This window comes from Membranihabitans marinus (assembly GCF_019802045.1).
In the GTDB taxonomy this organism is placed as follows: Bacteria; Bacteroidota; Bacteroidia; order Chitinophagales; family Saprospiraceae; genus Membranihabitans; species Membranihabitans marinus_A.
On the sequence record NZ_JAHVHU010000004.1, the window covers coordinates 57,672 to 393,632 of the forward strand.

253 protein-coding genes, 3 tRNA genes and 1 pseudogene (1 of these 257 cut by a window edge) are annotated in these 335,961 nt (G+C 42.5%); 106 read left to right on the top strand and 151 right to left on the bottom strand.

Annotation, left to right across the window (positions count from 1 at the left end):
• Positions 1-774: the 5' portion of a class II fructose-bisphosphate aldolase gene (fbaA, locus tag KUV50_RS03210; protein ID WP_222578652.1), read on the bottom strand. 306 nt of this gene lie to the left of the window's left edge; the window shows 774 of its 1,080 coding nt (coding positions 1-774); its start codon is at positions 772-774; its stop codon lies off the left edge, out of view.
• 25 nt (positions 775-799) lie between these two features.
• On the bottom strand, positions 800-1,732 hold the full coding sequence (trxB, locus tag KUV50_RS03215) for a thioredoxin-disulfide reductase (RefSeq protein ID WP_222578653.1): 933 nt from the start codon (positions 1,730-1,732) through the stop codon (positions 800-802).
• Between the two features lie 135 nt (positions 1,733-1,867).
• On the opposite strand from trxB, the gene KUV50_RS03220 reads away from it, so the two are divergent.
• Positions 1,868-3,388 (top strand): S8 family peptidase, encoded by a 1,521-nt coding sequence (locus KUV50_RS03220; protein WP_222578654.1) that lies wholly within the window; start codon positions 1,868-1,870, stop codon positions 3,386-3,388.
• A gap of 211 nt (positions 3,389-3,599) precedes the next feature.
• On the opposite strand, the gene KUV50_RS03225 is transcribed toward KUV50_RS03220, so the two are convergent.
• Positions 3,600-4,193 carry a shikimate kinase gene (locus tag KUV50_RS03225; RefSeq protein WP_222578655.1) on the bottom strand — a complete coding sequence of 198 codons (594 nt, stop codon included), beginning with the start codon at positions 4,191-4,193 and terminating at the stop codon, positions 3,600-3,602.
• Positions 4,194-4,284: 91 nt separating this feature from the next.
• On the opposite strand from KUV50_RS03225, the gene KUV50_RS03230 reads away from it, so the two are divergent.
• Positions 4,285-4,740, top strand: coding sequence for a DUF1573 domain-containing protein (locus KUV50_RS03230; RefSeq protein WP_222578656.1), 456 nt, complete (start codon positions 4,285-4,287; stop codon positions 4,738-4,740).
• 16 nt (positions 4,741-4,756) lie between these two features.
• Entirely contained in the window at positions 4,757-5,071 is a 315-nt protein-coding gene (yajC, locus tag KUV50_RS03235) for a preprotein translocase subunit YajC (RefSeq protein WP_222578657.1), read from the top strand.
• A gap of 646 nt (positions 5,072-5,717) precedes the next feature.
• Here the strand turns inward: yajC and KUV50_RS03240 are convergent.
• The 3 genes from KUV50_RS03240 to dnaK all read right to left on the bottom strand — a co-directional run bounded on the left by KUV50_RS03240 (position 5,718) and on the right by dnaK (position 10,086).
• Positions 5,718-6,245: a TrmH family RNA methyltransferase gene (locus tag KUV50_RS03240; RefSeq protein ID WP_222578658.1), complete on the bottom strand. Its 528-nt coding sequence runs from the start codon at positions 6,243-6,245 to the stop codon at positions 5,718-5,720.
• Positions 6,223-7,887 carry a CTP synthase gene (locus KUV50_RS03245; RefSeq protein WP_222578659.1) on the bottom strand — a complete coding sequence of 555 codons (1,665 nt, stop codon included), beginning with the start codon at positions 7,885-7,887 and terminating at the stop codon, positions 6,223-6,225. Before KUV50_RS03245 ends, KUV50_RS03240 begins: the two co-directional genes overlap by 23 nt.
• Before the next feature lie 276 nt (positions 7,888-8,163).
• Positions 8,164-10,086 carry a molecular chaperone DnaK gene (gene dnaK, locus KUV50_RS03250; protein WP_222578660.1) on the bottom strand — a complete coding sequence of 641 codons (1,923 nt, stop codon included), beginning with the start codon at positions 10,084-10,086 and terminating at the stop codon, positions 8,164-8,166.
• 384 nt (positions 10,087-10,470) lie between these two features.
• On the opposite strand from dnaK, the gene KUV50_RS03255 reads away from it, so the two are divergent.
• Together KUV50_RS03255 and KUV50_RS03260 are read left to right on the top strand one after the other, a co-directional pair.
• On the top strand, positions 10,471-11,025 hold the full coding sequence (locus KUV50_RS03255) for a hypothetical protein (RefSeq protein ID WP_222578661.1): 555 nt from the start codon (positions 10,471-10,473) through the stop codon (positions 11,023-11,025).
• A gap of 60 nt (positions 11,026-11,085) precedes the next feature.
• Positions 11,086-12,123: a PspA/IM30 family protein gene (locus tag KUV50_RS03260; RefSeq protein WP_222578662.1), complete on the top strand. Its 1,038-nt coding sequence runs from the start codon at positions 11,086-11,088 to the stop codon at positions 12,121-12,123.
• 326 nt (positions 12,124-12,449) lie between these two features.
• On the opposite strand, the gene trmD is transcribed toward KUV50_RS03260, so the two are convergent.
• Both trmD and KUV50_RS03270 read right to left on the bottom strand, forming a co-directional pair.
• Complete coding sequence (gene trmD / locus KUV50_RS03265) at positions 12,450-13,121, bottom strand: tRNA (guanosine(37)-N1)-methyltransferase TrmD (protein WP_222578663.1); 672 nt, start codon at positions 13,119-13,121, stop codon at positions 12,450-12,452.
• Positions 13,118-14,509 carry a dipeptidase gene (locus KUV50_RS03270; RefSeq protein WP_222578664.1) on the bottom strand — a complete coding sequence of 464 codons (1,392 nt, stop codon included), beginning with the start codon at positions 14,507-14,509 and terminating at the stop codon, positions 13,118-13,120. The genes trmD and KUV50_RS03270 overlap by 4 nt, the downstream gene beginning before the upstream one ends.
• A gap of 92 nt (positions 14,510-14,601) precedes the next feature.
• Here KUV50_RS03270 and KUV50_RS03275 point away from each other — a divergent pair, with 92 nt between their 5' ends.
• Entirely contained in the window at positions 14,602-15,387 is a 786-nt protein-coding gene (locus KUV50_RS03275; RefSeq protein ID WP_222578665.1) for a hypothetical protein, read from the top strand.
• 120 nt (positions 15,388-15,507) lie between these two features.
• Here the strand turns inward: KUV50_RS03275 and KUV50_RS03280 are convergent, their stop codons facing one another.
• The gene (locus KUV50_RS03280; protein WP_222578666.1) at positions 15,508-16,182 is read right to left on the bottom strand and encodes a cell division ATP-binding protein FtsE; all 675 of its coding nucleotides are present in this window, start codon (positions 16,180-16,182) and stop codon (positions 15,508-15,510) included.
• Between the two features lie 527 nt (positions 16,183-16,709).
• Between KUV50_RS03280 and KUV50_RS03285 the strand changes: the two genes are divergently transcribed.
• The 4 genes from KUV50_RS03285 to KUV50_RS03300 all read left to right on the top strand — a co-directional run bounded on the left by KUV50_RS03285 (position 16,710) and on the right by KUV50_RS03300 (position 20,329).
• A complete protein-coding gene (locus KUV50_RS03285) occupies positions 16,710-17,399 on the top strand; it encodes an orotidine 5'-phosphate decarboxylase / HUMPS family protein (RefSeq protein ID WP_222578667.1) in 690 nt (229 codons plus the stop codon).
• Positions 17,400-17,485: 86 nt separating this feature from the next.
• Positions 17,486-18,508 (top strand): zinc-binding dehydrogenase, encoded by a 1,023-nt coding sequence (locus KUV50_RS03290; protein WP_222578668.1) that lies wholly within the window; start codon positions 17,486-17,488, stop codon positions 18,506-18,508.
• Between the two features lie 87 nt (positions 18,509-18,595).
• A complete protein-coding gene (locus tag KUV50_RS03295; protein ID WP_222578669.1) occupies positions 18,596-19,378 on the top strand; it encodes an SDR family NAD(P)-dependent oxidoreductase in 783 nt (260 codons plus the stop codon).
• Between the two features lie 63 nt (positions 19,379-19,441).
• Complete coding sequence (locus tag KUV50_RS03300; RefSeq protein ID WP_222578670.1) at positions 19,442-20,329, top strand: sugar phosphate isomerase/epimerase family protein; 888 nt, start codon at positions 19,442-19,444, stop codon at positions 20,327-20,329.
• A gap of 184 nt (positions 20,330-20,513) precedes the next feature.
• On the opposite strand, the gene KUV50_RS03305 is transcribed toward KUV50_RS03300, so the two are convergent.
• A complete protein-coding gene (locus KUV50_RS03305; RefSeq protein ID WP_222578671.1) occupies positions 20,514-21,563 on the bottom strand; it encodes a rhodanese-related sulfurtransferase in 1,050 nt (349 codons plus the stop codon).
• Positions 21,564-21,752: 189 nt separating this feature from the next.
• Here KUV50_RS03305 and KUV50_RS03310 point away from each other — a divergent pair, with 189 nt between their 5' ends.
• Entirely contained in the window at positions 21,753-22,274 is a 522-nt protein-coding gene (locus KUV50_RS03310) for a DinB family protein (protein WP_222578672.1), read from the top strand.
• Positions 22,275-22,463: 189 nt separating this feature from the next.
• Here KUV50_RS03310 and KUV50_RS03315 read toward each other — a convergent pair whose 3' ends face one another.
• Positions 22,464-23,129, bottom strand: coding sequence for an HAD family hydrolase (locus KUV50_RS03315; RefSeq protein ID WP_222578673.1), 666 nt, complete (start codon positions 23,127-23,129; stop codon positions 22,464-22,466).
• A 242-nt stretch (positions 23,130-23,371) separates the two neighbouring features.
• Between KUV50_RS03315 and KUV50_RS03320 the strand changes: the two genes are divergently transcribed.
• From KUV50_RS03320 to KUV50_RS03330, 3 genes are all read left to right on the top strand, one after another.
• Positions 23,372-24,334, top strand: a complete 963-nt coding sequence (locus tag KUV50_RS03320; protein ID WP_222578674.1) for an ArgK/MeaB family GTPase — start codon at positions 23,372-23,374, stop codon at positions 24,332-24,334.
• Positions 24,335-24,336: 2 nt separating this feature from the next.
• Positions 24,337-26,034: a M23 family metallopeptidase gene (locus KUV50_RS03325; protein WP_222578675.1), complete on the top strand. Its 1,698-nt coding sequence runs from the start codon at positions 24,337-24,339 to the stop codon at positions 26,032-26,034.
• Between the two features lie 234 nt (positions 26,035-26,268).
• On the top strand, positions 26,269-27,552 hold the full coding sequence (locus tag KUV50_RS03330) for a DEAD/DEAH box helicase (RefSeq protein WP_222578676.1): 1,284 nt from the start codon (positions 26,269-26,271) through the stop codon (positions 27,550-27,552).
• 35 nt (positions 27,553-27,587) lie between these two features.
• Here KUV50_RS03330 and KUV50_RS03335 read toward each other — a convergent pair whose 3' ends face one another.
• Together KUV50_RS03335 and KUV50_RS03340 are read right to left on the bottom strand one after the other, a co-directional pair.
• Positions 27,588-28,151 (bottom strand): gluconate 2-dehydrogenase subunit 3 family protein, encoded by a 564-nt coding sequence (locus KUV50_RS03335; protein WP_222578677.1) that lies wholly within the window; start codon positions 28,149-28,151, stop codon positions 27,588-27,590.
• Between the two features lie 11 nt (positions 28,152-28,162).
• Entirely contained in the window at positions 28,163-29,872 is a 1,710-nt protein-coding gene (locus KUV50_RS03340; protein WP_222578678.1) for a GMC oxidoreductase, read from the bottom strand.
• Between the two features lie 226 nt (positions 29,873-30,098).
• Between KUV50_RS03340 and KUV50_RS03345 the strand changes: the two genes are divergently transcribed.
• Together KUV50_RS03345 and KUV50_RS03350 are read left to right on the top strand one after the other, a co-directional pair.
• On the top strand, positions 30,099-30,725 hold the full coding sequence (locus tag KUV50_RS03345; protein WP_222578679.1) for a deoxynucleoside kinase: 627 nt from the start codon (positions 30,099-30,101) through the stop codon (positions 30,723-30,725).
• 9 nt (positions 30,726-30,734) lie between these two features.
• Positions 30,735-31,394, top strand: a complete 660-nt coding sequence (locus KUV50_RS03350) for a YggS family pyridoxal phosphate-dependent enzyme (RefSeq protein ID WP_222578680.1) — start codon at positions 30,735-30,737, stop codon at positions 31,392-31,394.
• Here the strand turns inward: KUV50_RS03350 and KUV50_RS03355 are convergent.
• Positions 31,388-33,571 carry a T9SS type A sorting domain-containing protein gene (locus KUV50_RS03355; RefSeq protein WP_222578681.1) on the bottom strand — a complete coding sequence of 728 codons (2,184 nt, stop codon included), beginning with the start codon at positions 33,569-33,571 and terminating at the stop codon, positions 31,388-31,390. The two genes, KUV50_RS03350 and KUV50_RS03355, sit on opposite strands and share 7 nt — an antisense overlap.
• Positions 33,572-33,932: 361 nt before the next feature.
• On the opposite strand from KUV50_RS03355, the gene KUV50_RS03360 reads away from it, so the two are divergent.
• Positions 33,933-34,023 (top strand) — tRNA-Ser (locus KUV50_RS03360).
• 276 nt (positions 34,024-34,299) lie between these two features.
• Here the strand turns inward: KUV50_RS03360 and KUV50_RS03365 are convergent.
• The 3 genes from KUV50_RS03365 to KUV50_RS03375 form a co-directional block, all read right to left on the bottom strand.
• On the bottom strand, positions 34,300-35,001 hold the full coding sequence (locus tag KUV50_RS03365) for an SOS response-associated peptidase (RefSeq protein ID WP_222578682.1): 702 nt from the start codon (positions 34,999-35,001) through the stop codon (positions 34,300-34,302).
• 89 nt (positions 35,002-35,090) lie between these two features.
• Positions 35,091-36,179, bottom strand: coding sequence for a site-2 protease family protein (locus tag KUV50_RS03370; RefSeq protein ID WP_222578683.1), 1,089 nt, complete (start codon positions 36,177-36,179; stop codon positions 35,091-35,093).
• A gap of 20 nt (positions 36,180-36,199) precedes the next feature.
• Positions 36,200-38,092 carry an amidophosphoribosyltransferase gene (locus tag KUV50_RS03375; protein ID WP_222578684.1) on the bottom strand — a complete coding sequence of 631 codons (1,893 nt, stop codon included), beginning with the start codon at positions 38,090-38,092 and terminating at the stop codon, positions 36,200-36,202.
• A 97-nt stretch (positions 38,093-38,189) separates the two neighbouring features.
• Here KUV50_RS03375 and KUV50_RS03380 point away from each other — a divergent pair, with 97 nt between their 5' ends.
• From KUV50_RS03380 to KUV50_RS03415, 8 genes are all read left to right on the top strand, one after another.
• Positions 38,190-38,525 (top strand): hypothetical protein, encoded by a 336-nt coding sequence (locus KUV50_RS03380; RefSeq protein WP_222578685.1) that lies wholly within the window; start codon positions 38,190-38,192, stop codon positions 38,523-38,525.
• 8 nt (positions 38,526-38,533) lie between these two features.
• On the top strand, positions 38,534-40,348 hold the full coding sequence (gene mutL, locus KUV50_RS03385) for a DNA mismatch repair endonuclease MutL (RefSeq protein ID WP_222578686.1): 1,815 nt from the start codon (positions 38,534-38,536) through the stop codon (positions 40,346-40,348).
• Positions 40,345-41,001 (top strand): rhomboid family intramembrane serine protease, encoded by a 657-nt coding sequence (locus KUV50_RS03390; RefSeq protein WP_222578687.1) that lies wholly within the window; start codon positions 40,345-40,347, stop codon positions 40,999-41,001. Before mutL ends, KUV50_RS03390 begins: the two co-directional genes overlap by 4 nt.
• Before the next feature lie 4 nt (positions 41,002-41,005).
• Positions 41,006-41,869, top strand: coding sequence for a rhomboid family protein (locus KUV50_RS03395; RefSeq protein WP_222578688.1), 864 nt, complete (start codon positions 41,006-41,008; stop codon positions 41,867-41,869).
• A 3-nt stretch (positions 41,870-41,872) separates the two neighbouring features.
• Positions 41,873-42,916, top strand: coding sequence for an endonuclease/exonuclease/phosphatase family protein (locus tag KUV50_RS03400; RefSeq protein WP_222578689.1), 1,044 nt, complete (start codon positions 41,873-41,875; stop codon positions 42,914-42,916).
• Between the two features lie 9 nt (positions 42,917-42,925).
• Positions 42,926-43,924 carry a M28 family peptidase gene (locus KUV50_RS03405; RefSeq protein WP_222578690.1) on the top strand — a complete coding sequence of 333 codons (999 nt, stop codon included), beginning with the start codon at positions 42,926-42,928 and terminating at the stop codon, positions 43,922-43,924.
• A 77-nt stretch (positions 43,925-44,001) separates the two neighbouring features.
• Positions 44,002-44,076: transfer RNA gene (locus KUV50_RS03410), tRNA-Val, on the top strand.
• A gap of 225 nt (positions 44,077-44,301) precedes the next feature.
• Positions 44,302-45,132, top strand: coding sequence for an aldo/keto reductase (locus KUV50_RS03415; protein ID WP_222578691.1), 831 nt, complete (start codon positions 44,302-44,304; stop codon positions 45,130-45,132).
• A gap of 880 nt (positions 45,133-46,012) precedes the next feature.
• Here the strand turns inward: KUV50_RS03415 and KUV50_RS03420 are convergent.
• The 8 genes from KUV50_RS03420 to KUV50_RS03455 all read right to left on the bottom strand — a co-directional run bounded on the left by KUV50_RS03420 (position 46,013) and on the right by KUV50_RS03455 (position 60,913).
• Positions 46,013-48,694, bottom strand: a complete 2,682-nt coding sequence (locus KUV50_RS03420) for an MGH1-like glycoside hydrolase domain-containing protein (protein WP_222578692.1) — start codon at positions 48,692-48,694, stop codon at positions 46,013-46,015.
• 375 nt (positions 48,695-49,069) lie between these two features.
• On the bottom strand, positions 49,070-49,873 hold the full coding sequence (locus KUV50_RS03425; protein ID WP_222578693.1) for a tetratricopeptide repeat protein: 804 nt from the start codon (positions 49,871-49,873) through the stop codon (positions 49,070-49,072).
• 336 nt (positions 49,874-50,209) lie between these two features.
• Complete coding sequence (locus KUV50_RS03430; RefSeq protein ID WP_222578694.1) at positions 50,210-52,213, bottom strand: RagB/SusD family nutrient uptake outer membrane protein; 2,004 nt, start codon at positions 52,211-52,213, stop codon at positions 50,210-50,212.
• Positions 52,214-52,266: 53 nt separating this feature from the next.
• Positions 52,267-55,491 (bottom strand): SusC/RagA family TonB-linked outer membrane protein, encoded by a 3,225-nt coding sequence (locus KUV50_RS03435; RefSeq protein WP_222578695.1) that lies wholly within the window; start codon positions 55,489-55,491, stop codon positions 52,267-52,269.
• A gap of 533 nt (positions 55,492-56,024) precedes the next feature.
• A complete protein-coding gene (locus KUV50_RS03440) occupies positions 56,025-57,179 on the bottom strand; it encodes an RtcB family protein (protein ID WP_222578696.1) in 1,155 nt (384 codons plus the stop codon).
• 111 nt (positions 57,180-57,290) lie between these two features.
• Positions 57,291-59,321, bottom strand: a complete 2,031-nt coding sequence (locus tag KUV50_RS03445) for an alpha/beta hydrolase family protein (protein ID WP_222578697.1) — start codon at positions 59,319-59,321, stop codon at positions 57,291-57,293.
• Between the two features lie 236 nt (positions 59,322-59,557).
• On the bottom strand, positions 59,558-60,604 hold the full coding sequence (locus tag KUV50_RS03450) for a dihydrodipicolinate synthase family protein (RefSeq protein WP_222578698.1): 1,047 nt from the start codon (positions 60,602-60,604) through the stop codon (positions 59,558-59,560).
• Positions 60,605-60,739: 135 nt separating this feature from the next.
• Complete coding sequence (locus tag KUV50_RS03455) at positions 60,740-60,913, bottom strand: hypothetical protein (RefSeq protein ID WP_222578699.1); 174 nt, start codon at positions 60,911-60,913, stop codon at positions 60,740-60,742.
• A 724-nt stretch (positions 60,914-61,637) separates the two neighbouring features.
• Between KUV50_RS03455 and KUV50_RS03460 the strand changes: the two genes are divergently transcribed.
• From KUV50_RS03460 to KUV50_RS03490, 7 genes are read left to right on the top strand one after another with little or no spacing between them, the layout of a single operon-like run.
• Entirely contained in the window at positions 61,638-63,092 is a 1,455-nt protein-coding gene (locus KUV50_RS03460; protein ID WP_222578700.1) for a class I SAM-dependent methyltransferase, read from the top strand.
• On the top strand, positions 63,093-64,646 hold the full coding sequence (locus KUV50_RS19560; protein ID WP_222578701.1) for a PP2C family protein-serine/threonine phosphatase: 1,554 nt from the start codon (positions 63,093-63,095) through the stop codon (positions 64,644-64,646).
• Between the two features lie 53 nt (positions 64,647-64,699).
• Positions 64,700-65,251: a DUF6272 family protein gene (locus tag KUV50_RS03470; RefSeq protein ID WP_222578702.1), complete on the top strand. Its 552-nt coding sequence runs from the start codon at positions 64,700-64,702 to the stop codon at positions 65,249-65,251.
• A gap of 4 nt (positions 65,252-65,255) precedes the next feature.
• Positions 65,256-65,600 carry a slr1659 superfamily regulator gene (locus KUV50_RS03475; RefSeq protein WP_222578703.1) on the top strand — a complete coding sequence of 115 codons (345 nt, stop codon included), beginning with the start codon at positions 65,256-65,258 and terminating at the stop codon, positions 65,598-65,600.
• A gap of 9 nt (positions 65,601-65,609) precedes the next feature.
• Positions 65,610-66,599: an adenylate/guanylate cyclase domain-containing protein gene (locus KUV50_RS03480; RefSeq protein ID WP_222578704.1), complete on the top strand. Its 990-nt coding sequence runs from the start codon at positions 65,610-65,612 to the stop codon at positions 66,597-66,599.
• A gap of 37 nt (positions 66,600-66,636) precedes the next feature.
• Positions 66,637-68,502 (top strand): cyclic nucleotide-binding and patatin-like phospholipase domain-containing protein, encoded by a 1,866-nt coding sequence (locus KUV50_RS03485; RefSeq protein ID WP_222578705.1) that lies wholly within the window; start codon positions 66,637-66,639, stop codon positions 68,500-68,502.
• 25 nt (positions 68,503-68,527) lie between these two features.
• Positions 68,528-69,136, top strand: a complete 609-nt coding sequence (locus tag KUV50_RS03490; protein ID WP_222578706.1) for an HD domain-containing protein — start codon at positions 68,528-68,530, stop codon at positions 69,134-69,136.
• Between the two features lie 18 nt (positions 69,137-69,154).
• On the opposite strand, the gene KUV50_RS03495 is transcribed toward KUV50_RS03490, so the two are convergent.
• The 18 genes and pseudogenes from KUV50_RS03495 to KUV50_RS03580 form a co-directional block, all read right to left on the bottom strand.
• Positions 69,155-70,360 (bottom strand): class I SAM-dependent rRNA methyltransferase, encoded by a 1,206-nt coding sequence (locus KUV50_RS03495; protein ID WP_222578707.1) that lies wholly within the window; start codon positions 70,358-70,360, stop codon positions 69,155-69,157.
• Positions 70,361-70,429: 69 nt separating this feature from the next.
• Complete coding sequence (locus KUV50_RS03500) at positions 70,430-70,834, bottom strand: carboxymuconolactone decarboxylase family protein (protein WP_222578708.1); 405 nt, start codon at positions 70,832-70,834, stop codon at positions 70,430-70,432.
• A gap of 301 nt (positions 70,835-71,135) precedes the next feature.
• Positions 71,136-72,266 carry a zinc-dependent alcohol dehydrogenase family protein gene (locus KUV50_RS03505; RefSeq protein WP_222578709.1) on the bottom strand — a complete coding sequence of 377 codons (1,131 nt, stop codon included), beginning with the start codon at positions 72,264-72,266 and terminating at the stop codon, positions 71,136-71,138.
• 61 nt (positions 72,267-72,327) lie between these two features.
• Positions 72,328-72,519: pseudogene (locus KUV50_RS03510) on the bottom strand (hypothetical protein); the annotation flags it as partial.
• A 59-nt stretch (positions 72,520-72,578) separates the two neighbouring features.
• Positions 72,579-73,973, bottom strand: coding sequence for a GntP family permease (locus tag KUV50_RS03515; RefSeq protein ID WP_222578711.1), 1,395 nt, complete (start codon positions 73,971-73,973; stop codon positions 72,579-72,581).
• A 12-nt stretch (positions 73,974-73,985) separates the two neighbouring features.
• Entirely contained in the window at positions 73,986-75,977 is a 1,992-nt protein-coding gene (locus KUV50_RS03520) for a polysaccharide deacetylase family protein (protein WP_222578712.1), read from the bottom strand.
• 47 nt (positions 75,978-76,024) lie between these two features.
• Positions 76,025-77,332, bottom strand: coding sequence for a neutral/alkaline non-lysosomal ceramidase N-terminal domain-containing protein (locus KUV50_RS03525; RefSeq protein ID WP_222578713.1), 1,308 nt, complete (start codon positions 77,330-77,332; stop codon positions 76,025-76,027).
• Positions 77,333-77,469: 137 nt separating this feature from the next.
• A complete protein-coding gene (locus KUV50_RS03530; RefSeq protein WP_222578714.1) occupies positions 77,470-80,496 on the bottom strand; it encodes a PVC-type heme-binding CxxCH protein in 3,027 nt (1,008 codons plus the stop codon).
• A gap of 11 nt (positions 80,497-80,507) precedes the next feature.
• Positions 80,508-82,244: an amidohydrolase family protein gene (locus tag KUV50_RS19565; RefSeq protein ID WP_222578715.1), complete on the bottom strand. Its 1,737-nt coding sequence runs from the start codon at positions 82,242-82,244 to the stop codon at positions 80,508-80,510.
• 20 nt (positions 82,245-82,264) lie between these two features.
• Positions 82,265-83,827: a CehA/McbA family metallohydrolase gene (locus KUV50_RS03540; RefSeq protein WP_222578716.1), complete on the bottom strand. Its 1,563-nt coding sequence runs from the start codon at positions 83,825-83,827 to the stop codon at positions 82,265-82,267.
• 101 nt (positions 83,828-83,928) lie between these two features.
• Positions 83,929-84,444: a gluconate 2-dehydrogenase subunit 3 family protein gene (locus KUV50_RS03545; protein WP_222578717.1), complete on the bottom strand. Its 516-nt coding sequence runs from the start codon at positions 84,442-84,444 to the stop codon at positions 83,929-83,931.
• Positions 84,445-84,457: 13 nt separating this feature from the next.
• The gene (locus KUV50_RS03550) at positions 84,458-86,140 is read right to left on the bottom strand and encodes a GMC oxidoreductase (protein ID WP_222578718.1); all 1,683 of its coding nucleotides are present in this window, start codon (positions 86,138-86,140) and stop codon (positions 84,458-84,460) included.
• 383 nt (positions 86,141-86,523) lie between these two features.
• Positions 86,524-87,837: a neutral/alkaline non-lysosomal ceramidase N-terminal domain-containing protein gene (locus KUV50_RS03555; RefSeq protein WP_222578719.1), complete on the bottom strand. Its 1,314-nt coding sequence runs from the start codon at positions 87,835-87,837 to the stop codon at positions 86,524-86,526.
• A 35-nt stretch (positions 87,838-87,872) separates the two neighbouring features.
• Positions 87,873-89,510, bottom strand: coding sequence for a RagB/SusD family nutrient uptake outer membrane protein (locus KUV50_RS03560; RefSeq protein ID WP_222578720.1), 1,638 nt, complete (start codon positions 89,508-89,510; stop codon positions 87,873-87,875).
• Between the two features lie 19 nt (positions 89,511-89,529).
• Positions 89,530-93,063 (bottom strand): SusC/RagA family TonB-linked outer membrane protein, encoded by a 3,534-nt coding sequence (locus tag KUV50_RS03565; protein ID WP_222578721.1) that lies wholly within the window; start codon positions 93,061-93,063, stop codon positions 89,530-89,532.
• Positions 93,064-93,247: 184 nt separating this feature from the next.
• Complete coding sequence (locus tag KUV50_RS03570; protein WP_222578722.1) at positions 93,248-94,276, bottom strand: FecR family protein; 1,029 nt, start codon at positions 94,274-94,276, stop codon at positions 93,248-93,250.
• A gap of 773 nt (positions 94,277-95,049) precedes the next feature.
• Positions 95,050-95,760, bottom strand: coding sequence for a gluconate 2-dehydrogenase subunit 3 family protein (locus KUV50_RS03575; protein ID WP_222578723.1), 711 nt, complete (start codon positions 95,758-95,760; stop codon positions 95,050-95,052).
• Position 95,761: 1 nt separating this feature from the next.
• Entirely contained in the window at positions 95,762-97,504 is a 1,743-nt protein-coding gene (locus tag KUV50_RS03580; RefSeq protein ID WP_222578724.1) for a GMC family oxidoreductase, read from the bottom strand.
• 570 nt (positions 97,505-98,074) lie between these two features.
• Here KUV50_RS03580 and KUV50_RS03585 point away from each other — a divergent pair.
• Together KUV50_RS03585 and KUV50_RS03590 are read left to right on the top strand one after the other, a co-directional pair.
• The gene (locus tag KUV50_RS03585; RefSeq protein ID WP_222578725.1) at positions 98,075-98,443 is read left to right on the top strand and encodes an endonuclease domain-containing protein; all 369 of its coding nucleotides are present in this window, start codon (positions 98,075-98,077) and stop codon (positions 98,441-98,443) included.
• Positions 98,444-98,637: 194 nt separating this feature from the next.
• Positions 98,638-99,006, top strand: coding sequence for an endonuclease domain-containing protein (locus tag KUV50_RS03590; RefSeq protein WP_222578726.1), 369 nt, complete (start codon positions 98,638-98,640; stop codon positions 99,004-99,006).
• A 1,193-nt stretch (positions 99,007-100,199) separates the two neighbouring features.
• Here the strand turns inward: KUV50_RS03590 and KUV50_RS03595 are convergent.
• The gene (locus tag KUV50_RS03595) at positions 100,200-100,904 is read right to left on the bottom strand and encodes a gluconate 2-dehydrogenase subunit 3 family protein (protein ID WP_222578727.1); all 705 of its coding nucleotides are present in this window, start codon (positions 100,902-100,904) and stop codon (positions 100,200-100,202) included.
• A gap of 1 nt (position 100,905) precedes the next feature.
• Positions 100,906-102,648: a GMC oxidoreductase gene (locus KUV50_RS03600; RefSeq protein WP_222578728.1), complete on the bottom strand. Its 1,743-nt coding sequence runs from the start codon at positions 102,646-102,648 to the stop codon at positions 100,906-100,908.
• 895 nt (positions 102,649-103,543) lie between these two features.
• On the opposite strand from KUV50_RS03600, the gene KUV50_RS03605 reads away from it, so the two are divergent.
• From KUV50_RS03605 to KUV50_RS03625, 5 genes are all read left to right on the top strand, one after another.
• Positions 103,544-104,110, top strand: coding sequence for an RNA polymerase sigma factor (locus tag KUV50_RS03605; protein ID WP_222578729.1), 567 nt, complete (start codon positions 103,544-103,546; stop codon positions 104,108-104,110).
• 511 nt (positions 104,111-104,621) lie between these two features.
• A complete protein-coding gene (locus KUV50_RS03610) occupies positions 104,622-106,547 on the top strand; it encodes a ComEC/Rec2 family competence protein (RefSeq protein WP_222578730.1) in 1,926 nt (641 codons plus the stop codon).
• Between the two features lie 6 nt (positions 106,548-106,553).
• On the top strand, positions 106,554-107,252 hold the full coding sequence (locus KUV50_RS03615; protein WP_222578731.1) for a ComEA family DNA-binding protein: 699 nt from the start codon (positions 106,554-106,556) through the stop codon (positions 107,250-107,252).
• A gap of 32 nt (positions 107,253-107,284) precedes the next feature.
• Entirely contained in the window at positions 107,285-109,063 is a 1,779-nt protein-coding gene (locus KUV50_RS03620) for an ABC transporter ATP-binding protein (protein ID WP_222578732.1), read from the top strand.
• Positions 109,064-109,215: 152 nt separating this feature from the next.
• Entirely contained in the window at positions 109,216-109,605 is a 390-nt protein-coding gene (locus tag KUV50_RS03625; RefSeq protein WP_315899930.1) for a DUF3276 family protein, read from the top strand.
• Between the two features lie 106 nt (positions 109,606-109,711).
• Here the strand turns inward: KUV50_RS03625 and KUV50_RS03630 are convergent, their stop codons facing one another.
• On the bottom strand, positions 109,712-112,414 hold the full coding sequence (locus tag KUV50_RS03630; RefSeq protein ID WP_222578733.1) for a PD-(D/E)XK nuclease family protein: 2,703 nt from the start codon (positions 112,412-112,414) through the stop codon (positions 109,712-109,714).
• A gap of 25 nt (positions 112,415-112,439) precedes the next feature.
• A complete protein-coding gene (locus tag KUV50_RS03635; protein ID WP_222578734.1) occupies positions 112,440-115,670 on the bottom strand; it encodes a UvrD-helicase domain-containing protein in 3,231 nt (1,076 codons plus the stop codon).
• Between the two features lie 767 nt (positions 115,671-116,437).
• Here KUV50_RS03635 and KUV50_RS03640 point away from each other — a divergent pair.
• Positions 116,438-116,821, top strand: coding sequence for a hypothetical protein (locus KUV50_RS03640; RefSeq protein ID WP_222578735.1), 384 nt, complete (start codon positions 116,438-116,440; stop codon positions 116,819-116,821).
• A 101-nt stretch (positions 116,822-116,922) separates the two neighbouring features.
• On the opposite strand, the gene KUV50_RS03645 is transcribed toward KUV50_RS03640, so the two are convergent.
• From KUV50_RS03645 to KUV50_RS03655, 3 genes are all read right to left on the bottom strand, one after another.
• A complete protein-coding gene (locus tag KUV50_RS03645; RefSeq protein ID WP_222578736.1) occupies positions 116,923-118,116 on the bottom strand; it encodes an AGE family epimerase/isomerase in 1,194 nt (397 codons plus the stop codon).
• A 426-nt stretch (positions 118,117-118,542) separates the two neighbouring features.
• Positions 118,543-119,271 carry a bacillithiol biosynthesis deacetylase BshB1 gene (gene bshB1, locus KUV50_RS03650; RefSeq protein WP_222578737.1) on the bottom strand — a complete coding sequence of 243 codons (729 nt, stop codon included), beginning with the start codon at positions 119,269-119,271 and terminating at the stop codon, positions 118,543-118,545.
• Positions 119,272-119,335: 64 nt separating this feature from the next.
• A complete protein-coding gene (locus KUV50_RS03655; RefSeq protein WP_222578738.1) occupies positions 119,336-120,394 on the bottom strand; it encodes a 3-oxoacyl-ACP synthase III family protein in 1,059 nt (352 codons plus the stop codon).
• Positions 120,395-120,515: 121 nt separating this feature from the next.
• On the opposite strand from KUV50_RS03655, the gene KUV50_RS03660 reads away from it, so the two are divergent.
• The 7 genes from KUV50_RS03660 (at position 120,516) to KUV50_RS03690 (ending at position 128,546) form a co-directional block, all read left to right on the top strand.
• Positions 120,516-121,742 carry a cation:proton antiporter gene (locus KUV50_RS03660; protein ID WP_222578739.1) on the top strand — a complete coding sequence of 409 codons (1,227 nt, stop codon included), beginning with the start codon at positions 120,516-120,518 and terminating at the stop codon, positions 121,740-121,742.
• A gap of 174 nt (positions 121,743-121,916) precedes the next feature.
• On the top strand, positions 121,917-122,750 hold the full coding sequence (locus KUV50_RS03665) for an EboA domain-containing protein (RefSeq protein ID WP_222578740.1): 834 nt from the start codon (positions 121,917-121,919) through the stop codon (positions 122,748-122,750).
• 48 nt (positions 122,751-122,798) lie between these two features.
• On the top strand, positions 122,799-123,815 hold the full coding sequence (locus KUV50_RS03670) for a TatD family hydrolase (RefSeq protein WP_222578741.1): 1,017 nt from the start codon (positions 122,799-122,801) through the stop codon (positions 123,813-123,815).
• Between the two features lie 2 nt (positions 123,816-123,817).
• A complete protein-coding gene (gene eboC / locus KUV50_RS03675; protein WP_222578742.1) occupies positions 123,818-124,708 on the top strand; it encodes a UbiA-like protein EboC in 891 nt (296 codons plus the stop codon).
• Between the two features lie 86 nt (positions 124,709-124,794).
• Positions 124,795-125,991, top strand: a complete 1,197-nt coding sequence (locus KUV50_RS03680; RefSeq protein WP_222578743.1) for a 3-dehydroquinate synthase — start codon at positions 124,795-124,797, stop codon at positions 125,989-125,991.
• Positions 125,981-127,162, top strand: a complete 1,182-nt coding sequence (gene eboE / locus KUV50_RS03685) for a metabolite traffic protein EboE (RefSeq protein ID WP_222578744.1) — start codon at positions 125,981-125,983, stop codon at positions 127,160-127,162. The genes KUV50_RS03680 and eboE overlap by 11 nt, the downstream gene beginning before the upstream one ends.
• Before the next feature lie 13 nt (positions 127,163-127,175).
• On the top strand, positions 127,176-128,546 hold the full coding sequence (locus KUV50_RS03690; protein WP_222578745.1) for an alkaline phosphatase family protein: 1,371 nt from the start codon (positions 127,176-127,178) through the stop codon (positions 128,544-128,546).
• 700 nt (positions 128,547-129,246) lie between these two features.
• On the opposite strand, the gene KUV50_RS03695 is transcribed toward KUV50_RS03690, so the two are convergent.
• The 4 genes from KUV50_RS03695 to trkA all read right to left on the bottom strand — a co-directional run bounded on the left by KUV50_RS03695 (position 129,247) and on the right by trkA (position 133,338).
• Positions 129,247-129,780, bottom strand: coding sequence for a hypothetical protein (locus KUV50_RS03695; protein WP_222578746.1), 534 nt, complete (start codon positions 129,778-129,780; stop codon positions 129,247-129,249).
• A 335-nt stretch (positions 129,781-130,115) separates the two neighbouring features.
• A complete protein-coding gene (locus KUV50_RS03700) occupies positions 130,116-130,493 on the bottom strand; it encodes a DUF3127 domain-containing protein (protein ID WP_222578747.1) in 378 nt (125 codons plus the stop codon).
• A gap of 50 nt (positions 130,494-130,543) precedes the next feature.
• Positions 130,544-131,998 (bottom strand): TrkH family potassium uptake protein, encoded by a 1,455-nt coding sequence (locus KUV50_RS03705; RefSeq protein WP_261394975.1) that lies wholly within the window; start codon positions 131,996-131,998, stop codon positions 130,544-130,546.
• A complete protein-coding gene (gene trkA, locus KUV50_RS03710; RefSeq protein WP_222578748.1) occupies positions 131,998-133,338 on the bottom strand; it encodes a Trk system potassium transporter TrkA in 1,341 nt (446 codons plus the stop codon). Before trkA ends, KUV50_RS03705 begins: the two co-directional genes overlap by 1 nt.
• A 202-nt stretch (positions 133,339-133,540) precedes the next feature.
• Here trkA and KUV50_RS03715 point away from each other — a divergent pair, with 202 nt between their 5' ends.
• The 7 genes from KUV50_RS03715 (at position 133,541) to KUV50_RS03745 (ending at position 142,577) form a co-directional block, all read left to right on the top strand.
• Positions 133,541-134,002 carry a low molecular weight protein-tyrosine-phosphatase gene (locus KUV50_RS03715; RefSeq protein ID WP_222578749.1) on the top strand — a complete coding sequence of 154 codons (462 nt, stop codon included), beginning with the start codon at positions 133,541-133,543 and terminating at the stop codon, positions 134,000-134,002.
• Positions 134,003-134,051: 49 nt separating this feature from the next.
• A complete protein-coding gene (locus tag KUV50_RS03720; protein WP_222578750.1) occupies positions 134,052-134,561 on the top strand; it encodes a ferritin in 510 nt (169 codons plus the stop codon).
• A 48-nt stretch (positions 134,562-134,609) separates the two neighbouring features.
• Positions 134,610-136,394 (top strand): ABC transporter ATP-binding protein, encoded by a 1,785-nt coding sequence (locus KUV50_RS03725; protein WP_222578751.1) that lies wholly within the window; start codon positions 134,610-134,612, stop codon positions 136,392-136,394.
• 3 nt (positions 136,395-136,397) lie between these two features.
• Positions 136,398-137,405: a UDP-N-acetylmuramate dehydrogenase gene (gene murB, locus KUV50_RS03730; RefSeq protein WP_222578752.1), complete on the top strand. Its 1,008-nt coding sequence runs from the start codon at positions 136,398-136,400 to the stop codon at positions 137,403-137,405.
• A gap of 208 nt (positions 137,406-137,613) precedes the next feature.
• On the top strand, positions 137,614-138,816 hold the full coding sequence (locus tag KUV50_RS03735) for an NlpC/P60 family protein (protein ID WP_222578753.1): 1,203 nt from the start codon (positions 137,614-137,616) through the stop codon (positions 138,814-138,816).
• Positions 138,817-138,826: 10 nt separating this feature from the next.
• Positions 138,827-140,617 (top strand): serine hydrolase domain-containing protein, encoded by a 1,791-nt coding sequence (locus KUV50_RS03740; protein ID WP_222578754.1) that lies wholly within the window; start codon positions 138,827-138,829, stop codon positions 140,615-140,617.
• 187 nt (positions 140,618-140,804) lie between these two features.
• A complete protein-coding gene (locus KUV50_RS03745; RefSeq protein ID WP_222578755.1) occupies positions 140,805-142,577 on the top strand; it encodes an AMP-dependent synthetase/ligase in 1,773 nt (590 codons plus the stop codon).
• Between the two features lie 10 nt (positions 142,578-142,587).
• On the opposite strand, the gene KUV50_RS03750 is transcribed toward KUV50_RS03745, so the two are convergent.
• Positions 142,588-143,853 (bottom strand): alpha-hydroxy-acid oxidizing protein, encoded by a 1,266-nt coding sequence (locus KUV50_RS03750; protein WP_222578756.1) that lies wholly within the window; start codon positions 143,851-143,853, stop codon positions 142,588-142,590.
• A 328-nt stretch (positions 143,854-144,181) separates the two neighbouring features.
• Between KUV50_RS03750 and KUV50_RS03755 the strand changes: the two genes are divergently transcribed.
• Both KUV50_RS03755 and KUV50_RS03760 read left to right on the top strand, forming a co-directional pair.
• A complete protein-coding gene (locus tag KUV50_RS03755; protein ID WP_410000027.1) occupies positions 144,182-145,573 on the top strand; it encodes an MATE family efflux transporter in 1,392 nt (463 codons plus the stop codon).
• A gap of 61 nt (positions 145,574-145,634) precedes the next feature.
• The gene (locus KUV50_RS03760) at positions 145,635-145,985 is read left to right on the top strand and encodes an STAS/SEC14 domain-containing protein (RefSeq protein ID WP_222578758.1); all 351 of its coding nucleotides are present in this window, start codon (positions 145,635-145,637) and stop codon (positions 145,983-145,985) included.
• Between the two features lie 99 nt (positions 145,986-146,084).
• On the opposite strand, the gene KUV50_RS03765 is transcribed toward KUV50_RS03760, so the two are convergent.
• Positions 146,085-147,263 (bottom strand): trans-sulfuration enzyme family protein, encoded by a 1,179-nt coding sequence (locus KUV50_RS03765; RefSeq protein WP_222578759.1) that lies wholly within the window; start codon positions 147,261-147,263, stop codon positions 146,085-146,087.
• Positions 147,264-147,702: 439 nt separating this feature from the next.
• Positions 147,703-148,929, bottom strand: coding sequence for a DUF6807 family protein (locus KUV50_RS03770; protein ID WP_222578760.1), 1,227 nt, complete (start codon positions 148,927-148,929; stop codon positions 147,703-147,705).
• Between the two features lie 95 nt (positions 148,930-149,024).
• On the opposite strand from KUV50_RS03770, the gene KUV50_RS03775 reads away from it, so the two are divergent.
• Positions 149,025-149,417 carry an acyl-CoA thioesterase gene (locus tag KUV50_RS03775; protein WP_222578761.1) on the top strand — a complete coding sequence of 131 codons (393 nt, stop codon included), beginning with the start codon at positions 149,025-149,027 and terminating at the stop codon, positions 149,415-149,417.
• A 294-nt stretch (positions 149,418-149,711) separates the two neighbouring features.
• A complete protein-coding gene (locus KUV50_RS03780) occupies positions 149,712-152,258 on the top strand; it encodes a phosphocholine-specific phospholipase C (protein ID WP_222578762.1) in 2,547 nt (848 codons plus the stop codon).
• A 305-nt stretch (positions 152,259-152,563) separates the two neighbouring features.
• On the opposite strand, the gene KUV50_RS03785 is transcribed toward KUV50_RS03780, so the two are convergent.
• The gene (locus KUV50_RS03785; protein ID WP_222578763.1) at positions 152,564-153,235 is read right to left on the bottom strand and encodes an RNA polymerase sigma factor; all 672 of its coding nucleotides are present in this window, start codon (positions 153,233-153,235) and stop codon (positions 152,564-152,566) included.
• A gap of 120 nt (positions 153,236-153,355) precedes the next feature.
• Here KUV50_RS03785 and KUV50_RS03790 point away from each other — a divergent pair, with 120 nt between their 5' ends.
• Complete coding sequence (locus KUV50_RS03790) at positions 153,356-153,727, top strand: DoxX family membrane protein (protein WP_222578764.1); 372 nt, start codon at positions 153,356-153,358, stop codon at positions 153,725-153,727.
• Positions 153,728-154,831: 1,104 nt separating this feature from the next.
• Here the strand turns inward: KUV50_RS03790 and KUV50_RS03795 are convergent.
• Positions 154,832-155,338, bottom strand: coding sequence for a thioredoxin family protein (locus tag KUV50_RS03795; RefSeq protein ID WP_222578765.1), 507 nt, complete (start codon positions 155,336-155,338; stop codon positions 154,832-154,834).
• Between the two features lie 218 nt (positions 155,339-155,556).
• On the opposite strand from KUV50_RS03795, the gene purU reads away from it, so the two are divergent.
• Positions 155,557-156,381 (top strand): formyltetrahydrofolate deformylase, encoded by an 825-nt coding sequence (gene purU / locus KUV50_RS03800; protein WP_222578766.1) that lies wholly within the window; start codon positions 155,557-155,559, stop codon positions 156,379-156,381.
• A gap of 18 nt (positions 156,382-156,399) precedes the next feature.
• On the opposite strand, the gene KUV50_RS03805 is transcribed toward purU, so the two are convergent.
• The 10 genes from KUV50_RS03805 to KUV50_RS03850 form a co-directional block, all read right to left on the bottom strand.
• Positions 156,400-157,347, bottom strand: a complete 948-nt coding sequence (locus KUV50_RS03805) for a mechanosensitive ion channel family protein (protein WP_222578767.1) — start codon at positions 157,345-157,347, stop codon at positions 156,400-156,402.
• Between the two features lie 88 nt (positions 157,348-157,435).
• Positions 157,436-158,755 carry an NADH:ubiquinone reductase (Na(+)-transporting) subunit F gene (nqrF, locus tag KUV50_RS03810; protein WP_222578768.1) on the bottom strand — a complete coding sequence of 440 codons (1,320 nt, stop codon included), beginning with the start codon at positions 158,753-158,755 and terminating at the stop codon, positions 157,436-157,438.
• 27 nt (positions 158,756-158,782) lie between these two features.
• Positions 158,783-159,385: an NADH:ubiquinone reductase (Na(+)-transporting) subunit E gene (nqrE, locus tag KUV50_RS03815; protein WP_222578769.1), complete on the bottom strand. Its 603-nt coding sequence runs from the start codon at positions 159,383-159,385 to the stop codon at positions 158,783-158,785.
• Between the two features lie 27 nt (positions 159,386-159,412).
• Positions 159,413-160,156 (bottom strand): NADH:ubiquinone reductase (Na(+)-transporting) subunit D, encoded by a 744-nt coding sequence (locus tag KUV50_RS03820; protein ID WP_222578770.1) that lies wholly within the window; start codon positions 160,154-160,156, stop codon positions 159,413-159,415.
• Positions 160,157-160,174: 18 nt separating this feature from the next.
• Positions 160,175-160,891 carry an NADH:ubiquinone reductase (Na(+)-transporting) subunit C gene (gene nqrC, locus KUV50_RS03825; protein WP_222578771.1) on the bottom strand — a complete coding sequence of 239 codons (717 nt, stop codon included), beginning with the start codon at positions 160,889-160,891 and terminating at the stop codon, positions 160,175-160,177.
• On the bottom strand, positions 160,884-162,134 hold the full coding sequence (locus tag KUV50_RS03830) for an NADH:ubiquinone reductase (Na(+)-transporting) subunit B (protein ID WP_222578772.1): 1,251 nt from the start codon (positions 162,132-162,134) through the stop codon (positions 160,884-160,886). The genes nqrC and KUV50_RS03830 overlap by 8 nt, the downstream gene beginning before the upstream one ends.
• A gap of 82 nt (positions 162,135-162,216) precedes the next feature.
• Positions 162,217-163,830, bottom strand: a complete 1,614-nt coding sequence (locus KUV50_RS03835; protein ID WP_261394977.1) for a Na(+)-translocating NADH-quinone reductase subunit A — start codon at positions 163,828-163,830, stop codon at positions 162,217-162,219.
• Positions 163,831-164,104: 274 nt separating this feature from the next.
• On the bottom strand, positions 164,105-166,465 hold the full coding sequence (locus KUV50_RS03840) for a DUF1573 domain-containing protein (protein WP_222578773.1): 2,361 nt from the start codon (positions 166,463-166,465) through the stop codon (positions 164,105-164,107).
• Positions 166,466-166,476: 11 nt separating this feature from the next.
• Positions 166,477-167,463 carry a PorP/SprF family type IX secretion system membrane protein gene (locus KUV50_RS03845; protein ID WP_222578774.1) on the bottom strand — a complete coding sequence of 329 codons (987 nt, stop codon included), beginning with the start codon at positions 167,461-167,463 and terminating at the stop codon, positions 166,477-166,479.
• A 90-nt stretch (positions 167,464-167,553) separates the two neighbouring features.
• On the bottom strand, positions 167,554-168,378 hold the full coding sequence (locus KUV50_RS03850; protein ID WP_222578775.1) for an N-acetylmuramic acid 6-phosphate etherase: 825 nt from the start codon (positions 168,376-168,378) through the stop codon (positions 167,554-167,556).
• A gap of 376 nt (positions 168,379-168,754) precedes the next feature.
• Here KUV50_RS03850 and KUV50_RS03855 point away from each other — a divergent pair, with 376 nt between their 5' ends.
• Together KUV50_RS03855 and KUV50_RS03860 are read left to right on the top strand one after the other, a co-directional pair.
• The gene (locus KUV50_RS03855) at positions 168,755-169,675 is read left to right on the top strand and encodes a sterol desaturase family protein (protein ID WP_222578776.1); all 921 of its coding nucleotides are present in this window, start codon (positions 168,755-168,757) and stop codon (positions 169,673-169,675) included.
• A 29-nt stretch (positions 169,676-169,704) separates the two neighbouring features.
• On the top strand, positions 169,705-170,472 hold the full coding sequence (locus tag KUV50_RS03860; protein ID WP_222578777.1) for a type ISP restriction/modification enzyme: 768 nt from the start codon (positions 169,705-169,707) through the stop codon (positions 170,470-170,472).
• Positions 170,473-170,514: 42 nt separating this feature from the next.
• Here KUV50_RS03860 and KUV50_RS03865 read toward each other — a convergent pair whose 3' ends face one another.
• The 4 genes from KUV50_RS03865 to KUV50_RS03880 all read right to left on the bottom strand — a co-directional run bounded on the left by KUV50_RS03865 (position 170,515) and on the right by KUV50_RS03880 (position 173,631).
• A complete protein-coding gene (locus KUV50_RS03865) occupies positions 170,515-171,405 on the bottom strand; it encodes a hypothetical protein (protein ID WP_222578778.1) in 891 nt (296 codons plus the stop codon).
• Positions 171,406-171,682: 277 nt separating this feature from the next.
• Entirely contained in the window at positions 171,683-172,375 is a 693-nt protein-coding gene (locus KUV50_RS03870; protein WP_222578779.1) for a uracil-DNA glycosylase family protein, read from the bottom strand.
• Positions 172,372-172,737 (bottom strand): hypothetical protein, encoded by a 366-nt coding sequence (locus KUV50_RS03875; protein WP_222578780.1) that lies wholly within the window; start codon positions 172,735-172,737, stop codon positions 172,372-172,374. Before KUV50_RS03875 ends, KUV50_RS03870 begins: the two co-directional genes overlap by 4 nt.
• Before the next feature lie 315 nt (positions 172,738-173,052).
• Positions 173,053-173,631: a sugar O-acetyltransferase gene (locus KUV50_RS03880; protein ID WP_222578781.1), complete on the bottom strand. Its 579-nt coding sequence runs from the start codon at positions 173,629-173,631 to the stop codon at positions 173,053-173,055.
• Positions 173,632-173,817: 186 nt separating this feature from the next.
• Here KUV50_RS03880 and KUV50_RS03885 point away from each other — a divergent pair, with 186 nt between their 5' ends.
• A complete protein-coding gene (locus KUV50_RS03885) occupies positions 173,818-175,356 on the top strand; it encodes a SulP family inorganic anion transporter (protein ID WP_222578782.1) in 1,539 nt (512 codons plus the stop codon).
• Positions 175,357-175,525: 169 nt separating this feature from the next.
• Here KUV50_RS03885 and KUV50_RS03890 read toward each other — a convergent pair whose 3' ends face one another.
• Positions 175,526-176,194, bottom strand: a complete 669-nt coding sequence (locus KUV50_RS03890; protein WP_222578783.1) for a VOC family protein — start codon at positions 176,192-176,194, stop codon at positions 175,526-175,528.
• Positions 176,195-176,589: 395 nt separating this feature from the next.
• Between KUV50_RS03890 and KUV50_RS03895 the strand changes: the two genes are divergently transcribed.
• On the top strand, positions 176,590-177,804 hold the full coding sequence (locus KUV50_RS03895) for a 6-bladed beta-propeller (RefSeq protein WP_222578784.1): 1,215 nt from the start codon (positions 176,590-176,592) through the stop codon (positions 177,802-177,804).
• 18 nt (positions 177,805-177,822) lie between these two features.
• On the opposite strand, the gene KUV50_RS03900 is transcribed toward KUV50_RS03895, so the two are convergent.
• Both KUV50_RS03900 and KUV50_RS03905 read right to left on the bottom strand, forming a co-directional pair.
• Positions 177,823-179,367, bottom strand: a complete 1,545-nt coding sequence (locus tag KUV50_RS03900) for a helicase HerA-like domain-containing protein (RefSeq protein WP_222578785.1) — start codon at positions 179,365-179,367, stop codon at positions 177,823-177,825.
• Between the two features lie 205 nt (positions 179,368-179,572).
• Positions 179,573-180,460: a DNA/RNA non-specific endonuclease gene (locus tag KUV50_RS03905; protein ID WP_222578786.1), complete on the bottom strand. Its 888-nt coding sequence runs from the start codon at positions 180,458-180,460 to the stop codon at positions 179,573-179,575.
• Positions 180,461-180,516: 56 nt separating this feature from the next.
• Between KUV50_RS03905 and KUV50_RS03910 the strand changes: the two genes are divergently transcribed.
• Entirely contained in the window at positions 180,517-181,344 is an 828-nt protein-coding gene (locus tag KUV50_RS03910; protein ID WP_222578787.1) for a hypothetical protein, read from the top strand.
• A 130-nt stretch (positions 181,345-181,474) separates the two neighbouring features.
• Here KUV50_RS03910 and KUV50_RS03915 read toward each other — a convergent pair whose 3' ends face one another.
• Positions 181,475-183,436, bottom strand: coding sequence for an OmpA family protein (locus KUV50_RS03915; protein WP_222578788.1), 1,962 nt, complete (start codon positions 183,434-183,436; stop codon positions 181,475-181,477).
• 96 nt (positions 183,437-183,532) lie between these two features.
• On the bottom strand, positions 183,533-186,628 hold the full coding sequence (secDF, locus tag KUV50_RS03920) for a protein translocase subunit SecDF (RefSeq protein ID WP_222578789.1): 3,096 nt from the start codon (positions 186,626-186,628) through the stop codon (positions 183,533-183,535).
• A gap of 170 nt (positions 186,629-186,798) precedes the next feature.
• On the opposite strand from secDF, the gene lysM reads away from it, so the two are divergent.
• Positions 186,799-187,269 carry a peptidoglycan-binding protein LysM gene (lysM, locus tag KUV50_RS03925; RefSeq protein ID WP_222578790.1) on the top strand — a complete coding sequence of 157 codons (471 nt, stop codon included), beginning with the start codon at positions 186,799-186,801 and terminating at the stop codon, positions 187,267-187,269.
• Positions 187,270-187,350: 81 nt separating this feature from the next.
• Here lysM and KUV50_RS03930 read toward each other — a convergent pair whose 3' ends face one another.
• Positions 187,351-188,220, bottom strand: coding sequence for a hypothetical protein (locus KUV50_RS03930; RefSeq protein WP_222578791.1), 870 nt, complete (start codon positions 188,218-188,220; stop codon positions 187,351-187,353).
• An 88-nt stretch (positions 188,221-188,308) separates the two neighbouring features.
• On the opposite strand from KUV50_RS03930, the gene KUV50_RS03935 reads away from it, so the two are divergent.
• Positions 188,309-190,687, top strand: a complete 2,379-nt coding sequence (locus tag KUV50_RS03935) for a S8 family serine peptidase (RefSeq protein WP_222578792.1) — start codon at positions 188,309-188,311, stop codon at positions 190,685-190,687.
• Positions 190,688-191,348: 661 nt separating this feature from the next.
• On the opposite strand, the gene KUV50_RS03940 is transcribed toward KUV50_RS03935, so the two are convergent.
• The gene (locus KUV50_RS03940; protein ID WP_222578793.1) at positions 191,349-192,617 is read right to left on the bottom strand and encodes a DUF1080 domain-containing protein; all 1,269 of its coding nucleotides are present in this window, start codon (positions 192,615-192,617) and stop codon (positions 191,349-191,351) included.
• A 145-nt stretch (positions 192,618-192,762) separates the two neighbouring features.
• Between KUV50_RS03940 and KUV50_RS03945 the strand changes: the two genes are divergently transcribed.
• Positions 192,763-194,523: an arylsulfatase gene (locus KUV50_RS03945; RefSeq protein WP_222578794.1), complete on the top strand. Its 1,761-nt coding sequence runs from the start codon at positions 192,763-192,765 to the stop codon at positions 194,521-194,523.
• 412 nt (positions 194,524-194,935) lie between these two features.
• On the opposite strand, the gene KUV50_RS03950 is transcribed toward KUV50_RS03945, so the two are convergent.
• Positions 194,936-196,351, bottom strand: coding sequence for a vanadium-dependent haloperoxidase (locus KUV50_RS03950; protein ID WP_222578795.1), 1,416 nt, complete (start codon positions 196,349-196,351; stop codon positions 194,936-194,938).
• 768 nt (positions 196,352-197,119) lie between these two features.
• On the opposite strand from KUV50_RS03950, the gene KUV50_RS03955 reads away from it, so the two are divergent.
• A complete protein-coding gene (locus KUV50_RS03955; RefSeq protein WP_222578796.1) occupies positions 197,120-197,449 on the top strand; it encodes a phage holin family protein in 330 nt (109 codons plus the stop codon).
• Positions 197,450-197,563: 114 nt separating this feature from the next.
• A complete protein-coding gene (locus tag KUV50_RS03960; protein WP_222578797.1) occupies positions 197,564-198,532 on the top strand; it encodes a YihY/virulence factor BrkB family protein in 969 nt (322 codons plus the stop codon).
• A gap of 127 nt (positions 198,533-198,659) precedes the next feature.
• On the opposite strand, the gene KUV50_RS03965 is transcribed toward KUV50_RS03960, so the two are convergent.
• From KUV50_RS03965 to KUV50_RS03975, 3 genes are all read right to left on the bottom strand, one after another.
• Complete coding sequence (locus KUV50_RS03965; protein ID WP_222578798.1) at positions 198,660-198,998, bottom strand: DUF2853 family protein; 339 nt, start codon at positions 198,996-198,998, stop codon at positions 198,660-198,662.
• Positions 198,999-199,117: 119 nt separating this feature from the next.
• Positions 199,118-200,167, bottom strand: a complete 1,050-nt coding sequence (locus tag KUV50_RS03970) for a helix-turn-helix domain-containing protein (RefSeq protein ID WP_222578799.1) — start codon at positions 200,165-200,167, stop codon at positions 199,118-199,120.
• Positions 200,168-200,330: 163 nt separating this feature from the next.
• Positions 200,331-201,383: a restriction endonuclease gene (locus KUV50_RS03975; RefSeq protein WP_222578800.1), complete on the bottom strand. Its 1,053-nt coding sequence runs from the start codon at positions 201,381-201,383 to the stop codon at positions 200,331-200,333.
• 469 nt (positions 201,384-201,852) lie between these two features.
• On the opposite strand from KUV50_RS03975, the gene KUV50_RS03980 reads away from it, so the two are divergent.
• From KUV50_RS03980 to KUV50_RS03995, 4 genes are all read left to right on the top strand, one after another.
• Positions 201,853-202,182 carry a hypothetical protein gene (locus KUV50_RS03980; protein WP_222578801.1) on the top strand — a complete coding sequence of 110 codons (330 nt, stop codon included), beginning with the start codon at positions 201,853-201,855 and terminating at the stop codon, positions 202,180-202,182.
• Positions 202,182-202,676 (top strand): KdsC family phosphatase, encoded by a 495-nt coding sequence (locus KUV50_RS03985; protein ID WP_222578802.1) that lies wholly within the window; start codon positions 202,182-202,184, stop codon positions 202,674-202,676. Before KUV50_RS03980 ends, KUV50_RS03985 begins: the two co-directional genes overlap by 1 nt.
• Before the next feature lie 93 nt (positions 202,677-202,769).
• Positions 202,770-203,600: a UbiA family prenyltransferase gene (locus tag KUV50_RS03990; protein WP_261394992.1), complete on the top strand. Its 831-nt coding sequence runs from the start codon at positions 202,770-202,772 to the stop codon at positions 203,598-203,600.
• Positions 203,601-203,611: 11 nt separating this feature from the next.
• On the top strand, positions 203,612-204,187 hold the full coding sequence (locus tag KUV50_RS03995; protein ID WP_222578804.1) for a Maf family nucleotide pyrophosphatase: 576 nt from the start codon (positions 203,612-203,614) through the stop codon (positions 204,185-204,187).
• A 245-nt stretch (positions 204,188-204,432) separates the two neighbouring features.
• On the opposite strand, the gene lepA is transcribed toward KUV50_RS03995, so the two are convergent.
• The 6 genes from lepA to KUV50_RS04025 all read right to left on the bottom strand — a co-directional run bounded on the left by lepA (position 204,433) and on the right by KUV50_RS04025 (position 213,991).
• The gene (gene lepA, locus KUV50_RS04000) at positions 204,433-206,232 is read right to left on the bottom strand and encodes a translation elongation factor 4 (protein WP_222578805.1); all 1,800 of its coding nucleotides are present in this window, start codon (positions 206,230-206,232) and stop codon (positions 204,433-204,435) included.
• Between the two features lie 410 nt (positions 206,233-206,642).
• On the bottom strand, positions 206,643-208,151 hold the full coding sequence (locus KUV50_RS04005) for a T9SS type A sorting domain-containing protein (RefSeq protein ID WP_222578806.1): 1,509 nt from the start codon (positions 208,149-208,151) through the stop codon (positions 206,643-206,645).
• 11 nt (positions 208,152-208,162) lie between these two features.
• On the bottom strand, positions 208,163-210,979 hold the full coding sequence (locus tag KUV50_RS04010) for a TonB-dependent receptor (RefSeq protein ID WP_261394979.1): 2,817 nt from the start codon (positions 210,977-210,979) through the stop codon (positions 208,163-208,165).
• Between the two features lie 571 nt (positions 210,980-211,550).
• Positions 211,551-212,135, bottom strand: coding sequence for a bifunctional nuclease family protein (locus KUV50_RS04015; RefSeq protein ID WP_222578808.1), 585 nt, complete (start codon positions 212,133-212,135; stop codon positions 211,551-211,553).
• 137 nt (positions 212,136-212,272) lie between these two features.
• The gene (locus tag KUV50_RS04020) at positions 212,273-213,226 is read right to left on the bottom strand and encodes an electron transfer flavoprotein subunit alpha/FixB family protein (RefSeq protein WP_222578809.1); all 954 of its coding nucleotides are present in this window, start codon (positions 213,224-213,226) and stop codon (positions 212,273-212,275) included.
• A gap of 24 nt (positions 213,227-213,250) precedes the next feature.
• Positions 213,251-213,991 (bottom strand): electron transfer flavoprotein subunit beta/FixA family protein, encoded by a 741-nt coding sequence (locus KUV50_RS04025; protein ID WP_222578810.1) that lies wholly within the window; start codon positions 213,989-213,991, stop codon positions 213,251-213,253.
• A 122-nt stretch (positions 213,992-214,113) separates the two neighbouring features.
• Between KUV50_RS04025 and KUV50_RS04030 the strand changes: the two genes are divergently transcribed.
• A complete protein-coding gene (locus KUV50_RS04030; RefSeq protein ID WP_222578811.1) occupies positions 214,114-214,431 on the top strand; it encodes a hypothetical protein in 318 nt (105 codons plus the stop codon).
• 41 nt (positions 214,432-214,472) lie between these two features.
• On the opposite strand, the gene dapF is transcribed toward KUV50_RS04030, so the two are convergent.
• Together dapF and KUV50_RS04040 are read right to left on the bottom strand one after the other, a co-directional pair.
• On the bottom strand, positions 214,473-215,261 hold the full coding sequence (gene dapF / locus KUV50_RS04035; protein WP_222578812.1) for a diaminopimelate epimerase: 789 nt from the start codon (positions 215,259-215,261) through the stop codon (positions 214,473-214,475).
• Positions 215,261-215,437, bottom strand: coding sequence for a hypothetical protein (locus tag KUV50_RS04040; protein ID WP_222578813.1), 177 nt, complete (start codon positions 215,435-215,437; stop codon positions 215,261-215,263). The genes dapF and KUV50_RS04040 overlap by 1 nt, the downstream gene beginning before the upstream one ends.
• Before the next feature lie 203 nt (positions 215,438-215,640).
• Between KUV50_RS04040 and KUV50_RS04045 the strand changes: the two genes are divergently transcribed.
• Both KUV50_RS04045 and KUV50_RS04050 read left to right on the top strand, forming a co-directional pair.
• Positions 215,641-217,056: a trypsin-like peptidase domain-containing protein gene (locus KUV50_RS04045; protein ID WP_222578814.1), complete on the top strand. Its 1,416-nt coding sequence runs from the start codon at positions 215,641-215,643 to the stop codon at positions 217,054-217,056.
• 119 nt (positions 217,057-217,175) lie between these two features.
• Positions 217,176-218,423 carry a class I SAM-dependent RNA methyltransferase gene (locus KUV50_RS04050; protein WP_222578815.1) on the top strand — a complete coding sequence of 416 codons (1,248 nt, stop codon included), beginning with the start codon at positions 217,176-217,178 and terminating at the stop codon, positions 218,421-218,423.
• Positions 218,424-218,486: 63 nt separating this feature from the next.
• On the opposite strand, the gene KUV50_RS04055 is transcribed toward KUV50_RS04050, so the two are convergent.
• The gene (locus KUV50_RS04055; protein ID WP_222578816.1) at positions 218,487-219,107 is read right to left on the bottom strand and encodes a uridine kinase; all 621 of its coding nucleotides are present in this window, start codon (positions 219,105-219,107) and stop codon (positions 218,487-218,489) included.
• Positions 219,108-219,369: 262 nt separating this feature from the next.
• On the opposite strand from KUV50_RS04055, the gene KUV50_RS04060 reads away from it, so the two are divergent.
• Entirely contained in the window at positions 219,370-220,662 is a 1,293-nt protein-coding gene (locus KUV50_RS04060; RefSeq protein ID WP_222578817.1) for a NupC/NupG family nucleoside CNT transporter, read from the top strand.
• 443 nt (positions 220,663-221,105) lie between these two features.
• Here KUV50_RS04060 and KUV50_RS04065 read toward each other — a convergent pair whose 3' ends face one another.
• From KUV50_RS04065 to mnmA, 3 genes are all read right to left on the bottom strand, one after another.
• A complete protein-coding gene (locus tag KUV50_RS04065; protein WP_222578818.1) occupies positions 221,106-221,654 on the bottom strand; it encodes a ribosome maturation factor RimM in 549 nt (182 codons plus the stop codon).
• On the bottom strand, positions 221,647-222,474 hold the full coding sequence (locus KUV50_RS04070) for a hypothetical protein (RefSeq protein ID WP_222578819.1): 828 nt from the start codon (positions 222,472-222,474) through the stop codon (positions 221,647-221,649). The genes KUV50_RS04065 and KUV50_RS04070 overlap by 8 nt, the downstream gene beginning before the upstream one ends.
• Positions 222,475-222,733: 259 nt before the next feature.
• Positions 222,734-223,825, bottom strand: coding sequence for a tRNA 2-thiouridine(34) synthase MnmA (gene mnmA / locus KUV50_RS04075; RefSeq protein ID WP_222578820.1), 1,092 nt, complete (start codon positions 223,823-223,825; stop codon positions 222,734-222,736).
• 108 nt (positions 223,826-223,933) lie between these two features.
• Between mnmA and KUV50_RS04080 the strand changes: the two genes are divergently transcribed.
• On the top strand, positions 223,934-224,551 hold the full coding sequence (locus tag KUV50_RS04080) for an outer membrane beta-barrel protein (RefSeq protein ID WP_222578821.1): 618 nt from the start codon (positions 223,934-223,936) through the stop codon (positions 224,549-224,551).
• Here KUV50_RS04080 and KUV50_RS04085 read toward each other — a convergent pair.
• On the bottom strand, positions 224,521-225,084 hold the full coding sequence (locus KUV50_RS04085) for a phosphatase PAP2 family protein (RefSeq protein WP_222578822.1): 564 nt from the start codon (positions 225,082-225,084) through the stop codon (positions 224,521-224,523). The genes KUV50_RS04080 and KUV50_RS04085 overlap by 31 nt on opposite strands.
• A gap of 60 nt (positions 225,085-225,144) precedes the next feature.
• On the opposite strand from KUV50_RS04085, the gene glmM reads away from it, so the two are divergent.
• Positions 225,145-226,533, top strand: a complete 1,389-nt coding sequence (gene glmM / locus KUV50_RS04090) for a phosphoglucosamine mutase (protein ID WP_222578823.1) — start codon at positions 225,145-225,147, stop codon at positions 226,531-226,533.
• 10 nt (positions 226,534-226,543) lie between these two features.
• Complete coding sequence (locus KUV50_RS04095; RefSeq protein WP_222578824.1) at positions 226,544-227,680, top strand: cysteine desulfurase family protein; 1,137 nt, start codon at positions 226,544-226,546, stop codon at positions 227,678-227,680.
• Between the two features lie 388 nt (positions 227,681-228,068).
• Here KUV50_RS04095 and KUV50_RS04100 read toward each other — a convergent pair whose 3' ends face one another.
• Together KUV50_RS04100 and fabG are read right to left on the bottom strand one after the other, a co-directional pair.
• A complete protein-coding gene (locus KUV50_RS04100) occupies positions 228,069-229,316 on the bottom strand; it encodes a reprolysin-like metallopeptidase (protein ID WP_222578825.1) in 1,248 nt (415 codons plus the stop codon).
• A 132-nt stretch (positions 229,317-229,448) separates the two neighbouring features.
• Positions 229,449-230,189 carry a 3-oxoacyl-[acyl-carrier-protein] reductase gene (fabG, locus tag KUV50_RS04105; protein WP_222578826.1) on the bottom strand — a complete coding sequence of 247 codons (741 nt, stop codon included), beginning with the start codon at positions 230,187-230,189 and terminating at the stop codon, positions 229,449-229,451.
• Positions 230,190-230,404: 215 nt separating this feature from the next.
• On the opposite strand from fabG, the gene KUV50_RS04110 reads away from it, so the two are divergent.
• The gene (locus KUV50_RS04110; protein WP_222578827.1) at positions 230,405-230,698 is read left to right on the top strand and encodes a type B 50S ribosomal protein L31; all 294 of its coding nucleotides are present in this window, start codon (positions 230,405-230,407) and stop codon (positions 230,696-230,698) included.
• 421 nt (positions 230,699-231,119) lie between these two features.
• Here KUV50_RS04110 and KUV50_RS04115 read toward each other — a convergent pair whose 3' ends face one another.
• Positions 231,120-232,400 (bottom strand): asparagine synthetase B, encoded by a 1,281-nt coding sequence (locus KUV50_RS04115; RefSeq protein ID WP_222578828.1) that lies wholly within the window; start codon positions 232,398-232,400, stop codon positions 231,120-231,122.
• A 2-nt stretch (positions 232,401-232,402) separates the two neighbouring features.
• Positions 232,403-232,750 (bottom strand): hypothetical protein, encoded by a 348-nt coding sequence (locus KUV50_RS04120; RefSeq protein WP_222578829.1) that lies wholly within the window; start codon positions 232,748-232,750, stop codon positions 232,403-232,405.
• 132 nt (positions 232,751-232,882) lie between these two features.
• On the opposite strand from KUV50_RS04120, the gene KUV50_RS04125 reads away from it, so the two are divergent.
• The gene (locus KUV50_RS04125) at positions 232,883-234,982 is read left to right on the top strand and encodes a hypothetical protein (RefSeq protein ID WP_222578830.1); all 2,100 of its coding nucleotides are present in this window, start codon (positions 232,883-232,885) and stop codon (positions 234,980-234,982) included.
• Here KUV50_RS04125 and KUV50_RS04130 read toward each other — a convergent pair.
• Positions 234,979-235,806 (bottom strand): amidohydrolase family protein, encoded by an 828-nt coding sequence (locus tag KUV50_RS04130; RefSeq protein ID WP_222578831.1) that lies wholly within the window; start codon positions 235,804-235,806, stop codon positions 234,979-234,981. The genes KUV50_RS04125 and KUV50_RS04130 overlap by 4 nt on opposite strands.
• Before the next feature lie 72 nt (positions 235,807-235,878).
• A complete protein-coding gene (locus tag KUV50_RS04135; RefSeq protein WP_222578832.1) occupies positions 235,879-236,733 on the bottom strand; it encodes a DUF6438 domain-containing protein in 855 nt (284 codons plus the stop codon).
• 210 nt (positions 236,734-236,943) lie between these two features.
• Between KUV50_RS04135 and KUV50_RS04140 the strand changes: the two genes are divergently transcribed.
• The gene (locus KUV50_RS04140; protein ID WP_222578833.1) at positions 236,944-237,147 is read left to right on the top strand and encodes a hypothetical protein; all 204 of its coding nucleotides are present in this window, start codon (positions 236,944-236,946) and stop codon (positions 237,145-237,147) included.
• A gap of 34 nt (positions 237,148-237,181) precedes the next feature.
• Here the strand turns inward: KUV50_RS04140 and KUV50_RS04145 are convergent, their stop codons facing one another.
• Entirely contained in the window at positions 237,182-238,603 is a 1,422-nt protein-coding gene (locus KUV50_RS04145) for a hypothetical protein (RefSeq protein WP_222578834.1), read from the bottom strand.
• Positions 238,604-238,655: 52 nt separating this feature from the next.
• Between KUV50_RS04145 and ftcD the strand changes: the two genes are divergently transcribed.
• Genes ftcD through KUV50_RS04160 form a run of 3 tightly spaced genes read left to right on the top strand, consistent with a single transcriptional unit; the run spans position 238,656 to position 240,803 of the window.
• Entirely contained in the window at positions 238,656-239,657 is a 1,002-nt protein-coding gene (gene ftcD, locus KUV50_RS04150) for a glutamate formimidoyltransferase (RefSeq protein ID WP_222578835.1), read from the top strand.
• A complete protein-coding gene (mce, locus tag KUV50_RS04155) occupies positions 239,654-240,067 on the top strand; it encodes a methylmalonyl-CoA epimerase (protein ID WP_222578836.1) in 414 nt (137 codons plus the stop codon). The genes ftcD and mce overlap by 4 nt, the downstream gene beginning before the upstream one ends.
• Positions 240,051-240,803 carry a sulfite exporter TauE/SafE family protein gene (locus KUV50_RS04160; protein WP_222578837.1) on the top strand — a complete coding sequence of 251 codons (753 nt, stop codon included), beginning with the start codon at positions 240,051-240,053 and terminating at the stop codon, positions 240,801-240,803. The genes mce and KUV50_RS04160 overlap by 17 nt, the downstream gene beginning before the upstream one ends.
• A 118-nt stretch (positions 240,804-240,921) precedes the next feature.
• Here KUV50_RS04160 and prfA read toward each other — a convergent pair whose 3' ends face one another.
• The 7 genes from prfA to pnuC all read right to left on the bottom strand — a co-directional run bounded on the left by prfA (position 240,922) and on the right by pnuC (position 249,478).
• Positions 240,922-241,995 (bottom strand): peptide chain release factor 1, encoded by a 1,074-nt coding sequence (prfA, locus tag KUV50_RS04165; RefSeq protein WP_222578838.1) that lies wholly within the window; start codon positions 241,993-241,995, stop codon positions 240,922-240,924.
• On the bottom strand, positions 241,995-243,428 hold the full coding sequence (locus tag KUV50_RS04170) for an OmpA family protein (RefSeq protein ID WP_222578839.1): 1,434 nt from the start codon (positions 243,426-243,428) through the stop codon (positions 241,995-241,997). Before KUV50_RS04170 ends, prfA begins: the two co-directional genes overlap by 1 nt.
• A 522-nt stretch (positions 243,429-243,950) precedes the next feature.
• Positions 243,951-244,454, bottom strand: a complete 504-nt coding sequence (locus KUV50_RS04175; RefSeq protein ID WP_222578840.1) for an asparaginase domain-containing protein — start codon at positions 244,452-244,454, stop codon at positions 243,951-243,953.
• 220 nt (positions 244,455-244,674) lie between these two features.
• Positions 244,675-245,613 (bottom strand): alpha/beta hydrolase, encoded by a 939-nt coding sequence (locus KUV50_RS04180; RefSeq protein WP_222578841.1) that lies wholly within the window; start codon positions 245,611-245,613, stop codon positions 244,675-244,677.
• Positions 245,614-245,688: 75 nt separating this feature from the next.
• Positions 245,689-248,070 carry a TonB-dependent receptor gene (locus KUV50_RS04185; RefSeq protein WP_222578842.1) on the bottom strand — a complete coding sequence of 794 codons (2,382 nt, stop codon included), beginning with the start codon at positions 248,068-248,070 and terminating at the stop codon, positions 245,689-245,691.
• A 317-nt stretch (positions 248,071-248,387) separates the two neighbouring features.
• Positions 248,388-248,939 (bottom strand): AAA family ATPase, encoded by a 552-nt coding sequence (locus tag KUV50_RS04190; RefSeq protein ID WP_222578843.1) that lies wholly within the window; start codon positions 248,937-248,939, stop codon positions 248,388-248,390.
• Entirely contained in the window at positions 248,903-249,478 is a 576-nt protein-coding gene (gene pnuC / locus KUV50_RS04195; protein WP_222578844.1) for a nicotinamide riboside transporter PnuC, read from the bottom strand. The genes KUV50_RS04190 and pnuC overlap by 37 nt, the downstream gene beginning before the upstream one ends.
• 299 nt (positions 249,479-249,777) lie before the next feature.
• On the opposite strand from pnuC, the gene acnA reads away from it, so the two are divergent.
• Positions 249,778-252,504: an aconitate hydratase AcnA gene (gene acnA / locus KUV50_RS04200; RefSeq protein WP_222578845.1), complete on the top strand. Its 2,727-nt coding sequence runs from the start codon at positions 249,778-249,780 to the stop codon at positions 252,502-252,504.
• 175 nt (positions 252,505-252,679) lie between these two features.
• Here acnA and KUV50_RS04205 read toward each other — a convergent pair whose 3' ends face one another.
• The 3 genes from KUV50_RS04205 to KUV50_RS04215 all read right to left on the bottom strand — a co-directional run bounded on the left by KUV50_RS04205 (position 252,680) and on the right by KUV50_RS04215 (position 257,458).
• The gene (locus tag KUV50_RS04205; protein ID WP_222578846.1) at positions 252,680-253,972 is read right to left on the bottom strand and encodes a PQQ-dependent sugar dehydrogenase; all 1,293 of its coding nucleotides are present in this window, start codon (positions 253,970-253,972) and stop codon (positions 252,680-252,682) included.
• Between the two features lie 135 nt (positions 253,973-254,107).
• A complete protein-coding gene (locus tag KUV50_RS04210; RefSeq protein ID WP_222578847.1) occupies positions 254,108-254,719 on the bottom strand; it encodes a riboflavin synthase in 612 nt (203 codons plus the stop codon).
• Between the two features lie 42 nt (positions 254,720-254,761).
• On the bottom strand, positions 254,762-257,458 hold the full coding sequence (locus tag KUV50_RS04215) for a gliding motility-associated C-terminal domain-containing protein (protein WP_222578848.1): 2,697 nt from the start codon (positions 257,456-257,458) through the stop codon (positions 254,762-254,764).
• A 269-nt stretch (positions 257,459-257,727) separates the two neighbouring features.
• Between KUV50_RS04215 and nhaA the strand changes: the two genes are divergently transcribed.
• Positions 257,728-259,056 (top strand): Na+/H+ antiporter NhaA, encoded by a 1,329-nt coding sequence (nhaA, locus tag KUV50_RS04220; RefSeq protein ID WP_222578849.1) that lies wholly within the window; start codon positions 257,728-257,730, stop codon positions 259,054-259,056.
• 520 nt (positions 259,057-259,576) lie between these two features.
• Here the strand turns inward: nhaA and gap are convergent.
• Positions 259,577-260,572: a type I glyceraldehyde-3-phosphate dehydrogenase gene (gap, locus tag KUV50_RS04225; RefSeq protein ID WP_222578850.1), complete on the bottom strand. Its 996-nt coding sequence runs from the start codon at positions 260,570-260,572 to the stop codon at positions 259,577-259,579.
• Between the two features lie 246 nt (positions 260,573-260,818).
• Between gap and KUV50_RS04230 the strand changes: the two genes are divergently transcribed.
• From KUV50_RS04230 to KUV50_RS04240, 3 genes are all read left to right on the top strand, one after another.
• Positions 260,819-260,890, top strand: a tRNA-Glu gene (locus tag KUV50_RS04230).
• Between the two features lie 161 nt (positions 260,891-261,051).
• Complete coding sequence (locus KUV50_RS04235; protein WP_222578851.1) at positions 261,052-262,530, top strand: glycosyltransferase family 39 protein; 1,479 nt, start codon at positions 261,052-261,054, stop codon at positions 262,528-262,530.
• Positions 262,531-262,681: 151 nt separating this feature from the next.
• On the top strand, positions 262,682-262,891 hold the full coding sequence (locus tag KUV50_RS04240; RefSeq protein ID WP_222578852.1) for a dodecin family protein: 210 nt from the start codon (positions 262,682-262,684) through the stop codon (positions 262,889-262,891).
• A 98-nt stretch (positions 262,892-262,989) separates the two neighbouring features.
• Here the strand turns inward: KUV50_RS04240 and KUV50_RS04245 are convergent, their stop codons facing one another.
• The 3 genes from KUV50_RS04245 to guaB are packed head-to-tail and all read right to left on the bottom strand — an operon-like array spanning position 262,990 to position 266,384.
• A complete protein-coding gene (locus KUV50_RS04245) occupies positions 262,990-264,246 on the bottom strand; it encodes a DUF5103 domain-containing protein (RefSeq protein WP_222578853.1) in 1,257 nt (418 codons plus the stop codon).
• A 49-nt stretch (positions 264,247-264,295) separates the two neighbouring features.
• On the bottom strand, positions 264,296-264,946 hold the full coding sequence (locus tag KUV50_RS04250; RefSeq protein ID WP_410000028.1) for a DNA-3-methyladenine glycosylase: 651 nt from the start codon (positions 264,944-264,946) through the stop codon (positions 264,296-264,298).
• On the bottom strand, positions 264,903-266,384 hold the full coding sequence (guaB, locus tag KUV50_RS04255; RefSeq protein ID WP_222578854.1) for an IMP dehydrogenase: 1,482 nt from the start codon (positions 266,382-266,384) through the stop codon (positions 264,903-264,905). The genes KUV50_RS04250 and guaB overlap by 44 nt, the downstream gene beginning before the upstream one ends.
• 59 nt (positions 266,385-266,443) lie before the next feature.
• Here guaB and KUV50_RS04260 point away from each other — a divergent pair, with 59 nt between their 5' ends.
• The 5 genes from KUV50_RS04260 to KUV50_RS04280 all read left to right on the top strand — a co-directional run bounded on the left by KUV50_RS04260 (position 266,444) and on the right by KUV50_RS04280 (position 269,213).
• Positions 266,444-266,881, top strand: coding sequence for a nucleoside deaminase (locus KUV50_RS04260; RefSeq protein WP_222578855.1), 438 nt, complete (start codon positions 266,444-266,446; stop codon positions 266,879-266,881).
• Positions 266,882-266,954: 73 nt separating this feature from the next.
• Entirely contained in the window at positions 266,955-267,506 is a 552-nt protein-coding gene (locus KUV50_RS04265; protein ID WP_222578856.1) for a hypothetical protein, read from the top strand.
• A gap of 170 nt (positions 267,507-267,676) precedes the next feature.
• A complete protein-coding gene (locus tag KUV50_RS04270) occupies positions 267,677-268,021 on the top strand; it encodes a carboxymuconolactone decarboxylase family protein (protein WP_222578857.1) in 345 nt (114 codons plus the stop codon).
• Positions 268,021-268,482 (top strand): carboxymuconolactone decarboxylase family protein, encoded by a 462-nt coding sequence (locus tag KUV50_RS04275; protein WP_222578858.1) that lies wholly within the window; start codon positions 268,021-268,023, stop codon positions 268,480-268,482. The genes KUV50_RS04270 and KUV50_RS04275 overlap by 1 nt, the downstream gene beginning before the upstream one ends.
• A gap of 20 nt (positions 268,483-268,502) precedes the next feature.
• Complete coding sequence (locus tag KUV50_RS04280; RefSeq protein WP_222578859.1) at positions 268,503-269,213, top strand: SDR family oxidoreductase; 711 nt, start codon at positions 268,503-268,505, stop codon at positions 269,211-269,213.
• Positions 269,214-269,308: 95 nt separating this feature from the next.
• On the opposite strand, the gene KUV50_RS04285 is transcribed toward KUV50_RS04280, so the two are convergent.
• From KUV50_RS04285 to KUV50_RS04305, 5 genes are all read right to left on the bottom strand, one after another.
• The gene (locus tag KUV50_RS04285; protein ID WP_222578860.1) at positions 269,309-270,967 is read right to left on the bottom strand and encodes an FAD-dependent oxidoreductase; all 1,659 of its coding nucleotides are present in this window, start codon (positions 270,965-270,967) and stop codon (positions 269,309-269,311) included.
• A gap of 98 nt (positions 270,968-271,065) precedes the next feature.
• Positions 271,066-272,709, bottom strand: a complete 1,644-nt coding sequence (locus KUV50_RS04290) for an FAD-dependent oxidoreductase (protein ID WP_222578861.1) — start codon at positions 272,707-272,709, stop codon at positions 271,066-271,068.
• Between the two features lie 113 nt (positions 272,710-272,822).
• Positions 272,823-274,274 carry a RagB/SusD family nutrient uptake outer membrane protein gene (locus tag KUV50_RS04295; protein WP_222578862.1) on the bottom strand — a complete coding sequence of 484 codons (1,452 nt, stop codon included), beginning with the start codon at positions 274,272-274,274 and terminating at the stop codon, positions 272,823-272,825.
• An 18-nt stretch (positions 274,275-274,292) separates the two neighbouring features.
• Complete coding sequence (locus tag KUV50_RS04300; RefSeq protein ID WP_222578863.1) at positions 274,293-277,391, bottom strand: SusC/RagA family TonB-linked outer membrane protein; 3,099 nt, start codon at positions 277,389-277,391, stop codon at positions 274,293-274,295.
• Positions 277,392-277,760: 369 nt separating this feature from the next.
• Positions 277,761-279,041, bottom strand: coding sequence for an NAD(P)/FAD-dependent oxidoreductase (locus KUV50_RS04305; protein WP_222578864.1), 1,281 nt, complete (start codon positions 279,039-279,041; stop codon positions 277,761-277,763).
• Positions 279,042-280,303: 1,262 nt separating this feature from the next.
• Between KUV50_RS04305 and rapA the strand changes: the two genes are divergently transcribed.
• On the top strand, positions 280,304-283,138 hold the full coding sequence (gene rapA / locus KUV50_RS04310; RefSeq protein WP_222578865.1) for an RNA polymerase-associated protein RapA: 2,835 nt from the start codon (positions 280,304-280,306) through the stop codon (positions 283,136-283,138).
• 566 nt (positions 283,139-283,704) lie between these two features.
• On the opposite strand, the gene KUV50_RS19680 is transcribed toward rapA, so the two are convergent.
• Positions 283,705-283,794 (bottom strand): hypothetical protein, encoded by a 90-nt coding sequence (locus KUV50_RS19680; RefSeq protein WP_410000026.1) that lies wholly within the window; start codon positions 283,792-283,794, stop codon positions 283,705-283,707.
• A gap of 1,077 nt (positions 283,795-284,871) precedes the next feature.
• Between KUV50_RS19680 and KUV50_RS04315 the strand changes: the two genes are divergently transcribed.
• Together KUV50_RS04315 and KUV50_RS04320 are read left to right on the top strand one after the other, a co-directional pair.
• Entirely contained in the window at positions 284,872-285,666 is a 795-nt protein-coding gene (locus KUV50_RS04315; RefSeq protein WP_222578866.1) for an alpha/beta hydrolase, read from the top strand.
• Positions 285,667-285,771: 105 nt separating this feature from the next.
• Positions 285,772-286,272 carry a mechanosensitive ion channel domain-containing protein gene (locus KUV50_RS04320; RefSeq protein ID WP_222578867.1) on the top strand — a complete coding sequence of 167 codons (501 nt, stop codon included), beginning with the start codon at positions 285,772-285,774 and terminating at the stop codon, positions 286,270-286,272.
• A 116-nt stretch (positions 286,273-286,388) separates the two neighbouring features.
• On the opposite strand, the gene KUV50_RS04325 is transcribed toward KUV50_RS04320, so the two are convergent.
• From KUV50_RS04325 to KUV50_RS04365, 9 genes are all read right to left on the bottom strand, one after another.
• Positions 286,389-287,822: a sugar porter family MFS transporter gene (locus KUV50_RS04325; protein ID WP_222578868.1), complete on the bottom strand. Its 1,434-nt coding sequence runs from the start codon at positions 287,820-287,822 to the stop codon at positions 286,389-286,391.
• Between the two features lie 9 nt (positions 287,823-287,831).
• The gene (locus KUV50_RS04330) at positions 287,832-289,979 is read right to left on the bottom strand and encodes a hypothetical protein (RefSeq protein WP_222578869.1); all 2,148 of its coding nucleotides are present in this window, start codon (positions 289,977-289,979) and stop codon (positions 287,832-287,834) included.
• 107 nt (positions 289,980-290,086) lie between these two features.
• Positions 290,087-290,827, bottom strand: a complete 741-nt coding sequence (locus tag KUV50_RS04335; protein ID WP_222578870.1) for an SGNH/GDSL hydrolase family protein — start codon at positions 290,825-290,827, stop codon at positions 290,087-290,089.
• A 213-nt stretch (positions 290,828-291,040) separates the two neighbouring features.
• Positions 291,041-292,753: an FAD-dependent oxidoreductase gene (locus KUV50_RS04340; RefSeq protein WP_222578871.1), complete on the bottom strand. Its 1,713-nt coding sequence runs from the start codon at positions 292,751-292,753 to the stop codon at positions 291,041-291,043.
• Positions 292,750-293,994 (bottom strand): DUF4998 domain-containing protein, encoded by a 1,245-nt coding sequence (locus tag KUV50_RS04345; RefSeq protein WP_222578872.1) that lies wholly within the window; start codon positions 293,992-293,994, stop codon positions 292,750-292,752. Before KUV50_RS04345 ends, KUV50_RS04340 begins: the two co-directional genes overlap by 4 nt.
• A gap of 15 nt (positions 293,995-294,009) precedes the next feature.
• The gene (locus KUV50_RS04350; protein ID WP_222578873.1) at positions 294,010-295,245 is read right to left on the bottom strand and encodes a DUF5000 domain-containing lipoprotein; all 1,236 of its coding nucleotides are present in this window, start codon (positions 295,243-295,245) and stop codon (positions 294,010-294,012) included.
• Positions 295,246-295,267: 22 nt separating this feature from the next.
• Positions 295,268-297,187 carry a RagB/SusD family nutrient uptake outer membrane protein gene (locus KUV50_RS04355; RefSeq protein WP_222578874.1) on the bottom strand — a complete coding sequence of 640 codons (1,920 nt, stop codon included), beginning with the start codon at positions 297,185-297,187 and terminating at the stop codon, positions 295,268-295,270.
• A 94-nt stretch (positions 297,188-297,281) separates the two neighbouring features.
• Complete coding sequence (locus KUV50_RS04360; RefSeq protein WP_222578875.1) at positions 297,282-300,821, bottom strand: SusC/RagA family TonB-linked outer membrane protein; 3,540 nt, start codon at positions 300,819-300,821, stop codon at positions 297,282-297,284.
• Positions 300,822-300,870: 49 nt separating this feature from the next.
• Positions 300,871-301,962, bottom strand: coding sequence for a FecR family protein (locus KUV50_RS04365; protein WP_222578876.1), 1,092 nt, complete (start codon positions 301,960-301,962; stop codon positions 300,871-300,873).
• A 169-nt stretch (positions 301,963-302,131) separates the two neighbouring features.
• On the opposite strand from KUV50_RS04365, the gene KUV50_RS04370 reads away from it, so the two are divergent.
• Entirely contained in the window at positions 302,132-302,692 is a 561-nt protein-coding gene (locus tag KUV50_RS04370; protein WP_222578877.1) for an RNA polymerase sigma factor, read from the top strand.
• Positions 302,693-302,887: 195 nt separating this feature from the next.
• Here the strand turns inward: KUV50_RS04370 and KUV50_RS04375 are convergent, their stop codons facing one another.
• The 4 genes from KUV50_RS04375 to KUV50_RS04390 all read right to left on the bottom strand — a co-directional run bounded on the left by KUV50_RS04375 (position 302,888) and on the right by KUV50_RS04390 (position 306,715).
• Positions 302,888-303,061 (bottom strand): DUF5000 domain-containing lipoprotein, encoded by a 174-nt coding sequence (locus tag KUV50_RS04375; RefSeq protein ID WP_222578878.1) that lies wholly within the window; start codon positions 303,059-303,061, stop codon positions 302,888-302,890.
• Positions 303,045-303,338 carry a hypothetical protein gene (locus tag KUV50_RS04380; protein ID WP_222578879.1) on the bottom strand — a complete coding sequence of 98 codons (294 nt, stop codon included), beginning with the start codon at positions 303,336-303,338 and terminating at the stop codon, positions 303,045-303,047. Before KUV50_RS04380 ends, KUV50_RS04375 begins: the two co-directional genes overlap by 17 nt.
• 13 nt (positions 303,339-303,351) lie before the next feature.
• Positions 303,352-303,852 (bottom strand): hypothetical protein, encoded by a 501-nt coding sequence (locus KUV50_RS04385; RefSeq protein ID WP_222578880.1) that lies wholly within the window; start codon positions 303,850-303,852, stop codon positions 303,352-303,354.
• 97 nt (positions 303,853-303,949) lie between these two features.
• On the bottom strand, positions 303,950-306,715 hold the full coding sequence (locus tag KUV50_RS04390; RefSeq protein WP_222578881.1) for a hypothetical protein: 2,766 nt from the start codon (positions 306,713-306,715) through the stop codon (positions 303,950-303,952).
• 159 nt (positions 306,716-306,874) lie between these two features.
• Here KUV50_RS04390 and KUV50_RS04395 point away from each other — a divergent pair, with 159 nt between their 5' ends.
• The gene (locus KUV50_RS04395) at positions 306,875-307,591 is read left to right on the top strand and encodes an SDR family oxidoreductase (RefSeq protein WP_222578882.1); all 717 of its coding nucleotides are present in this window, start codon (positions 306,875-306,877) and stop codon (positions 307,589-307,591) included.
• 202 nt (positions 307,592-307,793) lie between these two features.
• Positions 307,794-308,624, top strand: a complete 831-nt coding sequence (locus KUV50_RS04400; RefSeq protein WP_222578883.1) for a sugar phosphate isomerase/epimerase family protein — start codon at positions 307,794-307,796, stop codon at positions 308,622-308,624.
• A 339-nt stretch (positions 308,625-308,963) separates the two neighbouring features.
• On the opposite strand, the gene KUV50_RS04405 is transcribed toward KUV50_RS04400, so the two are convergent.
• The 14 genes from KUV50_RS04405 to KUV50_RS04465 form a co-directional block, all read right to left on the bottom strand.
• On the bottom strand, positions 308,964-310,313 hold the full coding sequence (locus KUV50_RS04405) for a Gfo/Idh/MocA family protein (protein WP_222578884.1): 1,350 nt from the start codon (positions 310,311-310,313) through the stop codon (positions 308,964-308,966).
• Positions 310,314-310,738: 425 nt separating this feature from the next.
• A complete protein-coding gene (locus tag KUV50_RS04410; RefSeq protein ID WP_222578885.1) occupies positions 310,739-311,332 on the bottom strand; it encodes a CDP-alcohol phosphatidyltransferase family protein in 594 nt (197 codons plus the stop codon).
• A 50-nt stretch (positions 311,333-311,382) separates the two neighbouring features.
• The gene (locus KUV50_RS04415) at positions 311,383-312,486 is read right to left on the bottom strand and encodes an SDR family oxidoreductase (protein ID WP_222578886.1); all 1,104 of its coding nucleotides are present in this window, start codon (positions 312,484-312,486) and stop codon (positions 311,383-311,385) included.
• Between the two features lie 117 nt (positions 312,487-312,603).
• Entirely contained in the window at positions 312,604-313,278 is a 675-nt protein-coding gene (locus KUV50_RS04420; RefSeq protein WP_222578887.1) for a hypothetical protein, read from the bottom strand.
• Positions 313,279-313,289: 11 nt separating this feature from the next.
• Positions 313,290-314,060 carry a phosphatidate cytidylyltransferase gene (locus tag KUV50_RS04425; protein WP_222578888.1) on the bottom strand — a complete coding sequence of 257 codons (771 nt, stop codon included), beginning with the start codon at positions 314,058-314,060 and terminating at the stop codon, positions 313,290-313,292.
• Positions 314,060-314,857, bottom strand: a complete 798-nt coding sequence (locus KUV50_RS04430) for a sulfite exporter TauE/SafE family protein (RefSeq protein WP_222578889.1) — start codon at positions 314,855-314,857, stop codon at positions 314,060-314,062. Before KUV50_RS04430 ends, KUV50_RS04425 begins: the two co-directional genes overlap by 1 nt.
• 569 nt (positions 314,858-315,426) lie before the next feature.
• Entirely contained in the window at positions 315,427-317,346 is a 1,920-nt protein-coding gene (locus tag KUV50_RS04435) for a SusD/RagB family nutrient-binding outer membrane lipoprotein (RefSeq protein ID WP_222578890.1), read from the bottom strand.
• A 13-nt stretch (positions 317,347-317,359) separates the two neighbouring features.
• A complete protein-coding gene (locus KUV50_RS04440) occupies positions 317,360-320,515 on the bottom strand; it encodes a SusC/RagA family TonB-linked outer membrane protein (RefSeq protein ID WP_410000029.1) in 3,156 nt (1,051 codons plus the stop codon).
• A 180-nt stretch (positions 320,516-320,695) separates the two neighbouring features.
• Positions 320,696-321,889 (bottom strand): ROK family protein, encoded by a 1,194-nt coding sequence (locus tag KUV50_RS04445; protein WP_261394995.1) that lies wholly within the window; start codon positions 321,887-321,889, stop codon positions 320,696-320,698.
• A 363-nt stretch (positions 321,890-322,252) separates the two neighbouring features.
• Positions 322,253-324,106, bottom strand: a complete 1,854-nt coding sequence (locus KUV50_RS04450) for a SusD/RagB family nutrient-binding outer membrane lipoprotein (protein ID WP_222578893.1) — start codon at positions 324,104-324,106, stop codon at positions 322,253-322,255.
• A 38-nt stretch (positions 324,107-324,144) separates the two neighbouring features.
• On the bottom strand, positions 324,145-327,573 hold the full coding sequence (locus KUV50_RS04455) for a SusC/RagA family TonB-linked outer membrane protein (protein ID WP_222578894.1): 3,429 nt from the start codon (positions 327,571-327,573) through the stop codon (positions 324,145-324,147).
• A gap of 118 nt (positions 327,574-327,691) precedes the next feature.
• Positions 327,692-328,885, bottom strand: coding sequence for an ROK family protein (locus KUV50_RS04460; protein ID WP_222578895.1), 1,194 nt, complete (start codon positions 328,883-328,885; stop codon positions 327,692-327,694).
• A gap of 236 nt (positions 328,886-329,121) precedes the next feature.
• Positions 329,122-329,253 carry a hypothetical protein gene (locus KUV50_RS19355; protein ID WP_261394984.1) on the bottom strand — a complete coding sequence of 44 codons (132 nt, stop codon included), beginning with the start codon at positions 329,251-329,253 and terminating at the stop codon, positions 329,122-329,124.
• A 12-nt stretch (positions 329,254-329,265) separates the two neighbouring features.
• Positions 329,266-330,735 (bottom strand): sodium:solute symporter, encoded by a 1,470-nt coding sequence (locus KUV50_RS04465; RefSeq protein ID WP_222578896.1) that lies wholly within the window; start codon positions 330,733-330,735, stop codon positions 329,266-329,268.
• 156 nt (positions 330,736-330,891) lie between these two features.
• On the opposite strand from KUV50_RS04465, the gene betB reads away from it, so the two are divergent.
• The 3 genes from betB (at position 330,892) to KUV50_RS04480 (ending at position 335,698) form a co-directional block, all read left to right on the top strand.
• Positions 330,892-332,337 (top strand): betaine-aldehyde dehydrogenase, encoded by a 1,446-nt coding sequence (gene betB / locus KUV50_RS04470; protein WP_222578897.1) that lies wholly within the window; start codon positions 330,892-330,894, stop codon positions 332,335-332,337.
• 91 nt (positions 332,338-332,428) lie between these two features.
• Entirely contained in the window at positions 332,429-334,048 is a 1,620-nt protein-coding gene (betA, locus tag KUV50_RS04475; RefSeq protein WP_222578898.1) for a choline dehydrogenase, read from the top strand.
• A gap of 45 nt (positions 334,049-334,093) precedes the next feature.
• Positions 334,094-335,698, top strand: coding sequence for a sodium:solute symporter family protein (locus tag KUV50_RS04480; RefSeq protein ID WP_222578899.1), 1,605 nt, complete (start codon positions 334,094-334,096; stop codon positions 335,696-335,698).
• Positions 335,699-335,961: the final 263 nt, after the last annotated feature.

Sequence of the window (335,961 nt, forward strand, 5' to 3'; positions counted from 1 at the left end):
AATCGGTTGATCTTTGTCCAGATTAAATTTTTCCTTTACAAAATCCTGTGAGTTCTTCAGAATGATCGGTCGCAATTCCACATTGCCTGGCTTATATACGCCATGAACATTGCCAAAAGCAGCTGCTACGGTAAACCGTGGCGATACCTTCATGAGCTCTTCATAGGCGTAAGCGACTTCTTCGGGCTGCGTGTAAAGACGTGCACTGTCAATCTCCGTGTTGTCCACGCCATCCTCTTCGCCACCGGTGACACCCAGTTCGATCTCAATCGACATATCAATTTTATTCATTCGTTCAAAGTACGCCTTTGAAGTGCCGATATTTTCTTCCAGTTCTTCTTCGGACAGATCCAGCATATGCGAACTAAACAAAGGCTGTCCTTTCTCGGCATAGTACTTTTCTCCGATGTCGAGCAGGCCATCCACCCAGGGAAGTAAGTTCTTGGCACAATGATCCGTATGCAAGACCACGGGTACATCGTATTGTTTTGCAAGCAGGTGAACGTGTGTAGCTCCCGCCACGGCACCATAAATACTGGCTTTCTGTTGACTGTTGTCCAGCCCTTTACCAGCGTAGAAAGAAGCTCCACCGTTGGAAAGTTGAATAATAACGGGTGACTCCAGGTCACGGGCTGTTTCCATTACGGCATTGATCGAATTGGTCCCGATGACATTGACGGCAGGCAACGCATAATCATGCTTGCTGGCGTGGTTGTAAAGTTCTGTAAGTTCCGCTCCGTACAATACCCCTGACCTGAAATTTTTGTTTGACATATGTTAAGTTATAAATTAGGTGAATTTAAATGATTCCTTTTTCAACCAAATAAGCTTCGGCATCCAAAGCTGCCATGCATCCGGTGCCGGCGGCAGTTACCGCTTGCCGATACTTTCTGTCTTGTGCATCCCCGCTGGCGAATACGCCTGGTATATTCGTTTCTGTGGTTTTTCCTTTGGTTACAATATAACCGGTTTCATCCATGGTCAGAATATTGTGAAATATTTCTGTATTGGGTGAATGCCCGATGGCAACGAAAAATCCGGTGATGTCGAGGTCTGTAACCTCTTTGGTTTGATTATTCTGGACTCTGACGCCGGTCACCTCTCCATTTCCCAATATCTCCCTGGCTTCGGTGTTCCAGTGTATTTTTATGTTTTCCGTTCTCATCACCCGGTCCTGCATGATCTTGGAAGCACGCATTTCATCTCTACGGACCAATAAGTGAACTTCCGGCGAAAGTTTTGAGAGGTAGGTGGCTTCCTCCGCTGCGGTATCTCCACCACCGACCACGGCTACTTTTTGTCCTTTGAAAAAGAAACCGTCACACACTGCACATGCAGAAACCCCTTTGTTCATAAAAGCTTTCTCGGAAGGGAGTCCCAACCATTTGGCGCTGGCCCCGGTAGCTATTACGACGGTGTGCGCCTGAACCTTTTCGCCGTTGTCCAAGGTGAGCGTATGTACATCCTGGCTGAAGTCTACTTCAGTTACCACGTTGTAAAAAATTTTCGTCCCGAAGCGCTCTGCTTGCTTACGGAAATCTTCCATCATCACCGGACCTTGAACGCCGTCGGGATAGCCGGGGTAGTTCTCTACATCGGTAGTTATCATCAATTGTCCGCCCGGTTCTGAGCCTACGTACATCACAGGGTCAAGATTAGCTCGTGCTGCATAAATGGCAGCCGTATAACCAGCCGGCCCTGATCCTATTATGATACATTTCTGTATATCCATACTTTCAAAAAATTTAAGGTTGCAAAAATAAGATAAATCGGCAGAATATCAGAGTTCGTCGAATAATTCCAAAAATTCACACCAGAAATTGAATCTATTATTATATTCATTGTTGATCTCACAAAAACAGCATCAATGGAAGTACTCCATGAACTTAACGGTATAACATATATTCTCGCGGTTGGTTTTATGGGATTGTGGTTTTTATTTTCTTCCCGTCAAACCTGGAATGTTATTATGGGCGTGGGCTTTTTTATTTGTCTGTTCGCTAATTTTGCAATAACGATGGGGGCTTCGCTGGGACCGGTAAAGTACTTTGTCTTCTCCAAGAATCTTTTACTTATTGCCTTTTTCAGTTTCATTTTTCGATGGCTACGTAGCAATAAAATTGGATTAGTGCTTGCTATTGTTGCAAGTATAGCACTTAGTATGTTGTTGTTCAAAATGAAGATAGAAAACCGTGTGGTTCCCAGCAATCTACAGCATCCCATAGAACTTGGTGAATTGCTGATCAAAACTTCGCCTGACCATATTGATATGATCAGAGTAGAGCTAAGCGCCTATTCCGCACGGATCGAAAAAGCATTTTATCCGGAAATGGAAGGAACTGCACTTGATAAATTTTATGTTATCGATATACCTGATGATCAATCGGATAAAAAAAGAGAACTGCTGGCTGTCCTTCACCGTCATCAACTTATTACATACGGTGAATACAATGATGTAGTTCAGATTCAGCCCAGACCAGGTCTTGTGGTTGATGAAATTCCCACTTCGATTTTCGTGAATGATCCCTTGTCCTCCGGTCAGTGGGCCTTTGAAAAGTTGAATTTTAACCGCTGGTATAAACTATTGATGGATCATCGGGATCAAGTAAAACAAACGGTGCAAGTTGCTGTACTGGATACGGGAATCGACGGTTCTCATGAAGATTTAAACCGGATGGTTGACCCGGTCTATCAGGATATGAAAGACCCCGTGGGGCATGGAACCCATTGTGCGGGAATTATAGCGGCAGAAACCAATAACCAGAAAGGTATTTCTTCGATGGCTTTTTATAATGACATCATTCGGATTATGCCTGTGAAGGTCCTGAATCGGATGGGATTTGGCACCCAGGTACAGATTATTAGAGGCATGATCCGAGCCGTTGATCAAGGCGCCGGTGTGCTTTCGATGTCACTGGGCGGAATCAGTGATGAACCGAAGCAAAAAGCCTATCTGACCGCTGTTCAATACGCGAACGATCACAACGTCGTGGTAGTGACCAGTGCCGGAAACAGCAGTCGAAGTGCTCAGGATTTCTCTCCGGCTAACGTACCCGGGGTTATCTGTGTCACAGCATTGGATGATAAGAACCGGCTCGCTTATTTTTCAAATTACCTGGTGGATATAGAATGGGGCATTGCTGCACCCGGAGCTGATATACTCAGTACCTTTCCCGGCGATCAGTATAAGTCGATGTCGGGGACGTCCATGGCCGCCCCCTTCGTCAGCAGCGTAGTGGGCGTGATCAAGGCATTCGCTCCTGCTCTCACTTCCTCTGAAATTTATAAATTATTGCATGAGACCAGTCAGCCCACCTTGGACGTTGCTAAGTCAGGTGGACTGGTTCAACCTGCTGCGGCACTCAAGGCAGTATTGACATCATTTTAAAACTTACAAATCAATCCAGAAGACTTGGGTTACCATAGACTATAACGTATCCTGGTCTGGTAACAGGCACACTTGTTAAAGCGATGAAAATAACTGCATATTACGTTATTTAATACCACTCAAGTTTACGATTCTTTTTCCTGAACCCCAAATGTAAGGTAAATCAATTTCAGTATGCTTCTTTCAGATACACCTCTGGAAGAAGGAACCATTACTCTGAATTGTCTCGACTTTGATTTCTGATCCATTCCGATTCTATAATATCTTTCAGAAATTCTATATTATCTGCTTTATCGTCATAGATCATGTTGACTTGAATTATAGCTTTTGAATAAAATGGCAGCCGTTCCTTGAGTTTCTTCTCCACATAGGTTCGTATCTCATCAGCGGTCTTATCTTTGATAAGCGGGCGATCTTGCTTCTTTTGTTCCAACCGGGCACTCAGTCGCTTTGCTGAGGGATTAATAAAAATGGTGGTACCGGCCTGATTCATCACTTCCATATTGTCAAAGTGACAGGGGGCACCTCCTCCCGTACTAATCAACACCGGTTTTTCTGGAATCTGATATTGATCAATAATATCATGCAAGACTTGTCGCTCTATTGCCCGAAAGGCCTCCTCCCCTTTCCGGGTGAATATCTCATTAATTGACATACCGGCTGATTGCTCGATCAGGTCATCCATTTCTACGGTGATCACATCCATCCGTTCGCTTACTCCATGACTCAGCAGGCTTTTACCCGATCCCATAAAGCCGATGAGGAAGAATATATTTGAGGTTGAGGTTAAGGTTGAGGGGGGCATAATTCAGATAATGATTTTAATTTATTTGTCGACAGAAAATCTTTGCTAAACATACAAAATGTTAGGATATTTGCAAGCAAAATACACCACCATGCGGTTATTCATTTCATTACTTGTTATCTCATTGTTCCTGTTATCATGTAATGAGGACAATTCCTCCGAAAAAACGGATGATACAATCTCATCCATCGTGAACATACCCGTAGGCGCTGATCAAATCATTGACACTAGTGTGGCTGCGCGGTTAACCTTTGAAAACGCTTTGGTCGATTGGGATACGATACGCAGCGGCGAATCATTTACTCACGTATTTGAATATACCAATACAGGAAAACGCCCGGCCATTATCTCCGATGTGAAAACATCCTGCGGTTGTACCGCTCCGACCTATACCAAGGATCCCATACCTCCGGGTGGGAAAGGCCGCATCGAAGTGAGCTTCAACTCAAGCGGACGCCACGGGTACCAAAAAAAATCAATAAATGTGATCGGAAATACCTACCCTCCAAGAACCTTATTATATTTGCAGGGTTTTGTTAGTAACTAATTAAAAAACATACAATATGATCATTCTTCAAACTGATTCAAACCCGTTTATATCTATGCTCCCGCTACTGGGTATGGTCGTCGTATTTTACTTCTTATTCATGCGACCCCAACAAAAAAAGGCAAAGGCACAGCGGGAATTCAACACGAAGTTGGATAAGGGCAGTGTGGTTGTCACCGGTTCAGGTATTATTGGACGGATCAGTAAAATAGAAGATGAAGTCGTCACCCTTCAGCTCGCTGATAAAACCTTTATTAAAGTCCTTCGGAGCTCTGTTTCAAAAGAAATGACAGAAGTACTTGAAAAATCTGAGCACGGATTGAGTTTGTAATCAATAATTCTCCTTCGATGAAATAGTCGAATGGTGAAAGTCTAAAAACCAGCTTTTCCACCATCCGATCAGCGTGTCAAGTATACCAGTGTCTAAAGACGATACTGTAAATCGTGATGAAATAACCAAGTTTTCTCGTGCACCTAATCCGCATAAGTCACACGTCATCCAAAAGTGGGCCATGTAATAGGCCTAATTTTAGAAGTTAAGCAGTTGATTGTACTGGATATTATGCATCACAAACGAATGACCTGCACGACGAGATTATTAAGGGCTGACGCCCGATTGGGCTGGACAAAGGTTTCCCCGGGCTAATCACTTACTTGTTGGGGACGGAGCAAAACAATCTAACCAAGTACCCGGCGTGGTTCGCTCTGGTGCGCGGAATCATAAGTAATGTATGCTATGGAAGAGATTATTTTTTGACAGATCAAAGAAGCAAAACTGCGCATAGCCATAGCTACGTAAGGATTTTGATGATGAAGATATGTCAATAAAAGAAGCCTTCAATAGTGTATGGTATTTATGAGTTCGTGCACTAGTCATCTTAGATGATGGAAACATTGGAAGATTTTACAGATTCTTAGCAAAGTATTTTTAGAGCACAACTTCTGTTGAATTAAATTCATTCGGTCGCAGCTATCATCTATCGAATCAACGACCGGATGACTTCCCAGAGCACGATTCCGCCACATACAGATACATTGAGCGAATGCTTGGTACCAAACTGAGGTACTTCCCAGACTTCATCCAACAAAGGAAGGATTCCTTCCGTGAGCCCATTGACTTCATTTCCAAATACCAGGGCAATGGGGGTTTGGAGATGTGTTACTTGATGCAATAAGATGGATTGATCCGTCTGTTCGATACCAATGCAATAGCATCCTGCTTTTTTCAACTGATGAATAGAGTCATGAACATCCGGCGTATGCGTCCAATTCACTGTTTTGGTGGAACCGATGGCTGTCTTAAATATTTCTGCGTGAGGTGGCTTAGGTGTATATCCACAAAGATGGATGTGTTCCAAGGCAAACGCATCAGCTGTTCTAAAGAAACTGCCCACATTGACACCCGATCGGATATTGTCGAGAACAATATGGACCGGGTACTTTTCGAGCTCTTTAAATTCTTTTAGATTGAGTCGATTTAACTCATCCAGTTTTAGTTTTCGCATCTTTTACCGGGTTGGTTTGATCCTGTGACGATTGGCCGTTCCTATTCTTGTGCTTCAAGGCCGCCTGGATGAAAGAAGAAAATAAAGGATGGGGGTTTTCTACCCGACTCTTGAGTTCTGGATGAAATTGTACTCCGATAAACCAGGGGTGGTCTTCAAGCTCAAGAATTTCAATAAGATTACGTTCTTGGTTAATGCCCGAGGGAACAAATCCATTTTCCTGGAAGGCGTTTAAGTAGTCATTGTTAAATTCGAATCGATGGCGGTGCCGTTCATGAATAATGGTCTGATCATAAGCCTGATGGGCTTTGCTAGAGGATTCAAGATGACATTCCCAGGCGCCCAGTCGCATGGTGCCGCCCATATTCTCCACATCTACCTGATCGGGCATCAAATGAATGACGGGCGCTGTGGTATCTGAGTCAAACTCTTCAGAGTTGGCATTGGGTAACTGGAGTACATTGCGGGCAAATTCTATGGCTGCGCATTGCATTCCAAGACAAATGCCAAAGAAAGGTATTTTGTTTGTTCTGGCATATTGGATGGCATTTAATTTTCCTTCAACACCTCGCTTCCCAAATCCGGGGGCAACCAAAATTCCATCCAGGGATGCCAGGTGTTTTTCGAAATCTGGTTCTTCCAAATCTTCGGAATGTAAACTCACCACATTCACCAGGGTCTCATTTTCAGCACCAGCATGAACGAAAGATTCGTATATTGATTTATAAGCGTCCTGGAGTTCGATGTACTTTCCGATCAGGCCGATTCGAACTTCATGCAATGGATTTTTCAGTTTGCCTAAGAAATTCTTCCAGGCGACCAGGTTGGGCGCTGTGGAATCATCCAGCCCCAGTTTTTCCATAACTCTGTAATCCAGTTTTTCTTTGAGCATCATCAACGGTACATCATAAATCGTATTTGCATCGATCGATTCGATGACCGAATTTTTATTTACATTGCAGAATAATGCCAGTTTTTCCCGGATATCTTCGGACAACGTGTGTTCGGTCCGACAGACCAAAATATCAGGTTGGATACCGTATGTTAAAAGCTCTTTGACCGAATGTTGCGTGGGTTTGGTCTTAAGTTCACCTGCTGCACGCAGGTATGGGATTAGAGTCAGATGGATGACGATTCCATTTTTGGGGCCCAATTCGTTGCGCATTTGCCGGACTGCTTCGATGTAGGGCAGTGATTCAATGTCGCCGACGGTACCTCCAATTTCAGAAATGATTACATCATAATTATCTTCTTCAAAGCCCTTTACATACTGCTTGATTTCATCGGTGATGTGGGGTATAACCTGGACGGTCTTACCCAGGTAGGCTCCTGCCCGTTCTTTATTGATGACATTGGAATAAATCCGCCCTGTGGTGACATTGTTAGCTTGTGAAGTCGGTCTGTTCAGAAATCGTTCGTAGTGGCCCAAATCGAGGTCGGTCTCCGCGCCATCATCGGTTACATAACATTCCCCGTGTTCATAGGGATTGAGAGTGCCAGGGTCTACGTTGATGTATGGATCGAGTTTTTGAATGGTTACTCTGAAACCTCTTGCTTGAAGAAGCTTAGCCAGTGATGCCGAAATAATCCCTTTACCCAGAGAAGAAGTGACGCCACCCGTAACGAATATATACTTAATCATGGTCTCTCTAATTGATGGTTTCGTGATGTTGTTACGGGGTGCAAAGTTAACTAAATATAATATTCAGGTGTGGTTTTCAGAGAAGATATTTGTAGATAGCAGATCAATTTAGCGATTGATCTACATTAGAGAAACGTTGTACACTGTGGACCACCCGGCTGCATATATCGGATAGAGTACTTCTTGGGTTTTTCCAATGCATTATATTTTACACAAAAAAAGGTGTTAATCCGAATCGGATTAACACCTTTTGTAACTATAAAAATTTGACGAAGGTTATTTGTTTTCGTCCACTTCCTCGAACTCTACGTCCGTCACATCGTCTGCACCGGCATCTGAATCATCTTGACCAGCGCCACCGCCGGCAGCATCAGCTCCTGCACCTGCATCAGCACCGCCATTGGCCTGATAGATGTCCTGACTGGCTGCTGTCCAGGCTGCGGTCAGTTTTTGACTAACTGCATCTATTTTGTCCAGATCTTCTGCTTTGTGCGCTTCTTTGAGTTCTTCCAAAGAACTTTCGATCTCTGCTTTTTTATCCGCAGGAATTTTGTCGCCGTATTCACTCAATTGCTTTTCGGTACTAAAAATCGTCGCATCAGCTGCATTTAATTTGTCCACTTTCTCTTTCAGCTTCTGATCTTCTTCCGCATTCGCCTGAGCTTCCTGCTTCATGCGTTCGATTTCTTCTTCTGAAAGACCGGTAGAGGCTTCGATACGTATTTTTTGCTCTTTTCCAGTGCCTTTATCTTTTGCATGGACATTCAGTATACCGTTGGCATCCATATCAAAGGTCACTTCAATCTGAGGCGTTCCCCGTGGTGCTGGTGGTATTCCGTCCAGAATAAACCGACCTACAGTTCGGTTATCTTTGGCCATGGGTCGCTCACCCTGAAGAATATGGATTTCTACAGAGGGCTGATTATCTGCTGCTGTAGAATATGTTTTTGACTTTTTGGTGGGAATGGTCGAGTTGGCTTCGATAACTACATCGTATACGCCGCCCATCGTCTCGATTCCCATAGACAATGGAGTCACATCAAGAAGCAAAACATCCTGGACATCACCACTAAGCACTCCGCCCTGAATAGCAGCACCGATGGCCACCACCTCATCCGGGTTTACGCTTTTGTTCAGTTTTTGTCCGAAAAAGTCTTTCACAACTTCCTGAACTTTTGGAATTCGTGTTGAACCACCAACCAGGATAACTTCATCGATATCGTTCTTACTCATTCCGGCATCTTTCAATGCTTTCTCACAAGGTACGATCGTTCGTTGAATCAGATCATCCGCCAATTGTTCGAATTTGGCTCGTGTTATTTTTAATACCAGGTGTTTAGGAACACCGTCTTTGGCTGTGATGTATGGAAGATTGACTTCCGTTTCGGATGAAGAAGACAATTCGATTTTGGCTTTTTCGGCGGCATCTTTCAATCGTTGCAGCGCCATGGGATCTTTACGCAGATCCATGCCTTCCTGGTCCAGAAATTCTTCAGCCATGTGATTGATCAGCACACGATCAAAGTCATCACCACCCAACATGGTATCTCCATTGGTAGATTTTACTTCAAATACACCGTCCCCCAGCTCTAAAATGGAGATGTCAAAAGTACCTCCACCCAGGTCAAATACAGCAATCGTCTGATCCTTGTGACTCTTGTCCAATCCATAAGCTAAAGCTGCTGCGGTCGGTTCGTTGATAATCCGCTTGATCTCCAGACCTGCGATCTCCCCTGCTTCTTTGGTTGCTTGTCGTTGCGAATCGTTGAAATAAGCAGGAACGGTTACTACAGCTTCTGTAACATCCTGTCCCAAATATTCAGAAGCAACCTTCTTCATCTTTTGAAGGATCATTGCTGAAATTTCCTGCGGTGTAAAGTGCCGATCATCAATCTTGACACGCACTGTATCGTTGTCCCCTTTTACTACTTCATAGGACATTTTCTCAATTTCATCTAAGTGCGCCGAATGTCGTGCACCCATAAATCGTTTGATGGAATTAATGGTTTTGTGTGGATTCGTTATTGCCTGACGTTTGGCCGGATCACCTACTTTTCGCTCTCCGTTGTCCAGAAAAGCCACCACTGAGGGGGTTGTTCTTTTACCTTCGTCATTTGGAATAACCACCGGTTCATTACCTTCCATTACGGATACTACGGAGTTCGTGGTACCCAAATCTATTCCGATAATTTTTCCCATATCAAGTTAAATTTTAGTTTACATTTTACATTAGAAAATCAGTCTATACATTGCAAGTAAAATGCCATTACCCTGAATTCGTCCAATTTGGCATAATACGGGACGCAACATCTCTTTTACTGTCACCTTTTAGCCCAATACATGACAAAACGTCATTAGATTGGGGTCCAAGCGCACCAGGATCGACTGAAGGATTGCCGTGGACGTCAGGAATAGCAATTGTATTATTCCGATGTTTTTGGAGCATTTTAAGCGGATTCAGTATGCTGATTCATGGATTTCAGTACTACTCTCGACGATGAAATTTGCGATTTTATATAATAAAGTTATTCATTACTTTTACCAACCGATTTCAATCTTATCTTTGAAATAAATATATAAGGTATGAATATTAGCTTAAAGGAAATATTTGATGATGCGAATGAATTGGATAAAAAGTCGCTGGACTTCTTATTGAAGGCCATCGCTAAAAATAATCAAACCGGGTTTGACTACCTGGAATTCAAACAAGCGCTCATCCGACTAAATAAAATGGGTGTGGATGAGGATACCGCCATAAAAAGTGCTTTTGCCACAGCATCCACGGTGGGACTGACCAAAGAGAAGTTGCTTGAAAGTGCAGGGTATTATCTCAACATCCTCAAGGATGAATTCAAACAATTCAACACCGCCCTGGAAAAGCAAATGGAATCCAAAGTCCACTCTCGGGAAAAACAGAAATCGAGTTTGGAATCTAAAATTACAGCACTGGATAAAAAAATCAAAAACCTCACAGAAGAACGAAAAGATTTGGAATCCAAACTTAGCAGTATTGATCAGCAAGCCGATGTCGCCCGCAAAAAAATAAAGGAGACCAGTGATCGATTTGAAAAGACCCTAAAAGCCATTACGGTGCGGATAGAAGGAGATGTAGATCAATTCGATTCCGAGCTGCCTTAATTTTCATCGTTCTATTTTGTATATTCATTGTTCTAATCGCTAACGCTTAAAATAGCCCATATGTCAGATCTGCAATCTTTTAAAACTGCCAAACCCAAATCTTTTTGGAAAAAACCGGAAGGCATGACAGGAGCCCTGTTTCTCGGAGGAATTCTACTGGGGGGTGGCTATCTGATCGCTACCAACATGGCCGCCATCGTTGCATTGATGTCCAATGTTCTTTACCTTTCCTTGATTCTTATAGCACTTGCAGTGATCCTGTATATGGTGCTGGATCCCCGGATGCGCAACCTGGTCTGGTATATGTATAAGAGCGTCATGCGATGGGTGACCAGCCTGTTCGTACAGATTGATCCTATTGGTATCTTGAAAAGCTATGTTCAGGATCTGGAAGACAATCTAAAAAAACTCAGCAAACAAATCGGATCCTTGCGGGGGCAAATGCGACGTATGAAAACGCTGATGTCAGACAACGATAAGGAGATCGAAAACAGCATGTTGATGGCCAAGAAGGCCAGAGAGATGAACAACGAAAATCAAATGTTGCTTTCTTCCCGTAAAGCAGCCCGATTAAAAGAGAGTAATCAGAAGTACCACGCCCTCCACAAGAAAATGTCTGTACTTTATCGCGTGCTCTCCAAAATGTACAGCAATTCCGAAGTTCTGCTGGAAGACACCAAAGATCAGGTGAAGCTCAAAGAACAGGAACGAAAAGCAATTCGGACCAGTTACAGCGCCATGAAAAATGCGATGGATATTATCTCCGGTTCTGGAAGTAAGCGGGAGATGTTTGATGCAGCTCTTGAAAATATCGCCGATGATCTGGCGAACAAGGTCGGCGAGATGGAACACTTCATGGAAATGTCCTCATCGGTGATGGACAGTGTGGACCTTCAGAATGGGGTCTTTGAAGAACAAGGACTTAAGATGCTCGAAGAATGGGAGAAGAACAGCACGATTATGTTGCTCGGCGAGGGGACGCCGTCCATGGAAGAAGATTTCCTGGATCTGGATGACCGGCCAACTGATCCAATCCGGGTACAGCGAGGGAAAAAGTCGGAGGATGGAGAAGAATCATATGAGGGATTGTTTGAGTAGATAAAGATTCAACAGATTTCCTAGGCGAGGCGCGTGTTTTGCGCCGTCACCAACTGGTTTTTCTCACATTAACGCTACCCTGCCCAGCGTTCTCTGATCCCAGGACCATTCTGGTGTCAGACACTTGCCGTGCAGACCTTCGGGCTGGGATAGTGTCTGGCACCTTGTGTAATAAGAAGATTAACTAAATATCCCTTGTACCTTAGCCCGCAAAAGTCAAACGTTACCCAAAATTGGGCTATGTAAAATGCCCAATTTCGGGGTTTATACAATTGATACACTGCGTATTATGTGTTATAATAGATTGACGTGATGAATAAAGCGGGTTAGAGTAAGTCCGGCCGCTTTCTCCTGGTTATCTCCCAGGCTTTTTCTTCACGCCATTCCCGGATACGGGCATCGTGTCCAGAAAGGAGTACCTCGGGGACATGCATGCCGCGAAACTGAGCAGGCCGGGTATACACCGGAGGTGCCAGCAGGTTGTCCTGAAAAGAATCCTCCAGGGCACTGCATTCATCGTTTAATACGCCGGGTAATAGTCGGCCAATTGCATCCACTACCACGGCAGCAGCTAACTCTCCCCCACTCAATACATAATCTCCGATGGATATTTCCCGGGTAATGAGTTGGTCTCTGACCCGCTGATCCACCCCTTTATAATGGCCGCAGAGAATGATCAGGTTTTTCTGTAAAGAAAGTTGATTAGCAGTTTTTTGATCGAAAACAGTCCCATCAGGCGTCATATATATGACTTCGTCATAGGTGCGTTCCTTTTGTAATTCTTCGATACATTCAAATATGGGTTCCACCTTCATGACCATGCCAGCCCCGCCACCATACGGGTAATCATCAATCTGCCGGTAATTGCCGATGCCATATTTGCGGAGGTCATGCGTGTGGATCTCGAGCAGCCCTTTATCCTGCGCTCGCTTCATCATACTGTGATGTAGCGTGGAATCCAGCAGTTCCGGTACAGCAGCTATAATATCTATTCTCATGAACCTTGTTTGTCTTTACCGTATTGGATCAAAAATTCTGCAATGGTTTCGATCCCGGTGTAAAAATTGAACAAGCCAAAGTGCTCGTTCGGAGAATGAATCGCATCGGAATCCAGACCAAAACCCATCAAAATGGAATCCAACCCCAAAACCTCCTTGAACATGGCCACAATCGGAATACTGCCGCCGCCACGTAAAGGTATGGGCTCCTTACCGAAAGCTTTAGTCATCGCTTTACTGGCAGCGTGGTAGGCCACTGAATCAATGGGCGTTACCGCCGGCCGTCCCCCGTGGTGGGGGTTGACTTCCACCGTCACTGTATCCGGTGCTATGGACTTGAAATAGTCCACAAATAACTCGGTAATCTGATCGGGATCTTGGTTTGGAACCAGACGCATGGAGATCTTTGCCTGTGCTTCGGATGGTAAGACGGTTTTTGCGCCCTCACCGATGTATCCTCCCCATATTCCATTTACATCGAGCGTAGGACGTATGGAGGTTCGTTCCAGGGTGGTGTAACCTTCTTCACCCCATATTTCTTGGACACCAATGCCCTCTTTATATTTCTCAAGATCAAAAGGTGCTTTATTCATGGCTTCGCGTTCCTCGTTGGATACTACTTCGACATCATCGTAAAATCCAGGGATGGTTATTCGTCCTTGATCATCATGCATTTGAGCGATCATTTGAGCCAGAACATTGATGGGATTGGCTACCCCACCGCCATATACTCCACTGTGAAGATCTACTTTCGGTCCGGTTACTTTCACTTCAACATAGCTCAATCCCCGTAATCCTGTTGTGATCGTCGGGGTATCATTGGATAGGATGGCTGTGTCTGAGATCAGAATCACATCAGCGGTTAACAAATCTGTGTGTTCGATGCAAAATTTTTCCAGATTTTCGGATCCGACCTCTTCTTCTCCTTCATACAGGAATTTAAGATTGCAGTGTAACAAGTCGCTGTTTATCAATGCTTCAACTGCTTTTACCTGCATAAATAGTTGACCTTTGTCATCGCAGGCACCCCGTGCAAAAACAGCTCCGTCCGGATGTATGTCGGTCTTTTTGACGACGGGATTAAAAGGTTCTGTTTCCCACAGATCAAGCGGGTCAGGGGGTTGCACATCATAATGGCCATAAAACAATACGGTCGGGTATTCATCCCCCACGTGATATTCTCCATAGACGATGGGGTGTCCTGGGGTCTCATATATCTTTGTATCTACCTCCAATTCATTCAACCTCCCCGTCAACCACTCAGCAGCTCTGCGTACTTCTTTTTTATACTTTTGATCTGCTGAAACAGATGGTATTCTCAGAAATTCTTTGAGTTGATTAAGTGATTCAGACTTTTGATTTGCAAGAAATTCATGTAATGTTGCCATGGTATAATGTTTATCTTTAATTTTGAATTTATAAAGATACGTTGGATCAGAAGATCTTTCGCATCCGGCTAATGTAAGATTATTTGAATAATATGAAAAATATAAAGACTCCACTCTTCTGTAAGTCTCTGTTATTCCTCGCAGGGATGCTCTACTTTGGTACGACAGCGAAGGGGGTACCAATATTGTTGTCTGATCATGAACTGCCGTCCGGGGGTGTATTTTCCAATTTTGAATGTATAAACGATTCTGATGTTGGAATACTAGCGGGGAACGATACTTTTCCGCTGTTCGCTTTTTTTTCGAAAAATAAAAAAGCTGGAATCCAGCTGGAAGAACAAAATACCGACCTATTTCCGGACAGTAAACCGTACCTGACCGAATCGGATTGTCGGATTTTATTCGAGGGAATAGATCCGGGAACCGGAGAGCGGAAAAAAGAGCTGGAACCCCAATCTTTTATTGCGTATACAGCACCCAGTCTGAAACCTTACCTGCCTGGAAAGGATCTTCTGCAAGCCTCAGCTCAGTTTTTAAAATTTGGCGGTGGGTATATATATTTGGCTTTAAAATTTGAATGGCACGCGAAGAAGCCGATGGATGCTTTTGGTCGATTAAAGGCCCAGGGTGCTGTTCGATGCCATTTAACCAATGAAAAATCAGTGACGATTTACAACAGCAAAGAATCTACCTGGCAAAAATCGGGAGATTCAGAGTCGTTTGCTTTGCAAGCGTTGTTTTTACTTCATCCCAAACAAATAAAATTACTCAAAGAAAATCCTGTAATGGGGGTCACCGTTTATTGGGAAAGGGGGTATGAAGAATATCCTGTTTACCCGATCGCTTTGTTGATGAATCAGTTGAATTGTCTGGAATAGGCCGTCGTTGGAATACCTCAAGCCAGATCGCTCTGGCACTCTCCGTATCCTTTTGTTTAAAGTCAGCGGTCCACAACCGGTGGGCTCCGGTACTGCCATTAACAACACTCAATTACCAATTTACAATTCGACAATCTGACCTTTTTCACATTTTAATACGCGTGCATCATATTTCTTTTCAATGAGCGTGTAGTCGTGGGTGGCAAAAATAATAGAGGTATTGTGACTTTTTTGAAGATTGACGATTAATTGCAATATTTCCATCGAGGTATCCGGGTCCAGATTTCCGGTGGCTTCATCAGCAATGATGAGTTCCGGGCTATTGATGAGCGCTCGGGAGATGGCTAATCGCTGTTTTTCTCCGCCGGACAACTGATGTGGCATTTTGTGTGCCTGATATTTCATTCCAACTTCTTGCAGCGATTGGGCAATTTTTCGATCAATTTCATTCTTGTCTTTCCATCCGGTTGCTTTCAATACGAAAGCCAAATTGTCATAAACCGTCCGGTCATCCAGAAGCAAAAAATCCTGGAAGATCATTCCCAGCTTCCGACGCATAAATGGCAAATCTTTCCGTCGAATGGACTGAAGATCATAGCCGGCGACCTGGGCTTCTCCTTTTTGTAGCGGAAGTGCTCCGTAAATAGTTTTGAGTAAAGAAGATTTACCAGAACCGGTCTTTCCGATCAGAAATAAAAATTCTCCGGGATCAATCTGAAGATTTACCTTACTCAAGACCAAATAGTCTTTTTGGTAGATATCGGCATTCTTCATTTTGAGGGTGTAATGATCCATACGTGTTTTTTGGGCTTGCGTGTCTTCTTGTTTTTCCAAAACCTCCATAATAAAGTGACATGATTATATTATCAAAATTAATAATATTTAGTATAAATCCCGTATTTTTACATCAATTTTTAAAAAATAATCCGAAGTAGAGTGATTGAAAAATCGAGGGGGATCATCGACTTATCTACCAATTGCAGTGAGTGACTTTTCAGGTTTTGGGTTATGAAATGGCATCAACCCTCCCCTTTTTAATCTGTGGGTGGCAGGACATCAACGATTGGGACCATATAGCAAATGGGGATTATTTGGTGTGAAAGGAACCGTTTCCTCAATACCTATGCGGATCATGATTGTTGGCGCTATTTCATCGAATCTAATTATGGAATTCAAAACAACAAAATAATATTAACTATAGTCATAAAACCAATATTGATTGTGTCGCTAATCCTGCATATTTGTTCCGTGTTTGTAAATAAAACGGTGTTGCACACCGGTTAAAACACGGTTGTATTGTTTATAATCAAAAATCTATACTATTGAAACCCATTGTTCAAATTTCTCTCGACCTGACAAATATTGATGAAGCTCTGGAAACAGCCGCTATGGCCATGCGTGCCGGTGTTGATTGGCTGGAAGCCGGCACCCCATTGATTCTGGCAGAAGGTTTACACGGCGTACGCAAACTGCGGGAAGCATTCCCGGACACCCCGATTGTCGCAGATCTAAAAACCATGGACGGCGGCTACCTGGAGGCAGAAATGATGGCTAAAGCCGGAGCAACTCATGTCGTAGTCATGGCGCGTGCGCATGAAGAAACGATAAAATGTGTGGTTCAGGCTGGAAAAGACTTTGGGGCGGAGGTGATGGGAGATAATCTGGCGTGCCCCGATATGGTGGCTGGTGCACGAAGGCTGGAAGACCTGGGGTGTAGCTACGTAATTCATCACATCGGGTATGATGAACGCCGGGGAATCGCAGCCCAAGGACACCGGATGCCGAGCCCGCTGGATCAATTGCGTGAAGTCGTGGAAGCCGTATCTGTTCCCGTGCAGGCGGTCGGGGGATTGAGCCTGGAACAGGCTATACAATGTCCGGATTATGGAGCGCCTTTGGTTGTCCTGGGTGCGCCCTTGACCATTGACGCTGATGCTTTCAAGACAGCCGAAGGTGATCTGGAAGCCTCGTTGCGATTGATCTGTGAGAAAATTCACGGCAAAAATTCTTAATTATTGATTATTAATCAAAAATGGCTGCGAAGTAGTGAAATCTCCATGGCCTAACACCTGAACATTTTAAACTTCTAAAGAAAAATATGAATAGTATCGCTGTTGTAAATTATGCGCCTGAAAAAGGTTCTGTTGAATTGCGGGATATTCCGACCCCTGAGATTGGCTCGGAAGATGTGTTGCTGGAAATGGCCAATGTGGGGGTGTGCGGTAGTGACTTGCACCAGTGGACGGCCGATCACAGCTGGCCGGTGAACTACCCGGTGGTGCTGGGGCATGAATTTGGGGGACGCATTGTAGCTTTGGGTGACCGCGTGACCGGTTGGAAAGAAGGCGATCGTGTAGTGAGTGAAACGGCGGCAGTGATTGATCCCAATAATCCGATGTCGCGGCAGGGATTGTATAATCTGGATCCCACACGGAAAGGATTTGGTTACGGTGTGAATGGCGCGATGACAAAGTATGTTCGTGTGCCTGCCCGCTGTCTGCATTCGGTGCCTGATGCAGTACCTTTTGAGCATGCCTGTTTGACCGAACCGTGCTGTGTTGCATTCAATGCGGTGGTAGAAAATGCTTCCATTAAACCGGGGGACCGGGTATTGGTTATAGGACCGGGGACGATCGGAATATTGTGTGCTGCGATGGCAAAGTTATATGGTGGAGATGTAGCAATTGTGGGCTTGGAAGCCGATAGGTCCCGTCTAAAAGTAGCAGAAACGTACGGCGTCACTTCCATTGTGGGTGATGCTACGGACTGGGCTATGGAACGGGACGGACTGGGCGCGGATTGCATCATCGATGCGGCCGGGGTCAGTGCTACACTCAAAATGGCTTTGAACCTGGTACGTCCAGCCGGACATATTTCCAAAGTAGGCTGGGGAAAGGATCCTTTGCAATTTTCACTGGATCCATTGGTGCAAAAAAATGTCACCTTGCAGGGAAGTTTTAGTCACAATTGGCCGATCTGGGAACGGGTCATAGCACTTATGGAAAATGGGCAATTGGATGTCTCTCCCATCATCGGAGGCGTATGGGATCTTGAAAACTGGGAAGAAGCATTTAATAAAATGCATCATGGTGAAGTGGTGAAAAGTGTTCTCAAATCATAAGCTAATGGTTGAAAGTTCGAGGCTCGAAGTGAAAACGAGAATGCGTAGGGTGAAACGGATCAGTATAGAATAAATTTATAAAAGCATATGCGGTTACAAGATAAAGTTGTGTTAGTTACCGGGAGTACGACAGGTATAGGCAAAGCCATCGCCCGAAAATGTGTGGAAGAAGGTGCACGAGTCATCGTTCATGGTCGCGATAAGTCGTCCGGCGAAGACGTGGTGAAAGAACTGGGTGTGAATAAAACTTTGCTGGTTCTTGATGATCTGTCGGATGGAGCATCAGCACGACGAATTATTGATCAGTCAGTCAATCACTTTGGCAAACTGGACATCATTGTGAATAACGCCGCATTCGTAGCTTCATCTAACATTGATACCACGGATGCCTCTTTATTAAATGATGTTTTTAGTGTCAATACTTTCACTCCTTTTCTTCTGATCAAAGAGGCATTAGAGCAATTGTCTGAAAACCGCGGGGCTGTCTTGAATATCGGCTCCGTTAATGCCTGGGCTGGGGAACCTAACCTTCTGGCATACAGTATGTCCAAAGGGGCGATGATGACCATGACAAGAAACTTGGGAGACGCACTGTTCAGAGAACACGGTGTCCGGGTGAACCAGATCAATCCTGGCTGGATATTGACAGAAAAAGAAATTGAACGGAAAAGATCACATGGGATGTCGGATGACTGGTACAAAGAATTGCCTTCTATGTATGCACCTGCAGGACGGATTATATGGCCGGAAGAGATTGCTAACTCGGTAATCTACTGGATTTCTGATGAATGTGGACCGATTACGGGACAGGTTGTAGAACTGGAACAGTACCCCATGATTGGCCGGAATGCACCGAAGGATGATATTTAAAGTTTGAATTAAAAATAGTCAATTAGACTTCAATTACGGATAACAACCTAAAAAATAAAAATTGTGCCAAAATTAGCAGCCTTCCCTAAAGCGTATATGACCGCCCTTTGCAAAGATGGGTCGATGAAATTATCTGAATGGATCGAGCTGGCATCCACACTGGATATCGATGGATTGGAGTGGTACGCCGGATTCCTTGAAATGGAAGACCGTTCAAATTGGGCTGGATTTCGTCGACAAGTCGAAGATAAAGGTCTGGTCATACCCATGCTCTGTTGTTCACCAGATTTCACTCATCCGGAACGATCCTTTCGGGACAAAGAAATCGCCAAACAAAAATATTGGATTGAGATGACCGATGAGCTCGGAGGTGGATTTTGTCGGGTGTTGTCCGGTCAGCGGCGGCCCGAGTTATCGATCGAAGAAGGCATTTCTTTAGCGGCAGAGTGCATCGAGGAATGCCTTCCTTATGCAGCGGAACGAGGCATCACCCTGATCATTGAAAACCACTACAAGGACGATTTTTGGAAGTATCCGGAATTTGCACAAAAGATGGATGTATTTTGCGCACTGGTTGACCGGATAGATCATCCCAATTTTGGCGTGAATTATGACCCCAGTAATACTTACTTGGCCGGTGAAGATCCGATCGAACTCCTAAAGCGGGTTTCTGATCGCGTAGTCACCATGCATGCGAGTGACCGGTATCTTACATCAGGTACCATTGAGGATTTACGTAAAGAAGAAGGCGGCGCCGAAGGCTATGCCCGCAGACTAAGCCATGGTGAGATTGGTCAGGGGCTGAATGATTACGACGCGATATTTTCAGAGCTGAAAAGCAAAGGGTTTGACAGCTGGATCAGTATCGAAGATGGTGTAGATGGTTTTGATCAACTGGAACGGAGTGTCGCTTTTCTTCGTACGAAAATGACAGAATACTGGCCGGAATAATCCTTGAAATTGTTCAATTCATGCTGGCTAATAAAATCGTGTGGAGGACGACAGCATGTAAATTCTTACGCTCTGATGATCTTATTTTTTGAACGAGGATTGGTATTCAATAATCCGATTGTATAGATATCTCAACCAGGTCTTATACTTGTACGTGGACGCGCCTAAGGTTTGACATTAACGATTAACCATCAATTATAAGTGGCTCATCCTTTTTCAAAGCATCATAGCGTCCCTTTCCAAAAGCCGTCCCATTAAATTGAATTTTGTTCTTTAATTTATCTTTCTTCTCCTCGGGCAACGCCATATATTCCTGGCATTTGCGAGAACAACATTGTGCGTATTTTTGAGCGCATTCATCGCATTGGATAAACAGGATATGACAAGCGTCATTGGCACAGTTAATATGCGTGTCACATTTTTTCCCACATTGATGGCATTGTGCGATCACCTCGTTGGAAATCCGCTCACCCAATCGTTCATCGAAAACAAAATTTTTACCAATGAACTTATTTTCGAGGTTTTTTTCCTGACACTGCCGTGCATACTCTATGATTCCACCATCGACCATGTATACTTCTTCGAACCCGCGATGGAGGTAATACGCGCTGGCTTTTTCACATCGGATCCCTCCCGTACAGTACATTATAATGGGTTTTTCTTTTTCTTCCTTGAGCATTTCTTCGACGACTGGTAATGCGGTTCGAAAATTTTCAACGTCAGGCAAGAGTGCATTTTCAAAATGACCAACCTCCCACTCATAGTGATTCCGCATATCAACAAACCGAGCGTTTTCCTGATCAATTTTTGCATTGACTTCTTCCGCGGATAAATGCTTACCCCGACGCGTCACATCAAATGATTTATCATTCAATCCATCTGCCACAATTTTATCCCGGACTTTGATCTTCAGCATAAAAAATGATTTTCCATCATCATCCAAAGCTATATTGAGCCGCACACCTTCCAAAAAGGTGATTTCCTGACCCAGTTCTTTGCGAAACTGATCCCAGTTCTTTTGGGGTACGGAAATTTGTGCATTAATTCCTTCCACAGATACATAGACACGGCCCAGAATATCCAGGCTAGAAAAGTATTGGAATAAATGGTCTCTAAAAAGTGAGGGGTGACCGATGTGGTGGTATTTATAGAAGGACAACGTAATCCGGGGCTCTTTGGACCCTTCCATTTTTTGTTTTAATTCACTTCGGTTTATCCGGTTGTGTAAACTCATAGGATTCTGGTTTTGCATGATCGTTGGCAAGTTGCAGTCTTGCTGATATTCAACTCCAAATCACGATTACTAATAAGCGGCAAAAATAATAATTTTTAACTACATTTAGCAAGTCAATTATTTGTAGATATTATTCCAGTGCAAGGATAGAACACCGGATGAATCTCACCCATCTAAAATATAATAGATATGTTGCATCGTATGAAAGGACTCATAGTGGTCGTTTTACTGTTTACCTGCTCTGGATTGTATGGGCAATCCTACCTTGCTGAGATCAAAGAAAAATGGTCACACAGTGCGCAATACTTCCAGGATATCGCAGCATTGATGCCGGATTCCCTGTATGATTTTAAACCGACCCCTAAATCCATGACCTTTGGTGAACAGTTGGTTCATGCTGCACAAAATATGATTAACCTATCCCGAAATCAGCTCGCGTTTACTAACCAGGAAATCCCAGAAAAGCCTCTGGATCAGGCATCGCCTTCTGTGGTTCGCCATTTTCTGAAATCTGCCTTCGACTATGCCAGCCAAGCTATCGGCGAAGAAACGGAAGAAACGTTAAACAGGACAACCAAATTCTTTGCCGGACCCAAAACGCACCGGCAGATTATTAATCTTATGCATGATCACGCCACGCATCACCGGGGGCAATTGATCGTTTATTTGCGTTTGAATGCAATTGCCCCGCCAAAATATGTGGGGTGGTGATGTTATTGGTACTTCGAATTGAATTCAAATCACAATTGCGGCACGCAATCCAGATTTCACCTTGATTTTCTCCTCAAAAAGGCATGCAGTGTGGCAGGCATTACCACCGTTTGTCTCTTTAATTACTAACAGATCATTCCTTTAGGGGTGGTGCCCTATAAGATAGGAATGACCAAAACCGGGTTGATATTAAGTCGTCTCAAAGGCCTTCTGTAACCGGGGGATAAGTTCATCATAATGGCTAATTAATTCATCCGCGTGACTCTGATCTTGCTGCGAATATCCGGTTCCCCGATAGCCCACGCAATACATATTCGCTGCTTTGGCTGCAGCAATACCATTCGACGAATCTTCGATGACCAAGCAACGCTCAGGATTGACCTGAAGCAGTTCTGCTGTGTGTAGATAAATGTAAGGCTCTGGTTTGCTTTTCTCAACGGTTTGCCCCCCCACCCTGATTGCAAAGTATTTGTCCAAACCGGTTTCTTTCAGTAGTGCATCGATCACGATGCTGGAAGAAGAAGATGCCACGGCCAAGGGGATTTTGTGTTTTTTAATCCAATCAAGTACAGGGATAACTCCGTCAATGGGCTGCAAATCAACCTTGTTCGTGAAATAATCTAAAATCCGTTGATTATTGATGTCTAACAGTTCGTGGTGAGAACGATCGAGTTTATAGTGGTCTATGACTGCAGCCCAAAGCTCATCTGCTGCCATTCCAATGTAGGGTTCCCGTTCTTTTTCGGAAATCGTAATACCCAAATCCTGGAATATCCCGTGTTCTATTTCTTTGTGATGTTTTTCGGTATCCACCAGCACCCCGTCCATGTCAAAAATAATCGCTTCTTTTTTCAAATTTTCCTTTTTAGATTATAAAATAGCCTTCTCATGTGCTCCAGCTTCGATGTCCGTCGCAGGCATGAAACGATGCGGACGCCGATTCATGTAATATGAACCGACAATAGTTGTATCTCCATTGCCTTAATAATCATAGGTAACTCAAAAGCACCGGTAAAGTTTTGATTGTCACCAGGAAATTTAGCTTCAAAAGCTTCTTGAAATCATGATATATTATAAATAATAACCATATTTGTAGAATGGTTCACAGAGATGAAATAGAGGAATTGCGAAGCGGTCTGACGAAAGGGAATGTCAGAGCGCTATCCAGGGCAATTACTTTGGTGGAAAGTCAGCGGAAAGAAGATCAGGATGGTAAAGTCCAGTTATTGCGATCCATTCAAAATATGCGTGTACCTTCGGTGAAAATCGGGATTACAGGTAGTCCGGGTGTAGGAAAAAGTACATTCATCAATGCCTGCGTTTCCAGGTTGGGCGGCTCATCCCATCGCATTGCTGTATTGACTATTGATCCGTCGAGTAAAAAATCCGGAGGGAGCATTCTGGGCGATAAATTACGGATGACTGACCTGGTACACATGGAAGAGGTATATGTTCGTCCCAGTCCTTCAAAAGGCGTTCTGGGCGGAATCAACTTAACTACCTGGGAGACTATTCAACTGTGCGAAGCCGCAGGGTATGATTTTATATTTGTCGAGACTGTGGGCATTGGCCAGTCCGAATTGGAAGTAAAATACCTGGTCAATGAGGTATGGTACCTGACGATGGCCCGTTCCGGTGATGAAATACAGGGCATTAAACGAGGTATTCTCGAAGTAGTTGACCGCGTTATTGTCACCAAATCTGATATCGATCCCCACGGTTCCCGAAGGACCGCTGCTATGTTGCAACAAACGGTCCGATCGATTCATCCGGAGGACAACAAAGTTGAATTTTATGAAGTTTCAGCTCTCAACACGGAGTCTCTCAATTCTTTGATGTCAGACCTTCTGCAGACATCTGCGCAACCATTGTCTCAGAATCAGCAGCGTTTTTGGTTTGATCGAGCGTGGCAGGAAGCTTTTTTAACGTTTCTGGAATCAAACCCCGCGATGAAAGATATGTATCATAAAAAGATGCTTGAAGTAGAAAGTGGTCAGACCGACCATTGGTCAGCCATCGATTCATTGAAAACAGAGTTACAAAGAATATGGAGCAGGTAGATATGCGAAAGTTTAAAAAAAGACGTCTTTTGGGGGGGCTCAAAGTGTTTGTTTTTCTCCTCCTTTCGGTTTCGTTTTTCAGCCTTACAAGTAATGCGCAACCCATTCATTGGCAATCTCCTATTGAAGGTGAGGTGCTTCTTTCAGGCACTTTCGGTGAGTTACGTGGATCTCACTACCACGCGGGAACGGACATCAAGCCCAATCTTCCGGTACAGAATATCCTGGCCGTCGCCGATGGATTTGTGAAGGAAATCCTGGTCCGGGGCGGATCGTACGGCAATGCGCTTATTCTACAACACAAAGACGGGTATCAATCGCTGTATGGACATCTGGACCATTTTATTCCTGCGCTTGACTCCATAGTGCGTCGTGCCCAATATGATAGGCAAAACTTTTCAGTATCGATTGAATTAGACTCTACCGAGTTCCCGGTAACCCGGGGGACGGTCATTGGCGTTATGGGAAATACAGGCCATTCTTTCGGACGACATTTGCACTTTGAGGTGCGGCATCCATCGGGCACGATGTACAACCCCCTTCGATCTTTACCTGATGTCCGGGATGATACGCCGCCACAGTTTAGAAATCTTAAAATAAATTACCACGATGACCAAGGCCGGGAGTTCCGCGAAAAAACCATCGGGATTAGATCTTTGGGGGGCGGAAAATACACCGCAGGTGACCTGGTTCTCAACTCTTTTAAATACTCTTTGGCTGTGGATGTCGTGGATTTGCACCAGAAAACTTATAACCGGAATGGAGTATATAAATTGGAATTATACCGGGACAGTTCCTTGGTTTACCAGTCCGTTTTTGATTCTCTAAGCAGGGACGATCGAAAATACTATCCGGAGCACATTGATCACATCCGGTCTGCTGATTCCAAAGCCGTTTATCACATGCTTCGATTTACGAATAATGAAACATTATCTCAAATAGACGATAAAAATGCCGGACTGATACGGCCCTACCCTTTCCAGACTCAAAATTATATGGTGAAAGCAGCCGACTTCCAAGGCAATACATCCTCCCTGACCTTTTCGATCCGACGCGTAGAAAACCCATCCATTGATTATGCCGTGATGTACAATTACAAGATCGATGCGTCTGAATCAAGTCGGATAGATCTCGATCATTTTTCATTAATTATTCCATCGGGTACGTTTGTTCGGGACCAACGATTGTATATTTTCGAAGAAGAAGTGGTTCGTGACAACGATAAGAAACGAATGATTCATATGACAGAAAACCAGCTTCCGCTGTATGAACGTCCACTGCTATTATTGAAATCAAACCTACCTTTGGAGGACAAAAGCAAGTGGACTTTGGCGCAGTGCGATGGAGCCAATTTCCGGGCAGTAAAGACCATTCGGGAAAAAGATCATTTTGCAGCGCGAATTTCCAGAATGGGTGATTATTGTCTGGCGAAAGATACATTACCCCCTGAAGTGAAATTGATGCGACAGAACAATTCATTGTGGTATTTTACGGTGACGGACAATATGCATTCCTTTTCGGCACTGGATTATTCTGCCACGGTGGATGGCGAATGGACCTTGGTGGAAGCGGATGATAAAAACAACCGGCTTATTTTCCGGGAATTTGACAAGTATCGGAATGGTGACACGCACACTTTTGAATTGACGGTCCGGGATCCCTGTGGCAATGACACGACGATAACTTTGAACTTTAAATAACGCAAATCAGTGTAATAAATAAAATATATAAAGTACCTTTGCCGCAATAATTAATTTAATATTTGACACATCTTGCTGTATTTCAATTGCTTACATGTTTTAAAAGCATTGCCTTTTAATAAGTCAGAAAGCGTAACCTTTCATTCTTCAATTCGAATCCGTTAACACAACGAAGGACTTACAGGTTTCTGAAAACAGAAACGCATCCATACATCCAAGAAATAAACTCATTCAATGACTTTTACAGATCTTAATCTCAGTAAATCTATTCTTCAGGCACTTTCCGAAAAAGGCTATGAAGAACCAACTTCTATTCAGGAACAAGCTATTCCACATATACTCGATGACCGGGACATCCTCGGTTGTGCACAAACCGGTACGGGTAAGACAGCTGCTTTTTCATTGCCCATTATTCAGAAAGTGAACCGGTATAAAGAATTGCATAAGCATCACCACGGAATCCTATCATTGATTGTCAGTCCCACCAGGGAACTCGCATTGCAAATCGATGAGAGTATCCGCTCGTATAGTAAATACACGAATATAAAGCACACGGTTATTTTTGGGGGTGTTAATCAGAATCAACAAGTGAGAAAATTACAAAAAGGGATTGACATTCTGACCGCCACGCCCGGAAGGTTACTTGATTTAATACAACAAGGATTTGTTGATTTGAGCCAAGTGAAATTTTTTGTGTTGGACGAGGCCGATCGAATGCTCGACATGGGATTCATCCACGATATTCGTAAAATCATCGATTATTTACCCCGTAAAAGACAATCGCTGTTTTTCTCAGCTACGATCCCTGACAATATTATTACGTTGTCACAAAGTATTTTGACGAACCCGGTGAAGATCGAAGTTTCTCCCGAAACGACAACAGCGGATACCGTACAGCAATACATTTACTACACGAACAAGCAAACTAAAAACGATCTATTGCTTCATATTTTGGAGGATGATCAAAAAGATCAGGTGTTGCTCTTTTCTCGAACCAAACACGGGGCCAATCGAATAGCCCGGAATTTGTCAAAGAAAAAGATCCGGGCCGCTGCCATACACGGGGATCGATCGCAGAACCAGCGTCAGCAGGCGCTTAAAGATTTTAAGCAAGGTAAAGTGCGTGTGTTGGTTGCCACTGATATCGCTTCCAGGGGGATTGATATTGATAAATTGCGTTATGTGATTAATTATGATATACCCAACGAATCTGAAACCTATGTCCATCGGATTGGCCGATCAGGTCGTGCTGGTGAGGAAGGAATTGCGATTTCTATAAGTGAACCGGAAGAAAATGCTTTTGTTCGGGATATAGAGAAACTGATTCAACAAAAGATTGAAGTGGTGGACGAGAATCCATTTCCTCAGACCGAAAAACCAATGACTGCGGCAGAACGCAAAGAATGGAATAAAGAGAAAGCCCGTCGACGTCAAGCTTTTTTCGCAAACCGGAAAAAAGGAAAACAAAATGGATCGAAGAATGGCCAGTCCCGTCGAAAATCCAAGCACAAAAGATAAATTTCATCAATACTTGTACCCGAAAGGAATGAATCTTAGAGCGACCAGGCCTGATCCACGTCTTCTATGGGCAAATCACCAATATAGGTTCCGGGGACGGGATCATAGGCCAGGACTTCCTCACCAATGAATTCTGAAGTGAAGTAGCCGGAATAGGTTAATTCTTTCAATTGTAGGAAGAATGGCTGGTTTTCAGTCCCCGCTGACCTCGCTTTCTCGACGAGATGATCCATGATCTTATTTTGTTCTGCTGTAGAAAGCTCTGCATAGGGGGCACCAAAGAGATTGTGGGCTCTTTTGTTAACCTTCGTCAGGTCATTTTGAAACTGTTTTTGATCTTCCGCCTTCCAAAAATGACCGATTATATCATCAATATAGGCTGGCACACCAACTTCCGATGCGGCGGGAGTTTCTGTTTTTGGTAAGATCGTATCGACCAATGACTCGAGGGTTTGAGCTTCTTTACTGTTAAAAAAAGATGGTTCCCAACCGAGCTTTATTTCAGCTTTACAACCGGCCATTAAGCCGGCCATAGTGCCACCTGATAATGCTGTACCCAATAGTAGTGTGGTGTGTTTGATTGCTTTGCGACGGTCCATTCGACGAATTTTTAAAGATTTTGTCTGTTAAGTTCACTGATAGCATGATCGCAGGCGCGAGCAGTTAAAGCCATGTATGTGATGGATGGATTTTGACATCCTGCGGATGTCATGCATGCACCATCAGTTACAAATACATTGGGGACATCGTGAATTTGGTTCCATTTGTTCAGGATACTCGTTTTGGGATTACGCCCCATGCGTGCGGTACCCATTTCGTGGATGCCCTGCCCCGGATACGACATTTGGTCATTGAACTGGATGTTTTTGAGACCGGCATTTTCCAGCATTTCAGGAATTTGAATGCGCATGTCTTTCCGCATTTCAAGTTCATTTTCTTTCCATCCGGCATCAAATCGCAATAATGGTATTCCCCACTGATCCACAGCGTTGGGATCCTGATATACCCTGTTGTCCTCATAGGGCAGACATTCACCAAATGCGATCATACCGTATCGCCATGGTCCGCCTGGTTTGAACAAATCTTCTTTGCTCTTTTTCCCATAATTCAACTCAGCGATATTCTGTTTCCAGCCGGTTCCTCTTCCGCCCCCACCTTGCAATCCATATCCTCGGGTGAAGTTTTTCATACCTGATTCAGCATCAATATTTCTAAAACGAGGCATGTAGGTGCCACCAGGCCGCCGTCCCTTGTAATAATAATCTTCAAGACCGTCAACTTCTCCGGAACCGCTGATCAGAAAATGGTGATCCATCAGATATTTACCGAGGACTCCATTGGTATTGCCCATTCCTTCCGGAAAAGAGGTGGATGTGGAGTTCATCAGGATTTGCGTGCTGCCGAGCGTTGAGGCATTGACGAATATGATGCGTGCATTGAAAACCATTTCTTCTTTTGTTTCGGCATCTATAACCCGGACACCTGATGCTTTGCCGGTATTTGGATCATAGATCACAGAGTGAGCGATACTATGTGGCCGAATGGTAAGTTTGCCGGTGCGTTCAGCATCTGGGATCGTCGAGGACACAGAGCTAAAATAACCACCATACGGACATCCTCGTTTGCATCTATTCCTGTACTGGCAAGCTCCTCGGTCCTTCGGTTCGGAAAGGTTTGCTATTCGTGCATTGGTCACCATCCGGTCATCATATATCTGGTGTATCCGGTCGCGGAATTGTAATTCGGCCACGTTGAGGTCCATCGGTTTCAAAAATTCACCGTCCGGTAGATGATGCAATCCTTCCCTCCGACCGGAAATACCTACATAGGATTCTACATAATCATACCACGGCTTAATATCTTTGTAGCGAATGGGCCAGTCAATAGCAACTCCCTCTCTGATATTGGCTTCAAAATCGAGATCGCTCCAGCGATAACACTGCCGACCCCAGGTGATCGATCGTCCACCCACATGGTTTCCACGAATCCAATCAAATCGACGATCTTCCAGGTAGGGGTGTTCGGGATCCTTCACAAACCAATGCTTGGTTTCTTGACGGACATTGCCCGGGAAACGACTTTGTTTCGGATAATCTCTTTTAATTTCTTCCGGCGGTGTCTTCCCTCGGTGCTCCATGTCCCAGGGGTCCAGATTAGCTGTGGGATAATCGCCATGTCGTACCATGCGACCACGGTCCAATAGAAGCGTTTTTAGTCCATTTTGTGTCAATTCCTTTGCTGCCCAGCCACCGCTTATTCCAGAACCGATCACCACCGCATCGAACGTGTTGCTTTTGTTGTTTTGTGCAATATCAAACATTGGTATGGTTTTACAGATCTTCTAAAAGAACCTGTTTCTGTCAATCTAATTATAAATCTGCCAATATATTCAAATATTTCCTGATTTCGAACCTGAAGGTTGGCTCTAACATGGTATTTTAAAAATGATATAAAAATTGATATATCCATCCTGTGAAGTTTGACAATGGTAATTTTATCCTTACTTTGTCGACGAACAAACATTAAGCGGCCTGGTATAAAGGGATATGGATACAATCAAACACATCGCCATCGCTGGCAATATAGGTGCCGGTAAAACCACGTTAACGCACAGCTTATCCAAGTATTTCGGATGGGAAGCACACTATGAAAATACGGACACCAATCCGTACTTAAAAGACTTTTATGATGATATGAAGCGCTGGGCTTTTCATCTTCAGATCTACTTCCTTAACAACAGGTATGCTCAGATCCTGGAGATACAACAAGGAAATCAAACGGTGATTCAGGATCGGACCATTTATGAGGATGCATTTATTTTTGCGCCCAATCTCCATGAAATGGGATTGATGTCCTCGCGCGATTTTGACAATTATTTTCAGCTCTTCGAAACCATGAATTCTCAAATATCTCCCCCGGATTTGTTAATTTATGTTCGAGCAGGGATCCCTACACTGGTCTCGCACATACAGAACAGAGGCCGGGAGTATGAGGGTAACATGAGCCTGGAATATCTAAAAAAATTAAACAAACGGTACGAGGATTGGGTTAGCTCTTACAAAGAAGGACCATTTTTGATTATTAATTCGGATGAGCTTGATTTCAAAAATGATCCTTCTGATTTGGGACATGTGATTGACAAGGTAAGTAGTCAATTGCATGGCTTGTTTTAAAATTGCAATATGACGTTCGTAAAAATAAAAGAAGAAATTTCTGTGGCTGATGCTACGCTTGTAGCTGTTTCCAAAACACATCCTGTTCAAAAAATACAAACGGTCTATGACTTGGGTCACCGTGACTTCGGAGAAAATAAAGTCCAGGAATTGATGGAAAAGGTAGGCGATCTGCCCGATGATATCCGATGGCATATGATCGGTCATCTCCAGTCCAATAAGGTAAAATATCTGGCGCCTTTTGTTCATCTGATTCATAGTCTTGATCGATTGTCTTTGGCGAAGGAAATTAATAAAGAAGGAAGAAAGGCAGATCGGGTTATTTCTGTACTGCTTCAGATTAAGATTGCGAAAGAGGACACTAAGTTTGGACTGGACCCTGAATCGATCGAAGGTTTTATGGAAAAACTTAATAATCGGAAGTATGACTTTATAAAGATTTGCGGGGTCATGGGGATGGCGACATTTACGAATGACGAAGAACAGATCAGATCGGAGTTTTTAAAATTGGAAGATGTATTCCGTTTTGTGAAGGATAAGTATTTTCAGGATGATCCCGTTTTTAATATTAAGAGTTACGGGATGTCCGCAGATTACAAAATTGCACTGGACACAGGAAGTAACATGGTTCGGGTCGGAAGTCTGATCTTTGGTGACCGGAATTATTGAACAATTACTTTCCGAATTACTGATGAACGATCTTTTAGTATGATCCGCAAAAAATAAACCCCAGGCAGCCAATCGCGGGTTGAAAATTGATATTGATCAAGCGCGGTTATAGGTATGGATCGAAACAAGGTCCCACTGGGGTAAAACAGTTCGAAATGCGTGATCTGGGGCAAGCCCTCTACCTCGACTTGGATGTAATCTCCCCTTTGAACCGGATTTGGATACAGGTCTACGGAAAGCTCTGGATTATCTTTTGGATGCGTTGGAACCGAGGGCACCATTTTCTCAATAAGTCCACCCGAAATATTGCCCATAAGAAAATGAAAGTTCTTCTTTTGGTTTTGGTGGACGGTCATCCGGCCATTTCCACCTCCTTTATTCGGCCAACCTTCCGGCGTAATTTGATCAAATTTTGAATTGAAATCGTTTGAATTCACCCGATACGTAAAGATATTTCCACCGTGGGAACCAGAAACAAGAACAGTATCTGTCGCTCGAATGATAATTCTTGGTGCTGAGCGGCCAATGAGGTTGTTTTGATTTACAGTATGTATTTTTCCCAATTGTTTCACATTTGGAGCCGAATTAAGATCGGAATCGAATGCAGCATTTGTGTGCGTTCCGGTGTTCAAATACAACCCGATCGTACCGTTGTCCGTACCTGAAATAATGTCCAAATCACCATCGCCGTCAATATCAAAAAGCTCCGGTGTGGCTCCGGAAAGTAAACGCAAGCCCTGCCAGTTTTTTTTGATCTCACCCAGGATAAACTCGTGATTGTTCCCTGACTTATTTTCGATCAAATAACAGTCCCCATTGGACATACCGATCAAAATATCTGTGTCTCCGTCACCGTCTACATCGCCCGAGGTCAGATACGGTCTGAAACCTGATCTTAATGTCTCATCCAGATTTTTAAAATTAAGCGCTCGCAGTTGATATTCTCTTTCAGAACGCGCTTCAAAATAAGCTATTTTATTTAACGGGGGGTGACCACCACGGACTTCCTGATACCCAATGAGTAAATCTTTTACACCATCCCCATTAATATCAATAAACAACGGCGAGGTGTACTGCCCCAAATCGATGTACTGGTCGGTTAGCCATTGATTCGTTTGGAACAAGAAGGGTTGTTCTTTCCGACCAGTACCTGTATATAGCCATATGCCTTCATCGTCTGTCATAGGATATTCATTGACAGCAATGACAATGTCATCCAGCTCGTCCTGATTAATATCGAGTTTGAAAGCAGCCGGGAAATAATGCAAAATTGCCGGATCCTCTTCGTTGGGAAAAAAGGGTTCTACTTGCTTGATCACCGCTTGATCCCGGCTGCCTTTGTTGATCAAAATTTTTAAAGAATTGCTACCCACATCACCCAATATAAGGTCAGGAAGACTGTCGTGGTTAACATCGATCAGACAACTGGTTGAACCGGCGTGTCGAACAGAAAAAGGCGGCGGACATATTGGATGATTTTTAGAAATATTTAATTCATCGGAAAAAAGATTCTCTGCAAAATAACCCCAGCAATTGTGACGAAGAATATATTCGAAATCTTTTCCCGTCTTGTTTTTTTGATTTTCATAGTAATAGAGGTAACTTCCTGAAAGTTCAAAGGTGAGAATGTCCAGGTCCCCATCTCCATCTACATCCTCTATGACGGGTATGTCAGCCGCATTGTGATAAATATTCGTTTTGCTACCGGATTGGTGTTGAAACAAGAGCGAATCGTCGATAAAAGAAGAACCGGTCACTTTTTCAAATCGTAATTTATCCCCCTGCATTATTCCCTTATAGACTGCTATACCGTGGAGTCCCTGCGTGAAAATATCCGGAACTTGATCCTGGTTAAAATCCCGGATGAGCATCCAGGACTGGACATCTGGCCATTCGATGGAGGTGTCGGTGTGGAGAATGTAGGTGGAGGTACTACCTGCCCGTGACCAGACCTGGATGATGCCCGAATACCGATCAAACGTAATCAATTCCAGCTGGCCATCCTGAGTGAGATCGAACATGGAGAACTGTGGTGCAATGAACCCACCAGCCAGAGCAGACGGCCATATCCCTCCGTTCTTATTGTACCATGTGGTGGGTTTCTGCGCCAGGTGGTAGCCGGGGATCAACACCAGGAACACATGAATGAAATATTTCCAGATACAGTTTTTTTTCATAATTGTGGTTGCTATGAATCAGAGAACGATGATGACTTGATACTCGTATACTGTTCTCCTATCCTGTTTATCGGATGAAGCACAATCTCACCTCGGATATATGCAACCGATTTGTCATTACACTGTAAAATTACTTCGGTTCTCATAAAGTCAGAACAACAAGATAAACGAAATATTGAATCTTGTGGTTTGGAATTGCTAAGGTAGGTGCAAAAACCTTTAAATGAGCCGAATGATAAAATGTTATAAATTTTGGCCATACATTTTTGAATTTACAAAATAGATCATACCTTTGCATCTGCAAATTTGAGCTATCCGATATGGATCAACTGAGATCCTGGTTTCGGAAAGTGTATAAAATGGAGGAGTGGCAGAGCTGGTTTAATGCACCGGTCTTGAAAACCGACGTACCTTCACGGGTACCGGGGGTTCGAATCCCTCCTCCTCCGCCAGAAGCCCGATTGGATATAATTTCAATCGGGTTTTTTTTTAAAATTTAAATGAAGAGCCATTTGGACAAAATCGATTTTCGTGAAATTGAACCTCTGTCTTGAGAGTTTGCTTGAATTCCGATTTGGATTTGGTTTATGTTTTCAGTCGGGTATGAGGGTAAAGCTGAATGAAGCTGTGGTTGTTTTACATTTTCACAGACCTTTGTTTGGCAGTCGAGCTTGCTCAAATTTGATTTTTTGAGGTAGATAAAAGGAAATAGAGTCAGTAACCAACAGTCAGAAAAGTTCTCCCTGCTCTAGGTCCTCGACCTCTTCGATAATTTCCTTATGGTTGTTACGTACGTTATTGACTTGTTTGGATACTCTGTAGACATGCAATTCATCTGTACCAAATAGTGGGAGTTCTTCCAAAAAAACAGTTGGATCAATGGATTCCTCCAACCAGTCTCGTTCTATTTCCCGTGGAAGCAACACGGGCATCCGGTGATGTAGAAACATCATAGTCGGTGTAGAGGCTCGGGTCAACACGGTAAAACTGTGTACGGTCTCTCCCGTTTCGTCTTTCCAGGATTCCCACAATCCTGCGATGGAAAAAATAGCTTGCTGATTTGAGGTCACCCGGTATGGAATCTTTTCCTTTCCTTTTTTGATCCATTCATAATAACCATCAATGGGCCAAATACACCGGCGTTTTTGCAATGCCTGTCGAAAGGCTGGTTTTTCTGCTGCGGTTTCACTGCGGGCATTTATCATTTTGTAACCAATCTTTTCATCTTTTGCCCAAAACGGGATCAGTCCCCATCGATAGAGATTAATATGATCCGGGTCTGTATTCGTGATGACCGGAAGTTTTTGAGAAGGTGCCATGTTGTAATTTGGAATCGGATTGTATCTTTCCAGGTCTTCAGAATAAAAGCTGGCGTTGAACCGGGCTTCCAATTCTTTTTCTGTAACTGTGAGTGATGATCGGCCGCACATAGAAAGGGATTAGGAGTTAAGAATTAGGTACTTCGGACAGATAATGAATCATGTAGTAACCCATGCTGCGTCTCCATTACCAATGCCATTCAGGTTCTTAAAGTCAGGAAGTTCGCCAGATCTTGTCGACGGACCACACCCAATATTCGCCCATCTCTGGACACGGGAAGCATTTGAACGGACTTGTTATTGAACAGATAAAACAGATGTCGTACGGGAAGTTCCATGGTTACTGACTCAAATTCATTGCTCATGTACCGGTATACCGGCGTGAAAACATCGCCTTGTTCTTTGGCGTGAAAAACGTCCTCTTCCGGAATGACCCCTATGATATTGTTTTCATCATCTGCGATTAGTATCGCGTTTTCTTCAGAACCTTCCCACTGGTGAAAGATATCTTGCATCAGATCATTTTTACTAAAAACCATAAAGTTGTGGTTGAGCACGTCAGATACCTTTCCATGTCTGTAGCGTTCTTCCGCCGCAACCGTACGATATTCGGCGCGAGCTGCAAAATAGACGAATATTCCTATAAAAATCAGACCAAGGTGATTTTCATACAAACCAAAGATTAAAAAACCGACGGCCAGAATTCGGCCGATCCAACTTGCAATTTGCGTTCCTTTTTTCCGTCCTTTAAAAACGGAGATTAGGGCTCGAAGGATTCGTCCGCCGTCCATGGGGAAGGCCGGAATCAGATTGAACAGTACTAAAATTACGTTGAGATAGAGTAACAGAACGGGGAAATTACTGAAATACTCAAACACGATGGATTCCTCGCCGATCACCTCAAAACCGGTCCCGGAAAAATACAAATATCCACCGATCAGTAGCGCAATTCCTATATTGACAAGTGGACCAGCTATGGCCACAATCATTTCATGCCAAGGATTTTCAGGAAGCCGGTCCAGTCGTGCCAGCCCGCCGATGGGGGTTATCAGGATATCCTGAGTTCCGATCCCATATTTTCGAGCTGTGAGGGCGTGTCCAAATTCATGAAGCACGACGCAGGCAAAAATAAGTAAGGTGAAATAAAAAAAATTGATAATCGCAAAAGTGGACATGCCCAGTTGTTGGCCTGTATATACTACATAGAACAACAATAAGGCGAAACTCCAGTGTACCTTGACTGGTATTTTTAATAAAGTTCCTAAATATAAAGAACCACCTTTGAACATTTTTATACGTTTTCTAACTATTAATACGCCCGGGTCTGAACTTTGTTCATATAGTTAATAAATGATTTATTCACAACCTTATTCCCACCAGGGGTTGGATAGTTCCCACTGAAATACCAGTCCCCTTTGTTATCCGGGCAGGCCCGGTGCAAACTTTCAATGGTTTGGTAGATGATTTCTACTTCTGCCTCAGCGCCTTCCGGGGTGAGTATTTGGGCTATTTTTTGGGAAATTTCATCATAGGTAAATGGTTCGTACACTTCCTTGACATAATTAACGACCTCTTCTTTGGGCCGTCCTTCCTGTGCCAGACATTTCTCGTAAATATTCTCCAGATACCCTTCCATGTTTCGTTCCTCGATCAAGGATATGGCAGCTTGAAAAGCTACAAATTCGCCAAGATTGGACATGTCTATCCCATAGCAATCAGGAAAACGGATCTGAGGAGCAGATGAGACAAATACGATTTTCTTGGGATGCAGACGGTCTACCATTTTAATGATACTATCCCGGAGTGTGGTCCCTCTTACTATGCTGTCATCCACCAGAACCAGCGTATCGATGTGGTTTTTGACGATACCATAGGTGACATCATAAACATAAGATACCATGTTACCGCGATTTTCATTGTCGGTGATGAAGGTTCTCATTTTCGCGTCTTTCACGACAATTTTTTCGATTCGTGGTTTGATTCGCGCGATTTCTGTTAATTCTTTTTCACCCGCTTTATGTTCTAGATCAAGAGTACGCTGCATCCGGATCTTTTTGGTTTCTTCTTCGAGACCATCGATCAATCCTAAGAATGAAATTTCAGCCGTATTGGGCACAAAGGAAAAAACTGTATTCTCAAAATCATAATCGATACTTTCTAACACCGGCTCTACGAGTTCGGTGCCCAATTGTTTCCGTTCCAGATAAATATCGCGGTCCGTTCCTCTGGAAAAGTAAATTCGCTCGAAGCTACAGGATAGTTTCTTTCCAGGCTTGGTAAAAGGAACTTCCTCCATAACCCCATTTTTCTTTACGATTAATGTATGGCCGGGTTGCAGCTCCTGAATATACCGGAATCGTACATCAAAAGCGGTTTGTATCGCTGGTCTTTCGCTGGCAGCCACCACCACTTCGTCATCGTGGTAGTAATATGCAGGTCGGATACCATTTGGGTCGCGCATCATAAAAGCGTCTCCATGGCCAATAAATCCGCCAAGCACATAGCCACCGTCCCATTTTTTACTGGCTCTGCGCAGTAACCGCTGAAGATCCAAATGGTCGACAATTTTTTTTGTAATTTCTTCATTATCAAATCCATCGGGCTTGAACCAGGTAAAAAGACGCTGCACTTCATCATCGAGAAAGTGACCTATTTTTTCAAGAACTGTTACCGTATCAGATTTCTCCTTCGGGAATTGACCCAATTCGACAAGTTCCGTAAATAATTCGTCTACATTGGTCAAATTAAAATTCCCGGCGAGGACAAGATTGCGGGATATCCAGTTGTTTTGACGTAGAAACGGATGGCAGGTTTCTATGCCATAGGAGCCGTGCGTCCCATAGCGTAGATGTCCCATCAACAGTTCACCAGTATACGGTTTGTTTTCCTTCAACCATCCGGGTTCCCGTACGAGAGCAGGATCCAAATCAGTAAAGTGTCTGAAAACGTGTTGGAAAAGATCCGTAATGTAGTTTTTACTGTTCGTCCGATATCTGGATATATACCGTGTACCTGGTTCTGGGTCAAGCTTTATGGTAGCCAACCCTGCCCCATCCTGGCCCCTGTTCCGCATTTTCTGCAGGAGCAGTTGAAGTTTATTTAGGCCGTAAAGAGGATCACCATATTTTTCTTGATAGAAATCCAATGGCTTCAGCAGCCGGATCATGGCTATGCCACACTCGTGTTTGATTAATTCGCTCATGGATCAACTTATAACTAGACAAATTTACTCTATATTTCACACAATCAACAACGTTTTCTTATAATTGATTAAATTTGTACCAAGCAGAATAGTAAATATGGGTTTTTTCTCTTTCAATAAATTAGCTAGTCATCGGGTGTTTAACTATGTACCAAGGTACTATGACCCCGATAAAGAAAAACGAGATGCTATCGTGCGTCGCGCCAAGGTGGAGGCCGGACTAATACCGGAAGAAGACATGGATCAGGACGTCGAAAGTGCCAAACGAAGAATATCGAAAGCTTTTCATAGCCGGGGAATTTCAAACAACTATAAACGAACCAGTCATAAGAAATCCAATATCCGAATTGGTATCATTATTATAATCCTGGCCGGATTAGCCTACATTATCCTCAACTTTAATATAGATTTGCTGGTTGAGTTGTTTCAATAAGTCTGTTCATGAAGGGAAATATTAAAATGTTACCGGATGTGGTGGCGAATCAAATCGCCGCCGGTGAAGTGGTTGTGCGACCAGCCTCTGCAGTCAAGGAATTAATGGAAAACTCCATTGATGCCCTGGCCACCAAGATCGAGGTGATCATCCAGGATTCCGGAAAAACCAAGATTCAAGTGATTGATAACGGTTCAGGAATGAGTGAAATGGACGCACGCATGTGTCTTGAAAGACATGCGACTTCCAAAATCAGTACCAATGAAGATCTTCAGAAGTTATTTAGTCTGGGTTTTCGCGGGGAGGCATTGCCTTCTATCGCATCGGTCAGTCAGCTTGAACTCAAAACCAGGCAAGAAGGCGAAGAAATGGGGTTGCGATTGGAAGTTCACGGTTCTGAGGTGATCAAACAGGAGTATTGTCAAGCAGAAATAGGTACTTCCATTACGATTTCCAATTTGTTTTATAATACACCGGCTCGTCGAAAATTTCTAAAGTCAGATACGGTCGAGTTCAAACACATCCTCGATGTATTTCAGAATCTGGCATTAGCCTACCCGGATATACACCTGACCCTGTATCATAACGACCGACTGTATCATCAGCTTTACCCGGGAAATTTGAAACAGCGGATTGTGCAAATTTTTGGCAATCCATACGAACACCGGTTGATTCACGTCAAAGAGGATACGGATTATCTAAAAATAACCGGCTTCGTGGGAAAGCCCGAAAATGCCAAGAAATCCAGGGGGGAGCAGTATCTGTATATCAACAACAGGTACATCAAAAATTTCCGTTTGACTCTAGCCGTGTACCAGGCTTACGAGAAATTAATTGACGATAACAGTTACCCTTTTTTTTGTTTGTTTCTTCAGATGGATCCGGAGAAGATGGATGTAAATGTGCATCCTACCAAGCAAGAAATCAAACTTGAAGATGAAAACTTTGTGTTCAATATCATGCAATCTGCGGTTAAACATGCGCTGATGCAATACAGTGTGCCGACCATTGATTTTGACCAGGACCCTACTTTCATTCGACAACCAAAACCAGACTCCCTGACAGAAAGACCATCTGCTTCCAGTAGCTCTTCCGGTGGCTGGGATGCGGATGATTTGCGACCGCACAAAAAATGGACAACGGAATCCTGGGATGATTTTTATGACAATGTCAAGAAATCGGGGGAAGAACTGGAGAAGAAGGAACAATCCGAATTCGCACCGCCGATGAATTTTATCCATGGTCAGGCCGAGGATGTTTTTGTTCCCATCCAGATCAAAAACAGTTACATCATAAGTTCTATAAAATCTGGTATCGTGATTATTGATCAGAAGAATGCCCACCAGCGTATTCTTTATGAACGGTTTCTGGAACAAAATGAAAAACAAAACCTACATGGTCAATCAATACTATTCCCTGAAGTACTTCATCTGAGTCCATCGGAAGCTCTGGCGATGGAAAAAATCAGGCCAATTATTTCCGGATATGGTTTTGTGATCGAACCTTTTGGTAAGAATGCTTATGTTCTTCAGGCGATGCCGGATATCTTGCTGTTGGATACCCGGGAAAAACTAGGGATCATTCATCAGGTGTTGGATGAGTTTCAGGAGGAGCGTAAGCTGGGACCAACCCTGCATGAAACCATTGCTGCATTACTAGCAAAAAATATGAGCATAAAACGAAATAGAAAATTGTCGAGCGAAGAAATCAAGGAATTAGTCCACCAATTATTCGCCTGCAAAGAACCTTCTGTTAGTCCATCCGGCAAAAAATGTTTTGTTACCTTTAAATCTGAAGATTTAGAAAAATTGTTTACCCAATGATAAGAATAACCGATACGATCAAGCATTTGATTATTATCAATGTTTTGATTTTCGTGGCCTCAATGTATGTATTTCCTGGCCTACCTGAAAGCAATGCCATTTTTGCATTTTTGAAGGATTTTCAGGAAAATGGGGCATTGTATTATCCGGAATCCCGTTTCTTTCATTGGTATCAGTTGGTGACACATATGTTTTTACACGGGAGTCCCAGTCACCTGTTTTTCAATATGTTTGCACTCTATATGTTTGGCAGTGCACTGGAAGGACACTGGGGGCGTAACCGATTCTTGTTGTTTTACTTTTTTGCCGGTTTGGGTGGTGCTGTTTTCCAGATCATTAGCTGGAAGGTGGGCTTGATGGGGTTGTCTCCCATGGAGCAACAAATGTTTTTATCGACCCCCTTCCGGGTTATTGGGGCTTCCGGTGCCGTATTTGGTGTGTTGGCCGGCTTTGGAATGTTGTTCCCTAATGTGGAACTTTTGCTGTTGTTTCCGCCTATACCTATTAAGGCCAAATACTTTGTAATTATTTATGGTATGTTGGAGATTGTTCTGGGATTCGGAGGATTCCAGACGGGGGTAGCCCACCTGGCTCACGTTGGAGGTTTGGTCTTTGGTATATTATTGATATTGTATTGGAAGAAAAATCCGTGAATCCATGTTTGATTCTATAAAAAAAGATCTGGAACAGCAATTTCGTTATGGTGGTATGACCATACGGCTGGTGTTGATCAATCTGGGGGTTTTTGTAGGTATCATGATGATCCGGTTGATATTATTCATTGTGAATGGTGGTCAGGTCCCGGGATTTTTTCATACGTTGACCGATGGCTTATCAATCGCCAATAGTTGGAAATTAATATTGTTCAGGCCCTGGACCCTCGTTACACATATGTTTCTTCATTTATCCTTTTTCCATATTCTGATTAATATGCTTTATTTATATTGGTTTGGTTGGGTTTTGGAAAATCTGGTGGGCGAACGAAAAGTGTTGAATACCTATGTCCTCTCTGGGCTTTCGGGGGCTGTATTGTTTTTTATTTTTTCCGGCTTTTTGTATGAGGGAACAACCTATGCCCTGGGTGCTTCTGCTGCTGTGATGGGAATCGCTGTGGCCGCTGCAACCATGGCACCGGATCACGAATTTCATCTTTTGTTTATCGGGCGTGTCAAACTGAAATTCTTAGTGCTCGGGCTGGTATTGCTGGACTTTATAATGATACCGGCGATGAGCAATTCTGGAGGCCACATCGCTCATTTAGGCGGAGCTTTTATGGGGTTCTTCTACATTAGATTGTTGTATCAGGGGATTGACCTGGGCGATATCAACTTTAGACCCAGAATGAAACGGCCTAAGTTTGATGTGTATGTGAATAAGGAAAAGAAGAATAGTACAATGAATCGACGCCCGATGGATAAACAAGATCAGATAGATCGAATTCTGGAAAAAATTAAAATTTCTGGTTACGAAAACCTTACGCAGGAAGAAAAGGACTTTTTGTATGAAGCCAGTAAAAAATAGGTCGTGAATTTATTACGTAGAATCGTAATTGTGATCAACGGGGTGTTGATTGTGAGTTTGATTCTGGGGTATTTGAGACAATTTGTCCACCCCGGGCAAGCTTCCTTTCTCACGATATTTTCACTTTTATATCCCTATCTTGTTATCGCGCTCACCGTTACGCTGGCCGTACTTATCGTGTTGCGATCAAAATGGCTTTGGGCTACTTTATTGATACTTGTTCTGACTTCCGGAAATACGATCCGTCAAATTGGATTCCACTTTCAACCCGAACTTCCCGGCGATTCAGTGATTTATACCATCTCGACGCTTAATGTAAAGAACAACTTCTGGCATGAAAATCAAGATCAAAGCTCGAACTTTGTATTAAATTTTAGTGAAAAAGATCCTACCCTGCTCGTACTTCAGGAGATATCAGACGTACAGATTCGAAAGGTCGCTGAATTGTTGGATTATGCCCATGGTAGTCAAGATTATCCGCAGCTTAAGAACACCACTTTAGGAATTTTCAGTAAGCATCCGCTTACCAACCTCCAATCCATAGATAATTCAGAAGGCCGGACGATCGCAGTGTTTGCAGATATCCAACTGGCTCACCAAACCATTAGATTGTTCAACATCCACCTCCATACCAATGCGGTGACACTCCGTGCCGGTAAGTTTTCCCCCGAATCTTTTTCAAAGAAAGAAGGATTGCGTGCGTTTAATGATATGCTTCGGGCGTACAATGAAAATGCTTCCAAAAGATTAAATGAGTTGGGACGCATCCAAGAGTATGTCACAGGGTCTCCTTACCCGGTGATTATAGCCGGGGATGCCAATGATACCCCTTACTCTCCGATTTATAGAGCGTTAAAGGGGAATCTGCAGAATGGTTTTGAAAGAGGCGGATTTGGATTTGCGCAAACTTACAACGGATTGATTCTACCATTGAAAATTGATCATATCTTTATGGACAATTCATTTTTCATCTATCATACACTCATTGAAAAAATAGATTATTCTGATCATAATCCCATCACCACTTCGTTTTCATTTAAAAATTAAAATTTCACAATGCGAATATTCTTTTACGTTTTAATCATTTTGATTGGATTTGTGGCATGCAAGTCTGATTCCGGGTCATCGAAACAAGAATCAGATGTCGTTGAGAAAACTCCGCAAAAAGAATTAAAGGTTCCCCCTTTCAATGCCGATAGTGCCTATCAATATGTTCAAGATCAAGTGAGTTTCGGTTCCAGAGTACCCAATTCTGAAGCGCATGAAAAAGCTAAAGAATATTTGAAAAACCAATTAGAACGAATGACGGACCAAATAGTAGTCCAGGAATTCTCGGCAAGCCGCTATGATGGAGTGCGGATGAAAGGGTATAACATTATTGGTTCATTCAATCCTAAAGCAAAAAAACGATTGTTATTGCTTGCCCACTGGGATAGTCGATTCATGGCGGATTATGCGACCTCCGAAGAATTTAAAAGTGAACCGGTCACCGGTGCAGATGATGGGGGAAGCGGAGTGGGTGTATTGCTAGAGATAGCCCGACAGTTATCCCTGCAACCGGTGGATGTCGGGGTGGACATATTGTTGACTGATCTGGAGGATCAAGGCAAAAGCAATGATCCGGATGGTACGACCTGGGCTTTGGGTGCACAGCACTGGTCCAAAAACCCTCACGTGAAAAATTACCGGGCTGAGTATGGAATATTACTGGATATGGTGGGTGCGAAAGGCGCACAGTTCTTGAAAGAAGGAGTTTCACGATCCTATGCACCTCAATTTCTCAACTATGTATGGAATCTAGCCAACAGCATGGGATACGGGCATTTGTTCGTCAATAAAAATCTCAGGGGCGGAGTGGTTGATGATCACGTGTTCATCAATCAAAACATGGGAATACCGACGATTGATATCATCAATAAACCTTCAGACAACTCGTTTGGAGACCATTGGCATACGGAGAATGACAATATGGAAATCATTGACAAGAATGTGTTGCGGGGTGTCGGACAGGTGGTCACAGCTGTGGTTTACCGGTTCGATGCAAATTATCTGTAAAAATATTTCGCTTATTATTTGCAATTAAAAGATAAGGAACTATATTTGCCACCGCTTTGAGACATTCGAGGCATGCGGGGAGATTAGCTCAGTTGGTTCAGAGCACCTGCCTTACAAGCAGGGGGTCACTGGTTCGAGTCCAGTATCTCCCACAATAGAAAACACAATGGGTTATATCTGGATTCAGATGTAGCCCATTTTTTATTTGGTCATTCTAGACATTTCTGCATTCTGTTCCTTTTTAAAATACGGCCTTGAACTTTCCATAAGATTGTTTTATCATCATTTAGCCAGGACATTGTCAAATAATGAACTTGCTAATTCAGTTATGGATTTGTATTTTGTAGATTCTATGTACATTAAAGTCTATAAATTATATGAAAACGCTTCAACTCAACGATGGAAATACGATTCCAGCCCTTGGCTTCGGAACTTATAAAGCTAAAGAAAAAGAAGGCGTCGATGCTGTGGTACATGCCCTGGATACGGGGTACCGGTTGATCGACACCGCTGCGATATATGGAAATGAGGATGCTGTAGGCAAAGGTATCCGACAAAGTGGTGTAGCCCGGGAGGATCTTTTTGTGACCTCCAAAGTATGGCGCGGTGTATTGGGGTACGCATCGACCAAGCAGGCTTTAGACGATAGTCTGCGACGGTTGCAATTGGATTATCTCGATCTATATCTGATCCACTGGCCGGCCAATGCCCGCAATTTTGATGACTGGGCATCAGTAAATGCACAAACGTGGCGCGCATTGGAAGAATCCCAATCTGAAGGGAAGATAAGATCAATTGGAATCAGTAATTTTTGGATCGAGCATCTCGAACCCTTATTGGATTCTTGCGATGTAGTGCCTGCAGTCAATCAAATTGAGTTTCATCCTGGCTATTGGCAACCGGAAGTGTATGCGTACTGTAAAGAAAAAGATATTTTGGTCGAAGCCTGGGCACCCTTGGCCAAAGGTGAGGCACTTAATCATGAAACTATCCGTGCTTTGGCGGATAAATATGACAAAACCGAAGCTCAAATTTGTCTGCGATGGGCCATCGACCGCGGAACGGTGCCCATCCCCAAATCAACGACACCGGAACGTATTTCAGAAAACATGGATATATTTGATTTTGAGTTGACTAGTGAAGACATCCAAACCATTAACCAGATTCCCAAAATGGGGTTTAGTGGGGAGCTGCCCAACGAGTGGTAATGTGGTAGGGACCTATTTGTGGACTTGGATGGAAAGGAGTCCACGGACATATTTGGAATGACATACGTCGTAATACGAGAATTCCGGATTCTTTAGTTCGCTTTATTCACCACGTCAATCTATTATGATGCATAATATACAGGTCATCAATTGCTTAAATTCCAAAATTGGGCATATTACATAGCCCAATTCTGGCTGACCTTTGACTTTTGATTCATACATTATCCTCGGGACAGAGCCCTTCCACAGCCACGGCGGGGACAGGTCGGTTCACTCATCCAAGGTTCACCGAACCTTGTGCCCCGGCTAAGCTGCGGCTTCATTCGTTCATTTCCATCTAAGAAGGATTTACCATCTTTTGTCAGCGTTGCACTCCGACTATATTCAGTGATTCCTCGCTTCTGCACCTGTCTAACTGCCATTAAAACAATAATCAACGCCAGGTAGGTAAATCAAAAGCCATGAATTTTCGGGTCAGGCGTGGTACGGCAAGGAACAATACTATTTGTATTTGATAATGCCGTATAAGATTTTGTAAATATTCAAAGATTGTCGAGGAGAAAACGGAGGTATAGCTGGAGATACACCGAGTATTTTTGACGAAGAGCATCGGAGAATATATTGGAATTTAGGCGGTAATTATGAATTCAAATGGTATAAATCCTTTTGTTTTTCTTCGACCGCCCTAATAATATTACGCTCCTTCCTACACGTACTGAACTATAGCAGCCATGATGGCGGAAAGTTCATTCCACGTTCTGATGTACCCTACCCTCCCCCGACAAGTTTTACCCCGCTGCACCACAGTAACGGAGCTCATTACACGCCTCGCTATGATCTCTTTGAAGAAGTAATTATCAGGCGCCTCGTCCGGCCTGGATTAATTTTGGGCTTCCGAGGCCAGTATGTTTTCTACCCATTTTCGAGGTGGTGTATCGTCTCCGAACTGATCAATCAGCGCAGAAACCAAACCTGTCCATCCCGTCTGGTGTGATGCTCCGACACCGCGTCCATTTTCACCCTGAAAATATTCAAAAAACAAAATAAGATCTTTATTTTCAGGCTTTCTGTAAAATTCTTCATACCGGAGATTAACCGGTCGTTTGTTCCAGTCATCTTCTCTGAAAATACTAATAAGATTCCGGGCAATCCGTTGACTGATCACATTAAGAGATACTTGCATTCCTGGATTTTGAGGGTCTGCCACGGTTATGTTCTCCCCGTAGTGTTCGTGGTATTTTTGAAGCGTCTGAATAATCAGATAATTAATCGGGAACCAGATGGGGCCCCTCCAGTTTGAATTTCCTCCATAGATGTTTGAGGTGGACTCTCCGGGATCATAGGCAATACTGTAATCGATGCCATTGATATTCATATTAAACGGTACAGCGTGTACTTTGGACAAAGAACGAATCCCGTAATCACTAAAAAACTCTTCTGGATCAATCATAGATTGGACCAGGGTCCTCATACGTTCCTGAGGGATCAGGGTTAGAAACAGATCTTGGTTACGTTCATAAGTCTTGATAACTTCATATCTTTCATTGCGTCGTCTCTGTTTCACAAACTCTTCGATGCCTTTTCTTAAACCGGGTAATTTTTCAAGTTTTTCCGCTTCAATACGAAGCACCGCAAAAAGGGTGGTTAATCCCACAATGGATCGGATTTTGATGGGAATAAAACGGTCATCTTTGACCATGACATCGTAAAAGAAACCATCATCATCATGCCATATCCCAGCCCAATGTTCATCCATTCGGTTGAGGGCTTCTGCGATGTAAACGAAATGTTTAAAATACTTAATTGCCATATCTTCAAATGCATCATCCTCCACAGCTATTTCGATGGCCATTTCAAGCATGTTCAAAGCAAATAAAGCCATCCATGCTGTACTGTCAGCTTGCTTGAGGTAACCTCCGCCGACGATCTCCACGTTGCGGTCAAAAATCCCGATGTTATCCAGGCCCAAAAACCCACCTTCAAAAATATTGTTTTGGTTGCGATCCTTCCGATTCACCCACCAGGTAAAGTTTAGTGATAGTTTTGAAAAAATACGCTTTAAAAATTTTATGTCACCGCACCCGGTTTGTTGTCGATCCATCTTAAAAACTTCAAGCGCCGCCCACCCATGGACCGGTGGGTTCACATCTGTAAAATGCCATTCGTACGCCGGTATTTGTCCATTGGGGTGCATGTACCGCTCTTTTAGAAAAAGTAGAAGTTGTTCTTTGGCGAAACGTATATCCAACTTGGCCAGCGGGATGCAGTGAAAAGCAGAATCCCAGGCAGCGTACCAGGGATACTCCCATTTGTCGGGCATGGAATGAATGTCCTCATTGATCAATGATTTCCATTCTCTGTTGCGACCGTTTTTTCGGATGTGTGGTGGTGCTGGTCTTCCAGGATCTCCTTTTAGCCACCGGGCAATATTAAAATTATAGTACTGTTTGGTCCACAGCATTCCTGCCCAGGCTTGGCGTTGTATGTTTTGTAGTTCCGGAGACTGATTCTTATACAGTTTTTTGTAAAAATCATCCGCTTCACTTTTTCGTGTTTCAAAGATACGCTGGAATTTATCTCCAAGAGGTTGTGCCAACGCGCTGTCCGCAGATAATCTAAGGTGAATAACCCACTCGCCTCCTCCTTCGACTTCCTGATGGTACAAGGGCGAAAATTTACTTCCTTCCGAAAATTTATTTCCTTCTTGTCGCCACTTATCATGAAGAAGCAGGTCATGGAAACGGTCCTTGACTTTTGGACTGGCATTTTCACGACCAAACAATCGTTCGGCATTGTCCTCATTATCTGTAAAGAGATAAGCTTCGGGTTCATCAAAGTAGAGGGAATAATTTCCTGTTTCATTGTGGTATACAGCCACTTTGCCTGAATGGTCGTTTGATTTTCGGATGACATTGTCGCGGGACATCAAACCAAACGACCATAGATTTCGAAACCACAACGTGGGTAAAAGATACAGTTCATGACGGGACGAACTGCGATTTTTTACGGTGATCTTTATCCCAATATCTTCCTCATCCGCTTTGGCATATTCTATAAAAACATCGAAATAATCATCGTTTTCAAACCAATTCGTATCCAGAATCTCATACTCATATTCTTCTACGGTGCGCGCCCTGTTTTCTTCGATGAGTTCACCGTATGGGTAGGCCCGATGTCCGTATTTGTACAAGTATTTCATGTACGAATGGGATGGCGTATTGTCCAGGTAATAATATAATTCTTTCACATCTTCACCGTGATTCCCCTGTGGTCCGGTCAATCCGTACAACCTTTCTTTCAGTATCGGGTCGTTTCCATTCCACATGGCCACAGAGAAGCAGATCCGACATTTCTCATCGGAAATGCCTGCGATGCCATCTTCTCCCCATCGATAGACCCGGCTCCGGGCATGGTCATGAGGGAAGTAGTCCCAGGCACTGCCATCCGGACTGTAATCTTCTCGGACAGTACCCCATTGACGTTCACTAAGATACGGTCCCCACTTCAGCCAATTTTTCTTGCCGGTATAATGATTTTCTAATCGTTTCTTTTCAAACTCCATATTAACCTCTCGTTATCTATCCAGTAATGCTGGAATTTATGTGATGCAAATATCAGTAATTATGTACACAATGATTTCATAAAGTTTGTAATTCTAAGTCAATTATTTTCCCACGTGTTGCAAAGACATGTTTTCTCACCAATTCATTTTTAAACCATCGTCTATCGCTTTAAAAATGATAAGGATCTGTTTATAAATCATTTATTCATTGTAAATATCATTTATAAACACGTTCAAAAACCATACCTGATTGCTCTTTACCGAGACATACAAGCTTGACTTTTGTTCAAAAGAAACGGACTTATTGCATTAAAAAAGGCCTGAACCGATTAAGATCCAGGCCAAAACTTGCTTGAGATATTCTTTGATATGGTGTTAATTAGCCATTTGTTCGATTTTGTATTTGGCCATTTGACCATAAGTACCGGAAGGTACTTTTTTATAAGCGGCAACAGCGGCAGCGGCATTACCCATGGCCTCGTATATTTCGGCTTGCGCGAAGTAATTTCGACCTTCTTCACCACCTTCAGCCAATTCGATGGCTTTGTTTGCATGTTCTAAGGCTTCTTTCAACTTATTTTTTTTAGTCAATGCTCTTGCAATATAGAACTGGACATCGGCGGATTCTCCGTGTTCCAGATATGCATTACCCATCTCGATTGTTTTATCCCAATCATCACTGGTATAGGCTTTTGATACGAAAATGGTGGCTTTATTCATTAAATCGGTGGCTTTATCTTCTTTTTTAGATTTTTTGGCAGCCTGACTACCCATGATAAAAGCATTCATCGCAGCGGTATCATCACCTTTCGTATTCATGGCCATTGCTTTACCGCTGTAATTGCCGTAGAAATCCGGGTTCATTTCTATCCCCTTGTTGTATAATTCGATACTCTCGTCGATTTTGTCGGCTCTGCGCGCTTTTCTTCCGGCGTAGTAAGCCGCTATAGCACCATTTCTTTCAGCGAGTGATACAATCTTTTTATCTTCTTCCGGGTCGGCTTTTTCGAGCGCTTTCGTAAAAAGATCAAGGGCTTTATCGTATTCCTTCCCTTTCAGGGCAGCTACTCCATCATTGTACAGAGATGCCGGTGAAGCATCTTCCTGACTCCATACCGGTGCAGTGCATAACATCGTCGCCAATACGACCATAGACCATAGTTTAAATCCTAACTTCATTCTTAAATTATTTTGTTCAAAAATTTACATTCCAAAAAATGGCATTGCAATTAAAGATGAACGCCGGCTCTGCTAACAAGCCCCATTCTATTCACAATCCACTATAAAAAGGTTCTAAATGATGTAATTAATTTCATTTGAGCCCAAATTTAACAAAATATTTCATTCTACACAGTATTCTTACAAATTTGAGCTGTATTCTCAAGGTTGCTGTAGTTAGACCGCCGGTGTCAGCCATTATTTACCTATTTCTTAGTTCGAAACGGAGAAACACGGGCTGCAATGTTTTCCGTATGAATTGATCAAACGATCTTATTATTATCCTGCTCATATTTTTTATCGAGCACCAATAGCATCCATGGGATCAATATTGGGTACGCCCGGTGTCTGAACAACATGCACCAGCGGTTCTACATTTTTCTCTGAACCATCATACCCCGTGGTTTGATTCAATGTATTGCCTACATTTCCGATGAGATAAGGTTCGTATACCGGCCAGAAAATGTGCTTGGGGTCGATGGTATACTTCGTGGTAGGATAGGTATCCCAGGCCACTTCCTCTCTGAAAAAATTATTCCTTTCCATTTGACGATCGTAGTAAAAATTTTTGGCAGATAATGAAGTCTCCATATTATTCCCATCCCAGGAATAGGATTTTCCATTGTAACATTGTTTCCCGGTCTTGGCAAAAATAACAGACATCCGCACCATTTCATCATGGCGATACTCTTCGCCAAATAGTTCTCGACAACGTTCATCAAGTATAGTGCCTATTCCCTCAGTCTGCACATCCCCGGCTGTATACATTGTCATGGCATTAGCGCGTTGACGGATAATGTTGAGGTCGTCAGCAGCACCCTGGAAATTATCTTGCCAGAATCTTGCTTCCGCCCGAATCAGATATGCTTCTGCTTCCCGCATAATGTATATATCTCTTTTACCGCCATCCTGACGCTTCACTTGATCTTCCTGGTTTGCTGCATAAAATTTATACAAGGGATAGCCGTAAAAACACCGGATGGAATCTTCGCACAGCAACACCCCATCTTCATAGAGTCGTACTGGTTTGCCGTACCATTCTGTGCCTTTCAGATCCGGGTTGTCATAGATCAACATATCCATATCAAACCAATTTCCTTTTTTGTGTCTGTAGTCCTGTCGATCAATTACCCCGTCGTAATTCCATATTTCATACTGTGCATAATTTGTTGGTCGGCCAAAACCCTGACTTCGACCCCACTTATGCATTTGCTTGGATCTTTCATTCTGAGCGATATCCATACCTGTCACCGTGCCGGCTGGGGGTGCTTTCACGCCTTTATTGGTACTGACAAAGTTTGGCCCCCATGCGCGTATAGATGCAGATCTGCCCTGGCTGCCATCCAAAAACGGCTCATTAACGACGAGCCAGATACCCTCCGGATTACTGGTTTTTTGATTATTTTCATCCTGATGAAGCAGATTGATTGCATCAGCGGGTTGGTTGCAATCCAGACCATCCAGTTCTTCACCGGTGAATGGGTTGAGATTGTTTCCTACACGCACAAAATCTACATTTACATCGGCATCCGTAAATAATCGCGACTCCGGATCGTTGATGACTTCAGTCATCAGCTGTTCGGCATCAGCGAACCGCTCATTGAGCATATAGTATTTAGCTAGTAAAATTTTGACGGCATCTTTAGGCGCCTGTCCCTTAGGTAATTCACTTTTAGGCTTTACCCATTTGACGGCATATTCCAAATCAGCGATCATCTGATCCCATATGCCCTGCATGTGAAATACCTTGAAATCCTGCCGTGCTTCGGAAACGACATTCAAAGGAAAAGCGACATTACCATAATCCATGGTCAGTTGCATATAAAAGAATGCCCGGAGAAAATAAGCACTTCCCAATAAGTGGTTCCGCTCCTGGTTTTCTGTGCCACCTTCCCATTCGGGTACGTCAATATAATCAATGACGGTGTTGCAGCTTTTGATTTGTTTATAATTTTCTTCATAGAACGAACGGGTTCGTCCCGCATCATTGTCCCGGGAATTCTGGGGTGTAGCATACGTTCGTAAATCGACGAAAGCATCCGGTTTATCAGTGGCACTGACGACTGAGGCATCACTCATATTGTGATTGAATAATAATTCCTCATTATCGCCATTCCACTGGTTGAACACGCCTTTAAGCGCTGCATCTAATGCGGTTTGTAGACCAGCAGCATCAACAAATGTGTTTTCCGGACTTAAAGTGGAGAGCGGTTTCTGATCCAGGAATTCGTCTTTGCACGATAGGGTTAACGTCAGAACCAGTGCTGAAACAAAAAGTGATATTTTTTTATAATTTTTCATTATTCAGATATTTAGTATTATAGTCATGATTGAACAATACGGTGTTATGTTATTTACAATGAAGTATTTACGCTAAATGAAAATACTCTGGGCATTTCTCTGGTAGATTCAGGGTCACCCTCGATCCAGCTGGTCAGGATACCTGCATTTTCTACTGTAAAAGCTAATCGGACACTGCTCCCCAATTTCATATTGTTCAATAGATTAACCGGGACTTGATACCCAATGGAAATATTTTGAATCCGTAGATATGATTTAGACTGGAAATAGGTAGCGTTTCCAAGTCGGATCGAGTTAATCCGTGCTGCATTATCGATTTGATTATTGGGCGTCCAGTAAGGCAGATTGTACCAATTGTGGTTCTTAATATAGCTTTGGCTGTTGTTAAACGGCTCGCCCGTGCCTCCGTAATAGCCCATCTTTGCAAGAAGGATCACGCCCACATCGAACCCTTTAAACTGCAAACTGTTTGTTAACGTCAAGTACCACGGGTTTTTAGTCAGCCCCTGAAATACCTTATCCGCGGAATTAAGTACTCCGTCGTTGTTCTGATCAACCATTCTAAAATCTCCCGGGTACAATCCATATTGAGCGGCCTCAGATTCTTCGCCTAGTTTGTAGACCCCGTCCAGTTCATAATCCCAGATGACATCTTTGTTCTGACCGATAAACCAGCCATTGTCGATATCGTCCGGTTCTTCAAATACAGTATTGCCGTTCTCATCGGTGGTTTCAACTTTTTCTCCCGTCAAAGAGATGATTTTATTGTTGTTGTAGCTCATATTGAAGTTACTGCTCCAGACAAAACCTGGTTTTTCAATATTGATGGTATTGACTGAAAAATCGACGCCAATGTTTTTTAAACTGCCGACATTGGTGGTGATGCTTTCAAATCCGGTAACAATGGGAAGTTTTTTATCCAATAACATGTCTGTCGTGGTAGAACTATACACATCCACTGCACCGCGGATGCGTCCATCTACTAATCCATAGTCCAAACCAAAATTCAACGCCTTATTTTTCTCCCAAGCCAGATTGGGATTAGCTATGCGATTAATGTACAGATAGGGCGCCACAAAATAACCATTGTCAAAATTCAGGTATTTGTTGTCACTCAAGGTAGCAAAGGCTGCGTAGGAACCCAGACCACTACTGTTCCCATTTACACCCCAGCTGGCCCGTAGTTTCAAGAACGAGATCCATTCCGGTGCACCAGCCATAAATTCTTCACTGGATAAGGTCCAGGCTGCAGACAAGGATGGAAAGGTGGCGTATTTTTGCAAGGATCCAAATCGGGAATAACCATCTCTTCGCACGGATACGGATACATTGTATTTATTGTTGAAGCCATAGTTTACCCGACCCATTAAAGCGTTTCGGGTGATCACTTCATCAGCAATCGTTTCATCCGGATTGTCCAGAGATGGATTAACTCCTAATATCAAAGCCCGATAGCCTAGAGCTTCCGTTGGAGAGAACTGAGAAGCAGATGCGTAGGTTTCCCAAATTTGATTTTTTTCAGCATTTACTAACCCCGTAAAATCAAGGCGATGGTTTCCAAACTCTTTGTTCCAATTAAGAATATTATCGGACTGCCATTCAAAGGTTTTGTCGCCTTGTCGTCTGGCGTATCCGCCGTGTGACCAATTCGGATTCGCACTATCTTCGTAGTATAGCCGATCCCTGAAATCGATTCGGGTAGTCAGATTGGACGTTAATTTTATCCCAAAAGGTAAGGAGAGTTTTGCATACATGGTGGGAAATATTTTATAACGATCATATTTCCGCGTAAGAAAAGCAGCGTCTAAAAATGGATTTCCCCGGTTGGAACCCGCACCAGCGGTTTTTAAATATTCTCTGGGATAGCGATTGGGTAAATCGCCGATGGTGGGAATATTTTCATTGTAGACGATGTTTTTCCAGGGGGCATCATACGGAGAAGAAGTTCGATAGCCACCGTTGTCAATGGGTTCATTACCTTCGTCCTGATACGCAAAATTCGCATTTAGCCCGATATTTAGGAAATTGGTAGCACGTACATCCAGATTCAATCGCGAGGTCACCGTAGAAAAACTTTCCCCAACCTGGACCGATTCACTATTACCATAGCCCAAGGACCAATAATAGGAAATGTTGTCGTTTCGGCCAGAAACACTTAAATCATAATCTTGACGCAGACCGGTGTGAAACATAAAATCCTGCCAGTCAAATGACCGTCCTTTCAGATAATTTTCTTTTTCATTTTGTTCAAACCCAAATGCATCCAACCAGGCAGATGTGATCACTGTAGGGTCAGATTCGCCGGGAATTCCGTTGGCTTGCAACCATTCGTCTTGGTATTGTGGATCCAGTTTGTTGTAATCATCATATTTGGACCAGGGATCCTGTGATAAACTGTTGATGGACTCATTCATATCGGTCAGCCATGTCATCACTTCATCACCCGCCTTGAACGTTTGGATTCGTTTGGCTCCGGTCACAAAACCAAGTTTTGCACTGGCGTTGATGGTGGGTTTGGTCGTTGTCCCTTTTTTGGTGGTCACCATGATCACGCCATTGGAGGCTCTGGACCCATAGATGGAAGCAGCGCTGGCATCCTTCAGCACATCAATGCTTTCGATGTCCTGGACATTTATCTCCGCAATATCTCCATTGAAAATGACGCCATCCAGTACAATCAAGGGACGGTTCGCAGCGCGCTCTGTGCTACTGTTTGCTTTAATAGTATTATCGCCTCTGATTTCAAAATCCGGTGTGTTTTTCGCATTGGTACTGTACCCTACTTTCAATCCTGGAACGGACGAGCGGAGGAGTTCCTGCATGTTGGATGGTTGAAATTTCTCCAGTTCTTCTGCACGTACATTTACGATGGAACCGGTTAGATCTTTTTTGCGAGAAGTACCATAGCCGACCACCACGACTTCATCCAATAGCTGGGCATCAGCCAGAAGAGTAGCATCTACATTGGTCTTGCCATTGACAGGGATTTCTTGCGTTTGGTATCCGATGTATGAAAATACAAGTGTGGCATTTTCAGCTACATTTTCCAATGAATATTTACCATCAAAATCAGTGGCCGTTCCGTTGTTGGTGCCCTTGACCTGTACATTTACACTGATCAATGCTTCCCCATCTTTGTCCGAAACAATGCCCGATACCCTGTTTTGACTTATTGCGGAGGAAGCTATGCAAATGAGAAGTAGCACTAAAAGATGACTTTGGTGGATCATCGACCGGGTTTTACTGATGTTGGATGTGTGCGTCCAAGTTATTTTCATAATTAAAGATTTGATACTATTAAACGATTCAATTGTTAATAATAGCTAACTGTTCCGAAGTGAGATTTAAGGTTTTCTTTGAGGTTTTCCTATTAAATTGTCCTGCCGAATATAGGGATAGAATTTAAAAAAGCAAAAATATTAGTAAATAATCTTAAGGAAAATCTAAAACGTTTGTAAATTAGTGGATATGTAGCGAAAAAGTAGCTATCAGATAAATTAGTTAATCGTATTCTAAACAGCTGGTAGATACTACAATAGGTATGTAATCAAAATAATATTTGACAATGATTCCATCTCGTGAAAAAGGGACATCTGTGAAAGTGTTAACTATTTGGAAATAGTCGGACTGCCACGGCCTACAACTTCCAGTAGCTAATCTGCCCTGCATGGAAAGGAATAAGAAGTTCTGAATCTAAGGAAAGGAAATGGAATAGCATGCCACCCGGTTTGTAAACCATCATACGTGTATATATATGATGGTATGCTGCCTTACTATAGAGCGTTATTTACTACAAGTTGTGATCGCTGCATCAGCCCTTGACTACGGCCAAAGGTTTTAATTCGATCATGATTTCAACCAGGCTTTTTTGATTTTCCATGACCTCGTGTATATCTTTGTAGGATTCAGGTGCTTCGTCCAAATCATTTTTGTGTCGTACAGCGTGAAGAATCCCCTGGTTATCCAATTTTTTGGTAATCTTTTTTATATCCAATGTGCGCCGAGCTTTTGTACGGCTCATTTTTCGGCCGGCTCCGTGAGAGCACGATTCAAATGACATTGGATTTCCTTTGCCCATAACCAAAAATGACGATGTACCCTGTGTGCCGGGAATCATACCCATCTCCCCTGCTCTGGCCTGGGTAGCTCCTTTCCGGTGAATAATGACATTTTCGCCGAAATGTGATTCGTAACCTGCGAAGTTATGTGGTTTATTGATAAAGTTGGAAAATTCAACCTCTGGGTATACCAGCTCAAAAGCATTTCGAACGCGTTCCATCATCAGGGTTCTGTTTTGGAGTGCAAATTCGATGCAGTAATTCATTTCAGCTTTATAATTCGTGTATTCTGGTGTTCCTTTGGGAAAAAATGCTAAATCCTTGGGGACATCACTCGCCCACTTTTCATTCAGTTCGCGGGCTAATGTGTGATAATGATTTGCCACGGTGTACCCCAGGTTGCGGGAGCCCGAATGAATCATTATCCAAATAAAACCGTCGGAACCTTTCTGAATCTCAATAAAATGGTTGCCTCCGCCCAATGTGCCAATCTGGTATAGGGCGTTTTCGTATTCTTGGTTTACAATTGGCGTGTTTTCAGAAGTAGCCGGCATCCATTTTTCATCCTGTCTTTCTTTGTGGTGATTAAAGCCGACCGGAATGGTTCTTCGGATTTCAGCCATAATTTTTTTGAGTGATTCGGTGTTGACATCCTCCAGATTAGTACGAAGAGAACACATTCCACACCCGATATCCACACCAACCGCATTCGGAACAATGGCATCTTTAGTTGCTAGTACACCCCCTATAGGCATACCATACCCCTGATGGCTGTCGGGCATGATAGCGATGTGTCGAAAGGCAAAGGGTAGATTGGCAATATTTTTGGCTTGTTTCAGCGCTCCTTCTTCCAGGTCCTCCAACCATAGCTTTATCGGTAAACGTTCTGTTGTGATAACATTTTTCATATTTATTCCTCCTTTGTTCTTTATACTATACATCTAACGCCTGATGTCGAATAAAGATCAAATTCATTGAGTATTGTTTTATTCTAGAATTTAACTCATAAATATGTCGGGCTACCTTTCTATTTCCAGCGAACCTCCCGTTTCAAAGCCAGACCGGAAATATTCATATTCTTTAATCAATTCATTTGATTCAGCCATACCATATTTCTTTCCGGAAATGGTTCTTGGATTTCGTACCTGGACATTAGCACCGGTCATCGCTGCTGCCAAAAGTAAATCCCCCCACTTCAATATTCCCGGCACATGAATGGCCATGCTGTAATAATTCTCTGCAACGCCATCGTCAAAAAGATAGCTGATCGGTGCATCCTCCATGGTTATTTGGCCGACTTGGTCATCCAATGCCGCATAAAATAGTGTCGCCGGTCCCAGATCTTTGAATGCATGAATATCGATGCGGTTAGCATGGTGACTTTCTCTGAGCCATCGATACACCATCTCCATCTCTTGTACCCATCGTCCTTGCATGGTTTCCCCCAGCCAAATCAGTGATCTGGACAAGGTGTGAAAAGCCGGCAGAGAACTCCCATTTAATCGAGTCGCCACCTCGGAGCTGTTTTCACCAAGTCCCCAGAAATCAACCAGGACAATACCTTTTCCATCAGATTGATAGTCTTGCAGAACCTCCTCCGGTACCATCGCCTTTCCCTTATGGTGTGCAATAAGAACATACTCTCCAGGATTCCGCGATGATTTACGGATCAACACTGGAATCAGGTAGTCATCGGTCACTTCTAGCGCATACCGAGTCCAGCCCTTCTGTTCACCGTAGCTGTGGGATTTCCTCAATTTTACATTTTCAGGAATTTTCAACAACCGGGTCAGTTTTTCTTTTTCGTGCGAAATATTCATGGGGCCTTGGCCATGCTGACTGTCCTTGAGCTCACGACCAATAAGCGAACAATACTCCACCGTACTGGTGACCCTTGCAGATCGGTTCCCCCGGTCGAAAGTCATCAATTCTCCTGAAGTCAAAAGGGATATGTCTCTTTCCGACCGCGGCGCTCCATTGCCAATGTTCTTGAGGTGCTTATCCATCCACCCCACCAGGGTTTTCCGAGCCTCCGGATGATAGCCATGTGTCATATCAATAACCTGACTATCCAATTGACTTTTGGCCTGGTACAAATCAAATATAGCTTCAGCATGTCGAAAGCTTCTTTGCATTTCTGAAGGAATAAATGCTTTATTCTTTTCCTGACCTGCATTGACCAGTTTCAAAGCCCGAGGTGCAATCATTCCTAATACTTCAGATTCCTCAGTGAAGGTTAATCCGTCGATCAAGGTCTCACAGACGCAATTACTGGCCATGATATAGGATTGGAATGTGCCTACGCTGACTACAGGCATGGCTGCTTTGATCCGGTCATCCATGGCTGCCAGCCACATTGTCTGATTACCTCCTCCACTGGCTCCAGTAGCTCCTATGAGCTCTGAATCAACGAATGGGAGTGAGCTAAGAAGATCCACCCCTCTTCGATTGTCTGTAATCTGCATTCCCAGGAGACTTTCACCAATATTGAATAAGGATGCTCCCAGATGTGCCCCATGGTATTCAAAATCACCATGGGTAGTGGTTCGTTCCCCAGCTCCCCAGGGATCCATGTGTAAGGAGACATAGCCATGTTTTGCGAGCGCCTGTCCGATCGCCTGGTATACCTCATACAGACGACCGTTTCGAGAATGCCCCATCATCGTTATGACAGCCGGGAAGGGTCCATCACCTGCCGGGATATACAGGTTGGCCGTGGTGAACACGCCCGGACGGGTCTGAAAATATATGTTTTTCACCGTTACACCATCTGATTGATGTTGACCTGTTTCTTGATACTCAAGCGGTAAATCGGAATATTTTCGGGCACCTGTTTTCGACGTGATGAACGCTCTCAGTTCTGCTTTGCGTTCTTCCCATGCCTCCAGATTATGTGGCATCTGATGGGTCTTGTACGCCAAAGCTGCCCGATGATTTAATCCGGACTGAATGAGGTCGGGTTGCTGTTTAGAAAAGACGTTGGGAACTTGTGTTCCTGCAGGTGTAAAGTAAAGTACGAAGAAGAATAAAACAAGGTAAATAAGTTTCATAGCTGGTATTTGCGCGATAATTCCTGAAAAATAGTAAAATTATTCATTATGGAATGAAGGAAAACCCGTGTCAGATAATTCTTTGCTGGAGATCTGCGTTCGGATTCCGTCTCTGGAGCTGGTGATCTGCAAAAGCTTGAAATCAGTGGGAATGTCGTTGGATCCGGCCCTTGGGTGGCACCATTTAAAACCTGAATTGTATGCTGACTAGGCGTTGGCATCCAATGAAGTCTTAATCAGACATAGGTAGCTAGTGGGATCTTTAGTTCACTAGATAGATTTTGCAGATCTTCCCACAGCTGATCCAGTTTTTCTTTATCGGTAGAATTGAGTTCAGGTGTGTTTTTGCGTGTATTGATGGTCAGGTCAAGCCCACGTAAATTCATGAAATACTTGGCTGCCCGGGGGTATTTATTACCAATGACGCGATCATTGGCTAAAATAAACGCATTGGCTTTTTGCACCGACCTTAAGACTTTTCGTTTTCGTCCTTTCGCCCATAGATAGGAAAACAGCTCCGGATAAAAGTTACCTGCTATACATGATATACCTGCACCTCCATGTCGGATGGAGTCCAATACATCCGGTGAGTGCGCATTGTAAATGCCCAGAGCAGAATCACCGGCTTTTATAATTTTATTTTGGACGACCGCGGCTTCACATGAAGTGTCTTTAAAGTATAAAAAACGATCGGTACTTTGCAATGTACTCACCATGTCGGGGCTAATCAGCCGATGATAAGGTCCCGGACACTCATAGATCCCTAAAGCTATGTCAGCTGTCTGGTTTAGGATGTTTTCAAATGATTTCATTAAGTCAGCTTCGGATGCTGATTTTTTTACCATCATGGATGGGATCAAAACAACCGCTTCTACGCCGGTGTCTGCCACTTGTTTAATAAATTCTATATTACCGTTGTCCGTATCTGAAAATGTTCCGGTAGACACCACTGGAAGGGACGTATTCTCAACCACAAACCGGGTCAGATCAAGACGCTCCTGTGAACTAAGCTGATACATTTCACTGGAACCGCAGTTGGCAAACAATCCGGTAGAACCAGCATCTTCATACCAGGTTATTAATCGTTTTAACCCTGGATAGTCTATATCAAGTTTATTTGTATAAGGGGTCATCATCACCGGCCAGAACCCGCCGGGCAATTTTTTTTCTTTGCCGCTAATTTCTGGAAGTAGGTGCAGTCCGCCGGCCATTCCAATACTTCCAAATGAATACACCAGGCTTCTTTTGATAAATCCTCTTCTTCCTAATTCTGTTTTAATCATTTGTTGTGGTCTTTTAGTATCAACTTATGGCTTTATGAGCCGGATGTTAATTATCGTCAGTTGACGAATTATCTCATTACTCCATGGATGATTCGTCCTTCGAAAACGAATCGGCTCAGCATTCTATTTACCAGGTTAACGGCCTGGAATAGTCTCCTGGCTTCCAAATAGTAAATTAGAGGAAATTCTGTTTCTGACAAATAAACGTTTTCCGACTTTTTCAAACCCTACTTTTTCCAGTTTTTTGTTACCATCTATGGTTCCTCCAATTCCCTCGATGTTGGATTCTACAACATGGTGATAAATCATTTCGAAGTCCTATTTTATTTTTTCATCTCGGATAATGTCAGGAATATATGATTATACACGTATTGTAAATATAGATTAAAATTTTGTAAATAACCGGCTGAAATCTTGTGGAGAAATGAAAAATACAGGGTTAGAATATTTTGAGGTTTAAGACTTTTAATTGGATTATTGATATAACCTCCGGTGATTATAATCACAATCCTGTCACATTCAATCTTCTATATAAAATATATATAGGGTATATGTATGAAGGTATGCTGCATTACTTGTCTTTTTGCCAGGGCGCATGACCGGTTCGAAAACCTTATTTGATATTCATAAAAGATAATATCGTATTATATCTCGCTGTGGACTATATTTTTTGGAGGTTGAGTCTTCTTCTTAACATAGACTTTGCCTCCATATCCATGCCCAAAAATTAGAATAGATAAATATCCGGGTTTTAACCAGTAAAATTTGTGGTATGGAAATTGCCATTTTACACACCATTAAAAATATTGGAACCAACTGTTAAAACCCCGGATAAACAAAGATTTTTAAAGTTGGTCGTTAAATTATAAACTTATGTGGATATTCAAACAAAGAAATGTTATAAAACGAGATAAGGTTAGTTTTTGGAATCTGAAAGTTTGGGTTGATGCAAACCAGATAAAATTAAAATTTAGTAGTACAATCTTAAGATAATTTTTTATGTTTGACCATCGGTAAATATGTTCCCTTTAATATGCAGCAAAAAAAAGTAACTCCTTGGGTTTCAAAGCTTACTTTAAGTTGGTTAAATTTCGATACGTTCCAGAATGAGATTCGCAATCTCAGGAAGGCTGTTTTTGTTGAAGAACAGGGAATCGGAGAATTCATGATTGACTCGCCTGGTGATCCCACAGGTTTGCACCTGGGGCTTTTTGATGGTGATCTTCTGGTAGCGTGTGTGAGTATATATCCTTACGAAAACAACCATGAATTTATTCGATCGACGGTCCAATTGGATTTTAATCAGCCATATGGTTTGCAATTTTCCCGAAGAGTAGAACTGGCAGCATATCGTTCTAAGAAACTATCCTCACTGATGCTGGCTCATGGAATGCACAGTACCTGTGAATATTTCCAACCAGATTGTGTTTTTGCCACTTTGGTAGATCGACACAAAGTTCTTCGTAATTTTTATATTTCAACGTACAAATTCAATAGATGTCTGGAGTTTTCGAATGATGAAGGAGACGGTTTGCTTCTAGTGATGGACAGACAAAGTACGATCGATGAGGTGGCCGAACAGCTAAAGGCGGAAAGCGTCAATTTATCCGAACGACTGGATATTGAGTTACCTGATCTAAATAAACATATTTCACAACACAGTTCTCTTGAAAAATATTGGAGTATAAAAGGTGATCTGGTGAACAGGTATCTAAGTCCACTTTCTCTTCAGGATGAATTACCACGATTGTCTGCACAGGCCAGGATGCTTTTTAAATCCCAAAAAGAGATTTGGGATGCCTTACTTGCAGAGTACAACGATCATCAAACCATTCTGGATCTTGGGTGTGGCCCTGGAATTTATATGGCGCAGTTAAATAAACTAGATAAAATGAATGGGCGCCAATTAATGGGGATGGACATCAGTAATGAATTGATCACTTACGCCCGGTTTTCCCATTCAGACCTTGACTGGAAGATTGGCAGCGTATACAATACAAAGTTGGAATCAGACTCTGTAGATATTATTCATTGTAGCTTTCTTTTTATCCATTTGATTAATCCACTCTGGGCTTTACAAGAGATTTATAGAATATTGGCACCAGGCGGGTTGTTGTATATCTCAGATGTCAATGATAGTACCTTTAAGGGACCGAAGCAGATCCAAGATTTGATTGAATCTCATAGTGAGATATATGAAGGTAATCGGGAAGTCATGTCGAGCATCGAAGAATTGACGGACAAAGTAGGGCTAAAGCTTATCATGAATGACCGGTTGCTGGTCGATAATACGGGCACAGACCAAAGTGCCGAATTGGATGGCAGGCACTTCCGGTTGGGAAAATGGGCGATGTGGGCGATGTTTTCTTTTATGGGGCAACGAGAGGAAGTCCGGGAGCAATTTGAGCAAGCGGATGTTTATTATTTTGATTATGACTCCACTATTTCCATAGAAATACACACCAAAATCTTTAAAAAGGAACAGTAAGTGCAAAAAGAAGAACCCAAAATGGATGTATTGCAGGAAGCCAGTCGCATGCTTTCTGAACCAAGCCGAAATACAAAGCGAAAAATATTGACGGGCTTTAACTTTGTCTTTATTCTTGCTTTGTTATTGCATTTGGTCATCCAGTTGGTGGAATTTGGTAGCTTGCCGGATCCGGCGCGCGATCTTGTTTTATTTCCAATTATTATATTGATCAATTCGATATCCGCTATTTATAATGTTCCAATTTTGTTGGGGAGGCGAAAGTCTGTTCCATGGATGAATCGATTTTCTGCCTGGACTACGATTGGCATTTCCTTGTTGTTGGCGATCCTCATTGTTCACACGAATATCAATATTGCTACAAGTATTCTTATCGATTTCGGGTATTCAGTGATTATGATATTTATCGTAGGAACGGTGATTGGTCGCAAGGCAGCCATTGTATGGTTTGGTATAGCCACAGTAAGCCTGTTTGTTGCATATCAAAATGTGGGTGAAGATTTTGTCTATTATTTGATGACCAATGAAGAGGTCCAGGTATTTGAAGATTCTCTGGCAGCTGGCAATCAGGAAGCCATTGACCGGGTAGAAAAATTGAATGCACATAACCTCGCCCCCGTCCCGGTAAAACTTTTTGCAGCGATTTGGTTCATTTTTATGACCACACTTGTGCTTGCGGTTTATTTTGAGTCCAATATGATTTCTAAGGTTTTGGGTGCTATCCCGGCGGTAATACGAAGAATTTCGATAGCATCTGAAGAAAAGAACAAATTAGAGCACGAGAATATGAGGATGGGGATGGAGCTGGATGTGGCGCATCAAATTCAGAAAACTCTGTTACCCAAGCACGAAGAATGGGATGAGGTGAATTATCTGAACATTTCTGCGCGGATGGATCCGGCAAATGAAGTCGGTGGTGATTTTTATGAAGTTCTTCCTCAAGACGATCGTTCGGTCGTCGTGGCTATAGGAGACGTCACTGACCATGGTTTGCAATCAGGTCTGGTTATGCTGATGGTGCAAAGTACGATTCGTACGATTTTGGATAAAGATGGTGATCAAACCACGCTAATGAATGCGATGAATAGAATCAATACCATCATGTACAGAAATATTCGAAATCGGATGCATGATTACCGAAACCTGACCATGAGTCTGGCACACGTTACCAGGAATAGTGTCACGCTATGTGGTCAACATGAAAATCTTCTTCGCTACAATGCCCGCTCCGGATCAGTGGAAGTGATTCCAACCGATGACCTGGGAATTTACGTAGGATTGATCGAAGACATAAAACCACATGTTAGTGAACTGACGGTTGATTTTTTTGAAAACGATGTGTTGCTTTTTTACACCGACGGACTGACCGAATCTGAGAATCAAAGCGGTCAGTTTTTCGGAGAAGACCGTTTAATTCAATTACTCAAACGGCATTCCACGGAAGAAGCTAACGATATAGTTGAGATAATCTATGATGACGTTTATCAATTTATCGGAGACACACCAATACTGGATGATATTACCTTAATGATTATAAAAAATAAAAGCGTATGAAGCTCAAATATTCAAGCTCAAATTATTCTCTAATTTTTCTAAAACTGTAATATATGCTTGTTGACACGATTGGAGATTTTGATATAATACCAGATTCGATGCCAGCTGAGGGCGACGTGTCACTGACCGTTCGACCGATCGATCTGATTGCATATTGGAGGAGGTGTGGGATTATGGCGGATTTTGCAGCCGCTTTTTATGCGTGTGCACATGATCAACCCAATGTAGAAGAAAACACTATTTCAACTATATTTAATGAGTTAATCGAAAACGCCACCAAATATTCTGTGAAACGGAATGCCGAGGTGATGATACATATGATGTTATACGACACAGTATTGAAGATTGAGATAGTGAACCACACCCCTGAAGCACATTTTCATAAACTTAAAAAACACCTGACCAAGCTGACCAAATCAGCCGATCTTGATGAGTTGTATATCCGGACCATGGCGGAAAAGTCAGAAAATGCTACGGACTCTGGTATAGGCTTATTACTTTTGATCAAGGACTATAAGTTGAAAATTGGTGCACAATTTAAGAAGTGCGAACAAACTGGGGATTGCAAAGTGATTATACAAACCTATTACTACATTGAACAATAAAGATATGGATACTTTAAACGCAGGAGATGCAATAATAACTTATAATGAATCCGAATCCAAGATGGTATTCGAGGGTTCTATGCGATTAGCCAATATGAAAGAATATGACGTGGTGTCTTCGTTCTTAAGAAAATCTATTGATGACACAGACGATCCTGTTGTACTGGATCTGAGATTACTTCAATTTCTTAATAGTTCCGGAATAACCACTTTGAGTCTTTTTATATTGAGCTGTAAAAAAGCCGGAAAGCCTCAGATAAAAGTGTTGGGAAGTGAGTCTATATCGTGGCAACAAAAGTCAATTTCAAATTTTAAAAAACTTTGGAACGACGTAGAAATCGTCATATAAACCTGAACCGTGCTATCTAAGGATTCGCAAAATACTGATACTGAAAATGATACCACCTCCTGGGAAAGGGAAAGGAAAGGAATGGAGGAGGAAATTCATGATTTGAAAATTCTGTACGAAACGATTGCGGAACACAGCAGCGCGATAGAGAATGAACTTGATGATAAAAATAGAGAAGTTTCTGCCCTGATTCAACAGCTAAAAAAGTATCTTTCTCCACAACTGTATAAACTAATCGTGGGCAAACCCGGCAATATATCGCTGGACTACAGAAGAGAATTTTTGACAATATTTTTCTCAGATATCATGAATTTTACGGAGATATCTGACCGTACTGATCCGGAGGTTTTGTCTGACATTCTCAATGAATACTTGAATGATATGGCACAGATCGCTCTGGCGCACGGTGGAACCGTTGATAAGTTTATGGGCGATGCAATCATGGTGTTTTTTGGTGCACCTGAACACACCGATGATAAAAACCATGCCCGAGATTGCTGTAAAATGGCCTTGGAAATGCAGCAAAAAATTCGTCACATAGACCACGAATGGATGCAACGCGGAATACCTCAGGGACTGAAAGTACGAATGGGGATCCACAGTGGGTATTGCACGGTCGGCAATTTCGGAGCCGAAAACAGAATGGATTACACCATTATCGGTGGTAATGTAAATATCGCAAGCCGGTTGGAATCATTAGCTACACCACAAAGTATATTTATCAGTTCCATAACCCGGAATCTTTTGACAAATGACTTTATTGCCGAATTTGACCAAATGCTTCAGGTCAAGGGTATTCATTATCCGGTGGAAGTATTTCGTCTTTTGGGCCATCGAGAAGATGTCCATACGGTTGACAATCCGTACCTGGTAAAGCACAAAGACGGCTTTGTACTAAACGAAATTGAATTTGATCATAAAAAGACTTCTTCTGGTGAAATTAGCCGCATTAAAGAAGCTCTGCATAATGTGCTGTCTATTATTGATAAATCCCACTAAATTATTATTTTAAATAAAAATTACACATCTTTCAATAATGGATCATTATACTCAAATTCCCCCGATCACCAGCGACCAAGACTATGTTCGTAGTATTGTCACAAAGATATTTGGCGAATTATCGGATTCACAATTTGATGCATTATTTCCTTTATTTGACTGGATACAAATCAAAGCCGGGCAACAATTAATCTTCCAAGATGAGGAATCCAATGAGATCTTTTTCCTGGTCTATGGTCGTTTAACAGCTATCTATGAAAAAACGCTGGGAGATTCCGTTATATTGGGAGATATTCATCCGGGACAGGCAGTAGGTGAAAGTGGGGTGATTGCTGAGCAGCCCCGCACAGCGCATGTATTTGCTGCCCGGGATTCCATATTAATCCGACTGTCCAAAGACATGCTATACACACTGGGACATAAATATCCCAGTCTGATATTGAACTTATCTAAAACTATTATTCGCAGAACACAACAAAATACACGAAGTCGGGATATCCGGCAACCCAAAAGCCTGGTATTTGTAGCCAATAACAAATCAGCTTTAACTGCCAAGTTCATGCGTGAATTGTTGGCGCAACTTAATCAGTATGGCCAGATTCGTTTTTTTGACCAGAAGACCATACTGCAAAATATGGGTATCGCCACCGATAAGCGTTCGAGTATAAAAGCGGGTAATACCATGAACATCCGCATGCAAAAGATTTTGGATGAAGTGGAAAGCTCGTCGGATTTTGTAGTTTACTTTGCGACAGAAGACGAACATTTCTGGATGAACAAAGTCATCGCTCAGGCTGATGTCTTTTATATATTAAAAGAATTCTCTGAGCCAGAAGAATTGACTACGACAGAAATTACGCTGTTTAGCGATCACCTGAAATATAAATTAACAAAGAAGAATTTAATCCTCTTACACCCGGATGGGAACAAACTTCCTCATAATACAGCCCGGTTTTTAAAGAATCGGAATTTGGAACTACACCACCACATTCGGATGGATCGGACCAGTGATATTGCACGGCTTGGACGCTTTATCACGGGAAACGCTATTGGGATAGCATTTGCCGGCGGCGGGGCAAAGGGTCTTGCCCATGTTGGGATAATGCTCAGCTTGCGGGAAAAAGGAATCCCGATTGACTTCTTTTCTGGAACCAGTATTGGAACTTTTGTCACCGCATTTGGTGCCCTGGACATTCCTAGTAGCTCATTGTTGGATAAATGTAGGAAACTGGCAGAAAAAGCTCCGACCAAACGGAAGAATATGAATCTGGCCCCTTTGATTTCTTTGATTAAAGGCAAGCATATTGATCAGTTTATTGATGAAGCTTATGCTGGTTTTAATGTGGAAGATGCTTGGATCAATAGTGCGTATGTAGCCTGTGATCTCACCCAAAAAAAGAAGGTCACTATTCGTTCTGGCCCGATGAATGAAGCCATCAGAGCAAGCATATCACTACCGGGAATTTTTCCACCGGCAGTCCGTGGTAATTCACTTTACGTGGATGGCGGACTTTTGGAAAATCTACCCATAGAATCACTTTTGGATTTTCCCCTGGGAAAAGCTATTGCCGTGACACTGCATTCCACCAAAAAATATCACCTGGGCTACGATGTAGTACCCGGACCCTGGGAATATTTAAAGGATCGATTGCTTGGCAAAAGGAGTCTAAAAGTGCCTACCATAACAACCATTATAATGGAGTCCATGGTTTTGGCCAGTTATACAAAATATGAAAAAGCAACTGAAATAGCCAATCTTCATCTGCATCCTCCGGTTGGAAAGATAGGAATGCTTGATTGGAAGCATTTTGATGAGATGGTTGAAATTGGAAAAGAATATACCGATCAAAAATTAACACCGGAAGTTAAAGAGCAGTTGCTTCCTAAGGTGATAAACACCTGATGCATGACTAATTCATACAAAACGAATGAGTGAAAACAATGGTGACTTATTTCCTGAATTGAAACAAGCGGTTTTTCAAATGATGGAGAATAATCTCATGAAAGGGGTGTACTATCATGACGTTGCACACACGAGGCTTGTCCTGCATGCCGTTGAATGGCTGTCTCAATATGAGAAATTGACGTCTGCAGATAATCGATTGATAAAGATTGCTGCACTTTTTCATGATATCGGTTTTATTGAGCAATATGACGACCATGAAGAGAGCAGTTGTCGGATTGCGGAAAAAATTTTGGTGAACCAACCATATTCTAAACATGAAATCCAACACATTCTACGACTGATCCGAGCTACAAAACTACCTCATGAACCCCTTGATTTAATGGAAATGATAATGTGCGATGCTGATCTTTGTTATCTAGGTGGTGAAGATTATTTTTCGATAAGTTCTCAATTGCGGAAAGAGCTTATCTATTATAACAAATTGGGATCTGATCCCGGGGCGTGGGACAAATTCCAATTGCAGTTTTTGGAATCACATTCTTATTTTACAGATACCGCAAAACAGATCCTGGAACCGATAAAGAAAAAGCATATGTCCATCCTCAGACAGCGGATTGGGTTGGAAGGATAGTACTCAGGGGCGCTGATTTTAAAATTTTCGCTGGTAGATAAGCGTTTTTAGGTACAACCCTTCCGGGTATGTCACCGGATGGTCCAGATCATGCAATACGACCTTGATTCGACCCCATTCCGGCGTAGTTTTTGAATAAAAAGCATTTTCATGGACGGATTTCAATTCCTCGAGACTTATTCTGCTCGAACACGAGCCAAGAATTAAATATCCTTTTGGAGCTGTTAAGGCCGCCCCCCATCTGGCCAATCGTTCGTACTGTTTTAACGCCGATGGCACATGACCGGACTGATTTGCAAACGAAGGTGGATCAATGATGACGATGTCATATCTCAATTTTTTCTGGTATAATTCAGCCATTTTATCAAACGCATCGCCGGTTATAGGAGTCCATTTTTCATCGTCAAGCTCATTGAGCTGAATGTTTTGTCTGGCTGCAGCCATGGCATGGGAACTAATATCGATCGATGTAAGGGTGCTAGCGTTACCTTTCAGTGCATGGATACCAAAACCTCCCACATAGCTAAAAACATCCAATACTTTTTTGTTGTTGGAATGTTTTTGAACCCAGTATCGATTGGGACGTTGATCCAAAAAGAATCCGGTTTTATGACCAGAAACGGGGTCTGCAAAGAAGGAAACCCCGTATTCTTCAAACCGAACTTTATTTTCTTTCAAATCAGACCCAATGATTTGTCCTTCATTATACGGTAAATTACCATGCAGGGACAGCTTTCTGCTTAATCTAAAAACCACACGATCCAGTGTGAATACATCTCGAAGTATATCGACTATGCCTTCCAGATATGGAGTCCATATTTCTGAATAAATTTTTAGAACACCTGTTTTGTTATACACATCAAGAATCAGTCCGGGGAAGCCGTCGTTTTCCCCGTGGATTGCCCGGTAGCCACTAACGTTTTCCAACAGCGGTAACCTTTTTCCAAAAGCAGTCTGAATCCGCTTATGCCAGAATGCCCTGTTGATGGTAACGCTGGTGCCTTGGTGAATTATTTTAATGCGGATCACTTCACCCGGATCCCACAATCCAAACGCAAATGGCTTGTTGGTTCGCTGATCGAATAGAACACATAAACTCCCTGGAGGAGAAGTATCCTTCGGAGATTTGACAACGCTTCGTTCATAAACCCATGGATGTCCTTCTTTGACAGCTTTTTGAGCGTGCCTATTTATTTTGATGGCGATCGTGGCCGGAATGTCCATGGACTTAAGATTAATGGTTGGGCATCGCACTGCCCTGTATAAAATTAGAGAAAATACTCATGGACACACCTATTTGCCTACTTCCACGCCCCGATTTTTGAATACATCTTTGGCTATATTAAGTGCATTTAAAACCCTGGGAAATCCGGTATACGGAAGGAGGTGGATGATGGCGTCAACAATTTTTTTGGGCGGAATACCAACAGTTAATCCAGTATTGACGTGTAGTCGGAGTTGGGGCTCCAGACCTTGTGTAACCAATGAGGATATTGTCATTAATGTCTTTTCTTCGTGTGTCAGTCCTGATCTCGAATAAATATCCCCAAAAGCAAATTCTACAATGTAATCCTCCAGATCCTCATCCAGATCCATTAGTGCTTCAAAGGTGATCGAATAGGCCGGGTTCTCGGATTTATCTTCATATTCTCTGATAATCTCCATCCCTTTTTGAAAACGCTTTGATTTTTTCTCCATGGTTTTTAATATACTATAAATTATAATTCAAATTGCTACAGAATTCAGCCCTCTTAATGTTTCGAAATTTATTGTTCATATCGTTTACATCCGATGGACTACATAATTAATGATCATCCGTAAAATTTGTTTGAAATAATCAAAAATAGAGGTGTTAAAGAATGAAGGTATCGTGTCATTCTACAAAAAATTATATGATGTGGATTGATCGGAATGCTCCCCTCTGTGGAGGCCAATGGCAATATGGCAAATACAGGAGTATGGCTGAGCAAAATCGGTCCTATCCCTATTTCTTTTGCCGTTAATCAAACAAAATAATTTGCCTTACTGCCTTACCATTGGCTAACCGCTCAAAGCCTTTATTGACCTCCTCCAAAGATATTTTATGGGAGATTAATTGTTCCACCGGTAAACGCCCAGCTTTAAAAAGCTCCAGATAGTGTGGAATATCCCGATCCGGAACGCAGCTCCCCAGATAACTGCCTTTTATGTTTTTCTCCTGGCCCACCAATTCAACCGGCGAAAGGTGCAGTCGGGCGTCCGGATGAGGCAATGCCGCTGTAACGGTTGTACCGCCTCTTTTTGTGGCCCGAAAAGCAAATTCCAACGCAGGAATAACCCCGGCAAATTCCAAAGATACATCCACTCCCCCATTCGTAGATTCCTTCAATTCTGCCATAGCACCGGGGGAGGATGAATCAATAACTGAATCAGCTCCGATCTGCAAAGCCATTTCTCTCTTTTTCTGATTTATGTCAGCCCCAATTACCTTTCGGGCTCCTGCTGCCCTGGCACCCAGGATGGCTGATAATCCTACGCCTCCCAAACCAACGACAAGCACGCTGTCTCCTAATCTTACCTGAGCGGTATTCACAGCAGCGCCGACTCCGGTCATTACAGCGCAGCCAAAAAGCGCTGCAATATCAAACGGAATACTAGTATCAATTTTGACCAATGAATGAATTGAAGCAACCGAATAATCAGAAAATACTGAAACCCCCATGTGGTGATTATAATATCGGTCTTGTTTCCTTATTCGTCGATGCCCACTCAGTAGGACCCCTTTCGTATTGGCAACGGCACCAGGTTCACATAACGCTGCCTTACCTACCTTGCAATACGAGCAGTGCCCACAAGAAGGAAGAAAAGCAAATACGACATGATCGCCCACTTCCAACCGATCTACACCTGCACCCAACTTCACGACCTCCCCCGCCGCTTCGTGACCCAATACCATAGGTAGTGGTCGGGGTCTGTTCCCATTTATCACCGAAAGATCTGAATGACATAAACCGGCCGCTTTTATTTTGACCAACACTTCCTCAAAACCCGGATCGTCTATTTCAACTTCCTCAATGTGGAGTGGTTTGGTTGTGCCGTATGGCCTGGGCATCCCCATTTCATGTAAAACTGCTGCCTTTGATCGTACCACGGTATTCAAATTTTGTGCTTAATAAGCCTTTTAATAACAAATGGTTAATATAGTGTAAGCATTAGAAATCCTTCGTCTCATTTTGAAAAAACATTTTCTTGCCGAAAATTAAGAATGTCAGAATAATCCCGGCTCCAAATGCCCAGGTCGCACCTTTCACGACCAGAATTGCCGCTATAACCCCGGCTATTCCCAGATCTTTTTGATTTTGGGACTCCAGAATGCCAATGCCCACGCTGACATATCCATTTACTCATTAAAAAGACAGGTTTTGGTGAAGAAGGATAGGCTGTTATATAACTCGATCTTCATCTATACCCAGCCGGTGAGATAATACACCCCGATCACAAAAAATACAATAATTACTTTGAGAATTGTAAAAAAGAAAATATCCCGATACGACTCCTTATGGGTTAAACCAGTCACAGCCAACAGTGTTATGACTGCTCCATTGTGCGGCAGCGTATCCATGCCCCCACTGGCCATGGAAGCAATCCGATGCAATACTTCGTGAGATATTCCGGCTTCTGCTGCCATTGCAATATATTTCTCACTCATCGTAGCCAGCGAAATACTCAGTCCACCAGAAGCTGACCCGGTGATCCCGGCTAACGTAGTTGTTGTAATCGCTTCATTCACCAAAGGATTTTTAAATACGGTGGACATACCCTCACTAACCACTTTGAAGCCAGGTAACGCGGCAATCACACCACCGAATCCATATTCCGAAGCGGTATTTAACGTAGCCAGCAAAGCGCCTCCCACGGAAATATTTATCCCGGTAACCAACTTTTTACGGACCGTGTTAAATGAAAATACTAGTACGGTTAGTATTCCTAAAATTAAACCGCCAGATACTGCCCAAATACCAGCTAATGATGACACTTGAAGCGGGTTTACATTGGATACCCCGGCCGTGGAAAAATCAAAGACATCACCATAGTAGCTGTCAAATAACAGACCAAACAATTTGTTTCCCACTGCAACAAACAGCAATGGCAAGACAGCCAGATAAATAGAAGGGGTGGATTCATAAGTTGCAATCACTGGTTCATTTTTATGGTTTTGGCCATAACGTTCCCCCTTTCGTTTAGCTGTGCGCATTCGACGATTCAGATAAAATATGCCAATGGCAAAAGTCAGTAAACCGCCTATGATCCCCAGAATCGGAGCAGCCCAGGCATCGGTTCCAAAAAAAGCTGTTGGAATAATGTTTTGGATCTGAGGTGTTCCCGGAAAGGAATCCATGGTAAAGGTAAAAGCACCCAATGCAATGGCACCGGGTATCAGTCTTTTCGGTATTTGGACCGTCTTAAAAAGATCTGCTGCAAAAGGATACAATGCGAATACAACTACAAAAAGCGATACGCCACCGTATGTCAATATCGCACCCACCAACACGATAGCTACTATCGCATGTTCTTCACCCAACCAATGGATGATGGACCGGGTGATCGATCTGGCATAACCTGATAATTCAATCAATTTACCAAATATGGCGCCCAATAGAAAGACCGGTAGGTACAATCGGACAAATCCGGCTAACTTCTCCATAAATATCCCGGTAAAAAAGGCGGGAACCCATTCCGGGTTGTATAAAAGAACTCCAAGCATAGCAGCGATGGGTGCAAAAATAATCACGCTGGCTCCACGATACGCCATCAGCATAAGAAATACCAGAGGTAATAAAATGAAAAGGATTTCCATTTAATTTAAGGATTATTTTAATGTTGCAGATATGATTCCCACCTTGCTCTTCCAGATGTAAAACCGATTCTCCTTTATGGTAATTCCCTCGTAATATCTGCCAGATGAATCGTACTTTCCAAGGGCTGATAATTGACCGTTGGGTAATACGCAAAAAGCAAACACAAAGCCATTGTGATCGGTGGCAATAATCTTACCGTTATATACTGTAGCATCCTGCCAATCATAGCTGCCTTTTTGGCTTTGATGTGAATAAACAGTTTCAATAAAATCAAAATGTTGATCAAACGAAAACCATGATTTGGGTTCTGCATCATCACCGACAGCAGTTTCTCCAACATAGTATTTATTTCCAAGTCGAACTATTGCATTGACGCCATGTCTGGTATGCTTTGAAATATCAATGGTTTCCGTGATTTGGAGTGTATTCTTATTGATTCGAGACACGAAAGCATCTCCGCCTGTTTCATATTGACCACTACAAGTCAGGATTTCGTCCGCATCATAATCAAAAAATAAGCCACCGATTTTATCCGGATAGGTCGCTGATTTGATGAGATCAAAGTTACTCATTTTTCGTTTTTCAATGGTATGATGGTCGGGTGAGACATAGTAATATACCCCATCGTTTGTGATGCCCTGATTTTTAGGCACAGGTTCAAATGCGGTTTTGATTTCAGTTAAACCATCAAATGACTTGTTGGCACACATACCCCTGTTTTTCAACGATGTGCGACTTAATGGCGGGCGGTTATTAACAGTCCCGGATAGTGGTGTCAATCGTATTTGACGCAGATCCAGCAGTGCTCCCGTCTCAAATTCTTCAGAAGGTCTAAATGTGATCTTCTGGTAGCCTTTTTCTAAATAAATCTGGCCAATGTATTCCTTTTTAAAAGTTTCCCAGGAACCCGATCTTTTCACTTTTCCCCGTAGTTGTTCATCTTCAGTCTCCAGTATAAATTCTTTTCCTGCCTCTTTATCAGAAACCGACCACTCCATCTGTACTCTGTATAGTCCTGAAACGTCGGCATCTACCTCCCACTCTACTTTGTCTTTGCCGGTAAACCATCCGAAGGCTTCCCACGCCGGCATATATTGGATCTCAGGTCCAACCGCTTTCGCATGGATCGCATCCAATACCAATTCGCCATAACCTCCAGCATACGTAATCCGCGGTATATTGATCGAATCCAGAAATTCCTGGCGCTTCTCAAGTACATATTCTGCAATGGTACCAACCGGCGCAATCCAGATTCCATTTGCCGGATCTTTGGCATATTCACATAATTTTCGGAGCATGGATAAATATGTCGTTTGATTCCCTGAATCACCCGTTTCATGTCCCGCCAATATCAGCCATTGGCCTTTTTTGGTGGCGGATTCAATCAACGGCAAAATCTCATCAAATTCAGCATTGTCCATTTTCATTCCCGTCAATGCAGCCATATCGCAATACCATGGATCGACCGGTGCTTCGCTCAACCAAAGACGACCCGTCACAAACATTTCAGAAATCAAAGAAATAAAACTTTGAGAAGTCATTCCTCGCCCTATCGTGGTCTGACCACACGGGTAAGCATACGATACCGGCTTTACACCTAGTAACTCTTCAATAGCATGATTGGCCTCGGTGAGTTCATCCCGCATTTTATCTGTGGTATAATCTTCCAAAGGTCGTGCCCATCCAAAATTGCCACTGCATGGATGGTGATACGAATGATTTGCCATTTCATGACCTTCCTTTACGGCAGCCCGCCAACCTGCAAGGTTGGTTTTAACGCGTTCCGGTAAGACATAAAATGTAGCGTCCACATCGTATTCATCTAACAAAGGGATTCCATGGATGGGATTACTGGTACGGGCATCATCAAAAGTCAGGCTAATGGCCATCTTCTTCCCTTCCGGCCACGGAAATTCGGGCGTCTGGGAAGTTGCCGGGTAAGGTAAAAACCCGATTATAAACAGACCTAATAAAACTCTTAAGAAAATGGACGAATTTGTCATATCGATTAATTTTAAAGTATAAGCTGATTTACACGTTTACTAATTGGCTACTTGCTTAATAATTCACCCTGAAGATAGGCGGATACCGCCTCTGTCATTTGTCGGCCTGCTTCGGGTCTAAATGGAGATACGGTGGGTTCATATCCATTGTATTGCCATTCTTCTTCTGTCAGCATGTATCCCAGCCAACCATTGGTGTACCCAAAATAGAAGGTGTATGTAAAAGGAGATCTATCCCTGATTTCATTGGATATTTCGCAGAAAAGCTCCAATGGAGCCGCCCATATTCCGATTCGATTGTTGAACTTTAAGAAGGTTATGGGAAGCAAAACCTGGTCCACTCCTGATCCTGTTTTATCAGTATAATTTTTTAAATCATCCGTCCAACCCAAATCTTTCTTTCTGGGTGTTCGCACCACGATGCTTCCGAATTCCATATCCACCGTTTCTTCAGTATCGATGTGCTTCAAAGACGCCAGTATTTTGTTTCCCAGTAGCACTTTGAATTCATCCAAATGCCCCGCAGCCGGACTTGGATACACACTGTAGATCGGAGCGATATTACCCGCTGCCCCATTGATGAACAACAAGGGAGCACCCGTTTTCTCTTCTACGTATTCGGATACGATGCCCGGAGCGTCACCACTGATTTCAAGATTAGCGCCGCTCATGACTGTACCATGGATGGCATAATTTGCGATATGGGCAATGGGATTGCCCGTTGCTTTATCCGTCAGCTGAAGTATTCCAATCCGTCGGTCTACCGGCCCGTCCGGGTTCATACCCAAACGGGTATTCCCATCAATAGTTCGTGCACGGCGATTGATGTTGGCCTGTGCATATCCCCACCCAACACCCAAATGAGCCGGTTTTAACTGTGATCGCGCTTCCGCTATTCCAATCAGTAATTCCCGGGTAACAAAATTGGTGTAAGCCGTGTCATACTGGTGCTCATACCGATTTCCTAAAAAGACACTGGGTAGTCCCGGAGGACCAACTTCCGGCGCTGAATGGGTATGAGTTACACTCCACCAGAACTGGTTGTCCTGGATGTTGTATTTCTTCTTAATGATATCTTTTACCCGGTCATATTCGGACGGAGATACCAGGCATATATCACTGGACACCAAATAAAATTGGTCTTTCCCATCATCGAGGACGACAATGCGATGAAAGATAGAATCGTGCACGCCAGTTGATTTTCGGGCGCCATACCCTAGTAACTGCTGAGAATTATCCGGAGAGATGTTCCGCTTGGCGACTCCTGCGCGGAAGTCCTGAGAATTGCCCGAAGTCCAAATGATAGACAGGGTTAGAAACAGAGCCAATTTGATCGTTAAGTTTTGTTTATTCATAGTATATAGTTTTTGTATCGTTCACCAAGGGAATATGTTCCCGTATGTGTTTAGCGCCCCATAAACCTGGGAGAATGGAGCCATGGTCCATTGTTTAGTTCTTTTGTGGGCCCAGGGGCTCCCACATCCCAGGCAATCTATTTTATCTTCTTTATAAATGCCAGCAAATTCATCATGTCTTCTACGCCAATCATATTCTCCAATCCCGCCGGCATTACCGATATATTTTTTGCCTGAATCCTTTCGATGTCCTCTCGTGAAATAACCTCATCCTCTGACCCCAATATTCTCAAATTTATGGACGTACTGGTTTCTGATCCAATAATTCCCTGTTTGGTTTCTCCATTTTTCAAAGTGACTTCCCAAAGGTCATACCCGTCAGCAATAGATAAACCCGGATCTAATATGTCTTTTAATATAGAAGCTCGTTTTCGATTCTGGATCGTGGCCAGATCCGGTCCGTAAGCCGTACCGTTCTCCCCGCCAATTTGATGACACAAGGCACATTGAGCCTTGTACACAGCTAATCCTTTCACAGGATCTCCTTTCGGTTCGGTCGCTTCTTGATACTTGTCAAGTAATTCCTTTTTATCTGCATCGGTTACCTTCTGAGAGAAAATATCCCGGGATCGTTTTCGAAGTTCATCATTCGCCTGCGCCATCATACCTACTTGTTGACGCCAGGGAATAGCTGAAGGGTCAATTACCCCCTTCTCCAGTGCCTCTACCATCATTCGAATACTCGGTTCTCCGGACAAGAGCATTCGCACTGCTTCATCTCGCAAACCCGGAGCCAATGACGGCCAATGATCTATTAAGTAACTCACAAATTCCTGTCCTTTGAGCCGATGCATAGCCTGGAGTGCTACCCGTTGGATCCGGATGGATTCGTTGGGAACCAACATGTTTTTAAGTACATCGTAGGATTGATCATCTCCTGATAAGGCCAACAGCTGTATCGCAAAGACACGGTCATCTTCTTTCGCTTTTAGATCCTTTATTATGGACAGGGAACGATCTTTCGCTTTTTGGGTGGACCTGCCTTTGGGCAATCCCATATGACTAAGCAAAGATAAACTCGCTTGCCGAACGGATTGAAAGGGATTCGTAAATACCGTACTGAGAAGCGCATTTCGCTCCGCTTCAAAAGCGGCGGATTTATAATCGATGCTTCGACGACCTTGTACCAATCCTTCTAAAATAGCCGCCGGTAATTCGGCATTGCTTTGATCTTTCCAGCCAAGAGATCTGAGAATCAGGGTTTTAATGCTGGACACATCATTTTGGGCAGATATCATGGAAACAATCCGTTTTATAAATTCTTGATACGAGCGTTTGTTTTCGTTGAAATTTCCAATACTAGTTTCCAATAGGTTTGCTAATCGGGGGTTGTGAGCAGATAAAGCCGCCACCTGAAACCAAGAATCACTCACATTCTGCACTACCATAGCATCACGGGCTTGGTTGGCCTCTGGAGTGTCCAGGCTCCCCAAAGTACACATAAGCTGAAATCGAACACGAGCATTTTCATCCGAGTGAAGAGCCAATAACGCTCGTTGAATTTCTCCGTCTTTAAGAAAAGTCTCTGATAATTTTACAGCGTTTTCGCGAACTCCGGGTATCGGATCATGCAATAATTGAACCACCAAATCGGAGCTCAAGGCATTCATACCCTCCAAAGTCCAAGCAGCGTGTAGTCGGCCCAATGCGGAAGAACCTGATCGAACCATTTCTTTCAATAAGGGTATCGCTTCCGGATTTTCTCTATCCAACAGCAATCGCTGTGCATTTCTTCGGTACCAGGCATTTTCATGGCCAAGTAACTCAACCAATTCCTGATCAGATAAGGCAACCATATCAAGATTCGTCGTCCATTGTGCCGCCGGCGTTCCTTTCGGTGTAATCCGGAAGATCCTGCCCTGATCAACGCCATCGTATATGGTCCCAGATTGAATCACATCCTCTCCCATCCATTCCGGGTGCTCAATAATCCTTCGATAATAATCCACGACGTACAGTGCTCCATCAGGGCCCACATAATGATTAACCGGTCTGGACCATGCATCTTCAGAGGTTAAAAACTCCTTTTTTTCGAACATTCGTGAGGCCGTGAATGCAGCACCTGTTTCTGTGATTTTATCAACGTGGACCAAATTACTCACGGGTTCAGCCACAAAAATGGTATTCTCATATTCGGAAGGGAACAAGCCGTCGGAATACGCTACAGAACCACAGGCCGAAGTAAAAACACCGAGATCTGTCAGAAGCTGATATTCCGGATTTAAGGTAATCGGATAGACTTCCGCAGCATTCCCATGATCTGATATACTCTCTGTAGCATGAGAAATCAATAGGTTTGGGTTTCTGTTTAAATATGAGGCCTGCATGACTTCCTGAAAAGTGTGGTTCGAATTGCTGACCAGAAATTGCCGTCCCCACTGATCGTACGTCTGGCCAAACTGCCCCCGACTTGAGGTCATTTCGACTTTGAGCTCGTCCGGTTTCATGCGAATGCGTTGGCCTCTGGCATTTTGTGACAGTACCGGTCCGTTGGGTTTCCCATAAAACCGGACTTCTGAACCCAGATCATTAAATTCTTCAGTGTATACTTTAGCTGTAACCGCCGGTTCGTTGGAAATGTAAATCCAGTTATCAATGCCGAGGATAGGCGTATTAAAGTTGTGTTGTGGATTCGACACGGCAAATCCGGACAATATCGTATCGCGGATATCAGCTATTCCATCGCCATCTGTATCTTCCAAGTACAATACATTGGGTGGATCGGTAACCAATATCCCCTTCTTCCACCTCAACACACCGGTAGGAAAAAGCAGATCGGATGCAAAAGTCTCAGAATGGTTCATGATCCCGTCCCCATTCGTATCGGTCAATAATTTTACATTTCCGGAACCGCTTTTATCCAGCGGATATCCGTGCATTTCCACTACATACATTCGTCCCTGCTCATCAATTTCCATAGCGACCGGATCCGATATAAGCGGTTCCACAGCCATCAATTCGATCTGGAAACCTTCCGCAACTTTAAAGGTGGAGAGAATCTCCTCTGCATCAGGGAAGGCTTCCTTTCCCGTTTCACATCCAAAAAGCAGAATACAGCTGAAGAAGATTATGCTAATAAAAGGGTGATATTTAAAATTGAACATATGTTATTGCTTTATAAACTGTACTTTGTTAAAATATTTTTTAGGTTATCATGAAGGATTAATCTCTTCTCCTCAGTGCTTATTCGGGCAAACAGGATTGGTCCCAATCCCCACCCGATCGGCAAATCCAATAAGTCGGTTCCGAATAAAAACCGATCGGCTCCAATAGCGTCTACGACCTCTTCGCACGCGCGTGGTGATAATAACGGCACTGAACATATATATAAATTCTGATATTCCTTCATTACATCTGCATAGGCGGTCGTCGTATGTGCCGTGACAAAACAGGCTTTTGTGTACTTCGACACCAGTTTTTCAATTTGTTCAGCCGAGCCCCAGTAGTGATTAATGATAATTTGTTGATGGTCATGCGCCCATTGACAGGCTACCTCAATCAGAGGCCCCTCTACAGGATATCCCTGATACGTAGGAATGAGCTTAATGCCTCGCATTCCCTGAGCAGCCCCTCTTTTCAACTCCGCATTCATTTCTTCCTCGCCCCGCAGGGGATTTAATAAAGTAAAACCGATAAACCGATCTGAGTGCATTTTCACATCCCGGGATACGATGTCATTTCCAAAAACTTCATCACTATATACGCCGGCAAAACTAAATGCACATATTTTTTCCAGACCATAGTATTGGATGTCTTCTACCACGCTTTCGATATCAGATTCGGGTACATGATAATGTGCATTATATTCTCCGAGGTGGCCATGGACGTCATAGAATGTCATGTCGGATGGCCGTATTCCTGATCGACCATATTTCACGTATTCATCGTGCGGCTCTGGAAAATCAACCTTTAGCTTAGGAATTGGCGTATCCCAACTAAGTATCTTCCGTAGATTATCTCCGGCGATCAACTTTTTATCTTTTTCATCAATCTGTGCAGTAGTCAAATTGACCAGGGTCATATGTTGTCCATACTTCGGCCATCCTGAACCAAAAACAAGTCGATTCGCCCCCCAATGTTCGCTAATAAATTCAATTCCCCGATGCAACCAATGGGCGCTGAGTTCCAGATGCAAGTTGGGACAGGCATCAAAAGCCTTATAGAGCATACGTTGCGATCTCCTGATGCGTCCTTCGCTTATAATAACCGGAATATCCGGCCACCTTTTGCACAAATCCACTATACCATCCCAGTCTGTAGCATCGGAGCTGCCACGTCCATTGGCTTCTACCGGATTTATGAACACAAGTACTTTGCGTTCAGCCAGAGGTTCCATCAACGCATCAATGCACCAATCGGACAAATTAAAGAAAAATTGATTGGTGAACAGAAACAGTGCACGTACATTATTCCTCTGCATTTCTCTGAAAAACTGTTCCGGCGAACGTCCGGTTTCTTCCAGCACGCTCGGCAAGACAGACCAGGCAGGATGAATACGGGGACGCGTTTTACTTCTTTCCAATATTCTCTGATTGCCGTCAAAAGGATGATTTTCCCGGCTCAGACTATCCACCACCAGCGCTTCGGTGATACCATAATGATCCATTTCAGACAGCAAATCTTCCATAGTATGGAGCCCTTCCCCGTTCCATTTTAAATGGCGTCCCACAATACAATGGGCATCAAACACATTCCAATCGGAGGGAGCGACGCCATTATAGATATCATGTTCCATTTCCTTTGGGCCGATAAAATTAAATCTCCTTCCCAATCCGGAACCCAATCCAACTGTGGATAATCCAAGCCCTGTCAAACCTGATTGTCGTATAAACGCTCTTCTGTTTTTCTTCACGTTGAATTACTTTTATTGATTCAGCCGTTTAAAATCCATATAGGGCTGGTCCACGCATAATTATTTTCTTCCAATGTCACTCTGACGTAAACCCAACTATCATTATCAAATCGCCCATTAAGGTTTCGATTCCAGGTAAAAGCCTTCTTCGAGGGATGGGTGGCTTCCATGACCTCTCCGTTGGAAATCAACTCTATCTTTTCAATCGACAAATTGCTGGCTATTTCAGCTTCCAAAGTAAGTCCGTCTGTACCACTGATGGTTGACCCCATCGGAGAGCCGTTCATGGAAAACTTCACAATAGTACGATGATGCGTTGTGGCATAGACCCGTCGATTCCACAAGGCATCGAAGATGGATTCGCGACTGAGGTCTTTCGCCCATATGCCGGTCAAACCGGGTTTTTCAAGATCTCTATATCCTTCGGGTTCCAATTGAAATTCATGAAGCGCATCGCCCGGTCTGCCATCGTGTGTGTCGCCAACACCGATCATCCCAAGTTTGTGTCCTTTTTTCAATCCATCAACGACTGAATTATTTTTTGAAGCCTCTTCTTGCCTTTCTTCCGGTGAGGGCCTCTCATGACTCCCACCTATAGAATACATTTCCACCAATCGCTCTACCTCCGGATCGTGGTGATAGGTGTCAAAATCAATAATAAAAGCTGAATCCTTCGGGTGATTAGCTACCACCAGCCCTTTGTGCTTACGAACGATGTCAAATAACTCTTCAAGGGTGTTCTGATTCTCATCACTACTTCGGATTACCGGACCAGTTGCACCCGGATACAGAAAATTTCGATGACCAAAAGGTTTGCTCGTCCATTCTCCACCAATAAAGGTCACGAACTTCCCCGGTTCGTTGAATCGATTCGCCACCGCAGAAAAGTAATCCCATTGATCATCGGTGATGGCTTCGGTATGTTCCGTATGTGAAAATACATCCAAAAAGGCCTCATCCCTGGCGAAGGCATGTAATTCCTCCGGCGTCCGTACTCCGTCGCCAAAAATACTATGGCAATGGGTATCCCCCCAGAATAATCGGTCTTCCATTTTTACATGGCTGACCTTAATCGCATTACTCACCCCTTCGATGCCGCTCACGGGATCCACTACCTTTATATACTTTACACCTGGTTTCGAAAACCGGAAACCTTCCAATCTGCGTATGGGTCGATGATCTTTCTGATAAGGCCCTGTTCCTTCAGAAAAAGAATACTTTGCTCTTCCCGTGAACCCATCCGACCCGGAGATACGAACAGACCCTTTCCATGCTGGCAAGACATTGTCCATAAAATGGATTCCTCTCGGTGATTTATTAAACGGTCCGTTGACCGTGGCGCCTGTCCGGCTCCAATCCGGCCCCCACTTTGTAAAATAGGGATCGGTCAGCATTCGAATGCCTACAGAAAAAGGTTCATTCACTTGAATCGTTGAAGGAGCTACAATGGATATTGTACTTGGAGATTGCTCTTGATCTCCCGATTCACCTGGAATCTCTTTAAACTTCGCAATCTTGTTTTGTACCAAAGAGGCTCCAGTTGATACTATAGTGACTTTTTGGACAAATTCCCTTCTTTTCATGTTTTAATCACCAATATATAGTAATCCTGAAACTTTAATCGCAATTTCTTTTGGCTTATTCCCATTTTTTGAATCATTGTATGGCGCAATAAAGCATTATTTTACCAAGGTCTTTTTGATGAACAACCATCATACCGACCTGGCACCGGATAATAATCAAATAGTTGTGTTCGCCCGATTTCTGAGGAGAGATAAGCAGCAACAATAAGGCTTTTTATGGAATGATAACCTTCGTGTTGTTCTTCCATTATCGAAACCAGTTCTATCCGCTCCTGTTCGCTGCAATCCAGAAAGGAACGGTTGTAGGTTTCCCGGCTAAATGTATTCAAATCTGCCAAATCTCGTTTGAATTTTATCGCATCCTCTTCCGCATAACAATCTTGCACGATTAATGCAATATACTGACCGACCTGGGCCGCCTTTGCACCAGGCACCTCCGTCGGGGGTAGAATTACATCCCCCAACTCATTGATCAAGCGGACATCTCCGTTTGAAAACACCGTATTGTATGCGGTTTCACCCCGGGAATCGCAACTGCCGGACAACAGGATTCCCGATCCTATGGTCAGCACTCCTAATTTCGACCCGCCCTCTTTTATAAATTTTCTTCTATCCATCATCGTTTATATCTTATAGGTTCCTGCGATTTAGCTCCTTCACCGCATAATCCACTGCCCTGGCCGTCAAAGCCATATAGGTTACTGAAGGACCTGGCGTAGTGCCTGAAGAACACATCGAAGAGCCATCTGTAACAAAAACATTGGGGACCTCGTGGATTTGATTCCATCGATTTAAGACCGAAGTTTTCGGGTCCTTGCCCATTCGAGCCGTACCGGTTTCATGTATGCATGATCCGGGAATTTTGCCCCAATTATACGTTTCTATGTCCTTCAGTCCACCCATTTCCAGTATCTCTGCAGCGCTATTCATCATATCGTCGACCATGGCGGCTTCATTTTCCTTCCATTCACAATCCACACAGATTACCGGCATGCCATATTTGTCCTTTTTATCTTTGTGCAGGTACATTTTATTATCATGATGGGGCAAATGCTCTCCCCATGCTGTAATCCCCATGGTCCAGTGATCTGCGGGCATTGACAAACTTTCTTTGAAATCTCTGCCAAAGCCTTCGTCTCCTTTTCTTCCTCTTCCGGCCCCTCCCTGATAGGTGAACCCTCTGACATAATCCTTTTGCTCCGTGGCTTTATTGATGTTCCGGAAGCGTGGTACAAAAATCCCCGTTGGTCGACTGCCAAAGGTGAATTTATCTTCAAATCCTTCATATCTTCCACGGGCGCCCATTCCGTACGGCATATCCATTAAATTGTGCCCAAGTTCACCGCTGCCATTCCCCATTCCATTCGGGAAAACGTCGGATTTAGAATTCAATAATATAGCCGTGGTATTGAGGGTGGAGGCATTGAGGAAAATTATTGGAGCAAAAAACTCGGTATGTTCCATTGTCTCCGTGTCGACCACCCGGACTCCGGTGGCCCTTCTTGTTTCTTTATCGTAGAGGACTTCCTGAACCATCGAATAGGGCCGTAAAGTCATGTTGCCAGTCTTAGCTGCTGCCGGTAAGGTAGCCGAATTACTTGAAAAATACCCGCCAAAAGAACAGGCATGTCCCGCTCCGCAGCTTCCCTTGTACTGACAAGGTCCCCGGTCTCCTACTTTCTGTGTATGATTTGCTGTACGGCCGTGAATGATCATCCGACCGTCTTCAAATTTTCCTTTGATCCGTTGAGCGACTTCGGATTCCACACAATTCATGGGCATCGGTGGTTGAAATTTTCCATCCGGTAAGTGCGCCAATCCTTCTTTTGATCCTGAAATACCCACGAAAGGTTCTACATAATCATACCACGGTTCGATGTCTTTGTACCGAATCGGCCAATCCACCCCGAAACCATCTTTTGCATTGGCTTCAAAATCGAGAAAACTGCGTCGGTAACTTTGACGGCCCCATATAAGGCTTCTGCCGCCGACCTGATATCCCCGTGCCCATTCAAAGGGTTTATCCTGAATGTATGGGTTATCCAGGTCGTTGACAAAATACTTTTTAGAGCGCTCGTTGTAATTGTAAACCCCACTTTGGATCGGACTGTTTCTGCGATCTTCCTTTGTGATCCGACCCCGGTAAGGAAGTTCCCACGGTGGCACCATATCATCATAGTCTTTGATGTGCTCTACGTTCCTTCCGCGTTCCAGTACCAACGTCTTCAATCCCTTCTCGCACAATTCCTTCGCTGCCCAGCCACCGCTGATTCCGGTGCCGACTACGATCGCTTCGTATGTGTTTGTTTTCATTTTTATTTCAACTACTTTAATGAAAATTCTATGCTGAAGATACAATTATCATATTCATTCATAATACTTCATGAAGTTACTCAGCAACTTTCCCAGCTTAATGTCTTCCCGCCGGCGACATATACGATCAAAGAATAGGTTTATTTCCGCCGTATGGCCATTCTTCTTCCGCCGTCGTATCCCTAACCAGTTCTTTGAACAACCAATAAAAACATCAGCAAATGGTGAGCGATCTCGTATTTCAATAGACATAATTATAATATTTCTAAAGGCGTTGTACCAATACCAAAGAGATGTTCAAATCTTGGAAAACGTATAGCTTTAAAATCTGATACACCTTTGCTGCGATTTTCTCCGCGCAATTCAACAGATCATTTAATAATTCAATCTCTTATTCTATCCTCCTCTTCCAATACATTGGACACCTCTTTAATTAAATGATCACCGGCTTTAACAGAAAAAGGAGATACTCCCGGTTCATATCCACCTAATTTAAACTCAGCTTCCGTAGGTAAATAGCCCAATGTACCATTTGCTATACCATAATAAAAGGTATAAGGAAATGGAGAGTGTGCTCTTATTTCATTTGAAATTTCACAGAATAACTCTAATGGAGCTGACCAAATGGCTAGATCTTTATTTATCATTAAAAAATTAATAGGCATTCTAATGATGCCCTCACCGGCAGAATTTATTCTTAGGTAAGAATCCATATCCTCAGGCCAGGCATTAGCATCCAGCCCATTTTTTAACGGCGTTTCAATGACAATTTGTCGAGTCCTAAATTTAACATTTTCTGTGGTTGAAATAATATTTTCATTCGCTTCCAAAATTTTATCTCCTAAAAGTCTTTTGAATTGATTTAAAAATTTTTCCTTATTACCTGAATTATTAATGGAAATAGAGAACCGGGGAGCTATGTTCCCTTCCGCCCCATTTATAAATAATAAGGGAGCTCCAATTTTTTCTTCAACATAATTAGACACAACCCCTGGAACATCCCCACTTATTCTCAAATCACTTATGCTAAGAACTGTGCCGTGAATAGGGTAATTTGATATTAATACTATTGGTTTTCCAATTTCATTTTCAAATCGAATCAATCCTATTTTACGATCGATGGGTCCATCGGGATTTTCTCCCAAAAAAGTTTTATCATCAATGCCTCGAGCTCTTCTATTTATATTTGCACGTGAATATCCCCATCCAACTCCTAACTTAGCTAGTTCTAATTTCTCAATAGCTAACCCAATACCCTTCACAAGCATATCCTCGACAAATTTTGTATACGCTCTATCATATTCATGCTCATATCGTTCACCTAAAAAGTATGGTATTACACCGGCAGAACCTACTTCAGGAGCAGAGTGGGTATGCGTATTAGTCCACCATAAATCTTGTTCATTGACGTCATAAAGCGATTTAATCCTCTTGGCAGCATTCTGATAAGTTGCAGGCGATATGGCAGCTAAGTCAGATGAAACCAGAGCAAATCGATCAATGCCATCCTCTAAAACTACAATTCTATGATAAATACTATCGAGAACCCCCTTAGAATCCCTGGGGCCATAACCAATAAGATTCTGAGAAGTATTGGGTGTAATATTTACTTTTGTTACACCAACTCTAAAGTCAGAACTATACAAAAATGTGGGCAAAAATAGTACCCACATTATTGATTTTATTTTGTTTGTCATTTATTTCTGTTGAAATGGTCATTTTAGAGTAGTTGTTAATAATTTGGATTCTGCTGTAAATTAGGATTTCTATCAATAGCTGATTGTGGAATAGGGAAAAGATAATTTTTTTCCGGATTAAAAATCATTTCGCCCTGGGTAGCGGGAATAACCTTATATACCCAATCCTCTCCTACCTTCTCTATCAACATGGCCTGCATATGTCCATTCAAGTTTTTCTCAGCCAGTTTCAACCGAAGCAAATCGAAATAGCGTTTGTCTTCAAAGGCCAATTCTACCCGACGTTCCTGATAAATCGCTTTTCTCATTTCATCCTGTGTCAGGCCATCTTTTAAAGGTGGTAAATCCACTCTGGCCCGTACTAAATTAATAGCTTCATAAACAGACTCATCAGGTCCTACTGCTTCATTCTTCGCTTCAGCATACCCCAACAAAACTTCAGCGAACCTAAATATGATGTAGTTTGCGCTATTCAGTCGATTGGGACCATTCACAGCATATGCCGGATTCAATCCCTTTCGAATATAATAACCAGTATTTGTGGATTCATTTTTTGAAGCCAAATCGGTTTCATTGCGACTTCCAACGCCTTGCTTCATTACCATTTCTGAACCGACCCAAATAGAACCATCATATATAATTGACTCATAGAATCTCTTTTCCCGATTTGCATACGGATTCTGAGGATCATAACCAGAATCTGGATGATCTATCGGTAGTCCATTAGCCATAAAATATTCATCAACCAATTCTTGTGAGGGATCGACCCCACTCCAAGAAAGTTGAGTACCTCCAACTATCCATGGCCCCTGGAGGCCTTCCCGGCTACCTCCCAAAGAAGTTCCACCAAGATAAGACTTAGCAAAGATTGTTTCTTTATTCCAATTATTACCTTCCATAAATTGCTCATTATAATTTGGGAAAAGGTCATAAACTTGTAAATCTATAACCTTTTTATATGATTCAGCAGCCTTAGCCCACTTGCTTTTATCGTTGGTGTTGTTATAATACGGACTTGCCCATATAAGTTCGCACCATCCTTTTAGTGATAAAGCTGCCCCTCGGCTTGCCCTCCCGGCTTCCGCATTAACGGGCAAATCCATTTCAATAGCAGTCAATTCATCGACAATAAATTGATAAGTTTCTTCAGCTGTGTTTCGTGCTCGAAATACTTCATCACCTTGTTCACTTAGATTAAGAACATCTGTAATTATAGGTACACCTCCATGATGCGTCCAAAGTAACATATAAAAATATGCACGCAAAAAACGGGCCTCACCCAAACGCTTCGTTTTCCAATCGTCACTTAGCTTACCGGCATTCACCTTTGCTATAAATAAATTAGCTTTTCTAATATCATTATAGTGGCCCCATTGACTGGGTGCGTCGTCTGCTGTATAAATCGCAGTTTTAATCGTAGTTGTTGAATACCCCCAGGAATGGGCACTCATTGAATTGTCTGACCAATTCTCTGGAGGGTCATGCGTTGTAAAACTCCCCGGCAAGCCAGAGTATATGTTATTTAGGAACAAATCTGCGTTCCCTTCATTACTCCACAGGGTTTCATCTCCCACTTGAGTTGTAGGTTCAATAGTTAGAAATTCATCACATGAAAACAACATTAGTGAAAATGAAATAACAACTCCTATCTTAATTATATATTGATGTATCATTGGTTAATAATTTTTGAATTTATAATGTCACCTGCAATCCCACTGAAATAACTTTCTGATGAGGATAATTATACCCGCCAGAGCTCACACTTTCAGGATCATAAAATTCACCGACAAAGGATCCTGTCCAAGTTAGGATGTTTTGACCACTAACATATACCTGCATTCTGTCTATACCAACTCTTTCAATAAGGCTAATTGGCAAACTATATGATAGCTTTGCACTTTTTAGTCTCAAATAAGAAACATCATACATCCATTTCGATGATGTTTGAGTGTTGTTGTTATTTGGTACTGGTGTTAATCGAGGAAAACTGGCATTCGTATTATCCTCTTTCCAATAATCAAAGTTTTGTTTATAAGCAGACCTACCATTAAAAAATGGCCACATAGCTGATCCATTAAAATACTGACTTGTATTACTTACCCCTTGAAACAACACATCTAAAGAAAAGCTTTTAAATTTCACATTTGGTGAAAACCCATAAATTATTCCAGGGGGATCTCCAATAGGAACCCGGTCATCTGGATTTATTTTTCCATCTCCATTCGAATCTTTATATCGGATATCTCCGGGTGCGACCTGGCCCCAAGGTTGAATGGCAATTCCAGATTTAAGATTCCCCTCCATATCAAAATCTTCAGGTTGGAAATATCCTACTTCCTGATAACCGAATTGAGTGCCAAGAGGACGTCCAGTTCTTCTTCTATTAGGATTGTCATAAGTTGTGGATGTTTCATATATTTCCAAGACCTTGTTCTTAGCAAAAGTTACCGTTGCACTGAGACCAAGGGATAAATCTTTATTGACTTTATGGTTGAGGCCTGTTAAAAATTCAATCCCTTTATTTTCCATTACAGCTTCATTCACCTGACTAAGGCCTACTCCATATTCCAAGGGCGTTATTACATTTGGCGTTATGAGCATGTTTGACCTCTTCTCATAAAAATAATCTGTTTCGAAATGTACTGAACCATTCCATAATGAGATTTCTAATCCCAAATCCGTTTTATTAGCTCTTTCCCAAGTTATATTCGGATTTGGTTCTGAGCGTTCGTAAACTACTTGCACCCCGTTTCCACCAATAACATATCCAGGTCCTCTCACACCATAGGTACTTAAATATTGGAAGGGACCTCCAGCTAAAGCTCCAACTTCTCCATATGAAGCTCTTACCTTCAAATTGTCAAGCCATAGCAATTTATCCTTCATAAAATTTTCTTCAGATAACCGCCATCCTACTGAGAAAGCAGGGAAAAACCCAAATCGGTTTTCCGGTGCGAAATAATAATGTCCATCATAGCGTCCACTGGCTTCTACTAAATATTTATTGTTATAATCATATGATAATCGATAGACTAAACCTACCTGACTTGTTTCATATGAACCACCACTGGTGGACATATCATCATTACTAGAACTACCCATACTGATTTCATCAATATAGAGACTATAATTCCTCCTGGATGCTCCCAGAGAATAACCTTTTCCATTGATCGCTTCAAACACACCTGTAAAGGCAATTCCGTGGTCCCCAAATCGGTTTGCATAATTAAAGCCTGCCTGGTAGGTTAATTGAAAGGATTTGTCCTCATCTTGAAAAAGTGTAGGATTTGACTTGCCAAAAATGGCATCCGTTATTACATATGGTTTTTGACTTACATCAATATTGGCTACATGTAAAGGAGTGGACCATTTTTTGTGCGTGTTAAAACTTGGATCGAAAGCAACTTTCCCCATTAATGTAAGTCCTTCAATAAAGGGAACTTCTTGGTTGAGGGCTATTTGAGAATATACACTCAAAGAATTCCGGTCTCTGTATCCAGAGCCATAAATAGCGGCCGCTGAGTGAGCTCCATATAATCCATTGCTATAAAATAATGGACCGAAGTCCGGATGAGCGTATTTGATCAATTCAAACACTCGCACAGTAGATGAACCTAACGAATTATCATTATCCGTAGGGGGTTGAGTTGCATACTTATTAAAGCCGTTAATTTTAACAGACAAATTTGTTGTTGGCGTAATATCTCCATCCACACTCAATGAGAGATTGTATCGGTTGGCAGAGGTTGAAGGCCACATCCCCTCTTGGTTTTGATAACCAAAATTCACGAAGTAATTGAAATTATCAGATCCTCCTGATACATCAATACTGTGGTAATTTAACAAAGCATTCTTATTCACAAGGTCTCCCCATACATCATAATAAGGTGGGTATCGATCCGGGTCACTGCCATCCTGAAATTTTTGTAACGCATCATCAGTCCATGGTTTTGCAAGACCTACATTCTCAGCAGCAAGATTTTTCAACAGAGCATATTCATAGCCATTGACTAGATCAGGTAATTTGGTCGAGTTTTGAAACCCAACATAACCGTTATAGTTAATAACTGCAGAACCTGATTTTCCTTTTTTGGTCGTTACCAAGATCACACCATTTGCACCTGCTACCCCATAAGGTGCAACCGCTGCCGCATCTTTTAACACGGTAAAAGTCTCAATAGTGCTGGGATCCAAATTTTGAAAATTTCTTGGAATGCCATCTACTATCAACAGAGGTTGTGTTGACCCTATGGTAGAAATACCTCGTACATAAATATTGGAACCATCCAATCCAGGCTCACCCGAAGCTTGTTTTACTATTATCCCAGACAATCGGCCACCTATTGCATTACTCAAATCAGTAACAGGAATAGAATTAACTTCTTTCCCTTCCATGGAAGAAACAGCAGAAGTCAATGATGTCTTCTTTTGTGTTCCATACCCCACCACCACAACTTCGTCCAACAACTGGGAGTCAGAAGTCATTGATATAGTTAAAAATGTTTGACCAGCCACTGGTATTTCCTGCGTCTGATAGCCAATATAAGATACCATCAAGACCGAATTCTCATCAATATCCTCTAAGGTGAAATTCCCTTCAAAATCAGTGGATGTCCCTTTATTGGTCCCTCTGACCTGCACATTGACACCAATCAAAGGCTCACCGGATTCATCCGTTACGGTACCTGAAATCGAGAATGCAAGTAATGAAATTTGCTTTTGATAGGAATGTTGTAACAAAGCTATTGGTTTTTCATAGCCTCTTTTAAAAGGTGGGTTCTCCTGGCTATCGATCACGGTCTCCAAGTGTCTTACCATCCCTTTTAGAGAGGAAATGGCCTCCTTGCTTTCTTCATAGAGGATAATATACCGGTTGTCAAAGATCTTATACTTGAATACCGTGCCCACCAGCAATTGATCGAGGGCGTGGCTGACATTTGTGTAATTTCTAGGTTGATAATTGACCTCGACATTCTTTATCGAAGCTTCGTCGTAACTAAAGAAGACTTGGTACTTCTGGCTTAAACGATGCAAGGCTTCCGTGAGTTTGATGTCCTCTTGAGAAGCAGTAAAATCCCTGGCGTACAAATTCTGAAACAGGCAGGGAAGCACTAATAGCAGGAATAATAGACCGACTTTAAATGGAAGCCAGTTTCCCAATTTATCCACTCGTTTTAATTTTTCCTGTGGACTTTGAATTTTGTCATGTAAATGTCTTACTTTCATTGTTGCATTTTTAGTGATTTCATGAGAAGCAATTTATTTGCTATAATGAATACGGGTTCTTTTGAAATCCTATTTAAAAAATGTATGTATTAACATGGCCGGCTTTTAAGATATTGGCGTATCGGAGCCGCTTATAGCTTTGAATGGATATTCTCAGTTTTTAGCGCGCTATGCCGGCTGTTTTTTATTTTCGTTTATTTATTTCAATCACATCTCCCTTTTTGATTAAATCGACCTGTAGAATAAGCTCTAAACCTGACTCCACGATAGGCCAATCGGAATACGGTAAATGGGTGGTTAGTTTGCGTTGTAGTAATTCTTCATTCACTATATTAAAGGTTACGCCGTAGATGTCTTCCAGGGATTGGAGTATATCCCGGACCGACCAGTTCGTGTACATAAAGGTCCCCGCCATCCAGGACGCATTGCCATATTGATTGTCCGCTGCCCGGTCCAACTCTTTTGTTATTGAAGAGTAACTGACCGATTCCCCAGGCTTCATAACAATGGAAGGTTCTTTCTTTTGTGGCTGTACCGGAATTTCTGATTCTTTCAAATTCAAATGGACGATCCCTTCATCGAGGAAAATATCTGTCTTTTCGGTTCGACTCTTAACGTTGAAGGCTGTACCGACCACCTGGATCGTTAGATCGTCGGTCTGCACATCAAATCCGGTTTTCTCATCATTTGCATCTCGGATGGTCTTTACATCGAAGTAAGCCTCTCCGGTTAATATCGCTGTTCGATACCCTTCTTCCCGCCAATCTCGTTTCCATCTTAGAACAGAATTAGCATTGAGTGTGACCTGACTGCCATCATCCAACACAATCTTTTCCACTTCACCATAGTCCGTAGTATAGGTCAGGTATTCATCTGAACTGGCATTAAAATAAATCGCCAGGGAAAGTCCGATTACCAACAAGAAAGAAGCGGCTGCAGCTAACCAATATCTGCGGGTTTGTCGTTCGAGGACACGTTTTCGTTCCAGCGCCTTCCGTTTCCGAATTTCCATTTCGATTTCTTCCCAGTATAGCGGTGAAATCCGTTCCTGACCAGCATCCGATTGCCACGCCCGGCTCATTTCTTGTTTCAATAATTCAAGGTTTTCGGGGTTTTTGAGCACATTGAACAATTGATCAAATTCGGCCTGGGTCATGGACTGATCCAGGTATTTCTGGTATAAATGTTTGAGTTGTTTGCCGTCTTTGGTCACTGTATCAATGTTATTTGGTGGTGAAACGGGTGAGGATAGAAATCGGACTAGTTAAAGTTAAGATTTTTAAAAAAAATGTTTTTTTCACTTTGTCATGAAACAAAGTGAAGCAAAAGTCTAGGAAAAACGAATGCTCGCGCTTCAAGCATCTCCCGCACCCTCGCGTTTTTCCCCAGCAGCCCGCCGAAAGCGACGAGGAGTATGTGCCCTGTAACATTTCTGAACACGATGAATCTAATTTCAGGATGCATAGGATTTCTTACAGCAATATATCCAAGAATCTTGATTGATCCTGGTATTAAATAATTGGATTGCCGTGGAATTTGAATTGAAAAAAACATTATTCCAGTAAAAGATGGGGGTTTACCCGGCTTTCATTTTGATTTCACTTAGGCTGAACTCTTTCTCATTTCTCTCACGGAGAGAAAGGGTGGCTAAAATGAAAGCCGGTCGTGTTTATGCCTCCGAACGACTCCCCCTCTTCTAAGAGGGGGTTTGGGGGGAGTTCATTTTAGCGTCAAAGGATTATTACCTTAAAGAATGAGGGTTTACCCGGCTTTCATTTTGATTTCACTTAGGCTGAACTCTTTCTCATTGCTCTCACGGAGAGACAGGGTTGAATGCTTCCGTGAAAGAACGCTGTGCGTCTCCGTGAAAATTCTCTGTGAATCTCTGTGATAACTTCAATAGACCTTAACGAGATAAATAGAATTCTATAGACTAAAAAGCCTTAGTGCCTCTTTACGAATTCTTATCGGTTCTCCGCACAATAACTACAGCTCATACCCGCTCCAATCCATCACCTCATTCCGCGTCGATTGATCGATGCATTCATCCAATGTTTTTTGATCATAGGCCAGTCCATGTTTATCCAGTACCTCCTGAGGCACACCGTCCCATACATTGGGCGTATTGCCCATATATCCAAGGTCAGCCATGCCCTCTTTACTGGAATAATATCCACAAACGACCAGATTTCTCATGGTGGAGAAGAACCGAACGCCTGCAGCATACGCCGGGTCCGCGTCATAGGGATAAGCAATATCATCCACGATCTCGATTTGCTCCTTATCGGAAGCATCCACGAATTCTTTGTTAAATCGCTTTCTACTTTCATGATTGACCCACTGCAATCCACCACGAAGAGGTACCTGATATCCGGTTTTATCTAAGGCCATAAAATCAATGAATTCTGCCACCCCGGTTTCACTGGCCGCTTTGAATTGACCATCAGCCGGAATTATAATATCGGCCAGCACATTGATAAGCGCCACTTCTTCGGTAGTAAAGAAATTGGATTCTGTGAGTGCTTTATCCCGTTCGAGTTCTTCCGGGGTACGTCCAATATTAAATGGGTTATCTTCTTTTTTCGGTACACCTTCTACCCGTCCATTTTTGTCATCTGAGGTACTGCAACCTGTGAAAACCAGACCAGTTGCAGCTGTCCCTGCTACCAAATACCGTAATGATCGTCGTCTGTCCATGCTATATATTCATTTTTTTAAGCTCATCAATTAAATAATCAGAAGATCGCCACGCCAAAGCCATAATGGTCCAGGTCGGGTTTTTATCGGCTTGTGATACAAATACCCCACCATCAACCACAAATAAATTGGGAACATCGTGGGTCTGACTCATCCGGTTGGTGACCGACGTTTTTTTATCATCGCCCATTCTGGTGGTGCCGACTTCGTGAATGATCCGCCCTGGATCTTCTAACCCGTAATTGGATTCCGGACCGGGTTTGGTTCCATTGGGTATTCCACCTAAAGCATCAATAATCTCCTCGAAAGTTTCGTGCATGTGTTTAGCCTGTTGGATTTCATCATCGGTCCAGTTGTAATTAAAACGTAAAACTGGTATTCCAAATTGATCCACCACACTGGGATCAATTTCACAATAATTGTCTTTCTGAGGTACGGATTCTCCACGTCCGGCAAAACCCACTCCGGCCCCATAAAACCGCTTGACATCATCTTTAAGTGACAGCCCATAACCACCTGCTTTTTTCATTTTACCATCTGGACCAGGAATTTTCCCATTCTTATTTTCCATGCCAAATCCAAATCCATACCCAGGCATATTCATACCGCCTCCATATTCGATGTGGTAACCTCGCGTGAAACCAAGGTCTTTTTTATCATTTAACCACCAGGGAGTATATACGTGCATACCTTGAATGCCATCTTCATTGTACCGGGTACGGTCCAGAAGCTGCGGAAGTATGGCACTCCGGGAAGCTCCTGTTGAGTCGTGCAAATAATGTCCAATCACACCACTTGAATTGGCCAGACCGTTTGGGAAACGAGATGATTTGGAATTGAGGAGAATTCGCGCGGTTCCGCAAGCACTGGCGCCGAGAACCACAACTTTGGATTTAATTCGGTATTCTTGTCGGTCGTGTTTGTTAATGTATGACACTCCCGTCGCCTTTCCTTCCTCGTTGGTAGTCACTTCGCGAACCATGGCATCCACATACAGATCCATATTACCTGTCTCGGTAGCAGGACGGACCAAGACCGAAGACGATGAAAAATCACCATACACCGAACAAGAGCGACTGCATTGATGACAATAAAAACAAACGCCTCGTTTATCATTGATTTTCTTGGTCAGCATTGACATCCGGGCTGGAATTACGGGGATTCCAACTTTTTTCAAGCTTTTCTTCAGATAAAGCTCATGCAATCGTGGTTTTGGAGGCGGTAGAAAATATCCATCCGGTTCATTGGGTATATTTTCACGGGTACCGAAAACACCAACTAATTTATCTACTTTGTCATAGTATGGAGCGACATCCTCGTAGCTTATCGGCCAATTGTCTCCTTTTCCATCAAAATCCTTACGTTTAAAATCCAAAGGACCGAAACGGAGAGAGATACGCCCCCAGTGATTGGTTCGACCGCCAACCATTCGGGATCGAAACCAGTCAAATTTTGTTCCGTTTTTGTGTGTATATGGCTCGCCTTTCAGTTGCCATCCCCCATAAGCCATATCAAAGTCACCAAAATTCCGGGTGGGGGTGCTGGCTCCGCGTCGAGGTGACTCATACGACCATTTGAGCTGAGTTTGAGTCTCCGGATTCGCCGGGTCAAAATCCGGTCCAGCTTCCATCAAAGCGACTTTGAGTCCCGCTTCAGATAAAACTTTGGCCGCCATTCCTCCACCTGCGCCCGAACCTACAATGCATACATCATATTCGGGCGTTTGTTCTTTAATTTGAAACATATTCTTGATTCTGTTTGAAAATATCCAATTATGCGTCCAAAATAATATATTATTGTTAATAAACAAGCATCTAGTCTTAACTTTATTAACGATTTGGATCGACGATTCTAAATTCTTAGTCGTAATCTCATAGATATGTACGTACTCATTCTAAATCTATTCCTCCTCTTTCGATATGTTTCTGCACAGGGTATCGATGAGGGTCTACCCGTCATTCATTTTGAATTTACCCAGGCTAAACTCTTTCTCATTTCTCTCACGGAGAGAAAGGGTGGCTAAAATGAAAGCCGGTCGTGGATATGGTTCCGAACGGCTCTCCTCTTCGAAGAGGGGGTTGGGGGGAGTTCATTTTAGCGTCAAAGGATTAATACCTTAAAGAATGAGGGTCTACCCGTCATTCATTTTGAATTTACCCAGGCTGAACTCTTTCTCATTTCTCTCACGGAGAGAAAGGGTGGCTAAAATGAAAGACGGTCATGTTCATGACACCGAACGACTCCCCTCTTCTAAGAGGGGGTTGGGGGGGATTTCATTTTAGCGTCAAAGGATTCTTTTATTTATATTTATTTCATGAGTTATAAAACAGTTCTAGAATTGGCCAGATGGATGAGAACTCATCCAACTCCTGCTGAACAAATATTCTGGTCGAAAGTAAGAAATAAAAAATTTTATGGATTAAAATTTTATAGGCAATATATTATAGAACATAGCAATATTTTAGGGTCAAAAAGTTTCTTTATCCCCGATTTCTATTGTCATCAAGGCAAGACAATTATTGAAATCGATGGAGATATACATCATTACCAAATGGAGTATGATCAATTACGTGAAGAAAGATTAATTGAGATGGAGTACAGTATTTTACGATTTGAAAATGACCTGGTATTAAATAATTGGAATGCTGTGGAATCTGAATTGAAAAGAAAATTATTACTTTAAGGGATGAGCGTCTACCCGTCTTTCATTTTGAATTTACCCAAGCTGAACTCTTTCTCATTTCTCTCACGGAGAGAAAGGGTGGCTAAAATGAAAGCCGGTCATGTTCATGACACCGAACGACTCCCCCTCTTCTAAGAGGGGGTTGGGAGGAGTTCATTTTAGCGTCAAAGGATTCTTTTATTTATATTTATTTCATGAGTTATAAAACAGTTCTAGAATTGGCCAGATGGATGAGAACTAATCCAACTCCTGCTGAACAAATATTCTGGTCGAAAGTAAGAAATAAAAAATTTTATGGATTAAAATTTTATAGGCAATATATTATAGAACATAGCAATATTTTAGGGTCAAAAAGTTTCTTTATCTCCGATTTCTATTGTCATCAAGGCAAGACAATTATTGAAATCGATGGAGATATACATCATTACCAAATGGAGTATGATCAATTACGTGAAGAAAGATTAATTGAGATGGAGTACAATATTTTACGATTTGAAAATGACCTGGTATTAAATAATTGGAATGCTGTGGAATCTGAATTGAAAAGAAAATTATTACTTTAAGGGATGAGCGTCTACCCGGCTTTCATTTTGATTTCACCTGGGCTGAACTCTTTCTCATTTCTCTCACGGAGAGAAAGGGTGGCTAAAATGAAAGCCGGTCATGTTCATGACACCGAACGACTCCCCCTCTTCTAAGAGGGGGTTGGGGGGAGTTCATTTTAGCGTCAAAGGATTATTACCTTAAAGAAAGAGGGTCTACCCGGCTTTCATTTTGATTTCACCTGGGCTGAACTCTTTCTCATTTCTCTCACGGAGAGAAAGGGTGGCTAAAATGAAAGCCGGTCATGTTCATGACACCGAACGACTCCCCCTCTTCTAAGAGGGGGTTGGGGGGAGTTCATTTTAGCGTCAAAGGATTATTACTTTAAGGGATGAGCGTCTACCCGGCTTTCATTTTGATTTCACCTGGGCTGAACTCTTTCTCATTTCTCTCACGGAGAGAAAGGGTGGCTAAAATGAAAGCCGGTCATGTTCATGACACCGAACGACTCCCCTTCTTCTAAGAGGGGGTTGGGGGGAGTTCATTTTAGCGTCAAAGGATTATTACCTTAAAGAATGAGGGTCTACCCGTCTTTCATTTTGAATTTACCCAAGCTGAACTCTTTCTCATTTCTCTCACGGAGAGAAAGGGTGGCTAAAATGAAAGCCGGACGAGTATATGGTTCCGAACGACTCCCCCTCTTCTAAGAGGGGGTTTGGGGGGAGTTCATTTTGGCGCTAACGGATTATTTCCTTATAGGATGAGCGTCTACCCGTCATTCATTTTGAATTTACCCAGGCTGAACTCTTTCTCATTTCTCTCACGGAGAGAAAGGGTGGCTAAAATGAAAGCCGGTCATGTTCATGACACCGAACGACTCCCCTCTTCTAAGAGGGGGTTGGGGGGCACTTACTGTATTCTGAACATGAATAATGGATTAGAAGATGTACAAGATTTCTTATGGCAAAATATCCCTGAATCCTGATCGATCCTGAAATCAAATAAATCCTGTTCTGACTGCATAGCTTTACATCTGTCGTCCGCAAAGACGGACTTATAATGCTTTTGAACTTTTTCCAAGGGCTGACAACCCTGACTATGATCTTTTGTCCCTCTGGGACTTTAAGATGCACAGGAATCTTTTTGGCAATATATCCTTGAATCCTGACTTATCTTGAAAGCAAATAAACCTGTTCAGACATCTTAGTCAGACCTATAACTCATACCCACTCCAGTCCATCGTTTCATTCCGTTTGGATTGATCCACGCATTCATCCAGTGTCTTTTGATCATAGGCCAGACCATGTTCATCCAGTACTTCTTGAGGAACCCCATCCCATACATGCGGTGTATTTCCCATATAGCCTATATACTCGATGCCTTCTTTGCTTGAAAAGTAGCCACAAGCAACCAGATCTCTCAAAATCGAAAAGAACCGGGCTCCCTGTGTAAAGGCTGGTTCTGCATCAAACGGATAAGCAATGTCTTCAACAATCTCTATTTGCTGTGATTCGGATATATTTACAAATTCTTTATTAAACCGACGTCGACTCTCCTGATTGATCCATTGCAGTCCACCTCGCAATGGAATTTGAAAATCCGGTCGATCCAGTGCCATAAAGTCAATAAATGTGAATACATCGGTATCTGTAGCGGCCCCGTATTCCTCATCGGCCGGAATGATTATGTCAGCCAACACATTGATAAGCGCTGCTTCATCTGAGGTGAAAAACGACCGTTCACTTAGATTTTTATCGCGTTCAAGTTCTTCTGGTGTGCGTCCATACCCAAATGGATTTTTTGCTTTTTTAGGAACCCCTGCGACCTGATACTTTTTATCATCGGCACAGCTGGTAAATAAAAATCCAGTCAATGCAGTTCCCGCTGCCAAATACTTTAATGTTCGTCTACGGTCCATATTAAATATTCATTTTTTTCAGTTCGTCAATCAGGTAATCGGAAGATCGCCATGCCAGAGCGAGAATGGTCCAGGTTGGGTTTTTGTCGGCTTGAGACACAAATACGCCCCCATCCATGACAAATAAATTGTCCACATCGTGGGTCTGATTGTACTTATTAGTTACTGAGGTATTTTTATCAGTTCCCATTCGGGTCGTTCCCACTTCGTGAATGATCCGGCCGGGGGCTTCCAAACCATAATTTGTATCGGCACCCGGTTTTTCTCCATTTGGAACCGCACCCAAAGCATGGATGATTTCTTCAAAAGTATCCTGCATGTGTTTGGCCTGCATAATTTCATCTTTCGTCCAGTGGTAATTAAACCGAAGGACTGGAATGCCGTATTGATCTACGACATCTGGATCAATTTCACAGTAATTGTCTTTTTGAGGAACCGATTCCCCCCGACCGGCAAAACCAATTCCGGCTCCATAAAATCGCTTTACATCCTCTTTGAATGATAAGCCGTACCCTCCAGCCTTTTTCATTTTTCCATCCTTTCCTGGAATTCTTCCATTCTGATGCTCCATACCGAAACCAACTCCATAACCAGGCATATACATTCCACCACCATATTCAATGTGATAGCCCCTCGTAAACTCGAGGTCTTTTTTATCATTTAACCACCAGGGCGTATAGATGTGCATTCCACGCGCACCGTCTTCATTGTATCGGGTCCTGTCCAGAAGTTCAGGTAATATAGCACTTCGAGAGGCACCGGTGGAATCGTGTAGGTAATGGCCCAGTACACCGCTGGAATTCCCGATGCCATTGGGGTGGCGATCTGATTTAGAATTGAGCATAATACGTGCGGTACCGCAGGCACTGGCCGCCAGGACTACAACCTTGGATTTTATCTGATACTCCTGCCGATCCTGTCTGCTAATGTAGGAAACACCGGTGGCCCTGCCGTTCTCATCGGTCAGCACTTCCCGTACCATCGCATCCACATACAAATCCATATTCCCCGTTTCACCGGCCGGTTTTACCAATACTGATGAGGAGGAAAAATCTGCATACACGTTGCAAGCCCGGTTGCACTGTTGACAGTAAAAACAAACTCCCCGGCTGTCATTTAACCGTTTGGTAAGGACTGACTTTCGAGCAGGAATCACAGGTATTCCTAGTTTTTTAATTCCTTTTTTGAGGTATAGTTCATGCAGGCGCGGCTTTGGAGGCGGTAGAAAATAACCATCTGGTTCATTGGGTATGTTCTCCCGGGTCCCATAAACCCCTACCAATTTATCTACCTTGTCGTAATAAGGAGCAATATCTTCATATCCAATCGGCCAGTTGTCTCCTTTGCCGTCAAAATCTTTTCGTTTGAAATCCAAGGGTCCAAACCGGAGTGATATACGCCCCCAGTGATTGGTCCTGCCCCCCACCATTCGAGAACGAAACCAGTCAAATTCGGAATCACCTTTTCGGGTGTAAGGTTCGCCATGAATCTCCCAACCGCCATAGGCCATGTCCATATCCCCAAAACTTCGGGTGGGCGTACTGGCACCGCGCCGTGGTGATTCGTAATTCCATTTTAATTGGGTCTGTGAATCTGGATCTGCCGGATCAAAATCTGGTCCGGCCTCCATCAGGGCAATTTTTAAACCGGCTTCGGCCAGAATTTTGGCAGCCATGCCGCCACCTGCTCCGGATCCGACGATGCAGACATCGTAAACCGGGGATTGTTCTTTAATTTGAAACATATTATGGATCTACTTTAATTGATATTTTTCTACGAGGTGAAAGTAATGGAATATTGACATATCCTTATTATACTATATTGTCTTTTTGTTGTATGAATTGTGGATGAGTAGAAACTCATCTATGGACTCCGGACGATCTTCTGTTGACTAATATCGTAGTGAGCACTTAGCCCGCTTTATCTACCACGTCAATCTATTATGTTCCATAATATGCAGTACATCAATTGCTTAAATTCCAAAAATGGGCCTATTACATGGCCCAAATACGGGGAACTTTTGACTTTTGATTCATACATTTATCCTCGGGACAGAGCCCACCCACAGCCAAGGCGGGGAATGTGGATTGACCACATTCGATCTCGCCCTTGGCGAGATTTTGCTCAGTTATACTGAACTTTCTGTCTCGGCTCGACCGAGACTACATTCGGTCCTATTACGAACTCCTTGAAATAGAATACTATTCTGGCAACTATATGTTTATAGTTTTTTAAATGCAGTTAATGCGTACCCGCCAGAAACATGGATGTTTCGGTTGTCTCGGGCGAGCCGAAACTGCATTCACTCATATCTGCATCTGTCTAACTGCCATTAAAACAATAATCAATGCCAAATAGGAAAATCAAAAGCCATGAATTTTACGGATTAGGAAAATGCATAGCCAGGTGACTCATACATCTCAGTTATTTCCTTGTGTTGAATATTTGTTCGAAATGCCGTGCTCAAATGAGGGATCTGAGTGGATCGTTTTATCACATATTAGTAAAACGAAGCACAGAGTACTTTAAGTTAAAGCGCAAATCTGAATAAACGCATAAAACAATCTTAAATATTCGTAACTAATCCTAATAATATATTTATATTGGCTCAATACAGCAAAAAGACACTTCTTCATCCCATGGAAAATAATGCGGACCAGTACAAAGATGCGGAAACCTTGTTTCACCAATACAACGACAAAGTATTTGGATATATCCTAAATAATGTCAAAGATTATGCGCTCGCAAAAGATATTACACAAGATGTATTTCTAAAAGTTTGTATGAATGAAACTCGCATTCAAGACATCCATGATGTAAGTAATTATATTTTTCTGATTACCCGGAACACGTTGATTGATCACTTTAGAAAAGCTGCCCACGAGACGAAATATAGAGAGACCCTCAAAGAGCGATGGATGAATCCCATACAGCGGATGATGGATGAAAAACATTACGGCCACGTATTGGATGCTGCGTTGTGTAAGTTATCAGATCGCCAGAAAGAAATTTATGTTCAACACAGGAAAGAAGGTAAACCTCTAAAAACAATAGCGCGAGAAATGAATATTTCATTTTTTACGGCAAAGAACCATCTGGCTGAAGCACGTAAAAATTTACGAACCTTGATTGATCCGGATGTGCTGTATATTGGATTAGTAATTACGTCATGGAGCATAATCGAATTAATATCTTTCATCCTTTAATTGTCTCAAAACACAAAAGCTCATTCTGTTAGAACTGGTATTTTACTGTGAGTTTTACCGTAAAATGTAGTATTGGTATTTCAAGGTGCTAAAGATGGTTATAATGCATGAGGTATAAAAAGGAGGTATCGCCTGAACTGCAAAGAGCAATTGTATCGAATACAATCAAAGAATAATGCGGATTTTATGCAGTAAACCTAAACTCAAATGTATCTACTCATCTGTCTAAAAATATGATATGTTGAATGGAACCAGCTGGCACTCTGATTCCTCTCCGGCCGGATGGGTTGGAAAACTTTATTATACAATATCATATGTTTCTACCTCTCTGCTATACTGTCAATTACAGTACTCAAGATTAAATTTGATCAGCATGAATCATCGGTAATCCGCTTTTTGATAAAATAATAAACATCAGGGAGTTACATCATCGTTATTAATAAATTTGTCTTATAGGGTATAAAGTAGTATCTTATATGCCCTTTTTGTTTTGATGTAAATTTTTCAGGGTATGAACTTTGAATCATTAAAAATACAATCCCTGATCTGGCCGGTATTATTCTTTATCGGAGGAATATCTATGGTTTATGCTTCTACTTCGTACATCAATATAGGGCTTCAGATTTTATTAGTTGTGGTATTTTTCAGCAGTTTGGTAAATTTGAAATCAAAGTATTGTACACCCTATCTAGGCTGGATTGTGGCAAGTCTCTTGCTCTTTTATGGATCTGGTATTTTACTTAGTAAGTTTCATCAGAGAGAGTTTGTACGTTCCGCAGATCTACTGGATACCACATCATCTTCTGTGGGGACGGTTTTTAGCGTACAGCACTATGAAAATATGGACCGGTTGCAGATCCGTGTGCAAAACAACCATTGGTGGAAACCTCCGCACTACTATAATATAAATTTACTTGATAAAAACCACTCGATTCATAAAGGGCAGGTCATTGCATTAAATCGCCCCTTGAAACCCATTGAATCATCAAACATACCTTATGCGTTTGATGCAAAAAAGTATTGGCACCTTCAAAACACCAGCCATGAATTATTTCTCTACAGATCAACCGATCTGATAATTATTCGGGACGTGCCTCAATCCTTTTTTTTCCGTCTAAGACAAACTACTGCTGAAAAAATTGATCACCTTTATCAAAATAGTTCGCAGGCTGCAATTCTAAAAGCGCTGTTGTTGGGACAAAAAGAAAATGTTTCCTCAAAAACAAAAGAAGTTTTTAAGCGTGCCGGATTAATGCACATTCTGGCCGTCTCAGGTCTGCACGTGGGTATTGTCAGCGTTCTTTTATTTATCCTATTATTACCGGTTAAGCTACTTCTACCCCGCTCTCCCTTCCATTATCTTTTCGTGCTGATGACTTTATGGGCCTATGCAGCTTTGACTGGTATGAATACACCGGTCGTCCGTGCCGTCATTCTGACTACTTTTTATCTTACGGCACGAAGGATTAATCGACAAGTAAATCCGTGGAACGTCTATTTCTGGGCAGTTTTACTTGTACTAGTCATTCACCCAAACGCTTTTTTTACAGTTAGCTTTCAATTATCCTTTGGAGCCGTCGCTTCTATATTGTTATTTTTCAAAACTTTTAAAATGTGGGTTCGCCCATTCTTTGGAGACAATTATTTCACAGGGCTCGTTGCTGTCTCGCTGTCCGCTCAGGCAGGTATCATCCCCTTGCTTTTAATTCATTTTCAGGAAATTTCGTTGCTGAGTACTCTTTCCAGCTTTTTAATCATCCCGTTATTATTTCCTTTAATCTTTATCAGCGCGCTGTCAATTATATTACCTGCCTCTTGGAATTGGTTCACGGATGCCCTGGTGTTTTTTAGTAGTCAAATTCTGAAGTTGATTATGGATCTATCTGAAGTTCTGGCTGCCTGGTCCTTTTCTTCGGTTTTGCTGGTCTGGAATGATCTGACCATTGCCCTGATAGTAGTTATCCTACTTCTCATTGGATTGAGCCTGGAATTAAGGGAATTGGAACGATGGGTAAAATATGCCACATTTGTGTTGGTGGTACTTGCAGCTTCAAATGAGGCATTCAATATTTATCAAAAACGTTCCTCCCCGGTATTAGTTCGGCATCCGTATAAAAATGAACCGGTTTCTGAAATCTATTTTCAGGGAATTTGCTACACCAGCTTTATAGATAATGTACCCCCGCATTTAGTTCGAATGCGGCATAAATATTATGTAAAAAAGAAAGTTCTTATGTCCGGCGTAAAGGATTGGGATGCTTTATATGGGACATTGTGGAGAATGCATCAATCAGCAAAATATCCCCAAAGTGCCCATTTACTAGTATTGGATTACATTGAAGATCACACTTTTGCGATAGACCTATCGATCTCTTCGAAGTCATACAGTCATTGGCCATTTGGGGAACAATTACCGGCACCAGAACCTCAAAATTGATGGATTTTGAATAAGAAAGACACATATCGGAATTATTTTATATGGGGTGCATTGATTTTATTTTATATCGTCTTTTATCTGCTCCAAAACTATGCATGGATCGACGAAATCGAGTTATCTGGCCAAGAATCCATAATCACTTCAAAGTTTCAGCCCCCTACTACTGTATTTTCCACCGATACAAACTATCGTTTTGAACCAGAAAGAAAGTCAAGTGGATCTGCTGAGATTCCGACCGATCAAAAAGTGCATCGCGATAAAGATCACTCATTCCACAAATCACACCAATCTACTCAATCCAATGTGATCATTTCGATAAATCAAGCCAGCCGGGAACAATGGGAATCACTTTACAATATCGGTCCGTATCGAGCGGAAAAAATAATTAAATTCAGAAATGCCCTAGGGGGGTTCTATTCTGTTGATCAGGTTGGCGAAACGTATGCTGTACCAGATAGCGTATTTCAGCAGATCAAGCCATTCCTCCGAGTTGACAGTAACTTCCACCACCTGGAAATAAACCAGGTGGTCTACGACAGTCTCTATCCTCATCCCTATATCACAAAACAAATGGCTTATTATATTGCAAAACAGCGAAAAACGAAATTATTCCGGAATATGGAGGAGCTCTATGAGATAATACCCGAAAAAGATCATGAAAGGTTAAAAAAACTTGAACCATATCTCTATTTTAGCATTAGATAGCCTTCATTCTCTATTTTTGCTAAAAATTCCAATTGGGCGACTTAAAGAGTTTAAATAAATACTTGTGGCGATACCGGGGTCGATTGGCTCTGGGTATCCTATTTGTTATACTCTCCAATCTGTTTGCCGTGGTCCAGCCAAAAATGATCAGCCAGGCGCTGGATTTGGTTCTGCAAGATATACAGTCGATTCAGATGGCTTCGGGCTTTGAATCCAGAAATGATATCATTTCAAATTTAGCTTCGAACCTGTTGACGTACGGAATACTCGTGATCTGTTTTGCATTACTGATGGGGATTTTTATGTATTTCACTCGACAGACTATTATTGTTGTTTCCCGATTGATCGAGTATGATCTTCGCAGAGATATTTACCACCACTACTCTACGCTTTCCCAAAATTTTTATAGAAAATCACGCATTGGTGATTTAATGAATCGGATCATGGAAGATGTCTCTAAAGTACGAATGTATTTGGGGCCAGCAGTGTTGTACAGCATAAACCTGGCTTCACTGACCATTCTCGTGGTTACTTCAATGGTTGAAGTCAGTCCGCAGTTGAGCTTATATACCCTAATTCCGTTGCCGTTTCTTTCGATTTCCATTTATTATGTCAGTAGTCTGATTCATCGTAAAAGTACGATGATCCAGCAACAGTTGTCAATGCTAACGAGTTTGTCACAAGAAATCTATTCAGGAATCCGAGTGGTCAAGTCATTTGTGAAGGAAAAACAGATGAGTGGGTACTTTACTGAGAATTGTGACGATTATAAGGATAAGTCCATGGCACTGGTCCAGGTGAATGCTTTTTTTCAACCCTTGATGATATTGATCGTGGGTATCAGTACGATTGCGGTAATATATTTTGGTGGATTACAAATTAACAGCGGAGCAATTTCCGCGGGAACCTTAGTTGAATTTATCATCTATGTTAATATGTTGACATGGCCGGTGACATCCATGGGGTGGATTGCGTCGATTATTCAGCAAGCAGCTGCATCGCAGCGTCGTATTGATGAGTTTTTCGATCATCAACCCGCCATTCCCAACGGTGATATAGGACAAATCTCCTTCTCGGAGTCGATCGAATTCAAAAATGTTTCATTTGTATATCCGGATACCGGTATAAAAGCTCTGGATAATGTGTCATTTAAGATCCATAAGGGAGATAAAATAGCCATAATCGGTAAGACAGGTAGCGGAAAAACAACTATTGCTGAAATGCTATTGCGTACTTTTGATCCCACGAGTGGTGAAATAATGGTGGATGGCATTAATTTGAAAAAACTCGATCTTGCTGTCTGGCGAGAATTGGTCGGCTATGTGCCGCAGGATAATTTTCTATTTTCTGATACCATCGAAAATAACATTCGTTTTGGACGGGACCAGGCTACTGAACAAGAAATTGAAACAGCAGCAGCTAAATCGATGATACATAAAGAAATATCGGAACTTCCGAAAGCGTATCAAACTCGAATTGGTGAACGGGGAGTTTCACTTTCTGGCGGACAAAAGCAAAGAGCATCCATCGCCCGTGCACTCATCAAAGATCCTGAAATAATAATTTTGGATGACGCTTTAAGCGCCGTTGATGCCAATACAGAACAGGAAATATCTTCTGTCCTGGATAAGGAATTTAATGGAAGAACATTGTTCAATATTACCCATCGACTAAACCCTTCCACTCAATATGATCAAATCATCGTACTCCAAAGAGGTCAGATCGCTGCAATAGGTCAGCATGAAACACTCTATTATTCGAATAAATTTTATCGATATCTCATGGATCATGCTGTTCTTGAATCATCTTAGAATGTGAATAGGGATCGATTGGCCTTCTTAAAACTATGAGATATAAGATTTTGATGGGATCCACTTGCTAATATCGCAGAAAAATATTCATTTTATGGCTAATATTTTTAGATTTGCATGACTAGTTTAATAAATCTAAAATAAAACGAATTGTGGAAAAAGGAAAATCAGGTCATCTCGACAATGTGTTCTCACAGAAAGTAAATGCAGGAAAGCGAAGAACGTACTTCTTCGATGTCAAAGAAACACAAGGAGAAGATTTTTACGTGACCATAACAGAAAGCACGCGTCGCTCTGATGGGAATGGGTATAATCGTCATAAAATTTTCTTGTACAAAGAAGACTTCAATCGGTTTCAGGAAGGGTTGGATAATGCGATCAATCACATTAAAACAGAGCTACTTCCTGATTATGATTATGAAGAATTTGATCGAAAGCATGAAGAGTGGGAAAAAGAAAACAAGGATAATGAATCTCACGAAGATGGTGAAACATCTACGGATTCATTTTCTCCTGATTCGGCAGATGAAATGGAGTGGTAATTATAGAATCCTTCGATTTCTATAATGAGTAAGTTCAAAGACCGTTTTTTAGTTCAGAGAACATAATTCACTGATTTTAAAAAACGGTTTTGGATTGTTGTATACCTCATTCACCTTGTCGTTCACAAAAAATGTTGAAAGCACAATACGTACATCGACTGGTGTTCTCTGTTTGAGTAAATGGCACCTGGGGGTCTACCATTTCATCAATGATCTGAATTAATACTTCTTCAAAAGTATCTAAATCGGTTTCATGGTGAATGGCTTGGCGTTTGGACATCAACGGGACATACATTTTTCTGTCTTTTAGGGTATAATGGCCTACTTCAAAACTGGCAGACTTCAAATCCTCTCGTAATAAAAAAGCATAGAAAAGAACCTGCCAATTGTGCGACGGGTTTCTTTCTTCCAACAGCTTTGCCAATGGCTTATCTACCAGCTTGCTTTGTCCTGTTTTGTAATCGATGATTCTGTATCGATTATTAATCCGGTCCAGGCGGTCAATTTTGCCTGTTAATCGAACATTTTTAATTTTTTCTGTGGAAACACTATTTTCCAGTGTGGCTTCGAGTTTCTCAATTGTTAATCCTTTTAATTTCCGGTCGTACGCAATAAATTTACGAACCGCCCGGATAATTATTTCTTTTTCGATCCAGTGAATACCTATTTTTAGAGAATCAGGTCTGTCCTGGGGATAAAGCTCTTGGTATTGGTCTTCGGTCAGAGTCTCGATTTGCTCTTCAATCTTTTTAAAGTCTGAAACAGTAATGTTTTTATTTTGATACGGTTTGTATAACTCATTCATGATATCATGAATAACTGATCCCATATCGCTAAAATCAAGACCGGCACGGGGTGTGTCATCTTCTCTGATGCGTAAGATATACCGTAAGAAAAATTGGAATGAACAACTGATATAACTCATTAAAGCCGTGGGAGAAAGTCCTTTATTTTGAAGGTAATCATGCAGCCGGGTTTCATAATCATGGGTAAGTAGAATTTCTTTCGAGCCTGCCTCAAATCCAGAAAGATCAAGATCTAGAAATTTTTCGTGATACGGAATATTGACTCCGCCGTGTTTCAATTGATAAATGTACCGGCTTATCCCTTTGGCTCCCAATAGGTCATCATTCTGACTATACAACAAATCAACTTTTTTAGCCTGAGCAATAGCTGACCATATGTAGTAAGATTGGGTTGCGTGCAGGTCGGAGACGGATTCCAATCCATAGAGTTTTCTTAATGAATATGGAATCATCGACTTCAATTTACCACTTGGCAATATTTCTTCATTCATGCCGGGAATGATCAGTGTGTCAAAGGTTAGATTCTGGACTTCCTGAACGCCCAGGACCTGGATGCCTTCCATAGGCTCCCCACGAAACGGAACAGATGCACCTTGCATCATTTCATACACAATTCGTTTTAGAAAAATAAATGAAACATCTGCAGCGATGGGACTGAGCACGTCGTTCAGCCGAATTAAACGTCCTTTCATGTAGCGAAGCACTTCACGATGAAAAACATCAGGCTGAACATTAATGAGACGGTCGATGATATGAATCAATCGATCAAGCGCTTCTGCCGGAGTTCCCAATGGCGCGTATATCTCTGCAAGCTCCTTGTGAGACGCCATTAGATCGTCTGAAGTGAAATACAATTGTCTGGTATCGGGGAGAGAAAGATTAAGCGTCCGAATATAATTTGAAATGTACAAGTGGGACCAGATCAGATCAAGATCAGTCCGGTGCATGATTCTTTCCTCCTCCATTTTTTCCCATAGAGTCAGAATCCACTCCACCAAGGTCCGTGCAGGACTGTAAATCAATGGGTATCCAAGCGATATGTTTACTTTGTCCAGGCTGTCCGGAAAAGATTTTAAGAACAAATCAATCAGGACCGGATGAGGTAGTAAAACAGCTGTTTTTTCAGCTTTGTCTTTTGAAGCTTCCAATATTTGACTAATGGTTTTTATTTGTGGCACCATCCCACTGGTGTTGATGATTTGAGTGTCGGGGGATTGAAAGTCAATCATTGTTAAATCCAAATTTTGACCGAAATGCTCAGCCCAGGTGACCACTTTTTTACCGGCATCCAAACCGGGCGCTGTCAACAATGGTGATATATTCCAATAAAATTCAACCTGAGCACCTGACCTCAAGAATTCCAGTATCCCAACTTCGGCCTTTGTCAGACTGCTAAATCCAATAACGTGAATATGGGTAAAATCATTAAAATGATGGTTAGCCAAGTTTTGTACTATTTCCCGGTAAGCATGACCTTTGGTGGTTAGATTTTGGTGGCGTAATGTACTCATGAAACGAGTATATAAACTATGAAGTTTGTTCCAATTCACGATCCACTTCTCCTTGAGCGCTGTGTCCTTCATCTCCTGCCAAATGGATGTATGTTGCTCTTGTGTGCTGATGTATTGCCAGGCTGAAGCGTGTTCCCATATCTGGTCCGGATCGATTAACTCCAGATCAATTTGTTCAAAATCATTAATGATAACTTGAGCCAATGGATAGAACAACTCAAAGCTATCCGCGGTAAAGCCGACCTGTCTGGCAGAAAGGTACAGTTCATAAGCAGCGGTAATAGGATCTGCCAGAATTACGTCCGATTGATCCAGTATCCATTGTTCCAGGGTCAGGCATTCGGGAACCCATATGTTTTGACCCGCCGCCTCCGTAATAGCTCGTTTGAAGTACAACATGGATCTTCTGGAAGGAAAGAGGAACAAATGTTCACTCACTTGTTCATTGTATTGCTTCCATATTTGTAGCGCTGTGTTTTCTATAAAACCCATAATTCAGTTTAAATTGTGGTCATATTTATTCTACCTCCACGAGTTCGGGGGTGAACAAATAATAAATGAATGCACGAACCGGGAGAGCAACCATGTCTTTCAAGATCGTTTTGTAGTTTTTTAATTGCCGATGATGTTCCGGTTTCGGGACCCCTGATTTATAATCGATAATTACATACTCTTTCCCATTTTCTTGAACCCGGTCCGGACGAAACTCTCCCCCACCATGAACCATGATGGATTTTTCATTGTACACTTTCCAGGATTCATCAAAGAAATTCTTGACCGGATCAAATTCTACAATGCCCCTCAATTTAGCAGACCATTCTTCCCGATCCTGATTGCGTATATCTCCAGCCAAGACCGCTTTGGATATGGCGATTTGTATTTCCGAATGGTATTTTAATCCTTCAAGCATGTTGTGGATGATTAATCCCTGCCCTACCGATTCATTTTCAGAACCGTCAAAGCTGGGTCTCAGGTGCAACGACAAAGGTTTTTGTCGAATATTGTAGACCTGAAGTGGCACATTTTGAGACTGCGATTCAACTGATGAAGGAACTGTTTTGATGGGTTTAGTTCCTTTTGATATTTTACCATGTGTCATATCCGGATGGGATAAAAGAAACAAATCAAGCGTGTTTGTGATTGGTTTGTTGAATTTACCAAGGGTTGAATTTGATTTCTTTTTATCACTTTTTTCTTGTTCCTGTAACCGGATATAAAGTTGTTGTCGGGGCCTTGTCATCGCTACATAGAGCAAATTGAGGTTGTCCACAACCACCCGCAAATACTCGATCATTAAGGCATAATCAAAATTGGATAAAAACAGATCATTCTTATAACTGACCGGTAAAGGACCGGCTAACTTCAATAAACTGTCTTGTTGATCATTGACCCACAGAATATTTTGTTTACCCCGAGACTCGAAGTCCCAATCTCCAAATGGTATCAGAACCACATCAAATTCCAATCCTTTGGATTTATGTATGGTATAAAGACGGATTTTCTCAATGTCATCTGACATTTTTATTTTAACCGTTCGTATACGTTGATCCCAGTCTTCTAAAAATAAGGGAATATCGGGTCCGTGTTGAAGTTCAAATTTCTTTACTTCTTCGATAAATGACAGTAGAAATGCCCATTGACCTTTTATGTCGTTCAAATTTGTACGCTCAATCAAAGTTTCAAAAAATATAGATAGTTGTTCAATTCCATCTTGCTGGAAAATGACATTTTGAAGAATCTCAATTTCATCAGAATTCTCGGGCAAAGCATTGACCCAGGCTGGATTTTTCAAATTTAACTGGCGTAGTTTCAGGTAATAATTGGCAAAAACCATTTTATTGATTTTAACATCGATACCTGTCTTGATTTTTAAACCCGCGATTAAGAGTTGTACACCATCAGACAAATCCAGTCTTAATGAGTCTTCCGAAGAAAAACGAAAAAGTGGATTTTCTTCAGACCATCTGGTCAGGTTTTCTGAAATCTGAGTCAGTTCTTTACGACCTCGGGCCAGGATGCCAATATCCGCTCCTTGAAATCCGTCGCTAAACAGACTTTCAAGGGTATCTTTTAACCACGTCATTCGTTCTTCCTGAAGTTCTGTTCTATCTGTCCCTTTTTTATAAGTCCAATAATCGATTTCTACGTATCCATTTTGGTTCCTGTTTATATCCGGAACCTTTTGGAAGGTGCTCCCATATATTTTTCGAGGAGCATCTGCCAATAGCTCCATATTTCGGAAGACTTCCGTAAGATAATCCGGAATTGACTTTGTCGAAAATATCGTTGACTGAAATTCGGACAATATATTACTCAGGTTGCCGGATAATTCGGTGAAAAATGAGTTGTTGAAATTTACTATTTCAGGACTACTCCGCCAATTGTACTCCAGGTCTTCAAAAAGTTCCGTGTTGTCGCCCGACCATTCTTTTTTAAATGCCGGAACCTGAATTTCCATAATCTCCCAATTTCCGTTTCGAAAACGATAGATGGCCTGTTTAACATCCCCCACTACCAAGTTCGGGTGTCCTTCTGCCATATTGTTGCTGACGAGGGGTTTGAGATTGTTCCACTGGATCTGTGAAGTATCCTGAAATTCGTCTATCATGACTGCATGTAAGCGCTGCCCGAGTTTTTCATAGACGACCATAGAATCTTCAGAGGAAATGTTTTGACTAATCTTAAAATTTATGTCTGATAAAAAGATAAGTCGTTGTTCCTGAACGTACTTATTGACAGCCCTATCCAAAAACCGAAGAACCCGGTAAGCTGCGTAGTTGTCGATAACCAGGGAATATGTCGCATATAAGCGATAGTTCTTTTCAACAAATTCAATAAATTCTTGACCCAGTGTCATAAGTTCTTCCATGATGGGAGCAACTTTCACCATCATAAGGTCCTTTTCCTTTGAAGTAAACCATTGATCTGGATTTGAAAGACGTTGAAAAGAAGCCAGACCATATAGGTCCAGAACATCAGTTTTGTTCAGAATGCTTTTTGTGAAATTCCTGTAGAAATCAGTATGTTGCATTCCACCTACCGTCAAAAGCTGAGAAAGCTTGTCCTGATATTCCTGAAAAGTGGCCTGCATATATTCCAATGTCTGGGCCAAAGCTTTGTGAAAATCTTTGACTGGTATGACGTAAGATGTTTTATTGCGCAACTGAAGGTATTCATCGTTAAATAGCTCATTTCCCAGTTTTTGAATGTCGTACTTTAAATTAACACCACCTCCCTCTTTGACTTTTTCTTCAAGTAAATCTAGCACCACTCCTTGTAATTCTTGATCGGCCTGAGCAGCTTCTAACAGTCTGTCTGTGGCATATTGCAATGCTTTGTCTTGATCAAAAGTAATGTCCCGAGGTGGGTCACCGAAAAGATCGAGTGTCATAGAACCGTACAACCGTGTAAAAAAACTATCGATGGTTGTGATCGTAAATAAGTCAAACTCTTTCAAAATCCGGTTCAAAGTTTGTTGACTTTTTCTTTGAATTTCTGACAAAGACATGCCCAGGTCGCTGGACAATTTATCGATGCCGGAGTACGCCTTAGGATCTTTTGATAGCGTATCCAACAATTCGATAATCCGGTCTTTCATCTCTCCGCTGGCTTTGTTTGTGAATGTGATGGCAAGAATATTTGCAAAATCAAGCGCATTATTCTTGTCCAGACAATATCGAATATAGGATTCGGTTAGCGAATAGGTTTTACCGGAACCCGCCGATGCTTTGAGTATTCGAAGTGACATAAGGTAATTTTTAAGATGTGGTCTCTGTTCTGAGGATTAGTGGTTCATTTATAGAGTATTCAGTGAAAACTATATGTTGATTATTTTATCTTGTATTTGGACTGTGCTTACCGTTCCCATGAAAAGGTTCAAGAGCTGGTCTTTTCTTTTAATCTCGTAAATTTTCAGAAAATATTGATCAACTTTCATTTTGTATTTTTTAACATCGATGGTTTTCCACCTGCTGGTATTTCCAATTTTGATTTCACCGTTTGTTCCCGGAGTTTATTCCGTTTTTTACTGGTAACTTTAGATTGGTTTCTATTATTCCAATTCCTCCTAGTTTCTTCTCTGTCATTCTGAGGTTTTCTGAACCAAGTTTTTTTATTCTGTCGTTTGTCATTTTCTTAACGGGCTAGCTCATTGCTCAAATTGACGCCACTTTGGATCTGTTCACGCGTTTCAGAAATTGTAAATATCTGATCGCCATTACGTTTATGTATTTCCTGCATTCGTTTTTAAAAAATGAAACACTTCGTCCAATCGCGCTATTTTTTTGATAAATGGGTTTCGTCAATTAATTTTTTTCTAATCTCTGTTGTATTCATAATACTGAAGTTTTATTCAAGGTATTAATTTCTTTTCAAAGGACACCTATTTATAACAATTGTAATTTTAGATCAAGTTCGTTTTTGTGGTGTTTCAACACGTCACCCTTTAGGATAATAAATGTGGTGAATAAAATGGAATACAAAATGCCCCATCGATGTGATAAATTCCTATATTGAATGATCTTGTCCGTAGCAATTCAGGAAACACAAAACCATCGATTGATGATATCCCAGTTTATGACCTTTGTTTATCGATCTTTTGCCATCCTGGTGGTGAGTTCATGCATTTACTCGGTGGCATTTTCTCAGCGTCTGGATTCGTTGGCTTTAAAAGATATTTCGATCTCTTTTTCGGATCAAATCAATGACTTTATTCAATTGCACCCCCGCTCTGTATTGACTTTCCGACCGACTACCAAGACCAATTCTTCCATTATGTTGCCTTCGACCACTATGGATCACACTGCTCCTCTATTCTGCCGGTTGGAGGACAAGATCAATGCTGGAAATAAAATTAAGTGCTTGTTTCGACTTGGTTCTTTATCGATATTTATCAACTAAAGATGCTTTACCGGAAATACGTAAAATCTTTAATTGCCCCAGAAAAATGATACAACCGGCCCGAATAGCTGAAAATTGTGCTTGTCAAATAGGGTTCATCTTTATTCTACCACCGGTATGCGGTCTAGGGTGGATCGGATCTGATACAATCCTCTGGGGACATGGAAACACCCTTTCCATTTTCCCCCTTTCAAGGGCAACAGCACCTCCCCTTGGCGATTTAGGTATCCATACCATTCCCCATATTTCGGGTCCGGGAATCGACGCTGGACATATTCGTGTAATTTCAAGAACCAGTCCCACATTTTGGTATTTCCGGTAAGTTCAAATCCTTTTAAGGTGGCCACCAGTGCTTCGAGGTGAACCCACCAGAGCTTTTGGTCCCATTCCAATTGCTGTGTCGGGTGCCCCTGAACATCCATAAAGTAAAATATACCACCGTGTTCTTTATCCCAGCCCAATTCGAGCGTGTTTAGACTGATTTCAACGGCCTTATCTATTAATGATTGGTCATCCGTACGCACGGCCAGATCCATGATGAACCACATTGCTTCCAGAACATGGCCCGGATTCAATAAACGTCCGTCATAGGTGTCCGAAAAGCGTCCGTCAGGCGTTACATTTTCTAAAATGACACCATTGTGAAGATCTGGTTGATAAAATACATCCATGACCTGGTGAATCCCTTCACGAATGGTAGATTCGACTTGTTCCGGATCCAAAATATCTTCAAGTTCGAGGACCAGATTACACAAGATCATGGGCAATGCAAAACTCTTCAAGGGTCGGGTTCCCGGATAAGCTTTATTGTATTCACCTTTGGGATTATCCTGTCGTTTCAAAATATTCAGAAAAGTTACTTGTGCGATTTGGTGGTGTCGGTCCTCACCGGTTGCTTTGGCAAGCTGACCAAATGCCATCGCAGCAAAACAATCAGAAAATATATTGTAGGGTTGGGTCAACGGCTGACCTTTTTGGTTTAGCGCAAAATACCAATTTCCTTCTGCATCCCGTCCGTGCTTTTCCATAAATTCACTGCCATGCAACGCTATATCCAGCCATTTTTTAGCCGGTCGAACTGAATTAAATAAACGAGCGAACATCCAGATTTGACGGCACTGCAACCAGGTAAATTTATCGGTGTCAAATACTTGACCATCTCTATCCAGACTGGTAAAGTATCCACCGTGATCCGTATCCATGGAGTAAGTCATCCAAAATGGAAGAACATCCTTAAATAATTGATTTTGGTATATTTCTTTTAACCGGGGAATAGACGTGTTGTAATCGGACATGTATTCTGAATTTATAAGTTTAGAAGTTATGGTGTTGTAATGGTTAGGTGCACCTTAAAGTCGAAAGTGGTCATTGCATTGATGAATGCGTTGAACAAGAATATCAAGGTAATCATTTTTGTTGTCTGTCTTTTTGGCCACTTACTGAAACTCTATTACACGAATCTCTAAGCGTGTAGCTTCCTAACAGCTAATTGTCGTTTAGCACATTATTACATTTACTATATTTGAGGCATTTATGAATCTATTTCCTGTTACGTGGGAAGTCTTGCCAGTGAACTGCTATTTATCATCTGCCCTCTATCATCATAGTGGCCAATGACCGACGGCAAAGTAGATATACTGTCAAGAAGCAGGGAGCCGCCCTCATCCCTAAAACCAAAGTGCCCTAACACTTAATAGTACAGCGCCCCAATACCCAATACCCTATATCAAATCAAACAAATCACGGACTCCTATATATCTTGGAGCAGTCAACCCTTCACCATATTCCACGCCAATCTGCCGACCCAGCGAACGGGCCCGACCTTCGACCTGATCGAAAAAATCTTTATTGGTCAAGGGAGAATCAAGTTCTTTACTTTCGGGATCATAAAATTGGGACCGAAAAGCTTTGATGGCCTTCATCTTGATGTCAAACGTGTCCGATACGTCTACGACTACATCGGGAGGAATAATATAATCTTGTAAATAATGATAAATTACCTTTGGCCGCCAGCGCTCCTGGACATCTCCATCAATGTGAGTTTCGATCGATTTTAAACCGGACAAGAACCAGGCATCATAGACCAACTTAGCTGATCGACCGTGATCAGGATGACGGTCATGGGTGGCATTGGCGATTAGAATATCGGGTCTGGCTGCTCGAATTACTTTTACGATCTCCAGCTTCTCCGATTCGGTTCCCGTGAAAAATCCATCTCGAAAACCAAGGTTGACTCTGAATTGTGCATTCTGAATCCGAGCTGCATTTTCTGCTTCACGAAGTCTGATCTCGGGCGTCCCTCGGGTACCCAATTCACCTTGTGTCAAATCTAAAATTCCAAACGAATGTCCTTTTTGTTTTTGAACGGCTAGGGTCCCTGTGATACTCAGTTCTACATCATCCGGATGAACTCCTACAGCCAGTATATTTACTTTCTTGATCTGTTCCATATTATCAATACAAATATTTATTTTCAATCTGATCTCGTAATCTTTCCCTGGATAATCTGGTCTTCTACCATTGCAACAGTGCTGCTCCCCAGGTGAACCCGCTTCCGAAAGCTGCCAGACAAACTAGATCGCCTGATTTGATTTTGTTAGCGTGATAAGCTTCTGACAACGCGATCGGAATAGAGGCTGCTGTAGTATTTCCGTATTTTTGGATATTGTTATACACTTGATCATCTGACAGTCCGAGCCGTTTCTGCACGAACTGGCTAATTCGAAGATTGGCTTGATGTGGGATGAGCAAACTGATATCTTCAGGTGATTTCTCTGTTGCCAACAAAGCTTCCTGAATAACTTCCGGGAATTTTGTTACTGCAAACTTAAAAACATGTTGACCATCCATATACGGGAAAGTCAGGTGATTATCCAACATGTCTTCGGTGAGAAAAACCGGGTCATAAGGATTATCTGAAAATCCGTATTTTTCAGTATCTTCTTCGTAATATCCACCATGACAACCGGGACTGATAAAGGCTAGTTTTTCAGCATGACGACCATCAGAATGAAGATGCGTGCTCAATATTCCACGTTCAGCATCTTCGGTCGGTTGAAGAACAACGGCACCTGCTCCATCGCCAAATATGACCGATATATCCCGACCTCGAGTGGTGTAGTCCAATCCCATGGAATGGGTCTCGCTACCGATCAGCAAAATGTTTTTGTACATGCCGGTTTTGATAAACTGATCAGCGACACTCAGGCCGTATATAAAGCCGGAACACTGATTGCGAATGTCCAGTGCGCCACACTCCCCTTCTGAGATGCCCAACATACGCTGAACTAACACCCCACACCCTGGAAAATAATAATCCGGACTCAATGTGGCAAAAACAATAAAATCGATGTCATTTTTATCAATTCCGGCATCTTTGATGGCCATTTCTGCCGCTTTAGCTCCCATTGTTGTAGTGGTTTCCCTGAACCGGGTCGCTACGCGTCGCTCTTGTATTCCGGTTCGTTCACGGATCCATTCGTCACTGGTATCCATCACTTTCTCCAGATCTTTATTCGTAACAATATTTTCAGGTACGTAATGGCCAATACCTTTTATGATGGTCTTTTTCATTTTTATTTCTTCTGTTTGATTCGGTGTTGAAATGATCCGAACACCGAATATATATGAGCGGTCAATTTAATAAAATATTTCCTTAAGAATGATATTTTTACCTTTGAATGAATTCTAACTCATGATTGCAAACATCACACAACTAAGCTGGGCACTGGCTGGTACGGGTATAAATCTGAGGATATACCTCATAATTGCGTTGGTGATTCTCGTTTTTAGTTTTCTGCTGAAACAGATCCACCAACCGTATATCATTGCTTATATGCTCAGTGGTGTCGTGTTGGGTCCATTTGGACTGGGAATGTTTGTGGATATTGACCTAGTGCAGGACGTGGGAGATATTGGGTTGATCATACTGATGTTTTTTATCGGAATGGAAATATCTCTTCCCAAATTCGTGCGAAAATGGCGGATCTCGATCATTGCGACAGGATTGCAAATAATTATGAGTCTGCTTTTTTGTGGATTATTGAGTATGGCTTTTGGATGGAATTGGAAACAGGTCTTGTTTCTGGGCTTTATTACTGCATTAAGTAGTTCAGCTGTGGTGATTAAATTATTGGAAGCCAAAAACAAAGTAACAACGAATATCGGTGAGAATGTTATTATCGTACTGCTGACTCAAGATGTATTATTTGTTCCGATCCTCGTATTTCTTGGTAGCATTACTGGCGTGGAGGTGGCTCAAAAAACCATTATTTTACAGATTACGGGTGGGGTTTTTCTCCTGCTCACTTTGCTGTATGTGCTTTGGAAAGAAGAGATCAGATTGCCTTTTTCGAAACAGCTAAAAGGAGATCACGAACTTCAGGTTTTTGCAGGGTTGCTTTTGTGTTTTGGTATGGCCTTTTTGACCGATTTTTTTAATTTATCTGCAGCTCTGGGCGCGTTTGTTGGTGGGATATTGGTTCACGCGGCAAAAAGTACACAGTGGTTACATAACAGCCTGCATCCCTTTCGCGTAGTATTGGTTTCTGTCTTTTTTATCTCGATTGGAATACTGATTGATCTGACCTACCTGGTTGATAATTGGATTATAGTATCTTCATTGGTTTTACTAGTTTTTGTGACTAATCATGGGATCAATGCCTTGTCACTCAGAGCGTTGGGAAATACCTGGACCCAGTCTATATACGGTGGAGGTTTGTTGGCACAAATAGGTGAATTAAGTTTTATCGTGGCTTCGGTGGGTCGGGTAAATGGAGTTCTCGGTCCTGATGAATACAAGCTGACCATATTGATCATATCAGTTACTATATTTCTAAGCCCCTTCTGGATTGGATTAACGAAATTTGTAATAGCTCGATATGGGAAGGCAGATGCCTCTGGAGAATGGCTTCAAAAATAGGGTTTGAAACATTAATTTTTACTTTAAAAGTAGGCGATCATTAAAATTTTATTAACACCCCTGAAAAATTAGTTTTCTCAGGTGATTTCCTTTAATTATGGACCACCCACATATAAAAATATGTAGTGAAATTTCTCATTAAAAGAAAGGTGGGGTGAAGAAAAAATGTCAGAGATGATGCCATACATAAATTACATCGACGATATACTGAAATCAGAGTGTACCGAGAAAGAATATGAGTGGATACAAACTAAATCGCGTCAGGATCCTAAAGCGATCCGATTGGCATTTGTCATGGCCCACAGACAAATATCCAATGTGCCTGTATCTGCAGGAAGAATAAAAATTTTGGATACTCCTTATTCTATTGACCTAAGTCAGTGGTCCAGAGATCAGTTGGGGAGAACATTTCTGGTGCTTTCACTTGAACGGGGAGACGCCAACAAGTTTTATGATGAGGTACAAACCATTTTTAAAACAGCTGATAACCGTGAATCCCAAGCTATTTATGCAGCTATGTCGCTCTTCAGTTCCCCATCCATTTGGATTCAACGAGCCACTGAAGCTATCCGATCCAATGTAGGCCTGATTTTTGATGCCATGGCGTTTAATAATCCCTTTCCGGCAATGCACTTTGATGATGTTGCCTGGAATCAGTTGGTTCTTAAAACGATTTTTAGTGATAAGTCCATCTGGAGAATTACAGGGTTAGCTGAACGACGTAATGAACAGTTGGCAAGAACCCTTTCTGATTTTGCTCATGAACGATGGGCAGCCGGACGGACCTTACCGGCTGATGTTTGGTTTCTCGCAGCTCCCTTTCCCGGAAAAAGATATTGGGAAGATGTGGAGACATTGTTATCTTCAGATGCGGCAGATAATCAGAACGCCGGCTATTTGCTGTGGAAGGAACACAATCAGAGCACCCCGGATCATATCAAGGATTCATACGAAAAGTACATGACGGAAATGAATCGGAAGGATATCCGATGGTCGGACTTGACGTAATTAGAGCATATAAATAGATCAATTTTAATCAAGAAATAAACCACAATTATGGGACATTCAGATAAACCTACACAGAACCCCCCTCATTTTCAAGGCGACACCGGTCAACAGCCCGTGGAGAAGCAGGAGGATTTTGATTATAAAAATGAAATTAAAGGATGGCATTTCTTTGACCCCCATATTCATATGGTATCCAGAACGACCGACGATTACCAGGCTTTGGCTGATGCAGGGGTGGTGGGAATTATTGAACCTGCATTTTGGGTCGGTCAACCACGTACGGGATTATCCACATTTCGGGATTATTACAATAGCCTGATCGGATGGGAACGTTTTCGTTCCTCCCAGTTTGGGATCCAACACTACTGTACCATGGGATTGAATTCCCGGGAAGCCAATAATGAGGAATTGGCGGAACAAGTAATGGAAATACTTCCGCTTTATCTATATAAAGAAGGGGTCGTTGGCGTGGGTGAAATAGGATTTGATGACCAGACGGCCTTGGAAGAAAAGTATTATCGGGCTCAATTGGAACTGGCGAAAGAAGGCAACTTGCCCGTTCAGGTCCACACGCCCCATCGAGATAAAACCCAAGGAACAGAAAAAAGCATGGCTATTGCGTTGGAACATGGCCTGGACCCATCTATGGTCATTATTGATCACAATAATGAAGAGACAGTAGAATCTGTTTTGGATCAAGGATTTTGGGCAGCATTTACGATTTATCCGTTCACTAAAATGGGGAATCAGCGTATGGTGGAAGTCGTGAAAAAATATGGTTCAGAGCGAATCATGGTTAATAGTGCCGCTGACTGGGGAATTAGTGATCCACTTGCTGTTCCGAAAACAGCTGCATTGATGAAGGTTCAGGGAATACCGGAAAATCAAATTAGAGATGTGACCTATCAAAATGCCATTGATGCATTCGGTCAAAGCGGACAGATCAAAAAAGAACTATTGCGGTCGTTGCAAGAAGTTGATCAAAGTGTGAAATATGAAGGAAATACAGTGCTCAGAGGCGGACAACAACCTCGTACGAACAAGAATTCTGTTATAATCGAATAACCTTGCGTACGAATCCTTACCTTATCCTCATCCGTCCGGCTAATCTGATTACTTCTGCTGCCGACATTGTTGCTGGTGCGACGGTGGCTACCTTGCTATATACAGAGTCGTTCACAGTGCCGGGGCACTGGTCGGGTTTCTTTTTTCTTCTATTATCATCTGTATTACTTTATGCAGGTGGTATTACTATGAATGATGTGATAGATTATAGACTGGACCAGGTAGAGCGTCCGGAAAGGCCGATTCCAAGTGGGAAAATTCCAGTCCGTCACGCGGCCTTGTTCGCCAGTTGCTTGATGGCTGGCGGGGTGTTACTGGGCTTTATACATCACATGCAGAGTGGTGTTTTGGCACTTTTGATTGCCGTACTCTCTCTGGTCTACAATAAATGGAGCAAGCATCATAGTTTTGCCGGACCTTTTAACATGGGGGTGTTACGTGGTCTCAATCTTTTGCTGGGACTTAGCTTCATACCAAATTTGGTGGTTGGGAATTATGAAATAGGAATCATTCCCCTGACCTATATTTTTGCCATTACCATGGTCAGTCGCGGGGAAGTCCATGGAAGTTCACGTCAACCACTTTTCATAGCAGGTGGACTGTTTTTATTAGCGGAAGCCGGTATTCTGTACATCGGGTGGAGTTATGGGAGTATTTGGCTACCTGTGCTGTTTGCTCTTATTCATCTGTGGTTTATTTTTCCAGCACTTATTCGAGCCATAAAAAATCCGACACCCGACCACATCAGACGAACGGTGATGCACGGAGTGTTGGGGATTATTTTACTGGATGCAGTATGGGTCAGCACGACCGAGTATTGGCCATGGGCGATAGCGCTGGTCCTATTATTACCTGTATCCAGACAACTTGGTCGCTACTTTTCTGTTACATGATAAAAGCTTCAAAGAACAGGACCAGTAAATTTCAAAATGTTTTTGAGAAAAGCATACAATTTTAGACGTCAAATGCATTTACAGACATGAAAAACAAAACAAAAGTCGCCAACGAATCCTCGGTATTACAAGCCAGATTTATGGTGCCTTACCAGTACGAGATACATTTCACCAGTGATTTATTTGCCATTGAGAATCCATTGGTACGGGAGTATTTTTCGCAACATAAGAAATTAAAAGGTCAAAAGCCAAAAGTACTTTTTATGATTGATCAGGGGGTGGTCGATCATCATCCGGATCTATCAACACGAATCGGGCTATATTTTGACACGGTAGATGGAGTAGAATGTATAAATAAAAAGTATATTTTTCCTGGTGGTGAACAAGTCAAGAACAGCCGCAAGGATCAGGATGCCATGCTTCAAGCTATCGATGAACATGGTATTGACCGGCACTCCTATGTCATCGGCATTGGTGGTGGTGCCTTGTTGGATGCAGTGGGATATGCCGCAGCTATTTCACATCGTGGTGTTCGGCATATCCGTGTCCCTACGACCGTTCTCTCACAGAATGACTCAGGTATAGGTGTCAAAAACGGTATAAATTATTTTAATAAGAAAAATTATCTGGGGAGTTTTACCCCGCCGGAGGCCGTCTGGAATGATCTAGATTTTCTAAGTACTTTATCAGATCGTGACAAGCGATCTGGCTTGTCTGAAGCAGTTAAAGTGGCTCTGATTAAAGACCGGCAGTTTTTTGAATGGCTTGAAGAATACAGTAAGTCATTAAACTCCTTTGATGAGGAAGCCTTACAGGAATCGATCATTGTCTGCGCACGTCTTCATCTGAATCATATAACCACGAGTGGTGATCCTTTTGAACGTGGATCAGCGCGGCCTCTTGATTTTGGTCACTGGGCTGCTCATAAACTGGAACACCTGACAGATTATGAAATTCGGCACGGTGAAGCTGTTGCTGTTGGTATTGTCCTGGATACGGTTTATTCATATCTAATGGGCTATATTGATGAAAATTCCATGAACCGGGTGGTCTCTCTTTTTGACCAACTGGGGTTCAATGAATATTTTGATTATCTGCGACACTATGAGAGTAAAGCTTTGCTTCAGGGACTCGAAGAGTTCCGGGAACATCTCGGCGGCAAATTAACTGTCACGCTCATCGACCGCATTGGTCATGGTTTTGAAGTACATGAAATTGATACTGAAAAAATGAAAATGGCACTGAAGCGCATTACTCAACCAACCTTTTATTATGAGAACTAATTCCGGCCATCTTTCTTATTGCACCAATATTCATTCCGGCGAAGATTGGTCTTCTCATTTTCAGGAACTGAGTAGACATCTTCCCCGAATAAAAAAAGAAGTATCTCCAGATGAGGATATGGGAATCGGACTTCGGATTAATCACCAAATGGCACGGGACCTGCTTGAAGGAAATTCGCTTGAGGTGTTTCAGTCGTGGCTTGAGAAGAATGGCTTCTATGTTTTTACGCTCAATGGTTTTCCATATGGCTCATTTCACGGAGAGGTGATCAAGGATCAGGTTCATGCACCGGATTGGACAACGACGGATCGGCTGGCATATACCTTGCGATTATTTGATATTCTTGCCCGTTTATTGCCTGCTGACGTGGAAAGCGGAGGGATTTCCACCTCACCCCTCTCCTACCGCTATTGGCATAAATCGGAAAAAGAGCGGAATGAAGCCCTGAATAAAGCCACCGATCGGATTATAGAGGTGGCGGTATATCTTGATAAATTAAAAGACAAGTTCGGTAAAAATCTCCATCTAGACCTGGAACCGGAACCCGATGGCCTGATCGGGAATGGCGAGGAGTTTATTCAGTGGTATGATAGTGTGCTTTTAACACGGGCAAATAAAGTACTAAAAGACAGCGATGTGTCATCTGGAAATTTGGGTAATTTTATCCGGAAACACATTCAGCTTTGCTATGATGTTTGTCACATGGCTGTAGAGTTTGAAAATCAGTCTGATCTGATTAATACCCTCCGACATAATAACATTCCGATCGGCAAAATCCAGTTAAGCTCAGCACTTCGGTTGAAGACAGGCATCAATCCGGAAGAATTACGGAAATTTGATGAGCCCTATTACCTGCATCAGGTGGTCATCAAAAAACCAGATGGGGCATTGATACGATTCAGAGACCTGCCAGCAGCATTCGATACTAACGAGAATACAGATGGCGAATGGCGGGTGCATTTTCATGTACCAGTATTTACCAAAGCGTATGGAGTCTTATCCTCCACACAGGATTACTTGGTGGAAATCCTGGATATTCACCGCAAATCGCCGCTGACCGATCATTTTGAGATCGAGACCTATACCTGGGATGTATTGCCGGATGAATTGCAATTGCCCGTTAGTGAATCAATCATTCGGGAGATCGAGACGATCCAAAAATGGATGTAAAGAAATTATAATTATGAAAAAAACTGTTGTAATAGATATTGTAGGTTTGAGTCAGAGCGTGATCGGTAAAGACACCCCTTTCATTCAGGAATATATGAATCGTCATCATCATGCCCGAATTCATCCGCCCTTTCCAGCGTTGACCACTGCTTCGCAATCCACTTATATCACCGGGAAATCTCCTTCTGACCATGGAATTGTCGGCAATGGGTGGTACGATCGGATAGAATGCGAAGTTAAATTTTGGAAACAGGCCGATCAGCTGGTCTCGGCTCCTAAGATATGGGAGAAAGCACGCGAAGTGGATCCAGATTTTACCTGTTCCAAGATGTTTTGGTGGTACAATATGTATAGCGATGTAGAATTTTCTGCCACACCGCGACCCCAGTACCGGGCAGACGGGGTCAAAGTACCGGATTGTTATACGCAACCGGCTGCTTTGCGGGATGAGCTTCAGGAGGAATTTGGAACCTTTCCGCTTTTCAATTTCTGGGGACCGAACACCTCGGTCAAGTCCAGTCAGTGGATTGCAGATGCTTCTCTTTGGGTAGATAAAAAACATGATCCGACGCTAACTCTAATTTATTTACCTCACCTGGACTATGCTTTGCAGCAGTACAGTCATAAAGATGAGCGAAGCAAAAAAAGCCTCCGCGAAATAGATGGAGTGGTTAAGCGTCTGGTCGAGCATTATGAATCGAGGGACGCTGCAGTCATCCTTTTATCTGAATATGGGATTAATCCGGTGGATAATCCGATCCATCTCAACCGGGTTTTTCGCAAAAAAGGCTGGCTTGCCGTACGTGAAGAAAATGGAAAAGAGTTGTTGGATGCCGGTGCCTCAAAAGCATTTGTCATTGCGGATCATCAGATCGGTCATGTTTATATCAATGACAAGAGCATCCATGAAGCTGTTAAGCGAGTACTGGAGTCTACAGCAGGAATAGCTCAGGTACTTGATGTACAAGGGAAAAAAGAATACGGCATCGATCATGAACGCGCCGGTGATCTGGTTCTGATAGCAGAAGATGACGCGTGGTTTACGTATTATTACTGGGAAGATGACAAACGTGCACCGGATTTTGCCCGGAGTGTGCAGATCCATAAAAAACCGGGTTATGATCCGGCTGAAATGTTTTTTGACCAATCCAACCCTCTGATCAAAGGCCGGGCAGCCTACCAATTAGCACGTAAAAAGCTGGGCTTCCGGTATGTGATGGATGTGATATCGCTCGATGCCAGTTTGGTCAGCGGCAGTCATGGCAGTCCGTTGGTCTCGGAAGAATTCCATCCGGTGTGTATATCCAGTGAGCCTTTACCCGGGGAGGTGATACAGCCTGAAAAGGTGTACGATGTAATCTGGGAGCGATTGTTTGGGGGATAGCGTTTAATCAGAGGTGGTGTCAGAAACTTGCCGGGTGGGATTAGAGCGAACGGATAGTGTCTGGCACCTGAGTATGAACCACCAGTGCCAGATTCTTGGTGCTCTTCTCTGCGCTGGGATGGACAGGAGAAACCCACCTCGCTCTCACGCCATGTTATCCCAACTGGTTTCTTCCACCACCATCCCTTAACCCGTTTTATTCACCACGTCAATCTGTCGCAATACATAATCTGCAGTGTATCGACTGCTTAAAATCCAAAATTAGGCATGTCACATAGTCCAATAGTGGGTGACGTTGACTTTTGATTCACACATTATCCTCGGGACAGAGCACTCCCTCAGCCAAGGCAGAGACAGGTCGGTTCCTTCATCCTACCCACCCAAAATGAGGACATTTTGGTTCCTTCACCGAATGTGGATTGACCACATTCGATCTCGCCCTTGGCGAGATTTTGCTCAGTCATACAGAATTATCTGACACAGCTCGGCATAACCAGGGGGTTCAGCCCTGGAATAACTACCTGGGATTGCAAGTAAGTCCACTTTGTGGAGGGAAGATAATTGAAGGAATTTGTTGATACAACCCAAGGAATGTGAAAACGCTAAAAAAATTAATTTTTTTGCAGATCTCAAGATGCCCTTTACCAATAAGCCACCATTCATCATCAACAACTTACCATTAACCATCCCCAATGAACCATTAAAATATCACCTGAAGTATCGGAATAAATATCAAACCCAATTGCATCGGAAGGGAGAACGAAGCCTTATTTTCCACAACCCAATCCCTCAAATCCCGTTCTGTATAGGTGTAGAAGAAGATCTCTTGCTTTTTGTATTTGGCCAACCACTGCTCCGGATCACGACGGAACATCTCTACATCTACACTGTACCGGCCACTCTGCATCTGCCAATGACCTAATTCCCCCGGAAAAACAGTCCGTGCCTGAATAATCGTTCCTCCACCAAGAACTTCCCATACATTGGGGTTGTCTTTGTGACGCATCCGGATAATACCCGACTGGTCGCCCAAGGTATACTGCCACTCCGTGTAATCATCCAGTGAAGCCCAGGTTGCTTCGATCGTTCCTGTGAAATCCGAACTATCGGTAACGATTATCCACTGATCAAACCGGTTGTCGTATTTGGTGGATATTCCAATAATATTTTGCGCCTGAATTTTGGGGAAAAACACCCAAAAACCAAATAACAGAATAAAGTACAATTGTCTCATAGTTCCGGCTTTAATGATTGGGATGAAACACAATAACAAAATATGACAACACAATATTGTACATAAACAAAAGGAAAGTACGACTAAACGTACTCGAAGTGCCGAGCACGACAGTACGAGATGTAAAGGAATCGGAAAGCTGGCACGTGGATAGCTACAGCCCAAAAAACTCGTCCTGGGAAGGTGTTTTCAGCACCATTCCCCAGGAATTCTCCCACAGGGTGGGTTTTTAAATGAAGTGACTGTGCAAGCGAGTACTACAAAACTATTCGATGGTGTCATACCGATTCTCTTGTCATGGATTCCATCATCATAAAAACCTAAGCCGTTTCCATTCAGAATGGCAGATCGTCATCTGGTGTGGGTTGATTCTGATTTATTTCCGGTGGTTCATCGTTAAACACGAAATCCTCTTCTTCAGGGAATCCTCCGGTATTGCCCGGCTGATGTGCCTCAAGTTTCCAGGCATTGAGATTGGTAAAATACTTACCGTTCCATTCTCGTCCCCGCAAATCAAAATGAACTTTTACTTCACTTCCTTCTTCAAAAGGATCCAATAATCCACATCGATCCTGTGTGAGTTGAAATTTAATCAACTGCATATAGTTGTTGTCATTCACTTCAAGGACAAACTCCCGTGCGCTGAATGATTGCGTTTTTTGTTCTGTTTCAAACTTTTTGAATAATTTTCCTGAAATTTCAAAAGATGCCATAGTTCTTAATTTTTAGCAAATATAGAGATATTTATATATATGTTGTAAGATTAACTGTTTTTCCAGAAGTAAGGAGTAAAAATAATAAAGACGGTAAAGAGTTCCAATCTTCCAATCAACATGATCAAAGATAAAAACCATTTTGTAAAACCATTCATGGTAGCGAAGTTGTTAACTGGTCCTACCTCACCGATTCCTGGTCCTACATTGCTGATACTGGTTGCTACTGCACCAGCTGCTGTTAACAAATCCTCCCCTGCGATGATGACGATGATGGTCCCAAAGATAAAGGTCCCGATATAGAGCAAGAAAAACACCAGGATGTGAGTCAGAACACGGGGTGGCACGATCCGACCATTCAGTTTTAATCGAATCATGGCCCGGGGATGAAGTAAACGTTTGAATTCCAGGATAGAATTTTTAAATAGGACTGTATGTCGAATCATTTTAATACCCCCGGCGGTAGAACCGGCGCATGCCCCCATGAACAGAAGTAAAAAAAATACAGCGGTTATGGAAGGATCCCAGGAAGTATAATCAGCTGTCACGAATCCGGTGGTGGTGATGATTGATGCAATCTGGAAAAGACTGTCCCGAAACGCTTTTTCGATCGTGATGTCTGTGACCTGAAATACTGCTACAGTAATGATGAGTGTTAGGACCGATACCATATAAAAGTAGGAACGAAGTTCATCACTCTTGAATACAGTTTTGAATTTACCGCGCAACGCCAGGTAATGCAATGAATAATTAACGCCGGCCAGCAGCATAAATACGGCTGTAATGTATTGAATTTGTGGGCTGTAGTAAGCAATACTAGCATTTTTGGTGCTAAAACCACCGGTGGCCATCGTCGTTAATGCGTGATTGATCCCATCAAACCAATCCATTCCGTTCCACCATAAAAGGAACCACAACAAGAGTGTAAACCCAAGATATATAAACCACAGTGCTTTGGCCGTATCTTTTATTCGGGGATGGAGCTTCTCAGAAGTAGGACCGGGGGCTTCAGCGACAAAAAGTTCAATACCTCCGATGCCAAGCAGAGGTAAAAGAGCAACGGTTAAGACGATGATTCCCATCCCCCCCAACCACTGAGTAAAACTCCGCCAAAATAGAATGTCCCTCGGGAGGGCTTCGATGTCATTGATTATAGTCGCACCAGTGGTGGTAAGCCCGGACATCGTTTCAAAAAATATATCTGTGATAGAACCGATTTCTCCGGAGATATAATATGGCAGCGCACACGATACCCATAGTGTGAGCCAGGCCAGGACGACGATCAGGTAGCCTTCCCGTTTATTGACAGTAAGATCCATATTGCGGGCTGCAAACAACAAAAGGCCTCCTCCCAGCAAGCAAATAAGGATACTACTGATGAAATTGTGTAGGTGACCGGTTTGATAATACAGGGACAGTGGCAAGCATAGAATCATGGAAAGGGCTACGATGCATAGCAATACACCCAATACCCTTATAATTGCTCCATACCGGATTAATTTCATTACCGAAACATTTTTTCGACCAGGCTGATGGCTTCCGGTTCTGCAAAAACAATCACTTTATCATCGATTTGCAATTGAAAGTTTCCATCTGGAATAATGCTTTCTTCTTCACGAATGACCCCGGCTATAAGCGCCTTATCGGGAAAGTGGAGCTTATAAAGTGGTTTTCGTACCATTTTATTATTTTTGGTAACTGTAAATTCAATAATTTCAGCGTCCACGCCATGCAAGCTTGTAATCGCTTCAATTTCACCCTTGCGAACGAAACGGAAAATATTATTGGCTGCAATGAGCTTAGTGTTAAGCAGCGTATCCACCCCGATATTTTGGGATAATCGGATGTAGTCGGCATTATCGACCAGTGCTATCGTTTTGATTGCTTTAAGTTCTTCAGCCATAAGTGACATAATGATATTGGCTTCAGAACTTGGCATCAGGCATATGAGCGCATCCATTTCTTCGAGCCCTTCTTCACGAAGCACATTAAAATTCGTAGGGTCTCCTTTAATGACGAGGCTGTTGGAAAGATTTTCCAAGAGTATTTTGCAGGATTCTTTGTCTTCCTCAACGATGGTGACATTATATATTTTTTCAATCATCCTTGCCGTAAGCCGAGTGATTTCTCCGCCGCCTAAAATCATCACGCTTTTGACGGTTTTGTTCATTTTCCCTGCAAAGGTGGTTGCTTTACTTATTTCTTCCCGGCGTGACATGAGGTAAATGTGATCCCGTGGACGGACTATGGTCGTACCCCGGGGTCTGATGGTAGTATTCCCCCGTAGTATAGCAATCGGCCGAAATGGGAAATCCGTTGTCATTTTCTCGATTTCCAAAATATTCTTATTAGCAATTTTGGAATTGTATCGGACCGTCAGCCCGATAACGGATAGTTTTCCGTTTTCAAATTCGAAAATATCTGTAAGTGCTGTCTGTTTTAGTAAACGAGTAATTTCTTTAGCGACCAGATAGTTCGGGGATATGATGGTGTCGACACCCAGCTCCTTAAAAACATCGATTTGATCCTTCTCCAAAAACTCTGGATTTTCAACCCGGGCAATAGTTTGTTTGGCTCCCATTTTCTTGGCTAAGATGGCAGACACCAGATTGGTATGTTCGGAAGTGGTCACAGCCATGTATAGATCAGCTTTCCCTATTTCAGCCTGATGCAACACGGATCGTGCAGCTGCATCCCCTTTGACAGGTAGTATATCCAACTGATTGAAAGCATTATCCAGGGTCTCCTGCTCAATATCGATCAGAATAATTTCGTGATTCTCAAATGAAAGCAATTTTGCTAAATGCCGCCCCACTTCACCTGCACCTGCCAGAATAATCTTCATTTTAAATTTATTTACAGTTGAATGGATTTGTGATCAACATTCTTTGATATTGTTGTTTCTTTCTTTATTAGCTGCCAGGCAGTATTCGGTATAAATAGGAAAAAAAAGAAGGTTTATCAAAATCTTTTTATCCAATACGTCTGTTTGTATTGAGCTGGCAACATTATTTTAAGATCAAATTTACTTTAAAAAAATCTAGAACATGAAAATTTTAATGGTTTGTCTTGGTAATATATGTCGCTCTCCACTGGCAGAAGGCATTCTTGCCCGTAAAGCGAAAGATAAGGGGCTTGATTGGGTGGTGGATAGTGCCGGAACAAGTGGATGGCACGATGGTGATCCACCTGATGAACGCTCTATAGAAGTAGCTCGATTACATGATTTGGATATTTCACAACAGAAATCGCGCAAAATAAGGTCCACAGATTTTGATGAATTTGATCTTATTTATGTCATGGATGATCAAAATCTCCAGGATGTTTTGCGTTACTGTCATACAGATGAAGAAAGAAATCGGGTAGCCAAAATAATGGATGTTCTGCCCGAGTCTTCCCGCACAAATGTACCTGACCCTTACTATGGACAATATGGTTTTGAACTGGTCTACAACATGCTTGATGAAGCCTGTGACAAAATAATTGAAAATGCTGAAACCATAGAATAGTTCGTATATTTGCTTTCTTAATATTATCACTTCAATAAATACAGTTGTTATGAGTCCTGAAATGCAAAACAAGTTAAATAATCAAATCGGCATGGAAGCCTACGCCAGCTTTCTGTATCTATCTATGTCGGTCTGGTGTGATTACAAAGGACTCATGGGCTGCGCCCGTTTCCTAAAACGACAATCTGCAGAAGAACATATGCATATGATGAAGTTGGTAGAATATGTGCAGGAAGTCGACGGATATCCCAGCATCCCAAGTATTGCGCAACCTCCTGGAGACTTTAAAGATATCGACACATTGTTCCAGGAAGTATTGGGGCATGAAAAAAAAGTTACTCGTGCAATTAATGACTTGGTAGAATTTTCCTCCAAGGAAAAAGATCACAGTACTTATAATTTTTTGCAGTGGTATGTGGAAGAACAGCGAGAAGAAGAAAATCTGATGCGAACTATACTGGATAAGATAAATCTGATCGGTGATTCACCACAAAAGCTGTATTATATCGATAAAGAACTGGAAGCCATCAACGACTCCGTAGAAAGTGGGGGGGCATAAACCCCCTGGACAAGTTTATCCATCAAAGAAACCCAAATCGTAATCTGTATGCTGGGAAAAATGAAAGTTGAAAAGAAATTTCTATCAAAAGACAAATGGCATTCCGTGACCCGGGTGTTCCGGTATATCCGACCTTATCTCGGGTATTTTATATTTGGGATGATCATGTTGGCTTTGTCCAGCGTAATCTTAATGGTATTTCTTTTTGTCGCCGGAGAAATGGCCAATGCGGCAAATGGTGAATCGCGTTTCGGACTTCCGGTTCGGGATTATGGTTGGGTGTTTTTGATTCTTTTAGTTGCACAGGCTGCTTTTTCATATTTACGTACCGTGTCCATGGCGATCGTAAGTGAAAATGGGATGGCCGACCTGAGAAAAGATCTGTTTAATAAAATAGCGACCCTTCCCTATCCTTATTTTGAAAGTAAAAGAATCGGTGAACTGACATCCCGGATCACTAATGATATCGAAAAACTTCAAAACACTTTCTCCGTAACGCTTGCAGAATTTCTACGACAAATAATTACGTTGGTGATCGGAATTGCTGTACTTGCTTGGTTAGCTCCGCGGTTGTCCTTGATCATGCTGGCCAGTATTCCGGTGGTGGTCCTCGTGGCCATGGTTTTTGGTCGATATATCCGTAAAATATCAAAAGAGCGTCAAGATCAAATGGCGGATTCGAATACCATAGCGGAAGAAGTTTTACAAAACTTCCAGATAGTAAAGTCATTTACCAACGAATATGTGGAATCACTCCGGTACTCCCGCTCGATCAAAGAGGTCGTTGAAATTTCTATCCGTTATGCAAAATGGCGCGGGTTCTTCTTTATGTTTGTGATTACACTCTTATTTGGAGGCATTTTCTTTGTTCTGTGGCAAGGTGCGCTGATGGTCGAAAGTGGCGACATGAAACTTGGAGACTTGTTTTCTTTTATCATGTACACAGGTATGATTGGTGGGGCGATCGCTGGACTGGGCAGTCTCACGACCCAGCTGATCGGTGCTATTGGTGCGACGGACCGGGTGTTTGAAATACTGGACCAGGAGCATGAGATTGAATTGAGTAAACCATTAAAAACCTATCCCCGGTTCAATGGAACTGTTTCTTTTGCTGATGTCAGTTTTGCCTATCCTTCCAGACCTGAGATTACCGTATTAAAGGATATTGATATCCATATCGAATCGGGACAAACCATCGCATTGGTGGGCGCTTCCGGTGCAGGAAAGAGTACGTTAACCTCCTTGTTGCTCAGGCTTTATGATTATGATCGGGGCATCATTTCAATCGATGGTGAAGATGTCCGGCAAATCGACCTGACGACATTACGGAGAAACATGGCGCTTGTTCCTCAAGATATAAGTCTATTTGCAGGGAGTATTCGTGAAAATATACTGTATGGACGACCGGATGCATCAGAAGAAGAAGTCGTTGATGCAGCCCGGAACGCTAACGCCCTGGATTTCATAAACGAATTTCCGGATGGATTGGACACCATTGTCGGCGAACGAGGTGCAAAAGTGTCCGGCGGCCAACGGCAACGCATAGCTATTGCCCGGGCGTTGTTGCGTGATCCGGCGATCCTCATCCTGGATGAAGCAACCTCGAGTCTGGATGCTGAATCCGAACAATTAGTACAACTAGCCCTGGACACCCTGATGAAAGGACGGACCTCCATTATTATTGCACACCGGCTTTCGACGGTTAGAAATGTAGATCAGATCTATGTATTAGCTCAAGGGGAAATTGTCGAATCAGGGACCCACGATGAATTAATGTCAAATCAACATGGTGCATACAACCAACTGGCGCGACTCCAACTCGAAACCGATTAATTCATGAAAACCGAATCCAGGGTTTCATTAAAGCCCTTTAATACGTTTGGGCTCCAGGCAATGGCCCGAAAATTGGTGGTCCTCGAAGATCCTATGGATGCTCCAGCTGCTTTAGAACAATACCCGGATGGTATGATAATTGGTGGGGGAAGCAATATTCTTCTTTCTCAGGATAATTACGATGTTGTCTTATTAAATCGGATCAAAGGGATCCAGGTGATCGAAGAAAATACGGATCATGTTTTGGTAGCTGCCGGATCCGGTGTGATTTGGCACGAGTTGGTATTGTGGGCCATAGCTCAGGGCTATGGAGGGCTCGAGAATCTATCATTAATTCCGGGTACTGTAGGCGCTGCTCCTATCCAAAACATAGGTGCTTATGGTGTCGAGCTTAAAGATGTACTTGAAGGTCTGAATTACTACATGTATGAACAGGCCCGTTCATCGTATGTGGCTGTAGAGCACTGCCAGTTTGGATACCGGGATAGCATTTTCAAAAATGAGTGGAAGAATAAAGGATTTATTTCAGAGGTGTTTTTCCGGTTAACCCGAGGTCAGCATTATATAAACTCTGATTACAAAGCTCTTAAAAATTATCTTGAAGATAAAGATATCGCTCACCCATCCATTCGCCAGATCAGTAATGCTGTTATTGCCATTCGACAGTCAAAGCTCCCCGATTGGAACAAAATCGGCAATGCAGGATCATTTTTTAAAAATCCGGTTATTAAGGATTCATTTTTTGAATCTCTTAAAATGGACTACCCAGGAATTCCTTCTTATCCCGTCAATGATCGGCTTAAAAAGATCCCTGCTGCGTGGTTAATCCAGGAGGCTGGTTTTAAGGGAATTCGATTTGGATCCGTCGGTACATATCCATTGCAGCCGCTCGTACTCGTAAATTATGGTGGGGCTTCGGCCAGTGACTTACTCCACCTTAAGGATACTATTCAATCTGCTGTGCTTGACATTTTTGGTATAGAACTAACTCCTGAAGTGACCATTCTATAAATCCCACTATACTGGTGTTATCAGAAGCTCAATCGTCAGATTGCGGTACGGAAACGTGGACCGTTGTTATAGCATAGCGCTAAAGCAGTACCTGTACTGAAAGCAACCCCATTTTTTATAGCTCCAAGAACATCGTCCGTTTGCCCTGGTTTGGTTAGTTGCTGATAAAATTTTTTATTACCTTTCGCTTTATAAAAAAGAGCATAATATGAATTTTCGAATTGGATCAAAATCAATTTTGATTATCCCACTTGTGATTATCGTGGGATTGTTTCATAGCTGCCGGTCGGCGGATGAGAACACCGCATTGATCAAAAACCTAGAAGGCGCTATGGATTCCATTAAGACAGCATTCGTGCCTGATCGGCGGGTTCAGATTTTTGATTTCAATATTCCAGCCGATGGAACTCGCATTACCGGTCGTTCCTCCAATCAGGAAGCGTATGAACGGGTTCATCTATTGTCAAAAAAATATCCAGAACTTGACCTTGATTCCTTTGAATTTGTTCAGCCGATCGATCAAGCACTCATCAATGTATCCGTAGGGAATATGCGTTCCAATCCCAAACATTCTGCGGAATTGGCTACTCAAATCCTGATGGGACAAGAAGTTACCGTATGGGATAAAAAAGGATCCTGGTATTATATTCAGTCACCAGATAATTATCTGGCATGGATCGATGCTGGAGCTTTGGTATTTCCTGGTAAAAGTGAACTCGAAACCTATCATCAGGCTGAGAAAACAATGTACCGGAATGATTTTGGGTTTTGTTATGAAGAAGCCAACACCGAAAGCCCTGTGGTTTCAGACCTGGTTGCCGGAAATGTTCTTCGTGTTACGGGGCGTCAAACTCCCTTTGTGAAAGTCAAACTTCCGGATGGCCGGGAAGGCTACGTGCCCGATGATGAACTTCGTTTATTGAAGGATATCGCTCAGGCTTCTCTTCCTGATTGGCCTCAGATTAAGAAGACGGCTTATCAGTTTATGGGCCGACCATATCTGTGGGGGGGAACCTCCGGCAGAGGAGTCGATTGCAGTGGGTTTACCAAAATGGTGTATTATCTGAATGGAATGCAACTTCCAAGGGATGCTTCTCAGCAAGTGCACAGTGGAATTGATGTCCCTTTGGATGATGATCTTAGCCAACTACAGCCCGGTGATTTCTTGTTTTTTGGTGAACGTAGAGAAAATGGAAAGGGTGATCGGATTACTCACGTCGGAATTTATCTCGGTGATGGCAAAATGATTCATTCATCCGAACGTGTTCAGGTCCAAAGTTTACGTCCTGGTGATCCGGATTATGTGGCGCACCGTCGTAATACACTGTTGTCCGCCAGACGATTGATCCTAGATGATTCCCTGGCCCAAGGTGTAGAACTCCTAAAAAACAAGCCGGAATATGGGTTTTAAAATCAAGAGTATGCAGTTAAATAACCCGGCACGACAAGGTATTCCCATTTATCTAAGTCTGATGATAATGTGGATGAGTGCCTCTGTTTATAGTCAGTCTGGTATGATGAGCCCGGGAGAAATTGATGAATTTTCAAAAATATTACGTTCTCAAGGGCAAGTTTCACCATTGGATTTAAGTGACTTGAGCCAGTCCACATTTAAAATCTATTGGTTGTCTCCCGACCGAAGAGCTTCTCTTAACTTTGAACAACGGATCGCTGCCTATGCCGGAGGTCAAAATACCACGATGGAATACCGCTGGACCTGGCCGGATGAACTAATCACCACGCGTGGTGAAATTCCCATTGTCGTTTTTACCTCAGAACACCCCTGGCCGGATACACTTCCATGGTCATCCAAAGGATTTCGCATAAGGCTTGGAGCCCCACTCGACACTCATTTTGCCGGACTTCAACTTCCTGATCCTCGAAGGTCGTGGATGGATCTGGCAGCACAATATATATTCGGAGGAATCACTTTGGGATCCAATGGCAAAATAGTAACGGGAAAACGGGTGTCCTACCTGCCTGCCTCCTATTTTGGATTGGATGAAGAATATTTGTATCAGCGCCTGGACTCTATTTTGCAACTGGGACTGGATTCTGCAGCATTTCCCGGGGCGGAGCTTGCAATAGCCTACAAGGGATCCGTTATTTATCAAAAATCTGTTGGATATCACACCTACAAAGACATTTATAGCGTACGCCCACATGACCTTTATGACCTGGCCAGCCTAACTAAGGTGGTTAGTGGAGTAAATTCATTGATGACACTGTATGATGAGGGAAAATTTGATTTGAATAAGAACCTTGAAGATTACTTTCCATACTTTAATGGTTCCGATAAGGGAGCGTTAAGTATGAAAAGAATTTTGACCCACAGCGCCGGGTTTGTTCCCGGAATGGGCTATTATAACATGGCTAAAAAGAAGAATGGACGATATTTCAGAAACACCCTTTCGCTAACCCCCCATGGTCAGTATGATTATGCCATCACAGATTCCATCTACACATCTCAAAAATTCAACAAATTCATCTATAAATCCATTAAGGAATCTCCGCTCAAACCTGGGAATGAATACAAATATTCCGGGCTGTTTTTTCTGCTTATCCCTGATCTTGTCGTAAATCAATCCGGGTTGACTTTAGATACTTATATGCAGAAAACTTTTTTTGATCCAATCGGAGCTTTTGATACAGAGTTCAATCCAACACGCACCCATCCTATTCATCAAATTGTTCCAACAGAAGTGGATGATTACTGGCGACATCAGCTGGTTCATGGAAAAGTTCACGATGAAGGCGCGGCCGTATTAGGTGGTGTGTCTGCCAATGCAGGGTTATTCAGTACCGGAACAGATTTGATAAAAATCGGTGAAGCCTGGAGACGAAACGGTACTTATGGTGGTAAAAGGTATTGGTCAGCTAAAACTGTGGATATTTTCACCCGTTGTTACTATTGTGACGAAGGAAATCGCAGAGCCCTTGGATTTGACCGTCCTCCTTTACCTGACCAACCTGCCAACAGTTATATGTCACCGTTGGCTTCACAAGAAAGCTATGGCCACAGTGGATTTACCGGAACGATGATTTGGGTGGATCCGGCGAAAGAGTACACCTTTGTTTTTTTAAGTAACCGGGTCAACCCTACCCGGGATAACAGTAAATTGTATCGATTTAATATCCGGCCAGCCCTGCATAGTGTCCTTTATGAGGCATTGGAGAAGGATTTCGATTCCAAAATGGTGAGAAAACCATAATATTCGAAGAGAGAAAATATGTATTACCGCGCCGCCTGCTGATCGCTTCGGTTTTCGTAGAACTTGGACCGATTCAAGCGCTATTGTTTTTTCCTTCTATTAGCGAATAAATTTTCGTTAGCGTAGTAAGATTTTGCGGTATTTTATCTGGATCAAATGTAGAGCACCGCTTTAGACAACCTAAATTATGAAAAATATCACCCGATTGTTTGATGTATTGCCGTACCAGATGGAAAACTATCCCCTGGAACGTGCATTGGCCGGCAAAAAAATAGTGAAAGATCAAAAAAAATGGGTCTCTTATAGTACAGAAGACGTGATGACACAAGTAGATCAAGTGTCGTTGGCATTGCATCGGCTCGGGATCAGAAAAGGGGATAAAATAGCTATGGTATCAGAAAACCGTCCGGAATGGAATATCCTCGATTTGGGTATTCTACAGATCGGTGCGGTGAACGTACCGGTATATCCCACTATCACCCGGGAATCTTATCAATATATTTTCAACGAGGCCGGGATTAAATACACCTTCGTATCCAATGATGAGATGTATAAAAAGGTGAATACCATCCAGGAAAATGTTCCTTCTTTGATCGGCATCTACAGTTTTGACGAGCTGGAAACCTGTGAGAATTGGAAAATTTTGATGGAGGAGGTTTCCGCTCCGGATAAACAAATAATTAATGCGTATAAATCACAAGTCAAACCCGCTGACCTGGCAACTTTGATTTATACCTCAGGAACGACCGGAAACCCAAAAGGTGTTATGCTCTCGCATCACAATCTGATTAGTAATTTTAAAGCGGCCTTGGAAGTACTCCCGCTGAAAAGTCATCAGAATGTGTTGAGCTTTTTGCCATTGTGTCATAGCTTTGAACGGATTGTATCCTATGCTTATATGGCCTCCGGACTTTCCATTTACTATGCTGAAAACATGGATACGATCGGAGATAATCTCAAAGAGGTCAAGCCGCAAATGTTCACCACGGTGCCGCGACTACTGGAAAAGGTTTATGAACGGATTATGGAAAAAGGGCATGCTCTGACAGGGATTAAGCGGTCACTGTTTTTCTGGGCCCTCGGTCTGGGAGAACAATATCAACTAAATCAAGATCAAGGTTGGTGGTATAACACCAGATTGAAAATTGCCAGGAAATTGATTTTCTCAAAATGGAAAGATGCTTTAGGAGGTCGTGTGGAATTTATTGCTACAGCAGCTGCGGCCATGAATCCCCAGCTAGCGACGATTTTCACAGCGGCGAATATTCCAATTCTAGAGGGCTATGGATTGACAGAAACTTCACCGGTACTTACGGTCAATAGGATGGACGAAAAGGAGCGAAAGATTGGTACAGTCGGAATTCCCATTCCAGGTTTGGAAATTAAGATAGCCAGCGATGGCGAGATCATGGCCCGAGGGCCCAATATCATGCTAGGGTATTACAAACAGCCCCGAATCACTGAAGAAGTAATTGAACCGGACGGCTGGTTCCACACTGGAGATATTGGAGAATTCGATGGTCCATTCCTAAAGATCACCGATCGTAAAAAAGCTCTATTTAAGACATCCGGCGGAAAATACGTAGCACCCCAACAAGTTGAGATGGCTATGATGACCAGCCGATATATCGAACAAATCATGGTCCTGGGTAACAACCGTAAATTCGTCTCCGCACTCATCGTGCCTTCTTTCGTCAATCTTCGGGATTGGTGTGCAGTAAATGACATTCCGGAGCTCAGCAATGCAGCTTTGATCGAACATCCGAGAGTGCTTGATCTTCTGGAAAAAGAAATTACTAGAGGAAATAAGAGCCTCGACCATATTGAACAAATTAAAAAATTCACCCTGATGCCGGAAGAATGGACCATTGCAAAAGATGAATTGACGCCAACTATGAAGGTGAAAAGAAAATCAATCCGTGCGGATTACAAATCTGTTATTGAAAAAATGTATGGATGATTTTTGGTACTCACATCAAGTATTTCCGATCGAGTTTATCCACACTATCCACACCCATCAATGACAGCTGCAATTCAATCTCTGCCAGGAAGTTTATGAGTACAGCTTCTACGCCGGATTGGCCGTCGATGGCCAGTCCATATACAAAGGGACGACCGATCAGGACCGCATTGGCGCCCAGTGCCAGCGCTTTTATGACATCGGCTCCACTTCGGATGCCACTGTCAAACAATACAGTTTTATCGGAGCCTAATTCCTGAATAATTTCGTCAAGACAGGTCAGCGCACCTACACCACCATCGATTTGCCGGCCGCCATGATTGGAAACAATGATACCATTCACGCCATGATCAAAAGCTAATCGGGCATCTGCTGCGGTCTGAATCCCTTTCACTATTACAGGTAATGATGTCATAGCCCGCAATCGCTTCAGATCTTCCCACCGTAATTCGGGACGCATGTAAATGTCAATAAATGTCTTGACCGCCGTTAAAGCACGCCCCGAACGAAGGTTGTTCCAGAAGGATCCGGGATAATGATGACATAGTTTTAATAAGTTCCACACAGTCGTCAGATTCACAGGTGGTTTACTATTATTGTCATTATTCGTCTTTCCCTGATTTTTCCGGACGATTTCCTGAAAGATGGGATCTGAACTGTATTGGGCAATGCCCTTCCCATGCAAAAAAGGTAGATATCCGAGGTCAAGATCTCTCGGCCGCCAGCCTAATAAGGTTGTGTCCAGTGTGACTACAATTGCCTCACAATTACAACGTTCAGCCCGTTCAACGAGACTTTGCACTAGTTTATCAGACTTACTCCAATATAATTGGAACCAACGCGGCCCATTCGCCATGATACGGCTGCATTCTTCCATGGGAGAAGATGCTTGATTGGAAAAGATCATTGGAATGCGCAGTTTACTACAAGCTCTGGCGACGGCGAGGTCCCCATCTTTGAAGGCAAGATCGAGAACTCCGATTGGTGCAGCCAGTAATGGAGTATCATACCGCTTTCCAAATAATGAAATTTGCAAATCGACCGAAGGTGTCGATTGCATCATCGGGCATTTGAATTGATATTCATCAAACACGGTTTGATTAGCTTTGATGGTTTTTTCAGTACCTGCACCACCTGCAACGTAGGCAAAAGCTTTCTTTGACAGGAAAGCTTTTGCTTTTTCTTCCAATTTATTAAAGTCAACAGGTACTTTAGGTTTTTTGCCCGCCATGCCACTGGTATACCTTGCTTTTTGCGTAATTACTCCGTACTTCATTGAGATCTTTTGTATTGCTGGAGGTTAAGTTCTAATACCCTAGGTATTTGATCATCCGTACAAGATACTCAAGATAGTCAAAGATTGTCGATCAAAAAAACGGAGATATAGACTGAGCCGTACTACGAATCTTTGACACAGAAAATCGGAAAATAGATCACAATCTAACTGACTAGGATGGTTTCAAATGGTTTACCTGGAAGGGTAACATAAATTATCGTGCTTGCCATTTTAAATTCTTCCAGTTTTTTGAATGTATTAAACAAATGTCTTGATATTTCTATTTAAACCTATGCTTACACACATTAATGACTTATAACACCCGTATCTGTTGGAATCTAAAAATAAAGACTACACCAAAGGACCTATTTTAAGAGGGCTAATTCAGCTGGCTGTACCCATAATATTAGCAAATATACTTCAATCGGCGTACCAATTGATTGATACATTCTGGCTTGGACGATTGGGTGCTTATGCAGTCGCAGCCGTCAGTCTGAGTTTTCCGGTATTTTTTCTTATTCTTTCTCTGGGAGCAGGTATCACGATCGGTGCTACCGTCATCGTATCTCAACACAAGGGAGCTCAAAATCAGCGTCAGGTGGACTATAGTTCATCACAGTCCGTAATGATTATATTTTTTATTTCCACCATTTTATCTGCGATTGGGTATTTTGGCGCAGATCCGCTAATGCGCCTCGTTGGTGCAGGACCAGAAATCCTGGATGAATCCATAGCGTATTTCCAGGTTTCCTCCTTTGGATTTATATTCCTCTTTATGTTTTTTGTATTCCAATCATTAATGCGAGGTATTGGAAACGTGTGGCTTCCTATGTTCCTGGTTCTTGGAACCGTGTTCTTAAATCTCATTTTGGATCCCTTATTTATTTTTGGTTATGGACCTATCCCAGCTTATGGGGTGGCCGGTGCAGCCTGGTCCAGTGTAGCTACCCAGGGTATTTCTGCCGTCGTTGGATTGATACTATTGTTCCGCGGAAAGATAGGGATCCGGATTCGGATTAGCGATATGAAATGGGATTATCCATGGATCAGACGATTGTTTAGAATTGGCTTTCCGGCCAGCCTGGACCAATCAACTCGGGCTGCCGGCCTCACCGTTATGGTTATGCTGGTCACCAGCTTTGGAAGCGAAGTGGTAGCAGCTTATGGCGTAGGAGCTCGGATTTTGAGTTTTATTATAATTCCTGCTTTGGGTTTATCGATAGCCACAACCACCATGGTGGGTCAAAATGTTGGTGCTATGGAAATACAACGAGCTGAAAAAACAGGTAGCTTGAGTAGTAAAATTGCCTTTTTTGGTTTGACCACTGTAGGGATGATACTCTTTATTTTCGCTCATAACATTCTTGCGTTTTTTGTCCCCAACGATCCGGAAGTCATCCGGGATGGTGCATTGTTTATCCGGATCATGGCGCCGTCATTTGGTCTGCTCGGTGTCCAGCAATCCATGACAGGTGTGTTCAACGGAGCTGGTTTTACTATGGCATCGTTACTTATTTCTGTGTTGAACCTGTGGATACTACGATTTCCATTGGCTTATATTCTGTCAAACAATACCTCCTTAGGACCAGAAGGCATTTATTGGGCGTTTCCGATATCCAATCTTTTAGCAGCACTTACTGCATTTTGGTATTACAGAACTGGAGAATGGAAAGTACGGGCACGAAAAAATGCCAAGACATCTAAAGAACCAACTTTGTAGTCCGACCAACTCTGAAAATCAGCTGAATTTTGTATTTTACTGCAGTAATAAATCCGGTAATTTGGTACATATTGATACGAAAGAGAATATAATTTATCTCACTGTCCAACAAAAATTAACCAATAATGACTTTGATCAGATCGAACAGGTTGTTGATTCTACCATTGAATCTTTTGGTAAGATACGTTTGTATTATGAGATGAAGAATTATAAAGGATGGACATTTCAGGCATTTTGGAGAGATCTATACATGGATTTAAAGTACCGAAATAAAGTAGAAAAGATTGCCATGATTGGGGAGAAAATATGGGAAAAATGGTTGAGTGATGCCATCAAACCGTTTTCTGGAGCTACGGTTCGTTTTTTCGCTCACCCACAAAAAGACCAGGCAAAATCCTGGTTAGAGCGTTGAATCCCATTTAATCAACCCCGGGTTATAAACGAGAAATCATCAGACGAAATAATAAAAACGGGCAATTCCTCAATGCACCGGGTTATTGGATACTGGCTATTACATGGATTCCAAAGCTTGTTTTATATCGGCAATCAAATCAGCTGGATCTTCAAAACCGAATGAGAACCGTATCATTGAAGGTGTAATTCCCCGACGATGTCGTTCTTCTTCTGTGAGTCCTGAATGCGTCGTAGTTACAGGCTGTGTACACAAGCTTTCTGCGCCACCCAGGCTGGGTCCAATACGTATCAATTTCAGTTGATCGGCTACTCTAGTAGTCGTTTCATAATCCGCATCAATTTCTATAGTTAACATTCCGCCAAACCCGTTCATTTGCTTCCGGGCAATCTCATGACCTTCCAGACTGGTCAATCCGGGATAAAGTACTCTTTTGATTCCTGCGAGACCGTCCAGCGCTTCAGCTACTTCATGTGCGGTAGCATTTTGTCTTTCGATTCGGATTACCAGAGAACGGATACTGCGGCAAAGTAATGAAGCCACCTCCGGTGCGGGGACCTGTCCCAGGTTTTTCCTCCAGGGTATGATTTCATTGATAAGTTCTTGACGTCCCATTACCGCGCCAGCAGTGATATCGCTGTGTCCACCCAAATACTTTGTAGCACTATGAACCACAATGTCAGCTCCAAGTGCAATTGGATTCTGATTAATAGGTGTCGCAAACGTGTTGTCGATGCATACCAGGCTACCATATTCGTGAGCCAATGACGATATCTTTTCAATATCAAAAATCTCTAGTGTCGGATTAGTCGGTGTTTCAAAATAAACCAATCCAATATCCTCCTTCAACACCCCTTCCAGTTTATCCAACTCAGATCCCAATAAGAAATGAATCGGCACACCCAAACTCCGAAGTTGACTATCCAGTAACTCAAACGTACCGCCATAGACATCACCAATACAAACCACTCCCTTTCGTCCAAGAGCCAAAAAGGTAGCTGCTTCAGCAGCCATGCCAGAACCAAAACTCAAAGCTGCCTCTGCATTTTCCAGTGCAGCCAACTTGGCTTCAAGCGTTTTTATATTGGGATGCATGCCATACCGGGTGTACAAGCTTCCTGGTCTGTTTCCTTGAACCACATCAACCAGGGACTGTGTATCGGGAAACACAAAGGTAGATGTATTGTACAAAGGTGTATGTGGGGCTCCGAATTGGTCGTTGATTTCTCCGGTATGTACGCACCGGGTTGATAATCCTTGGTTTTTATCTAAATTCATTTTTAATTTTATTCTTTTAAAAAGGGATATTTAATGGGATCTTGATAGGTATCAATAGATTAGTTGCTTTTAAATTTATCCCACCAATTCGATGGTAGAAATCTTTATGTTTATCAATATTGTTCCGAATTATAAACCTCGGCTTTTTTTTATTTCCTGACAATAGTTTTAGGATTGTTCGGATTTCTTTCATCATAATATTCTTAAAAAGCTTTTTACTCCATTTGATGATCTTCACGCAGTTCTCCCCACGAGCCAGTATCAATTATTTACACAATGCTATCAGAATTAAAACATAAAAATCCTTGACATTGAATAACAGTATGCTATCGTCGGTGATCGCTTTTATCACTAAAGTAAACGTTGTTATTGATATTCATTATTTATCCATCTCTATGCTCCTTCCCACTATAGGTGAAGTTAATAAAAATGAATGAGATTATTCAGCTGTTAATTCGGGTGGATCCTGATAAGCCTGATATTTGGCTGCTATAATTTCTTTATCCGGCATCGCACTTTCACTAATCCAAAATCGGTAATTAACACCAAAGGATTCCTTGTCATCAAGCTCATACTTTATATAAGGACCAAAACGACCATAATCGCGGTAGGCGGACCAGATGGCTGGTTGAGGATTCTCGGAGTCACTCACTTCCACGATACTATACGTTTTACTATTCAATCCATAAGACATGCCTACCCAAGGCAAGTTATAATCTTTTGTGGGGTCAATCCCCGCTTTATGGAAAAAATAAGTCGGTTTTTCACTTCCAGAAGCATCTACAGCGATATCATTGTGTGCCCGGAACTGAACGCCTCCATGTTCGGCGTCTCCATCCAGAGTTACAGGACCATTTATTGCTTTAAGGGTGGATGAAAAATCCAATAACAACATCCCAGGACTGTGCTGATGGTAAATGGTGGCACAACGATGTTCTTCCAATACCGTCACTCCGGTGGAATCATCCCAATGGATCAATGCCTCTACTTTAGCAAGTACCGGACCAGCTGTTTTGGAGATAAATTTAATATGTTTTTGCGTCGTCATATCTTCCATACCCCAGAAAGATAATTCTTGATCTCTGAATCCGACATCCCGCCAGCCAATCATAATACCACGGTGATGAGGCCATACCCCATCTTCATATCCGTTGGTGATTAAATTCTCACCCGTCCGATCAAAAATATGATAGAATACTTTATTTTTTGCCGTGAGCAATTCGTCTTTTATAAGTTGACTATCCAATTCATATTCGTATCGAAATACCTTTTTATCGTCAAATAACAAATCCATGTGTTTTCCAGGAACATCCAGCCAGCTAAATCCGGGTGTGTCGCCATCCGTTTTTTGCTCAAAGTTGGCTTTCCATTTTTTGGGTTGCTTTTGATCCGTCTCTGGTAAGACCCACCAAAGTGTTTCATTTCCCTCATCATCCGCGATCAGTTGCCCGGGAATGTTTTGAAAAGCACCATTTTCTGACTCGAGGGTTACATAAATCTGATCAGTCGGAATCCCTTTGGGACGGTCGATCGTGACATGGACTGGAACATCACTGGTCACATAATCAGAACTACTGATTGTTAATGAAATAGTGCTGGTGTCGGAAGTACAGCTTGAAGTCACCAGTATCATAATAAAAAAAAGAATGAACTGAATATATTTCATAAATAGATGGTTTATCTACAGGGAGCGATTTGAAGATGTAGTATTTTTGTCGTGGAGCAAGGTAAGAAGAAATCTGTATTTAAAAAATATCAATCATGACATACTCCTTTACGATTACCGTATCACCGGATGACATCGATGACTTAAATCATGTCAACAACCTGGTCTATCTTCAATGGGTCCTTGAAGCTGCCCATCTCCATTGGAATTCTGGTGCCAGTCCGGTGCTTCAGGAGAAATATGTATGGGTCGTCCTTTCTCATTACATCAAATACCATCGACCAGCGTATGAATCCGATGAATTGGTTATCGAGACATGGGTTCAAAACTCCACCGCAACCTACTGTGAGCGCGTTACCCTGATTAAAATGAAACAAACCGGTGAGACACTGGTAACTGCAAACACCAAATGGTGCCCTATCTTGGTAAAGACAATGAAACCTACGCGGATTATTCCGGAAATTGTCAATCCTTTTACTAGCGAATAGTGTTTTAATTCAAAATTTCTTGAAGCATTTGCCATACGGTATGATGATACGAATAGTACAAGTCAAGAGCCCTTATGGTACAAGTTACGTAAAAAGGTGCTGCTATGAATAAATGCTTGGCGTATAGTCCGCAATTAGCGGACTTAATGTCCGGAGGGCATTTAATTACGGAACCGAAACATTCTCCTTTTAGACAGTGTGCCTAGAATAACTGAATTACTAGATCATTAAGTTTGAATTATTTTTATTATGTTCACACATTCTTTAAAACATTCTTAAATACAATCATTAATAATGGCATCCAGACGAGACTTTATCAAGCAAGCAGCTTTACTTTCCGGTACGACCGCCATGGCCGGCTTATTGCCATCATCAATCCAACGTGCATTAGCGATTAACCCTGCCAAAGGAAGTACCTTCGAAGATGCCGAACATATCGTCATACTGATGCAGGAAAATCGGTCTTTTGATCATGCGTTTGGAAAATTGCGCGGTGTGAGGGGGTTTAACGATCCCCGGGCGATCACACAACCCAATAATAACAAAGTCTGGCTCCAGTCCGATAAAAATGGGAATACCTATTCGCCTTTTCGCTTGGATATCAAAAACACCAAAGCAACCTGGATGTCCTCCCTTCCCCATTCCTGGGAAAACATGGTGGATGCACGGAATAACGGGAAATATGATCTGTGGCTTGAGGCAAAACGCTCCGGAAATCCGGATTTTAAACACATGCCGTTAACTATGGGGTTTCATGATAGAAACGATATTCCTTTTTATTATGCGCTTGCAGATGCTTTCACGGTTTGTGATTACAACTTTTGCTCCAGCTTGACAGGAACTACAGCAAATCGCCATTATCTTTGGTCCGGAACCTTGAGAGATCCCTCCTACCGGAAGTCAAAAGCCAATGTACACAATCACGATGTAACCTATTATAATTGGGCCCGCTGGAAAACCTTCCCCGAACGATTGGAAGAAAATGGAATATCCTGGCGGGTATATCAAAATGAGCTGAGTATGCCTTGTGGTTTTGAAGGCGAAGAAGAGTCCTGGTTGGCTAATTACACCAATAACAATTTGGAATGGTTTGAACAATACGGAGTGCGGTACGCCGAAGGGTTTCAGAATTACCTGTCCAGAGTTATCGAGGAGGTTCCCGCTCGAATAGAACAAATGGAAAAAGAGCTATCCAGACTCACCAGCGGATCAGAGGAATATAAAAATTTAGCAAAAACACTGGAAGAAACCAAAAATCATCTTCAACAAGCAAAATCAAATAAACAGAACTGGAACCGGGAGATTTTTGAAGAACTAAGTGAATATGAAAAAAACATTCACAACAATGCCTATCAGACCAATATAGGCGATCCTGATTACCATTCCATCGAAACCTTGAAATACAATGATGATGGAACGGATCGGGAAATGAAAGTTCCAAAAAGCGATATTTTGTATCAATTCCGTAAAGATGTCGATGAAGGGAATTTACCTGCTGTTTCCTGGGTGTGTGCTCCTAAAAATTTCTCAGATCATCCGAGCGCGCCTTGGTATGGGGCTTGGTACATCTCTGAAATGGTTGATATCCTAACCAAGAATCCAGAGGTATGGAAGAAAACTATTTTTATTATTAATTATGATGAAAATGATGGTTACTTTGACCACGTTCCGCCTTTTGTTCCACCGGAAACGGGGAACCCGGAAACCGGAAAAATAAGTCATAATTCGGACACATGGTTGGAATTTGCCCGAAAAGAGGATGAGTTGGAGCGTCGGAAAAATAATCCCTCTAGTGCCAGATGGGGACCTGTGGGTTTAGGTTTTCGTGTCCCTATGTTGGTGGTTTCACCCTGGAGCCGAGGTGGATATGTTAACTCAGACGTATTGGATCACACATCCACCTTACAATTAATCGAAAGGGTTATGGCCAAGAAGTCGAAAGGAAATTTGCGTGAAGAAAATATTAGCCCCTGGCGACGAATGATATGCGGAGATATGTCTTCTGCATTCAGACCGTACAATGGAGAAAAGATCTTTTATCCGGATTCGGTCGAACGAGATAAATTCGTGGCGACCATTCATCAGGCTCAGTACAAAGATCTTCCCGAAGGGTACAAAAATTTAACGGAATCAGAACAAAAACAAATTAATGAAAATCCCCGGGAATCTGCTTATATGCCCACACAAGAACCAGGCATAAAAGATAGCAATGCGCTTTGCTATCATATGAATGTCGATGGTCAGCTTAATAAAAGTAAAAGAGCTTTTGAGCTGAAATTCGAAGCCAGAAATTTTGTTTTTGGAGACCGGACTCGGGGAGTTCCCTACATCGTCTATGCACCTGGTTCCTATAAAAAAGCAAACTCCGATGATTTTGAAAAGGTTCGTGCCTGGAATTATGCCGTCGCTGCAGGCGATCGTTTGGAAGATAGCTATCCATTGACTAATTTTCAAGAATCTGGGTACCACCTCCGGGTATATGGCCCCAATGGGTTTTACCGGGAATATATGGGGAGTGAAAATGACCCGGAGTTAGAGTTGTACTGTGATTATGAACAGGATGCCAGAAACCCATTGAAGTTAACTGGTAATCTGGAAATCATATTCAATAATAAAACAGGTAAAAATATTTCGGCGAACATCGTGGATCAGGCGTATGGGCAATCCCCGTTGGAATTAACGCTAGAGCCAGGAAAGCAGAGCACGGTTATCGATCTCAGTAAAAGTCACCGGTGGTATGACTTGAAGGTGGAGGTAGACGGATACCGTTTGTTCGGCAGACACATGGCTGGTCGTGTGGAGAATGATCAGGATGGGAAGACGGATCCCCAAATGGCATAACTCGGGTTGGATGGCTGCAACTTTATGATCAATGGGGTATCCTCTGATTTATTAATTTCCATCATCGGAAATTTCACTTAATTCATTTTGGGCTCCGCTGACGTGGAATTAACTCCGATAGGCAGGACAATTCCTACTGGCACCCATGCATTGAGCCGTCTGCTTGAACACACCGCAGCAATTCCTACTGTCCCACGAGCTGCTGTCAGTCACGAATAAAATCGGCATGCCACAGTCGAGAAGAAACCTGCTGCCAGAGCCCTCCGTAGAAATATTTTTATTCATTTATGAATGACAGGCACTCTTTACAACTTTTCCATGACCCGTTCTGTGATCCGGTCACAACGGCCAAATCCGAATTCAAAGATGCTTTTATCCACAGACAATTCATATAAAATTTCTTTGAGCATCGCCCGAGATCGATGCAGGCGGACTTTCACATTGGACTCGGTCAGGTCAAGTGCCAATGCCACCTCTTTGACAGACAAACCTTCGACCTCCTTCATGATGTAGACGGTTCTGTATTTCAGATCCAATTGATCAATCGCATCTTCAAGAAGCTGCTTAGTTTCTTTTTTGATCATATTCTTTTGTGGATTTGGTTGTTTATTATCGGGAAGTTCCAGGGTTAGATTTATAAAATACTCGCCATTCTCTGAATCCGCTGTATACGATCTTTTCTTTTCACGGAGTCGGGCCAATGCTTCATTGATCCCAATTCGAATCAGCCACGTTGAAAAGGTGGCATTGAGTTTAAATTGATACAGTTTTTCATACGCATTTAAATATGCATTTTGCATGGCATCTTCGATCTCCTCCTCATTGTTTAAGTATCCCCTTATGACCCGGTACAATTTCTGGTTATTTCTGCGGACCAAAATTTCATAAAGCTCCTTTTCGCCGCTTAAAATTCTTTTGATCAATTCAGATTCTTTGAGTGCATTGTCGGAACCTACCTTACGTTTTAAAAGTTTCATGTGCTGTCTTTTAGGTATTGGATACAGCTTCGGCCAAAAAGTTACAAATTCCTGTAACCAATTTCAAGTATTCTGATCAAAGTCATGTAATAAATTTTATAACGAACTTAAATCAGAATCATGAAAGAGAATGTTCAATTCGTAAGAACCATTTTGAAGTATACGTTCGGTATTGTTCCAATCGTAGCAGGCTTAGACAAATTTACAAATCTGCTGACCGATTGGAGTGATTACCTGGCTACGTGGATGTCCGGGTTACTTCCCATGTCACCGGATGCGTTTATGATGGTGGTAGGTGTCATAGAAATTATAGCCGGAGTCCTCGTATTTACTAAAACAAAGATGGGCGCCTATATCGTCATGGCATGGTTGATTGGGATCACATTAACCCTCATTATCGGCGGTCAATTCCTGGATGTCGCCATTCGGGACCTTGTTATGGCTGTTGCGGCCTATTGTCTGGCAGTTCTTCATAAGGATTCCAATGAGTAATTTTCCTATAACGATTTTTTCGCATTTCCTCCCCCAGATTTTGTATATATACATAGCAAGATTTGAGCGAGCTATGTCTTAATCGAAGAGGAATATCTATAGCCAATATATTTCCCGTCCATTTATATTAAAATTTTCCGCAGGTCTGGATGTCATTCAAATTGAAGCCAACTGGCAGACTTTCATTAAATTCGGTTTTTGATGGAAGATGAGAAGACTATTTACACCATCAGGCTTAATGGGACAACCGGGCGGTGTGTGGTCAGCCAATAATGAGCCCTTTAAGTTTTTGGTGCCCGAGCCTGAAGTCATAACCGTAAATTTTAATTGGCGCATTGGCGATCCACGGCCTATATTGGTTTCCTACCAAATAAGATCAGCAGCTAACGAGAGTTTAATCAAAGGCCATCGTTTTCTTGATACCTTGATATTCATCCAATATTGAATTCTGAAACTCTAAGGATCACGGGTCGGGGATATCCGGAGTACGGAAAAAATGGCGCGGAGCGCCAAATTTTTTTCGGATTCCGTGATATCCCTGGTTCGGTGCTGTCTGACCGTAGGGAGGACAGTGCAGAACCAGGGGCTTGTCTCCGACCCGTTCAGCTGCCCTCCGACCGCAGGGAGGATGGCAGCTGAACCCGATGTTATGAACAGTCAGGCAATCCAGGTGTGTTATGTGTGGACAATTTAGGAGGGATCGAACCTCTATCATAGTAGACCATATACTGTTGGAGGCAACTGCAAAGATGAAAGTAAGGTCAAAAACAAATGCCCATATAGATGGTACCACCTTGCTTAAGAGCTCGTTCGGCTTTTATCGAAAATCACGCGGGCAATTACAATAGAATCACATTTACCATCCCATTTTATCCAGTTTGTCTTTCCGCTTTTTACAGTCAGAATGAAATGACGAAGATACGGACAAACTGGGCTCCTCAATGAGCGAGCAACGTAATGAAATTTTCCTGGAATCAAATGGTTGGTGGAGATTCCCAAAACATTCGATTGGCCAATCCATTCTGGACTGGTTTTAAATTACTTCAGCCTTTTATTTACAGCTGTTCCAAAATCAAAAAAATTGGTGAGCGATTAAATAGAATGCTATTGTTTAGCAGCTATCATCTGATCGACTTCATCAATAAATGCTTTCGCAGACGGCTTGTAACCAGTTCGTCCGACCGGGTCGATATTCATTTGTCCGGTTTCTTCATTGGGCTTTAAGTAAAACACCCAAACCGTGGGATAACCAGTTACTTTGAAAGCTTTCTGAAGACTATAATTTTGTTGTTGGATCTCTTTCGGTAATTTCGTTCTTCGGGGGAAATCCAGTTCAAGGAGAACAACATTTTCATCAGCCCACTTTTTAAATTCATCTTTTGAAAAAACAGAAGCAGTTAACCGTTTACACCATCCACACCAATCACTTCCAGTAAAATTGGCCATAATTGGTTTGCCAGTTTTTTGAGAAACGGCCTGAGCTTCTTCTACGCTAACCATCCAGCCTTCATTGTGGGCAGTGTAATCTTCCTGACTAATCCCGGTCCCCAGAAACATCAGAACTAGTCCTGTGATTAATCCCGGTAAACTGAGTTGGCTCAATATTTTCATATTTCTATTTTTTATTTTTCACGTCAATTAAACTGCAAAATACCGCACAATGTTCAATATATCAAAGACAGAAAAGAAAATATTTGTTAATTGAATTCATCCTGGGTGGTCGAACAGTTGCAGATTTACCTACGCGTAATAAGAGATTTGCCTTTCATATCAATTTATTTTTTAATTTGGCACGCGAATTGAACCCTTCTCTACAAAAATAAGCAACCGTGATACTTAAAATAACCTGTACCGACACCAAAGGCCTGATTTATAAAGTGACGAAATGTCTGTATGAAGCTGGATTGAATATTGTCAAAAATGATGAATACGTAGACACCGATGTTAACCGTTTTTTTATGCGGACGGAATACGAAGGGAATGAAGGTGGTGATGCCATTCTGGAGCGGCTGAAATCACTCTTACCTAAAGATGCTAAAATAAAATTAACCCCGGACCGGAGAAGACGCATCATTTTGATGGCAAGTAAAGAACACCACTGTCTGAGTGATATTGTCAATCGTTGTGAAAATGATGACCTCCAGGCGGATATCCAATGTGTCATCTCGAACCATGAAGTTCTCAGAAAGTCTGCCGCAAGGTATGACATTCCATTTTACTTTATCGATCACCGGAAGTACTCCCGTCAGGATCATGAGAAGAAAATTCTGGAGGTAATTGATCAATACGATATCGATTATATAATTCTTGCGAAGTATATGCGGATTTTGAGTAGTGACTTTGTGCAGAAATACAGAAACAGAATGATAAACATCCATCATTCTTTTTTACCAGCTTTTAAAGGTGCCCGCCCTTACAATCAGGCGTATATGCGAGGCGTCAAGGTGATAGGAGCCTCAGCTCATTTTGTAAGCGAGGATTTGGATGAAGGCCCTATCATCGAGCAAGATACCATCCGGGTCCATCATGGTTATAGCCCCCGAGAGATGGCCAAAGCTGGAAAAGATGTTGAGAAAATAGTCCTCGCACGTGCTCTGGATTTGGTTTTTCAAGAGAAAGTTTTCATCCAGGGTAATAAGACGATAGTATTTTAACTTATAACCTAAAAGGAATCAAACCGGCTCATCATTTTGGGATGCGTCAAACTTTTTCAATGGTCCTTTTGCCATTTCAGCGAGTGTTTCGCCACCTCGTATACCAAAATCGAGTGTACGGATCGGGAATGGAATCATTATATCCGCTTCGTCATAGGCTTTCTTAATGGCGATAACAGCTTCTGAGCGCGCTTCCAGGAAATCGGTATGCTTCTGGTATTCGATCCATACCCGAGCTTCCAGATTGATCGAACTACCTCCAAATTCTTTAAAAAATACTTCAATGTCTTTCTCTTTCATCCGGTGCGGAATATGTTCCAGTGCTTTTTTTGTCACCGATCGAACCTTTTCCAAATCATCTCCATAAGAAACCCCACAATCCAGATCGACACGGTATCTAGCCGGTTGAGAAAAATTAAACAATGGATTCTGAAAAATATCCTTATTGGGTATCACCACCAACTGACCTTGGAGCGATAATAGTTCAGTAGTTCGAAATTGAATTTCTTTAATTCTTCCTTTAATATCGTTGGTTTCTATTAAATCACCAACTTTAAAGGGAGCTCTCACAGCCATCATAATTCCAGCCATGAAATTGGCTGCAAAATCTTGAAAGGCAAAGGCGAGTGCCAAGCCTATAATTCCAGCGCCAGCCAGTAAAGAAGTCACGGCTTTATCCAGTTTAAGAACACTCAGAGCTACGAACATTCCTATAATTATCACTAAAACATAGGTAATCGTAGTTAGCAATTTTATCAAAGATTCCCGTTGAAGAAGTTTCCCGACCAGCTTGCCAACGATTTTTTTAATTAATCTGGCTAGAAAATAGAAGCCGATAACAATAATAACGGCCAATACAAAATTAGGTAGCATTTCAACAACTAACCGATACCATTCCAATAATTTATCCCAAATAAGTTGTAGTGGACTTTGTGCTTCTTCCATCGATATTATTTGTTTGCTCAAGTAGATATATTTAACCTAATAAAAAAACTCTATCCCAACAGAGTCAGGATAGAGTTTTAATTTTTATTTAATATAAAGATGCGGGGGATTATCCGAAATCATCAAAAGCTATATTTTCTTCGGGAACACCGAGTTCATCAAACATATTAAGACAAGCATCGAGCATTGGGCCTGGTCCACACAAATAATACTCCACCTCTTCAGGTTCTGGATGGTCTTTTAAGTAGTTATCATACAATGCCTGATGGATAAACCCAGTAAATCCATCGCCTTCCGGATCATCGAGTGATTTTTTGACCTTCCAGTTATCCTCTTCAAGAGCAGCAGATAAAGCAATGTTGTACTGGAAGTTATCGTATTCTTCTTCCAATTTACGGAAATGATCGGTATAGAACAACTCTCGCTTACTACGGCCACCGTACCAGTACGTGATCTTTCGGTCTCTTTCATTCTCCGTTTCAAATAAATGGAACAAATGAGAACGGAGCGGCGCCATCCCGGCACCACCGCCGATGTAAATCATTTCTTTCTTACTATCTTTTATAAAGAATTCACCATAAGGTCCCGAAATGGTAACCTTGTCACCTGGTTTCTGATCAAATACATAAGAGGAGCATACACCGGGATTCACATCTTTCCAGGAATTGGTATTGCGATCAAAAGGAGGTGTGGCAATCCGGATATTCAACATAACAATATTTCCTTCTGCAGGGTGGTTCGCCATGGAATAAGCTCGAAACTGCGGTTCATCGTTGACCATTTTCAGATCCCACAATTTCCAATTATCCCACTCACTTTTATATTTATCTGCGCCTGCCGGGTCATCTGGTAAAGGACTAATGTCAAAATTTTCGAATTTAACGACTGTTTCCGGGACATCGATCTGGATATAACCACCTGGTTTAAAATCCAACGTCTCCCCCTCCGGTAGTTTTACGATAAATTCTTTAATAAATGAAGCCACATTATAATTTGACACCACTTCACACTCCCACTTCTTAATTCCAAATATTTCTTCAGGAATTTTAATAGTCATATTATCCCGAACTTTCACCTGACAGGCCAGTCGCACATTGTTTGCAGCTTCTTTTCGGCTGATGTGATTCAATTCAGTGGGAAGAATATCCCCACCTCCGGAAAAAACCTGACAGGTACACATAGCACAGGTTCCACCACCACCGCAAGCGGATGGTAGAAATATATTTTGATCAGCAAGCGTGGTTAACAAAGAGGAACCAGGCTGCGCTTTGATCGGTTTTTCTTCATCGCCATTAACAATAATGTCGACTTCGCCTTGTGGAACAAGCTTTTTTCTTGCAAAGATCAGCATCATGGCCAACAGGAGTATCAAAACACTGAAGACCAGAATGGCGTATGCTATCGGTAATAAATCGAGTAATATGATCATGATGTTCTATTCTAATTGTTCTCTCTTCTAATTAAAGGCATTTGGATCAATTCCCAGCAAACTCAAAAAAGCAATTCCCATGAGTCCGGTTAAAAGGAATGCCATTCCTAAGCCACGCATTGGTGCGGGGACATTGGAGTAGGACATTTTTTCCCGGATGGCTGCAATAGCAATGATGGCCAGAAACCAACCAAATCCACCCCCTAAACCAAAGGCCACGGATTCACCAAAATTGTATTCCCGAGTCACCACAAAAAGCGATCCACCTAAGATGGCACAATTCACAGTAATCAAGGGAAGAAAAATACCAAGCGCGCTGTATAAGCCCGGTGAAAATTTTTCAATGACCATTTCAACCAATTGAACCATGGATGCAATCACAGCTATAAACAGAATTAATCGCAAAAAGGTTAAATCCATTCCTAAAATACCATCCGGACTAAGTATATAAGTGGTGATTAACCAATTGATTGGTACTGTAATCCCTAAAACAAAAATCACCGCTAGTCCCAGACCAAATGCAGTCTTCACGGATTTGGATACAGCCAAATAAGAGCACATTCCCAAAAAATATGAGAGCACCAGGTTCTCGATGAAAGCGGATTTGATAAAAATATTTATATACTCCATAATGTGTATGGTTTAAAAAGTTTGTAGTTAGGAGACATCAATCAATTTGGTATTCCAGGCTCGTTGCGCCCAAATAAGGACAGCAATGATAAACATAGCCGATGCTGAAATGACCATGAGCCCATTATTTTGGTACCAACCAAACCAAGAATCGAATCCGGAGGTCGCAGCTGTATTAATAAGATAATCTGGTGAAGCTCCGATAAATTTTAAAGTACCGAAAGGCGATCCGGCAAAAAGGGTTCCTTTTCCAAAGATTTCACGAACAATCCCGACAAGCAACAATATTGCTCCATATCCCAATCCATTGCCAATACCATCTAAAAATGATCTCCATGGTTTATTCGCCATTGCAAAGGCCTCCAGTCGCCCCATCACAATACAATTCGTAATAATCAAACCGATAAATACAGAAAGCTGCTTATAAACGGTGTAGTTTACCGCTTTCAATGTCAGTTCTACGATGGTCACTAACGTTGCTATAATAACCAGCTGCACGATCATACGTACAGCTTTCGGGATATAAGAACGTAATAGTGATGTGAATAAGTTGGAGAAAGCACAAACGAATATTACAGCAATCGTCATGACGAAGGACGGGTACACCAATGTGGTTACTGCCAGCGCCGAACAAATCCCAAGTACCTGAACGGTAATAGGATTGTCATCATTCAACGGATCCGTTATTAGTTTGCGTTCCTTCTTCCCAAATTCAAAAAGCGGCTTTTTTTCTTTAAGCGGTGCTTTTTCTTTGTTAATCGTCTCAGCCATGTTGGATGATATTTTGAGTTATTTTTGTATTGATTCGAAGTAAGGCTCGTAGTTCTGCAATCCGTTGTAGAGCATTTTAGTGACTCCATCGGATGTGATTGTCGCACCAGATATTCCTTCTACCTGGTGGCTTGGTTGCCGGATAATTCCTTTGACAACCTGTACTGCAGTATATTCACCTTCATCGTTATAAATTTCCTTGCCTTCAAACTGTTCTGGGAAGGCTGGGTTATCTTTGATTTCTGCACCAAGACCTGGCGTCTCTCCGGCGTGATCAAAACTCACTCCAGCGATAGTTTCTAAGTCCTGTTGTAAAGCAATGTTGCCCCAGATAGCGTCCCACAAGCCCTGACCGCGAACACTGACTATATAAAGCTTTGATCCATCATCTTTATTGTAGATATATACGGGATAATGTTGTTCGGCTTTGGGTTTTTTGAGTTCCACTTCCAATAAAACCTCTTCAGCACTTTCTCCCTCTACAATATTGCCGTTGGCATCGACGACGATCTCTTCTATTTTATTATCAAATATATCTTGCACCTCCTGGACGGTCATCGCATCAATCGATTTATCGAATTCATCGGAGATAGAAAGAAGCACACTTTTTTTATTGTAAACAGCAGCATTCAGTTCATGAATCGGCTTTAAAACAGTTTGCATGCCCGCCAATATAAACGCCACGACCACGGTCATGATCAAGACAAATTTTATGATGTAGTTTGTATTACGCACTTTTCAATCTTTTTTTCATGTTACTTTCAACAATATAATGATCCATCAACGGAGCCATCGTATTCATAAACAAAATCGCCAACATCCATCCCTCAGGATAGGCCGGATTGATAATTCGCACAATCATACCGATCATACCGATCAGGAAACCATAGATTAATTTACCAAAATTAGTCCCGGCTGCTGTGACAGGGTCGGTCGCCATATATACGATTGCAAACCAAAAACTACCCATCAGCAACTGGTCTTGCCATGGTACATTCATAAATGGAGTAGCTCCCCACAAGTTGAATAACATGGACATGACGATTGCGCCAAACAATCCACTTACCATGATTCGCCAACTACCTATCTTTGTAATGATCAACATCAATGCGCCTAAAATGATTAAAGGTTTTGATGTTTCTCCGATGGACCCGGGTATGGTTCCCCAGAACATTTGACTTGAACTGTATATTTCCGTCACTTTATCCCACCCGCCTTCATAAGCAAGAGCCAGTGGAGTTGCGCCGGTAAACCCATCAATTATGGTAGCACTGGGATCAAATTGTGCCCAGCCAAACCATTCGAATAGTGTGTTGAAAAAAGAAGTCTGCCACCAACCATACTCTACCTGAGCACCTGGCAAAATATTTTCAAACCCAGCAATCCATACCTGATCTCCCGAAATGGTTGTCGGATAGGCGAAGAAAACAAATGCCCGGGCTAATAAAGCAACATTCCATATATTCATACCAGTACCACCAAATGCTTCTTTTCCGAGAAATACAGCAAAAGCAACCGCCAGACACAACATCCAAATTGGTAAATCCGGTGGCATGATCAAAGGAATCAAGGCACCGGAAACTAAAAATCCTTCCTCTATCGGATGTCCTTTCTTCCAGGCGAAATAAAATTCAATCCCCAGTCCCACGACGTGGGTCCATATAAACAAGGGAAGTAACTTCGTAAGCCCGTAAGCTAGTTTTAAATGAAAACCATTAAAAAAACCAGTATGGATTCCCAGAGCTTGGAAGTGTTGATGTCCGATGTTGTAGGTACCGAATAAATAACACAATTGCAAGGCCAGAACAACCATAACCATGGTTCTCTTCAGATCAATTCGATCTCTGATATGAACGCCTTCCGGCGTGGTCGTATCATTTGGCGTGAATAGGAAAGTGAATAGGCCATCGTACAACGTATGGTTAATCGTTCCTTTCTTAGGCTCTATTTTCTTTATAAATTTCAGCAGCTTGTTCATGCTTAATTTTTACGTTCTTTTTATTTAGATCATTCTATTTATCTGCGACAAAGTCGACGCTGCAGGATGTCTCAGCTATCCATTAAGCTTCGTACTGCATATAATCCAACCCCTCGCGTAAAATTCTCTGTAGTGGTTGCTTTGACGTGCAAACAAATTCACATAAAGCTACATCTTCTTCTACTAATTCATAAATACCCAACCCTTCCATTCGGTCGATATCTTGAGTAACGATCCCTTTGAAGAACTGCTGCGGATAGGTATCCACGGGCAAGACCTCTTCATATTGTCCGGTCATGACGAATGCTCGTTTTTCTCCATGTTTATTCGTATCAACATTGTATTTCATATCCTTAAAGAGAAAATTGGGATATGTGTGCGATGCACTGGGCCGCATGGATTGGGGGACAAGCCAGCCAAACATTTCATATTGATCTCCTTCCGGAATAATAGTTACCTGCTGTGTATAAAAATCAAGAAAAGGATTTTCACCTTTTTTATTTCCATGAAGTACATGCCCAGAAATCACACGAATACCAGGATCGTCAAATGATTCGGGCACTATCTCGCTCAAATCAGCTCCCAGATATGTTTTGACATAATGGGGATCATGTGCAGCATTACCGCTAATATTTATGACCCGTTGTGCATCATATATATCAAGCAGAAACATATTGCCCAATGTGATCAGTTCTTGAACACCAATGGTCCATACGATGTCTCCCTTTTTGATGTAGTCGATGTGATGAATCTGGACACCGACATTACCACAGGGGTGTGGACCGTCAAAAGCATGGTATTCCACGCCGTTTATTTCAGTCAATTCGCGCGGCAATTCAGCATCTTTCCGTCCGTCGATACCCATATAAACTTTTCCATCCGTTAATTTATGAAGTACCTCGACCCCTTTTTGAATGGCCTCATATCTACCATCAATTTTTGCTGACATTGCACCGGCTAAGGGTGCTGTATCAAAAGTAGAAATAAAAATATCTCTCGGATCGCCTTCGTTATCTGGTAATATATTAAAAGGACGCTGTCGGAATAAGGGCCAGCCACCATTCTTTTTTAAAAACTCTCGTATGGTTAGCCGATCTGATGATTTTAGATCCGGACTATTTAGTTTTTTATACTTAATTTCACGATCAGCTAATACGATGACCTGGTTCACCGCTCTCTTTGCTCCACGTACGATGCCAGCCATTTCACCACTGACCGGACTCACAAAAAACACATCAGGATGTTGTTTGTCATAGAACAAAGGGTCACCAGCTAGAACTTCCCCTCCATCTTCTACCACTACTTTGGGGATAGGCGCTATGTTGTGAAAATTAAATGGCTGAAGTGCATATCGACTTGTATGAACTTCGGTAAACTTATTCTTTGAGGCTCCTTTAAGCAGGATATCCATTCCCTTTTTTAGTTGATGGACTTGTCGGGACGGAAGGCCATCTTCTTCGCTGTAATCCTTATGATAGTTCGTTTGCTTTGACTGAACGGCAATCTGAATAACATTACTACTGGCTACGGCCACAGCACCGATGATTAACACGATTAATATCAATAATAAACCGATGGTAACCATATCATTATCCGCCGAACTCTGGCTGTACCCGGTCTGAGTAGATATCAGCACCGCAAGCATTGTCGCTATACTGATTGAAGACCAATTGGAAGGAAAGATAGTTCTCCTCATTTTCATTTGATGTCATTAAAAAATATAGTGCAAATATAAAATGGTTTCTAGTAACCAGTGAATTCATTTACCGCCTGAGAATAGTTTAGATTCAATCCAATTAGACTGTATAACAGGTTGTTTTTCTTTCACGGTGCAAAAGTATCAATATACCATACAATACACAAATATTACGGCGTATTTCATGTTGAAATATTGAGAATGTATATTTATTGAAGCGGTCGTCATCCAAAATGAGCGTTCCCCTTCATTGATGGTCCCGGCAAAGGGGGCATTATTCCACTAATATTTTAAATGTGGTAGACGTTACAGCCTCTTTCGTATTGGATAAAATATCAACAGTAACTTCCTGAAGTCCCTTCTCACGTTTTGAACTATCGTACTGGATTTGAATAGTTCCGGATTCTCCGGGCGCTATAGCAGATCGTGGCCAATCAAGCGTGGTACAGTCGCAACCACTGGCAACTTCAATTTCAAGGGGGGCATTACCAACATTTTTAAATTCAATTTGGCCTGATTTAATAGCTGGTTTTTTAACCTTTCCCAGGTCATACTCTGTCTGACTAAATTCAATCACCGGGTAAGCACTGGTTTGTTGGGAACCGCTTTCTCGAGTTCGATCGCGTGTTTTGCGGGTTTCTCGTTTTACCGGGATAGTGGTAGGACCTTCAAGGATTTTGAATTCTGTTCTTCTGTTTAACTGATGCTCTTCATCAGAACATTTTACTCCATTCGTACAATGATTCAATATCTTTGTTTCACCATAGCCCACGGATATTATTCGATCAGGATTAACTCCACGCTTTACAAGATAATCCTTGGCTGAGTCTGCACGTCGCTGAGATAGATCGAGGTTATATGGGTCAGATCCCCTACTGTCTGTATGCGAAGACAGTTCGATCACCATGTTGGGAAAGTCTGTCAGCAGGTCGTATAGGTAATCGAGATCTTCTTCTGCTTCTATTTTGATCTTATCATCGTCAAAATCATAGTAAATATTATTTAATCGGATCGGTTCATTAATAGCAATGACTTCTACCTCTTCTTTTTCTTCAGGGAGCTTTTTTAACCGGAAGGTACCTCTGAAATCTTTAGACTCTACCACCCCGACTGTATTAAAAGCTACCGTATCAGACTGGTATCCTTCCCGAGTCACCATAACCTGATACGCTTTATCGGCATCGATTGGAAAGACAAATTCATTATCGTTTTCATTGTATTGAACATCCGGGGAACCCCACTCGTTTTGTTCGACCGGAAAGACCGAAATACTAGCTCCATTCAAAGGTTCTTCTCCATCCAATACCGTTGCAAGCAATCTGATGATAATGGTTTTATCCTCCAATTGAAATATATCATCGCAACAGGTCGAACTTAACACAGAACGGGTGCCTTCCCGATTTGACACCAAATATCCATTAATCTGGTCTCCGGATGGAAAATAAAATGTTTCATCCAGGGTAGAATTTATCCCTTTTCCCATATTTTCGATTCGAGTCCAGGATTCACCGGTCCATAAAGCACTGTAAATATCATACCCGCCAATACTCGGATGCCCGTTGCTGCTAAAATATAAAGTGTTGCTAGAAAAAATAGGACTTATTTCGTCACCCCGGGTATTGATCGCCGATCCCACCGGCACAACTTCTCCAACCTGCGTGTCGGAAACCAGCGGGGCATAAAAAATATCAAAACCTCCTTCACCAGTTCCGTTGTATGCAAAAAACAGAACTTTTTGGCCTAGCAGCGTCCCGGTCGAAGGATTTTTCACGATACCCAGTTCAGGAAGTCCATTTACTTTTTTGGGAGAAGACCATCCTCGGCCACTTGAAGTGACATGGTATATCTCACTGTTAGATAACTTATTACCATCAAGCAAAAAATAAGTGAAATACATGGATCTGCCGTCGGGCGAAACAAAAACATTCCCGATATGCCCTTCTGATCCGGTATCAATGTCATCAAGTGGAGTTGCTTTCCGTGTAAACTCACCCTTACTATTCATTTTGGCTGTGAATATCTTGGCCTGACTATTCATATCTTCATCACCGGTATAAATCACCTTATTTTCTCCAAAAGAGACATAGTACAAATCACCTCCAGCCACTGGTATCGGTGTAGCTTCGGAGTTTCTGGTATTAATTCGGGTTCCTACATTGACCACCGCGATATTTGATGGTCGTACCAGACCTTCCGCCATATTTATACCATCCAGTTCAACCTGCGCAATGTGTTGTACAGAATCAGAATATGAACCGCTTAGTAGTTCTTGTAATTGAATGGCCGATTCATCATACTTTCCATTCATCTTGAGGACCTGAGCATATTGAAGTCGTGCGACCGGATATTTATTTTCTTTGTCTCTTTGAATGAGTCGATCCAACCATCGTTCTGCTCTTTTGTAATCTCTGACTTTAAAATACAATTCAGCCAATTTATGCAGGTATTTGTCCTGCCGGTCTTCGCGGTACACTTGATTGTACCATTCCAGGGCATTGTAATAATCGTTTTTTATGTATGCTGAATCTGCCGCTTCGAGTTTAAATCGAAAAGGGATCTCTTTCAAGGGCTGCCCAGTTAACCACGTTGTAATGCTAAGGAATATAAAAAGTAAACCTATTCGTATATATATCATATCTTTCACACTTAAAATGGAGGACATAAAATGACTTCTTTCACTTTCGGCCTTTTATAAATCTTACCAATGTAAGACATTCCGATTTCAAAACTCTGTGCTGGTGATAGTGGATCCGTATTCAAGTCATATCCGATACCAGCCCGCCAACCCTGATAATCGATTCCGGCTAACACCTGGACGGCACGTCCCAGTCGATATCCCAGACCTCCGACCAGCCGAAAATTTTTATCATCATCCAGACTATAAGCCAACTTTGCCTGACCATATCCCAGATTCATACTTTCTTTGATCTGATATACTACCGCAGGTTCGAGAGCCAGTCCTTCTGCCAGCTCAAAAGATCCTTCTGCATGAATATTGAACTCTGGAATTTCTTTCTCGTTACTGGAATTTGTCAGCTGGTATTTCAATGGTAATAAATTTAATGCTGCAACCCCAAATCGAAATTCATCCGTTTCATTAATTGATGTTTTATATAATATACCTGCACCAAAGACAGTCCCTCCGCTGGATTCCAGGGATAAACTTCCAATTCCTGAGGTTTGGTCTTCGAAAATAAAATCATTAACGTTGCCGAGCTTACGGGTTTTAGATCCTCCGGTCAATCCTATTGTTAATACATTAGTTTGTTTTTTATCCAATGCCAGATGGTAAGAAAGATATCCATTGAATCCGGTCGTGGTTAGTTTGCCCGCCCCTGCCCGGTCCTGGTAAAAATTAACACCTACACCGATCCAATCCTGTTCGCGAAAGGAAAAACCCAAGGGCGCATCAATAGAGATAGCAGGTGTCGAGAATCGGTTGGGTAACAAGTTCGCCCACTGATCCCGGTAAATAGCGGTTACCCGGTAAGACCCCAGATAAGACCCATTATTTGCCGGATTGAGCAAGAGAGGCTGAAAGTCATATCTCGAAAAGTGCACGTTTTGGGACTGAAGCGCTCCTAAAGATATAAAAATGGAAATGATGATTATGTGTAAAATTCTATGCGGCATAGATCCTTTTATATTACTCAGATTTCAAATATAGTATTTTAGGATTGTATTGGAGGAATGAATGACGTATTTAACCCAATAAATTTATGATCATTGTGGTTTTACGCTGGCAGCACGATAAGCTTCGAGCGCAGTTCGCACCCCACCGTGCCGTAGTAACAATGATTTGGCTTCTTCATAAGAAACCTCCAGCTCATGCTGGATCATCAAACTACCCCGTTCTATTAATTTATTATTCGAGAGTTGCATATCGACCATTTTGTTGCCTTTCACGCGACCCAAACCGATCATTACAGAAGTACTGATCATATTTAACACAAGTTTTTGTGATGTCCCCGATTTCATTCGGGTACTTCCTGTGACGACTTCAGGTCCTACCACGATTTCTATAGGAAAATCACTGTGTTTTGCAAGAGGTGATCCTGGATTGTTGGTGACACATCCGGTGGTCACATTGTTCTCACGGCATTTCTTTAATCCATGAACCACATAAGGTGTCGTACCACTGGCAGCGATCCCAATCACCGTGTCCAAGGTATTGATACCGTATTCTGAGAGGTCTTTCCACGCTTGTTCCTCATCATCCTCCGCATGTTCGGCAGCATGGCGTATGGCTTTGTCGCCTCCTGCAATCAATGCGATGACCCAGTCGTGCGGAACCCCAAAAGTTGGTGGACATTCTGAAGCATCCAAAATACCAAGTCGGCCGGAAGTGCCTGCACCAATGTAAAAAAGCCGTCCGCCTCGTTTCATTTTTGATATGGTCTGCACAACGAGTGGTTCGATTTTGTGAAGTATCCGTCCAATGGCTTCGGGTACTTTCCGGTCTTCCTCATTGAGTATCTGAAGCAGTTCTCCCACGGGCTTTTTTTCAAGATCCTGATATGAAGAACTTTTTTCTGTTATTTTATCCATTTTATCCAGCGTTTAGAATGCCAAAGATAGAGAATAATTAAGATAGCAGCAGGTAGAAAACCGCATATTTCTCCCGCAATGGATTAACCTGAACAAAAAAAATTCCTGCCCTTTATAAAAGAACAGGAATTTAAGGTTAGTTTGATAACACATCATGGTTCTACAACTTGCTGTGCAAAACTAGAACTATTCTTGATTCAAACCCACAAACAATTTACGGTTTGCAGGCTTTGAATTGATTAACACTATAACTACAATATTGTTAAGTTTATTATACGTATCATAAACAACATGAATATATACCCGGTTAGTTCTCATTTTCCAGACTTTTTTTAAAGATTATTTTTGTATATCTTACCTGCTCAATATTTATGGTATGGAAATCAACCTGATTCACTGGGCTATTCCGGCTTTTGTTCTTCTTTTATTACTTGAAATAGTAATCAACAGTATAGATCACAAAGATCTGTACGACACGAAAGATACATTTTCAAGTTTAGCCATGGGCATCGGAAATGTTATCATTGGCATCTGGGGTAAAGCGCTCGTATTTGGCACCTATTACTTGATTTACCAATTCAGGTTGTTTACCCTGGGGTGGGAATGGTACATCTGGATACTGGCATTTTTCGCTGACGATATTTCGTACTATTGGTTCCATCGAAAAAGTCACGAAATCCGATTTTTCTGGGCATCTCATGTGGTACACCATTCTTCCCGTAAATACAATCTGTCTACAGCACTTCGACAAACCTGGACAGGCAACCTGACAGGGGCCTTCCTCTTTTGGATTTGGATGCCTTTTCTCGGATTTCATCCAATCATGGTAATGACGATGCAGGCCATCAGTTTAATTTATCAATTTTGGATTCACACGGAAACTATAGACAAACTGCCTCGTCCGATCGAATTTTTATTCAATACCCCATCCCACCACCGGGTTCACCATGGGTCCAATCCTGAATACATCGACAAAAATCACGCTGGTGTTTTGATTATATGGGACCGAATATTTGGAACTTTTCAACCCGAATTATACCGTCCGACCTATGGCTTGACCCGAAACATAAACACCTACAATCCTTTTCGAATCGCATTTCATGAATGGCACGACATCTGGAAAGATGTTCGAACCGCCCAATCCCTAAAAGAGGGGTTCTTATATGCGTTTGGCCGACCCGGTTGGCGTCCGGTGGCCCATAGGAATGATCTCAGCCACCAATCCGATCACCGAAAAAAGGGATCGGTTAGATTGGATGCCCAGCTGGCAACTAAGAATAAAACCTATCCTGAATAATTTTTTGCTTGGTATTACAATCCCGTATTATGATTAAAGAATCTTTGGATTCACAATTAATTATCCCAACCGTTCTAAGTGAAGATGACCGGCCAGCGGGTGTTTTTGTTTTTCTCAGTGATCAAATGCCGTACCACTATAAACTGAGACATATCTCCCGTCACATCGAATCCATGGCCCAATCATATAAAAGATATCTTCAAAAAGTCCTTGATCTCCAAATGTCGGATACCATTTTGGATTCCCAGGGAAAGGTCTGTTTTGCAAATGATCCGGACTTACGACCAGGATTTCGTACAACCTTCCACCCTATGGAATTATGGGATTACTACTATGCATGGTGGCACAGTCGAACTTACTGGAACCATCTGGAAGATCCAGATTCAACACTTCCCTTGCCAGTATCAGATCAATTTTGGAAAATGGTTGAATTTGGTTCCGAGCTTAGAAAGCTTCATGGCCAAAGGAAGAAACTAGGCAATCCTGGTATTGATTTTATCAAATCCAAAGATTTTAATACAGGTCAAAGTTCGACTCGTTTTACGCTAAGTGATGAAATGCAACAAACCGGCCACCTTACCGTGAATGCAAAATATCACATTAATAATGTGCCTGAACCGGTATGGGCGTATACGATCAACGGCTTCCGACCGGTTCTAAATTGGATCGAAAAACACACCTTTGAAAATCTGGAAGATGCACAAAAGACTGCTTTTATTCAAATGTTATTAGCAGTCGATGAAACTCAGCGCATACAGCGCAAAATCGATCAATATTTAACAAAGAATCAGACGTGAATTTCTCGATCAGTACCATTCTCGTACCATGAACAAAGTGGGTTACCTGACCGCCTTACCCGTTGGACTTGAATTCAATGCATTGTTTGTCATATCGTAAGAGGTATGATCCAAAGCAGGGTCAGGAACATTACCAACCAATGGTTTTAATAGGAAAGGTGATGGATGGTTGTCCGGGTCTGGTTCGACAGAAATAACCACTTGTCGACCTGCTAGATTAACCGGGAAGTCCAACCCTGCTGGTGCATTCAATAGAAAATCTTCCCCCGGGAAAGCGGGGCCACTGGCTGTGGTACTACTATAGTGATCGGATTCATCAGCATCTACCACTGAGGTAAATTTGCCTGTTGATACCGGAATGCCATTGATGACTGCCCATCCTTCATATTTCCAACCGGTACCAAGTTCAGGTAACTCCAATCCCCGACCCGGTCCATTTGTCGGATCCAGCCACCAAACGCCACTATTTTCCTGTGTGTTGTCCTGACCGTCTGTTGGGGTGGCCAGGATATATTTCCCTTTGGCACTCGTGAGATCGGTACCTATCGCATTACCGTGAGCGATCGATAAGGAAGCTTCATTTCCTGAAAAGTTACCAGCCAGCAACCGAACCGTGCTGGGTTCTGTGTCTGGATCAGACTCAGATTCGATGGTTAATACAAATGCTTCGGCATTTTCCAGTTTTTCCGGATGTACTTGGAATTGGGATTGTGATAGCCCTCCGTTGCTATCGACGGTAAATGAACCCGTGGAAAAATAGTCCCCGTCAACCACCATCCACCCTTCATACGTATGATCTGGCCCCAAATCAGATAATCCAGATATGTTTAGGCTTAACGTTCTGGTATCTATGTCATTTTCATCTTTCTCGCAGCTGATGAGTCCGAGCGAAAATAAGCAAACTAGTAACAAATAAGCAAACTGATATTTCATATTAATATAATATTTAAAATATTTAATTTCAATGTCTTGCACGAAGTAATGAAACTCTCTGATTACGAAATCATATGACTTACAAAACGCAGTATGTTTTGAAATAATTGCTTTATGAATGTTAATGGAAGTAAAAGTGGCGGCAGGAGCGATATGGAAAAAATCAGATGAAAGAATTATCCTCATCTGGAATCAGGCTTGACCTTGGGTACCATTTTCTTCGCTATGTAAGAAGGGCTATAGATGGCCCTACAATGCTGCTTAGTGAAGAACATTGTTAGGCATCCATCAATACACTCAAATATTTTTCGACGTAAAGATCAATGTCCTTTCTGTTGTATTGCATGACCCATCTGGGGTGCGGAACGGGAGTGATCTTAGAGAACCAGCCTTGTTGCTTATTGAGCTTTGTAAAATAACGGTAATTGGTACCTTTTCCGATACAAATTGCACGATCTTCAAGAGTGCCAAATTCGATTTGTTTGTTGATAGATTCGATCACAAAGGGTTCCAATGCCGAAAGGGTTTGGGGATCATCATAGTAATTGTAATTCTTGCCGTCTTTTAAAAGACCCAAAGGTAATAGAGAAGTTATAAAATGATGTTTATAAAAACGCTCGACGGACCCATATGCGTCGATGACACGATAGATAAAATGGGAAGACAGTTCATGACGTTTATCAAATAAATTGGAAATCCCACAACGCTCTTCCAGGTACACCGGATCAGTAAACCCCACGCCTGTCAACCCGGCACCAAAACGCCCCGGATTAATCCCAAAGAGAAAAAGTCGTTTTCGATGATCAGAAAAATACCGGCTAAAAAATTCAGTAATACATCTTTGCGTTTCTTCCTGATCCAGATTATTAATCCATTCAACGCCGACCGGTAAGTGATCCGGAACCTTGAGATTTTGATGGAATTCGATCACCTGTTCGCCAAAGGTTTTATTCGTAAAAGTTGGCCTCATAATACATATTCTTGGCGCTCAACCAGAGCAAAATAACCATTGTCTAGAGGAAGGTAACCTTGATCATAACAGAAATAATATACTTTTCCTGCTTTGGTTTGATAGGTATTGGTGTGATAATTAAAATCAAACTTCAATTTAATAAGCTGGTTTTTGTGGATAGTAGCTTTTCCATCGGGATTCAGTTTTTTTAGAATTCTACGGTTTTTACTGAGCGTACGATTTATTTTCCGCATGAAGTTATTCGCGTTTCGATTAAGCGCATTATAATAACTAGAACGACATTCAGAATCACAGAATTTTTTATCAGCACGTCCAATCAACGCTTTATTGCAGAATTTACAGGTTTTTTCATTTTCCATGACCTTCATCTTCGTTGGTCTTCTCACAATATACAAAATGTATTTTGATTGCAGTTTTTCCGTCCCAGGATCTCGTGATTCAAACCAATAACACAGTTCATTGGATACTCCCTCCTTATATTCTCCCAAAGCCGCTCCTCCAAACCACAAACAACAAACTACAAAAAATACCAGCTATCATTAGCAAATCCCAGATAAGTTAAACTACCACACAAACGCCATGAGTTGACTCCAAGCTCAAGAGCCAAACCACAAACAATACCACATCACATCAGAAAATCCCGGAAAAGTAAAGTGACCTCCAAAAACCATCGACTAACGACTGTCGTTTAAAGTCTTGATCACTCGTGCCGGGTTGCCGGCTGCCAGGACATCAGCCGGAATGTGCCGGGTCACCACGCTCCCCGATCCGATCACAGACCGATCTCCGATGGTAACACCAGGATTTATGATGGCTCCTCCTCCGATCCATACATCGGAACCTATGGAGATTGGATTTGCAAATTCAACGCCACTATTTCGTTGACGGTGATTCAGCGAATGAGACGCTGTAAAGATTTTCACGGAAGGCGCGATCATCACCCGGTCACCAATGTGGATCGGAGCAGAATCCAAAAATATACAGTCAAAGTTGATGAAAACCTTTTTACCCAGGTGGATATTGAACCCGTAATCACATAAAAAAGGTAGTTCAATCGTGAGATCATTGGATGTATGACCAAATAAACGCTGCCACAATTTTCTTTTTTCTGTCCAATCTTGATAAGGTATTCCCTTCCATTCATTCAACATTTCTCTCGCTTGCCATCGTTTTCTGCTCAATTCAGGATCTGTTGGATTGTAATCCTTTCCGGAAATCATTTTTTCGAGCTCTGTGGGGGTACTTGCAGTCATTTGAGTTCATTAATATATGATAAAATGTAAATTACGAATATTTGGAGTAATACCGACTTAGGGTCTTTGAAACTTCGATTTAACCCTGTTCTAATTTTGATACTCAATTTTTCATTCGTCCAATTCATATAATTATCGTATTTTTGCGCCCTTATTTCAAATTCTTGATTTAAGTATTCACCAAATATGCGACTCGAACTCTTCGATTTTTCCCAGGAAGTAAATTATAAAACAGAAATCCTTTCCGGCTTAACGGTTGCATTGGCCTTAGTGCCGGAGGCGGTAGCTTTTGCAATGATCGCCGGACTGTCCCCGTTAACTGGATTGTATGCAGCTTTTGTTATGGGCCTGGTGACTTCTATCTTTGGCGGTCGTCCAGGGATGATCTCCGGAGCGACCGGTGCTGTAGCTGTCGTTATTGCCTCTCTGGCCGTATCACATGGTGTGGAATATATCTTTGCCACCGTCGTGCTGGCGGGTATCATACAGGTATTGGCTGGGGTTTTGAAATTGGGTAAACTGATGCGACTGGTCCCACAACCAGCCATTTACGGATTTGTGAACGGTTTGGCAATTATCATTTTTATGTCCCAATTGGCTCAGTTCAAAACACCGGAAGGCGAGTGGTTAACCGGTTCCACCCTGCATGTATTGCTTGGATTGGTCCTGATTACTATGGTAATTATCTGGGGTTTACCCAAATTAACGAAATTAATTCCTTCCTCCCTGGTGGCGATATTGGTGGTTTTTGCACTGGTTGTCGCATTTGGTATTAATACCAGAACCGTCGGAGATATTGCATCCATCAATGGAACATTCCCACCGTTTCATATTCCGGCAGTTCCTTTCAATTTTGAAACCCTGGCGCTTATTTTCCCCTATGCTGCCATCATGGCCGGTGTAGGTCTTATCGAAAGTCTGTTGACGCTCAATGTTATTGATCAAATCACAGAAACCCGTGGAAAAGGGAATCGCGAAGCTATCGCCCAGGGATCTGCAAACATTTTATCCGGATTCTTTTCCGGAATGGGTGGTTGCGCAATGATCGGCCAAAGCCTGATTAACATATCATCCGGTGCCAGAGCCCGGCTTTCCGGAATTGTTGCAGCGATTATGTTGCTCGTATTTATCATGTTCGGATCCGGACTGATCGAGCAACTTCCCATGGCGGCACTTACTGGAGTCATGATCATGGTGTCCATCGGTACCTTTGAATGGGCAAGTCTGAAAACATTTCGACGAATGCCTACTTCGGACATTATTGTCATGGTTGCCGTGACCTTGATTACCGTATTCTTGCACAACCTGGCATTGGCCGTCATTATCGGTATTATTATCTCCGCATTGGTTTTTGCATGGGACAACGCCAAGCGAATCCGGGCAAGAAGACGGATTGATGAAGATGGGGTAAAACATTATGAAATGTACGGACCCTTATTCTTTGGATCCGTAGCGGTATTCAACGATAAGTTTGATGTGCTCAATGATCCGGACGAAATCATTATAGATTTTAAGGAAAGCCGTGTGGTGGATATGTCTGCTATCGAAGCACTGAATAAGATAACAGACCGATACCATAAGGTTGGTAAAAAAGTGCACTTGAAACATCTCAGCCCGGATTGTAAGCATTTACTTAAACGAGCCGAGGAAATCATCGATGTCAATGTACTGGAAGATCCGAATTACAAAGTGATGGTAGATGAAATTCCTGATTCGGTGGGGTGAATTATTAATTGTAAATTATTGATGGTAAATTGTAATAGTTCATCGTGACTTAGGTATTTGGTAGTTAGTAAGCCTCCCTACTTTGTGACGGGCGATAAACTTTGCTGTTGGTTATTGGCTGAGACTGATGCTATAACTTCTGTCCGTTAATTATTCTGGCTTGATTCCCCTACCCTATTATTTCTATCTCATCACCTTTTATTTCCAAGTGATAGCTTTCACCTTTGGATCGGTATTGGATTTTGAAATGGTTGGTTACCGAAGAGATGTCAGTGGGGAGCCAATTGCGCCCTTTTTTGACGACGATCAAAACACCACGCGCATCACCGACCCAGCAAAATTCATCACTGAAACCTTCCGGATTCTCAGGAATGATGCCATACCTATCCATTAATAGCCGGGCTGTATTCCGGGGACGTTCTACAGGTAATCCAATTTCATTGACACAAACCAGGTTGGCCGGATCAAATTTTAATCCTGTCCCATCCTGCACCGAGGGCCGCTCGATCCATTCCACAATATTTCCATCCGGGTCTTTGAAGTAAATGGCCTGTCCTGGGTTGAAATGTACAATCTTCTCTCCGTCCAGCATCAACAGTTCAATACCCCGGGATTCCAAATAAGTGATGGCTTCGTGCATGGTCCCGGTGGGTAGCAGAAACGCAAAATGGTAGTATTGTTCCGGACCGGAATGCTGAAACTCCAGTTGTGTGTGCAAGGTATTCACCCGGAAGGTTTGGTCAGCGATTCTGTCACAAGGTAATCCAAGTATTCCTTTGTAGAATTGCCATTGATCGTCGATTTGTGTGGAATACAAGTTGAGCTGGTCGATCTTCATTGGAATCTGTCGTTTTGGTTTAACGATGTTAAATTATAAATATTCATTGTAATAGTATAGTGAAAATGTTGACTTACACCTTATCAATCAACTAAGGTAGAACACGACTAATTCGAGTGGTCGGTGAAGAATCCTATGCTGATAGCTTGAAGCGAGAGCGAGGAGGCTTACACCTTGCCATTCGACATAAACAAAGACTAATCATCTACATGAATATTGTTCTGAAGGAGTTGCCGAGAGGTGGGTTGGAACTAAGTCCAGGCGCTACCCCACTCCCCAGCTGCCTGGCAAGTTCCTTTCCCACGAACAACCAAAATCTCTTAAAAACCCATCTTTGTAAGTAAAGTATCCCTTAGATGACTCGGGCTCAATTCGGGCTGATCCAAACTACAGCTATGAAAACTATTTTTATGCTTTCCTTTCTTCCATGGCTATTTTTCGGCTGTCGTCATCCCGAAGCCACTGATAGAACCGATACTTTATTTATCCCGGCTGCTATCTTTGAAAATCCGGATCCACTTCCGTTATCAACCATTGCTAAGGGTTCCAGGTATCTCCTCATCGATACTACGGGTGGTCATTATATCAAAAGGATAAATGGATTAGCCAATTTTGGTGACAGCTACCTGATCTATGATGATCAGGGTGTGTTTTATACCATTTCACCACAAGGTCGGGTGCTATCAACCTTTCAGCACCAGGGGAAAGGTCCGGGGGAATACCTCGATATCGATGATATTGCTATTAATCCATCCAATCTGGATATTTATGTGAATTCCTCCAGACTGAAGAAAATCATCCACTATGATTCCACCGGAAATTTGCTTCATGAATTATCAGTGAAAAATTACTATATTAACGAGTTGACATTTAAAGATGGTCATCTTCTTGCAATGAGCTCCTTTCCTATGTTCTTGAATGAATACCACCATCTGCAATTCCTTTTTGTTTATGACCAAAACCTAAATTTGGTGACATCGAGAGAACATCCACATTGGACGGAATTTAAAGAAAGTTATCTGCAAGCCGCTATTATGCCCATGCGCACCTTTGATTTGGGACCACAGCTTGTATTTTATGAAATGTACCAGAATGGACGATTTTACAAGACCAATACCCAAAAAAAATGGTCTATTGATGAATGGCTGTCAATACTTCTTGAGAACAGCCTTTCAGATGACATGTTGCTCCAATCCGTTGGGAGTTCAGTTGATGACGATCATCTGGATGGTCATCATTTGATTCAATCTGTAGTCGGATCTCCGAGGTATCTTTTTCTCACGATCAATGAAGGAAGCATATTTACTTTTAAATCTGTGCTCATAGACACACAGAACAATACCATCACCGGCATACAGGATTTTGCAGGATACAATCGGTTTTGGGATGACCTCAATGGGTTTTTCTCGTTCTGGCCTTCCGGTTACCTATCAGGCACAAATGAAGCATACGACTATTCGTATGACCCCGGAAAGATGGAACAAGAGTATCAAGAAGCCCTCGCCATTGCTCCGGATTTTATGCATCGTGCGGATTCCAGTGTGTTGGATCTTTTTGATACCGCCAAAAGAATGGGAAATCCGGTGATCCAATTGGTGAAATTGAAATAAGATATATTCACTTATCCATTAAAAAAACCATCCTCTGCTCTTCTTCGACCGCTTGTTCCCCAGGCCAAGCACGCCGAGCAATCCACGGGAAATTTCTCGGGAGATGTCTCTTGTAAGTTGCCGGGTCACCTGATCGACGGTTTTTTCAAAATAGGTGGGTGTCGGTTTTTTATATTGTTTTTTCTTTTCTTCCTTGATTTCTTCATGGGCGGCTTCGGCCATTTTTTCCGCAAGAATCTCATAAGCGCTTTCCCGGTTAATATCCTGGGCATACTTTGGTGCCAACACAGATTGGTCGATCACATCTTTGATCTCAGCTGGAGACAATACATCCATCCGGCTTTCCGGAGCGCGCATCATGGTACGAACCAAGGGCGTCGGTCGACCTTTTTCATTGAGTACAGTCACCAGTGCTTCTCCTGTGCCTAATTTTGTCAATAAATCCGCCACGTCATAAAATTCGGTTTCGGGAAAGTTTTGTGCTGCCAACCGGATGGCTTTCCGGTCCCGGGCTGTAAAAGCCCGGAGGGCATGCTGTACTTTCATACCCAATTGACTCAATACGCTATCCGGCACATCGACCGGATTTTGGGTGATAAAAAAGACCCCTACTCCTTTGGACCGGATCAACTTGACGGTTGTTTCGATCTGGTTGAGCAGTTCTTTCGAGGCATTATCAAAAATAAGGTGGGCTTCATCGATAAATATCATCAGTTTGGGCTTCTCGAGATCCCCTTCTTCCGGGAAAGACGAAAAAATTTCTGCTAGCATTTGCAACATAAAGGTCGCAAACAGCTGCGGCCGATCCATCAGATCCATCAACCGGAGAATAGAGATTACACCGCGGCCATCCGGATCGGTCCGGCAAAGGTCAGCTACTTCATAAGAAGGTTCACCAAAAAAAATATCAGCACCTTGCTGTTCCAGTGCGATCATTTTCCGGATAATGGCACCCACTGAGGCACTGTGAATTCGACCATATTCCTTCTCCACAGCATCTTTTCCATCAGTAGTCATCCAGGTCAGCGTCTTCTTGAAATCTCTCAAGTCGATCAAGGGGAGTTTATTGTCATCGCAATACTTGAAGATGATCGCTACAATACTGGTTTGTGTCCCATTGAGGTCAAGTATTTTGGAAAACAAAACCGGACCGAATTCAGTCAGGGTCGCTCGTAGTTTGATGCCATCCTGACCGGACAAGGTCATAAACTCGATCGGGAATCCTTTGGGGTAAAATGGAAGTCCGATGGCAGATTGGCGCTCATCGATCTTGGGGTGATCCTTTCCCGGTCTGGCCAATCCGCTCAGATCGCCTTTTATATCCATGATTAGGCTCGGAACCCCGTGATGAGATAGATGCTCAGATAAAACTTGCAGAGATTTGGTCTTCCCCGTTCCAGTGGCTCCGGAGATCATCCCGTGCCTATTGAACATACTCAGCGGCGCTCGTACAAATAATTCAGGAATCGTGGTGCCATCCATCATTGCTCCTCCCATGATTAGCGACTCCCCTTTGTGTTGATATCCTTCTGCTATCGTTGACTCAAAGTTGTTTTTGCCCATGTGGTCATCTTTTTATTTCTTCTTAATGAATTATTCTATTAGAAGTCATGATAATTCGCGGCTCTGTTACCACTGATCTCTTCTGTGGAGTCGCAATAAATCGCGTTTTTATTATTTCATTCCTTCATTCCCGGGCCGCTCGCTTCGAGGTTCTCTCACTTCGATGTCCCCGACATCGACCTTTCCAAGGAACGTTCATTCATCTTCATCTGTTCCATTTGTCGACCCGCATTCGGTATCGGTTCTCATCCACGGGCCATAAATTCAATTCAAAATTCGACTCCAGAACCTTCTCCAATGAATCAGACTGGATAAGTTGATTGTAAAAGTCAATTCCCGTTTGTTCCTCTACGCTTCGGACCGGCATTGCAAATTCCGATAAAGGAAGATCTGTCGCTGCATTGGGGATGATAAATCCAATAGCTTTGAGCTCTGGTTCATCAAAGTCCAATATAACCTTGAAAAATCGTTCCGGGACGGTCACCTGATTTTCACCAATGGTCTTGGTACTTTTCCCTATTATGGGACCTGTAACGATGTAAAGCCGGTCATTGCTTCGAGCCCAATCCCGAACGTTTTCTTCTAATTCCCGCCATACTCCGCCATTGAAATTATACGCCTGCGGACTAATATTACTCATTAGGAAGGTTTCTTCATTGACAGCCCGATTCCACGCGCGGTCGGCGGACGGGATCAAATGGCCTTTGGTATACCCGCTGCCTTTGTAATCATAATATTCTGAACTACCAGTAGGTATCGCTTCATCCATTTCAAACCAATCTGTCCGATCCACAAACTGGCGATTGAGTTCTTTTTTTGTCAAAACATAGGCCACCCACTTCGCCTGTTCATGTTCTTCATCATAAGTCAGGGTAAAGGTAGAGTGCTGGATAACCGGGAGATTGGATTCCGGCCAGTACGTGGCAGTTACGGGTTCGGATGTGGTTTCATTGTCTGCAACTTCCGTCATGACGCCGGGCAACTTTCGCAACATCAATACAAAGGCAACCAGTATGGCACCCATAAGCAGTACCCGGATGATCATCCCACTGCCTCCTTTGTTATTTCCTATATGCCTGCTTTCAAATGCCACGTTGAATTTCAAATTTATTAAAGCAAATATATCAAAACATTTGAGTAACTTAACGCATGGCATCGTTTTTCAGTCATACCACACTGATCTTCATTCTGATATACCATAGCGGCGAGTGTGCGGGCCAGGAACACCCTGTTTTCACGACCGCTTATAACTCCTGTATGCTTTCATCGGATGCATTCTCCGCAGATCAGGATGCCTATGTTCTTCAACCTGGCCTATTGCCGGAGATCACATCACTCCAATTATCTGGCAATATCCAATCTGTGTTTACCGGGTTTGATGTATATGCACTGGGATTACACGTTGCAGTTCCATTACCGATCAACTTTGGTGTGGGTTTGTCAATCATGAAGTTGGGCCACCCTGATTTCAATTCTTCCAGGATTACGCTGAGTGTTGGTAAGCAACTCGGAAAAAATTTATCAATAGGGACCAGTCAAAGCTTCCATCAGAATAAAATCGCCAATAGGGGCAGTCCCTGGTCCGGATCTTCATCCGTAGCCGGTCTTTATGATACTAAGAATTGGGGTATTGCATTGAGAGTGGATGGATTGATGCCATGGAAGAAAAACGACTATTCCAATGAACTTACTATCTATGCTGGTGCCCATGTGAAATGGTCCACGCAAACACAACTTTTTACCTCGATACACTATACTGATCAGAGGTTATATCCGGTTACAGCTCTACGACAAGAACTAATCAAAAATGTCGAATTGATCGGATCTTTTCAATGGTACCCGGCTCAGTATGGTGTTGGATTTATCATTCCGCTGTCGGAACAGTTAAAATCCATAATAAGTACCCAATATCACCCTGTCCTGGGATGGTCTCCGGCGATTGGATTGCAATGGAAAGGAAGTAAGCAAAGAATGTGAAAGCTCAAAAGGCCAAGCTGAAAGGTGGAAGCAAACAGAGTTCTAGGCACCGAAGTTCAAAGATGAAAGCAAGCCATAGCACAAACCCCATCAACCTCATCAACCATCCACCATGAGCATTGCTGTTAAATCACTCCAATATTTTAAACGCGGTTCGACGGTTCTCCTGATGCTCTTCCTCCGTACAATCTTCACACAAACAATCCGCAACGGGTTGGCTTTCGCCATATCCTCGCGCTTCCAGGCGGTTCGGATCTATACCAGCATCGATCAGATAGGATACCGCAGATTCTGCTCTTTTCTGAGAAAGATCTAAGTTATAGTCATCGGTGCCACGGCAATCGGTGTGAGATGTCAATTCTATTTTTCCAATCTCTGGATTATCGTTCAATAAGTTAGCCAGGCTGTCCAAAATCGGCCGGGCATCGGGGCGGATGTTCCAGCGATCGTAGTCATAATAAATATTTTCAAGTACAATTTCTTTGTTCTTCACGATGGGATCCATCAACCGGGTATAGCGATAGATGATGTTCTGTCCAACCGTGTCAGGTGGTCCTAGTTTATCCAAAGTCAGGCTTTCTTTGTACGTGAAGTACTCGGGTTTGGAAAAGGCTATGTTCAATGGGGTCTGGTCATAATTAACGATGACAACTTCTCCGTTGAGATCTGAAGACAAGGTCGAATCAATTGCACCCTGCACACGAATTCGGCTGTCCTCCAATGGGAATCGCAACATTTGCCCACTTTGGGGGTCTTCCTTTCGGGCTACCGTACGTAAATGGAGCTGAAAGGTATATAGCTCTTCTTCTTTTACATCAGGAGTAAATGGTTTGCTTCTTTTACGGTAATACATATAAATATCATCTCCACCAGCTCCTCCTCTTCTATTGCTTGAAAAATAGGCCGAATTCAATTGATCGTTTCTGTTGGATTCAAAGGGTAAATATTTAAAATCGTCGAAACTTGAATTAATGGGTGGTAATAAATTTTGTGGATTTACATATTGACCGTTTACCTGATAGGTTTTATAAATATCCAGTCCACCCATTCCAGGTCGATCTGAACTAAAATACAATGTATCATTGAAAACAGAAGGATACAATTCATTTGATTCCGAATTGATATTGCTGAAATTCAATATTTCCGGTTCCGACCACTGCTCGTCGATCCATTCGGTATAAAAAAGATCATATCCTCTCGCATTCTTATCGATATCACTGGCAAAATACACTCGTAGTCCATCTCCGGATACATACGGATGTATAAAATTCACATTGGACGTGGTAAATGGCATGGTCTTTTCTTCAGACCATTCCCCTTGCTCATTCTTACGCGAATACATGATCCGGCAAAACACATCATAATCGTCGTCCAGTTCCTCGCACCGGGTAAATACAAATAATTCCTTTTTATCATCATAGGAACCATCGCTCTCATGATGTTCTGTATTGATACTAAAGTCATCAAAAGCGTTGACCTCCCGATTCATTACCTGGTAAATGTCATAAAATTTGTGCCCCGTCCATGCGTAGTAATTTCGACCTTCAGAGCCATCCCGATCCGAAGAAAACAAGAAGTACTCGGGACCGTACACCTGATTCATTACTTCAGAATAAGGGGTGTTGATGGTTGACAAATTTATGACTGTCAGTTCGGGGTTCTGATCTGCTACTCTTTTCCAGTCTTTAGCTTGATTGGCCGCAACGATTTCTTTTTGAAAACGGGAGGCGTCATTGGTTTCTTTATTGAGCAGATTATAGGCTGCTGCCGCTTCATCGTATTGACCTATTTTTTTGGACATATCTGCATATTTCAGCAGAGCTTGCAATCCATACTCATTATCATAGGCTTCAAAAAACCATTTTTGAGCATCTGCAAAAAATCCAATATGATCATAGGAATCTCCCAATAAGTATGCAAGTTCACTTTTCAACTCCTTGCTGCGTGCCGTCTCGACCTCCTGTAAAAGATATTGAATGGCCTGTGCGTAGCGTTTTCTTTCATACGCGGTCCTTCCATCAGCGATCTTTTCGGTGGTAATGCATCCTGACAGGAAAAACAGTCCAAAACAACTAATCCATACTATTGACATCCTAATCATAGTCTAAAGCTAATAAAAAAGGGCAATGATTGTTTACATTGCCCTGTTTTATTAGTTGCTATTTGATCAGATAGATATTCCGCGATATTATACGGTGGCCGTTTGCTTTTCAGATTTCTCTGGAGCCGTTTTCTTATCCTTTCCCGCACCAAGCAAATCATACAAGATAGGTGATGCAATAAATATAGAGGAATAGGTACCGAAGAAAATACCAAATGTGATTGCAAAAGCAAATCCTTTGATACTGCTGCCCCCAAATATTAGGAGTAGCATAATTACGAGAATTGTGGTGCCTGATGTAATCAATGTCCGGGACATGGTACTGTTAATGGCATCATTAATTAATTGGTACCTCGATTTTTTACTATAGCTGTTAAAGTTCTCTCTTATTCGGTCATAGACAATCACTGTATCATTCATAGAATAACCAATCACTGTCAATATCGCTGCAATAAAGGCTTGATCGATCTCCAGGGAAAACGGAAGAATACCGCGCAACAGCGAGAATATCCCCAGGATAACCAATGTATCGTGAAATATAGCAATGACCGCGCCCAGACTGTATTGCCATTTGCTAAACCGGATAAAGATGTATAAAAAGATCGCAATCAAAGAGAATAAAATTGCTTCCCACGAACTTTTCATAATATCTTCTGCAATGGTCGGACCGACCTGACTGGAACTCACGATGTGTGTCCCCTGCCCTTCCGGTGCCCGGAATTCCTCGTAATCGAGATTTCCGCCCATCACTGCATTAACTCCTTCGAATAATTTTTGGCGTACTCGATCCGGTGCATCTTCGGAGGTATCATCAATGAGATAGGACGTAGTTACATTATAATGGTTCCCAACATCGATGGATTTTACTACGGGTTCTGAATCAAAAGCATCGGTAAGTGCATCAGACAGGTCTCCCACTGAAACTTCAGTATTCTGGGGAAATTCTATATTATAAGAATAACCGCCTTTAAAATCTACGCCAAGTTCCCAACCACGGGTGAAAATGGATATTAAGCCAATCAAAGTCAGCGTGATCGAAAAGATATAGGCTTTTTTACGCTTACCCAACCAATCGATATTAATGTTAGCTAAAAATCCTTTGGTGGTCGGACGCATAAAGCTAACCAGTTTTTTATCTTTTCCATTCCAGTAATCAATTACCAGGCGGGTCACCCATACTGCTGTAATGAATGAAAAGATGACACCCCATATCAGCACTACCGCAAATCCCTTGATAGGACCTACGCCAAAGTAAGCCAGAATAACGGCAACCAATAATGTAGTCACGTTCGCATCAATTATGGCCGAATAGGAATGTCTGAATCCATCTTTAACAGCGTTGAGCGTGCTCTTGCCGGCTCTGAGTTCCTCTTTTATACGTTCGTATATGATCACATTCGCATCAACCGCCATTCCAATAGTCAGGATGATACCGGCAAAACCCGGGAGTGTCAGTACGGTACCATAGGAAGCTAAAGCACCAAAGATGAAAAACAAGTTCGTGAACAAGGCGATGATAGAGACTACACCACCACCATTATAGTAGAAGATCATAAAAACCATGACCAGTAAAAATCCTGAAACGAGCGACACGACACTTTTCCGGATATTGTCTTTACCCAGAGAGGGCCCGACCAGGGATTCAGAAATTATTTTGGTTTTAGCAGGAAGTTTTCCAACTTCAAGAACTGCTGCAAGATCGTTTCCTTCCTGAACTGTAAAATTACCGGTTATTGAACTGTTTCCATCTGTGATCGGTGTATTTACACTGGGTGCAGAAACGACTTCATCATCCAGTACAATAGCAATCTCGCGATTGTTATCTTGTGCTGCCTTTGTTGTCATATCTGCCCATATCCGTGCGCCCTGATTATCCATTTTCAGAGAAACAGCGACTTCATTGGTAATCGGATCCGGTGCTGTGGTAGCACTTACAATGTGTTCGCCCGAAAGTGGCGCTTCTGCGTTGGCTCGACCTTTTTTGATCGCATACAACACGTACTTATTTGTCTTCTCGCCCGACGTATAATCACGGCGCGGCTCAGAACCCCATAAAAATGCAATATCGGAAGGGAACATTGATTTAATTTCCGGCTTTTGGAGGTATTCCATGACGATGTTCCGTTTGTTCCTTTCGGCTTCACCCATGGCTGCTAATCCAAGAGACCCCGTGATATTGGGGGTGAAGTTGCTAAACAAGGGACCGCTTTGAAAGGCATTTTCCCCTTGAGGTACATCCACAATCTGTGTGGTGGAGTCTCCGGTGGGGTTGCCTAAACTATCCAAAACGGCTGTCTTAATCGTATCCTTCTGGGTCAGATCAATCGTCTGATTCAAAGCAGCGGTATCTCCGGCCTGGAGTTGTTTTAATCGTTCATTCGCCCGCGAAAGAGTCTGAATAAGGTTATTATCCGTCACGCGATATACATTCCAAAACTCTAAGTTGGCTTGGGCTTGCAAGTAATTTCTGGCTCGCTCATAATTTTCGACTCCGGGTAGTTCAACCATGATGATGTTCCGGCTTTGATCCAGAGAGATATTGGGTTGACTTACGCCAAATTTATCAATCCGATCCTTTAGTCGGTTAAAGGTCAGTTTTACCGTCTCACTGGCCTTTTGACGCAATACGGCCATCACGGCATTGTCGGGCGAACCAAAGGTGATGTCTTCGGCTAGAACCTCATTTTTAGCAAAAATACTCGCCAGTGTTTTTCCATTGGCTAAGGAAGACCATTCCGTTTGAAATGCAGACATAAAATCAGCCCCGGTTTCTCGCATCCTTTCTTCAGCATTGTTAAGTGCCTGACGAAAGGTTGGATCCTGGCTGTTTTTTGAAAGATTTTCAAGGAAATCTTTTAGATCAACTTGCAGCAAGGCACTTAATCCGCCTTTCAGATCCAGACCGAGCGCTAATTGTTGTCCCTTTAATTCTTCATAGGTATAATCCTTAATGAGCGGGATGTTGAAAATGGGTACACCCGACATCGAATCAAGATAGGCTATGTGCGCATCTTTGGTCAGTGAATCGATTTCTTTTTGGGTATCTCCTCGCTGACCGATTCTTTCAGCGTACTCGTCTGCCTGTTTTTCTACCTTCCAGGTAGGGTATATCAAGAGATACTGAAAAGCACTCACGATCGCGAATAAAATCAGGAAAAATTTTATGACTCCTTTAGCTTGCATGTTATATATTATGTTTAATCCTTATAACTCAAAAACTGCGCAAATATAACGTTTATACGAAAAGCGCTGTAATTTTATAAGAAAATTCGTTCAAGAATAGATCTTTTCTTTATATTGCTTTGGTATAGCACTTGTTATACCACCTATTTAATAATCAAAATTAACAAATTATGGGATTATTTTCATTTCTTAAAAAAGCTGGTTCAAATCTATTTGGAAAAGATGAAGAAACCAAGTCCAAAGAAACAGAAAAAAATGCAGAAGAGCGTAAAGCATTGCTAATCAATGAAGTTAAAAGTTTAAATTTTAATGTAGAAAATTTATCACTGGAGCTTGATGAACATAAAGTAACGGTTTATGGTAAAGTCGATTCGCAAGAAGAGAAAGAAAAGGTTATACTGGCTCTTGGCAATGTAACCGGTGTTGCCACCGTGGATGACCGGCTCAATGTGGTGAATCCAAAACCGGAATCTACTTTTTATGAAGTGAAAAGTGGCGATTCGCTTTCCAAAATTGCCAAAGCCCACTATGGGGATCCTATGAAATACCCGCAAATATTTGAAGCTAACAAACCGATGCTGACAGATCCGGATAAGATATATCCCGGGCAAGTGCTTCGAATTCCTCCCCTGGAGGCTTGATCAATAGCCTTGATTACCTTGTGAAATAAATGTTTCACACTTGATAAGAAAAAGCTGTATATCGTCGTATACAGCTTTTTTTTATTCACTTTTAAGCATCGCCTGGGGGTATGTTTTTTTAATCTCATCAAGTTTGTTGCGGGCTGTTCTTTCATTGGTGAAAGGGCCGACATACATGCGGATCCAGTCCCCTTTTTCTACGAATTGGTAATCGAGATCTGTCCGGTGTTCTGGGAGATTCTCACGTCCTTTGAATAAACCCAGTACTATAATATACCGCTCATTATCTTTTTTGAATGAATATTTTTTTGATTTGATCCCAATTAATTTGGGCGATTTTTCGGCCACCGTTACATTGGAAGGTTTTTTACCTTTCAGATAGAAAGAACCAAGTTGACCGTCTTTTCGACGAACAAAAATACTTTTTTCCTGTGTGGCATAGTCAGGATGTTTGAATATCAGATGATATTCGCCCGAATGGTGATTCATCAGCCCAAATTGACCATTGTGATCAGATATTCCAATCATCTGCTCTGAATCATCATCGATACGTTGAATAATTCTTACGTTGGAAATGGGGATATACGATTCTGCATTCAGGATACGTCCCATTTTATACTGGGTTTGCTTCTGCATATAAAAAACCATGACGAGATTATCGGTTCCGGAAGGAATTTGAAAAGAACGTACCAAAGTGATGTAGCCAGACGCACTAATGTATAGCACGCAGGAAAAGGACTCATCTATTTGAATAGTTATCTCACCCCGTTCATCAGTTACAAATTTTCCGAGATGACAAGATTGCAGGTCAATGACTGCTTTAGATACAGATGCACCGGAATCCAGTGCTTTTACTTCCAGGGTGACTTCCCGGCTGTGCAGATGGATACAAAAAGTGCATACTGCACATACTAGAGCACAGCGTGTAATTATTTTATATATTTTGACCATATATTTCATATAACCAATAAAAATACTGCTATTTTTGGTAGTTCTATACCCAGGATTTATGGGTGAAAAATAATTTAAAATTTTTAAAATGGTTCATTCCAGGCAGTTATTATTTGGATTGGTTTTTTTTATTCTCCTTTACTTACCGTACAATATCCATGCCCAAAAAAGCACATATGTACCAGGAGAATTTATTATCCAGACCAATGGCGCTTCACCCCATGAGGTATTGGTTCAGTCTCTCTCTACAGACCGACGGCAAAAAACTTCCGTTCATGCCATCGATCTTTCTTCTGAAATGGGTTTGTATAAGATTGCTTTTGATACCGTCAAAGTTAATGAAATCGAACTCCTGTCCAAATTAAAAACAAACCCCAACGTGCTTGCGGTTCAGCGTAACCATTATTTGAAGCCGCGCCGGGTTCCCAATGATCCTCGCTACGAAGAACAGTGGCCCTTGCGGAGTAACAATTCTGTCCACGCAGATATTGAAGCAGAAGCAGCCTGGGATGTTACCACAGGCGGTAAAATATCCAACACGCACGATATTGTAATCGCAGTGATTGATGATGGTTTTCATGTTGATCATCCGGATTTAATCGAAAACTTGTATGTTAACGAGAACGAGATCCCGAACAATGGAATCGATGATGATCAAAACGGTTACATCGATGATTACCGGGGATGGAGTTTTAAAACCAATAACGATTCTCTAAGTACCGGCGATCATGGAGAACCGGTCGCAGGTGTCATCGGGGCCCGTGGGAATAACGGCATCGGTATTACCGGTATAAACTGGGATGTTAAAATTCTCCCGCTTTTATTGGATGAAAAATTTACTGATGCGGGATTATTAGCCAGTTATATCTACGCATACAAACTGCGAAAACGATTCAATGAATCTCAGGGAGCTCAAGGCGCTTTTGTTGCTGTCACCAATTCTTCCTGGGGTGCTGAAGGCTATTTTCCGGATGAATTTCCAGTGTGGTGCAACTTTTATGACAGTTTGTCCACCGTCGGGATCTTAAATTGTGTGGCTACCTCCAACGGGAATGTAAATGTGGACGTGACTGGTGATATCCCTTCATTGTGCAGCAGTGAATCCGTAGTGGTCGTGACCAATACAGACATCAATCGGAATCTTGTAGGCGCCTATGGACCAAAAAATGTTGATATTGCAGCTCCAGGAGAAGATATATTTACTTTAAAGAACGATGGTTATGGTTTTGAAAGTGGAACTTCCTTTTCTGCACCCGTTGTTAGCGGCGTACTTGGTTTGATGTATAGTGTTCCTGTTCCTGGAATACTGGACGCGGTATTGCGGGATCCAGAGGGAACCGCCCACATTACAAAAAATCTGATGTTACAAAGCTATGATTATGTCTCTGCGTTGGATGGGAAGATAAAAGTCCCCGGCATTATTAATGCCCGCAAAGCCGTAGAATCCATGATGGCCTATTTTAATGTAGAAAATATTGACTATTGTACGATTGATAGTTTAACCAATAGTTCGTATTTTCTGGATAGCCTGATAATAGGATCGGAGGTTATTGCATCCGGGAATAACCTGGGGTATCGTCCCCATAGTTTTCTGACCGATAGCCTGGAACAAGGTCGGTATATTCCAGTCTCACTGGTGAGCAACACGTACACGGATTCCCTGGATTTTGTACTTTGGTTGGATCAAAACCGTGACTCTGTTTTTTCAGATTCTGAGGTATTGGTCAATAGCCGAGATGTGGCTAGATGGGATGGTGAATTTTTTATGCCCGAGCGGCTCGATAGTGGATATTATAATATTCGTGTGGGCGTTCTTGCCACCACTGATAGTATCAATCCATGCGGGACCGATATTCCGTCGTATGAATATGAAGATTATACTGTATATGTCAAATTAAATCCACTACTCTGCCAGAATTCGCCTGCTGTAGATACCATAATGACCGGACCGGATTATCTGCAGATCATGTGGGAGGAGGTCGATAGTTCTGTGGCTTACGTTTTCCGTTATCGGAAACAGGGAGATACAGAATGGGAAGATGAAATGGTGGACACTTCTAAGATGTTCACTTTGGATGATCTTGATGAATGTACGCCGTATGAGTTTCAAGTACGTAGTGTTTGTTTTTATGATACAAGTGCTTATACGCCTGTCGCCGTGTTTTTTACTGCCTGTATATCAAGCAATGAAAATCAGGAATTCGCTGAAAGCATCAAAGTATTCCCCAACCCCAGTCACGGCGGGAACTTAACTGTGGACTTCAGAAACACCAACCTGCCCATCGGTCAATCAGCTGTTTCAGTTACCTTGTATTCCATGGAAGGACGTCAAATGAAGACGGAACAGCGATCTTCATTACTTTCAGACCAACTGCACCTGTACTGGCCTGATGTTCCCCGGGGCATGTATTTGGTGCGGATTGATATGGACGGACGGTTTGCTGTGAAGAAATGGATGATTCACTAATAAAGTATACCATAGACTTATAAATTATTATTTGACAGCCAATCCAAGCCTCAACTCGATACGATCAATAAGCAAACTGAAAAGTACGGATCCACCCACATCTTTATTTACATGTGAAGCCTCCGTACAATTTGAAATCTGACTTCATCACCGGTTCTTCCTCCGAGCCATCATACCTGGAAACTGCATGGTTATTGAATTGACCCTGAGACCATGATTCCGGATGTATATCATTCTTATAGGATGCTGCACCTAAGATTTTGCAGCTATTTAAGCTTTGGTCTGCGTTGCACTCCGACTATATTCAGATATTCCTTCTATGCATAATACCATTTGTATTTGATAATGTCGCATAAGATTTTGTAAATATTCAAAGGTTGTCGAGGAAAAAAACGAAGGTATAGCTGGAGTTACACCGAGTATTTTTGACGAAGAGAATCGAAGAATATTTCGGAAAATATGCGGCAGTTATGAATTCAAATGTATAAATCAAAAGTCATGATTTTTGGTGGCTTTGTTTCACTTGAGCCGGGGCAAAAATAAAGAGGCGACACAGGTTAGTGTCGCCTCTTGTTAATTCACGCATAAAGTTCTTAGTAGGATGCGTTTTATCTCATATGGTCTTGTGGACCGCTTTACCTCGATCTGTTAAACCAAAAGGTTATAGTTCATCAAGTTTGAAATTCTTCCATCGAACCCGAATTCCTCCTCCACTATGAATTTGCAAAGCAATGCGGCCTTGTGCAGATCCGATCAGATCATCCTTCATGTCCGTCATCAATTCTCCATTTAACCAGGTCTGGACGTGATCTCCTTCCAGTTTAATACGCATCGTATTCCATTCACCCATATTAACATCTCCTTTCCCCTCCGGAATTTTATGAATCCACCCACGACCATATGATTCATAAATACCGCCGCTGTTGTGTCCTGGAGGTGCTACTTCAACTTGCCATCCGTTTACTTTCACTTCATCTTCTATGAAAGATCGAAAAAAGATCCCACTATTACCATCAGCTTCCTGGAGAAAATCAACTGAAAAATCAAAATTATTATAGTATTTGTTCGTGGCTAAATACCCATATTCTTCATCGGGACCACTTTCGCAGATCATTTCACCATCTTCCACGTACCATTTTTCTGTTCCGTATATTTCCCATCCGGACAGATCTTCTCCATTGAATAATTCAACATTTTTTTCTGGCTTACGCGGCAACTCTTTTATTTTAATGTCTTTATACCATGCTTTGGCTCCATGATCCTGCAAAACAATATATCCTTTCCGAGGCAATCCATATTCCCGAACATCAGCCCATTTTCCACTGTTTTTGCGTTCGAACCAGTCTTCCGTCCAGGCTTCAAATTCGACAATTTTCTTTCCATTCAACCAGTGTTCTACATGACCATTGTCAAAGACTATTTTTGAACTGTTCCACTCTCCTACAGGTTTTAATTCCTTTTTATCAGGATCTGCCACATGCATTGCATAATCTGCTCCGGTTAATTGCCAATCTTCCAATTCAGCCGGAAATCCGACATCATCCAATACTTGATACTCTGGTCCAGTGACGTAGGGGACCTTGTATCCGTCCCGCTCCATCACATGGTACAAAACCCCACTGTTACCGCCTTCAGAGATTTTCCAGTTAAATGTCAATATGAAATTTTCATATTGATCCGTGGTTGACAAATACCCGTATTCATCTGCGCCTTCGCCTTGTGCCTCCATCATACCATCCACTACCTTCCATGGACCAGTCACCTCCGTTCCCTGATAGTCTCGCCAGCCATCGAGTGAATTCCCATCAAACAGCAATTTCCATCCATCCGATTTTTCTTTGTCACTCAAGGTATTAGCAGGTGGTTCTTGGCCACAGCTCGATAAGCCCAAAACGATGGCCAGGAATAGAAATAATGTAGTTGTTTTCATTCTTTAAAATATTTGCGATTATAAAATAGTATTTTATGATACATCAATAAATCTAATCTTCAATCCCTTGACATATATTCAATGCACAAATATATAATAAGTTCCGAAGATTGTATCTTGTGAATCAATTCATTCAACTGGCATTATGGAAAATTACACCCATTACCTCTCGTGTTTCCTTTTATTTCTGTGCGCTCATGCTCTGTCTGCCCAGGAATTACGACCACCGAATATATTACTTATTGTAACCGATGATCAAGGCTATGGAGATTTTGGATTCACTGGGAATCCTCATATTAAAACTCCGCATCTGGATCAATTAGCGGCAGAAAGTGTTCACCTAGAGAATTTTTATGTATCTCCTGTATGTGCTCCTACAAGGTCGAGTTTGCTGACTGGGAGATACTCATTGCGAACCGGTGTGCACGATACGTACAACGGTGGGGCTATTATGGCTTCGGAAGAAATCACACTTGCGGAAGTTCTTAAAGAAGCGGGATATCGGACAGGGATTTTTGGTAAGTGGCATCTGGGAGATAACTATCCATCGAGGCCGATCGACCAGGGGTTTGCAAAATCATTAATCCATCTAAGCGGAGGTATGGGACAGGTTGGGGATTTTACGACATATTTTCAAGGAGACAGCAGTTATTATGATCCTGTATTGTGGTTCAATGGTTCACCAAAAAAATACGAAGGGTATTGTTCAGACATCTTTGCATCTGAGGCGATGGAATTTATAAATGAAAACAAGGATTCGCCGTTTTTTTGCTATCTTTCTTTTAATGCGCCGCATACGCCCTTGCAGGTCCCCGAAGAGTATCTGCAGCTATATCAAGACATGGACCCCTCAGTCGGTTTTGCATCAGAATACCCGGAGCTCGATAAAATGACACCAAAAGATATAGAAGATGCCCGTCGGGTGTATGCTATGGTTACTAACATTGACGATAATATCGGTAAAATACTCCAAGCGCTGGAGCAATGGAAGCTAACGAACAATACATTAGTGATCTTTATGACAGATAACGGCCCTCAGCAAATCAGGTACAAATCCGGGCTGCGTGGTCGAAAAGGAAGTGTTTTTCAGGGAGGCGTAAAAGTTCCGTGTCTTATGCGCTATCCGGCAGGTTTTACAGACCAAAAGAATGTGGGAGTGACGGCTGCGCACATAGATATATTTCCGACCATTACGGATATCTGTGGGATAACCGAACTGGAAGAACGTCTGCTTGATGGACGCAGCTTGCTTCCTTGGATTCAGGGAAATTCGAATGAAACGATGAACCGATCGCTGTTTTTCTACTGGAATAGAAGATATCCTGAAAAATATAGCAATATGGCTCTACAAAAAGGGTCCTATCGATTGGTTGGGCAGACCTCGTATCATAGTTCCACAGATCAATTTCAATTATACGATATATCCCGGGATGCATCTGAGAAAAACAATCTGGTGAGTATATACCCGGAAGTAGCAGAATCACTTCGAAGAGATATGGACAGTATCTACGGAGAATTGATTCAATCTCCTCACCTTAAAAACCCACCTGCTATTGGTGTAGGCACGCCTTATGAAAACCCAGTGGTATTGAACAGGAATGATGCGTCCGGAGAAAGGGGGATATGGAACCAGGAATCGGTGTATGGCTTTTGGAATGTGGATATTGCAGAAGGCATTTATGATATCCGGTTTCGTTTTATTACTCCGGTTCAGGATAAGGGAAAAATTGTATTGGAAGCTGGAAGTCATCTGTTTCAACAATCGGTTGAACCCGATGGAAAATTATATATAACCATGAAAAATGTTAATCTGCCTGCCCTTAAAGGTACGCTTACCGCCACGCTCTTCCAGCATCAAAAAAATATTTTGCCTTTTTGGATCGAGTTAAATCGCGTTGATTTATAGACTGGACTGTACATGAATTGTAAATTGCTTACTTCGCACTGTGTGTTTATGATTGACGGTCGACAAACGAGGATCCAAGGCACGACAGAATGAAATCGGAGGGTAACCAAAAACAAAAATGGTCAATCCGTTAATAAGGAATTACAATGCTCTTTTTTTGGGTGATTTCGAGAGAACGGGAGACTGCTTCGCGGATAGTTTCTTGCATCATCGTTCAATAGCCGGCACATCTTTAAATACAACCAGAAATGTTTCCAGGTTAAAAGAAATGGGCATACCGTTTTTGCGTCAAAAATGAATCCACATTCATCAACGCGCCAAGGATATGCCCATCGGTTGGTCTATTCTTCAAATTACCGCATCAGGCCCGCCCGGGCTAATTCGGAAATTTATCGGACCATTGTATTATTGTTTAGTTATAGTACTTCATCCATCGGATATCATTATTAACCATAGCGCCAATCCGCCGACCTAAATCCAGTCCGGCTTCTGAATCCATTCGGAAATGGACCCCAATAGGAAGTCGCGAATACCCACATTCTTGAGCCATTTGTCGAAAGCTACCAAACCGACGTGGTGTACCGATAAATTCTTCGCGACCTTTGTGTGAATTGTCAATCATTTCATAGTAATGGCCCATATTGAGTGTTAACACTTCAGCTGCTGCTGCAGCAAACGTCGCATGACCGGAAGGATAGGTTGGAAATTCTGGTGTATAATACCGTCCTGATCCATCGGGACACATCAAAGTGTTCCATTCTTTATCTCCTACTACATCGTGAATATATTCGATCGGTCGCAAATAGTTGTACCGATACTTTTCTCCCCAGGATCGAACACCGGCATCATGCAGCGCCATTCCTAATTTTGCATATAGCGGAAGTATCATATCCAAAGATTGAGAATTGTGAATAAACAGTTGATTCGCAATAGACACCCACCGTCCAACCGGGGTAAAGGTCAGGATGGGACAGTCATCACTCCAAAAATCTGCTATCCACTTGTCTTCATATAGATTCCCTTTCTTAATCTCATTAACTAGATGATAAGTTTCCATGGCTTCCTGGTAAAGTTTGGAATTTCGCTTTTCACTGTATGGAAGCGGATCCTGAACTTTTACATTCTTACCAGCTACGAACGTTCTTACATCACCCCAGTGTGGCAATAAAGCGGCCAGATAGTCCGGGTAAGTTGGAGACCATTTTCCTTTCCCGCCGGGAGGAATATAATTGTCGTCGTAATTTCGGAAAAAAGCGCCGTGGCCTTCCGTATCCTTCCGGGACCATTCAAACACAGCATCAGCTACTTTTTGTCCGTACGCTTTTGAACGATACCGAACCTTAGAATCCACGCCAAAATTAAGTCGTGAATACAGATTGGTAGCCAATGCATTCATTCTTGACTGTTGGGCGGTGGGGGCGGTTTCAAAAAAGTGATTGAATGATGTTTCAAATGCAGAATTCAGAACGATCTCCCAATCATATTCATATTTTGGTAGGTGTTTTGGAATTTCTAAACCAGAAAATTGACGCGCTACAGATTGATATTGATTGGAGTATCCAGGAATAACAGCTTCATACGCAGTCAAAGCCACATAAGCAAGTGTCCGGGCCGAAACTGGTGGTCGGTACCCCGGTGTAAATCGTTCCATTTCCAAGAACAACTCATACCATTCCAATGCTACATCGCCTTTCAAATCTAAATTGGAGTAATCAATATCGGCATTATTATCAGGTATATTCGGATCATGTAGACATCCTGATAATAGAAATAAAGATAGTGTCATCACTATCCCCCAACGCGGGAACGTTGTGTAAAGTAAATTCATGTTCATGGTGTTTAAGTATTTAATAATTTGCAGTTCTAAGTCTTATCTTTAAGGTATAAATCCTGCATACTCCACTAATGGATCTGTCAACGGGGTTGACTATGGAAATTCCACGAATATATGACCGGTTTAATTTTGGTTAAATCGGACAAAGAAATACTTTACAATAATTTTGGAGTGTCAGGGTCTTTCCATAAAGATGGATTACATTAAAAAATAGTTTTGTTCATGTTCTGATTCATCGTAATCGCATATCCATACTTTTGTATAAAAATGATGCGATCATTGCATGATGAATTCGAACATAAATATAGGACGGTATATTAGAAATACAAAATATAAACTGATCAAAAAGGTACATATTAACAATCTGTCCAAAATATTTTGTTTAAATATATCTTACAGTCTGTTGTCGTATATATTATACATTACACGGAAATATAATGCGTTGTTTTTATGGTGGCGTTTTGAGTTTGAAAATTAACTCAAATTGATAGAGTAAAAAATAATTGTAACAATATCCATTGTTCCGGAACTTTCAGTTGCACTTTTTGCCCAAAAATGTATATTTTACTCTACCAGTGTTTTGTTTTATAAGTATTGTAGAATAACTCTGAGGTTATATATATGATAGCCAAGGCGTCCCAACGTAGCCATAGCTATGGTTAAGGTGAAGCTTTGCCAGGTTGGATAGCCCAATAAGGCGTCGGAATTAACTACAATGATTTATGAAACAGAGCACAAATGCATTAAACAAAACGTATATATATGGGCTTTATCATTCAACTCTTGCTTTCGGCTGTTGTTGTTTTCGTACTTGCATGGCTTCTTCCCGGAATCGAAGTCGCCAGTTATGGTTCCGCAATCCTTGTCGCCTTAGTTATTGGATTACTACAACTGATCGTTAAACCGATCCTGGTTGTGCTCACCTTACCAATAACCATTCTTACATTGGGATTGTTTTTAATTGTAATAAATGCGCTTTTGATTTTATTAGCCGGATCTATTGTGGCCGGTTTTACAGTATCCAATTTTTGGTGGGCTGTATTATTCAGTCTGTTACTTTCATTATTTGGTGCCATGTATTTTCAAAAATAATACCATGTCCAGATACCACGTTTCACATAAGGTCGAACCTGGTTTCTGAATTTACCAAATACATCAAATTAGGATGGAACAATATCCGTATTACTGGGGTCAAATACTATTGCCATGACAGACAAACTGAAGAACAATAAATTCAAAATTTCAGATCTACCTAAACTATTGTTGGAGACTTATAAAGAATGGAATAAAGATGACCCCTGGCGCTTGAGTGCGGTCATTGCTTATTATGCACTTCTTTCTTTACCAGCATTTTTGGTCATAATCATTAATATAGTCGGCGCAATCTGGGGTACGGAAATCGTCCAGGGCAAACTGACCGATGAAATTTCTTCAGCACTGGGACATGATGCCGCCGACTCTATTCAAGCTATCATCGAAAGTACTCAATCAGATAATAAAAACATTTTGTCGACCATCATTGGGGTTGGTACACTTATTTTTGGAGCGACCGGCATATTCTATCATCTTCAGTTGTCACTAAATGAAATATGGGACATAAAAGTGGATTCATCAGCAGGATGGAAAAAATTGTTTCTAGACCGGGCACGAAGTTTTGGTTTTGTTCTTGTTATCGGTTTCTTGCTGTTAATCAGTTTTGTACTCACCACTTTACTTTCCGTTTTAAGTGAATATATTTCATCTTTTTCAGGAGAGTTAGTGGTCTATTTTACCTATATTACGGACTTGCTTCTTTCCATCGGAATCATAACCTTGCTTTTCGCACTGATGTATAAGTATCTGCCTGATGCGCAGATCCAGTGGGAAACCGTATGGGTCGGGGCGTTATTGACTTCACTCTTATTCGTCGCTGGCAAATTCCTGATTGGTTTTTATTTTGGACAAACCAATCCTGGATCGACGTATGGCGCTGCAGGTTCGGTGGTCCTGATGTTGTTGTGGGTTTCCTACTCCAGTCTTATTTTATTCTTTGGGGCTGAATTTACATATGTGTATGCGAAGCATTACGGTATAAAGATAAAACCTGATAAGGTAGCATATACCTACAAAGAAAAAAGGGTCGTCGTATCAAAAGGAGCTGATGTCAATGAAGAAAACATAGAAAAGGATCCTTGATTTAATAAAAAAATAACCGCTCATAAAAAAAGCCTGACCATAAAACTGGCAGGCTTCAAAAATTTCTGTTCGAAATGGTCTTTGGTCATGCTACACATGACTACCGACGGCATGTATTCCTAAGGTTTTAGTTGTAAACGGATTCTTTACCGCAGTCTTTGCAAAGGAGATAATAAACATTTGCACGATACTTGTTTCGGTTGGATTTACCCATTTTTTCCATCACTCGATCGATGGCTTCATCAAGGTGTGGACCATCAGACATCCCTAATTTTTTGATCAGATAGTTTTTCTTAACAGTCTCAAGTTCTTTTGGGTCGGAAGATGAAACAGTAGACGCATCGGCATTATAAATCGATGGACCGCATCCTATGGTTACCTTGGTCAATAGATCATGGTCTACCTCTACGCCCAGGTCTTCTAATTGGGCCGCATACTTTTCAATTAAATCGTCTCTTTTGCTCATGTGTTTTAAATAATTTTATATGAAATAAATAATTCAGTGCAGATCACTGAATGATCAAAAATGCAATATACAAAGAAAAATACAAATGTCTGAGCACAAATCTTTCCCTCGACAGGGCATCAATTGCTGCTTTTTGATGATCCCTCGATCATGAAATTCCTAAATCTCTTTCTAAATTCGGATGGGCTCATATGGTATGTTTCCCGAAATATCTTGGAGAAATAACTTTTGCTGGACAAACCTAATTCATGGACGATTTCCGAAATATTATATTCATTTTCTTGGAGTAATTGTTTGGCTTTTTCCATACGCACATTTTGGATGTAGTTGTTTACACTCATGTTGTAAAGATGTTGGAATCCCATTTGCATTTTACTCAGGTTCAAACCAACTTTTTGTGCAATATGAGCTATCGTACCCAAATCGCTGATATTGTCCCGTATCATGCCAGAGGCTTCCTCGATCAAATCCAAGTCAGATTGTCGGAGCAGAGATTGATTTCCGGCATCCCGTACATCATCCTGGAATTGGATAATCTGCAAAGCCAACAACAAATAGGCTTGGCCATGCAAATAGATCTTTCGCTCAAAATCATTAAAATCCAGGGACTTCATCTCCCTGAAAAGATCAGCCAATTGTAGGCTGTAATTGCCTTCATGATAAAACCGATCTTCGGCGGTAAGATCTTCAAATAAATCTCTAAAAGGTTTGTCCAGATCCTTCATTTCGCAGGTGATCTGCGGCTTAAAAATTTTTCGATCCAGTTCAAGACTGTTTAGGACGGTTTTGGTGTCCGCATCAAATTTCAGTACATGCCCGTTTGATTTGCTGCTTGCAACGACAGCACATTGGTATTTTTGAATGGTCTTATGTTCTTTTTCGTTTTCAAACCGATGGTAGAGCAATCCATCCTGACAATATAAGAATTTCAATGGATGCACTTCATTCACATTAAACCTAATTTCCACATCGACTTTAAACTGACATTCGTATAAAATAATCCCAAGACCACCAGGAAAATTAACCCCTCGGATAAAACCAGTTCCAATGTGTGGTGGGAGATCTATCCAGTATTCGTCGCACTGTTGTTTGACTTCTGTGTCCAATTCCTTCCCAATGTCTGTTATAACCTCTTTAAAGGGAAGCGAGTTGACGTCAATTATTCTCATATCTTTTTGATTCTCCGACATCCATCTCACATTTTAATTTTACTAAAGATACCTATTCCTGAGAAATTTATGATTAGCTTTCTATACATTTTAGCTGTTAAATACTATGAAGATCAAATATCAAACTGCATGTCCTGACCGCCTTGTAGACCATCGCATGGATCTAATACCGTTTTAAACGAACTGACATGATAAGTTTTATAATCTTTTTGAGAAAAAAACGGAATAACGGAAGATGGCCAAAGGTATTAATAAACACAGGACTCCAATTGTAATAAAACCGGATCCACCACCGCCCTACCCTATACTTTGATAAAATGCGATCGCGGAACCGCACAGCATCAAAATACATCGGTGAATATTTATCAAATGCATAGGTAACTAAAAAACACCTGGTATCCTCTGGCGATAAGGGCGTGGTATAAGTTTTGAGCAAAGAAAGTGCCGGTGCACTGACCGGGATCAGGACTTGATCGCCTTTCTGTATTTCTGACAGATTTTCTTCCAGGTAATAACAGGCCACTTCTACCTCAGCGCCATTGTAAATAATTCCGGATTTAAAATAGTTTTGTGCCCAGTCGACGCTGTTGTACTGTTTGTTGTTGTGTCGGAGTAAAATCGGCAGATCAAGGAAAACGTTGACATTGCGACCACTTTTATTGTGCATTTCCATGACGACTTTCGTGCGGGGAACAGGACTGTCCTCCACGTACTGATCCGGAGACACTTCGAGGACATAAAATTCGAAATAATCATCGGATGCTTCAGGATTATCTGTTGATATATCAAACAACCATTCATCATCAAGATCATAGGTCCTGTAAATGGCTCCTTTTAAGATATCCCAATCCCATACATACACGTTGGCTTTGCGACACAATTCCATAGCAGGTTCTGTAAGTGCAGAGGTGGTCACGATCATTATCTGATCGGCTTTGTAATACTTCGCTGCTCCGATGACCTGGTTAACATCCTGAACACCTACTTTGTGATCCTGATGGTATCTTTTCACCTGTACCACTGTGACCAGTCCATCTTTTTCCAAAATCAGATCCGCGCCATAATCTCCTGCATATTTGGTGGGGCTAATCGTGTATGCATTATCCCGGAAAAGTTTGCTTAGGAAGTCTTCAAAATCATACGGGCTGATCCCTTGAAACCGAACTTTAAGCGCGGCCTTCAAAAATTTCTTGAAATCAATTTGGTTGAAATCCATAGGAGAACATTTCCATTCAAAGATAGACAATTGATTATTTTTTAAGCATCTTTACGGTAAAATCGGATGAAACCAATTTTCCAGATTTCATATTGGGTCGAGATCTGAAACATTGCCCCATCCGGGTTAGTTGAATACAAATTGCATGTAACGAATGGCACTATGGAGTATCCCGCTCTGGTGGATTTATTACCTTAAATCCTTAACAGTTTATAATATCCATTCTCCGTTTTTATTTGATTTTGCCACCAGATTATGGTCGCCGCATTTCCGACCCCATGTATGTGTTACTGGTTCCCGTAAGAATCAGAATCTGACCACAAAAAAATGGATCACTGTGCTCTCTTCATATTATCGCGTCAGGCATTTCCTATTGGATGAAAGATTACCGGAGCTTTTTGGTGTTGCTCATGAACTTGGGTTAAGTTCTCCTCAAAAGAGCGCTGGTGAAGCAAATCTACACCCATTCATGGCGTATGTAAAACCGGTACTTCAGCCAAGGAGTAAATCCAAATATTCCTTTGAAGTGTTGATCATTGGTGATAGTCTGTCCATGAATTTACTTATATCGTCACGGGGAGGTATGAATTATGAATCGGGTGTATTTTTATGTCTGGATATTCATAAAAGTCGGAATCGGTATACCGCATGGGAAAATATAAGAGGTCAGAAAGAGTTTAATTTCTCCATTGAACTTTATAATTTTGGATTATTGTTTAAACATCCGGTCAACCAACGTCCGGAACACATTACACTAATTTCCTGGTGGTTCAAGCCATGGAAAATAAAACTATTATAATGACCGAAGCGTATAATTTTGAATCTATTCGTGTATTGATTTTTGATGTTGACGGGGTATTTACGGACCATCAAATGCTAGTCACCGACGATGGACAATTCCTCCGCACCATGAGTACCCGCGATGGTTATGCGATCAAACGAGCAATCGAAGCCGGTATTCAAATGGCTGTAATTACCGGCGGGACTAGCATCGGCGTTGAGAAACGATTTCGTGGATTGGGCATCGATATCATACATTCCGGCATTCATCAAAAAGGAGTGGTATTTGAAGCCCTTTTGAAAGAAGAAGGATGGTCTCCAGCTGAAGTTTTGTATATTGGCGACGATATTCCTGATATCGAATGCATCGAAATGGCGGGAATTGGAGCGTGTCCAAAAGATTCCGTTCCTGAAGTACTTGCTGCAAGTGATTTTATATCTGATAAAAATGGCGGTGACGATTGCGTCCGGGACTTAATAGAACGAATCTTGGGAGCCCGGGGATTGTGGTAAAAATCCATTTGGATGAATATTTCTGATTTTCTGATAGTTGTTCGATGGCAGAATATAGTTATTACCTGGCTCATGCAAGCAGTGGTATATTATATGTACCTGCTCCCCTATTGTGATTATCCGTCGGAACCATATCCTTCCTTTATTCTGTTAGCGATTACCACGGGGTTGGTTTTAGCCGGTGGAAATATCTATAATGATCTTCGAGATATACACACGGACAGCTTCCATAAGAATAAATCCAAAATGATCGGATCACAGGTTCCTACCTCAAGAGCTTGGATTTGGTATTATATTTTTACAACGGGTGGGGTAGTTTCCTGTGTAGTCGGATGGATGATTTTTGATTGGCCTACATCTCTCGCAGTGATTGTTATACTTAGTACCGGTTTGCTGATTCTATATTCAGATTATTTAAAAAACACCATTTTATTCGGAAATTTGGTCATCGCTCTACTCTGTGCACTAGCCGTATGGATCCCAGTCTATCTGATTCCGGGATGTATTGATATTACGTTTCAGACTAAAAATCCAGTTGCAATTATACTTTCAGGTTATATATTAAATGCTTTTTTACTCACACTTTTGAGAGAAATAATCAAGGATAAAGAAGATGAATTTGCCGACCATAAAACTGGAATTTATACGATAGGAAGCATTTCACTCCCCAAATTCAAAGGTATAGTTAGCGCACTTCTGGGGATAATTACGATCTCAAACACCATTTGGATCTATTTTCTTTTTCCGGTCTTGAAACTTGTACCGTGGCTTCTAGGTGTCTTATTCATTCTAGTACCGATTTGTTTAATGATTTATATATTCAATCTGACTTCGAGTGATCAAAAATATGCTCGACTTTCAAAATTGATCAAAGTATTTTTTGTCCTGGCTGTTTTCCTCCTTATATGCTGGCAGCTGTATTAATCCTTCCCACTATGATTCCTACACCCATTGTATTAGCAAGTTCTTCACCGAGACGATTCGAGTTACTCCAGTCCCTTGACTTGAATGTTCGTGTGGTGAACGTTTCACATACAGAGATTATTGAGAAATCCTGGCCTACCAGGGAGATTCCGCTACAACTGGCGATTCAAAAAAACAGAAACGCCATCGATACAAGGCAACAGGGAGAGATCTTGTTAACTGCTGATACTGTGGTATTGTTGGATAATGAGATATTGCATAAACCTGGGGATGAATTGGAAGCAGCACAATATCTATCACGATTAAGCCACCGGCACCATGAGGTTATTACTGGTGTCTGTCTACGCACTGAAGAGGAAATATGCTTTTCAACCACGACAAAAGTATGGATGAACAAATTATCTGACGAAGCCATACACTACTACATTGACAGATATCAGCCGTTCGATAAAGCCGGAAGCTATGGAATTCAGGAATGGATCGGCTGGAGTCACATCTCACGCATCGAAGGGAGTTTCAGCAATGTTATGGGACTACCTACATCGGAAGTATATCAGGCGGTCAGGGATTTGAATCCTATGTTATAATATGATGTTCACAAGGTATAGTGATAGTTCCTGGGAAGAATTATTGGTTTCGGATAAAATCAACATAGAAAAGCATTTTCTTCAGCAAAGTCAATGGTCTATTTTCTTCAATAAATTCTCAATGAATACACATGACCACATCCTGCAATTAATCCCCAGCAGCCCTATAATAAACATTTGGCTACCAAGGTAAAAGGTTTGAATGTTTAAACCAAAGATTGAATCGATGATTCCTCGTAACAATCTTAATCATCTAATTTCAGCACTTCTAGAAATGCTTTTTGAGGTACTTCTACATTTCCAATCTGACGCATTTTCTTTTTTCCTTTTTTCTGTTTTTCCAGCAATTTCCTTTTTCTGGAGATATCCCCACCATAACATTTGGCGGTTACATCTTTTCGCAGTGCGGAAACAGTTTCACGAGCCACTACCCGGGCCCCAATGGACGCTTGAATGGCAATTTTAAATTGCTGTCGAGGTAACAATTCTTTGAGTTTTTTACATATTTTACGTCCAAAAGCTTCTGCCTTCTCACGATGTACCAATGCGGAAAGGGCATCCACGGGATCATTATTGAGTAATATATCCATTTTAACCAGATCTGATTCGCGGTAATCCAATGGCGTATAATCAAATGACGCGTATCCCCTGGAAATGGATTTCAATCGGTCATAAAAATCAAAAACAATCTCGGCCAAAGGCAATTCAAAAGTAAGTTCAACTCGCTCTGTGGTGAGATAAACCTGCTTGGTCATCGTTCCGCGCTTGTCCATGCACAAAGTCATAATACCACCAATATATTCGGGTTTTGTAATAATCTGTGCTTGAATAAAGGGTTCCTCTACCCGGTTCAACAATGTGGGATCAGGCAAATCATTGGGCGTGTTGATAATTAACCGATCATTCGGAGCCCTGTTTGTATATGCAAAATACGAAACGTTCGGTACCGTAGTAATGACTTCCTGATCGAATTCACGGGAGAGTCGTTCCTGAATAATTTCAAGGTGCAGCATCCCCAGAAAACCACATCTAAAACCAAATCCCAGCGCTGCAGATGATTCGGGTTCATAAACCAGACTTGCATCATTGAGCTGTAATTTTTCGAGGCTGTCCCGAAGGTCTTCAAAGTCGTCGTTATCAATCGGGAAGATTCCTGCAAAAACCATCGGTTTTACTTCTTCAAAACCTTGAATAACTGATTTAGCAGGATTTTCAACATGGGTAATAGTATCCCCCACTTTTATTTCTTTACTGACTTTAATTCCTGTAATAATATAACCAACATCACCGACTGATAGAGATTCCCTGGGATGCATATCCAATTGCAACACCCCAATTTCATCAGCTACGTATTCATTTTCGGTATGAACAAACCGTACTGCGTCCCCTTTTTTGAGTGTCCCATTGAATATCCTGAAATAAGCAATCACACCACGGAAGGGATTAAAAACAGAGTCAAATATCAGCGCCGTTAAAGGGGCTTTCGGATCTCCGTCCGGTGCGGGTACGCGTTCCACGATCGCAGACAAAATATTTTCGACTCCAAAACCGGTTTTCCCACTGGCCAGTACGACATCTTCCGGAGCACATCCTAATAAATCAACTATTTCATCGGTCGATTCTTCTACCAATGCTGAATCCATGTCTACCTTATTCAATACTGGAATAATCTCCAAATCGTGCTCCAGAGCAAGGTACAGGTTGGATATCGTCTGAGCTTGGATTCCCTGGGAAGCATCCACTAATAACAAAGCCCCTTCACAAGCGGCTATTGATCGGGAAACTTCATACGAAAAATCAACATGACCGGGTGTGTCGATAAGATTGAACGTATATGTAGTTCCATCTGAATGGGGGTAGTTGAGTTGTATAGCGTGACTTTTGATCGTAATCCCCCGTTCTCGTTCCAGGTCCATGCTGTCCAGGGCCTGATCTTTCATCTTACGCTCGGAGATCGTATTGGTATACTCCAGTAATCGGTCCGATAAAGTGCTTTTACCGTGATCAATGTGGGCAATGACGCAAAAATTTCTGATGTTGTCCATAGCATGCAAATATATGTGAATTTAATCAGATCATGAATCAGGGTGCTATTTTTATTAAGGAATAAAAACAGGTTTTTGCTAAACCCAATTATATTAATACCTTCTCTGACCACCTGTGTCAAAGGACGATCATAACTCTTTGGACGAAATTCTCGGTTCACGCACCCTGTGGGCCTTTAGCCCATTCGATCTCTGCACAGCAGTGTTCGTCCCGGTGATCTCTATAAAGGATGGACTCATATGCTACATTCTACGTGATACCCAGGCTAAATTCAGCCATGCTTCGCATCTGCATAATTTTATAAGCTATATATTTTTTAAAAAGAAAAATGAAACAAAATTTTATAAAAAAGACCATGCCTGTCTGTGACGGGCATGGTCTGTAGTTTATCGTATTCGTAAGCGCTCTGTCATTGCTTGATAATCCGACTCACTGATGATCCTTCCGGTGTCAGAATTCGCAGAAAATACAATCCACCCGGCATACCTGACATATCCAAGTTGTATTGGTTGGTTCGGATATTCCGAATACTTTTCATATAACGTCCCTGCTGATCATAAAGGTAAATCGCCTCAAAGGGATGATCCAGATCAGTCTTTATGGTACATTCCTGTTGGACAAGGGTTGGATATACTTTTAATCCAATTTCAAATTTTAAATTCTCTACGTAAGTCAGTGCGCCGAGATCCAACGCCGCATATGCTCGAGGTGCGAAGAACATCATGATGGAGTCGATGTACCGCATCGCTTTTTCCTCAGACATGGTCGGATTAGTTTTCAACCCTCCCTCAGAATTTACATTATTATCTTTATCCCAATATTGCCAGGGCGCACTGTCCACGATGGTATCACCGATTAATGGCAGCAAACCAGCTATATCTCCCCGGCGCGCTTCAGCCACCAACGTGATACTATCATCCAGTTCAAGATCAGCAAAAATCTGATTATTTCCGTAGACCGTAGCTAATGAATCCACTAAATAACTCCCTTGAACTTCGACGACCTGTTCACCGGTTGTGGGAACGATTAAGGTAAACTCTTTATAGGGTGCGTTGGGATCCGTGGGAACGTGATAGCTGATAAAAGGACCATCATCAGCGTCTAACCATGAGGTGTCCCCCATGGCACCTCCAACATTCACGGTGAGGTGAAAGTCTGAATTATAGCCGACATGATTGGGAACACTCAAAGTATCTCCATTTAAGGGATTAAAACCATAGGAAGTCCCGTAGATATCACCGTGAATCTGAGGAATAACCATCGGAATAGGTTGTCCCTGATCCGTCGTGCTGCTACTAAAGAATTTTTCTATAAGAACATCGGTGTAATCATCCAATACGGCAGCGTTCAATGATACATACCCACCGGTACCCACGCCCCAAGCCACAATTCTTGAGGTGTCAACATTGTAGGTGTTGCCATTTTCTGCTACATCTTTCTTAAAAAATCGGACGGCAGTACGCAAGTCCTGTACGCCCCGATAGGCAGCATTGATTAGGGTATTCGTCCGTTCTTCTACGGTGGGGGCCTGTGGATTCCACCCCAACCTGTAATTCATATTCGCGGCCACATACCCCATTTTAGACAGGCGTTTGGCCATTTCTATACTGGCAAGATCAGAATTTTTGTCGCCCGAGGTCGATTGATTAACCGGATAGGGTAAAAAGTTTCCGGTATGACACACCAGCACTAAGGGTCGCAATGCCGTGGTGTCCTCTACTGGTTCATATAAATCCAAAACCAAGTCTTGAAGAGTTGCTTTTCCGAGGGAGGGAACCGTAAGTATGGTATAATTCTCCCCGTATTTTATATCCTTCGTAACCTTAACTTCTTCAAAAACAGGATCCAGATATCTTTCCTGCCCCCAAAGGCTTAATCCAGTCAATAGAGCAAAACAAATAAGTAAAAATTTTTTCATGCTTTCAAATTTTAATTTCCATATAAGATAGTAATATATCCCAACCTTCCTATTCTGGGACCGCCATATGTTTGAAATTTTTGGTTATTTAACACATTAGACGCTCCGATCTTGATAGTCGTGTTTAGATTAATGAAATTCCAGTTAATTTGTACATCCAAAAGATCGTAGGTTGGAACAATTCCGGTGAATTGAGGAGAACCCTCAAATAAAAAACCTTCAATCCATTTATAATTTATGTTGAACCCCAGCTGGTGGTTTTTAAGATCCAGAGAAGGAATTTTCATTTTTCGCCCACTCACTCCCAGGTTAAATTTATGTTCCGGGGTATTAAATGCCGGAATAATAGGATCGTCTTCAAACGCTTTATTCAATTTATTCCAACTGTAATTGCCCCGCAATGCCAAAACATCATTTAGGTAATAATTTAATCCGATGGATGCACCCTGTGTGGTCACCTGGTTCGTGGAATTGGCAGAATATCGGTAAGCTTGCAATTCGTCTGTCAAACCAGTTTGTGCATCAAAGGTCCCTTTGAGACCGATTTTATAGCCAATAAAATCATTATAGATACTGTAATAATACCCAGCATCAAGATACCATTTGTTCCATAGAGATGTTCGCACGCCAGCTTCGACCGTTTTTACGCTTTCTGGTTGAATAGGATCAATCGAGAAATAGCTCAATTTATCAGTTTCTAGCGTTTTTCGATATTCATCAAACGAATCCAATGAAATTAACGAATCTACGCCATGGAGATTCCCGGATAAAATGGCACGACCAACATTAAAATCAAGGAATTGATCACTAAGTGTCGGATTGCGGATCGCACTTGAAAAAGAAAGTCGAAGATAAGTATTGTCTTTGGGTTGGTAAACCACTGATGCTGCTGGAGAGAACAACCAATTGAAATTTTCATTTTTATCCAACCGCATGGTTAAGGTGGTAGTCCATTGCTCTCTGTTGCCCCATTTATTATCCAGCCCAGAATAAATCCCGAATTCAAAATTCGTTAAGGTAACTCCGGCTGAATCATAAAAGATCGTTCCATCTGAATCCGGCCGATATTGTCGCGCATTTCCGCCCACGGTCCAGCTTTTTAAAAAAGTCGGCTCAAATTTATATTCTCCATGCAGGTGATAAAGTGCAGATTTATCGTAGAACCGGGTTCCTTTCTCTGTTGAATTGGATTTGCGTGAGATGATTCGTTGAAACACCTCCCGAAACCGATCCGTACCGGGTTCATAGAATGCCTTGGAACCATTGTTCACCGGACTGGGCTGGTTTGCCGCCGTTTGTGCATTCTGATGCCATTCTTTTAACAAATCCTGGTTCGCATCCAACCACATTTGCGCTGCATCACGATCAAAAGAGGTAATAATATTACCACTTTCATCAACATCAATTTGCAACTCCGGATAACCCAGTTCAACTGGCTTTTTGGCATAATTGCTGCGGTAATAATTCGTGTAATCGGCAGACCAGGTCGTTTCATCCTTGGCTTGTTCCTGAAGACGCAATGCCGTAAAATAGGGATCAAAACTATCTCCGGCGTCATCAATGGTCATATAGGCTCTGAGAAAATATTTGTCCTTCTTTTTGAATTCCAGGCGATTCTGCAAAAATAAAATATTCCTTAGACTAAATCGGTTATCACCCTGATAGACGGTCGTCCCGTTACCGAGCGAGGAAGATACAATTATTTCCGGGCTCAGGTACTCCGCATCGGGATTCGTCCGAAAATGTAGCGCGACATTTCCTTTGATATTTTTGGTATCATAATCGACCAAGTCGGTTTCCTTATATCCACGTCGATGCCAAATGCCCATGCCCACAAATCGCCATGGCGGAGCTGTAGTCAAGTCATTGCCAGGGTAGTATTCATCTCCATAAATGTTAACTGCATCATATCCGCCAGGATTCCCCACACCGGCTTCCGTGTCGAATACGGGATTATAATTCTCCGCTTCCCAATCATCTGCTCGTAAAAATGAAAAATTCATTTTGTACGCCATCCACGCGTCACCCTGATCATTGCGTAATACGTGGCCCCATCGAACAGCTGTTTCCAGCATGTTCCGTTCACCGCCTTTTACATAGGCAGATAAACCATGGTGAAAGAAAGGATCTTTTGTTTCCATGGATATCACCCCATTGAAAGCATTTGGTCCATAGTATGCTGAACTGGCTCCTACGATAATATCTACTTTTCGAACATCCAACTCTGATGAACCTAGAAAATTTCCTAATGAAAAATTTAGACCCGGTGCCTGATTATCAACCCCGTCAATGATCTGTAGCGAACGTACCGGGCTGGTACTGTTAAAACCTCGGGTATTAATTATCTTAAATCCCAGACTGGCAGCCGTCAAATCGACCCCTTTTAAAGCGCCTAACCCATCGTAAAAATTGGTGGAAGCTGTTTCCTTTATTGCATTTAAATCCAGCGATTCAACGGTAAGCGGAGCGGTTTTTTGCTTCTCCGTCAACCTTTCACTCTTGATCACTACACTTCCCAGGTTAATAGATTGGGAATTCATAGCAATATTCAGTGGCGGATCATTTTGCGCATAGTTAACCTTCATGTTTTCATAACCGACATAACTTAAGATTAATGTCAGTGGAGGATTGAGTTCTGTCTCCAGACGAAACACACCGTCCCAATCTGTCACCGTGCCGACCTCGGTGTTTTCAATACGAACATTGGCTCCAATCAATGGTTCTCCATCTTGGGCATCCACGATTTTTCCGCGTATTATCGTCTGAGCGGATAGCGTGCCGGCACCGATCATCAATAAAAGAAATACGCCAATTTTTATTTTATTCAAATAATTCAATTTTTGATAATTTCTAAAATGACAGATCATTCCAGTAATCGATAATAATCAAATCACATTTTCATTTCTATAGATTGCAACTTCGATAATTCTAATTGCCAACAAAATAACTATTTTGACTTAAAAAGTGCTTATTTTAGATATTTTTTGACCCAAATTCAAGAAAATAGTTTTCATGGTCTCTTGATTCTGCATTCTTCGTAGCCAATTTGAATTGTAAGCCTGGCACCATAGGCTTACTCGATATATTCAATTCAAGGAGGTCTTCGACAAGTTTTACCCTGTTATATAAACCGTATAAATTGTAGTTTGTGGTGGTATATTTTGAAAAGGGATTAAAAATAATTTTAAATTTATTGACAATCAGTCAATTGTCAAAATATTCGTTTTATGGCAAGTAATCAATAAAAAAAGCCCTCCTAAAAGGAAGGCTTTTTACATTTTTGTATTGTATAAATACATTCGTAAAACCAGTTTTGGGAGTCCGGCCTTTAGGATGTTTATACTACTTGTTCTTTGCTAATGTAGCAAATATCTTTAACAATTCAAAGCCGAAGATCAATTATGAATCTTTTGATCTCCGAGCCATTTCATCTCTGATTTTAGCTGCTTTTTCATAGTCTTCTTTTTGTATGGCCTCTTCTAGCATTTTATTGAGCGTATCGACAGAATATGATTCCAGGCCTTTTCGCTTTCCTTTTTTTGGTGGTGGTGCTGTCTTTTTACTCTCCTCGTCACCTTCCAGGATTACTCCGGCAGATTCGAGAATGAATTCATAAGTGAACACCGGACAATTAAAACGAACTGCCAATGCCAATGCGTCACTGGTACGAGAATCAACTTCGATCAATTTATTGTCATGCTGACAAATCAATTTCGCATAAAACACCCCATCAAGTAAATCATTAATAATGATTTCTTTGAGGTCAATTTCAAAGATATTGAGGGTGTTTTTAAACAAATCATGGGTCAAAGGCCGGGTTGGGGACATTCGCTCCATAGCTACGGCAATGGCTTGCGCTTCAAAACCTCCAATCACAATGGGAAGTCTCCGTACTCCTTCCTGTTCTCCTAAGACCACAGCATAATTATTGGACTGGGTCACGGAATGAGATAATGCGATAATATCTAATTCTATTTTTTTCATTCAGTTCTAATATATAACACTCACGTCAAATATTAAAAAATACTTTCAGATAACCACCATAATGACCAGGCAAATATCAGAAACATCACTTTCCTGATCCCTTAGGATGTACTCTCGCCCCCCCGATCGATTCTATATTATTCTGATTTAAATTTCCGGACTGCATCAGTGAGTCGTGGAAGAACCTCAAAAAGATCCCCAATCACACCATAATCGGCCGCTTTGAAAAAGGGAGCTTCAGGATCTTTATTTATAACTACGATTGTTTTGGAATTGTTCACGCCACCTAAATGTTGAATGGCACCCGATATACCTGCGGCTATATATAGATTAGGGCGGATGGTAACCCCGGTTTGGCCGACATGTTCATAATGTGGTCGCCAGTCCGAATCTGCCACCGGCCGTGAGCAAGCCGTTGCAGCACCAAGTGCATTGGCCAAATCTGTTACTAAGTTCCAATTTTCAGGTCCTTTTAATCCTCTTCCTCCTGAAACAACCAACTCCGCCTCAGGTAGAGGAATATCATCGGTGACTGTTTTCCGTTCGATGATCTTTATGGCAGAAGATTGATCTCCTCCATATGATTCTACGTGAACACCATCGACTGGTTTTTCTTCTGTTGCAATGGAATTACTTTGAATAGCTAAAATTGCACAGGAATTCTCAATCGTCACCTCGGCGGTAGCTTTTCCCGCAAATACGTTTACCGGAACAGTCAACGGGTCTACCGAAAGCGGCAAACCGGATACCGAGGTAGCTATGCCGCCACCACATTGAACAGCCACTTGTCCGGCTATATTTTTCCCCGTCGAATTAAAAGGGATAATGACAACTTTGGCATTTTTTTGAGTTGCAATTTCACTGATTACTTGAGCTGTTGACTGACTATCTCCAAGGGGTACATCCGAATAAGTCACGACCTGACTAATACCGTGGTGTTGGATCGTATTCTGATCAAAATCCGGATCATTTACGATAGCAATCACCTCAGAACTTAAAGACTCTGATAATTTGACGCCATAAGTCATGGCTTCGCGTGTGAATTTTTTGAATCCATCATCGCTGTATTCACAAAATACTAGTACTGACATTATTATCTGGTTTTTAATATGTTCTTAAATTACTTTGGCTTCTTCATGCAACAAACGAACTAGTTCATCCATATCTTCCGGATCAACATAGGTTATTTTCTTTTCCTTGGATGGTAAATGAAATTTATTCATGGATGATTTGGATTCATAGGATTCCGGTTCGACCACATCGATTGGTTTTCTTTTGGCCATCATAATTCCTCTCATGTTGGGAATTCGTTGTTCAGCTAGATCTTTAGTAGCACTGACCACCAATGGCAAAGAAGCTTGCACGATCTCGACCCCACCCTCTATTTGTCGGGTGATCGTAGCCTCTTTATTTGTCACATCCAAATGGGATGCGATTCCCACAAATGGGAGTTTCAAGTGCGCGCTAAGCATTGGAGGAACCATGCCGCCATTGTAATCCACCGTTTCCTGCCCTGTGAATATGAGATCATACTCCATAGTCTTGAGCTGGTTGGCCAATAAAAAAGCAGTGGTTTCGGCAGATTCCGGTTCATGATTGATCCGAATGGCCTGATCAGCTCCAATAGCCAATGCTTTGCGAATAATCTGATCAGATGCTTCTCCACCTACATGAAGCACGGTCACATCCCCACCATGTTGCTCTTTCAACTCCAGGGCTCGCACTAAGCCGTACCATTCGTCATACGGATTCATGATATATTGCACCCCCTGATCGTCAAAGGCGGTGTTGTCGTCATTAAATTTAATTTTTGCAGTGGTCTCAATGGCCCGTGCTACACATACTATTATTTTCATAAGTCAATCAATTTTATAATCTTATATTTGCTCGTGGTAAAGATATTAAATATGAATTTGAATAAGTCAAATTCCATATGATAATTTTTATGATACTGTATTTCAACTACTTATAATTAACCATGAGTCAAAAAATAATCAATAAGCTTTTGGAAGCTGCCCAGGAAGACACCACAAATCCTTTTCCTCATTTTGCGCTTGCCAAAGAATATCAAAAAGTCAATGATCTCGTTTCAGCCGAAAACCATTTTCGCCATCTGATCAATAATTTTCCAGAATATGGAGGTACTTATTATCATTTTGCCCTTTTTCTGATTGAAAAGAACCAACCTGAGGAGGCTATTGAAATCATTAATGCCGGTCTCCCCGTCCTTCAAAGTGCAGGAGAAACCAATCTTTACAAGGAACTCGCTGGGTTAAAACATGAATATTTTGAATGAAAGCATCCCATAAACAGTCAGTAATATGGATGGTCCATAAATTATTCTATCTCTCCTTCAAACACTTTTGTCGCCGGACCGATAAGCCATATATCCTCAAAATTACCATCACTTACTAAAAACCGGACTGCCAGATTTCCTCCTTTCGTTTGTATATTCACTTCATGTTGACCTTGTTCTGTTTGGCCGCTCAATACATACTCACCCAACGCACTGGCAGTCACTCCAGTACCGCAGGAATAGGTCTCATCTTCCACGCCCCTTTCATAAGTAGCTACGATAACTTGGTTTTCACCGCTTTGTTCCACAAAATTAACATTGATCCCGTCTTCTGCGAATCGAGGTGAAAACCGGATTGCTTTACCAGCTTCCACGATGTCAAGATCACTCAAATCTTCGACCAATGTCACATAATGTGGTGATCCGGTATCCAAAATAACCATTTGCGTTCCTATCTCTATATTGGATATATCCGCCATTTCCAGCTCCACTTTTCCTATTTCGGAATGAAACCTGGCACGATGAATTCCGTCGTAAGCCATAAAACTACATTCTTTTCCTTCAAAAAATCCCGCTTCATACGCAAATGCCACCGCACATCTGCTCCCATTTCCGCACAAACTACCCGGTCTCCCGTCGGAATTGTAGTACAACATCTCAAAGTCGGTCTCACTGTGGCTGCGAATAACAATAAATCCGTCCCCTCCGATGCCAAATCTGCGATCACATAATTTTTTGATGGTTTCGTAGTCTGAAAGGTTAAGCTTTTCCACGTCTCCATTAACCACCACAAAATCATTCCCTGTTGCCTGATATTTTACAAATTTCATTACTGAATAATTTTAATCTGTTCGGGATCTTCCTGGACGACATGTGGACTATCACACATTTTCAGACTGATCATAGCCAGAAACACGAGCAATATAAATATCAAAGAAATCTTGTTGTATTTCCAGCCCCAGATATTATAAAATATCGGCTTACCTTCTTTTTTTTCTTCAGTCATAAGTTCATCTGGCTTCTTAGCAATTTAAAAATAATTTTACTCACAATAAACCTCAAAAATAGATGTCAGGTTCGTCACTAATCATCAGTAAATGCGAAGTTGATAAATTCTGAGCTGGTTTGTCAAATTTGAAATGAATTTTTACAAAAAACCTACAAATAGCCATAAACCCGACGTTTATAAATATCTTTGAAACAATATTTATGAAGAATAGTTTGTCCATATTAATGACAGCCGTTCTGGCGTCCTTTATTACCATCGCGTTGTTCAAGTATTTTGAAGAACCGGAGACCATTATTATCCGGGAACGCATACCGGCTACACGTTTTCCGGAAAACCCGCCCATTCCCCAATCTGCTTTTAATCGACAAATAGCGCCTGTGAAAACACCGGAACCCAACAAAGAAATATTTGAAAATGGGTTGCGTTCTCTGGTTCAGATTAAATCAGGGAAAAAGGAATGGTTTGGAAAATTTTACTCCAACCAGGTAAATCAAAACGGCTCAGGGGTTATTATCTCCGAGAATGGATACATCTGCACGAATTATCACGTCATTGAAGGCGCAGATGACATCAAAGTGGTGCTGTGGAACAAAGATATTTTGCCGGCCGAAATAGTAGGTTATGATGCTAAAACAGACCTGGCGTTGCTCCGGATCCAGGCAGATAACCTCACCTATAGTCGTTTTGGCAACTCAGATATACTGCACACAGGACAAAAAATTTACGCGCTAGGACATCCATTCCGCATGGAAGCCACCGTGACCGAAGGGATCATAAGCGGTCTTCATCGCCAGCTTGGGCTCAGCAAAAATCCCAATGTGATTGAGTCATTCATTCAGACCGATGCCGTGATCAACCCAGGGAATAGCGGCGGCGCCTTAATCAATAAAAATGGTGAACTTATAGGGATTAACACGGCCATTCTAACCCGTTCTGGAAATTTTGAAGGATATTCCTTTGCTATACCATCGAATCTTGCCCGGAAAATTCTTACCGATTTACGCACTTACGGTTATGTAAACCGGGGTCTGCTGGGTATTCGGGCCACCTATCAAAAGATTCCAGTTGACAATCGAATAGGAGAACGCACTTCGGCCATACGGATCGAAGAAGTAGAAAAAAACACACCAGCCCAATGGCATGGTTTGGAGCTTTTTGATTATATCCTAAGCATCGCCGGTCAAGAGCTGACTTCGGTTAATCACCTTAAGGAAGCGCTATGGAGTATTGAACCAGGACGCCCTGTTTCGCTAGTTTATCAACGGGACCGCATCATAGACACCTTGGAAGTCACCCTCATCCAGGAAAGCGATAATCCAGATTACCCTTTATTGTTGAAATTTGGGATTGAAGTGCGGAATATGCAACCCATGGAGATTGATAAATACAATACGCATGGCATACGGGTGGAAAGTATTTATAAAGAAAGCATGGCTGAAACGCTCAATCTAAAGCCAGGATTTATCATTACATCCATTAATACAAAGTTTATATTGGATGTAAAAGACTTTTATAGCAAATTTGTCGAAGCGGGTGAAGACATTACGCTGGCCGGTAAATATCCGGGAGAAGAACAGACGTATTATTACAGCTTCAATATTGGGCACCTGAATTAGTGGAGTATGAGATATTACGCTATTTTTGACCGGTCAAAATACATTACTACGAATTTCTCGGAAACTTGTAACCAGTTCTGATAACCAGTAACCGATAACTAATAACTGATAAAACAATAATGGATCAATACATTGCCAAAACATATACCGGACTGGAACAAATCCTGGAAAAAGAATTAAAAGATCTGGGGGCCAACGATCTTGAAGTTCAAAAACGAGGCGTTGCATTTTCAGGTACGCCTCGCATTATGTATCGGGCCAACCTCGAATCACGTGTCGCGCTAAAAGTCCTTTCTGAATTGGCTTCATTTACCATTGAAGAAGCCCAGGACGTATACACGGAAAGCAAGAAGATCGAATGGGAAAAGATTATCCCGGAGGGCAAGACCTTCGCCATCGACACAGATGTCTTCTCGCCTTTTTTTGACAACACCATGTATGCCGCACTAGTATGCAAAGATGCTATCGTGGACCGTATAAGAGATGCCCGTGGAGAGCGGCCATCTGTTCAAAAGAAAGATCCAGATATTGATATTACACTTTATATTCGCGATAAGACTGTTGTGATATCGCTGAATTCCAGCGGACAATCTCTTCACATCCGGGGATATAAAAAATTTCCCGGCATTGCGCCACTCAGTGAGGTCCTGGCAGCGGGGTTAATCCAATTGACCGGGTGGGACGGGGAAAGCCCCTTTCTGAATCCAATGTGTGGAAGTGGATCGTTACTGATCGAGGCACATCGGTATGCCCGAAATATCCCTTCTCAGATCAACCGGAAAAGTTTTAGTTTCCAACATTGGCCAGGCTACGATGAAGAACGATGGGAACTCATCATGAAGGGCGCAAAAATGCGGGTTAACCGCACAAACAATCCTGAAATTATAGGGTTTGATTACAATGATGATACCGTTCAGGGTGCAAAGAAAAATACTCGGACCGCCGGAAGCTTTCGATCGATTCAGATATACAATCACGATTTTTTCAAGTATGAGCCCCCCCTCGAAAAAGCGACGGTAATTGTCAATCCACCCTACAATGTTCGGTTGCGTGTAGATGACACGATCCGGTTTTACAACCAGATCAACAATATGCTTTACCGCCATTATAAAAATTATGACAACTGGATTATTTGTCCGGCTGAAGTCAATCTCCGAAGAGCCGGTTTCCGGGTTGAAAAATCATATGTAGTATTCAACGGACCCATTCAATGTCAGTTTGCCAAACTCAGTTTCGCCAGTAAGCGCAATAATAGATCAGGGGATCCTAGTCATCGGAAGAATCGAAATTTTAAAAATAAGGATGCACAACGTGGTCAGAAATCAAGGCCGACCTCTTCCCGCGCTAATAAAAACCGGCGCCGTTAGTACATCGTGGCAAAGAAATCCAATCAACACTTCAGTTTGTCCGGCTTGGGGCGAACCAAGCAGCTATTGAGCGTTAATTTCTTGCAAAATATAATACTCCAACACCTTTAAGCCGGAATCGTAATTTGAAAAGTTATTGACAATAATATCGACTTTGTTGTAATAGGGTTCTATATATGCCTTGTAAGCAGGAAATACGTGGTGTTCATACCGATACAACACATCTTCCAATGGATAATTTCGTTCCATTTGGTCACGAATAATCCGTCTGGAGAGCCGTTGACTATCCGAAGCGTGAATAAAAACCCTCAGATCCAGTAAATCCCAGATGGGTTGGTGAGAAAATATAAAAAGACCTTCCACCAAGATCACTGGCGCCGGATGAACCTCGATGATACCCGGTTGTATTTTTGGATTGTTGAACGTATATTCTTGACGAGTGATTTTTTGTCCGGCTTTTAACTGAATCAGGTCATTGGTAAATGCATCCAGATTAATGCTATACGGCAAGTCAAAATTTTGAACTCCTTTTCCGTCGATTTTTTGCTCTTCGCGGGGTTTGTAATAATTATCTTGTGATATAAAAGCGACTTGCGTTGGATCAAATTTTTGACGAAGTTCGTTGAGGAACATGCTTTTTCCGGAACCGCTTCCTCCGCTTATTCCAATGATAGTTGTTGTCATGATGGTGTGCTGTTGCCCTTTTTACGGCACAAGATATTATTTTTATACGCGAGCTCCAGCCCATCGGTAAAAAATATGCGGAAATTGAAAATTTATACCAAAATTCAAGAGAAACCAAAGGGAGTTTTATAAGTTTAACCTAATTTTCAAAATACCGATGTAACGATGCATCGACCGTGCGCCATGAAGTTAATGACATATTATCGACATTTACGCACCTTAATATTGTTCTTAACCTTAACGTCAACCGTAATCTCATCACATGACATTTGAAGACCTGTACCGTGGATTAATAGGGATGATTTTTCTATTATTCATCTGCTACCTATTTAGCAGGAACCGGAAAAACATCAATTGGCGCCTGGTTATTGCCGGCATATTCTTACAAATCATCCTGGCTATACTGATCCTACAGGTTCCATTTGTACGTACATTTTTTGAGATCATTGTCAATTTTTTTGTCATGATGATCGAGGCAATTGAAGAAGCATCCATCTTTCTGTTTGGGGATCTGGCCCGACCGGAAAAAACCTTCGGATTTGCATTTACGGTGTTGCCCACGATTATATTTTTCTCCGCCTTATCCTCCCTGCTTTACTATCTGGGTATCCTCCAAAAAGTGGTCTATGGATTTGCCTGGCTGATGAACCGTCTCATGGAATTGAGTGGCCGGGAGAGCCTGGCGGCTGCAGCGAATGTTTTCATTGGCCAGACGGAAGCCCCTTTGGTGATCAAACCGTATCTGGAAAAAATGACCCGTTCAGAAATCATGTGTCTGATGACCGGAGGTATGGCGACCATCGCAGGGGGTGTTTTTGGAGCTTATCTGAGTATGTTGGGTGGAGACTCGGCCGCTGAAAAGGCCACCTTTGGGATGCATCTGCTTACTGCTTCTATTATTTCGGCTCCTGCTGCCATCATAGCCGCTAAAATGCTGGTTCCGGAAAATGAACCCGAGCAGCTCGATAAGAATCTGGATATCCCACCAAGTGAAGCTGGATCCAATGTTCTAGAAGCCATCACCAATGGGACGACCGACGGGTTAAAACTCGCCGTGAATGTAGGCGCAATGTTGCTTGCTTTTATGGCATTTGTTTTTTTTATTAACCATTTGTTGGGCTGGGCGGGTGATGTCGTCCATCTTAATGCCTACATCGTCCAAGTGACCGATGGTACCTATGACCGTTTATCGTTGGAATACGTTTTTGGCTTGCTATTCTCTCCCATTTCATGGATGATTGGTGTGCCCGGGCAAGATATCGTTGCCGTCGGTCAAATGCTGGGCGAAAAAACTATTCTCAATGAATTCTTTGGGTATCTCACTTTAACGGATATGAAAAATAGCGGCATGCTCCAGGAAAAAAGCATTATCATCGCTACATATGCTCTTTGTGGTTTTGCCAACTTTGCATCCATCGGCATTCAAATTGGCGGCATCGGAGCGATTGCTCCCGGTCAAAAGAAAAACTTGACTCAGCTGGGCGTGCTGGCTCTGGTAGGTGGCACTGTAGCTTGTTTACTCACGGCAACTATTGCGGGAGTTATAGTGAATTAGTTATTGAGTTATTTGAATCCTATTGAAATAGCTTGACAGTCTCCCTGCCTAAGGACTATAAAATGTGGAAAACTAAAATTTAATAATAACACACGGGAGGGATCCTGTGAATTTGTATTGTACATGGTAGATCATAGAGGTTGATAGTAATTTTTTCCAAATACATGTCTCCGCTAAAAAGTCTAAAAACAAGTAAGATTAACTTTGCTTTAAATATATTTGACTAGTTGGGGACCAGACCACGATTGAAATCGGAACGTAAATATTGACTTCACCATTGCAGAAATTTTACACGGCATTATCAAATTCAAATGGTATAAAACCTAGCAATAAAATAACCTCTAGACACCCTCCCTCCCCTGTTAAGCACAGGATGAATTATCAGCAAAATAGAATTTACTGAAAAAGTATCATTCCATCTACCATCTACCATCTACCATTAACTAAAGTTCCTCCAAGCCCATCGGGAGTCGCATATAAAGCACCCGATTTTCTTCATCGATTCGGTCGATCAGGGGTTCTGCCAACGGTACAAGAAGTGATTCTGACCGGTTTTCTTTGTTTACTTCCATCATCCATCCTCCCGGATATTCCTCTACAGATTCTATGGCCCCCGTTAAGGTATCCGTACTTACATCCCAAAGTTGGTAACCATCCAGTAGATTCCATGGTTGAAAATCGGTTTCGTGAGCATTTGGCATTGAATCTGGCAGATCATGTTTGCGTAGATACACATCTTGGTCTGTTAATCCTCTTGCTTCTTCACGGACCGTGATCCGCTCAAAGCTAATTTTGGATTTATCGGAATTCCATACTCGTATAAACCGAGGAACAAACATGCCATTTTCTAAATAATAAATAAACCGCTGATCCCGATCCAGAACAGACTTAAATGCCTCATCCAGGATAAGATGTACCGAGCCGTCATACCCATGCAAACCACCGGTATGACCTATTTTGATAAAGTCTTTTTCTGTCAATAAATTATTCAAGTGATATCAGTTTTTTACGAAAAATATAGCCACGTTCTGCATTCACAAAAATCGTGGTGGTATCACAAAACGCCTGAAAATCATCCACATTGGAAGAAGCGCATATGGAACTAAGATGAACCTCCTCTTTCTCAATAAGCCCCTTTTGTGGAGCATAAAATTCATTGGCCAAATAGTAAAACAATTGCTCTTCAGGTAAAATCAATCGCTGATTTCCAGCGGAGGGAATGGAAGCGGTATCCCGTTGATTGATTTGAATCACGTCATGATAAACAGCACCATCTACTTCATACTGATCCCAAAGATCCAAATACAGGTAGGACCACTCATCATAAGGTCTGATGAGTTCTCCCTGTACAAATCGGGTAATCGATGAAGCATCAAAATAAGCCGTGCCATCCCACTCATCATATAAGGTCAAGGGACTTGCCAAAGGAATAAAAGTGAGGTTCCCTTCTTTTCTTAATAGACGCGGTGGATCGTTTCGCTCATACACATAATCTATAATCTCATAGTCCCCTCCATTCATACGGGACCGATACTGACCGATTCGATACCAGGTTTCACCATGGAGATCGACGGTCTCCAGAACGCGCTCCTGAAGTATATAGCTTGCAGTGTCAATGACTATTTGCCGTAAATCCCCATCAAAATCATAGGTAATGGAGTCTATCGCATAGGTCCGAATATCCCCTACTTCCAGCGGGTAATATTCATCCAGCAGCGATGGATTGGGTGTGATATCTATGTCTTCCTGACATGAAAAAACAGTCATGACACACAGCATAAATAAAATAGATCCTATGAAAAATAATCTCATCTTAATGCTTGTGATATTAAAAAATTCTACTATCCTTGGCTATCCATCCTCTGTATGCGGAACAATATGCGTGTAATATAAAATACGTCTTATTACCTATCACTATTTTATAATGTCGGCGGTTAAAACCGCCGCTACAGAGCCTTCTGCAAATTGTGAACCCAAGGGTTAATTTTTAAAGTAGTATCATGATTTTACTAACCAGTCTACTGATGCAAGCTGAATTTTGTTTGACCCCTATCACCTAATACTTAATCCCCTATTTAATAATCACTCCTCCACCTACAACATCATCCCCCTCATAAAAAACAGCAGACTGGCCCGGTGCGACGCCACGAACATTGGTTCGAAATTCCACTTCAAGTTCGTCGTTTTTTATTCCGTTTATAACGCCCAATGACCCCTTGTCATTGTAACGAATCATGGTATAAAGATCTTCACCTACCGGAAAAGAATCATACTTCATCGGGTTTATCCGACTAACGTGCATCCCATTTCGTATAAGGTCGTCCTGATCACCGAGAACTACCACGTTGTCATCCGGACGGATGTCGGTCACATACATGGGTTTACCAAATGCTGTTCCAAGTCCTTTCCGCTGACCAATGGTAAAAAAAGGATACCCGTCGTGGGTACCAATGACATTACCCTGCACATCCAGAAATTTGCCCCCGGCGACTTGTTCTTCCAGACCATCGATTCTATTTTTCAGAAAGTTTCGATAATTATTATCCGGTACAAAACAAATCTCGTAGGAGTCCCCTTTTTTGGCCAAATCTGTATACCCCCAGTCATGCGCCATCTGCCGGACCTCCGGTTTTTGCAGTTCCGCCAATGGAAATTTTGTTCGAGCCATGCATTCCTGACTCAATCCCCAAAGTACATACGATTGGTCTTTATTGCGGTCTGCTGCTCTCGACACATAGTACCGATCATTTTCCTTGTTCAACCGAGCATAGTGACCTGTTGCGATAAACTCACAATCCATTGCGTCTGCGCGTCGCAACAAGGCGTTCCACTTGATGTGCGTGTTGCACAGGATACATGGATTAGGAGTACGACCGGACATGTACTCATCTACAAAATCATCAATGACATAGTCCCCGAATTCATCCCTGATATCTATGATAAAATGATGAAAATCCCGATCCACGGCTACCTGTCGGGCATCATTGATGCTATCCAGGCTGCAACATCCCGTTTCTTTTTTACTGCCGCCCGTATTCGCATAGTCCCAGGTTTTCATCGTGATTCCGATGACCTCGTACCCTTGCTCTTGCAGCATGATCGCACTGACTGTGGAATCGATTCCTCCACTCATTGCAACCAAAACTTTTCCGTGTTTACTCATTATTACCTCTTCTTTCGTTTTATATCGTTTTGCAAAATTATTTAAAATATCTGAGGTAACCACCACACATATCTCTATCTTTAAACGTTTCCTAAGAAACACGATAGGATGAAAAGAGTTTTACTAATGTTCACATGGTTTATTTTGCTTTCTGCAGCGACCGCTCAGACGCAATTGAAAAGCACTTCTCCGGCCGCCGACAATCTGAATTGGATGGTGCGCATAGGTCTTAATGCTCTCGATCAATCCTCCTCTTCTAACTTTGTCAAAGCCAAAAGTGCACTCGGTTTTCAAGGTGGTCTAAACGTGATATGGAATCCAGGCTGGAAACTAAAAGGCGGATTGGAATATCAGTATCATGAAGTGTTTGAAATCAACGAGAACAGTAGTATCATTACGGATGCAGAGACAAGTGACCGAAGTTTTCATCGATTGAAACTTGCAGCAGGTACGCTTTATGATTTGATAAACATTGATTATTTAACCATCGGAATTGGAGCCGATGCACTCTATAATTTTGACCTGACTTCTCAAGAGAAGGTTTACTCCGATTTCAGCAACACCTTTGATCTGGATTACTTCTCAGGATTAATTCATCTTTATATCAATATCAAAAAAATTCAGATTGACTTTGGCTTTGAAGGCAATCTCTTTGATTTGCAACCCACGCATTTGAATCCCTTTCAAAGCAAAACTTACACTTTGAGCCTCGGATACATTTTCTGACGGGCAACCTCATAGAGCGTGTAGACCAGGTACCCCACCAATGCTCCCAGCAGGAATCCGGCCAATACATCACCCGGATAATGAACCCCCACATAAATTTGTGCAAACCCCACTAAAATCGCCCACAGGACAAACCAATACCGGTGCCGGCCCCACACGGTAAATAATTGAACCCAGAATACCGCCAATGCCATATGGCTTGTGGCATGCGAACTAGTAAAACTGTAACCGGTACCGCACGTCACGCGAGCTTCCATATGTTCTAGCGCCTGACAAGGCCTCGGCCGTTGTACTGATTTTTTGATCACTTCTGAACTGAGAAAGTCAGCACACGCTACTGTCAGCAACGTGAACACCAGGGGCAACCAAAACCTTTTTCGCCAGTACCAGACCATATATCCTGCCAGAGCCATGTACAGCGGTATCCACGCTATTTTGTTTCTGAAGATAATCAAGACCCTTTCCAGGAAGCCAAGCTCAAGACTATTAATGAAATTAAAGACAGCTAAATCGGCATTGAGTAAAGATTCCATTATATTTGTTCTGTGAAATGATTCATTAAGAAGAGCACAAAAGTAACCAAAATCGTAGAAATGACTTTAATAAAATCAATATCCGGATTTCGTGGAACCATTGGCGGTAGACCAGGTGAAAATCTTACCCCGGTCGATATCGTGGAAAGTGCAGCAGCGTATGGTGAATGGCTAAAAGAGTCTGCCCCAAGACCATTGGTTATCATCGGTCGGGATGGACGTTCCACAGGAAAGATCTTGACCGACCTTGTTCGTTCTACGTTACTATCACAAGGTATTGACGTCATTGATATTGGGTTGACCACCACGCCTACCATAGAAATGTATATCCCCTTTAAAAAAGCAGACGGTGGTATTATATTTTCAGCGAGCCACAACCCCATGAATTGGAACGCTTTAAAATTATTCAATGAAGTCGGAGAATTTATTTCTGCCGAAGACGGAGAAAGAATTATCGAAATCAGCCAGGACAGGGCTTTCTTTTTCTCAAAGTACACGTCCATAGGGGCACTGACAAGAGATGATGTTGCCATTGATTATCACATCACCCAAGTGCTCGATCATCCGTGGGTCAGAGTTGAAGATATCCGAAAAAAAGAATACCGGGTGGTCGTCGATTGCATCAACAGTACAGGAAGTATTTCGATGATCCCGTTATTGGAAAAATTAGGCTGTACCGTCATACCTCTCTTTGATGAGATCACTGGAGAGTTTGAACATGACCCCGAACCTTTGGAAAAGAATCTGGAAGTCTTGTTGGAAACTGTGAAGCAGGAATCAGCAGATCTGGGGATTTCTGTTGACCCGGATGTGGATCGAATTGCCTTTATAACTGAACAAGGGAAAATGTTTGGTGAAGAGTATACTATTGTTTCCATCGCAGACTATTTATTCGACAACAAGCTGATTGACAGATCTGTATCTAACCTTTCTTCCACCAGAGCATTAAGTGATGTATGTCATAGGTACAATGGCACCTATCAGGCCAGTGCTGTTGGTGAAGTAAACGTCGTGACCAAGATGAAGGAATCTGGAGCAGATTATGGGGGTGAAGGAAACGGTGGCGTGATCGTAGGCAACCTTCACTATGGACGGGATGCGCTGATCGGAGCTGCATTATTTCTCTCCGGATTAACGCACTTTGACATCACACCTTCTGCATGGAAGGCACGACTTCCCATCTACCAAATGTCCAAAATGAAGGTGGCTCTCCAACCAACTATAAGTCCGGATAATATATTAGATGATCTGGAACATAGATACAAAGATGAAAATCTTGATTTACAAGACGGACTCAAAATTGATTTTCCGGATTATTGGGTTCATATTCGAAAGTCGAACACCGAGCCAATTATCCGAATATATACGGAAGCTCCGACCCTGGAACGCGCGAAAGAGGTAGCCCGGTCCTTTAAGACAGAGATCCAGGAACTTTTTGACGCTAAGTAAGATACTATTTATGAAAAAATCAATATACCTCGACAATGCAGCCTCCGCCCCTATATTGGATGATGTAGTGGAAGTGATGGCCGATGCCTTGCGAACGCTTAACGGGAACCCTTCCAGTACGCATAAATTTGGACGGAAGGCGAAAGCAGCCATCGAACAATCCCGTAAAACCATTGCGGGATGTCTGAATGCCTCCATCGGAGAAATATTTTTCACCTCTGGCGGTACGGAGGCCAATAACACTGCGCTGCATTGTGCCGTTGATCAGCTGGGTGTCACTCGTCTGATTATTTCTTCCATCGAGCACCCGAGTATTATTAATACTGCAAATTATATAGCCACACATCAAGGAATTGAAGTGGTTCAGCTGACTGTTAATGAGCATGGTTTGATCCACATTGATGAACTCAAAAATCTCTTGGAAGGAAGTAATCAAAAAACATTAGTGAGCATCATGCATGCGAACAATGAAATCGGAACCATACAGCCGGTAGATCAGATCGGAGTTTTGTGTCAGGAGCATGGTGCGTTGTTTCATACCGACGCCGTCCAGACGATCGGTCATTTACCTTTCGATGTCAGCACCCGTCCTATTTCATTTCTCAGTGCTTCCGGTCATAAGTTTCATGGACCGAAGGGAATCGGTTTTTTGTATGTGAACAGTGATAATATTATCGAACCTTATATTCAAGGAGGTAGTCAGGAACGCAATGTCCGGGCGGGAACAGAAAATGTAGCTGGGATCGTCGGAATGGCCAAGGCGCTCAGTCATTGCTATGAGCATATGAGTGAAAAATCAGACTATGTCAAAGAATTAAGGAGTTACCTCATCGAACAACTCCGCGTTAAACTACCGCAGATTGAACTCGTCTCCTACGCCTCCTCAGATGATTGTTTATTCACGATTGTGAATTTTCATATTCCGTCGAGTGCTAAAAGTGATTTGTTGTTAATGAATCTGGACATTGCCGGAATAGCCGCTTCGGGAGGAAGTGCGTGCAGTTCCGGTGCTGAGAAGCCATCACACGTGATCGAAGCCATTGGCAACTATTCAGAGAATGGTAAATGTGTTCGTTTTTCGATGTCATTTATGAACACCAAGGCGGAATTGGACCGGGTCGTGGACGCGTTGACAAAATATGTATAAGTCCAAGAATGAATAGTGCGTTTTCGGACGTCAGGTCATAGTCAGGGTTGAAAAACCCTGGTGTCGAACTATTTCGTGATTTGAGTCCTGTCAGGACGGTGCTTTTCAATTATTAGAGAAATGCTCATGGTGTTGGAGGACGTGTTTTAGAGTAGGTTAAATATCTGTCGTCCGTAAACGGATTTGAAAAATTTTCCATACTCTTTACACGGGTTTTACGACCCGCGCTATGAGCTTTCGTCCACAGGTGGACTTTTCATATTTGAATGAGCAAATAATTATTACAACATACAGTCGCACCACCCTTCGTTTTTTGATATAATATGCTGAAAAAGATAAGGTGGGTAAAAGAAAATGAGCTCATAGATGTTTATTGTACTAAAATTTATTATTGCTGGGTAAATGTATCATAGATGAGCGCCCCACCCTCTTCGATGACAACCTGTCCGGCACCAGGTGTTTTGGAAAAAACGCCTTTCCAGGCCATACCACAGGCGTTTTCCAACTTCCCTTCTTTTTTAATGATAAGCTGACCTCCTAGTCTGATAAATAATGCGCTGCCTGCCGGCATAGACACCCGGTCACTGATGACCAATACACTATTTTTATCTATAATAACATCTGACACCACATCGGTTTCACGGCACCATACCACGGTATCAATGATCCTCAAAGGTTCCGCAAATTGCCGGTAGCAAAAATCCTTGGACTGGATATACCGCGTTGGTCTGTTTTGCTCCGACAGGCTTCGTTGTATAATCCCGATCTGGCAAGGCGTGAAGGCATCTTGTTCTGCATTGCTGTCCATAATGTTATTTGACACCAATGAGTCACAGGCGGAACCATCATTGGTAAAATTCCAACAGTTGGTGTGTTCGGGGGTGTCTTCGCATTGATCTCGAACCCAAGAATGGCCCAATCCAAGAATATGTCCTACTTCATGGTTGAACATACCGGCATAAGACCACACCCGGGCGTCGGTCAGCAGTGGTCCTGAAATCCGTATCGCGTTTCGCAAAGCCACTCCTGTTTTCAGTCCCCCATAGTTGTCCACCATCATAGTGTCTGGCGGCGGGACCTGAACAAATATATTTAAAATGGAATCCAGATCGATACCAAATCGATCGATAACGGACCGGTCGTAGTTGTTTTTGTAGGGACCTTTCTTTACCAAATAATAAAATTCATCATCATAGTGCTCATAGATCCCCGGAGTTCCGTCGGCTTTATTCTCCAATTCATATTGGAACAACGGATCCAACACAGGGGTGGTATTGTGCAAAGGAAGGCGCATAGGTTGATTATTCCTCAGATCATGATTAGCTGATGCCAGCAAGTCATGGGCAAATTGAACAGCTTTGTCGCCCTGCAGGTTCTTTTGACCGTCCTTGCTGTTCATAAAATGAAAAATCACCCGGATGGTACGTTTTGGTGCGATGGGAGAATGCCTTTCCCAAGGAATGTAATTTTCACTACCAACACATGATCGATCACCGTGACTACGCAACACTATTTCATTTGCATTTTCTACCCGATGGAAGTTATGTACTGTTTTCCAACTGCATGCATTGCACAAGATATAAAGTATCCAGATAGCTACCACTGCAACTGATCGGCAACTGCTTATTGGTCTCATATCAGATAAGTGCTTTGCATAAGGCTAACCCGCGTTTTTCAAATTTTTGCCTGAGATGCTGTATGGACTAATCGGAATTTTGTTTTCCATTTCAACCACTCACACCCATCCACCACAATCGATCAATAATTATCACGTGTTCATCCCGCCGCAGACACTGATGACCTGGCCATTAACATAACTCGAAAGATCTGAGGCCAGAAATAAAACGACGGCTGCAATCTCTTCGACACTCCCAAAGCGTTTCATAGGAATGTTCTGCAAGTAATCTTCTTTATTTTTTAAATCATCGGTCATTTCTGTTTCAATAAATCCTGGCGCGATAGCATTGCAACGCACATTTCGACTACCCAATTCTTTGGCGATACTTTTCGTAAATCCGAGTATACCAGCTTTGGATGCAGCATAATTTGCCTGTCCTGCATTTCCCATCATCCCAACTACACTGGACAAATTGATGATGGATCCTTGTCTGTTTTTCATCATCGGTCGAAGTACCTGTTTGGTCATATGAAACACAGAGGTCAGATTGTTCCGGATAACGTCGTCCCACTGGGATTCATTCATTCGCAACATTAATGTATCCCTGGTGATTCCAGCATTATTCACCAGCACATGAATCGTCCCGAAATCGCTCAATACCTGTTTAACCAATGCTTCAGATTGTTCAGCATCAGAGGCATCGGATTGATAGCTCTTTACTCGTCCTTCCTCCACATCCAAGGATGCTATCAATTCATCAGCTTTGACAGATGAGGACCGGTAGGTAAAGGCGACTTTGGCACCCTGATCAGCCATTGTCTTAACAATACCAGCACCTATTCCTCTGCTTCCACCAGTAACTAACACGACCCGATCTTTTAATATATTCATGTTCCTGTTCATATGTTTTGTCTGTTATGAAATAAATTTATGTGCAAACTTCTTGAATTCATCAAAGAAATCCATATCTTTGCCCTCTGATTTTAAAAATTCATAGCCTCAGAAGCACAGGCTTTATTTATTGAACAGGCTAAAGATGGTAAATTATTATCAAATTCAGGTAATTGATCGATCTTAAGCTCTGAAAAGACTAAAAACTACATAAGATGAAAAAAGATACGCATCCGGAAAATTACAGATACGTGGTATTTAAAGACTTCTCATGTGATGAAGCATTTCTCACAAAATCTACGGTGAATTCCAGAGATACCATTGTATGGGAAGATGGCAATGAGTATCCACTTGTGAAGCTTGAGATATCCAATAAGTCGCATCCTTTTTATACCGGAAAAATGAAGTATGTGGATTCTGCTGGACGAATTGATAAGTTCAATAAGAAGTTTGCCAAGTTTGGCGGGAAGAAAAAAGAAGAAGCCACAGAGGAAGAAACAGCAGAATAAGCTGAATACTTTCACTAAAAGCTATAGAAAGCCTTGTGATCTGAATGATTAACAAGGCTTTTTTATTTGGATTCAGTTGGTCCGCTTTCTAATCATGCATGCTTTTGCCCTTCGTACTGGGTTTCATAATTTCTATTTGTTACATATTTGTATTTCCAAAATCCTACGGGCTCGCAAATTGAGCCAAACGATTCCTGCGTCTGGCTGGCTACTGTAATTTATAAAAATTGCCGGCAGACAGGCATGAAACATTCTGGAAGCGCCTGGATGAATTATGATAATTTATGAAATATGAAATTCATATAAATGAGGAACTATGTATAGTGTATGGTAAATTGAATCCTCAACCATCAACATCATCCATCAACAATCATCCATCAACCATTAACAATCAACCATTAACAATCAACCATCAACCAAACTACGTTTTTCGCTTCTTTTTCCGGGCCGCAGGAAACAAGATGTTGTTTAATATTATTCGGTACCCGGGAGAATTGGGGTGCAGTGACAGGTCTGTCTCCGGATCATTCACGTAATGTGCATAATCCTCCGGGTCGTGTCCTGCATAAAAAGAAAATTGTCCCTTCCCTACTTCACCGTGCAAATAACGTACCTCATGAGCGGCTTTGTTTTCACCCAACACAAGAACAGAGGATTTTACTGTAGAATTAGCAAAGGAGGTAGTTTGTCCCATAAATCCTTTTACTGTTCGCGTGTGGTTTTGCGTTAACATCGTGGGGATAGGATCCCATTTTGCTGAGAAATCAAAGAGTGTAAAGTAATCATTTTCCGGATTAACGCGTCTGGTAATATTATCGATGTTACTGTATTCATAGATCATCGGATTGGTTTCGAGTTTGAAGTTCTCAAAAGCAAAGGTTCGGCTGAAATCCAGTTTTTCCTGTGCATCCGGATCCTGAGGATCTCCATCGAACATCCAGTCGCATATATCAGTTTCAGCAGCCGCGAGCGCAATATCATAGGTGTCTGTCGCTGAACACATCCCAAACATGAATCCACCTCCGATGACGTAATCGCGTATTTTCTCCACAACAGCCAATTTCAAATCAGACACTTTCTCAAAACCAAGTTCATCGGCCATGTTTTCCATTTTGCGTTTACTTTCCATGTACCACTTTTGGTTTTTATAGCGGGCATAAAACTTCCCGTATTGGCCCGTAAAATCCTCATGATGCAAATGCAGCCAGTCATACTGTGCCAGTTCATCGCTCATTACTTCGCGATCATACAAAGTCTCGTAAGGGATTTCTGCATAAGTCAGCACCAAAGTCACTGCATCATCCCACGGCTGGATTCGTTCTCCCCGTTGATTAAAATCTGGGGTATAGACTGCTATTTTCGGAGCTTTATCCAGTTTGAGTGCATCCATATTAATTTCAGGCTGTGCTATCTCTGTAAGAATTCCATTGAATTGAACATCGGTGGTAATTTCATACTTTATTCCTCTGGTTTTGCACTCTTTTTCGATGAGCTCATTGTAGGGAAAAGCAAAACTGCCTCCGCGATAATTAAGTAACCACCATGCTTCGATATCATGGTCCAGTACCCAGTACGTAATACCATAGGATTTCAGATGGTCCGTCTGAGATTCATCCATAGGAACCAAAATATAAGCAGCGTGAGACAGACTACCTATCAAAGTCAAGATCAGCGCAAACAAGCATTTTTTAAAAGATTTCATAATTATCTGATTTTAAAATTGAACCGTTCCATCCTTTGCATCGAAGCCATTTGATTGACTTTGTTTCTGGCTTCCACTTCATAACGGTTGTTGTAATACCCATGTTTTACAGTTTCCCAAAGATACAGGATTATAAAACGGAAGAAGCCATATTTTTCAAATTGGTCAATATGAACCAATTCATGAGCCAGCCAATTTTGGTCATCAAACAAGTTCTGTGGTTCAGCTCCATACATATGGATGGTACTACCTACTACAATAGCAACCCGCCGGGATTTCATCCAACGACATGCCAATCGTGCCAGCCATGAATTACTCTTGATGACCACAGATCTAATATTGTTATTCAATGTGGGTAATAATTTTTTATTATCCAAACAATGGTTATACTTGATTTGTTGTAATTATTACTTTTGATCTGCGTTTGGAGATAAGTGTGAAAGCACTACATTACATATTATGTTACAAAACACTGGAAGCAATTGAATTTTATAGATATATCCTACCCTACCTGGAGTGTTTTACTGGCTGTTCTCGTCGCCATAATCCTGGCGGGCGTACTTTATTTCCGTACGACATTCGAAGACCGTAAACCACTCACCATACTTTTATATGTATTACGTAGTCTGGGGATTTTACTTATTTTGCTACTACTATTAAATCCATTTTTGTCGCGATCCCAAAACGAAGAACAACCCGCACGTCTTTTATTTCTTCAGGACAATACGCAATCTTTATTTTTTGATCAAGACAGTCAAGAACTTTTCACTTATCACGATCGGCTTACTAATTTTTTAAATGAAACAGCCTCGCATTTTCCCGTTGAAACCTATCAATTTGACCAGTCAGTCCAACCCTACGATCCGGTTAACTCGACATTTGATGGACAAATTACTAATATCAATGATGCCCTGAAGTATACCGATGAAATGCATCAGGCTGATCATATAGGTGCATTGATTATTGCCACGGATGGCATTTACAACCGGGGTGCCAATCCGGCTTATTTTCGCGCACGTGGAGATTATCCGGTGTTCGTATTGGCACTGGGTGATACCACCCCTGCTCAAGATGTTCGGATCCAGCAAGTTCTTTACAACGAAATCGTACGAAAAAATGAAACCAGTGAAATCCAGGTAGATGTGACTGGCAACTTCAACCAAGAAACGCCTGCTGAATTATCGCTTCAGTTGATGACAAATAATTCGTGGCGTACGATAGATCGAAAAACAATACACCCCGAAAACCGGAGTGACTTTTTTGAAACCGTCACATTTCACAAAAAATATGAGAACCCTGGAGTTGAACGGCTTCGGGTCCTGGTAAGCGGAATCACAAATGATCTCCACCCACAAAATAATGTCCGGGAATTTTTTGTGGAGGTGCTTGAAACAGCACGTCAGATTCAGATCGTGTCAACTTTTCCCCACCCAGATTTGGGTGCCATTCGGGAAATACTGGCAGAAAATGAGAACAATGAGGTTGGAGTGACTCTGGTAGAACGGCCAGCAGATCTCCCTGATCCTTCCTCTTTTAACATCCTGATTTTTTATCAGTTACCGAATGTTTCATTTCTACTAGATTACATTAAGGAAGCTAAGGCAGCTAATAAGGGGATTATACTTACGGCGGGACTTCAGACGAATTTCCAGGCATTTAACCAAATCCAAAACTTGGTATCCATTTCTCCAAAAACAATTACTGGTAATTTATTCAACACCTGGGTCAACCCCCAATTTGACCTTTTTGAGGTAGATCAGGAATTTAAACAATATATTTCCAAATACCCTCCTCTGGCTGGTGTGTTCGGAGAATATGTCAGTAAAGGACAGGGACAGGCACTGTTACTCCAAAAAATTGGCGATGTGGAAACAGAGTCTCCCATAGTTTATACGGGTATCGAGGATGGTAGCCGGATGAGTATTCTTACGGTGGAAGGGTTCTGGAAATGGAAGCTCTTTGAGTTTCTGGAAAAACAAGAGACCCCAGTTCTGAATAAATTATTTGATAATATCGTGGAATATGTCAGTCAGAAAAAAGATGATCGGCTGTTTCGTCTTCAAAAGAATAAACTTTTGTTTGATGAAACCGAAGAAATAACATTTCAGGCTGAATTATATAACGAGACGCTGGAACGAATAACAGATCCCGATGTATTTTTTGAATTGCAGGACTCTCTGGGTAACCGTTCTGAATTCACCTTCGACAAAACGAATTCGGGATACAAGCTCAATCTTGGACGAATGACTCCAGGGAATTATACGTACCGGGCTCACACCGCTACTGGTGGGGAAAATTATGAGGAAAACGGTCAGTTTTCTGTGCGGAGAATAAACATGGAAGCCTATAACCTGGAGGCCAATCATCGTGATATGAACACCATGGCAATTCAGAACAAAGGAAAACTGTTTTATGATTTTGATGCACTCCAGACCCATCTGAAAAGCTTGCCAACGATGAAACCAATTCTTATCCAATCTCATGTCAAATCTGCCATGATCGACTGGAAATGGATTTTTGGTGTCATATTATGTATTTTCACATTGGAATGGGTGCTGAGAAGATATTTTGGAAGCTACTAATCAAAATATACTTTGCGGGCGGTTCCACCAAAAATATGGTCCATTTCATCCTGAGAAAGAGATTCAAAAACCTCTTCCACCCATTTTATCTGCTCCTTGTAATTAAATGCCACTTTACAGTATGGCCAATCTGATCCATATATCATCCGTTGGGCACCAAATAAATTTTCAATATGATGCAAACAAAACGCTATTTTCTCATCATTCATTCCAATTATCTTTTGCATCATAAATAAACCATTTATTTTACAAAAAACATTGGGAAATGAGGCTATAGCAGGCATCAACCGTTTCCAGGACTCCAAAGAATTTGGTGAATGGGGCAAGAACCCCATATCATTCAAAACAAATTTTTGGTCAGGCATTGTGTGGATTAGATCGATGACAGCAGGAAACTGGTCCGCACGACATTGAATGTCCAGTGGATATTTATACTCCTGAATAAGTTCTATACCTCGTATTACCTCCGGTCGGACTGCAAAGTATGGATCGTCGTAAAGTGCGAATGATTCTCGAAAAGAAACCACCCGACTTTTGTTGTAGTAATTAATCTTTTGTCCAATATTCGGATTTTCAAGATCAATCCAACCAATAACGCCCCGCACAAAATCATTTTCTTCAGATAAGCGGAGTAAAAAATTTGTTTCTTTATCGCTGCGACTATTTTGTACCGCAATGGAACCTTCAATATCATTGTTAACCAAAGAAACCAATAGATCATGTGGTAAGTGATCATTCTTAAGAACATCAAATTGTCCCTGAGGTTTATCAGTAAATTGTCCTGATTTGTATTTCCAAAAAAAATGATGAGCATCAATTCTCATAGGTCTTTCCTTTTTGTTCTCCGTCGTAAATATGGTATTTAAAATTATTTCCGTAGTGCAAATCTAAAACTTCTATCGGATAGCTATAGGAATATGGGCAGTGAATAAAGGAATCGGGTTATAAATAATTCCGGGCTCCACAACCTGAAAGTCATTCTCCATAAAATGTGGATATGCGCGGTAAAATTCGTTGTTTGCCTGTGTCAGATCCTGTGCTAAAACCATAAAGTAGGAAGCAGTTGGATCATTGTACCTTTTCCCAAATGATACAAAGAAGAATACGTGTTGCAATTTGCTATGAAGCGGTGTCCCCCGATTTAGATACAGTTTTGGCGCATTATTATCAATTCGATATTCTGTATAACTACAGTATATTAGAGGACTCTCTATGGCTCCAGGCGTTTGATGACCGATGCACAGTACAATAAAGTCCTGCAAGGAACGATAATTTTGCCCAGGTCTTTCTTTGAGATACATGTTGCCTGCTTCTTCTGCATTGCTGGCCCGAACAATACCCAGTTCCCGGGATCGAATGGCAGGCTGACTCATGACCATAAAAAGATCCAAGTCTGACGAGATCCATTCGCTGATTCCACAAAGGTCTATAATCTGGCTAATCAGATCCTCTGAGATCACATCATTCTCATCCACTTCAAATTCAGCGTTGGAATGCGATGTTCCTACCCGGACCGTATAGATGGGGTGAAGATTCTTTTTAAGATAATTTTTATAGTTCCTGCCGGCCAGTTCTTTAGCTAGATTTAAAATCTTATTCAGTGAAGTTCGCGTTGTCTTAATGGTACGATTTCCAATAACCGCGACGTAATATCGACCAGTGTACCGAACCATACCATCCTCATCGATGCTAAACTGAAAATCTGGTCGTGGCCTATAGCCGGCAACAGATTCAATCCGTAATATTATCATGGCACAAAGATAATACAAGCATATTTATATAAGCATTTTTATCAGCCAAGAGATTCGTGGTATCCTCCAAAGTTTAGCGTCATATAACAAAAGTTCTCATATATTAATATTTATTTAAATATGTTAAGACTAATAACCCGCGGGAATCATCTGCGTTTTAAACGTGCGCATTGACCCAAATTCAATAGAATAAATTTAAACGCAATCAAAATGTTCAGATCAAAGCGAAAGCACCAAAGAAAGCGGAATAAAAAACAATATGTTTTGCATGCCGATGACCAAGCTGTCAAAATTCCGTTGACATTCACTGGAAAATCTGCCAAACTCAATAGTGAAGCGCTACACAAAGGTCAATACACACTGTGTACCCAAGAGAAAAAAGAACAAAATCGTATCCCGGTCATGGTTCTTTGATTTTCCTGACCTCGTCGGTCAATCGGCAGTTCGATTAATTCAAATAATCAATCATCAATAGTTTCAATACTTTACCCCGCATACTCGGGATCAACACCCGATGACCTGAAAGCTGCATACCATTTCGAACTTGCAGACGTAACTTTTGAAAATCAGTAGACAATAAATTGGTTCGGAGTGAAGCGCCGTTTGGTCTGATGATATACTCGCTCACCGTATTTTCGTTGCGTATTTCATCGTTGTATATCAACCTGAGGTGATTGGGGTTCTTAAACAAAAAGTAAGATGAATAGGCGCCTTCATCATCGTTTGAGAACTGCCTTTTTGGAAGCAATTTTTGCCAGGAATCATTTTCGTTTGATGAAAGGTGAAACAATAACAGATTCTCATAATGATAGTCCACAGTATACCTGCTTCCATAATAATCAATTCGTCCACTGGATGTCATACGTTCCATTTTTTGAACTTCTTCTAAAACCATAATGGTTGATCCGTTATCCATCAATATTACATCTTGTATTTGGATGTCTTCCAGGTAATCGAATTTTGCACGTCGGTCATTTCCGTAAAAATCATTCAATAGATTATTGTGAAAGACGAAGGTCGCGTATTCAAAGACATCCTGATCTTTGGGATCTTGCTTAACCCGGAATATCAGCTCCGCGCGATTCAAGTCCTTCTCACTTCCCAATCCACAAATGATCAGCTTATGATTTTGGTTATCGTATAAAAAATTAGCATCATAGACCAGTAGTGATTTCATGGGTAAAATGGATTCTTCCATTTCTCCGGCTTCCCGCAGCTTATAGATAAAGAAAGCGTGGTCTTCTTTTTTATACAAGAAATTATTTTGTTCAAAAATAAGATAAAATATCCCTGAATTGGTGACCAGGGATTTTCGGTAATCATCGTAAAAATCAAAATCTGCAAGTTGAATTGCACTGGTTTGAACAATTTCTTCATACTTGATATCATAAACCGCATAACCGATGATTTCATTACTCCGGATCACTGTCAGGCCAAACTTGGATCGATCTTCCGAAAAGGTATATCGGAAACTATAATTTTGAAAATTCCGCTCTAACTTGAGGATGGTATCAGTTTTGATTTTTTCAAAATTTGGTTGATACGATTGATTCACGATATAAAGCGTATCTTTCTCTTCTGCAGAATACAGGACAAAGTATCGGTCTTCATACGAATACATGTGAATGATCCGACATTTTTTGTGGGGCAGGTTAAATTCTTGCGCCGATGTCAAAAAAAGATCCTGATTAAAATTATGAAGCGTAAAAGCATCCTCCGAGTAGCTGGCAATCATATATTTGTCCTCGAAATCCCCCAATAGTTCGTACGTGCGATCAGTACGCACATCCAGTCCTTCGGACACGACGATGTTCTGACTGAATACGGTGGTCGTCAAAAATAAGAAGAAAGAAAAAATAGTAAATTTCATATGGAGTAAAATAATAACTATTTTTCAAATTTGACGACTTATTTCTAAGATTATGCGTTTTAATGATGCCACGTGGATTGAATGGATACCCAATATATCAACTGGGGAGGCCCGTATAGTAGATCTCATTGCCACCACCCTATCCCAAATCCCACAACTATATATACTACACATCGACCGCAGTGAAGAGGTAAACAGGACAGTTGTTACCGCTGCCGGAACTAAAGATAGTCTCAAAAAGGGGTTGAAGTCTTTAGTGGATATTCTAGATAATACTATTGATATGTCCATTCATCGGGGGACCCATCCCCGATTAGGCGCTCTTGATGTATCTCCGTATGTGTTATTGAAGAACGGAACAGTAGATGAACTTAAAAATTGGGTCAGTATCATGGCACAGGAAATATCCAATTACTTTGCCTTGCCGGTATATCTTTACGAAAGATCGGCAACCCACCCCCTTCGTATAAGCCTATCAGCTATCCGGAAAGGAGAATATGAGGGACTTGATCAGAAACTAAAAGCCCCTGAATGGAAACCCGACTTTGGTGGGCATATGCATCGCAGGCTGGGTGCTTCGGTTTTGGGAGTTCGGGATTTTCTTATTGCCTACAATGTGAATTTAAATACGCCTGATCTACGTATCGCCAAAGCCATTGCCCGTGAAATCAGAACAGTAGGCGGGCCCCATCGAATCCATGCCCTCCCCGGACTAAAAGCCATTGGCTGGCGGTTGGAGAAATCCGGATTTTGCCAAGTCAGCACGAATATTACCAGAACTACATTAACCACCCCCTTGGATGTATACAAGCACTGCGAAAATCTGGCGAAGCACTTTGGATGTCAGGTCACCGGATCCGAACTCATCGGTCTGATCCCCCTCCATTCCATTGAAAAAATGCAATCCAGTGAACCTTTATCCACCAAGGAACTCAGCAAGAGGCTGGGCCTTGACTACTGCAAAGTGGAGGACTTGAAGGACCGAATCATCGAACATAAAGTGTATATTGCTTCCGGAAGATCATTGTTTAATGAAATATTTGATACTAAATGAAACTTGAGCACATTGGGATCGCCGTAGAAAACCTGCAGGAAAGTGAAACAATTTTTGAAGAATTGCTTCAGACGAAAGTTTATAAACGGGAAGAAGTTCCATCGCAAGGTGTAACCACTTCATTTTTGCAGGTGAAAAATACAAAAGTAGAACTATTGAACGCCACAGATCCAAATAGTCCGATCGCCCGATTTATTGACAAGCGCGGAGAAGGGATGCATCATATTGCATTTGAAGTGGATAACATAGTCGATGAATTACAACGTCTTAAAGCAGCCGGCTTTAAACTAATCAATGAAACACCCGCTATAGGGGCTGATCACAAAAAGGTGGCCTTCCTTCACCCCAGGTCTACAAATCGTGTACTAATAGAATTGTGTCAGGACATCCAGGATGATGACGATATTTGAAATCAGTATTGGTATCGGTGCCGGACTTCTGGCAGGGATGATTAATACGATGGCGGGGAATGGAAGCGCTTTAACTTTGGCCGTACTATTGGAATTTTTTGGACTACCAGCCCACATGGCCAATGGAACGAACCGCATCGGAGTTCTTGCTCAGACAAGTGCATCGGTGATGAGTTTTAAGAGAGAAGGACGTCTTGATGTTCAAAACAATGTCCCCCTGATCCTACTACCGGTATTGGGTGCATTCCTCGGAATATATCTAGCTGTTATCATCAGTGCGGATGGATTCGTCACCATATATAAATATCTGCTTGTGGTCATGTTACTGGTAATACTCGTCAATCCCCGGAGATGGATGAAAAAAAATGAGGGTACAAATAGTTCCAAATGGTTTTGGCCGATGTATTTTATTTTGGGAGTCTATGGTGGCTTTATCCAAATGGGCATGGGAATTTTTTCTCTGGCTGTGTTCGTGCTTCTGGGCAACAAGGATTTGATCAGTGCGAATGTGCTCAAATCATTAATTATTGCAATATTTACCATCGCAGCAGTACTTATCTTTGCGTGGAAAGGAATGGTGCATTGGGGGTATGGATTAACACTTGCAATCGGACAGATGACTGGGGGTTGGTTTACTGCACAGTTTGCAAGTAGAAACTCCAAGGCCGGCACGGTAGCTTACTACCTCTTGATTGTATGCATACTTGGCGCTATATACAGTGTGTTTTTTAGATAGTTGTATTGTCGGTATGGGTTTAGGAGTTGAGTTGTTTTACCATTTCATTGGAACCAACCAATCTATATTTTACGGTAAACCACCCCACATAGAGCAACGCCTAAAACCTATAAACTACTTACCAGTTGTCATCCAGTTCTTTCATCTTTTCTGTGTTCTCATACAAACGAAGACTTTCAATGATTTCATCGAGATCACCTTCGATGATCTTATCCAAGGAATACAGCGTCAGATTAATTCGATGATCGGTCACCCGATTTTGCGGGTAGTTGTAGGTACGGATTTTATCGGACCGGTCTCCACTTCCTACCAGGCTTTTACGTTTCGCAGCCTGACTTGATTCGTGAGCTTTTTTCCGGGCATCATAAATTTTTTGATACAGTCGTTGGATGGCGATTTCTCGATTCTTGATCTGAGACCTGCCATCGGTACTCTCAGCGACTATTCCCGTCGGTAAGTGTGTAAACCGAACACCGGATTCTGTTTTATTTACATGCTGTCCTCCTGCTCCACCAGATCGGAAAGTATCCACTTTTAGATCTGGTTTTTTAATATCCACGTCCTTCATTTCCAGCTTGGGCATGACAACGACGGTGGCTGCAGAAGTATGAACTCTGCCCTGAGATTCCGTTTGAGGTACCCGCTGTACCCGGTGTGCACCAGATTCATACTTCAGGTAACTATAAACAGCGTCTCCTTTGACTTCGAATTCAATCTTATTATACCCTCCAGCACTGCCTTCATTAATAAATAAGATGTTTTGTTTCCAACCTCTATTTTCGAAATACTTACTATACATCCGGTATAAATCCCCGGCGAATATACTGGCTTCATCGCCACCCGCACCAGACCGGATTTCTATAATGACATCTTTGGTATCTTCGGGATCCTTTGGAAGAAGCATCATTTTGATTTTTTCTTCCATGGATTCAATTTTTTCCGTGATTGATTCAAGTTCCTCCTGTCCCATTTCTCTCAACTCTATATCGGAATCATTGATCATTTCTTCCGCGACTGATTTTGAGTCCAGAACATTGGAGTACTCTTCATAAATATCCATTAGTTCCTTTAGATCCTTGTATTCCTTGCTAAGATCAGCATACCGATCCATGTCAGCTAGCACTTGAGGATCAGTGAGCTGTTCTTCGATTTGATGAAACTTTATTTCAATCTGTTTGAGCTTATCAATCATTACTTGAATTTGACTACAAATTCCACCCTTCTGTTTAGCTTTCGACCTTCTGCAGTACTATTGGTGGCTATCGGCCGATCCTCACCATATCCTACAAAATCAAGCCGATCAGATGAAATTCCATTTTTGATTAAATAGTCGTAGCATGCTTTGGCACGACGTGCAGAAAGATCCAGGTTTGAGGTGGCATTCCCGGTATTGTCCGTATGACCAGATATTTGCAAACCGTAACTCGGATTCTCCTTCATAATATCAACGATCTGGTCCAAGACGACATAAGAAGGGGTTTGCAGTGTTGCTCTGCCCACTTCAAATTGTACCGCCCGTCGAGCAAAATCAAGAATTTCTTTCACTTCTTCTTTTACCACCGGACAGCCATCATTCTCGGGATCACCCGGAGTATTGGGACATTTATCAATGCCATCGTGGACTCCGTCTCCATCCGTATCCGGACAGCCGTCATAACGGGCCTCCCCGGGCTGGTCCGGACACCGGTCTTCCCGATCGGGTATACCATCGCCATCTCGATCGGAACATCCGCTCGTGGCAGCCGGACCGGGCTCATCCGGACAATCATCCTGATGATCAGGAATACCATCACCATCCTTATCAAATTCGGGGCACCCATTGTTTTCCGGTGGTCCGGGTAAATTGGGGCATTCGTCCTCGGGATCTATGACGCCATCTCCGTCGCTGTCCGGACAACCCTGACCGGAGGCAGGACCCGCAATGTCGGGGCACAAGTCCAGATGATCTGGAATACCATCACCATCCGTATCCGGACAACCATTAAATTCGGCTAAACCTGGAACATTCGGACAGTCATCTTCTTCGTCAGGAATCCCGTCTTTATCTGTGTCGATGGGTTTGAGTAAAATTTTTCGTTCTTGCTTAGATTCACCGATCAAATATTTTAAACCCAATCCAGCATGAATGTTGTTTCTGTTTTCTTGTAAACCCACCCGGTATTCCACTTGTGCATTTAAGTAAGCACTCGTTCCAATTTTTACATCGATTCCTATACCTATCGGAACCTGCAGACCAAACTGCATATCGTCTTTGAACTCGTACACGCCATTAATTCCTGTGGTGGCATAAGGAACAAACTGACTGCCTCTGTTCCATAGTTGTGCTTGCAGCAATGCTCCCACATCTCCGGTTACATTGTTCTTAGCCGGTTCATTAAAATTGGCAATGGCAAATCGGACTGGAACGTTGAGATTGAGAAAATCATAGATGTTTCTGGAATAACCTACCTCTACCCCACTGGTATACCTTGTGAAATTGCCATAATCACCAGTCACTGGTCCGGTGTAGTCCAAAAACAAAACTTTGAAGTTGATGGCATCTTTTTGCAGGGGATTCTGACCGTCAGCTGATGGACTGATCATCAACCCAATCATGATGAAAAGTACCGGGATTAATCGTCTCATTAAATTATTTTTATAATGTTGGCTCAAATGTACAAACAAATTTAATAAATCATATTATGATAATTACTTATGTGTCGACAATTAACATAACACGCAAAATTCATGGCTTTGATTAATGCAGATTCAAAGCATCTAACTCCGCAGGAATAGTATTCTATTTCAAAGAGTTGTAACAAGAACGAATGTAGTCTCATCTCAGTAAAGCCGTGCTGGTACAGAAAAATCAGTGTGACTGATCAAAACCTCGCCAAGGGCCAGATCGAATGTGGTCAATCCACGTTCGGTGAAGGAACCAAAATGTCCTCATTTTGGGTGGGTAGGATGAGGGAACCGACCTGTCCCCGCCTTCGCTGTGACAGGGCTCTGTCCCGAGGATAATGTATGAATCAAAAGTCAAACGTCACCCAAAATTGGGCTATGGAATATGCCCAATTATGGAATTTAATCAATTGATACACGCTGTATCAAGTATCACAACAGATTAGCGTGGGAATAAAATGGGATAAAAGCCTTATGCACGCATTATATTTTTGATCTCACATTTTCGAAAAAACCGGTATTGTAGTTTTTTTGAACGTTATCCCAATTATAGTAGCGTCCGTTCATGGCTATATACACCCCTGCGGGGAGCACCTGAACAAAAGCCAATGCCGCACCTATATTGAAAAACCCATCGGAAGATGCCCCTAATGAATAGGGAATCATAGCTCCCGTGAGTACAATGGTTTTAGATTCCAGTAATTCCTGACCAGCGAGATACTTTGCAGTATCAACCATCGTATCGGTTCCATGAGTAATAATTATTTTATGAGAAGTTGTCCTTTTACATTGCTCTGCGATAAATTCACGCTGTTCATTCGTCATATCCAAACTATCGATCATCATTAGTTTTTCAATGCGGACATCCAAACCACATCGCGCTCTTTTGAGCATTTCAGGAAGGTGTGTATCTATAAAAAGCAACTCACCTGAAATGTAATTATACTCTTTATCAAATGTGCCACCCGTGGTGAGGATATGTATCATAGGAACTAATTCAAAATACTTCTTAAGCACAGTGTGTTGTACCGGCAGGTCCGACCGTACTTATACAAAAATAAATGATTGGTCTGTGCATTTATTATCAACCCACTTTTTCAGATCAATCGAAAATTATTGATTGTGATTCATTTTTCATGTTGCAGTCCATGTATTCGGGCGCATATTGTTTTATCAATTGCGACGAAGAATTCTCACCGTAGCATCTTCACCGGTGAAACACATCACTAATAAAAGACAACACTTCAGGCAGAGCGGAACGCCAATAGCTCCAGCTATGGCTACCGTCCCGAACACGGAATTCATGTTCGATATTGGCTTTAATCATCTGAGCATGCAATGCCAGATTTCCTAAAATGAGAAAATCATCATCCCCACAATCTATATAAAACTTTGTGGACTGATCCTGTTCTTGGTAAGAATCGATCATTTTTTGTGGCGCATAGCGAGCGTAGTTCCCTTGCAATCTGGATGCACCGGAAAGATCTTTTCCAAAGGGTTGTCCCATTAAATTATTCCATCTGTTTTGTTCCATTTCAAGTACCTCCTCATCCGTAAAAACACCGGCACTTAAGACACCGCTTGATCCAAATACATCCGGATGCCGCAATCCAAACATCAAAGCACCATAGCCTCCCATCGACAATCCCGCCACCGCACGGAATTGACGATCTTTTCGTGTTCTAAAATCGGCATCGATGTGTGGAATCAACTCTTGGATTACAAAATCCTCGTAAGCTGCTTTCCCATCTGCTGAATTGACATACCATGTGACACCTGCATCCGGCATCACAATAATCATCTGAGCTGCCCTTTCCTTATCAATTTCTCTGTCTGCAATACGTTGAACCTGACCATATTGGATCCATCCGGTTTCATCATCACTATACCCATGCAAAAGGTACAATACCGGAAAATTCATCGTTCCTCCGTCGTAGTCTTTTGGAAGATAGACACTGTATGACACGTCACGACCCAATATTTCACTGTAATACTTTAACGATTCATAAACCGTACTGCTTTTGGGTGGTTCATCCGAATATTCATGGCCAGAATATCTCGGAGCTGATGCGTACCCATAGCTGATAAACAGACTAATCAACAGAACTGCGATCAGTTCCTGATTCCAAATTGTTCTTCTTTTCATCCACTTGATTTTATACAATATGCAAAATAAGAAATTTACCTAGTAGGAAAAATTTAATTTGATATTCTGTTTGCCTTAAAAATGAATATTCAAAGAAATCATAAAATGAAAGCCTGCCTGGGGGTAGTAATAATTAAAATCAGCACGTTCATTGCCCAAGACATATCCATAGGTATATCCATTCGTCTCATAGGCTGAGTTGAATATATTTTTAAGATCCAGAGCGAGAACCACGTTTTCCAACGAAAACAAATCATCAGAATACTCTATACGAACATTGGTAAAAGAGAACGGATCAATGCTTCTCGATTTATTGGAAGTATTATCCAGGTATTGTCGGCTCACATATTTGGATTCCCACGCTAAACTAAGAAATTCAACCGGGGAATAAGTAGTTTGAAAAGCAGCTACTACGGAGGGAGAAAAAGCGATTGTCGTATTCTCATGCGCCATTTTCTCCTGGCCTAAATAATTGAACATCGCATCATACACATCGATGTATTCATTGAAATTAGGGATCCGATTCAAGCTCCACGCAATGTTTCCTCCTACTTGCCACTGGGAAGTCACGGCATACTGATCAGCCAGCTCTATGCCCAGTCGATAACTATCCTTCACATTGGTCCGTACGTAGGTACCTACATCATTTATTTCTCCATTGAGCACCAGCTGATTATTGTATTTCATGTAATAGAGATTACCAGTAAAACGATGGCGCTTGTTTTGAAATCGGTATCCAGCTTCCAAATCATAAAGCTCTTCATGATCGGGCCGCAATTCTTCCGGAGCTTCGGTGTAATCATCTCTGTTCGGCTCACGACTTCCCTTGGCCAGAGAAGCATACCATTGACTTTTTGAACTGACGTGATAAGTCAATCCGAATTTTGGATTAAAAAACAGCAAAGAAGCATCCTGTTCCAAGGCATCGCCATTGCGGTCTATCCCTAAAAATGAGTAGTATACCGAGCGAAGCTGTAAGTCGAGAAAATAAGTCCATTTTTTAGCATCCCATGTCGCCTTCAAATAGGCATTACCATCGTTTTTAAGCGCATCATTAAAATAATATTTATCATCTACAAAGGCATTCGATGCGTACTCTGACCATACCAATGTACCGTAGTGATCGCCCTGGTATTGATAGAACCCTCCGCCAAAATCAATATTCAGAAATTCCCTTGGCTCCCAGGAAGCACGGGCGGTCAAGCCATAAAAATGATTATCCAACCACCTTCTCCGCACCAGGTCGGTCTCATTGATCACCGTATCATTAAAAATTAACTCGGAAAGTCCGTAATCCTCAAAACTCTGGTCTTCTTTATATTCTTCATAGTAGCCGAGCCCGCGGGTGTAGTTTCCTGACAAACCCCAATTAAACTTTGAGGAAATCTGATTGGAGTAATGAAGTTGGTAATGTGTTTGGCTATAATTATCTGTTTGATTGTGGTATGTAAATTCGTTGAAGGTGCGATTTTCGGACAAAAGATCTTGTGGGATTCCATTCCAGGCTTGATAGGTCTTCTCTTTTCCTGCAATAATGTTAAATCGCAAGATGTGTTTGTTTCCATACCATCCTCCGGACAAGTAGAGCGATTTTAAATCAGAGGTCGCCCGATCAATATAACCGTCTGAGTTAATTCGTGATAAGCGGGCATCCAATACAAACCGATCTTTCAATAATCCGCTTCCCAGTGCGATCGTATTTTTCATGGTGTTAAAAGACCCCAAACTATTATTGAGCTGTACATAAGAATCCCGATTCAGTGAATTAGTATTAATATTGAGGCTGGCGCCAAATGCCCCGGCACCATTTGTGGAGGTCCCGACCCCACGTTGAATCTGTATACTTTCCACGGAAGAAGCAAAATCAGGCAAATTCACCCAAAACGTACCCTGACTTTCAGCATCATTGTATGGAATTCCATTGATGGTGGCATTGATTCGGGTGGCATCTGATCCCCGAATACGCATTCCGGTATACCCTACGCCATGCCCCGCATCAGAAGTCACCACCACAGATGGTGTCATTTGCATCAGAAAAGGTAAATCTTGTCCCGTATTTTCTTTTTCAATATCCTTTTTACCAATATTCTCAAAGGTCGTTCCTGTATTTACCGAGGCGCGCAATCCTTCCACGACAATTTTATCCGTCAGAATCTGACCTGGTCTAAGTTCCAAAGAAACGAAGGTGTTTTTATCTATTACAACTGTTTCTATTTTTGTTTCATACCCGATATAAGATACAGTGAGCTGGTATTCGCCTTGGTTTATATTTACAAATCGAAACTGCCCCTGTTCGTCTGTAGAGGTTAATTTTTGGCCGGGTGACAGCTCAATATGAGCTCCATATAATGCAGTTCCATCATGATCGGTGATGGATCCCTCCAGGGTATAATCAGCCTGACCATAACTGTTCATTCCCAGTACTAGGAATGCTAAAATCAAATTCAAAATTCTCATATTACTTTAATTTAGTATCTAAAAATGCCGCTGTCGTTAGCATACGATTTCCATCGGCACTGTTCCAATAATCAATATTTTAGATGCTAAAACTCCCTACGCCGGCATTATCCGTATCAGGTGTTCATCCTTTAAAGACGAGGATGATGGGTTTACTCTCAGCCTTTATTTCATTCTGATGGCAGCATGGTCCGGCCGATCAGAAAAGACACCCCATTTAGTGCCGGCAAAGATAGTCAATATAATTAATATTTGAAATCCTACAGATGTATTATCTTAACAAAAAGGTTGCTGAAGTCACTATAACGTCGCAGCCGTCAGCTATCAACCGTATGTAAAAATTCATTGACGGCGCGAATGCCATTTTGAAGTCTTTCTTCGCCCAATCCACGAATTATCTGAAAATCCGCGTTAAGCGATCTCAATTCTGTTCGCCAAATTTCTTTAAAATGTGCCCGTTTATTCGGAAAATCCCGCAATGGATCGTCTTCCCATGGAAGGTCTATGTCCATTAAAAGATAAAAATCGTAGTTTCTTCTGCGAATTTCATCCAAAACGTTGCCGGGTGTATAGCCAAATAAATGGTCCGACCATATTTTAACAGTCAATATGGTGGTATCACACATTAACAAAGATTGACGTACGACATCAAGAAAACCATCTTCCATGGCGACCTGCCCGTGAAAGATATTAACTTCATCAGTCATCGTGTAGTTTCGTTCAAGTCCCTGACAATAGTATCTTGAATATTCTGGCACATAAAAGCAGTCAAACTCCCGGGCCAGGTGCTTCGCCATATAAGATTTACCGGTGGATTCCGGACCCACCACTGCTATTTTTTGTAATGATTTTCCCAATTTTTTTTCCATGCTCTGTACCCGATTATCGCCACGACCAGATAGGCTATATACAACAAAGTAGTCAAATATAGCGCCTTACTAAGATATAAATACAAATAAATGACATCCACCACCAACCAAACAAGCCAATTCTCCAGAATACGACGTGAAAGTAAAAAAGCGCCGAACAGGCTTCCCCCGGCACACAAGCTGTCCAGGTATGGATAAAAGGCGTCTGTATTTCGCTCAAGAAATGTGCCGAAAAGTATTGTAAATGCCACCACTACGAGCAGGCCCATCATTAGAATCGGTCGGGTAATCCGGCGAACAGGTTTTATTTTGGTGTCCTGTTCGGTCCGGTTGATCCAAAAATACCATCCATAGATAGCCATAAACAAAAAGTAAACCTGGAGTCCCATATCTGCATACAGTTTTGCTTCATAGAAGACCACCATATACAATAGCACGCTTACAATTTGTACTGGAAAATTCCATATGCTGTTTCGTGCTGCCAACCACACACATAGAAATCCCGTGATAACTCCAAAAACTTCAATGATCGTAGGCAATAGTTCGAATTTTTGTGGACGTGAGACAAAGATACTATGCGGAATTATCTTACCCAAATGGATTGAAAATCTGGCCGATTAATTTTTATCATATCCTAAATCACAAACATTTGCGGAACTGGCTGTTATAATAATAGGTGGTGTGCAAAGAGGTAAAATTATTTTATTTAGGATTATTCTAAAAAAGGGTCCTGTTTCAACATCCTAGCATAAAATTGTATCTTCACACTCCTATATTTTAGAAGGTGGGCAGATGGTCCACCTGTTATTGTCAGACAACAGATAAATTTTACAAACTTATGGATTACAAAATTGCTTCATTAAAAGAGCACAATCAGAATGGAAAAGTGGATCGCCTTCCTTTTTCCATTCGAATTCTACTGGAAAACATATTGAGAAACCACGATGGATTTGCAATAACCGATGCACACCGGGATACGGTTCTTAATTGGGATCCAGCCGGGACAAAAGCAGACATTCCTTATAAACCTGCCCGCGTTTTGATGCAGGATTTTACAGGAGTACCCGCTGTCGTAGATGTCGCTTCCATCCGATCTGAAGTAATCCGCAAAGGGAAAGATGGTAGTAAGATTAATCCTGCCATACCGGTCGATCTGGTCATTGATCACAGTGTTCAGGTAGACTTTTACGGTACGACATACGCCTACGCCCGAAACGTGGAATATGAATACAATCGAAATAAAGAACGATATGAAGTCCTCAAATGGGCACAGCAAGCATTTGATAATTTTACCGTAGTTCCTCCCGGCATGGGAATATGTCATCAGGTCAATCTTGAATATCTCGCCAAAGGAGTAATCGAACGCGACGGTTGGGCTTTCCCGGACACTTTAGTTGGTACAGATTCGCATACGCCGATGGTCAATGGTATTGGTGTAGTAGGATGGGGAGTAGGTGGTATCGAAGCAGAAGCTGCGATATTGGGCCAGCCCATTTATTTTACCTGCCCCAAAGTTGTCGGACTGAAACTGACCGGAGAATTACCTAAAGGCACCACCTCGACAGACATGGTACTGACCATCACACAATTGCTAAGAGAACATGGTGTCGTCGGCCAATTTGTAGAAGTATTTGGTGATGGACTTGATCATCTGACTGTTCCGGATCGGGCTACTATTTCAAACATGTCCCCGGAGTTTGGATGTACTGTAACTTACTTCCCGATTGACGATCAGACACTGGATTATATGCGTCGTACCAATCGACCCCAGAAACAAATTGAATTGGTCGAAAAGTATTGCAAAGAAAACATGTTGTGGCGTACAGGCAATGAATCCATCACATATTCCAATGTCGTGGAACTCGATCTGTCCACCGTAGAACCGACCGTATCTGGTCCTAAACGACCACAGGATAAGATTTTGGTACGAAACCTGAAAGAAAAATTTGAGGATCTGTTGCATTCTGAATTTGAAAGGAAGTACATTCCGATCAAGAGCAGAAAAGAATCCGCGTGGCTTGAAGAAGGTGGATCTGGTACTGAGTTCACCTGGAGCACAGCTCAAAAAGAAGAACCGAACGTGGTTGTGAAAGAAACAGGACTCCAGTCGGTTAAAATTAAAAGACGAAATAAGGAGTACACATTAAGTGACGGATCAATTGTTATTGCTGCGATCACTTCCTGCACGAACACTTCCAATCCAAGCGTGATGATCGGAGCCGGCCTGGTTGCAAGAAAAGCAATCGAACATGGACTTGATGTAAAACCGTGGGTTAAGACCTCATTGGCACCCGGTTCCAAAGTCGTGACGGATTACCTGAGAAGATCCGGATTATTAACCGATCTTGAAGCACTCAAGTTTCATGTTGTTGGTTATGGATGTACGTCCTGTATCGGAAATTCTGGCCCGCTACCGCCAGACATTGATGAAGCTGTCACCAAGGGTGAATTGGTCGTGTCTTCAGTGCTTTCAGGAAACAGGAACTTTGAAGCCAGGGTTCATCCGAAGGTAAAAATGAACTTCCTTATGTCGCCCATGCTCGTCGTAGCCTATGCATTGGCCGGCCGCACTGATATAAATCTGATGGAAGAACCACTTGGATACGATCCAAATGGCCAGGAGGTTTATCTCAAAGATATATGGCCTTCACAGGATGAGATCAATGACATCATGTTGCAAGCGCTAAAACCTGAAGATTTCGAAAGTGCGTATAGTGTTATTTTTGATGGTGAAGAACAATGGCAAAAACTTGAGGCACCAGCGGGAACAAACTATGAGTGGTCGGATGAATCTACTTACATTAAGGAAGCTCCGTTTTTTAAAGATATAAGTAGTGATGCAGCCCCTGGTCAGGATATCAAGGGAGCACGAGTATTGCTTAAACTTGGTGACTCTGTAACGACAGATCACATTTCTCCGGCAGGTTCATTTTCAGCGGATTCTCCGGCAGGTCAATATCTTATAGAAAATGGTGTAAAACGACCTATGTTCAACAGTTATGGATCTCGACGCGGAAACCATGAAGTCATGATGCGTGGAACCTTTGCCAACGTACGGATCAAAAATGAGCTGTCACCCAAAGAAGGTGGATTTACGAACTATCTGCCGAAGGATATTATCATGCCGGTCTATGATGCAGCCATGGAATATCAGAAGAACGATACGCCTTTGATTGTATTAGCCGGAAAAGAATATGGCAGTGGATCTTCCAGAGACTGGGCCGCTAAAGGTACAACCCTATTAGGAGTCAAAGCAGTTATTGCTGACAGCTACGAACGGATTCACCGGAGCAACCTGGTAGGAATGGGTGTACTTCCGCTCGAATTTGATGAAGGAGAGAATGCTGACACACATGGACTGGACGGTACAGAAACATATTCTATTACCGGGATTGAGTCAGGTTTGACACCAGGCAAGAAGATTCATGTCATCGCTGAAAAAGCTGATGGTTCGAAAAAAGAATTTGATGCCATAGCCCGGTTGGACTCTGAAATCGAAATCGAGTATTACCTCAACGGAGGCATTTTACACTATGTACTACGAGAATTTGTGAAAAACAATTAATGCAATTGATCACAATTAGATTTATAAAAAGCCGATGCAAGAAATACTTGCATCGGCTTTTTTTTATTTTAAACCATGCTTCGCAGCACCTTTTATAATGCGCTGATTATGGATTCATAATTTCATAGATCGGTCACTGATGCTCCCGCATCCAAAACAGTGTGCTTTTAAAAACTTAATCCTCCGTATAAACGATACGATATATCTTACCATTTACAGAATCACTGACATAAAGGGAGCCATCCGGTCCCACCGCAACACCGGTCGGACGTGCTGAAGCGTCAGAAGGTGATGTAAATGCATCCTCTCCGGCAAAACCATCCGCAAATACCTCAAAATCTCCCGCGGGTTTTTCACCCGCCATAGCTACATAGGCAATATTGTAACCGGCTTGTGGTTCTGGTGCGCGATTCCAACTACCATGAAAAGCAATAAAAGCACCATCATGGTATCTGTCCGGAAATTGGTCGCCACTATAAAATATAATATCATTGGGCGCCCAATGCCCTGGAAAGGTAAGAATTGGTTCTTGATATTTTCCATCTTCGACGATTTGCTCGCCATCCCCTCCATATTCGGGTGCGATCATTCGCTGATTTTTTATACCATCATAATAGGTGTAGGGCCATCCAAAATCATAACCGTCTTTCACTAGAAGAAAATCTTCGGATGGTAGTTCAGCATTTTCTTTTTCATCAAAATAATCAGGCCACAAGGTATTGAGTTGATCCCGACCATGCTGCACAGCAAACAGTGCACCGGCTTCATCGTTCCATTCCAGAGCTACTGCATTGCGAATTCCTGTCGCATATCGATAACCGTCATCTTGCTGGGTTTGCCCGGACTTCGTGGCATCAAACCTCCACACACCGCCTTGCCATTCCAGCTGCGGGCAGGGATCCATTCCTAGTGAACCCTTAGTCCGTGCTTCCTCCTGGCACGCATTAGATGGTGCACCAACATTCACAAACAAGTCACCTGAATCATTTATCGTAAAGGACTTAGCAGCGTGTTGTCCTTGTTCCGGAAAACCTCTTACGATCGTTTCAACTTCTCCACGGGGTACCAGATTGTCATCCAGTGGGACCCGAAAGACCGCTGTTTTTGAGCTGAAATACAAATATCCATCATGCAGACCTATTCCTGTTCCCGCAGTTTCACCAAAATATTCAATTTGGTCTGCGATACCATCACCGGTCGTGTCTCGCAACGCTGCAATGCCTCCACCCTCTTTTTTTGATCGTAAAGCCACGTAGACATCACCATTATCACGTACCGCCAAATGACGTGCCGAGCCAACATCTTGAGCAACTACGACGGCCTGAAATCCATCGGGTAAAGTAAGATCTCCATTCGTGTCTGAAAAAGCAAGTTCAGATGGTTTTTCGGTGTCATTGGAATCGGGTGAATTACATTGGAAAAGGAGCAGGCTAGCTATTAGAAGTAAAAATTTGTCTAAACTAATCATCTTGATAATTTTAAATAATCAATATTAGGATTACCTCTTTTGAAATTGAGGATTATATTAGATATTGAATATATAAAATTTCATGTAATAAACCACATTTTAACGACTTAAATCAAATTATATAGGTCAAGAAGATTATACTGAAACCTTGCTTTTATACAATTCTCGGTATCGTTCAAGGTATTTTCCAAACACATCAAATTCTACATTTACCGCTTTGCCAGTCTGCCAAGTCTGTGCATTGGTATGCTCAAAAGTATAGGGTATGATGGCAACTGAAAATTCCACAAGAGACAATTCTGCGATCGTCAGACTAATTCCATCCAAGGTCACAGAACCTTGAGGAATGACCAGATGCTGATGCTCTTCGGATAATCTAAAAGTAAAAAACATACTACCATCCCGATCTTTTATATCGGTACACACCGTGGTCCCATCGACATGTCCTTGCACAAGGTGTCCATCAAGACGTTGTTCCAGCGTGACAGATCGTTCAAGATTAACGTGGTCTCCAACAACCCAATCATCAAGCGTTGTTTTTTTAAGCGTTTCTTCGATCGCCGTTATTTGATATTGATTATTCTGCAGTTCTATGCGCTCTACCGTCAAGCAAACACCATTGTGACTGATGCTTTGATCGACCTTGAGTTCAGGTGTCAACTGTGATGATATCGTGATAATCTTGTTACGTCCCTCAGACTTGAGGTCCGTGATCTGTCCCATTGATTCAACTATCCCTGTAAACATATACTGGTTTTTACTATATTCTAATACGCATTGGTCCTTCTGTTATTTGATCAGATCAATAGTTCCGCTAATCGTGTTGAACAATATCTCCCCCTGTTCTGTATTCAAAAACAGATCACATTTATAAGTGTAGGTACCGGGTTCCAATTCTTCTCCATTCAGTGCTGAGCCGTCCCAATTTATATCTGCATCATTGGTCTGAAATACCAAATTCCCCCATCGGTTATACGCTTCAAAGTTCACCCGCTGTATAAAAGCTCTTTGCAATGGATAAATCAGATCATTCCGACCATCGTTATTTGGGGTAAATACATTGGGTAGTTTATACGCCGGGCATGGATCGACACAGATCGTATCACTGAACAAGCCCTCATTGCCAAACTGGTCAATCATCTGTACCCGATAACAACCGGCAAATCCTGAACTGCTACTGTGGTTCGCTGTATTTTCGTTCACGATAAAAACCGTCGGATCAGCCGTTATATCAACGAAAGAATCGAGGCCGTAAGCCCGGTACCAGAGTCGTACCTCCAGATCTTCAATTAGATCGAGGCAGGTATCGGGAAGTGTATATTGAAGGGTATTGGTAAATAACTGTTGATCATCCCGCGCATCTTCACAGTTATTCTGCACTTCCAGTTCCGGTTTACATGGCGGGGTACGGTCATCTGGTACTACACATATTTCCTGGGAGAAATTGATGGTCGTATCTTGCAGAGAAATCCCCAAGAAATTACCCGCTCCTTCTATCTTATAGCAATACTCCACTCCATTTTGAACGTCGCGATCAGCAAATTGGTCTCGGTTTGTTTCTGCGCGTTCAACAAAGGTTCCAGCTTCTTTTCTGTAAACTGTATAGTTAAAATTATTCCATGGAGTAATGGAATTCCAATCCAAAAACACCAGATTGTTTCCTTGGTTGGATGATACATAAATAGTAGATGCAATTGATGAAAATCCTATGGAACGAGCGTTTGAATTCATCTCAATTTTGTAAAAATGCTGTTCATCCGAGGTGTTGATATCAGAATGGGTGTATTGATACCTTTCATCAAAATCGTCAATGGTAGGTGCGCTTACACGCGAATCAGGTAATAGTGTGTACGTCCCGTTCAGGGATGTCGAATGAAACAAAGTCATGGTATACGGTCCGTCGGGACGCATGGAGTCAACGTTTGTTTCAGGTTTGACCCATTCTATGTCCACCTGTCCATCTGTCGGATTAGTAGTAATCACAGAGGCTTTCGTGACCAGAGGAAGATCCCGGTCTATTTTGATGCAAGCTTCCTCACTGGGTTTACTCTCCACGATATTATAGGGATTATTCCCGCTGCTCAGACTGGCAAAGCGCGCAGTAATCCGATAACAATAAGTCACTCCGTTTTGCACCTCGGTATCAAAAAACTCATTACGACCTGATTTATCGGAAAAACCAATGATGCGATATCCATAATTTACTAAATCCGGTAAACATTCATCATCGGGTATACTTCCACTGCCATTTCGTCGCCAGATGGTGAATCCCTGAAAATTGGAGCTGCCTTGACAATTGTATTCATCTGGCCAGGTGATCCGATTTTGTCCCATCTGCCGCTCTACATCGGGAGCTCCTGGTGCAGGACCCACCACTTCAATATTCATAGTTTTGAGATCAACAAGACCAGCCGAATCCGAAAAAAAGTTATCGGTGGCTTTAAATACCATCGTATACCCAGCTCCGCGCACGTGTTCGCAGTGGGTCTGCCAGATAAAGTCTACAGTGCGAGGCACCTCTTCAAAAGCTTCACCACTGGCAAATACAGCTGGTGATACCTCTAGCGTTAGCGGACCCCCTAAAGCAGAAATTCGGACCAATTGTGTTTCTCTTTCGGGATCATCTACCTGAACGGGTATTTCGATAAGATCTCCGGCAACAGCACAAATCTGATCAGTTACTTGAACTTGAGGTGGGGAATTATTGCATTCCTGAATCTCGATTTGCATATCACGGATAATAGAATTAATAAGAATCCCGTTCCGGTATTCTTTGATTCGGATCGCAATATTATACTGGCCTCTACGCTGCGGTGAATCCCATATAATCTCTCCGGTGACTTCATCGAGTGAGATGTTATTTTCGGGACCGGGATCAATTTGATCCGGGTACAAAAAATTGGGAACAGGTGTACCTACATCTTGCAGTGGCACCACCCATTCATAAGCCAGACTGTCGCCATCCGGATCATATGCGTTTGGATTGTGCACAAAGGGTTTGCCCACACAGCCCACATCAATGGGGGGTTGAAGTAAAACTGCTGAATTGTTTTCGCCCTGAAACTGTTGATTCAGGAATGTAAAGGTCGTCGCAATATGAAACTTGACGCGAATAGAATTCGGATAATTAACATTGAGGATACCACCAATCCGATTTGGGTCAGTCATTCCTATGGTATAGGTTCCCCGTCCGGGGTATGTATGTTCCTTGATGTAGTAGTTTCTTTTGATATCATTATCCAACGGTGTTCCTTTTCCATTGGTACGAGCAATCGTTTCCGAGGTTCCGTCGCCCCAATAAACGATCAGGCTGTCCCGGTCTACATGGCTGGAGGTTTTTGTATACGTCACAATCGTAATCCGAATGGATAAATCACCGATTTGTTCATAGGTGATCTCTCCTGCCCGGTTGTGCGTTGCCTGGCTGACTCCATAACTTATAAAGAGCAATAGTACTCCCAGATACAGTCGAATAATGGGTTTCATAATCGAATTAAAGATATAACTTTATACGCATTAAATCGAATCGAAGGTCCGGATAGTGTGATAATTTTTACCCAGCTCGTAAGAAGAAAGGAATTACCACATTTCTGGTATTCCTTCATAGATCAAAAACTTAGTCGCTGTACTCGAACGTATCACACTCGTATGATCTATTAAAAGATAAGATATCAAACAATTGATTTCAAGATTATTCAAAATACATGAATTATTTTAGGTAGGATTTCTTAATATAGCATATAAAATCTGAGGTGATGATTCCAGGAAAAAAAAACAATTTATTTGAAAAAATAATAGCTAAAGATGCATCGGCTGGAATCGTCTTAATTATTTCAGCTGCCGCAGCGCTGATGATAGCCAATTCATCACTTCATGATCAGTACTACAAGTTTATGAATCTGGAATTCACGTTTGGTTTTCCGGAGATGAATATTTCCAAATCTCTCCACCATTGGGTTAATGACGGACTGATGGCGCTGTTTTTTCTGTTGGTCGGTCTTGAAATAAAAAGTGAATTGAAGTTTGGTCGACTGAATTCATTCAGATCAGCTTTGTTTCCAGTGGTAGCAGCCACATTTGGTGCGACATTTCCAGCAATAATTTATTGGTTTTTAAATAAAGGTACACCCTATATTCATGGTTGGGCCATACCGATGGCAACAGATATTGCTTTTGTTATCGGGATTATTTCATTGCTTGGCTCAAGAGTGCCTTCCTGGGTCAAGGTATTTATAACAACGATAGCTGTCGTAGACGATCTGATCGCCGTCCTTATCATAGCTTTATTCTACACCGACCACATCAGCCTGGGTGCATTTGGGATTGCCGGAATCTGTCTGGTCCTACTCCTGGTTTTAAATTATTATAATGTATCCCGACTTACTCCATACCTGGCCATCGGGTTTGTGCTTTGGTGGGCCATTCTGGCCTCAGGAGTGCACTCCACCATTGCCGGTGTGATTTTAGCATTTACGCTCCCACTCCACCGGGAGTGGCGGCTGGAAAGAATTAAAGCTTTTGCCAGAAAAGGACTCCAGTTATTTGAAAAAGCCCATGACGTGACTTTCGATCTTACCTCGGCCCAAGCACATTTTTATCTGGAAAACACTCAGCGGAATATGGAGTCCCCGCTCAAACGATTGATGCGAAAGCTTCATGTGCCCGTTTATTTTTTTATAATGCCCTTGTTCGCTTTTGTCAATGCAGGGATTACTTTTGAATCCGGGGTTTTGGAACATGCCATTTCATCGACGATCACCTGGGGAGTCATTTTGGGACTTTTCCTGGGAAAACAAATCGGAATTCTGTTCGCAACATGGATTTTGCTCAAGTTTGTGTTCAAAAAGATGCCGCAAAATAAAGAAACCTGGAACGTCTTGGTTGGGATTGCTTTATTATGCGGTATTGGATTCACCATGTCCTTGTTTATTACCAATTTGTCTTTTGTGGAGGAGGAATACCGTGAATTTGCGAAAATGGGTATTTTAGCTGTATCGTTGGTCAATGGTGTATTGGGTTATGTGGTTTTGAGACGTGGTACGGTCACGCCTCAAAAGATCATTGACGATGAAATTGGAACCTAGCGACGATATTAACTGGATGCTTATTCAATTTTATCCGATTAACTGATGTACCTAATAGTAGATCGGATTTTAAATTTCAAAAACAAAGATGTATACCAACCGTGAGGAATTGACAGAGTTCTACCGCCTGTTTTTCACGAAGAAACTCGAAGAATATTTTGGACTATATGCAGCAAATAGGAGTTCCAATAGTATGAGATCAAGGCGGGAACTCAGCATATGAAATGATTCGTAATCTACGCAAAAAAAAATAGGGAGAATCCACTGGTAAGTTCAACGCATACATCAATGTGTTTTCCAGTAGATGCCGGAATCCTCATTAATAAGTTCCGATGCGAATGAATAAATAGCTTGAATGACAAGTTCTTTTATGCACCGTGGCATCCAACAGAACTATCATTGGTCCGCTATATATTCATCCCATCGGTTGTGAACTCATACCTACCATGTTGGAATCTCCCTTTAGGATAACTTATTAACTAAGTTCTATAGATTCATCAAGGATATAAGCATCCTTGTGTTACAAAGTCGCTAATTTAATTGCCAATTGACCCAACCGTGTAGAATAACCAGCTTCATTATCATACCAGCTAACAACCCGGATAAAATCATCATCACAAGTGGTCAATTCTACATCAAAAATCGAAGAATAGGGTGATCCGATAATATCACTGGATACAATAGGATCTGTTTCGTATTTTAAAATTCCCTTCATATCCCCTTCCGATGCTTTTTTGAAAATTGCATTGACCTCTTCTGCTGTTGCGGGTTTTTCAACTTTCACTGTCATATCAATTAATGAACCAGTGAGCGTTGGTACCCGATAAGCCATTGCCATAATTTTGTCTCCAATAGCCGGATACACGAGACGTACAGCTTTAGCGGCTCCAGTACTTGTTGGAACAATGTTTTGCGCAGCTGCTCGTGCTCTTCGCAAATCTTTATGTGGAGCATCCTGAATGTTTTGATCTGCGGTATAGGCATGAATCGTGCTCATAGAACCAGTCTTGATTCCGTAGTTTTCATCCAACAGCTTTACTACAGGCGCCAGACAGTTGGTCGTACAGGATGCATTGGAGAAAATCGTCTCTTCTGGATCAATTTCTTCTTCGTTGACACCCAGAACGATGGTTTTTACATCACCTTGTGCCGGAGCTGAGATCAAAACCTTTTTTGCTCCTGCTTCCAAATGTTTGGATGCTTGCTCGCGCGACCGAAAGATACCGGTACACTCCAATACAAAATCCACTCCAAGTTCGTCCCATGGAAGTTTGGCAGGATCTCGTTCTGACAAAGCAACTACTTTCTCTCCGTCAATAAATATATTCCCGTGATCAGCCGTCACTTCGTGATCCAATGTCCCATGTGCGGTATCATATTTTAATAAATGAGCCAAGGTGTCGTTATCCGTCAAGTCATTAATAGCGACTACCTGAACTTCATCATTGTCAAGTAAACTTCGGAAGGTCAATCTGCCGATCCTTCCAAATCCATTAATTGCAATTTTCTTTGCCATAAGTTTTTGTTTTATATCCGTACTGTTCAAATAAATAATTCCCTGAAAGGGCCTGTTTAGAAGTTGCAAATGTAACAAAAAAATGATAGAATGAAATATTCTAAATTATTCGTTCACCTACAATCCAGTAATACCCTTTATTGTATCAATAATCATCATCCTTAAAATGAAAAAAGTCACACTTTTGTTTTCAAAACTTTTGGAAATTAAATAAATATCCTATATTTGCCATCGCTTTGAAAAAGTGGCCCGTTCGTCTAGGGGTTAGGACGCCAGGTTTTCATCCTGGTAGCAGGGGTTCGAATCCCCTACGGGCTGCCTTCAGTAAGCCGGAAAGAAAATTTTCTTTCCGGCTTTTTTTTTGGTTGATTTTCAAGGCTTTATAATCCTGGCCTCTAACTGAGAACCCCCACATAGATGGTTTATTACAGAAAAATACCATCTTTAAGTTCTTAAATCAGATCGAACAAACATAGTTTATGGATATTTCTTTGCGATCATCCCCGGTGCATTTTATACTATGGGGAATTATTGCTGTGGTAATGATCCGCATTGTCCTGGTATTCGCAATGGGTATGATGCCACAGGATGCATATTATTATCTCTACAGTGAACATTTGAGTCTATCCTATTTTGATCATCCGCCCATGATCGCCTGGCTGTTGAGAATATTTTCTATTGTATTTGGTAAGACAGTACTAGGTGTCAAGCTCACCGACTTTATCCTGACGACCGGTACAATTTTCGTTTTTTACAGACTCGCACAAAAATTTCATACTGGATTTATGGTTGATCGGTCGATGTATCTGATACTGTCGACCATGCTGATTTCTATTTTGTCTTTGGTAACCACTCCCGATGTCCCTTTAATGCTCTTCTGGTCGTTATCGGTATTATTTCTCTACCGGGCTATCGAATCCAATCAGGCAAGGGATTGGTTGCTGGCCGGGTTTATGACTGGCCTCGCGTTTGACAGTAAATATACAGCTCTCATGATTTTAGTGGGCCTATTTGGCTATTTATTGACGTATGCCCCCAAGCGCCACTTGTTGCGACGTAAAGGACCGTATTTGGCTGTGATGATCTTTGTGCTCACGATCATGCCGGTGCTTATATGGAATTTTCAAAATGACTGGATATCTATTAAGTTCCAATCATCGGACCGCGTCAGCTCAATGGAAGTCATGAATATCCAACTGAAGTATTTTTTCGGAAATATTGGTACTCAAATGTTTTTATTACTTCCAGTACTATATATTTTCCTTCTGGTCGCATTGATCCGACAAACCTACAACTACTTCAAATCGCGATGCCAGCCGGATGGTCATCATTGGTTTCTATGGTGGTTTTGTGCACCGATGGTTTTTGGATTTATGTTTTTGTCGATGATATACTGGGTAAAACTAAACTGGGCCATGCCCGCCTACATCACGGGAATATTATTGGCCGTCAACTTTATTCCCGGAAAATGGGTCCGGATACAGGTTTTATTGAGCGTGGTGTTCCATTTTGCATTTTTAATCCAGGTATTTTATTACCCATTTTCAATCCGGTCTGATGATACGTGGTGGGGTTGGCCTGAACTGGCAGTTCATGTAAAACAAATTCACACCAGGTATCCAGATTCTTTTATCTTTTCGGACGATGGTTACAAGACCTCCGCGGAATTATCCTTTTTCCTCGATCAAAAGATATACTCGGGAAATGTGATTGGAAAAGACGGTCTTCAATTTTCCATTATAGATCCCGAACTGCACCATCTGAAAAATAAGAATGCACTGTATATCGATTCCGAAAAACGGTTTGATGATATTAATCCACACCCCATGCCAAGACCGGAGTTGTCAGAGTATTTTGAATCAGTGCAACAAATGGAGCCTATAATTATCTACAACGATTCCGGTGAACCCGAACGAAAATTCTTGGTATATTACCTGACGAATTACAAAGGGTCATAGTTTCATTTTGTAGATTACGATTAATTATTCGAACCGGTCCCGTAAAAGTTAAACTGGCTTAATTTAATATTAAATGAAGTCGAATGCTCTTTTTTTCGTAGTTTTTACCTAACTTATCAAACCATTATTTAATCGTTTAAAACCTATACCTATGTCAATCGTAAAAGTAATTGAAGTAATTGGAAGCAGTGAAAATAGCTTCGATGAGGCATTGGAAAATGCCGTAGCAGAAGTTTCGAAAACCGTACGCAATATCGATTCTGTATTTGTGAAGGATTTTAAAGCCCATGTAACCGACGGGAAAATATCTTCGTATGGGGTCATATGTAAAATCTCTTTCCGAGTAACCGACGGCGTATAACCTTATCCACAAAATTTAGAAACCGGTTTTATGGCCTGTTCCTCCGGGGGCAGGCTTTTTTATGCTTCAGAGATTACTGGTCCGCGCAGAACCACCATCTAGCCACCCAGATTCGCAATATCAGCACTGATCAGCTGATCGTATCTTGACCCAAATGGACGATAGTACGTCAGCAATAAATAAAAATTTTCCGTTTCATTGGAATTCCCCTCCAATACATTGAAGTCGAGGCCCTGGTCCGTACCACCATGGTGAACTGCATATAAGTAATCATAACGCCCCTGTTTAATCAAAAGGGTACCCTCGTAAATTTCATTTTCAGAATTGTAGGTTAATTCAAATCGTGGGTCGGCAGCATAATTGGTAAAACCACCCGCAACGTATACCCGTTCATTCCCCATGTCCAAATTGCTTTTTAGTCGAAAATCAACCTCGACGTATTCGGAAGTTGTCGAACTACTCCCTGAAAAATTTCGTTCGTTATCGATCATAAAACTTCCGTTTTGGTCCCGTTCCAGAAAATAACTTCGACCGGCTCTGGACTGTTCGATCTCTTTGACGACGACATAACCATCTTTGTATTCCGTAATATCACTTATTCCAAAACTCCGATACCCCAGGTTGCGTAGATCCAGACTACGGAAATCCATACCTCCCGGAAATACGATCTTGCCACGCCAGTCAAATTCGATCACATCACCAAATACATTTCTGGGCTGGATGTTTCTGATCGATCGCTCCCAAATTCCATTTTGTAAAATTGTCACTGAAACATCCTGGAGTGGATTGGAAATACGAAAATCTTTGTGGTTCACCGTCAATTCCAATGCCTGGTGCGTTCTCATCTGTGAAACACGGGACGGTCGCTGTAATTTTGCGGATGCAAACACTTTTTTATCGACCACCATAAACTTACGGACCAGCACTACCTCGTCCGTATTTTCATCATACACCGTGATCAGATAATTCCCACTCACTTTGGGTTTGAGTCCGTTTCCTGGAAAACGAACCTCATAATGGACATAATCCACATGGGTCTGATTTGAAAAAGCATATTCTTCGATCAATTGATCATTGATGCCTTCGAGATATTCGATGTCTGATAAATCAGATGGCGTCCAATCCCGGTTACAATGCTGTAGCTTGTACCTGTAATACCGGGCATCTGTAGTCAGGTCATCAAATGACAGCAAAAGTCCTGTATGGTCTCCCAGCCGCATGACGGGCAGACCATAAATGGCGCCAGGTACTGATATTTTTGCAGAAAATATTGATGGGGCTGTGACTTCCTGTGCATGGACCGATACATAGCGCGCAGACAAACAGATCAGGACGATATAAAGAATTCTTTTCATACAGGAATATATAACTTACAATTGATTAATCAAAGTACGTCTTGTATATTTATATAACACTAACATACGGATTCCCATGGATGTGAAATCGCCATAACTTTTCTTTCCACTCTTCGGCGTAATCTATACCGACTCGCTTACTCTTGATAATTTCATCAGTCGGTACCTGCACGTAAGGTTCCACCCACAGTGGATTCCCCGAACTTTTATTCACGGACAAACCATTCAATGTGCGATCAATCCCCAAAGCCTGACATAACTTCCCCGGACCATTCGTGAGTTGCTTATCTGAAATTTTCTCTCCTCGCCGTAGTCGCATTTCAGTCAATCCAGCATCAGGTTCCAGTGCCCGGACAAGAATAGCATGGGCCGTTTCCGGTGGCCCTGATACTATATTAAACAGGTGGTGAATCCCATAGCACAAGTAAATATAGGAGGTCCCTCCTGCCTTAAAAATAACTTCAGTACGAGCCGTCCGACGATTTCCGTAGGCATGACTGGCTTTATCTTCAGGTGCCCGATAGGCTTCCGTTTCTACGATCACGCCACTGGTCAATTGACCGCCGATACGTGTACATAATCGGTAGCCCAACAACGATTTTGCCAACGCGACGACATCGGTGCTTTGAAAATCGAGGTATTCAGTATTTGGTGAATTATCTTCGCTGATAATTAGGCGATTCTTTGGTAATGGTAATATTATGCGGATGACTTTCGGTAATCCCGGAATGAGTTATACTGACAAACTGGGCTTTTTGCAACGCTTCGATATTTGCAGCACCACAATACCCCATACCAGCTCTCAGACCACCAATATACTGCACCATCACTTCAGCCAGGCTTCCTTTGAAGGAAATTCGTCCTTCAATACCTTCCGGAACAAGTTTTTTGATATCATCCTCGACATCTTGAAAATATCGATCTTTGGACCCTCGATTCATCGAACTAATGGATCCCATGCCCCGGTAGGTTTTAAATTTTCTTCCTTCATAAATGATGGTTTCACCTGGAGCTTCATCGACGCCGGCAAATAAAGATCCGGCCATGATGGTATCGGCACCAGCCACGAGCGCCTTGACAATGTCCCCGGTAAAACGAATCCCCCCATCTCCAATGATCGGAACACCAGATTTTTGGATGGCCTGTTTGGCAGAATAGATGGCACTTAGCTGTGGGACACCTACTCCGGCCACGACTCGAGTGGTACATATACTTCCCGGTCCTACCCCGACTTTCACTGCATCCACCCCGGCCTCGACCAGAGCTTCTGCTCCCGATCCCGTGGCTACATTTCCTCCAACAATTTGTAAATCAGGAAACTCCTTCTTGATCCGCCGTATCGTATCCAATACGCCAGCAGAATGACCGTGTGCCGTATCTACTGCAATCACATCAACATCAACAGCGCGAAGTGCGTGGATCCTTTCCATGGTATCGTGCGTGACTCCTACTGCAGCGCCTACACGAAGTCTTCCGTAAGAATCCTTGCATGAATCAGGATAGCTTTTGACCTTAGACAGGTCTTTGTAGGTGATCAACCCAATCACCCGGAAGTTTTCATCAACAACGGGTAATTTTTCAATTTTGTTCTTTTGCAATACGACTTCGGCCTGCTCCAGATCAGTGTCGCCTGGAACGGTCACCAGATTTTCCCGGGTCATTAGTTCATGTACTTTTTTGCGGGAATTGGTTTCAAACCGAAGGTCACGGTTCGTCAGTATTCCTACTAACTTACCATCTGTTTCAGTAATAGGAATACCGCCGATCTTATGTTCTTTCATAATATCCTGCGCTTCTCCGATGGTGGCGTCGGGGGAAAGCGTAACCGGATCCAGTATCATGCCACTTTCACTCCGCTTCACTGCTCTCACCTGTCCGGCCTGCTGCTCAATGGTCATATTCTTATGAATAAACCCAAGACCGCCCTGACGTGCTACAGCAATCGCCAGTTCCTTTTCGGTCACAGTGTCCATAGCGGCACTAACAATAGGTACATTGAGTGTGATTTCACGGGTAAGACGGGCTGATATATCAACCTCCCGGGGTAAAATCTCTGAATAATGAGGAACGACCAATACATCATCGAAGGTCAGTCCCTGTGTGATAATCTTGTCTTGTGCTGATTTCTTAATTTCCATGTGCAAAAGTAGGGTTTCTTAACTATATCCCATAAATTCGATTGAACAAATTTCTAAAAATGGATGAAATTGATCAGAAATGGATGAAAACAGCCATTCAACAAGCCAAAATGGCGTTGGAACTTGATGAAGTCCCCATTGGCTGTGTCATCACGTACAACAATCAAATAATAGCCCGGTCACACAATCAGGTGGAACGTCTCAATGATCCCACTGCGCATGCAGAAATGATTGCGATCACTTCTGCCACCGAAGCTGTCGGCAGTAAATATCTGAATAAATGCAACATATACATTACCATGGAACCGTGCTTTATGTGCGCTGGAGCCATACACTGGAGCCGGTTTCGCAAAGTAGTGTTTGCCGCAGCAGATCCTAAAAAAGGTTTTACCAAGTATAAACCCTCTGTATTGCTGGATAAAGTGGAGATCATAGGTGGTGTGCTTGAAGAAGAAGCCAGATTGCTCATCAACCGGTTTTTTCTACGAAAAAGATAATGATTCCTAACGATCATTTAATGTGTTTAAATAATTCACGATCCTTCGTATCTTAAGGGAAAACATCTTTGATATGAAAAACATCATTTTAACCTTTCTACTTGGAAGTCTTGCATGGGGGTGCACACCACAGCTTTCCCACTTTACGCAATCCCTCGTCCAACAATATCAATACGATGATCAGGCCCTTCAAAAAATTCAGTTCTACCTTTCCGATGATATCATTTTGCATCGGGCACTCCGTCAAGGTGAATCGACGATCGAACAGGGCAGAATATCCATAAGAAATGGTAGACGGGTGGAAGAAATTGTGTTTCCCAAGGGTACGCCCGGCGTATTTGTTTTCAGTCCTGGCAAGGATCGATTGGCTATTTCATTTGAACGAAAAGCTGATCACTATCTCATTTTTGGTCCAGCAAAAAACAGCCGGGGGTATCGGGGCGAAAAAGGCGTTTACCGATTGTTAGCCAAAGAATGGAAAAAAGATTATGGTATTGTGACCTATGGGGATAAAGAATACGCTACCCCGGGACGATCGGCCTATGTCGGTCTCTTGGTAGATATCGATGAAAAAGGAATTGTCAATCGCAGAGTAAAGGAAGTGGGTGGAAGAACGGTAAGGTGATTCTTAATTGTTGATGGTTGATGATGAATGGTTGTTGGTGAATTGTCAGCGGTCAGCTTTGGTGTTCAGCTAACTTCAAATTAAAGATTTTCACCTCCTTTTAAACAATACCGGGGGATTTCGCTGTTTATCGATCATAGACTATTCTTCACCAAAAAATATTAATCGTTATGGACAACCACTCCATGTTCCCTGAAAGCTCGAAAGAACTGGCAGAAAAAAAGGCAAATCTTGCTTTTGACAACCTCAAAGCTTGGCGTAAATTTAGCCGCACAGTATTCAAAGAAGGTGCATTGCCGGAAAAAACAAAACAACTCATCGCCGTAGCTGTCGGCCATGTCACCCAATGCCCCTACTGCATTCGAGCTCATACCAAGCAAGCCCTGGAGAAGGGTGCCAGCCGCGAAGAAATCATGGAAGCCATTTGGGTCGCATCAGAAATGAGAGCTGGAGCTGCATATGCTCATGCAAATATAGCCATGGATGAAATGGAGAAATCCGAAAATGACCACTAATGGATCAACGAATCGATTATCAAGAGAAGTATCCCGAACTCATCAAAGGAATGCTTGAAATTGAAAAACAGATCCGGCAAAGCAAATTGAACCCATCGATCTATGAACTAGTCAAACTCCGGGCCTCTCAAATTAACGGATGCGCATATTGTATCGATATGCATAGTAAGGATGCCCGGGCAAATGGTGAATCCGAACAGCGATTGTACGCTCTAAGTGCGTGGCGGGAAACACCATTTTTTTCGGACCGGGAACGCACCGCGCTGGAATACACGGAGACTTTGACGCTCATCGCAGAAAAAGAGGTTTCGGATCGATCGTTTGAGCAACTCCGGTTATATTTTGACGAAGACGAGGTGATGGCACTGACCATGGCTATTGTTGCAATCAACGGATGGAACCGACTGGCCATTAGTATGCGAGTACCACCAGGAACTTATCAGACCAATCATAAATCATAGTATGTCAAAGTAAATGAACCATGAATTTAGAACATAAGGTTGCCGTAGTTACCGGGGCCAGTAAAGGGCTTGGGAAGGCGATTGCAGAACAATTAATACATAACAAAGTACAGGTATATGGCATTGCGCGCACTAAAAATGCACTCACGCAGCTCAGGTCGGACTTTGGCGAGTTATTTATTCCCGTGGTATTGGATATCACTAATCAGAAAGACGTAGATTCATGGATCGAAAGTACATTTGACGCCAGCCACACTCCAGATATATTGATCAATAATGCAGGTATTGGTTCATTTCATGCAATTGATGACACAACGCATGAGGCATGGCATAAAATGATTAACGTGAATCTGAATGGAGTCTTCTACCTCACCGCAGGATTGGTCCCTTTTATGAAAAGCAAAGATTACAGCACCCATATTATTAATATCGGATCCATACTTGGAACCGCCGGCCGCGCAAAAGGCTCTGCTTACAGCGCCACCAAATTTGCTATTCAGGGTTTTAGTCAATCGCTTTTTCTCGAATTACGCCATGACCAAGTGAAAGTGACATGCCTCAATCCCGGTTCCATAGAAACGGACTTTTTTAGCAGTTCAGGCATACAATCCCATGATCATATGCTTCATACCAGAGATATCGCTGATACCGTAATTCATCTCCTCCAAACTCCGGATAATTACCTGGTCAGTGATGTGACCATCAGACCATTGATTCCAAAACCGGGGTAGGTTATTGGTTATGGTGTTATTGCGTTATTGGTTGCTGTGCTCTTGAGCTTTAGCTATTTACCTCCTAAGACGAATCGACAATCCACCGTCAACAATTAATCAATACTCAGGATCTGTCCTTTCTCATCCAGATCTTTCCGCAATTGATCGTAATCTACATCTTGGACCGCGATCTCATTTTCAATAGCAATGGCTGCCGCTGCCGCTCCGGATTGGCCTAAAATCATAAAGACAGGTTCCATTCGAATAGAACCAAACGCAATATGGCTTGCTGATACACATACCGGTACAATCAGATTTTCACAATCCTCTCTCTTAGGAACCAAGGATTCGTATGAAATGGAATAGGGGCCCTTTGTACTTACCCCAATGTCACCTTCATTTTGAACAAATCCATCCGGTTTGATGTATCTTTGGACATTGTGTGAATCCATGGTATACGAGCCCATCCCCACTGGTTTCGGCGTAGGCTGTCGTTTTAACAGTTCATTCTCGGTCATAACAAACTCCCCCACCATACGCCGTGCTTCCCGAACATAGATTTGGTGCGGCCAGTTGTCATTATCTACAAATTCATCCTTGGCCAAACCCCAGTTTTTCATTCGTGATTGAATGTCTTCAGGCACCCGGGGATCATTGGCTACAAACCAGTACAATCCCTTTTGATATTGCTCGTGATCTTTTATGATCTCTCTTCGTCGCTCATAGGAAGCCTCCGGATAGTCATAATTCATACCAATGTGATCACTGCTGAATGGTCCATGATTATTCGTGTCTGTCTTACGATTGGGAATCATGTCAAATTTTTGAAAGAAGTCTTTTCGCCCGGTTTGAAACATTCTGTGCAGCAGTTCATACTGCGTCGAATCATAGCCTTCTGGTTTGGGAAAGGGGACTCTGTTATCCGGATGGTTGGTCAGGCAGGTGCGAAAACAATAGGCCTGAATTTTATCATCACCACTCCCCTTCTCACCAGGATGCTCCGTAGAGATCAATGGTAACACCCCACTGGTCGGATCTCCCGGTATGACATATGGTGAAATATCAGAATGGAACCAGTGTTGATGATGCAGGACCCCGGTCTGGACACCATTCCATTCCTCGTCGTACTGAGCTGTGCTTTCACGCCCCACTGTATAAGATACCCCGGCAGCAGCCATCAGATCTCCTTCGTAGGTTGCATCCATAAATATTTTACCACGATACGTTTTACCATTTAAAGTAGAGATCGAAATAATTCGGCCATTTTCTTTCTCCACTTCGGCATTCCGGTCCAGCCATTCATCCCGATCCACTCTAATGTTGTATTCTTTCACGAGGTCTTCATACACCTGTTCGGCAGCGTGTGGCTCGAATATCCACATCGTTCGATTGGCTCCATCAATAGCAGGTGTGCCCTGGCCTTTATTTCCAAAATCTGATCTGTTTTCCCATATCCAGGCCGAATCTGTCGTATAATGTTGATACAACCGATGGTAAAATTCTCTCGCCAGACCACCAATCACACTTTTGTCTCCGGTATCTGTAAACCCCAGACCGCCTGAAGTCAATCCGCCCAGATGCGTATCAGGTGATACTACGATGACACTATTTCCATTTTGAGAAGCTTCGACAGCAGCTATAATAGCAGCAGATGTACCACCGTATATAATGATGTCAGCAGTATTTTCATCAGAGGATGAATGCTCCGGGGCGCAAGAAAATCCTATGCACAGTAAGGATAAAAGCAATAGGTAGTAGACTTTTTGTTTCATTTATTGATTATTATTATACTTTGATCTTTATGAATAAGATGTAGCCATAGTACTCTGTTTTTGAGCCCCAAATTCGGACCAAAAAACGCTGCCTATAATTACTCCAATACTTGTTTGTCTTTCAAAAGTTTTTCTTTCAACTCTCCATAGGATAAATCCTGGACAGCAGATGATTGGTCAACGGCCATAGCAGCTACTGTGGCAGCCGATTGGCCAAGGACCATAAACACAGGCTCCATTCGGATCGAACCAAACGCAATGTGAGAAGCGGAGAGCGCCACAGGTACCACCAGGTTTTCACATTCAGATTTTGTCGGCGTGATCGATCGATAAGAAATCGGATAAGGCTTAAACCCGGATACCTCTACGTTTCCTTCATTTTTCACCATGCCATCCACTACGATACGCTGTGTATTGTGAGAATCCATTCCATATGCCGCCATTCCGATGGCATCTTCCACGACCACATCGCCCTGGCAATGATGTTCTGTCATGACATAATCACTGACCATGCGTCGGCCTTCCCGTACATAGAGTTGAGGGGTAAAGTGATTATTACTAACGTATTCATCTTTTGGATACCCCCATTCCTTCACGAAGTTTTGAAGTTCTGAAGGCACCCGCGGATCATTCTGGTAAAAATAAAACAACCCCTGTGTATAATCAAGGTGTTCTTTTTGAATAGCTTCCCGAATTTCATAGCTGGCTTCGGGCCAATTGTGATTCATATCAATAGCATCGGTTGAAAAACCACCCCGGTTATTCACATCCGTTTTCTGGTTTGGCATTTTAGACCAGATGAAGTATTGATTGATTTTTCGCATATCAGGTTGTGCCTCGAACAAACGCACCAACAATTCATATTTGTCAGGATTATAATTATCTGGTTTCTCTATTGCAAGCCGATTCTCAGGGTTATTCGTCAGACACATTCGAAAATTATAAGCCTGCATGAGCTGATCTCCTTCCCCTTTCTGTCCGGGTTTATTCGTACTGACCCCCCAAAGTAGTCCACTTCCCGGATGGCCCGGTTCCACATAGGGATCCACGCCGTCCGGAAATTGGTGATATCCGGATTGTTTGTGGTATTCCGCTAAGTAATAACCGTTCAAAGTCTCACCGTATACTTCATTATCTTCGCGTCCCACCGCATAGGTTACACCGGCAGCGGCCATCAAATCACCTTCATAGGTACCGTCGATAAAAGCTTTGCCCGTATACACGGAACCGTCCATCATGGTAATGGAACGAATGGAGTTGCCCTCCTTTTTCACACCTGCTTTCCGATCGAGCTTTTTGCCATATTGTACTTCAATGTCATAGGGCTCCATCATTTTGTGGTACACATGTAGAGCAGCTGAAGGTTCAAAGGTCCACATCCCATCATCTCCTTCACTATTCCGATGTTCATTTTTACCAAAATAGTCCGATCGGTCTTCCCATTTCCAATTGGAGTTTTGGTCATAATGGTTTTTGAGGTTTTGATAAAACTCTCTGGAAATCCCTCCGATCACCCGTTTATTGCCAATATCTGTGGCACCAAGTCCACCAGCAGAGAGTCCACCCAATCGGTGATAAGGCTCAAGAATAACAACTGATTTGTCCATCCGGGCTGCCTGTATAGCTGCAGATACACCCGCCGATGTTCCTCCGTAAATAACGATATCATAGGAATTCGATTGGGCAATTGCGGGTACCGAGAATAGGAACAAACCAATGTAAAAAACAAAATTTCGAATCATAGTTGGATGAAAATTAAGGTTGTGGTTGAATTGTCAATACAGCAAGATAGTTCCATATCAGGATAGCGACAATTTCTATTAATAATTCAGAATTTGTGAAGTTCTATGACTAATCAGTACCCCGGGTTCTGATCTTGCGCAGTAATATCGGGATTATTATTGATTTCATCTTCATCGATGGGCCATAAAAACCGTTCATCTATAAAATCCTTCCCCGCGGCTGCCAATGCCTCTTTCACTTTGCCGGTTCGTTTCAGATCCCACCATCGCTTACCTTCAACGATAAATTCGTAAGCCTTTTCCTGCAACACGGCATTCTGAAATTCCGTTGCAGTCATATTGGCTGAATAATCAACCGGGGAAGAACTAAACATCTCGTACCCATACGCCCTTCTTTTAATAGCATTCAAAGCCTCCACAGCATCCACCGTGGGACCATTGTTCGCCATCGCAGCAGCTTCAGCAAAAATCAGGTAAGCTTCCGTAATTCGAAATATGGGATCGCTATACAATCTTAGACCGTCCGTACCTGTAATAAATTTTTTAAACAGTACTGGAGAAGATGATGGCAGTGAAACCATCTCACCATCGGGGCCCAGATATTCCCGGTACAAATTAAATTCTTTCCTCAGGTCATTATCATCCCATTCGTCGCCAATAAAAGAGTTCAGATTGGGTAACCACGCAAAAACACCCCCACTGGAATAATTATAGGGCGGCGTATTGGGGCGGTGCAGATAACTCGGTATAGAAGATTGTCGTGAAGCGGAGTGGTTCACGGCCAGTATATATTCTGTATTTGCAAAATTAGCAAAGGTGTTGTAGTAATCATCGGCCTCAGTCACTGGTGTCAGTTGATAAGGACTGTTGTCCATAACATCCTTCGAAACACGAGCCGCATCATCCCATTTTTCCAGGGTCAGGTACACTTCAGCCAGAAGCATTTTGGCAGCCCACACCGATAATTGGCCGGTGTTATCTCCCACACTTTCGGGCAGATTCTTTTCAGCTTCCAATGCATCACTCAATATCAGGTCATATACCTGGTCCTGAGAAACTCGTGGACTGGCAATATCGCTGATGTCTACACTCTCAGAAGTTTTGAGCGGGACATCACCAAATCCTCTGACCAGATTAAAATAAGATAATGCCCGGAAAAAATGAGCTTCTGAAAGGATTCGTGCTTTGACGTCCGGATTGATGTCCTCGATAGCGGGAACATTATCCAATACAGAATTCGCCCGGTTAATGGTCCGGTAAAACGAACTCCAGATACTGCCCGCTCTGTTAATATTCGTCTGATCCAAAATTTGATCAAATACCGTGATCGTCGCTTGTGATCCCCGACCATTCGCGTAATCACCATGTAGTACAGAAAACAACCAGAAAGTAATGCCATAATCAGATGCAAACGAAGAATACACCCCCGCAATAGCACCCTCTGCGTCAGCCTGGTTTTTGTAATAATTGTTTTTGGAAATAAAATCCTTTGGTACTTCTTTCAGTGTTTCTTCACACGCCATGAAAAGCGTAAGCGAAAAAATGAATAGTAATATATATTTCATGTTCGTACTTTTTATTATTTAGAAATTCAATTGGAGACCCGCGCCAAATACCTTGGCACTTGGGTAGCCCGATTCATCAATTCCGATTCGCAATCGACTTCCAATATTTTGGGAATCACTACCCTGTGTATTTACTTCAGGATCCAGACCGATATAATTGCTCATGGTCAACAGGTTGTTGGCCTTGATATAGAACCGGGCTGAGTTAAATCCACGTACACCCCATTCTGATAAAGGCAGGTTATAAGACAGTTGAATAGTTTTCACACGAAGATAGGTACCATCTTCTATGAACCGGTCCGACGCACGCATTTGGGTTTGTGCACTGATGACGGGATACTTTGCGTTGGGGTCTGGATTTTCCGGCGTCCAGTAGTTGCCAAATAAATCAGCCAATTGATTCTGCCCCCGTTGAAATGAGTTCAAATTGGTATACGCTGTACGGAAAAAGATGTCATTGCCCTGGGATCCCTGAATAAAAATATCCAAACCAAAACCCTTCCACATCATGGTCGAGTTTACCCCGTAGATAAAGTCCGGATAAGGATTACCTAATAACACCCGGTCTGCCGCATTCAGTGATCCGTCACCGTTGATGTCCATGTATTTGATAAAACCATTCTCATCCAGGCCATCTTCTAAAAAGCCATAGAAACTACCAAGCGGCTCTCCTTCACGGGCGATGTTCATACCCGCCAACCCAGAGGATTGTCCGGAAGAAATAATATCACTTCCTCCTGCCAACTTAACCACCTTGTTTCGATTTCCCGACAACTGCAATCCCAAATCCCAGGCAAACTCTCCATTCAATACACCTACTGCTGCACTTAATTCAAGTCCCTGGTTTTGTATTTCACCTACATTTTGCAAGATCGACCCAAAACCTACGGAGGGAGGCAATGGTACAGAAGCCAATAAATCATGAGTGTTTTTCTTGTAATAATCCAGCGTGAATTCATATCGACCATTATCCAGCCCCAAATCAATTCCGATATCAAATTCATTCGTAGTTTCCCATCTTAATTGGCTGTTTGAAATACCCGATGGAGCAAATCCGACACTTTCAGAGTTCCCGCCGTAAATATATTTTACAGGAGACAATCGATTTAGGGATTGATAGGGTGACAACGCGGTATTCCCGGTTACACCATAACTCAATCTGAGTTTTAGATTGTCAATATTGGAAGTGTTTTTGAGAAAGTCTTCCTCTGAGATTCGCCAGGCAAAGGCCCCCGATGGAAAAATCCCCCATTTGTTGTCTTCTCCAAACCGGGAGGAACCATCCGCCCGGACACTGGCTGTGAAATAATATTTTTTACTGATGTCATAGGTACCCCGTCCCAGAAATGAAATTAATTTCCACTCCGTGACACCGGAAGAAGGTGGATTAACGGTTTCTGCTGAACCAAGGTTGAAATTCTCCGTAATATTGTTTGAAAAACCGGAAACACTGATTGAGTTATATGCACTACGATAAGATTGGAAGGTATTACCCACCAAAATGTTTAACTCATCATTGTTCTCCAGCTCTTTGTGATAATTCAAAGTATTCTCGTTCAAAAACGAATTCCAGTTGGAATTTCCGGCCGAAGCGGAGCCTCGGTCATTATCAAAAATGATCGGTGAAAAATTTTCACTTTGATTGGCTTGATACTCCAGCCCAAACCGGGTTTTGAAGGTCAGATCTTCTACAATCTTAAAATTCAGTGCCGAATTCATTAAAACTGTATTACTGACGTCTTTGTCCTTTCGGGGTTTGCTCCATAAGAGCGGATGGCGCATATCGATGGAGCCAAAAGAATAAATCTGCTCGATCCTGGTGTATTGACCTTCTTCATCATACACTGGAAGCGTTGGTGGCGCAGACAAAGCACCAGAATAAAGATTGCTCCCGCGGGTACCATTGTTGACAGGGACACTATTCGTTTCCCGCCGAGCCAGGTTTACATTGGCTTCCACCGTCATCCATTCTTTCAGTTCATGATCTAGTTTGAATCGAAACGATCCTTTTTTCGCCCCCGAATTGATGATAATCCCTTCCTGCTGGTAAAAGTTTCCGGACAATGCATAATTGGTTTTGTCGCCACTTCCGCTAAAATCAATCGTATGGTTCTGAACCGGGGCAGATCTGAAAATAATATCTTGCCAGTTCGTTCCAGGGTTATCAACTGAATTAACATTGAAAAAAGGTTGATCTCCGTTATTGCGCAGCCACTCGTTGGCCACCTCTGCATATTGCTTTGCGTCCAGCACCTGAAACCGATCGATTTCATTTTGAATGCCGTAATATCCAGAATACGAGATGCGGCCATCTTGGCTCTTACTTCCTTTCTTTGTAGTAATTATCACCACGCCATTTGCTCCACGAGCACCATATATTGATGTGGCAGAAGCATCTTTCAAAATATTCATGGATTCAATATCCGATGGATTGAGAAAACTAATATCCCCCGTCACCGGAAACCCATCCACCACATACAAAGGACTGTTGCTCCCAATCATGGAGTTCCCGCCGCGGATCCTGACTTCAATCCGGGAACCTGGTTCACCGGAGTTTTTGGTCACCTGTACCCCACTGGCCCGACCAATCAAAGCCTGCTCCACATTGTAGACCGGTAAAGATTCCAACTCTTCAGTCTTGATCTGTGACACCGCACCGGTGATATCCCCTTTCCGTTGGGTACCGTATCCCACGACGACGACTTCATCCAGCGTCTTCGAATCCTCTTGTAAAATAACAGAAATGGTGGCTTGACCTGATAGTTGAACTTCCTGGGTCTTGTATCCTATGTATGAAAACACGAGGATACCATTTTCATCGACATCGTTTAAGGTAAAACTGCCGTCAAAATCTGTCGCCGTTCCCTGATTGGTTCCTTTGACGAGCACATTCACTCCGATAAGCGGATTTCCAGACTCATCTTTGACAACACCGGATACATCCATCGCAATATCTAGCGCATGGATAAACGCTAAAAAACTTTCCCCAGGTACTGTGTGATCATCCTCTGCTGTTCTCTTCGAATTATGTGCTTGTGCAGAATAGTGAAACAAACTTAAGAAGAGTACCACCGATAGAAACCGGAGAATCTCCATTTTTGTAAAGGTTAATTTCATCGTTATTAAATATTTATTTAGTCAATTGAGTACCGATACAACCTATTTGTATCTCGACCTTCATAAATACCAAACGATCTGAAAACTGAATTATACTAGCCACAAATGTTAATATTTCACCGGGCCTAATTATGTTTTACGAGGTAAATAACGTACAATACAGCCACCGCAAAGGTTTTAGTACACTAAAAAAAATTTAAAAAAATATTTAACCAAATATGATTTGTGGCTAGCACATTCTTTGGGCTTATCGTGGATCACACGGGTTGATCCGGACTTAGAATCATCCATAATACGTAAAACAGCTTAGGAAATACTACCCTCCTACCAAGTAGCTGAAAAACCAACCCCAGACGCGATTAGAAATATTTAAATGGTGGTTTTAGCAAAACGGTTGATCGAAAAGTGATCGATATTCATTGGTAATTTTTGTTCGGAGACAATATTACTCAGGATCAACCCCGTTGCAGCACCAGCAGACATTCCCAGCATCGCATGTCCACCACCAAAGGCGACGTTTTCCCATTTTTGAGGTCTGCCGATGTAAGGTAAACCATCGGGGGTGACGGGTCGAAGTCCAACCCATATCTGGTCGGCAGGTGGCAGATCAATGTCCAATCCCGGATAGTATTTTTTTATGGAATGGTAAATCCCTTTCATACGGTTGGCTGACACCTTTTCATTCAAACCCGAGAACTCCATCGTCCCCCCTATACGCAACGATTGTTTCCAGGGAGTGATCGCACAACGATCATCTACGAGTATTGCCGGATATTTTATGTTATTCTTGACATCGTCATAGGTGTAGCTATACCCCTTTCCACCCTCCATCAAAATCTTTGTTTTTAATTTCTTTGCCAATTCCGGCATCCAGGATCCGGGGGTAATGACAATTTCATCCGCCGAAAAAGTCCCCTGGTCGGTTATTACCTGGGTTACCTTATCCACGGATTTCTCAAAATCTTTTACGGTTGTATTCAGCTGGTAATTGACACCGGCATTGATCAGATAATTTTTCATGGCGAGCATAAATTTCCCAGGATGGATGTGCGCATCATCTTTGAATAAAATGGCACCGTGGATATCCAATTCGACATTGGGTTCATGGGCTTGTAATTCGTCCCTTTCCAGTATTTCTACATTCAAGTTAAACTTCTTTGAAGCTTCTGCAACTCGTGCTTCGCCATCGAAGGTTTTCTTACTGTGACACATCATCATGCAACCAATCTCCTCCATCATAAAAGAATCGCCAATATCTTCTGCAATTTCATTCATCAATCTCCGACTCAATAAGAGGAGTTCGGAAAGCGCCGGTGCGTTCCGGTCGACAACCTTGTAGGAACTGTTTTTGTAAAACTTCAGCATCCAACGCATAAAGGAATAATTGAGTCGGGGCTTTATATAGAAAGGACTTGTTTTACTTAATAAATGTTTGAGTCCTTCTGAAATCACGCCGGGGGAAGCCAAAGGTGTAAAATGGCTCGGACTTAAAAAACCCATATTCCCAAAGGAACAATTGTTTGTTATATCTCCCCGGTCAATCAGGGTAATCTCAAATCCATTTTTACGCAAGTAGTAAGCTACGCACAATCCATTCACCCCACCCCCAATTACGATGACCGATTTGTTTTTTCGAGAAATTGTGTTCATGATCCAAAAAGTGTTAAAATTATCGATTAACTAATTGTCGAAAAATCTTACATATTTAAAACACAGATCCCCGCCAATTTAAGTACAAAGGTAATGCAAGAAGTACACAATGCTGAAACATCTGGTATTGATTTTGACAATAATAATGATCCTGGAGCCTTCGCCATATTTTATTGAATAGTTCAGGCCATTTCGGCGGTTAGAACCAGCTTGTCCATATAGCATATAGGGCAAGCTGATTCAAGTCGCTGGAGATGAGATGAGTTTTTCTCATCTACGAATGTATGTTTTATTATGTTGCCCCATATTTCTGCAAGTGAAGAATGACCGTTGTAACTTTATGATATATCCCCCTTACCTAAATGACAGACCACGAACGTTGTCAAAACCCAATACACCCCAAGTAACGGCTGCTTTAGCTGCCCATAGTTTCATTCCTTAAGAATGAAATTATACCATCTCTACATTATTTTTCCTTCTACATTCCTTATCTTTTTCATCGTTGTATATACCCACATTATCTTGAATCCGGTAAATGCCGGGGTAGTTCAGGAATGGAAGAGTTCTCCATATACTTGTGCAAGAGAAGGATTTGAATTAAGTTGAAGGAATGGTCTGTCGGCCATTGCGCCACCGATAAAGCTTCAGCGAACGCGGTAGGCGGTTAAAGCCAGCTTGCCCCGCATGGAGTTTGGGGCTTGTACGAGGGTTTATCTGGTCGTTTTCTGGCTTTGGAAGTTAAAAATGACCGTTATAGTATTTTTGTACTATTAGGGGCATTTGTTATGGGATGGAAATAAGTGTAAGATATACTGGCCGCTAGAAATCTCAAATATATAAGGTCAAATATGCGCACAAATTCACTGCCAAGTTGGGGGATGTGCTTAGTGCTGTAAATGATGCTTATAAGCAGACCTTAATCGCAGGTCGAAGAATAGTAACAACCGTTATGATTAAAATATCGACCTCACAGAGGTCGTATTGTATGAATAAAAAGTCAGATGCTACCCAAAATCGAGCTATGTAACAGGCCCAATTTTGGACTTTATACCATTGATGTACTGCATATTATGCATGATAACAAATTGACATGGTGAATAAAGCGGGTTAACCCCATAGGAACAAGGCCCCATCGAAAAACGAGTCTTCCACTTTTCTAAATTGATTTTTTCCGGATTGAATCAGAAAATTTCTTTACTTACACCTCCGATAGATCTGATGACATTTATCCATTTTCTCCAATCAATCTAGTTGGCACAACCATGAAAAACATCGAGCAATTTTATCCGGATCAACGATACACGAGTCAGGGAGAACCGGAACTTGGTGTTGGTATCCTACAAGATGTCAGTCCAAGAAAAGTAAAGATCTATTTCCCCGGCTCCCATGAAACAAGAGTGTATGCCGTGGAGAGTGCGCCTTTGCGTCGGGTGGTTTTCAGACCGGGCGATACTATAGAAGATGTGAATAATCATACTTTGCTGATCCAAAGCGTGGAGCTGGAGGATGGACTGTATGTCTATTACGGGAAAGACCAAAAGATTTCCGAAGCAGAATTGGGTGATGTAATGGTACATTACGGTGCGACAGACCGGCTTTTCATGGGGGATGTAGATGCACCGCACGCCTTTGCCTTACGTAGGGATACACTGCAACACGAATACAATCGCAGAATATCTCCGGTTCGTGGTTTTGTGGGTGGACGAATCGATTTAATCCCGCACCAACTCTATATTGCCCAGGAAGTGAGTTCCAGGTATGCACCCCGGGTCTTGCTTTCCGATCAGGTGGGCCTTGGTAAAACCATCGAAGCTTGTCTGATTATCCACCGTTTGTTGTTGAGTGATCGCATTTCCAGGGTACTGATTATCGTGCCGGAGTCCTTGCTTCATCAATGGTTTGTTGAATTATTGCGCCGATTTTATATGTGGTTTCATATTTTTGATGAAGCGCGTTGTGCCTCTCTTGATGACAGCGCCATCGAAGGGAACCCCTTTCTGGACGATCAATTGATCATCTGCAGTATTGAATTTTTAGCCGGTTCCGAAAAACGGGCCAGCCAGGCAAGTTCTGCCCCATGGGATATGCTGGTGGTGGATGAAGCGCATCATCTGGAATGGGCTGTGGATCAGGTCAGCCCGGAGTACAGCGTGGTGGAACAATTAAGTCAAGTGGCTCAAGGATTGCTGCTGCTCACCGCTACCCCGGAACAATTTGGCTTTGAAAGCCATTTTGCCCGGCTCCGATTATTGGATCCCCACAGATATTCCAACTACAATGATTTTATACAGGAGTCCATGGACCACATGATCACAGCCGATATCGTGGATAAATTGCACGCCGAAAAAGACCTGGATGCTAAGGCTATCAAGGTTTTGGAATCCTATTTCCTCAAAGATCGAATACAATCAGTGCTTCATGGAGACAGAACAGCAAGAAACCACCTGATCGAAGATTTACTGGATCAGCACGGCCCCGGTCGGGTTATTTTCCGAAATACCCGATCTGCCATGACCGATTTCCCAAAGCGAAAGGCCCATCTCATTCCTTTAAAGGCAAAGAAAGAACACGACCGTTGGATCGAACGACTCACGAAGGAGTTTGACCATGATGTAAAGTCCGGAGTAAAGTCCAATGAACAAAAATTTTGGTTTAAAGAAGATCCACGCGTTCGTTGGCTTCTGACGATGTTGAAGGAAATACATCCGGAAAAGGTGTTACTCATCTGCACGAGCAAAGAAAAAGTACTGGCATTGGAGGCCAGCCTGACGAAGCGATCCAACCTAAAGACCATTGTTTTTCATGAGGATCTCACCATTGTACAACGGGATAAAAATGCGGCCTGGTTCACCGAACAGGATGGTGCTCAAATTCTCCTTTGTTCTGAAATAGGAAGCGAGGGACGCAATTTTCAATTTGCTCACCACCTCATCCTGTTTGATGTGCCGTTTCATCCCGAATTGTTGGAGCAACGGATCGGTCGTCTGGACCGGATTGGCCAAACGGAAGATATTCACATACATATCCCCTACCTGAGTGGCAGCCCGCAGCACAAATTAATCCGGTGGTATCAGGAAGGCTTGAATGCTTTTGAAAAAAACCTGGAGGGGGGACATAAAATATTCAATCTATTTGGGGATCGATTGCTTCATCTTTCCACAGATTCATCCACAGCAGCTAGTGATCCGGAATTGGAAAAATTAATTACGGAGACTGCTCATTTTCATAAAAAACTTCAAAAACGCCTGGCCGACGGACGGGATCGGTTGCTGGAAATGAATTCCTACCGACCCAAGATTGCCCAGGAAATCGTAAAGCAAATTAAAAAAGAAGACAGCGATCCAACCCTTGAACAGTATTTCACGACGGTTCTTCGACATTTTGAGATAGAAATGGAAGACCTTCCCTCCCGAACCTATTTCTTGCATCCCCCTTCGGTCACCGCCGTGCCATTCCCTGCCATTCCGACCGAGGGCATCTATGTCACTTTTGACCGAAAACACGCGTTGAGCCGGGAAGACATCAGCTTTCTTACCTGGGATCATCCCATGACCACGGCGTGCATCGATCGGGTATTCAGTTCAGGGACCGGCAGTGCCAGCTTTGGCGTATTGCGCGGAGCCCCTAGTCCGGGGCTTTTAATGGAGTTTCTTTTTGTGCTGGAAACCTCAAGAAAACAAGGTGCATCGATCGGCCGCTTCCTTCCCAATACCCCCCTGCGGATCGTAGTAGACCACGCGGGTAACGAGGTTACCAAACAATATCCCATGGAAGCATTCGACAAAAAATTGGCACCTGGCCCCATAGCACCTTTGCTGGATAATGAACACATCGTAGAAACCATCCTGCCCAAAATGATGGCAGCCGCCACAAAAATTGCGGACGAGTGGAGTTCCATCGAAAGAGCAACCGGTCTGCAACGCATGAACCGAACGCTGAACCATGAGATCGAAAGACTCAAATCTCTTCAGAAAACCAACAAAAACATCAGGCCGGAAGAAATTAAAATTGCCGTGGACGAGCAGATTACGCTGACATCGCTCATTGAAAATGCACGAGTACGGATGGATGCCATTCAATTGATACGAATGGAGTAGTGCAGCGTTTCACAAATTCTCCTAACATATTTTCCACTTTGTCTTGATGCTAAGCATGAAGGAAAATGACCCCGGAGTGGGTCACAGTATATTAGCAACTAGTATTAACAAATGATCTCCGACCTCGGAGAGGTCGCACTATCCTCTCATATTCTTTTCAACTTTGGCATAGCCCAAAGTTGAGCCTGCCTGCCGCTGCGCTCTGGTAAAGGCAGACAAAACCCTATGATGAACAAATGAAGCTTGCCTGCAGCAGATCTGACAACGGAGGACCTAAGATTCAACGAACCTTGGAAGAGTGAACAAAAATGCCCTCAAATTGGATTGATGAAGGAATAGCCATCCTCGAGACGGAGCCCTCCAGATTAAAATAGGTGTTATGCTGCTCGCAGGTGCTCCTCCAAACATCCTCGGGGCAGAGCCCTCGGTTCCTTCATAGCAGGTGCATTTAGCACCTACGATCCCAGGCAAGCTGGGATTTCATTCAGTCACCCACGCATTTTTCCATAGCTAACCACCCCATGTGACGAGTTCATAATTGTGTTGAGGTTTAGTGCTTTTAAACATCAACGCCCATCCTCCACAATCCGGATCGTTTTGTGCCATTGCCTGATGGCATATCTAATGGCAGTACCCATCGGACTCTTTGGAAGCACCCGTACCGCCTTTTCATCTTACCACTATTTAAACTTTTCGACAATTGACTGGAAGTGCTCATTTCGATATTCTTTGCGCTCTTAGTCTGACAACTCATGACAATACTTTTCAATGCCATATAATAATCGATTCACCTCCAATGTGTACTCTGTTCGCTTTTGATCGTACTCTTTAGGTTCATAAAACGAATGAGGTAGAAATAAAAAGAAGGATCGTCGAATAGACGATCTATGCCCAGCATTTGTGCACATACCTTAGGTATTGCACAAAATAAGTCAAATTTTGAGCGCTTAAATTGCAGATCCGGGATACAGCCCCCCTATTATTTATGGATGCCGTTAGTGTCGAATTAGAATCTTCGACTGCGGCTGAAACTTCTGCCATCATTGGATCCAACTTAAGTTTCGGGAAAGCAGGCCGTGCGCTCGCAGACCCTGAGACGACCAGCGCACCACCCAAACCAGATTCTCTCTGGACCAAGTTATCTGTCCTCAAATATGCACCCAAGGCATTGAGACTTTGAAAACGCAACCCAATTTGTTCACGATGACATCGTTCATCAGATCAGTGAGGACCCCAAAGTACAAGCCGCCATGATTTTAGTGAAAGCCGCTTCACCCAGCCCGACACAAATCACAAAGAAAGTAGTTGACACGTGTGCTCAGGCAAAACTATCGTCTCAGCAAATCGTAGAACTTGTCACCTGGATATCTGTTTTACAGATGCTACACAGATTGAAAAGTTTTTACAACGTAAAGCGTCAATCACATTAAGACATCGACCGTTAATCCGTGCAGCACGCATTTTCGGATTCTATTTTACAAGAACAGACGCCCGCATAGTTGTCCAGCGTGGCTGGAATACATGATTATGTTCTTTCTACCTTATTTTGGACGATTTTGAAAATTAGCTGTTCGTTTAATTAGCCCAAGATGCTTAAATAATAATTATTTGAGTATTTTTAGTTTGTCTTATTAAAGAAGTTACGTCAAAAACATCAATTACAGCAACCTATGTCCAAGTCATGTATAAACCTCTATCTTTCAATTTTACTTGTGATTTCAACAGGCTGTTATTTGGCAGCTTATAATCCGCTCAAAAACACATCCAACGGTGAACAAGACCCCGTCCGATTTCTCGAAAAAACATTTGAGGAAATTGACATTCAAAACGATGTGGTGTTTGGAGAGACGGTTAATTCGAAAGGAGAACAGCAAAAACTTCTTCTCGATGTTTACACCCCGGACAATGACCCCATGATAGACCGACCGGTTATCGTATGGATTCACGGGGGTGGATTTAGATACGGCAATGATAAATCACAGTCCTATATCGTGGAATTGGCCACCCGCTTTGCGAAGAAAGGCTATGTTTGTATATCCATTGATTATCGTGTGAGAGAAAAACCCATGGACGATATTTCTGGAACCATTTCAGATGCAGTCGAAGATGCCGCAAAAGCACTGGCATGGGTAAGGGAAAATGAAAAATCATTGGGTATTGACGCCTCAAAAATGGTCGTTGGAGGGGGGTCTGCCGGTGGCATTCTTGGCTCTAGTTTGTGCTTGAACGATCAACCTGATAAAAAAGATAGTGAAGGAGTTATCGGATTTATCAATTTATGGGGAACCCCATCGGCAAAATGGATGGCTCTGGATATTGATAAAAATGATCCGCCCACCATAATGGTTCACGGTACCGATGATCAACTGGTGGCCTACAGCAGTGCAGTTGATTTGGCTGAACGATTAAAAGCGAATAACATCAAACACGAATTAGTAACGATCGAGGGGGCCGGTCATACCCCGGTGGATCACATGGATGAATTTGAAATAAATATTTCTAAATTCCTTTATGCTATATTGAATTGAATTTGAATCAAATGTACATTAGTCGACCAAATTCTTGAAAAGGTTCGAAGCTAAAAACCTCAGAGAGGATTGTCTGTAGTGAAATGCACGATTAACGTGAATTAAATGAATTTAATTGAATTTAAAATTCTGGAAACTGTCATAGCAATTGCGCTATTCATTGCAATACGGATTGCAATTTTTAAATTAATTGACCGGATTGTTATCAAGAATTTATTGCAAAAATCACGCGGTAAAATCACTAAAAAAATTATTCAATTCATTCTCTTAACCATCACCTTCCTCTTTATCTTAACAGTTTGGGGTATCGATCATTCCGAATTATTCCTGTTCATGGCTTCTGTATTGACGGTAATCGGAATAGCATTGTTTGCTCAATGGTCTCACTTATCAAATATTACATCTGGACTGATCATCTTTTTTAATCATTCAGCAAAATTAGAGGATAACATATCCATTATCGATAAAGATTATGAGGTAGAAGGAAGAATAAGTGATATTGGCCTATTCTTTATTAAACTAAAGACTAAAGAGGATGAGGAGGTATCTTTACCCAACAACATTTTCCTGCAGAAAATGATAAAAAGAAACCCGGCCCGACGGTAAAATCAAATTGACAGGTATATTTTATACCATAAAAAACGAAGGACAAATTTCAGGACGAGTGCCCCTGCAGAATCACCCCATTAGACTTGGGACCTATTTTCATACTGTTTTAATTTTTAGTATCCATCCTGCATCTGCCAATACTCCTCGATTTCTTCCAGACTCTTACCCTTTGTTTCGGGTACGTACCGGAAAAAGAATAGAATTCCCAACAAACTAAATCCGGCAAAGGTAAAGAAGCCCATGCCCATCCCGACAATATTGACATACCATGGAAATAGAAAAGCAGCCGCAAAATTGGTGGTCCAGTTCGCAAAGGTGGCAATGGACATCGCCTGACCGCGGATATGGGTAGGATATATTTCTCCGATCAATACCCAGATTACGGCGTTGATGGACAGCGCCAGACTCGCAATATAGATACACAAAATGACCACGGCCCATATCCCCGAGGATTCGCTACCGGTAAATAATACGCCCAGGCCACACAGAGATATAAAAACCGATATCATGCCTCCGATTAATAAAGGACGTCGGCCCCAGCTATCGATTTTAAACAAGGCTATAATGGTAAATAATAGATTAATAAGTCCAATCAACACCTGAAACTGCACTGCGTTGCTCAGAGCATATCCGGCACTTTCCAGTATGGTCGGTCCATAATAAATCACGATATTGACGCCGGTGAATTGTCCAAATACAGAAAGCCCCACGCCAACAGCCAGTGCCTTCCGCCAACCGGGCTGAAAAAGTGTTTTGATTCCCAATTTCTGCGCTTCTTCATTCGCCTTCGAGGTCAATAATACACGATCCACTTTTCCATTGATTCGTTCGAGAATAGCCCATCCCCGATCTTCTTTCCCCTGATTAATCAACCACCGTGGACTTTCCGGAACAGCCAGCAAGAGCAAGAAAAACAACCCACTGGGAATCATCTCAGCAGCGAACATACCCCGCCATATTTCGGCTACAAAAACCTTGTGAAAGAGTCCATAGGTGCCTCCCCCCATCTCTCCACCCGCATTGCTGAGCAATAACCAGTTGGAAAAATAAGCCAAAAGAATGCCCACTACAATGGAGAACTGATACATGGCGACCAAACGGCCGCGGATCCGGGCCGGAGCAAATTCCGAAATATAAAGCGGTGATAGGACGGAGGCCATACCGACGCCTACCCCACCCAAGAGACGGGCAGAGATCAACCAAAAATAATCGGGTGGAACGGCTGAAAACAACGCTGATATGAAAAAAAGTAAAGCGGATAATAACAATATGGGTTTTCGCCCAAACTGATCACTGAGTTTCCCGGCTCCCAAGGCTCCTACTATCGCACCGATCAATGCCGAACTTCCAAACCAGCCGACTTGCAATTTGGACAATCCAAATTGTGTTTCGACCATCCCAAATGTCCCGGAAATGACAGCTGTATCAAAGCCAAACAAAACTCCGCCCAATGAGGCGACTAGACTGACTTTCCATAGAAGCGAGGTGGTTTTAGTGTTAGCCGTTGTATCTAAAATCGTCGGTTTCGTAGTATTTATATTGGTCATCCGCGGTTTTTACTTGACGAGCATTTCTTTCTTTAATGCCGGATAATATTTTCCGGCGTTTGATTTCTTAGCCAGGTCCCAGACGGAAGTATCCAGTTCCCGTAGGCCCAAAATAGTCGTAATCCATCCCTGGGTCCATCCAGACTCTATAGCCCAGGCACCCCATCCATGATCAGCATTCGATCCCCAATGCTCGAACCGTTGGAAGTCAAAAGCGCGCATCCAACCCCCATCCAGTTCGGGATGTCCTTCAGACTTTACCTGAATCCGCACTAAAAATTCAGCCAGCTTATCTTCCGCTTCTTTGATGGTTGCATCTCCCGTCGCATGCGCCGCCTCATGAAGCCCCAATAACGCAAAATTGGTGGTATACAACAAGTCACTGACGGGATCGCCATTGTGGGCAATCAAGGATGCTTCTGTGGTCCCATACGCCGCATTGGATTGCGGCGGTGGATATCTTCCCATTTTAATTTCTCCCAATTCCTCCCGGATCGCACCGGTTTCATCCTGCAATTCCAAAAAATCATTGACCACTTTCATCAGTACCGCCCTGTTATCCGCATTGTCTTTCACGCGGACTAACCAGGCTAATGGAAGAATCATTCGTGCGCGTTCCTGCGCCAGACCATTGGTCCAGGTCCACCCATCCGGATAATGCTCCATCATAGTGTGTATGCCTTTTTCAGCGGTATTTAAAAAAACAGCATCACCGGTTTGATCATAAGTCCACAGGTAACACGCCCACAAGTAAGCTTCAAAGTGCGGAGCCAGGTTCACGATATCGCGATCCCGGTAGTACCGCCATCCGTTTTCCTCAAAATGATCCAAATCTATGCGGCTTCCCCGAAAACCTTCCCGACCCGTCGTCCTTAGCAAAGCCACCATGGATTTCATGATCGGTTCTTCCCAGGTGTCGGTCCCGGTAAGTGCGCCTGCGGCCAATGCTCCAAGGGCAAACCGGGCATTGTCATCTCCATAACTTGCTTTGAACCAGGCCGGGGTACTAATTCCCCAGGGGATCAGACCATAAGCCGGGTGATCCGGGTCACCATACTCTTTTTTGGTGGCGATAGACTCCAACAAATAAAAGTCGAGTAAATTTGTGGAAATTTCTTTGTAATCATCATTATCAAAAAGCTCACCAGCGGTGGCAAACGCCATAGCAGATTCACTGATGCAATCCCCTCGTTTAATAATACCGATGGGTTGATTTCCGGTTTCATTTATCTCCGAAAAAATGCATTCAAAGACACCATTGGAACCATCCCCAACCGGAATTGCTGTATCATACGCCAGTTCCTGTCTTCCGTCGTCCAATATGGACTGAAGTTTTTCATCGTATCCGTCGGGGACCAACATCCGGGCATTTTTATACCACTCAATTCCCCGTTGCACACTCTGTCTTTGAAAATCAGCAGGTAGTTTTTCTGTTTTACCATAACTTGCGGCTACAGTGAGATCCCAATCCAGGGGTTGGAGTTCAACACCTGGTAATACATGACTCAAAATACTTTCCCATAGGGATGCCCAAGCTTCCTGGGGTGCATACCGTCCCGATACAAACCGACTCAATTGCGTCGATGCGATCCAAACCGGGAAATCCCCCCAGGCAAAAAATAAGGGATCGGATTTGTCCGGAAGTCCATAAATGGCTGAATCAAATCCGGCGACCTTTGCGGCGACGATATAACTTTCATCGACATCGTTGCTAATGTAGTGCAAGCCATTGATACCCAATATTTGAAGACTGTCCGGCCGACCATGAAACCAACTTGATTGCTTCACCACAGCCCGCTCCGCTTTAGCCTCTACGACATCGCCAAGTTCGACTCCTGGCGCATAAGAAGGAAATTCAATGTAGCACCTCAATTGCTTTTCTTTAATCGTCGTGTAAAATTTATCATCCAGCGGCACCATGGTTTGGGGATATCCTTCAGAGAGAATTAACAAACCATTCCCTGAATTCGCGGCATTGACAGCGTCCATGGGAGATTGATGAAATTGCAAGTCGACCGAAGGATCCTTCTCAAGTAGACGAACCAAATCGTTACTTTCCTTCCCATAGACGTGCAATTTAGCAGAATGCTGCTGGCAACCTGTGAGCAGGATAAGCGATAGGACCAGTATGCCAAAGGCATGGATTTTTTGATTCATTTTATTATTGTATTATAACAGAATTTAATTGTTCGATCGTATTGTATTTTAACTACAGCACAAATTTATATTTATTATTGCGTTAACCAAGCATATATATATGTTTATCATCTGGAAAGAATGAGGCTTTTCAAATAAGATGGATAGGTGTTTCCATCACTGGAACCTGCCCCTTCCATTCTCACCCCATAGGTCAGTGAATCTCCAAAACAAATAATGTGAACCGATTCATCAAGGAGATGTTCCTCTTTCAATTTCTCATAAACCAAGGTCGCCAACAATTGATTCCCCTCCGCGGTCAGATGTACGCCATCTGAGACCTGGCTGTTCGATTCATTTTGAATAATAACATCTTTATTATGGGTAGGAACACGATCCTCTTTGAGGATTTGATAAAGATCAATAAAGCATACGTTCTCTTGAAGACTGATCCCGGCCATAGAATCCCGTGCTGCTTCCAATAGCTGACGCGGAGACTGTGGATAACTCCTCCGGTCGTGGCGTTGAAATAGATACAGGGTGTCTACTGGCGGTGGACTGATCAGTACAGGTTCTATACCCGCATCAGAAATCCGATGGATCAATCGCGCGACATTATCAGAATAGTCACTTATAGTTATCATTTTAGCAGAGTTCAGTAAATCATTGGTTCCCACTAGTATAATACATACATCAGGATTCTTTTTTAATACGTCTCGGTCCAGCCTTCGAAGGAGGTCTGAACTAGTGTTTCCCGAAATCCCCTGGTTATCCACGTACACCTCAGGCTGCCCATTCAGCGGTATAATCCACAGAAGAAGCAACAGCGGTATTAAGCCATTCGTAAACGATAAATATAAATTACTCAAGTCCCTTATTTTCTGATGTGTAAAAACAGAGTCTTCCTGTCCGACTTCTCTATCTGTGAAGACAGACAAGAAGATTCCAGACCAACCTGTTCACCCCTTATCTGTAATAAAAATAACAGCTTCATGGTTTCTTGTCGCATTCTGCTTTCCCTTTTTCAGCACTATTGGCTAATCACGTTCGTGACCATACAGGCTCTACCCACAACCAGGCTTTTATTTTTTCGGCCAATGTGTTTCCAAGCCTTGACTGCGTATCCAATCCTGAAAATCAGCCAATCGTCTTTTATCTGATCGCACCGCCCGGGGTGGAATATTGTGTTTCATGGCATAAGCCGTCAAACAACCTACGGCCTCTCCAATACTCCACTCTACAGGATGAAGCCGGTAACACCCGTTGGTAATGTGCGTGGTCCCAATGTTTTTATTCGCTGGCAGTAGATTATTTACTCGGATGGGCAAAAGGGAGCCCAATGGTATCTGAAACGGCAGCGAACCAAAATCGATATAGTTGTCCCCCCGGTTACTGGGATGAAGGTCAATGTGATAATACCCAGTACCCACACTATCATAAAAATCAGGCGCGGTTTTTCCTTTTTCCGGTCCGGCTACCATTTTACGTTGTTCGGCTCCTACATGTTCCTCTAGTACCGTGAATTCTGCTTTAATCCGACGCGCTTCACGTACATAGGGGTACTTAGCCATCCCATCCGCAGTTCCCATGACATCGCCACGCAACCGAAGTCCAGGCCAGCCTTTTCCTCCATCCGGACGAGGCGCTTCGGTTTGGAGCCAATAGAACAGAGACAGATTCAACTGACGCGCACCTTCGATGGTTTCATTGAATTCTTTTTCACTGACATCGATCAAATTCCCCTTAAAATAATCATTTTGGGGCCAATTGACGATTGTAATATCGCCATCATAGGTGCCCGGCAGAAAATTGTGCCGATTGATCATTCTGCGATACAGCCAAAGATTGAGCTTGTTCCCTGTTTTCTTACCTTCCGGATGGAAGCCCAGGTCTTTGGGTTTTAAGTTTCTTGGATTGGAATAGTTGAGTTCTAAAAGCTTTCCGGCCCAAGGCGGATCCATATCGGGAACATAACTGTTCCAGTAATCATAATCTTTGGGCTTGTCGATCACGTTATCTTTCCCCGGTTGATAATCCATGGCAAAACAAAAGGTGAAAGCCTGATGGTTCCGAGGATCTGCCACTTCAGGTGCATGCAGTTCCCCGGTTTCTTTTTTGGACTCTGTACCACTGACGTACTCGGTATTGGTCATGGGCAATAAATCTCCCAGCTCGGTGGCATCGACAAAATAGGGTGCATGAACCACCACTGCAGACCCGGTATCCTGGTCTGTCACCTCGATGGCACGTACTTCATCGCCCTGTACATCCGCTCCGGAAGCTTTGTGACGGATTAACAATTCCAATTTTCCAGCACTGATGTACGGGTTCAACATTTCCCGCAGTACCGCTACAGAAACCCGGGGCTCATGACATATTCGAGAAACCGAGCCATCGCCGGGATTGAGGTATTTCCGATTCCGGGCCTCTTCGGTCATCGGGTAGTTCTGTTTGTAGTAATTCCGTACTTTATCCCGGTAATCCCGGTACGATTGGGGGGCGCCATGGGTCTCGATCGAACCATGCTCATCCGGCGGGACCCCTTGCTGCGCAATCTGTCCGCCAATCCAATCCGTCTCCTCAGTCAGAATGACCCGCAACCCATTTCGGCACGCCGCCAAAGCTGCTGCACAGCCTCCCAAGCCACCACCGATGATTGCTACATCAGCGGATAATTCCCGGGGATCCTTACTCCCGGGTTTCATTTTTCCGGCTTTCCCGGTTGCTACACAGGACGGCACGAGGGTTAATCCGCCTCCAGCGGTTATTAATTTAGCAAAATCTCTTCTTTTCATTCAGCAATTCCTTTAAATGACATTTCTTGTAAAAAGGACCGGTGTGATTTTCCCGGATCCCAGGTTTCAAATACTTTTACTCGGATATACTTTACTGCGGGTACATCCGATGGAAAGCTAAAGGTATCACCCTTTTTAGCGTATTCATAATCTTCTGGCGTCACTTCACCAAATGGCAAACCAGATGGTTTGTGTGACTCACTTTCGGTCAACTTAGTCCAGTTCTCCCATCCACCATCGGCATCGGGATCATTGCTTCCCCACAATTCCCACTTTTTCATATTCGCATGAGCATAGACCAGACTTAACGTGGAAACGACTCCACGTTGCCAGATGGTGTACTCGGTCAACTTGGCTTTAACGCCCAAATCAAAGGTGAACCAATGTGGATTACCGGCCGGATCAGCGGTTCCATACCAGCTGTTACCCGTGATATCATCATCCCAAATATTGTCGAGCTTAACATAAGACACCGGATAATTTTCGGCATCACCAGGAAGGGGGTATGAGGAAAACAAGGATTTATCCAAAGGTTCCGGACCCGGTGGTGTCAAATGGACGGTCTGAAAACCAGCATAAAAGGTATCGATTGCATTGGAATCAGGTAGGTAGGCAGTTCGATAGCGAATAGAGTCCCCAGCTGGTCTCCCTTCAATGACAGTGTTAAATTCATCTAATGAAACATCCACGACGCTCTGCTCTCCCACAGTATTTTGATAATGTATTTCTACACCAATGGCGGTTTCATAAGGTGTGTCAAACCATTTGATCTCCATGCCTTCCCGTTTGGCCACCGCACTCTTCACGCCCCTGTTCTTCAGACTGGAGATGTAATCCTCACCATAAACCATTCCCACGGTGTCCACTTTGATGGAGTGATTTCCAGCTTTATCGGATGTGACAAATTCAAAGGTATGTCTTCCCTCTTCAATGTCATCAATAATGCCGTCAAAAAAGGTAGTATCTCCGCTGAAGTCCGGTTCCAATTCCCATTCCACCGAATTATTTCTGTTGTTCCAGTAAATATTAATTTTATTTACATTTGGTGCGGCCACCAAACCAATCCGGATCTTCAGCCGGTTATTTCCGGGAAAAAAATCGATCGTTTTCGGTTTTGCACTGTAAACTTTCTCGCCGTCTTCAATAAATTTGGCATAGGTATGATCCATTTTTGTACATGCTGTAAAAAACAGACCAGCCAAGAGGGCAGAAAAGAGGTATTTGATCAAAGAATTCATCATATTATATTTTTATAGTTATTCGACTTCATTGCCCCAAAAGCCGGTTTCGACCATCCACGCCCCACCGGTGGAAGCATTTGGCGGAGCAATAAATGTGGCTATTATCTTTATCCGAACATAGCGGATGGCCGGAGCAGATATGGGCACTGTATGTTCATCGCCAGCTGCAGCAGAGGCAATGTCCTCATTGGATATTTCCCCGACAGGCAATCCGGATGGTTTTTTTACTTCATATTCACCCAGTTTGGTCCACCCTTCGTAGCTGCCATCCGGGCTGGGTTCGTTGCTTCCCCAAAGCTCAAAAAGTCGAGCGTTACTGGCAGAATATTCCCGGCCATCATGCACCTGCCAGGTTCGAAACCGACTCAATTTTGCTTTCACACCCAAATCAATATTAAAATGAGTGGGCAAACCTTCATTATCGGCTGTTCGAAACCCATTGTAACGGGTAGTTACATTATCCCATAAGGCGGAAAGATCCCACGTATTCGCACCATCACCGGGTAAACGAAGTTCACGGAACCGAGTCTTATCCAATTCTTCTTCAAATAATGGAGTCAGCTCCTTTTCGAGCGTATCAGATACATTTTGCCACCGGTCCTTGATATAAACACCAAAGACGACAGGTTCCGCCGGAAGCCCTCTGATGGAAAAGTCAATTTCAGGCAAGCCGGAATAAAAATTGTCATAATCTTCCCAATCCCCCAGAGAGTCCTTGGTCAGAATAGAAATGACCAGATTGTCTTGACTTTCGTTTAGCAGAGAAACCGTGATTCCACCAAAATCGCTGTAATAGTCTAATGATTCAAATGCTTGTTGAACCGGTGAAGTCAGTGGAGTTATCCGCACAGATACCGGTTCGGATTTGTTTCCCGATCGGTCTACTGCATACAATTTCACTTCGTGTTCTTTGGTATCACCAAAACCACGAAGCGTCATTTGACGTTCATAAAATGATGTTTTCTGCTCTTGTGGAACACCGGGGCGAATTTCGTATTCACCCAGTACATAGAGCAGATCGCTGTCAGTAGGTATGGTATAGGTAATAACAGCTCCTCCGGGGATTGCTTCCCACTGAATATTTGTTACCGGGCTGGGCGCTACACTATCGTTGTCCAATGGGACATTGAGGTTTTCTTTACCACAGCTGATTAGCGTCATTGAAAGAGCAAAGAACAAAATAAAGCCCCATAAACCGAAATCCGTATTGAGCGGTATAAGTACTTGCTTTGATGAATAAGTGAATTTCATAGTGTGTATTAATTTATAGTGTTTACCAACCCGGATTTTGAATCAATTTTTTATTGACTATTAAATCGTGCTCCCGAATGGGCCAGAAATAGTCTTTCATCTCAAAGCTTTGATTGAAAAGCAATACTGGCTGGTAATAATAAATGGGATTTTCCTGATTAATATCCCATCCTGTAATCGGTTGACTTAGTGTTCTCTCAGCCTCTTTCCAACGACGCAAATCCCAGTACCGCCCACCTTCAAAAGCCATCTCGATCAACCGTTCCTGGTGTATGATTTCACGCAGACCTTCCTGACTCGTAAATTTTTCAGGGTTGTTGGAATGAGCCGGCCAGGCTTCTTCCACTGGTGTAAGTCCAGCTCTTTCACGAACCATGTTGATCCACTTCAATGATTCGGGCGATGGTCCTCCGACTTCATTTAATGCTTCGGCATAATACAGGTATAAATCAGCCAAGCGGATGATGGGCCATGGATATGACTGGACCTGATAGGTCGCATCCGTTTGGATTACATTTAAAAAATTCACTAACTTTTTTGCAAAATAGCCGGTGATGGAATATTGATCACCCCGTGACTTTCCTGAATAACTACCCAGTCTTCCTTCCAGGTGGTATAAATCTTCCTGATCGTATTTTCCCTGGCCATACCAGACTCCGCCATCAAATCCCAAACCGGCATAAAAACGCTCTTCCCGGTCAAAATTCAGTTTAGCGGTTTCATATCCCGGATAGATATACAGTGAATCTTCCAGGGACGCTGTATCAATTTCATACCGGTTGTGGTAATCCCAGGTCCGATCTTCATCGATCGGAACTCCATTAGCCGTGTAATACATTTCCGCTATCTTTATCGGAGGAGCGTACATGGCATGCGCACCAGTGGTTTTTGCGCCGGTTACTCCTACTGATGGATCCAGGATGGCTTGCGCCTGTGCTTGTATTTCCGAGGCCATGCTATTTGTTGAGCCCCAAATAATTTCCGAATTCCATTTTTCGGCCAGTGTATTGCGGATATTCATTTGGGTCTGGAGCTCCGGTCCCAGATTGTAAACATCGACCAAAGGGCGGAAATAATATAATTTATGTCCGGTGGCGTGACTTGCCTCAATGGCATCGAGACAAGCATCTGCAGCTTTTTGCCACTTTTCAGGCTGATATTGTTGATTAAAAAATGGTTCACCCTCTGCATTGGTAAAAAAGCTATAGTCGGTGTTCCCGTTAAAAAGCGGACTGGCAGCATTCATCAGAATCCGGGCTTTGATGGCCAATACAATGGGTTTCGTAATTCGTCCCATTTCGGAAACCGGATTGAGAATCGTCTCCGGCAGATCATCAGCTGATGCATCGAGTAAGTCGACAATGTAACTAAAACATTCATCCACAGGTTGTCTGATCACCTGAACTTCTGTAATATCTGAAGATACAGGCAGATTTTGATCAATGATGGGTATAGGACCATACATCCGAAGTAAAAACCAATGATAGTATGCTTTCAGGAACTTGACTTCTGCGGTCCACCTGGCCCGTTCACGCGAGGTCATATCAGGCACCTTGTCAATATTGTCCAGAAATATGTTACAATCTCTAATGGCCTGAAACATGGAGATCCCTCCTTTGTATCCGTCCCAAAAGTTGAGATAGGGATTCAGAATATTCTGATTGTCCCGGGCGATTTCCCAATTTTCCGGAGGTCGGAACACCGGAATGTTTTTATATGGGTAATAAAACCACACTTCATCGCCACTTAACAAAGCAGGGTTGTTCCCCGTATGCGCATGTTTGGGTAAATAAGAATAGCAGGTGAATAGGTATTTCTCCGCCTGGCTTCGCAGCTTAAAGGCATTGTCCACCGTCGCAATGTTGTCCGGCACAATGTCCAGATAATTACAGGATCCTGCGAAAAAGACCACGATAAACAATGGACCAAAGCTATTTTTCAACCTTGAACAGCATCTGACCACAGATTCGGTGACTACCTTTGATTTAAAATAATAGTATAAATTATATAGCATGATTGTTCTGTTTCCAGTTTGATTAAAATGAAATTTGTAAACCGATATTGTAAACTTTTTGAATGGGATAGTTCAGACCATTTCCGGCCATTTCGACATCCCACAGTTTGAAAGCGGACACGGACAGCAGATTTATTCCACTAAAATATATCCGGGCTTTTTCAAGGAAGAAACGATCAGCCAAGTGTTCGGGTAGGCTATACCCGACCTCTGCATGTTTTAATCGCAAGAAGGATCCATTTCTCATAAACCAGGTGTTTTGTTGTCGGTTATTCACATTGACATTGGGACTCAATCGGGGCCATAAAGCATACAAGTCCCGGTTATCCTCAGACCAGTGGTCATTGGCATAAGCTTCTAAAAGTTGATTTTTAAGATTCAACCCGTTCACCTTGCCGCTATACGCAAAGGGTGATGTCCGATTTACGTCGATCCAAAATGACTCCCGGGCCAATCCCTGAAAGAAAAATGAAAAATCGAAATCTTTGTAACCGAACGATCCACCAAACCCATAAATCACTTCAGGTGTGGTCGGATGTCCGATGGGGACCTGATCCAGTGTAGTTATCTGACCGTCACCATTTACATCCCGGTATTTGATATCTCCGCCCATAGGAACCTCGCCAAAATTCTGAACCGGCGAATTGAATACTTCCTCATCATCTACGAACAACCGTTCCGCTATATATCCCCACTGCTGATTGATGGGATAACCGATTCGGGATTTCCAGGGTTCGTTATCATAAATGGGTTCTTCGAAGGCTGAAAAGTGACTGGAGGCATACGTGAAGTTAGCCCGCGCTTGAATCCAAAACGAATTCCGGAAAAACTGAGAGTAATCCACCGACAAATCCACGCCACTTCCTTCAGCAGAACCTACATTGGCTTTGGGCACACTACTGGGATAAAGTCCCATCGTGGTCGGAATGAAAGAACGGGTCATCAAGATGTGGGTTCGTTCTTCTTTCCAGAAATCTGCCTGAAAATTCAGTTTATCAAAGAGTCCCACTTCAAATCCAAGGTTGGACTTATACGACCGTTCCCAAGTCACTTCAGGATTACCATACCGGTAGATGACGACCCCATTTTTGCGGTAGGTATTATCCAATCCAAAAACCGCAGACCGTCCACTGGCGTTGAGGCTGACTTCCGACAAGTAAAAAAACCGGTCCGAAGCACTTCCAATGGCATCGTTTCCTATAAGTCCATAGGTATATCTGACTTTGAATGTAGTCAGAAAATCATTGAGTCCACTCATAAAATCTTCATTGGATATCTCCCAGGCAATCCCACCAGAAGGGAAAAATCCATATCGGTTTGTCCGGTAAAATCGCTCTGATCCATTGTATCCAAAGTCAAATTCTGCAAAATATCGTTTATCGTATGAATAGGTAAATCGACCAGACAATCCAATGTTCCGGTGCGGCAGGGAGGTTTGCAAGGATCCGGCATTTCCATTCAATCGATTTTGCATCAGGAACACAAGCATACTTCCTACGGAGTGTTTATCTGCAAATACCCGGTTGTAGTTCGCGATCAACTGAATATAAGTTGTGGACCTTACATTTTTCGGCCCTTCAGAGTAGCTCAGATATTCCGTTCCCGTATCTTCATTGATGGGATCCAAGGTGTAGCTGTCGTTGTACTTGTCATAATACCCGACCTGATAATAGTACGGTCGATAGGCTCTGGCGACATCAAAATACGAATATCGGGTGGTATTGAATAAGCCATTGAAATCCAACCCCTCAGTGATAAAAGACAGATCTTGATTAAACGTAAACTGAGCCAGCATCAGTGATTGGTTGTATTCTTTGTAACCGCGAACAAGGTCCGCATAAGGGTTGACCAGATTTTCAGGACTGTTTCCAAAAAGGATGTGATCGACAAACTGGTACTGGCTATCCACAGGATAGAAAGCCGGAAAAGCCACCGGATCACTCCCTACCACTTCTCTATAAAAATGAGATCCACCTCCGATGGGTCCCACGTAATCATCAAAGGTACCATACAGCTTGATCCCCACCTCAGAGGTCTTGGTCAGGTTAACATTCACATTGGCACGAAGCTCATAGGTTTTAAGGTTGATGTTGTTGTTGAAATTATTTCGCTTATCTACCTTCAACAGTCCATTATCCTGATTAAGCGTAGCGGCCAGGTAATACCGGGCCACGGGTCCACCCCCAGACACATTCAGATTGGCACGTTGATTGACCGCGTTTTTCTTAAAAAGCAAATCCCTCCAATCTGTAGCGGGATATACCAAGGGGTTGGTTCCGGCAATGGTATTATCAATTTTTTGTTGGGGATACGGGGTAATACCCAGTGGATTGCGGGTAAGCACCGCTTCATTATTTAGTCTCATATAAGTGATCGGATCTGCCAGTTCCACTTCTTTGGTCGGGGTGGAAATGGAATTTTCGATCCGAAACGACACTTTTGCCTTCCCTTCTACACCCTCCTTGGTTTTGATCAGGATGACCCCATTCGCCCCCCGGGCACCATACAGGGCGGTCGCGGTGGCATCTTTCAGAATTGAAAAACTTTCAATATCATCGACTTGCATTCTTGCCAGTTCACGCGAGGACAATTCGATTCCATCGATCAGTATGAGCGGATCTTTCTTATATCCAAACGTGGTCACACCGCGGATAAAAAAATCAGCGTTATCCTGCCCGGGTTCACCGGAACGTTGGTACGCCACCATACCGGCCATTTGTCCGGCTAAGGCAGTGGTCAGATTACTGGATGGCACTTTCAGCTCCTTGGGACTCGTGGTGGTCACAGAACCGATCACTTCCTCTTTCTTTTGAGTACCAAATGCGACCACGACCACTTCATCCACCAGAGCAGCATCGGATTCCAGTATGACATTTATGCTACTTCGTCCGTTGACAGGCACCTCCTTTTTCTTGTATCCGACGTAAGAAAGAACCAGGGTCGCTTTTTCATTTACATCTTTCAATGTAAACTTTCCATCTATATCAGATGAAGTTCCTTTATCTGTTCCCTTCACCAAAATATTCACACCAATCAATGGTTCACCTTCATCATTGGTCACTGTTCCTGAAATATTCAGTTCCAATTTTTTCCTGTACAATCGATCCAGAGAAAGAGATTCCAACTGGACGATGGGTTTTCGGGCCAGGCCTTCTTTGACTTCCTGCCGATCGACAATTTCCTGAAAATGAACGATCATTTGTTTTAGTGATTCAATTCCCTCCTGATCACTTCTAAACACAGCGATGTATCTATTTTCAAACATTTGATACTGGAGGCTTGTTTGACTAAACACAGCTTCCAGAACTTCATCCACACTTTCGTGAGCCCCAGAAACGTATTCTACCTTTATATTGGCTACGATGGCCCGGTCATAGTTAAAAAAGACTTTATATTCTTTGCCAATACGCATGAATGCTTCTTCGATCAGAATCTCTTCATCCAATTCTGCCTCGGATGCATTACTCCAGGGCAAAAAGCACACCATGGCAATCAAAAAGCCCACTATATAAGAGAGCGCATGTGGCTTTAGGAATCGTTTTTCAATAGCTAGTGTCATCATTTGGTTATATTTAAAATTTAGAAGGTCCCTACCCTGGGTAAGACCAGTATTACTTTTTTTGAATCAAAACTTGATCGTTCTCTTTGGTTGTAATCCGAAGCTGTAGTGTTAACTCCATCAGACTTTTTACGGTATTCCAGTCTTTGTATGGCACGCCAATGGAGACCTTGGTGTCGAGCAGACTTTGATCCAGCACTTCAAAATGCTTCCCATATATATCTTCCAAGTGCTCAAGCATTTGCTTGAAATCGATATCGTGATACGCCAGGGTTCCATCTTTCCATTCGGTCATGGATTCCGCTGTTTCTGATTCGTGTTGTTTTAGCTTTTGCGAGCGGGCTGAATAAGCCAGGGACTCACCGGGTTCCATTATGATGGGGTTTCTGGCTGTTGAAGTCCTGCCGGGCACCCGGATTCTATCCTTCGAATATTGATCGTCAGTGGTCAAAGAGTCAAGCAGACCAAGCCGGATCGAACCACTTTCCAAATACACCTTCGTTTCTCCCCGTCGGTCAGCCACATTGAATGTCGTCCCAAGTACATCAATTAAAAGATCTGAGGTCTGCACCTGAAAAGGTAAACGAGCACTTTTATTTTCATAGTCAGGATGATCCGGTTTTGAAATATTTACATGTGCTACATCGAAAAAAGCTTCACCTTCCAGCTCAGCATATCGGACGGTGTCATTTTTCCAGTCATTTTTCCAGGTTAATCTGGAATTGGCATTAAGAATGATCGCTGTTCCGTCGTTCAATACAATATCTCTGGTCTCTCCAAACCCTGTCGTATACGTCAAATAATCAGGCCGGGACTCCCAGGTCCACCACACGGCCAAGGACACCATCAATGTCAAAGATGCCGCCACGCCCCACTGCCACATCTGGCGAATCAACACTCTTTTGTTCTCTATGTGACTTTTAGTTGCGCGTTTGTTTTTCTCTTCAACAATCTCTGCCCAGCTCAACTCAGGTAGGTGCGTTTGTTTGACATTCACATTCCACCGTTGACGCATCAAATCATCCAAGCCTTCAGGATCTTTGATATGTTTTAGTTGATCAAACAACTGCCTGGCTTCTGACGCTGTCAAATCTCTGTTCAGATGCTTTTCTAAAAGTTTTCTTATATCAGTGTGTTTGTCCACGCTCCATTTTTGAAATTACGGTTCCATTCATTAGGAATTAATAATATTTTAGATCTCTCTATTACCTATACAAGACTCTCCAAAATCTTAAATGTACTAGTGAATTCATAAAATTTATTAATTTAGGCGCAGATACAGGATTTTGAAAAGAGGATTTTAAAGAAGCTATATGAATAATGCATCAACTCAATCGGAGCAATTATTTCTAAAATACAGGGAAAGGGTTTTTGGTTTTTTTGTGGATTTTCTCAGCAACAAGGAGATAGCTCGAGATCTCACCCAGGATGTATTTGTTAAGATACTTCAACGTGAAAAAGCGTTGGACGACATCGATGACAAAGACGGCTACATCTACCAAATGTGTCGTAACCGCGCCTTTGACTACCTCAAAAAAGCAGCTTATCGAAAAGAATACTGGGCGTATATTTTAAGTTATCAAAAAGAATCCGAACCGGCGGTGGATCCGGCTGCAGACCTCAACATGAATCGGGAACACTACCGTCAAATGCTGGAGGGATATCTTTCTAAGCTCCCCCATCAACAACGTCTTATCTTCCACTTGAGTAAACGGGAAGGTCTTTCCCACAAAAAAATTGCGGCTCAACTTAATATTTCACCCCATACCGTGCGCAATCACCTGGCGCAGGCCATGAAAAACATTCGATCTGAAATTTCTCCTTCGGATCTGGAGATGATGTCACTATTGGCTGCCCTATATTGGGTGGTGTAGTAGCTCCATGCTGGTATAACACCGGTGCGCACAGTTTAGGGTAGCTCCGTTCCAGAAACTATCCTCGTACTAGCCTTCCACCGCACATGTCTGACAACATCTCAACTTTTAACAAAAAAGTAGCAGAAATTAATTGGCAAGATAGCCCATAAGGAATGAGTACTTCATCTTATAAGCCTTCACATCGAATACGAATTACCCTTTATTAGCGTATTCATAATCTTCCAGTATCACTTCGCCAAGTGGCAGACCAGATGGTTTGTGGGACTCGCTTTCGGCCAACTTGCTCCAGTTCTTCCAATGCCCGACGACATGGGGATCATTCATTCTTTTTTCATTGAAGTCCAGAAATTTATTTTTTTGTAACATCTGGCGCATTGCTCTTAAACCAGGTCACCCATAAATCTGACTGGAGTTGAATTTCTTCCTTGGTATTGCCAAGCACATCAGTCCCATACATACCAACTACAAATGTCTTTTCACCAACCCCCTGCCCTGGGCCCCAATAACCATTTGTTGGGATATAGGCCTTACCATCAAGCCAGGGTTTATAATCACCCATAAGCTCATCACTGAATTTAGAGAAATTTACTGAAAACCCTCCTACAACATCTATTCTGTGACGATGGCCCTCAAATTTCAACATTTCATCAACCTTCTCAGGTGCTAATCCAGGATAGTAAGAGTAGATCGGAGATGTGTAAAGCCATATGCTGAGTGAAAAGTTCAACCGTTCCCCCATTGCCATACCTGATCGTATTTCCACCTATTACTTTCCCAGTTTTATTTACCGGTCTATTCACTGCGAGCTCTACCCCTTGTGCCCCATTACTACCCGTTTCAACAATGACCTGAAATGCTAAAATTTCATTGTAAAAACCTTTTAGTTTGATCTTATGACCGTCCCAGGTATAATTATTGATTTTTGATGCGTGGTTTAAGTCATCTCTGAAAACTTTCTCTCCATCTCCAAGCACCCATACATCAGTTATTTGTGCGGTAACGGCAACCGGATTAATAAAGTTAAAAACAAGAAAATATAAACATAATCTTATATGCTGCTGAAATACCAACCGTTCTTTGTTCATACTATTTACTATTTGATCTATGCTAATTTTCCAATCTAATATTAAATAATAATTATTTTTTATTTTCAACATAGAGGAAATATTTTCTTGATTTCTATGATCGTTCCATCATAACTTTTCAGACTTTGCATAATTCTTAATCCTCCTCCGACACCCTGTACAACGAACTTTATTCTTCGCCCAACAATTTTACCCCATACAATCGACCAGGCTGAACTTGGTATCTTCCTGCTGGTGCCAGGAAGTATATCGTATTCTCACCTGCCTTCACCTGAACATTGAACTTTATTTCACCGGAATCGCTCTGGACGTTCCAGTACCCGGGCTTCAGGTCCGCCAATAAAATTTGAAAATTTCCTGAACCGGGAATTTCTATAGCAAAAGAGTCCCGAATCAAATCACTGTGGTTACTTATGCTCACCACCCGATCTGCCAAAATGACTACATCACTTTGTGGTGTTTCCAGTGTAGTCACAGGCAAAGGTGGCGTATCATCCGCTGTCATCTGGAGCACCGTCAAAAACCGGTCCCGCTTGGAGGGTTGCGATGGTGTGACCATAATGCGGTGCCCCGATACCTCTGGTTGCACCTGTGAAGGAACCTGGTATTGATACCCAAACGAGCTATTTGCTTCTTGACCACTAAAAACTTCAATCTTGCGCTCATTGTAGCCTGGTTTGACCATTTCGACGAAGGTGTTCCCGGTTTTACCATTGCGCTGATTATAGAGTCGCCACTGTTTTTCTTTGATTTCGGGAGGATTCAATGTGTTGATTTGCCAGTATTTTTGAAAATTCTCATGAGACGTAGTCATATCATCAGCCAAAATAATAGCTGCGGGAACATCATTGCGGTCGAGGTTCAAAAAACAAAAAGAACGGGTATAATCACTCATTTTAGAGGTATATGCCGCCGTCAAATCTGCCTTAAAATAACTAAACTGAGGCTGCTTCAGCTGAGGCCCCATGGCCGTAGATACTACCCGACCATTATCAAACCAGGGATCTGTCATTGCTTCTTCGGGTGTTCGTGGGAAACGCTGGTTCAGCCGGGTTCCCCCATCGTTCGACTCCGTATTTAAAAACTTCTCATCCGGATCCACCGCAAGCATCATGCTGTGCGCGATAGACCGTTTGTTGAAATTGTAATCATAGGGTGTACCATAAAATTTATAGATTCCCAGGTCGCCGAGCTGCTGTCCCCGGTAGTAAACCTGAATCGCTCCGGCATCCGAATGTTGGTGGTTCCCAAAATGATATCCACCGCCCTTTACCTCAGCCACGACGTCATCACTTTCCATACTGATATCCCACCCGGTCCGGGCGACCATGGAGCCCAATACAGGCCCAAAATCTTTGGTCAAAGGCAACGATTCACGGCTTTTATTGCCCATGAGCTCGGGATCATTCAGAAGCAGATACAACACCGGATTGTGAGGGAGTCCGCCTTGCCTTTGGAACTCTCCTTTCAAAACCGGGTCCCGGGCATAGGAATACATCATGAGCATGGTAATCGGTCGGTTCCAATAGTAGAATTCACCGGGTTTTCCGGCACTAAATCCATCCCCATCTCGAAGCATCTGACCGTCCGGGCGGCGCATATAATGCCAGTAATCCCCCATTCCTTTTATATTATTATCAAACACCGGTTCACCGGTCATCCGATAAAAAAGCCAGGCGGCGTGCATCTCCCAGGCAAACCGATAGGCGGCATAATTCACACCTTGATTGTGCCGCGGCGATTGATATTCAAACGCCCGCATGGGAACTAATTGTTCCAGGATGATATAGGATGTATACTGATAAGGCGTGGGGTCTTCATCGTATATGGCGATACTCATAGCCAAGAGGTCCCGATTGATCTGTGCTTCATTCCCGTGACCATTTACGATACTTTGCTTAAACGGTGGCCAACCACATTCCATGTCCATGGACAGTCTCATCAGACGTTCAACCATCTCATTCTTTTCATCCTCGGTCATCAGATCGTAGCACCAATCGTAAACCAGCGACGCGGTATAGATCGTCCGCCCCATTTCCCGTGTAATATCAAGAATATTTCCGAACGATACCACATCCAGATAGCTGCTCATCAAATCAATGGCTTCCCGGCCTATCATTTTGTCGTCTTCCATCAGATAATAAAACGCTTTGAGCTTGGCTGCTTTTTCCAATTCCACATCAAACGACATTTCAATGGTGGAATCTACTTCAAACTCAAACGGTTCTTTGGCCTCATCAGCTACTTTTTTCCAAATATGACTGTGCTCTTTGGATTCAAGCCGGTCTTTCACCAATGGCAAAGTTTGCGAATTCACCCAAAGTCTGGGGTGCTCCTTTGGTGGAAGAACTGTCGGTTTGTATTCTTCAACTTCGTTGGGTACGGCAGGGGCTACATACTTTTTAAGTTCCACAAAATCTAACCGAACACCACGAGGTAACCAGATTTTGAGCACTTGCGCCTCTCCGGATAACATAAACTTTCCCGTGGTTTGCCGGGGGCGGTTCCACGGCACATAAATGACCCGACTGGTTGCTCGCTGATCATCAAACTCCATTTTCATAAATAAGGATTCGTATTTGGAAGTAGCTGCTTCCATCAATGTTGCTCCCTCTTCATCAGTCTTTGCGTAAGTACTCATTACATAATATCCAGCTACAGGAGCTTTAAATTCAAAAAGAATATCCGGTTCCTCTCGTTCCATATCCAGCGCAGCCGGTACTCCGTTTTTGAGTGTTATTCCTTTTTTATTGGTTAATCGATCATCAGCTATTATCGTCGTGGTCCGGGAATTAATTTGTGCCTGGTCAGCGCCCATGCGATAAACGCCTGCTGCTTCAAAAGAGTCATAACTCACCTGAGCTTGTCCCGACCCACCGCAGAACAGGATCAATAGTAAAATCATTGTCAGTGCTTTGCAATCGCGGTTCATCATATTAAAAGTTGTTAGTTTTATGTAGTTTTCATCCGGCTACGAAGTTGCCGCCTGTGTAATTGGCGTCGAATATACCCAAACTTAATTTTTTGATCAAATGCATTAATATCCCTTTTCGATCCGATTGGGTTTTGTATCTTTTGAGAAAATTTTCGTACGATGGGAAAAGGCAGGCTCAAAATCGCTTTAATCACAGGCGGTTCCAAAGGCATCGGAAAAGCCCTTGGAACAGGATTAGCAAAAGTCGGATATCAGGTTATTCTGACTGGACGCCATGAAAAAGATCTGAAGAAAACCGTTCAGGAAATTGTCTCGCTGGGATACCAAAAACCAATCTATTATATCCTGGATATCACCAATTCCGGTCTGATCACACAAACCATCGATGCCATTGCAGCACAGTTTGGCCGTATAGATGTCCTTATTAACAATGCCGGCATACACCGTAAAGGAACACTGGATCTTTCTGAAAAAGATTTCAGAGAACTTTTGGAAACCAACATCACAGGTCAGTTTTTAGTAGCTCAGGCGGTGGTCCCATTAATGAAAAGACAACGATCCGGATATATATTCAATGTAGTATCTCGCTCTGCAACAGTAGGTTTTCCAGGTACCGGGGGCTATTGCGCTTCAAAGTGGGGGCTGCGCGGCCTCAGTGAATCACTGTACCGGGAATTAACCCCGATCGGCATCAAAGTAACCGCTCTTTGTCCCGCCTGGGTGGATACGGATATGGCGAACCGAGCAGGCAGTCCGTTGGCACCGGAGGACAGGATCCAGACACAAGATCTGTTTCACACCATCGAATGGTTGCTGAATTTATCTGACGGTGCGTGCGTAAAAGAAGTAGTAATTACGAATCCCCTGAGTTTGTGAATACCCTGGAGTGGGGGTGCCCCAAACCTTATGCTAACACTGGTCTGGGGCACAGCACCGAAATTCGACAATTAGAACGTCTAGTCCAGGTGTGGGGCGGATTTTAACCGCCAAACACCATAAATCGCAGGAGTGGGCTTATAAAAAGATCGCAATTGGGTAAGAAATTACTATATTCCATGTACTATAATAACCGATCATTATGAAAAACACACCGACCAGACGGACATTTCTAAAAACAATGATGACAGCGCCTGCTCTTTCCACTTTTAGTTTTCAGGTCCTAACTTCTACTTCTGATCACGGTAAGAAGGACTTACCCCATAAATTTAAACTCAGCCTTAACGTATATTCTTTCAACGCCCTGCTCCAACAAGGGGTAATAGACCTTTTTGACGTACTGGATTTCTGCGCTGAGTATAATTTTGAGGCCATCGATCCGACCGCGTATTACTTTCCAGGTTACCCGGAAGTACCAGCTGATGAATACATGCGGGAATTCAAGCGAAAGGCATTTCTGCTTGGCCTGGATATCAGCGGGACCGGTGTGCGGAATGACTTTGCCAATCCGGATGCAGACAGCCGGCGGGATGATATTGAATTAATCCGTCAATGGACGGAGGTCGCCTTCAAGATGGGGATTCCCGCTCTTCGAATATTTCCAGGGCATCACGATCACTCCGGATATGCTCGGGAAGAAGTTTTTGAATGGATGGCCAGGGACATCAAAACCTGCTGCAAAACTGGCGAAAAATATGGTGTGATGATCGCAGTGCAAAACCACAATGGATTTTTAAAAACCGCAGCTGATGTTAACCATCTTTTTACATTGGTTGACTCGGACTGGATGGGATTGAATCTTGATATCGGCAGCTACCGGCAACATCCCCCCTATCAGGAAATCCAAAAAAATATCCATAAAGCGATTACTTGGCAGATCAAGGAAAATGTATGGATCGAAGATCAAGAAACACCCACGGATTTTGAGCGATTGATGCCGATTATCCAAAGATCCGGTTACCGGGGTTACTAACCACTTGAGACACTTGGACCGGGAGATCCCTACGAGAAAGTACCAGTTTTGTTGGATAAAGTGCGGAGAGCAATGTAACTGGTTATTGGGACGCTTGGCTTTAGGACGTTTCACTTTGATTATTATAGCAGGGATTTCGTTCCAGGCTTTCTAACTTTCAGCTTCCAGCCTCAAACCTCTCGATTCAATCGCATTATTCCTTTTGCGTTCAGCAGACTTATTGTGTAAATAAATCAAAAATCAATTACTACGGTATGAAATTCGCACATCCTGAATTTCATCGTGTGTGATCAAATTGTGCGTCCATTTTCAACTTTCAATTTTCAATTTTCAATTGATTCATGGATGGATCCATGCCCCTCTGTACTTCCGTCTCAGTAAACCGGTCGCTTCCGCATCATCTTTTACCACCCGTTGCCCTGCATCATATTCCAACGCCCGTCCCAGCTCCATGGAGAGGTTTCCCAATATACAACTCGCGGAGGATATATGCCCTTCACGGATATCGGCCACTGGTTTTCTCCCAGCGTCGACCGCAGCGATAAAGTTCAACATATGTCGTCGTGTTGCGGGGGCCACATGGAGCTCATTATGACTTTCTGTGACATCTTCGGGAAACTCTTCTTTTTCATACAAGACATCGCCGTGCACCACTTTCCCTTCGCCCCTGGGCGTAAAATTATATTTATGGACACTGCCCGCCAGAGTTCCTTTTTCACCGTATATCTTAAAACCCCATGGGTATTCCGCGTCGACCGAATTGCCCCAACTTCGGTGATTCCAGACACATTTTAGATTCGGGTATTCAAAGGTAGCTGTCTGGGTATCCGGGGTGTTGGATTTGCCGTCTTTCTGAACTAAGATGCCCCCCGTAGAATAGATTCGCTCCGGCCAGTCCAGGTTCAGCATCCAACGTACGGTATCAAACATATGAACGCCCATATCACCAATGATTCCGTTGGAATATTCCATAAAGGTCCGCCACCACCCCCGGTGAGGTAATTTATCATACGGGCGGAGGGGTGCAGGACCGGTCCACAGATCGTAATCCAAAAAGTCAGGAACAGGCGTCACTGATGGGTTGCCGTTTGCTCTCATGTGGTAATAGCAAAACATCTCTACATAAGCCACCTTCCCGAGAAGCCCGGCATCAACAACCTTTTCTTTCGCTTCTATAAGATGAGGTGTACTTCTTCGTTGCGTGCCAACCTGAACGATTCTGTTGTATTTTCGGGCTGCAGCCAGCATCGATTCACTTTCGATAACATCCACACCAGTAGGTTTTTGGACGTACACATGGGCTCCGGCCTTCACCGCATCAATCATTGTCAGCGCATGCCAATGATCCGGTGTCCCAATTAATACTAGATCAAATTCATGGTTGGCCAGCATGTTCCGGTAATCCCTATAAGTCTGAGGTAGTTTGGAAGGCTGTATCCGGCTATTCACCAATTCCACCGCTTCAGCTAAATGATGCTGATCCACATCACACAAAGCCACGACCTCTACCGGAGCTACTTGCATCAATCGGGCGAGGTCACTTTTACCATACCAGCCGCAGCCGATCAAACCAACCCGCCAGTTTTTCTCTCTGTGAAAGAGGTCCAGCCCATAATCACCCATAGTTGCTAATGCCAAAGTTGCAGAGCTGTTTTTCAGGAAGTGTCGGCGATTGATGTTGAAGTGCATGGTACTTTTGAAGGTAAGATAAATAATTTTGGTTAACCCGCTTTATTCACCACGTCATTCTTTGATGATGGTCTGGCTACAGAGGGAGGCTAACCTGACAGCCTTTTGTTCATAAATTACCTGTGAAAAGAAAGGTTGGAGTTATTATCCAAATACTTAGCCGCCTGTCAACCTTCGGGCGAGGGCAACCTAAGCACTGACAAGACTTTATGAACATCCAAATTAAATAGTATAAAGAAACAAACTGACATATTTATCAAAAACCATCTTCAACCAGACGCTTCAGTTTTTAAACACGCTGTAAATCCCATTTTAGCACGATAAACATGCCCCAATGTTAAACCACCTGGTTAAAAAGGCGATAAGCACATACGTCGTTCACTTACATCATCCCCTCTACCGTAACCTCAACCTTAATACTCGCCTCACCCCTTTTCTTCTTCCTGCATCAGCCAATACAACCCTTTTACCCCAATACGAATATCATCCAATTTAAATAACACCAATATTTTCTCTAGATAAGCCAGCGCGCCCCACCCTACGGCAAGATAATAGAACCACTCGTAGAAGCCAAAAACGAACAATACAAAGAAAAATACACCCTGAAGGTAACCGGCTATAACCGCACCATACAGATGCAATCCAGGTATCTTACCAAACCGGGAAAACCCTACAACATAACTCAACACGAAGACAGCTAGAAATATATAAAGCAACCACGCATGCGGTTCAATCTCTGTCCATTTGAATATAAACAACCCCAATAACGCCATGGCAAACGTAAACACGTCTGCGAGATTGTCAAGTGCGGCTCCGAAATTGGTTTGCAATTTCCAGATCCGGGCAATATTTCCATCCAGGATATCCGAAACCAAACTAATACAAATGAGAATTACAAATTCTTCTTCCCGGCCGGTCAGCGCCATGAATAAGATCACCGGAAAAACCAATAGTCGATATAAGCTCAGGAGGTTGGGTACATTGAGTACATTTTCACCGCGGACGTATATTTTCTTCATGAGATTTTACAGCTTCTTAAATAGCATTCACAATTCCTAATTAACCGAAGTCATTGTTGACTTTTTACCGCACTTTTCTCCGTGATGTTATCCAGATAATAGGCTAGCATGGCAAAAACACTGGATTCGTTGACTTCGCGGTGAAGCGGAGAAATCACCTTATCCCGTTGTCGTGTGTCAAAGTCAATATCAGTATCGATGTAATTTCCGGTAAAGGCCATCCCGGCCAATACCATTCTTTCCAACTCATTCATATCTTCTTTTTGAATGTCTTTCTCTGGAACAAGTTCCACTGACGTCAAATCACTTATACTTCGAATAATCTGTCGATTGGACATCGGATGATTGGCCACAAAATTCATAATTACAGGGACCTCATCCGTAGCTACTACCTCCATCAGATCAGCAATCACGGTGTCAATAGAGATTAAATTCTGCGTTGCATCGGGATCTGCATGAATCCGTATTTTCTGATTGGGGTACTGCTGTGCCAAAGCATGGACACGTTTTGCAAAATCGAATATGCCATAACTGGTTCTGGTTACACCTGACCGACTATTACCGACTACTTGAGATAAGCGAATGACGTGGGCATTAATGGGATATTCTGCCATAAACTCCTGCAGCGCATTCTCAGCAAGACGTTTGGATTGTTCATAATAATTTCTAAATTGAGAAATATCTGCTTCCGGGTAGAATTTTTCCTCAAAGACATCTGAATACACTCCACAAGAATAGGCGGTACTTATAAAGAAGAATCGACCTTTCTCAGAAGCATATTTTTGAAATATATTCAATGCATTTTTGAGCCCGTTGATATTGGTATCAAATATCTCTTCTTTCGACCGAAAATCAAATTTTAGACTGGCAGCAAAATGATAGTAGTCTAAATGGCCTTCAAAAATAGATGCAATAGTTTCTTCACTGAGCGAAAAGTTGGGAGCAAGAAGCGTATAGTCAATGACGGTCAGCGTTCCCGAATCTTGAACAGGATCCAACGTGGTGTCTTCCAAGGCTTCCTGCATTCGATCCACAGCAGAAGCTTCACTGCTTCCTCGGACCAACGCAACTACATGATAGTCTTGTGACAATAATTTGTGTACAAAATGTGAGGCAACAAAACTATTGGCACCGGCGATTATGACTTTTTTCATAGAAGGTTTTACTTTTTAGATGCACATTCATGCGCTCGACCGAGCACTGAATATCTTTTGCAGTATATTTAATTCCATTTTACTATTATTGTTCATTTCATTATAATATTTGCGGTATTAAATCAAGATCCAGACCGTCAGTTGAACGCTCAATGGAATGGTCAAGTTATCAGAACCTCGCCAACTCAACAATTCAGCTAATGTACTTACAATTGCGATATTTATGGACATCAATACCATTTTATTCAAAGTCCATTCGCTCCACCAATTCAATATGATGAGACTCAAAATGGCGCTGGCACACAGGAATGCAAATGAACCCACCACTGTTTTCTTGGTAGGAATCCCGGGCAATGAAAGTGTTCTGTTGTACTTTTTCACAGACATTCCTGCTAATGCAGCGACAGGATCACAAATTGCTAAAATGGTTATAGGTAAAATATACATCACAGGATCTCCACTGAAAGTATATCCAAGAAAAGTAAAATATATGGCGAGGGGCAACAGGTAACTGCCATACGAATTTCGTGCTATATCATGTATCGAATTCAATTGACGGATCCGTTGGGAAGACCACAAAACCACGAAAAATAAAGCTGCAAGAAAAAACACGTACCAATGGCTGGAAAACAAGAACGGGAAAGGCAACGTGGCTAAGGTGGCTAAAACGTGAGCTATTTTCCGGCTATATTCACCCTTTATTTTGAACCACCTGTAATTAACCTCATTGAAAATAAGCAGCAAGCTAATTCCAAAGAGATACCCCAAAGAAATCAACAGTACGTTATCCATCCGGCTAATTATTAGTTCGATCCACAAATATCAATAAAAAATGTAAAATAAATGACCACCCATGCTCCGCCAGCAATAAGACTGTCAAATCGATCCAGGAAACCACCATGGCCGGGAATAATTTGACTATAATCTTTGACTTTGTATTTCCGTTTGTACAGCGATGCCATCGCGTCACCTAAAAACGCAAACAGGATAATTCCAGTGGTTAATAGGAGGCGCTCTTGCAGGGATGCATCATACAGTCCTGCCAAAAATAAACTACTAACTAGTGCGATAAGTGCGCCACCCACTATTCCACCAACTGTTTTATTGGGACTGATGGTGGGAAGTATGGGTTTTCGACCCCACAATTGGCCGGAGATCTGACTAAAACTATCGAAAATGGAAACGATCAAAAACCCGTAGAGAATTAAATTTTGTTTCAGAAAGCCGAATAGAATAAAGCCCACGGACAGCAGAAGAAATACAAGCATGGATGCAAAGAAAAATCCAGTTAATTGACGGCCCGATTTCCCATACAATCGGGCTAATTCAATCGATCCTATGCCGATAATCACAATACTCCAAAACTGAAAAAGAACAGGCCAGAATGAAATACTAAAAAAAAGTATATGGATGATCAGAAAGTAAGTACCAAACTTGATATAACTTTTTCGAGCGATTTCACGGGATTTTTTTCGATTGATGACATAAAATCCTACAGCACCGAGAATAAAATAGCCCAGGATAACCAGGTAAATCGTCCAGATCAACGGGGTGATATATACTTCTTGTCCCATCAGCTCCAGATCATAACTATTCCCAACAAAGCCATTATGACCGCAAATATATATCGCACATTCCCTTCTGATTTTACAGTATCCATTTTAGACAGTAAAAGAGGACCAATGCTGGCTCCGATCGCAGAACCTGCCGTGAGAAAGATCACGAGCGTCAGGTCAATTTTCCCCACTAAAAAGTGAGAGCCAATGGCAAAAATAGTATTTGACGCTACGATAAGCAGCGATGTTCCCACTACAATCTTGATGGAAGCTTTTAAAGAAAACAAACCTGCTAACAATGGAGCAGCTCCACTGGTGCCGAAAGCACCGGTTATGGTGCCCGCAGAGAATCCAAAAAACGAGCTTTTGATTATAGTTTTCCTGGTAAATGGAGCTGTTTTTCCTGTAATGTTCTTGGTCAACAAATCCATACTTTGGGTATTGAAAAAAATATAGATTCCCATGCATATCGAATAAATTCCAAAAACATTTTGCAGACCGTCATCACTAAATTGGTTCGCCAATGCGACTCCCGCAAATGCTCCAAATAACCCGGCTGCAGCAAACATCAAGCCCACCCGGACATTCACATTACCTTTTTTATAGTGAACAAATGAACCTATCAAACCCACAGGAAGTGTGGCGACCAGGGATGTAATCACCGCCGTATGTGTCGGGACACCGATAATAAGCACCAAGACCGGAAGAAAAACAAACCCGCCTCCCCCACCGACCAGTGTTCCCAGTAAGCCCACGATTAATCCGATAACCGGAAGAATATAGTATATGGGTTCAATGGGTGAGTAAAAGATCATTTCAGGCGTGTAGGTGATTTGTTTTCGTGGGCAATATTACAAATAAAATGCGAGAAAATAAGTAGTGCGGATATGAGTGAATGCAGTCTCGGCTCGCTCGAGACCATAGGTAGTCAATCTGCCTCTGATGAAGAAACCGAAACATCCTAGTTTTGGGCGGGTAAGCATTAATTGCATTTAAAAAAATATAAACATATAGCCTCAGGCATAGTATTCTATTTCTAGGAGTTCGTAATAGGACCGAATGTAGTCTCATCTCCGTAAAGCCGAGCTGTGACAGAAAGTTCAGTATGACTGAGCAAAATCTCGCCAAGGGCGAGAACGAATGTGGTCAATCCACATTACCCGTCTTGGCTGTGGGAGAGCTCTGTCCCGAGGATAAAGGATGAATCAAAAGTAAAACGTCAACCAAATTTGGGCTATGTAACAGGTCCAATTTTGGGAATTAGGCAATTGATGCACTGGAAATTATGCATCATAATAGTTGGACGTGGTGGATAAAGCGGGCTAAACTAAAAAAGGCCGCTTCATAACGAAGCGGCCCTATAATTCACCAATAAAAAGATTTATTATTGTTGCTCACCTGACCACCACAACGGGGTAGAAACTTCATCCGGTCCGTTCAGGAAATTAACTGCCTGAGAATAGCCTTCCGGCACATTACTTTCCAGATTGGAAGGGTAAGGCAATCGCTGAGGGAAAAATTCCCAGCGGCTTTCCATAAAATTACTGGAATTCAGAGCCGGCAAGTTGGGCAATGATTTCTCTACAGCTGGATTCTCAAAAAATGGTAAACCAAGCCGTCGATGGTCATTCCAGGTTTCCAAAGGTAACCACGGGGACTGTGCAATAAACTTCTGTGTCATGATTTTCGTCAACGCATCATTCTTTACATTACCATTCTCATATAAATCATTGTCCGGATAGCTGAATTCCACCGTGCCAGCTTCATCCGTGTATCCGTTCACATAGTCCATAGTTACCGTAGCTGGTGGTTCTGCGGTATGATTCCACGCTACTGATGTACCGACGCGATTGTAGTCTTCTGAAGTCAGATACGTCGTAACAAAATCCGTCACATCCCAATACGCAAAGCTTTGTTTGATTCCTTCCTCATAAGCTTCCTGACCACTCATAGGCACACTCCAACCTCTCACTGCGGCTTCAGCAATCAGAAAATAGGATTCCCAAGATCCGAAGAAAATCCGCTTGGAAGTGCCATTTCGGAAACTATTGGCCAGTCGAGGCACGGCACCAGCATGGGAGTATACCTGGTTTTTGGAACCTTTATCGCCCCAGTTACCAATGGAGGGCGCATTCCAGGTAAATGCTGCATCGATCTCTTTCACGACGGTATTCCCATCATCTGTGACCAGATTCCTTACCGTTTCTCCGGTAGTTCCCAAGCTCCACGATGGATAGCGGTTCATTTCCGGATTGGCAAAGTCGCCAGGTATGGGGAACTGAACATAAGACCGGGGATCGATGGTCTGGTGTAGACCGTCAAACCAATATCCGGCTGAAGGATCATTCGTCATTGTAGTAAAGTGATCTTCATATCTGGCACCCAGATAGTTGGCTGGTTTGATGTATTGAAGCAGTGAATCTGCCAATTGAACTTCACTCGGGACACCACCCAGTCCAATCATAAGATTGTTCATCGTGGGGGACAAGTATTGCATATTCCATTCTCGTGTCATCACCCCGGTCAATGCACTCCAGCCGCCGGTTTCCTGTACCGCAAAATTATCATCAAGCGTCGCTATAAATTGATTGGTTCCGGCAGCTGCTTCAAAATGCTGTTGAGCTGTTCCAGGATCGGTTTCCGAAAGCCGCATGGCTAATCTCATCCGCATGGAGTTTCCGTATTGGACCCATTTGGTAAAATTGTATGAATACGCCGGATCAAGATCCTGAATAGTGTTGGGAACACTAATTGACGCATCAATCTGTCCCACTGCATCGGCCAGTTCTGTCAACAAGAAAGAATACACATCTTCCACGCTGTCAAAGTCAGGATTTACACCTTGAAACCCATTTATTGGTAATGGTCCAAAATTATCCGTCATTTCACTTAAAAGATAGGCACGCCATATTCGCGCAACCTGTTTCAAATTATTGGTATACTCCTTGAATTGTCCACTTTCAATTTGCTGATCGGCAATTTCAATGGCCGAATACGAATTGTTGAGCCAGTCAGAAACATATCTGAAATAATCCGAGGACCAACCATCGTTGTAGCTACCTACAGGTAAAGTATTCGTGCGATCCATCCGTCCGGCTGCTTTCCAATACAATACAAACGCCCTTTCTGCGATGTGAGGATCCATCTGGGCTCCGACTATGGAATTATTTATAAAGTATTCAACCTGCACCTGGTCAGCGTTTGCTGCAGTGGGGTTAATGTTGATCTCTTCAAAATCCGAACAAGCAGCCAAGAAGCTGATTGCAAGTACGGTAAGAAGACAATATATTAATTTGGTTTTCATATTATTTATCATTTTAGAATCCTACTACTAAGTTAAAAAATACACTTCGTGAAGTCGGTGATGACAGGTTCTCAAAACCAACAGCATTGGTAGCTGTAGCATACACTGACTCTGGATCGACACCTTTCAGATGACTTGAAAGCATGGCGACATTGTTCATAGAGGCACCGATTTGCAATTTCTGCATACCAGTATTCTGAATCAAGGTTCGTGGAAAGCTGTAGTTCAACTGCAAGGTCCGGATACGGATATTGCTGGCATCATAGATGTTATTCTCGGTGATACCCAGGTTGCCGCTTCGCTCAGACAATGTCGTCCAGTAAATTTCGGGCGATACCGGTGTGGAATTTACAGAATATCCACCTCCTTCATTCTCCACTACGCCATCGTATATGATATCCGCGCGGGCACCATTCACTACGGTTGCAGCGGCATTCCCGGCTTGTTGCAACGCCCGGTTGGTTCCGGAAAAAATCTCACCACCGAAACGTCCGTCGATCAACATACTCAAAGATATATTCTTGTAGGTAAAGGTATTGTTGAATCCAACCAGCGCATCCGGCTGCTGATTACCCAATCGCACCTTATCCGGATTACTCAATGGGATCCCTTCATCATCCACAATGATCTGACCAAAATGAGGACTTGATTCATCTTCCACTCGCTTAAATTCTGTACCCCAGATCTCACCATAAGGTTGTCCGGAAACAGCCAGTATGGATATATTATCAAAACCGCCCAAACCGTACTGGGTCACGTCTTCTGTTAATTCCACAACTGTATTAATGTTCTTGGCATAGTTCAAACTCATATCCCAGTTGAAACCATTTGTATTTTCGATGATCGTACCATTAATGGTCAGTTCTACCCCTTTGTTCTCGATATTACCCGCATTGACCTTTTTGGAATTGTAGCCACTCAACGGGTTCAATGGAATATTAATCAGTTGACGGGTCGCATTGGATTTGTAATAAGAAAAGTCAATTCCCAATCTGTTTTCAAACATTCGGGCGTCAATCCCGACCTCCCATGATTTGATTAACTCACTTTTCACATCCGGGTTAAACAAGACATTGTTTTTAGAGGCTGTGGTATTCCCATTCGGGTCATTGCCAATGGAATAGTAATTGTACAACTGGTATGCTGGCAAATCGTTCCCTACTTCTGCATAGGATGCACGGATCTTACCAAACATCAACCAATTGGGCACATTTCCACCATTCGCTTCAATCATGTCTGTGAATACCCAGGAGGTACTGACCGAGGGATAAAAGAAAGATCGGTTCTCTTTACTCAGTGTGGAAGACCAGTCATTTCGCCCTGTAACATCCAGGAAAAGATATCCTCCGTAATTAAACTGAACAGTACCGTAGAGTGAATTCAGTTTTCGTTCACTGAACCCCTGACCTACTGTCGGATTATCTTCACCGTTGTTCAGTGAAAATAAATTCGGCACGACCAACAGCCCGGAGTTCGAGCTCAGACTCTTGTGGGTCTGATGCATCAGGTTTCCACCCAGATTAATCGTCCCTCCCAGGTTCCCCAAAATATTATCTTTTGAGGCAGAAAGCAAGGCACTGTAGTTTCCTTCCGTAAAGGAATTCGATCCAAGACTGTATCTTCCAGTCGTAGCCAGCGGGCTTCCTCCGTATAATTTCGATTCTGTATTTGTATTATAAAGGTCAAAACCAGCCCGTATTTCAGCATACATCCAGTCCGTCAGTTGATTTTTGACTGATCCATTGACCATAAACCGGTCGCGGGTATCTGAATTCAGATTGTTTCTAGAATTCCAATATGGATTGACAGCATTCGATGGCAGATACCAGATCATATTCCCAAATTCATCGCTTCCTTCACTGAAAGACGTCACATCAATGGACCTGGGAAGCAAGTACATCGTGGCAAATGAATTGGATATATTGACACCATTTAGTGGTCTGTTGTTTGCGGTGGATTTGATATACTGCACTTTGACGTCTGTTGTCCAGCTGTCATCGCGACCAAAGTTGGACACGGAACGAGTCATCAGATTGAGTCTGTCCAAAGTAGCACCTGGAATCATACTATTATCAGACAGGTAATTAATGGATGAAAACAAAGATGTTGCTTCATTCATTTGTTGCTGGAATGAAAGACTGTGATTCCAGCTTGTACCGGATCCAAAATAATTTTCGAGGTTCTCATGCGCTTCCATCTTCCCTGTAGAACCATCCCATAGTTCGATGCTTTGTCCGGCAATCTCCGGTCCCCAACTTTGACTGGAAAGGTTGTTGTAGATTCCGTTATTTCCTTGTCCAAACACACTTTGGATTTCGGGCTTCATAAACATGGACGATGAGCCAAGTGTACCGGAATACGTAATTCCCAAGCCATCCTGAGCTTTACCGGTTTTGGTGGTAATCAGGATCACTCCGTTTCCAGCCCGAGATCCATATAAAGCTGCTGCTGAGGCTCCTTTCAGGACGGACATGGATTCTATGTTTTCCGGATTGAGATCACCCAATCCGTTCCCCATATCCGTCGAAGGGTTCCAAAAGTCATTGTTGGAGGCTCCCGTAAAGTTGTCCATAGGAACCCCGTCAATTACAATCAAAGGTTGATTATCTCCGGTCAGAGAGTTGTTCCCCCGGAGCACAATTTTTGAAGATCCTGCCGGACCATTACTTCCACGAACGACTTGCAGGCCGGCAATTTTACCGGAGATGGCGTTCGCTATATTATTTTCACGTGCGACAACCAGGGAGGGGCCGCCAATTTCCTGCACGGCATATCCCAGTGCCTTCTTTTCCCGTTTGATACCGAGCGCAGTCACTACAATCTCATTCAAAGCCAGACCACCGGATAATTGAATTTCAAGTAATTCTTCGCCATTATAAGGGACTTCCACAGATTGATACCCGACATAGGACACCACGAGCACAGGGTTATCGGTCTGGGCTTCCAATTGGAACTTCCCGTCGAAGTCCGTGGTGGTCCCGTTGTTCTCTGTATCTAACTCCAATACGGTTGCCCCGATAATGGGGTCTCCATTTTCCGCATCTGAGATTATTCCCTGGATATTCTGAGCATACGCACCGGGTCCGGTGAATGCCGAGATCATCAGAAAGAAACTGAGCACCCCCATGGCCAGCAACGGCTGGTCTGGGTTAAGTCTCATTTTCAACATTACAAGTTTTTTCATTTGGTGATTTTTTTAGTAAATAAATTCATTTAGGTTTAATAGGTGGTTTTTAAAATCGAAACTTATACTTTTTTATAACCATTTTATATGACAAATTACCAGGCGGTAGTTTTTCAATTCTCGATACTACTATTTTCATAATTTATGGATTTGAGGTTAAAACAACTATTTGCTTACGACACCGGGGGTAACTTCCTCCAATCGTTCAATCACAAGGGCTGCTGCTCCGACTAACTCGGCAGCAGCTCCCAGCTCAGAGATTTTAAGCACGGTGTTTTCTGCTAATTTGCCAATACTGTGCTCATAGATTCCCTGCTGGACCGGTGGCAACCAAAATTTACCGGGAATAGCTCCCAGCCCGCTTAGCACGATGAGCCCCGGATTAAACAGATGAACCAACGTGGAAATGCCTCGACCAAGATTATGGCCCAAATGCTTCAACAAGCCTACGGCAAAAGAATCTCCTTGTTGAATAGCGTTAAAGATTAACTTCACAGCATCGGTTCTGTCATCAGGTAATTGATTGGGCAAGATGGTATATACACCATCTGCCAACCCTTCCTTTGCTTTTTCGATAAGAACATACAAAGAGGTTTCTGTTTCCAGACAACCCCGTTTTCCACAACTACAGACCTTGTTATTTTCAAACAAAGGAATATGACTGAATTCACCTGCGAAGCCATTTTCACCCCGAAATACTTTTTGGGAAACAATCACACCAAGCCCAACCCCCCATCCAATATTGATAACCAGCGTGTTCTCACGATCCCGCCCCCACCCCTGCCGCAGTTCTGCCAGTCCGATCAATGAGGAGTCATTGTCAATAAAAACAGGCAATTCCAGGATGCTTTCCAGATAACCTACTATATCAGAGTGATTGCTCTTTAAAAAACTGTGATTGATCCCCTCCTTTACATCCACAAATCCGGGCATGCCAATACCTACCCCCAATATTCGACTTTTATCAATTCCCGTGTCTTTGATGCACTTAGAAACAAAGGTTCCCAGAGCAATCAGATCTTCACCGGTTTTTGACAGAAGGATATTTTTGGATTTACTTTCCAAGACCTGGTTGCCCTTTAAATCAAAAATGCTAAAAGTCGTACTGATCTGGTTCACTGCTACACCAATGGTATAGTATATTTTTTCTTTAATGGAATACAACTGTGGACGACGTCCTCCTTTGGATTTGGCAAGGCCTCGTTCTTCAAGGATTTCCTCCTCCACCATTTCATTGACCAAAGCACTGGTAAAGGGAATACTTTTACGAATTCCTTTACTCAGATCGGAGACAGGTAATTGCTCCCGACCGTAGAGTTGCTTTATCAGTTTAATTTTGAATTTGTTTTCTAAAATCATTTTCACAATGCCCTTTGTAGATGAAGCACTTCACAAATGTATTGATTACTTTTTAATTTATTTAATATGTCAGTGTTTTTTTTTAAAATGAATGGCCTCGCAGGACGTACTCAGGTTGATTTTATAAGGCCAAAAGTTGGTTTAGATCTTACGTAGAACCAGAAGAGATTATCCAGTGGGATGCTAACGATCAACGATCTGATCGCGCTAATCATGGGCGCAAGTAGTTACCATGTGTCAAGAAGTCCAATACCTTCAAAAAAAATCTGAACGGACTCATAAGGTCGTTCAGATTTTCTATGTCTAAAAATAACAGAATCAAGAAGTAGTAATCATCGTGAAATATGAATACTACTTTCGCTACTATTTAGGTCCTGCTCCGTACTCCGGATTAGATTGATCAAACCATAGACGCTCTGCATTTAAAATCTGTGGATTGGGATCACCTGTGGTAAATCCTTGTTCTTGCACAGCCTCCAGCGCATTCTCATAATTCAAATCATCCGGTGTTGGTGTTCCGACAGTAAACCGGCGTGGTATCGGCATTTCCGTGCCTGATGAGGTGAAAGTTTCCCAGGACAGATATTCGCTTTCCTTCATGGGAACACCGGAACGACGAACAGTGGTCCAAAGATCTTGAGGAGTATTCATAAAATTGATGTATTGTTGGATATAAACCTTTTCCAGTCCATCCGTACTCAGATCATAAGCAGGCTGACTAATCAGTGCTTCTATTTCACCATCCCTCAAATGAGTGGATGCTGCTTCGGCCTGATCGGGATCGGTGTATACCGGATCGGAAAAGTAGTACGGCGTCTCGTTATTTTCAGCCAATAAATCCGCTCGTTTCACTGATAATTCCACCCCCCGGTTAAAATATTCTTGGGCACTTTTTGGCAGATTGGCTCCCATTAGCTTAAATTCAGCTAAATACAAATTAGTTTCTGCAGCACTCCCGAGGATAACATGCAAAGGCGGGTCATTGTCTTTTAACTCAATAATCCGTCCGCCTGGTTTGGTTGGGTAGGTATAGTTATAGAGCGTACGCGTCAGTTTTTCGTGATAAAGCGAGGTGGATGAATACGTTTTCTCGACCCCATTAGCTGCTATTTTATTATAAGCAGTCTGATTAAAGTAAATATCATTAGCTGGGTCCAAAGTCTCATCTGGCGAAACAGGTGCACCATGATACCGAACCCAGGGCTCTCCGGGTTCATTCCAGCCGGCAAAATTTCCATTTTCATCAAAATCGACCAATGGCTCTATGAAGGGGGGCAGTGGTTGTTCTGCATCAATAAATGCCTGGACCACTTCGCCGTTAAAATGGTTTTTATTAAAGGTAAACCGTAACCGTGGATCCTTATTAGCCACCAGAAAATCGATTAAATTTTGACCACCATAACCGATCCACATCCCATTACCGGTCCCATGGTATTTTATTCCCCGATGATAAATAAAATCATCAGCTAAAGCATCCATATACCCCACCGGGGAATTGGCAACCTGTTCTGCTATTTCGAGTGCCTTACTTTGATTTTTATTCACCAATCGGGCTGCTATTTTCAATTTGAGCAAATTGCTGAATTTTGCCCACTTTTCATAGTCGCCCTCGTAAATAAAGTCCTGCCTGCCCAAGGTAATTTGATCCTCTGAATTTCTCAGTGATTCAATAGCTGCATCCAGTTCACTCAACCAGGTATTGAAAAGTTCCTCTTGATTATCAATTTCAGGGGTTAACAACGGCGGGTTCGTATAGGGCGCCAAGCCTGCCTCCGAATATACCAGTGATCCGGTCAGATCTGTGTTCACGATAGCCGGAGCAATCTGTATGGGATAAGTGATGGCTTTCAAAGCCTGCCGGGCAGCCTGCTCTTCCTCCGACATAGCCTCTATTCGCATTCGCACATCGACTGTTTGGGGAAACAATGCGCCATAAAGCCCTTGCGACCCATAAGGTCCCATTAAATTAAAATCAGCATTATTTCCCCCTTGGACTGTAGTGACCTGAGTCCAGGGATAGATGTATTGAAAGTTGGAATAGAACCAATTTGTATAATCATTATTATACATTTGTTCGATCGCCTTGGTCACAGAATACCGTAAATCCGGGTCAGACAAGGTCGATGGATTGCTGTTGAGTTCTGCAAACTTATCCCGGTCACAGCTCCAGGCTGATACCAGAACGAGGGCTATTATCAATTTATATATCGTTTTCATAATTTACTATTTATGATCAATTAAAAGTGAATTCTAGATTAAAAATCAATGTTCAGCGTAAAAGTATAGTTTGCCGTATAGGGCATAAAAGAACGCTCACGGAATGAAGCATTACTTGACGTCCCCCGAAAACTTTCCGGATTCAGGTTGTTCGGCAAGGAATTGAGTAAATATCCCAGGTTTCTACCCGTAAATGCCAAATACATGTTCTGGGCTTTTATTTTCTGAGCGAACGATTTGGGCAGGTTATACCCAACAGAAACATTTCGCAATGCGATGTATTTCACTTCATTGAACCAGTTGTCATTAATGACCCCACTACTCCATGCGCTGTTAAAATAGGTGTAAAGGCTAGCGTGCGTAGGCTCTACATACCCTGCATCGTATGCTTCCTGATAGGTCATCCCCCCTACATTAACCTGCTCTCCATCCGGGGCTGTAACCACCTGGTCGGCCGCAAACACCCCTTCGGGAATCAAGCCGTCATGGAAGGTCTGACCTTTCGTGTCCTCATATTCGCTGGTCCACGTGATTCCACCGTGGGCTTCATCACGAGCAGTCAACGAGCTCTCCAAATACCCGTAAGCCGTTCCATATTTGTTCGAATACGAAGCAATATGTCCACCAAACCGGGCATCTAGCAGAACAGAAACACTCAGGTTTTTATACGAAAATGTATTCCCCCAGGACCCTTCAAAGTCAGGATTGATTTTACCAACTTCTTGTGCCTCATAACTCCTTGTATAATGCGCGCCTCTGCGATCGTCCTTCCAGGTCAAAACCTTATTCCCATTCCCGTCTTCCAACGGTTTTGTATCTGAATATAGCACACCATATTCTCCATCTTCAAAAGCCACTGAACCTACTCTAAAATTACCGTAAGCAATATCTCCACCTAACCGTTTATACTCTCCCACTTCATCTCGAAGCTCCGACACTGTGGTGGTATTGTTCCAATAATTAAATGTGGATTCCCATTGAAAATCCCTGACTTGCACTGGAATCACTTTCAGCGACAGCTCAAACCCCTTATTGCTCAACGTACCGATATTCGTAAACATACTGCCAAAACCAGTTGATGATGGAATGGGTATGCTTCCGATCTGATTCGTAATAGACTCGTTGTAATAAGCAATATCCGCATTGATTCGCCCTGTAAACAATCTAAAGTCAAGCCCAACCTCCATGCTGTTTTTACGCTCAGGTTTGATATTTGGATCGACCAAAGTCGTTGATTTTGTATTGGTGTATATAAAATTACCCCCTGCAAGTTCATAAGATCCCAAACCATACCCTTTGTTGATCGTATATGGATTCGTATCGTTTCCAACCTGCGCCCAGGAAGCTCTAAACTTACCAAATGAAATAAATGAAGGTAAATCAAAGGTTTCCGAAAGTATCCAGGAAGCACTCACTGATGGATAGAAATAGGAATAATTCCCCGAGCCATCAGAATACACCAGTGCTGAGCTCCAGTCATTTCTTCCGGTGACATCAAGGTATAGTTGGTTTTTCCAGCCCAGACTTCCTAAGAAATACAGTGAATTGATTTGTTTTGTACCATTAATAGCTGCACTGGTCCGGGGTGTTTTCTTGGAGTTTCCAATATAAAATCGTCCGGGGACGATTAATCCTCCATCAGTCCAGGTTCGGGTATATTGATTTTGCTGATCCCACATTTCCCCTCCTACGATGACATTGGTTGTCAGGTTTGTCCAATCCTTATTCAGGTTAGCGACCAGTTTTCCCGTACGTGTTCGATCGCCATCATTTCTCAATTCATAAAATCCACCATCCATGGCATACCCAGTTCCCAACTGTTGATTTTCATAAAATACCGAATAGTCGTTCATATTTCCTTCAGCGTAAACCGAAATCCAATCAGCCAACTGGGCCGTAAGTCGTACGATAGGTCGGATCACTTGTTCTTTTCTGGTTGCATCCCACAAGTTATACCTGAACCAGGTTCCATTACCAGGCACATTGGCATATTTATCCCCGTAACTGCTTTGCGGGGTCCCACCATGGGGCGCCTGATAAACCTCCTGCTGGCTCCATCGTTCGGTATCATACCAGGCGCGCCAGCTTCCTGTTGCAAAACTTCCGGACAAGTCGTTTCCTGGATTTGTTGCGCTGGAAGTCGTATAAGCTACCGATGCATCCGCTGTTAACCAGGAAGAAAAGTTAAAAGATCCCTTAAACAAGAGGGAGTTTCGAGTAAATTTATTCGTAGGCATCACGCCGGTGCGGGTGTTGTAGGAATTGGATAGATAAAAACTTCCCCGGTCGTTGGCCCCACTCAGTCCCAAAGCCGTATTGGAATTCAGCCCGGTGTCATAAGCATCGACCATATTGCCCGGAAACGGTGAATAAGTCCGAATCTCCCGATCATAATCTTCGATGGGACGACCATCAAATTTGGGCCCCCACCCCAATGTCGTTGGGTAGCCTATTTTTGACATCATTTGCTGACCATTCACTTCCCTGGTACTCACCTGATTTATATCAAATCGATAATAATTTCCATCCGCATCTTTCTCGCCATACCCAATATAACCAGCCAAGGTACCCGGACCGTACTCATATTGCAGATCCGGCTGCGCATAGACATCGGTAATGCCCAAAGATTGTGAAAAATTCACACCAAGTCCCTCTTGCCCTTTCCCGTCCTTATTCTTTATGACGATAGCTCCATTGATTCCCCGAGATCCATACAATGCAGTAGCAGCAGCTCCTTTTAATACAGAGACGGATTCAATATTGTCCGGATTCAGATTTTTAAGTATACTGCCAAAATCATTCGCATTTCCAGCCCAATCAGCGCTGGCATTGGATATGCCTGCTTCAACGATGACACCGTCAATTACAAATATGGGCTGATTGTTGTTCGAATTTAACACAGAGACTCCACGGAGTTGTATTTTATTATTTCCGAACAAACCCCCATCGGAAGATCCAATACTCAGTCCGGCAGACTTCCCTTGAAGCGCTTCCACCGGATTAACGGTATTCAGCATCGCGATGTCCTCTCCTTTGAGTTCTGTCACAGCGTAGCCCAGTCGTTTGGTTTCCCGCTTGATCCCCAAAGCAGTGACCACTACTTCATCAAATAACAACCCAGGATTCAATTGAATTGTCAGATTCTCCTGGCCTGTATAAGCCACTTCTTGGGGCTGATACCCCACGTAACTCACCTGCAGAACAGGATCCTCAGTTTGTAGGGTCAGGCTAAATTTTCCATCAAAATCCGTGGTGGTCCCGTTGTTTTCAGAACCTTTTTCCAGTACTGTAGCTCCGATAATAGCTTCTCCATTTTCGGCGTCCGTTATCGTTCCGGATACCGTTTGGGCATTCACTCCAGTGGCGAATAGCAATAGAAGGAATAACGTGATAAATCCGGTACACCTTTCGCGTTGAATCGACGAAAGCGGTGAATTCTCACTCCGTAAAATATGTACTATTTTCATAATAAAGAGATTGAGTTAGTAAAAAATATTTCTGTTCAATGACAACCATGCCAAATCTAAAAAACCTAAAACCGGGTACCAGTCAGCTTTTATTTGACAAAGGTTGTTGTTTCGTTCTTTAATTGACGCGCTCTAGAACTTGTACTTCTTCCAACCGGTCAACCACCAGGGCTGCTGCACCCACCAATTCTGCAGCCGGTCCGAGTCTAGAAATTTTCAATTCGATCTTTTCAGCCAATTTTCCAATACTGTGTTCATTTATTGCTTGCTGAACTGGAGGTAACCAATATCTACCAGGCGACGAGCCCATTCCACTTAACACAATCAATCCGGGATTAAACAGGTGTATAAGAATAGATATCCCCCGTCCCAGATTTTGTCCCACTTGTCGAAGCAAACCGATAGAAAAAGTATCGCCCTGCTTCATCGCCTCAAATATCAACCCCACGGCCTCAGTGGGATCTTCCGGTAAACGGTCGGGTAAGGAGGTATATGCTCCGTCTGTCAGGCCTTCTCTTGCTGCATCCAACAAAACATATAATGAGCTTTCCGTTTCCAGGCAACCCAATTTACCGCAGCTGCATATTTTATTATTATCAAATAACGGGATGTGACTAAATTCACCGGCAAATCCTTTTTCTCCGCGAAACACCCGCTCAGCGATCACCACACCGAGACCAATACCCCATCCTATATTTACCACAAGCGCATTGGGATGACCTTTAGCACACCCTTGTTTTAATTCGGCCAGCCCGATGAGTGATGAATCATTATCAATAAAAACGGAAAAACCCAGCACATCTTCCAGATAGGAGACAATCGAGGAAGTACCACTATCCAGAAAAGTATGGTTCACTCCCTTTATAGAATCGATAAAACCCGGCATACCAATTCCTACACCCAAGATTTTTTCTCGATCAAGGTCACTTTCTACGATGGATTCTGATATAAATTCTCCAAGTTCTACGAGATCTTCTCCTGTTTTGGACAGGCGAATGTTTCGGGAAATGGGACCGATGATCTGATTTCCATTGAGATCAAAAACTGCCAGAGTTGCTTTAATCTGATTCACGGCCACACCCACTGTATAAAAGTTGTTGTCTTTGATGGCATACAACTGAGGTCGGCGTCCTCCGTTGGATTTAGCGAGACCACATTCCTCCAGAACTTCGTCTTCGATCATTTCACTAATTAACGAACTGGTAAAAGGAATACTCTTTTTAATTTTTTTACTTAACTCCGCAACAGACAAATGATCACAACCATACATGTTTTTTATTAATTGGACTTTGTACTTATTATCTAAATTCATCAGAGCGAGTTAGATGGCTTTTTACCATTTCCTTCACAAACCTAAAAAATAGTTTTTAAATTATTTACTATCTTCTAAAGAATTTAGATAAGAAATTGAAAAGAAAATATCATTGCATGCACCAGCAATTTATATAATATGCTGATTACCGGTTACTTAACTGCAAGAAATTCAATATGTAGTTAAACTAACTAAAAAGACACCTCCCCAACAGATCGTTAAGGATATGAAAAGAATTATTTCTCTTTTTGCCACTCTTGAATCATAGTACGAATGTCTTTACCACCCCGTATTGTGACTATGGCGGTCACCACGATATACCAGATCACAACTAAAATTACGATGAGTGTCCAAATCCAATGATTCATATTAATTGACTTTTATTTTTCCATGTAAAATTTCAGGTTTGAACCAAACCACATCATAACAGCCGTTGCGATGTAAGTGGCCACACCAAATTTATAGGGCCCGATGGATTCAAACAAACCCCGGGTAGCCTCTACTTCTTTAAAAATCAGGTACGACAATGGAATCACACATCCGGTGATAATAGCTGCAACGGCCCCCCAGTTGTTGGCTTTTTTCCAATAACAAGCAGCGATCAGTAACACACTCATACTGGATAAATAAATCGTCCCTGTTACCTGCAGATAAACCCACAAGTCACCTTTCAACGGATACCAAAGACCATATAGTAGTAAAAATATTCCAATCAAACCAATCAAGACCCGATTCCACAGCAAGCCTTTCCGGTCCGACCACAAACCCTTGTGAATCGGTTTCATAATATCATTGTAGATCACCGAGCTCCAGGCAATCATATACGAGGAGTTGGTCGACATATCGGCTGCCAGCATAGCTGCTACCATAATCCCGATGAGCCCCACAGGTAGTATCGCAGCCAGGAAGTGCGGCATCGCCATGATCGCTTCCGAACCACTAAATCGGTCCGTACCAAAATAATGAAGGGCCGCAATGCCAATCAATGCCGGCAGGATAAACCGAACCAAAAAGAACGGAGCCGTCCCTTTGTAAATATTCATGGCCGTTTTGGTATTTCGGGCCGATAATGCTCTGGAAAGTGTCGTCTGCCAGGTCATCACAGAAGCAAATGCCAAAAAGATATCCAGGAAAATTCGATCGACCCCATACGTATCGCCCAAAAACGGATTGTAAGCAGCGGGACCTCGGACCGTATCCAAGGTATGTAGGAGATCCGACCACCCAAACTGGACCAACAGTAAAATGACCACCATGGTCAAGCCGATACTCATGATCACAAACTGAATGTAATCTGTTATAAAAACTGAGATCATCCCCCCTAATATGGTATAGAGTGCCACTCCCAGCAGGATGACTGTCATCACCAATTCCAAATAAACCATATCAAATCCACAGACGACCGTCAGAAAATTACCACCCATGCGCAGAAAAACCCCCATATTGAGCAATCCACCCAATACGATAACCACCCCGCTCGCCCACCGAACTTTGGTGCCAAATTTCACGTTGAATAATTCAGGCAGTGTAATCACTTCCTGATCACGGAGAGGCTTAATACAAAAGCCTGTCCACCCGACGATGAACATAGCTATCGCCGTCGTCACGCCCGGAGTGGTTCCGGCAAACCCATATTTGAACCCCAGTTCTGCATTGGCCATAAACGTAGCAATACCAAATTCTGTGGCAGCCAATGAGGCTATACCCAAATAAACATTGACGCTCCGGCCGGCTACGAGGAAATCCGTGACGTTACGCACATACTTTCGGGCCCACAACCCGACCGTTACCGTTCCAGCCAAATAAATCAATACTATAGCGCCGTCAATAAAAAAGTTGAAGTTGGTCATAAGGGGGATATTCGTATTTAACTCACCGGCAATTTTAGCGGACTAAATATAGGAATAATAATGAAAAAGAGGGCTTCTCTCGATTTCTGCCCCGCTATAAAATTTCTTATATTTGCGGTTTATATACCTGTATTCTAAATAATCCAAATCCAAACTATGCTCTATTACAATGGCCAGCGACAAACCGGCACATCTAATCATTCTATTGAGAATATCAATCCAGCCAATGGCCAAATAATCGGTACTATTCAAACTGCATCGGAAGATGACGTTCAAAAAGCCATAGAATCAGCAAAGTCGGGCTTTCGGATCTGGTCCGCCATGTCACCCACCGAACGGGGCCGTATTTTGAGAAAAGCAGCCGAACTGTTGCGATCAAAAAATGATGAAATTGCCCGAATTGAGGTGGAAGATACAGGGAAACCTATTTCAGAAGCACTCGAAGTAGATATTCATTCGGGAGCTGATGCCCTGGAGTATTATGGTGGAATTGCTGCCAGTCTTCACGGCGAACATTATGACCTGGGCGCCAGCTTCGCATACACCCGAAGGGAACCCCTGGGTATCTGTGCGGGCATCGGTGCATGGAATTACCCCATACAGATCGCCTGCTGGAAATCAGCTCCGGCTTTGGCATGTGGAAATGCCATGATATTTAAACCCGCCGAGTTGACACCCCGGTCAGCCGTTCTTCTAGCGGAGATTTATTCGGAAGCAGGACTTCCTGATGGCGTGTTTAATATTATTCAAGGAGAAGCAGAAGTCGGCCAGCTGCTGACTCGCCACCCGGATATACGGAAGGTCTCACTGACCGGAGAGGTAGGTACCGGGAAAAAAGTGATGGCTGATGCAGCGGGATCATTGAAACATGTGACCCTGGAATTGGGTGGAAAATCTCCACTGATTATTTTTGACGATGCAGATATTGATGAAGCTGTAAATGGTGCTTTACTGGCGAATTTTTACACCCAGGGTGAAATTTGTTCGAACGGGACCCGAGTCTATGTGGCGCAATCCATCAAAACTGAGTTTCTTAAAAAACTCATCGACAAAACTAAACTTCTGAAAACCGGTGATCCCATGGATATAAAAACCCAGGTCGGTGCGCTCATTAGCCGGGAGCATTTTGAAAAGGTTCTGACTTACATCGACAAGGGCAAAGAGGAAGCCACTTTGCTCTATGGTGGGGAACGATTTGAAGGCGATCAGGGGGAATGTAAGGACGGATATTTTATTTCTCCTGCTATTTTCGAGACTGATGATGAATCGGCCTGCATCGTCCGAGAAGAAATATTCGGGCCTGTCATGACGGTGCTTCCTTTTACAGAAGAAACGGAGGTGGTTCGCAAGGCCAATGATACCATTTATGGGTTGGCCGCAGGAGTCTTCACCCGGGATCTAAAACGGGCACATCGGGTGGTCCAACAACTCGAAGCGGGGATGTGCTGGATTAACAATTACAATGTCACACCGGTTGAAATTCCTTTTGGTCCTTACAAACAATCTGGCTTTGGAAAAGAAAATGGCCTGGTAACACTTGATGCGTACAGCCAGCTAAAAACGGTATACGTGGAAATGGACAAAATAGACAGCCCTTATTAATTCCTTCCTTTAGCATGTATGATCTCTTTCTAATTGCACGGGATCGCAATGTATAAAAGGAACAAATGAACTTCAAAAATAAAAAGAACATATGAACTATGATTACGTGATCGTGGGTGGTGGCTCTGCCGGATCTGTACTAGCCAACCGTTTGAGTGAAAACCCTGAAAATACCGTTTTGGTGTTGGAAGCAGGTCGCCAGGATTATATTCTTGATTTTAGAATTCATATGCCAGCGGCATTGAGTTTTCTACTCACGGGAACATTTTACAACTGGGGATATTCTTCTGAACCGGAACCATACATGAACGGCCGACGGATCGCCCAACCCAGAGGGAAAGTACTCGGCGGTTCGAGTTCCATCAATGGCATGATCTGGATTCGGGGAAATAAAGAGGATTATAATAAATGGGCCCGGGAAAAAGGATTGGAACACTGGGATTATGCCCATGTCCTGCCCTATTTCAAAAAACTCGAAACCCGATTGATTGGAGCGGACAAATACCACGGCGATAAAGGACCGCTCAAGTTGACTACCCCGAAAAATAAAAATCCGCTATTCAAGGCATTTTTTGATTCTGTACAGGAAGCAGGATATCCCTTGACTGATGATGTGAATGGGGCGCAACAAGAAGGTTTTGGGAAATTTGACCAGACTATATATAAGAGCCGACGACGAAGCGCAGCCCGTTCCTACCTTCATCCGGTCAAACACCGTCCAAATCTGACGGTCATGACGAAAGCCATGGTGCACAAAGTGATCTTCGAAGGAAAAAAAGCCATCGGTGTGGAGTACAAAAAGGGAGGAAAAGTACAAGAAGTTTATGCTAACCAGGAAATCCTGCTTTGCGGAGGTGCCATTAATTCACCCCAATTGCTTCAGTTATCAGGCATCGGCGACGGAAAAGAACTTCATCAACATGGAATTGAGGTTGTTCACGATTTGCCCGGTGTGGGCAAAAACCTCCAAGATCACCTAGAAGTATATGTCCAGTGGCTAGCCAAAGAACCAGTCAGTGAGTATCCGAATTTGAGTCCGTGGCGGGCACCCAAAATTGGATTTGATTGGCTTTTTCGACGAAAAGGCCCCGGAGCTACCAATCATTTTGAAGCAGGAGGATTTATAAAAAGCAGTGAGGAAAAGCCTTATCCGGACTTACAATACCATTTTTTACCACTGGCCATACGCTATGATGGATCTGCTCCATCCGAAGGGCATGGGTTTCAATTGCATGTCGGCCCTATGAACACGGATGTCCGCGGTCATGTCAAGATCAGATCCAATGATCCCTATGAGCCACCGGCCATATTGTTTAATTATCTTTCTACTGAACAAGAACGTCAGGACTGGATCAGAGCCATTCGCAAAACCCGTGAGCTCATCGAAACCAAAGCCATGGAGAAATACAGAGGTGAAGAGCTATCACCAGGCAAAGAAGTTCAGACGGATGAAGAGATACTGGAATGGGTAGCCCGGGAAGGAGAAAGTGCCTATCACCCCAGCTGCACCTGCAAAATGGGGCATGACGATATGGCTGTAGTGGATGATCAACTGCGGGTACACGGAGTTGAAGGACTTCGGGTGGTGGATGCATCAGTCATGCCATACATCACCAATGGAAACATCTACGCACCGGTTTTGATGATCGCAGAAAAAGCAGCGGATCTCATTCAAAACAAACAGACATTACCGCCGATAGAAGATGTCTAGACTCATGTAGTGACACCTACAATTAAAATGCAACTCTAAAAGAATATGATCAACCGAGACATTCTATCCAACCTCCGTCCTACCTTGTTTCTTATGGCAGCCCTGGCTTTAGCAGGAGGTTATCTTTACATCTTTACAGATTCACCTGTGTTTTGGCCCGGTTTTATCACCATGATATTCTTTTATGGGGTGATCTTCTACATGGGAACCTATGCAGCCACCTTACGGAAGACCAATAGCACGGATGAGATACTACTGGCGGGAAGGGGCATTCCTGTGTGGATGGGCGTATTTACTATGAGCGCAACCTGGGTGGGTGGTGGATATATTAATGGAGCTGCCGAGTATGCTTTTGATAGTAATTACGGTATCATTTGGGTCCAGGCACCCTGGGGTTATGGTCTTAGTTTGATCATAGGTGGATTGTTTTTTGCACGAAAAATGAGACGGCATCGGTTCAAGACCCTTTTGGATCCGCTGGCTCAAAGATTCGGCAAACGCATGACGACTGTCTTATTCCTTCCAGCATTATTAGGTGAAATATTTTGGACTGCAGCCATCCTCACCGCATTGGGCGCTACTTTTGCGACCATTTTGGGTTTGGATATACAGACAGCCATTATCGTGTCATCGTTTATAGCCATTGCTTATACCGCCATCGGTGGTCTGTGGGCAGTGGCATTGACAGATGTGATCCAGCTGGGGTTACTGGCGATCGGCCTGATTATTGTGATTCCCTACGCACTGCATGAAGTGGGCGGTTGGGAATTTGCCTGGGATCAATATCAAATGAATATGGATGGATTGGCTTCTATTATCCCCTCAAAAGACGCATTGGGTGATTATTATTACAATTGGTGGGATTTTGCTTTATTGCTCATTTTCGGAGGTATTCCGTGGCAGGTTTATTTCCAACGGGTATTGTCTTCAAAAGATGAAAAGACTGCTGTTCGTTTATCGGTTTTTGCCGGCATAATATGCATCCTGGCCGCGATTCCACCGGTTATGATCGGCGTGATTGGTCAGGCAGTACCTTCCTGGGAGGCGCTCGGTGCAGTCGGTCCTCCCGAAAATTCAGCGCTTATCCTTCCGTATGTAATCCGATACCTCACTCCCGAATTCATAGCTACCATCGGTCTGGGCGCAGTCGCAGCCGCAGTCATGTCATCTGTAGATTCTTCCATTTTATCGGCCTCATCCATGGCCAGCTGGAATATATACCGGCCTCTGTTCAGACCCAAGATCACCAACAAGTCATTGACAATGATCATCAAACGATGCATCTGGATCATCGGTATTACTGCAACCATATTAGCGCTAAACATCACCAGTGTATATGCGTTGTGGTTCCTTTGCAGCGATTTCGTATACGTCTTACTGTTTCCGCAATTGGTTACGGCTCTTTACGATAAAAAAGCCAACACCATGGGTTCTATTGCAGGTTTTGCTATCGCTTTTATACTCCGATTTGGCGGAGGCGATCCGACCTTAGGCCTCCCCATACTCATAGAATACCCCATGATCCAGGATGGGGAAGTTTTATTTCCATTTAGAACACTGGCCATGGCATCGGGATTGATCACCATCATTGTCGTATCGAGGTTAACGCAAAAATTGGATCCGGCGAAGGTTTTAAGGATAGCTGATTAGTGCCAGGAACAAAGTAACGAGTTTACAGCGCACCAAATAATTTAATACATTTCCCCCTGGTTGAGAGACTGTGTAAAAAGGCGGAATGATTGATTTTGTACGAGTCTCCAGACACTGGTATGTTTGTTTGAAGCGAGTGAAAAACCTGACAGATACTATGATCTAATCCAAGTATTTATATTGTTATTTCTCAAAATATTTTCTTAATTTAAAGATACCGAAAGAAGGCCTCAGCCGATTCAATACGCTGAAGTCTATCTAGT

Bases quoted from the DNA above. Each gene is read 5' to 3' on its own strand.
- trxB (WP_222578653.1), bottom strand. From the start codon at position 1,732: ATGGATATACAGAAATGTATCATAATAGGATCAGGGCCGGCTGGTTAT.
- KUV50_RS03220 (WP_222578654.1), top strand. From the start codon at position 1,868: ATGGAAGTACTCCATGAACTTAACGGTATAACATATATTCTCGCGGTT.
- KUV50_RS03225 (WP_222578655.1), bottom strand. From the start codon at position 4,193: ATGCCCCCCTCAACCTTAACCTCAACCTCAAATATATTCTTCCTCATC.
- KUV50_RS03230 (WP_222578656.1), top strand. From the start codon at position 4,285: ATGCGGTTATTCATTTCATTACTTGTTATCTCATTGTTCCTGTTATCA.
- yajC (WP_222578657.1), top strand. From the start codon at position 4,757: ATGATCATTCTTCAAACTGATTCAAACCCGTTTATATCTATGCTCCCG.
- KUV50_RS03240 (WP_222578658.1), bottom strand. From the start codon at position 6,245: ATGCGAAAACTAAAACTGGATGAGTTAAATCGACTCAATCTAAAAGAA.
- KUV50_RS03245 (WP_222578659.1), bottom strand. From the start codon at position 7,887: ATGATTAAGTATATATTCGTTACGGGTGGCGTCACTTCTTCTCTGGGT.
- dnaK (WP_222578660.1), bottom strand. From the start codon at position 10,086: ATGGGAAAAATTATCGGAATAGATTTGGGTACCACGAACTCCGTAGTA.
- KUV50_RS03255 (WP_222578661.1), top strand. From the start codon at position 10,471: ATGAATATTAGCTTAAAGGAAATATTTGATGATGCGAATGAATTGGAT.
- KUV50_RS03260 (WP_222578662.1), top strand. From the start codon at position 11,086: ATGTCAGATCTGCAATCTTTTAAAACTGCCAAACCCAAATCTTTTTGG.
- trmD (WP_222578663.1), bottom strand. From the start codon at position 13,121: ATGAGAATAGATATTATAGCTGCTGTACCGGAACTGCTGGATTCCACG.
- KUV50_RS03270 (WP_222578664.1), bottom strand. From the start codon at position 14,509: ATGGCAACATTACATGAATTTCTTGCAAATCAAAAGTCTGAATCACTT.
- KUV50_RS03275 (WP_222578665.1), top strand. From the start codon at position 14,602: ATGAAAAATATAAAGACTCCACTCTTCTGTAAGTCTCTGTTATTCCTC.
- KUV50_RS03280 (WP_222578666.1), bottom strand. From the start codon at position 16,182: ATGGATCATTACACCCTCAAAATGAAGAATGCCGATATCTACCAAAAA.
- KUV50_RS03290 (WP_222578668.1), top strand. From the start codon at position 17,486: ATGAATAGTATCGCTGTTGTAAATTATGCGCCTGAAAAAGGTTCTGTT.
- KUV50_RS03295 (WP_222578669.1), top strand. From the start codon at position 18,596: ATGCGGTTACAAGATAAAGTTGTGTTAGTTACCGGGAGTACGACAGGT.
- KUV50_RS03305 (WP_222578671.1), bottom strand. From the start codon at position 21,563: ATGAGTTTACACAACCGGATAAACCGAAGTGAATTAAAACAAAAAATG.
- KUV50_RS03310 (WP_222578672.1), top strand. From the start codon at position 21,753: ATGTTGCATCGTATGAAAGGACTCATAGTGGTCGTTTTACTGTTTACC.
- KUV50_RS03320 (WP_222578674.1), top strand. From the start codon at position 23,372: ATGGTTCACAGAGATGAAATAGAGGAATTGCGAAGCGGTCTGACGAAA.
- KUV50_RS03325 (WP_222578675.1), top strand. From the start codon at position 24,337: ATGCGAAAGTTTAAAAAAAGACGTCTTTTGGGGGGGCTCAAAGTGTTT.
- KUV50_RS03330 (WP_222578676.1), top strand. From the start codon at position 26,269: ATGACTTTTACAGATCTTAATCTCAGTAAATCTATTCTTCAGGCACTT.
- KUV50_RS03335 (WP_222578677.1), bottom strand. From the start codon at position 28,151: ATGGACCGTCGCAAAGCAATCAAACACACCACACTACTATTGGGTACA.
- KUV50_RS03340 (WP_222578678.1), bottom strand. From the start codon at position 29,872: ATGTTTGATATTGCACAAAACAACAAAAGCAACACGTTCGATGCGGTG.
- KUV50_RS03345 (WP_222578679.1), top strand. From the start codon at position 30,099: ATGGATACAATCAAACACATCGCCATCGCTGGCAATATAGGTGCCGGT.
- KUV50_RS03350 (WP_222578680.1), top strand. From the start codon at position 30,735: ATGACGTTCGTAAAAATAAAAGAAGAAATTTCTGTGGCTGATGCTACG.
- KUV50_RS03355 (WP_222578681.1), bottom strand. From the start codon at position 33,571: ATGAAAAAAAACTGTATCTGGAAATATTTCATTCATGTGTTCCTGGTG.
- KUV50_RS03365 (WP_222578682.1), bottom strand. From the start codon at position 35,001: ATGTGCGGCCGATCATCACTCACAGTTACAGAAAAAGAATTGGAAGCC.
- KUV50_RS03370 (WP_222578683.1), bottom strand. From the start codon at position 36,179: ATGTTCAAAGGTGGTTCTTTATATTTAGGAACTTTATTAAAAATACCA.
- KUV50_RS03375 (WP_222578684.1), bottom strand. From the start codon at position 38,092: ATGAGCGAATTAATCAAACACGAGTGTGGCATAGCCATGATCCGGCTG.
- KUV50_RS03380 (WP_222578685.1), top strand. From the start codon at position 38,190: ATGGGTTTTTTCTCTTTCAATAAATTAGCTAGTCATCGGGTGTTTAAC.
- mutL (WP_222578686.1), top strand. From the start codon at position 38,534: ATGAAGGGAAATATTAAAATGTTACCGGATGTGGTGGCGAATCAAATC.
- KUV50_RS03390 (WP_222578687.1), top strand. From the start codon at position 40,345: ATGATAAGAATAACCGATACGATCAAGCATTTGATTATTATCAATGTT.
- KUV50_RS03395 (WP_222578688.1), top strand. From the start codon at position 41,006: ATGTTTGATTCTATAAAAAAAGATCTGGAACAGCAATTTCGTTATGGT.
- KUV50_RS03405 (WP_222578690.1), top strand. From the start codon at position 42,926: ATGCGAATATTCTTTTACGTTTTAATCATTTTGATTGGATTTGTGGCA.
- KUV50_RS03415 (WP_222578691.1), top strand. From the start codon at position 44,302: ATGAAAACGCTTCAACTCAACGATGGAAATACGATTCCAGCCCTTGGC.
- KUV50_RS03420 (WP_222578692.1), bottom strand. From the start codon at position 48,694: ATGGAGTTTGAAAAGAAACGATTAGAAAATCATTATACCGGCAAGAAA.
- KUV50_RS03425 (WP_222578693.1), bottom strand. From the start codon at position 49,873: ATGAAGTTAGGATTTAAACTATGGTCTATGGTCGTATTGGCGACGATG.
- KUV50_RS03430 (WP_222578694.1), bottom strand. From the start codon at position 52,213: ATGAAAAATTATAAAAAAATATCACTTTTTGTTTCAGCACTGGTTCTG.
- KUV50_RS03435 (WP_222578695.1), bottom strand. From the start codon at position 55,491: ATGAAAATAACTTGGACGCACACATCCAACATCAGTAAAACCCGGTCG.
- KUV50_RS03440 (WP_222578696.1), bottom strand. From the start codon at position 57,179: ATGAAAAATGTTATCACAACAGAACGTTTACCGATAAAGCTATGGTTG.
- KUV50_RS03445 (WP_222578697.1), bottom strand. From the start codon at position 59,321: ATGAAACTTATTTACCTTGTTTTATTCTTCTTCGTACTTTACTTTACA.
- KUV50_RS03450 (WP_222578698.1), bottom strand. From the start codon at position 60,604: ATGATTAAAACAGAATTAGGAAGAAGAGGATTTATCAAAAGAAGCCTG.
- KUV50_RS03455 (WP_222578699.1), bottom strand. From the start codon at position 60,913: ATGATTTATCACCATGTTGTAGAATCCAACATCGAGGGAATTGGAGGA.
- KUV50_RS03460 (WP_222578700.1), top strand. From the start codon at position 61,638: ATGCAGCAAAAAAAAGTAACTCCTTGGGTTTCAAAGCTTACTTTAAGT.
- KUV50_RS03470 (WP_222578702.1), top strand. From the start codon at position 64,700: ATGCTTGTTGACACGATTGGAGATTTTGATATAATACCAGATTCGATG.
- KUV50_RS03475 (WP_222578703.1), top strand. From the start codon at position 65,256: ATGGATACTTTAAACGCAGGAGATGCAATAATAACTTATAATGAATCC.
- KUV50_RS03485 (WP_222578705.1), top strand. From the start codon at position 66,637: ATGGATCATTATACTCAAATTCCCCCGATCACCAGCGACCAAGACTAT.
- KUV50_RS03490 (WP_222578706.1), top strand. From the start codon at position 68,528: ATGAGTGAAAACAATGGTGACTTATTTCCTGAATTGAAACAAGCGGTT.
- KUV50_RS03495 (WP_222578707.1), bottom strand. From the start codon at position 70,360: ATGGACATTCCGGCCACGATCGCCATCAAAATAAATAGGCACGCTCAA.
- KUV50_RS03500 (WP_222578708.1), bottom strand. From the start codon at position 70,834: ATGGAGAAAAAATCAAAGCGTTTTCAAAAAGGGATGGAGATTATCAGA.
- KUV50_RS03515 (WP_222578711.1), bottom strand. From the start codon at position 73,973: ATGGAAATCCTTTTCATTTTATTACCTCTGGTATTTCTTATGCTGATG.
- KUV50_RS03520 (WP_222578712.1), bottom strand. From the start codon at position 75,977: ATGACAAATTCGTCCATTTTCTTAAGAGTTTTATTAGGTCTGTTTATA.
- KUV50_RS03525 (WP_222578713.1), bottom strand. From the start codon at position 77,332: ATGAATAAACAAAACTTAACGATCAAATTGGCTCTGTTTCTAACCCTG.
- KUV50_RS03530 (WP_222578714.1), bottom strand. From the start codon at position 80,496: ATGTTCAATTTTAAATATCACCCTTTTATTAGCATAATCTTCTTCAGC.
- KUV50_RS03540 (WP_222578716.1), bottom strand. From the start codon at position 83,827: ATGAAAAGAAGGGAATTTGTCCAAAAAGTCACTATAGTATCAACTGGA.
- KUV50_RS03545 (WP_222578717.1), bottom strand. From the start codon at position 84,444: ATGGATAGAAGAAAATTTATAAAAGAGGGCGGGTCGAAATTAGGAGTG.
- KUV50_RS03550 (WP_222578718.1), bottom strand. From the start codon at position 86,140: ATGAAAACAAACACATACGAAGCGATCGTAGTCGGCACCGGAATCAGC.
- KUV50_RS03555 (WP_222578719.1), bottom strand. From the start codon at position 87,837: ATGACAAACAAAATAAAATCAATAATGTGGGTACTATTTTTGCCCACA.
- KUV50_RS03560 (WP_222578720.1), bottom strand. From the start codon at position 89,510: ATGATACATCAATATATAATTAAGATAGGAGTTGTTATTTCATTTTCA.
- KUV50_RS03565 (WP_222578721.1), bottom strand. From the start codon at position 93,063: ATGAAAGTAAGACATTTACATGACAAAATTCAAAGTCCACAGGAAAAA.
- KUV50_RS03575 (WP_222578723.1), bottom strand. From the start codon at position 95,760: ATGGACAGACGACGATCATTACGGTATTTGGTAGCAGGGACAGCTGCA.
- KUV50_RS03580 (WP_222578724.1), bottom strand. From the start codon at position 97,504: ATGTTTCAAATTAAAGAACAAACGCCCGAATATGATGTATGCATTGTA.
- KUV50_RS03585 (WP_222578725.1), top strand. From the start codon at position 98,075: ATGAGTTATAAAACAGTTCTAGAATTGGCCAGATGGATGAGAACTCAT.
- KUV50_RS03590 (WP_222578726.1), top strand. From the start codon at position 98,638: ATGAGTTATAAAACAGTTCTAGAATTGGCCAGATGGATGAGAACTAAT.
- KUV50_RS03595 (WP_222578727.1), bottom strand. From the start codon at position 100,904: ATGGACCGTAGACGAACATTAAAGTATTTGGCAGCGGGAACTGCATTG.
- KUV50_RS03600 (WP_222578728.1), bottom strand. From the start codon at position 102,648: ATGTTTCAAATTAAAGAACAATCCCCGGTTTACGATGTCTGCATCGTC.
- KUV50_RS03605 (WP_222578729.1), top strand. From the start codon at position 103,544: ATGGAAAATAATGCGGACCAGTACAAAGATGCGGAAACCTTGTTTCAC.
- KUV50_RS03610 (WP_222578730.1), top strand. From the start codon at position 104,622: ATGAACTTTGAATCATTAAAAATACAATCCCTGATCTGGCCGGTATTA.
- KUV50_RS03630 (WP_222578733.1), bottom strand. From the start codon at position 112,414: ATGGGTTTTATAGAAAACACAGCGCTACAAATATGGAAGCAATACAAT.
- KUV50_RS03635 (WP_222578734.1), bottom strand. From the start codon at position 115,670: ATGTCACTTCGAATACTCAAAGCATCGGCGGGTTCCGGTAAAACCTAT.
- KUV50_RS03640 (WP_222578735.1), top strand. From the start codon at position 116,438: ATGATCTTGTCCGTAGCAATTCAGGAAACACAAAACCATCGATTGATG.
- KUV50_RS03645 (WP_222578736.1), bottom strand. From the start codon at position 118,116: ATGTCCGATTACAACACGTCTATTCCCCGGTTAAAAGAAATATACCAA.
- bshB1 (WP_222578737.1), bottom strand. From the start codon at position 119,271: ATGGAACAGATCAAGAAAGTAAATATACTGGCTGTAGGAGTTCATCCG.
- KUV50_RS03655 (WP_222578738.1), bottom strand. From the start codon at position 120,394: ATGAAAAAGACCATCATAAAAGGTATTGGCCATTACGTACCTGAAAAT.
- KUV50_RS03660 (WP_222578739.1), top strand. From the start codon at position 120,516: ATGATTGCAAACATCACACAACTAAGCTGGGCACTGGCTGGTACGGGT.
- KUV50_RS03665 (WP_222578740.1), top strand. From the start codon at position 121,917: ATGATGCCATACATAAATTACATCGACGATATACTGAAATCAGAGTGT.
- KUV50_RS03670 (WP_222578741.1), top strand. From the start codon at position 122,799: ATGGGACATTCAGATAAACCTACACAGAACCCCCCTCATTTTCAAGGC.
- KUV50_RS03680 (WP_222578743.1), top strand. From the start codon at position 124,795: ATGAAAAACAAAACAAAAGTCGCCAACGAATCCTCGGTATTACAAGCC.
- eboE (WP_222578744.1), top strand. From the start codon at position 125,981: ATGAGAACTAATTCCGGCCATCTTTCTTATTGCACCAATATTCATTCC.
- KUV50_RS03690 (WP_222578745.1), top strand. From the start codon at position 127,176: ATGAAAAAAACTGTTGTAATAGATATTGTAGGTTTGAGTCAGAGCGTG.
- KUV50_RS03695 (WP_222578746.1), bottom strand. From the start codon at position 129,780: ATGAGACAATTGTACTTTATTCTGTTATTTGGTTTTTGGGTGTTTTTC.
- KUV50_RS03700 (WP_222578747.1), bottom strand. From the start codon at position 130,493: ATGGCATCTTTTGAAATTTCAGGAAAATTATTCAAAAAGTTTGAAACA.
- KUV50_RS03705 (WP_261394975.1), bottom strand. From the start codon at position 131,998: ATGAAATTAATCCGGTATGGAGCAATTATAAGGGTATTGGGTGTATTG.
- trkA (WP_222578748.1), bottom strand. From the start codon at position 133,338: ATGAAGATTATTCTGGCAGGTGCAGGTGAAGTGGGGCGGCATTTAGCA.
- KUV50_RS03715 (WP_222578749.1), top strand. From the start codon at position 133,541: ATGAAAATTTTAATGGTTTGTCTTGGTAATATATGTCGCTCTCCACTG.
- KUV50_RS03720 (WP_222578750.1), top strand. From the start codon at position 134,052: ATGAGTCCTGAAATGCAAAACAAGTTAAATAATCAAATCGGCATGGAA.
- KUV50_RS03725 (WP_222578751.1), top strand. From the start codon at position 134,610: ATGCTGGGAAAAATGAAAGTTGAAAAGAAATTTCTATCAAAAGACAAA.
- murB (WP_222578752.1), top strand. From the start codon at position 136,398: ATGAAAACCGAATCCAGGGTTTCATTAAAGCCCTTTAATACGTTTGGG.
- KUV50_RS03735 (WP_222578753.1), top strand. From the start codon at position 137,614: ATGAATTTTCGAATTGGATCAAAATCAATTTTGATTATCCCACTTGTG.
- KUV50_RS03740 (WP_222578754.1), top strand. From the start codon at position 138,827: ATGCAGTTAAATAACCCGGCACGACAAGGTATTCCCATTTATCTAAGT.
- KUV50_RS03745 (WP_222578755.1), top strand. From the start codon at position 140,805: ATGAAAAATATCACCCGATTGTTTGATGTATTGCCGTACCAGATGGAA.
- KUV50_RS03750 (WP_222578756.1), bottom strand. From the start codon at position 143,853: ATGAAGTACGGAGTAATTACGCAAAAAGCAAGGTATACCAGTGGCATG.
- KUV50_RS03765 (WP_222578759.1), bottom strand. From the start codon at position 147,263: ATGAATTTAGATAAAAACCAAGGATTATCAACCCGGTGCGTACATACC.
- KUV50_RS03770 (WP_222578760.1), bottom strand. From the start codon at position 148,929: ATGAAATATATTCAGTTCATTCTTTTTTTTATTATGATACTGGTGACT.
- KUV50_RS03775 (WP_222578761.1), top strand. From the start codon at position 149,025: ATGACATACTCCTTTACGATTACCGTATCACCGGATGACATCGATGAC.
- KUV50_RS03780 (WP_222578762.1), top strand. From the start codon at position 149,712: ATGGCATCCAGACGAGACTTTATCAAGCAAGCAGCTTTACTTTCCGGT.
- KUV50_RS03785 (WP_222578763.1), bottom strand. From the start codon at position 153,235: ATGAAACTTTTAAAACGTAAGGTAGGTTCCGACAATGCACTCAAAGAA.
- KUV50_RS03790 (WP_222578764.1), top strand. From the start codon at position 153,356: ATGAAAGAGAATGTTCAATTCGTAAGAACCATTTTGAAGTATACGTTC.
- KUV50_RS03795 (WP_222578765.1), bottom strand. From the start codon at position 155,338: ATGAAAATATTGAGCCAACTCAGTTTACCGGGATTAATCACAGGACTA.
- nqrF (WP_222578768.1), bottom strand. From the start codon at position 158,755: ATGATCATATTACTCGATTTATTACCGATAGCATACGCCATTCTGGTC.
- nqrE (WP_222578769.1), bottom strand. From the start codon at position 159,385: ATGGAGTATATAAATATTTTTATCAAATCCGCTTTCATCGAGAACCTG.
- KUV50_RS03820 (WP_222578770.1), bottom strand. From the start codon at position 160,156: ATGGCTGAGACGATTAACAAAGAAAAAGCACCGCTTAAAGAAAAAAAG.
- KUV50_RS03830 (WP_222578772.1), bottom strand. From the start codon at position 162,134: ATGAACAAGCTGCTGAAATTTATAAAGAAAATAGAGCCTAAGAAAGGA.
- KUV50_RS03835 (WP_261394977.1), bottom strand. From the start codon at position 163,830: ATGAGGAGAACTATCTTTCCTTCCAATTGGTCTTCAATCAGTATAGCG.
- KUV50_RS03840 (WP_222578773.1), bottom strand. From the start codon at position 166,465: ATGATATATATACGAATAGGTTTACTTTTTATATTCCTTAGCATTACA.
- KUV50_RS03845 (WP_222578774.1), bottom strand. From the start codon at position 167,463: ATGCCGCATAGAATTTTACACATAATCATCATTTCCATTTTTATATCT.
- KUV50_RS03850 (WP_222578775.1), bottom strand. From the start codon at position 168,378: ATGGATAAAATAACAGAAAAAAGTTCTTCATATCAGGATCTTGAAAAA.
- KUV50_RS03855 (WP_222578776.1), top strand. From the start codon at position 168,755: ATGGAAATCAACCTGATTCACTGGGCTATTCCGGCTTTTGTTCTTCTT.
- KUV50_RS03860 (WP_222578777.1), top strand. From the start codon at position 169,705: ATGATTAAAGAATCTTTGGATTCACAATTAATTATCCCAACCGTTCTA.
- KUV50_RS03865 (WP_222578778.1), bottom strand. From the start codon at position 171,405: ATGAAATATCAGTTTGCTTATTTGTTACTAGTTTGCTTATTTTCGCTC.
- KUV50_RS03870 (WP_222578779.1), bottom strand. From the start codon at position 172,375: ATGAGGCCAACTTTTACGAATAAAACCTTTGGCGAACAGGTGATCGAA.
- KUV50_RS03875 (WP_222578780.1), bottom strand. From the start codon at position 172,737: ATGGAAAATGAAAAAACCTGTAAATTCTGCAATAAAGCGTTGATTGGA.
- KUV50_RS03880 (WP_222578781.1), bottom strand. From the start codon at position 173,631: ATGACTGCAAGTACCCCCACAGAGCTCGAAAAAATGATTTCCGGAAAG.
- KUV50_RS03885 (WP_222578782.1), top strand. From the start codon at position 173,818: ATGCGACTCGAACTCTTCGATTTTTCCCAGGAAGTAAATTATAAAACA.
- KUV50_RS03890 (WP_222578783.1), bottom strand. From the start codon at position 176,194: ATGAAGATCGACCAGCTCAACTTGTATTCCACACAAATCGACGATCAA.
- KUV50_RS03895 (WP_222578784.1), top strand. From the start codon at position 176,590: ATGAAAACTATTTTTATGCTTTCCTTTCTTCCATGGCTATTTTTCGGC.
- KUV50_RS03900 (WP_222578785.1), bottom strand. From the start codon at position 179,367: ATGGGCAAAAACAACTTTGAGTCAACGATAGCAGAAGGATATCAACAC.
- KUV50_RS03910 (WP_222578787.1), top strand. From the start codon at position 180,517: ATGGCATCGTTTTTCAGTCATACCACACTGATCTTCATTCTGATATAC.
- KUV50_RS03915 (WP_222578788.1), bottom strand. From the start codon at position 183,436: ATGTCAATAGTATGGATTAGTTGTTTTGGACTGTTTTTCCTGTCAGGA.
- secDF (WP_222578789.1), bottom strand. From the start codon at position 186,628: ATGCAAGCTAAAGGAGTCATAAAATTTTTCCTGATTTTATTCGCGATC.
- lysM (WP_222578790.1), top strand. From the start codon at position 186,799: ATGGGATTATTTTCATTTCTTAAAAAAGCTGGTTCAAATCTATTTGGA.
- KUV50_RS03930 (WP_222578791.1), bottom strand. From the start codon at position 188,220: ATGGTCAAAATATATAAAATAATTACACGCTGTGCTCTAGTATGTGCA.
- KUV50_RS03935 (WP_222578792.1), top strand. From the start codon at position 188,309: ATGGTTCATTCCAGGCAGTTATTATTTGGATTGGTTTTTTTTATTCTC.
- KUV50_RS03940 (WP_222578793.1), bottom strand. From the start codon at position 192,617: ATGAAAACAACTACATTATTTCTATTCCTGGCCATCGTTTTGGGCTTA.
- KUV50_RS03945 (WP_222578794.1), top strand. From the start codon at position 192,763: ATGGAAAATTACACCCATTACCTCTCGTGTTTCCTTTTATTTCTGTGC.
- KUV50_RS03950 (WP_222578795.1), bottom strand. From the start codon at position 196,351: ATGAATTTACTTTACACAACGTTCCCGCGTTGGGGGATAGTGATGACA.
- KUV50_RS03955 (WP_222578796.1), top strand. From the start codon at position 197,120: ATGGGCTTTATCATTCAACTCTTGCTTTCGGCTGTTGTTGTTTTCGTA.
- KUV50_RS03960 (WP_222578797.1), top strand. From the start codon at position 197,564: ATGACAGACAAACTGAAGAACAATAAATTCAAAATTTCAGATCTACCT.
- KUV50_RS03965 (WP_222578798.1), bottom strand. From the start codon at position 198,998: ATGAGCAAAAGAGACGATTTAATTGAAAAGTATGCGGCCCAATTAGAA.
- KUV50_RS03970 (WP_222578799.1), bottom strand. From the start codon at position 200,167: ATGAGAATAATTGACGTCAACTCGCTTCCCTTTAAAGAGGTTATAACA.
- KUV50_RS03975 (WP_222578800.1), bottom strand. From the start codon at position 201,383: ATGGATTTCAACCAAATTGATTTCAAGAAATTTTTGAAGGCCGCGCTT.
- KUV50_RS03980 (WP_222578801.1), top strand. From the start codon at position 201,853: ATGGCGTATGTAAAACCGGTACTTCAGCCAAGGAGTAAATCCAAATAT.
- KUV50_RS03985 (WP_222578802.1), top strand. From the start codon at position 202,182: ATGACCGAAGCGTATAATTTTGAATCTATTCGTGTATTGATTTTTGAT.
- KUV50_RS03990 (WP_261394992.1), top strand. From the start codon at position 202,770: ATGTACCTGCTCCCCTATTGTGATTATCCGTCGGAACCATATCCTTCC.
- KUV50_RS03995 (WP_222578804.1), top strand. From the start codon at position 203,612: ATGATTCCTACACCCATTGTATTAGCAAGTTCTTCACCGAGACGATTC.
- lepA (WP_222578805.1), bottom strand. From the start codon at position 206,232: ATGGACAACATCAGAAATTTTTGCGTCATTGCCCACATTGATCACGGT.
- KUV50_RS04005 (WP_222578806.1), bottom strand. From the start codon at position 208,151: ATGAAAAAATTTTTACTTATTTGTTTTGCTCTATTGACTGGATTAAGC.
- KUV50_RS04015 (WP_222578808.1), bottom strand. From the start codon at position 212,135: ATGAAAAAAATAGAATTAGATATTATCGCATTATCTCATTCCGTGACC.
- KUV50_RS04020 (WP_222578809.1), bottom strand. From the start codon at position 213,226: ATGTCAGTACTAGTATTTTGTGAATACAGCGATGATGGATTCAAAAAA.
- KUV50_RS04025 (WP_222578810.1), bottom strand. From the start codon at position 213,991: ATGAAAATAATAGTATGTGTAGCACGGGCCATTGAGACCACTGCAAAA.
- KUV50_RS04030 (WP_222578811.1), top strand. From the start codon at position 214,114: ATGAGTCAAAAAATAATCAATAAGCTTTTGGAAGCTGCCCAGGAAGAC.
- dapF (WP_222578812.1), bottom strand. From the start codon at position 215,261: ATGAAATTTGTAAAATATCAGGCAACAGGGAATGATTTTGTGGTGGTT.
- KUV50_RS04040 (WP_222578813.1), bottom strand. From the start codon at position 215,437: ATGACTGAAGAAAAAAAAGAAGGTAAGCCGATATTTTATAATATCTGG.
- KUV50_RS04045 (WP_222578814.1), top strand. From the start codon at position 215,641: ATGAAGAATAGTTTGTCCATATTAATGACAGCCGTTCTGGCGTCCTTT.
- KUV50_RS04050 (WP_222578815.1), top strand. From the start codon at position 217,176: ATGGATCAATACATTGCCAAAACATATACCGGACTGGAACAAATCCTG.
- KUV50_RS04055 (WP_222578816.1), bottom strand. From the start codon at position 219,107: ATGACAACAACTATCATTGGAATAAGCGGAGGAAGCGGTTCCGGAAAA.
- KUV50_RS04060 (WP_222578817.1), top strand. From the start codon at position 219,370: ATGACATTTGAAGACCTGTACCGTGGATTAATAGGGATGATTTTTCTA.
- KUV50_RS04070 (WP_222578819.1), bottom strand. From the start codon at position 222,474: ATGAGATTATTTTTCATAGGATCTATTTTATTTATGCTGTGTGTCATG.
- mnmA (WP_222578820.1), bottom strand. From the start codon at position 223,825: ATGAGTAAACACGGAAAAGTTTTGGTTGCAATGAGTGGAGGAATCGAT.
- KUV50_RS04080 (WP_222578821.1), top strand. From the start codon at position 223,934: ATGAAAAGAGTTTTACTAATGTTCACATGGTTTATTTTGCTTTCTGCA.
- KUV50_RS04085 (WP_222578822.1), bottom strand. From the start codon at position 225,084: ATGGAATCTTTACTCAATGCCGATTTAGCTGTCTTTAATTTCATTAAT.
- glmM (WP_222578823.1), top strand. From the start codon at position 225,145: ATGACTTTAATAAAATCAATATCCGGATTTCGTGGAACCATTGGCGGT.
- KUV50_RS04095 (WP_222578824.1), top strand. From the start codon at position 226,544: ATGAAAAAATCAATATACCTCGACAATGCAGCCTCCGCCCCTATATTG.
- KUV50_RS04100 (WP_222578825.1), bottom strand. From the start codon at position 229,316: ATGAGACCAATAAGCAGTTGCCGATCAGTTGCAGTGGTAGCTATCTGG.
- fabG (WP_222578826.1), bottom strand. From the start codon at position 230,189: ATGAATATATTAAAAGATCGGGTCGTGTTAGTTACTGGTGGAAGCAGA.
- KUV50_RS04110 (WP_222578827.1), top strand. From the start codon at position 230,405: ATGAAAAAAGATACGCATCCGGAAAATTACAGATACGTGGTATTTAAA.
- KUV50_RS04115 (WP_222578828.1), bottom strand. From the start codon at position 232,400: ATGAAATCTTTTAAAAAATGCTTGTTTGCGCTGATCTTGACTTTGATA.
- KUV50_RS04130 (WP_222578831.1), bottom strand. From the start codon at position 235,806: ATGAGAATTGATGCTCATCATTTTTTTTGGAAATACAAATCAGGACAA.
- KUV50_RS04135 (WP_222578832.1), bottom strand. From the start codon at position 236,733: ATGATAATATTACGGATTGAATCTGTTGCCGGCTATAGGCCACGACCA.
- KUV50_RS04140 (WP_222578833.1), top strand. From the start codon at position 236,944: ATGTTCAGATCAAAGCGAAAGCACCAAAGAAAGCGGAATAAAAAACAA.
- KUV50_RS04145 (WP_222578834.1), bottom strand. From the start codon at position 238,603: ATGAAATTTACTATTTTTTCTTTCTTCTTATTTTTGACGACCACCGTA.
- ftcD (WP_222578835.1), top strand. From the start codon at position 238,656: ATGCGTTTTAATGATGCCACGTGGATTGAATGGATACCCAATATATCA.
- mce (WP_222578836.1), top strand. From the start codon at position 239,654: ATGAAACTTGAGCACATTGGGATCGCCGTAGAAAACCTGCAGGAAAGT.
- KUV50_RS04160 (WP_222578837.1), top strand. From the start codon at position 240,051: ATGATGACGATATTTGAAATCAGTATTGGTATCGGTGCCGGACTTCTG.
- prfA (WP_222578838.1), bottom strand. From the start codon at position 241,995: ATGATTGATAAGCTCAAACAGATTGAAATAAAGTTTCATCAAATCGAA.
- KUV50_RS04170 (WP_222578839.1), bottom strand. From the start codon at position 243,428: ATGAGACGATTAATCCCGGTACTTTTCATCATGATTGGGTTGATGATC.
- KUV50_RS04175 (WP_222578840.1), bottom strand. From the start codon at position 244,454: ATGATACATATCCTCACCACGGGTGGCACATTTGATAAAGAGTATAAT.
- KUV50_RS04180 (WP_222578841.1), bottom strand. From the start codon at position 245,613: ATGAAAAGAAGAACAATTTGGAATCAGGAACTGATCGCAGTTCTGTTG.
- KUV50_RS04185 (WP_222578842.1), bottom strand. From the start codon at position 248,070: ATGAGAATTTTGAATTTGATTTTAGCATTCCTAGTACTGGGAATGAAC.
- KUV50_RS04190 (WP_222578843.1), bottom strand. From the start codon at position 248,939: ATGGAAAAAAAATTGGGAAAATCATTACAAAAAATAGCAGTGGTGGGT.
- acnA (WP_222578845.1), top strand. From the start codon at position 249,778: ATGGATTACAAAATTGCTTCATTAAAAGAGCACAATCAGAATGGAAAA.
- KUV50_RS04205 (WP_222578846.1), bottom strand. From the start codon at position 253,972: ATGATTAGTTTAGACAAATTTTTACTTCTAATAGCTAGCCTGCTCCTT.
- KUV50_RS04210 (WP_222578847.1), bottom strand. From the start codon at position 254,719: ATGTTTACAGGGATAGTTGAATCAATGGGACAGATCACGGACCTCAAG.
- KUV50_RS04215 (WP_222578848.1), bottom strand. From the start codon at position 257,458: ATGAAACCCATTATTCGACTGTATCTGGGAGTACTATTGCTCTTTATA.
- nhaA (WP_222578849.1), top strand. From the start codon at position 257,728: ATGATTCCAGGAAAAAAAAACAATTTATTTGAAAAAATAATAGCTAAA.
- gap (WP_222578850.1), bottom strand. From the start codon at position 260,572: ATGGCAAAGAAAATTGCAATTAATGGATTTGGAAGGATCGGCAGATTG.
- KUV50_RS04235 (WP_222578851.1), top strand. From the start codon at position 261,052: ATGGATATTTCTTTGCGATCATCCCCGGTGCATTTTATACTATGGGGA.
- KUV50_RS04240 (WP_222578852.1), top strand. From the start codon at position 262,682: ATGTCAATCGTAAAAGTAATTGAAGTAATTGGAAGCAGTGAAAATAGC.
- KUV50_RS04245 (WP_222578853.1), bottom strand. From the start codon at position 264,246: ATGAAAAGAATTCTTTATATCGTCCTGATCTGTTTGTCTGCGCGCTAT.
- guaB (WP_222578854.1), bottom strand. From the start codon at position 266,384: ATGGAAATTAAGAAATCAGCACAAGACAAGATTATCACACAGGGACTG.
- KUV50_RS04260 (WP_222578855.1), top strand. From the start codon at position 266,444: ATGGATGAAATTGATCAGAAATGGATGAAAACAGCCATTCAACAAGCC.
- KUV50_RS04265 (WP_222578856.1), top strand. From the start codon at position 266,955: ATGAAAAACATCATTTTAACCTTTCTACTTGGAAGTCTTGCATGGGGG.
- KUV50_RS04270 (WP_222578857.1), top strand. From the start codon at position 267,677: ATGGACAACCACTCCATGTTCCCTGAAAGCTCGAAAGAACTGGCAGAA.
- KUV50_RS04275 (WP_222578858.1), top strand. From the start codon at position 268,021: ATGGATCAACGAATCGATTATCAAGAGAAGTATCCCGAACTCATCAAA.
- KUV50_RS04280 (WP_222578859.1), top strand. From the start codon at position 268,503: ATGAATTTAGAACATAAGGTTGCCGTAGTTACCGGGGCCAGTAAAGGG.
- KUV50_RS04285 (WP_222578860.1), bottom strand. From the start codon at position 270,967: ATGAAACAAAAAGTCTACTACCTATTGCTTTTATCCTTACTGTGCATA.
- KUV50_RS04290 (WP_222578861.1), bottom strand. From the start codon at position 272,709: ATGATTCGAAATTTTGTTTTTTACATTGGTTTGTTCCTATTCTCGGTA.
- KUV50_RS04295 (WP_222578862.1), bottom strand. From the start codon at position 274,274: ATGAAATATATATTACTATTCATTTTTTCGCTTACGCTTTTCATGGCG.
- KUV50_RS04300 (WP_222578863.1), bottom strand. From the start codon at position 277,391: ATGAAATTAACCTTTACAAAAATGGAGATTCTCCGGTTTCTATCGGTG.
- KUV50_RS04305 (WP_222578864.1), bottom strand. From the start codon at position 279,041: ATGAACACAATTTCTCGAAAAAACAAATCGGTCATCGTAATTGGGGGT.
- rapA (WP_222578865.1), top strand. From the start codon at position 280,304: ATGAAAAACATCGAGCAATTTTATCCGGATCAACGATACACGAGTCAG.
- KUV50_RS04320 (WP_222578867.1), top strand. From the start codon at position 285,772: ATGAATTTAATTGAATTTAAAATTCTGGAAACTGTCATAGCAATTGCG.
- KUV50_RS04325 (WP_222578868.1), bottom strand. From the start codon at position 287,822: ATGACCAATATAAATACTACGAAACCGACGATTTTAGATACAACGGCT.
- KUV50_RS04330 (WP_222578869.1), bottom strand. From the start codon at position 289,979: ATGAATCAAAAAATCCATGCCTTTGGCATACTGGTCCTATCGCTTATC.
- KUV50_RS04340 (WP_222578871.1), bottom strand. From the start codon at position 292,753: ATGAAAAGAAGAGATTTTGCTAAATTAATAACCGCTGGAGGCGGATTA.
- KUV50_RS04345 (WP_222578872.1), bottom strand. From the start codon at position 293,994: ATGATGAATTCTTTGATCAAATACCTCTTTTCTGCCCTCTTGGCTGGT.
- KUV50_RS04350 (WP_222578873.1), bottom strand. From the start codon at position 295,245: ATGAAATTCACTTATTCATCAAAGCAAGTACTTATACCGCTCAATACG.
- KUV50_RS04360 (WP_222578875.1), bottom strand. From the start codon at position 300,821: ATGATGACACTAGCTATTGAAAAACGATTCCTAAAGCCACATGCGCTC.
- KUV50_RS04370 (WP_222578877.1), top strand. From the start codon at position 302,132: ATGAATAATGCATCAACTCAATCGGAGCAATTATTTCTAAAATACAGG.
- KUV50_RS04375 (WP_222578878.1), bottom strand. From the start codon at position 303,061: ATGTTACAAAAAAATAAATTTCTGGACTTCAATGAAAAAAGAATGAAT.
- KUV50_RS04380 (WP_222578879.1), bottom strand. From the start codon at position 303,338: ATGTTGAAATTTGAGGGCCATCGTCACAGAATAGATGTTGTAGGAGGG.
- KUV50_RS04385 (WP_222578880.1), bottom strand. From the start codon at position 303,852: ATGTTGAAAATAAAAAATAATTATTATTTAATATTAGATTGGAAAATT.
- KUV50_RS04390 (WP_222578881.1), bottom strand. From the start codon at position 306,715: ATGATGAACCGCGATTGCAAAGCACTGACAATGATTTTACTATTGATC.
- KUV50_RS04395 (WP_222578882.1), top strand. From the start codon at position 306,875: ATGGGAAAAGGCAGGCTCAAAATCGCTTTAATCACAGGCGGTTCCAAA.
- KUV50_RS04400 (WP_222578883.1), top strand. From the start codon at position 307,794: ATGAAAAACACACCGACCAGACGGACATTTCTAAAAACAATGATGACA.
- KUV50_RS04405 (WP_222578884.1), bottom strand. From the start codon at position 310,313: ATGCACTTCAACATCAATCGCCGACACTTCCTGAAAAACAGCTCTGCA.
- KUV50_RS04410 (WP_222578885.1), bottom strand. From the start codon at position 311,332: ATGAAGAAAATATACGTCCGCGGTGAAAATGTACTCAATGTACCCAAC.
- KUV50_RS04415 (WP_222578886.1), bottom strand. From the start codon at position 312,486: ATGAAAAAAGTCATAATCGCCGGTGCCAATAGTTTTGTTGCCTCACAT.
- KUV50_RS04420 (WP_222578887.1), bottom strand. From the start codon at position 313,278: ATGGATAACGTACTGTTGATTTCTTTGGGGTATCTCTTTGGAATTAGC.
- KUV50_RS04425 (WP_222578888.1), bottom strand. From the start codon at position 314,060: ATGGGACAAGAAGTATATATCACCCCGTTGATCTGGACGATTTACCTG.
- KUV50_RS04430 (WP_222578889.1), bottom strand. From the start codon at position 314,857: ATGATCTTTTACTCACCCATTGAACCCATATACTATATTCTTCCGGTT.
- KUV50_RS04435 (WP_222578890.1), bottom strand. From the start codon at position 317,346: ATGAAAACCAAATTAATATATTGTCTTCTTACCGTACTTGCAATCAGC.
- KUV50_RS04440 (WP_410000029.1), bottom strand. From the start codon at position 320,515: ATGTTGAAAATGAGACTTAACCCAGACCAGCCGTTGCTGGCCATGGGG.
- KUV50_RS04445 (WP_261394995.1), bottom strand. From the start codon at position 321,889: ATGATTTTAGAAAACAAATTCAAAATTAAACTGATAAAGCAACTCTAC.
- KUV50_RS04450 (WP_222578893.1), bottom strand. From the start codon at position 324,106: ATGAAAACGATATATAAATTGATAATAGCCCTCGTTCTGGTATCAGCC.
- KUV50_RS04455 (WP_222578894.1), bottom strand. From the start codon at position 327,573: ATGAAAATAGTACATATTTTACGGAGTGAGAATTCACCGCTTTCGTCG.
- KUV50_RS04460 (WP_222578895.1), bottom strand. From the start codon at position 328,885: ATGAATTTAGATAATAAGTACAAAGTCCAATTAATAAAAAACATGTAT.
- KUV50_RS19355 (WP_261394984.1), bottom strand. From the start codon at position 329,253: ATGAATCATTGGATTTGGACACTCATCGTAATTTTAGTTGTGATCTGG.
- KUV50_RS04465 (WP_222578896.1), bottom strand. From the start codon at position 330,735: ATGACCAACTTCAACTTTTTTATTGACGGCGCTATAGTATTGATTTAT.
- betB (WP_222578897.1), top strand. From the start codon at position 330,892: ATGCTCTATTACAATGGCCAGCGACAAACCGGCACATCTAATCATTCT.
- betA (WP_222578898.1), top strand. From the start codon at position 332,429: ATGAACTATGATTACGTGATCGTGGGTGGTGGCTCTGCCGGATCTGTA.
- KUV50_RS04480 (WP_222578899.1), top strand. From the start codon at position 334,094: ATGATCAACCGAGACATTCTATCCAACCTCCGTCCTACCTTGTTTCTT.